This window comes from Olivibacter domesticus, assembly GCF_900109575.1.
GTDB lineage: Bacteria > Bacteroidota > Bacteroidia > Sphingobacteriales > Sphingobacteriaceae > Olivibacter > Olivibacter domesticus.
On sequence record NZ_FOAF01000001.1, the window covers coordinates 1,181,361 to 1,642,733 of the forward strand.

A 461,373-nucleotide genomic window follows, 5' to 3' on the forward strand; every position below is an offset into this window, starting at 1 on the left:
ATCATACGTGCCTACACTCGTAAATCGTAAAAAACTGCGGAAGGTATAAAAACTAACGCCCACCAAAAGTCTATTACGAAGTCCTCCTATCTTGAAGTCACCATTGAAATTCTGCTGACCGTTCAAGGAAGTAAAAATTCTAGGGCCATAGTTCGAAATAGTTCTGTTGAACTTGTTATCCTCCGTCCATTGCGGGTAGATCTGGTTACTATGGTCAATTTGATTTTCGCCGTAGGCGATGCTCGTTGTTGACGTCCATTTATCAGAGATCTCATACTTTGCTTCGCCATAAAAGTTATTAGCGGTAAGTTGTGCATCTATATCAGCACCCCCCAGAGAAATGTCAAAGCCAATGGGAATATCACGGAAATTCTTGTAGGAAGTGTTGTTCAAATTTTGGTAATAGGCCACCGTAGAACGGTTTGTTTTATTCAGTTCCGCCTCCAGCAAAAATGTTAGTCGATCGCTCACCTTATACGAAAAACTCGGGGCGAAGGTATACATCTTCTTATGCCCGAAATTCTGGAAAGAATTTTCCTTATGGGCGGCAGCATTGATACGCAGCAATGCCGTTTTATCCTCATTTAAAGGCGTATTAATATCCGCTGTTAGTCTGCTCAGCTCATAGCTACCCAAGGTAAAAGACACCTCACCCAAAAAAGTATCCATCGGCTTTTTCGTCACCTGGTTCATCAAGCCACCAAAGCTCACGATGCTCGATCCGAACAAGGTGCCCGAAGGGCCCTTGATCACTTCCACCCGTTCCAAATTGATGGGATCAGACTGATAAGATTGCACCGCTAGGCCATTCCGAACGGTGGTTGTCGCACCGAAGCCCCTGATATTAGCTCCCGTACCACCAGCAGGGTTATTATTGGGGGCCACGCCAGGCACATTACGTAAGATCTCCTTGAAGTCAACAATTTGCTGTTCAGCAATCAGCTCTTTACCAACAGCCGTGTACACCTGCGGATTTTCCAAGTTGTCTAAAGGCATCCGAGCGATGTAATCGCTTTTTTTAACGGCAAATTTGTTTGTTCCCAAGGAATTGATGTTCACCGCCTCCAGCTGTGCAGACGTTTCTGTAAGCACAAAATCCAACTTGGCGATGTCTTCTGTACCAAGTGTAACCTGTTTTTCCTGCGACTGCAGGCCGATAGACCGCGCAATGACGCTGTAGGTTCCAGCTGGTAATCGATTGATACGGTATTCGCCCACTTCATCCGTCAGGCCACTTCGCTGAATAGACGGTATAGAAATAGTGACAGATGGTACCGGTTTTCCGTCGGCAGTTTTTACCGATCCACGCAAACTAGTTTGCGCTTGCGCTGCTTGTGATAATAGCACTAATGCTATGAATAGACAGGCCATGAGTACATTAGGCACATGTCTGCGATTGCCCGATCGAGACCGCGTAAATATAGAGCACATATAAAGTTAGTTAAGAATGATTATAAATTGCGACGAAAATAGTGATTTATTTAGTTTAATTCTAAATAATATGATAATTATTTGTCGAAGTGACGATTAAGCAATACTCCTCCCCTTAGTCGCCGTACCTCATTGTCCTAAGGGATAGCACAAGCGGTCATATTACACCTTGAAAATTGGCGTCTAAAAACTTGTTAATCCAACAATTTTATATGACATTTATTTCCTGTTCCAGCAAAGCTTGATCGTAACAATAAACATAAAAAACCGTTTACCTAAAAGTACTCATGACAGTTTTCACTCTGTTCAATACCATTGTGTTAATGGGCTCCGTTCAGGGCTTTATTTTGTGCGGTTTGCTTCTTACATCAACCAAAAACAGGCGGTCAAATCGGTTCCTAGCGTTTATTATGCTTATTTTTGGTATGGCCTGTTTCAATTTACTGTTAGATGGTTTGCCTCTTCATGAATATTTCCCTTGGATAAATTTTCTACTCAATTTTATTCCCTTAATTGTGGTGATGCCGGTGGGGCCACTCGTATATTTCTACATCCAGTCCAGCTTAGACCCGACGTTTAGGTTAAAAAAGAAACATCGGTGGCATTTTGTTCCTGTCATCGTCGATTTCGGTGCTCCACTCATTGCTATCACTTTTGTGATCGGGCTAATCAGTGGGTTCGTCAAGAATGATCCTCAACCATGGGGTCTATTGATTGACAACTATAACGTCTATTCTGATATTCCACGCTGGTTTTCTGTTACACTTTATTTAGGCTTGTCTTACCGTTACTTAAACGCTCATACCATCCAGCATCAACAACGAAAATGGTTCCGTCAATTTATTCATATCTTTCTGGCCTTTCAGTTTATCTGGCTACTCTATTTAATTCCATATGTTATCCCTTCACTAACCGACCTCGTATTGAACACCGTAGATTGGTATCCGGTCTATATTCCATTAGTGGTGCTGATTTATTCATTAGGTATAAAAGGCTATCTGTTACCCGCACAGGAGTTGCCCACCTCCAAAAAAGTCGCTACGCCTCCGCCTCCTGATACCGTTAACGAAGTAATGCCCCTTCTTAAAAAGGCCATGGAGAAAGATGAGCTATACCTCAATCCCGAATTAAGCCTAACACTATTATCGCAACACACAGGTATTGCCAGTAAAACAATTTCATCTGTACTGAATCAATACCTACAAAAAAGCTTTAATGAATATGTAAATGGCTATCGTATTGAGGCCTTCAAACAAAAAGTTCTAAAACCAGATTTCGAGCACCTCACGATCATGGGCATTGCCTTCGAATCGGGCTTCAATTCACAAGCTACCTTCCAGCGGACATTCAAACAAACCATTGGCATGTCACCAAAAGAATACCTAACCGAATGCAAGAGAAAAAAAAGCGATCAATCGGCTTAAAATAGTATTCAAATCCGGATTTGAATAGTTTGGAATTGTAAAAAGGACTTCATTTGCTTCAAAAAAACCTTATGAAACTCCTTTTTACTTATTGCCTCATCACCTTGTTATTGTGCTGGAGTAACCCTATTATCAGTCAGGAGCAGGATGTTGCCTTCACTGGAAACATTCATGTTTCCGGTTCCGTCCAACCTATTGCTAACGCAAGCATCCAGTTAAAAAAAGGAAAGATCGGCACTTCATCCAATGCCGATGGTAGATTCATCCTTAACGTGCCAAGCCAATTCCTACCCGATTCATTAGTTGTTTCCTGTGTAGGCTTTGAAACTTTAGTAGTTCCGCTAACTGCCAGCAACAAAGAGCGCATGCAATTAACGTTACACCCTATCGTCGTTAAGCTCGGCGAAGTAATGGTTAATAAGCGAGATGGGCTCGCGATTATGAAAGAAGTCATTGCCCGTATACCTCAAAACTATGATACCACCAATATTCGCCTCACGGCTTCTTATCGTGAGTATATCCGCTTAAAGGACGATACCATTAACTATAATGAATCATTACTCGATATTTATAAAACATTCCACACCACAAAAACCAATCAAAACCAAATCAAGATTTTAAAAGGGCAGAAATTACCCTCGGACGACCACGGAGATCCCCGATTTTACAACTGGATCAAGAATATCACCAACACCGCCTATAGCTCGCTAAGCGAAGATGTTCAGCCATATACCGAGGCACCGCGTTCTTTTATGAATGCCAACAACTTCCGCTATTATAACTTCGACTACGTTGAAACGATCCAAAAAGACACAAGCAATCTAATGGTTATTTCGTTTTCACCTAAACGATCCAGCAAGCGGGCGCTTATCGAAGGAAAACTATATATTGAGGAAGCAACCCTGGCCATTGTTATGTGCGAATGGCGTTTAACACCCGCCGGTGTACGCTATATTAACCGACACGGTAAAGGAGGGATTGGCTATACTATTATGTCGGCGGTATTACGGGCATCGATGGATTTTAGGGGGATAAAAACGGTCATCAACTATAAAAAACACGGAGATAAATGGTATTTATCAGCTATCAACCGCTATTGGGACGTATTAATAGACAGTCGTAAGCGTAACATGAAAGCCATTCCCTGGAAGGGGCACTTCAGCATGTTAGTGACTGATATCAATACAAAAGACGTAAAACCTTTCACCAACGGTGTTATCAGTCCGGCGTCCTCACTTAATAATGAAATCCGCAGAACGGCCAATCGAGCTTCATGGGAAGATGCTACGATCCTATCACAGAAAGTATTCGACACGTTAAAAAATACCGAAACTAATTCTGCAAAGCATGATGACCATAAGCCCGACTCGGATATCATCCATATTTCAAACAGAGCCAATGGCTTTACCTATGCAGATACCCTACGTGGTATGCTCAGTGCCCCAAGAACCTGCTATGATGTAACTTTTTATCATCTTGATGTAGATGTCGACTTAGCATCACGTGCCATTAAGGGTAATAACAAAATAAAATTCAAGGTGGTGACCCCATTTAAACGTATGCAGGTAGATTTATACGCCAACATGCCTATTGATAAAATACTTTTTAAGGAGCAATCCCTGCCCTATGAGCGTGTCCATAATGCCGTCTTTATCGATTTCCCTGAAGTTCAACAAGAAGGCACCCTACAAGAACTCAGTATCTTTTACAAGGGCACGCCACAAGTACCAGATCTTAAGTTACCGATGTACGGCGGATTTTTGTGGGACAAGGATGCGTTAGGAAATCCGTGGGTACAAATGGTTTGTCAGGGATCAGGAGCGAGCCTTTTGTGGGACAAGGATGCGTTAGGAAATCCGTGGGTACAAATGGTTTGTCAGGGATCAGGAGCGAGCCTTTGGTGGCCTAATAAAGATCACCAGTCGGACGAGCCCGACAGCATGCGCATCTGGATTACCGTACCACAGGAATATACCGAAATATCAAACGGCGTACTGGCACACAAGACACCCCTTGCCAACCAGAAAATGCGCTTTGAATGGAAAATAACCTATCCCATCAATAACTACAATGTAAGTTTTTGTATCGGAAAATATGCTCATTTCGATGATCATTATATTGACAACAATAATGACACCTTAAAACTGAATTATTACGTAATGCCCTATCATCTCCAACTGGGAAAACAGTTATTTCAGCAAGTAAAACCAATGTTGAAGATTTATGAAAAATATTTCGGTAAATATCCCTTTCCTCGAGACGGTTTTACCCTATTGGAAAGTCCCTACCCGATGGAACATCAAAGCGGCGTTTGTATCGGAAAAGCGATAGTAGACAGCTCAAGCCTGATAATACCTCGGGTTATGTGGCATGAGGTAGCGCACGAGTGGTGGGGTAATGCCGTCACCAGCAAGGACATTGCAGATATGTGGATTCATGAGGCATTTGCTACCTATGCAGAATCGTTAATGGTGGAAGAAAGTTATGGCAAAGCTGCTGCCATTGAGTATATCAATAACCAGCGAAACGAGGTGCTGAACCATGAACCAGTCATCGGCGTATACGATGTAAACCATATCCACTACAATATTGAAGACATGTACACCAAAGGCAGTTTATTGCTACACACATTTCGCAGTGTATTGAATGATGACGAACGTTGGTTTAGTTTACTGAAAAACATCCAAGCGCACTTCCGTTACCAAACAATTACATCCGATGAGCTGATTGATTATATCTGTCGGCAAACCGGTCGAAATTACAGACCTATTTTCGACCAATACTTAAGATACACGGGAATTCCGACCTTACAATATAGCCTACTGGAAAATAACAATAATCTAACAGTCCGTTATCGCTGGCAAGCGGATCATCCCAACTTTGATATGCCGATAAAGATTAGTGTAGCTGAAAACCAATTTGATACCATCTATCCTAGTAGCGAATGGAAAACGGTAACCTTAAAGAATATGAACGAGGATAACTTTGAAGTAGATGAAGAGGGTTTCTACATTAAGTCAGCGCAAATTGAATAAACAACGAGTCTAATAATTTTATGATGGGATGATAACCGATATCTTTTCTAAAAACTTTTCAACAAAAAAAGTCTTCAACCGGGGAGATTGAAGACTTTTAACTAACCAATTATAAACCTAAATTATGATGATACAAAGATAGTGTACATATTACACTTTGACAAGTTTTCTTACATTTTTTTTTCTAGTGTGAGATAAGCATGACATTAGGTGAGTACTACAAGCCCATAATTCCGGAGTGGTTAAGGCCTGATGGCCTTATTTAGCAAAATACGTGGTTTTCGCACAAAGTCGTTAAAATTACCCGCAGCCTTATGGCCTTTGTGCGGGGTGTAGTAATGGTTTGGTTTATCAGCTTCCCAAGCATTTCGCCAAAATAATATCCAGGAAACATTGTAATCTTTTAAGAGCGGATAAACAATATCTGTAAAATAGGCTGTATCCTTAACGCTTTCCAAGCCCGTTTCACCAATAATTGGAATTTTATGATGAGCTTCTGCATAAGCCGTAATAATACGGAGATTTAATCGCATTTCTGCCCGATAACGGTTGATAGCGGTCGAATCAATTCCCGTTAAATAACAATCATAGCCAATTATATCCACATAATCATCACCCGGATAACGTTCAAAAAATTCTTCTTTTGACTTTACCGTTGCCGGAGAATAGGCATATAAGAGATTGTGTACATTCTTTTTATATCTAAGGTAGTCTACCGTCATTCTCCATAATTTCTTGTATTCTTCGAGAGTGCATTGCTTATTACCCCACCAAAACCAGCCGCCTGTATGCTCGTGATACATCCTAAACACGACCGGAATAAGCTCATTATTGCTGTCCTTTAAGCTTAAAAAGAAATCAGCAAGCCGGTCGAGCCATGCAAGATAACCTTGATGATGGCGCCCCCCTTCCAGCACATTCGCCACTACAGTATCCTGCTTACAATCCCAAGCAGAACCTCCCGTAGCGATGTTGTTGCCGTGCCAACTAAGCGTGGCGATTCCCCCTCTAGCAAATGTTTCTTTTATATATTGCCGCATATCAGAAAAATAGACCGAATCCAAATTACGCTCAGCACCCAGCTCTAGGTTGCCCAATTCCCAACCAATCACTGCCGGGTAATCGCCAGCCAAATCTTTAACGTCTGATCTGCCAGGCTCTTTATACCATGAATGGCCATATGCCAAATCATCCTGATGACCAAGCATAACGCCCTTTGCTTTCCATTGAAATAAATTATTGTACAACGATATCGTTGCTAGATTTGCCTGTTTATCTATCGGTTTATAAGTTATTTGACTGCCCTCTTGTAAACCAAAAAAGCAGGTAAAAAGCGTTAAAAAATATAAGTTTCCCATATTGTAAGAGCTGAAAAATTTATTCAAAAGAGAAGTGGCTGATCATCTCAAAGCACATGCGCCCATTGTGATAAGGACATTTCCAAAAGCCAGCTTTATCGTCGATCCTGTTGGGTCGCCCGTTGTCATCCACACTCCAAAACCACTCACCCGCCACATTATCGACTAAATAGCTTTGAATGTACGCCCACAGGTTGCTAGCAAGGTTAAGATACATCTTATCATCAGTAAGCTCATAGCTATACATAAAACCCACCACCGCTTCTGCTTGCACCCACCAATGCCTATCCATATCGATGCCATCCGGTTTTTTTTCGTAAATCATACTGCCATCCTGTTGAATACCATCTGTGGCCGCCCTGGCGATGTTAACCGCTAACATGTGAATCTGCCCTTTCAGGGCAGGCTCATTCAATTCCGCTGTCGCTTTAAGCAACAGCCAAGCACTTTCGATGTCGTGCCCATAAGAAATGTCTGTCGATTTCACCCCCCACGCCTCGTTAAAAAACAAGTTTAGGTGATAAGAAGCCGGATCAACAATCTTTTCTCGGAAAATAATAATCAGCTCGCGCAAAGCGCCTTTGAGCCGTTTATCTTTCCATACGCGGTAAAGATTAGTATAAGGTTCCAAAATATGCAAGTGCGTATTCATTGACTTTTTCTCGTTGGCATCTTTTGCGCTCAGCCGCATATCAGCCAAAGGCTTCCAATCTTGCGTAAAGGCTTCAAAATAACCGCCGTGATGCGTGTCTTTATGCTTTTCCAGTAAATGAAAAAGATTGATAGCCAATTCAAGGGCCTTTGCATTGGAAGTAGCGAGGTAAAATTCCGTAAGCCCATAGATGGCAAAACCTTGTGCATAAATCTGCTTTTTCGCGTTTATAACATCACCTTTCGAGTCCAACTCCCAATACAAACCACCATGGGTTTTATCAATAAAGTAATTCATTATATAATGAAAGGCCCGCTCTGCAACCTGTAAATAAGTCGGACTGCCAAATGTTCGATAGGCCGCTGAAAAGGTCCATAAAATCCGACAATTCAATACCGCTCCCTTATTGGCATCCGGATGCAATTGATTTCTCCCATCAATTTGACCATAAAAACCGCCATACTTATGGTCTACCATATGCTCGCTCCAAAAAGCGAGAATCCGTTTAGCTTCTTCTTTGAACCCTTCCATGCGTTTTATTGATTTCGTTTGACTTCTAATTCGGCCGTAATCTGCAGCAGTTTGTCTTTCGTGAGTGGATAGCGGTATACAAAAAAAATAGATAGAAAAGCCCCTGCAGCAGGTAGAAAGCTTAAAAACATTTTTATTCCATCGATGGTTTCTGCATTTTGTACCTTATTCGCTTGAAAGCCAAAATAAGTGAGCAGCCAGCCTGTTAAAGCACTCCCTATGGCCCAACCAATCTTCTGGCTCATCGAAGAAGAACTGAAAATCAATCCTGTTGCCCGGTGACCCGTTTTCCATTCAGAATAATCAGCGCAGTCGGCATACATCGACCACAACAAAGGGAATACACATCCGGCACAAATACTTATCATAATTTGTAAGAAAAAGATAAGGAATAAGTCGCCCCTATCTATCCAAAAAAACAAGATACTCAGCACGGTCGCTATAGCCATAACCAACATATAAGTGTTTTTTTTTCCTATTCGATTACTTAGCGGAGCCGCAAGTATCACTCCCACTATATTAGATAATTGCCCTAGAGCCAAATACAAGCCGCTTAGTATAAAAGGAATATTAAAAACATGAACCGCGCCAAGCTGCTCTTCATTCACGTAATATTTGAAATAATACACAGTGGCACCGTCTCGTATTGAATTAAAAATCAAGGCACAGATCCCCGCCCCCAACAAAATCCACCAAGGTCTATTTTTAATTAAATCGCTCAGGTCTTTTTTTAGCGATGATTGATGCTCCCCTACTGGTTTAACACGTTCTCTGGTCAGTTTAAAACATCCAAAAAAGAGTAGCGCGCTCAGTGAACCAATCACGGCAACGGTAGCCGTCCAAGCATACTGCTGATCAACAAGCAGTTTACTATTCTCACTAAAATAATTAACCAACGGAATAAAAAGTAGCAAGGCTAGAAAGCTACCCAAATAGGCGAAAGCCATGCGATAAGTAGATAAAATATTCCGATCAGCCGGATAAGGGCTCATTACGCCTAGGAGAGATGCATAAGGCACATTAATGGCCGAATATATCATCATCATCAAGGAGTAAGTAACATAAGCATAAATAAGTTTGCCCTGCAAGTCTAGCGGAGGTGTATAAAAAGTAAATACACCAATGATTGCGATAGGGATAGCTAAAAAAAGCAGATAAGGCCTAAACTTCCCCCATCGTGTCTGCGTTCTATCTGCCACGACGCCAACAATCGGATCAAAAAAGGAGTCCCATATGCGGGTAATCAGAAACATAGTGCCCACCGCTGCCGCCTCCAATCCAAAAACATCCGTATAAAAGATCAAGAGATAAGAGCCGAATAATTTCCAAAACATGGAAGATGCAGCATCTCCCAAGCCATAACCAATACACTCTTTTAGGTTTATAATTGATTTTCTGTTCATAATTTAGCCATCTTTCAACAGCGATTTATTTCTATCGATAATCGTGTTCAACGTTTCTACAGATGCTGCCGACCGGTATCCATCCGGTACCGTATTGATACAATAATCCAATAAGCGATCAATCGAACTGGTTGCCACATGCATGCGCGTGTCACTTGAGGCATAATAAATATACACGGTTCCATCTGGGTCGGCTATCCATCCATTGGCAAAAAGCACATTAGACACGTCACCAATCCGTTCCTCATCTTGGGGAGCCAATAAATATCCGGCAGGTTCTGCGGTTAATTTATAAGGTTCGTTTAAATCGGTTAAATATACATAAAGTACATAACGTAAACCAGCGGCACAGCTCCGAACACCGTGGGCAAGATGAAGCCATCCCTTATCCGTTTTGAGCGGATGTGGCCCTTCTCCATTCTTAAGCTCTTTAATGGTATGATACTGGCGAGCATTGATAATCATTTCATTCTTCGCCTCGGCCTGTATCATATCGGGCACTAAGGTCCAACCAATGCCGCCGCCATTACCTGCATCTATAAAGCTATCTTGCGGCCGCGTATATAAAGCATATTTTCCATCCACAAATTCGGGGTGCAACACCACATTACGTTGCTGACTTTCAGCCTTTAAATCGGGCAAACGCTCCCAGTTTTTAAAATCCTTTGTACGGGCAATCCCGGTAGATGCAATAGCCGATGAAAGATCGCCCGGCTTTGCTTCGGGATCCTTCCGTTCGGTGCAGAAGATGCCATACACCCAACCGTCTTCATGCGCTGTAAGTCGCATATCATATACATTTGTATCAGGTGTATCGGTTTCCGGCAAACGAATCGGATATTCCCAGAACCTGAAATTATCTACGCCATTCGGGCTTTCGGCAACCGCAAAAAAAGATTTGCGGTCGTTCCCCTCCACGCGTGCCACCAATAAGTATTTATCCTTCCATTTAATCGCTCCTGCATTGAAAATACCGTTAATACCAAACCTTTCCATAAAATATGGATTCGTTTCGGGCGACAAATCATATCGCCAGTATACCGGTGTATGGGCAGCCGTCAGAATAGGATATTTATAGCGCTCATAGATTCCATTACCGGGACAAATAAGTTCGTTTTTCCGTGTAATCAGCTTTTCATAGGCTTCCTCAATCTCTTTTATTCGATCGTCAAATCGCTGGTTCATCATAATGCTCTTTAGAAATGTTTTCTTGTTTTGGTTTATCGGTCACAATACTAGCTGATATCCCTAGCTTATTTCAATATTATTTTTGCAATTTATAATACAATTAAAACCATAGCAACCGAATAGTTGACATATCCATTTTTATGCGCTCACAAAATAAACAGCATTTGAACACACTTAAGACCCATTAATTCATAAAGTACGGATTGCCATTAATGAAAAAGGGAATGTTAAATAAGTGTCGGTTCTTGCTAACATTATACATGTAGCGGGGCAAGCAAAGCATTACATTTGCTATCAGAATTATAAGCAATTATCCTTTTATCCTAATCTTAAATCTAAATGAAATCCAAAATTTACAAAAAGAGGGGGCGAGCTTCGCTATGCTTTGCTTTAAAGTGGACGATGACGTCCCTAGCACTATTCGCAATTGCTCCCGATTCACACGCAGGCAAACGATTAATACTGCCTGGCGAATCCGCAATAAGCGTACAAAGAACAATTAACGGCAGAGTTACCAACGGCAAGAGTGAACCCCTGCCCGGCGTTAGCGTAAAAGAGTCAGGTTCTACCAGAGGAACCACCACCGACAGCAATGGTAGGTACAGCATGCAGGTGGGCGATGCCAATGCTACCTTAATCTTTTCTTATGTCGGCTACCTTAGCCAAAGTGTCAGCATTGGTAGTCAGGTTACCCTGGATGTCACCTTGGAAGACGCCGTTAACAGCTTGGATGAACTCGTTATCATCGGCTATGGTACCCAAAAGAAGAAGCTAACAACCGGTGCTTCTGTACAAGTAAAGGGCGAAGACATACAAAAACTGAGTACCACTAGTGTGATGGGTGCCCTGCAGAGCCAATCGCCCGGGGTTCAGATCACGCAGGGCTCCGGGATGCCGGGAGAAGGTTTCAAAGTAACCGTACGTGGTTTAGGAACCATCGGTGACTCCTCCCCACTTTACGTTATCGACGGTATTCCCGGAGGTGATATCAACACGCTCAATCCGTCGGATATCGAGTCGGTCGACATTCTAAAGGATGCCGCCTCCGCAGCAATTTATGGTTCACGAGCAGCCAACGGCGTTGTACTCGTTACCACCAAGCAGGGTAAAGCCGGAAAATTAGCCCTGAGCTACGACGCTTTTGCAGGCTGGCAGAATCCCTATAAAATACCCTCGCTGCTGAATGCGCAAGAATATATGACCATTCTGAATGAAATTCGTTTTAATGAAGGACAGGCTCCTTACGATTGGGCGAACCTCATACCTAAGCAATATGAGCAAATTACAAACGGTACCTGGAATGGCACTAACTGGCTGAAAGAAATTCGAAATGAGAATGCCTTAACCCAGAATCATGCCATTAACCTGAACGGAGGTAACGAGCAATCCCGGTTTACCCTGGGCTATTCATTCTCCAACCAAGACGGTATTTTCGGAAAACCAGTTCAGCCAAATTTCACGAGGCATAACTTCCGGATCAATTCTGAACATATCTTATTAAAGAACGATCGCTTTAATGTGATCACCTTGGGTGAAAACCTCACCTATTCCTACAATAAGAAAACCGGTATTGGTATCGGTAATATTTACTGGAATGATATTCACAACATGTTAATAGGAAATCCACTGATGCCAGTTTACAACGATGCAGGAGAATATTACGACCAAGCTAGTAAAACGGCTGATGGCTGGGTATTAGACGGCGCAACCGCCAACCCTATAGCCGATATGGTATACAGACGCGGCCAGAATATTAGCAATAACCATTCGCTCTTTGCCAATGCCTCATTGGAGATACAACCGATCGAAAACTTACGCTTTAAAAGTACCTTCGGTTACAAGATGACTGCTTCTTCTTACCGTCAATACACGCCAGTCTTTACCTTGTCTACAACCAATGCCAACCCACAAGATGATGTGCAACAAAGTCAGGGAAGCGGTAATAGCCTGACCTTCCAGAATACCCTTTCTTACTTATGGAAACTTGGCGACAAGCATAACTTCGATGCAGTTCTAGGGCAATCCATTGAAAAATGGGGCATGGGTTCAGATTTAAGCGCCACCAATTCAAACTCCATATTTCCGGGATCATGGAAAAATGCCTGGATTACCAACACCAAAGGCGTTGCAGAAGGTGTTACAATTTTATCCGGTTCACCTTGGCCTGAAGGTTCCCTGGCGTCCTTTTTCGGCCGCTTAAACTATAATTACAATGAAACCTATATGGCTACCCTCATTCTACGGGCGGATGGATCATCCAACTTTGCTCCGGGTAACCGTTGGGGATATTTCCCTTCGGTAGCAGCCGGTTGGGTGGTGAGCAACGAATCATTTATGCAGGGCAGCAAAGACTGGTTAGATTTTTTTAAACTAAGGGCCAGCTGGGGGCAAAATGGTAATCAAAATATTGCTGGCTGGCAATACCTGGCAACCGTTGCCTTTGACACCCAAAACGGTTATTATTTTGGCAACAATAAAGGGGCTTTGCAAACTGGTGGCTATCCAAACATCCTACCAAATCCAGACATTACTTGGGAAACGTCTGAACAACTCAATATAGGTTTCGACGCTCGGTTTGCCAATGGCCGCCTGGGTTGGACCTTCGATTGGTATAAAAAAACCACTAAAGACTGGTTGGTGGCAGCACCAACTTTAGCTATCTACGGCACGAATGCACCATTTATTAATGGTGGAGATGTGGAGAATCGCGGTGTTGAACTAGGCTTAACCTGGAACGAAACCATCAACGACTTTCGATATGGCATTAGCTTAAATGGCGCATACAATAAAAACAAAGTGTTGCGAATAGCCAATGCCGAAGGCATTATCCATGGAGCAGAAAATGTGCTTAGCCAGGGCACAACCGAGATGTATCGTGCTCAAGTAGACTACCCTATCGGTTACTTCTATGGTTATCAAACCGCCGGTATTTTTCAGAATATCCAGCAAATTGAAGACTACAGAAACCAAGGCTTAGGTGTGTTGTCAACCGCGCAGCCGGGTGATGTAATTTTCGTCGACAACAATCGCGACGGCGCAATTACAAATGCAGATAAAACCATGATCGGTAATCCGCACCCCGACTTCACGGGTGGCTTAAATCTTACCGTTGGCTATAAAGGTTTTGACCTTTCTATCACAGCTACTGGAGCCTTTGGCCATCAAATTGCCAAATCGTATCGTTCCTTTGCCGATAGCCCCTTGCAAAACTACACCACCGAAGTATTTGAGCGTTGGCATGGAGAAGGCACCTCTAACAGGTACCCCCGTTTAACCATGGGCAGTCACACCAATAGCCAGTACATTTCAGATATCTACATAGAAGATGGCGATTATGTAAAAATTCAAAACATCACTTTCGGTTACGACTTAAAGTCGTGGTTCCCGAAGATGCCTTTTGGCCAAGCCAGACTTTATTTTACAGCGCAAAACCTATACACCTTTACAGGATATTCGGGTATGGATCCAGAGATTGGTTACGGCTATGATCAGTCGTGGGTCTCCGGTATCGACCTCGGTTTTTACCCAAGCCCACGAACCTACCTGATTGGTTTAAACCTAAAATTCTAACAGAACGATCATGAAAAAACTATTATATACAGCAGCCGTAATGCTTTCACTAACAAGCTGCGAGAAATTTTTGGATTCAGAAGATTATACCAAGAAAAATACGGGCAACTTTCCGAAAACCGTAGCAGACGCAAATCAAATGATTACCGGCATTTACTCTACCTTAAGTCAGGCGATCTCCAACTCGCAAAACACGTCATTTTATATGGCAGAATTGGCTTCCGATGACCGCTTTGGCGGCGGTGGGGAGAACGATAAGGATATGCAGGGGTTGGATCATTTAATGAATACCAAACCCAGTCGCTTTGAAACTTATTGGACCGCCCGTTACCAGGGGATTTATAGAGCAAACACAGCACTTGCCAATTTTGACAATATCGAAGGGTGGGAAAGCGAAGCGCAGAAGAATCAACTAAAAGGAGAAGCCTATTTTCTACGGGCCCTATTCTATTTTGAATTATCACAGCTATTTGGTGAAGTTCCGCTCGTAATCAGCGTAGAAGCACAGAATCTGCCGAAAGCGCCAGCAGATGAAACGTATGCACAAATCGCATCCGATCTACAGGAGGCTATAAACCTGATGCCCGGTAGCGCTTACAGCAGTACCAGCGCTGGCCATGCCACCAAATGGGCGGCAGAAGCGTTAATGGCCCGTGTGTTCCTCTTCTATACCGGTTATTATCAAAAAACGTCATTGCCGGTGGCTGGTGGCGGTGCAATTGAAAAAAACCAAGTGATAAGCTGGTTGGAAGATTGTATCAGTAACAGTGGGCATGATCTGGTGAGCGACTTTCGCAATCTCTGGCCCTATACCAATGAATTCACCGCTGCCGATTATGACTATGTAAAAGACAACAACCTCAAATGGGAAGGCGACGGTAATAAGGAGACAGTCTTTGCCGTGAAGTTTGGTATTTCGGTAGATTGGGGCGACAATTATCAATTGGGCTACTCTAACCAATATGTATTGCATTTTGGCCTTCGTTCTAATAACGGCGGTGAAGCTACCTTTCCTTTCGGTCCCGGATGGGGTGCAGGCCCCGTAAACACAAGTTTATGGAATGAATGGCGACAAGCCGAACCCACTGATATCCGTCGCACCGGCTCCATCCTAAATGTAGAAACAGATGTAGAGAATTATATATACGGTGCCGATGCGCAAATGGAAGAAACCGGTTTCTGGCAGAAAAAATACATTCCTATACGCGCATACAAAGATGGCACCCTAATCAATTCGTATGCAGTATTAAAAGACAATGCCATTGATGATATGCAAAGAAGCCATATGCAAGACCTCATACTTATCCGTTTTGCCGATGTGCTATTAATGCATGCCGAGCTAAAAGAAGATGCCACGAATCTAAATCGCGTGCGTGCACGTGCTCAATTAGCGGCAGTTCCCTATTCATTAACCGCGTTAAAAAGAGAACGACGTTGGGAACTGGCTTTCGAGGGGATACGCTATTTCGATTTGATGCGCTGGGGAGATGCTGCCAATGCTTTAGCGGCGCAAGAAGGTGTTGATATCAAAAACAAAGGGATAGACACCAAAATGCGCGCCTTTGGCGGTGGCTATCGGGCAAGATATGAAGCAACAGGTGGGTTTTGGCCATTGCCCGAATCCCAAATACAATTGTCGGAAGGTGTAATGACCCAAAATAAAGGTTGGGGCACAGCCGAGGCCGAATTCCCAGGATGGTAATCAAAAATCTAATATTATGAATCGTTTTATTATATATATAATCGTATTAATCACGAACCTCGCATTTATCGGATGCGACCCGATGGAAGATCGGCTGGATATAGGAGGCGCAATTAACGCCGAACAGCTTGATATAACGGCAACACCTCTAGTCATTGATGGAAAAAACACCAACAAAGTGGTATTGGACAATAAAAGTCCGGTATTATCGTCTTGGGATTTCGGTGTTGGAACATCAGCAAAGAAAACAGACACTGTGTTGCTCGTAGTAACAGGGCAAAACGAAATTACATTCACCGGTAGAAACCCCGATGGCACGGAGATCTCGAAAACACTATCCGTAAATGTGGATGAACTATACTTTGAAGTACCTTTAGAATGGAGCTATCTAACAGGTGGCACTGAAAAAGAATGGACCTGGGATGATACACAGCCAGCCGTATGGGGTAATGGAGGTTACATGACCAATTCAGCGCCCGCATGGTGGACGCTTAAGATAGCCGACATTGACGATCAAGCGGCAAACGAAGGTGCTGGTGCGAAAATGACTTTTTCGCTTAAAGGCGCCAAGTTCACCAAAGAAAAATCGGACGGTTCTACCGAGACTGGAAAATTCACGTTTGATATGACGAAAAAGATAACCTTAGATGACGGCACGGTTTGGGCAAAAGGCAAACTAACACTCAGTGGCGCTACCGTTCTTTGCGGCAAATCGCCTAATGAGGATGGCGCTCCTGTTTATGTGTATGACATCTTGTTGCTAAACGATGGAAGCATGGTGCTCAGCTATCCGGAACCCGGAGCTGGCTCAGGCGGAACAGGTTGGTTCTGGATGTTTAAAGCAAGTAATTAAGGGCTAAGGACGTTATGAAATTTCAATAAATAGGAGGTGTAGTACCACCTCCTATTTATCAAACCAGCACCTTCTTTTTCAGATAGTTATCTCTAAATTCAGAAGGAGCATATTTTTTACTTTTCTTAAAAAGTCTGTTAAAGTTTGAAATATTATTAAAACCACAGTCATAGCAGATTTCAGCTACCGTCATTCGTGATTCAATCAATAAGCGGGTGGCATGGCCCAATCGAATGTCAATAATATAATCGGTAAGAGACCGGCCTGTTCGTAATTTAAAAAAACGACTAAAGGCAACGGGCGACATCCCTGTTAAATCTGCCATTTGGTTCAGACGAATATCCTTCTTATAGTTATCAAATATATACTGTTGAACCTTTTTTATCCTACGACTGTTGTTGTCAACCGTTACATGAGCAAATGAGGTGCTAGATAAACTTTTGGCTACATCCGTAAAACCCGATAACTCGTGTAATATCGTCAGAAATTTCATTACGGTATAAAAGCCTTGCTCGCCATGAGCAATCGTATCCAACAAATGATATACCTTCATAATAGCCTTCAAGGGATATGAAATGCCATTCTGAGCTTTTTCCAACATAGCTTTAATGCTATTAAATTGATTTTTATGAAGAAAGTTGTTGAAAAACAAATCAGGTGAAAACTGTACGGTAATCTCCCGTACATTTGTCAGCTTACAATTGTTCTGAAGCCAAGCATGTTCCAGATCTTTGCCCGTAATAAGCACCAGGTCGTAATCACCGATGGTTTCTATTGAATCGCCCACAATCCGTTTCACCCCTGCCGCACGTTCGATGAAATTTAATTCGTATTCCTCGTGGCTATGTATAGGGTAAGTGAACTCACTTTTCACACGATCGGCAATGTACAGGCAATCTTTAGGTGAAAGCGGTGTTATCTCGCGTAATATTGAAGACATAGATATAGGTTTCGAGCTAAATTAACTATAAAGTTCGAATACAGCAATACTAAACCATTGCTTTTCACAACAAAGAGAACCCCATGCCTAATTAACACCTGCCCAAGCCCTAAGTTCTTAAATTGTATGCATGAAGTATGATCTTGACAGTGCGTTCATTAAATTATTAGAAAGAGATGAAAATGCTGTAAATTTACTAAACAAAAAAAGTCTTCAACCGGGGAGATTGAAGACTTTTAACTAACCAATTATAAACCTAAATTATGATGACACAAAGATAGTGTACAAATTACACTTTGACAAGTTTTCTTACATTTTTTTTCTACTATGAGATAAGCATGACATTAGGTTGATACAAGTTTGAGTTGCGAGTTGTCAGTTGCGAGTTGTGAGTGACGGAAGCATTGCGCGATAAATGACACGCTTGTACGACCCATGGATCAAATAAATAATAGTCCGATAGGAAAGTCTGTTCATAACAAAAAAAATCGGCCTCAAAATGTTCGGGCAGTAAAGGCTAAGTAACTGTACAGCCGCTCGAAGAACATTTTAAGCCGAGAGCTTTCTTTGCTACTTTCTTTCGCGGAGAAAGAAAGTAGGTTAAAAAACCAATTCATACCTAACAGACCTGCCGGCACCAATTTGATTCAAGATCCCTATAGCGTGCAAGTGTTGTAAATCTCGGGTGGCAGTTGCTTTAGAAGTTTTAGCTATCGCCATGAACTTTTTAGCTGTCATCCCGCCTTCAAAGCCCTCCAATCCATTTTCGAGCATTCGTTTAATCACCTTTAATTCCCGCTCATTAAGGAGGGCAGTAAACCGATCAAAAAATTTGGCCTTTTTTACGGTGAACTCCACCAACTCTCTTGCATTTCGTTGTGCTTCTACTATAACCTCGGTAAAATAATGAATCCATGCTGTTAAATCTAAGCCCGACTGCGCCTGTTTTAGTGCCTCGTAATATTGCTTTTTGTCTTTTTCAATGGTTTTGGATATAGACAGCAAAACAGGGCTCTGAAGTGTATTGGAGAGTGTATATTCAGCCAAAGCTCTTCCAACACGTCCATTTCCGTCTTCAAAGGGATGGATAGACTCAAAATAAACATGGGCAACTGCGGCCTTTAATAAAGCCTGCATAATGTTGTCTTTTACGTCAAAACGATCGTGATGAAACCAGTCTATAAACTGCTCCATCTCTTTGGGCATTTGAGAAGATGGGGGTGCCTCGTAATGGATAATCTCTTTGCCATATGCGCCCGAGACAACCTGCATTGGCTCTTCACCCCTACGCCATTCACCTCCACTAATTTTTGGAAAACCCTCCACTAAAAGCCGATGCCAACGCTGTATCATATTGAGTGACAATTTGTCCGCAGCATCTGTTCTAACAGTGGTCATCAATTTAGCTATCCCAGTAACTCGCTTATCGCGAACAGGGGTGTCATCATCTAATCCTAAATTTCTCTTGATAGAAGACATGACATCTTCACGGCTCATATACTCCCCTTCAATTTCAGATGTTTTGATAGCTTCTGCTATAAGAACTTCTACCAGGGCCTCTTGCTTCAACTCATCATTCAAGCCCGTTATCAGGCCGCCTATCAATCCAAGCTCCCTTGCAAATACGATGCTAGTAGCGGATAGATCTGCTATCGAATAAGTGAAATTGGGCCAATCTTTATATTGCCAGTTGTACATAATGAGCCGATTAGTATAATTAATCGGCTCAAATATAACATTTTTTTGAGCCGATTAAAAGAAATAATCGGCTCATGTTCCCAATAAAGCGGCTTAAGTACACCAATCAAAAACAATCCTATTTTCTTCATATAATTTCTACTTTCAGCGATTCCGTCGGTTTTAAAACAAGAGTAGTTTTCAAGCGAATCAACATCTTATTGTTTAACTGCTCCGCCTTTAATGCGATTTTTTTACCGTTGTGGTGAACAATAACTTGCCTTTCCTCGCCAGCATTCAACAGTTCAAAGGATAAGGACGAAAGCGTTAATTCTCCATAAGCTAAGCTAATTGTATGACGTTGTTGCCCGTTGTTTTTTTGCTGTGAATAGGTGCCCCAACCCTCCGCAGCGGTAAAGGCAGCACGAAAATCCTCCGGTTTAACCTTAGGGGCAAAACCGATATGCCCTTTCGGGCCATGATATTCATAACCACATGCGCTGATAAAAGTACCGTAACTAGCCATCGCCCGCGCGTAGTGGTCACTGCATTCTATCTCATTAAACGGATTTCTTTTAGCGGCATGGTAACGATCATGTATTACCCGCGTCAGTATCAAACTTTCGTCTATCATCCCTTCAGCCATCATATGGGCCGCTACCTGATGTTCAAAACCGCTCATACATTCGTGGAAATAGCCCAATTGCCAAGTTACATTCTCTCCATAAGGTTTCGGTTCATTCTTCGGGTTCGTATTCATCACCATCCCACCCTCACCTGCAAGAGCATAAGGCCTTCCACCAACATGCGTTTTGATATAGGGGCCTACATCCATGGCAAAATTGTATTTCCACAACGCTTTTAAAGCCGAAAGCGTTTTATCCCGATCCAATACCCGTGGCAGTCCCACCTGAAAAGCCCAGCTTTGTCCATATACCTGATCAATGTGGCACGTATTATAAGAGCCTAGCTTCTTTCTACCCTGCACTGAATCTGGCCGATGAATAAAGTATTCCCCGTTATAAAGCTGCTCTTCCATGTTTTTACGACCTTTTGTCACATATTCCGAACAAACTTTAGCGAAAGCTTTATCTCCTACCTCATTCGCCATCTCCTCCGCTGCGCGGGCCGCAGCAACACAAAGCCCTACAATCCAAGCAATTTCACCCTCCCATACGGCATCCAAGGTATTTTCCATCGGTGTATCAATCATACCATCCCCATTTTTATCCTGTGCCAACATAAATTGCACGGCCTTTTTTATACCGAACCAATTGGTTTTTAAGAACTGGTCATCACTACTCATCTGATGTTCCCGGTAAAAACGCAAAATCGTACCGGCCTGCCCGTCGATCGCTGGATGGGTTTGATTTTCTCCACGAAAAAGGATCACACCGCTATCTTGCTTAAAGCCTACACCCAGATCCACCCGCTGCCGAAGATCACGTTCCAATTCCGGAAATATACGAGCAACTGCCTGCGCATACTGCCAAACATGGGTACAAGTGCCCGGGCAGGCTCCTACACCTTCCCACCCCCAAAAACGGCCACTTGCAAAACGATAGGTATTCGCCGTTGCCAAGGTACCGATATTCACAAAGGTACGGTCCAAAAACCAATGCGGTAAAGAACTGTCATTCCAGGTCTGCTGCCACAGTTCCGTATGGGTGGTTAGATAATCCCACTTCGATGCGATGTATTGGTTTACCTCCCATGCATCTTTAAATTTCGTTGCATACCAATAACCCGCCTGCGCATCCTTTACCAACTCCTTCAATTTCGGATGCAGATTATTAAAATGCCAGGAAATGGAATAATCCGCTTTAAAGCTCTTTCCAGCTTCAATAGCACTGCCCAATAAGATCGCTCCTACTAACTTCTCTCCTGCATCTTTTTCTATTTGTGCAGCGCCTTGTTCAAGCTTGTTAAAACTTTCACTGCTGACCGGCCACGGTGAAAAATCGGCAATACAATAGGCGTCCTGTGTATGGCAAGCTAAACACATCGTACCCGCATCCTGTGCAGAGGCAAGAGCCTTGTCCGTACTGCTAAAATCAAATAACAAAGCCTTTCCCCTCTCCAGATCATTCACCTTACTTCGCTTCTTTCCCTTGCCTTTTTCGGCAGTAAACCTATTCGCTCCGTTTTCCATCCATCCAACAATGGACATTTCCAGATCCTCATTCACTAGATTTTTGATTTCCAGACGCAGAATAGTGGCGGGTAAGGAAGAACTCTCAGTATCTAAAGGAATAAAAGGAGCATAAGCTGTGAATTGCACTTCCACAGGAAATTCCGACGTTTTATAGGTGATCAAGGATATTGGATAAGAAGGTTGAAAGATCACCTCCTCCCAATGATCGGCTTTCAATTCCTTTATAAAAGTTTCTCCCTTATAAATAACTTTAATAGCGAAACCCTGATCCAGCACTCTTTTATTCTCAGCAATAGCCGGTTCAACATAAGCAGATCCATCTCGCGATCGTATCTCACGCACCGAAGTGCCGTCATCCCAGCGCACCGTTTTCGGGTCAATCCCTTCATGACACGGCTCGATCGTTTGGTTATATATCTGCCAAAGCCATAAGCGCCCATCCCCACCGATATAGACGGTTCCGCTGTGCAGTCCGCCAACAGGCATACCGATATAATTCAGCTCGTTTCGACTTTTCAAATAGCTAATCGGCGTCCCTCGCACTCTTAGGCCCCGCAACCAGTTCGCATCGATATTTTTATCAACAGGGATGTTATGTTTCGGATAATCCTGGGCAAAAGTACTCGCTGCCCACGTGGGGAATCGAGTCGCTAGTAAACCGAATCCAATAAGTACTGATTGCTTTAAAAATCTTCGTCGCTGCATTTTATTATTCATCATAGTCCATCAACAATTAAATTTTGAAAATTCCTACCAGCCCGGATTCTGTATCACGTCTTGCAGACCTTCCTCATCCTGTATAAACTTTAAGCTATATCTGTACAAGGCGTCGAAACTATTATTATAAATTACCGTAAAGGCTGATTGGCTACCTCTGATGAAAGCGGGCCAGTGAGTGGCAATTAGATTATAAGTAGCTTGGTTCGTATTCATACAATGACATTATACCATCGCCCCTCATTACAAATTTCAGCAAAAAAAATTTCAATTATTAGGCAACTATTGGGTTACACATAGTTACTAAAGGGAATAAACATCTCATTCAACAATATTAGCATTGTTGGCAACTATATTCACTAATTTATGCAATCGATTGATCAGTGGAGGTTAAGATGTAGGCGGCACGCATGCATGACCGGCCTCATGGAATGAGCGTCAAAAGATTCAGAAAAGTGGAGGATAGAAAATCATGTGAAGAAGCGAAGCGTTGGCCATCGCGCTGAGCGGCTACACAGGATTGAGCGTTCAGACCTGAATCTTTAGCGAAAGCCATAAAGCCTTGATGTTTTGGTTCTTTCACATCCAAGGTAAAAGAACAACTAATTATCAAGAATAAAGAACAATTAACGCTAAGCATTCCTTCAGGTTTTGCAATGCCATTCTGTGCTCAAATAAAATCTATAGATTTTATAGATTAACAAAATATCCCTATATTTGGTCGGCGAATGGAATAAAGAAATAGGAAAAAACAATCTTCTTCTACTGATGATGATCGTACCTAGCCAGTGTAAAAGATTTCTTGCGTGACGTGGAAAATCTACTATATTTGTTTCTAAACCAAAATAAATCTCAATAATTTACATTTTATGCCTGAATATAGGTTGTACACCGACGAGCAGCTTTTTCATGAGGTTAGTGCAGGAGATCATCAGGCATATAAAGAATTATATGAACGGTATTGGGAGGTACTTTGGCTTTACGTTTCTGGAACCACCCATCCAGATGATGCGAAGGATATTATACAAGACGTTTTTATTTCTATCTGGCAAAAAAGAGAAAATTTACAGCTAAAACGCTCGTTCCGCGCCTACCTGTATAGAGCGACCCTGAATAAGATAATCGACCATTCATCTCGCGCAAAATATGCCCATCATTATATCGACACCCTTGCTAAAAACTATCAGGAAGGCCATAATACAATAGATGATCTCTTATTTGAAAAAGAGTTGATCCAACGCTTTGAAGCATGCCTTGAAAAAATGCCACCTAAAATGCGTACCATATTTCAGTTTAGCCGCGAGGACATGCTGAGCCACCAGGAAATTAGCGAACGCTTAGATATTTCACGTGATAATGTAAATAGACAGATCAAAAATGCGCTCATACGCTTAAAAAAATCCCTCTTATTACTTTTTTTATTTTTTTTCTTACCCTAAAGACTCATCCATCCGTCTTTGTAGAAAAGGGGAACCTAAACAATTATGCACCATGACGAAGGACGAACTAGCCGAGCTCCTCAAGCGCTATCAGCAGGGTATGTGTACAGCAGCAGAAAAGCGCTTGATAGAGCGTCTTCATCTATACAGCCATGATCCCAAAGCCGCACCAAGTGATGACCTTGTGAAAGACGAGATTTGGCAAAACATTGAAGCGCACACCACCGGGCAAAAAAGAAAAAACCATCGTCCTGTTTATAGTGCCGCTGCAGCCATCATGTTACTCATCGGCGTTTATTTCCTATATCATTACATGAGGCCTTCTCCCACCCCTTCTGCCAAGCAACATATGGTAGTAGACATACCTGCTGGCGGCAATAGAGCTACTTTGAAGCTAAGCAACGGAAAAAGAATAACATTAGACAGCCTAAATGCCGGCATCAAGATGCACGCCAGCGCAGTAAGTTACTTAAACGGAGTACCCGTTCCAGGTCAGCGTACAAACGATGATTTATCATTATCCACTTTTCATGAGCTCGAAACACCTAAAGGTGGTCAGTACCAGTTAATGCTAGCAGACGGCACCAAAGTATGGTTAAATGCGGCCTCATCCATTCGTTTTCCCAGTAGCTTTTCCAACGATCTAAGAGAAGTGACGATCAGCGGCGAAGTTTATTTTGAAATCGCCCAGGATAAAAACCGTCCATTCCGGGTTAAGACAAAAAATCAACACATACAAGTACTGGGCACAAGTTTCAATGTGCAAGCCTATCCGGATGAAGCCGTGGAGCATACCACCCTAGTTTCCGGAAAAATTAAAATAGAGCGAGAAGGGTTCTCAGAAATCATCTATCCCGGTCATCGCGCATCCATCGCCACTGAAGGTGTTACCATCAGCGAAGTAGACACAGACGAAACAACTGCTTGGAGATCAGGATTTATCTCTTTCAACGAACAAACTTTAGCAGACATTATGCAGCAAATCAGCCGTTGGTATAACGTTCGTATAAGCTATGAACAGGTCGATCCCTCCTTACGTTTCGGGGGCCGAGTATCTCGCTATGCTAACGTTTCTGAGGTTTTGCGGAGATTAGAATTAACGGAACAAGTTCGTTTTAAAATTGATGAAAGGAGGATTGTTGTGATGAAATACTAACCATAAAACCATTGGGAAATTAAAATCCGGAGGTTGAAGCCCTCCGGATATGTCCCGACTTTTACATTTAATTCATGTGGATCAACCTCCAGCGCTCAAACATGAAGGTTCTCCATCAGTCAAAACCTAGGCAAACTTAACGAACCTTGCCTGCTTATACAAATGTACACAAAGCAGGTAAGGTACGCGGTTATGCCGCAGAAATAATTATTGATGCTTATTCATTTAAAAAGCTATTACAATCATAGCATGAGGGCTTACCTCGTAAAAATATTGAAAATTATGAAATTAACGTGCCTGCTGTTGATGATTTTCATTTTCCAGTCGAACGCTGACACTTTGGCCCAGACCCTAACATTGAAAAAGGACAAAGCCACGCTAAGAGAAATTTTCAAAGATATTCAACACCAAACAGGTTACTCTGTTATTTACAATGTGCAATACATCAAAGATATACCACCTATTTCGGTTGCCTTTGATCAGGAGCCCCTGGCATCTGCTCTGCATAAAATACTGACAAACAGCGGTATTGGTTTTGTTATTGTCAATAAAGAAATTGTTATTAAAACCAAAAAACCTACGGCATCAGCAGTAAACAGTTTAGCGGTGCAGCCAAGCCTTAGTGGTGGCATCTACGACGGCGACGGGAAGCCCCTTGTAGGTGCCGCGGTTCAAGTTATCGGAACCCCGCAAGGCACCAGTACAGACCAGAACGGGCACTTCTTGCTCAAAAATGTTCCCAGTACAAGCACCTTGCGTATATCCCATATAGGGTATGAAAGCCTCGAAATAAAAGCCACGGCAGATTTAGGACATATCGTACTGAAGATGAGCGATGCCAAATTAGAAGAGGTAGTGGTAATCGGTTATGGCTCTCTGCGCAAAAGTGATGTTACCGGTTCCGTTGTCTCCCTCAGTCCGAAAGACCTGAACACCGTCAACAGCATTTCTGCAGATCAGCTATTGCAAGGACGCGCGCCCGGTGTCCAGATTACGCAAAGTAGCCATGCGCCCGGCGGCGGTAGTACCATCCGGATTCGAGGTATCGGCTCTATCAATGCCGGAAACGAACCCTTATATGTGATTGATGGTGTCCCGATAGACAACCGTGCAACGGCCAATAGTAAAGGGTCTAGCTCCTTTAGCGGTGATATGCCACCAGCCAATCCATTGAACATTGTCAATGCCGCCGATATTGCTTCGATCGAAATATTAAAAGATGCATCAGCAACAGCCATTTATGGCTCTAGAGGTGCTAATGGTGTTATTTTGATTACCACCAAAACAGGTGGCGGTGCTTTTATGGCCAATTTCAACAGCAACTATGGCCTCACCCAGATCGCCCGAAAAATGGATGTGCTTTCTACAAAAGATTATATTCAGGTAATGAATGACCTCGCCCGGGATCGTGGAGAAAAGCCAGTCTTTGATCAGGATTTTATAACATCGGTTGGCAAAGGAACAGATTGGCAAAAAGCCTTATTTAAAAATGGCCATAACGAAAACCATAATCTTTCCCTATCTGGCGGTGTAGGAAAATCAAACTATTATTCGTCATTAGGTTATACCAATCAGGTGGGGATCATCCCCAACACCAAATACCAGCGTTTACAGGGGCGTTTAAACTTTGAACATACCGTTAGCGATAAATTTAAATTCGGCTTTAACGTAAATACCTCCCAGGAAAACAACTATTCCGTTCCAGTCAACGGCTTTTCCATCAACCAGGATGCTGATGCTATTAATAGCGCACTCAATACACCGCCCATATTTCCCATTTATTATCCAGACGGCACTTTCTATCGGCCAGAGAGCGGCGAGCCCGTATCCGTTACCCTTGATAATCCGCTGGCTATTGTAGAAGGACAAAAGGCAACAGACCGTATTAATAGAACTTTAGCCAATTTTTTTGGCGAATACGAGCTCATTCCGGGTTTGAAAGCACGCTTAAATATTGGCTCTGATAGGTCGAACAAAAGGCGTGATTTATACCTCAGCCGCATCTCACAAGTTGGAAATGCCGTAGATGGGAGCGCATCCGTACAGTCAGGCGACCTGAACAATATCCTGGTAGAGGCATTATTAAAATATAACAGAACTATCCGCGAGAAGCATAGCCTAAACGTCCTTGCCGGCGCCACCGTACAACAATTTGATGAGCGCACCGTAGGGGTCGGTACGAAAGGTTTTGCTTCGGACGTCATTGGTAGCGACAACCTCGGTCTGGGCACTATTGAGTTCAATACCGCGGGCAGCTATTTTGGTCGCAGACGCCTGTTGTCGTACCTCGGCCGGGTAAATTATGGTTACCAAAACAAATACCTCTTCACCGGAACCATTCGTGCCGATGGATCATCCAATTTCGGCATCAACAACCGCTTTGGTATATTCCCTTCCTTCTCTGCTGCCTGGAACCTAAGCGAAGAAGATTTCTTAAAACAAGCACCTACCGTTTCCTCGCTAAAGCTGCGCGTGGGATGGGGCCAGATCGGGAATGACGATATCGGTATAGGCACCGGTTTAACAACCTACTCCGGCAGCGGCAATGTCGTGCTGGGGGGCGCCCTTCAAACCGCCATATCCCCCGCCCGCATCCCCAACCCCAATCTAAAATGGGAAACCAGTCAGCAAACCAACATAGGTTTAGACTTCGGCTTCTGGGGTAGCCGGCTTAGTGGAAGTATAGACTATTTTATAAAAACCAACAAAGACCTGTTGTTCAACCTCCCCATTCCGAGCTCATCAGGCTTTGCTGTTTACACCGAAAACATCGGAAAAATCAGTAATAAGGGTATCGAACTGTACCTCAGCTCAGAAAACCTGACCGGAAATTTCAACTGGCGCAGCACCTTCAATGTAACAAAAATCACCAATAAAGTAGATGACTTAGGTGGTATCAGCGAATATGTACCTTCAAATGAGCCCACCACCTTGGTTAGGCCCGGTGAAGCCCTCTTTTCCTATTTCGGCTACCGGTCTGTCGGCATCTTCCAAACAGCAGCAGAAGCAAGCGCTTCCGCCCAACCAAATGCTAAACCCGGCGATCCAAAATGGGACGACGTCAATGGCGATGGGGTAATCAATGAACGCGACCGCGTGGTGCTAGGCAACCCCTATCCCGATGTCACATTAGGCTTAAGCAATGATTTCAGTTATAAAAACTTTGCATTAACCATCTTTTTTGAAGGAGCCTTTGGTGCCGACCTTTTCCATTGGCAAACGGTAGATGCGCTCTATGCAAACGACCCCTATCGAAACCGCATGGCCACCCCACTATTAAACCGATGGACGCCAGAAAACCCTGGAAATACTTGGCCATCCGGCGTATCCATCGCACAGTTGCAATATTCCAAAACAAACAGCTACACCATTCTTGATGCTTCTTATATCCGCCTAAAGAACGTGCAGCTCTCTTACCAGATTCCTATAAAAAACACCAAAACAATAAAAGGCCTACGCGTTTCCTTATCCGGCCAGAACCTGGCACTAATTACCGACTATCCCGGTTTTGACCCCGATGTTAACGCCACCGGTACCGGAAACATTCGCTATGATCGGAATGCCTATCCAGCCTCCAGAACCTATATGCTGGGTTTAAACCTCAACTTTTAATTAAGATAAAAAGCTCCTCATGAATACATTATATAAAATATCCCTCGCTTTCCTGTTCAGCTGCCTACTTAGTAGCTGTGCCGAACAATTCCTGGATGTCGAGCCAGGCTCTCAATATTCATCCGAATTTCTGGAAACCAAAGAAGGGGTGGAAGCCATCACCAACTCTGCCTATCAAAATATCCTGTTAACAGGTGATGCCGGCGTAAACCGCATTTATGTAGAAGAATCCTGTACGGATGTATTGGTTAACTTCAGAGGATTATTAAACGGTAATCTTCAGCCTTTTATGGACTTCACTTGGTCTGCCTCGCAAATCTATTTACAAGATTTCTGGCGAAGCAATTACCGGGCTATCCGAGATGCCAATTTGCTACTGGAGGCGATTCCCAACCACCCACAATTGGATGAGGCAACAAAAACTCAGTTAAGCGGTGAGATGCACTTTATACGAGGTTTTGCCTATGCCTATTTATACGGATGGTTTGGTAGCGTACCGCTGGTGAACCAGCAGGACGATTTGTTTCTGCCGCGCGCCTCCGAGGCCGACATCCGCACACAGATTGAAAGTGATTTAACAACAGCAGCAGAAAACCTAGGTACAAGCGCTCCCCTATACGGACGGGCCACCAAAGGCGCCGCCTTAGGCCTGCTGGCGCAGTACTATTTACAAACCCGCCAGTGGGAAAAAGCCAGCGATGCCGCACAGCAGGTTATCGATCTTCAGCAATATGAGCTATGGCCCGACGTGCGCAGCCTCTTTGCATTGGCCAACGAAGGCAATAAAGAAATGATTTATGCGGCACCGGCTCTGGCCTTATCGGGTTATGGCAATGTCTGGATTGCCAATGCCTTACCTCCCGGGTACCCCACTGATGTAATGAATACCGCCACCCAGGTATGTTTACCCGTCGCCTTTTACAACTCTTTTGCCACCGATGATCAGCGCAAGGCACTGATACTTACCCAATACACCAATAATAAGGGTGCCGTGATTGATTTGACCACTGGCGTGGAATACCAGAACCCACGGAGCTTCAAATATCCTCTTGATCCAGCACAGATTGAACGGCACGGTGGCATGGATTTTCCTATTTTGCGCTATGCGGAGATTCTATTGATCAAAGCAGAAGCAGATGTGATGGCGGGCCGAAGCATCGCCGACGCCCTTCCCTATCTTAACCAAGTGCACACCCGGGCCGGTTTAGCACCCTATACCAGTTCAGCAGCTTCAGATCAGGCGCGCTTTATAGCCTTGGTATTAGACGAGCGCAAATGGGAGTTTTTCAGCGAAGGTAGAAGAAGACAGGACCTGTTGCGGCACGATCAATTTTTACAGAACGCAACCGATCGCGGCAAAAGCCCGCAAGCATTTAGACAATTGTTTCCCATCCCACAAAGCGAGATGGATGCCAACCCTCAACTGGTTCAAAATGAAGGTTATTAATTAGAGATCATTTTAATTTGACAGTAACATGAAATTATTTCAAAAAACACAACGGTTTTGTACGCTATCCCTAGCAGCACTCGTGCTGCTGGGTAACAGCAGTTTCACCTCGGGAAACCATCCGCAAAGGCCACAAAAATCAGAAAAGCCCAATATCATCCTGATCATGTCTGATGATATGGGCTATTCAGACATCGGCTGTTTCGGGGGTGAAATTGAGACACCCAATCTAGACAAGTTAGCGGCAGGCGGTGTTCGGTTTACGCAGTTTTATAACGGAGCACGCTGCTGCCCTTCACGTGTTTCGTTGATGACTGGCCTATATCCCCACCAGGCCGGTATCGGCCATATGACCAATCCAAACGAAAATTTTGAACAACACGATTATCATGTTCCCGGTTATCGCGGTGAAATGAGCCCTCAAACCCATACCCTGGCAGAAGTGCTCAAGACGGCGGGCTATACCACCCTCATGGCCGGTAAATGGCATCTCGGTATGGAGCAGAAAACGCAATGGCCATTACAAAGAGGCTTCGATCGCTTTTACGGTATTTTAGATGGTGCCAGCAATTATTTCCAACCTGCTCCGCCACGCGGCATCACCCTGAACAACGAAAACATTTCGACGCAAGATCCCCATTATTATACCACGGATGCCTTTACTGATCATGCTATTCAATTTATCGATGAAAACCACCAGCAAAAGAGCGGCCAGCCTTTCTTCCTTTATTTAGCATACAATGCTCCCCACTGGCCTTTACAGGCACCCAAGGAAGTCATTGATAAATACCGCAACCGTTATCGCGAAGGATGGACGAAACTGCGCGAAGAACGCTATCAACGCATGAAACAGATGGGCCTCGTGGATGCAAATTGGGCTTTAAGCAAGCAAGACATTTTCAACTGGGATACCTTGCCCCCCGAAAAGCAAGATGAAATGGCCTTGAGACGTGCCATATATGCTGCCCAAGTAGATCGTATGGATCAAAATATCGGTAAACTAGTAGCCTATTTAAAGAAAAATAAACTGTATGATAATACCCTTATTGTTTTTATTAATGATAATGGTGCCTGCGCCGAAGGAGGTGATCTGGGAGGCGGTAAAAAAGAAAATCTGGAAACCAAGGTAGGTTTCTTTTTAAGCTATGGTAAAGGTTGGGCAAATGCCTCCAATACACCGTATCGCGAATATAAGCATTGGGTACATGAAGGAGGGATCTCCTCACCTTTCATTGCCCATTGGCCAGCAAAAATTCCGCAGCAACTAAACGGCTCCCTTATACACCACTATAGCTTTTTGCCCGATATGATGGCTACCTTTGTGGATATCTCGGGTGCCCGCTATTCGAGCAATAAAAATGGAAAAGCCGTACCTTCCCCAGTGGGAAATAGTTTTGCTCCCTTGTTATCGGGCATCAACCAGCCCATACATAAGCAAGCTATTTTTTGGGAACACGAAGGTAATAAGGCCGTTCGCTTAGGCGATTACAAAGCGGTAATGACTTGGGAAGAAGGAAAAACGCATCAATGGGAGCTCTACAACATTCGGCAGGACCGAACCGAGCAGCATGATTTAGCCACAACAATGCCCCAAAAACTTAAAAGCATGGCAGCTGCCTGGCAGCAATGGGCCGATACGCATCAAGTACGCCCGTGGGAGCAAATGTTAGACAGTTTGCGAGCGAATGAACGGAGACAATAGAAATGGCAATAAAATTGACATCAATATGTCCAATCTAACCAAGTTGATTGCCATATTTGCAAACGCAAGAAAATGGAAAATTCAAACAACAACGACTTTATCATATGGTTTATCTGCCAACAAATTTCGATGTCTACATGTAGCGGCAACGCGCAACAGAAAAGGCCGTAAATAACATATAAATTTGTAGTATTACACGTAAGGGGGAAATTGACCGTTTCCCCCTTTACCGTTTCACTCCATTGTAGAGATCACTTGTCCTCTTTCGCAACGGTAGATATTGCCGATGCGACAATTCCTGCAGTAGCCAGGTAACCGGCTATGCTTATTACCGTTACCGGTAAGGTAATGGGAGCTGCCAGTAGCGCTCCCCCTATTGCTCCTAAAGTTAAACCTATTGTTCTTATTTTTTTGAAGAACTTTGGTGTGGGAGACTTTATTCTATCAGTTATTTCAGTTTTCATAATTTTTGATTTAAGTATCAAGACATAAGTATTAAGACATAAGGCTTCATATATCAGATATAAGCATCAATGTATCAATTGTAATAACTAATTTAACTAAACTAAATATTTACATTTTTCGCTCTAAAAATTCCATCCGCTGTCGTAGCAGATTGTAATTCGATTTCAACTCAGCTTTCATCAAGCGAATACTCGCTTTCATGAAGCTCATATCGTTCTCCATCTTCTTAAAGTTTCCATGTAACTGTTTTAGGAAATAAGCTATAATAGAGAGTAGTATACTGATTACTGTACCTAGTAATGTTATTAATTCTGGTGTTTTCATTGTTTTTTAATTAAAAATGTTTATTAACTTTTCGCTTGATCGAAAAGTTACAAAAGATCAAGGCTCCATGGACTTCGCTAAAGATTCAGGTCTTACCCACAATCCTGTGCAGCCGCGCCTACGCACATCCTCACCCTTCGCTTCCTCACATGATTTTTGGCCCATAGCTATCCTGAATCTTCTTTACGCTCATCCGCCAGTGGGCGGACAAGTTCCTTATGAGGCCGGTCGTACTAGCGTGCCGTAGCTGACTATTGCATTACCGTTAATATTTCCGTCACTGCGAGGCATCGGTATGTGTGAGCCGTGGCAGTCTCTCTCGCAACTCATAACGGGCAACTCACAAATATTAAATGAGGTCGTTCCTGCTAGTGTGCTGAAGCTTTAAATGAAATCGTCATGTCCGGAATGAAATGGAGTGGAGAGATCTCAAACAGACCCTTCGACTCCGCTCAGGGTGACGTTATTTAGCAATGCAACATGCTACTCAACTATTTTCCTACTTAACGATTCCACAACTCAACAATTTAACGTCTCAACCATTAACCTCCTCCCTTCTTCAGCGGCTTGTACTAGTAAAGGATAAACCCTTTTATAGGCATCAGCCGAATGGAGCACACGGTAATCTCCATTCACCAGTTGATAGTAACTCCCAGTGAGAAGACAACCTCTTGTATCCGTATGGTAATTACCGATATGAAAGAATACCAATGTAAATTCTGGTATTCCTTTTATCTCTACCATCCCTTTATGAATAGAAGCATATCTAACTGAATATTTGCTATTCATACCAGCTGTTTTATTTAAAACAAGAGGATAGTTGCCCGCTGGGATAGCGGTTTCTCCGGGAATTTTCTGTTCCCTTATTTTATCTTCCAAGATGTAACATTGAAAGAGGTCGTTAATATATAACTGACCGAGTGTAGTATGTGCGCCTTCGGCGATTCTTAATAGTTTTATCATTTTCTTATTTATTTTCTTAACTATTTTGTTCCACTTTTGGCTTGACCCAAAAGTTAGCAAAAGGTCAAGGCTACATGGTCTTCGCTAAAGATTCAGGTCTCACGCGCAATCATGTGGAGCCGCTCCTACGCACATCCTCACCCTTCGCTTCCTCACATGATTTTCAGGCCATAGTTATCCTGAATCTTTTTAACGCTCATCCGCCAGTGGGCGGACAAGTTCCTTATGAGGCCAGTCCTCCAAGCGTGCCGTAACTGACTATTGCATTACCGTTAATATTTCCGTCACTCGCAACTCATAACGGGCAACTCACAAATATTAAATGAGGCCAGTCCTGCAAGCGTGCCGTAGTCTTAGCTATCGTTTACTAGTTCACTGGCCTCTAATAACCAATAACTGACAACAAGTAACTAAAGGAACGTGCCGTAGTTTACATATCCGTTTTCGTTAAAAGTTTCCTGGGCACAAGGCCCAGAGAACTTTTGATTGTTACGGGTTGGTGTCTTCTCCATAACTTTTCACCTCGGAGTAGGTATTGCCGGGCGTGTCGGTCATGGTCACTTTGATGATACTATTCGTATAGTCGGTATTATCAACCGTAGCTGTGTAGTACCATTCGATGCCCTGGGTATCGACGTTCTCTGCATAGCCTGCCTCGATAATCGCTCCTTCTTCATCTTGAATCTCGACCATCACTTCTTTTACCATCAATACGTCTTTTATTAAAATGGATACTAGATCGCCTATCACTCCATTATAAGCCCTATCGTCTAAACGTCTAATGGTTGGTGCGGTGTAGAAATCTTTAAAGGCTACATTATAGGCTGTTTGATTGATGTTTGCCTTCGCTTGGTAAGCTGCCTTTAACTCCGGATTCTCAATGGCCTTACGTGCGTAAAGCGATGCATCTAAGAAACGGTTCTGCACTCTTAACTGGTCGGGTGAATAGATACGCTCGGCACCGTTTCTCGGTCTACGGGCGATGATTGTTTTGTCGCCACGCTGACGGAATACCAACATCTTTCCTACTGTTCCGCTTGCTCCCTGCATTACTACATTGTCTCTCGATTTTGCCATGATCTTAATAATTTTTAATTGTTAAAAAATCTGTTCATGTAAGCTTTTCCGGGTACCCATTCGTCTGACTTACAAGGGCAAAGGTTAATAAAATATTTTATAAATTATTGATTTTCAGCTTGTTGAAATGATTTTAGAAGATTTATGAAGGATTATGAAGAATATTGATTTTTTTATGTGCTTTTTCTTACAGATTTTTCTTGTCCTTTATGCTTGAAAATTTTCTCATCCTTTTTCTTGAAAAAAAGGATCAAACCGAGAAGCTCTGCTTCGAGCTCATGAACACCTTTGAAACAAACAAATGGTGAATAAATTCAAGACTTCATAATCTTCGCTAAAGATTTTTATTGTTCTTTATGCTTGAACATAAAGAACCAAACATTCAAGGCTTCATGGTCATCGCTAAAGATTCAGGTCTTACGCGCAATCCTGTGCAGCCGCTCCTACGCACATTCCTACCCTTCGCTTCCTCACAGGATTTTCAGGCCATAGCTATCCTGAATCTTCTTTACGCTCTTTCCATGAGGCCTGTCCCGCATTCGTGCCGTAGTTTTATTTGGCGGTTTACTAGTGCGCCCGCCTCTCACAACTGGCAATTCACAACCATTAAATGAAGCCGGTCCTGCATGCGTGCCGTTACTGACTATTGCATTGGCGTTAATATTGGTATCACGCACAACTCATAACTACAACTCATAACTTAATGTTGCCTTGTCTCCTAATAACCAATAACGGGTAACGAATAACTAATAACCAATAACGAATAACTATAATATAGACAGGGCTTAGGCAGTACTGAAGCAGGGTCCTTATAGGGTCAGTGCAGGAAGATTGTATAGTGGTTCTATAGTGAAGCTAGCAAGAAGCTATAGTCATCCTAGCAAGAAGCTATAGCGGGGCTAGGCTCATTATAGGCTGCAACGACCGTGTGCGTTGCAGCCTTTTTGTTAGCGATCGCGCAGTGTATTGCGGATGGCTTCTATTACTTCATTTTCGAGATATATGTCTTTGCCGTCGAGATCATATACTTTAAGTATCTTTTTCTTTTTGAGATGGTAAAGCTTGGTATCTCCTATTTTAAGCATGATTTTTATATCGGCATTATCCAGCACCTTTACGGAGGCCTGCGCGCATTGCGCGCAGCTATTTGGTGCATTATTCTGCACGAGGATTGCTTTTAACAAATCGTGAATGTTTATTAATGTTTTAAGAATAAGTTTGCCTATAAGGTTGAATTGCTTCATGTTCTGCGGTGTTTAAAACCATCTGCAGGTTAAGCCCGATAAACGACAATGAGGCAAACACCACCCAACAAATCTACATACCTCTAAAGCATATTATCCCGATGGAGATGGAAGGTTAATAATTTAGTTAAGCCCTAAAATACGTATTAAATGTGATTTGGACAGTAAATTTCAAACAAATTAGCCTGTATAATGCTTTATATTGTTGATTTTTACAATGGAAACAAAGGTATTACCCCGCAATTCGCTCGTAAGCCTACCATCTTCCCGATAATATTCATGCAGGCGTTCCTGCAGATTTTTCAATCCCTTTTTGGTACTATCATTTGCGGTGTTAGTGGCAATTTTGTTCGTTGTTTGAATCACTAAACAACCTTCATGATAATCGATCGTTAACAGTGCCGGCTGCTCTTCGTTACGGAAATCACCATATTTAAAGATATTTTCTACCAGTAAAAGAACAGCCATTGGCAGGATGCGCAGCGTGCCCAGATTGCTGGAAATTTTGACATTAAAAAAGCAAGCATCCCCGTAGCGGAATTTATTGATCGCTATTAAAAGCTCGCAGTTTTCTATCTCCTCAGACAGCGAGATCGTCTTACCCGCTGTATGCACATAGTAGCGCACCAACCTGATCGCCTGGCTCATGACCGTACGACTCCTCTTTTCATCTATTAACCCCCTGATAGAAGTTAACAGATTAAAAAGTAAATGCGGATTCAGTTCGGCCCGCCATAGCTCGCGTTTCAGTGTGCTCGTCATCTTGTGTTGCAATCTACCTTCTTTAAGACTTTTCAGTGCCAGGTTAAATAACCTAATCAGCACATAATACACGATGCTAAAAGGGATGTAATTCATAAAAGGAGCAAGCACCCCTTTTAGATTAACTATTTCCACCGATAACGATTCATTTGGCGTATATGAGAATTCCAGCGCATTTGAAGCCATACTTACCCATATTATAAGCCCACATACCACCAAAAATTCGAGCAGCAGTGCTAAAGGCATTTTCCAGATGACATGCCAGTTCCATCTCTTGGTTACTAAGGGGAGTACCAGGCAAACAGATGCATAAAACATCAATATGGTATAGCCATAATGAAACAGGATGCTCGATAAGACATCCATCTCCTCCACAATGAAGTAACTTGCAAGGCTGAGCTCCACAAAAATGCGGAGCTCCCATACGGCAACATGCGTCCAGCCATTTTTCATCATATGGATTACGAATGTTATCCAATAGATCAGCTGATTACGGTTTAAGGTTTTTATAGGTTGGTCAATTAATGGCATTTCAAAAAAATTAATGAATCATTCCTGAAGAAAATTAGCAGGCTAAGGCAGTAAAAGCTTGTTACGGAACACATTACTATACCTATAAGTCAAACTGGCTGTCTGGCCAGTTTTTAGGTATACGGTTTGATCATGAATTCTCTCCACATAGCTTTTTGCAACTAACTGAAAGCGGTTTACCTGCGCAAAAAGATCGGGATAGGTTCTAAGTATACTGGCCAGTGAGCTTTTTACCGTAAATATTTCATCCACATTATGCACTAAGGTAAACTGTACGTAATTTTCAATCACCGTTATCAGCGACACTTCCTCTAAAAGAATAGGCATCTTCGCGTGCTTTCCGTTGATGGGCTTCATGGTCTGCGCCCACATTTTTCGCGGTAAAATTTCTTCTCTTATAGGTGCGCTCGCACGGATTTCAATAAAACGATTGATGTGCTTCCTTATATCTTCTTCCATAGCAGGTTTATGCATGTAAGCATCACATAATTTCCCAAAAGCTTCCAATGTATGCTGTGGATGGGCTGTTAAAAAGATAAAATAATCACATAAGCTCCGGCAGAGTTCGAGCGTTTTCATTCCTGAGAGGTTTGGCATTTCAATATCACAGAATATCACTTCGATTTTACGGTAATCGACAAGAAAATCGATCGCCTCCTCAGCATCGGTAAAGGTTCTGATTACCTGAAAAGTTTTAATAGGTGCCACTTCTTTTAGAAAATCCTGAAGCGCTAATGGCTCATCATCAATAGCAATTGCTTCCAACATAGATTATACTGGTTTAGATTCAAAAAAATCCGATAAGCAATTTTAGCATTTAGGGGGTTCACGCAAACTTAACAAAAACAGGCCTTAAACCCAAATCTAAGGCCTGTTTTTATCAATGCTCAAGCTATTCAGCTTTTTAGTCACCCAAAACATAGCCTTCGTCACCCAAAAAAGCTGTTCATCACTTTTTGCTGGATTTCGGGCCTAAATAAGTACAAATTGGGGCTGTAAACCAATAAATTACATTATTATGCGAACATTATTTGCCACCGCCTTTTTTATAGCCCTGTTCTTTTTCGGTCTCTTCTTACCCTCTAGCGCTGTACTGCCCAGCCTCGTGGAAACTCAGATAACAGAAGCGGACTTCGAATTTGAATACGAATCTGCCCAAAGCGTCTTTAAACATTTTCTGTATATAAAAGATACGCCAAGCGAACCCCTTAATAAATCCATGTTTGATGCCGTGCTAGCCAACTACGATCAATAACCATCTGCGCCGGCCTGCACGCAGGCCGGCCAACACAGAACCTATTATGCCTAAACGTTTCTTCCTGGTAATTGCCATTAGCTTCCATTTGCTATGTATCATCCTTTTTAATGCCCTCAGCCTTCTTCAAAGCTTTGCACTGCTGCATCCCAAGCATGATTATAAGGCACTGCATTGGGTGCAGGAAAACATCCATGCTTTCGTAAACCTACCCACGATTAAACTATATAGTACCTATAGCGGCACGGAGACCCTCTTCGGTTTCTTTGCTCCCCGCGTGGGCAGCCAATACATCACCCAGTTTAAATTATACGATAAAACAGGAAAATTAATCAGTACCCAGAACGGGCCGACCCTTCGAAGCCAGCCCGGTGTACTGCGCTATGCGCGGTTATTGGACTCTTTTGAGCCATTGGTTGATCCATCGAACAGTAAAGACAGTACGCGTTATGATGTGCGCTATGCACGGGCTATCTTATACAACCTGAGCATGCACATCGGGCATAGCCAACCGCAGGCAACGAAAGTTGTCAGCCGTATATTTCTGCATCATTCAAGGCAGCCGCAACACCCGCGGGATACCACAGCAAGCAGCTATCGGTTGGTATACCAGCAGCAATACGCGCTATAATTTCTATTAATCATCATATTAACGACACCATGGACATACCAGTTTTGGGCTACTTCCGTGTTGGAACAGCCTGCCTGCTAATACTTCCTGTTCTCAGCCTGGAAACTGATTTTCTTTTACTCTACACACCGGACGGATTGGTGGACGCGCCTTTGCTCGCGCTGAAGCATGTCTCGCCAACGTTCACGCTGGCCCAATTAATCCAATGGGTTAGCCAACATGGTGACTTAAGCGAGGTCTGGGCTTTCAGGTTGCTATATATGCTTTATATAAATCTTTGTGTGCTGTTGGTACTCGGCATGCATACCAAGTTTGCCGCCCTACTTCTATTATTTCTTCACATCAGCATCTTTACAGCGCTGCCACAATACAGTTATGGCGCCGATTATTTTTGCAATATCCTGCTTTTTTATTGTTTGGTATTCCCAACACAGCGCAGTAGTAGCATAGACCAATGGATGCTTCGTTCACCGCGTGTTTCCAACCGTCAAACAAACACATGCCTGGGCATTTTAAGGCTCCACCTATGCCTTGTATATTTTTTCAGCGGACTGGATAAAGCGTTGGGGAATGACTGGTGGAACGGGCAAGCACTCTGGAAGGCCCTGCATCTTCCCTATTTCCATACCCAGCATTTGTTGCAGGCCCTTCTCCCCTATTTTCCGAACTGGCTTTTTACAGTTGGTGGGCTGGCAGTTGTATTGCTAGAGCTCAGCTACCCACTTGCCCTATTTATGCCAAGGGTACGGAATGCCATACTATACAGCATTATCGTGCTGCATCTTTTAATTGCCTTAACAATGGGGTTATACCTTTTCTCCCTTGTGATGATTTTTTTAAACATCATCAGCTGGCTGATCGGAGGCCCATCCCAAAAATATTCCACCTGTTTATTAACCCATTACCTAAAGCGGTTGGCACGGCCCAAGCCCCCGAAGCCAACGGACGGAAGTAAACCAAATAGAAAGGAGGAACAGTTATGAGCTATCTAACTGGATTCACATGAATCAAGAACCAACCAACTACCATCAAACAAACCGAACACATTATGGAATCACAGATACAACTTGAATTTCCGCAAGCGCTTGGCGATATAGCGCGAAGTCATACGTTACCGCAATCGGCTACCTACCGTTTAAACTATGCACATTGTAATTATTGGCAGCACAGCGCCTTCACAGTGGTAGAACAATATTACCAAACCAAGGATATTTTTCTATATCTCGGCGAAGTCAAAACCGATATTGACCTATCCATTACCCTACATTGCAACGCTTCCAATCTGTATTGGGTTTATCAATTGGAAGATGAATACCTCTTGGTAGTAAACCATGAAAAGAGAAAAGCACAGTTAAAAACAAAGGAAAAAAGTTATCGCGCGGTTTATGTACCCGTTGGCGATCATAACAGCTATTTTGAGAAAGATGGTCGTTATTTAGTATTTTACTTTGTGGTGGATAAAGACTTGCTATTACGTTTTCAGGATACATCCTTACGTTTTATCAAAGACCTACTGAATAGACTAAAGAAAGAACACCCAGAGTTTGCATTTAGCTTAAGGTTACCCATTGACGCACATACTATACGCCATTTAAACAAATTATTACATATCCAAAAACTAGATGCATTAGAACTGGAAGGAGAAATTCCGCAGGTCATTATCCGGCTCATTGTTATTGCCCGTACGGCTTTTTACCGGCGGCAGCAACATATCCGGCTGGCTGTTGAACGATTAGCAGAGATCAGACAATATATCAAAGACAGTATTGAGGTAGGTAATATCTACACTATTTCCTACATCGCCTATCAATTTGATATTAGTCCTTACCGACTCCGTTATTCACATAAACAGGCCTATGAACATAGCTTGCAAGCGTATATCACCGATTTAAGGCTAAAGGAAGTTCACCATCTAATCAAAGAAGAAGGGTTTAGACCTCTTCAAGCGGCTTATGCCATGGGTTATACGGAAATGAGAAGCTTCCGGAAACAGTTTATCAAACATTTCGGTATCACACCGAATGATCTTTTTAAAAGTTTATAAACAATTGTATCATTAAAATTATGAAAGAACCTAAATTTCTGCATAAGCATTTAAACGCCGCTATCCATTTTCAGGGACAGTTGCCTGGACAAATCCAGCGCTATTGGAAGGGGCAACAGCTGCCCTGGCAAAATGTTGTTCCTACAGTAAGCCACTATTACATCTATCTTAGAGATCATCTGAAAAACAGGTACCTAGCCGAAATAGTGTTGAATAACGACGGAACACCAATACCGAGCCATTGCCAACTCGCAAACTATCTTTTTGAGCATCTCCTCACAAAAGAACAAGTGCCTGAGACATTAACGACCGAAATACATCTTGCCAACCATCGTTTCGCGAACCAACTAGGGCTAGGGAATACACTTAACTGGAACACGATAGAAAATCTATTACTGTATTTACAATCCGAGTATCACGGCTCTACATCCTTGAAAAACATTGTATGCATTATTCCTTACAAATTAGCTCCTTTCAACACTTTACGTAACTACCTTAACTCCCCATTTTTCTTTGATATTGCCGGTATTATATCAAAAAAAATATTTAGCCAAGCGCTATTTCAATATGGGAGTAACAGTAAGCGCTACATTGAACACGTCTATCCTCTGCCTCCATATTGGCCTGGTTTAGGTGGCTATCATCTTCCTATGACTACTAATAGCGTCTGCCAAAGCATCAGTTTTCCGTGCCCAGAAAGCCGTCTGGAATATTTGATTGTAACCGATAAAGTTGAAAAAACAACTCAACTAAAACAAATCATTGCCAATCAATTCATTCAAGACAATCTTTCTTTCATCGCCCGATGTAAGAGCTACCTGCCTCCAAAAAAAACAATTATTCCATTTATTAGCAATGAACCTAGAGGGATCATTGTGGCCAGCAAACAAAAAGGACTGGCTCAGTTTTATTATAAAAATTTCTGTACATTGAATATTCAAGATGGCAATGGCTGTTTAACTGGTTACCTAAAAGATAGCGTTAATGGTTACCGATCATCATTACATTGGTCAAATATTGCTGCTCCCATGTTCAAAAACTTTCAACAATTCAAAAAAGATTGGTGGATCCATCCCTTATTAGACTGTGGCTTTTATCCCTTTTTGAATAAGCGTAAAACCAAGAATAAAAAAGCAAGAAAAAGCTTAACGGCACAGATCCAGCAATTATTAAATCAAAGATTAACCATTTCGAGCACTACCAAAGCTATTGCGCTATGCCTTAAGACCATCGTTAATATAGAAGCAGTTCTTACAGACCGAGGATTAATTGAACAAGAAGTTGACCACGTAAATCAAAGCCGCGCATATGTACGAGACCAAATTGTAAAAGAAAAGCTTACCATCCAAAAGGAAATCGACCAATTAGAACAGGAGCGCGATTTACTTGGATGCGCAGAACACTCATGGCTCCGTGACTTATTTCACAAGTTTAATAGCCGTTACGACCATCAACAAAAGCAGGCGATAGAAAAACAGATAGCAACTTTACGGCTTATTAAAGCATATATACCTAAAACACCCTATGTCAAACCAACCTATCTGACAAGCCCGCACTACTACAAAAATCACCATTTACGAAAAGATCTTATTATCTTAAAGATGCAATACAATGATAGCCGTGACAATTTAATTCGCGCTTATCAAAAGGATTATCCTGAGCTAAGCACACTACCCCAAACCCTTTTTGATAAAGACACCTTTACTCAAGCGAAATCCATTTGTACCGCCTTCCAACAAAAAATATCCAGTGAATACTTTGCCGCACACCTTCGCTTCAGAAACGATCTCATTTCCTATTACCGACGCGAGTTCCTACATCCCTTATCACATTTCATGTCTATGTTGAGCGGCAAAATCCTTGTAGACGAAGCTGAAGCCAGACGTTTATGGCATATCTTCTCCTTTTGCACCCCGGTTATCTGTATCCCCTTGGAAGCCATTCCGCAGTTTTTATTTCATGCGCCCGTTAAAACTTTTCGAACGGCTATCTTCGATCGAAAGGAGGACGTCATTCCTTATCAACTAGACAGTTTATTATTTAGCTGTGATAGCGCCATTTTAATTACATCCGAAAAATAACCAAAAAGCAACACTTATACCCCCTTTTTGTATTCATTTATACCCCCTTCAGACAAAAAAAGCTAACTAATTTTGCTTTCATAGAAGCCGTGATAGCGATAAAAGCGCTGTTTCGTTACTGCGCTTTTGCACACATGCATGAGCTAAGAGGGTGATAAAACAGGTAGCCCGCTTGTTAAAAAGGAAGGACAAAAATCCGATGATCAAAAAAACGTTTAAAAGCATTAAGGAACTAATAGCCAAGATCAATTGGAAGAGAATTGTATACTTTATAATCGCTACCAGTTTAGCCCTATTATGGACCTATGCTGTCATCAGTAAATGGGGCGATCATGAAGTTTTTGAAGCCCAGTTAGCCCGACAACCGATACCTTCAAACAGCATTGGTATCGTCTTCTGGCTTTTGCCGGGCGTGGAGCTAGTTTGCGCCTTTTTGATAGCAGGCAATAGTACCCGGCAAGTAGGGCTATATCTCTCTCTGGCTTTTTTAGTTTTTTTCACCGTCTATGTGGCCTTAGCGCTGAGTGGTATGATCTGGGAAAAACGTCCTTGTGCGTGCGGCGGATTATTTGCCAAAATGAGTTGGAAGAGTCATTTAATCTTTAATACCGCTTGTACGGTACTGAATTTCATTGCCATAAAACTCCACAGGAAATTAAAAACCACGCAAGGAAAGCGGGGAGAACTTTCCGAGCGGGCTGGCCGGCCAAAAGGCATCATAACAAATCAAATTTTAAACTAAAGTTTTTAGGGCTTTTTGATCTATAAAAACCCACAACAACATGTTTTTAAACTTTATAAAAAAACAGTTTATGTTAGTAGCTATGCTAGGCTTAGCTATTACTTTTTTTGCATTTAAAACAGAGAAAAAAAGGTTAGCAAATGATCACTGGTTTGAAGTGGTAAACAATCAAATCACCAGTACCTATCTACCGGATGGTCCGGGTGCACAATGTCAGGAAGACGATACTGATCTCGAAATGTGTGCCGCAAGACTTTTGGATAGTCAAGTAGATGATCCAAATGCTTCGATTCCAACTCCTACTATTACCAATCCCTCTTTAACGCCCGAACAAAAATATAGCGAACCCGAATAGTAGAACAGAATAACAGAAGAAGAGAGGGATATTTCCTCTCTTTTTCATCGCTCATTTTGCTCAATTCCATTAATTGCAATAATGTTGGGTGGTATGGGAAGCACGTAGCTATTTTCATTTGGTAATAGTTCATACTGCACACCATTCAATTCCCTTTTTAACGTAACTTTAAATGCAGTTTCTTTATTTAATCTTCTCAAATCTGTCCACCTCAATCCCCTAAACACCAATTCCTTTCTACGTTCAGCTATAATGTTATACAATAGCTGCTCTTGGTTAAGCGTGCCCAAAGACAAATCTGTTCCTTTTGCATATCTGTTTTCCAGGAGTGTTGTCATTAGCTCTATTGCATTCCCCGTCATTCCCAAGCGTGCGTAGCATTCCGCCAGTATCAAATAAACCTCGTCAGATGCAAGACCCGTAAAAAGCTCTCTTGTACCATCATAAGAACCTTTGTACCTGTTTTCCCCATCATAATAGAAGAAAATCTTTTTTCGTAGATCATCCGCTTGATAAGAATCAAAAAGTACTGAGTCCACAATCAGTCTATTCTCTCTTAAAATTAATGCACCAAGCATAGAACTATGAAAAATCACCTCATCATTAAATTGCGGTACAGGATAATTCGCTGTAGCGTCCAAATCATTAAAATTCATCAGCTTGTCTGCCAATGTGATGGATGCAGCAGCATGCTCGGCAGCGTTAGCATAATTGCCCATTAACAAGTGCAGGCGAGCCAAAAAAGCATGGGCCGCTGCTTTGGATGGGCGGGTTTTCGGATTACTAACTGTTGGCAAAAGATCAATCGCTTCACTTAAATCGTTTAACATTTGTTCATAAGTTTCCTTGACGGTTGCCCTAAAAACTTTTTCGTTAATATCACTTTCCCTCTTTAAAGGTATACCTAAATCAGTATTAGCTGTAGTAGAGTCGTATGGTTTACAAAATAGCTGTGACAGCTGGTAGAAGGCCCACGAACGATAAAATAAGGCACTTCCCTTGATATTGTTCCAGTCTTTTGCATTATTGCTGTTCCTTTCTATTTTATCCAGGCCTTCCAATGCCAGATTAGCTAGGAATACCTGCTCGTAGCGCCAGTCCCAATCACTGCTCGAATTATTTTGATAAACAAAATCTTTCGCCCAAACGTAGGCAGATTTCATTGTTAAGCTAGACAAACTTTGATACCGATCTGCCCTTACATAATAATCATCAGCGCTAATCTCTGTTAAATACGGCATGAGAATATTCATACGTTCTGTATTATCCAATAAAGACTGCAGGTCTTTCAGGTTGGTTGGTACTACCAGTTTCTTGTCAGATTTAATATCCAGAAAATCCTTTTGGCATCCGAATAAGATGGATATGGCCAATAGCATCGTTAATTTTATTATCTTCATTGTCTTTCAATTAAAGGGTAATATTTACGCCCAGCGAGAAGGTTTTAGTAAGCGGATAAGGTGCGGTTTGAAAATCCGGATCTAGACGGTTTTTGTTAGCTCGCCATAGAATACCAAGATTACGTGCATAGCAGTAAAATGAAAGGCCACTTATCGGAAGGCCCAATTTTTTCGGGTTGGCCAGCGTATAGCTAAGGTTCAGGTCTTGTAGACGAATATGATCACCCTTTTCTATCAATACTTCCGAACGGGTATAGACCAGATCTCTGTTTACATCAGCTGTTTCCGGTAAAGAAGGTACATCGGTAACCAGTTCATCACCGGGGCGCTGCCAGCGTCCATAGAAATCTAGGTGTCCAATTGATTGGTTGAACAATGCATCATAAGAAATAGAATTACGCCTAAAATAATAACCGGCCTTCCAGGTCAATGTTGCACTAAGAGAAAAACCTTTCCATCCAAAAGTATTTCTTAAGGAGCCAAATAGCGTAGGCATTGCCGGTCCGTGATAAACCAAATCATCCATGCCAACCTGTTGGATGTAGGCATTGTAATCTTTAGATATATTTCCGTTAAGCATCACCAAGGGATCTCCTGTTTCAGCGTCAAGACCTAACCAGGGGTAGCTATAAACTCTGTAAAGCGGCAATCCTTCCATTGGCCGCGGAATAGATGATGCAGTAAAGAGATCTACAGGTGTTATATCCTCCGCATTATAGTTAATCACTTTATCCTTTACCAATGAGAGCAGCAAAGTGCTTTGCCAGCTAAATGTACCCTGAATGTTGGAAGTATTTACCTCAAGGTCAAGACCTCTTGTCTGCATATCTGCATAATTTACGCGGTAGACTCCCGTAAAGCCAACCGTGGGGTCCAGCGGGATATCACCAAGTAAATCCGTAGCCCTTTTGTTATAAAATTCTACCGATCCCCGGACACGATTATTCCAAAGGGCATAATCAAGTCCGGCATTCCAAACACCAACCTTTTCCCACCTGAGTTGTAGATTTCCAGGGCTTTGTATCAATGCTCTTCTCAAGCCGGTAAGGTTATCGTTTAAATAAGCTGCTGTTACATACGCTGTTGAGGATTTATCAACATTACCGTTAAAACCGTACGTTAATCGTAGCTTCAACAGCGATATCCAATCAGCCTGAAAAAGAGGTTCTTGGTTCAGTGTCCAGCTACCACCTAGAGACCATAGCGGCACACCGCGCTGATTTACCTTCACGCCAAATAAATTAGAAGCATCCCATCTTACACTTCCTGTTAGCGCATAGGTAGATCGGTAACTATAAGACGCATTTGCATAGTAAGACACGTATCGATCTAGTAAATCCTGCAATGAAGAAGAAGGTGCCGGTAAGCGGCTCGTTCCATTTGGCCGTTGTGGGTAAAGCCGGGTATAGTCGAACATATTCTGGTAAGTCAGCACTTCCGGGTCATATCCCAGAAGCTGAAAGCTCTGCCCTGTTACATTAACCTGTCTCATTTCCATCCCTGCCAATGCCGTTAGCTCGTGCTGCAAACCCAACTGTTTATTGAAATTTAGCTGTGCTCTGCCCACATGCGCAATCTGTTTGCTGTAGGACTGATTTAGCACCGCCCCTTCGGGAAACACGCTTGTGCCATCAGCTTGTGTAAAGCGATTCACCAGATCGCGTACATAGTAGCTATCTGCGCTGCGCAGATTATATGCATCTCCGTTGATACGCTGATATTGGTATTTCAGATCCAGGTTTAGAAAAGGTTTAATATCATACCTAACCGCAGTATTAATAAGGATTTCATCAGAACCCCGCTTTTGGTTGTTTAAGGCCAATTCCTGTAATGGCCTATAATCCCAATTTAATAATCCTTCCTGTTCGGCATTTTCTACAAAGCCTAAGCGGTAACGATCAATAATCGCAAGGGGATTTCCCTGCGTATCCGCAAATTGTGCATAAGGGTATATATGCCTACCACCAGGGCGAATATCATTTAGGCGCATACCATTGGCGTTAGTGCTACTCTTTATAAAATATAGCCCTGTGGAAACTGTTAGGTTTGCTATGGGAGTGAAATTGTTCTGAGCATTCAGCGTAATGCGATCATTATCATTTCCCTTAATATCGGCAATATCCCTGTCGTAACCACCCGATAGATAATAGTCAAATTGTTTACCTCCCCCTTTTATATTAAGTGCATACTGCTGCATGAAGCCTTCCCTATAAAAGTGCTTTGTGGCGTCCTTCCTCACATCCAATAACCCCAATTGACTCAGGCTTTCTTTCAACAATTCATCAGAAAGCTCGCCATCTCTCGCCTTAATCATCAATTCAACTGCTGGTGTCAGCGGCATTTGTGCACTGCTATTTTCAGCTGCGTTAAAAAATCCCCTTTCAAAAAGCGCTTGCTCCATTTCTATAAACCCGCTTGAAGAAAGGAAGTTGGGATTATAAAAAAGGTTGGGTTTTTCTGAAAAGGAGACGTTGGTGTTCATGGATATAGAAGCAGGCCTATCTCTCGTTCCCTTTTTAGTGGTGATTACAATAACACCATTAGCCGCCCTCGCTCCCCAGATGGAGGCTGCCGCCGCATCCTTTAAGATGGATACACTGGCGATATCGTTCGGGTTTATACTATAGATGTCGCCATCATAAGGAAAGTTGTCCAAGACGATAAGCGGTTGCGTATTACCATTTATGGTACTTAGCCCTCTGATCTGAATGGATGGCTTATCATCTGCATAAAAACTCCCTCTCCTATCAAAATTTACCCCATTCGTAACGCCCTCCAGTCTACTGATTATATCACTGCTAACCGACCGGTTTAACAAAGCACTATCTATATAAGCAAAAGAGCCCGTACTCCTTTCCTTCGAGATCTGGTAGTAGCCAGTAGACACAGTTACCGCTTCTAGCTCCATCTGCAACTTCTCCAGCTTAAAAAGATTGCCTTCTATTTTCCTTACCGGTATGCGCAAACTTTTATAGCCAATAGAAGAGATCTGTAAGGTGTCTGTATCAGAAAGCTGGAGTGAAAAGCTGCCATCTGCGTTTGTTTTAATAAGTTTTTTCTCTTTTAAACTGTAGATGGTAACATCCGGTATTGGTTTGTTTTCCGTATCAGTTACAAGCCCTTTAATTGTTTGCTGCCCCCAAACAGCACATACCTGCAAAAGAAAAAACAGAAAGATATTGAATTTAACTTTCATGGTTGTTGGTTTAGATTGATTTTATGTTTTTAATTACGAGAACGGTCATGCTACGCATTTCTTCTTCCAGATAGAGCCCCAACGTTTGCAGTTCCATTTTTACAGCGGTTAGATCTTTAAGTCGTGATTTTAGTTTGATATCTATCGATACATCATCTGGAATACCACTAATGATAGGTAAGGGCTGTTGCCAATTTGCAGAATTGATGCTTTCTATCAATGTGCTAAGCGGCTTATTAACTAAATTATAATGGCCGTTATTATAAGTCAATGAAGGTTTACCACCTTTTGAAATCAAAGAGGAGATGTCTTTTTTTATCTTCAGTATGAAGCATTTTACCATCCGTTCCTCTACCCTAGCTTCTATTCCCATGAGTAGGCCAAGCATATTATTTAAGTCGCCACGCATTAAATACTGCATTTTACTTCGTTCCATGCCCTTTTCGAACTCCAACGTGTAGCAGTAGGTATTGCTCTTCAACGAAGCAAGCGCCAGGCTGTCTTCTGTATAGTTGCCTGTAAGCTCCATCTTGTATGGCTGAACTTTGGACTTAGTAAGTTCGTCGGTTTCAATGAACACCCTATTTTTCCTACCATAAAAAGGTATCTCTTCTGCATAAGCCTCGACAAACAAATAGGTGACCGGCACGTTGTATACGGCGAGTTTATTACTATCTACGAGCATACCACTCTTATGCAAAGACGAGCGATAGGTTAACTTCGATTGATAAATACCTTTGTCCTCTACCTTGTTCTCTGTAACCGCAATCCCATCTTTTTTTTGCAGCAGCCTCACTTCCCCTTCCGTCAAGATCGTATTGATATTTTCGGCTGTTGCGCTGCTGGCCCTAGTAATATTCATTACTCTGCCTTCTTTTATCCATATTTGGTGCGGAATAGTTCGATGTGGAAACCATTTATCTAGCACTGTACCTTTAATTATAGAAGGCAGTTGAATGGACTTCTGACTGAGAAAAGGCAGTACTTTACTTTCGTTTTCCAGGCTAGAGGGCAAGACCATCAGCTTGTTCGGAAACATATGCTGTAAGCTATCCAACTTCGGCATAGAGGCTACACAGGGCCCGCACCATGTAGCCCAAAAATCAAGGATAATGAGTTTGTTTCTATAATCATTGAGGCTTACGGTAGTGCTTCCCTCCTGCCCCGATTTTATCATTTGTAATGGTAGGTTCCATAACGCAGACGGAATGCTATCCCCTATTTGCAATGGTTTAATAGAATCTGTAGATAAAGCCACGCCTGCGGCAGCAGGGTTGCCTAGACCCCGCTGCCCGGCGTGAGCCAAACAAACACAGAACAAGATTTTTATAGTAGCAAGAGACAAGACATAAGACGCAAGACTTTTACCCCTCGTCATCTCGCCCTTGTGGAGAGATCTTTGAACGGGAACTATCGAACGCAAAGCCTCACTCCTGCTTAATTCTTCACTTTTACTATTCGATTCTAATTTTAAAAATTGGACAAAAAGCTCCCTGATGTAGCTTGTAAAAAGCTTCATTTCTGTAATGGTTTAGATTGTTCATGATTTTTGTTAAGTTGAAAAATCTTACAGACAGGGCGCCACTGCCGAAGAAAAAGAAGGCAATAACAACAACTTATTCCGGCGCGGAAATAAGGTTTTTTAGTTGGTTTTTCTTTGTAAAGTTTAGATTCATTTGCTCGTATGGTTAGTACGAGTCTCGCTGGCAAGGGACCTATTGATACATGTGGGCCTGCATGCCGTGGTTGCGAAAAAGTTCTGAAGCCTTACGTAACACGAACTAACAGCAGGCCCACATCTACCATATGCATACAAATATACACATATCAGTGAAGATGTGGGTGTTTTAACTGCTGCCTTGCGTTACGGCTTCAGAAATGCAACCGCAAGACTCTTAATTTAAACACCAAAGAAGATATATATTCTTCTATTAACAAGACAAATATAACCAACACAACATTATAATGCAAATAAAAAATAACATCTGATATGTTAAGTTTTTACGCATTTAGCTGTAATGAAACAAAAAGGAAAAATTACAGCTTTTGCACAGCACATTATTGACACGTTTAGAATTTTATATTACGAAGAAGGAATAACAGGTAGAGCCTTTTCAAATATTATTACTGATAAAGCAAATCCAACCAGAGTCGGCAATATAGAGAGCGAATACACTATTGATAAATATTCTCCTGAACTAATCATCAAAGGTTTAAATTACTTCGGGAAAACAATGCAAGACATATTACCAGATAATCTGTTAGATGATGACACCTTAATTGAAAAGACAAAAGTGCCCATCCTCAAAGGAATGAGTATCAAGGCAGCTTTAAATTCCCTTATTGAGGAAGGTTACTTTAATGAGCCAAAATTGCGATCGGAAATAACAGCTTGTTACAATTCTTTTCTACCCAAAGAGAACCACAAAAGAAACTCCGATATTTCTGCCTCATTGGAAGACCTATACAATGAAGGGAAATTACTTAAAATTCAGGGTGACAAAGGTCAGAATAAAGAAGATAAACTCATCCGTTTCGTCCGAAACACTGATTTTAAAGAAGGCTAAGTCATACAGATTTTATTTCCTAATTTTGGGTTTGCTTGGTTTATAGAATGAAAATACAGATACCCACCCTATCTTATGAACTGAATACCATGGCGCGCAAGCATCGTGATACCAAAGGTTATAGTCAAGAAGAATTTGCCTTTCTAATTGGTAGATCGTTGGAAGAAGTCCAAGCAAATGAAGATTTGACCAGCAATTCGTCTTACGACATCAATCATACTAATTTTTATGCTCGCGTTTTGGGTAAAAAGCCTAAGGATATGTTTTTCAGCAAAAGCTTTGATGAACCGATCATCAATATAACAGCTACGAAGTCTATCTCCAAGAAATCTGGCGTGAACTATAAGGGTACCGGTACATTTAATGGAAAACAGATAGATATCGAATCATATTCTATATTGATAGCCCCTTCTTATGATGTAACAGATGAGGAACAGGAAATGGTATCGTCATTGCTAGATAGCTGGTTGCGAAATGGCTATTTCGTAAACGGGGTAACTGGCTACGCATTATATCAAGACTTGCTAGCAAAGCGGGCCTCCGGGAAAATAGAATTACCAGATTCCTTTCGCCCTATTTTGGTCGCCAACGCGGTTATCACCATGTGCAGCCGCCGAAAGAAACCGAAACTAATTCCTCAGAGGGATCTTCCAAAAACACCGGAGAAGTGGTTGTTGTATAAGGAGGATTGGTAGCTTTCCATGGGAATAGAAGATTATGAAACTTTTGGCCTGTACCTTTTTACATGATGCTTAATCGCCGTTTCCGACTTGCACGAGCAATATATGAACAATTTTTGGAATCGTGAAATTTAGCTCCGTTGGGTTTTTATTACGTTTTTATCATATAAAAAATAGTTGCTTATCATGGATCTTGTTGCGAATGAACATTACTGCTTGTATTCTCCTGTTGAGAAGTCCACTTTCTAGAGAAGCCTAAATGCCCATTATGAGCAAGTTTCAAATCCTTAATCTCTTCTAAATTCATCATCTATGTTTATACTAGTGAAAACAGGTTTCATTGATTGAATGAAAATATTATATTTAACCAATTTTCGATTTCAAATTAGCCAAATGGAAATTGTTACTTCAATAACTAAACTGACTAAAATTTTCAAGGATAAGAGATGGTTCGACAAGGACTTTGAAGAGTTTGCCTTCAACAATTTCTGCGAGTTACTCCAAGTCCTGAGCCCGGAAGAAAGACTACTGGTTCTAGAACTTACGGAACGTTATCTTTGGATTCCGGCCGGAGAATATGTCGAAAACATAGCCAACGCTTTTAACCAGATGCCTCCAGAAGCACTAACAGGCATAAGCAAAATATACCTATTTCCGATATCCAAGCCATCAGATGCCGAAAAAATTAAAAGTGCTGTCAGTTTGCTTTACGACTTTAAGTCCATGAGTTTCAAACTTTCTCGTTACTTAGGAAAACAGTTCAAGGTAGTTAATAGCTTTGAGGAACTTCAGCCACCCTTTGAATTGAAGGAAAATGAATTGCTCTTTCTGGTAGATGATTATATTGGCGGCGGAAGAACAGTAAACGCCTGCATGGAAGAAATATTTAAGAATGAGAAAATCAGTGTTGCGCAGACAGCCATCGCTGCAATCGGATGTCAGCTGGAAACTTATCATAAGCTAATGGATGCCGGGAATAAAGTATATTGCGCGAATATCCTTCTAAAAGGAATAACTGGGTATGATCAACCTGACCTCGCAGCAAAAAAGATAGCGATAATGAAAGTAATAGAAGACTCAATTCCCGGCTCTAAGAAGTTTAGTTTAGGATGGGAGGAATCAGAGGGGATCATTACCCTAAAGCGCACGCCAAACAATACCTTTCCGGTATTCTGGAAAAATATTAAGCGCCATGGCAAGACTTTACGGGCACCATTTTTAAGAATAGAGAACTTCAGCTAATGACAACAAAAAATAAAGTGTTACTCCTGCGTATCATCCATGAGGGTGGAGACATCAAATTGCTTCGGCATCACAACATATCGTTCCGCGAAATCGGAGAGATGGTAGAAACTAGCATTGACGAAGGACTTTTGACGAATTCAGACGACATCATAACCCTCACCGACCAAGGTAAAGGATTCCTGGACAGCAATATAGGCATAATCAAGGAGCGGGATAAGTCCAAATGGATTGAGTTGGACATGAAAAATAAAATTAGGAAATTAGACAAGGATGAAGTATTTTTACCTGCACAGAATGCTTTGTCATTCTTAAAATAATTCCCCCGGTTTTCCGGGGCGGGTGGATGTTGTCATCCCCCTTGTAAGTGAACAGGCTTTCAAGCTTGTGGATTAAACATAAACCAAAAGTCTCCTCCCCAAAGGGGCCCCTCCGACATTTTGCTTCATGTTTAATCCATTGTTTAAAGGAGCCTAAAACAAGTTTTAGGCTCCATAAAAAAGATCAAATGAACTTCGCTCAATACGAAAAGAAATTCAGGTTAAAGGCGTTGAAATCAGGGTTTTCTGAAGACAATATTGTAGCCTGTCTAAACTATGCGAAACCAATTTTAGAAAAAGGTTTGCCGGTAATCTACAACACCGCAAATCTAGCTGCTCTGGTCGGATACAGGACGACTTATTTAAAGCGTGCAGCTAAATTCACCAAATTCTACTACCGCTCTTTTACAATTAAAAAAAGTAACGGAAAGCTCCGAACTCTGATGGAGCCGCTACCCAGCCTTAAAGAAATCCAAACCTGGATACTGGAGAACATGTTGTCAGAAATCCCTGTCAGCAAATTTGCAAAAGCTTATGTAAAACACCGGTCACTGAAAGAAAACGTAAAACACCACAACAACAAGGAGGGAGTACTGACTTGCGACATCGCCACATTTTATGATTCAGTGCGATTTAAGGATATTGAAAAAATTTTTAACGAATTGGGATATTCCGAAGTGATGTCCAACTTACTTGCCAAGTTGACTACCTTCAATGGATCCCTTCCCCAAGGCGCACCAACCAGTCCATACCTATCGAACCTAGTTTTGAGGGAATTTGACCAAAAGATATCTGACTACTGCATTAACAATAATATCCGATATACCCGCTATGCAGATGACCTTACATTTTCTGGCGAAGTCAAATCACTGAAACTAAAGAATCTAGTCGAAGCAGAATTGAATAAGCTTGGCCTTGAGCTAAACCCAGATAAGACCAAACTCAGAAAATTCAGTCAACGGCAAATGGTAACTGGCATCGTAGTTAACGAAAAGACACAAATCCCAAAATTTGAAAGGAATTTTATCAGAAACGAAGTACATTTTCTGACCAGATTCGGATTGAAAGACCACCTACGCAAAACAAAAAACAAACGTGAGAATTATCTTTTGCACTTGCTAGGCAAAATAAATTTTGCGCTGCACATCAATCCAGCGGATAAAAAAATGGAATCTTATAGATCACAGGTCCAGAAAATCATTCAAACGGATGCCGGCTAAAAACTCCTAACTGATATGCAATTTCAGATACAGATAAATTGGTGGGTGCCAAATATTCTTTTGCTTTTTCAATCAATTTACTATGAACGTATTGTTGGGCATTCTGACCTATAATGGAGCGTAATAAATCGCTTAAGTAATGTGCCGAAACATTCAACTGTCTCGCTATAAAATCAACAGTTGGAAGTCCATTTTGCAGAGGTTTCTCTAAGTCAAAATACTCGTTTAAAATGTGTTCAATTTGGGAAATTAAATTGTGGTGTACAGATTTTCCTGTAATGAATTGCCTTTCGTAAAAGCGATCACTGTAATTAAGCAAGGGATTTTTTAGTCATACAATTTGCACAAGATATTATATCACTATTGTTTTGTTTTTAATGGCTGTTTTTTTCTTTCATATTCTTTCGGTGTTGGCGTTGTACTAAAGGCTACCGGAATAGAAAATTTCAAGCGATTTTGATTTTTATTGAAATTCTCGTCTGACAGTCCACCACCAACACTTAGAAGTCCAGCAACCTTCAGCTCACCTTTTCCTCCACTTCCTTGTTTTTCCTCAACTCCAACAAGAATGTCAAAATTTAATTCTTGAACATATCTCCAACCGTCACTTCTCAGTAACCTTTCACCGGTCTTCCCGATTTCAGTTTTCTCAGGATTTACAATTACACCTTTGTCTTGAAGTTCTTGTTGGCTTTCAAGTATAGCTTCACTTATTGAGGAAATGGTATTTTTTATAAATTCTTTTAAGTCCATAAGATTTTGATTAATCTAGCTAAACGTTTTAACCCACCTCAATAATTGCACCACTCTCCTCGTAACATTAGGCGGACTGAGAAATTCGAGCTTCTTTTTATCACAACAAATTTAGCACAAAAAAAGAATAGATTTGTTGGGGAATTTCATCCCTTCTAAGAGATATTAGTCAATCTTATGCTTCCTCAGGGGCAATAAATATTTTTCGATATCTTGTATATCTTTTTGGACTTTCGAGAAACCAAAAGTTTTAATAGTTTCAATACTAGCTTTATGGCACTTTTTTAATTTCAAACCGCTTCCGCAAGGACACTTATCGTTTCGCCCGAGCCCTTTCTTACAAAGGATGTTTTTTAGGGCTTGCAATGTTGCCTCAGCAGAGGGCATATTTAATCTTTCAACATAATACTGGATCACTCCCGCCGTATGATGTGCATATTCAGCACCAGCATATTGTTTCCCTTGTAATTTGTATATTTGATTAGCAAAATAAGTATACACCTTATCAGTAATAAAATCATTTATGTTAATTCCCTTCTGTGACATAGCAATTAGCTCGTGATCTGCATCTAGACAACATATACCCTCAGGAGATATATGCCAGTCAATGTCCCGAGGGATAATCTGACTCTTTTCGATCACAATGGGCACGCAATAAGGATAACTACGGGGAACTAACATTATAATCTGAAATGTACCCCAATAAACACCAACAGTATCACAAATATCCAGTTCGCCCGAAATTACCCACATTTTGGATTTGGCATGCCAACTATATTTAAGCTTAGGAAAGCGTTCGTTGGCGATAATAAAATCGCGTTCAAACAATGTCTTATTTTTTCTCAAAACGATAATACGGTTTACTTGCAGATGCAATCGGAGCAAGGTTAGCCAAATTCCTGTTTGAAACAACAACAGCCTGTTGCTTCAATTGAAGGTTTCCTGCCAGATCAGTAGCAATAAAATCTTGCTTTTTTAAGAAAGAAAGCCAATTGAAGTCATATTGCGTGTAATTAAATCGCTCTTCAGGTATCTGGAAAATATACCTGTCATTCTCACTTTTAGTACGGTGACACACTGGTGTATAATACTCTGCAAAAGCAAGACTTTGATCTTTGATATGATCACCAACCACAACACCATTACTAACAGCATATGATTGCATTTTGCTGGCCAAGCTTGTATGTAAACTACAAGTTGTTACTTCACTTATTTCGCCAATTCCTGCCATGCCCCATATTACATCTTGGTCGTATCCGAGGTCTATACCGATTCTGGTGTAAATATTTTCTATACCTTGTTCGATAAAAATGTTCTTTAAGTCTTCTTTTACAAAATAGGTAAACACACTCGCAAACTGTAGTGAACGCTTTACAGACAATTCTGGTTTTATATCCTTTCCGCCGAAATAAACAAATAAACCATCTCCCTGCAAGCGATGAACATACCCACCAAAAATTAAACAAGTATGTATAGCCGCCCGCTGAATTGTATTAGTAATAATCCAGACGGTGCGTGGTGTGTACTTTTTAAATAAGAGAGTTGAACCTTTAATATCCACAAACATTGATACTATATAATGTTCTTCCAGACCTTCTGAATGTTTGAGATGAGAAAAATCAGGATGCAAACCTAGCCTCTGGTCGAAATTTGGCACCAAGCCTAATTCGCGCGCAAAATCTGCAAGACTTGGCAATAAACGTTTCTCGGGTACTTGTTGATTAAAAGCTTTAAAATCCATGCCCTTTTGCAGGTTTCTTTCAGCATAAGACAAGTTTTCATAAAGCTTGCCTGATTTCGGATCCGCAGCAATGGCAGCACGGATCGGTTTTAAATAGTCGTCAAAAATATGCATAGTATTATTTTAAATTACAAATGATAATAATGAATAGTGGAATAAATAAACAAAACTGTATGGTAAACATTATACCTGCAATTTTCAATTTCATGAACTTTCCTTTAAGCCCCGTAGCCAATTGATAAACTTGATTTCTTAAGTCTTTTAATTCGTCTTCGTCCGTACAAGGTTCAGCCGACTTTACACAAAAAAACGAACTATCCTTACAAGCTATCGCGCCGAAAAAGTGCAGAGATTCGACATCTTTACTTAGAAAAGGTGTGGCTGCTATGACTACCGTAATCATCGTAGCCACACCAAGTCCAATAAGCACAATTATTATCGCATTAGACCAAAATCCGCAATTGACAAATGAACCAATAGTAAAATATCCAGCCACTAGCCCCCCGACAATAAAAGTACTCAAACCCAAGAATACTGAACTTTTGTTATTGACACTATCATAATAATGGTCGAAGCGGTCTATACAGTATTTTAATCTCTCCTTCTCCATATCAGCCTTTTATATTTTTGGGGTCATTCCCATAAGAGTTTTTCTCGCGAAACTGTCCGTGCTTGTTTTGAATTGTCAATTCCGACTGATTTTTAATAGCTTGTTGGCGGCCTACTGCAATGGCCTCCTTTTGTGTGTCAAAAACCTTGCTTACACGGTTACTGCCTGATGTTTTGGTTGCCCAATCATCGCCGTGCTTTACGACGAATACATTTTTATTATTTTTCATATACTTATATATTATATTTGAGGATTAATGTTAATTTCACCATAGGACGCTATCCTACTAATGGTACTTAAAGCGTTACCAACGGTTTTAGGTATATTATTTGAATGCAGTTAAATGGCCTGGCAAAAGTTAGATTCCGAAACGACAGAAGATCTCGTCACCTATATCGGGTGGATTGGCGATCCCGGCATGCGCGAGCAAGGTCAAGATGCGTTTCAGGCTTTCTGTTTTCGTTTTCAGGCTGACATCGTCAAAAAATGTCGGATTATAAGCAGGAACAGGGGTTACGATAAGCATGTTGCTGATGATATTGCACAACGAACATTTGAACGTTTTTTTAAATACCCACGGTTTGATTTTAGTAAATCAAAAGCAAAAGATTACGATACCGGTATAAAGCTATACCTATATCGAATTGCAGAAAATTTATTCAATGATTTTTATAGTGAACAACATAATCCAAATTCTAATCCCTACGAAGGCGATGAAGATCTAGTTTATGAATTCCCCTCTATTGAAAATATGTCTGTTAAGCCCGAGCAATTGAGGGTAATCAAAGAAAAATATGAACTCGTTCAGAAAGCACTGGAAAGGCTATCACCAAAACATAAGATTATTTACTTAACCTATCAACAGCATGCACAACAAGGGTTCAAATTGCCCAGAAAACTGACGGAAAAACTTCGGACAGAACTCCAGTTGACACAGGCAACAATACAGTTTTATAAAAAAGAAGCGTTTGATAAGATAAAAGAGTATCTAGAAATTTATGGCTCAAAGTAAAGTAAATATCACCCCTGATAATATGGCCGAGTGGCTCGCATCAACAGGATTTCTATTTCCAAGGAATGAAATGGAAATGTCACGTTTTGATAAGCTCTACCCGGACGAGTCAGAGGATGTGTCAGATTTTCAGGTTGATTGTGCGGGCATATTCAGCAGAACATTAAAGACCAGTAGCACGATACCACTGAAAAAAGAAGCTGAAGAAAAGGATATTCTCCCATTAAAAATGGTCGCCAGAAAAGGATCTGATGTTCCGAAACACATCCTTGATAAAATGAAAAAGAACCAAGATGGAAGAGCAAAGAACGATACTGGAACAACGGAAAAAGGAATTGAGTAAAATTGCAGATTTTGTTTCTTCCCAGTTTTCAGCTAAGAATGTTACACTTCTTGAAGAAATTGTAGCCTTTGAAAATATAAATCTATATATAGATCATTACGAGAATTTTTTCGATGGAATGTTAGTTTTCGATGATGATGAATTTCATATACATTTGAATATCGATCGTAAGAATGATTTAACTACCACCAGAGGGCGATTCAGTCTGGGTCATGAATTAGCTCATTATTATATTAACGAACACCGGATAGGTTTACAAAGCGGACTTTTAGAACCACATGGCTCCCTTACTAATTTAAACAAACATGACCCAATCGAACTAGAAGCAGACTATTTTGCTGGATGTCTTTTAATGCCCTATGACAAAATTTATTACTTCAATCAAGTTAGAAAATTTTCGCTTGACAAATTAAAGGCATTAGCTGAGAGTTTCAAGGTAAGTCTAATGGCAGCCTCGATTCGCTATTGTCAAACCTGTGTTCATGAACTTATGATTGTAGTATCGGAAAATAATATTGTAAAATGGTATGATCGGAATGACCATTTTCCAAAATGGCCTTTTCGATTCAAAGTTCATGGTCAATTGCCACCTACTACGGTTGCTGGCGAATTTTTCACTAAACCAGATAGTAGATTTACCTCAATAGAAGAAGTTAATCCTGACGATTGGTTCTATCCATTTCCAAATGATTATAGGGTAGATAGAAAAATGAACGAGCAATGCTTTTATGCAGATAATTATGGATATGTTATTAGTTTGCTTTGGTTTAGATAACTAATAGACTCTCAAGCTAACTCCAGCTAGCTTTTGGCCCACTCTCATCTCCTAATACTATCACCCAAAGAATGTTTGTCAAATCTAATTGTCCTAGGTCTTCTAATAAAGGCCCTAATGAAGGAAGCGGATGTAGGATTGAGCCAACAGAAAGGATTAGCTCATGTTTATAGCGAAAAGAGAGTAGAACATGGTCGATTGCCGTGCCGCTTGATGGAAATAGTATGTAACTCCTTTCCTTTAAGTTTATGTAAAGTGCAATACATTTCCGTTTATTTAATCAAGAGACACAACACCATTTTGGAGTTCAAGCTCGTTTATGAGTTTATTGACTTTCATTGCATCAAAACTATACTTTAGATTACATCTATCAACAAAAGCAGTTATTAATTTCTCATTATTTCTATTTATGAATGACTCATCAAAATGAGGATACGAAAAATCAGAAGTTAGCAGGAACGAAGAAACTATATCGTCCCTACCATCTTTAATAACCGTTAAACTTAAATTCTGAAATATTTTAAATAGATTGGAATCACTCGTTAGAAAATAAGGATAAATATTCCTTTTTAATACCTGAAACAGACGGAAGCTATTTGCTGTAAATTTTGAATGAAACAAGTCCCATGTGGTTCCAATTAATTTCCGTTTCACCTCCGCTGGCTTACAATCAAGACCTATCATCTTCCTAAAAGCAGTGTTTCCACCAAAAACATGCATCGCTAATTTATATTCGGCTCCTCGGAAGATTTCTAGATCGTTGATCAACCAATCTATAAACTCATTTAAATTCTTTTCCGCTTTATCTTTAGTAAGCCCATTCAATGAAATACTCCTTATCTTTAATAGAGCGCAGTAATTATTCTTCAACACAGGATTAACAATGCTCAGTGGGTTTTTCTTCAAATCTGGTATGTTTCTAAATACAAAAACATCCCGACGAAAATCGTATTTAAAGCTTTTGAAAATTTTCAATGGTATCTGTTCAAAAAAATCTATTCTTAATTTAAAATCTTGCAGTTTTTCTTTATCAAATTCCCCTTTTTGACTACATAACTCTAATAAAGCAAAAAAAGGACTTATCTTAATATTCGGATGCCTTTCCAAATATTCCTTTAAAGCAATGATTCTTGCGAAATCAACGTTTTTTGCAAATTTCTCGAAATCGATAACCTTAACAATATGGAGGCATACACAGCTATCCAGAAATATAATAGGTTCTATGTCTTGTTGGTGGAATTTATTAATAAAAGCATCGCTAGGTAAAGCTTCCTCTCCCTTTTCTGAGAAACAACTATATGAAAGTATACCCTTCTTCATGGTTTAATAGAACTTATACTATATTAAAAAAATCTCCGGATACAATTTCCAAAGCAATTGGAACATAGTACGATCCTGTTCTGCATCTTCTAAGCCGAACTCTTTTATTTTCTTCATAAATGTTCCCTTTTTGTCTGACTCCAAAATCAACTCCCAGGTCCCAGTTTTTTTAAGCGCTTCTTTCGTATAAACCCAAAAACATTTGTAATTATGCAAAACACCCATCATGTACTGTACCCAATTCTTCAAGCGAGAGCCTATAATTTGTTTTTGAACTGCGGACTCAACAAATAACAAATATCGCTGATGCTTTTGAATCAACACAATTTCTTCTGTGCCCCTTACTGTGTCATAATGTTTTAACGTCACAAGTTCTGCTTCACGAAAAGTAACATCTATATCAGAACTATTCAAGATAAAATGACTGTCCACATCTGTTAGATGATAACCTCGCTTAAATAATCTTGGAATTAGTTTGTAATGAATATCTTGAAGGTGGCTATTTTTGTATAGTTCTTGAAGTGGCCCACCTCCTGATGAATCCTTGGCATTAACATCAATATCTATTAATTCTTCAGTTAATAAAAATTCAATAAAATTGGTCTTTGAATATCCATTCTTCGTTTGATAGTTTTGCAAGTAATGTACTAGGTAAGGTTTTTTCTTCACATATTTCCCCACAAAACTCGATTTCTGGCTAAATAACGTTTTTTCCTCTTCTGTCAAAAATCTTAATTCTTGCAACACATTATAAAAACCTTGGTCATTTTTTCCTCTGTCCCTGATATCCTTCAAAATTTTATCAACCCTTAGTTTGCACTTTTTAATCTGTTCTAACCGCTCATTCTCCATCTCTTTTTCCTTTAGATGGTTAAGGCGATTTTGGAGCTCTACTTCCAAAATTTTATGCTGTGCTTCAAAATCTAAATAGAAAGCTTGATAATCTTTCTCTCTAAAAGTTAAATCTGATAATGTTATTGAGGACATAGTCCACTTATCCCAGACTTCCTGTTTTTCTTCATTAATAAAAGGCAACTTATAATTACATATAAATCGTAAGGAATTGCTGCTTTCGTCTAACCGAAATAAATTTTGGCTAGACCATACCCACTTAATATCTCTTTGCAGATTACTCAGCAGCAAAGGATTATCTTTAAGATCTAACACCCAGATCAAGAAGATGCCATGATTCGCATAAAACTTGGCGCGTTCGTTAATATACTTGGGCGATAAAGACGACAATTGGATTTCAAAAACAAGCTCCATTCCTTTATATTGACAATAGACGTCTGGTTTTCTCCTATCCTTACCTTTTATAATGAAAGTTGTATCAATTTGTACAGAATTGACATCAATACCTTCGGTGGTTAGAAGTCCTTCACCAATTTTATTCTTTAAGTATTTGTGACGGGAGCTTTCTCGACCATACAACATACGGTAATGATCATTGGCCATCTCGTCATCCCAGTCATTTTCTTTGAGAATACAGAATTCCGATTTTGGAAAATGCTTGAAGTAGACATTATCTAACCGGCTTATAGAAGGAATCAGGTCTTGACCGCATTCACAACATTGAAAATTCCTAGTATTGGATGCATATTCGTTGCGAATAATAAATCCATCTTTTTGGCTCTTGATTAACTTATGGACATAATAGGTGTCACCAGTAATTTTATCACGTATAAGATTGATTTTTTTTTCGTCCATTAATTGATAGGCTAGGTTTATTATCTACAGCATTTCAATTCAATTTATATTACAGATGTGTGATATCTGTGTAGACAATAAAAAATTATAATTTCCTAAATTCGTTGATCTTCAATTAAAACTATCTTAGAAAAAAAGCACGAGACTATCGCAGTTTTTAATTCGTTCTCTCTAAAGTTACACCCTCATAAAAATAGTCCAAAATATACTTATCAAATGAATCTAAAAATGTATATTGTTTTATTTCTGCGATGTTAACTTTTTTAAATATTTCTAAGGCACCATGAATAGTTAACTGCTCATCAAAGAAATTGATAATCCCTGCATTTTGCAGCTTTTTAGAAATCATCCTGGGTAATCCATATTCTTCCAGTTGATAGACGACGGATGGAAGAAATGCATGTGATACTTTAGAAATAAAAGAAGAAATATCAACTCCATTGTTAATTATTTCTTTATATAAAACGTTTATGTCGCTAGCAAGTGCGGATAGATTGAAACTAGCAATTCGTTCTAGTTTAAAAAACTGATTGATATCGATGTCATATTTGTCTAACACATCTAACATTTCTGGAATAGTGTAAGTCCAATTATTTGGCAATATTTTTATGAAAGCGACGAACTTAGAGTGTTGCTCGCTGTAACGACCATCGCCCCATTCACCTGGTCTAAGATTAATTAGTTTATACAGCAATCTATCCCAATTATTTGAGTCGTCAGAGTTTAAGTACGAAAGTCCATTCCACTCTTCTGGCTGTTCTTTCATATCTCTTGCAATACTTTTTATAAACTCTGAATCATTAGATTGCAAAATATTTTCGCGAAGAAGTCGCTCGTAAGATTCCTGGCCTATAATATCATACATTTCCTTTTTAAAAACTGCTATCTTCGAAATTTGATCAGTTGTTAGGCTGTCTTTGTAGAGATTCTCATCTATATCCCCAAGTATAGAATCAGGAAATTCTATGTCCAATTGTGTATGATCATCAATAGGTGGCTTTTCCAGTAAAAATATTTTACCTATAAAATGTTTGAACATTCTACCTCCGCGGCCAATGATATTTTTGTATGTGAAGCTATCCAATATACTATTGCTACCGCTCTTACGGTTGCGCCAAATAATCACATTCTCTGCTGATGTATTCACGCCTTCTATTATAGAAGACGTGGATATTATTGTTTCAAGACCTCTTTCTTCCTCAAATAGTTTAACTTGTATTTGGCTAAGGGATCTATGCATCTGGCCGTTATGTATACCCACCCCCCTGCTAATAAGACTTGTTAACGTCCAATTTGACAGATAATTTTCAGATAACCAAGTAGCAAATTCTATCAATAATAAGTTTTCCGATAGAGGGATGTTCGCGATTAAAAGCCTCGAAACCATCTCGATTTGAGGGTAGGAAGCTGCATATATTAACGATTTAGCTTTGTTTTCAAATAGAATTTTTAGTAACGCATTTTCTTTCTTCACCAGATCTTTTCCTATTTCATTGTAAAGATCTTTACGTTCAAGGTAGACTGTGTTGAAGCCCAACTTATCTTCAAATATCATTCCTTCCGTAAATACATTACTTACTATCGAAGCTATGTTTGGGGCTAAAAAGTACTTTTGCTTGGCTTTGGCACTTAATTTAATGATAGCCTTAAGCAATGTTGGAGATCTTTCTTTATCATATTTAGAGCTAGCTTTGTAAAATTCATCTATTATAAGCATATCAATAGTGTCCAACTTATTAAAATAGTGCATCGCCCGTTCTTGTGGAAAGATGAAAATATTTTTTTCTGCAAGAGCGACCTCAGTTGTAGTAATAATCTTGTAGCTACCAGAAAACTTTTTACACAAGCGGCGTCTTGTTTCATCTGTAAGCGCTATGGTTGGCACTATGATCATCACATTTTGAGGCTTCTTTATAGAAATAAAAGCGTCAATAACAAAGCTTTTTCCGAAACTAGTTGGGGCGCTGACCGCAATATTTTGACCCTCAATTAGCTTTTTTAAAAGATGTGATTGTTCTCTATGCAATGTAGCTTCCCGCCCCCCTATATCTACTTTAAAGGCTTCAAGAATGAAACGCTCTTGCCAATTACTATTCTCCTCTTGAAGATAGGGGTATAAGCCTGTAACTCGAATTAAATGATTAACTATAGGCGAATACGAGAGATTATTTGACCGATGATAATCAAGTAATTTGATTAGTTCGTTTCTAGCCTTAAGATCTTCATTGGCTGAAATATAGTCATTTATTATATGACATGTTGCAAAAATATCCATAAATATCAGTCATTGTCTTTATGAAACTCTACCGTCGAAACAAACTTCTCAGTGATGTATGCTTTGGTCGGCACTGGAAATAAAATAATATGAAATGCTATCTGTTCATAAAGATGAACTTTAATTTTAAGCGTTTCAATTTGTTTTTTAAAATATGCCTCAGCCCTTGCGGCATGATAATTAATAAGATCTTGTTTGTAGGCATCATTCATTATAGATTGTTTACTTGTGAATTCACATTGATGAAGCAATAGTATTGGAATATGCAGGCGCGGTTTTAAGATATCAATTGAAGTATTTGGTGATAATATATTTTTTATCGAGTTTCTTAAATTTTCATCTGTAATTAATGTATTCAGGTCAGAAACACCCGTTATTATACCATTTTCTTTTTTAAGTTTTTCTTTAATTAACGAATTTCCTACCGATTGAACGATTTCAGATAATCGGGTATCCTCTATACTATTATAAAACTTGGCTTCACCAAACCAAATGGAAAATTCTCCAGCTTCGTCAACAACAATGTGTACACTGTCAGCACCTTTGGCATTGTCTTGCGTATTTTGCTTATAATAAATCTTCGGAACTACCGGTAATGCCTTGTAATGATTCTTCATTATACCATAGAGAATGATCTCTGCCATCTCACTACCTTGACTAATTTTATCTTTTTTATCCGTAAGGCGAAGGTTTTTAGCCGCTCTATTCAACACTGAGGAAGGGCTTCCAATCAAACTTTCCCTTTCCTTATGGGTTAATGCAGTCTCGGCTACGTTATCGAATATAAAGTTCATGAATTTAGAGTAACGCCATTTACCATCCTCAAAATCATTTATTATCGACAAAACTCTCTTTTTGTCAATTGGTTGAAGATTCGTATCCAAGTTGACTGCCGCGAACTGGTCATCTATTAGAATTTCAAAAACTAAATCTGTACTTAACATAAAAAAATTAACTATATAACTCCTCCATCACTTCAATCCTATTATCGATTACCCTAACAGCCTCCTGTGGACTGGTCTCATCCTCTTTGAAGCCATAGTGATCTTTTGTACACGAAGAACATCGGCCCTAGAAGCCTCGTTTAGATTGCTATATATGCACTTCCACACCTCATTTTCAGATGAAGAAAATATCTTCTTCTTGGTTGTGTATTCAATTACCGGTTTGAATCGTTCTGCTGCTGTTTGTTTAATTTCTGTTAATAGCGCTTTATCCTCCACCGTATAGTTCAACTTATTGGCTTTCACAAAATCAAGGGCAGTTTTTGCTATTTCATTATTTTCGTTCTTCAAGATTTTTAAGACCGATTCATAGTCGATCAAGTCATAGGCTATTATGATTTTCTTTAAAATAGTTCTATAGCCATTAGAAATTTCAGGTGATTGCAGCTCATCAAACAGCATGGCCGATGCTAAATTAGAATCGATCACTCCAAAATATTTATAAAGCCTTTTAAGACGCTCTTTCGTTTCAGCTTCCGCTGAATCGTAATTATGCTGAGTAATGGAAAGCACCAAGGGTGCAAATTCAGGAAATCGCTTCTCGAGAATAAAATTGATTTTTGCCTCCGATATGCTGGATAACTTCGGACTAGCCATATGGGTATCGATCATGATCTTCGCATCAATTTTATCTTTAACCAGGTTGCCATCAACGGATTTGCCCGTTTTTAAACTTTGCTTCTCCCCTTCTTTGAATGCTCTAACAGGCGTCCCCAATGCCGTGATCATAAACATCTGCGTTCCTTTACCGCTGATTTCATCAATATCTATCCGTAAGCCGACAATGCAGTTTGCTCCTAAGCGTTGCGCTCTATCGGATAATGTTTCAATGGCCTGTTTATAGATACTTTGTAATTTGCGTTCGTAGGTGCTTGATCTCCCACCGAAGAAGTCAGTCCAACCCGCGGCGAAATCACTAAACACATTCGACCCTACCACCACATTGGCAGTAATAGGTTCATGATATTCTTCGATCGTCCAACCCTCTAACGTATTAGTGGTGGTGGTAATGATTTTATTCATATAGGTATAGGTTATCCTAAAATGGATTAGACTGGTTTAGGGTCTGGTAATGATTTAATTGTTGATATTTTTTGTTTAGTTTAAATGTTTTAGTTTGACAGTACTAATGTAATAAAGTAATCAGTATTTCGCAAGTATAAGAGAAAATGTGAGAATAGTAATATGTTTTTATATTCTGCACCTGTGCAGGCATAATGAAATCGAAACGAATATAATCGGTTCTGTTTTTGGGTTTTTACAATTTCTGTAAAAATCTCATGGAATCACTAACTAAGAACTAACTAAGCTCTAACTAAGCTCGACTACTTTACTCTGTTTTATTAATGCTCTCTAACACCATTAAAAGAAACTTTTGATAACGAACACCAGCTTGGTTAATTCTCAGATAGAGACTTTTATAATTATCGATATCAGTTTCCCCGCATTACGGCTTTTGTTATATTTCTTCCCAGCCTTTTCAGCAGGCTTGCATCCTCTGTTATGATCTCAGCATCTCCCGTCATACCTATTTTAAGTTTGATTCCGGTATTTTCTTCCTTTAAGAAGAGCTGCACCCTCGATAGGTAGGTACTGTCGCGGTAAGGCACATCGGTTATCAGGAGAATCCTCCCTTCAATCTTGCCATACTCTTCATATGGATAACTGTTCATGCTTATCAATACCCGTTGTCCGCTCCTAACCTTACCCATATTGTTCTGTCGCACATGCATTTCCCCAAAATAGCTCGTGCTTTTCGGGTTAATATAAAAAATAGGTTGTCCGGCTTCTATGTACTGCTTCTCCTGTATAATACCGGAATAAGCTAGCTCCCCGTCCTGCTGGGCGATTAGCACATATTGCTGCTTCCATTTTTCCATCTCGCTTATAATGCTGTTCAGCGCCTGTACGAAGGAAGTCTGTTCTGTTCGTATTTTATTTTCTAGTTCAGCAAGCTCTTTACTGCGGGCCGTCAGATTGGCCTGACTTGCCAGTATATTGGAGCCGATCTGCTGAAGCGGCTGCTGTTTGGATAGCAGCGCAGATTCCTGCTTCTGCATTTCCATCGGTGAAATAACTTTTTTTTCTGCCAATATGCTATATGCCTGATGTTCTTTTTGGGCTAAACGGTAATCCTTTTCGTAGAGTTCCTCCTGCTCACGTAACCTCTTCTGCTGTTGTTTTTCGTAATCCATTTCCTTTATCAGATACCTTCTCTGTTGTAGATACAACCCCCCTTTAATTGCCGCTTGGTAATTTGTATATGCATTATAAAATGTTTGATAAGGCCCCTGAAGCTCTCCCAGATCCAGGTTATGGGGGGCGTCGGGCAAAAAGAAAGAGGAGTCCAGACCGTTCCTTAGCTGGACAAGTTTTGCCAGAAGATCTAGCACCTGGTCATGTTTACCCGAGCTTTCCATCCAGGCAAGCACTTGTCCCGACTGCACTTTCATCCTTTCTCTCACTAGAAGTTTGGACAAAGTACCCGACACTCTAGGCACAACTGCTTTTGGGGCGTTTATAGCATTCACTTTGATCCCGGCGCGGACAATATCGGGATATTGGATAAAAGCCGACATGGTGACGATTGCCAGCAAAATGGAGAGAACTAACGATATGCCCCATTTCAGCAGCCAGGAAGGGGGTTTGGATATGATGTCCTGTAAATCTTCGGCATGGATTTCTTCCGATCGTTTATTTCTTTTCATCTCAGTGTCTTTAATTGCCAAGTTCTAACTGGTTCTTCACTAAACGGTAGTATTCTCCCTTCTGCTTTACCAGATCCGCATGGGTACCCTGTTCTACTATGGCTCCTTTGTCAAGTACAACAATATTATCTGCATGGCTCACCGTACTTAATCGATGGGCCACAACAACAACTGTTCTGCCAATAAAAAACTCTTTCAGGTTATCGATGATAACCCGTTCATTCCTTGCATCCAGTGCATTGGTAGCTTCATCGAAAAGGATGAACTGTGGGTCTTTGTATACAGCACGGGCGATCAGCAAACGCTGTCGCTGTCCCTGGCTGATTCCCTTGCCCGCTGTCCCGATCCTGGTTTTCAATCCAAATGGCTGCTCCTCTATAAATCCCTCCAGATTGGCCATTCGGATGGCATAGCGGACGCGCTCTATATCAGGAAACTCTTCCCCAACTGCTATATTGTTCTCAATGGTATCTGCGAAAATAAAGCCATCCTGCATCACCATCCCGCAGCCGGCACGCCATACCCGATGCGAAACTTGGTCCAGTTTTGTAGAACCGAGAAATATCTCCCCCTTTTCGGCCTTATAAAAGCGCATGATAAGCTTTAATATGGTGGTTTTGCCGCTGCCGCTCATGCCTACCAAGGCTGTCGTTTTGCCTTCGGGGATATCCAAGTTTATATCGCGCAAGACCGGCTCGTTTCCCGCACCTAAATAACGGAACGTGATATTCCTGAGGTACAGCGAACGGTCCTTCGGTATTTCCTGTATCCAGTCCCGGTCGAGAGGTTCCTCGTCTTCCTGTGTAAAAATTTCGTTGATCCGTTCCAGGCTGATCTTGGCATCCTGGTATTGCTGGATAAATGTAAGCAACTGCTCTATCGGGCTATTGACCATACCGACCACGTACTGTACGGCCATCATCCCGCCCAACGTAAGATCGCCATCGATAACCGCCTTGGCGCTTATAAAAGTGATGAGAATATTCTTCAGCTGGTTTATGGCCATGGCACCGGCCTGTTGGTATTGTGACAACGCCAAACTCGCTACTTTAAATTTAAAGAGCCTTGCCTGGATGGTCTCCCAGATCCAGCGCTTCTGTTTTTCACTGTTGTTAAGCTTGATTTCCTGCATACTCTGGATCAGTTCCACCGTTACCGTTTGATTGTCTGAACTGATTCCGAAACGCTTCTGATCCAGCACCCGTCGTCGTTTCAGAAACAGTAGTATCCACCCCGTATAAAGAATGGTCGCACCGGCAAAGATCAAAAAGATCGTGCCGTTGTAATAAGCCAGCACAAAACCAAAAACAAACAGGTTGACAAAGGAAAACAGGGTATTCAACGAAGAGCCGGTGAGAAAGCTTTCAATCCGCTGTTGATCGGCCATTCGCTGCATAATATCTCCGTGGGTTTTCAGCTCGAAAAAACTCAGCGGCAGTTTCATGAGTTTGATCAGCATGTCGGTAAGAACGGCAATGTTAATTCTGACACTGATGTGCAGAAGAATCCATGAACGGATGAACGAAACACCTGTTTGCCCTACAAAAAGCATCAACTGAGCTATCAGTACGAGATAAACAAAATGGATGTCCTCAGTGTTAATGCCGATATCCACTACGGACTGTGTAAGAAAAGGAGTGATGAGCTGGAGAATGGTGCCCACCAACAGTCCGAAAAAGAGCTGAACGATCAGTTGTCTATAACGGTAAAAGTACTGTAGCATCGATGTCCACCGGAGACCTTCGACGGGAAGGTTCTCATCGGGATCATCTTCATAGAAAGAGGGTGTTGGTGCCAATAAAAGAGATATGCCGCTGTGGAGCTCTTTATGGGCATACCAGTCGTCCGTAAACTCTTTTGCCGTCAGTTCCCGGAGTCCCTGTGCCGGGTCGGCAATATAATAGTTTCCCTTTTTAACTCTGTATAGCACCACGAAATGGTTCTGCCTCCAGTGCAGGATACAGGGCAGGTCTATCTCCCGGAGCTGTTCCAGCGTCAGGCGCACCCCCTGCGTCCTGAACCCCAGTTTTTCCGCCGCCTCGCTGATACCCAACAGATTCACACCATGTTTATGGGTCTGTGTCAATTGTCGGATATAGTGAATGGAAATATTACGTTTATAGTATTTACATATCATCCGCAAACAGGTTGCACCGCAATCCATTACATCCTGTTGGCGAAAAAAGGGAAACTTGTTTAACATAAAGATGATTTCGAACTAGATTAGAAACATTAAATATAAAATCGATAATTTTATATCTCATAGATTACTTTGATACTTTCGATTTATATGACGCATTTTTTCCAACCGTTTTATACTTTGCTGCGACAATTCTGAAAGTCGGCTCTCCTTCTCAATATCCCGCTTATGTCCTTCGCTAAAATCTCGATAAGTTGAGATGAAGGGAAAAATTAACATCTTATTTCCAGTCAATAAACTTAGTTTCTGAAAAAATTCATCGCCATCTTCAAAAGGTTCGTCCAAAATCAGTTTGAATAAACTTCTGTATATTATAAAAAATTGGCTGTCCTGAAATGAATCGATCCAGCACCTTTCTTCATCGACAATTACTGCGTGCCCAAATTTACTAACTCCACCTAGAAGGAGTTTGGTACCTTGCGAGGCTGCTGCCACAATATTATTAAACAATTTATTTTTTGAATACGAATCTGTAAAACGATGATGTTCGCCACATATAGCAATAAAATCGTCATTTCTAGCTTCAGCCTTTTCTAAAATTCTCATAAAAGCACGCCAAGATTCTTTCTGAAAATCTAAGTCACCGTTATACTCATCATCAGCTTGTAGATCAAACTCGTTCCTATTTTCAAATTCTTGCCTTAATAAAAATATATGTTCAGGATTTCCTGATTTTTGCAATACGTATATGGGTATTGTGATTCCTGCATACAAATCTTCTTTCATTCTTACATGTTTTTGTAAAAGGAACTTACATCGCCAAGCTGCTTGATCTTTTTGTCGGATACATCAAACAACATATTTACCCAACCTTGTTCACCGTTCTTCCTTGTTATATCTGAATAACCAAACTCCTTTTGTACCGAAATAAACGGATGAATCACGAATGCTTGCTCTGTAAATAGAGAAAGTTTAATATCCGCGTTATCATAAATATCAAAATCAATATCAAGTATTTTCTCATAAAATTTTTTAAAAATCACTGTAAATTGCAAGCCATTAAACCTACTTATCCAAAAAATACCCTCATCGACCTGCACAATATCTTCAAACCAACTCACGCCGCCCAATAGTAAGTCCGCGTCGATATTTTTCGCCTTCTCAACAGCAGACAAAAAGCAAGCCTCATTGTACATGTCTGTGAACTTGTGATCGTCTTCGCAAATGATAATCATCTCCAGTTCTTGATTTAACGCTTGCAACACAATTCCTTTCACCGTGATCCATAGTCCCAGTGCGCCTATAGAATGTTTTACCGCCTCGATGACGGTAAGGTTAAAAATATTTTTATCTTGAAACTCTTTAAGTATATGATCTTTCCGATCATCACGACTTTTTAAATTAATAATAAATGTGTCGAACATATCATTACTTTCTATTAATCTTAACGTATGATTTTCTAATAGGCTCAAAGACCTTTTTCGCCAAGGCTATTCTTCGCATTGAAAAGTAATGAACCATCAGTTAGATTCTCAAGTGGATTCTTTTTATTCCACTGCCACATATTATTCCACAAATGAACTGAATACGTTTCAGGACCTATGTTAAAATCGTTTCTCGACGATACCTGATCAAAAGTATTCCAAGGATTAGGGCAAAATGTTTCAGGAGCTACTATAAACTCTTCTAAATAATTATCGACTATTTCTTCTTTTAAATAACCAGCACCTATTTCAGTCCACTTAATATCAGATATCGCCTGACTTTTCAATTTTTCGTCTATACGTGCCAAAATATTACCGCCAATCTTACTTTTTTTTGGCATTTTCATAACGGCATTACAAATTCTGATTTCAAGGCTTTCTTTCAAATAAAAGCTTTCTGTTGCAAAAACGTAACTATCCTCAGAATCGAATTTCTTTATTAATAAGACGTCAGAGTCGACCCACCACCCGCCTACATCATAAAGCAATTTGATCCTAAACCAGTCACTAAAAGTGGCATAAGAATTTGCGTTATCCTTGAAAACAAATGAATAATCTAGAATTTCGTTCGCGTCTTTCACAACCACATCCTCTGGCAAATTTTCTATGTTATTGTAGGTATACATTTGAAACTCTACACCAGCAGCGAGAAAGGACTTGATACAGAGCACCTGCATATCATCAATCACTGGGCTAATCCATAAACTCTTAACAATATTATTTTCGTTCATCATATAAAATTTGTTATTTATTTAAAATCATCGGTTGTTTCAGGAAACATGTCTCTTGTTGCCGATAAATACTAACTTCTAGAAAGAAATCTCATTATAACATGTATTTTACATCAGCAATTTGATATGGTTGCTCTAACTTGTAGCCGTTTATTAAAATTGTTGGAGTATATAGGACGTCCGCCGCCTTACACCAAGCTTTATGTAAATCCGACACTTTATCCAGGTTCGGTTCTAAAACCACGGGGTATTTCTCGCGTAGAGAACCATAGTCTTTGAGCTTATTGCTATACCAATCATTTAAGGCTTCTCTTAAAACATCTTTATTACTGAGCCTATTCAAAGCCAGAAAATGTTTCGCCACCTCTGTTCCAGTGTTATTTGCTTCTTCTTTAGTAGCGAATATCACCCTTAACTGAATATCATTTCTTTCGGAAATCCAATCTTCCAGTTGTCGATGAGCACTTGCACAAGGACCGCAAAATGGGTTGCTGACCATAGTTATAATGGTATCCGCCACTGGATTACCTAATGTAACTGCTTCTAGATCGTTAGTTACAAGCTTGTTTTGGCTTTTTAAAAATGCGTTAAAAATAGCATAATTGTTCTTAAAGAGTTTTAACTGCTTATCTAACACTGTCTTCTTAATTGAAGATTGAAAAAATGGCTTAAGGAAATACCAAAATGCCAGTGGAAATAAAAAACTCAACACTATTTTCAAGTATGTCAAAAAACCGAAATTGATTGTGATAGCTTGATAAGGAAAATTAAAAAACAGAAACTCCGACCACAAAATCACAAGAACCGAGCAACATAAAAAGCACCACTGCTTTAAATTGATCTGATATATTAGTGAGTAAAACGTAAATGGCAAACAGGCTATATTAAGCACTCTCAGAAAATTCAATGACTCTGGAGCAATCACCATGCAAAAAAAAGAGCCCGAAAAATAGAACCATCCAACTTCAGCCCAGCTTAACCAGCTGAAAACTTTTGACGAAGGAGAACTTAAAATACTATTGCAGCTGCTTTCCTTATTAATAGAGCATATTTGTCTAACTAATTTGTTATTCTTGTTGACGCTGTAAATCAGCAGTAATGAAGTTACGACAATCCCCAATGCTTTACTTATTAGAACACCGAGGAAAGATAAATGGAGAATATTTGGAATAATAGATATGCAAACCAGTAAAAACAAAACGCTTATCAACACTGGAAAACTTAATTTTTTTATCAAAGCTTCAATCGTCGAATTCAGATATTCTCGCTCTCCGCTTGTTTTATCTTTTTCCGCATAAACAATGACTCCAGACCACAAGTTTAAAAAATGATCCAACGGCATTGTACACTTTCTATTTTTCTCGTCATAATACGACAACTTATCATTCTCAACGCTTTGCACCAATATAATTCTAGCCTCATCTCCTTCTAAATGTGCCAAAAAAGGGTAATACAACTCTTCAAAATTGACATCAGTCTTTTGTAACTTATAGATCTCGTGAGGAATTTTCCATTTCGTTAAACAATCGCTGATAGTCAAAAGACTGGGATGCTTTGGATGATTAGTTAACTCTTTCTCAATTGTGGTGGTACTGACTGGTATCTTAAGCCGTTTAATAAGGCTAACCAGCACGCCAATTAAATTATCATCCGAAACATTAAAAGAAGTGTTCATAATCGACTATGAGATTTAAGTTATTATTTATTAGGCGCAATAGTTTGTTATCTCTATATTAATTTCGTCAAGATTTCAGGCAGCTAATGCATAACCTATAAACATAATAGCGTTTTCCGACAGCAAAAATGAATGGAATACTACCAAGAATGCAGGCATTGGTAGTTGTTCATTATATTTTCGAGAAGTCAAAACATAAAGCTATCGCTCAAAACAGGACAATAAACTAATCGGACTTAGACTTACGTCCAAAACAAATATTGTTATCTATGTATGTTATCAAAATTTGAAACGGCTGGATATTAAAAACTGCCTTGGCCGCAAATTAAAGTAGCTTTCGACTACCGCATAGTCAGCATTGAATCGCTGAATATATTCGTTATTGTTGAGTATATTTATTCCGCTGATTTCTATATCCATTTTCGCTTTCTCTAAAACCCATCTGTACATTAGGTCTATGAAAATCTGATTTTTCTGACCTGATGCATTGGTAATATAATAGGAGTTATTCCAGGTTATGCTATGATTTTTTACAGGATAAAGAGTAAAATTCATATCCTGCCTAATAGTTGTTACGCGATACCGACTACCATCGGCTAGTCTATTTGAAAAAGTACCCCAATTACCCTTATAGTGTAAAGACAAAAGCTCGTAGCTGTTATTGTTAAGATCTATGCCCAATCCATAATTCGCATTTTTCTGCTGACCAAACTGTTCATTCAACAGATAATCTGACTCACCAAAGGCCAAAGTTCCATTAATTTTCATTATCGTGTTTATATCTGAAAATAATTTGCTTGCATTTCCAGACAAACCGTGCGACCAATTTCGACTATTCCGATTTAGAAGGCTTAACGTCCTCAGTCCATTACTATCTATCGTGTTCTGAAAAATAAAGTTGTTCTTATTTTGATTATAATGATAGGTCAGATTCGCAAATATACCTTTCATTACATCAGCATATTTGTAGTATATAGAGTTATTCCAACTGTTCGTTCTGCGCAAATGAAAAAGATAACGCTGGATATCTCTATAAGTGGTGACTATATAGGCGTTGTAAAGCGAGGTCAGATCACCAAACTGAGTCTTATAAGAACTGCTGTACGTAAACTCAGTTTTCTCACCTACACTTAACCGCGCAGTCCCCCTTGGATTGAACGTACCACGAGTTTCACCGTCTAAGACAGCACTTTCTAGTTGTCGCCCGTTGAATATATGCAGCACATAAGGTGTTTGTAGTGTCAATTTCCAGCGTTTCCGCTCGAATTGCATAAAGGGGTCTAATGAAATTTGAAAATGATCAGTGCTTTGGTCGTTAACAAAGTCATCTCTGCGCTCACTTTGTTTCCCATCTAGCTGTATATGGCTTCCCAGGTGATCGCGCTGGTAATCAACGCCGATGCGCGGTGTGATTAAAAAGGCGCCTATTTTCCGCGAAAAACTAAGCGAATTTTCGGTATTAAATTGCTTAAGTGAAACATCCTGCCGTAAAGCATCGTAGGGTTCGTCATTGTTCAGGATATTAGCAAATTGTCCAGGCCGGACAATCAGCCGTTGCGGCGTTTCTCCATATGTTACTGAAGAGTTAAAGGAAACTAATTGCTTAGCAATGAATTTAGATATAGACAGCTTATTGGCAATTCCAAAATCCCGGAATACCTTATTCTGCTGTATTTGATCTGCGTCATTAAAAAGCAATCTACCATCATCATCCTCCCATCGTCGCTGAAACTGAAGATCATTTTTTAGAAAAATTGTTTTTTCATTCTTTTCCAACACCATCCCCAAACGTAGATTATTAATGTCGTATCGATTATTGATGCTCTCGGAAATTGATACTTCCTGACCAGGTGTAAAGATCTGCGTAAAAGTATATCCTTCCCTTTTTTGCATATCATCATAGTATGAAATATTCGCCTTAATCTGAAGATCATCTTTCAGTTTCACTAAAATATTAGAACTACCAAGGAAAATACGGTTGTCCATCCATTTTCTTTCTTCGAATTCTGGGACAGCAATATTCTGCAATTTCATAAAAGATTCTCCAGGAGTAATGACTGCTCCTAATGAGTTAATAACATTTCCTCCATCAAGGTAATAACTGTGCAACTGCTTTGACACATCGTTACCGGTATTATTAGATTGAACGGATTGAACACTTTGAAATGTTTTATTAAAAGTCATAGGTGTTAAATTAACATCCCACAACGCGGGTTTATATCCAATTCCAACTTTACCGCTTCCGGTAGTTGTAAACTTTTTTAGCTCTATATTTAAAGATGCACGATCGGAAAAAACCAGTGAGTCCAGAATCTTTATCGGTTGATCATTCTCAACAATTTGTATTTTTTTCACCGCATCCGCCGGAAGGCTATTGTTGATCATACCATACCGTCCTTCCATCAAATCAAGATTGTTGACCATATATTTTTGTATCGGCCTTCCTTGATACAAAATGCGATCTCCCTCCATCTCTATTCCCGGAAGCTTTTGGATGACGTCTGCAATAACTCTATCCTGCTTGGACACGAAGGATTCGATCTGAAAATTTAACGTATCCTGTTTTTTATAAATTGGCGGAGGTCCTATCTCTACCTCTTTTAACACCTGCGATTTCGACGACAAACGGAATTTGTATTCTGATGTTTTGTTGCTTAACATGGTATCTATTCTGCCGTAACCGAGGTGCGATAGTGTTAATAAAATGCTATCAGTTTTGGCCTGTATCTGCAGTCGAAAACGACCATCTGTTCCGCTTCTGACATATCCCATGATTGCTGCGGCGTTTTTCGCTTTATAAGTGATGCTCACATCTGGAATTTCATTACCCAAAGAATCGGTTATCTGGGCCGAAATGATAGTTTGAGCAAACAGTGGGGTAAACGGTAGAAAAACGCAAACGCAGAGAAGAAAAGAACAACGTGATACCCTGATCATTTGACGACCGCCTCATAAAGTTCAATCCAGTTGTTATCTTTATCTGCCCTTTCTTTATCTTTCTTATAAGAAAGACCTCTTGATCTCTCATCCTTAAACGAAATGAACCCCGACGCTTCCTCTATTTTCGTTCTGTTCAACACGTAATTTCTTTTTGATTTAAAACACTCCTTCTTACTGATAAATCTCGGTGGATCGACCTTGTTAAACGCTATAGAGACGGATCTTTTTATCTCTTTCAAAGCAGTTAACTCAAATATCCAGTGATTTCTTGAATCGGCTATTTTTACAATTAGTCCCGGAAGTCCGCAGAACTTATATGGTCCTTCATCGAGCGGAATATCCTGAGCAAACCACGCTATCCATTCCCTGCCTCCGTACACCATTTTAGCCTTTTGGCATAACAAACCAGCTATTGACGCAGTGTCATCGCTTATATGCCAATCAAATTTTCGCGGTTCACTGTAAAACGCTTTTTCTTTCGGATTAACTTTAAATTCATCCTGAGTAATAATCGTGTCACCTATTTTGTAAATGTAATAGCGGATTTGTGTAAGATTAGAGGCTAAAAGTCCTAGATTATTGTTTCCCTTACTACCTTCATTTATTATCGAATCTGTTAGCGCCTTTTTCTTAGCCCTAAAGACTGACTCGCCGGAATTAACTAAGAGTTCCATCTCCTCTTCTTTGATTTGATTGTTGGTGCTGTCCGGCAAATAAGACATATGATAATCCGCTTGGATGGAATAATTAACCGATCGACCAGCTTGATTTAAACGATCAACAAAAATGGTCAAAAAAGCACAAATGTATAGAATTTTAGGCATGCATAAAGTTTATAAGTTAGAGGCTGATGAATTACCAGCCTCAAATTAGTAATTCGAACTAAGAACACAAATTGAAACACGCTATACCGCACTGTTCTCCTGTTACTTCTGAACAGTCTAGCGTATACTCTCGTCCATCTTCACATTTACACGGAACGGCGCTGCCACTACCCGAACCACCTAAAACTTGTTTCAATTGTTCACGAGATAAAACTTCTCCCTTGTTTTGAAAATTAAAATTTAGCTTTCTCATATTGTTAGTTTAAAAATAAATAGATTAGTTTAAAAAATCATCGATGTTCTCTCGTCTCCCTGGGAAACAAACAGAACGGTTTTCAGTTGGTATTTCTAAGTATGTTCAGAAAAATTTAAATTATCAATCAGTTTATTTAATATTTATCAAAATAAGATGAATTTGTTACGAAATTTAGATTATTGTAAATCTTAGCATCGAGTTAATTTTCCAACAAGCCATAAAAGGCCAGCTTATTTACTGAAAAGGCTCTAAAGAGCAACCTACTTTCTTTTATACTTTTTCCCAACATCGAAATTTAAAAGTATAAATTTCTAATTTATCTTACCATTTCCTACTGTATTCAATAATTATATTTAAAGATAAACACTAACATTGAATTTTTCAAACCTAAACAATCTATTAACATTTCATTAACACCTCATCAAATCTATAATACAAACTTGTAATTCAGTAAACAGGTATCGCTGGCATTATAGGCGGCAATCGCTCGCTTTTTGTAGTACTCATCAAGTGAATCTACTTCTAACGTATCTAAGCCGTATTCATATAGAAGAAAACCCACGTCGTTCTTGGACCCATGTTTGCTATTAATCACTTGATTTGGATAGGATGATATTGTTTTGGGAAAATGGCTGGTCAACAACGTATCAAACTCATTTTTATAAGCTTGGTATTTTTCATTCATTTTGACATTACTCGAGTAGCTTTTACAGCCGTAACTAATAAGCCCGAGAAATATGTTCAATATAAAAAATGCAGCGAGTATTTTATTAATTAAATTGATTGATAACCATTTCTTTCTTGTCATCATTTGCTTTTCGTCGATAGATATTTCATTAACAAAGCAGTGAAAAACACCATTGCAGCCATTACTCCTATTATCAAGATATAAAGAATTATGCTTTCAAAAAAACATTTTCGCAACAAGGGCAGTTATCATCACAAACCAATGCATAATTAGAAATCTTATCCCAATACTCTTTCTTTTTCATATGCCGTCTTTCAAAAACTCCAAGGCAATTCTTATTCTATCTTCCATATTTTTTCCCATTTTTTTTATCAAGAGAACTTCTGAACATTAAACAGTATTCAGCGAATCTACTCTATCAAATGAACTGGACTTAACTTTATCCCCTTTTTTTCTTTCAGATAAACACGGTATCCTGAAAATCCACACATGACGATTCCTATGAAACAAATCATTATAGGAAGTAACCACTTGAATTTTTCTTTATAACTCCTCCGCTTAAATGGAATAAACGAAAATATCAACGTAAAAAATAACCCGAAGAGAAAAAATGTTAGTAGTGCAGCAAATATCATAGTCACATGGATAACTACCTGACCTACATCGTTAATATTGGAAATAGTAGTGAATTTAAGATCGATTATTTCATGAATGATACATATTAAAACGGCCAATATCCATAAGTGCCTCAATTTCATATTAGGTTGATTTTTCTGTAAAGGTAAATCGATTTATTGATATTACTTATCGATTTTTACGCTTAATCAATTTTGAAAATTTATTTTAATCGTCCGTTATTCTTTTAAATTTCAAAGTTTTTATTGCTTTTAGCAAAGCTTTTTCATTTTCTGGTTTTAGATTGTGCCCAGATAGTTGAAAACGGTCCACATCTGCTCCCTTCTTCCATAAGCTATCGAAATAAACTCCTGTTAAGCCATTGCCTGTTATTTTAGGCTGAACTATTTTCGCTTTTTTCTGATCTATCATCAGATAAGACTCTTTATTCTTTCTCAGCCGCTCAGGTATTTTTATGCTTCCATCTCGTTGAAGAATTTGACTTGCATGCTTCTCAAATATATCTCCATCTTCTTTTAATTCATTTGAATACCATCCTAAATCAAAAGAAAGAGTGTCTCCTTCGTCAATTGCTATTAAACCTACGTAAGAGTCTACCCCCTGCTGTTTTATCTGTTGCCAGCTTTTCGGAACCTGAATAGTGAATTCCCCAAAGTCCAATTGTTTACTTTCTGAACAACCAATAAGCAACATAAAAGAAACAGCCCAGAATGATAAGCTAATTAAGATCTTAATACTCGTCTGCATTTATATATTTTGTTATGTTTAACCAATAGTTTTATCGTACACTAGATTACGCTGCTTCTTTCAGGATTAAGATAGTTAAATTGTTTCTGTTCGAATTTATTTTCTAACGCTTCTATTCCGTGATCTTTTTTAAAGATAGCCTCTTTCTCTGTTACAGGGATCAGCCAGTAGAATCCTACAGATTTGCCTTCGCCCAGTTTAAGATTTTCTACGTTTGGCCCGTCTAAATAAGGCAATGATATCAATCCGTAGGTGCACTTAGAATCCTTTTTCCAGGATCTGCCAAAATTGGCTGTATGACCCAAATCCAGCTTTTGAGCAGTATTATGATAATGGGCAACGATTGTTAAAAGTTCCACTAAACCTTCATCTCGATCTTCGGAGAATAAGTGTAATTCAACTGGATGTAAATCGGACAAAGCTGACATGCCGCATGTTGCATATGTCCACATGTTACGGGTCTCGGTTAGTTCAAATTCCAGTATATGGAAATTTTTATCCAGATCGTGAACAGGGCCTTTGTTCCATCTGTTTTCTGAAAAAGGGTTACCCCAATTGGAAACGTAATGCGCTATTACCTTCTCATAATATTTATTTCTTTTCATCCTTCGTATTTGTTCCGGATCTCATCTTGTGATTACTATTGTTCGATCTTAAAGTTTCTTCAACGATCTGGAAGCTCATTTAATTCACTGAAATCAGCCTTCCATACATCAAGTTCAAACAACTGTCCTTCTTCATCAACGTTTAAGGACGCTATCACATCGACACCATCTTTATCTACAAATTGGTGCTCTGAAACTCGCGCGACGAACTTTCTATTTTCATTATTCTCTTCATCAACAAATAAATACAAGCTGCCCATGCCACCGTCATCCATTGGAGAAACTTTTAAACTTTGTTTCCATTTTTCAGGAAATGTCATTTTAGAGCCAACTATCAATAACTCTAACAACTTTAATTCCCGCTCTGTCGGTTTCCTTCTAATTGGCTCCATGTGCTTTCCTGTAAACGTAATAAATAGTTCGGAATGAAAGTACATTATCTACTCCCCCTTATTGCCAAGTTTGCGTTCAATGTCTTCCAATTTACCCGCAATATAACCCAGTAACCTGTTGGTTTCGACTTGATTCTTCAAAGCTGTATCAACCTTCCAGTACCATAACATAACTGATCGAAGAAGTAAAAGAAGTCCGATCGTGATAGCTAGTACGATCAATACACTTATAATCTCTCTACCACCACCACCTCCTCCCATTTGTGCAAAAGAAATAAATGGTGAAATAACACCAAGAAAAGTTAGTTTAGTTTTCATTTGTTTTAATTTAATGTATTGGTTATCCTAAAATGGATTAGACTGGTTTAGGCTCTGGTAATGATTTAACTGTTGATTTTGTTTTTTTTGACTGACCGCCACTCGAAATCGCCAGTTACCGAAAGGCTTCCCTCCGACCGTATTTTAATCAGTCTTTTATTTGATTCTTTTGGTTTAGTTTAAATGTTTTTTTTGACAGCACTAATGTAATTAAGAGTTTTATTATTTACAAGTAAATATGAGAAATTGTGGGAAGAGAAAAATATGTCGGGAGTCAAGATTTTGCATTATTACTAATAATTTTAGTAATTTAGCTGAAATAAAAATACATGGAAAAGCCATATAAAATCAGGAAAATGTCGTTCATCTGCAAGAATAGACACATAATAGAGCATAACGTACACATTACCAATGCATACCAATATAGAGATATTGCTGACACAGTGTGCAAAGAGAATCAATCTAGGGGCAATTATATATGGGAACAGGATAAACCGACTCCTAAATATACGGTTGAAGACTTTTATATGGTGCATGCAAGTCTATTCAATGAGATATTAGAACCCTTTTGCATGGAAGTGGAACCGCCAAAACGGTGAGTGTAATGGTGGCTGACACCTGGGCGTGATCTTTCATTGAGGCCTTACAGCACGATAGCAGACAAGATGAAAACAGAACTTTACTTTGCCTTATCAATCAATGCTCTTAAATGTCGCCAATACTGCTCATTCCAAAACCGCTTTTCACTTCCGGAAGGCACAGCCAATAGGAACACCTGGGAAACGCCAATGCGCCATTCCTGTAAACCATGTTTTAAGGTTGCGTTAACATCCAGATATTCCAAACAACAGGCGGCAGCTTTCTTACAAGTGAAGGCAACGAAGCGGGGTTTCCGATGAAGCATTTTTGTAACAAAATCTGCTGCGTCGTAATTTTTTGCGCTCATTTCAACGTCATCGGCATCTTCGACTTCTTTCAGTGCGGAAAGGCCGATTTGATATTCGTTAATTTCGCAAGATTGTTCGGGATGGAGTTTTATGGGTGTAAACCCTACTGTGTGCAGAATTCTATAGAAATTATTTCCTGGACCATCGTAAAAAGCGCTATTTGAAGAGGATTCTCTGTTAGCTATTCCACAAAATACTACCTCCAGCTTGTGGCTCAATATATCATCGGGCATTTTAAAGAGTTAATTTAAGTTCTTACCAAACTTAGATAAATTTCCTTTTTTTCACAAGTGTTTATTTTTGGTGTTCAAGCTTCCGCCATTTTATGGCGGAGGTATATGCAATATAATAGCGTTACATATAAAAGGAATTTTGTCGGTCTCTCCTCTGCCATTTGCCTTCGGACAAATCCAACAACTGGAACAGCTATCCAACAGAGCAGATCTTTTAAAGAAGGACGTTTTGATGGTAAACAGCAACGACAAGAAGTATGAGAAAAACGCCAAGCATGGCGGTGTCTAAAAAGCCCATTACCGTCATATCGAGTGTAGCGTAGCGAAATCGAGATATCTGTTAATGAATGAGTTGTAAATTAAAGATTTCTCCGCTCCATTTCATTACGGTCGAAATGACGACTTTTTAGACACCTTCATTGATCTAATGAGCGTGGCATCAATTGCCTGGGCCAACTTTTCATCAACCTTACAGGATTGTGCAAAAGTTATCCATTTTGACACTGTATCCAATACTTCATTAATGATCCCTTCGGGGTTTCGGATTGAATTCTGTTTTGCTATGGTCAGAAGATCTTCTTTTACAAAGTCTTTTCTTTTACCATTGATACTAAGGTTATGCTGACTTACCCATTCACTATCCGGCCGATAAGCATGGCATATATCATAGGCAGGGGACAACTTCCACTTACCATCCATATCCATAAGGAAAGCAAAGTTCTTGGTATGATCGTCACAATTACGGGCAAATACATTGAATACCATCCTGCGGTACAGCTGTTCAGCCTCGGCGTAACTCAGTTTCAGCTGGCGCATGGTTTGGAACAGTTGTTCATAGCTGTAACTGGCGATCTGGTTAAAGTCGTAATGTTGTATGGCACAGAAAGTCTGCATGTGTAGTTTTTCATTCCCATTCCGACGGTCGAAACGCTTGGTGATGAAATGTGCCCTTCCTTTTTCTTCAATCAGTCTGCTTTCGGTCATTTCGATCCCCGCCTCTGTGGCCATTTTATAGTAAGCCATTTCCACTCGCCCATAACCATAGGTGGCACCAAACTGCGTATCGTTTACACCGTCAAATTTTATAAGCCAGTGTTCATACCCTGGTTCCTGAAGTGTCTGCCCGGAGCGGATCATGCCTGTTGCCTCGTTATAGGCAATGATAGCTTTCGGTCTTGCTCCGCCTGCCGAAGTACCCATTTTCAGTACATCCAATAGTACATCTTGCATATCATGATCGGTATGCGTTTCAAACTGCTCGCGGTTCTCCAGTAATTTCATTGTAGTCTCTATCAGGCTCGAAAGCTCCAGTGACTTCGGAGCGCCTTTCGCTGTCAATGTGGAAGGTTCAAACTCCAGAGCACCCATTCCTCTATTACCAATAAAACATAACAGTTCCACAGGGTTAAGCGAATTCTCCGGACGTCCGTTACGGGCCAGCCATATATTGATCAGTTCGTTACCATACCTGTCCGGTAACGAATCGGCGAGCAGGCCAGGCATGCCTTTAAAGGTGCTGGTTCCCCTAAGTTCGGGAAATGAATATACACGATTGCCCAATGGCATCTTTATGGGGGCTACGTCAAGCTTACCGGAGGCAAACTTTTTATCGTATTCAAAAAAGCCGAGTTCCTGCCCTTCGTCCCAGGCAACGGCACCAATACGTTTGCCCCATAGTTTTACAAAAGCTGTTTTTACCATTCCTCGTTATCTTCTTCGTTGCGACTGTTATTGCGCGAAGCCCTTTTTCGCTTTCTTTCGTCTTCTTTTGCCAATTGTAGCGGGCTTATTGGCTCTGTCACCTTGAACTGGCTAAATACATAGAGTGCATCCAGTACCCTTAATACTTTCAGCAGATTGGCAAGAGCTGTATTTTCACCACGTTCCATGAGGCTTAGCGTAGAACGGCTTACCGCTGCCTGATCAGCAACTTCATCTTGGGTAAGATTTTTGTCTATTCGCTTAGCCTTTATAAACTCGCCAATCTCCCTAACGATAGCTGCATCACTCAAAGACGAAATGTATGATAAATCATTCATAATACTTTTATTTTAGCTTTAATGCGTAAAATATCATACAAATATACAAAAATAATTTTTCGCTATCAAAATTACGGATTTGAATGATAAATCATTCGCTAATAGCTATAATTCGCCATAATGCATTATTTTTCATTCACAATAGGTTCGATACCTGCCACGCCGACAAAAATCACTGATAATTACTTGCCGTTATAAAAACCTAAAAGATGCATTGCAAAGCACGGAGCAGACATGCCGGCAGCCGAGGAAAAAATGGTTGATGCAACAAAAGAAGTAGGAATTTAGAATATACGATGAAATGATTAAATTTGGAACAGGCATCATCAAACTAAAGGAAATAAGAAACGAGCAAGGGATGCTTTCCTATGTACACATTCTTGCGGATGACATCGAGGAATTGAAGAAAAAGCTTAAAACAGGCTCGATTTTTTTTGACAATTTCGATAGCTTGCAATCCAATGGCGATTCTGTCCGATCGATAGACCTAATTTATATTTTATGTACGATTCATCAATCAGATTTATTTTATTCACATCTTTTAGCCTCCTTTTGGGATTCAAACAGGAAAACAAGAACAGCCAACAACTTCCTAAAGAGGATACAACGGAACTTTTAAACAAAGAAATACTTAATTATTCGAAATCAGCGAGAAAGATTGATTCTTTATTAAATCAGAAATATAAACAGGGAGAATTGAATGGGAATGTTTTGGTTGTGCAAAATGGGGATGAGGTTTACCAAAAGTCATTTGGTTATACCGATGGTTCTAAAAACACAAAATTAAACGAGAACTATCGCTTCAATATTGGTTCAGTTTACAAAGAGTTTCCAGCTGTTTCTATAATGCAGTTAGAAGAGCAAGGAAAACTAAATCTTAAAGATAAATTAAGTAAATATATTAAGGACTTGCCGCCATGGGCAGATAGCATATCTATTAAAAGTTTGTTGCAATACTCAAGCGGATTACCCGAAATGAAATTTGACGAGCATTTTAGTAAGGGGATTACTGTGACAGAAAAAATCGTTATGAGTGATTTGAAAAATGTAAAAAGATTAGAATTTAAGCCAGAAACAGATTATCTCTATACGAATTACAGTCCTTTACTGCTATCGAAAATCGTAGAAAAAATAGCCAATCAGGATTTTCAGGATTATGCTCAAGAAAGCATTTTTAATCCTTATGGTTTAAGTCAAACAAAAATTAATAAACAATATCCCTATAAAGATAAAACTTTAATGGCTATTCCTTTCAACAATGATTTTGTAGAAGACGATTATAAAACAACTGTATCTTCAGTTTTGTACAGTTCTACAACTTTAGATATGTACAAATGGTTTAAAATTCTGGATTCATTCGAGATTTTGACTAAAAAATCAATTGAATTTTTATCGGAAGAAGCTAAAATAGGTAATAACATACAAGCGCCTCTTGGTCTTTGTGATTGGAAAAATGACAAAATTGTAGAACACTCCCATCACGGGTCAAGCGCAAGTTATGAATGCGTAGTGAGAAGATTTAAGCAAAAAGAACTTACGATTGTAATACTGACCAATCAAAAGCATAGAAATGTCTACAATATTTCCGACGAGATTATTGAAATTCTGAATCAGAACATGTAGAAAAGGCGTAGTGTAAATCAAACTGTGTCAAGGTATTATTCCTCGATTGAACTTTAGCAAATATTAACTTTTATAATTCGATTTCCGGTTTGAACGTTAATTTGTAGGCTTCCCTGGAAAAATGAAAACTTACCGCTTAATTTAGCTTAAATGCACAGAATTGATGTAATTATAATAAAATGACCGTAGAAGTTCCTATTTTTACTCTTAAACCATAAAATCTATTAAACAATGGGTATATTACCTTCTGATATCCACTTTAAAAGCAGCACCTGGCACACCACTTGTCTGCGTAACCACCATACCCGGTACCCGTCCTTCTAAGGCGGCTAGCGGATTGCTCACAGGTTGCTTACCGATGTCTTCTACCGATATTTTGGTGACCGAACCCGTGTTTAAACGCCGCGTCGTGGTACTCATTTCTTTATAATTATAAACTTCTGAATCTCTACAACTAAACACTACCCCTTATTTGCAAGGATTTAATAGAATCTGTGGATAATGCCATTGACGTGTACTAAACAAATACAGAACAAGATTTTTATTGTAGTAGGACCTAAAATAGCCAGCCACAATCTGAACAAAAAGTTTTGGAACTAGGAAAAACTGAGGTATTGAAGGAAATGGCGGTACACGATTTCATAAACCGTATAATAGCAAATCCAAATAATGTTAAAATATCGAAAGTTTTTGGATTGATGTCATCACCATTATCGCACAGTAGGTGTTCGATAATGAACAATTATAAAGAAAAAAATAACATAATTAACTGAAAATGTTTTTATTAAAAAAATGGCACAGCAATCGCGCATAATTTACATCCTTTCATAAAAATCAAAAGCGATGATTGCCAATTACGTTAAAATGCTATCCGTAACCTTTGGAAACACCGAATATACTCTTTAATCAGTATTCTAGGACTCGGTATCGGTATGGCTGCCTGTGTCCTCATTTATAAATATGTCAGCTTTGAGACAAGTTATGATAGTTTTCATCATAAGGGAAACCGAATTTATCGGCTGGTTACAGATATCAAAACCCCAACTGAAGATGTTCATTTTTTTAGTTCGGCTTTTCCCTACGCGCCGAATATGGTCAACGATTTACCCGAAGTTGCCTCAGCTGTCCGATTTTTTAAAGGAGATTATCCGGTGCGCAAAGGTTCTGTCAAGTTTATGGAATCGGTACTTTTTGCGGATTCCAGTCTGTTCGAGGTATTTGATTTCAGCATGATAGAGGGTAATGCGGCGACAGCCCTGGCGAATCCTTATAGTATTGTACTGACTCGATCTGGTGCAAAAAAGTATTTTGGTGAGGATAATCCCATCGGTAAAACAATCTTATTTGGAGGGGATGCATCGCCTTCAACCGTTACTGGTGTTATAGAAGATATCCCCGAAAATTCGCAATTACAAACAGACCTATTTGTTTCCATGACTACCTTTTTCAAATACAAGCCAATGGCTGAGCAAGCATGGGGAGACTTTCCTGCATCGACCTACCTCTTACTGAAGTCAGGTAGTTCAATAGATGCTCTTCAGGAAAAAATACCTGCCTTTTTAGAGAAGCACGCCGGGGAAGAGATGAAAAAATTACAACTGAAATGTAGCCTTGTACTGGAACCCTTGCAATCGGTTTACCTTCACTCAACCAGAGGGGGCTATATAGCGATGGGTGCCGGAGCTAATGTATACACATTTTCGCTCGTAGCCGCCTTTATACTTATTATTGCTTGTATTAACTTCATCAACATGGCTACCGCTCGGTCTGCTGAACGGGCAAAAGAAGTTGGTGTAAAAAAAGTGACCGGAGCACAACGAGGGCAGCTAGTCTGGCAGTTTATAACCGAATCACTATTTATGGCATTATTGGCCTTTGTTCTGAGCTTATGCCTCACATATTTGGCACTCCCCTATTTTAACCAACTAGCGGGTAAAACCATAAGTTTATCGCTCTTTGAAAACGTACAGCAAGTGTATTTATTAACAGGAGTTTCTATCCTGATAGGATTGCTCGCCGGTATCTATCCATCGCTTGTGCTTTCTTCATTCAAACCTGCTGAAGTACTAAAGGGCAATTTTTCAACTGGAAGCAAAGGGAACTCCCTTCGTAAAGCGCTGGTTGTCTTTCAATTTACCATCAGTATTTTTTTGATTGCTGCAACCATTGTTGTTTATAACCAGCTTAATTATATGCGATCTTATGATATAGGATTCAACAAAGATCAGACCATCGTGATCGATACGCATGGCGATCCCGCCAAAAAGGCTTACCGTCAATCATTATCAGTAATCCCCGGTATCGGATCAACTACGATGTCATCCGGAGTGCCCGGAGGAGGTGTAGGAAACGCCTATTCCGAAATTGAAAATAAGAACGGCGTTATGCAGATTACAGGGCTCGATATTTATGGGGTTGATTTTGATTTTATACCACAATATGGGTTAAAGATGATTGCGGGACGTCCATTTTCAAGCGACTATGGTTCTGATTCTACCCAAGCTATGGTTGTAAACGAAGCGGCTGTTAAGCTTTTAGGTTTCCAATCTCCGCAAGACGTCATTGGAAAACGTTTTGATCAATGGGGCAGGCAGGGAAAAATCATAGGTGTGGTTCAGGATTTCAACTACCAAACGCTAGAACAGAATATCAAGCCCTTAAGTTTCCGGCTGGATACAAGGGGTACCAACTTGATATCTGTCAAAACAACTGTCGGCGACATTCCACGAATTATTGAAAACATGAGAGAGAAATGGAATCAGCTCTTACCACAGATTCCGTTCAGTTATTATTTTCTGGACGAACAGTTCGATCAACAATACCGAGCATTTGAACAGTTTGGCCAATTGTTCGTTAGTTTTGCTGCGCTGGCCATTTTTATATCCTGTCTGGGTTTGCTCGGACTCATTTCCTATAGCACCCTGCAACGGACTAAAGAAATCGGTATCAGAAAAGTATTGGGAGCGTCCGTTAGTAACATTGTGAAACTCATATCCAGGGACTATCTCAAATTGGTAGTTCTCTCTTTTCTCATCGCAACACCTATTGCCTGGTTTGCGGCAGATCGGTGGCTTCAGAATTTTGCTTACAGGGGATCCATTAGCTGGTATGTCTTCTTCATCGCCGGGCTGTTGGCGCTGCTTATTGCTGCGTTTACCATTAGCTGGCAAACAATGAAAGCAGCATGGGCTAATCCTGTAAAAAGTTTACGGACGGATTAATAACGTATGGTGAGCCAGCAGATCTGCATTGCCGTGAACGGATATTTCAAAAGATAATATTATCGATTACCAGGGTATTTGATGAATGTATAAAGCCAATAGATAAATCGATTTTCATGATAAAAAGATATCTCAAGCCAACTTGGCGCTTCCTGATAAAAGACCGTGCTTTCTCACTGCTGAACATTGCGGGTCTGGCAATAGGCATTTGTGCCAGCCTTTTCATTCTGCTTTGGGTGCAGGACGAGCGGAGTGTCGATTCCTTTCACCAGCAAGGTGAACGCATTTTCCAAATATACAACCGCAATTTCTCCGGAGAGTCGACAGAAATAAGTTTTGCCACACAGGGCCTGTTGGCGGACGAGCTCAAAAACAAAGTGCCTGAAATAGCACTTGCCAGTGGTTTAGATTATATAGCGAGTAGTGGGAGTAATTTGGAGACCAATGACAAGAACGGCAAGATGGTCGGTGCTTTTGTCGGCAAGGATTTTCTTTCTATGTTTACTTACCCCTTGCTTTTAGGAGACAAAACCACAGCACTAACTGCGCCAGATGGAGTGGCTATATCTCACAAAATGGCTAACTTCTTTTTTGGAAACCAGGAGAAAGCAATCGGACAAACCATTAAGCTGGAATCGGCAGACGAATTACGGATCACTGCTATTTTTGAGGACTTACCGTCGAACTCATCCATACAATTCGATTTTCTATGTAGTTGGCAGTCGTTTATCGCTAAATACCCTTGGGCCTCTAGGTGGAGTAACGCTTCACCTTCGACGTTTATATTGCTTCATCCTGGGGCAGATCCAAAACAGGTAGAACAGAAAATCAAAGATTTTCTTTATCAGTTTGTTACCCGTCAAGATGGATTTAGACAGGAATTGGCTATGCAAGCCTATCCTAGCCGGTATCTGAACAGCACCTTTAAAGACGGATTTCCAGCTGGAGGACGCATAGAATATGTACGTTTGTTCACTATATTGGCTATTTTTATCTTGGTCATCGCCTGTATAAATTTTATGAACTTGGCAACAGCAGGTGCCACGAAACGCGCTAAGGAAGTAGGATTACTAAAAACCATTGGTGCCAGTCGTAGATCGCTCGCTTTACGATATTTGCTGGAAGCGCTGACACTAACAGCCGTCTCGATCGTATTTGCTATCGTGCTACTGTTCGCCTTTCTTCCGTTATTTCAAGAACTCACCAATAAGCCCCTTTCCATACCTTTTAATACCGCTGATTTCTGGATTAGCTTAGCTGTTGTGTGGATTGTTGTTGGATTGGTATCAGGCAGTTACCCTGCATTATATCTTTCTTCTTTCAATCCGCTGGGTGCGTTTAAGGAAAAAACCTCTAATGGCCGTGCATGGCTAAGGAGGAGTTTGGTGGTGTTCCAATTCAGTCTTTCTGTCTTGCTCATTGTGGGCATGTTAATATTTAAACTGCAGATAACTTTTATTCAGCAGGCCAATATTGGATATGATCGAGAGAATCTGCTATACATTCCGATTGAAGGCAATTTGGCAGAACAATACAATGTTTTCAAGACGCGCGCAGCCGCTTTATCCGGTGTGCAATCAATATCAAAAATGCGCAATACACCTACATATATCGAACACCATACGCGCGGTATCTCATGGCCGAACAAAACAGAGAACACAACCTTATCCGTTACTGATGAAGTGGTTGGGTATGATTTCGTAAAAACAATGCGTCTAAGCCTAAAAGAAGGACGGGATTTTTCTCCTACATTCGGAACAGACACGAGTGCTTTTCTTATCAATGAAACCGCTGCGAAGGCCATGGGCCTCCAGCACCCACTTGGACAGCAATTGAACTGGGATGGCAGGCACGGCTCCATCATCGGCGTAATAGAGGATTTCCACTTCAATTCAATGCACCACGCCATTGAACCATTGATTATACGGTTAGACGAAAGCTGGAGCTGGGGGACTATCCTTGTTCGCACGCGACCGGAACAGCTGGCTTCGACATTGGAAAACTTGAAGCAACTTTGTGAAACGATGAATCCAAACATCCCATTTATCTATCAATTTTCAGATCGAGAATTTTCAAAACTGTACCAAAGTGAACAAATGGTAAGTTCGCTCGCCACGTATTTTGCTTTGTTGGCCTTATTTATATCATGCTTGGGCTTATTTGGTCTTGCTGCATTTATGGCCGGCCAGCGGATAAAGGAAATAGGTGTACGTAAAGTATTAGGTGCGTCAGTAGGTAATGTAGTGTACTTGCTTTCGGCAGATTTTGTCAAACTGGTACTCATCGCGATTATCATTGCCAGCCCTATCGCTTGGTGGACTATGAATCAATGGCTGGAAGATTTTTCTTATCGTATTGACATCCAATGGTGGATATTTGCGGTGGCAGGATCGGTCGTCGTTATGATTGCGTTATTAACGGTTAGTTGGCAGGCAACTCGGGCTGCTCTTGCAAATCCGGTTGATAGCCTGCGAGATGAATAACTGGATAACTACCAACCAACATTACACTTATATAGCATTGGGTACCGTAATTATTTTCTTACTGTTATTATAATCTTATCATCTGTCATATTCGAAGATTTATCAATTGCCGTAAAAGTCAGTTCAAAATCTCCCTCCACAGGTGGCAACCCTGATAATTTCATTTGCTCACTATCAAAATTCAGCCAGTCAAATTGATTTTTGTTAACGCGGTAAGTCAGTTGTTTATCATCTATGTCTTTAAAATAATCTTTAGGAACGGCTATTTCAAATTTCTCTCCAACCTGAACTGTTGTGTTAGAAAGTGAATGATAAACAAATGGTTTAAACAGTTTTGAAGTATTAACCCAAAATATATCTGATTCGGTTAATCCTTGTTCTCCTATTTGTAGTCGGGTAAAAAATAAAAATTTATTATCAATACTTACAAATGGTCTTCTGTCCCAATCTTTTGAATTTATTGTTGAATCAATTATTTGAGGTACAATCCAGTTATTATTAATATCACGATAACTAATATATAAATCCGCGCATGTTTCGTCGTCTGTATATCTACAAAAAATGATGTATTCTTCCTTTGAGGAAATGAATACACTTTCCTCATCATTCAATGAAATAAATTCAGAAATAACATCTGCGCTTTGATGCGCATTATCCATTAGTTTTGAATAGAACAAATCAGCATTGTGGCAATTTTCTTTTCCGTCACAATTTCTATTAGAAGAAAAATAGATAGTACCATCATATGTCATACAAGCATTAGCTTCCCGGCTTGTCGAACTTAATGGCGCTTTTAGCATTTTTGGAGAAATCCAATCATCATTAATCTTTTCAATCATCCAAATATCGGTGTATACGTTGTATGTATCAGCTTTACTTTGGGTATAAAGTAAGGATTTACCATTAGGTGAAAAATAGGGCAAATATGCACATTCATTTTTTAACGATTCGAAAACTGCCGGTTCAGTCCATTGCTCATTAACCTTTCTAGAATAAAATATTTCTCCACTAAAGTCGTCCTTGTTCAGTATTCCAAATGCTACCTCCCGTGTGTCGGGTGTAAATGAAATACCATGCTCTAATCTGCCTTTCATCGAAACTATATTCGGTGCAAAAACCAGGGGAATAGAATCAGGATAAGGTTGCCCGAAATAATCAGTCGATTCGGTTGACGGTTTACAACTGATCAGTAAGAGAAGAAGAAGAATTGGTAGGATTACTTTAGTCATTATGTTTCAATCTTGCAGTAGATATCCAACGGATTAGTGAGCTTTCTTTTGACCTTGAGAAGAAAAAGTATAGGCTTACCAAATTTAGGACAGCGTAAAATTCAGAAAAAAATTATTAATTAACCCGATTCAGCGAAGAATTAAAATTCTTCGCTGAATCGGGGTTTACATTCCCTCGGTGATTTTGTCTATGCCCAGTTCCCGGGATATATCCCCGACACTGCAGCCTCCTTCGTTTTCCTTTAGTGCCTTGACGATCTGGCTCTCGCTGAATGTGTGTTTTTTCATGATAACAGTTAAATTCTAAAATAACATTTTTTGGATAAATAACTGTACTATTTCAGGGGAAGGTTACAAGCGATTCAACAATGGCTTCAGATCTTAACTCTTGTCCGTTTCGGTTGATATCAAATCTTTTACTCCCTTTTGAAAATAAAATAGCCATGCATTTAAAAACACATGGCTATTAATTCGTATGTCGATTAACTTTATAGTTTCTCTATCACTTCCAAGGGAAGATTTAAGCTTTCTGCTATTATTTGACTGGAAACACCAGCTTTTTTTAATGAATTTGCTGACTTAAGCTTCTCAGCTTCTGCCTTGGCATGTTCTTCTTCCTGTGCTTTTTTTATTGCATAATCAAAAGCATTCTGGGTATCCCATTTGGCTTTTAAACTTGATTCGTACGCCATACGTTCCTCCTTTTTTAATTTAGACACCTCTCCTATCTTAAAGATAAGCTTAAAAACTCGCTTATCCAAAAACTTCGGTATCTTGTCCATATTGCTCATGTGCTTGAGGAGGTAGAACTGTTCTGTTGGCCCATATTCCAGATCTTCAATGTATTTTTCGCCTTCAAACAGGTCATTTAGGAATCCAATCAGTATTTCCTTATTGGGTTCACTTCCGAAGTAATGACGGAAACCCCAGTCACTTAACGGGTCAATAAATTTTCCAGCCTGTGGGTAGGTTGTTTTGGTCATAAAAAAATAGATTTTGGTTATCAGTAAAGATAATAAAAAAACATTTATTGACTAATATTTTTAGCAAAAAAACATTATTTGATTGATATCAATTGTTCATATTTGTAAAAGGAATATGGAATAGTATTTTTGTGGTAAGATGAAGCTATACCTTGTTGTTCCGCTAAACTTAGCCAAGTTATACGTTGATATGGTGCTTATTCGAGCATTGTTATTACTATCAATCCTAAGTGTGGATATCAAAGGATACTGTCAAACCAATGATACTCTCATTAACGCAGGAAAATATAAGCTTCATTTTCATGTTATCAAGGGGGTTGGAACACCGATTATATTTGAGTCGGGTGCTGGAAATGACGGAACCATATGGAAAGATTTGCTACCACTCCTAAAAAAGCGAACTGAAGCTCCTTTGATAACTTATGACAGGGCTGGATTTGGTAAAAGTGAGATAGATTCAACCAATTTAAATATCACTTCAGAAGTAAGAACGTTAAACGAGGTTCTTAAAAAACTAGGCTATTCGGACTCCTATTTTTTGGTTGCGCATTCTTTAGGTGGAAACTATGCTATGAAATTCATTTCGGATAATAAAAAGAAGGTGTTGGGAGCCGTATTTATCGATATAGTTTCTCCTTATTTTATGACCAAAGAAAGGGCTAAATATACTAAAAACCTGTTCGCGGACAGCTTAGAAGCCATTAAAAAGGAAAGCATTGGATTCTATCACCTGGTTCTAAATTATGAAAACACGAGCGAAGTAATGAGACGGGTTTCGAAAAATATTAGCATCCCATTAACTATTATCGGATCTGACAGAACCCCTTTCGAGGGAACAGATCGGACAGATTTCAGACAATCCCTTAAAAAATTCGCTGAAGATAAAGGCAATAGAAAGTATGTATTTGCTAAAAACTCTGGGCATTACATTTTTTTGGACAGTCCGGATATTGTGATCAATGAAATTGTTAGTCAATATAAGGCTGTATTCAAAGAATAGATAGTTGCGAGATAACTAAATATAGTCTTAAGGGCCGTGCTATGGAGCCTGCAAAGGCAGCTAACGATGCCATGAGAGTAATATTAACCAAGTATAAATTTACTTCGATAAAAAGATTTATGCAGTGGATACGCTGCAAGCCGAACGGTAAGTACAAAGATTGCATTTCAGGAAAGGATTTCGTATCATTACTGCATATTAACCATAGAATTACCAAATCATGAACAAAGCAGATTTAATCGAAATCGTCGCTAAAGAGGCGGGCATTTCAAAAGCGGCAGCAGAAAAAGCAGTTAATGGTTTTACCGGTGCCGTGACCAGCTCATTGAAAAAGGGAGAGCCAGTAACTCTTATTGGTTTCGGCACATTCTCCGTAGCACAACGCGCGGCACGTAACGGCAGGAATCCGGCTACAGGCGCACCGCTGAAGATCAAGGCAAAGAAACTGGCCAAATTCAAAGCGGGAAAAACGCTGAGCGAAGTTGTTGCCAAAGCTAAAACAGCAAAATAAGTATAAGTCCGGAGTGGCCCGTCCATCTGCCATTTCGGCACCTATCATACCAGAGTTAGCCCAACCTGATTTTTTGACCTTTCAAATTTTCTGATCTCTCAGGTCTATCCTTTAAATTAGTGCGTTCAAGCCATCATAATTACCCCATAGCAGTATTCGAAAAGTATTATTTATTTTTGTTGATACCTTATTATTGTAAACATGGTAGGCCAGTACTATATATAAAATCATATAAACAATTACAAAAAACTACCCACAGACACTGCGATAAAAAATGAACAAAAAGACCAACAGGAGACAGAAAAGAGTTTTTTCATAAAAACAAGGTAAAACCGCATTTATTTAAGTAAAAAAACAGTTCTTACACCAGCTAAAAAAAAAAGTTACCATACGCTGACGCTGTAGGCTGGAAACCTTTAATTTATTAATTATATATATTTGTTACATGCTGGCCAGCATAGGCATACCCCGAAAAGCCATAAAAGAGTCGGGACACAGGCAAAAAACTCTTGTTATGAAAACATCAGGGTTTATTCAAACCACACAGGGGGACGAATAAACCGATCATGCGACCTCATTTATGCCAATGAGAGAATCACTCATACCACCGAAGGCAGCATGAATGCCTCTAAAAAATTGCCAATGATGAACAAATAATTATATACAGATGAAAAAATTAGATTTAAAAGACCTGGGTGTAGAAGAAATGAACAATGTCGAATTACGAACTATAGAAGGTGGCGGTCTTAGCGACGCTTCCGGTTTAATAGGTAGTATTGAAAGTATCCTAAACGACATTGTAGGTTTCGCTCAGAAAACATTACAGTCCGTTCTCGGCATAATTGGTGGATTATTATAATCATCTGTTAAAAGGTTTTGTAACAGTTATCCTTTATACGGATATATTTGGGGATGGTTAGATATGAGATGAATATTAATTCGACGGTTGAAAACATGAGACGGGGAGTAATACCGGATTATCTCATCAAGTTAAATGGTAGGGGTATCGTGGCCAATCGGGAGGCATCAATAAGGTCAATAGTCTACGTTCAGCGTCTTGCAAGGTAATTCTCAGTTTAAAACTGCTAAACTAAGAATTTTAATTATCTCCCCCCCAAATTTTCCGTATGATCCCGAAAACGTCCTTTCCATGTGTTAGATTAGTCATCTGGCAGGCATAATGAATATAATCCTTAAGTTGGGTATAGCACGAATTTTCCACGAAAAGAACGAAGGATTATCAGTAAGTATCTATACCCGAACTAATGATGGTGACCTATATGCCATTGATGAGAACCTAAAATCGAAAAGAAACGACAATTATCCCCCTTTTATAAGAAAGTATAGTTAACTCTTGATATTAGCTATAATTATGATCAGATACTCTAAACATTCAAAATATATCAAATTAATATTGTATTTCACTGAGCGGTTTTGCAGAAAACTTATTTGTATCAGTTGGTCTTAATGAAAGATCAAACCTTTTGCCAACAGTTTTAAACTTCAAACCAACCAGAATGCTGTCGCCTTCTATTTTGAACGCAACAACTTCCATAAACGGTTTTGGATTCTTCCAGTTGTTCAATATGGAATCTGTCAATGCCTCAGGATTTACAAAGCTAATCTCCTCCCCGTTTACAGTGAATGGCTTGTTGAGTTTAATTTTTTCTGATCGCATGACCATCATCGGGGTATCATTAAATTCTTTGGGGAATTTATTGTTGTCAAATAAATACTGGGTAGCATACGCAATAGTCTGACTAGTATCAATCGTGGTATTTAGTTCTGATTGCTTCGTATCCGTTGCACTATTATTGCAAGCTAAGCAACCTAAACCAAGGATTACAAAAAACAATCTGAATAATAATATAGGAACTAATTTCATTTGTTGCTAAGTTAAAATAATAATCATCTATTTTTGGTACATTCTATAGGAATATTGGCTCGCATTGTCTTTATTTATAATAATGCCAAAAGATGAATTTTCAAAGCCTAAACCATATTCGTAATTGCGATCAAGATTATTTGCAAACCGGGCCTGATGAACGAATTCGTGGAGTAGCGTAACACCCAGTAGAAAAGCTGTTGCTTGTTGTGTACTTGTAAGATTAGCTGCTTCAAGCCCCCTTACCCAACTTGCGTTAATGTTTACCACGTTTGGGTTTTCAGACCCTTTAAAATAACCATATTCAGAACTGCTGCCCAAATCTTTAATGACAATCTCAGGGCCTTTTCCGAACTCGATCTTGCTTAAGATTTCTGCTTCTGTGAATCCAGACCACTTAACAAGTGCCTCCATTACTTTTTTGTCATTTTGCACAAAAGATTTTAGTTCTTTTACCATAGTTGTAAATCTAGGATATTTTGATTGATCAATGTCCTTCATTACAAATCTGTTCGCTCCCAGTTCTGTCTTTGTCGGTGGAGCACTTCCACCTGGAGTACCGGGTTGAACCGGTATTGGCGTTCCTGGGTTCGTTACAGGGCTAGGAATTCCAGGTCCATGGGGATCAGGCCCTCCAGGAAAGGGATCTGTAATTGTAACCTCTTCCAACCACCCTCCTGGTTGAGGATCTGAACCATCATCGTTACAGGGACCTGGGTTACCGCCGCTACCGGGAGATCCTGTCGTGCCCTGATCAGGGTTGGTGCTACAGCTTGTATTGGCGCTCATTGTGGAAAGCTTTTGTAATTGGCTAACACTATTATTGTATTCTCCAGAGATGATGAAATCTCCATTGCCCGTGTAAAGATTCATTTTTGCGTCACTTTCATAAGGATTTGTCAAGAACTCCTTTATTAAGGCCTCGCGCTGACCTGATTGACCTACTGCTATACTTAGCTCCATAAAACGGGAATCAGCATAATACTCGTCCCGGTTTACTAGCTTCACGTTTACAATTGGAACACCTTTTGAGTTTTTACTGATTGCTGCTGTCTCCCAATCTGGTTGGTAATCACTTAAAGCAAAATCTTTAGCCTTTCCATCTTTTGCATTCTTACTGTGTTGGCTGTACCATTCGATGGCACTTTCAACCAAAGGATTTAAAGATGTTTCATCTGTGGCCTCTGGGCTAATGGTTTCTTCTTTTTGACAGGAAGTGATACTGAACGCGAGCAAGACAAATATGGTCAATAGTTGCCGTAATCTCAAAGTAATTTCGTTTTTCATAAAATTATAATCTGTACTCAATCTATTTTTAAGAACGGCGCTAAAATATAATTTAACCCCACTCAGAAAAATTAATTACACAGATACCCTTTTTCACTACACGAACTACAGTCTATCCTTGACGAAATATATTTAAAGTTTGCAATAATACGACAGGATGGCGGAATGGTAGACGCACGAGAAAGTGTAGATCCCATTAACGGCATCAATAATATGACCGTATCTAAAACATCTCCATGTCCTGATATCTTAAAAGCTGACATCGTTTGTTTTGATATTCTAATTTTTTTAGTATTTTTGATTTAACAAATCAATAACCATAAACTTAGCAGTGGCTGCTACTGCAGTTATAGTAACGACTAAACCGAAATAATGGCAAAATCCGAGACCGAAAATAACCCATCTATGATACCCGACGAGGTAGTTATCAGTAAAATATATCTCATTCGAGAACAGAAAGTAATGCTGGATAGCGATTTAGCAGAACTTTATGGGGTGGAAACGAGAAGGTTGAAGGAGCAGGTACGCAGAAACTTGGTTCGTTTTCCGCCTCATTTCATGTTTGAACTCTCCCGAGAAGAATATCAAGAAATTCTAAGATCGCAAAATGCGATCTTAGAACAAGGTGCTTATTCCAAATATTTACCTTTCGCTTTCACCGAACACGGCTTGCTGATGCTATCTAACGTTTTAAAAAGCGAAAGAGCAATCTCAATGAGCATTCGCATCATCGATGTTTTTATAAAGATGAGAGAAAAGCTTTCCAGTCACACTGAGCTTTATCTCGAAATAGAACATATTAAAAATGAGATAACAAAGCAAACAAAAAGGCAAGACAATCAGGATAAAAATATAGAGCTGGTATTTCAATATCTAGATGAATTGGCCGATAAAAAGAACACCATGGCAGCAACCCAATCAGAAAGAAAAAGGATTGGATATGTACTAGGAAAAGAAAATCAGAATTAAACACTTGAATGCCGTATAGGTTTTTTTGTACTTCTTCGGCATCGAAACATGATAGGGAGGGTTTCTACGAATACACGATATAGACAATAGAATGTATGTGTTTGCTAAAAATTCTGGGCATTACATTTTTTTGGACAGCCCGGATATTGTGATCAATGAAATTGTTAGTCAATATAAAGCATCATCCAAAGAATAACAGATCCACTTGAAAAACGAACTGCTAGTATGATCGCTTGAGATCATCAAGATACTCACTAGTTGGTGATGGCTTATGGAATTAACCTATCGATACAGATCTTCTCGCATAGATACCAAAAGCCTCTCTGCTTTTACAGCGTCGACATCTACTGGCAAAGAGCTGACTTTATATGCTTGTTCTATTTGATGTATTAAGTCGTCTGCTTTCTTCATCAACTCATCGTAATCGTAATAACCTGCTTTAATCTTTAATAATTCTTCACGGTTAGGTCTTTCTACGTTTAATCTTCCCAACGTTAGTATTTCTGCTGCTTGCTCTAAAAGACGGATAGTATGCATCATATTTTTCGCATCATATGGCTTTCCGTGTTCACGATTGCTTTGGTACCGTACTTCGTTTCTTTTATCAACCCAGTCCCAATATTCTTTATAGGACTTACAGTAGGAAGAATAGCTTTCTTTGTTAAGGAATAGATAGGTCACCGGGAGTTCGCCTTTGGGAATGGACGACAAGCTTACCTCGTTTGCATCGTCATATGAAACAATACCTTTGTACGCTAAGATACCTTCCTGGTCATAATAAAGTGCATAAAGGCCCTTGGCGTGTGCAATATTAACCAGACCACATCGATTCTGTATCAGTTTCTGCTCGATGAGCCATGTTGTTAACGGCTTACTTAGTGCCCCTTCTACAATGTAACAGAAGTCGATAACGCTCTTACGACCCCTCTCCATCGGGTTCATAATTTTTTTATTCAATCCGCTGGCTTTTTTAATTTGTGTTATGGCATAACCACCAAAGGTATCCTTACATTGTTTTGATAGGAATTGATCCAACCGCAGTCGTTCAATTATAGGGTGTTTATGTAAGATGCACGATGCTGGAGTAGCCAGCAATTCGAGGATATTTGGATTATTCTTAATAAGTAGGTCAACAAACCTGCCTAACTCATAATACACCTCATCGTTCGTTTCATTACTTACTTGAGGAATGTATTCTAAACCAAAAAACTGTTCCTTTGGAAGATAAAACACCCCTTTAATATCGGTATCTGATGCGGCCGTATCCAATCCATAAGCTTTGCTCCCACTTATGCATTCAAAAAGAATTAGATTTCTATTCTTAAGCTCTTTAATATTCATACTGATCCAATTGGTTGACAAAAAATTCGTCAAGCGGGCCATAATCAAACCTCTTTTTTTCAAATCCCTTGGAAGCGTCTTCACAATAGCGATAAGTATCTATTATATAGCTCTGTAACGATGTTGGAATTTCTATTACGTACGACTCCTCTTTGGTTAGCTTTAAAGCGATTAATTCCTCTGTAAGGTCTTTCAGTTCTGTAGGCATTAATGTTAAAAGCGGATTGATCATCATGGGCGGAACGCTGTTTTTTTCCACACACCACAGGGCAGCCAAAAGTGGTCTTAAAACATAAAAAAGCTTTTTAATACGGATCTCTCTTCCATTTACCGCAGTATCTAAAGCCCCTTTTGAAATGCCCAGATAGTGATGGGTTTGGGTACGCCGGGAAAAATAGCTAGTCCCAAGATTGACTAAACGCTGTGGGAAACGCTCTTCCTCCCTATATATTATTGGCGACTGAAGCCACTCAAACGGTGTGCTGTTAGACTTATATAAAAGTTGCAGAACCTTTCGCAGATCCCATCCGTTAATATCCAGTTCCTCGTTTATAGGAAAATCGAGTTGATCAGTCTGCTCGGCAATAGACAGGTAATATTTCATGGGTTTTAGATAAATAAAACGCACATCATAATCACTATCGGGTGATGGAAACTGCCAGCCACGACTCCCTGATTCACAGGCAAACAGGATCTTAATATTGTTATTTGCTTCTATCTCTTCAAGCTTTTCAAAAATATTTTGTCTTACAGTTTGATCTATTTCTATCATTACATGTTATCAGTGCCTGCAAGTTAAAAAATATAGATTAATTTATATTTAGTAAAAAGTTGGCGTGTTCGATTTTTCTGGATTTTTTCTGTTTTACGAATTTAATCCTCTGGTTTTTCCTTCGCATCGGCCATCCTGACTATCCTCGGCTCAAATTTCGCTAACACTTCAACAAGATCATTTTGCGCGGCCATCACCGTGTGGATATTTTTGTATGCCATTGGTGAATCGTCTATATCGCTCCCCATTAATGTAATACGTTTATCAATAAAACATTGACGGCAGCACAATTACCTTTCTAGCATTCCTTTCAGTATGCATTCCACATTCATTCTGTCAGACAAATCCCCATACCACCATTTTACCGGTATAATTGCTGTATCATGGGCCGAAATCAATTGTATCTGATGGGATATAACTTATCTTCAAAAACGATGAATGATGGTTTAGCCTTCTTAGGGTAGCTAAACAATAGCATGCGTTTGGCGATTTCATTTTCCGAAAGTTTTAATCTCGATTTTGCTGCAAAGACAACTTTACTAGTAAGATATGCTGATACTAGCGGATATTTTTCTTTCTTTACAGTATCTATAAGGTAAAAATCCTCCAAATTGATGATTTTCTCTGTCTGTCCTGAGTTGTTTGCACTAATATAGGTAGCAATAAACTTGTGCCCTCTTGCCGGAACTAAAGAACGTATCCATCCACTTTGTCCTCCCTGCTCGACCATTTTGTATATCCCAATAGTTACATCATCGTCATACTTAATGTCGTTTTTTCCTAATTTATATTTAACAGCACAAGAGGACACAAAAAATAAAAACACAAAAAGGATAAGTTTAGAAGTTAGTTTTGAGATTAACATAAGTTTTGAGGTTAAGGTTGTAGTGTACAAATATTTTATAGTTTAGCTTTTACGAAAAAAGAGGAAATGAACCAAACAAAAGCAAGCTGACATCAGCTAATTTGTCTGTGTTTTAACCCTGCCTCCGATAGTGATGGCGGTAATGATTCTATTCATACAGGTATCGATTATCCTAAAATGGATTAGACTGGTTTAGGGTCTGGTAATAATTTAACTGTTGATTTTTTTGTTAGTTTAAATGTTTTAGTTTGACAGTACTAATGTAATAAAGTAATCAGTATTTCGCAAGTATTTGAGAAAATATGAGAAACACCTTCACTTCCCTATCTTAATTTTCATCGTTTAATAGTTTCTTTACTAAAATAATCTACCTGAGGTAGTAGTGAGTAGTATGTTCAATTATTCTCATTCTTTCCCCTCAAAGCTCACTAGCTCTTTATTTACCTCATCCAATAACTGTTGTTCGGTTGGCAAATAAAGTTTGTATTGACTTGCAACAATTTGCTTTTGCCCTTCAGGCAATGTAAATTTCACAACAGCATCGTTCTTATTTGCACAAAGCAATACCCCAATCGTCGAATTTTCGTGCGGTAGTTTTTCAATACGATCATAATAATTGACATACATCTGCAACTGTCCTATATCTTGGTGTGTCAACTTAGTGGTTTTTATTTCTATGATGACAAAGCACTGTAGTAAGCGATTATAAAATATTAGATCAGCGAAAAATTCATCTCCCTCAATATGTATTCTCTTTTGCCTCGCCACAAATGAAAATCCATTACCCAGCTCAAGTAAAAACTCCTGAAGGTGCGTAATAATTGCACTTTCTAAGTCCTTTTCATAAAAAGAGATTTCCCTTTTCAAACCAAGAAACTCTAAAAACATAGGATCTTTAATAATTTCCTTCGAGTCGGAAGGTAGTTTTTCATTTTTGGCTACCGCTATAACGCTTTCCTTGTCATTACTCATCAAAAGACGTTCGTATAGGCTGCTGTAAATCTGTCTTTCCAGCTGGCGCACGGTCCAGTTATTTTTAATCCTCTCAGCAATATAGAATTGCCTTTGATCATCCGTGTCTAAGCGCAGCAACAATTTATACTGACTCCAACTCAATTGCGAATACAGTATGTTCGCAATTGGAAACGTACGAAAAAATTGTCTGAAGAGCTCTATCTGCCTTTTCGAAAAACCACTACCATATTCGGGCTCTAACTCTTTCGCAATATATTCAGTAAGATATTTACCATATTCCGCTCTCTCTTTTTCTAACTGCTCTTCTTGAAAAATACGTTTCCCGATATGCCAGTACATGAGTGTACGCTCGTGATCAACAGCACGAACAGCCTTCTCTTTTGATTGGGAGATTATAGCTTTTAGATCAGCTATAATGGATTGATTTACAAGCATATTTTTAGATCTAGGATGTCAATTTTGTTGAAACACTAGTTTTATAAGGTTTTGTTTAGATTGTTGACTAGTCTAAGACAGTAATTTTTGTGTAGTTTCTGATTATAAATGGGGAAATTTATATAATTAGGTAAAACGCTTTCTTCTATAAAGCTATTGGTAACAGTACATATACACTCTTTTAAAATTTTATGATAGGCTTTTTGTACCTCTTCGGTACCGAACACAATAAGGTTTCTAAGCATGCGCGATATAAAAATACGGGTGTTGCTTCTGGGATGAATCCGGCAAGCGTTTTAACCAACCTAAGATATTCTGGTTTACGCATTGATCCCATCATATATAAATATGAGCGTTAAGTGATCTCACTTATAAATTTGTTCGATATAATACTTGATAGCTATCGGGATGGCACCAATTAACTCAAGAATAAACCCCGATGGGATCAGTAGTAGATACGCCCATATTGGAAATTTGAATTTAGGTGTTCCCTTGGGAAGCACTTCCAAGGCAATTAGTACTTTATTTTTATAATGCCATATAATAAGTAACGTCAATAGCAAATAAAATGGGATTCTTATCGTAAACGAAGTATATAATCCCATGAAGGTCATGTCCCACATTAAGATGTTCAACCAGATAGGAATAGATACAAATGCGCCAATAATAGCCGTACGATTATAAATGAGTAACCCCGCAGTTAATATTTGAGAGACGCCAATAAATGATTTAAATGGTTCGTGGGCGGCCAAGTACCATGAAACTCTCATCAAATCAATTTCTTTCAATGGTTGATTCATAGTGGCTTCTGTTACTCCAAACTGGCCATTTGTTAGCTTAGACCAACCATATTTAAGCAAGTTAAATGCTAACCATACCCTGAAAACTAAGATTAGATAATCCCAAATTAGTGCTTTATCGATTTTGCCAGTCATTGTGATGGGGGTTATCTTAGTGTTTATAAAAGTAATGCCTGTTAAAACAAATGTAATACATTTTAAACAGAAATGGCATTCGTTCCATGTGTTGATTACATCAAGACAATGTGGCTTTTCAATCAGCTTCTTCTTTCAGCTATCAAACGGAATAAAAGCTAGGAATAGTGCAGGCAACTTAATAACTTGCCTTTACCTTTCATGAAAGCATAAAGCGTCAAATACTTGCAACTCTTAAAATATGTAAAGGACCATTATTTGGTGCTAATAATTTTATTCATATGTAGAGGTTTTCTGATTTGGTGTTGTTGATGTCTGGATTGACGTACTATCACGGTTATGAACGAAAACGGACGTTTAGTGTTCGGATTCGAACAGTTTTATTGGATCGATAGTTACCCTGTGATCCGGATACGCAACATATCGCTTATGGCAAGTTTTTTGACTTTCCTTTATCAATATCAACGCGCAAGATTATGATAAAGACACTTTTTAAAATTTCATGGAGAAATCTTTGGAAGAATAAATCCTTTACGCTGATTAATATAATAGGTTTGGCAATTGGTATGGCAGCATGCCTACTTATTTATACTTACATCAGGTTTGAATTGAGCTATGACAAATTCAATAGCAATGTTGATAGAATTTATCGTTTGTCGGCAGATATAAAACTTCCGAAAGAAACACTTCGGGAAAGCTATTCTGCTTCAGCAATGGCTTATCAGCTGGCTCAGGATATGCCTGAAATAGAAGATTTCATGCGTTTATCTCCAACCAGTCTGTTAGTACTCAAAGACAATAATAAATACCAGGAATCTCGAACATTCTATGCAGATTCTTCTCTTTTTTCTGTATTTGATCTGCCGTTGATAAAAGGGGATGCAAACACCGCCTTAAAAGATCCTTTCAGTGTTGTCTTATCAGCCTCTACAGCAAAGAAATACTTTGGAGAGGAAGATCCTATTGGAAAAACATTACATATTATGCAAGATGCCAAGCCTATAAAAGTAACGGGTGTTATGGCAGATATGCCACTTGCCTCCAGCTTTCAGGCAGACCTGTTCGTTTCTATAGGTACGTACGGTAAAATATTCAAGTTTCCGGTAAATGATATGTGGGCGAATTTCACGAACGTGTCGTTCCTTCTGCTAAAAAGAGGAACTGATGTCGATCAGCTTGCTAATAAACTACCTGGTTTCTTGAAACAAAGAGTTCCACAAGAACTTAAAGAAAGCAACATGTCCTTTACACTACATTTGGAACCCCTAAAAGATATCTATTTAAGGTCAGATCGGATAAGCCATGATAATTTTCAAACGGGAAACCAAAATAATGTTTATATATTCTCCATCATCGCATTTTTTATTTTACTGATAGCGGCCATTAACTTTATTAACCTCACTACGGCAAAGGCAGTTGAGCGATCAAAAGAAGTTGGTATCAGGAAAGTCGCCGGAGCGCATAGAGCACAATTGATCATGCAATTCCTCGCAGAGGGCCTGATTGTTAGCGTTTCTGCCTATCTTGTTAGCTTGCTCTTAGGACAGCTGTTTCTGCCGGCATTTAACGCACTAGCGGGAAAAGAAATCGCTCATACCGTTTTCGAACATTCTAACCACCTTGTGTTGCTATTAGCTGTTGCGTTTTCAGTTGGCTTACTGGCAGGTTTATATCCCGCTATTGTATTATCCAGTTTCAAGCCTGCCGGCGCGCTAAAAGGTCGGTATATATCATCCTCCAATGGAATTCGGCTTCGTAAAACGCTTGTTGTTGCTCAATTCACCATCTCCATTGCGCTCATCACAATTACGATGATTGTTTACAATCAGCTGCATTTTATGCGGAATAAATCGTTGGGTTTTGATAAGAAGCAAACGTTAGTTGTAGAAACGCGCTTTGATACACAACAGGAAGCGTTTAAAACAGCACTTTCAGATATTCCTGCGGTTAAAGGGGCATCACAGTCAAACAGCATACCTGGTGCTATTAGTAATATGTTCTATACAGAGTTGGAAAATAGTAATGGCGATATGCAGGCTGGCACCATTGATCAATATGTTATTGACTATGAATTCATCTCGCAATATGGAATGAGCATAATGGCCGGTAGGAATTTCTCGAAAGACTTCGGCGATGATACAACTACCCGGATCCTGATAAATGAAGCTGCTGTACATAATTTGGGATACACGAATAACGATGATGTTATCGGTAAAAAGTTTAAATTTAACACGAAAGGAAAAGTTGGTCAGATTATAGGAGTAGTGAAAAACTTTAATTTTCAGTCGCTGCGTCAAGATATCAAACCTTTGAGTATGGCGCTCGGAAAAGGAAATTTTTCCAATTACATTTCCATAAAGCTTCAAGGGAATGATTTATCGGCTACGATGAAAACAATTGAAGATAGATGGAAGCAAACCATTCCCAATCGACCTTTTAATTATTTCTTTGCGGATGAATATGTAGATCAACAATATAAGGCCGAGGTACAATTCGGTAAGTTGTTCCTGAGCTTTACCATGTTTGCCATTTTTATTTCCTGTTTAGGCTTACTTGCACTTACGGCATATAGTGCGCTTCAGCGGCAAAAGGAGATTGGTATCCGGAAAGTTTTAGGTGCAAGTATTACGACGATTGTAAAACTTTTATCTGCTGACTTTCTCAAACCGGTGTTTATTGCACTTTTTATATCCACACCGATCGTCTGGTTTGCGATGAATACCTGGCTGTCGAATTTTGCTTACCATATTGACGTTGAATGGTGGATATTTGCGTTGGGCGGAGCCTTAGCTATCGTTATCGCTTTTATAACCATATCTTTCCACTCAATAAGAGCTGCTATTATAAAACCTGTAACAAGTTTGAGGGATGAATGAGAGATGAGCCACCTGTATAAAAAATAAAAGCCATCTCTTTTGAAAGAGACGGCTTGTTTATCTATTATTGGATATCTTTTAATTCTTTTTCTTAGCCAAATCTGTACGGACTTTTTGAACGAAATCTATAGAAACGATAGCGAGCTGAGCGATCTTAGCATCGCTGAACTTTGTCTCCAAAATCAGATTACTAACAACTTCATAGCTTTTCTTTTCCGTTGCTTCCCTTCTTACCGAATCAAAGGCATTCTGGGTATCCCATTTGGCTTTTAAACTTGATTCGTACGCCATACGTTCCTCCTTTTATACTTTAAACGATTCTATTTCTTCTTTAGAAAAACCTGTGGCTTTGGAAATATCTTCAATAGAAACACCTAGCTTTTTAAGTTCTAAGGCAATTTTACGCTTCTCGGCTTCTGCTTTAGAGCGCTCCTCTTCTTGCGCTTTCTTTATTGCATAATCAAAAGCATTCTGGGTATCCCATTTGGCTTTTAAACTTGATTCGTACGCCATACGTTCCTCCTTTTTTAATTTAGATACCTCTCCTATCTTAAAGATAAGCTTAAAAACTCGCTTATCCAAAAACTTCGGTATCTTGTCCATATTGCTCATGTGCTTGAGGAGGTAGAACCATTTATCTCGCTCACTCTCCAGCTGAGTCCCATTTTTAGCAAAGTTAGGTAACTCCATGAATTTAAAACCCAATTTTTTGTAAAAAATTTCACCGGTAGATTTATCAGCTAATGCTATATCATGAAAATATTGTTCTTTTTCACGTTCATCCATCTGAAACTCCAGTACAGCAATGAGGTATACTTCCGGTAGTTGATAATTATTGAACACCTTTCCTTTTGGCAGCTGCCTTTGGATAAGACGTGATGTATAATATAATGCCCTGTCTTTAAAATATTCCTGCCTGATACGTTGCATCTCTATAATAAAGAATTCTCCGTTCTTTCCCTTACAGTGCAGATCAAATATTACACGCTTATCGTCTCCATCATCACCGTCATGTTCTGTTGGCCCATATTCCAGACCTTCAATGTATTTTTCACCCTCGAACAGGTCATTTAGGAATTCAATGAGAATTTCCTTATTGGGTTCACTTCCGAAGTAATGACGGAAACCCCAGTCACTTAACGGGTCAATAAATTTTCCAGCCTGTGGGTAGGTTGTGTTGGTCATAAAAAATAGATTTTGGTTTAAGTAAAGATAATAAAAAATTATTTATTGACTAATATTTTTAGCAAAAAACACTTTTTTTCTATGTATTGACCTGGATATTGGCTGCTTTGTACTTTGTTTGCATGTTTAGTACGGGATGGTATTTTGGCAAAAAAGCAAATCAATCATTACCGATTGCTTCCCTCACCTTCCGATTTCATCTCTATACATTCATCATTTTTAGTTTTATTTCACTTCTGTGGTTTAAATTGAATCTTGCCGGAGTCCATGAAAATTTTGAAAGCTTTAAAACTGGAACCTTTATCTGGTTAGTCATACTCTTGCTCCATTTTGGCATATATTTACTAAAAGGTAGAAATACGATAAAAGGGATAGCCAAAACAGATATGACAGGATAAAACGATATATCCCCTGATTTTATTATATTAGCGCTGACTGACAATGGCGATTGGATACAGATAGTGAAGTTGATCAATGATTATAAACCAATTATCGTGTTAATAATGAAATCTGACGCATAAGCGCCATCTTCCATGCCTTTGATAAAATGAGCCACCTGTATAAAAAATAAAAGCCATCTCTCCTATCGGAAAAACGGCTTTACTATATCTATTAATATATAATCGTTTATTTCTTCTTTTTAGCTAGATCGGCACGTACTTTTTGAACGAAGTCTTCAGAAACAATAGCGAGCTGAGCGATCTTAGCATCGCTGAACTTTGTCTCCAAAATCAGATTACTGACAAATTCATAGTTTTTCTTTGCCTCTCCTTCAGCTTTCCCTCTTGCTTCACCCTTAGCTTCACCTCTACGGAACAGTGGATCCCGTTCTTCTTTAAAAAATTTTGTTATCGTTTCCATAGCTATATCCAATTGATTCTCTAAATTACGCAATTGTACTAACACTCGCAACTGATTAAAATACTTTGCCGGTTTGAAGCATTTTTGTTGAAAATTCTCCTGCAATGATAGCCTTTTTTCCGTCAATAAAAATATTGTCAATGATGGCAGAAAGCGCTAGATCTGTGAATACTCCGCAGGCTGAAGAAATGTGGATGTTATCTTAGATACAAGCTTTGAGTCTGCATATTCCGGAATCGCACTGATTTTCTTCCATTCAGGATCAGCACTAAAAGATTTCCAGTGCTGGTGGTGCGCGGCCATATCATCGAAGGTGACCATATAAATAAGGTTCGGTCGGGCCTCTCCTATGATCGTTTCTCCAAAGAAAACCGGCTTAAAACCTAGCCGTTTGAAAATGTCAATCTCCCCTACGTCATTGAACATCTCACGTTTCTTTGTTCCTGCCGCCTCACTCGCATGCTCATATCTACGCAGTTCGAAAATACGTTTATCTTTCGGCGGGAGCTCTATGCCAGGCATATTTTTAAAGGCTTTAAGTAAGGAACTTTTTATACGCTCATATGCCGGTTTTGTTGCTGGAGCATTCAGATAGGCAGCACCTTCTGTAATATAAAGTTTATCTTGTTCAAGCCTATTATTTATCGTTTCAAACTCGTGTAGTGATTGATAAGGAATTAGCACAATCAATATTGATTGTCCCGAAGGCTTAAGTTCGGTAAATACACCGATGTTTGCAATGCCCTGTCTGTTCAATGCAGGAATTGCTGCTTTTTCAAGATAGCCTTCCACCAGGCGCTGCTGGTTAGCATCCTTTAATATATAGGTTCTAAGTTCATAATACATGTGTGTCTTATTGTTAGGTTTAAGTTGAGCAAATCCAATCTGCGGTAGTATTGCGGCAGCAGCACTGCTTATGATTGATGTCTTTACAAAAACACGTCTTTTCATGTTAGATGTCAGTTTAACAGAGATAATATTTTACAAGGATAACAATTGCATCTATTTGCAAGTTTCAATCCACCAAGTTATTAAAAATTGGGTGTTTCTTATTTAGTAACCAAATCTTGTCATAAGATACTGAAATTCCCGTCTTTATCTATTGTAGATGAATTCTTTTTCCAATATCCATCCACTTGATTTGTTCTAATGCTTCGGGGTGCTGTTCTCTTAGTATTTTTTCAGGATAGTAGATTGGTTCGTCGCTTAAATCAAATGTTCCATAGTGCATCGGCATCCAATGTTTTGCTTTTAGGTCTTGAAATGCTTTTAACGCATCTGATGGTCCGGTGTGTGCAGAACTCATAAACCACCGTGGTTCATAAGCACCGATACCTATCATAGCGATATCAATTGAATAGTCATTTCCGATGTCGCTAAAATGTTGTCCATAACCACTGTCGCCAGCAAAATAGATTGTCGTGTTGGTTAATTTGTCTTGTATCATAAATGAACCCCAAAGTTGTATATTTGTATCATTAAGCCATCGTCTTGACCAATGTTGGCTGGGCAAATAGTCAATCGCCAGATTATCTGCTGTCTTGAATTGTTGGTACCATCCTGCTTCTTGGATTTGGTTTTTTATACCCCAACCCTTTAAGATTCTACCAATTTCTAAACCGGTTAAAATGATGGCATTAGGATTATGTTTACATATTTGGATCACACTACTTTTATCGATATGGTCACGGTGATTATGAGATAATAGAAGGTAATCTACATTTGTCAATTCAGGAATGTGAAAAGGCACTTTTGTGTATCGTTTCATAAACCTGTTTGGCGCAACCACCGGATCAATCAATAACCTTAAGCTATTTGTATCGATAATAAAGGAAGCGTGACCGATAGGAATAATTGCATGTTGACTTTTATCATTGATTGCTTCGATAGTCTCCCAATGCAATGGAGATTGCTGATTTTTTTTCAGATTTGCAAGTGGCTTGGCTCCTCTCATCCATCGCCATACATCGCCAAAATTTTTTATATCATCGCCATATAAGTTTGTATATAACCCTTTACTGTTTAATTTGTTGCCTGTCCAATTGGATTTTACAAATTTCAGATCTTTATTAAATGTATTCAATCCCATGGGGCTAATTTAAAAAGTTATTCTAGTTATCAATTGAAAACCTCATTAGCGCTTAACTATTTTTTTGAAATTCTTCATTAGATTACAAATGGATGAAATAATTCTGCAGTTTATATAATGCATGACTACATGCTTTTGATTTACTAACAGCTTACATAACGAAAATTCCTGTTGTAAATGTCATTGGAAAAAGGCTTTATGAAGAAGGAATGTGGAGGGTAAACATTTATAGCTTGATTTTTATACCTCCGTTTATGACAAAACCGTCAACTGGGGCATAAATATCCCTGAATACAGGGTTGGTAATGCTTCCCGTATAAATGCTGTCAAATTTGGTCTGCCGGGTATCGCTGAAATTCTCAAAGTTTATGAAGATTGAAAAGTGCTCCCATAGCTTTTCTGCCATGAACCCGGTAGTCCAGTAACTTTTGCCCGTAGCGCCATCATTGAGCTTTTGTTTGCTGAAATAATAGGCTTCCAGGCCAATTTTCCACTCATCTTCTATTTCATACATCAGCACATTGTTCAAACGGTGCTTGGAAACAAGTGGATAAGGGATGCTGGTATTTCCTGTGTGCTGATTCACATCGGCCAGGGTATAGCCGATGAACAGCTTAAAGTCACCATAGGTGATCTTGGCGTTGGTCTCCATTCCCTTGGTATCCAGATTGCCGTCTGGTTGTAGATACGTGAGGTTACCTCCGGTTGCAGCGGCTAACAGGATTGGATGGTTGATACGGGTATAAAAAAACATATGGTTGATACTGAACCCTAGGTTACCCTCAAAAAGCGAAGTGCGGTAATTGACATCGTAATTAGCTCCGTAAGAACGCTCCGCTTTTGTATTAGCTACGTCAATGGGTAATACATTCCTGAACTGAATACGCTCTGCATCTTCTGTAAATACAGTAGGTGCCTTATAACCCAGTCCGCCACCTAAGCGGGTTGAAACATGTTCGTTGATCTTCCACAAACCAGAGATTTTCGGTAAAAAAAAGAACCCATACTCATTGTGATAATCTCCGCGTATGCCTGATTCAATACTAAATTTTTCAGATAAATTCCAGGTGTTCTGAACAAAGGCACCAATGGTATTGTAATGATAGTTTCTTAAGACGGTGGCGCTATTCTGGTCTTCCTTAAAATTGTCCGTCAGAAAATTGAGACCCAATACCCAGTCCGCTTTTTCCCCATTCCGCCTATAATTGGCTTCACTATAAGTAGACACCTGTACTCCGGAAAAAAGATAGTTTGGCAGACCGATACTGCGGTCGTAATAGCTTACGGAATTGCGCAGCGTCAGCGTCTGGTTTTCATCTATTTTATGATCCAGTTCGATCTGCGAGCTGTAGCGTCCGGTTTTGTTTTCTTCGAAATAAGTGTGACTTGCACTGCTATTTCCTTTAACGTATTCCAAGTCACCCCCGATCCGCTTTTCTGTGGTGGCATTGATTCCAGCAGACAAGGTGGTCGCCTCATTGAAATAAAAATATAACTTAGGGTTTAAGGTAAAGCGGTTAAACTTAGGTATAGCCGTTAAGCCAATATCAGAAGGATCATAAGCCGTTCCTTTGTTGTAGGCCCCATAAATCGTGATGCCTATTTTATCAAATTTTTGCGCATAAAAGCCGCTTGCATCTAACCCTAGTGCCGAGGTCCCGTTCAGCAGAAAATTGAGCTGACGTTCTTCTGTAGGTTTTTTGGAAACCAGGTTCACAAGTCCGGCAATGGCACCTCCACCATAAAGCGTTGATGACGATCCTTTGATCACTTCAACCTGTTGTAGATCCAGCGGAGCGATCTGCAATAAGCCCAAACCACCCGAGAAGCCGGAATACAACGGAAAACCATCACGGATAAGCTGCGTATATTTTCCATCCAGTCCTTGAATACGTATGGCGGAGTTACCACTGGTAGCGGAAGTTTGCTGCGTTTGTATACCGGTGCTTTCGGCCAGCAGCATTCGGATGTCGCCTGGCTTCATATTTCCTTTTTCATCCAGCTCCTCGCCAGAGATCACCTCCACACGGGTAGGGATATTGTCGATAGTACGGCTGCTCCGGGTAGCGGAAATTATTACTTCTTCCAGTTCTTCGTCCTCTTCGGCTGTTTGCAGTAAAACGGTAACCGGCTCGGTTTCGGCCATTGGAAAGGTTAAAGTGTCAGTTTTAGTTTGAAAGCCTATATAGCTGTATTGTATCATCTGCTGGCCTGAAGTTATTCCGGTAAGTGTTACCGAACCGGTATTGTCAGATATAGATCCGAGGGCCGTACCCAGGACTTTTACGGTCACTCCAGACAGGGCCTGATTTGTTTTTGCATCTTTGATGATCGATTTGTATATATGCTGGGCATAGGCAGCGGCCGTAAACAATAGCGTAGCCAAAAGCACAATTGGTCTTTTCATGATTTGATTTTGTAATACTGATTTCGATAAATAAGCCCATTGAGGACAGTGTGGAATGTGCGAACTTATCAAAACTTAGGCGGCTGCCAGATGGAAAGGGCTATAAGAGGTAGTTCGACTGGTATGTAGGCGGTATTATGCTTTACAGGTTTGATCGGCTTGGCAAAGGTAACTACCGACTGGGTGGTAAATGTGAATCCAATGCAAGTTCCGCATACGTAAAATGGAGAACAATCTCGGGAGCAATCATCCTGTTGCTCGTCGCATTCGTGTTTTTCCTTTTGGATTGTTTTCTCAAGAGCTGAATCAGAACCTTCCAACGCACAGCAAGGTGTGATGGAAAGAGCAACTACAATGAGGGCCAGGAATAATGCTACGAATTTCACCCTGTAAAAATAGGGATTCCAGGTTGAAGATCAAATCTTAAATGATTTTGATATGAATGTGGATTTATTTTATATATGTAGGCCAATCCAACTACCGCTCTGGTGCGAAGCGAAACAAAAATAGGCTTGGAATGTTTATAGAATCAAATATAGCAATAGAAAGATGGTAGCATTTATAATTGGCCTCGTTGTCACAATACTTAGCATTCTCCCACTCCCGAGATACATTATTAAATTTTTCAGTAAGAAAAGGTTTTCGAAACTGTAAAGTTAGCCCTGTATCTGAATAAGATTAAATGGAACCAACGCCATTAATGAAGAGAACCCTGATCGATTCGATGGATAGCCTAAAGAATTTGGATTTCAGGGTACATCTATATAAAAGAAAATAACAGCCAACATTTATGAAACTTATAAAAGGTGATATCACAAAGCTTGAAGTGGATGCTGTTGTAAATGCAGCCAATACTTCCCTACTTGGTGGTGGAGGCGTGGATGGAGCGATACATCGGGCAGGTGGCCCGGCAATACTCGAAGAATGTAAGCGCATACGTGCAAAACAAGGCGGTTGTAAGGTCGGTGATGCTGTCATCACTACAGCTGGTAATCTTCCGGCGAAATTCGTGATCCATACCGTAGGCCCTGTGTGGAACGGAGGCAAGAACAATGAAGAAACATTGCTTGCCTCTGCTTACCGTAGCAGCCTAGCATTGGCACTTGAGCATAAACTCTCATCCATCGCATTTCCTAACATCAGCACGGGTATCTACCGATTTCCCAAAGATCGAGCTGCCGAAATCGCCGTTAATACCGTCAAAGAATTTCTCAGCGCCAATAATGCCGAGATAGAAGTAACTTTTGTATGCTTTGATGATGAAAATTATAGGATTTATAAAGAGCTGATGTAGCTTTTAATGCGGGTTATGGTTATTTGGAAAAAACATTGATGAGGTGAGGCGGTAATTAAACGGAAAACAAGCAACTATTTGAAGAAATAAATGGAAGAGAGTTATGACATCAATTTTTTAAAAATTTCACACAAAGGCAGCTCATCTCACAAATCTGAAATATTGGGCAGCAAATTATGTGGATGCTTTTATTGTCAACAGAGGTATCTACCATCTGAGATTAATGAGTGGATTAATGACATTAACGGCGAAACAGCGATCTGTCCGAAATGTGGCATAGATGCTGTTTTGAGTTCTGAATATCCTATTGAAGATAATAAATTCTTAGACGAAATGAATAGGTATTGGTTTTAGTGGTACGCCTATTCAATAAGCTTAGCAGTCAAAGATACATTAATGGCTCTATACTAATTAATAAGACAAGTTGACAAAACCGAAAATAGTACATCTGTGATATCCGATGAAGTGGTCATCAGTAAAACATATCTCATTCGAGAACAGAATTAATGCTAGATAGCGATTTAACAGAACTTCATGGAGTAACAACAAAACGCTTAAACGAACAAGTCAAAGGCAATATAAACCGCTTTCCGGAAGATTTCATGTTTCAATTGAACGAAAGTGAATGGCAATGTTTGAGGTCGCAAATTGCGACCTCAAACATTGGGCGAGGTGGTAGAGCCTATCTACCCAATAATACGAGGTTATAGCTAAACGATCATTCCATGTGGATCGATTACGAATTTCTTTGCAGCACCTTTGTCGAAATCACTATATCCTCTCACCGAATCCTGTAAGGAAATCACTTCAACATTGACTGCTTGTGCAATCTTTATTTTATCGTAGAGGATAGCGTTCATCAGCTGTCGGTGGTATTTCATGACCGGGCATTGGCCGGTATGAATAGAATGCGACTTGGCCCAGCCCAATCCGATCCGGATACTGAGACTCCCTTTTTTAGCGGCCTCGTCAACAGCACCAGGATCACCGGTCACATACAGACCAGGAATACCCAGTTGTCCACCGGCACGGGTGACTTCCATGATGGAGTTGAGTACGGTAGCCGGTTGTTCGTGTCCACTATCATGGCCATGGCCTTTGGCCTCAAAGCCTACACAGTCAACGGCGCAATCTACTTCGGGCACGCCAACAATCGCTTCGATCTGCTCGGCCAGTGTTGCGTCTTTTTTCAGGTCTATCACCTCACAGCCAAAACTTTTAGCCTGCATGAGCCTTTCGTCGATCATATCCCCGACGATTACCAGAGCCGCTCCGAGCAAATGGCAGGAAGCGGCACAGGCAAGTCCCACCGGACCAGCACCAGCAATATAAACAATGCTTCCCGGTCCCACGCCGGCTGTTACCGCGCCATGGAAACCGGTAGGGAATATATCAGACAGCAAAGTCAGATCTTTGATTTTTGCCATAGCCTGGTCGCTGTCCGGAAATTTCAATAGGTTGAAATCTGCATATGGAACCATGACATACTCTGCCTGCCCGCCAACCCATCCGCCCATATCTACATAACCATAGGCTGCGCCGGGACGGGACGGATTCACATTCAGGCAAATGCCTGTCTGGCCTGCCTTACAATTGCGGCAACGGCCACATGCAATATTAAAAGGGACCGAAACCAGATCGCCGACCTTAATGAACTCGACATCCCGTCCGGCTTCGATTACAAGCCCGGTAATTTCATGGCCAAGTATAAGCCCTTCCGGGGCGGTTGTCCGTCCGCGGACCATATGCTGGTCGCTGCCGCATATATTGGTGGATACTATTTTCAGTATTACGCCGTGCTCACACTTACGGTTACCCAGTGCAAGTTTCGGATATTCTATTTCTCTTACTTCCACCACTCCCGGTTTAATGTAAGCTACCCCATGGTTCTGACACATAAAATTAGATTTTTATTTTTATTTAATTGCATCTGCGCCGGCCTGGGCAACGATATGGTCGTTTTCCACCGAATCGCCGGAAACACCGATAGCACCTAAGATAACACCATCCGAATTTTTGATAAGCACGCCACCGGGAAAAGAAATAAGCCCACCATTTGAATGTTCGATGTTGTAAAGCGGGCCGCCGGGCTGAGACAGTTTACCTATTTCACCGCTGTTCATATTGAAATACCTGGCCGTGCGGGCTTTTCTCTGGGATATGTCAATGGATCCGAGCCATGCATCGTCCATGTGTGCAAATGCGACCAGATTGGTACCGCTATCCACCACTGCAATGTTCATTAAAGTATTGATCTCGATTGCTTTGGCTTTTGCTGCTAAAATAGCAGCTTCTGCCTGTTTTAAGGTAATGTTCATAATTTAGATATTTTAGTATTGGGATATCCCAATACAATATTAGCGGTATGATTCCTGAAGATATGGAACGATCCTATTTTTTAATGGAACGATCCTCTTGAAAATATAGCGGGTTAGCCCACCTTATTATTATTTTTTCTTAATTTTAGAAATAGATATTGGCACGTGCTTAACAGATAAACAAGTTGATCGCCTAAGTTAAGATGAGTACCCTTAAATCAAAAATATGGACCATATTTGCAGACTTGCGCCTATAAACCTGAGTGACAGCACCGCACTGGATACCCTGGTGGAACATAGAAGGGTATTCAATCTGAAACATTGTGAGCTGAATATCTATGAAACTTACCACCAGTGTAGCGATGTAATATTGTCTTATGATGGATTGGTTATTTCCAGCATGATGCGTGGACGAAAAGTTATGTCGCTTGACGGCGATGATGGGTTTGTTTTCCTGCCGGGAGAAAGCGTTATTCTCCCTCAGGGCATTTCGATGAAGGTTGACTTCCCAGATGCGGACCTGAAACATCCGGTACAGTGTGCAACGCTTGCTCTTGATTGGGACATGGTTAACAAAAACCTGGCTTTCCTTAACGAGCATTATCCCAATACCGCCCCCCCTTTCGAATGGAAACTTAATTTCGCACGGTATCATTTTTTTAATAACCGGGAACTGGCAAGCAGTCTCAACAAGCTGATCAGCATTAGCATGGAAGAAAATACAGCCAAGGACGCGTTGGCAGATCTTTCCTTGAAGTTTTTATTACTCAGAATCATCCAGACCCAAAACATGGAAACCATCCATGAGGGACGGGCGAAACAAGATCATCGCTTTATGCCCGCTATACAATATATTCATGACCACCTCACAGAAAAGATTAGCGTGGATACACTTGCAAGGGAGGCATGTATGAGTAAGCCTTCCTTCTTTCAAGCCTTTAAGGAAACCTTTCTTATGTCGCCTTTAGACTACGTTATCCGGCAAAGGATTGAGCTGGCCAAAAAGATCATGGCAGATCCAACCATCACTACCACGGAAGCTTGCTATCAGTCCGGCTTCAATAATCCTAACTATTTTATAAAACTGTTCAAAAGGCTGGAAGGCATTACCCCAAAAATATACCGTGAAGCAAGGTTATAACTCGTGTGTAATTACACATAACCAAAATAAAAAATCATGGATACTAAATTTTTAATATTTCCGGCATTAGAGACCGAACGCTTAAGCCTAAGAAGATTGTCTCTTGCCAATGTCCAGGCACAAATTTAATCGGGTTTAGTCTCCATCTAAGAGGTTTTTTTAAAGTTATGGAAAATTATTTTTTAACGATATTATTCAATTCTGCGTCAAACAATCTCGCGAATTCTTCGGTTGATAAAATGTGATCCTGCTTATGGGAATTTTTGGCCAGACTATATCCCCATTCGGTAGCAGCCTTTCTTTGATGGGGTGTACCATGGTGCGAATCGACCGCAAAATCGCAATCACCTGTATTAAAAAAGACTTCAGCAACTTGTTGCACATCATTTGACTGCATAGCTGCTCCACTAGCGTGCGCCAAAAAGTATGCGGCATAGGCATCTGCCATTAATTCGATACGGCGGGAGGTTTTTGGGATTAGTTTCATACCCGTTTTTAAGATCCCCAAATCATATTGAATGTGGTGCCCGAACTCATGAGCCAGAATTGCTTGCGGAGCATTATCTCCATAACCAAGTGCAGCGAAACCCTGTAATAATCCGTCGCCAATAATAATTTTAGCCGGAATTTGACCAACATTAGCAATGGTTGTATCGGGTATAGCAAATTGATTAAAAGTAAAAGCGGGATGGTCTCCATTGAGGAACTGCGGATACTTTTTAAGTAAAGTGGCTATCGAGTCGGCGTAGTGGTTTGCTTTGTCATCACTATAGCCGTAAACGCTTTTGTACATTTCAAAAACTTTACTCCGATCTTGCAGCATAGAACCATGCGATGCAACCTTGATGACGTTAATGGACCCGATATTCCAAAAGCGTTTCAGATCTTTGAAGGTTTTATTAACCTGATCGGTATATTCACCATTAACTCCAAAATATTGGTTTTCAGCACTGTTTTCAAAATGCAATGCGTAAAAATTAGCCAGGTTTGACATTTGTAGCTCCTCACTGGCTGCAATGATAGTTGGCTCTTTACCCCAATTAACAAACTGTTGAAAAAGCCAGAGACGTAGAGGGGGCGTATCGCAGAGACTGGGCTCCTCTTCGGCTAAATCCGGGGCAGCGGGAAGATCATCTGTTTTTCTACAGCCGGAAAATAAAATAAAACAGGTTGCAATAGTTGTGGTGAGGATATTAATCTTTTTCATAGGATATTTGCCGTTCATAACGATTGTGAGAGTAAATAGAATGTATATAAAATCATGGGACTTTTAGTTATGGATATTTGGAGTAGTATTTCGTGTGTTGAATTCATGTTTAGACTACAAATGTAAACTACCACTGACATCTTACTGTCAGCAATCGGGCGAAGTGATCAAATTCAGATTTGAAGTGGCAAAACCATACCTTGAATAGCAAAGTGGTGGTCACGAAGGATAATATACCACCCGTCTCTAAACCGCCGAAATTGACGACAAATGCGAAGATTGAAGGTAACGACCTTCGTAATCCGGTTCAACAGAAAGGAATAGAAAATCCATTAGATCGTTCTTATAGCACAAATCTAGTGATCATGCCCAGGTTCCCAAATCAGACGAAGGAAACTGCTCAATTTTTCTCCTTCAGAAACGATTGGGATGCCGGTCACTATTCCTATCAGCATGTTATCTGCAATACTTACTCTTAATTGCGGGCGTGCGACCATGCTGAAATCTTTGGCGGCAAATTCTTTATTAACCTCTAATCCAACGAAGTTTCTTGTTTGGGGAACCATAAAATGGAAGCTGGTATTCACCTCGTAATTACTTTTCCATTCTTTCTCATTAAACATCTTTTCTACGCGGGGTCCTGTATAAACCAGGCTATGAAAGTTGCTTCCCAATCTCTTGGCGACAACTAAAAAGGGATTGAAAAGGTTTCCTCCGATAAAGGGTTCTTTACCGTAACTTTCAATATCCGCCAGTATAATTTCATTGATATACCCCAAAGCAAAACTAGACCTATACTTTTCGGAAACGAGAAATGTCCATTGGATTGCGCTTTTAACGCTCTCTATTCTGGACGATGGAGCGTCATTTGTTCCATTCTGACTGGCGTAATAAGTGAAAGGAACTTCAAATTCCACTCCTAATCTATTTGCGGGAGCAAATTCATATTCTACCAGTGCGTGATAACTATCATATTTCTTATTATCTGTTAGTCCAAAACCAAAGTTCCATTCTTTTTCGCCTTTTCTCGCGCCTAAATCCCGAATCAGATCAATGTATAAGGGCTCAGCATGTTCAATCTTCACGGGTTGACTACCCTCCTCTTGAGCAAAAGTATTTATGCAGGAAAAAAAAGCGGTAATATAAACAAAAAAGGAGTGGCGTGGCATAAACGTTATCTACAGGTCGTGATCAAATCTATATTCTGCTGCCAAATATAGAAATCTGAATCTAAACCATGCTTTTATAAGCCAAACATTAGAAAACTCTAATATATAAAGGTTTTTTCAATGAAATATTTGCAAAAAAATGGCCGTCGACCCCATGCTCAACAACCCCTGCATTTAAAGGCCAAGCATTTGTTAGACAACGGCCGTGTAATGGATGCCTGCAAAGTGCTGTTGATGTAGCTTTTACATCCTGTTACTTCCAGCGGGAGAGATCCCATAGCATATTTATCTGCGCCACATCTAAAATACAGGCAACGGTTATTTTTCTTCCAGATCAGCAATGATTATTTTTTTCATTTTCATCACTGCCTTAAAGGCATATTTCTGCTTTGCCTTGTCCTTATCTGACTCCAGTTCAAAATATCGCTCCGGTACTATTTGCCAGGAAAGTCCGTACTTGTCTTTCAGCCAGCCGCAGGGACCTTCGCTACCTCCATCGGCAGTGAGCGCTTCCCAGTAATAATCTACTTCAGCCTGGTCTTTACAGTGCACCACAAATGAAACCGCCTCCGTGAATTTGAACATTGGTCCGGCTGCTAATAGCTGGAAATCCATTCCCAGGATATGAATAGTAGCGGTATCAAAATCACCTCCAGCGTCGGGTTCGTTTTTAAAAGCTTTGTGTGATATCAGTCTGCCGTCTTTGAAAACGGACAAATAATATTCTGCCGCTTTTTTAGCATCATTTTCTAACCATAAACATGGAGTTATTGTTTGCTTTGCCATTTCTTTTTGATTTTAATTGTTTTTGTATAATTTATCGATTACTAATTGATTTCATTTCAATATTTCCATTTAGCATCATTTTCTTTCAAATCGTTTACCCGATACTCAGCTATTTTTTTAATGAGTTCGATTGGTAAGGGCTCATCATACTGGAATTGAATGCTGTCCTTATTAGTTGTATAGTTTGCCAACTCCTTCAGGAAAGGTTGCATTGCAGGTGCTGTAGGAAAAAAATTCAGATGATTTTTGAATGCTGCATACGAAAACAGAATTCGGTTTTCGACAAACGCGGGATATCCCCATTTCAATTCTTCTGAAGCATTTGGCGCTACTTCTTTTAATATGGTCCGAATTTCCTTCAACTTCTGCTGTGCGTTTTCGGACGCAGCGCTGATGTATTCGTCTATGTTGCTTGGCTTCGCATTCGGTTTCATAATGTTGTTTTTTAAACCATTAATCTCTATAACAAAGATGCAAAGACTATTTAGTAATTGTGATGTGCATTAATGACAACAAAGAGGGTGATTTACGACAAAATTTATTTTACGGTTGTATTTATTATGCCAATACATCAGTGGGTGCTTATGATCAACGGTGTGAATTGCCTTCTCTTTTGGTGGCTTATTCACTCCAAGGTGAGTGCAAGATGCAATCGCAGAAATTTTTTCTTTTGAAGTTGGGTATCATAAAGGCACAGACATCGGCTTTTATATTACCAAATGTTGTTTCGGTTTTATGCTCAAATCCACCAAAAAAAGTAGGAATGATTTTTTGTTTGAAATCATTTCTTGGAAAGGCTTTAACAATTTCTTCCCGATGTTCAGTGGTCAAATGTTCGTAACCTTCTCCCATAACGTCTAATCCTACTCCTGAATACATCAAGGCTACTTCATTTTCTTTATGCTCTGCAATGCCAATAGTGGTATGCAAAGCAATGGTATCCCAAACCAATTGGAGCTTTTCTTTTGCCACTCCATGGCTTCTCAAGAAATCCCTTGCGGCGTTGGCTCCGTCCACTTCAAAGCGGAAGTTTTCACTACTATAATGTGATACAAGACCCAAATCGTGAAACACAGAGGCCACATACAGCAATTCTGTATCATGAGCCAAATTATTACGTTGTGCGTTTAACGAAGAGAATAAGAAAACACGCAGGGAATGGTTGTAGATAAATTCTGTGCCATGTTCCAACAAAAGCTCTGTAGCTTGTGTAGCAATTTTGCTGTCCGGGATAATAATGCCGGCTACTTTTTTTAAACGATTTACTGCCATAATGAAAATATTTTTCTACAAAATTATTCTCATTATGGGTCTTCGAGAATATCAATAGATACGTTTAGGATGTCAAAATTTACATTACATTCCGATGCTGATAAATTGATCGCGGTAATCAGCCGGAGATATTTTTGTATTCTTCTTAAAGAAATGGCTGAACTGCTCTGGGGTATTAAAGTTAAGTTCGTAAGCTATTTCTTTCACGGGATTGGAACTGAACTGTAGACACCGCTTTGCTTCGGCTACGATCTGTCCGCTGATAACTTCTTTTGCAGTTATACCACAGCATCTTTTGCAAAGTTCACTAAGCCTACGAGCCGTGATGCTCAACATTTCGGCATAGTCATTTACTGAATGACAGATACGATACTGGGTACTAAGCAACTCCATAAATTTTCTGTATAGTATATAATCCTGACTATCGAAAGTGGCTTCTTCCGTAATTTTCACATTTGCCAGTTTAATCATTATGATTTTAAGATAGGCCGCCACTGCATCCATTTAATTAATGTACTGTGGTGATTTATATTCACGTAATAACGTGTTGAACAAAAAAGAAAATTCATTCATTTCCAGATCATTAAGCTGCAACTGTTGATTAGTTGTGGTATTATTAAATAATACTGCTTTACAATTGCTGGCACTCATAGGTGTTTTATCCCAAAAACAATCTCCGAAAGAAACGACATACCCGGTAATCATGGAGGAATTTTCAAACTTATAAATCTGCCCTTTGGACATTAAGAAAATTTTGTGGCTTCTTACATCAAATGAAGTATTATCGATATTTAACGTACCTACACCATTTTCCAGCAATATTATACGATGATAGCTAAGTCTGTTGGAAAACGTTGTGTCAACAACACATTTTTCGACCCGCTCAATTGAAAAAGAATTAGGGATAATCGGTTCTGTAAAAATCTCTCTCACTGATTTCATTGAATTGGACTTTTTGCAAAGATAAAAAACATAAGTTTTTATTTGCTAGATTGAAGGCCACAATTAACGTGTTTTGCAATTGCCCACTTGCTACCAATATCAAAACTTTTGTTGCCATATTGTAAATTATTGGATTGTATCAATGTTAGTAGGCTACCTGCAGGGGATCAATTTATCTAATGCTATTTTTACCGGTTCCGGTTTGTCATAAAGATCATAGTGAGCATACAATTTACAGTCTGTCGATTAATAGCAGAGTTATTTAGGGATTAGCATCCTCGATCTTGATTGTTGAACGTTGCCGTTTTCTCTTTAATTTCCTCTCCTGCTTTCTAGCCTTAGTAAAAACAGATCTGAGCCACCCAGCAATATATAATAGAGCTTTTCAGCAATAACGTTTATAACAATAGTGTCCATCTTTGTAAGATAAGTTAATCATTAAAAAAATTAAAATGAGCAAGACTATCTTAATTACAGGAGCAGCAAGCGGTTTCGGCAAAATCGTTGCATTGGAATTAGCTAAAAGAGGCCATAAAGTTATTGCCACCACGCAGGTGTACCCTCAAATGAGCGACCTGATCAGGGAAGCCAAGGAAAAAGGTGTTGAGCTTATTGTTGATAAACTGGATGTAACCAATGTCAGCGATATCGCCAATGCACACAGAAAATATGATATTGATATCCTGATCAGCAACGCAGGAATTATGGAAGGTGGCCCAATTGCCGAACAACCGGTAGATCTGATCCGCTCCATGTTTGAAGTCAATGTGTTCGGTGCTTTAGAGCTGGCTCAGGGCTTTATTAAAAAGTTTGTTGCAAAAAAGAAAGGTAAAATTGTCTTCACTTCCTCCATGGGCGGACTTTGGACCGTACCTTACGTTGCTGCCTACTGTGCTTCCAAGCATGCTCTTGAAGCGATTGCAGAAGGTTTAAAAACTGAACTGGCACCTTTCAATGTCAAGATCGCTACCTGCAATCCGGGCGTGTTCGGTACAGGTTTCAATGATCGCGGCGTTGATACCATATCGCGTTGGTACGATCCTACTGTCAACTTTACCCCTACTTCCGCTTTTGATGGCACTGCTGAGGCACTGGCCAACCAGTTAGACCCACAATCTATGGCGGATGTGATCTTAAATGTCTCCCTGGACGATAACAGCAACTTTAGGAACGTACATCCAAAAGACACAGAGGAGTTCATCAAGCAGCTGCAGGCTGATGCCTGGACCGCAAAAAGCTAAACGGATCAACTGGATGCATGAATGAAATTTGTGCACCCATATATTCTGCAATCAAATCACGACTGAACTTCCATGATCATTAAACAAATAATAAACGATATGAGCATCACCTATAACGAGGCAGCAAAGGTTTTAGACGCTGCAAAGGAAAAAGCCACTCAGTTAAATATTTCCGTAAGCATTGCAATAGTTGATACCGGAGGGCACTTAGTTTCCTTTGCAAGACTAGATAGCGTTTATGGCGTAATAGACTTTGCCATCAAAAAAGCCAGGACGGCAGTCATGTTCGGTATAGATAACGATGATATGGGTACTATCATTGCAGGTGCCAGCATGCACGGCTATGGAATGCTCAATTCCAACCAGGGACTGCTTACCATTGCCGGCGGAGTTGTTTTAAAAAATGAAGCAGGACGGGTGATTGGAGCCATCGCCTCCTCGGGCGGAACACCTCAGCAGGATAAAGAGATTGCTTCAGCAGGTGCCCAAGCTGTCCTATAAATTTTAGATATTTGTTATATGGAAGATATCATTGAGATATTATTTGACAAGTTGGTGTACTCCTGTTATTTCGAAAAGCAAAGGGTGCACGAACAATTTATAGGTGAGCACTTTTTGGGTTTCCAGATATCGGGAGAGACGCATGCCTTTTACGCCGAAGGCAGTGAGGAGATGATAGATAATACGGTAGTGCTGGCCAAGAGAAATCAATTGATCAGGACAACCAAATATCCTTCCAAGGAAGGTAAATATCAATTCGTCTCCATCATTCTTGACCAGGAAGTATTAAAGCAGTACGCCCTTGAAAACAAAATTGTTATTGATAAACGCTATTCGGGCAATAAAGTATTTTTCTTTGAGTCGGATGTGTTTTTCAGAAGCTATTTTCTTTCTCTGGTACCTTACATCAATAAAACAAAGAAAGCAACTCCCAAGCTAGCCGATCTCAAAATCCGGGAAGCCATTGAACTGTTATTGCAAAGCAACCCGGATTTTAAATATTTGCTATTTGATTTTACCGAGCCTTACAAGATAGACCTGGAAGAGTTTATGCAACAGAACTATATGTTCAATGTGCCTGTCGAATCCTTAGCAAAACTGACCGGTCGTAGCCTATCCTCCTTTAAGCGCGACTTTACTAAAACGTTCAAAACTTCACCGAAGCAGTGGTTGCGTGACAAACGCCTGGCTGAAGCTTACTATTTAATCAAACATAAAAAGAGAAAGCCTACTGACATTTATCTGGATTTAGGTTTCGAGAATCTGTCACATTTCTATTTTTCATTTAAACAAAAGTTCGGTGTGACCACTTCTGAAATTTAAACAGTAATTAAAAAAATAGCAGGCTTGTTTTGTTGCCTATGGCAAAAAATGACAGCGGTTTAGCCCCTCTATACAATGTATCGACAAAAGCACTAAATCTCACTTCAAACAGGAAAAAGAAAGTGAAACAAAAACCTACTGGTCTTAATCTAATGCCAATCATTGTATGTGGAATTAAAAAAGTTATTACCTGTTTAAAATCTAAAGAAACTCATAAGAAGTGTGTAAATGCGAAATTTGATTTAAAACAGCATCATGTAATCTTTTAATTTACCTTTCAGTATTTTCAAGGATTTGGTTATTCGATACTCCACCGTTTTAACCGACACTTCAAGTTTGGATGATATTTTTGCATTGGTTAGTCCTTCAAAACGACTCATCTCAAATGTTTTGCGATAACTTTCCGGGAGATCTCGAATGGCATCGTTTATCTTAACCGCTAATTCATCTACCATATAAAAGTCAGGATCATCTAGCTGCTCTTCCTCTAAACTGCTGTAAAGTTTAGCATGTATGCGCTCGCGATATTTTTGCTTGCGGATGGCGTTGAACGATCGATTCTTTACGGCAATAAAAAGATAGGATTTTAGGGAAGTGGAGATGATTAAATGGTCTCTTGCCTCCCAAATATACAGCATCAGATCCTGCACCAACTCCTCTGCATCTGTATCGGATAAAAACTGCGCAGCATAGGTACATAATGGCGCATAATATTTCAGAAACATCTCTTTATACGCAAATAAATTCCCTTCTCGTATGGCTTCGAAGAGATCTAGATCATTCATAATATCATCAGGTTGCGAGCAAAGATAGGGATTATCACTATAGCAACAAAAGCAATTATTTACCATAAAACACAAGAAAAAAATATTTTGGTTTAGGGTATGCGGGCAGTTATGTGTCGTCCCTGTATAAAACAGCATAAACTTGAGTAAAGACCAATATAACGAAATACCGGATGCGTCTACTTTGATGGGCTATCTCACCGGAACACTTACTGCTGAGGAAAACCAACTGGTAGAAAAGTGGGCTAATAGCTCGGTTATCAACCAAAAACTGTTGCAACGTATAGCTTTTATTTATGATGCTCGACAAGTACAACAGAAACTAAAACATACAGATTCACACACTGCATTCAACCATCTTGAACAGCGCATGCGGGGAAGAAGGCGGTTGCGAATTATCAAAAGAGTAAGCATCGCTGCGGCCATTCTTATCGGGTTATTCGGCTTGGGTACGCTATTTAGTACCACAAGTCCAAAAACAACTACCCCTACCCTCGTTACGGTTTCGGCTCAAAATCATGCACAAACCAAACTGAAACTGCCAGACGGATCTCAGGTTTTTCTAAGCGCAGGAAGCAGTATTAGTTACCCGGCTTTAATGGATCAAGAAAGGCAAGTTACCTTGCATGGTAAAGGGTACTTTTCTATCGTACCGAATGCAAAAGCACCGTTTCAGGTAAAGGTTGGTGATGGCGCTATGTATATCAATGTTTTGGGAACGGCTTTCAATGTAGAAGAAAATCAGGAAAACCATACTGTTCAAGCCACACTGATATCCGGAAGTATTGAGTTAGCTATTCCTGAAAAGAAAATAAAAAAACTTTTAAAACCGGCTGAAAAAGCAATTTACGCAACAAAAGACAACAGCCTATCCGTAACAACAGTTAACACCGATCGAGAGCTGGATTGGCTGCACAATCGCTTGGTATTCAGAAAAACACCAATGAAAGAGGTACTGAATAGCATCAGCGCATTTTACGATGTTGATATTGAAGTCGCTGATAAGTCTGTTGAACAAGGCACCTTTACGGGTACCTTTGAAAATAAACCTTTACAGCAAATACTAGATTATATTACGCTTGCATCGAAGATGACCTATTCATTTGAACATGCAACACCAAACACCAGAACAAAACCTTTAATAAAAATAACCAAACAACGCTAACAAAAAGATTGGGGACGATCTTGGTATAAACCTAATGTAATTGCCTATGATAGAATAAGAGCACTTAAAAACAAAAACACGGGAACATGTTACCAGCATGTTCCCGTGTAAAATAAATCAAAAAATAAATTTATTTTTTTTACTTAAATCATAACAAAAATATGAAAATTGTCTATCAACTCCAACGCGCTTGGAGCTGGCGTTATTGTTATTGCAAATTCTCAAATATATTACGTACCATGAAATTAATACTGGCATTTTTTTTCTTGTCAGTCAATGTTGTATTCGCAATAGATTCTTATGCGCAGCAAACTAAATTATCATTTGAGCTTAAAAACAAACGGATTATTGATGTATTGGATGCGATTGAAGAACAATCTGATTTTCGTTTCTTTTATGATGGAAACCTCGTTGACGTAGAACAGCCTGTATCTATAAAGGCCGATAAAAAGGCGGTTCTTGCAATTTTGGCAGATATTTTCCCCACAAGAGAAGTTGATTATAAGGTTATCGGCAAGGATGTGATTTTAACCGCCGTAAGCCCTAAAAGCGTCAAGCAAACGGCGACCGGTCAACAGCAAATGATTAGCGGACAAGTACTTGACGAAACGGGAGAACCCTTACCGGGTGTAAGCGTGCTATTAAAAAACACCAAAACCGGAGCTTTAACTGATGCAAATGGTAAATATACGCTCCGGCTAAGTGAAACAGACGGCGTGTTGGTTTTTTCCTATCTAGGTTATAATACGCTCGAGGAGGCCATTGGTGCCCGGACAACTATCAACGTCACACTGAGGGGAGAAATGCGACAAATGGATGAGGTAGTAGCGGTAGGTTATGGTAGCGTCAAAAGGGCGAACTTAGGAGGTGCTGTATCCACCGTAGACTCCCGTGCTTTCGAATCACGCCCGGTGCGGAATGCCGCCAATGCATTGCAAGGGCAGGTTCCCGGCCTTACCGTTGTTCGTAATGGCGGAGCACCTGGCAGCAGCCCTGCATTGCGTATACGCGATGTATCTTCTATAAACGGCGGTTCACCACTCGTACTCATTGATGGAGCAGAAGGTGATATAGGTTTGATCAATCCTGCCGACATCGAAAATATATCGGTTTTGAAAGACGGAACGGCTGCCATTTATGGGGCCAGAGCCGCAGATGGTGTGATTTTGGTGACCACCAAGAACGGCCGGAAAAACCAAGATCTTAGAATTTCTTTAGACAGCTATTATTCGCTCAAAACGCCCGCCTTGGTGAAGAAAGCGGCCAGCCTCTACGAACATGCCGCGATGGCGCTGGAAATCAGTGATGGTTCTTTTCCTATCGAATATACTCAAGAGGAGCTGCAGCTTATCCTGGAAGGTAGCGACCGCGTAGATCCTACCTCTAATTGGGGGCGATGGACAGGCTATCCCAAATTCTATAAAAACCAAGATTGGAACAAACTAATCATTGGTAATGGCAGTCTGCAGAACTACAACCTTGGTATTTCGGGTGGCGGTGATAAATATACCTACCTGGTATCTTTGGGGCATGCCCGCGAGGAAGGTCTGCCCAAATTTGGTATCGATAATGATAAACGCTATTACGCGCGGGCAAAATCAACCATTGACCTCACCAAAAACCTACAGTACGATTTTAATTTATCATATGAAGCCAATAACCGAAACTATTCTTCGGGCATCAGTGAGGGGCAGAACATCTGGGAACTCACGTATAAAACCCGTAGCTGGGCGCCACTTCGTAACCCGGCAGGTAGGTTTTACACTTTTGAAGGTTTTGACAATCCGGCACAGGTATTGGAAGAGGGTGGAGAATCTTCGCTTACTGGAGGAAATCTTACCTTTAATAACCAGTTGACGTATAAAGTAACTAAAGACCTGAACCTGGTGGGAAGGGCGGTAGTGCGAAAGAATGATGTTGATAGTTCCGTTGTGCAGAAAATGTTATATAGCTACAATTGGGATAATGTCAATCATCGTACGGCTAGGCTCCCTAATAGTGCCGAACGAAAATATGCTAAAACGCTTTATAAGAATTTCACCTTATATGGTGACTATAAAAAAACCATCGGGCAGCATGATATCGGTGTGATGGTTGGTGCGGCAAGTGAATCGGCCAATTATGATATGTTTCGCGCCAGAAGGATCAATTTCGATCAGCAGGAATCCATGCCCTTGAATTTAGGCAGTGCACAGGACCAACTAGCCTCGGGCCAAGGTAATGCCTGGACCATCAATTCTTTCTTCTCGCGGGTCAATTATGCATTCAACAATAAATACCTCCTCGAGGCAACCCTTAGGGCGGATGGCAGTTCGCGTTTTGACCCTAACTACCGTTGGGGCTATTTCCCTGGTGCCAATGCAACCTGGCGCGTGGCGGAAGAATCCTTTATAAAAAAACTTAACTTTTTTAATGACCTGAAGTTGCGCGCTTCTTACGGCGAAATGGGTAACCAGTCGGGCATTGGCCCTTACGACTATATTGAACTGATTAGCCTATATCCAGGCTATTATCCCTTCGGCAATGGGCAGCGCGGCCAACTGGCCACACAGTCCAACCTCGTGTCGAAATCGAGAACTTGGGAAACCATTATTTCCAAAAATATCGGAATGGATTTCAGTATGCTGCGCGATAGGTTGTATGGTTCGATAGACTATTTCTGGAAAAACAATAACAACATGCTAATCCCCATTGCCTATCCGTCGGCACTCGGTATTGAGGCACCTACCACCAATAGCGGTAAGCTGGCTATTCAGGGCTGGGAACTCAATATCGGCTGGCGCGACCAGGTAGGTGATTTCAGTTATTCCGTACGTGCCAACATCAGCGATGCAAAAAATAAAGTAACGCAACGGATCGGCAACAACCTGATCGCCCTTGGGAACAACGCAACGCCGGCAGGTTACCCCTTGAATTCTTACTTTGGCTATGTGTTTGACGGCATTATCCAGAATGAGCAGGAACTGGCCGACTATCGGGCGCGTTTCCCCAATGAAGGAATGATTCAAACCCAGGTAGGCGTTGGCGATGCAAAATATAAAGACTTGGATGGCGATGGCCGATTATCTGCACTGGGTAATGGTACAACCGGTTCGGGCGACATGATTTACTTGGGCGACACCAACCCACGCTATAATTTTGGTGTTAACCTCTTTGCTTCTTATAAAGGTTTTGATTTCACGGCCTTTATTCAAGGCATAGGCAGACGCACCATGATTTTAGAAGGCGAAGCCTCCAAACCTTTCCATTTCCCCTGGTTCCAGTCGGCCCAATATTGGTACGGCAAGACCTGGACACCGGAACGTACCGATGCTCAATATCCAGCCATTACATTGACGGATAAGCGCATTTATAACTATCAATATTCAACCAACACCACCCATCGGGTAGGCTACGCACGGCTCAAGAACCTCCAGATCGGTTATACTTTCCCTAAAAAATTGACCCAGCGGATCAAACTTGAAAAACTTCGGATCTACTTCAGTGGCGAGGACTTATTCGAGATTCACAATACACCGGGCGGCTGGGATCCGGAAGATAGAGGCAATATCGAAGGTGGGGGCAGCTATACGAGCTATCCTTTTGCACGTAATTATTCATTGGGCCTTAACCTTATTTTCTAAACGTAACATGTATACCATCATGAAAAAATATCCATCAAGAATCCTTACAGCCATCGCGATGCTCCTGCTTATGGTCAATTGTCAGAAGATCGACCTAAACCCCAAAGACGACCTCAGCGACAGCCAGTTTTGGAAAGGGCCAAGCGATTTTATGAAGGCGGTAAATCAATTATATGCCACTGCTGAATCATTTGACGTCAAAGATGTGGATAGCGATATCGGCTATAATCAAGCTCCTGACGTTTTCAGCAATGGTACCTGGAGTGCTCCTACTAGCGACACCTTATGGAGCAATCGCTTTCCAGACCTGCGCAATTGCAATAAAATCATTGAAAAAAGCGAAAGCTATACCGGTGATCCAACAGAAATAGAGCGCTATGTAGCGGAAGCACGTTTTTTCAGAGCCTATAACCATTGGCGCTTAATGAAACGCTTCAATGACATTCCGATTCTAACAAGTGTTTTAAGCACTGATTCTGAAGAGCTGTATGGCAAGCGCCAGCCACAGGCAGCGGTAGAGGACTTTATTTTGTCGGAGCTGGAAGAAGCGGCTTCTAAACTCCCTAAACAAAGTGAAATTCAATCGAGCGAGCTCGGTCGTGTTAGCCAAGGCGCGGCGCTAGCCTTAAAAGCACGTGTGGCCCTTTTTGCCGGAACATGGGCCAAATATCACCAGCACCGGGGCGACTATGGTCAATTGCTGGATCAGGCGATAGATGCTGCTAAACGAGTTATCGAAAGTAACGAATATCAGCTATTTGAGGGTGCAGGAGACGATAGCTACCGTCAACTGTTTATTGATCAAGGCGATGACTCGCACGAAGGGATCTTCGACAGTCGTTATGCGAAAGATATCCGCATGCATTCTGCCGCGCATTCCGTATACTGGGGATGGCGGGGCACCCCAACCAAAAAGTTGGCTGATATGTACCTCTGCAAAAGCACCGGCCTTCCCATCGAAAAAAGCAATTCGGGCTTTCAGGGCTATGAAAGAATCAGCGATGAATTCAATAACCGTGATCCTCGCATGTCGCAAACTTTTATCATGCCCGGTACCAATTACCGCAATGCGAATGGTCCCGACTCTTGTGTCGCGAAATTTACCGTCCGCCCGGAAACCCGCACTGGCTATAAGCTATGGAAGTTTATGGGCGAAACCGTTGCCGGTGTTAATGAAGCAATCTATGATTACCATATTATCCGTTATCCGGAAGTCTTACTTATCTTAGCTGAAGCCACTTTTGAGAAAGATGGTGTAATCAGTGATAATGTGCTGAATCAAACGATCAATGTGATCCGCTCGCGGAAAGGGGTAGAAATGCCGGCACTAAGTAATGCGTTTGTGAACAGCAACGCTTTGGATATGTTAACCGAAATCCGCCGCGAGCGTACCATCGAGTTAGCTTTTGAGGGTTTCCGACGAGATGATCTGCGCCGCTGGAAAACTGCCGAAACAGAGCTTGTTAAGCCCTTACTTGGCATTAAATATAAAGGAACGCAATATGAACAACTCAAGGTGTTGAACGATGGCAACCCGGGTAATGTAGATGCGAATGGCTTTCTGATTATTGACCCTTCAAATGCCCGTTTCTTCAGAACGCCTAGACATTATTATTATCCCGTTCCTTTGGATGAGTTAACGTTAAATCCTAATTTATTACCCAATAATCCGGGTTGGTAATTTACTGCCGGGGCCAATTAATCGACTCCGGCAATATTTGGTTTAATTTATATTTTTACCATTCCCTACTATGTATACTATGAAGCACCTTAAAGAACAAATGCATTACAAACACCACTTACACTTATTTTTTTATTTTCTTCTCTTAACGTTTTCTCATAACCTAAAGGCTCAACCAACAGGTATTAATCCGAGCACGGAGGCGCTCACTATTAATGGTAATCGCTTCGTAACGCTTTGCATTATGATCCGAACTACGCCCTGGGAGGTTTCGCGCGATGTGAAAATACATCCAAGAGACGAGTCGAGCTGGCATACCTTAGACGGTGTACGCGCCCTGCGCGAAGCCTTCGCCAAAGACAATCCCGGCGGACGGCTAACATGGGGTTTTACCTTAAACGCGCTGGAAGACCAACGGGAAAATTATCAGCAAATCCGCGATTATATTGTATCCTGCCAGCAAAAATACGGCGATGAAGTCTCCTATTTTCCCGGCTATTTCCCAGCAATGTATTTACCGCGCGAACGTATTAACCGCGAGCTATCTGAGGCTATCCAGCTCATTTCAAAAATGGTGGGTAATGGTTACAAACCTCAATGTATTATGGGTGGCTTTCTTTCTGCCGACAACTTAAAATACCTTGCTGAAAAAGAAGACATTCATGTTGCCCACGCGGTAATTTGGAGTCAGCATAATATTGATGGTGGCGGTGCGGATGGATCACCCTCCTATCCCTTTTACCCTTCAACCGAGCACTTCTGCAAACCCGCACAGGGAAAAGCCGATTTCATTGATTGTGTAAATTTAGACGGCTGGACAATGGATTTTATCTGTGCTCGACAAAGTGGTGCCATAGGCCACGGCATTGAAGGCTATAATAGTCGCCGGGGTGTTGGCCCTATAGAAACGTATAAAGGTTGGGGCATTGATTTAGGAAACCGGGAAGTGATGCACACTACAGCCATTCATTTCGACAAAGGTTTTGAACAGAACGGCTTCGGTTGGGTAACCAATATTTGGGAAGCGCAAATGGTTCATGAGTTTGGTCAGGAGTTTATCTGCGAAGCGATGGAAACCTGGGTAAGCAGCACAAAAAAACGTTGGCCAGATACTCATTTCGTTACCTTTGGTGAGTTTGGTACCCTTTGGCGCCAGCAACACCCCAACAATGACGATTGGAATTATCATTTTACCGAACGTGGATCGGGTTTGGGTGATTCGTACAATAACCTGGAAATTAAATGGTTTATGAATAAGGAATTCCGTTTAGGTTTATTACGCAATTGGCACGAAAAATCGTCGCCCACGTATGTCATTGATTTTACCCGTTATGACCTTCCAGCAAAGGAACCCGCAGACCCGTCGCCAGATAGGCCTGCAAAAGATTGGAGCCTGATCAATGTGATGAATCAAAAAGGTTTGCGCCCGCAGGATAAGCCCAAGCCGTTGAGCGCTTTAACCGCGCACGACCAGCAACTGATCAAGAAATACTACCCAGCACTTTTTACCAATTAGAAAAATTATTGAAGACATGAAGATTCGTATATTATTACACCTAATAGCTTGTATTCTTATTATAAACACGGGTTATGGCCAGCAAAATCACTCGGCAAACGCCTTAATGGGCCATCGGTTTCTGACCTTTAATACCATCATCCGCGTCAACCAAATTGAAGTAAGCCGCGACAAAAATGTTGGTGAAGACGAACGCGCACTCCATACCCCCGAAAAGGTACGCCAATTTAGGGAAGCCCTGGAAGCGGGAATTCCGGGCGCGAAAATGACCTGGGCGTTCAGCTGGTTAGCCCTCCATGATACTACTGCCAATTACCAGCAGATTAGAAAACTAGTGGTTGCCTATCATAAGCAATATGGCGATGAAATTACCTTTATTCCAGGAGCTTATTTTTCTAACGCCTATAACACTATCGAACAGGTGAATCAAGATTTACACGACGGCTTAGCACGGGTTACTGAAATGGTGGGTAACGGTTATCGGCCCTTAAGTATTGTTGCCGGCTTCCTTTCCTCCAAAAACCAGGAGTACCTGGCCAATAAGGAAGGAATACATGTTTGCCAGGGAAATATTTGGAGCCAATACGCCATTGATAACCAAGATGGCGACGGTGCGGTATCTTACCCATTTTATCCTTCCAAAGAGCATTTTTGTAAGCCTGCCCAAGGAAAAGCCGATTTCATCGATTGTGTTAATCTGGATGGTTGGACGGCTGACTTCCTCGCCGCCCGAAGAGAAGGACGTGCGGATGGATTCAATAGCCGGATGGGCGTAGGCCCGATAGAAACGCTTGGAAAATACGGTTTAGCGACGGGGTTGAAAGAAATGCTGCACACCACTGCTATCCACTTTGATAAAGGATTTGAGCTAAATGGTTTTGGTTGGGTAACCAATTGTTGGGAATTAAGCCTTCCCTATCCGGCTTCCGACTTAACGAAATGGTTACAAGCCGTAAAAACGCGCTGGCCGGATGTCAAGGTGATTACCCAGGGTGAGTTTGGCATGCGCTGGCGAAAACACTATGAAAATAACCGTTTCAATTACCGCTTTGAAGAAACGGGATCGGGTATTGGCGGTTCTGATGCCGACAAGAAAATCCGTTGGTTTATGAACGATAAGTTTAGACTGGCGCTGCTGAATGATGGTAATAAAGAAATGGTGATCGATTACACCTCTTACACGCAGGATGCGCAAGAGCCAGCGTCCGGATCCACCCGCAACTGGAGTCTGATGGGTGAAATCAATCAGAAGCAGACTAGGCCACAGGATAAACCCATTCCGCTGCATGATCTTTCGGACCAAGCAAAGAAAGAAATTCGGCAGTATTATCCTGAGCTTAATCTTTGATACCTCCGGCTGCCAATTGAAAAAAATTGTATAATCTTGTATGACTATGACGACTTACCAAAATTTCATTCTGTTTCTACTTTTCTTTGCCAATGCGTACCCTCTTGCTGCCCAGGTGGCTCAATTGCCTACACCATGGACGGAAGTGGCAAAACAGGCAGAAGTCCCTTTACCTGAATATCCTCGGCCGCAATTGCAAAGAGAAAACTGGATGTGCCTTAATGGCAAGTGGGATTATCTTGGGGGAAAGGATGCTCCCAATGCCCTGCAACCGCAAAAACCGGCGGTTTTTGATAAAGTAGCGGAAAAAATCCGCGTTCCTTATTGCCCTGAATCATATTTGTCGGGCATACAGCGGAAACAGGAAATAAACATGTGGTATAGAAAGATTTTTGAAATACCTGCTGCCTGGAAAAACAAACAGATTATTCTCCATTTCGGCGCTGTAGATCATGATGCGACTATTTTTGTGAATGGACAAAGAGCCGGTAGCCATGCCGGAGGTTATGATGCGTTCTCCCTAAACATCACTTCCTTTCTAAAAACCGGTAAGAACACGCTTGTAGTAGCGGCCAAAGATCTAAACGATGGTAAAACACCATCCGGAAAAAATGGTCCGCGGGGTGATTACACCTTCTCTTCCGGCATCTGGCAGACCGTATGGATTGAACCGGTAAATAAACACTTTATACAGCGTATCCGTTTACTTCCTGAGCTGGATAATGGACGCTTAAAAGTATTGGTAGAAAGTGATGGAGCCGAAAAGGTATCGGCTGCAGCTTATGATGGTAAGCAACTGATTGCCAAGACCGATGCAACTAGCGGTTCGTATTTTTATCTGCCCATAAAAAACCCGAAGCTTTGGTCGCCCGACAGCCCCTTTCTCTACGATTTAAAGTTGAGCCTCTATGATGCAACCGGAGGTATTTCCGACGAAGTGACGAGCTACTTTGGCATGCGGGATATTAAACTGGGTAAAATAAATGGTGTAGTAAGACCGCTGCTAAATGGAAAGTTTGTTATGCAATTGGGGCTTCTGGATCAGGGTTATTGGCCAGATGGGGTGTTGACGGCGCCGACTGAAGAGGCCTTAAAATCCGACATCGAGTACACAAAAAAGGCGGGATACAACCTGATTCGGAAACATATGAAAACGGAACCTCAGCGTTTTTATTATTGGGCGGATAAATTGGGATTGCTGGTTTGGCAGGATATGCCAGCTATTTGGTATCCTAATGAAGACACGACGGTATACCGGGAAATGTTTCGAAAGGAACTGAAATCGATCATGGATGATCATTATAATTCGCCATCTATCATCGCTTGGGTTCCTTTCAATGAAAATTGGGGAGCCTTTGATGTAAAAAACATTACAGATTGGGTAAAACAGTATGATCCTTCGCGATTGGTTAATGGTAACTCCGGTTTTAATAATAACCCCAGCTATCAGAAAGCATACGGGGATCCGGGTAATGGGGACTTTGTGGATACACACATTTATGTAGGGCCTTATGGGGCTTCGGTACCTGACAGTGCCCGGGCGGCATCGTTAGGAGAATTTGGGGGTGTAGGTTTATTTACCAGAGGCCATATGTGGCCCGTGGAAAATAACGCATATGCCTATGAGCCTACGCAGACAGCACTTACAGATCGCTATATTTTGCTCATGAATCAAGTAGACCAGCTCATGAAATATAAGGGACTCAGTGTGGCCATATATACGCAGACAACGGATGTTGAACATGAAGTGAACGGTGTTTTGACCTATGATAGACAAGTGGAAAAAATGCAGCTAGAACGTATCAAGGAAATCAACGAAGCAGTAATCAAAGATGGTTACGAATTGAATGAAAATGCTGGAACACGGGGTTTGTAAGGAAGTTAAATGGGCTTATCTTAAACGAAGACAAGCCCATTTAACTTCTGAAAAACTTGAATTTTAAAATAGCTCAAAAGTCCATTGGCCTTCTCTGACATTAAAATAGAAATAATTGCTATCTTCTTTTACAAAACTCAGCCCATTTTTGCCGGTCGTAAATTTTCCATTTTTGAACAAGTCCAGTCCGTTTATTGCTATATTCGAGAAATTTGGATCCACCCTTGGTATACCGACCAAAGCGTTCGTACCAACAGGAATGTTGACATCTAAATTTAGTTTTCGTTCTCCCCTCGTTAAATTCATGGTGATATTCCCCCATGCTGTGGGTGCAACACATCTGATATTTCTTAAGTTACCGAGCTGTGGAATAACACTAAAAACCCTATAACCTGGCTTTTGCGGTGCAATTCCAGCTATATATTGCGCCATCAATGTTAACGGCCCTCCGGACCATCCATGGTTATATGAGCCACCACCATAACCTTCTGCACCAATACCCCAACCCTCCCAAAGCGTAGTCAACGGGCTTTCAACCATTTTGGCATATCGCTTCTTCATCCGCTCTAATGCACCCGTTGCGTCCTGCATCATAAAGAGGGATTCCAGCACATATTTTTCCATATAAGGGCTTGCGTGGTATTCCGTTTGAAGTAGTCTTCTGATGGCTCCATGCTTCTCGCGATCGGCTATGCCTGCTACAACCGCTAAACCATTGCCCCGATCATCGGTGACCCCCTTATTCAACAAGCTTTTGTATGCTTTACCGTTCCAAAATTTTTTATTGTAATTCTCTTTTATGGAGGATAACCGCTTCTGATATTCTGGGATATCTAACTCATGCCCCGTTGCCCGAGCCATTTTAACAGCAGCATCGAGCGCCATATAGTACCAGGCATTTTCAATCAACGGTGTATCAATATCACTGCCCCAATCCATCCAATCCCAATCACCTGCACGATGAATTACCAAACCATCTCCGCCAAGTTGCCATAGTAATAAATATTTCCTGACAGCAGGATACACATAGTGGATGATGGCGCTGTCACCTGTATATTGATAATAATTCCAGAAACCGTATTTCCCCACAGCGGCAAGCATTTGAGCAGGCAATTCCCCCGTCCAACTTCCTGCCGGCACAGGAGAATATAACACGCCACTAGGCTTTTGCCAATCCACAAGATTATGGATAGCTTTTTGCATAATTTTCTCACTATTTCTATCACAAGCATATAGCATTTCGCCCATCAGTATAACCGCATCACCCCACCACTGAGCCCTTTCTCGATCTGGGTCTTGGATCGCATCCCGTAAATTGACATTGAGCGTGGTATAGGCTTTCTCCCAAAGCTTGTTATAAAATTCATCATCAGCTTTAAAAAAACCTACCTTTTCGGTATCATACCGCGTTTCCCGATATTTGAGGTCAATGATTTTTACCCCTTTGGGAATTAGGTAATGAACCTCATGCCCATTCATATATCCATAAGTTTCGAATTCCTGCACACCATCTTTGGTGATATATTCGGTACGTACGTTGTACTCGCTACCACCTTTATAGTTATCTGTTCTTATGTCAATTTTCTGCCCTGCAGAAGCTTCTATTTTCAGGTAGGGCGTAATGCTGATATTCTTAGGTAACTTGGCAATTATCAGCTCACCTGTACACTGCTTGGGTATATCTGCTGAATTAACATAATTGAGTAGGCCTTCATCTTTCCAAAATGGAATAGGTCTTTTCAGTAGATGGTGCCAGGGCCCTATCGGAGGCTTGCCATATGCAATAGCATCCGCCCAGGAACTATCATCAAAATCTGTTGATTGCCATTGGAAAACATCCTTCCTGGCATCAAAATAAATATTGAATTCAGGTAGACGATAGTTAGGGAAAGGCCTATTGGTATTGCCATAGGCAGGATGCCTGAGCACCTTCCATGTACTATCTGATAGGATACGCTCATTATCTGTAGTGACCTCGAATAGCAATGCCGATTTCCCGCTGCTTTTGTGGTCATAACCATCCCTGCCCCAATACCATGTTAAGATGGCGATTGTGTTTTTCCCTTCTGAAAGGTAGGGTGCTAAATCTAATTCGTCGTAATAAGTGTCTTGCGGATTAGGGCCTCTCTTGAGTTGTCCTTCAAACACGACCATTCTTCCATTTATCCAAAGCCAATATTTAGAATCTGTGGCAATTTTAGTACGGACTGTCTTTGATAAACTTGTAATATCAAATTCTTTTCGAAAGGCAGTCCATATATTGGTATCTTTTTGGGTATGCGGAATTCCTATCCATTTTGCATCCCATTGCTCCACCTGAGAAAAGCAGGTAGCGCTAACCAGAAATATGAGCAGAAAACAGAACAGCATTCTTAAACAATTCTTCATAACTCAATAGCCTGGATTTTGCACCAAATTACTATTTATAAGCACTTCACGTGAGGGAATGGCATAAATTAGCCTATTCTCTGACACATTAAATGAGCCCGGCAAAAGCCAGCCGTAAATGGCTTTTAATCTTTCCCCTTTTTGCATAAGTGTCTCTATCGCTTTGCCATTACGAATTAAATCGGTCCAGCGATGATTTTCAAAAGCAAGCTCATGGCGCATCTCGTTTGCCACGGTCGTTTCTGTTGCCTCCGACAATTCGGGTAACCCCGCCCTTCTGCGGACTTGGTTGAGGTAGGGCAAGGCTTCCATTGACTTATTCTGTTCAACTAAACACTCTGCCAATAACAATAATGCACCCGCATAGCGATAAACCGGCCAATTATCGCCTGTATTCCATTCTACTTGATAAGGGGGATGCAGGTATTTCCGCACAAAATAATGAAATGACTTACCTTGGGGTGGACTAAAATTCTCTGGACTTTCTACAGAACTGATGGCAATCGATTCTCCCGTTTGCGTACCTACGGCCACGCCTATGGATGCTGGTAGTCTTTTATCATTTGCCTCATAAGAATCGATCATCTCCTGTGTCGGTACATTCCATCCGCCACTGGAGAGTCCACCGCGGGCATTGGTGCCCCGTAAACCCAAAAGGGCTTCACTATTAGTCGTTTTGGGAATAAACCTCCAGATAAAATCGCTCTGTTGACCATCATTGCCTGCCTTGAACTGGACTTCGAAAATAGATTCTCTGTTATTTTTATTGTTGATATCAAAAACATCCACATAATTTGGCAAGAGTTCGTAGTTCATTTGTGTTATATCGAGCAATTCCGCTTCTGCTTTTGCATACTCTCTGCTCGGTTTAGTCATATAGGCATAAGCCAGTAACATTTTAGCCGCACCTCTGGTAGCTCTACCACTCTGCGGAAAGGTACTGACAACAGGCAGTTTAGGAATTGCATTATTCAAGTCATCAATAATTTGATTGTACACCTCTTCTAAGGTATTTCTCGGCAGAAAAGCATCCTCTTCTTTGGTGATTTCTGTCAAATGCAAGGGCACACCTCCATAATGCGTCACCAGATCAAAATAATAAAAAGCACGGAGAAACAATGCCTGGCCAGCTAAATCGTCTTTGGCTTCCGGTGACAGTTCTATCGTGGTGGTCTCTAAACGCGTAAGCACGGTATTTGCTTTGGCTATACCCGAATAATCATTGCCATATCTATTTCCCGGATTGTTTGGTTCAGCACTTGATAAACTGTTGTCAAGGAAAGTCGCCATAGCCTCCACACTTGTTTCCGTACCCCTATCAGACGAATAATAGGTGAAAAAGGTGTTATCGGAACGCATTTCGTCCATATATATCCCAGTGAAGGCTATTGTACGGAGATTGCTGTATGCCGATACAATCGCCTGTTGGAACTCTGCTTCATTTTTGAAAAATGTTGTTGAACTCACACTCGTTTGCGGTGTTAAATCCAACTCGCTTTCCTTACAGGAAATTATTATAAGGCAAGCAATCCAAGCATATATCAATTTAGTTTTCATCAATTTCATTCTTTTAAGTTAAAAACTTACGTTTAATCCAAATGTATAGGTCTTTGCTATGGGATAAGCAGTAAAATCGCGTCCTTGATTTAATCCATTCAAGCCAGAGATACCTGCCTCGGGGTTCATCCCCGGGTATTTGCTGAAAATAAACGGGTTTTGTGTACTGAAGTAAATACGAGCGCGCTTTATGCTACCTGTTGCTTTTAATGGTAATCTGTAACCCAACGTAATATTTTTGACGGCGAGATAGGTACCGCTGAAGACCTGCCGGGAGGTAAAATTCCGGAAGCTTGCGGTTGTACCAGTTCTCGTTCTTGGATAAACACCGTCCCCAGGATCTTCAGGAGACCGCCACCTGTTGACAACGCCTTGACGCACATTAAATACACCATCCAGGTTCTCGGTCGACTGAAACGAATCATCCGCAATATCATTCCCTACTGATCCTGCCATCACGATGCTTAGGTCAAAAGCACTATAACTGAGGGTGTTTGTCAGCCCATATGTAAAATCAGGATTCGGATTACCAATAAAAGTTCGGTCATCTTCATCTATGATACCGTCTGGTACCCCATTTGGACCGCTTATGTCTGCAAACCTAGCCGTACCCACCATGTCTGTTGCACCATGGGGCTGGCTGTCGAACTCTTCCTGTGTCATGTATACTCCTGTGTTTATATAGCCATAAAACAAACCGATGGGATTACCTACTGCCGTACGATTGTCATCCCAATACAAACTATAGCCCCCAATTGGTGCATCGTTCGTGCCCAATTTGACAACCTTATTCCGATCGAATGAAAGATTAAGATTGGTTGTCCATTTTAAAGCACCGTTGAGGTTGATGGACGCAATGGCTAACTCATGTCCCCAAAAATCGAAACGTCCAATATTGGAAGTAATGCTATTGAAACCGGATTGTACCGGTATGTCTATCGCATATAACAATCCATCGGTTTTCTTCCAGTAATAGTCGTACGTAAAGTTCAGCCTACCACTGAAAAGTCCTAGTTCCATACCCAGATCATAACTGGCAGTAGTTTCCCAGGTAAGGAAGGAGTTACCGATACCATTCAAAGTCTTCCCAGGTGTCACCTGATCGGCGAATACGTAATTATTCGAAATCACGGAGGCTAGATAGGTATAATCTCCAATGTTGTTATTGCCCACTTTACCATAGCTTGCCCTTAACTTGAGTAAGCTGATCTGGTCAATATTTTTCATAAACCCTTCTTCAGAAGCGAGCCAGCCAATGGATATAGAAGGAAAGTTTCCATATTTTTTATCTGAGCCAAAGCGTGAGGAGCCGTCTCTCCTAAAGGCGACCGACAATAAGTACTTATTATCGAAGTCATAATTCAACCTTCCGATATATGACAACAGGGATGATTCTGTATGCTCCACATTCCCGATCCTGGTTGTCGCAGCGTTGATCCATTGTACATTATCGTCAGGAAATTCTGTTGCTTGGATATTGCTGTTTTCCAATCCGAATTTTTGGAAGGTGTACCCTATAAAGGCATCAATGTTGTGCTTCTTCACAAAAGTCTTCCGATAGGTCAACGTGTGCTCTACCAGCCAAGTATAAAATTTAGTGGTATTGTAATTGCCAGACGGTGGTTGTGGGGGTGCTCCCCCTAGTCCGCCTTGCGCGGTAGAGGGCGTAAAAGACCTGTTAACGCCATTTTCGGTATTGCCATTTACACTAAGTTTATATTCTAAGGTTGGCAATATCTTATACGAGGCAAAAGCATTTGCCAATACAGCCGTTTGTTCGGTTGGATTTATCCTTTCTGTTAAAACCCGGTAAAAATTGGGGTTTGGGAACATGCCCGGCTGTGAGAAAGCGATAGGGTAAGTTCCGTCGGGATTTTTATATTCCAATGTTGGATCCATTAAGAACGCCTGCTGAATAATATTTCTACCGTTATCCAACCCTGGAGTCACCTGACTGCGACGAAAAGTACCAGCGAGGTTGAAGCCGATGGTTAGCTTGTCGGTTGCATTGTATATGTTGTTCGTGCGCGCATTGAGCCTATTGGCAAAAGTATTTAATACCACCCCTTCCTGCTTATTATAGCTTATGCTGGTTGATGATCTCAAATGTTCTCCTCCTGCAGATAACGACAAATTATAATCTTGTACATGCGCATTCCGGAGCAAAACGTCGTACCAATTGGTTCCCGCTTCAGTCCCGTATTGTTCTGGATGCTGGTAAACTTCGGGTACACCTCCGGTGTAACCTTCATAACGTGCTGCATCCTCATAATACTCTTTCTTAAATTGCGCAAACTCGCGTGCATTCATCAAATCCGGTCGGCCCTTCTCAGGTACCACCATCACACCGTTAAAGGCTGAAAAATCAATACTTTTGGCAAGCTTACCCTGTTTGGTTGTAACAAGGATTACTCCATTGGAAGCCCGGGACCCATAAAGCGAAGCAGCTGAGGCATCTTTTAATACGGAAATGGTTTCAATTTCATTCGGACTTATGGTCTCTAATCCACTCATCGAAGGGAAGCCATCTATCACTACCAAGGGGTTGTTCCCTGCGTTGATCGATGCTGCTCCACGGATACGGAAAGACATGTTCGCTCCGGGCGCCCCAGAGTTCTGGTTGATCTGAACACCGGTAAATTTCCCTTGCAACTTTTGTCCAATATTGGCTACCGGGATATCCTTCACTTCACTCACATTGAGTTGACTCACCGCTCCGGTAATTGCTTTTCTGTTTTGCGTACCATAACTTACTACTACAACCTCATTGAGGTTTTCACTTGTGGATATCATTTTTACGTTTAATAACGACCGACTATTGATGGGTATCTCGGTTGCTTTATATCCGATAGACGAAAATACCAGCACCGCATCGGGCCGGGCTGTTATAACGAAATGTCCGTTTGTATCGGTCGTAGTTCGCTGGGTACTCCCCTTCAAGGCGATGGTGACGCCAGCAATAGCCATCCCCGATACGCTATCGACGACATTACCGCTAACGTTATTTTGCCTAGATGCCCAGGTTGGCAAAATAACGGCTGTCAACACAACGAAGCACAAGACATAGTACCTCGCCATCAAAAGCAATTCACATCTTTTCATCATATTTAGTTTTTGGTTAGTTTACTTTTTTAACCCATATCACCACAGGATGGAGATATGTGCTAAATTCTTTTGCAGTTTTGGTATAGGTATTTTTAAAAATTTGCCTCCCTCAAGCCCTATGAACTTACTTGAAAAGCTTGCGACATCTCCAATTTGGCTATCGATCGTTGGTTGTAAATATGAGCGGATTCTGGTTTTCGTTATCTAACGGATCTCCAACCTTAAGTTGACTGAGGTACGCCTCTGGCAGAATATTCGGGATTCCATTGTAAACATTACCCCCGGGCATGTAAGCGCAAGTCATTGCCCCACGCCTTCCCGACGTCATATTCGCATGTGCACCATGGATGGTTAACCCATTGTGGAAGGAGCAACTGCCTGCTTTCATGGGTGCAGCCACCGACTTTGCACCGATAAAAGATGGGTAGAAGGAAAATATCGAATCCATATTTCTCCCGATTCCCGGATTTTCAAAGCCTGTTTCTTTATGTGAACCCGGAATAAAGAAAAGACAACCATTTTCTAAGGTAGCATCATCTAATGCCACCCAGATAGAAAGTGCCCTTCGATCTGAAAATGACCAAAAAGGGGTATCTAAGTGCCAGGAAGTAGCGTTCGCCCAAGGTTTCTTTATCAACGCCTGATCATGCCAAATCCGAATGCTATCTACTCCTGCCAAACGAGCTGCCATTTCGCCTATCTTTGGGTTACACATTAGCTCTTTTACTTTTCCATTAGTTTGCCAAAGGTTGATCATTTGATCGAATACTTTGCCAAAATATTCCGCATCTTCATTAATGCCGTCGTCTTCACCAACTCGCCCTTCTTTTCCCGGGATTTTCTGACCTTTCCGCTCTTTTATCGCTTCAGCAACCGCCATTCTCCATTTTTCCAGCTCCTCGTTATTGAGAAAATCTTCTATAATGACATATCCATTTTTCTGATAAAACTTAACTTGCGTTGGGGTGATTGTTGTATTCATATACTCCTTTATTTGATGGTAAATAATTGTTAACCGGTTAAACAAAAATAAATAAAGGTTTACCTTTTACGCTTTACCAAAAAACACTTTTATTTATACTTTCTGATATATATAAGAGTTAGAAATTCAAAAAGAAAAATTCAATTTGATTGGTTCATTCATCTAAATAAACAATTGCCTTTCTCCATACTTTTTGTGACAGCCACTAATAAAACGCAAATCAATACGTTACTCAAATCATTCAGCCCCTATTACAGTCTAATCTGACAAGGTAATTTCTTTTTCATTTCATCACTAATAACATCTTTTTATAATTTGCACTTTCTGAAACAATCTTTTATTTTTATGCTTAGAGAGAAACTGAATGGAGAATTACCGCAAATATCTTAGTATCAGCAGCTTCGAAAAAGACTGGGGTTTTCACGTAAACACGGTTGGTTCAGCCAAGGTTGGCCCTAATAAAAACTACCCTAATAATCGCGAGCACCCCATCGATCATTCGTTCACATGGGATAAAGGAAGAATTCTTGATGGCTACTATATTGTCTTTATCACCAAAGGTGAGGGCGTGCTGGAATCTGCTAGAACAAAAGCATCAAAAATCAAAGAGGGCACCTGTTTTTTTCTCTTTCCGGGGATCTGGCATCGCTACAAGCCCCATCCCCACTCTGGCTGGGAAGAGTACTGGGTAGGTTTCAAGGGCAGCTACCCTGATCAGTTGATGCAAAAAGGCATCTTCACACCGGAAAACCCTTTCATTGAAGTAGGTATGAATGAAGAACTTTTGTATCTATTTCATGATCTCATCAGAAGAGTGATTGCAGCCGAAGTAGGTTATAGACAAATTATCACGGGCATCACCCTACAGATATTAGGTTTGCTGAATGCCATATCTAAATATCGGATGCAAGATACTGACCATCAATCTAAGTTAATATCCAAAGCGAAATTTCTTTTACAGGAATCCATTGAAAACCCCATCAATTTAGAAGAGATGGTAAAGGAACTACCGATGGGCTATTCTAAGTTTAGGAAAAGTTTCAAAGAGATGACCGGAATATCTCCTAATCAATATCATCTTGATTTGCGTTTGGATAAAGCTAAAGAACTACTGGCGTCTACCAATTTAACCATCAATGAAATTGCCTATAAAACGGGCTTTGGTTCCATCTTTTACTTTTCGCGCTTATTTAAGAAAAAAAATGGTGTGTCTCCTAAGTGGTTCCGGATAAATGGTCTTTAATTTTTCCGATAATGATCATGCAACAAGTCTTTCATAAAACAGTTTATCTCAAACTGATCGGCCAATGGTTTACCGGTGAAGGGAGAAATGGGCATGTAAGGCGCCGGTCCAAATTCAGTGGTAAAGGTTAATAGTTTTGTGCCGATGTTGGTATTAACCGCTACTATCCGATCCCACCAGCTTAAAAAGCATTGTAATGTATCATGCCATTCCGGTGCCCGTGGATCGGGAACTTGAGGTCCCTGCGAGTACCCCACACGGGCATGAACATGCCGTGTACGCAAAATAGCTTCATTCAATATATCTTCAAAATTTTCTAACATGCTTTCCGTCACACAGGTCCAATGCGAGAAATCAGCTGTTATCTTAAGCCGGTTGCGTAAATTAAAGATGGTATTCATCATTTGAGGCGAATAACCAAGTCGTCCTCTATGCGTTTCATGGACAATGGCAATGCCTGTTTTCGTTGAAATTTCCTCTGCGATGTCTATTAGCGCAATATTTTGTTCCAATGAAAAGTAGTCTCTACCCGTATGAGAGTTGATCAGCAAAGGTTGTGGCTCAACACATTCCAATAACTTCTGGGCATAAGATGCTTTAAATTTATCGAAAGTGCTGCCATTTGCGGCATGCTGATGGGCAACCATACTCATTCCATGTTGCTGAAGAAAATCAAACAACAGATGCTTCTCCGCTTTACGCGCTGGTATCCACAAATCATACCCGTCATAACCTGCTTCCCTTACCTTTTCAAGAAACGTTCTGTATTCCAAATGTTCGTGCCCCCATAACGGACTGAAGATTTTTATATCCATTTTGAAAAATATTAGCATATGGAATGAAACCTATCTGTCGCTAAACTCCTTTCTTCAGGACTAAGCGTGTGGTTGATTTACAAATCCGATTAAGCGAAAGAAGACCCTCTTCGGATGATTGTACGTACTGAACTTGATCATCCATCCATAACTCGTACGCCGCTCCCCGCGGTAGTCCCTTAAGCGTTATTTTATATTCGCCTGGCGATGTTATACGCCAGGAAATTACGTCCTCTTTCCAGAGATCGACCACCAGATCAATGCGCTGCCCTGCCAACTCTTCTATATCCATCATTACCTCTTCCCTATTATGTGGATAAAAACGAAGGGTATTTTTGGTTTTCATCGCACCGAACGACTCATTTCCCCTGACAGAAAAGCCTTCGGATGAAAGCTGATAGTCGTCTACACGCAATTCAACCTGATAGGTCGTTCCACGAAGGATATAAGGAAATTTTGCACCATTTAATGAAGCAACCATATTCGGTTCCAAGCCCATCCTATTCCATTCGGGACGCAGGCCATAGATATCCCTATAAAGGGCGGTAATACTGGTACAGATACCGGCCAGAATATCATCACCCAAACCAAGTTGGGTAGCTCTGCTATACCGCTGTGATGAAAGCCCGTCCTTTTTGTATTGTTTAAGGATATTTCGTATATATTTTAAGGCGAGGTCCTTATCATATTTTGCATAAGCTCTCACCCCTAAGTATCCCCATGTTGGGAATATATCACCATTCTCATATTTGGGAAAAGGCCAGTTGCCATCACTTACTTCCTCCCTTTTAAACGAATCAAAACACAGGGGCCAGTGAAAAAGCTTTTCTGCTTCCGACCGTTCTTCGATCTGATCCAAGATGAAGGCTATCCGTTCCGGATCATCGCATATTCCAAACGCGATGGCCGCAAAATTTACCGGGGTCACTAGGTTGTCTCCATGCACGGAACCATCCCGATCCCTCCAATACACGTATTGTTTTTTAGCTGGCAGCCAGAACCCACCTTCTTCCACAGGTTTATTGAAGGCTTCCTTCAGCTTCTTCCCTACACCGGCATAATAATCTGCCTTTTGCGGGTTGCCCAGTGTGCGCTCGCATGCAGACCAACGTATCAGGGCTTCATATAGCTGTGCATTCACAAAGGCATTTTCAAAACTCGCCCACACGATATCCAACCAGTCGCTCGCTGTTTGCTCACCCAGCCCATTATTCATCATTTCAAAGATTCCGTTCTGATTGGAGTCGCGCTTAATCAACCAATCAAGTGCCTTTTCACAGCTGGTTTGATGGCCACGCAGCCAACCTATATCTCCATTCAATGCAAATTGTTCTCCCGTATTGATAACATAGCCTGTTTGTGAATCAACGGTGTACCCCCACTTGGCCTCGTAATAGCCCGTTTCAGTATTATAGGTGCCTGGTATTTCGTCACCGGAAACATTATGCCAGCGCGACAGCACACGTCCGTTTGGCAACATAGCTTGATCCCGCTCCTGATCTAAGGTTGCCGACATGTTTTTAACATAATTTGAATCGTTTAAGGCCATTCCGATCTGGGCAAAAAATGGTTCGTGCAGGCACTTCCAATTGGTGAGCCAGCCGTTTGCTCCAACAATGTTATTGTCGACTACACCATATCGACCTGTGGTATTCATCAGTTCGCGCACGGCCTCTGCATCAATACCCGGCAATTCACCCCTTGAATATTCTTTCAGATAATCCACATATTTTAGCGCAAGCGTTATACTGACCGTACCCTTTTTCACTTCTACCGGAGCAAAAACATCTGCTTTCTGCGCCACAAAACGACTCAAATGGTAGCGTTGTTGCAAAGGCTTTTCGCTGACTGATTGTGTGACTGCAAAAGTGCCGTTTTCACCGTGCGAATATTTCGCTGCTAGCTTTTGCCCTGCCACAACATTGCATCCTATACGCAGTGCGTCGGGCGAATGCTCATTCCAGAAGGTAACGCCACCGGTATGCACGCCATACGTGTCATTCTCTTGTTTCAGGTATTTACACCATACCATTCCTCCGTTATCAAAAATACCTCCTTTCCAGGTGGAAAGGTTCGAAAAGTTCCATTTTGGCAATGATAGTTCCTCTATTTGCGTATCCTGATCATAGGTTCTAGTAATTTCCCACACGATGCTATTGTCCTCCAATCTAAAATCCCATTTTTCATCTACACCTAAATCGGTATTGCCAAAGTGAATATTGCTTACAGTTATACCATCTGCATTTTCTGTAACACGGACTTTATGTTGTGGATTTGCTGAAGAAAAGGTCTCTTGTTGTGTACGAAATCCGGTATATGCTCCTGAATGAGCTAGCTTATTTTTACCATTTAAATCAAGCTTTTTTATGACACAGCCCCGTGCATAATCAATCATAATGGCAAGCTTGCTGTCCGGTGTGCTCAAGGTAATTGTTTTCATAGCTGGATTATGGTCAATTCCTTTAGGCTTAAAATCAATAGCATCACATACAAGCTGAAAATAAAATAAACAGGCAGAAAGGCATAAGCTGAATTTCATGAACATCAAGGTTTCTTTCGGTTATCATTAAATATAAAAGATTCTTCAAATCTATGATATATACGAAATAGATCATTTATCTGAAAAGTCTTTTTCTTTGTACTTTCTGATATTACCTTTCTGCACGCAATGCTTTATTTGTTTTCTGTGATGTTCATTTATTAGGTTAATTGATAAAGGTTACAAATGCTGAATTTATAGATCATTTTAACAAGACAAAGATATTTGTTTTGAAAAACACTAAAAATTTATTGTTTATCAATAATTATTTATTATATTTGCGACATAATTTCAGCGTAATTATGAAACGGATTTCAATAATTTTTCTTCAGGCTGTCATCGTGCTCATTGGCATGGTAGCACTTGCCATTTTGATTTGGTTTCCCCTGACTGAGGGAAGAGCCACAAACTTGGACTTGTTCAGCATTTACTTTGACTCGTTCATCTTATATGGCTTCGCAGCATCAATCGCTTTCTTTATTGCATTATACAAAGCGTTTAGATTACTTGGATACATTGGACAAAACAAAGTTTTCTCTTCAAACGCTGTAAAGACTTTAAAGAGTATAAAATATTGTGCAATTGTACTAAGTGTTTTAATTGTGTTAGGAGGGCTATACATCATGCTATTTCACAATAAAGAAGACGACCCTGCGGGTTTTCTTGCCATGTGTATCGTGACTACTTTTGTTTCTATCGTAGTTGCAACTGCTGCGGCAATATTTGAAAAACTCTTACAAAATGCGATAGATATGAAATCTGAAAATGACTTAACAATTTAAGCTATGCCAATTATTGTAAACTTAGACGTGATGATGGCAAAGCGAAAAATTTCATTGAATGAGCTTTCAGAAAGAGTTGATTTGACATTATCTAACCTTTCTATTTTAAAGACAGGGAAGGCAAAAGCAATACGCTTTAGCACCTTAGAGGCAATTTGTAAAGCATTGGACTGCCAACCTGGTGACATTTTGGAATATGTAAGTGATTAAAATACTACATTTGGTTTTAAGCATTTCAAAAGAAAGTTAGCGCTACCAAACTTGAAATAGTGGTTTAAAGAGACGGCTTGTTTATCGGAAAAACGATATGCGCATAACAATTTTACAATAAGCTCATTCAGTCCGCAATGATTTCACCGGGTTCATCAAGGCTGCTTTCAATGATCGATAGCCGACTGTCAGCGTTGCTACTACCGACGTGATCGCAACAGCCATTATGAAGATGCCAGCGCTAATATTGATCCGGTAAACAAAGTTTTCCAGCCAACTATTCATTATCCACCAAGCCACAGGTGCTGCAATCAGGAAGGCAATAAGTAACAGCCGGGCAAACTCTTTTCCGTACAACCATAGGATGTTTCTTATACTTGCTCCCAACACTTTACGTACACCAACTTCCTTGGTTTTCTGGGTGGTCATAAAAGAGACAAGACCGTACAAACCTAAGCAGCCGATTATAATCGCAATACCAGCGAAGGTCTGGATTAAAAGCAATATCCTGTAGTCCTGCTCGTAAAACCGGGCAATCTGTTCATCCAAGAAATCATATTCATAGACATGATCGGGAAAGGCCTCTTTCCAAACCGGGGCTAACGCTTCCAACGTATGTCGCAAATCGGAAGGGTTGATCTTTACAGCAATCCGATTGTACCAGTTACTTTGTGTTGTGATGCAAAGTGGATCAATACCTGTATGGAAAGATTGATTATGAAAATCCTTGACTACGCCAACGATTGTGCCTTTCGTATCATTAATTAGGGCATTCTTTCCGATCACTCCCTCGTTGGAGACTCCTAGTTTTTTTGCCAGGGTCTCGTTTATAAGATACTCACGGACAGTATCCGAAGGGTATAGGTTACGTCCCGTCAATAGTTCCAGTCCGAAAGTGGATAAATACTGCTCATCTCCCCCTCTGAAGACAACATCGTAGTTTTCCTTTTCAGTGCGGGTATCGTACACAATCTCAAAACTGCTGCTGCCCTCACTGGCCGGAGCTTGCGTGCAAAAACTCACCTTTTCTACTCCCGCTAGTCTGGAAAACTCAGAATGGAGCGTACTTAATGTCGATTTTTCATTGGTCGGTAGAGACAACGTTACGATGGCGTCTTTGGAAAACCCCATGTCTGTCTGCCGGGTAAACTGCATCTGGTACGCAACGACCAGGGTACCAATTATGAGGAGCTGGGAAATCGTAAATTGGGTTACTACCAGTCCCCTTCGCAGTGAAAATCCCCCTGCATGCCGTTGGGATATTTTTCCTTTAAGTGCAAGTACCGGCTGGAAGCCGGCTAGAATAAAACCGGGATATGCACCCGAAAGAAAAGTGATCAGAAGAAAAAATAACGGCAAAAAGAGGAGTAAATGATTATCTTGAAAAAAGTTGCTGGTGATAGGTACTTCAAACAATGATTTAACGAAAGGAAGAGTCCAATACAACAGGGTGAGAGCGAGGATCATGGCTATAAGAACAATAAGCGCGGTTTCGATTAAAAACTGCCAGAATAGCTGATTTCTGAAGCTACCCAACGTTTTCCTTATGCCGATTTCCTTGGCGCGGTTCAAGGCCTGTGCGGTAGCTAGGTTGACAAAATTTACGGATGCAGTTATTATGAGAAAAATCGCAATAAGCGACAATGCCCAAAGGTTTGTCTTGGATATCTTGCCATCGAAGTCTGGATTGAAATGGATATCCGAAAGAGGTTGGAGCCGGAACTGATATTCCTTTACATAATCACCCTCGTAATATTTATTCGAAAAAGTACGAAATGCCTCATTGACCTTGGCAGGCGAGATACCCGGCTTTAACAGAACGAAACTTTGCATTTCATCAGCATAGCTAAGCCAGTTGTCATCATTTCCGGCCCAGGGATTGTAATCTTTGAGACTGCTGAAGGATAGATAAATTTCCTGCCGTCGATCGGTATTCTCTGGGAGATCTTGCAGGATGCCGTCGATCCGGAAATCAAGCTTGTTATCAAGGCGAATGATTTTTCCGATGGGATCTGTTTCGCCGAAAAATCTTTTTGCTATCCTCTCGGTCACCAGAGCTGTTTTGGGCTCTGTTAAAACGGTGTTTTTGTTGCCTCGTGCCAAGGGGAAATCCAGGATATGAAAAAAATCTGGCTCAGCAAAAGCAATGCCTTCTTCCACCTGGAATTTCTGCTTATCTGGGGAGAGCGGAAGGGAGATCATTCGTTCCCTTCGTACAAATACCCGTGCTACTTTCTCTGCAAAAGTATAATCGTCCCTGAAGGCCTTTCCAACCGGTGGAGGACCGCCTGGGCTATACACGGTTTGCTCAAGGTGATCTTCCGTTACTATGCGGTATATCCTATCTTTTTTTGTGTGAAAGGTATCAACATTCAGGTGATGCTTTACCAAGGAAAAGATAAAGATCGTACAGGTGATCCCCAGCGTCAGGCCGAAGACATTGGTCAAGGTATAGACTTTGTTACGCTTTAGGCTTCTTATAGCGATCTTCCAGTAATTTCGTATCATTGCCGGTCAGTTTCAAACAAAGGTACAAGAACGTTGCCAGCGGTCAAAAATTGACTTCAAATGGTGTACGTGGTGATTCGTTGCTTCCGAACGTGTGCGGATTCGAACACTTTTGGCCTTAGTGTACGGATGCGGACACTCCGCTCTCAAAGAATCTTGATCAAGTATAATCAAACCAATGATAAGAAAGCTGTACTGTTAGAAACCTAATTTCTAAATTAATTTTATACTTTTAGCGGTATCAAATGTAAAACAAACAGCTATGGAGAGCGAAATTTTAAAGTTAGAAGCACAACTTATTGCAGCCATCTTAAACAGCGATTTAAAGGCACTGGATCAGTTGCTTCACGATGAGCTGATATTTGTTAATCATCTGGGAATGGTGCTTTCCAAAAAGGAGGATCTAGCCCCTCACATCAGCGGGGATTTAAAAATTACCGGGCTAGTTGCCTCAGACCAGCAGTCGCACCTATTCGGAGATACCTGCACGGTCGTGGTCACCAAAGAGATCAGTGGCATTTATCTGAACCAGGCATTTGAAAGCCGTGTCAAATTTACCAGAGTCTGGAAGTTATTTAACGGGGGCTGGAAAGTAATTACTGCAAGCAGCGTACCTTGCTGAGTGGAGTTTTCGATACCACTGATCACATTTAAAAAATCATTCCTTGATTTGCTTACAAGCTTCAGGGGTTTGCATACATGCGCGGGATTTGGTTTACCGACCTTTGAATCATGGAAATAAAACAAATTGCATTAGGTAGCCAGGGTTTGGTTGTACCGGTAATCGGCCTGGGCTGTATGGGCATGACGGGTTTTGAAGAAGCACATATGTACGGCCCTGCAGATGAGCAGGAAGCCATCGCGACGATTCACCATTCGCTTGAGTTGGGCGGTAATTTTTTGGATACTGCCGATCTGTACGGGCCGCTGAAAAACGAGCAGCTCATTGCGAAGGCAACAAGCGGTAAACGCGATCAGTATATCTTGGCCACTAAGTTCGGCTGGGAAATCGATGACAACAATAAAGTGACCTGGGCCATCAATGGTAAAAGGGACTATGTAAAGAAGTCTTTAGAGCGTTCGTTAAAGAATCTCAATGCCGATTACATCGATCTGTATTACCTACACCGCCTGGATAAAAATACGCCGATCGAGGAAACGGTTGAAGCCATGGCCGAGCTGGTTAAAGAAGGTAAAGTAGGTTATATCGGTCTGTCGGAAGTATCATCTGAAACGGTTAGGCGGGCGCATGCCGTGCACCCGATCACCGCTGTACAAAGCGAGTATTCTTTATTTGAACGAACGGTGGAAGAACGTGGGGTGTTAGCAACATTAAATGAACTGGGTATCGGGTTTGTAGCTTACTCACCGTTGGGCCGTGGGTTTTTATCGGGGCAGATCAAAAGCATTGATGACCTGCCGGAGAACGATTTCCGCAGAGCGATCCCGCGTTTCCAGGGTGAAATGTTTAATAAGAATATTGAATTGGTCAAGGCTGTTGAAGCCATGGCTGAAGCAAAGAACGTCACTTCTTCGCAGCTAGCTTTGGCCTGGATCATGAACAAGGGGATTTTACCGATTCCGGGAACGAAACGCAGAAAGTACCTGGAGCAAAACCTGGCGGCAACTACTATTGAGTTGACAGAGACGGATCTTTCACAACTGGAAAGTATCGTACCTTTGGGAACAGACACGGGCGCACCTTATGATGAGTTCAGTATGGGCTTAATTGATTAATTTTCATCCTATTATTTTCTTTTTAATGGCTGATGAGAGCTCGAGTAAATAATAATTGCCCTGTGTGTCAATTACTATTCACATCTCGGTTTCATCTATAAATTAAGTTCTCAATGGCAGATGAGAGATCGATAACCGTTTTTATATACTGTTTCAGTAAATTGTATATAAAAGGCAATTTATCTAAGTTTGTGTATGAATGCTATTAACTCCATATCAGAATTTCACCGACTGCTTTCATTGCCCGAACCTCGCCACCCGCTGGTGAGCGTGATCAATCTGGCGGAAAGTGTTTTTTTGGAAGACGATATCTGGAAAGGTTTCGTTAACCGCTTTTATTGCGTGGCGCTCAAACGCGAAGCCAAAGGCAAGATCAGGTACGGCCAGCAGCATTATGATTACGATAAAGGGGTATTGAGTTTTACCGCGCCTAACCAGGTGCAACAACTGGACCTGCAACATATGGAATGCGGGTCTGGTTATCTCCTGATCTTTCACCCAGACTTCCTGTTACAGCATACGCTGGCGAACAGCATTCATCACTACGGTTTTTTTGATTACGCGGTTAACGAAGCGCTGCACCTGTCGGCCGAGGAAGAAGATGACCTGATCATGATCCTCGATAAAATTGATAAAGAGTGCCAGCATATCGATAAGCATACCCAGGAGATCATTCTGACGCAGATAGAGAGTCTGCTAAAATACTCCAACCGTTTTTATGAGCGGCAGTTTTTGACCCGCAAGAATAATAATATAGCGCTGCTGGCCAGGTTCGAGCAGTTGATCGATAGCTACTACAACAGCGACGTCCAGGGTTTGCTCACGGTACAATATATTGCTGCGCAGATGAACCTGTCGCCGAACTACCTGAGTGACCTGCTTCGGGTTCATACCGGGCAAAACACACAGCAGCATATTCATGAGAAACTGATTGAGAAAGCTAAAGAAAAACTTTCCACGACCAGTCTTTCGGTCAGCCAGATTGCCTATGCATTGGGTTTTGAGCATGCGCAATCCTTTAGCACGCTTTTCAAAAAGAAGACGAATTTATCACCACAGGAATTTCGTCAGGCTTTTAACTGATTACTGGAGACAAACTCTGTCCGGCAGATATTCTTCGCAGCTCCCGACCCATCTATGTGCAAGTTTAACGTAAAGTTTGACATATAACAGCAAATGCTTATCTTTGTATTAACAGTACACGCCGCGCTATCCATCAGAACAGCGTCCCAGGGCGTGTCTTTTGCTTTATAGACCCCGATAACTAATGTATGATAAGAAAGCCTTTACCATTAAGCAACAAATAGAACAATTAATCGAACGAGGTTTAATCATCACCGAAACAGGCAATATCGCGCATTTTTTATCTCTTATCAGTTATTACAGATTGGCTGGTTATTGGCGGCCTATACTTTTCTTACCCCGAACGCACGTTAATAAAAATTTGAATGAGGTTAAAAACTTTTGATGCGTCATCATTAACACCGACGGAAATGCAAAGTTATTTGCACTATGCCATTGCACCCCGGCCAATATGTTTTGCATCCACTATTGATAAAAACGGCAAGGTTAATTTAAGTCCGTTTAGTTTTTTTAATGTGTTTAGCATCAATCCACCGATATGCGTTTTTTCGCCGACAAGCAGGGCGCGGGATAACACCACTAAGCATACACTTGAAAACGTTCTGGAAATACCTGAATGTGTGATTAATATTGTGAACTATGATATGGTTCAACAGACCTATTTAACTAGTATAGATTATCCAAGAGGAATAAATGAGTTTTCGAAAGCAGGGTTTACTGAATTGGCTTCGGAGACGGTAAAGCCACCCAGGGTAGCGGAATCGACCGTTCAATTGGAATGTGTAGTAAATGATGTGATATCGTTAGGGAAAAACGGAGGAGCGGGTAATTTGGTTATTGCCGAGGTGAAACGAATTCATATCAATGAAGAAATTTTGGATGCTAATGGCAAAATAGACGCTCATAAAATAGATCTGGTGGCTCGTTTAGGCGGTGATTGGTACTGTAGAATAACCGGCAATAATTTATTTAAAATTGCCAAACCAACAGATTATGCTGGAATAGGTATGGGCGTAGACGCTTTCCCGAAAGAGGTTAAAAACTCTACGGTATTAACTGGAAATAATTTGGGGCTATTGGGGCTTGTTAAAACGCTACCATCCGATGAGGAGGTTGAAGCCTTTAGCAAAACGGATGAAATGAAAGAACTGCTTGATGCTACCATCGACAGCCACAACCGCACCTTACGCCTACATTTAAAAGCCAAGCATTTGTTAGATAACGGCCGTGTAATGGATGCCTGGAAAGTGTTGTTGATGTAACAGATCATCCTACTGCAACTGCAGCTCAGCATCTACGATAATAAAAACTTTATCACCTACCAATTTTGCAGGAAACTTGCTACCTATTTCGAAATCAGAACGACTTATCATACCGGTAACCTGAAAACCCGCCGTTCTTTTTTTCGTCACTGAATTGGTTATTGTCCCATTGTGTACCATCTCCACCGTAACCTGTTTGGTTACATTGTGCATCGTTAACATTCCAGTAACGGAATATTTATTTTCATCGATTCTTGATATCGATTTACTTTTAAACTGAATAGTTGGATAGTTTTCAACATCAAAGAAGTCCTTATCTTTTAGATGCTTGTCACGTGCCTCTATCTCGGTATCAATTGAGCCAGTTTCAGCCCTTAATTCTATTACGGCATCACTAAAATCTGGCTTCGCTGTTTTAACGTCTATTTCAAAGTCTTTAAAGATACCGTTGACCTCTGAAATCTGCATATGCTCAACCCTAAAGCCCAATCTTGAATGCTCTGGGTCGCTTTTCCAATTTTGTGCCGTAGCGTACAGCGTTGTAATCGCAAGAAAAAAAGTTAATTTAAATGTTTTCATATATAGAATTTTGTTTTGTCAAACAGTGCCAATCAAAATTGGCACTGTTTGACAGAAAAGTTGGCAAAGAGGGTCTCTAAATCATAAACTTTAATCCTTGTTATTATAAAACCCGCCATAATATTTGAATGGCGACCATACGGGAAGTGTTTCAGGTAATTTCGGAGACAGGCTTTTATACTCGTCTGCGCCAAAAACCACCCTGCCGTCTACGACTGTCAATAAGGAGGAGATTGTTTTTATTTCATCATCCGGTATCGTAAAATAATCTTTATTAAGCAAGACGAAATCTGCGAAATGACCCGGAATGATTTTTCCCATTTCACGCTCTTGATCTTCAATCCAGGTTGGCGCGACTGTAAATAATTTTAATGCTTCTTCCCTTGTTAACCGATTATTTTTTGCCAGTACTTCAGTGCCCGACACGGATTTTCCTGTAATCATCCAACTTATGCCAATCCATGGATTAAAGGAAGCGACCCTAAATGCGTCCGTGGTTATCGTAAGCGGAACACCGCTGTCATACAACTCACGTAATCTCGGGGTTTGTGATGCTTTCTCCGCCCCATAGGTTTTTACAAAAGCTTCGCCGTGCATGGCCAGTTTTGTATCTAACGCGATACCACCGCCTAGTTTTTTTATTCTGGCAGCATTCTCCAGAGATATCGTTTCGGCATGTTCAATACTCCAGCGTAAACCGTCTAATGGTGTCTTTTTGTTTATAGCTTCGAGTTCGTCGAGAAAGGGAGTAATATTTTCATCGTAGCTAATGTGCATGCGAAAAGGAATTCCTTTCTCAACAAGCTTGGTAATATCCTCTTTAATGTAACGGCGCATTATTTCCTTATCGATAACTACTGCTGGCCTGTCGAAATTTTCATGGTCATGTAGTTCCATTCTAAGCAACTCGCCGGCACCTTCATATTCATGACCATGTGCCATAGTTGGGTGCAGATTCTCTCCCGGACTGATTGGGGATTTCTTGGTTACCGCGTTAATTTCTGCATCTACCAAACTGGCGCTGTTCGTATCGCCATATTGAAGGTCAATGAATGGCATCCTTATGTTTAGACGATTTTCCTTCGCCAGTTGTTGTATTTGAGTATGTCCGTGAGGATGGCCGATCAAAGAGGCCCCATCGACAGCTGAAGTGACTCCAAAACGGTTCAGACTATTTATCGTATTTGCAATTGAACTAAGCTGTTCGTCATTTGAAGGCTGTGGCACCATCGCTTCCAATGAGATAAACGTAAATGTATATCCATCTACGACCCCTGTATAATTTCCTTTCTCGTCCTTTTCGAATACCGTACCCGGCAATGCTGGAAAACGATCGGTACCTACTCCAAAAGCTTTCATAGCCATTTCATTTAAAAATGCTCGGTTATAAGCATACTGCACAATCGCGGGTCTGTTCGGAACTGCCTTCCGGATTTCTTCGATGGTGGGTAATCGTTGTTCTTTAAACTGGTACGGCGACCAACCACCGATCACTTTTACCCACTGGCCCTCAGGAGTTCGTTTTGCCTGCTCACTTAACATTTCCAATGCACGCTTCAGTGTCGGTACGCCCTCCCATCTGACATTGTAATTGTAACTCCTTTCATTCAGTATATGGATGTGGGCATCATTGATACCCGGTATCAAACGCTTACCTCCTGCATCAATGAGCTTGGTGCTGTTGTCTTTCAATTTTAATATCTCGACATCTGTGCCTACAGCATAAATTTTACTTCGTTTTATTGCAAGTGCAGAAGCTTCGGGCTTGGTTAGGCTTCCGGTAGTAATTTTTGCATTAAACACGATCATATCGGCACCGATCAATTGTTCAGTGGATTGTGCTCTACTATGTACAATACTGATTATAGCTATTGCTAGAACGATTAGTCTTCTCATATTTTACTATTAAAATTAATTTTTGTTGTCCTGTAATCCATTAAAAGGCACTCGGATATTTAATTCAAAGTTAATTTTCCTCAAAATGTTGGAAGATGACATTTGCCGGAAAATTCAATCGACAAATATCTACGTATCAGGAATGACAGCCGGTTTGGTAAGTTGATGTCGTTTGTTTTAATATGCTAATTTTTGAGTTTAATAAATCAATAACCATAAACTTAGCAGTGGCTGCTACTGCGATTGTAATAAGGACTAAACCGAAGTAATGGCAAAATCCTAGATCGAAAATAGTACATCTGTGATACCCGATGAAATGGTCGTCAGTAAAATATATCTCATTCGAGAACAGAATTAATGCTGTAGGGTGCGTAACAGACGATAAAAAGATTTTATTAACAATTGTTATCGTTTGGTGGCTAAGATCCTTCTCAATTTTACATTGTAACTGAACAGTAAAAATGAGAACAGTAATTGTATATAACCATCCTTATGAAGGAAGCTACTGCAACGCCATACTTGGTGTAGTAACCAATGGGCTTCGAAAAGCCAATCACGAAATTGACCTGATACACCTTGACCGGGATGAATTTAACCCAAGAATGTCTGCGGAAGATTTAAAAGCCTTTGTAGCACATCAACCCATAGACCCGCAAGTAATCGATTACTGCGAAAGATTAAAAAAGGCAGACCATCTGATTTTTATTTTTCCGATCTGGTGGGACATTATGCCGGCTACAACCAAAGGATTTATAGACAGGGTATTATCTCCAGGTGTTGTGTATGACCATCACCCAAGGGGTTTCGGACTCGTTCCGCTTTTAAAAAATCTAAAAAGTGTTACCCTCGTTACCACAATGAACAAACCAAAAATAATGTATTCGCTACTCATTGGAAATTTGATTCGGAAAGTGATGCTTAGAAGCGTTTTCAAAACGATGGGATATAAGAACCTAAATTGGATTAGTTATAATATGGTCAAATCAGTTACTCACGAAAAGAGAGTAAGATGGTTAAATGATTTAGAAGAAAGATTTACAGATTTTAAATAGACATTAATAACAAAAAATAATTTAAAAAACATGAAACTAGACCGAAAATATGTAACACCATTCATCTCTTTGCTATTTGTAGTCTTAGCTATTACAGGGATTTTTATGTTATTCCATCTATTTGATGGATATACTGAAGTTGCACATGAATTAATTGGAATTGGATTTGTACTTGCCGCAATTTTACACATTACACTAAATTGGAAAGGCTTAAAAGTACATTTTATGAAACAAGTATTTATGCCAGCAACCATTGCTGTAACAGCATTAACGTTAACTTTTGTTTATTTAGAACGAAAGCAACTCCCATTAGATATTGTTATTGTTGACAAAACATTTAAAGCGCCTTTAAAAGAATCATGCAAAATTCTGAACATAGACTATCTGATAGCAATCAAAAAGTTAGAAGAAAAGGGGTATAAAATAAGCGACATAAAAACGCTTGAGGATATTTGGAAAAAAAATGAAACAGATCCACAGGAAGTTATTGAATTACTAATGGATTAAACTTTTTGAAATCAACAATGGATAGAGACTGTTCATTCTGACTTAAAAAACAGTCGTTTTGGCTACATCTGTTTTTTGACAGCGTTGCACTTTTGTATCAACAAAAAAAGACAGCATATGAATATCGTTTTAACAGGCTCATTGGGCAACATCAGCAAACCACTTGCAATAGCATTGATTGCAAAAGGACATTTGGTAACGGTTATCAGCAGTAAAGCCGACAAACAAAAAGAAATTGAATCCATTGGTGCAAAAGCAGCAATCGGCTCATTAGAAGACATTAATTTTCTAACAACAGCTTTTGCACATGCGGACGCTGTGTATTGTATGATACCTTTCAACTTTATGGAAGAAAACCAAGCGGCTTATTTCAAAAAAATTGAAACTAATTATGTGCAAGCGGTCAAGCAAAACAAGATTGAAAAAGTTGTATTTCTAACCGGTTGGGCGGCTGATACTGGTGACTCTCTGTTGCTTAACCAGTTGTCAGACAGAACGGTCATCGAACTACGTCCCGGTTCTTTTTACACTAATTTTTACAATGATATTAAAACCATAAAAGAGCATGGTGCACTAATGGCCGGCTATGGTGGGAATGATAAAATCGCATTTGTTTCGCCAAATGATATTGCTGAGGTGGCTTTTGAAGAACTGAATACCCCGTTTCAAGGAAAAAAATCCCGCTATGTGGCAAGCGAAGAATTGACCTGTGATGAAGCAGCAAAAATTTTAGGCCAAGCCATTGGCAAGCCCGAGCTGAAATGGATAGCGCTACCTGAAGAGCAACTGTTAAACGGTTTAATTCAATCGGGCTTTCCACAGCAGCTTGCACATGATTTCGTGAAAATGCAGGCGGAGACACATAGCGGAAAAACATTTGAGAATTATATGAAACACCGACCTGAACTGGGAAAGACAAAATTGAAAGCGTTTGCAAAGGAATTTGCAAAAGTATACAATGAACAATAATTATCTTTGTATATGGCAAATACAAAACCAATCAGAATAAAATCAATTAGCGAGTTTCATCGATTACGGGGTTTGTCCAAGCCTGAACATCCGTTGATTAGCATAGTAACAAAGGACGATTTTATCGGATTGCCCAACCCAAGTGCCATGAATGCGGTGTTTGATTTTTATTTTATTGCGTTGAAACGCATGACAGGTGTAAAGTATAAATATGGACAACTACACTACGATTTTGAAGATGACGGTGTGCTGTTTTTTATGTCACCCAATCAGGTTCTCCATATGGAAATTAGTGAGGAAGAAAATTCCGGAGAATCCTCAGGATGGATGTTGCTCGTACACCCTGATTTTATTTGGAATACGCCACTTGCAAAGAGTATAAAACAGTATGATTTTTTTGATTACTCGGTAAATGAAGCGTTGCTGTTATCGGAGAAAGAAGAAGCAACGTTAAACGGAATTATAGAAAATATTAAGCAAGAGTATCGTTCCAATATTGACAAGTTTAGCCAACAAATCATCATTTCTCAGATTGAAACGTTGCTTAACTATTCCAAACGGTTTTATAACCGTCAGTTCATTACAAGAGAAAAAACCAATCATCAACTTTTAGCGCGCTTGGAAAAATTATTGATAGGCTACTTTAATAGCGAGGATCTGATTTCAAAAGGTTTGCCGACGGTTCAATACGTTGCAGATAAATTAAACGTTTCGCCAAGTTATTTAGGTAGCTTACTCAGAACGCTTACAGGACAAAACACGCAGCAACACATTCACGACAAGTTGATTGAGAGGGCTAAAGAAAGAATATCTACCACTGACCTCTCCATGAGCGAGATAGCTTACGAATTGGGTTTTGAACATTTACAATCATTCAGCAAATTTTTCAAGGCAAAAACAAGGGTTTCGCCTTTGAGGTTCAGGCAATCATTTAACTGATAATAAAAAGGACGACAAAGCTACTTGTTCATAACGTAGGTTCTGCGTAATGCAGATTAAGTGCTAATTTCAACTTCGGAGAGCTCTTTATGCCTTTCCGAGAGCGAAGGACTTAAATATTTGTTCGGTTCCAAAATCTCCTATTATAAAGTCATGCGGTCTTCCCTGAAAATATTCACGTAGCACTTCATGCGGGCCTTCTCGAAGCAAAAGAGTTTGCATTTCAATTTTCTGGTTGATTTTTATAATTTATTAATCATTTTAGGTTTCTTTACAATTGTTATCGTTTTGATTATCCGATTCACTGTAATTTTGTAAAAAAATAATATGGAAGATTTTATAAAAGGATTATTCAGAGATACCATTGAAAATAAGAATTACGATGAAAAGTTGATCGATAAATACTTCAGCGAAGATTATGTTCAGATGGTGGATGACCAAACGTTAGATTTTGACACCTTTAAAAAGCACATCCGAAAATTAAAAGACAAACTTCAACAGGTGGATGTACAATTTTCAAACATTGCTAGCAATGAAACTTCGGTTTTCACCAAACACTATGTAAATAGTATTCTCAAAAATGGAGAATCGGTAAAACATAAAGTTTTTGCAGAATTTCAGATAAAGAATGGTAAAGTTATCCAATGCGATGAATTGACATTGTTAATAGAAGGTGACAAAAGCGAAAGCAATTTAGGATCTACACTATAATATCAACAAATGATGAGAATTTTAAATAGTACAGAAAAAGACATAGGTGAAATATTTAGACTTTATAAATTAGCCACAGCGTTTCAGAAAGAGAAGTTTCCCGAAAACCAATGGCCAGAATTTGATAGAAGATTAATAGATGAAGAAGTTGCTGAAAATAGGCAATTCAAGTTAATTATTGATAACGAGATTGCCTGCATTTGGGCAATTTCATACAGCGACCCGGAAATTTGGGAGGATGACGATGGAACATCTTCTCTCTACATTCATAGAATAGCAACAAATCCGAACTTCAGAGGCCACAATTATGTAATGATGATTGTTGATTGGGCAAAAGCATTTGCAAAGGATAAAAAATATATTCGGATGGACACCTGTGGTGAAAACCAAAAACTGATTCAACATTATAAAAAATGTGGATTTAATTTTTTGGGTATAAAAAAATTGAAAAGTGCTTTGACCCTTCCCGCACATTACCAAAACGCGGATGTTTGTTACTTCGAAATAAAGTTAAACGAAGCGGGTGTTTAAAATTTGGACAAAAGAATTTTGACAGAAATGAATGAACAGGAACTAAACTTATTACATCAATACCTATTCAAGGCAGGTATAGAAAAAAAATATAAAAAAGGAACTAACATCATTCAAGAAGGTCATGTTTCCAATAGGTTCTATTTGTTAAAGAAGGGCTTAATCAGAGGATGGACTAGTAATAATGGAAAAGAAATTACATTCCAGTTTCTTTTCGAAAATCGTCTATTTTGTGCTACTGAAAGTTTTTTTTATAATACTCCTTGTTCTTACAGTATGGAGACTATTGAAAATTCAATCCTTTTGTCTATTGATTCAAAAGAAATGGATTTGTTGCAAAAGGATGAATTTTTTCTAAAATTGTTCAATAAGTATTTAATCAGTCGCCTTGCTTCATATCAGCATTTATTAATTTCACGGATCCAAGATAAACCCGAAATAAGGTATAAAAAATTGCTTGAAGAGAACCCTCAATTGCTACTACGCGTTCCTCAACATTATATCGCATCTTATTTGGGTATTACGGCTGTTTCTTTGAGCAGAATACGGAACAGAAGATAGGTTTATATATACACTATTTTCTAATTGCTTTTGTATATCTATGTCCTATATTTTGGTTGTTTTTACTGGTTGACTTAGTTCTCCATTGGAAATAACCTTTTGTTAAATGGCTTCCCTCCGACTCTACTTAGTTGGCCTTTTAGTTAATTTCTTCGGTTTAGTTTAAATGTTTGGTTTGACCGCACTAGTGTAATTAAGAGTTTTAGTTATTGCTAAAGAGTTGAATGCAAATTAGTATGGTTGATCTGATAGCTTATGGAATTTCATTAGAATCCGCATCTTTTATAAAAAATCATAATGAACCACTTACTAAACCGACACCAATGATTAAAAAAGGGCAACTCATAGACCTCACCATCTTGTCAATACGTTTTTTGTTGGCAATCATTTTTATTTCATACGGAACTGGAAAATTGTTTGGTGGACAGTTCGGAAACCTTACTGAAATGGAACTGGCCACGCCAATAAAAGATCTCAGCCTGTTTAAAGTTGCTTGGTACCTCTTTGATCATCAACCTTTCAAGATATTCATAGCTGTCTCTCAGATTGCAGCCGCCCTAATGTTACTTTACAATAGGACGATGGTTATAGGTGCTTTAATGCTTATACCCATCATCGCGAACATCTTGATTATCGATCTAACGATTATGCCTTATGGTTTTAAACTAGCTTTTGGCTTCAGATTAACCGCTTATTTATGCTACATTGGGCTTTTATTGCTTTACTACAAAAAAGACATTGTTCCGGCTTGGAGAACAATCTCAAGCATAAAGCCCTTACAGTATGCGAATCACGGAACAGTTACTTATCTTCTAGTCTTTGTACTTATCCCAATATTGGAATTAGCGCCAGCTGTCTTGAAAATGATGTATTTCGCCGCAACACACCCTCAATCTTTCTGGAATGCTATTAAATCGCTCTTTTGAAGTATATAGTTTAGAAAGTGTGAAGAAACTTTTACCTATTTCCAGTTTTTCAACGAATGGATTATACTTATGAATTATCAAAATATCTTTTCAGAATCGTTTGAAACTTTTAAAGTGTTTGAAAATCTGACGGTTGAAAGTTAACAAAATGATCAATGGAATGCCGCAAACGATCTGGCAAATCCTAAATCATTTAGCTATTTGGCAGGCGCATCAGATAACACTGCTGAAAGGAGATAAATCAGGTAACACAGGATTTAATGAAGTTATCAATATTTCACAAATATTAGAGAAAATATATATATCTAGAATCAAGGCCTGCATTTATTACTAATAATTTTAGTAATTTAGCCAAAATAAAAATACATGAAAAAGCCATATAAAATCAGGAAAATGTCGTTCATCTGCAAGAATGGCCGCATAATAGAGCATAACGTACACATGACCAATGCATACCAATATAGAGATATTGCCAACACGGTGTGCAAAGAGAACCAATCAAGAGGCAATTATATCTGGGAACAGGACAAACCAAGCCCTAAATATACGGTTGAAGACTTTTATCTGGTGCACGCAAGTCTATTCAATGAGATTTTAGCCCCCTTTTGCATGGAAGTGGAACCGCCAAAACGATGATTGATTTGGCGGCAGGCAACCAGCTGACGCTACATTTCCTCTATAAAATAAGCTCCAAATGGCAGAGGAGAGACCGAAAAATTCCTTTTATATGCAATGTTATTATATTGCATATAAAAGGAATTTTATCTAAGTTTGGTTCCTTCCATCTTTCTGAGCTATCAAGCAAAATCGAACACGTTTTTACAGTGCCAATACAATTTTACCAAGTAGAGGTCTCTCTCGTTTCGCATCCTCTATTCTTTGGTGAGCATTTTTTACTTCTTCAATTGGATAGACACTATCTATGACCGGCTTCACATGCCCGGTTTCAATCAATTTGGTAATATGATGGAGTTCATCTCTGCTTTGTCGCGTGAAAACGAAATGATAGGTAGCATTTTTTTCCCAGGCATGGATTAGGTTTTGGGGCTGAGCAATATCAACCAGTGTTACAACTCTACCGTAATTAGCCAGAGCAAGGGGGCTGTCTGAAAGTGTGCTACCCCCAACGGTATCAATAATAACATCCACACCTTTGCCCTTGGTATGAGCCTGTATCTCTTCAATGATGTTTTTTCTATGATGGTCAATAACTACATCGGCTCCAAGATGTTGCAGTTGCTCATGTAAAAGGCTTTGTCCTGTTGTGTACACAAAAGCTCCCAGTGATTTAGCAATCTGTATTGCCAATGTTCCAACACCACCCGCGCCTCCGAGGATGAGAATAGTATCTCCCTTTTTTAAATTAGCCCGCGCCACAAGCATTTCCCATACCGTTCCTCCAATAAGGGGGACAGCAGCAGCTTCCTCGAAGCTAAGATTAGAGGGCATCTTGGATAGTGAGGTTTCGTCTGTAAGGTGGTACTCAGCGTAACTACCCTGGCCGCCAAAGCGCGGAGAATAATAGACTTTATCACCTGGCCGCCATTTTTTCACTGTTTCACCCACGGCAATAACTTCGCCTGAAATGTCGTGCCCAGTTATAATTGGTAGATCAAACGTCGAGGCGTAATCTCCTCGTCTTACCTGGTAGTCGAGTGGATTCACTGAGGTAGCCCTTACCTTCACGAGCACCTGGGAGGGATCTGTTATGTAAGGAGTATTCACTTCCGTTAACTGGAGGACATCAGGCCCTCCGTAATTGTTGATTAAAATTGCTTTCATGATTAGATATTTCGCTTAATTCCGAAATTATAAATTAAAAAAATTAGAATGCTTTCTTGATTAATTTGTTTAGGGTCTCAATTGCCCCTTCATTACGTTTAAAGTATGTCCACTGGCCAACGCGGGTAGCTTCTAACAGTCCGCATTTTTGTAAAATGCTCAGGTAGTCTGATGTGGTAGATGCAGATAGACCGGCCTTTGTCTTAATGTCGCTTACACAAACACCAAGATTAGGATCATAGTCCTTCAATTCATCAGCTGGAAAGTGAAGGTGAGGCTGCTTGAGCCAAACAAGTATGTTTATTCTGGTCTGATTACTGAGTGCCTTGAAAACCATAATTAATTCCATGATGCAAATATATCGATATTTACCGAAATTACGAAATTAAATTATACTCATCGAATTTGGTACGGCTTTGTATTTCTTATAATGATTTGTTACACTTATGCTGCTGCGCTATGGCTATATAGAGAGAGCCGGAAAATCTAATCCCGGCTCTCTTTTCCTGGCAGTTATTGAAACCAGTATATCATTGTGATAATAGGTAAACTACCTTCTTTTATTTCTCTGTGCATCCTTTGCAATTCGCGAAAAAGACTTATCCCTTTTGCGCTTTTCATGTTCGGATTTTGAAAAATACCAGGCTTCCTTACGCAACTTAAGGTAACTACGATAGATGTGCTCTTCTAAAAGGCCATTGTTTACAGCTGCTACCACAGCACAACCAGGTTCATTAACATGACTGCAGTCACCATAACGACAGGACTTTGCAAAATCGGTAACATCGAACATATCTGCCAATGCTTCAGGATTGTCCGCAGCTAACCCAAATTCTCTAACCCCTGGAGTATCTATTAATACACCACTACCATCCATCAGCACCATTTCTCTTCGTGTTGATGTATGCCGACCTTTGCCCGAAGAGCTACTTATTTCTGATGTTAACAATATCTGGCGTTCGCACAGCGCATTGATTAAAGAGCTCTTTCCCACACCTGATGAGCCCACAAGAACTATTGACTCACCTACCTTAACAAATTTTCTGAGTGGGAGTATTGTCTCAGGAGACAAAATACTGGTATAAAAAATGGTTACCTGCCGGGTAAGATGTTTCAGCGCCTCTTCTACCTGATGGTTACTAAACTCAAGGTCGGCTTTAGTTAAAATTAGAACCGGCTCAATATCCTCTTCCAATGCCTGAACCATAAAACGTTCTGTTCGTTGTGCATTGAAATTGGCATCTAGGCTCTGTACAATAAATGCCTTCTCTATATGCGTGGCAATAGCCTGTTTTTCAGATACAGCACCGGCCTTTCTTCGATACAGTGTATGTTTGCGTGGCAAAATATCAACGATTAAACCTTTATTATCATCAAAAGGTTGATAAATGATCCAGTCTCCGGTGCAAGGCAGTTCAAATGATGGCCTTCCGTAAAGCAAATTGCCGCTCAGCTCGCATAACAACAAGCCGCATGCTGTTACGACTTCATAATTGGTTTTGTTTACCGTCGAAACACGACCATGAAAAAGATGTTTGTATGGTGAAGTTTGTTTAAGCTGGAACAGGCTTTCGTTCCAACCATATAATGTTAAGTTATTCACTATTTTTAAGTTAAAGTGGTGAAATAAAATTGCTTAATTCTCTTATCTGACTAGTTTGCTCACTACAAAACCCACAGATAGTACACTACTACCCGAAAGGAAACTATAGGAACAAAACACCCAGAATTAGGCAACAATTCCCGTAGCTAAACTATAATATGTGAATACTTGTTTTTGCATAAAGGCAAAAGTACTAAAAATAAAACGTACAGCAACCTGTATATTTCGGAAAAAGTAGTGCTCATAATTTCCTTCCCATGTCGCCTAAGAAGTCGCTACTAGCAAAGGCTTCTCTCCTATCTTATTTAGTTAATCTTTTATTTTGATTTCTTCGGTATAGCTGAACTGTTTGAATTTGACAGTATTAATGTAATTAAGCGTTTTATTATTTACAGGTAATTGTGGGAAGTTTACATTAAAAGCTGACATTGTTTGTTTTAATATTCTAATTCTTTTAGTATTTTTGATTTTCAACAAATCAATAGCCATAAATTAAACAGTGTACTGTAATTGTAATAACGACTAAACCCGAGATCAATGACAAAATCAGCATCTGTTAACAATGCATCCGTTATACCTAATGAAGTCTTCAGTAAAATATATCTCATTCGAGAACAGAAAATGATGCTGAATAGCGATTTGGCAGCGTTATACGGAGTACCAACATTTAGACTTAACGAACAAGTTAAGCGTAATAGGAATAGGTCTCCTGAAGACATTATGTTCCAATTAACAGATGAAGAATGGCAATCTTTGACATCGCAAATTGCGGTATCAAAAAAAGGTAGAGGAAGAACATGCAAAAATATCTATTAATTTTTTTTACGGTTCTCATTGCTGGAATTTTCTCATCTATTGTGCTTTTAAAAGGTACCTCAGCAAGTATAGCTTCTAAAAAACAGTACGTAGCACCCAATATTATCATCATACTTGCTGACGATCTCGGCTGGGGTGATGTAGGCTATCACGGTGGTTCGATCAAAACACCCCATATAGATCGTTTATCGCGAGAGGGAATTTTACTGAACAGGTTCTATACAGCAGCGATCTGCTCGCCTACTAGAGCAGGGCTATTGACAGGACGCTATCCCGATCGTTACGGCTTAAGAAGCACGGTTATTCCTCCTTGGTCACAATTTGGTGTCGATACCAGCGAAGTATTTTTACCGCAATTGCTTGCAAACGCAGGTTATAAGCACCGGGCTATTCTTGGTAAATGGCATCTTGGACACGCCTCTCGGCAATACCATCCCCTTAGCAGGGGATTTACCCATTTTTACGGTCACCTCAACGGCGCAATTGATTATTTCACGCACGAACGGGAAGGCGAGCTGGATTGGCATCATGACCTTGAGCCAAGTCATGATAAAGGATACGCAACAGACCTAATTGCTAAAGAAGCCATCAAGAACATTACCACATATAGCAGTGAATCACCCTTTTTCTTATATATCGCGTTTAATGCCCCTCATAGTCCTTTGCAAGCCAAAAAAGAAGATTTATTACGATATGGCTATGACAAAAATAAACCAGGATTTAAACAAGCTTCTGGAAACGGCAACCAAGGGAGGGGAAACACTAAAAGACAAACGTATGAAGCCATGGTTAGCAATCTGGACAACAATATTGGTCGTATTTTACAAACCCTTGAAGATTTAAAAATAGCGCATAATACGATTGTTTTATTTGCCAGTGATAATGGTGCTGCTCCTGGGGAGGGTGGTTCAAGTGGTGTATTAAGAGGCACAAAGTTCACCGAATGGGAAGGTGGTGTACGTGCTCCTGCTATCATCAAATGGCCAGATGGTTTCAAGGGTGGCTACGCTAGTAATCAGGTCATGGGATTTATTGATATCCTGCCAACAATGTTAGCGGCAGCAGGCGCCAACGTTACACATAAAAAACCTTTGGATGGTATAAACGTACTTCCCGTCTTAAAAGACAGTAACCAACAAATCGATCGGAACTTTTTTTTAGGCGCGGGCGCGATCGTCAACCGGGATTGGAAATTGGTTGAAGCATCTGATGAAAACCCGAGGATGAAATTGACGAAAGACCAGTTTTTCCATATCGAAAAAGATTCAATCGAAGCAAATGATGTGAGCACAGAGGCAGCGATGCAATACAACAAGCTCAAACACGCCCTTCGTCCATATAAAGCCATTAAGGCCGATAAAACGGTGCCTGCATATGAGCAGGGCAGAAAGGGTTTTATTGCACCAAGAAATTGGCAGTTAAAAGACTAAGTCAATCTTTTATAGCTTTTGCTTCTAAAATATACTCATTTATTAAAGCAACAACTGAAAATACCGTAAAAATTTGAACAAGGTTTCGATAGCCGTAGTTTTAGTGTAATCCCCATCATCGCGGACATCTTGATTGTCGGCTATGCTATTCAATTGTTAATAATAGATATCTATAGACGAAATAAATTGACAGATTTTATTGCTTGTTTATTTTGGTAAAACATTTTCTGTGTAAGGTGAAGGGCTGTTCGTGTAAAAGGTTTATACTTTGAGAATTCTTTTATTATTTTAGGTTGTCACGTCTAGGTTATATTCGCATTTGATTACCAAGTATTATATACATGTATTATTAATTATAAATTTACAACAATCCTTAAAACAATTATCATGAAGAATTTTTCTACCAAATTATTTGTAGCTATTTTATTTTTACTAGTCTGTTTTACGAGAAATAGCTTTGCCCAAGGTGGTGGCACTTTCTATCTAGGATATGGTGTTGCAACGGCTAATTCAATAGAGGACGTCATTACGGATATTGTCATAACAACTGCTACGGGAGGGGCATATAAGGTGGCCGATTCTAAATATTCAGGTGCAATTTTCGGAGGATATAGAGCATATATAACTAAAAAGCTGGAGTTTGGTGGAACGTTTGTTTATGAAAATTCCAGCAAAGATCTTTTAAGCGAATCCACTAAGGCAGGCAGTGTATCGACTAACACTTATGCGGTGTTAGCCGAACTCAAATATAATTACATTAATCATGAAAATTTTAGATTACATTCAGGCCTTGGTGCTGGCGTTGCGCACGCTCGGAGTTCTACTCAAGACGATGTAATCATAGAAAAGGATAAAACTACCGATTTTGCCTATCAGGTTGATGCTATTGGCATTAGCTATGGCCATCCATTTAGCATCTCTCTAAACCTTGGTTACGGCTATAAAGGCATTGCTAATCTCGTGTTGGCTTATAGGCTGGGCCGGCTCTAAATCTCAAAAGTTTGAAGATTACTGTTATGAAAACATACTACGCTTTAATTCACGAGGGTTATTTTAGACAAAGTCTTTCGATAAGTTCTGCCTGAGTGGGATATATCTCAAGTAGCTTTTCTTTTTCTCCAAGCTCGAACTCCGAGAATTCAAATCCAGGAGCAACCACGCAGCTTGAAAGAGAAAAACCAAGGCGGGATGGAATTTCTGCAGCAAACCACGTTCCGGCTTCTATGACTACAGATAGTGATCCGGTTTCATTAATGGAAAGTTCCTTCCATTCATATTGACCATCTGGCTTGAGTATATGTATATGAAGGGGGGAGCCTACATGAAAATACCATATTTCATCCGATTGAAGTTTATGAAAACTGGAAAAATCGGCATTTTGCAGCAGGTAGTGGATTGACGTACATGAATTTTTTAGTTGACTTTCTCCCTCTCGTGTTACCTGCTGCTCAGAGCGGAATACTTCATTGTAATACCCTCCTTCTGGATGCGGTTTTAATCTTAAATGCTTTATCCAGTAATCTGCTTGCGTTGAATTCATGCTCATTTTGTTTTTAGTAATATGCTGATGTAAAAATACTTTTTTCGACGGTTTTATTTAAGTCTAGCATAAAAAGCATTCGTTTTGATAGCGAGTTAACGGTCATACCTCTAGAAAATTCTCTTGATGATTTTCTAAACAGGCTTTTATTCTATGTGTATCGCCAACGAGCCATACAATATCATTAGCGAAGATGGTTTCTGATGAACCTGGGTTGAGCATGCGGTTTCCTGTTCTTTCAATACCCACTACATGGCTACGAAGGTCTTTCTGGATCCCGGAGGTTTTTATCGTTTTACCAGAATAGGGGCTGGCTTCCATAACCTGTACTTTAATAAGCTGGATATCATTGATGTCTATGTCTTCTTCATTGTCCGCTTGCCGGACTGTTTGGTCAAACACAACTTTTAATCGGGAAATCTGTTCGTCGGTCCCCAATATACCCACTTTGTCGGAAGGCAATATCCGCTGTTTTCCGTTTGGCAGATGAATGGTTCTGTCGTTTCTGCGTATATACACAATATGTATCCCGTACTGCTCTTTCCAGTTAAGTTCGTACAAAGTCATTCCTGCAAATAAAATGGTATCGACTGCTTCCAGTTCTGTTACGTAAGCATTCCATTCCTGGAAGTGCTTCTTTGCTTCCTCATTTTTGTGTTGTAGCTCTATACTTCCTTTATTTTGAATGTATGCAAGCCGTTCTCTTTCGTTCAGGTTCGATATGAACCGTTGCTCTATTCGCTGGTGAATCTGCTGAACCTTGTCTGAGAACAACCAAAGCAATGCTACAATTACCGGAACAGCAACCATCAGCGCATATTTGGTGGTAGTGATCTGATCGATAAAGAAACCTATAAGAAATATTCCCAGAAGATACCGGACAGCGTGAAGGGAGATACCCGTTACCGAATAATTCAGGTAATACGAATTGGCAGCGTCATTGCCTTCTTTTAATTTAACTTTTTTGATCAGGATGGCCCATAGGAAAGGGGATGCCAGCAAGGTCGCTGCGCTTATCAACACCACATTTCGCCAGAGTACGCTTTCTATTTGCGTATTCAAAAACGGAATGAATGTATATTTGAATAGCAGCGTAATGGCAACGAGTATAATGCTATTGGTGATCAGGATGCTATTATATTCCTGCAGCATTTTTTTCCAAAGCGAATTGTCTTTATTTTTCTGTGTTTCGGAAGTATAGACATCTAACCGGGCTACCCATTTTGCCGGAAGTACGTTTACAATCCTGCTGTATAAAGGTTCTGAAAATTTAATTAGATAGGGTGTGGTAAACGTCGTGATTGCTGATACTCCTACGGCAATAGGAAACAGAAATTCGGATATGACGCCTAAAGACAAGCCTAAAGCGGCAACGATAAAAGCAAACTCACCAATCTGGGCCATACTGGAACCTATCTGTACAGCTTGTTTTAAAGGTTGTCCGGAAATCAGGGCTCCTAGCCCACTGAAGAAAAATTTCCCTACGATGGTGAGTAAGGTAATGGCCAATATGGGACCTGCATACCTGTACATCGCCTGTGGATCGATCATCATACCCACGGATACAAAGAATATGGTGCCGAAAAATTGTTTGATCGGTTGTGTAAGGTGTTCGATCTTTTCTGCCAGTACAGTCTCTGCTATTAAAGAACCCATTACAAAAGCACCTAATTCGGCAGAAAACCCCACCTGCGTAGCCAACAGCACCATGCCGAAACAAAGTCCTATTGCAAGAATGAGCACCGTTTCTTCGTCCATCCATTTTTTGGTCTTTTTTATAAATACCGGGAGCAGATAGATGCCTACTAAAAACCATAACACCAGAAAGAAACCCAATTTAAGTACGGTGAAAAGGATTTCTGATCCGTGAAAGGTCTGTGTTACGGCAACGGTTGATAGCAATACCATCAGCAGGATGACAATAATATCTTCTACCACCAATACACCGAAAACTACCTTGGCAAACTGTTTGGGTTTTAAACCCAGTTCATCAAAAGCCCGCAGAATAATGGTGGTGGAAGAGCTTGCCAACATACCCGCAAGAAAGAGACTGTCCATCTGACTCCAACCCAGCAAATAGCCGGTAAGATAGCCGCCCAAACCTACAAATATAATTTCGGTAACTGCCGTAATGGATGCCGGGCCACCTACTTTCACCAATTTTTTAAAACTGAATTCTAAACCTAAACTGAACAGCAGCATGATAACACCGATCTCCGCAAAAGTCTCTACGTTTTCGTGATCAGCGATGGTGGGCAGGTAACTGAAATGCGGCCCCACCAGAAAGCCTGCAATGATATAACCCAGAACCAGGGGCTGCTTAATACGTTTAAAAAGAATGGTAACCAATGCGCCTACCAGGAGGATCAGCGCCATATCTTGTATCAGTTCGGGTAAATGAGCCATCTATATTTTTGTATTGTTTACTGTTGAGATGTTATTGAATTCGGTTGAGATATTGATATTTCCTTTTAGCATTTTTGAGATGGGACATTTTTCGGCCACCCTCAGTAGTCTTTGTTGTACTTCCGGATCCAGCTGTTCCCTAAATTCGATCTTTCGTTCGATGTGTGTTACTATTTCTTGGTTTTCTATCTTATGGAATAGATTGGCAGCAATCTCTATTTCTGAGATACCCAAACCTTTATGATCGATATACATCTTTAATGTCGCTAATGTACAGGCAACCAAAGATGATAATAAAAGTGTATAAGGATCGGGGCCTAAATCTTTTCCACCTAATTTTTCAGGTTCATCGGTGATCAATACGCCATTTCTCCAATGAATAGCTGTTTTGTATTTGTGGATACCTATCGTTCCTTTTATGGGGGTCTCTAGAATATAATTCATTCGAAAATTATTTGTTCTTTCAATGGCCTCATGGAACCTGCACTTTCATCGCCTTTTTTGCTTTCGGCGCTGACAGGGTAGGTTTCATCTATTATTTTTTGCTTTTATTGATGTTATGCTTGTTGTTTAAGGCATCAATGATCCGTCAATTGGTGGGTTAATCATATCGGGTTCATACATTTTTATTATGCCTCATTTTTTTTGTACCAGAGATCTGCATAATCTTCAGGATGCCGTTTGAATTGTGCCCGAACATAGGGGCAAAGCGGTATTGTCTTTAAAAACTACTTTTGTGTTTTCCATTATTCAACCACTTCTTTCACTGAAGCATCTTTCTTAATGCTTAATGCTCCTGATGGACATTTTGCAACTTGGTCAAGAAGTTCCAGTGTGGTGGCATTCTCAACTTTTATCCACGGACGTGCTTTGGGATTATATACTTTTGATAAAGTATGTACACAAACTGCCGCGTGAATGCATAATTTTGGTTTCCAAAGAATGGTAATTTCTCCGTTTGAATATTCGTGTGTTTCCATAATGATTCCTTTCTGAAATTGATTCCCCGTTTTTAATAATGTTAATGTAATGCCCCATCAAATCTTTAAATTATGGGACGTTGTAAAAAGGCCAATAATGCTGTGTTAAATTTTTCCAATTCTTCGATAAACAGGCCATGGCCACTGTTTTCAAATTTTACGATGTAGGAGTTTTTAATTCCCTGATGCATTTGTTCGGCGAGGGCAAATTCACAAATAAGGTCTTTGCTTCCGTGGAAAATGGCTGTTGGGATATTTATTTTTGAAAGCTCATCTCTTAAATCGGTATCTCTCAAGGCGATTAAACTTTGTGTAGTGGCATAAGGAGATGCCTCTATATTAATACCTCCTAACCAATTTGCAATACCTGCTGGCAAGGCCGTTTCACTTGCTCCGAATATTTTACCAAAATTTTCTAAAAGCTGTGGTCTGTTAACCTTGCTCAATGCGATCAGATCATCCACAGCTTCTTTGGTAAAGCCATAGTTATAATCGTTGCGTTTGGTCCAGATGGGTGCCGCTGCACCGAATAATACGAGTCTGCTTACCTTAGCGCTATTATATGTTGCTATATAATGTATGGCTATGGCGCCACCCATGGAGAAGCCACCCAATGTGGCATCTTTAAGATCCAATTTTTCCAACACAATCTTGATGTCATGGGCATACACATCGTAATTATAAGCGCCATAAGGCTTGTCGGACTTTCCAAAACCACGCAGCGTAATGCCTATTACCCTGTAACCTTTATCCACTAAAAATTGATACTGATATTCATACATCGCGTCGCTTAATGGCCAGCCGTGAATCAAAACCACAGGTTTTCCCTGGCCTAAATCCGTCACGTGTAACTTGACATTTTCGGCTACCGCAATGTATTCTTCTCTTCCGAATGAAGCTGCATGATCTGTATATGTGATTTCTTTATTATCCATTTCGTCTTTATTTTAAATTTATATTCTTCCTTTTTGATCATTGATTTTACCGTATTTCCCTGCATAAAAGTCGCGGTAAGCTTCCGCTATTTCGGATGAGTTATTCATCACAAAAGGTCCCTCAGCCACAATTGGCTCCGTATAAGACTCTCCACCAAATAGCATGATATCCGTAGCTTCCTGCAATTTATTTTCGATTACTATTTCACCAGCGCTTCTATCAAATTCTATAAAGTCTCCTGCTTGAAATTCGGCATCGTTAAGTATTGTGTTCTTAACGGGTAAAAAGGCTGCAACTTCAATTTTTTCGTCAATGGAAATAGTAACATTTTCACCTGCTTCAACATGGATATGATATAAAAACTGCTCCGAATAATTTGGTATTTTGGACGCTAGGTTTTCGTAATTACCAACGATTACTTTTATCCAGCCACCATCATTCGGCAATCTTTTTTGTGGGACTTCATCACCTTGAATCGCTAAATATGCTGGCTTTTCGGCTTTGATATTTGATGGCAGATTTATCCAGAATTGTAAAGCATGGACAAGCTTAGAATCCGTCTTGGAGTCATGGTTCAGTGTTTCATCATGGATGATCCCGTTGCCGGCATTCATCCATTGAACGCCACCGGAATGTACCCTAGCATAGTTCCCGGCACTGTCAAAGTGCTCGTCCTCGCCATGAAGAATATAGGTCAATGTGGCGATGCCACGGTGCGGATGCGCGCCGGTGCCTTCTTTATTGATCTTTGTTTGGATTCTTGGAACGATATGATCTAAGAATACGAACGGGCCGACCGCATCGGCATACCTGTTTGCCAGCATGCGATATATAACCAGGTCGCCGATATCTGCTCTTTGTCCCTGGGTGGAAAAACTGCTTTTCTTTTTCATCTGTATAAAACTTACTGTCTTGCGGTAAATAATATTTAGGGTGATCTTTATGGAAAATCTGTCGTTTCCTTTTGTCGATTGTTCTGTCTGATCTGTGGAATCACTTTGGTGCCTATTAGCTCAATAGTTCGCATTAACTGCTGATGAGTAAGGCCCGCCATGTCCATCTGAAACGCAAAACGGTCTACACCGCCCAGGGCTTCGCTATGGCACAATAGCTTTTCGGCTACTGTGTCTGGCCCGCCGACTACAAGGACACCCTTTGGGGAGATCATATCGTCGAACTGGCTTTTAGTAACAGGCGGCCAGCCGCGCTCACGCCCTATTTTGGTCCATGATTCTTTATATCCCGGATAATAGTCAGCAATCGCTGACTGGTCGGTTTCGCCGACGTAGCCCGGTGAGTGCAGTCCCACCTTCAGTTCCTCCGGCTTAAAGCCTGCCTCCTCCCCTGACTTTCTGTAAAGGTCTACCAGCGGCCGGAAGCGCTCGGTCTCGCCACCGATGATGGCTACCATTAAGGGAAGGCCCAGCATCCCTGCACGTACAAAGGATTGCGGCGTGCCGCCAGCGCCTACCCAAACAGGTAACTTTTCCTGAAGCGGGCGTGGATATACCGGCTGATTTTTCAATGCTGGTCTGAACTTACCCGACCAGGTGACAAATTCTTCGTCCCTAATCTGTATCAGCAACTTTAATTTCTCTTTGAACAGGGCGTCATAATCATTCAGGTTATACCCGAACAACGGAAATGCTTCTGTAGCAGAACCTCGTCCAGCTACCATCTCAGCGCGACCTTTCGAAATAATATCTAATGTTGCGAATTGTTGATATACGCTGACAGGGTCTGAAGTACTTAGTACGGTCACGGCGCTTGTCAACCGGATCTTTTTGGTACGGGCCGCCGCAGCTGCAAGTATCATCGCAGGAACAGAGTCCAGGAATTCTTTTTTATGATGTTCGCCGATACCGAAAAAATCATGACCGGCCTCATCTGCCGCAACTATTCTTTCCAGCAACTGTTCCATGGCATCTTCACTGCCCAGGTTATTGCTTCCATACATTGCCGAAGCAAAACTATCTATGCCTATTTCCATAATAAAAGCTCTATTTTTAATAATTTACCATATTCAGGTCCCTTAACGGTGTGTTAACAATATATTGGTTAAGGTTAGTGATTGTGGTGATGGATAAACAATAGCAACATCCTGAGATCACGCAGGATGTTGCTTTGTTGGTGACTTTGCTTATTGTGCCGGAACAGGTGTATTCAATAACTGTAGTTCCCAAGCTAAAGCAACACCACTTGCCCCACCGTGGTCAAACAAAACGTCAGACAACTGAGCAGCTGTTTCAGTACGTGCCCAGTCACGTTGCCATTCAGAAACTACGGCTATCCAATTGATCGGTACTATACCCGCCTGAACCATACGACGCACAGCCATATCATGCGCTTCTGATGAGGTGGAACCGCTAGCATCTGTAACAACAAATACATCATAGTCTTCACCTACTGCCTGGATCGCAGGCATGGCAACACAGATTTCTGTCCATAGCCCTGCTATGATCAATTGTTTACGACCGCTTTCTTTGACTATGTCAGTAACTTTGGGGTCCTCCCAGGTGTTAATAAATGTTCTGTTAATTGGTTTTTGATCAGGAAAGACATCCTGAAGACCTTTAATAATATAACCACCACGCTCTTCAATGACGGTGGTTAAGATAGTTGGTACATTGAAAACTTTTGCTGCTTTCGCAAGACCAACTACATTGTTGATAACCATGGTTGGTTCATGGCTATTCAAATTAGTGAACTGAAACGGCTGATGATCGATCAATACGACGATACTGTCTTCCGGACGCAGCAAAGCCTCAAGGCCTCTTTTAACATTTTTTGACATGATGTTGTTTTTTATGGTTAATTATTAAATAGAAAATTGCAATGTAGGTAAGAGACACTGTTGGCAAGATGAATGGCCAAAAGGATTTTTGCTAGGTCGATTATAGAAAGAAAAGCATAGTCCGGATCTCATAATATGTTGTGTTTGTTAATGAAACAAAGTTCGTGATCCGGAGAAATCTCAAAGATGATATTTGTCGAAAAAATTAGTAGATATTTGTCTATTAATTTCTTCCTCCATACGCGCGGAGATTAAAAACAATGAGGGCGCCGCTATTCATAAGCGTCAATTTATCAATCGCTTAGGCAGACTTATCTCCCGCTATGCTAGTAAGAGTCTGCATTTAATTTTATATTTGCCTAAACAATTCATAGTATTTAATATTTAAAGGATACGCGAGACTGATATGTACGACGCTTTTTTTGACTATCTGGGTAAATTCAGTTCTGAACCACTTTCAGAAGACGATAAGGCCTTGATTAGGCGAACATTTATTCCATCGAAATTAAGGAAAAGACAATTTATGCTGCAGGCCGGAGACCAGTGTAAGTATTTTGCATTTATCGTAAAAGGTGCAATGCGAATGTATTCAGTGGATGATAAAGGCATAGAACACATTGTACGGCTGGGTGTAGAAAACTGGTGGATGGGTGATATGGAAAGTTTTGTGATGTCCCTGCCAAGCCCGTACCATATTGAAGCCTGGGAGCACTGTGAACTGCTTTATATCACCAGAGAAGGTGCTATTGATCTGCAGAAGAAGGTTCCAGCGTTTTGTGAAATGAAACAGCAACTTGACGAGCGCAATCATATGGCCAACAACCGGCGCCTAGCCTCCGCCATAAGCGCTACCGCAAGTAAGCGTTATACTGATTTTATAGAATGCTATCCTGAACTTTACAAACGTTTTCCACAGCATATCCTCGCGTCCTATCTCGGTATTAATAAGGATACGCTAAGTCGCGTCAAACGCCAGCACTATCTAAAATAAAAAGGTATTTTAGTTTAGACAGATTAGAAAGTAGACTTTTATCTACTTTTTTTTCTGATAAATATCATCTTTCTCTTTTAGCCTGGTTACGGATATTTGCGTATCAACTTATATCAATTGAAAAGAACGATATGGAAACACTTGAATATCCGAACGGGGAAATAACAATTCTTTGGAAACCGAAAGTATGTAGCCATTCGGCGGTTTGCGTACGTACGCTGCCGAATGTTTATGACCCTAAAGCACGTCCCTGGATCCGGCCGGAGAATGCGACTACTCGGGAACTGATCGAACAGGTTGCCAAATGCCCGTCCGGAGCGTTAAGTATTCAAAATAATATTGCTACTAACAAAGTGAACGAATAATGGAAAGTACAGAAGTGATTTTTACGGGTCGTGCCTACGGTGAGATCCAGCTCTTTTCCGATGAGATCAAAGCCGGCAAAATGAACATCGCCGTCACTGACGGAAGGCTAACGGTCTTTCATACCGAGGTATCCCCTGCCTTCGAGGGCCGGGGTTTCGCAAAGCTACTGCTTGATCGGCTGGTAAGCCATGCAAAAGAAAAAGGTCTAAAAATCATACCGCTTTGTCCTTACGTGAGTGTACAGTTCAGGCGCCACCCCGCCGAATACGAGGATGTATGGCTCAAAGACTGGCATCCATGAAATACGTATTTGGAACCTAGGCATCGAAAAATTCAGAACCGCCATTCAATGGAAAAATGGTGTGCTGATTACCGATGAACCTAAAAAAACTCGGCAGTAAAGATCTCAGTGCAGATCCTTATATTCGCTTTTGCTCTATATTTTATAATCAGTTAAATTTTATTCTCCATCTGTTGTCCTTAACCGTATCTTTGCTCTGTATAAAGCTCATGGATGGGAAAGTGCGTTAACCGAAGCAGAGAACCTCAGGTTGGAAAACAATCATTTTTATTATCTCCTACTTGGAGAACTTTATAGAAATACGAATCTACTAAAGGCTCAGGCGAGTTTTCAGCGGGCGGTCGTACTGGCCAAAACCCAAACAGAAAAGAAATATATCCGTAAAAAAATCCAAAACTTGCTATAAATATATCTTCTAAATAGGGAAGACAGAAGGCTCCCCTATTTAGATGGCTCTAGCTACAAGCAACTTATATTATTTCACGATTATTATTTTTCTTTCAATGGTGTGTGCGCTAAAATATCCCAACGAGGTCGGTGTGATGTTCGTGGGCGGGTCTGCAGGAGTGACACTTCCTCCCGGGCCATCGCTTCCTTGCTGTGACGCTAGTGAATACCAGTATGTATAGACCTCCTTATCGATACATTGCATCTCTACTTCAACACGATCTCCTGGAAGTACTTCCAAATCATCATCATCATCACCTAGCGGTAGATCTAACTCAACCGAACGGCCATCACTGAATTGATCGTCATTAACAAAATCTCTCTTAATAAGCATTCCGTTGAGGTATAAGACGAAACGATACTGATTAGCAATTCCGGGAGGATCCTGATAGTGCACACTGATTATCCGCGCATCTTCGTTCTCTCCGAATTCGTCTTTTCGGGTGCTTACTGAATCCAATTTCACTGGCAACGGCATTTTCGAACTTGCTCGAAAAGTGCTATCTCCTGTTACAACGGTTAGTGAGTAGGTTTTTGCGTAAATACCAGATACAGAATCGTTTGTATATACTCCGACCGGCCCCTCCCTAAATATATAATTGTTGCCTGCATCGTCTTCGACACTCACTTGTGCTCCAGTAACGGGGGGATAGGTATTCTTGTCAGAGAAACGAACGTTGGTACTAAGCTGGATCGTTTGCACGCCACGTTGATCATGAATGTTGGCCTCTATGACCAAGCGCTCGGTATCATCTCTCAGCTCGAGCTCAATCACCCTTTCGCATGAAGTTAGAAAAGATAAGATAAAAAGATAAATAATATAGCTTATTGAATTTTTCATCAGCGTTTTATAAATGTTAAAATTTAAAGTTCCATGTTACAGAAGGGATCGGTATGGGAAATAGACTCGTCCGTACCGCTTCAGTAGTGTTTGGATCTGTTTGACTATCTCGAAAAGTAATTGCATAGGGATTGTGGTAACCATATACATTGTAAATACTAAATGTCCAGCTCGAGTGATATCGCTTATGCTCTTTTCCTTCCAAGGTGGCGCCTATATCTAACCGATGCGTAGCTGGCAAGCGATAACCGTTGCGTTCTGAATAGGAAAATCTAGTTCGACCACCAAGATTGTACTTACCGGTGGGATAAGTGACCGCATTGCCTGTTCCGTAAATAAAGGTACCCGAGAGGGTCCAGCGTTTATTTAATTTGTAGATCCCCACTACCGAAAGGTCATGCGTTCTATCCTGCCGCGCGGGGTAATAGCTTCCATTGTTGATTGCATCGAACTTTCTTTCTGTGCGTGATAAGGTATAGCCTACCCAACCATTGAGTCGGCCATGTCTCTTTTTCACAAACAACTCCATCCCAAAAGCTCTTCCCGTACCGTAGGTTAATTGCGATTCAACCTCTTGGTTAACCATCAGTTGCGCACCATCTTTATAGTCAATCTGGTTTTGCATCCACTTATAATAAATTTCGGCAGAGAATTCATAGTTATTATCATTGAAATTTTGGAAATATCCAGTTGATAACTGATCGGCAATTTCCGGTTTTATATTGTTACTGCTCATTACATATAAATCGGTAGGAGTACTACTGGTAGAATTGCTGAGCAAGTGTATGTTTTGCGTATTACGGTTGTAGGATAACTTTACGGAAGTTCGATCATTCAATAAATAACTGGCAGAAAACCGCGGTTCGAGATTTATGTAGGATTTTACAAGATCACTGGAACCAACTGCTGTAGATGTTAAGACCGTTCCGTCTGGGTTATATGTTTTAAAGTTACCGGGCCCCATCACAAACATACCGTTTAAACGTAGGCCATAAAGAAAGGTTAGCTTGTCACTGGCCCTCCACTCGTCACTGGCATAAATTGCAGCCTCATAGCCATATCGTTCTTCTACATGAAGGTCATTGAAACTGGAATTGGCGCTGGCGCGGATATCGCCCGGAGATATTTTATGATGCACGACATTTGCGCCAAATTTGAATGCGTGATTACTATTTAATGCGTACTGAAAATCCTGCTTTAGATTAAAATCCCGAATGCGCGACGTTATCTTAACATCCTCTTCATTTTGAAATTGTTGGACGGCATATCGATAATTGCTATAAATGAGGGAGGTATTAGAAAACAGTTTACTGCTGAACAAGTGATTAAACCGTATAGTAGCCGTGCTGTTACCCCAATCAGTTCCAAAGATATCCTGCACACCGAGAACGTCCTTACCGAAATATCCAGATAAATAGAGCGTGTTTTTTTCATCAAAATGATAATTGGCTTTTGCATTCAGATCGTAAAAATATAAGGTACTGCTATTGACAGTGGAATCTGAGGATGCCTTCAAAAACATATCGACATATGTTCGCCTACCACTTATCATAAAAGAGCCTTTATCTTTTACAATAGGCCCCTCTACTTTCAAACGAGACGCAATCAACCCTAAACCACCTTCTGCCGTAAACTTTTTATTGTTGCCGTCATTCATCTTTATATCGAGCACGGAGGATAAACGTCCACCGTATTCGGCAGGCATCCCGCCTTTATAAATGCTGACATCCTTGATGGCATCCGAATTAAAAGTGGAGAAGAAACCAAGTAAATGGGATGCGTTATACACGGGAGCTTCATCTAAAAGAATAAGATTCTGGTCGGCAGCTCCACCGCGAACATAGAATCCTGCATTCCCTTCTCCTCCCGATTTAATACCAGGCATGAGCGTGATTGTTTTTAAAATGTCCCGCTCTCCCATTACCACTGGTACCATATTGATCTGAGCCATATTGAGTTTCTCGACCCCCATCTGTGGCGATCGGATTTGATCGTGATTTGAACGATCTGCACGGATAACAACTTCTTCTAATGTACCCGTAGGAGCAAGCGATATATTCAAGGTTTGATTGTTCTCTAATGAAACTTTTTGAACGACTGTTTCATAACCTATGTAACTGAATGAGATCGTATATGCTCCTTCGGCCGCGCTGAGTGAATAAAAGCCATAGCTGTTGGTCGTAGTACCTAAGGTACTGAGGCCTTGCACCCTTATCGACGCCCCGATAAGGGTCTCTCCTGTGTTGGCATCCTTGATAGTTCCATTTATAGTAAATTTCTTCTGCGCATAACTACTTAAGCTTAAAAGTAGTAGGATAAATAAAAACAGCGGTCTGTTCATTAATATAATTTGATTTTCTGGTGAATATGATACTTGGATTTGTATTGATGTAAATTGATTACGATGTCTGGTAGACAGTTTTATACGCTATAATTCATACGCCATGTTTTCGCAGTAAATACCTTCTATTGTTAATAATTTCTCAATTAGTTTTGGATGCAAATCGGATGACACAATTCGTAAAATCCTATCGCAATCAGTGAGATCAAAACTCCATTGCTTGATCTTGGCCGCCGATTCAAAAAGGGCTGCTACCCGATTTGCATCGTCCATGCCATCCACATCTGTTTTAAAAATTAATACTTGGTCCATTATCTCTTTTTTTACAGTTAAAAATTTCGCCTCTTGCAGGGAATTAGTGTCGGACAAATGTATATTGAGGGATGAGGCTTAGATTTTTTTTTATACAAAGGGAGGTGGTTTTTTATACCAAATCTGAAGATCGGCCAACTTTATCTATAAACCGAAACTTCCGTGCGATACATCGCATATTTGCTACGAAAAAGGTAGTTTGGTATAAAAAAGAGGAAGGTTTGTATAAAAATCAATTCCCGAAAACAATCTTTTATCTTACTTTAGTGCACAGTAAATGAGTATGATTCGCTAGTATCGTAAAATGAAAGACACTTCTTCCCGGCAAAACTGGTTTGTAGATTTTCTTGTCGCAGACAAATACCGGTTTTATCGGCATTTACTTATCTGGATTTACATCATCTTAACTGAGATTCCGAATTTCAATGGAACAAAGACGTATGCAGGAAATTACGACATATATTATGGTGCTACTAAATTACTACTTTTTATACCGATGGTGTATGTGAACATGTACATTCTTGTTCCCAAACTACTATTTAAAGACCGTTATTTCGTGTACTTGTTTACGATACTGACGATGATCCTGATAATGATATCGATCACGCAAGTGCTATCAAATAGCATCTTTGACCACTTTTTCAGCACGTATAGATTGACAAGCGATCAGGAGAATTACGGTGCCCTTGCTACCATCATAGATAATTTGAATATATTGGGCATAGCCGTAATTGCCTCCACTTCAATCAAGCTTTTACAGCGCTGGAAAAAAGACTCCACCCGCATTAACGATCTAGAAAAAAACACCTTGCAGATTGAGCTTCGTGAACTGAAGAACCAGATTAATCCACATTTCTTGTTTAACATGCTCAACAATGTTAATGTACTGGTTTCAAAAGATCCAGCAAAAGCCTCCATGATTATCAAGAAATTGTCTCAGTTTTTACGCTATCAACTGTATGAAACCCGTGGTCAGGCCGTATCATTACACTCAGAAATGGCATTTTTACAGGATTTCTTGGAGCTAGAAAAAATTAGACGTGATGAATTTAGCTTTAAAATTGACAACGAACAACCTGCTGAGGTATTGAATGTTTTCTTGCCGCCAGGGCTTTTTCTTACTTTTGTAGAAAATGCCGTGAAACACAGTGCAGACGCCGAGGCACCTTCGAGCATTTCGTTAGGTTTTAAAAATGCTGAAAAAAGCTTGATCTTTACCTGCGTCAATACTAAACCGATAGAACCTTCTTTCGCACATGTAGGGGGATTAGGGCTCGCAAATATTATTCGTAGACTAGATTTATTATATGGTAAGAGCTATAAACTCGATGTTCAAAATGAAGAGGATTTATATAAAGTAAGTTTAAGTATACCAATATGAATTGTATTATCGTAGACGATGAACCATTGGCCAGAGAAGGAATACTATTGCTCCTGCAAGGAATTCCGGATGTTGTTGTATTGGGTAGTTTCAACAGTGCAAAAAAGGCCAAGGACTTTATTAACGATAATCCTGTTGATCTTATTTTTCTGGACGTAGAGATGCCCGGAATAAACGGTTTAACATTTGCCACATCTCTTCCCAAGGAAACATTGGTGATTTTCATTACTGCTTATTCCGAATATGCCTTAGAAAGTTATGAAGCGGATGCAATAGATTACCTTGTAAAACCAGTTGAAAGAGAAAGGTTGGAGCGGGCCATAGCAAAGGCCTTTTTTTATCATGGTCTTTTAGGTAAAAAAGGGATTACAGAAAGTATTGAAAGTGATTTTATGCTTATAAAAGCCGAACGTCGCTATCACAAAATTTTTTTTAATGATATTTTATATATCCAAGGGTTGAAGGATTATGTAGTGATTTTTACCGAGAGGAATAAAATCATCACGGCAATGAATTTGAAAACAGTTTCCAATCACCTAGAAACCAGACTCTTTGTCAGAGTGAGCAAGTCTTACTTGGTAAACATCAATCACATTGATTCTTTTGATATCCACACCATCTATATAAAAAGCGCGGAAATTCCGATTGGTGAAGTTTTCAAAAAGGCATTTCTTGAAATATATCTCGGTAAAAACCTCTCAGATAAAATCTGAGAGAGAATACTATCATTACTTTTCGGTTTGCGGTTTAGCTTTTTATCCAATCATGTGTATTCCACTCTATAGTATCTGAGGACTGGGATCGTAGGGTGATCAGCGATCCCAGTTATTAAAGGTTAAACCTTTTGTTATTTTATGTTGCCAATTTGGCCCACCAGCCTATGGTCACTCAAAATTTTCAGCAAATTCCTTTGCGAAATCCTCCAGCTTAATCTTGCCTTCTATCGCACTACCTCTATGTTGAAAATCGGCCGGAATGAGTCCTTTACGCATGCCTGCCCCCATTTCGGTATACAGCCCTGCAACCTCTTCTGGTATACCAGCATTTACCATTCCCTGTAAGGATTGCTCATCCGTAAATTCCACCCAGGGTAATTCGGGTTTACCAATAGCTTTTCCCAAAACCGAGCTGATTTCATTAGGTGTACGGATATCGCTCACAATATAACGTACCCGATCTCCTTCCGTCTCGCTTTGTAGCTGTTTGGCAGCAACGGCCGCGATATCATTTGGATGCGCTAAGGGTATGGCCAGTGTGCCCGGATAATTTGCACCTATGATACCCACCCCCTTTATCAAAGGAATATCATTGTAAAAGTTGGTGTAAAAAAATCCGGCACGCAGATAAGTAAAAGAAACATTCTTTATTTGATCATATATCTTTTCGATTTGATACATCCCCGCAATTGGCCCATTATTTTCGGGTAAATCTGCCCCTATACTACTTAACATCACCACACGCTTTACCCCTGCACCCTCTATAGCTTCCGCAATAGCCTTCCCTACCCTCGTTGTGTTAGCGACTACATTTTGCCCGCCTAGGTTTGGTGGTGTCATCGCAAATACCGCATCTGATCCAGCAAATGCCTCTTGGAGAAATTTTGCATCGTCAATCGAACCGATCGCCGCACTTGCTCCCAACCCTTCAATAGCTGATTTCCTCTCTTCAGCACTGCTTACTATTGTTAACTGATGTCCTGCTTTTATTAACGTTTTGCTTAAATGGCTTCCAACATTACCTAAGGAGCCTGTGATCGTTATTTTCATAGTTTCATTTTTAATATACAATAACAAAGGTATCTTTGCACTTACTTTTACACAAGTACTTACCCTAAAGTATGTATATATGACAGCGATCAAAGAAAGTTCGACCATACAGGAGAATAAACAATATGCCTCAGCTCAATGTCCTGTAACCTATGTTATGGAGAAAATAGGTGGCTATTGGAAACCTATTATCCTTTATCACCTATCTACTGGCGACAAACGATATAGTGAGCTCAAAAGGGCCATACCGGCCGTTACAGAAAAAATGCTGATTCAACACTTAAAGCAGTTGGAGGCTGACAAGCTGATTATCCGAGAAGCGAAGCCGGTGGTACCGCCATTTGTCACGTATAAGTTAAGCAGCTCGGGGAAAGGCCTTTTACCTGTTATCGATGCCATGGCTACCTGGGCCTTTGACAACAGGGAAGACAATTCTACGGTGTGACCAATCCTTTGCTTCGGATAATGAACTTAGATCTTCTAGATTGCCATAATGATCTTTCCGTGGTTTTGTAATAGCACTTTAGCCTTATTTAGAATATGTATACGACAACTCAACGAGAAATACTTGGAGTGGAGTCTGTTTAAAGCAGCTAAACAAAAAAGCAGATCCAGCATTGTAGCGTAATAATAATAGTTCATGTTCAATGAGCTAAATATTATAAAAAATAAAGATAAATTTGAATTTGTTGATATCAATAGATAGGAGAAAAGAATGAAGTCATTTTTACTAATTGGACAATCAAATATGGCAGGTCGTGGATTTACACATGAAGTGCCACCGATTTATAATGAAAGAATTAAGATGTTGCGAAATGGCAGATGGCAAATGATGACTGAACCCATTCATTTTGACAGACCAATTGCAGGCGTAGGGCTTGCTGCATCATTTGCAGAAACTTGGTGTAGGGACAATGAGGGAGAAAACATTGGTCTCATCCCGTGTGCAGAAGGAGGTAGCTCCATTGATGATTGGTCAACAGATGGAATATTATTTCGTCACGCAATAAATGAAGCTAAGTTTGCAATGGAAGATAGCGAATTGGCCGGAGTACTATGGCATCAGGGGGAAAGTGATAGCCAAGATGGAAAACACAAAGACTACTATGAAAAAATATCAAGAATCTTTAATGAAATAAGAAAAACATTATCCGCATCTAATATTCCATTTATTATAGGTGGTTTGGGCGATTATCTTGGTAAGGTGGCTTTTGGCGCAGGTTGTGTGGAATATCAACTCATTAACGAGGAACTTCAAAAATATGCACAGAATAATGAAAATCGTTATTATGTTACTGCTAAAGGACTTATACCTAATCCAGACGGTATCCATATCGACGCTATATCGCAGAGAATATTTGGCATAAGATACTATGAAGCGTATCTTAAAAAAGAACATATATATGAACCATTAGCAAATGAAAAAGAGCTAGTGGATAAATGTCATAATAGGGTAAATACTTCAGCAGAAAAAAAACATATAGCGCTGGAAAAATTCACCTTGGGAAAGATTTCTTTCGAAGAGTTGATGAAGACTTTTTCGTAAGAATTGTTAAGCAACTGGTCAATATTAAATCGATTTAATTTACCTATATTTAGGTGATAGCACCGTCATTTACTAACCTTAGATACATGATGCCACAGATTTCCGAACGCTTATCCCCTTCTGGCTAGTTTACTTTTTATACGGCTAAGATGAACTTTTGTTATTCCCAGATATGAAGCGATATAATGTTGGGGAACACGCTTTATAATGTCTGGACGTTGCTGCAATATCTGCTCATAACGTTTTTGAGGGCTATCTTTAATATGGGAAAGTAAGAGCTTTTGACAATAAACAAATCTGTTAAAGAGATGATGCTCCATCTCCATTTTTATGCTTGGGGAGTTATCCAGAACAAATTCAAAATCTTTTTTGGAAATGCACTGTATAATGCAGGGTTCTATACTTTCAATGCTATAGAAGCTTGGCTCATTCGTCCTAAAGCTTTCAATGGAAGAAACTCCCTCCCCTTCAAAGAAAAACTGGGTAGTTATGTCGTTTCCGTCATTATTAAACCACGTCCGTAAGCAGCCTTTTTCTACGAGATAGGCATTTTTTGAAATTTCCCCCTCACGCAAAAGTATTGTTTTAGCAGGTATTTTATGAGGTTTAAAGAGGTGATTGTATTTACTCCAATCACTGCCCGCAACTATTGTTCCTTTGTTCATTTAATTATACGTAAATGCATATCCCCAAACAAATATAATAAATAGAGCTGTTACTCTAATTGCATCTTAATTTTCTTTAGTTCTGGAACTTCAATTTGGTAACCGCTATATCCCTTTTAAGATAAATTAAAGAAGATATTCACCGATGAATGCCTGGAAGAATGGCTCAAAATGAGGCTGCCGAGTTTGAAGAAAATGGACTATATTAGCCGAGAACAAAGACAGTTTTTTCGAATTACTGACTGTCAGATCAAGTATTAGCTATCACACCTTCATGAAACATTATCTATCTGCTGTATTGGGCTTTACTATCTGGGGTACTTTTGCATTGGTATTAAAACCTTTAAATACCTATACAGCGCTGGATGTTCTTATTCATCGCGTAATCTTTGCATCGATCAGCATCGTTGTAGTCTGTTTTGTTTTCAGAAGAAAACAGACCTTTGTCAGTATCCACTATCTTAAAGCAACATCGCGGAAAGAAAGGGTGAAGTTGATGGTGAACATACTCTTTAGCGCCCTCATGCTTGGGTTGAATTGGTTCTCATTTATTTACGTGATGAACGCTGTTAGTGTTAACGCCACTTCTTTGGCCTACCTGATCTGCCCTATCCTAACAACGGCGCTGGCGAGCGTTTTCTTACACGAAAAATTGAATATAGGGCAATGGTTTGCGGTATTGTTAAGCCTGATCAGTTGCATCATCCTTGCATACGGCCATTTTATGGATCTGATTTACAGCATGGTGATCGCACTATCGTACGCAATTTACCTGGTACTTCAAAAGAATACGTTTCAGTTGGATAAATTTTTCACCTTGACCATTCACATCGTTGTGAGCACCATCTTCCTCCTCCCAACCTTAACGCTTATTGATACCACTGTTCCGAAAACAATGACGTTCTATAGCCTTGTTACGATCATTGCAGTAGGTTACACCATTATTCCACTGTTCCTCAATATTTTTGCCCTAAAAGGATTAGATTCTTCTATTGTTGGTACCTTACTGTATTTAAATCCCATTATTAGTTTCTTATTAGCAGTTTTCTATTATAAAGAGCCCATCAACACGGTACAGATCGCTGCCTTCGGAATGATTTTTATGGCTGTCGTGATTTTCAACATCGCCTATTTACATGGGAGGGAAAGGAATATCATATTAAAGCACGCTGATAATAAACTTTAATATCTTTTTTATCATTTGTTATCTTTCCAGACTTAACTATTCTTACCTTTAGTTCTTATTATTTATAAATTTTTTATGCTTGATATCGTTATAGAATCCAGACAGGCGGAAATCGCTCCAGGTTTTGCGGTTAAACGTATACTTCCCTATCAGCTTCGCAGAATGGTTGGCCCGTTTATTTTTATGGATCATGGTGGCCCGGTAAATATACCTACAGGAGCTGTAAATAACCTTGATGTGCTGCCCCATCCGCATATTGGTTTATCCACGGTCAGTTATTTATTCAGTGGTAATGTGACCCACAGGGACAGCCTTGGCATAGAGCAGGTGATAAAACCTGGTGAGGTAAACTGGATGACTGCCGGAAAAGGTATTGCTCATAGTGAACGTTTTGAAGATCCAGCGATGCTGAATGGAGGCGAACTAGAAATGATTCAGACATGGGTAGCACTGCCAGAAAAGGATGAAGAAAGCAACCCGTCTTTTGATAACTACAAGCCCGAACAATTACCTATTTTTACTGATAAGGGTGTTTGGATGCGCTTGATTGCAGGCAATGCATATGGATTAAAAAATAATGTCAGCACACATTCCCCGTTGTTTTATGTGCACGTCGTATTGGATCAGGGTGTTCGTTTTGGCTTGCCTATTGGGCATAGTGAAAGAGGCGCATACGTCGTTAGGGGCAGTGTCGAGGTAAACGGGATTACCTACACAGCAGGGAAACTGTTGGTATTTACCAAAGGGGTTGACCCATTGATTATTGCCAGAGAACAAAGCACATTGATGATGCTTGGAGGTGAGCACCTGGGAGACCGATATATCTGGTGGAATTTTGTTTCCAGTAGAAAGGAAAGGATTGAACAGGCCAAAGAAGACTGGAAACAAGGGCGTATTATTTTACCACCAATGGATAATGAAGAGTATGTACCCTTGCCTGAAAACAAAGGAAGGCCTGCAGGTGGCCCACCCCCCAATGCTCTTTCTTAACCGATCTGAAATATTTACCATACCAACGGACGTACATATCATTTGACCAAAGTTGTGGGAAGCTGGTTAAAATGTATATTAGTGAATAAAAGACTGGATTACTATCAAATAAATACAGTGAAGGCGATCTTCCATCGACAAATTCAGGCAAGAACAATATTAACATAAGAAGTAATGGAAATAGGAATTGATAGCTTCGCATCAGCCATGTACGGCAATAACACACTCAGTAATGTCGATGCAATGGAACAATTACTGGACCGGATTATTCAAGCCGATCAGGCAGGACTGGATATTTTTGGTATCGGCGAGCACCATAAGAAAGAATTTCTAGACTCTGCCCCGGCCGTAATCCTTGCTGCGGCAGCAGCAAGAACAAAAAATATTCGCTTGACCAGCGCCGTTACCGTACTGAGCACCTCCGATCCGGTACGGGTTTACCAGAGCTTCGCAACCTTGGACCTGATATCCAAAGGTCGGGCAGAGCTTGTTGTCGGACGAGGATCTGCCGTAGAAGCTTATCCCCTATTTGGATTTGACTTGAATGATTATGATGCACTGTTCAAAGAGAAATTGGAACTCTTGTTAAAAATCATTGAACATGAAGCCATTACCTGGTCTGGACAATTTAGGCCAGCATTGAAAGATCAACCTGTCTATCCCAGATCAATGCAGGAGAAACTGCCCGTTTGGCTTGGTGTTGGGGGTACTCCCGAATCATTTGTCAGGGCCGGAACCTTGGGGCTGCCACTAATGGTTGCAATTATTGGTGGAGAAACAGAACGTTTTCGTCCTTTGATTGATCTTTACCGGCAGGCAGGGCATCGGGCTGGTTTTACGCCAGAACAGTTAAAAGTTGGCTTGCATTCACCAGGCTATGTAGCAACAACCAATGAGGAATCTATCGCAGATTATTATCCTGGTTATGCTGAATTGTGGACTAAGGCGGGCCGAGAACGTGGATGGCCTCCAGTAACCAGAACTGGGTTCAATGCATTGGTAGCCCCTAAAGGTGTATTAGTGGTCGGTAGCCCCGAGCAGGTGGCAGAAAAGTTAGTAAGACACAGTGAGGCATTGGGTGGCGTTGATCGCTTTACCTTTCAGATGGATAATGCAGGGCTTAGCCATAAACAGCTGATGCGTTCCATAGAAATAATTGGTACGAAGGTTATTCCGCTGATCAAAAAAGAAAATAGCTAAGGGTTTATAGCGCGCTTCCCTTTACATATCGTCGCGTCATTTTGAGGCAACATAAGCCAATCTGCTATTTGTATATTTACTAAGTGGCAGGTTAAAGATGGTTAGGCTGTTTCGTTCTAAAGATGAAACAGCCTATTTTATATAGGTGGGAATAGTCAAAATTCCGTGCAATCCGTTTTCAGCAATTAAGGAATAATTCTTTTTTCTCTTAACTGCTCAAATAAATCGTAGAATGATTCTTTGGTACTTTGAAATTCCGTAAATCCTAATTTTCTGCTATTGGTCATGTCAGTCATCACTTCAATAGGTCTTCCAAGATCTAAATCCGTATGCCATGCCGATGCTAATTTAGATAGATTTGACTCGACTAAACGATATTCATTAGCAATTTTCGACCATATTTCCTGCTTATCGGCCATTTCATTCTCCAAAGGTTTTACCAATCCGGTATATCCTTCATATTCGATTTCAAACCAAGCGGCCAATTGCTTCCATAACCAGCTCCACCTGAACACGTCTCCATTTGCTGTATTAAATGCTTCATTGTGTGCCTCGGGTGTCTTTACAGCCCAAATAAGTTGCTTCGCTAAAAGTCGTGCATCAACTACATCAGATAACCCGTTCCATTGTGCTTCAGAGCCAGGCCATCTGAACGGGGTATTGGTGTATTTACAAATACTGGCATATACTGCTAAGGTGGTTCCCATATTCATCAAATTGCCGACGGTATGTCCTATAACGGTATGTGGCCTGTGAACATTCCAGTAAAACCCATCTCGCGCTGCCGCAGCAAAAACTTCATCTTCTTGTGCGTAATAGAAATTGGGTAGTGCCAGTCTTGGCCGTTCTTCCCGCAAGGGTGTCTCAAAAGCGGTACCGGGCTTTACAAATTCATCAAATGGCCCGAGATAATGCTTCAGTCCGGTAACCAGAGAGACATGCTGTACGGACTTTTTGGGAGACAAAATTTCTAGTAAATTTCGTACCATTGTACCATTGACCTTTATGTTGTCCTCTTCCGATTCCTTTTTCATCCAGGTGGTAATAAATACATGAGTCGGAGATGCCTCTTTTAATGCATGGCTCAATTGGTTTTTATCCAATAGATCAGCAGTCACGGGTATTAATGTATCCAATTCAATATTGGGATTTCTGGCCAGACCATAAGTAGTCCACTTTTCGGATATTAGTTCTTTTGCAAGATGGCTACCCGTTATGCCACTCACACCTACAACTAAGGCTACATTTACATTATGTTCCATATTCTTCTTGTTTTGGATTCAAAATTACCTTGCACAAATGGAGATAAAGTTGATCTGAAACAAGAAATGGAATTGATATAGATCAAGTCTATATTAGGAAATATTCTTTTTTATTCTGCTGAAAGTTTCAGGTTTCATTCCCAAATAAGAAGCAAGCAAATTTTGAGGAATCCGCTGCATCATTTGTGGACAATCACGCAAAAGATTGCGATATTTCTCCTCTGCACTGTACATGTTGTTCACCAATAACCTCCCCTCTTTCGTTACCAAACTATTTTGATATAAAAGCCTGAAATATCGTTCCATAACGGGGACTTTCAGTATCATTTCTTCATAGGGGGCTCTAGCAATTAGTAAAAGTTCGGAATCCTCGATCGCTTCGATATTCAAGACAGACGCCTCACCGCAAATGAAACTTCTGAAGTCTGAAATCCACCATCCCTCAAAGCCAAAAATATTGATATGCTCAACACCCTTATCGTCCAAACTATAAGATTTGAGTAGTCCTTTTGAAATAAATGTAAGCTTACGACATACCTCACCCTCTTGCAGGAGATACTGCCTTTTTCTTAGTTTCTTTGGTTTAAAATATGACTTAATCTTTTCCTTGTCGGAATCGGTCAATGCTACTTTTTCCTGAATATGGGTAAACAATACTTCAAACATCTGTATTTAAATTTTTAATATTTAAATATACAAACCTCGTATCAAAGAGTTGCACCAAATTGTTTTTTAAACGTAAAAGAGAAATGTGAGGAAGGCCGACAAAAAAGACTTCCATTAAATTCATCCACAAAAAAATGAAGTTCATCAGAAAAAACCGGAGATTTATAATAAGTCTCATACGGAAATTTTATTTTTGAAAGACGGTTCAAATAAACCTGCATAAATTGCCATTCACAAAACAACAGGAATAATTCATGCAAGCTTCGTTGCCATAAAAAAATTTATTCGAATGAAACCGTCATGATCTGCAAAAATCACAAAGCGGTATGATCAGATCATGACAGCTTCATCACCAAAGAAAAAAAATTAAATAGATGAAAAAAATAGATATAAAAAACCTGCTTATTTTTTTCTTCTCCTCACTGATCTATGCTTTGTGCCAAATGCTTTTTAGCATTATTCTAATGAAAGAAGATTTATGGAAGAATTTTCATATCCAGTTGTCTGCACATTATATCGTAATCTTTACCATGTGTATAGCTGATTATGGGTTATTAGTGTTTTTGAACAAGTATTTACCTTATTCAAAAAATATATTATTACGTATCGTAGCAGGCCTTACCGGATTAACCGTAATATGCTTGGTGTTGTTATGGCTATTCAATTACCTTATATATGATATATTTCTAGTTTCTAAAGAAGGGACACCTTCCTTCCTTATAAAGTTTGCTTTTGGAATGGCCGCAAATATTCCTATACTATTAGTATTCGAACTCATCTATTACTTCCAGTCTGAACAGAAAGCGATAGCTGATTCCGAAAAAGCGAAACGTAAGGTTCTGTTGTTCCAGCACGAAACCTTAAGGTCACAGATAAATCCACATTTCCTGTTTAATTCACTTAATGTGCTGTCCTCTTTGATATATATAAATCCGGACAACGCCAATAAGTTCACAAAAGCCCTCTCAAAGACCTATCGGTACGTGCTTTCCCTTACCCGACAACCGGTAGTTTCTGTTGCGGAAGAATTGGACGCATTGGATTCGTATATCTTCCTGATGAGGATGAGGTTTGAAAATTCTTTTACTTTTACAATAGACAAAATAGCTGATAACGAAAGAAACGAGATTATTCCCCTTACCCTGCAATTACTTATAGAAAATGCATTTAAGCATAATATGGCAACGGAAGAATCACTATTGAATATAAAAATCACCATCGATAGCGATTATATTACGGTTGAAAACAATGTCCAACCGTCGAACGATGCAGATAAGGGCGGAATCGGACTGAAATATATTACCAGGCAATATAAATTGTATGCTAAAGAAATCATTGTTGAGCACACCAGCGATATGTTTATTGTAAAGATCCCTTATATCCAGCCATGAAATATCCATGATTGCCAAAACACCATAAACAGCATCTGGATCCGCCAGCTGGTAGATGGCCTTTAAAGAACAAACTACTTGCATATGAAGTACCTTATAGTAGAAGACGAGCGATTTGCATACGAAGAACTAAAACGTATGATGACGAAATTGCGTCCCGGTTATCTGTTAGAGAAGCAAACGAAAACAGTTGTCGATACCATTGGGTTTCTGAAGACATCTGCTGTAGATTTAATTTTGATGGATATCCGTCTCGCCGATGGCAATTGCTTCGAAATATTCAATCATGTAGAGGTTACCACGCCTGTTATATTTACTACCGCTTACGACGAACATGCTATCAAAGCGTTTAAACTGAATAGCATCGATTACCTGTTAAAACCTTTTGATGAGAAAGAATTAGAGGCGGCCTTAGTTAAATTTGAAAATATCTTTCATAACCACACTTATATAACAGACCCCAAGCGTTTTGAGCAGATGCTGCCTGTTAAAACCAAAAACCGTTTCCTGATATCGAAAGGAGAAAACTATCATTACATAGAAACGACTGATATTGCGCACTTTTATAGTGAAGACGGGGTCGTTTTCCTGCATACCTTCCAAGATAAGCGATATATCATTAACTATACCTTAGACCAGTTGGAACAACAACTTGATAGCCGTTTGTTTTTCCGTGTATCACGCAATTGCCTGGGAAACGTAAAAGCGATCGAGAATGTTGCCAGATACTTCAACAGCCGGCTGAAACTCTCGTTTTTGCCCGCATGCCCACATGAGGTTCTGGTAAGCCGCGTACGGGTCCCTGACTTCCTGAAATGGATGGACGGGATTATGGAATAGCACTGAACACCAAAAACTTCATCCCCTCTATTCTATATTTCATTGGGCTAATTCTTAGGTCTATCGTTTGCACCTTTTAGTACTGGTCCATCCGTCGTTCTTTTGTTCAAAATTAAAAACAATATTAAATTTTAGAACAATGAAAAAGAACACATTAGCATTTCTTCTAGCAGTTGGCACATTATTTTTTTCCACTCAATTGTGGGCGCAAGACAGCCCTTTATCATTTGGCGTAAAAGCCGGAACTAACCTATCGAATTACCGTTTAGGTGGTGATATGAAAGGTTTCAAAAGTAAAAGGAAAATAGGCGGTTCATTTGGCGGTTTCGTCAAATATGATCTCAGCACAAATTTTGCCCTGCAATCTGGTATCGATGTATATTATGAGATCTCAAACCTGGAATCCAAGTTAGATAAATCATCTACCAAATTCAAATCCTTTGGCGTAGAAATCCCGCTTTACGGAATGGTTCAAGGAGAGCTAGGTAGTGGAAAAGCCTTTATAGGAGTAGGCCCTTATATCGGCTATGGCATCCTTGCCAAAGCTGGCGGTGTGAACCTGTTCAAAAAGAACAGTGAAATGGGAGCGCCTGCCCTGAACCGTTTCGATTACGGTGTAGGAGGTATTATTGGGTACCAGTTTGATAAAAACTGGCAAATAAATGCAAGTTATCAATATGGGCTTGCCGACCTGCATAAAGCCAAGGGAGGCTCCATGAAAAACCAAAATGCCGCCATCGGAATAGCCTATAAATTCTAAAAATCACGAAGCCATAAAAGCAGATTGCGTATAGAAGTTTATGCCGTGCAAATTTCATACACCTGGATTTCCGTACGCAATGGCTTTTTTGAATTCATTTCATCGGCTTCATGCTACATTTCATCCCGATGATACTGAAGTCTACCATCTATTGCTTTCTGCTTTGTTTCATTCACCCTTCTTTTGCTCCACATATATAAATAAGTGCAAATAAAAATTTAAAAAATCACATGAAGTTCATAACATTCAGCTTAACAACATTGGTTATGTTACTATATCTCGAAGGAAAAGCGCAGCAAATATCTTTCAGAACAGAGTACATTGGAAATTCCGGCTACTACTACCTGCCACCGGGAGAGAAACCAAGAGAAAAAATCGGTAATAGTAAAGGTTCCGCTATGATTTATCAGGGGGCTGTCAGCATCCCCTTATCCGTAAAAATGAATGAGAAAAATCGTCCGACCGCCTGGGGACTTGGTTTTGGTGGAGCATACGTTTCCTTGAAAAACCAAAACTTCTCCGAACAGATGGTTTCCGAAATCATGAATATACAGTTAGGTGTTTACCATCTACGTCCGTTAAATGATAGATGGTCGATGAGGGCAAGCCTTGGAGCGGGTATATTTGCTCCTACTACCAATTTCTCCAAACTTAGTTTTAAAAATGTGCTTGGAAGCGGGGGGCTTGTTTTTATCCGCCACCTGAAACCGAATCTGGATATCGGCGGTGGGGTATCTGTCAATAGCTCTTTAGGTTACCCTATGATATTTCCGGCTGTTTATGTTAAATGGAAGCTCCATGGGAAATTTGATGTCAATGTAGAAGTGATCGAAGGTTTGGAATTATCAGCCGGTTATGATTTCAACGAACGGTTCAAACTATCCTATGCCATTGAAATGAACGGGCAGGTCGCCTTGCTTAAAAAAGACGGTAAAGATGTAATATTTTCTCATCAGTATATCGTTACGGGTTTCCGTCCTGAACTCAAGCTCGGCAAAACAGGATTAACGATGACCGGTATGGTAGGGCTAAACCTATACCGCCCAGCTTCTTATAGTAACAGAACCTTAAAAGGAGTGTTTGCATCTGATAATGATTACTTTTTTTCTGTTTCTCCCTATGCATCTGTTGGCTTAAAGATGAAGCTTTAAATATGAACCTGAAACAGATACTACAGCATATTGCCTATAGAAGTGTTTATGCTATCCTGTATGCCGTAAGCCTATTACCGATGGCATTGCTATATGCGATGGGTTCTATTACTTATTTTCTTACGTATTACATCATCAGCTACAGAAAAGAAGTGGTCATTCAAAATATCACACGTTCCTTTCCAGATAAGCGATATGGGGAAATCCATGCTATAGTAAAAAAGTTCTACGCTTGCTTTATAGCCTACTTTGCCGAAATCATAAAAAGCACCTCGGTTTCGGCAGCAGTACTTGACAAGAAACTCGTATTTGAGAATCTGGATTTAATAGACCAATACATAAACTCCGGACGGAATGTCATTGCCTGCTTGGGGCATTGTGGCAATTGGGAGATGCTGAATTTTATGTCCTATAAAATGCGTCACGAAATATATGCCGTTTATAAACCTCTAAAGTCAGCAACGATGAACAAGCTGATGATTAGACTGCGGTCTCGTTTTGGTATGAAGTTAATTCCCGATAGAACAGTTATACGCCATGTGCTATCTAAAAATTCAGATCCTGCCGTCTATCTTTTTCTTGCTGACCAATGTCCGCAGATAAAGGAAGAAAAATACAAATTTACTTTATTAAATCAGGAAACATACTTTTTTTCAGGTATGGAAAAATTGGCTCGTACAGGTCGAACTGCAGTCATCTATCTGCATATCACACAGCTATCAAAAGGAAATTACAAAATAGCCTGCATACCTGTATCTTCTAAAGCAGAATCTACAAATGATGGCGAAATAACCCAAAAGTACGTTGATTTGTTAACGGAAAATATCAAGGAAGAGCCATACGGCTGGCTATGGACACATAAACGATGGAAAAGATAAAATGATAGTTTACGTGCTCTCAATCATATTAATAGTAATGGCATTCATATTTATTAGCTGTACAATTTTTCTGTGTGTTTTTCTAAAAGCCCTTCATGATGAATAATAGGCTAACATATAGCAATAAGGACAAGTAATGGGAATAAATCGTGAGAAGTATCTTCGGATAAAGAGCTCCACCTACTGCCTTACCTTTAATTTACAGATTTACAGATAGGTAAAATCTACATTTTATATGAAATATTTATTAGTTGAAAATAAACAACAAGAAGGACAGATGCTACTCGACAATATTGCAGAATTCTTATGGAACAATGGAAACGAGGTATATAGCCGTAATAGTTTTAATAATGAGTTTGATTATCAAAATATTGTAAAATGCTGTGACTGTATAGTTTTATTGATTCTTAGCGACTGTTCGGCAGCATCAATTTTCGAGATTGAACAAGAAGGGTTTCAAGAAGATTTTGACTTAGAGAAAAGTCTCAACAAAAAATTTATACTGGTTTTCTCAATAGATGGTGTCTATTCTAATGCTATTCCATTTCCTCATAAAATTTTTCATTTTGAGCGCTTGTGTCAAAATGAATTAACACGCTTCCTCCATTGGTGCAGGAAATTAAATCTGTTTACTAAACATCCATCGTACACGGCTCACCAAAGTTTTATATTCTTTTAAATACTAGTTTCAAAAAATTCATACAGTCACATATCACCTGCAATGATATGCCCTTATTTTAACATGGCCTAATGCCGCAAATCTACGCCATGAACCTGCGTACCTTACCCCTATTAATTTCAACAAATTACATAAACTTGTCGGCTTTGGCTCCATAAAGAAGATAAACGAGCAAAGGTTCTTAATCTGCTTTTAATAGCGATGTATATCTAAGTGCTGGATTTGAAGCTTATAGGTTTTAGGTAGGATGATATCTCCAAGAAAATGGAGCAGCGTTATTTTCTTAACAAGTTTCAAACACTAGGTTGATCAATAATCCAACCACATTTTAAATAATGGAGCTTTTATTCTACTCACTATAATATCTGTATCTGCAGTACTACTTTTTACTTTAAGCTTTAACTTACCATTGAAAAAATTATGTACTTTTTCAATGGAATTGATATGTACAATATACTGGCGATTTGCTCTAAAAAAATCTTTCGGGTCCAATTCTTGTTCTAGGGTTTCCAAAGTTTGCTGTACCACAACCCTTTCTCCATTAAATAGGATTGCGAAATTAACGTTCATATGGCTATAAAAAAAAGCAACATCGGCTACATTGATCTTTCTGTACCCGTCTCGATATGGCAGCAAGAAACGCTTCCGGTATTCTTTCGGTTGGAGATGGGCAAGCAATCCTTCTATTAATGCATGCTGCTGATATGGCTGCTGTACAGTATTTTCATATTTCATTATAGCAGCTTTTAACTCCTCCTCCTCTATTGGCTTAAGCAGATAGTCCACACTATTATACTTGAATGCCTTGACAGCGTATTCATCATAGGCTGTTGTAAATATTACCGGACATTTTACATCTGTCAGATTGAAGATTTCAAAACTCAAACCATCTGCTAATTGTATATCCATTATGATCAGATCGGGGCTTTCGTTTTCAGAAAGCCAATCCACCGCCTTTTTAACACTTGCCAAGATTCCAACAATCTCCAGATTGGGCCTTATTTTAAGCATTAAGCGCTGTATCCGTTCTGAATTGAGTTTTTCATCCTCGAGGATCAATATTTTTCTTATTACATTCATCTTTTGATAAGAGGTACTTTTACTACAAAAGTTTCATCATTCTCCTCTATGGAGGGCTTTCTATCGCATAATAAAGCATAGCGACTGATGATATTTTTCAAGCCGATACCTGTAGAATAGGGCTTTTTTATCAGGGGTAAACGTGTATTGGATACCACCAGCTCATCGTTTTCATTCGAATAGATACAGACAACGAGTGGGTTTTCCTCTTCTGTTCGGTTAAACTTCAGTGCATTTTCAATGAATAGTTGAAGCGTTACAGGAGGAATTAGCATATCAAGCTTTGATTCATCGATGTTGATCCGAAAAACGCTTCCCCCTCCCATACGATTCTTGATGAGAAAAAGATAAGCATCGAGAAATTTAAGTTCTTCAGACAGCGGGACCAATTTTTTTTTTGAGTTGATTAGCAGATATCGGTAGACTTTCGTAAAATTCTCCGTATACTCATACCCCAGCTGCTGATCCTTTAATATCAATTCCGAAAGCACACTTAGATTATTGAAAACAAAATGTGGATCAAGTTGTAATTTAAGAGCTTGTAACTCAATTTCGGCCACTAATTGCTTACTTTCTGCTGCTTTTACCTTATATTCAGCTGCTTTCAACGTGGCAGTTTTCCAATTCTTCAGTAAAAAATCGCCTGTATTTAGGGCGCTGATCATTAAGGCCCATAGTATGATTGAAATCACGGTGTATAACAATTCTCTTAAACCGATATGATAAGTTTGTGTATTTATAAGGTCTCCAAATTTATAATAAAGGTACGACAAACAAATAATAAGGAATAAAGCGCCTAGAATTTGGAAGATCGTTTGGATCAATAGTCGTTTTATGGGGTGCACCATCCATGATATCTTTTTGTTTAGGATCCGATCTATGAAGATACTTAACCTGAAGATGGCCACACAAAATAATAGATTGACCAAAACATCTATTATCAGCTTGGAAGTAGGCAGACTAAAATAATCTCTCCAAAATGAATAAGGATATACAATGACTAAAGTTGCATATGAACCTATGAAAGTAAATGCAATTAATAATACGCTTTTTGCTTTACTCTTATCCATTATATTAGCTATGTCCTCCTCTATATTCACAGTTCTTTTTTAAATTACCCTTAAAGTACGAATAATAATCCGCACTACTACATATGTATCTTTAACAGTATCATAAAAATGAATACTTAAGATTTGTTTCCCATTTATTGAGTTTGGTTCTTCAAAATAAAGGGGTTTTGGATAGTTTCTTAAATGAAATTAATTGAAGTGCACGAATGTTAGGTTGAAACGACTTTAGGCCACCTTGAAACGAATATTGCGTATACTGCTATTAATTAATCCCTGTGGTGCCAAAATGGGGTTATGCGAAATCTAAGGATTTCGTTAAATGAAACAAGTATCAATTCAATAGGTCCGATTGACTGTTCACTGGGTATTTTCACCATTTCGCTTAAGAAATCACACTAAGGAGCTGTAGCAAGCGATAATTTTGTTCCATCAAAATAACAACAAATAACATAACAACGATGAGAAAAACAAAAGCAATTAAATCGTCAGGCTTAGCCCTACAGACAATCAGGGCGACTAATAATGAGAAAGCGAAGTTTAAATTAGCTTTCAGTATGAAGATACTACTAGCTAGCTTTCTTCTGGCGATAGCTACGCTCACCGCTTCTGCCCAAAAATCAGTAGTATTAGATGCCCTCTCCAAACACGGTATTGATGCCGCCATCCTCAATGCTGACAATATTAAACGACCGGATGATTATGCTTTTGAACTTAAACGGACAACGATAGCTGCTGGCAAAGAAGGAGTCACAATAGCTAAATTCGATCCGTCTAATCCAGCAGAGGAACGCTGGACGGTAGTTTCGATAGATGGAAAGTCTCCTTCTCGGTCGGAGATTAATACCTTTCGAAAGAATCAGGACAAGGAGTCAACATCTACTCAACCAGACGAAACTAGTTATAAGATTGAGAAAGAAACACCGGAGCAGCTGATTATTAGTTATAAAATAGATCCTAGTTCCGTTTCGAAGGATAATGCATTTTTGAAAGATTGCAGAAATTATTTGACCATTAACCTTAAATCCAAAAAACTGGAACAGGCGCAATCCATTAATGAAAAGCCCGTAAAAATAAAGATTCTCAAAGCTGAAAAACTTAATCTCGTTATCAAATATAGTTGGAATGATCAGGCAAAACAATACTTTCCTGTAAACGAAAGCCTAAACATCGATGCCAAATTTCTAGGACAGGCGGCAAATGTGCAGACCATTTCGGAATACTCAAACTATGCCAAGAAATAAAAAAACGCTAAAAGAGTGTAGCAAACCCGCATTTATCATTAGCAGGAGCTTATCATAAATTGTGATAAGCTCTTGTTGTTTCTTCTTGATTACATCCCCTATTATACAGTTTCTTCGATCTTCGGTTTTATCACATAAGTCCTGCTTAATACTTTTTCAATTCTTTATCGCTTACCTCCTTGTGTTTATAGTGAGGGCCTAGCGAACGTTATCTTCGTTAAACTCGGGCATACGAAGCATGTTAGTCTACTTTCCACATGCAATAATACATCTGCACATTTATTATGCTGATATTTGTCGTTTTGGATATTCTTGATTAATTTGGACAGGCCATACTGTAAATCTTCAATTATATCGTTTATCATTTTTATGCTTGTTCTAGGTTTTGGCTATATATTTGAAAAACTCGGATGATGACAAATGTGGAAAAAAAGGTGAACCATGTGTCATTTAATAGCGATATCCGAGAGGAAAGCATTATGTCATTGAATTAAAGAAATAGCTAAATTGATGGACCACTCCATTTTGATTAATTATCTGCACGATGACAATGACGCAGGCCTAATTGGCATATATCGTCTTTATAACAAACCATTGCTTTACTTTGTGCAACGGTATCTTAAAAATTATCAATTGGCGGAAGAGGTGGGGCAAAAATGAGGAGATTTCATTTCTCTTTAATTCTCCATTTGAAGCGTTGTTTAATTAATGCAAATACTATTAAAACCTTACATATGTTCAGATGTGGAAGGGGAACTTTAGTTCATTAGTGAACATAGGGGGCGAAGTATGATGGCTTTTAATGGTAGTTAATATCATATGGCTTTCAGTTATGAAAAGAATGTCAAAAAAGAGTATTTTTTTTATAATTTTGGAGACTAATTTACAGGTGTTTATATATAGATTTTTTCTAGCACATAAAAACCAACAAGATGAACTAAAAAAACGGAATAAATGTGAAACTTTTTAGACTTTTAATTTTATACTTAATGCTTCTAATGTCCAATTCGACATCTAGGGTTTATGGGTTCAGGGCGCATTGTCTAAAATCGAACAATTATGTATTTTATCTTTTTTAAACAATAATCATGAGTTTCACTTATATTCATATACTCCGGTTTCAAACGTCCCATTGGGCACCACATTGTGTGACGCGAATGATATTATTCCAATGGAGAAGATATTTAAAGATAGTTATGGCACTTGGGCAGCGTTCTCTGATTGGTTTAGATACAAATTACTCTTTTTAAAAGGTGGCTGGTGGACTGATTTAGACGTAATATGTATAAAATATTTGGATTTTAAATCGGATTATTGTTTTGCTTCCGAAAAATATTTTGTTGATGAAAGAGCACAACTAATGACGACAAGTGCTCTAATTAAGTCGCCGTCAAATGCCGAATACCTCAAGGAAATATTAGAGTATATCGAATCTCTGGATCATTCTTCCATAGAATGGTCAGAGATTGGACCAAGGTTATTGCATAAGATGTTACAGAGATATGATAGCAGTGACTTTATATTCCCTCCGGAAACCTTTTGTCCAATTAATTGGCATGAGATAGATCGTTTTTTTTCTCCTAACCCTCCTCACATTTCAAAAAATACGTTTACAATACACCTTTGGAATGAAATGTGGAGGAGAAAAAAAATTGATAAAAATGAAACTTTTGATAGGCAATGTTTAGTCGAAACCTTCAAAAGGAAATATCAAATAGATAACTAAATTTCTTTGTAATGCGCGCAGATGGTTAATTGCTGAAGAAACGCTTGGTCGGAAAGTGACGATTGTGAAAATTGATGGAACGTTCAAGCCTGGAAAAACGTTGTCAGGCAATTACAAGTATGACGAATCTATTTACAACTATAGCTATACCCCTCAGGAATTTAATAGTAAAGAAAACCGTGTTTGGAAAAATCAGCTTTATTTTCTCCCTCTTTCGCGGGACGAAATAAGGAAAAATCCATTATTGGTTCAAAACCCAGGATACGTAGAATAAATTTATTAGGGCAACTTGCGGTCACAGATTGTGACCGCAAGTGTTTTACTTATTGCACTTGCAAATCAAGCAATTTTACCCACCCTTCTGTAGTCACTTCATCACTAACTGCAAGTTTAATCGCTGGCTTATTTTCCTTTGAAGTATCCACAATGGCTACCGCCCATGAATAAGTTCCGGCAGGCAAATCGACTGTCGTTTTGAAATCATAGGCTACGGGATTGTTCATCAGCCAAGTGGAAGGTTCACTATCCCTGTCAACTACTATTTTCTTCACCTTGTTTTCAACATCCAAAAGGGCAAAAGCTACTTTATACTTGTAATTCCATTGTGGAATGTTATTGGGGAAATACCCCCACCCCATATTTTTCCAGCTATGAGTGATGGTCACCTCAGCTCCACGGTTTACATGCTCAGGAAGATATACCTGATCAGGATATAATCGGTAACCACCTTCAGATACGAAACGTTGCACGAGAGCGAAAGATTTTTCGAACCAGGAGACGGTCTCTCCCCCTGCGCGGAAATCCATCATATTGACATGCGCTTCTGCAGATGCATCAAACTCGCCTTGCCGTACGTCTTCGGGGTGTCCCTCCCGGTATTTTCCACTCGGGTCGATCCAATAACGATGTGTGCCTGAGGTAATCCAACCGCCCTCCATAATGATTGGGCGTTTATAATTCCATGTTTTAGCAAATTGCTTTTCCCAGCTTTGATAATAATCGGTCATCCCGAAAGCATCTTGCCGAAGAATATAGCCTTTATTAATAGTACTCACCAATAGTTTATCACTATTCACGTTCGGCGCTCCCCAACTGGCAGGATGACCCACTAGGCGATGGTAGTTGATCACCAAAGGCACTTTGGTAAAGGTGCGGACATACAGATCGGTCACCCAGTTGAAAACCTCTTCTTTAAGTCTTTCTGTATTTTCACCGGTGGAAGTATTGGGATCCTCATAGATCACATTATGTGCTTCTCCCCATTTGCCCAAACCATAAGCATCGATAAAGGCGGTGCGATCGGGATCATTAAATTCGGCAGCTAATGCTTCAATAAATTTGGTGTAATATTCCTTAAAAACAGGGTCTTGAGGTATAGGGGTTTTTCGATCAGGAAAGTTTGTGTTTTCCAAATAATATTGGGCGCCGGCATCGAACACAAACTGCGGTGTATTCGCACCTTGATCGCGTCCATCCACTACGATGCGGAAGGCGATCGGCACTCCCCTTGTCTCTGCTCCTTTGATTAATTTAGCAATTTGGGAATTAGGATCATTCCAGGCATAAACGCCATCACTTGGATTCAGTGATGCCCAGCTTGTGCGAACATAACAGGCAGAAGCGTAATCTATAGCCTTTACATTTTTACCCAAACTTGAAACATAAAACTCTGTATCCCAGTAAGATTCGTTAGCCGTACGGGCTGCATACATTACCCAACCGTTTAGTGGATTGCGTAGCACTGAGCTGTCATTGTATTTAGGTTCTACAAGAGTATTGTTTCCATGATCAGTTGCCGAGTAATTAGCGACTTCCTTCGAACAAGCGAAGGATTGGAAACCAACGATCAGCATCAATGCACATTTGATTACTGTCTTACAAGTTAATTTTCTCATAATTTTCATTTAAAATTCATATGTAAATAATTTGTTCTTTAAAGGTCATATGGAGCAATGTACCTTCGCCATTGGAACCTATTTATCATATCCGGGATTCTGTGGAAAGTTAGCATCTCGGTTTGCATCGATGATCACTTGCGGTATTGGCCACAAGGCATGATAATCCTGTATTTTTCCCTTTATGGCATCGTTGTGCATACGTACCCGATCAACCAGCTTATGTGTACGCACTAAGGTAAATCGGCGGCTTTCCTCCCCTGCCAATTCTCGGATACGTTCATCCAGCAGAAAATCCATAGTCATAGCACCCGCGTCTATTAAAGAAGCTCCTGCCCGCTCCCTTACTATATTGACAGCCTCCGCTGCCTTTGCAGGATTATTCTGTCCTAGATAGGCCTCGGCAAGCAGCAAATAAGTTTCGGCCAAACGAAATTTCATTCGATCTTTATAACTGCCTGTCAAGCTTAAATTTTCGGCGCGTCCATAGAAAAATTTGGTCAGTGCCGGGAACAAAGACTTGGTAGTGAACCAGGTTTGTTCCGTTATATTCGCTTTCTTTCCATATAAGGATGTCTCATTTGGATTGTTATAATACCAATTGCGTTTGATATTGTAGTCCGAATTACGAATATCCGTTGCATCAAAAATACCCGCAACATTACCAGTGGCATTGGTACCTTGTGTTCCAACCCACCATTTCATCGGAACGATTTGCGCCAAGCCCCGTCCTCCCAATGTATCGGCCAGTACAAAACCCAAAATATCCTGATATTTAGGATTCCATGCCCTACGCGTCCAGTCATCAGAATTGGTTCCTCCACCCACCGTATTAAATTCAAATTGCAAGACCCAAATACTCTCTTGGTTACCGTTTGTAAGTCTGTTTTGATTGTTCTCAATAAACAAATCGCTGAACACGTCCCCCGCAGCATTTTCCTTGGCGCCAAAACGATTTTTCATCAACGCATAGTGTCCGCTGTTAATAACAGTCAAGGCCGCTTGTTCTGCCTGCTGGTATTCATCCTGCAGCAGATACATCTCACTCAATAAATGGTAGGCCGCCCATTTAGTCAGTTTACCATCTTTCACCTGATTAGGATTTTCAGGAAGATGTTCAGCTGCAAACTGCAAGTCGGCCACGATATGACCTATTACTTCGGCTTTTGGTGTTCGGGTGAAATTAAGTTGGAAATCATATAAAATGGTTTCTACATAAGGCACATCACCGTAAAGATAAACCAGCGTACGGTAAGCATAGGCACGAAAAAAGCGGGCCTCTGCCTGAAAACGCTCTTTATCCGTCGGTGCGTCCCAATTGGTGTTCTGATCAGCATATACCAGTATTTCATTCGCTGAAGAGATGAGGTGGTAAGCCCAATTCCAATACGTGGTTACAAACTGCTGAGAGGGTGTCAGTGTCAGGTTAGCAAAAGGCATCAGCGAAGCGTCGCTATTGATGACATCTACAATATCCGTTGCCGCTTGCAAGGCTTCATACGGGCAAGCACCATTATGGATATATGCTCCTCCCTCGCCATAGGTATTATACTCCGAGCGGGTAAGCGCATACAAACCGGCGCTGCCCACCTCAAAACCATAGGTACTGGTAAAGGTATTGGTAGGTGCCAGCTCTGTTTTCAAGTCTTCTTCAAGAAAATCTTTACACCCACTTAAGGAAATTAGCAACATAAGCGCTAAGCTTGTTTTTATGAAAGTCTTCATTTGTATATTTTTAATTTCAGTATCCCTATTGATTTAGAAAGTTAAATTCAGTCCCAACATATACGAGCGAGCCGTAGGAAAAGAAGCCATCCAACTGTTATCATAGTTGAGCACCTGTCTTATATTTGAAAATGTATGTAGATTATTGACACTTAAATTCATATCGATGGCATTTAAACCCACTTTACGAGCGGTTTTTTGACCAATTCGATAACCGATTGTGATGTTCTTAATCTCTACATAAGAGACCTTTTTGTAATAACCATGTCCGAAACTATTATTATAACCGGGCGACACGATGGCGCCATTTGGATTTTCAGGTGTCCAATAATTGGCCCCCTGTACATAATTTGTGATTCCAAAGGTCCATGAACCCATATTGGCTAGGTTATCGTCGCGCCAAACGCCAAATACCCCGTTTACCAAACATGAAAAGTAAAAGTTCTTATAATTTATCCGATTGCCTATAGATGCTGTAAAACTTGGCATTTTGGATCCGATAATTTTCCTATCGTTCGCATCGATGTATCCATTACCGTCTACATCTTCCAATTTTGCAGAACCAGGTTCCGCACCCGTTTGAACCTCCCGTTCATTTCCACCAGCGTCCGAGTAGGTATAGGCATCGCCTTCTTGCCAGAGTCCTACCATATTGTAATCATAAAAAACCCGCAATGGCTTATCTATAAACCAGTTATTAGCAATATCATCCAAATGATCACCACGCAGTTCAACAATTTTATCGCGGTTTAACGAAAAGTTGAGATTGGAGCTCCATTGAAAATCTTTCTTATCGATATTCACTGAGTTCAGCGCTACTTCAATCCCTTTATTACGGGTTTCACCAACATTATCCCAGATTCTGTTATAACCATTCATAATCGGCACCGTACGCATCATCAGCAAATCTTTAGTTTTGGATCGGTATAAGTTAATGGCCCCACCTAGACGATTATTAAATAGTTGAAAATCCAACCCGAGATTAGTCGTGTAGGTCGTTTCCCATTTCAGGTTTGGATTACCTACACCGTCACCAGCCAAGTACGCCGTATTGACAGCCGTACCGCCATCACCCCAAATGTACTTCACATTTGAATAGAGTCGATCCAATGTACGGTAAGCAGTGATCGCCTGATTCCCATTAGCTCCATAAGAAGCCCGAAGCTTCAACATACTTACCCAGTTGAAATTATCTTTGATAAAGTGCTCTTCCCCCACCTGCCAAGCGAGGGCCGCCGAAGGGAAAAAGGCATATTTATTATTCACACCAAAAACAGATGCACCGTCAGAGCGCCCTGTTAGGGTGGCCATATACTTGCCTTTGTAAGCATAATTCAACCGAAACATATACGACAGCATCGCGGTTTCAGACAACCCGGAAGACATGGTTATATTGCGCTCGGCGGTATTCATCATGTAATAGCTTGTATTATCGGTTACAAAACCATCCCCACTCTGTGCAGCGCTAACGCCCTTTGTCTCTTGTATACTGAACAGTGCAGTCGCATCAAAGCGATGCTCATCGATTTCCCGTTCATATTTGAGTATATTCTCCCAGGTATAATTGGTATTATGCCCGTTATTAATACTAGCGCTTCCTCCTACTTGTCCCGCTTGCTCCCGACCTATAAAAGTATTCCGTCCATAATAGGTGCCCGTAAAGTTACTTCGGTAATTATATCCATAATTGGTACGGAATGACAAACCTTCTATCGGTAGCAGAATATTCGCATAAGCACTAAGAAAAAAATTGCGATTGGTTCGGTCCTGATCGGCATTTACATTGAGCATCGGGTTCGTGATGAGCGAATATTCCATGGGCTCGTACACATAATTACCCATTTCATCTTGGTATTTTCCATAAGGACTTTGTTTAATGGCGTGTTCGATATTCGGTGTAACGCCACCATCCTCTCTTTGAACAAACTGCACGCCAATGCCTGTAGTTAGCCAGTCATTGAAAGTTTGGTCGATATTGGTAGAAAGATTATAACGTGTCAGCTTTGAATTATAAACCACACCCTCCTGGCTGAGATAAGCCGCTGCCGCCATGTACTTCGTTTTCTCCGTTCCACCTGATATACTGAGTTGATGATCCGTCGTGAGCGCCTTTCGGAAAATGTAATCTTGCCAGTCGTGGGTAATGCCCTTGATGTAATTCTCGCGTTCAGTAAGACTGATAATATTCCCCGCTACCGGGTCTAGCAGTTCTCCTGTATAACCTTCCTTTAAACGGCCGATATCTTGTTGCAGACGTATATATTCATCGGGGCCCATTACGTCAATCCGTTGCATAGGTTCAGCAACGCCAAGCTGTCCCCTATAAGCCACCTGAGGTTTGCCTTCCATTCCCCTTTTGGTTTGAACAAGTATGACCCCATTGGAGCCACGCGACCCGTAGATTGCGACCGCAGACGCATCTTTCAATACGGTAAGATTCTCTATATTATTGGGATCCAGATCTGTTAGAGATCCACTATAAGGAATACCATCTAAAACAATTAAAGGCGAATTACTCGCTGATAGGGAATTTTCTCCGCGGATGAGCAGCGTTTGGTCTTGCCCTGGAGCAGCATTTGTTGTAGTAATACTAAATCCGGCAACCTGCCCCACCAGTCGGTCCATTAAATTGTTGGTCGAAACCATCTCCAGCTGTTCTTTGCCAACCACCGATAAACCACCCGTCACATCCTTTTTCTTCATACTACCGTAGCCAACCACTACCACTTCGTTGAGCTGTTGCTCTCCTGCCATGCTAATATTCATCACGCCGGATGGATTTACTGCCAACTCCTGACTAATATAGCCTACATAAGAAAATACCAGAGAGGAAGATGGAGAAGCCTGCAACATATATTGTCCGTTCGCATCGGTTATCGTACCTGTACGCTGATCTTTTACACGAACGGAAACACCTATCAGTGCTTCTCCTTGCTCATCAATAACTTTTCCAGTAACTCTAATAAGCTGTTGCTGCGAATAAATGGGTGTGATAGATAGTAAGAGGAGGGCAAGCACCATCCAATAGCCCCTCAGCCTTATGTGATTTTTTTTTATCATATAAATTTAGATTTAGATAAGGTTAACGTTAAAAAAAATTTAATCCTACCATCCTATTGTAGTTAGGCTTGGAAGACAGTCCGTTTTAATTTGGATATCGTTTTTATTTTCTATAGGCAATTGTATTTAAAGGTTACTTTTCTTTTACTACCGATGCTTATTGTAGGTCCGAAGATTTTAATTGGTCTTGCTCTTGGTCTGCAAAACTAGGCGAACAATACGATGAGGACGGTATTGATTTGTACAGAAATGGTTCTATTTTGTACAGAGAGAGAATTTTCAGGGAGTATCCTGAGTTAAATGGTTGAGTGGAGAATTATTCATTCGTGTCCACTTAAAAGGTATTCCCCGAAAGAATCGGGACGGGCATGAGTTCGCTACGCTCCGTTACTCAATTAGCCAATTTGTTAATTGATCAAAGTGAACTTACAACTAGGAACACGCAACTCACAACTAATAACCAACAACGAGTAACTAGTAACTAACAACCAAACCTACTTTTTCCGAAATTCTGTAGGCGTTAGCTCAAATTGCTTTTTAAAGCAGATACTGAAATGCTTAGGATTACTAAATCCGATTAGGTAGGAAATTTCCGATATGGTCAGATCCGATTCTGCTAATAATTGCGCACCTCGTTTTAGCCGGATATCCATAATAAATTCTTTGATCGACATCCCGAGTATGTCGTTAATCTTTTGATATAAGAGCGTGCGCCCAATCCCCATATCAGACACAAAAGATTCCACGTTATAATCAATATTGTCCATATTTCTTTCGATGTGTTCCATTGCTCTTCTCAACAAATCCTCATCGGTAGAAGAAATCGTAATTTTAGCAGGTTCGGCAATGTATTTTTTACTGTACGATTTTTTCAGCTCATCTTGATTTTTTATTAGATTTTCTATTTGTTTGAGTAGAAAATCCATATCAAAGGGTTTATCGATAAACACATTCGCTCCACTTTCCAGTGCTTTGATCTTATTTTCCGTATACCTCCCCAATCCCGAAAGCACCAGGATTGGAATATGACTCGTCTTGATATTGGATCGTAGTTTTCGACAGACATCAAACCCATCGGCCTGGGGCATCATTAAATCAGTAATCACCATTTGTGGAAAGATCTTTTCTGCCTTCGCGATTCCCTCATTTCCATTGCAGGCCGCATATACGTTATAATACTCCGATAATCGTTGTTCTATATAAGACCTCAGGCTCGGATCATCTTCGATAAGAACAATGCTGGAAGCTTTACGTCTTTGCTTGTCGCCGAAATGCATTTCTTCCGATTCAGCCAACATATTGTCTATCTCCGCTATTGTATATTCGTAAGAGCTAACTGGTGTAACTGCTTTCACAACGGTTGAAACAAGAGGTAAAACTACCGTAAAAGTAACCTCCGAATTCCCTGAATATAAAGTAACTTTTCCTGCCAAATAACTAACCAATTCTTTAACAATGGCCAAGCCTAATCCCGTACTTTTTTCAAAAGCGAGCTTACCCGTGGTTAATCGGTTGAAAGATTCAAATATGACTTCTTTTTTATCATCCGGAATCGTTGTGCCTGTATTCGTGACCGCAATTGATATATAGTCGCTCCCCATATCGGTTGTTAACCCTAGCGTTGCCAGCTCCTCTTCCTTGGTTCTGCTAATTTTTACCCCTACAAATCCATTTTCAGTTGTGTATTTTATAGCATTAGAAAACAAATTCGTGCATATTTTTTCGATTACATCGTGATCGAATTTGGTATAAAAACTCTCCATTTCCGATTTGAAAGCTGTTTCGATTCCCTTCTTGTTGGCATAAAGTTCAAATAAAGAAAAAATATCCCTGATGTATTGAATCATATCGCCGAGCTGTTGAATAACCGTTATTTTTTGACTTTCTATTTCTCTGAAATGCAGTAATTGACTAATCATTCGTTGAATACGATTTACGTTCTTTTCGATAAGCTGTACATAGGCATTTACTGATCGATTTTCAGGCAAGGTTTCCTTAAGTTGTTTCAAGGGATCGACCACTAAGGTAAGTGGTGTTTTCAGATCATGTGAAATATTGGTAAAGAAGTTAATACGCGCTTGCGTCAGTTCTTTCATATTTTGTTCTTTTAATTGCTCCATCTCAAGCTGATGCTTAAATATCTTTTTATTGGTAAAATACCTCAAGATAAAATAGAGGATAAACAATAAGAGCGCACTATAGAACACATAAGCCCAAATAGACAAGAATGGAGAAGGTTTTATCTGGAAATACAAAGCAGCAATATCATTGCCCCACAAGCCATCGTTATTCGCTGCTTTTATTTGAAAAATGTAGGTTCCGGAAGGTAAATTAAAAAACTGTACCGATTTCTGCCCTTGCGGTAAAAGGTACCATTTATCCGAAAGGCCAAGCATTCTGTAAGCATAGTGGTTTTTTTCGGCTTGCAGATAACTGTTTGCCGAAACCCGTATTTCTATATTAGCCTGCTTATGAGAAAGTATGATTTTGTCATCCTTATTGCTCGAATAAGACAGAGTGGAGATGTCTCGTTTTAGTATGGCATTTTTATCTCCGGGGACTATTTTTTGATTATTGATGAGTAACTCCGCAAAAAAGACTTTCGGTTTTTGATTGTTTTTTTTGATCTTACTGGGTGTGAACATAATGAATCCATTGGTTCCACCAAACAGCATTTCGCCTTTTGAGGTTTTAAAACAGGATCGCGTATAAAACGTACCGCAAAGACTCGTAATGTCGAGCGGAAATTTGTTGATGCGTTGACTTTCCTGCTCGTAATAATATAAACCATCATTGGTACTGAACCAAACATTTTTTGTATAGGTATCTTCCAATATTCCGAAAACAGTTTTTCCCAATAAACCCTCTTTTTCGCCAAGATTAACATAGGCTCCATCTTTACTCAATCGGTTAACACCTCCGCCTCGTGTTCCCAACCAAATAGTTGAATCAGCTGCCATATAATAGGAACAAAGGTTATTCGCCGCATAAGGAACGTCTGCTATATAATCATGTTTTATGATGCGTCGAGTATGTACGTTCATCCTATACAATCCAGTGTGGGTTATTAGCCATAGATAGTCCCCCTTATCACGAAATAGCGTTTCAATCCGCATGCTAATAATCTTCCCCTTTGCATCAATCGGCGAAACTATTTCCGTTTTTCCACTCCTTATATTCTTATATAGCAATTTCGCATCAGGATCTGTCATCCAAATACCCGAGTCGCCTTCCATTTCGAAGTCGTAGACGTTAAGGGTATGTATACTTTTTGGATCATTAGCCGGCAATTCAACAAAACGTTGCTGTGTGTTGTCGAATCGCGCCACGCCTCCATTAAAGGCTGAGGTCTGCAAAACTTTATTACTTTTGGTATAGTGTAAACTTTTTATCATGTTGGACCGTATACCACTTTTATTTTCCTGCGTGTAATACGAAAAATGATCCGTCTTTCTGTTCCAATAATTTACCCCGCCCCCTTCAGTACCAATCCATAAATTCCCCTGATCATCTTCCTCAAAGCAACTAACGATCGGATGGTTTAAGCCCCCCGGGGTAGGTTTGAAATAGTTTACATCATTATCAAAAAAAGTCATATACGCCAGTTTCCCGCCATACATACCTATCCATACCCCGCCATCAGGGTCGGGATAAATCGACCATACAGAATTACTGGGCAGCGAATAAGGGTAATGAAGATTAGATCGAAGCAAACGCGTTTTGTTATCCAATGGATCCACAAGGAAGAGACCGGATTGCGTCGCTACCCATATCATGTTTTCAGCATCAACATAGAGACCTTTTGCCGTAGCAGACTTTCTGTCTCCGAAAGAAAGGGCATTGTGCATAACGATGTGCCCTTCCTGATCACATTCAAATAATCCGTTGCTTTGTGTGAGTATATACCTTGATTGCTGATGCTCGATCAAATCCTTTATTACATAATCCTCGTTTCCGAGATCAGTAAATAAATGGTATTGCTTGGTTTCTTTATTTACGCGATATACTTTTCCTTTTGAAGCAACATAGAGCTGCTTCTTAGTACTTATTAAGGCAGATATAGGGAGCTTTGATAAAAGCGGATAATCATTTACTACTGATAAATGATCGGGATCAAATGATTCGATTTTATTATTTCTGACCAACCAAATAGCCCCATCTTTATCTACCGTCATTGTACCGATATTTCCTTCCAAAATTCGTTCAAACTTTTGGGTTTGATAATCGAAACGCAGTAGTCCGTGATTCGTAGCAACATATAATCTTTTGGCCTTATCTGTAATCACTTGCCCGTAGGTCCAGTATGAGCTCGGTGAATAGCTTGTCACTAGGTCATTCATCTGTATAAATGAATTACCATTATAGACAAAAACGGCATCATATCCGCTAAACCATATTCTACCGATGCTGTCTTTTGTAATGCTATGTATACCGCCATAATAAGCGGTTTCCGGCATAGAATGAAATCGGTAATCCGAAATATTGATGGCAAAACTTAGCCACGGGAGTAAAATAAAGAGTAGAACTATAAATGGAGATTTCATTAATGAAAAAATTAGGTTTATTTTAGCGAATGCAGTGAATACGCAAAGCAAAGATATAAATATCGGTGTAAAACATTTAATCTCTTACAATGATGTATCCAGTTAGACTACTTTTATTCACATTCTATTTCTGTATCCCTCCGTACGCTTTTGGGCAGGTGAAACAGAATAAAAAGCCAAATATTTTGCTAATAATTGCGGACGATCTTTCCAAGACATTACCCCTTTATGGCGACAGCACCATTACCACGCCTGGTATGGATGGTGTAGCCAAAAACGGAGTAGTATTTGACCATGCGTACTGTTCGGCCGCATCATGTACTCCCTCAAGGGCAAGCATTTTAACCGGCAAGTACCCTCACCAACTGGCGGAAGGGGGTAACCTACATGGCACTTTACCTCTGGTATACGAAAATTACACCTATATTTTAGCTAAAAATGGGTATCGCGTGGGTTTGCAGGGAAAGGGATGGGGACCCGGGAATTTTACTGCAGGGGGCTATAAAAATAATCCTGCTGGACAATCCTATCCAAGTTTTGAAAATTTTCTGCAAAATCAGCCTGAAGATACTCCTTTCTGTTTCTGGATTGGCAGCAACGACCCACATAGGCCTTATAAGCCCTTGCTCAAAGATAGTCTAGGTATTGATTCGCTGAAAGTAAAGGTGCCTGTTTGGCTGCCGAATGATGCGCTAGTGCATCATGATCTGCTGGACTACTACGCTGAATCAAAGCGTTTTGACCAAACAGTTGAAAGGGCGATAGCGCTACTCAAGAAAAAAGGAATTTATGACCAAACACTGATTATCATCACCAGTGATCATGGGATGCCTTTTCCGCGCGTCAAAGCAAATGCCTACGATATGAGCACCAGTGTTCCGCTTATAATACGATGGGATGAACATTTCATGAAGGGAAAACGGATCAAAGAACTGGTCAGTCTAGTAGATCTGGCCCCAACGTTTCTCTCGGCAGCCGGTATAGATGTGCCCAAGTCAATGGTTGGAAAATCTTTATTGGGACTGCTTACATCTGGTAAAAGTAACCACGAGCGTACAGAAGTTTTTACCGAGCGGGAAAGGCACGCTTATGTTCGAGCGGGCAACCTGAGCTATCCGATGCGGGCAATCAGAACCAACCGTTTCTTGTACATCAATAACCTACGCCCCGAACGTTGGCCGGCAGGAGATCCAGAGAACCCCGAGACGAACAGGTTCTTTGGAGATATTGACAATGGACCAACGAAGCAACTTTTGCTGGAACATCAAAACGATCCAAATTATAGAAATTTCTGGTTGTGGAGTTTGGACAAACGGCCTGCCGAAGAACTATATGATCTGGAAACCGATCCGAACCAGTTGAAAAATCTGGCAAATGACCCCTCCTACAATAAGGTTCGGCGTGAATTGGCAACGCGTCTAATTAAATGGAGGAGCAGCACAAACGACCCTGTGACTGAAACCGCAGAACCTTTTGATAGCTATCCTTACTATGGAGGAAAAATTAAAGGTTTGAAATAAAAACGATTAAAATTTTACTATAATAAATAAGAAGGTGACATTAATATCAACTATATATGAACAGCTCGTCGAAATACCTAGTGGCTTAATTGATTTACGAGACGATAGAAAAGGTCACAAATGGCGTGTTGAGATTAAAGCTTTTCTACTAGGAAAATTTCAGGTTACTCAAAAGTTGTCTAACTAGGCTAGGCCCATCGCAGCAGCAGATTTAAATTTTCGGGAACAAAACAGGGTGTTGTCTGGTTATCAATTAAAGTGTTACGATTAGACGTAAACTCTTTTAAGTAATTCTTTAAAAATTTAAAACAATGACACAATTTAAAAATCCTCATACAAAATACCCTGTTCCCCCCTTTCCAAAACAAGAACAAAAAGTTCCAGGTACGGAGGTCGAAATGAAACCTAAAGCCGATCATGGCGAGGAAACTTATACCGGCACAGAAAAGTTAAAGGGTGCAAAAGCTATTATTACCGGTGCTGATTCTGGTATCGGACGTGCTATCGCAATTGCCTACGCCCGGGAAGGAGCCGATGTGGTCATCAATTACGGTTATGATATAGAAGATGAAGATGCTGAAGAAACCGTTCATTGGATTGAAAAGGAAGGCTGTAAAGCCATCCTTTCAAAAGGCGATCTGAGAAACGAAAATTATTGTAATGAGTTAATAGATATGGCGATCAAGGAATTCGGAACCATCGATATACTGGTCAATAATGCGGCATATCAGATGGCTCATAAGTCGCTCGAAGAGATTACCTCTAAAGAATGGGATCGTACTTTTGAGACCAATATCAGAAGCATGTTTTATTTGAGTAAAGCCGTGGTACCTTACATGAAACCGGGAAGCTCTATCATTAATACGGCTTCGGTTGTTTCCTACAACCCCAATGCGGTATTATTAGATTACGCAGCAACGAAAGGAGCGATCCAAAACTTTACAGCTAACCTAGCACAAGTATTGATGGATCAGGATAAGGGTATACGGGTCAATGCCGTTGCGCCCGGTCCGGTCTGGACGCCCTTAATTCCATCGACGATGCCCGAACCGGAAAACTTCGGAAAAGACAGCCCGATAAAACGTCCGGCACAGCCTGCTGAGATAGCACCCGCCTATGTCTTCCTAGCGTCGGAAGATAGCAGCTATATTGCGGGGGCAACGATTGCCATAACCGGCGGAAAAGTAGCTTTCTAAGCTTAGTGCTAAACATATTTCGCACACTACGTAAACACCTCATCCATAAGTTTTATGTTATTCAAAGGGATCGATTGGCATAGGAAGTCCTATGTAAGCATGCGTTATAAGGTTTCTCTTATTTCATTTTAATGAAAAACACTTATTGTTGTGAAGTTATTGACAAAATATAAAAACACAATATTAGAGAATGCTTACGAATACAAGGATACCGATTGGATATATTTTTAAAAAAATTCGCCTACAGATAGTGTACGTTATTATCATCGGGCTGATCGTGAAATCTATCACTATTTATTTTATAGATTTGATTCCCCAAATGCCTATAGCCATACCCGCTTTCATTGGAACAGCTATTTCGGTCTTACTATCTTTTAATTTGAATCAATCGTACGATCGCTGGTGGGAAGCTCGAAAAATATGGGGTGCTATCGTGAATGACAGCAGGAGCTTAGTTCTTCAATTACAATCTTTTGTAAGCAAAGAAAAACAAACCACCATTAGGCAGATAGCGCTTAGACATGTTGCCTGGTGTTACAGTTTGGGCCAAAATCTACGGGGATTAGATCCGAAAGAAAATATAGAAGACCTGATCAATACGGAAGATATGCTTGAAATGGACGCCCATAGCAACAAGCCTCTGGCGCTGTTGCAAATGAACGCATTGCAAATTGCAGATCTGAAGAAAGATGGACATTTAAGCGAATTTTACCACGTTCAGTTGAATACTACTTTGGTCAAGTTCTCGGATACTATGGGGATGGCCGAACGTATAAAGAATACGGTATTTCCAGTTACTTATCGGTTGTTTCTTCATTTCATGATTTACGTATTTGTCGTCACTTTATCCATCTCATTGGGAGAAATCGACAGTATATATGAAATTCCTTTACTAGTGGTTATTTCAGGATGTTTTTTATTGCTCGAAAGAACGGCCGCCCATCTGCAAGATCCTTTCGACAATCGTCCGACCGATACACCGGTTACCGCTATTGCGAGAACCATCCATATTAATACATGCAACCTTCTTAATGAAAGCAAGGTGCCTGCTCCTTTAGCTCCCAAATCGTTCTATGTGCTTTGATTGAATCCTTTGGTGGTAAAAGCAGTTTAATTTTCATCTGTTTATTTTTGTTTTTTTAATAGTCAGATGGAGCTTACCATGATTAAATAATCATTAAACACGCAGGGGAATGATTATTTAATCAGGACGGTTCATTAGTTGATTTTATACCTTCTTCTTCATAAGAAACAAAAGGATCAAATTGCCTGCTGCAATAAGCAACCCCTAAAGCGAAAATAATATGGGCTAATAATAGATGACCGGCAAAACGCATAAATGGAATGTGCGGAGGATTTGGATGAACACGAAAAAGGATTTTCCAAATCATAACGCCTGTGATGCCTCCAATAACTCCCGTGACCAAGCCTTGTTTAGTAGCAGGAATCGTGTTCGTTTTCTTCCAGCATTGCTGGAACACCATCGTCATGACCACACCCATGGCATAATGCATAGCCCAACCACTCATTCTAGGGAGCTTGTCTTTATGTGTATGAAACGCTCTTTTTACTATTTGAGCTAATACTTTGGGTTCTTTGAAGTTTTCACCTTTGGCATGCGAAACAACATAGCTAAAAATGGACATTAATGTTGTGCCGCTTATTGCTGGAATAATGACGGTCTTTGTAATCATACGTCGGATTTTTTATGGTTAATTGCTATTGCCCACGTTTATTTATCAAGCCATTTGCAATTCTCAAATGGTTTCTGATAATCGGAATATTTTTATTGGCGAAGGCTTGAAGCTGCACATCTTTACCATGTGCCCCTGTCTGGTCGAATAAAGCGAGCGCTGTATTATGGTCGTTTATCATCATCTGTAGAAATGTACGGTCGAAATCCGATGACGAAACAGCTTTCAAGCTGTCTATTTTTTGTTGATGGATATCGTCTAGTTTTTCTGGAAAATGAATATCACGCTGCGCGACAACATCTTTTAAATCTTTAGCTAATTGTTGGTGATGGGTTACCAGCAAGCTTCCGAAGTTTTGTATGGCTGTGTCCTTAGACATTTCTTTAGCCAACTTTCCAGTTGCTATTTCCACCATGCCTGACAAGGCAATAGCTTTTACAAAATTTTGATCTTCTATGGATAATTTCGCTGAATCAGCTTCCCTTTTCTGTTGGAGAGAGTCTTCACTACTTAAAGGCTCCCCACTATTTTCATTTCGTTGTTGTTGATTACAAGCGATCATTATAAGGAGGACGGCGGCGACGAGCAAATTTTTCATTTTCTTTCTATTTTATAGTTAACATTTATAGGAAGCGAGATGTTTTCATTTCTTTAAATGACTAACCGATATCATGCCTAAAGAATCATCGGCCGCACACAAAACAAAAATAAAGGAATTAACACTTTAGAAACACCTAATTAATCTAGCTCTATTAGCTTTGCAATGTTAATACGTCTTCTCACAATTAGGTTTATAATTAGTTAGCATGACGCTCCGTTACTCCCCGTTTCGGAGCGTTCTTATATAAGGACCAAAAACTTGTATACCATAACCGGCACAACATTGATCAATAGTTTTTAATACCGTTCCTATCACCATAATTTCTCCCTTTTTCACAGTTCTCAAATTTCTATTATACAATCAATTGAATGCAAAATCTGCAATTTAGGATCAACCGTATATACCATTAATGTTTGGACGTGATTTAGGCATAAAAAACAATTAAAACACAGTATTATGGAAAGAACAGCAATTAATGTAGGTTTAGTCGCCTTATTTTGTGCGATAACGACTTTCGCTTTCTCATTTGCGGATAGTAGGTCAACAAAAAATAAAGTGGTCCGACATCGTGTTGTTATAGCTCGAAAGACATTCAACAACATTGAATTCGGTTTTGATAAGACCGTGATCTCTAAAAACTTTGAATCGGAGCTAGAAGAATTGGTTGCCGCAGTAAAAGAAGACGATTATATCATTAAACTCAGCGGGCATGCAGATTCAATAGGAGAATATGTTTACAACTGGAAGTTATCCAAATCACGCGCAGACAAGGTTAAAGATTTTCTGGTTAACAATGGTATCAATGCTTCCAAAATAGCTGCTACAGAATTTGGAGATACCAAGCCAATTGCCACAAACGCTACCGTGGAAGGCAGACAAAAAAACCGTCGGGTAGAGATAGAGATTATTGATTAAAAATCGTATCTAATTGTTTATCTTCATGGTTCAAGGATAGGTTCTTTTTAATATATACGTATCTTTCGGCCATCAAGCAATGGTTTCGGGATGGTACAGAGATTCCTCTTTCCATCCCAATTACCAGAGCAGGTTATGAGGGTCAAACCTGTTATTTGCTACGTTCATCTGCTAAAACAGCGGCTAGCTCTTTCACAACTTCCGGATGTTTTGCAGCCACATTATTCTTTTCGCCTATGTCTTTCGACAGGTCATATAACTGCGGGTTCGGTGCGTTTCCCAGTTCGGTATCTGTTAACTTAGCGTAAGCCCGTCCATTGCTGGGCTCAATATACTTCCAGTTACCCTTAATAACTCCCAAGCTCCCAGCATGTTCAATTAAGTGACTTCTACCTTGTTTATCTTTTCCAAGAAAAGTGCCCCACAATGCTTGGCTATCAAAGGCTTCTCCTTTTGGTATCGGCTGTCCCAGCATATTTGAAATAGATGCAAGTAAATCGATTTGACAGATAAGCGCATCTGAAGTCGTACCCTTAGCAACGCCTGCCCCACTGACGATAAATGGCACACGAGTTCCCCCTTCGAAAATACTGTACTTCCCCCCTCTCAAAGATCCAGCTGGCATATGTCCGTTCCGTTGGGTAACGGCCCCATCTTGATAGCCATCATCCAATACCGGTCCATTGTCGCTGGAAAAAATAATAATAGTATTATCTGCTAAACCCAGTGCCTCCACTTGATCGATGATCTGCCCAACGGTCCAATCCAATTGCAAAATGGCATCCCCTCGATAACCTAAACCGCTTTTTCCTTTAAATATTGTAGCGGGCATGCGAGGAACATGCGGTTCCGTAAGTGCAAAATAAAGGAAGAAAGGATTTTCCTTGTTCTTTTTAATATAATCCTGGGCAACCGACAGAAATGTGGTGGAAACCTCTTCGTCTACCCATCTCGTACGATAGCCGCCACTCATATAACCGATACGGCCGATACCGTTTACGATGGTTTGGTTATGTCCGTGTTCGGGCGATGATTGCATCTTCAGTAATTCGGGGTGTTCTTTTCCTGTAGGATCATTGCCGACTATGTGCTGGTAATCTACTTCTATGGGGTCACCTTCTTCAAGCCCAAGCACTCGATGATTTTCCATAAATACCGTAGGTACACGATCGGCAGTAGCCGGAAATATAAACGAATAATCGAACCCGACCTCATTGGGCCCAGGCTTTACATCCTTATTCCAATCTTTTTTCACCTGCGTACCTAAGCCTAAATGCCATTTGCCTACAACCGCAGTATGGTAACCAGCCTGTTTAAAAACTTTGGGCAAGCTAATCCGATCGGTAGGGATAATGAGTTTAGCATCTCCGGGAAGCACTCCCGTACCTTGCTGCCGCCAGGGATATATACCAGTCATCAAACCATATCGCGACGGGGTACAGGTAGCAGAGGTGGTGTGCGCGTTAGTAAAACGTATGCCACTGGCAGCCAGTCGATCTAGATTAGGCGTCTGTAATTTGCCAGCGCCATAAGCACTAACGTCCCCATAACCCAAATCATCTGCATATATATAAATAATATTTGGTTTGGAAGTATTTTGCTGTGCATGTCCGGTTACCGGAGCTAGCAGCAAAAAGCTTATTGAAGCTATTTTCAACCATGGTTTTAATGTATCTGATGTGTTCATATAGTTTAAACTCTTTAGGTATATATAAACTGGCAGTCTAGACAGACCTTCAACAAAATTAAGTTACAAACCTAAGAAAATAGAATGAACTTAATAGTCAACGGCAAACGCAACCGATTGCTCAAAAAATAATCAACCATGGATAATACAGCATAACCCAGTTTTGAGTAGACTAACGACTTAATAAAAATTTTCTTTTTATATGACCACATCAAATATGATACAAAGCTATAAACCGTTTAGTATTTGTAAATTTTGTTGATTATATTTAATAAAAGCATAATATTAAAACCTTTTTGTTAGCATTAGCTTAACAATCATCGGTTTAATTAGACACTATTTCATCGTTGTATTCAACAAATACCGAACTCATCTATAAAGTCAGTACAGTCAGATCACCATTGTTTCGCCAAACGTACCAAGGATACAAAAATTTAACACCTTAATAGTTCATTTTATATAAACTTTGTTTATTTTTGTTGAACGAATTCATCGATACGGGTTATATGTCGTTCGTTTTGGATTCAGAAGTTTGTGATTTATTTCAATAATAGCATGTCTAACAGGATAAAAATGGTCGTTTTTGATATGGCCGGAACCACCGTAAACGAAGATAATATTGTTTATAAAACCGTACGTAGCGCAATTAACGAAGCTGGGTTTAATTTAAACTTGGAACAAGTATTGGCAGAAGGAGCTGGCAAAGAAAAGCGGCAAGCCATCCGATCCATTCTGGCTGTTTATGCCAATATATACGATGAAGAATTGATCAATTCCATTTTCGAAAATTTTAAGCAACAACTAAAGGTAGCTTATGATCGAGAAGAGCTCTTACCCCAAAACAATGCAGAGAACCTTTTCCAGGCCTTAAAAGACAAAAACGTATTTGTTGTTCTGAATACAGGTTATGATAGAGCCACGGCTGAGTCCATCATTCACAAGTTGGGTTGGAAAGAGGGGGTGCAAATTGACGCCTTGGTAACGGCCAGTGATGTTTCTAAAAATCGGCCTGATCCAGATATGATCCATTCTGCTATGAAACGTTTCCATATTTCGGATAGCCGTGAGGTAGCCAAGGTAGGTGATTCCACCATCGACATCGAAGAAGGTAAAAACGCAGGTTGTGGTTTGAGCATTGGTATTACGACAGGCGCACATACGGCGGATCAACTGCAATCGGCTCATCCGGATAAAATCATCCATGATTTAACAGAATTATTGCCCTTGTTAGACTAATATAATTTGTCTGTTTTTCTTATACTTTCAAAGAGGGCTAAAGTATGCACTCTTTATTTTTTTGCGCTTTAACACCTATTGTTCCACTTCAACTGAGCTTGCCTCCACAGGCTCTTTTGCCGATATATTCGCACCTGTTTCTTTCGTGGCCCAAGCGTACATCATGGTAATGGCCTTCGACAAGGTGCCTGCTGATCCCTTAAAACTTCCCGAACCACTCGGCACATTGCCCTGACCGTACCATTCGAAGAAACCTTTATTTTTAATCACACGATCGATCATTGGACGGATTTCGCTATAGGCTTCAGTCGTGAAGTTGTTTAACACAAGTTGTTGAATCATACGGCCACCAAACCAGGTCCAATCACCACCGTTTTGATACATATATGGATTTGACATATTACCATGAAAAAATCCCTTTGGGTAAGTCGGATATAATGTTAAACCAATGCTGGGCATACCCGATAGTTTTGCATTTTCGAGCATTTGTTTATTGACAATCGTTATCTCCTCATTCGACAAGAGCCCTGCCTCTATGGCTATTGCTGTTCCACCATGATAGTGAATTTTATTTTCATCAAAATCTTCAGGGATGGGGGATCCATTGGGATACACATGGGGTATAAATTTCTCATTTTTAGCATCCCACAGATGTTTTCTTACGTTCGCTTTTATCTCATCACGCAATACACACCATCTTCTGACATCTTCTTGGTTTTCAGTCATATCAATTAGATAATTTAAAGAAATGATCAACATGGCGTTGTCGTAAACATCAATGGCTTCGTGCGACAGCTCATTCCAATCACAACCAAAATCATCATAGGGCTGGACATCTCCCCAGTCGGCCGTCATAGCACCATAGAGCAACCCATATTTTTTATTGTAACGTTCCCGCAGCAGATACCTAATCATTTGTTCCATTCTGGCGAGCACCGTTACCCCAGCCACTTCTTCCTTTAACAAATCGCGATCGCTTGTCTTTTTTACATATTTACCAACCAACTGAATAAGCGACGTTTCTTGGTCGGTTTCTACTGTATTTTTAAACCCAACATGATTTGGAGCTGCATCCGAATAGTAAGGTGTGTCGTCATGCCAGGTAAAGTCCTTTTTCAATACATAGCCATCTACCATCTCATCGTTTTTCTGTTGTAACGCAAAAAACAACAGAATGGCGCCCCGCACTTCTTCTTTTGGCACTTCCTCTAAAGCAGTTTCAATAAAGGTATTCATATCACGTGCCCAAATTTGAGAATAACCACTCCCAGCGTTAAAACCTTCACGTATTAAGCTCCTAGCCATGCGATCTACTGTACGAAGGGAAGTATCGGCTAAAATAGTCTGCGCCAGCCCTTGCTTTTCCGGCTTCTTTTCTGACCCGCAGGAACACACCAATATGGTATTGAACATCAGGAGGTAAAATAGTTTTATTTTCATTTGTTTAATTTGGCTAAAAATAATCGGCTACCAAATGTACCAATAAATGTATATACATAGAAAGATAATATGAATTTTATAGGGCCTAAAAAAAGTAACAATTACATTAACACAAGTTAATTTATCATAATAAATTGATTTACAACATAATATCAATAAATTTATCACTCAATATGAATATCTATTCAACAAGACATGTATATACATAGAAAACATCACAGCAATAATATATTAGTATTTTTGGTTTAATTCCACAATGATGATAATTTGCATGCATTGCGAAAATGCCGTCCATTAGAAAGCCGATTACGATCGCATCTAAAAGTTCGGTTTGCAAAATTCACCCAACGTTCCTAATTTAGTTAACCTAAAATTCGCTATTTAAAACAACATGAATGAACAATATGGACAAACAGAAAAATTAGATTTTTTTAATTCATTAGATGCTTGTTGTCAACAGATAGCCTTGAAAGTTGGAAAAGAGGATATTTCAGTTTGGAAAAATAGCGATTACATCAAGTTGGGTGCTTTACTTTATCGCGAAACAAAAATAACAATTAGCGAAAATACATTGAAACGTATTTTTGGAAAACTAAAAACATCTACTCGTTATTATCCACAAAAAGCCACACGGGATGCCCTAGCTCAGTTCATTGGTCATCGGGACTGGTATGAGTTTGAATTGTTGCAAAACAGCCAACTTGCACCTCCAAACACAAATCAACACAAAAAAAAACAGCACCTTACTCAGCCAAACAGCAAGAAAAAAAACAGGCTGGCATTTTACATCATAACTGGTGTCGCTGTGGTTAGTGCTATCACCTTTTTCGTTTTTTTCAAGAACCAGAACGAACTTGTTGGTGTACAATTGCTCTGTTTAAATCCGGAAGGAAAAACCCCACACTCCGCTATTTTTAAGTTGCAATCAGAGGATATCCTTGAAGCTGATCACCCTAATTTCTCAATAAGTTTTGATGATGGACGCTCCAAACGGACCTCTTTTAAAGACAGTCTCCTGAATCATTATTATGATAATCCGGGCAGGTATTTTCCTGTATTATATCACCACGATAGACCTATCGATACCGCTATCGTTTATTTAAGAAGCAAAGGTTGGTCGGCTATTGCCTCCATGCAAGCTGATACGACAAGGGTATATCCAATTCTAAACAACAAGGTATTAGATCCTAATAGTCCAATGTTTTCCTTAATGGATGTTTACCGCGCCGGTGTTGACACGACAAAAACATTTTTTCTTGAATACGCCAATATCAAACCAAGCACCATCAAAGCCGACAATTTAGAATTCCATACCTATGTTGAAACCTCTGGTAATAGACCAGGTGTTCGCTGCTCTCAAGTGGACATTGTGATTTACGGCGAATATGGCTATCATTACTTCATAATTACTAAACCTGAATGTGTTGCTTGGTCGCGTTGCAAATTTTCCGATAATATTAGAGAAGGAGGTAAAGATGACTTACGGCAATTAGGACATGACCTCAGTAAAGGAGGATCCCTTAAATTACGAATATTAAATAAAAATGTTCAATTATTTGTCAATGATACGCTTTCCATGAAAACCAGTTACCGTAAACCCATTGGTAACCTAATGGGTATTAAGATTATTTTTGCTGGAGTGGGGCATTTTAGCGATCTCGATGTCATGGACTTGAAGACAAAGCAGCATTACTTAAGTGATAAAATAAACTTAATTTACAATTGATAAACAAATAAAAAAATAATCGTACAAAAACTGACAGTATTATATATTTGTAAACAAAATACATTAAATGTTTAGTATTACCTCACCAGTATACAATACCAGAAGTCATGATAAAAAAAGCGATTATTTACTTCGTACTAATATGTGCAACAACTATCAGTTATGGACAGCCAAAGACGCCCACACGCGTAATTTTAATAGGTCTGGATGGTTTTAGTGTTGCTGGATTTAAACAAGCAAAACACCCAAATCTCGATAAGCTTTTAAGAGAAGGTGTCGTATCCCTCAACACGCGGACGGTGATGCCGTCGGTAACGATGCCCAATTGGACCAGTCACCTAACTGGAAGTGGCCCTGAGCAACATGGTGTGAACAACAATGCATGGACACTTAGCAAACATGCCTTACCTCCTATTGCAACCGATCAGGACGGTTATTATCCTTCCATTTTCAAGGTGGTAAAAAAAGAGATACCTACCGTTAAAACGGCCTTCTTTTATAATTGGAAAGAACTCATCAACCCTTTTAACAAACGCTATTTGGATGAGGTGTATTTTGAAGAAAATGATGCCTACCAACAGAGCTACGCTAAAGCGATTGATTTTATCAAAAATAATCGTGACAAGCCAACTTTAACCTTTCTTTATTCGGTGCATATAGATCATGCAGGCCATAGTCATGGATGGTTGTCTACACCCTATCTCAATGCCATTGAAGAAGTAGATGTTGCCATAGGGCGTTTAATTGCGCAATTGAAAGAAGCGGACCTGTTTACCGGAACGCATTTTATTTTCTTTACAGATCATGGGGGTATCGGAACGGGGCATGGTGGTTTTACGCTTGATGAGATGGAAGTTCCATGGAGCGTTGTAGGGCCGGAGATTAAAAAGACGCCGTCGCTAAAAGCGCCAAACAACAATACCAATACAGCCCTTATTATCGCTCGTATCTTTGGTTGTAAGGATCTACCTGAAGCCTGGACCGGTAAAGTGCCGAGGGGGATATTCGCCCGCGACTAATGATAATGAACTAGATTATACGCTAATATTATAAACATTATTTTTACTTTTATAAAATAATGTCTTCTATGATCAAAGCATTGCTGGCAAGTATATTCTTGCTATCGGCCTATTTAGCCAACGCAACTACTCTAAAGCTACGAGCTGATTCGCTTCAGGATACAGTAAGGCATGATTTTGTTAGCAAAATGAAACGCTTTTCAGAGCAATCGGCTATCAAAAGTTCCCAGGAGCTAGCAGCAGATCGATTAGCCCTTCGGCAGAACGAAGTGATCGAAAGCGTAAAAAAGGCAACGCAAAAAGCGAAGAATTACCTAAAAAGAGGCATTGATACCCTAGCTATTCAGCAAGAGCTTCGCCAGTTAAGCACTTGGCATCAATTAGCGGGCGATGGTATCTTCACCAATCAAGGCAACACCCACACCAATCGGAATTTAACAACTTCATACAATATTTTGACGGTGTTAGCCAATTCCGTGGCCAGTAGGAAAAGTCACGTAGACCGCTATCAAACAGATTTAAGCAACTTCCGATTACAGATCGACTCGCTGTCCAATGATTCGGCTCTTTTTAAGTTTCCAAGTGATTCCGTAGAACTCACCAAATACCTACAGAAAATTGTTGTACTTGCCTATGAAGTAAGTCCGGTTGACAGTGCGCTTAAAGTTGCCATCAATAATGTACAAGTATTACAAAATCAAATTAATTTAGAGGCTTTTAAATTAGCGTCGAACCAGGAGGAAATCAACGTCTTTCAACAAGAAGTTTCCGACAAGCTGTTTCAGCGGGAGTTTGTTAATATTTGGGAACAAACTGACTTTTCTCGTCCTTTCCGTGAAATTCTTTCTTTTTCAGAAATAAAAAGTTGGCTCGTACTCCGCTTCTACGTACAGAGTCATCCCGGTAAAGTTTTTATATTCATTTCCATGGTCGGAATTTGTCTCTTTTATATCCGTTCACTCCGGAAGCTCTATCTAACAAATCAATCATTAGCTGGTAATACTAATAGCCAACTCATTCTACGCTATCCGCTGCTTTCTGCACTGATCATTATAAGTTGTGTTTTTCAATTTATCTTTCCTTCTCCACCCTTTATTTTTAGCGCCATTTTATGGATTTGTGCCGCCCTATCACTGTCTTTTATTTTTCAGACTTTTATTAGCACCTATTGGATGCGGGTTTGGCTATTTATACTCATTTTGTTCACCCTTGCTTGTTTAAATAACCTCATATTACAAGCTTCTAGGCCTGAACGATGGATCATGCTCTGTTTAGCGACCGTGGGCTTTGTTTTTGGTTCATTCATCATTTTAAAAGGGCGTCATCATGAGCTGCGTGAGCGATGGATCTTATATCCCATTGGTTTTATGGCACTGTTAGCGCTAGCTTCTGTTGCTGCAAACGTATTTGGCCGGTATAATCTTTCCAAAACACTACTCATGGCTGGCTATAGCAATGTCGTGATTGCCATTTTATTTCTATGGACCGTTCGCTTGGTAAACGAGGGATTGACCTTGGCAGCTAGCGTATATACACATCAGGAAAAAAAACTTTTTTTTCTCAATTACAATCGGATAGGTAAAAAAGCGCCTACCTTCTTTTATGCCTTCTTGATTATCGGTTGGTTTATTTTATTCGGAAAACATTTCTACGCGTTTCGTCAAATATCTGATCCTTTCAAGGACTTCTTAAGTGAAGACCGAAGCTTGGGCGACTATACTTTTACTATCAATAGTCTGCTGGTTTTTATAATAATCATGGTTCTTACCACCGTTGTATCCCGCATCGTATCTTTTTTTGCAGCCGATCAACAATGGAATGGCAGGCCGTCAGAACAGGAAAAGAAGCTAAAAATTGGCAGTTGGCTTTTGCTCATTCGGATTACTATCATCGTTTTGGGGCTGTTCCTGGCCTTCGCAGCAGTGGGCATTCCAATGGACAGGATTACGCTTATATTGGGCGCATTGGGTGTTGGTATTGGTTTTGGTTTACAAAGTCTGGTGAATAACCTGGTTAGCGGACTTGTTATTGCCTTTGAGAAGCCATTAAACGTTGGTGATTTAGTGGAAGTGGGTGGACAAGGGGGTACCGTTAAATCGATTGGTTTTCGTAGCAGCGTTATTTCAACTTCAGAAGGCGCGGATTTGGTTTTACCTAATGGCGACTTGCTGAATTCGCATGTTACAAATTGGACTTCAGGAGGTTTTAAGAAGCGGATGACCATTTCAGTGGGGATAGCCTACGGAACAGACCTCGAAAAAGTACGGAGTCTTTTGATTGATAAGTTTAGTGGAGACGACCGTATTCTTAAGTACCCCGCACCGCTTATCCATTTTCAACAGTTCAATAGCAGCTCCATCGATATCAATATCTTTTTCTGGGTAAAAAATATTAAGGAAGGATTAACCACAAAAAGTGATATGATAGTCGCTATCGATAAGCTTTTCAAAGCCAATGACATTGTCATCCCATTCCCACAACAAGACATTTACCTCCATCAAACGCAATCGGAAGAAAAAGAAAAGGGCGAAACACTTTAAGTCTCCCCTCTCGTGGCGTCCGTTTTACTTCTTCGCTTTACTGCCGAACGGCATCCGCTTTGCAATATATTTGATGGCCCCATTATAGGAATCTAAGCTACCGAGTAGCGGCCTTTTGGTTTCAGAAAATATATTTTCGCCAGACTCGTTGTATAAGATCAGCTCGACCTTGGTAGAATAAGTAGTAGTTGTATAGGAATTTTGACTGGAATATTCCGTTCCTTTTTCCTTATCATCTTTCTTCTGTCCTTTATAGGTACTAGAGCTGCTTCCTGAGGTCATCGTACCCTCATTTTTTATATCATAGGTTCCGAATACCACATATTCGACTCCTAATAACTTTGCTGCTTCCTCTGGGGACAGTGCGTCAACATCTTCCATTTTAATATTGTTTTTGGCAAGTATGGAATTTGTTGTACGTGGATCCTGCACTTGTACCGTCGCAGATTCTTTGCGAAGTGTAGACACACAGCTTGCTTGAATTTCATGTTGCATCGCTTCGGTGGTCAAAGATGCGTCATTGCTAACAATTTGAAAAGGTAATACCGCAATTTTGTTCTTTGTATCAGCATTCTCTGCAGCCGATCTCGGTGAGCTAACCGGAGCTGTTGTATTGCTATCATTAATAAGCTCTATACGGCCACTTGCAAATTCAATTTGATTAATGTCCGATTTCTTAAATTCGTATCCCAAGCTTTCTCCGCTATATTCGAATTTAATCGTACTATCATTGATAGCGACCACTTTGCCTTTCTTTTTATCACCGCTCAACATTACCACCACATCTTCCTTTTGCTGGGCTATTGAAACGAATGAGCTAGTCATGAAAAATAAGCTAAACAATAGCACGAATGGGCTAGTATAAATCGACTTCATAGTGTTTTATTAAGTGAAACGCTGATAGAATCTATTTTGTTTGTGATGATCCCAGATATTTAAAATCACGGTTTTCTTCTTCTCCCCACGCGAACATATGTTTCTTAGGCAGTCGCCAAAAAACTTGATCGCTTCAAACTATTCACAAATTTGCATAAGATAAGATGTTGTCCAACAAAAACTTATAAAACCATTAATTTACAAGTGGTTAGTCCCATATGGGCTGTTCTATTTTTGATAAATCCCGACAGATCTGTTTAGCGGGACAATGATGAGTTGTCCAAAGTTGCATAAAAAACCCTCTAATAATCTTTTTATCAGCCTGTTAAGCTGTCAATACAATTGGTCAGCCATTTGTACAAGCAACATCGCCTTCTTAACCGATTCACTCTAATATTTTTGCCTGCAACCAATTGCTTTCAGAACAGACCGTTCCGAAGTATAAACACAAATCGATAAGTCAGCAAAGGAGGATTATGAAAAAATAGTTTTTACACCCGCATCAGATACTATTGTATAATTAACTAATTATTTATAAACAACCTAAAAAATGTTAAAGAAAGAAAATGTATACAGGCACAGCTGGAAACGGCGTACACTGTTGAAATCCGTTTTAAAGCTTTTACTACTCGTCTTCATGATGCTGGATTTCGCAATTCAGCAAGTAGCTGGTCAGCAAAAAACGACCATTAGTGGCAAGATCACTAATGAGAAAAACGAATCACTTCCGGGTGTTTCCATTTCCGTAAAGCCAAGTTCCTCAACCGGTACGCAAACCGACAGTCTAGGTAGATTCTCCCTTCAAGTACCAGAAAATGCTACGCTAGTAGTAAGCTACGTTGGTTATAAAACACAGGAAATGCAGATTGGCAACCAAACCAGCCTTAATATTATGCTCACGCCGAACGATGCTGTTTTAGATGAAGTAGTGGTAGTTGGTTATGGTACGATCAACAAAAAAGATCTAACGGGTGCCGTTTCTGCTGTACAGGGTGACGATATTATCAGCCGGAAAACAACCCAAGTTTCGCAGGCCCTTCAGGGCGCTGTACCCGGCGTGATGGTTACAAGGAGTGGTAATACACCGGGATCCGGCGCTACGATCCGCGTGCGCGGTATCACTACCATTACGGAGGGCGGTATGAATCCCTTATATATTTTGGACGGCGTACCCATTGATGATATAAATGCCGTAAACCCAAATGATATTGAAAACATTTCTGTACTAAAAGATGCGGCTTCTGCATCCATTTATGGATCGAGGGCCGCATCAGGTGTTATCTTAATAACCACCAAAAGAGCAAAAGAAGGACAGGTTGGTTTGGATTACTCTTTTGAGTATGGGTTGGAACGCGCTACTAAGTATCCGGAATATGTAGGAGCCAGACGTTACATGGAAATGACCAATGAGCTGCGCTGGAATGATAACGGCAATAATAATGATCAATTTCCAACCTATGCGAAGGATGTAATTGACAATTACGATCAGTTACATGCGGAAAATCCAGATTTATACCCAAATACCGATTGGAGAGGCTTAGCACTTCGTGAATATGCGCCAAGACAAAGCCATATTCTATCGCTTTATGGTGCCAGCAAGTTTGTTCGGACCCGCGCATCGCTCGTGTATGACCATAACGAAGCTTTTTATGATAACCGCAATTACGATCGAGTTACCGCACGTATTAATAACGATTTTACTATTGGCAAGTATTTATCAGCAACAGTTGATTTAAACTATCGTAGAACAGCTGAAAAATATCCAATTTTCGATAGTAGAGATTTACGGGTCTCCGATCGAACAACACATCCTATGTATCGGATTGGTATAACACCTCCCGTCTACGCGGCTTTATGGTCAGATGGTCGTATCGCTGAAGGAAAAAGTGGAGCCAATATTTATGCATTATTGAGAGATGGAGGGTTTGAAAATCATTGGTACAATCAGGTTGGTGGTAAAATGAGTTTAGATTTTACACCCATTGAAGGCTTAAAAGTTTCGGGTATTTTCTCACCATTCTTTGACTTTGATAAATCTAAATTATTTAATCGAAAGATCCCCTATACAAGTGCAACAGACCCTAATACCATTGCGGGTTACGTAGACAATGCTAACCAGACAAAGTTACAAGAGGCACGCGACGACAGCTATCGCTATACCATTCAATTCCTGGCAAATTACAACAAGCAGTTAGGTGATCATAATTTAAGCCTCTTAGCGGGCTACGAATATTTCTACGCCTTTAATGAAACACTTGATGCTTCGAGGGGTCAATACACGGTAAGCGGCTATCCCTATCTGGATGTCGGCCCATTGGATTTACGCGATAACGGGGGCGGTGCCAATGAAAATGCCTATCGCTCCTGGTTTGGCCGTGTGAACTATAATTATAAAAACAGGTATTTATTGCAGGCCAATGTACGCTTCGACGCTTCTTCACGCTTTGCACCGAATTACCGCTGGGGGTCTTTCCCCTCTGTTTCCGCTGGTTGGGTATTGTCCGAAGAATCCTTTTTAAAAGATCAAATGGGGCCCCTGTCCTTCCTGAAATTACGCGCTTCATACGGAACGCTTGGGAACGAGCGGATTGGCAATTACCCCTACCAAAGCATTCTGACTTTCGAAAACGGATCACTTTTTTATCAGGGAAATGCGGCTATCGCGGCGCAATCAGCCGCACAATTTCAGTATGCCATTCGCGATATCAGCTGGGAAACAACGTCTTCAGTGGATGTGGGTCTTGATATAAATTTCTTTAACAACAAGCTGAGCTTTGTAGGAGACTACTATAAAAAAACCACCAAAGACATGTTACTCGAATTGGAAATACCTGACTATGTGGGTTTCGATAATCCTTACCAAAATACTGGCAAGATGTACACGGAGGGCTGGGAATTCCAAATCGGTTGGAACGATCAAATCGGCGACCTCCGATACCGGGCAAGCGTCAACTTATCCGACTTCAAGTCGAAAATGGGAGATCTAGGTGGTACTGAATTCATTGGCGACCAGATAAAAATTCAAGGCAGTCAATTTAACGAGTGGTATGGTTACCTCTCCGAAGGCCTTTATCAAACACAGGAGGAAGTAGATAATTCAGCTAAGCTGAATAACAATGTACGTCCCGGAGACGTGCGTTATCGTGATGTAAGTGGTCCGAATGGAGTACCTGATGGGATTATATCGCCCGATTATGACCGCGTATTACTTGGCGGGTCTTTACCAAGATTAATGTATGGTGGCAGTTTAAATTTCGGATACAAGAACTGGGATCTGGCATTGACTGTACAAGGAGTAGGTAAACAAAATTCGCAACTCGGCGCCCATATCGTACAACCCCTACTTGAAAACTGGGGAAATTTCCCTGTCATCTTAGATGGAAATAGCTGGAGTCAGTACAATACGCCCGAGCAGAATCTAACAGCTCAATATCCGCGTTATACCTTTACGAATAGATCAAACAATTATGCGTTATCGAATTATTGGTTAATCAATGGTGGCTATTTCCGATTGAAAAATATAACTATTGGTTACAATTTGCCAAATAGTATCCTCGAGAAAGTTCACATAAAGGCCTTACGTCTTTACACCACCATTAATGATCTCTGGAGTATACATAACTTTCCGAAAGGTTGGGACCCTGAAATGACCAGCTTAGGTTATCCAATTACAACTACCTTCTTATTTGGTGCATCTGTTAAATTTTAAAGCTCATGAAGAAATATCAAATATATGCGCTCATCGCAACAACATCATTCTTAGTATCCTGTAGTAAATTGGATCTCAATCCGCTATCACAAGGCTCGAATGAAACCTGGAATTCAACAGCCGAAGAAATCAATATTTCATTGAACGGCTTGTATAAACCTGTATTCTGGCCAGCCGACGAGCATTCATGGACGGATGACTTTACATATCGGGAAATGCTTAGTCCAGTTACAGGGGCCACCATCAACGGACAGGATTTATTTGTCAAAGAACGGTGGGTAAATGCCTATAAATGCATTGCTCGGGCCAATAACATCTTAACGAGTGTTGAACGAGCCTCAGGCCTACTAACAGCAGAACAAATTAATGCCTTCATTGCAGAGGCACGCTTTATCCGCGCCTGCCAATATGCCATGTTGCTCACTCATTATGGAAATATAATCTATACAGAAAAAGTATTGGAAATTGAAGAAGCGAAGGAGGTACAACAAGCCGATCCTGCTATGGTGCTACAAAAAATCTACGAAGACTTTGACTTTGCTGCCGCTAACTTAAAATCCAGCTATGGTGCCGGCGAACTCAAACGCGCCACGGCGGGTGCAGCCCTAGCCATGAAAGCTCGCACGGCTCTTTATATGGGCGACTGGCAAGTAGCGCGTGATGCGTCAAAAGCTTGTATCGAACTGGGAATTTACACCTTGCATCCAAACTATGAGGAACTCTTTTTATCGCGAACCAAAAACTCTCCAGAAACGATTTTCGGCTTTCCAAGATCAGTCGCCTTGCAGGTAACGCTAGGTGGGCTTCAAGATTACGTCCCACGGAATGCCGGTGGTTATGGTGCGATGGTTCCTACATGGGACCTATTATCTGCTTTCACTTGTATAGATGGTTTACCGATCGACCAATCATCATTGTACAATCCACGTGAACCCTTTGAAAATCGCGATCCCCGCTGTACCGCTACAATCGTAGAATTTAACACCCCTCATGTGGGATTTATCTATGAACCGCATCCTGACACCTTAAAAGTGAAGCGCGTTTCGGATAATCAATTGGTGGAGAACCGCGACAATCGCGCTGTTGCACAATTTGCTTCATATACAGGATTGCTTTGGAAGAAAGGTGTAGATGACGACTGGTTAAAAAATTCCTGGCAAGCGGAGCCCGATAAAATCATTATCCGCTATGCAGATGTATTACTCATGTATGCCGAGGCCAAAACGGAATTAGGAGAAATTGACCAAAGTGTAACGGATGCTATTAATCAGGTGAGAGCACGTGCCTATGCCCCAGTGAACGCCTATCCCGCTGTGACGGCAACTACACAAGGCGAACTCCGACAGATCATACGTAACGAAAGACGGATGGAATTTGCCTTTGAGGGTTTGCGCTACATGGATCTCATCCGCTGGCGCTTAGCCGAAAAGGTCCTTAACACCCCTATTTATGGCATGTTAGATCCGGCCATACTACGCGAAAAAGTGATTACACCAGGTTTGTGGTTCTTCCCACAAGTGGCGCCTATTGATGAAGACGGTATTGCGGATTTTTCAGCCATGGCCGCTGCCGGACTGATTAAGCAAATCGTCGTCCGTAAATTCGATGCAAGCAAGCAGTATCTCTGGCCAATCCCAACGAGCGAAGTATTGACAAGTGGCTTAAAGCAGAATCCTAATTATTAATTATATAGACACGAATTAGAACGAACACAGAACATGATTTACGCAAAATTAGCCACCCGAGCTTCACTGACAATGCTGATACCCCTGTTTGTAGCCTGCAAAACAGGTAAGCCGGCCATTGAAAAACCCCAGGCCTTTAGTGGTATTTATCCTCATCTAGCCATGTACAATAACGAAGGCGAATGTGGTACCGGTGCAGTTGTACCTTGGGGTGGCGATTTATGGGCCGTTACTTATGGTCCACACCTACCCTTTGGATCTTCCGACAAGTTATATCAAATAACACCCGATTTAAAGCGCACCGTCCGAACGGAAAGTATTGGCGGAACCCCTGCAAACCGAATGATCCATCCCGAGAGCCATCAACTGTTCATCGGTCCTTATGCCATCGACTCAGGCGGAAAAGTGCGGGTCATTCCTTACGACAAGATGCCCGGAAGGCATACAGGTAATGCTCGTCATTTGAGCGACCCCGCCGGAAAGATCTATTACGGCACCATGGAAGAAGGGTTTTATGAAGTAGATGTGAAGACATTAGCACCTACCTGCTTATATCCCGATGGAAATGTTAAAAAAGAAAAAAGTAAGGGTATTTCAGAAGCTAAGCTCATTGGCGCACATGGTAAAGGCCTCTATAGCGGACAAGGCGTATTGGTATACAGCAACAATGGTGAACTGAGTAAAGAGGCTATGGAACGATTTGACGCACCCTCCGGGGGCTTGCACGAATGGGATGGCAAGCAATGGAAGATGATCCGCCGAAACCAATTCGTGGAAATTACGGGGCCCGGGGGCATCACCGGCAACAAAAATCCGCAGACCGACCCGATATGGACTACCGGATGGGATCACAAATCTTTACTACTAGGTGTTCGCGGGAATAATACCTGGCGTTTTTTCCGCCTGCCAAAAGCCAGTCACAGCTACGACGGCGCGCATGGGTGGAATACAGAGTGGCCGAGAATTCGAGATATAGGCACCAAAGAGCAGCCAGATTACTTAATGACAATGCATGGCATGTTCTGGAAATTCCCTATGCAGTTCAATATCGGAAATACCGGTGGAATTCGCCCCCGTTCCACTTATTTAAAAGTGATTGGCGACTATACACGCTGGAATGATCAGTTGGTATTTGGTTGCGATGATTCGGCAGAAAAGGAATTTTTGAATAAACGGAAAGCCAAGGGAAACATTTTGGGCCCTGGGCAGTCAAATTCAAATTTGTGGTTCACTTCCATTAACCTGCCCGATTCCTTAGGGCCAAATACCGCAGATGGTGCCGTTTGGCAGCGGGAAGAGGTTAAGGCAAATACGCCTTCAGACCCCTTTCTATTCACCGGCTGGTCGAGCCGTAGTGCTTGGATCAAAAATGAATCCAAATCAGCTGTCACATTTAGGTTTGAACTTGATAAAGATGGCCATGATGCTTGGACAGCTTTCAAGATCATCACTGTAGCACCTGGAGCTTCCACTAATTACTCCTTCACTGGGCAGGAAGATGGCGAATGGGTTCGAGTCCAAACGGACAAACCCGCTAAGGTAAGTGTGCATTTTGTTTACGCAAACCCAGACATGCGCACATCTCCTGCACCCATATTTACTGGTTTAAGCAAACAAGCTACCAATGAAGGCGGCCTGCTTTATGCATTAGGCAACAACCAACGCACACTTGCTGTCCTTGCGCAGCATGTAGAAAACGGCATTGCCAAGAAAACTGGTTATTACGAGTTGAACGAAAAAATGGAGCTGCAAAAGAAAAGTAATGATTCCGTAGAGCAAAAAATCAATCAGCATATGGCAATATACAAAGACGCTGTAGCGATGGACAATGCTTCCGTTTTGGTTATTGATGACGCCGGACGTCGATGGCGCCTGCCCTTTGGAAATGAATCCTATACGGAGCTTACCAAAAAAGGTGCTTTAAGAGTTTGTAGGGAAGTAGCAACGGAACGTGACCTCTTCAATTGTCACGGTACATTTTATGAGTTACCTGCAGAAAATGCCGACGGCTATGCGAAGATCAGACCCGTTTCATCGCACAATCTTAAAATCAACGACTATGCCTCCTACCGAGGTTTATTGGTGATGTCTGGAATTGATATAAAAGCGAACGAAACGTTAAATAACCCGCACATCATTCTTTCACAAGATAAACAAGCGGCTGTTTGGGTGGGTGCCATTGACGATTTATGGAAACTGGGAAAACCGACTGGACATGGTGGACCTTGGGCGCAAACTGATGTAAAAGCAGGCAAAGCATCTGACCCTTATTTAATTGGGTTCTATGATAAAAAATCATTAAAATTATCGCATAAGGCTGCATCAGAAGTAAACTTCACGGTAGAAGTTGATCCCGGTGGCGAAGGCAACTGGATGACTTATCAAAAAATTACGGTGAAGCCTAATGAGACATTCAACTATCACTTTCCTGCCTCTTTCCAAGGAAGGTGGATACGTTTTCGAAGTAACCAAGATTGTATCGCAACGGCCTTTTTAACTTATGATTAAGAATTCAAAGATGCTTGGATAAAACAAGGGGTTCGTGTGAGCCCCTTGTTTCCAATATTTTGCTTAAACACGGCTCATCGCAAATCAATCTTTCGCCGGTCCGTACTTGATGAAGAACATAATAGTGGCCGACAGTAAACAAATCACCGCTATGACGAGGAATATATTCTGTGAATTACCTGTAATATCGATGGTATGCCCCAGAAGCGGTTCGCCTATGGCGGCAAAGAGATAGCCACACATATTCATAAAACCAATACCTGTTCCGGTATATTTACTCCCTAGCATATCTGGACTTAGTGGCCAAAAACAAGCTTGAGGCCCGTATACGAAAAATCCGGCCAGTAACATTAAGACACCCCCCATCAGCAGATTATGCCCCGGCAATACATACACCCCCAAAGAGATCAGCGCACTGGCCGACATCCCAACAAAAATAGCCTTCAACCGGTCGCGCTTAAAGAACGTATCTGATAGCAATCCAAAGGATAAAGCACCCACTGCCATACCAACTGGCAGCAAGAAAGTCACCCATATATGTTCCGGGCTATCCTTCCAATTTTTTCCCAAGTAATGAACGGGAACCCAAAAGATCAATCCATACCGCGCCATACTTTCAAAACCGAAAGCAAGCGAGGTGAGTAAAAATCGTTTATTCCCCAATACCATTCGATAACGTGTTAACCAGGTTTCGGCGGGTTGTTCGGACGCCATCGTTTCACCCTGATCAACGGTTTGCTCCGGTTTATCACGTGCAAGTATCAAAAAGATCGTGGCGGAGAGCAACAATAATAGCACGGGCAGACGAAAGAGCATCCGCCACTCGTACCCTTGTGCCAGCAGTAAAATCGAAAGAAAGTAAGTTACCACGGATGAAAGACCTGCAGCCATGGTATAAAAACCGAAGGCTTTCCCACGTTCCTCCTGCCCCCACCAATTATTGATCAACTTTCCTCCCGGTGCCCAGGCCATGGATTGAAAATAGCCATTCAATGCCCATAATACCATAATTGGGTATAAACTATTGGCAAAACTAATAGCGATATTGGTAAAAATAGATAAATAAGCACCCGTTGTCATCATTAGACGGTCACTAAAACGATCAGCTAAATTTCCGTTAATTAATTGACCAACAGAATAACCGATCAACATGCAAAAACTGACCCAACCGATTGTTGCATATGGAATACTTAAGGCTTGCGCCATTCCTGTTGCAGCCCAGCCAAAGTTATGTCGTCCGGTGTAAAAGAAAAGGTAACATAACATCGTTACCAGCAACATCTTCCATTGCTTCTTTCGAAAATCCTTTGTGTGTACCATGTATTTAGTCGCCAGCGTGAGGGTTGATAAGAATGCCAACACGTAGCGGCTTTTTCTTTAGTGCATAATCAAATGCAGCTTCTGCATCTTTCAAAGCAAACTCGCGGCCAACAATTGTTGAAAAGGGAAAGTTTTGATAATGCTCGCTAATAAAATCAACAGCACATACAAAATCCTCAAAATTATAATTGTGTAGCCCTTTTATCGTTAAAAGTCGGCGTATAACCTTTTCAGCATCTACTTGGATTTTTCGCGTATTCAAAACTGCACCTACCCATACCGCTAAACCACCTATAGCGAGCGACGCAAGTCCGAGCTCCATTGCCTCAGGAGAGCCGCTCATATCAAAGGCAACATCAATGTCTTTAAGATTTTCAGGTGTACCACTGCTCAGCATATGGATTTCGTCTGCGCCAAATTCTTTTGCTTGCAGTAAGCGCTGCTCATTGATATCTGCAACATGAATGGTGGCTGCGCCCGCTGCTTTGCTCATTGCTACACTAACAATACCTAAGAGACCTGCTCCTGTAATAAGCACCTTACTATTTTTAACAGTACCCGCTAGGCGAAAGGCACCGGCAACGGTTGCAACCGCGCAATTAATGGTAGCAGCAATTGGCAGCGGAATATCTGTAGCGATCTTAAGTACCGCAGTTCCCGCTTTCAAAATGCAGTGCGTTCCCAAACCTCCATGCAAGGTGTCCGTATTGGTAATTTGTGCATGGCCGTATTTAAAAAGTCCGCTTCCCTTTTGTGGCATCCCCTTTCGCGCCATTTCAGAGTTCACATCCGAAGAAAATATACTCCATGTAATCCTGTCCCCTACCTGCAATGTATTACCACAGTAATCCATCCCCGAATGCTGGGCAGATATGGCCAGAATCTCGCCCACTATCTCGTGGCCAAGCACTGTTGGCGTATTTTCCTTTCTTAATCCGCAATAAGTATGCAAGTCGCTGCCACAAATGGTGGTATATAAATTTTTGACTAAGATCTCTCCTGCCTCAATTGTTGGAATTGGTACTTCGAGTAATTGCATTGATTCATTATGTCCGTGAAAGGCTATTATTTTTGCATTCTTCATATATGCTTGGTTAATTTTGGTTCAAATATATGCCGTTAATGTTTAACTAATGTAAACAAAGTTTATAAAAATTATTAACTTATCCCGCAGAAACTCCAACCACATATCCAATTAGTATACAAAAAAGCGCCATCTCCTGACTTATCAGGGGTTTAAATATCCGTTGCATAAGCCCTCCTGTTGCTTTGTTTTGCCGAATGCTAAATATGCTACAATACAGTTAATATATGTAAATAAACTTTTAAGGTTCAAAACGGCTTTCGTTTACCTTCGTAACGTTATATAGCGATAAAGTTTTAATAGTTTTCAAAAGGAATCGCTTTGATAAATCACACATGATCTACAAATTTAACGTTCGAGACGTACGCTTTCCTCTTGCCGCCGGAGCAGGTAGCGATGCCGTCCATCAAAATCCTGTATATTCTTATGCCGTTGTTCAGTTAAGGGATGACAACGGTTTTACTGGTACAGGTTTAGCCTTCACCCTTGGCGAAGGAACAAACCTTGTATGTAAGGCAGCCGAGTTTTACGCCGAAAAATTACTAAAATGTGATATCGAGGAGTTAATGTCGCATTTCGGCGAAACCTTTAACCACCTCAGTAATGAACAGCAATTTCGATGGCTCGGGCCACATAAAGGAGTTGTTCACTTAGCGCTTGCAGCAGTAACCAATGCTTGTTATGACTTATGGGCAAGAAAAAGAGGTGTACCCTTATGGAAATTACTCATCGACCTTCCTCCAGAACAATTGGTCAACACGCTGGATCTATCCTATTTAGAAGATGAACTGACGCGGGAGCATGCTATCCAGCTGCTGAATGAAAACAAAACAAGTCAACACACGCGGATGAGCATTATTAAAGCGGGTTATCCGGGCTATGATACATCCGTGGGCTGGTTCAATTACAGCGACGACGACATAAAAGTAAATTGCCGTAAAGCCATCGACAACGGTTTTAGCGCATTGAAACTTAAAGTCGGCAGCCCGGAGCCCGAACGTGATATACGCCGCGCACACCTCGTTCGGGACATTGCCGGCAATGATGTAAAAGTAATGCTCGACGCCAACCAACAGTGGACATTGCCACAAGCACTTTTCATCGGAAAAAAACTACTTTCTATGAATCCCTATTGGATAGAAGAACCGACGCATCCTGATGATATTTTTGCACACCAGCTACTAGCTAAAAACCTGGCACCCTGCAAAATTGCTTTAGGAGAACACGTATCCAACCGCATTTTATTTAAAAATTACCTCCAATTGGAAACAGCAGGTTTTATTCAAGTAGATGCCTTACGCGTTGGGGGCGTAAGCGAATTTATCAGCATCAGTTTATTATGTCGTAAATATGGAATTCCTGTTGTACCACATGTAGGTGATATGGGCCAGCTACACCAACATCTGGTTCTTTTTAATCACATTAGCTTAAATCACGAGGCCCTATTTCTAGAACATATACCACATTTAAAAAGCCACTTCGAACAACCGGTAGTAGTACAGGATGGAGTATATAAGACCCCGATGGAAGCAGGCAGTAGTTGTAACTTCAAGGAAATGTTATGATGTTAAAACCCATCGATTTAACGATTGCTGTCCTGTATATCCTTTTCATATTCGTTATAGGACTTTGGACGGGCTGGCAACATAAAAGAAGTATAAAAGGCAAAAGCGGCCAGGCTTATTTCTTGGCCGGCAAAACCTTAGCCTGGCCTGCCATCGGTTTGGCATTGTTCGCCACCAATATATCTACCGTTCATTTAGTTAGTCTTGCCCAAAGTGGTTTCGACACGGGGCTGCTCAATGGAAACTTTGAATGGATGGCTGCGTTTACGCTTATTCTTCTAGCCTTGTTTTTCATCCCCTTTTACCTCAAATCGGGCGTATCAACGCTTCCAGATTTCCTGGAAAGAAGATACGACCGAGCGAGTAGAGACTGGCTAACGGTTATTTCTATTATATCTGCTATTGTCATACACATAGCCTTTTCTATGTTAGCTGGTGGTATTGTTCTCAAAACCCTCTTCGGGTTCAATATGTACCTAAGTATCTCCGCCATTTGCGTGGTAACCGGCATATATACCATTATCGGTGGATTGAAAGCAGTGGTAGTTACCGAATCCATTCAAACCATCGTGTTGCTTTTAGGCGCATTCATCATCAGTTTTGCTGCATTTCACCAAATGGGCGGATGGCAGCCAATGGTAACTGTTCTGAAAGAAAATGCGGAACTGGAAAAGCTATCCATGCTCCGATCCTCTTCAGACCCTAGTGGAATGCCCTGGTATGCGGTACTTTTCGGTTATCCTGTTTTGGGGATTTGGTACTGGTGTGCAGACCAAACGATCGTGCAACGTGTGCTCGGTGCGAAAGATGAGAACCATGGCCGTATAGGTGCACTATTTTGCGGATTTATAAAAATTTTGCCTGTATTTATCTTTATCCTACCGGGATTGTTCGCCTATACGTTGAGCCAAACAGGGCGGCTCGATCTGCAAAGCCTAGGTGTAAATGATCAGGGAGAAGTTAATTCTAAGGGCATTTATGCCCTAATGATTACACAGTTGCTTCCTTCCGGTTTGATAGGTATATTGGTTGCGGCCTTACTTTCGGGGCTGATGAGTCAAATATCCGGTGCGTTAAACTCCATCTCAACATTAGTCAGCTACGATATTTATAAGCGATTTCGGCCCCAAGCACATGACGAACAACTAATTAGGGCAGGAAAGGTAGCAGCAGTTATCGCCATGATCGTATCATTAGGCCTGCTACCTTTGCTAAACAAATATGAAAGTATATTTAACGGCATAAACGACGTTATCGCCCATATCGCACCACCTATTACCTGTGTGTTTCTGTTGGGTGTTTTTTGGAAGAAGGCATCACCTATGTCCGCTAAGCTAACACTCTGGATAGGGTCCGTTTTGGGAATTGTTGTCTTTACCATTAGTAAATATGATTTAGAAAGCTTTATCGGAAAAATTCCGTTCATGGTGATGGCCTTCTATCTATTTGTTGTCTGTTTGGTTTTACAAATAAGCTTGTCCTTTTTATTTCCAACAAAAACCAATATACAACGCCATGATTTATACTGGAAAAACCCTTTAGATGCCTTACGTGGCCCGGCTTGGAAAGGTGTAGGTAATTATAAATTTTTATCTATTTTATTATTCACGGTAATCTGTTTACTTTATGCCTTATTTCACTAAATAATTTGAAATTCTTACACATTCTTGTTCATTGAAATTTATACCTATGAAATCACTAGAGGGAAAAACAATCTTGTTAACAGGCGGAACGGACGGTATCGGTTTGGCTTGTGCGACAGCTTATGTTGAAGCCGGAGCCCAATTGGCCGTCATCGGCATCGATCAAGATTCGATTGACAGGACATTAAAACTAATTGGCGCAAGCAACCACCTCGGGCTTTTATGCGATGTAAGCATAGAAGCGTACGTTAAAACCGCTATCGCACGTACACTCGAACGCTTTCATAAAATAGACGTTATACATAATAATGCGGGAATTGCATCACCTTCAAAACCATTACACGAAACAAGTGATCACGAATGGCAATGCCTATTCGATGTCAACTTAAGAAGTATACTCTATACTACGAGATATGGTTATAAACACTTAAAAGAAACGCAAGGCTGTGTCATCAACACCAGTAGTTTGGTAGGTGATATCGGACAAGAAAATCACGCTGCATATGCAGCCACAAAGGGAGCGATGAATGCACTCACCAAATCCATGGCGCTGGATTACGCAAAAGACCATATCCGGGTTAATGCCGTTTTACCGGCAGCCGTGATGACGCCCATGCTGAAACAATGGATAAAAGAGCAGCCTCAGCCTGAAAAAATCGTGGATTTTTTAGAAGATATTCATCCTTTAGGTTACTGCCCAGAGGGTGATGTCATTGCGGATGCATGTGTATTTCTTGCATCAGAAAAAGCGCGCTTTATTACCGGTGTTACGTTGCCCGTTAGTGGCGGAGCCGAACTGGGTTATCGCAGAAATAGCTAATTTAATGAGGTATCAGCGTTTTTCTATAGTCGGATGGTGTCTGTCCTTTTACCTCTTTAAATAACTTATTAAAATTAGAAAGGCTGTTGAAACCGCATTCATAAGCTAGACAGGTTATTTGCTTTTCCCCTTCAGCAATCAACTTGCAGGCATGGCTGATGCGTACCTCCGTCACAAACTCCATAAAGGTGCGCTGTGTCCGGTTTTTAAAAAACCGGCAAAATGCATGCCTGCTCATATGTACGATATCAGCAACATCTTCCAGTTTAATCTGCTGTGAGAAATGATCAAATATGTATTTAAGAATTTTATCAATACGATCATTATCCTTAAGTTGGTACGTATTCGTGTAACCTGCTTTTGTAAGCAGATCAAATTCTTTCGTATGCGCCAAAATTTTAAGAATCTGCGCCAAAATTGTCAAACGTTCAAAAGTTTCTTCTTGCTCATTGATTTTGAATAATAAGTCTTTCAAGTGCTTCTTGGTATCTCCATAGAACTTTAATCCGGATTTACTAACTCCAAGAATATGCGAGAGCCTTTGCATATTCCCGAACGTCCCCAACAATTGTAGAAGTTTGCATGGATGTATAAAAAGAGAAACCGACTTCGCTCCTTCCGTGCCGTCTCTGAAGTATAATGGATTGTTGTGCCATACATGAGGTACATTAGATCCAACAAGTATCAGTTCATCCGGACCGAAATTTTCTACGCTGTCTCCGATCATGCGTTTGCCTTCACTTTCAACCACATAAATTAGCTGGCATTCTTCGTGGAAATGAAAGGTCGTCGAAAAATAAGGCAATTCCACAATTTTTGTTCCGAACACCTCATTTTCCTTTCCTTGTAAAATAGTAGCTTGTATAGGTTTCATTTATATTGATTTGGCAGAACTAAAATACGGTATATTAACATAAAATAATAAAAAATTAATAAAAATTGTTAAGATACATTCAACACTAGCTAATATAGATTTATTAAAGGAAATAATTTTTTTTAGTTATGGCGAAGGAGTCGGCAAAGCAATATACAGGTACGATCAGCAAATCAAAGGTGTACTATTCTCTTAGGTAAGATTAACAAACTAAAGCAAAAATAGCGGTAAAACATTAATATAAAATCAGTCTTTGCAAACATAGTATTTGTTTCTCAGCCTTTCATTTTAGACATTAGCATCCACTAAACAATATAAATATCAATTTATGCTAAACGGTAAAGTTGCTTTACTTACAGGTGGAAGCGAAGGCATTCTATTCAAAGCCAAATTCTTTATAGCTTTAATTTTTGTTGTAATATCCAGTATCCAATCTACATATGCGCAGCAGTACCAAAATAAGCTCTGGTATACAAGTCCAGCCGATGCCACCGCAAAAGATAACCCTGATGGTTGGGTAAGCGACCAAGAATGGCTAAAAGCTTTACCTATTGGTAATGGGCGCATGGGTGCTATGGTTTTTGGCGATGTAAATCAAGAACGGGTCCAACTGAACGAGCTCTCGCTTTGGAGTGGTAGTGTAGACGATAACGACAATCCTGAAGCAAGAAAATATCTTCCGCAAATAAGAAAGCTACTTTTTGAGGGTAAATACAAAGAAGCTTCTGAACTGACCAACAAAACCCAGGTCTGTAAAGGAAAGGGTTCTGGCCAAGGCAACGGAGCCAATGTACCTTTTGGCTGTTATCAAACTCTTGGCGATCTGTGGTTGGATTTTGGAACCAAAGGAAAAGCTTATACAGATTATAGTCGTGAGTTGGACTTGATCAATGGAATTGCTAAGAGTTCGTTTACTCAAAATGGCGTAACCTATATCCGCGAGGTTTTTTCCTCTTTTCCAGATCAAGCTATTGTCATCCGATTAACCGCAAATAAACCAAAATCAATCAGTTTTAGCATAGACATCAATAGACCCGAACGTTTCAAAACCATCTCTACTAATAAACAACTGGTAATGAGCGGCATCCTTGATAACGGTAAAGGTGGAGATGGTATGCATTACAAAACTTTTGTTACGCCCTTACTTACCGATGGAACGTTAAGTACCAAGAACAATCAATTGCAAGTAAGCCAAGCTACTGCAGTAACCATCTTGATTACCGCCAAAACCAATTACCGATTACACTATCCCGATTACATCAACAATAACTTTGAAAAAGAATTAGATGCGATTACGAAAAAGGCAGGTTCGAAAACTTATATCGCCCTAAAGCAGGCACATATGAAGGATTTTTCGGCCTACATGAACCGGGTAGACCTTAAGCTTGACAACGCAAACAACATTCTACCCACCAACGAGTTGATGGGCAAAAATTTTGAGTTAAAAAACGAAAATGCCTACTATCCATTGTATCTTCAGTTTGGCCGTTACCTATTGCTATCTTCATCGAGAGACGGCGGTTTGCCAGCCAATTTACAGGGCATTTGGGCCAATAAAATCCAAACACCCTGGAATGGCGACTACCATACCGACATTAACGTACAAATGAACTACTGGCCTGCCGAAACCACCAATTTGGCAGAGTGCCACAAGCCTTTGATGGATTTGATTTTTTCTATCCAGGAACCAGCAAAAAAAACGGCCAAAACACAATATGGCATGAAAGGCTGGGCCTTGCACCCCGTTACTAATGTTTGGGGGTATACGGCGCCCGGCGAACACCCCAGCTGGGGTATGCACGTTGGTGCTGGCGCCTGGATTGCACAACACCTTTGGGAACATTACGCTTTTAACAACGACAAAAGCTTTTTGACCAAAGCCTATCCTGCTCTTAAAGGAGCTTGTATGTTTTATCTCGATTGGCTGGTGAAAGATCCTAAAACCGGAAAATTAGTTTCAGGCCCATCGCCATCGCCAGAAAACACCTTTAAAGCTCCAGACGGCGCTACAGTGCAAATCAGCATGGGGCCAACGCACGATCAAGAAGTGATTTATGATTTATTTGAACACACGTTAGCAACAACAAAAATACTGGGTATCAGCGATGCCGCTTTTGTTAAAAACTTAACCGATGCCAAAAACAAGCTGGCCCGCCCGAAAATTGGAAGCGATGGAAGATTGATGGAATGGGCGAAAGAATTTGAAGAGGTAGAGCCTACACACAGGCATCTCTCGCATTTATTTGCCCTGTACCCGGGCAACGAGATTTCCCCAAATAAAACTCCCGAGCTGGCAGAGGCGGTAAAGAAATCTTTAGAAGCACGTGGCGACGGAGGTGTGGGCTGGACATTCGCCTGGAAAATTGCACTTTGGGCACGTCTACATGACGGTAATCGCGCTTTAAGCATCCTTAATAGCCAACTCCGGCCTACCACAGAAGTAAATACCCTTTACAACAAAGGCGGCGGCGCTTATTACAACTTGTTTAACGCCGGTCCCCCCTTCCAAATAGATGGTAATCTTGGCATAATTGCCGGCATGGCCGAAATGTTTGTGCAAAGTCATGAGGAATTTATTGAACTATTACCAGCCTTACCGAACAAATGGAAAGAAGGATCGATTAAAGGATTGGTTGCCCGTGGAGGTTTCGTAGTAAACATAGAATGGGAAAACGGTAAGCTGACCGCTGGAAGTATTACCAGTAAAAAAGGTGGCAAATGCAAAGTAAAATACGGCGATAAAATCATCAGTCTTAGCATATTGCCGGATCAAACGTTAACTATAACCGAAAAATTATAAGGTATGCTTAAATAATACATAAATCACATTCCATGACTAAGAAAATTATATTCCTATGTGTTTTTATCGTAGCCAATTTTAACGCGTATGCACAGGCTGATAAAGAAGCGCTCAAAAAATTCATGAACGATCGTTTCGGTATGTTTATCCACTGGGGACCCGTGAGCTTACGCGGAACGGAAATAGGTTGGAGCAGAGATAATCAGGTGGCGGTAAACGACTATGATAGTCTATACAAAGAATTCAATCCGGTGCTTTTCAATGCGGAAGATATTGTTAAGGTAGCTAAAGATGCTGGAATGAAATACCTCACCATCACGGCACGCCATCATGATGGATTTTGCCTTTGGCCTTCGGCCTTTACTGATTACGATATTACCAACACACCCTATAAAAAAGATATTGTTGCAGCTTTGAATGAAGCCTGCAAAAAGGCAGATATCAAATTCTGCATCTATTACTCCGTGCTAGATTGGTACCATCCAGATTATCCGAAACACAGCTCGAAAGAAATTCCTTTGGATCCTAAGTCGGACATGCCGAAATATATCGCCTATATGAAAAACCAATTAAAGGAATTGATCACTAACTATGATCCCTACATGCTCTGGTTCGACGGTCAATGGGAAAAACCATGGACGGATGAGATGGGTAAAGATATATATGATTATGTTAAAGAACTAAAGCCCAGCATTATCACCAATAACCGCTTAGGAAAAGAAATGGCCGGTGTGGACAACAAAACAACCGATCATACCAAGATTATCGGTGATTATGATACCCCCGAACAAGTGGTGGGCAAGATGAATATGGATTTCCCTTGGGAAAGTTGTTTCACCATCTGTCAACAATGGTCGTGGAAACCCAACGATAAAATGAAATCGCTGGATACCTGTATCAGTATACTGGCAAAGACGGCAGGAGGAAACGGCAATCTTTTATTAAATGTTGGCCCCATGCCTGATGGCAGGATCGAAGCGCGTCAAATAAAACGCTTGGAAGAGATTGGTGACTGGCTGAAAACAAACGGCCAAGCTATTTACGGTACCTTAGGTGGACCGTACGAACCCAAGTCCACTTATGCTACCACCAGAAAAGACAACAAAGTCTTTATCCATCTATTGGAAACCAGTGCTTCAACCATCGACCTTAAACAGCTACCAAACAGAAAAATAAATAAGGCCTACGTGCTGGGAGGCAGTCCGGTATCTATTACCCCACATCAAGAGAATTTTACGCTTTTCCTTCCAGCAAAGCAGCATGCCCGTACCCCCTATGTTGTCGTACTGGAGCTAAATGGGAGCAGTGAGAATCTACCCATCATTAAGTAGGCAGATTGATTACAGGAATTTTGTTCAGAGAAGAATCGCTATAAAATGAGGCTTTATATAACAGGTTTGATCACCCTATTCATACTTTGTATCTTTGGTTGTCAGCAAAATCAGAAAGCGAAAGAAATGAGAAATAATAATATACAACGCTATGGATCGGTAACAGGCGTCAAGCCTGAAAAGCTTTCGTATTATAAAGAACTGCATGCAGCCATTTGGCCGGATGTGGCAAAAAAAATTACGGAATGCAATATTCAGAACTACTCTATCTACCTAAAAGAGATAGACGGGCAATTTTACCTGTTTAGCTATTTTGAGTATGTAGGAAACAATTTCTCGACAGATATGCAGAAGATGGCTACCGATACGGCAACACAGCGCTGGTGGAAAGAAACAGACCCAACACAACTACCACTACCAGATGCGGCAGACAAAGGAGAAATTTGGAGCCCCATGGAAGAAGTATTTCATCAAGATTAATTAATCGACGCTCGTTCTTCAAACTGCTTATTTTTCCTAATCTCGATCTAAATTTGCCCCAACACCTTTACGCATCTTTGCCTAGGTATGGCTGAAAGGGATATTTCCACAACAAGACATTTACCTGCATAGAACAGATTTACAAGCAAAAGAACAAAATCGAGAAATATAAATTCGGCCATAACATCTTTTACTAAGCAATCAGCTCCATAACACACGCTAGCGAATAACGAACAACAAATAACTAAGCTAACAACCCTAGGTCTATACTTTCATAAATCATCAACAAAACAAAATGAACAGAATGAACTAATCTCTTTGATGAACAGGTGGTTATATTTATTTTCTAATATTTAATAAGCGTATGCACGAACTCTTACCGTAGGCTCTTCCAATTCATTTCCCTAGTGATTCCCCAGAAAAATACAGTAAAAAATTAAAAATAGTGAAACCGAAGTACTCAACTCAATTACATTTTCAAAGCCCAGTACCATGACAAACGAGCAAGAATTCTATTCATTATTTCAACACATGCCACGTCCAGAATATCCTTTCCCTAATCTGATCTCTCCGTTTGCGCAAGAGATGCGGGAAATATATTACAATTGGATTGATACAGACTACACCTTTCATTCTGAAAAAGCACGGGAAACGCATAAAAAGCACGTACTGACTGATATAGCGGCCCGCGGCCTGCCATTCCTGAAAACACTGGATGAATTATTTCCAGTTGCAAGTTTAGCGGCAAATGGTGCCATGATGGATGACTATTTTGACAATTGCACTTACGATGAGATGTATGCCATAAGAGAAAGAAGTATAGCACTACTCGATGGGCAGGATAAAGAAGAACCCACTGACAATGGTATATTTCGTCAGCTCTATTTACTAAGACAGCGTGCTATTAAATGCAGTATGCCACAACATCTGTATGATAAATTTATAGCTGCCATTCATAATATGCTATTAGGTTTTCAGGATGAAAAGCGGTATATGTCTGCCAATACCATACCGCCACTTTCGGTCTATTTAATACTTCGCGAAGATACCAGCGGTGGATTACCTTTTTGCAAATACGTAGCGATGCAAAAAGACTTTCGCCTATTGCCAGATGCTGTGTTAGAACATCCCCATATTTTGAGATTGCATACATTAGCAGCCCTCATGATCGGCGTGCATAACGATATTATTTCGCTACCAAAGGAGTTGAACAGGAAAGGTGACGTCATTAATATCGTAAAAGTAATGCACAACGAAAATAATGTATCATGGGAAGAAGCCTATATGATGGCGATGGATTTCCATGATAAACTCCTGAATGAGTTTAAACTGCTACACGAGCATCTTCCTAATTTGGGGAAATGGCAGGAACCGGCTTATGATTACGTACACAAGATAGGAATTATGATACAAGGCGTATACGCATGGCATACCAACGATAAATCCCGCTATGTTCCGGGTGGTTACGTAGAGCCCGAGTATCAAAGCGCTAAATAGGATCGTGCAGGAAGGTTGAATCACATTATGCTACCAGTGGCGATAGACCGAACTTTTATAGCCTTTAGTTGTTATAAGTGTTAAACTGGTGGGAATCCTTAAATTTACGCTAAAACGAACTATATGAAGCAACGTTACTTATCTATGTATTTTCTATTAGCTCTTTTCATTACCGCATGTAAAGACAATCAAAAAACAGAGCAGTTAGCGAAGCGTGAGCAAGCATTATTAGAACGTGAAAGGCAATTCGCATTCAAAGAAACAGATTATCGATCGTTATTGCACATGCGAGACAGTATCCTGGCAAAAAACGATACGATTATGCCCAGTAGTTGGCCAGAAGCAGTAGTAGGCACCTGGAGCAGTAAAGTTATTTGTAAAGAATCCAACTGCAATGATTATGCTGTGGGTGATCAGCGCACGGCAATTTGGGATTTTACAAGCGATTCTACCGGCATGTACACCAAAGTTATCAATAATAATAAGCTGAGCCGCATTTTTAGGGGGAGCTTTCAAAATGGCAACGTAGCACTACACTTCTCCACAGATACTAGTGCTCAAAAACAAGTAACCATGCAGGTTATGCTTAACCAAGCGGGCAATGACTTAATAAAAGGTACCCAAGTAATCCAGGTTGACAATCGTTGTACAGCCAAATTTTCTGTTGAATTAGTACGAGCCTCAAACCAATAAGCTATGCCATTATTAAGTATTCAGCACTTAAGCCTGCCCATCGAGGATCCATTATTGAAGTTTTTATTAGAGCTTATCATCATATTAAGTGCACCCCTTTTATTAAACAAAATAAAGGTACCTCACTTATTGGGTCTTATCATTGCCGGCGCAGTTATTGGCCCTAACGGATTCAATGTACTGGCCAGAGATAGCAGCGTGGTGGTTACCGGCACTACCGGTCTACTGTATATCATGTTCCTTGCTGGGTTGGAAATCGATATGGGCGACTTTAAAAAAAACAAGTGGAAAAGTATTACGTTCTCCATTTATACCTTCGCAGCCCCATTTGCATTAGGTTTTTTTGGCGGTTACTACCTCTTACATTTTAATTTGCTCACATCCATTCTCTTCGCGAGTCTTTTTTCTTCTCATACACTTATTGTATACCCGTTGATCAGCAAATTGGGCCTAGCAAAAAAACTATCTGTAAACATTACGGTAGGCGGAACAATGATTACCGACGTGCTCTCGCTCTTGGTATTAGCGGTGGTTGTTGGCATGACGCAGGGCGAAGTTGGTAGTAGTTTTTGGATTCGACTTTCGATATCGATGCTTCTTTTCGGTCTTATCGTGCTGTTGGTTTTTCCAATGATAGGACGATGGTTTTTTAAGCAAGTGGAGGATAAGATTTCGCAATACATTTTTGTTTTGGTAATGATTTATTTGGCAGCCCTATTAGCAGAAATTGCCGGTGTAGAAGCTATCATTGGCGCCTTTTTCGCTGGCTTAGCCCTTAACAGGCTTATTCCTCATGCCTCATCGCTCATGAATCGGGTAGAATTTGTGGGAAACGCTATCTTCATCCCCTTCTTTCTAATCAGTGTAGGCATGTTAATCGACTTTAAAGTATTTTTCAAAAGCTGGGAAACCCTTGGTGTCGCTACCGTCATGATGATAGCATCTATCGGTGGTAAGTATATCGCTGCTATTGCGACCCAAAAAACCTTCAAATTAACCAAAGATGAGGGTCGGCTGATCTTCGGAATGAGCGCAGCTTCTGCTGCAGCTACCCTCGCCTCCGTTATGGTGGGCTACAACATTATCATTTCAGAGACGGCCAGCGGTGAGCCCATTCGTTTACTGAATGAACACGTACTTAATGGAAGTATTCTGCTAATTTTAGTTTCCTGTACCATTTCTTCCTTCATTTCTATGGCCAGCGGGGAACGAATTGCGGAGGCCGATCAGGAAGATACAGCTTCCGGTAATAGTCGCGAGCGAGAATATATCCTATTGGCGATGAACCATGAGGAAACCGTAGAACGTATGGTAAATCTGGGGTTGCTGATGAAGTCCGAAACAAATACCGATCGCTTATTCGCACTCAATGTAATCAACGAAGACAAAAATGAGTCTTCCATAAAAAATGCCGAAAAGATACTACACAATGCGGTAGATACTGCTTCCGCTGCCGATGTGGCCATCCAGCCACTCACCAGATATGATAATGATGTCATTTCGGGTATCAATAACGTCATCAAAGAGAAAAAGGTTACCGATCTTGTTATCGGGCTCGAAGACGAAAAAGGTTTTTCGCCTTCGTTTGTTTACAATCTTTACAATGGTTATTTGCAAAACGAACACGTGAATGTATTGGTATACCATGCGGCGCAACCCATCGCTACGCTTAAACGCCATGTCGTTCTGATCCCGGAAAATGCGGAAAAAGAACCCGGCTTTTTCCATGCATTACTAAGAATATGGAATATTGCCAGAAGTTCGGGCGCTTTGATAAGTTTTTATGCAACAGCAAATACCATACATGTTTTAGAACGCATTTTAAAGAGAGCAAATATTGAAGCTGAACTGAAAGAAATACAGCATTGGAAAGTAGCAGAAAAGGCCGCTATGGAGCTTGGAGAAGACGAGGGACTTATTGTGCTAATGGCAAAACGAGGTATGGTGTCGTATTTTCCACAAATGCGCTTCATGCCCGAATTTCTAAATCAGCATTTACACGACAATAATTATCTATTGATTTATCCTTTTTCCCAAGAAGATGGAACAGCTATGGAAAAACGCGCTGTGGGTAACCATCGGGATTTCGGTGAGATTAGCAAGGTTATCGGGAAATTATTTAAGTAACGGCCAATTGCTGAACGACACGTATACTACCGCCTGTTTTAAAGGTTTTCACCCCGCTATATTTGATCGTGAAATCGACCTAAGCATCTTTTACGCCAATTATATAGGAGTTGAAAAAGTCGCAATCCGCCTCGTAGTTTGACGCTTATATGCTAACTTCTTCTCATATTATTCTATAGCTTTGTTTATCAGCGAAGGATCCGCTAAACTTAAAAATAAACTTATGAAAACATTACAGTTCACAAAAGAAATCAAAGCTCCAATCAAAAAAGTTTGGGATGTACTTTGGAACGAAAACACTTATTCAAAATGGACAAGTGCCTTTAATCCAGAAGGCGAATCTACTATGCAAAGCGATTGGCAGGTGGGTGGAAAAACACTTTTCGTAGATAACAAGGGCAATGGCATGGTAAGTACCATAAAAACTAAAAACGACCCTTATGAAATCGTCTTTGAGCATTTGGGAGAAATAATGGATGGTAAAGAAGATACTACCAGCGAAAAAGTAAAAGCCTGGGCAGGTTCATTAGAAGAATACCACCTTTCTGAAAACAATGGAATTACTACACTCAAGGCTTCCGTACAAATAGGAGAAGAATGGGGGGATATGATGACTAATGGGTTTACTGTAGGCCTGGAAACAGTCAGAAAACTCTCAGAACAATAAAATTAAATTTTATAGATCCCCGCGTATTTTATCGCGGGGCATCTTTTCTAAGGATACCCTTTTCAACGCTTTCGTTCAATACGTGTTCCGCATAGGCCCAAATGGAGGTCGAACCCTTTTTAATCGCTTTCTTTTTATCATAAACTTTCTGGTATTCCACCTTAAATTCGGCCCAGGTCCCACCACCATTAGAAGCATTTTGCAGCAAAGGCTCAAACCGATCCATCGTTCTGGCAAATTTTGCATCATCTGTAATCCCTGCTTCAAATTCTTCCCAAATCGCCATAAACTCTTGCGCCTGTTTTTCAGGCAATAATCCAAAAATCCGCTTTGCAGCCAATCGTTCCTCTTCCGTATTGCTATGGTTTTTCGATGTATCGTAAATAAACGTATCACCTGCATCAATTTCCACCAGATCATGAATCAACACCATCTTCAACACCCTAAGCACATCAATAGCTTTATCTGCATGTTCGGCCAACACCAATGTCATCATTGCCAAGTGCCAACTATGTTCCGCATCGTTTTCGTGCCGATCGCTGTGAAACAGTTTGGTTCTGCGTTGAATGTACTTTAATTTATCAATCTCTTTAATAAAAGCTACCTGCTTTAACAAATCGTTTGTACTCATCCCTTTATATATGCAGTAAATATAACCATTTAAGTTACGAAGCTTTGTACAAGCACGGTTATTTTGTTCCGCAAGCGATGCTGCAATTAACTTAAGTGAAAAATTAGCTCATATTATAGCAGATCTGGAATGTGCGATCAGTTATAGCCTGGGCTTTGTACAATCATCACATTTTACCTACCTTTTCAAGAAACAAACCAAGGTGAACCTACTTCCGTCCGACTTGTTTGAATTTCGATACTATCCGTTTGATTCAGGCAAAAGCTTTGCTGTTTGCCTGTTATATCTTTGCTATATGAACATAATGAATATGGAAAACAAGAAAGTATGGTTTATAACAGGTGCATCCAAAGGCCTGGGCTTAGCTTTAGTCAAACAATTATTACAGGCTGGCCACCAGGTGGCAGCGACCTCCCGCAATAGCATAAACCTGGTTGATGCCGTTAATTTTAACGGTGATACATTTCTACCCTTATCGGTAGCGCTGGGCAACGATGAAAATGTTGCCGCTGCCATCCAGCAGACCCATCAAACCTTTGGTCGGATAGATGTAGTTGTGAATAATGCCGGTTACGGCATCGGTGGCAGTATAGAGGAACTGACCGACGAAGAGACACGTGATAGTTTCGAAGTCAATGTATTTGGTACGATCAACGTCATCCGCCATGTGCTACCGATCTTACGCCAACAGGGGGCTGGTCATATCATTAATATCTCTTCCATTGCCGGTATCGCTCCCGCCACCGGCTGGTCTGTTTACGGAGCTACAAAACATGCCGTAATTGGTTTAAGCGAAGTACTGGCTGAGGACGTCAAATCACTGGGTATCAATGTAACCGTCATCGCACCCGGAGCCTTCCGTACAAATTTCCTGCAGGCAGACTCGCTGGTACTATCGGAAAAGAAAATCGATGCTTATGCAGACATCCGTGCCTCGCATGAGCGCTATTCCAACATGAATGGTCATCAAGCCGGCGACCCCGAAAAAGCAGCAAAGGTCATGATCGAGCTATCGGAGATGTCGGAACCACCTCTATACTTACTTTTGGGTAGTGATGCCTATTCGCGCGCGTTTAGCAAGCTGGAGCTGCTCGCTTCAAGCTACAAGCAATGGGAAGCCTTAACAAAATCGACGGATTATTGATCTCGAAGCCATACATATATCAAACAATAAGATCCAGATTGCATTTTAAAAAATTCTGCAATAAAAAAATCTTCAACCGGGGAGATTGAATACTTTTAACTAACCAATTATAAACCTAAATTATGATGACACAAAGATAGTGTACAAGATACAAGCTACGCCAACGATGGGACTGCCTATTTTCTGTGACAACTAGAAGAACGGTGTTAGCGACATAAATCTATAAGAACTTTTTTGTTGCTTTTACGGACGGCAATGTTATCAGCGATTTGACATTTCATGAAACTTCCATTAATTTATTTTTTTAATTTTGGATAACTTGTCGCATTATAAGAGCAAATGGATAAAGCTTATTGCTGAGGAGAATCCAAATGCAACAGCGCCATTACCTGCTATTCATATTGTAAAAAGTAACAAAAAGAGAATCAGATACAACCCTAAAAAAGAAATTATGCGCAAAATAATCACGATCACCAGTATATGTGTTATGGGTATTATGGCAGCAAGGGCCCAAGATCATGCAGTACTTGCTCAAGATACAATGACTGTCTATCGGAAAAAGATTGATAAATTAGACAAAGAGATTATCCACTTACTAGGTGATCGCATGCAAGCTGCCAGAACTATTGGAGCTTATAAAGTGAAACACAAGGTAGCCGTAGTACAGCCCGACCGCTTCAACAAGGTGCTGCAACAGGCTGTTATTGAAGGGGAAAAGGTCGGCTTATCGGCGGATTTTGTAAAGAAACTGTACGAAGATGTGCATACTGAAAGTGTACGTCAGGAAGAGGAGCTCAAACAAAAAGCTATCACACAAAGAAAGGATTAAGCTATTTTAAATTAAAAATGACGAATCTGGCTCGCAATTGCACGAATATGTTCTTCGTCAGTGCCGCAACAGCCACCAAACACCGTTAATTGGGAAAAAGTCTGTTTCAGCTTCTTATGTTCAACACTCCATTCCTGCGGGTTTCCTCTGTCTAACGCAGTCGTCTCATCTAATTCAACATGGCTCTTACAGGAAGCGTTTGCCCTTATCCCTTTTATTCGTTTTGTCCATTGCTCATTTCTTCCAGCTTCCAGTTCACTGTAAAAATGAGTTGGATGAGCGCAATTGATCATAAAATAAAGAGGAGGTTGTCCTACGCTTTTATCAACGTACTCAATAGCTTTCTTTAAGCTCATTCCAGTAGGGAGCCTACCATCTACTTCAACAGTAAAGGAAATCACTACCGGAAGCTTCGCTACACCCGCAGCTCTAGCAATACCAATGGCTTCTTCGGCATAATTCATCGTAATCGCCGAAACCATGTCAACAGGTGTTTGGCTGAATACTTCTATTTGTGCTGAATGATATTGCTGGGCGTCTTCCACAGACATTGTATTTTCCGGTTTGTAACCATCACCCCGAGGCCCAATACAACCGCTGATAACGATATTGGCTATATCATTCTCATATTCTTTTTGTAGGTTAACAAGTAGTTGAATGGCATTTCTATTAACCTCATATATCGCTGAATGCGGGTATCCTATTTTTTGAATCCAATCAGGATTGGCCCGCCAAGTAGGACTTTCTAAAATGAATCCCATTTTAAAATCTTTTGCGATTTTTAAATACTGTCGATAATAATCCTCAATTGTATTATACCCCTTCTTATCCTTTAATAAATCAAAGGCAGCAAAGTAGGGTAGTTCGTAACCCTGAAGAAAAATCAGCGTCGTTTCCAGACCGCCATCAGTTAAGAACAAACTATCAGATGCATTTGGAAAAGTTACTTTAGTATTAGCCATAAGTTATAGGTTTTAAACTGTGTATCACTCGCTTATATGCACTATAAAGCTACATAAAACGTCCAAATAAATACAAGCTAAATTAAGTCCCGTATTCGGCTATTATTGGTATATATTATCTATGCTTAAGCTTCTATAGGAAAACAAACCCGAAAAACTTCGGGTTTGTTTTATTTTAAAGATTAGATCGTATTTTCCCAAGCTTTCAATTGATGATCCTTTAACATATCTTCAATGGTTTTAGGAACTACATTTCTGAACTTTCCTTCATCAGACGGCACAATTTCGATCATGCGGTCTATCATTTCCTTTGAGTCCATCTTTCCTTCTGGAGTAGCGAAGAAATCATCAAAACCTTTACGGAGGTCAGCTCTTTTCGTGAAGTTCACCTCATCATCTAACCAGCGGAACGGGTTGTCCGCCATCGTTTCGTTGTATCCGGTATAATAAGCTCCCGGATTGATGGTCTGTACTTTTATTCCATAGGGCTCAAGCTCCTGCTGCATAGCTTCCGCTAAAGACTCCAACGCATGTTTAGAAGACACATAAGTTCCCCAGTTTGCGGGTGTGAACAAGCCGCCCATTGAAGAGGTGAACACAACTTTTCCTTTTTTACCTTCCCCTACCCATTTTTGAACGACACCTTGTGTCAGAACCAGTGGTAAGAAAACATTCACTTCAAAGTTTTTTCTGACAAGATCAACAGGGATTTCCCAAACAGGCCCGGCTTCGCCCATTCCAGCATTGTTCCAAAGAATATCAACGTTCCATTTCAACGCTTGTTTGATGTCGTATTGATCAGTAAGATCCAAGCGTTCTACTCTAATCTTGTCTGACAAACCCAAGGCGGCGACTTCTTCGCGAAGGGGCGTTACCTGAGAGGAGACGTGCACAGCCGCAATGATGTTGTGTCCGTTTTTAGCCATTCCAATGGCAGCTCCTTTTCCAAATCCTGAGCCTGCTCCTGTAATTAAAATTGTTTTAGTTTCCATTTTTTTAGTTTTTTAAAATTGGTAATGAAATGTTTATTTATCTTTTTATTGGTTTTGGTTGAAAATTTCTGCCCCTGCTATTGCAATCTGAAGGTCTTCCGAAACGGCTCCACCTGACACGCCTATATAGCCGATGATACCCTTGTTCTTTAGGATAGGGAGCCCGCCGGCAAATCCTACCAAACCATCATTAGTGGCCGTCATTCCGTAAGTACCAGCCTCCGGTTTTAGGTATTGTCCAACGTTTTCGCTACTCGTTCTGAAAAGACTTGCCGTTTTAGCCTTCTTTATGGCAATGTCCATTGATCCTAAAACGGCGTCATCCATTCTTTCAAAAATTTTAAGGTGTCCTGCCGTATCCAACACGGCAATATTTACATGCACATTCAGCTGTATAGCCTTTGCCCTCGCCTGCTGCACAACCTGTCTTGATTCATTGAGATTGATTTCCATCATATTGATTTTAAATTGTTGTTTCGTTTTGTTAAGACAAAGTTGCTGCAGATTTAGAAAGATTCTTATAGGAAAAAAGAGACAGATTTTATGAAAATCAAACCTTATAGAATTTTAAGATTTTTAATAACTTTATGAACCAAAAAACTAGCCACGTGTATGAAATCAACCATAGATCTCAAAGCGATAGATCAGCTCCGGAATTTTCCGGATCTTACACCTATATACAGAGAAGCCCACAACTCACCACCCATCAGAGTTTTCAATCGTGCGATTGAGGATTGCAGGAATTATCTATCCGCCAACAGAAGGGATTTCTATAAAATCCTGATGATCACGGGAGGGGAAGGTGTTTTCACTTTGGGCCTAAATAAATACCTAATAAACGCACCGACCATTTTTTTTATACATCCACATGACATTATCTCGTGGCAGAAAACTTCGGGAGAATCAGCCGGGTATTACCTGCTTTTTAAAAGAGATTTTATTAACCATCACCCTCTATTGAAGACAACATTGGAGCGACTGGGATTATTTAAAGACAAATCAAAATCTGTCATTTGGATTGAAGATAAAGACCTTCCTGGTTTTAACCGCCTTTGGGAAAGCATGTACAATGAGCAGGGTAATGAGTTGGGATATGACGCTATTCAAGCCTATATACAATTGCTAATGATTGAGAGTGCAAGAAAATCCAACTACCTCATTCCTGAACATACCGGTGAAGAGTATGACCATATCCATCGATTTTTTGGTTTACTGGAAGAAGAAGTATCCCAAATTAACTATGAAAATCCCATCCGGCTCAGAACCGCACAGGAATTCGCTATGTCTCTGAATCTTCACCCCAATTATTTGAACCGGATCCTCAAAAAGAGAACAGGTCAGAACGTGAGTACTCACATAAAAGGACGGCTTTTGGATGAATGCAAAGCACTTCTTTTACAGACAACGTGGACGCTGGAGCAGATAAGCTATGCGGTTGGGTTTTCCGACCAGCCGAATTTCAATTTTTTCTTTAAAAAAAATACAGGTTATACACCGAACGCTTTTAGAAAAGGAATTTTACAATAATATTTATTGCTCCAAAATACTTAAGACGCCATTATACCTCATTTGACACCCGTGCAAACTTGTTCCTATACTCAATTGGAGTAAGTCCTGTAATCTTTTTAAAGATATCTCTAAATGCTTTCGTATCTGTATAACCTACATCAAACATTGTTTCAGTTACATTCTTTCTGGATGCCTCAAAGAACTTTTTGGCGGCTTCTATTCTTACTCTTTGTATATACTCTATAGGTGTATTGTTGGTAGCCTCTTTAAATTTTCTTTCAAAAGTCCTACGGCCTGTATTAATCAACTTTGCTAGCGTTTCTATTGATATTTTATTACAATAGTGTTTTTCAATGTAATCTTGGACTTTTTGAATATCATCGTCACCATGATTCCTTTGGCCTTTGAATATAGCAAATTGAGATTGATTATCTCTTCCAATGTCTAATGCAAAATATTTTGAAATCATTATAGCTGTTTCCCTGTCAGCAAATTTTTCAACCAGGTATAATATTAAATTCCATAAACTGCTTGCCCCGCCGCTGCTATAAATATTGTCATGTTCTGTAATGATCGCTCCATCTTCTACTTCCACATCGGGGTATCGCTCTTTAAATTCGTTGATATAAGCCCAATGTGTAGAGCATTTTTTTCCATTGAGTAAGCCTGTTTCAGCCAAAAGAAAAGCACCGATACACAAACTGGCAAGACTAGCACCTTTCTCGTATAGCCTTTTAAAATAGGGTATCGCTTCTGCGTTGGCCTGAACTCCTTTATCGGTATCACCAAATGTAGGTGGTATAATAAGTAAGTCCGTTTCACGCACATCTTTGAGCAACCTATTGGTCTTTATAGTGTATTCGCCATTGTTGGCAGGCACGTATTCTTTTAAGCCCACATATTCAACCTTGAAAATAGGCTTTTTACCAAATGTTGTTAAAAACTCATTAGCGGTATGAAAGGTTCTGAATGGCGGGGTAATGGCTTCAATTACTCCATACTCAGGTACAAAGACAGAAATCTGCATATCAATGGTTAGTATTAGCTCGCAAGTTAAAAAATAGTTTTGTCATAATTCACCCTTAAAATTGTCATTTTTACAACAGCCGCAATATTGTACCTTCTTGTAATTTTGAATTATAAATATTCATAAACAAAAAAATAAAAGACAATGGCACAAGTAACAAGAATTACAGTAGAAACAGCAGCAAATGCACCCGTAGAAAAAGTTTGGAAGGCTTGGAATACTCCAAGCGACATTATGCAATGGAACACCCCTGACCCAAGCTGGCATTGCCCGAGTAGTGAAAACGACTTAAAGACAGGTGGTAAGTTCAAGAATAGAATGGAAGCTAAAGATGGTAGCTTCGGTTTTGACTTTGAAGGTATTTACGATAAGGTGGAATTGCATAAAGAAATCACTTACACAATGAGTGACGGAAGAAAGGCTACCACGCTGTTTACAGAGCAAAATGGTAAAACCAATATAGAAACCACATTTGATGCTGAAACAGAAAATGAGCCAGAATTTCAGAAACAAGGATGGCAGGCTATCTTGGACAACTTTGTGAAATATGTTGAATCAAAATGATTTATAAACTATTAACATTAATCAGGTGAAAAGGAATAAAATAATCTTTTGGGTGGCTACTACCATCATTATACTTTGGGAAGGCTTAATGCCGCTTAGTACCCTATTGTTTGCACCACAATATGTGAATGCAGGCACAAAACCCTTAGGCTATCCTGATTACTTTGCCTATACACTCATCATCTGCAAAGTACTCGGCGTATTAGCGATCTCTTATCCAAAGGCACCAGCTAAGCTAAAGGAATGGGCATATGCAGGGCTTGCATTTAATTTAATCTTTGCATTCATCAGTCACTCATATGTAGATAAGAACATCGGATTTATGCTGATGCCGATTGTGGTGCTGGGTATTCTTGCAGTTTCTTACATCTATAACAATAAAATTCGGTCTAAAAGCTTGTAGAACCTAAAATTCATGACGTCTAATTTAATCTACTATGATTGACCATACGAAAGGTAAATTAGTGAGTGCCGTTTTTATCACATTTTCTGGTAACTGCAGGAAGGCACTCACATTTTACCAAACCTACTTTGGTGGCACCTTGCAATTTGAAACTTTTGAAAAAGAATTACAAGGTTATACGGAAATGCCCGTTGTCAGTGGGTCGCTTATTTCCGACAACATCATTATTCACGGTTCAGACTTATTGCACAACGAAGGAAGAACGCTTGGAAATTATATGTCTATTTTTCTGCATTGTAAAAATATTTATGATAGAAAAGAGCTTATTGAAAAGCTGGCATCTAATACAAAAGATCGTTTTATCAAGCATGATGATGAGCAAAAATTAGTTGAAGTGACAGATGCTTTTGATGTGAGGTGGGTATTGGGTATTTAGGGTGAAATAATATCTTTGTAAAAACAGAACGTTATGTATCCAAAATGATAGGTATTGTTCAAGCCCTTTACCAAAAATTAAACTAATTATGTATAATTTTCTTTTCTTGTTCGTCTTTACTGTATTAGTGGTGCCTTTCATCCATGCGCAGGATAAGACATTACAGGTTATTATGATCGGCGCGCATCCCGACGATTGCGACATCAAGTGTGGTGGAATAGCCGCTTTGTATGCAGAAATGGGTCACCATGTAAAATTTATTGCTGTGACAAACGGTGATGCTGGCCATCAAAAACAAAAAGGAAATGTATTGGTAAAGCGCCGAGCTGCCGAGGCCCAGAAGGCCGCCAAGATACTCGGGATCACCTACGAAATATTGGATCATCATGATGGAGAATTAATGCCTACCCTGGATATACGCTTAGAGTTAATCCGGAAAATCAGGGAGTGGAATGCAGATATAGTTTTTACACATCGCCCCAATGATTATCATCCCGACCACCGTTATACAGGAATCTTGGTGCAGGACGCAGCTTTTCTGGTTGGCGTGCCTAGTATTGCCGCAGATACACCGCCCCTTAAGAAAAACCCTGTGTTTATGTATGCAGAGGACCGGTTTAAGAAACCCAATCCTTTCAGTGCTGATGTAAGCGTGGATATTACCAAGGTGATCGATAAAAAAATAAACGCGTTAAATGCGCATCAATCCCAGTTTTATGAATGGCTGCCCTGGATCAACGGTAACGAAGAAGAAGTCCCAGAAGGCGAACAGGAAAGAAAAAAGTGGATATTAAAAAGCAGATGGCCTTCTATACCCCAAGAGATAAGGGCTAATTTGGAAAAATGGTATGGAGAATCACGGGCAAAGGAGATTGAACAAGCAGAAGCTTTCGAAATTTGCGAATACGGGACTCAACCTACTGAAGAAGAAATCAGGCGACTTTTTCCTATGCTTGGTAAATAATAATAATAACAAAAGGTATCTATCCTACTCATCAAGGGTTTTCAACAATTCCCTAGCTGCCGCACCTCCAGCACGATTGGCACCAATAGTAGAAGCCGAAGGGCCGTAGCCTACCAAATGAATTCTCGGTTCTTTGGCAACCATTGTCGCTAACCTTCCAGTCATGCGGATTCCGCCATTTTCTTCCTTAGGCAATACCGGGTCCAAGTGTGCTAAGGCACTTCTGAAGCCTGTATTCCATAGAATAACATCCGCTCTTTCTGTTCGACCGTCTTCCCATTTTACACCATCTTTAGTGATCTCGCTAAACATAGGTAAACGTTTAAGCACACCGCGCCGATCCATTTCCTTGATTGCCGGCGTCACTGGCAGTCCGGTTACGGAAACGACCGACAAGGGCGGTAATCCCTGTCTCACCCGCGCCTCTACTAGGGCAACCGCATGATGCCCGGCCATATCATCAAAAGGCCCCACCTTGAAGTCAGGCGGACGACGGGTAACCCAGGTGGTGGTGGTTACCTTCGAAATCTGATCAAGCAATTGAATGGCTGAAATGCCTGCTCCCACAACGATGACATGTTTGCCTTGAAAATAATCAGCGGTTTTAAAATCTTTTGTGTGCAACTGTTCACCTTGAAAAAGCGCTGCACCTGGATATTCGGGGATGTACGGACTCTCCCACGTGCCGGTTGCATTGATGATACCCAAAGCAGAAAATAAGACTTCCTGTGTTGTGTCTATATAAAAACGGTTTTCACGCAGAAAGACTTTTTCAACTTTGAGAGGCCGGTATACCTGAAGGCTGAATTTCTTTTCGTATAGATCATAATAATGCGGAACGGAGACATTGGCACGCACGGCAGTTTCGTCGGTCACGAGCGTTTCTTCAAAGGACATCCCTGGCAAATCATGAATTTTGTTGACCGTACTCAGTGTTAGCGAAGGCCAGCGGAATTGCCACGCACCACCTGGAAGAGGTGCTTCGTCGAGGATAATAAAATCCCGACCGATTTCCATTCCTGCTTTTTTTAAATGGTAGGCAGCGGAAAGCCCTGCCTGCCCCGCGCCGATAACCGCTATCTTTGTTTTATACCGTAAGTTTTTTGCCATCGCAAACATGTGCCTAACGCCATCCTAATGCTGGTGCTACATGCTCCAATATCGAAGATAACAGATGTACATTGTAATCTACACCCAAGGTATTAGGTATCGTTAAAAGGAGCGTATCTGCTTCTTGGATGGCTTCATCCTGCCCCAATTCCTTGATGAGTTGATCTGGTTCGGCTGCATAACTCCGTCCGAAAATAGCGCGTTTGTCCTTTTCAATCATACCGATTTTATCGTCCCGATCGGCTTCCTGTCCAAAGTAGTACCGATCTTGATCGTTTACCAAGGCAAAAATTGATCGACTCACCGAAACCCTTGCCTCACGCTGGTGTCCCGCTTTTTCCCATGCTTCTTTGTACAACCTGATCTGCTCAGCTTGCTGGACATGAAAAGGCTTGCCGCTTTCGTCGTATTTCAAGGTAGAGCTCTGCAGGCACATCCCGTTCTCGGCAGCCCAGACGGCCGTAGCATTGGAGGCAGCCCCCCACCAGATGCGCTCTCGTAAACCTACTGCGTGCGGTTCCAGGCGTAACAGGCCAGGCGGATTTGGAAACATCGGGTATGGGTTAGGCTGAGCAAATCCGACACCTTTTAACTTGTCCAAAAATTCCAAAGCTTTACGACGTCCCATGTCTGCGTCAGTCTCCCCCTCCGCCAATTCATAACCAAAATAGCGCCAGCCATCGATCACTTGTTCCGGGGAACCTCTGCTGATCCCTAATTGCAATCGACCGCCTGAAATCAAGTCGGCAGCTCCTGCGTCTTCCACCATATACAGTGGATTTTCGTATCGCATATCAATCACACCGGTGCCGATTTCTATGTTGTTTGTCTTGGCACCAATGGCCGATAGCAACGGAAACGGCGATGCCAACTGAGCCGCAAAATGATGTACACGAAAATAGGCACCATCTAGACCGATTTCTTCGGCAGCAATAGCCAAATCAATGGACTGGAGCAAAGTGTCGCTTGCGGTGCGAGCGTTATAGGCTGGATGATTGGACCAATGTCCAAATGATAGAAATCCTATTTTTTTCATAAATCCGTTACGTGGTCACTGTAAAAAATTCTTCAATTATTATTTCACCAGAGGTAAAATAAGAAGATCGCCAAATATACTTAAATACCAAGAATGGATTGTAGAGCTTGAGTCGTAAACTACGTTTTTTTACCGTATTTTTATATCTGTATATCGTTTTTTAAGTTTAATTCCATTTGAATATTGCATCGCGTGTATGGTGTTAATTTATTTTCCAATAATTTGCTGTGCTCTGTCCTCTATTCAGCTAGTTTGCTTATTATAAGGTTACTAAACTAAATGTAGTTTTCTACTTCTTTGATTAAATTTAAGAGGATATCTTTCGTTGATTTTTCGCTGAAAGAATTAAGAGATTGCCCGGCCCATATACTTACAAACTCAGCATTCTTTTTCAATTTGGCGGCTTTTCGAAGTTCTGTTGTAAGCTTATTCTGATAAGGATATGGCAGTATATATTCCGTATTGTCAAGAGCCTTGGTAAAAACGTTCTGGATTCCTCTGGCATATTTTCCAGAAAAACTTTTAGTCAACGATATATCACTTTCTTTTGCGATTCTCAATCGCTCTTTTTCAAAGTCCATTAATGCACTTTCGGCTGATGCCACTAATAAGCTCCCTACTTGAAATCCCTGCGCTCCCAACATTCTAGCAGCCAGCAAAGTCTTGGCATCATAAATACCCCCTGCATAAATCAAGGGAGTTTTAACATTATCGTACACCTGAGAAAGTAATGAAAAACCACCAATCTTCGGCAGTTCTACATCCGTAAATGTACCTCGATGCCCTCCAGCTTCAATTCCCTGTACGCATATGATGTCGATACCGAGTTGTTCTAATATGCTTGCTTCTTCAACCGAAGTGGAAGTACCGATCAAAATTGTGCCGCTGTCTTTGAATCTCCTTATACTTTCTTCATCCGGGATCCCAAAAGTAAAGCTGACAATCCTGCATTTTTCAGCGATCAAGGCATCGACCTGCTCGTGGTAATCCGTAACTTTAATCTGATCGAAATCTGGAAGCACTACCTGAAGGCCATGCTGCTTCGCCAATTCTTCAATAAATTTTTTGGCATTGTTGAATTTGACCTTTAATCCATCTGATGGCTCAGGTAACTTATTGAGAAAGATGTTGGCTGCAAAAGTTTTTTTTACAATCTGCTTAGTGGCCCTTATAAGCTCGACACACTTGTCGGCAGGCAAATCGCCAAGCGGCAGAGATCCTAATGCATTAGCATCCGTTGCTGCGGCTACCATTTGAGGTGTTGACACGGCAAACATAGGTGCTTGAACGATAGGGTACCTAATATTTAATATGTGCGTGATGTCATTTTCCCATTCTATAGTTTCGATATTCATGGAGTTCTGCTTTGATTGTTTATCGTTCAAAATTATGACTAATTTTAAAGCAATGAAAGCAATAAATAATGGTAGATAGTTCTCATTATCTTTGATTAATAAAACATCTTAACGACGAGACATGTGTCTTAGTGAGCGGGTGCTAACGCTAATTGAATTTATTATCTGTGTACGATAGCGAACACCAGTGTTCGATTGTGAACAATGCATTCGAAGCGGCCTCGTTAGATTTACGGGGAAATATATTTATTCTTAACCTACTTTAGTTTTTGAAAAATTTCTAGCATTGTTTCATTGTCGAGGCTATTCATATCGACTAACTTCAGTGATTTTACCATTTTCAGTGTACTGGTTTTATAATGTTGAAAATGGGGTGTTCGTAAATGAGCCTGATACGCTTCTTTATTGGCATACATTTCTACAATCCTAATCTGTGTCGGGTTCTCCCGCTGATACATAGGGAATATAGCAATTACGCCCGGTTCAATTTTGACGGATGCAGCTGCCTCTTCCTTAAGAATATGATTGTATTCAGATAAACGTTCAGGCAGTATTTCAATTTCTGAAATGCGTATCATCATACCGGGTTCAATAATGGGCGAAAGTGGTTTTGCAATTAGCTTTCTTATTGAATTGGCTTGGGTTTTATTGATCTTTTTTTCTATGAGTTCTGCAAGCTGTTCCAATTGGTTTTCAGTGATGCCCGTGTTCTTTCCAATATTGATGTGGGATTGCAACTGCGATTCTAGTCCCGGTATTGCTGCCAACGCAGAAATAGTAACCAATTCTCTTTGCTGATAAGTCAGTACATCGCTATTGAAGATATCGGCAAACAAATGCTCTTTCAGAAAAGCATCCATTCGGGGAGCAAACTCACCAAAACCAGGAGCAGGTTTGGACTGCGGTGTTTTGGTGAGCGTTTCCAAAACTTTTCTACCTTGTTCATATTTGTCTGTCGAATTATTTTCTACGACAATCTCTTTTCCTTCCTTGTCTGAGATTCCGTTTGCTTTTCTTTCGTCTAAAACCGTTTTAAAAGTATTAATGGCATTGAGACTTCTCGGAAAACCACAATAAGCATAAAGCTGAACCAACACCTCCTTGATCTCATTAACTGTAATACCCGCATCTAAGCCACTGTTCAATTGCGCCTTTAATTGCTCCAGATTACCTGACGCTGTCAACGCTGATATACTCACAAGGTTTTTCTGTTGAGCTGTTAATATACTACTATCGGATTTACTTTGGGCGAACATTATACTGATATTTAGCATTGCGAGTAAAAGCCAACTCCATTTTAAGATCGATGATTTACCCATTTGCATTTTAGCTTTAAATCTCACGTTGTTATTTGTTTGCCTGCGAAAATTCTTGTTCAGTGACCGGATCAAGCCATGTTACATTTTCTTCTCCTTGATAATTGGTTATTGCGATATGTATCATTTTGCTTTGAGCAGTAGCGCCATGCCAGTGCTTCACCTTTTCAGGGATAGTGACTACATCCCCTTTTTTGATTTCTTGAGCAGCTTTACCCTTTTCCTGGTAAATACCCTCGCCCTCAGTTACAATTAAAACCTGACCTTTGGGATGTGTATGCCAGTTAGTTCTGGCCCCGGGTTCAAAGGTTACACTGCCCACCGCAAAATCATTGTTTTTATCCCTTGATACTAGTGGTTGTAAAAATGCATCACCAACGAACCACTTGTTAGACAACTTTTCCCCTTTAGGAAAAAGCAATGTGTTATCTAAAGCTACCATATCTTTATGCGTTTTATTTTTATTACATCCTATTGAGAAGAGTGCAATTCCTACCATTACTACAACAAATGATACCGCTTTCAAGTTTGTTTTCATTTTTCCCTTCTTGTGTATTTACTGATCTAATTCAAATGTTACGGTAATAATGCAAAGTTCGTCGATTCCAATTTCAACTACCTTATACAGAATACGGGATTTTTTACCACTTTTACTGGTGTTGGTTTACAAAACCCAGATGCACATATTAAAACACCAATAATCTATACCAACGAAACGCGCGGATTAATAAACACTTTAAAAGATCATAAATTGACTACCTGGTGATGTACAAGTAGATGCTTCTACATAGGATGGAAACCTATCAAAGGAGATCATTGCCGCAATAGTTTCAAAAAATCTGCATATACAAGTGGGTTTTTCTCATATTCGCCTGCTGTCGTTAAACCAAATGATTTTTGCAAAAACAAGGGATTTAAAAACCAGGAAGCCGATGTAGATTTCACCTCTTTCGTAAAACCTTGTTGAAGTAATGGATAAGTAGCCAGTACTACGCCATAATGCTTATAATATCGATGATAGGTTAATAGGTAATGTGCAGGATACCAGTCTTGCGACAAAAACAGCTCTTCCCATGCATCGATCGTAACCTTACCGCTGTGTACGAGGTTCAGCCATTGATATAGTTTTATATTAGCAGGTAAACGGTATTTCTGCACAAAATCCTTTCCCTTCGCACTGTTGGCAATACGGTCGCCGAAGTGTCTATTATATAGGCGGAATAAAGAAAACTCCGGTATAATGATAGGCTTCTTCGGCATCAAAGATCGAGCAAAATCCAATGCTTGTGGAATATGCAAGGTATCACCTATATGTAAATGCACCGCCAGTCCTTCAATTTCCGGATTGCGTTGCGTCAATTTGATCAGTTCCACCACACCGGGCAGTTGTTGCTGCTTTTTCTCGAAAAGAGCCGGTAAAGAACCTGTGTAAATCCGAGGTTTAGACCAATCGGGGTGTTGTTTATAAAAGTCAAGCACATGCATTAAAAGCCTTTCAGTAAACTGCACTAAAGGCACTTGCTGATTCCTGTCATACTGAAGATCAGCATTGATGGTTTCTAAATTGGGTTCATTCCCTAAGGTAAAGATTTGAATATAGGGGCCTACCCTTTCCAACAGCTGATCTACCGTCCGAAAGTAGTCAGCTTCACGAGGAGATCCGGATACAGGGATGGCTAATTTCCTATTTTTGAAATCCCACCTGAAACCAAAAACAACCTGATAGCCCATTTTGCTCGCATCAACAACCCTTTGGATAGCCGTATCGCTTACCGCATCTAGCTTTCCGTCTACATAATCTAAAATACGAGGAGTGGTTCTGACCCATTTAACCGGCAATTGCCGAATATAATTAAAATCCATATTCTCCGGATTATGGTTAAAATTAAGGCCCATCTCTTGCGCTCTTACACGAGTAATTAGCAGCGATCCTAATAAAAGAGCCAAATAACAATATTTACTGTACATGGTTACTTCGTATTAATAGTAGAATAAAAATCGGCTGCTGCTTTCCTATCCGGCTTTAAGCGATTACGTTCCCACTTCACAGGTACAACGGCAGGACGACAAGTTTGCACGAATTTTTTTCCCATAACACCTCGTGGATTAAAAAATACCGTTGACCACCAATCACCATCTTTATCTTGAAACAAATTGTTGTGGCCACCTTCCAGGATGGCAGGATAGCGCGGACCGTAGGGCCCATAAATATTAGCTGATTCCGCCACCACCACATCATAACTGTGCAACTGTTCGCCCGGCTTTTCCTTCCGTAAATAAGTATACTGACCATTAGAAGTGGGTACTGACCATACCGTTTGCAACAGTTGGTATTTACCATGATGCTTCGTTAGCCACACACCTTCAATATAAGGTTCTTTGGAATATGGTGTTTCTTTAAAGCGTTTAAAAGGTTCAGCAACGTCACTGAGGTCATCCTTCATTCGAGCAATATAATGATTATGTCCAATGAGATAGACCTGACCGTCGTCATCTTCAAAGGCCCCCAGATCGATATTATCAAAAATAGCGTGCTGTTCGTTTCCTTTAATATTACGATAAGGTCCCTCTGGCTTTCCCGAAGTACTTTCCAATACAAAAGAACCCTGATTGCCATTTAAGCAGGCGATGAGCAGCCATTTTTTCTTACTTTTTATATAATGCAATTCGGGTGCCCATACCGCACGATACATCGAATCGAGCGGATCACCATTTAAAGATGTCGTACCTTTTTTAATGAGTTTACCAGCCTTCTGCCAAGCGGCGGCATCTTCGTCAAACGACCAGATCCTACCCATTGATTCCCAATGTTTCAGGTCGGGCGAGCGCCATAAATAAAGACCATCATTATAGTCCCAACAATGCATTTGCCCATCGAATTTTCTTTCAGGGCTAGCCGTTGTTCCGGTTAAGTAGTAGCTTCCATCCGGCCCCAGCATCACATAAGTATCGCGCATCCATACATCTAATAGGGGTTTCACTGTTGAAGGAACGGTAAGTAATGAATCACCAATAGGTGCCCTAGGATCGCTAAAAGGCTGACCTTTGTCCTGCTGGTTTTGTGCACAACCTATGCAGTAGCTCAAACATAGTATAAGGAGTATGAATTTTATCCGTTTAGTTAACATATCTGTCATTGTGTATTAATAAAGCCTTTTTTAGCATCTGTCCGTAAATTCACTGGCTAGTAGACATGCTTGTCTAGCTACTAATTGTATCCGCTGTTCTGCACGCAAAGTTTATTGGCCTGAATTTCCGATTGTGGAATGGGAAATAGAAGTTTATCCTGTGTTGCCAAACCAGACGAAACACCTCTCGCAATTGCCGACGTAAGGAAAGTCCCCTGCCGAATTAAATCTTCCCGTCTTTTGCCTTCAGAAATAAATTCCCAACCTCTTTCATTAAATATAGCATCCCTGAAAAGTTCTTTGGTGCCCGCTTCGGCAAGTGTTAAATCAGGTAAACCAGCTCTTTTACGTACCTGGTTAATAAGCGAGAATGCTTCATCCGATGGTCCAGACAGCTCATTCAGTGCTTCTGCTCGCGACAATAAGATATCGGCATAACGCAATACCGGCACATCGTTTCCGCTGTTATTTCCGATGGTTGTATTATCCCAATACTTAAAGCTACGGGCGTTGTTGTCATTTAATATATTCACCGTTACATTATTATTATTCACATAACTGGTACAGATCAACGCGCGCCTTTGATCGTTTTCTGCCATGCTATTCACAAAGGCAGTCCGTAAACGATATTGGGTTGCAAAGTTCGACATAGATACCTGGTAAACAAATTCCGGGAGTTGCGGCGTATTCTTAAAATTCGGTGGCAAAGCACCAGCCATGAACCAATTGCCAAATTCAGCCTCATTCCGGCAGGGTAATACCAATAACATCTCCCGATTATTCATTCCTTCGTTTTCTACCCTGAACAGATCCTTAAATGCATATTGTGTGGTACTGTAATAATTAAAATCAATGATGGTCTTACAAGCATCGGCAGCTTTCTGCCATTGTTTGGTATTTAATAAAAACTTAGCTAAAATACCATTTGCATTTCCTTTGTTGAAACGACCGAATGCTTCCTCCTGTCCTGGATCCGGTAAATCAGGGATGGCAGCAACAAATTCCGATTCGATAAAATTTTTCATCTCTTCGTCTGTTGCCCTTGTTAAATCGCCCGTCTGCTCGGTAGAAAGACGAAGGGGTACCGGTCCGAAGAAATTGTATAAAATTGCATAGGCTTGTGCACGCAATGCCCGGGCTTCGGCTAAAATTAATCGCTTGCTTTCTTCCGACGCATTTACACCGTCAATATTTTCGATGACGCCATTAGCATCTCGGATACAACGGTAATTCGGCGCCCACATATCTCCTTCAAAAGTACCCAAGGTGGGTTCCCAGCTAAAATTAATCAGGTGCAAAAGCTGACCATTTTCTGCTCCTCCAGAATTGAAAGCCATATCAGTACAGATTTCCGAATCGTTTATAATAAAGCGTGAATTCTGCTGTGTTTGCTGTTGTGCATAAGCAGAAAATAAAAGTGACTTGATGCCGGCTTCCGTAGTGAGCACATTTCCAGGTGAAAATTCTGAATTGGGTGTTACATCAAGTACGTCACTGCAGGAAGAAAGGCTTCCCACAAGTAACAAAGTGATATATTGGGTTATCTTTTTCATTAGAATATTTTTTTAATAGCAGTGAAGCTATCATAATTTATTTTTCGTCAACTAAAACTGTACATTAACCCCTGCCATAAATGTTCGGGTAAGGGGATATGAATTATAATCCACCCGCAGAATGTCATCACCAATTGCATTTACCGCCGGATCTACTCCTGAGTAATTCGTAAACGTATGCAGGTTCTGTCCGTTAACAAATACGGTAGCACTGCGAATAAATAGCTTTTCCGGTAAAGGAATCTGATAGGACAAACGCACCGATTGTATCCGTAAATAAGAAGCGTCTTCCACTGTTTTGTTTGTCACCTGCCTAGCACCTTGTACATCGCCTGGAATGAACGAAGGATATTCGTTACTTGGGTTGGCTGCCGTCCATCGATTGAGGTATAAATCTGCCAGTTTATTCCGCCGGAAATCAACAGCATAGTAAGAATCCGTCAGACTACTATTAAGCATTTTAGCTCCCTTTGAACCTTCCAAGAAAATAGATAAAGCTAATTTTTTATAACGTAAGTTGGCATTAAAGCCGTAAAAAAAGTCGGGCAAGGATTTACCCAAGATCACTCGATCGTCGGCATTGATGATTTTATTATTATCCAGGTCGCGGTATTTCAGATCGCCGGGCCTAACTCCAGATTGGGCCAAGGAGAAGTCATCCCCTTCCTGCCAAACGCCGTCTACCAAGTAACCATAAAAAGAACCCATAGATTCTCCCGGTTTCAGTATGCTATACTGACCGATATTTCCCGGGCCCGAACCAATAAATTGCTCTACATTACCTAGACTTAACACCCGGTTTTTTAAGGTGGTAATATTGAAATTGGCGTCCAATTTAAAATCTTGGCTTTCAACAATGACGCCGTTTAGCGCCAACTCTATCCCCGTATTCCGCATACTGCCCACATTTTCTGTCCGACCGGCAAAACCCGAGCTCAAAGGTTGCGGAACATTATATAAAAGATTGGAAGTTTTCCGGTTATAATAGTCTATACTACCCGAAAGCTTGGAACCGAAAAAGGCGAAATCAAGTCCGACGTCAATCTGATGGGCAGATTCCCAGCGTAAATATGGATTCGAGCTTCTCGTGGGTGCAATACTGGTCACTTTCTCTCCATCAAAAACAGCCACCCTCCCAGCTGCATAGGTTGAATAATAGAGGTAATTCACATTGGGTTGATTTCCAGTAACGCCATAACTTGCTCTAAACTTCAAATCATCTATATTGCTGGTATTTTTTAAGAAATCTTCCTGTTTGATTTTCCAAGCAAAGGCCGCAGAAGGGAAATAGCCAAAGCGGTGTTCCGGGCCGAACCGGGCCGATCCGTCGGCTCTTATCGATCCGGTAAACAAATATTTACCGGCATAAGAATAATTTACCCGACCGAGGTATGATAATAAAATATTTTCCTGCGCGCCATTACCTACACCGTTCAGCATTGCATCACCTGATCCAATACCGAAGTAAGTCAGATCAGGTAAAGCAAAATCCCGTGAATTGGCAATTAGCGAGCTGGAGGTATAACGTTCATAGGTCGAACCAACTACTGCCGACAGATTATGCTCACCAAAAGTCTTATTGTAGTTCACGGTACCTTCTACTAAATAATAGCCTCGTTTTCCATCACGAGCATCCGCATAGCCATTATAAGAAGCACCGGTAAGCGTGGATGGATCGATCCAGAAATTTCGTTGCGAAATATTGATATCCGCCCCTATCCTTGCCTTTGCAGATAAAGAAGGAAGAATAAAATACTCTGCATAGAGGTTTCCGAAAGTCCGATAGGTATCGCCCACCGAGTATTGTCCGTTAATGACCGCTAAGGGATTATCCATCGGTGCCATTAAGGCCGATCGATAATACGAACCATCCGGATTATAAGGCGGAGCCGTTGGATCGTAATTCTGTGCCATATAAAGCGCACTAGCATTATCGTTTAATCCGGTTCCATTTGCATTGTAATGATCTTTTATATAAGCGGTAGACAAGTTGATCCCCACATTGTATTTAGAAGCCACACCTGTTTCGAGATTAACGCGTGCGTTATACCGCTTGGTCGACGAGTTCAACATCACCCCTTCCTGATCAAAATAACCTGCAGACACATGATACTTGGTGAGTGCATTTCCACCGCTGAAAGAAATATCATGACTTTGTATTGGCGCATCTTTTAGCAAGAGCCCCTGCCAATCGGTGTTGTAAGTACTTGCTTCCACCGGTTGATAGACACTGGGATTAAGCTGTCCCTCTTCAATGATGCCATTAATGGCCGATGTATACTCATCAGCCGTCATAAACCGCTGTGTTTTAGCCACCTGTTGTTGTCCATAGCTTGCATCATAGGTAACGGTAATTTTGCCGTCCTTTCCTTTTTTTGTGGTAATCAACACAACACCGTTCGCGCCACGCGAACCGTAAATGGCCGCTGCTGAAGCGTCTTTTAGAATTTCGATCGAGGCAATGTCTGCTGGGTTGAGCGCATTCAGTGGCGTGCGGTTATTTGGGTTATTCGTTGCCCCTCCCACTCCCGCAGCACCGATAGCAGCCGCATCATTAACAGGCATCCCATCGATCACATATAAGGGTGCATTATTTCCTGTGATGGAGGTAATGCCTCGAATTTGCACGCTCATAGCAGCACCCGGTTCACCACTTTTCTGATAGATCTGTACGCCCGGCGTTCTTCCCTGTAAAGCCTGTTGCATATTCACATTTGCACCTTTCGTCAAATCCTCTGCTTTTACGGAAGAAACAGCACCTGTCAGATCGCTTTTTGCTACAGCACCATAGCCGATCACCACGATCTCATTCAAGGTGGTACTTTCCGCAACCAAGACTACTGATAGGTTGTTTCTGCCATTTAAAAGTAAGTCCTGTGCCTTATAACCGACATAAGTAAACTTGAGCGTGGCATTGGTCTGTGCACCTTTTAATAAAAATTGCCCCTTTTCGTCTGTCATGGTTGCTATCGAGGTTCCTTGCACGGATACACTCACACCCGGGAGCGCCTGTCCCTCTTGGTCTGACACTTTTCCCTTAACGGATATTTGTTGTGCTGTAAGCTGATGCACCTGTGCTAGCATCAGTCCTACCCAAAGCAGGTATTTTAACCTGCTCATAGGCTTGCTTGTTTTTAATTGGTTCATACGGTTTTATTGGTTAGGTATTATTTACGAAAGTATATACGATACTCGATGACGGTAGCGAGCTTTTAGGCATCCTCATCGCTAATTAAGGTTTCGGAAAAACACCATATTGATTGGCCAGCTCTTTCCATTTCGTCTTCATGCTCTCCATTTTTTCAGGATAGGCGGTGGCGAGGTTTTGCATTTCTGAGCGGTCTTTTCCTAAATCATACAATTCCCACGGAGCATTCGCACCTACCCGAACAATTTTCCAACTGCCCTGTCGTAAGGCAGCTGCGCCGTTATGCTCCCAAAACAATTCGTCATGCAAAGGCTTCTTAAGCTTACCTGTCCACATAGGTAATAAGCTCTTTCCCGGTGTAGGCGTAATGTTATGTCCAGCAAAGGCGGTGGGATACGTTGCTCCGGCAATATCCGTACAGGTAGCCATTAGATCAATAATATGCGCAGGTTCGCTGCTGATTTTATTATGTTCCTTTATCTTGTTTGGCCAGTAAGCGATGAATGGCGTGGTTATTCCCCCTTCGTGTTCTTTAGACTTCCAGTATCGGAAGGGTGTACAGGATACATTTGCCCACTCCGGGCCGATACCAAAGTGCGTTGTTTGCGGGCCCGGCATTACATCTTTGTTAACAGAAAAACTGATCTTCCTACCATCTCGTGTCGTTCCGGAGCGATCGAAACCAGGTCCGAATTTCGAAGGTTGCTCCGGGCTGGCGCCATTATCCGAAAGGAAAACAATAAGTGTGTTCTCCAATTGACCGGATTTTCGAAGTGCGTCAATCATCTTCCCGATATTTTGATCCAAACGATCCACCATGGCCGCATGTACAGCCATGGCCCGTGCATCCCAAAGGCTGTCGGCATTATGCTCCCAAGATTTATCTGATGTCATAAACTCCGACAGTTTTACTTGTTCAGGTTTAATAAGCCCCAACTGCACCATCTTTTGGTAACGCTTTTCGCGAATAGCATTCCACCCCTTCTTATAGGTATTTTCATATTTACGGATATCAGGCTCCAGTGCTTGCAGTGGCCAATGTGGAGCCGTAAATGCGACATACATAAAAAACGGCTCATCCTTTTTTGAAAACTGCCTGATATAAGAAGCTGTACTATCGCCAATGGCGTTAGTGTAATAAAAATCTTTAGGAACTGAAGGAACCGGTTGCGTGCCATTCACCAACGAAAAGGGATCGAAATAATCCACCACACCCCAAATATTACCATAATATCGATCAAAGCCCTTATGTACCGGATACGATAAAGTATCGGAAAAATCGCGGTCGGTAATCTGATGATCAAGCCAAGCCAACTGCTCATCCTTTGTGGGAAGAGATGCTGTTTCAGACACATGCCATTTACCCACCATACCTGTTTGATAGCCAGCCGTTTTTAATACTTGCGCAATCGTGACCACATTGGGCTGTAAAAAACCCCTGTATCCTGGTTGGTGCTGATCAGTTGTCATATTCCCTATGCCAGCTGTATGCTGATATTGCCCCGTTAACAAAGAGGCACGTGTTGGGCAACATCTACTGGCATTATAAAAGCTGGTCATTCGCATCCCCCTTGAAGCCAGCCAGTCCAGATGAGGTGTTTCAATCTCCCCTCCATAACAACCTATATCCGAAAATCCGAGATCATCAGCTAGTACGACGATGATATTCGGTTTATTTTGCGCAACTGATAGGGTTGTATACAGCGACAATGCGGTAAATAAGCATAAGATTTTTGTGTGTCGAAAAAAAGTCATAAGATTATGATTGGTTTACAAGGGCAATGTTAGCCGAAAAAAAGAATCACTTGTAGCACATATGTTAAATTTTATAGGACATTCGTTCAGAAATCGTATCTTAAACGCTTTCAAAACGATTTTTAAGTTTTGAACAGCATTTTCATTAAGCCTAACTAAACTAATCAATGCTTAAAAAATTTAGCACTTGTATTTACGTTGTGTTGCTGTTGACGCAATGTGTTATGGGAAGCGATATACGCTTCCGTAAAATCACATCTACCCAAGGTTTGTCGCACAATACGGTATATGCTATTACACAAGATGAGCAGGGCTTTATGTGGTTTGGCACACGCGAAGGCCTAAATCGATTTGATTGTCGTCAAGTAAAAAGCTACTATATCGATGCCGCATCGCCAGGAACCTCTACCAACCAGATCAATGCTTTACTGAGCCATCAAAAAACAATCTATGTGGGCACCAATCACGGGCTTTACCGCTATGATTTACCCCAAGATCGACTGATAGCCCATCCGCTAGCTTCGGAAAGACCCGCAGTATCTTTTTTATCGGAAATGCAGGGCACACTTTATGTGGGCACCTCCAAAGGGTTATTTCAAATCAAAAATGGGAAAACAGTCTTAACGATCCAGGGATACGCTAGAGCCATGTGTCCTTTAACTGCAAATAGACTATTGCTCGCTATAGACCGGCGCATCCTCATAATAAATGAAACAGGCCATATCGAGCATACCTTTACCACGGCATCTTTTCCGCTCCTGGCAGCATCCAATTTCACCGTCTTTCAAATGCATCGTGACACAAAAGGTCGTATTTGGTTGGCTACCTCTCGTGGACTTTATCGTTATAACGATCAGATTCAACAATTTACATCAACCCCCTTTGCTATCAAAGAAAATACCGAGAACAATACCGTTCGATCAATCGTAGCAAGCAAGGATGATCTTTTATATATCGGCACCGAAAATGGTCTTTATATATATGATATTAAAACGGGGCAATCAACAAATTACACACAATCCTTTATCAATGAACCAAAAAAGCTGAATGATAAAGCCATCTATTCTACTTTTATTGGTAAAGAGGGCACGGTTTGGATAGGCACTTATTTTGGAGGCGTCAACTATATTCCTGTAGGAGATGAAGGTTTCCAAAACATACTACCAAGCGATCGAAATAATGGCCTGGGCGGGAAAGCTGTTAGCCAATTAATGGAAGATAGTTTACACCGGATATGGATAGCAACCGAAGATGGTGGCATCTCTATCTACGATCCATCTACTGCTTCTTTTAATCGGATAGACAAAAACTCTTTTCCCTTTTATCTCAATACGAACAATGTACATGCGCTCCATCATGATACTGACGGTAATATCTGGGTAGGAACCTTTTTTGGTGGTCTGCATCGTTTCAACCTAAGAAAACAGGCAACTACTATCTATACTAAGAATCCAGCTGATCATAATTCACTATCTAATAATCAAGTATATGCGGTTTATCAAGATAGCCGTGGAATACTCTGGATAGGCACACAACAGGGCTTGAACCAATTTGACTATAAAACTGAAAAATTCAACTTATTGGCTCCGGAAATTTTGGGTGATAAATTTATATACGACCTAACCGAGGATAAAAATGGCGAATTATGGATTTGCACCAGACAGGATGGTATTTATCGTTATAATCCGCTATCTAAAACTATAAAACATTATACAAATGAGGGTAAAGATGCGTCCTTATTAAGCAATCAGCTAATCAGTGTATTTAAAGACAGGCAGCAACGTTTATGGTTTGGCACTTTAGATGGCGGTGTATGTGTTTATCATGCCGCAACAGATTCATTTCAACATTATACTACAAGAGATGGCTTGGCCAACAATAATGTCTACGGGATACTTGAAGACGATGCCGGTTTTATTTGGCTCAGCACCAACTTAGGCATTTCGAAATGGAATCCACGTACCAAAAAATTCATCAATTACGATAACAGGTATGGACTAAGTACCAATCAATTCAATTTTAAGTCCTTTTTAAAGGGCAGTGATGGTATTTTTTATTTTGGCAGTATTAATGGCTTATGTTATTTCAACCCACTGAAGGTGCATATCGATAAGCAACCCTACCCCTTGGTTTTCACAAGCTTTCAATTATTCAATAAGGATGTGCACCCGGATTCCAACGCTACTATTTTAAAACAAAAACTAGGTTATGCCCGTCAAATCAATTTATCTTACGATCAGAATGTATTTACCATAAACTACATCGCCATCAATTATGTGAACCCGGGAAGTACTAATTATGCTTACCGTCTGGAAGGATTTGAAGAACAATGGAATTACGTTGGTAACAAAACGAGTGCTACCTATACCAACTTATCACCGGGCAGTTATATCCTACACGTAAAGAGCCTGGATGAGGCGGGCAACTTCATCGGCCAGCAACAAAGCGTTAGCATCCTCGTGACGCCGCCTTTTTACCGTAGCAATTTGGCTTATGTATTTTATGCACTCCTTTTAGGATTATGTATTTATCTGTACGCACGTTTTGTACGCTTTATCCATCAAAAACGTCTAGAAATTCAGTTGGCACATATGGAAAAAGATAAAACAAAAGCACTTACGCAATACCGAATTAACTTCTTTACCTTTATATCACATGAATTTAAAACACCACTAACACTCATACTCGCTTCCATCGATAAATTCATCAATGAGAAAAACATTGATCTTAAACAGCACACCGAGTTATCACATATAAAAAAGAATGCCTCAAAATTATTCAAACTCATTCATCAGTTAGCTGAATTCAGGAAAGTAGAAGGCGACAGCTTATCTGTCCATTTTAGTCGATCAGATATAGTTGCTTTTGTACAGCAGATAGTTGACTCCTTCGATCCATTAGCTGAGGAAAAAAGTATTAGAATTTCTTTTGAGGCTAAAATTGATAAAGCACAGTTTTTTTTTGATGGCGATAAATTAGAGAAAATACTGTCCAATATCTTATCCAATGCCGTGAAACACACCGAAGAAGGTGATATTTCAGTGGGAATGCAAACGATGTTCAATGAAGGGCAGAAAATGGTCAATGTAGTTATTCGTGACACTGGAGCAGGCATGCCTCCTACAGATTTAGAACACCTATTTGACCCATTCTATCGATCGCCAGCGCATAGCACCATCCCCGGCACCGGTATCGGCATGGCGCTGGTTCATCATTTAATTAAAAGTCTTCAAGGAACCATTGAAGCTTCCAGCACACTGGGAGAGGGTACTACGATTTCGTTTAGCATTCCTATATACGAACAACTAAGTTCCCAACAGCCGGAGCAAGAACATCAAAACCCGGCTAAAACTAACGTCGCTACCCTCGCTCAACCAGCTTTTAAAAGCGAGCGGTCACCTATTCCGCTATATACCTTGCTTCTTGTTGAAGACAATAAAGAATTATTGCATTTCCTAGCCCAACATTTTCAGGAGACTTATTCTGTAATAACAGCAACGAACGGTGCTTCAGCATGGAAGAAAATCAATAGAACGCCTCCTGATATTATTATCAGCGATGTAAAAATGCCCAAGATGGACGGACTGGAATTATGTCTGAAATTAAAACAACACCAGCAGTTCGATCATATCCCGCTTATCCTATTGTCAGATAGTCAGGATGAACAGCTTAAGGTGAACGGATTAGATATTGGTGCCGATGCTTATGTAGGAAAACCATTCAATTTGAAAGAATTAGAACTAGTTGTAACCAATATGGTTAAATCCAGGATTAAATTACGAGAACATGTGGTAGGTTTAGGTACTTTTGCAGATAATCACGTAGTTAATAATAACCGGGATCAGGATTTCCTCACCAAATTAAGTAGCGTTTTGGAAAAGCATTATACGAACCCCGAACTAACCATAGAATATCTTGCGAATGAATTACACACGAGCCGAACATCCCTACACCTCAACCTCAGGCGTATTCTGCAAAAAAGTGCTACAGAACTATTGAATGAATATCGCCTAAAAAAGGCATTGGTGATGCTAGAAAATAACGTCCCGATCAACGAAATTGCTTACCACTGCGGCTATCGTGAACCAAATTACTTTAGCAGGGTTTTTAAAAAGCATTATCAGCTTCCACCCCAAAAATATAAAGAGGTACATTTTAACATGTAAACAATCCCTACACCATGTATTTTTATCTTAACATGTTATTGATCATCATCCATCAGACTAACAAATACAGCATATCAATCTTCCGGTTTCTCCCTTGCATCAGCCATCCTAACTATCCTCGGCTCAAATTTCGCTAACACTTCAACAAGATCATTTTGCGCGGCCATTACCGTGTGGATATTTTTGTATGCCATTGGTGCTTCGTCTATATCGCTCCCCATTAAGGTAATACGTTTATCAATTAAGTTTGCGGCAATGGCTGCTTTATCCAACGTTTTAAAAGCAGCACTACGGCTCATCGCCCGTCCCGCCCCATGGCTAGCAGAGTTGATACTAGCGGAGTGGCCTTTACCACGCACCAGAAAGCCAGGTGTACTCATGCTGCCAGGAATAATTCCCAACACACCTTCGCCGGCCGGCGTGGCACCCTTACGGTGCACCATTACTTCAGTACCATCGGCCAGTTGCTCCTTCCATGCAAAGTTATGGTGGTTCTCTACCATAGCAATAGGCTTAACACCTAGCTCCCGGGCAATTTTGTTATGGATCTCGTGGTGGTTGGCACTAGCATATTCGCCGGCCAAGTTCATCGCTATCCAGTATTCCTGCCCTTCGTCTTTATCCAGATCAAGCCATGCCAAATGCTTCGCTTCAGCAGGGAGCTTAGTTTTGATCATCGCGATCTTACTATAATGGTTGGCTATCGTACCACCAAAACCACGCGAACCAGAGTGCGAAAGTAAAGCCAAATACTTACCTGCCGGTATTTCATTCAAAGCACCTTCGGTAAGGGTTAATTCCCCCCACTCTACAAAATGGTTACCGGTTCCGCTTGTTCCTAATTGTGCATAAGCCTTATCCTTTAAACTGCGGATCACTTTAGTTTCACTCCAAGTTTTACTATCGAATAAGGAGCTGTCAAAACGTGATTTGGTAGTACATCCCATACCGAAATAAGTATGATCAATTAACATATTTTTTAATTTATCTGTTTCAGTATCAATAGCCTCTGCGGGTAATTCGAATATACTTAAACACATACGACAGGCAATATCAACGCCAACAGCAAACGGAATAATAGTATTTGCCGTGGTGGCCAACACGCCACCAATAGGCAGTCCGTAACCTTGGTGTGCATCAGGCATCAGGGCACCAGCAACAGCAATGGGTAATTGTACGGCAGTCCGCATTTGTGCTAAGGCGCCTACCTCAATATGTTCCAAGCCCCACACCGGGAAATCAGCTACATCTTTTTTCAACTTAAAGTTGCTACGTTCTTGCTTTATAAACTTACCTTCTTTACGCATCGCGATGACATCCTCTGCCAGGTTTTTAAACTTGCCACCTTTCTTTAAAGCATAGGGCAATGGATCATCAATCAGGGCTTCTAAATTAGCCAGTATTTCGGGCTTAGCCATAACTTGGTGTTTTAACAAGCCATTAGCCACGCGGCTAAAATTCACTAAAACATCTACATCGTTAATACCTAATGCCTTTAATTCGTTGTTGCCTATTTTTTCCTTTTCCATCTCTATCGTGCTATTATTTAACAATTTAAAGTCTCCGGACCAAACCCCTCTCTCCGGATTGAGAGAGGGGGCGTTTGGAACGCGTTCAGCCTTTCGACAGTACAAAGAGAAACATCAAGTGCGCAATCTATTTGCGCAGTAAAAAAATAATTTATAAATTCATCAAAATATTTTCCATTCTATGCCTGTTAATCGCAACGCTCTTATCCGCTACCGCATCATCGATCAATGTCTGCAAAACCGTTTTAAAAAATGGACGCTGGACGACTTAATCGAAGCCTGCAGCGATGCCATTTATGAATACCAGGGCATAGATACAGGTGTAAGTCGTCGTACAGTGCAATCGGATATAGAAATGATGCGTAGCAACAAGCTAGGCTACGAAGCACCTATTGTGGTGGTTGATAAAAAGTATTATACCTATAGCGACAAGAACTACAGCATTACTAATATTCCGTTAAACCAGCAGGATATGCAGGTACTGAGCGAAGTATCGGGCTTATTGAAACAATTTAAAGGCTTTAATCACTTTACAGACCTGAACGAAATGGTAAGTAAACTAGAAGACAAGATTTATTCGCAAAACACGCAGAATACACCTGTAATTGATTTCGAGAAGAATGAGCATCTGAAAGGTTTAGAATGGATAGAGGTAATACGAAAAGCTATTGTAAGCAAGAAAACCGTCTGTATTACCTATCAATCGTTCAAAGCCAGAGAAGCCAGCACGTTTTGCTTTAGTGGGTACTTATTGAAGGAGTATCGCAACCGCTGGTTTGTTTTAGGGATGCAACACAGGCGGAACGGTCACGTGATGAATTTGGCTCTAGACAGGATACAAACCATAACAGAACATGAAGAACCCTATCGGGAGAACAGGACGCTCGATCTGGCAACTTATTATAACGATTGTATTGGGGTAACTAAAACACCCGGCCAACGAGATTGTGAAGTTGTTTTCTGGATAGATGCTGCTAATGCGCCTTATGTAATAACCAAACCGTTACATCCTACCCAAAAACTTTTAAGTAATGAGGCTGATGGCAAAATATTTAGTATTAAAGTGGTATTAAACTTTGAATTGGAGCGGGAATTATTAGGCTTCGGCGCTAAAATGAGGGTTTTAGGTCCGAGGATATTGGTGAAGCAGCTAAAAAAACAACTGGCTAAAACGCTGGAACTGTATGAGGTGAAGGAAAAAACCTCATTTTAGCCGTTCTAACTTACCTTTCCGCTTTACGATGTTCTTATAATCCCATTGGATGTCTCTTGATTTTGAAAGCCAGCGTTGCAGATCTTCTATATTAATTTCCTCAACCGAACGATAGAAGATAGCGGCATCTTTGAATTTCCGGCCCCGTTGATTCAGACCTTCCTCCCCGAAATCAGCTCCGCTCCAGAACATCAGTCGCACACCGCTTTTGAGTTTGTGGTAACCGGTGATAGGATTGCCATCCAAAAACCAAACCGGATGGCGGTGCCATATCTTATTTTCAGCTTCGGGCAAACATGCACTGATCTCTTTAGCAAGCAGTTCGCAGACGGCTTTATCTTCAAGTTCCCTGGAATTGTTGTATTCCAGGATTTCTTTTGCAATGGTGGTTTTCATCATTATAATTATTGATATATTGTTTATTTATAACGGCATCAATGAGATCGCTTCGCTAAGTTTGTTTATTCATATTGTGTTCACCTTTTATTGCATTATTCATAAGTATTTATTTTCAAAGGCATTCATGAGCTCGTTTCACTCGGTTCATGCTGCCTTCGGCAGTTTTAATGCAATAAAGCTGGCGTCTAATTTTGTGGCGGTAAGGCATCTGGAGCTGCGGGATGAGCCGGGTCATAAATGGCCACTCCTACTTTAGAATCTGCGCAACCGTAGTATAAAAACCATTTTTCATGAAAATACACTAATCCTTCAATAAATACGGTTCCATCTCGATACTGGCCACTCTTTTCAAACGGTTCCATCGGCCTTAAAAACGGAACATCTAATCGACCAATAACCTTCGTTGGGTCATGACGATCAAATAATACCTGGCCGGCACTGTAAGTCCCTTTATTGAAGCGACTATCACCATTTTTTGGATTGTTTTTACCGTTATATAGCAGCAAAATGCCATGCTCAGTCAAAACTGCAGGGGGGCCACACTCTGTTAGATCACTATCAAAATAACCTTTTCTCGGTGATATAAATGCTTTTAGTGTTCTGTTTTCGTCTACAATAGGTTCCCAATCTAGTAGGTTATCGGAGGTAGCACCGTATACACCACGTTCGCCCCAGTACATCCAATACTTACCATTAATTTTTGCTATCACTTGCTTGCCATCTTTCACCTGCGTAACAATAGAGGCAGATTTATGAAATTTGTCCAGTATTAAATCCGCATTTTCTGCTTTGGAAAAGATCTGCCCATGTTTCTCCCAATGAATTAAATCTTTCGAAGTTGCCACTCCCAGACGAGCTATTTTCCTATTCCATTGTGTATAGAATAACACATACAGACCATCCTCCGTCACTGCCACACGTGGATCTTCCGTTCCACCCGGCCATTCAAAGTGCTTTTGTTCATCATCCGCCGGATAAAAAACCGGTGTATCCTTACGCGTAAAAGATATGCCGTCTTTACTTGCAGCATATCCGATGCGTGAGGTGCGATGGCCAATCGCCACTCCCGACTTATCCTCAGATCTATACAAAACCACGATCTCATCATCTTTTACGGCAGCCGCTGGATTGAACGTATCATTAGACTCCCATGCCACTTTTTTTCCACTCATTGGGTCCAGAAACAAGGTATTTTCTCGCGGGGAAATTACTGGGTTCACACCCATTGGTCGAACGAAGCCACCGAAGGCCCAGTCGGGCAGTTTATTTACGTCTTCCTGTGCCTGAACCGTTCCAGTGACACATAGCCACATTAAAAACACCTTCAAAAATTGTATATTCATATACTAATATTTTAAATGGATGAAAAATTTCAGTTTACATATCTGTTGTTAGCAATTTGTTGATACGTGCTTAATTTTTGATATTACTCATATTTTTATTAGTACAGTACAATCGGTTGCTAATGTTTCAAATTTAAGTTAAGCGCTTCACTTTTGCATTAGATAGTTTCGGTTTTTTATACAATAAATTTTCAACAAAAACACATCAAAGAGTCAAAACACGTAGAACGGTTTTAAATGTACGAATTTGATAACGCCGCAGATAAGTATCCCTTCGTCATTTTGGCTACAACCAAACTCACTTTGGCAACACACAACTTTTGATTTCTGCAGACTTTTGTATTGTAAATATTAAACAACAGGATATGCAAAAGACAATCTTCATTACAGGTGCTTCGGCAGGTTTGGGAAGGGCCACCGTTAAACTGTTTCAATCAAAGGGCTGGAATGTAATCGCAACAATGCGAAACCCCGAATACGAAACAGAACTTACCCGCCTTGAAAACGTTATCATTCTGAAATTGGATGTAACCAATCTTGCACAAATTCAGAAAACCATAAACAAAGCGATTGAATTATATTCCATAGATGTAGTGTTGAACAATGCAGGTTATGGTTTAATCGGTGCGTTGGAGGCATTGACAGACGAACAAATCAGCCGACAACTCAATACGAATTTGTTAGGCGTTATAAGAGTAACAAAAGCATTTGCTCCTTATTTCCGGAAAAAGAAAAGCGGAATGTTTATCAACATTACTTCAATGTTTGGGTTGATTGGCTACCCAACTTGCTCGGTCTACTCGGCCACGAAATTTGCAATTGACGGCTTCTCCGAAAGTTTGGCTTACGACCTTGGGCATTTCGGAGTTAAAGTAAAAACAGTTGCGCCGGGCGGAATACAGACCGACTTTGCAGGGCGTTCAATGGACGGTGGCCAACATGAAGCATATAACAAATTGGTTGAAAAAGTAAGCGAAGGTTACAGCAAAGAAAGTGTAAGTAATTATTCAACGGCCGAAAGTATTGCAAATGTAATCTATGAAGCGGCAACAGATAACAAAGAGCAGTTGCGTTACATCGCAGGACAAGATGCTATTTCTCTTTACACAGAAAGAGAAAAAATTGGTGCAGAAGCACAATATCGAAAAATACAGGAAATGTTTACTTATTAAATAGTTCATAAATTTGTATCAATGAAAAATGCAAATAACACAACGCAAAAATTCAATTCCATTTCGGATTTGCACAAGGCTTTGGGCTTTCCAAAACCATTTCACCCATTAGTTAGTTTGGTAGACTATGCCGATATAAAAATGTCTGCGGACGAATTGCTAAAAGCATTGCTACTGAACTTCTACAAAATTTCGTACAAGAAAAGTTTCACAGGAAAAATAAAATACGGTCAAAACTTTTACGATTTTGACGAGGGCGGTTTGTCGTTTGTTTCTCCAAACCAAGTTATCCAACGTGCCGAAGACGAAAAAGATTATTCTGGTTACACACTGCTTTTTCACCCCGATTTTATTCGCAGTTATCCGCTTGACACCAAAATAAAAAACTTTGGTTTCTTTTTGTACTCGGCTAATGAAGCCTTGTTTTTATCCGATAAGGAAAAACAAATTATTTTTTCTGTTTTTGAAAACATAAGGGAAGAATTGAATAGCAATATTGATGATTTTAGTCAGGATGTAATGGTATCGCAGATTGAAACATTGCTTAACTACAGCAATCGTTTTTACAATCGGCAATTTATTACCCGTAAAGCAGTAAACAACGATTTGCTATCACGGATGGAACAACTGTTATTTGCCTATTTTGAAACGGAGGAAACGCTTAGTAAAGGGCTTCCGACCGTTGAACATGTTGCAGGACAGTTAAATGTTTCACCGCGCTATTTAAGCGATATGTTGCGTTCATTGACAGGACAAAATGCTCAGCAGCACATTCACGACAAGCTGATTGAAAAAGCAAAAGAATATCTAACAGTAACAAATTTATCAGTATCGGAAATAGCCTATCAGTTAGGTTTTGAACATTCGCAATCGTTCAACAAACTGTTCAAAAAAAAAACCAGCTTAACACCGATTCAATTTAAACAATCCCTCAATTAAATAATAAGTTATTGCAGTTATCTAGAAATGATGTCGGGCGACAAAAAAGAGTTGCACAAAAATTACCACGACAATCATTACGGTTTTCCCATTCACAATGACAATGAACTTTTTGGCAGGTCGATTTTAGAAATTAGTCAGGCAGGCTTGAGCTGGGAAACGATTTTGAAGAAAGAAACATCGTTCCAAAAAGCATATAGCAATTTCAACATCAAAAATGTAGCAAACTATATCGATGTCGACAGGGAAAGAAGCAAAAACCCATGTGGAGAAAAGTAAAATAAAATGGATATAAACTTATTTATACAGGAATTTATTACGATAAGCAACGCTTACGATACCAAAAACTATTTGGACAAATGGCATACCAACGCTGTTCTTGACGACCCATCCGTTGGACAGGTTTTCAAAGGACATGCGGGCATCGAAAAGTATTTTGAAAGTTATTTCATTGGTTACAAAACCCAGAGTCGGCTTATAAGGCTGGCCATTATCAGCGACAATGAGGCGCACATCGAAGTAGCATTTACAGGCGACTTTCCCGAAGGGAAAATAGACGGAGTATTTGATTTTATTTTCAGTGACGGAAAGATTGCAGCAGCAAAAGCAGATTTAATAAGATAATAAAATAAATTTTTAGGAGCAGTTGTTCCAAAATTAATTATATCTTTGCACCGAGTTATGGCAAGAAACGTAGAATTCGATGAACAGTTAGCGGTTTCAAAAGCGATGGATGTCTTTTGGAAAAAAGGCTATAATGGCGCATCAACTCGTGACCTTACCGAAGCAATGGGCATCAGCAACAGCAGCCTATATAATACCATTGGCGATAAGCACCAGCTTTTTATCAAGGCGATTAAGCTTTATACCGAATCCCGGATGAATAGCGCCACAAAATTGTTGCAGCCCATTAAATCACCGTTGAAAGCGATTGAGAAATTTGTTAATGCTTCCGTATATGCCATTACCAATGAGCCAAACAGTTGCCTGGCCATTAAAACAACTTTTGAAGTGGCTATAAGCGATGAAGCGGTGCAACGTATCATAAAAGCCGATAACGACTTTACTTATAACCTATTGATCAATTTGATCAGCAAGGCCATTGAGCTAAAGGAGATCAGGATAAGTAACGATGCAGAAATGCTGACCGACTATATTATTAACCAGTTTACCGGCTGGCATGAATCCTTTATCATCCACAAGGACAAATTGCGGATCAAGAAAATGGCCGAATTTTTAATCAGGCAAATCAGCCAATAAAATTTTTTATTAAAATCTGGATCAATCGTTCCTTAATTATAAATAAATGAATATGCAACAGCAATACAAAGATTATTACACCGCAAGTGACGAGCCGCAAATCGTAGAAATATCCAAGGCAAGCTATATTTCCATTTTAGGAAGTGGCAGTCCGGGTACCGATATTTTCTATGCAAAGAAAAAGGCGATTGCGTCATTTGCCGAAGCCCTGAAAAAAGATTTTGCAGATACGGATAACGCGTTTTCCGATAATATTATAGAAATATTTTATTGGTTTGATGAAAACAAAGTAGGTTACGTAGATATTGGAAACTTCTACACAACTGTGGATTTGGCTTTGCTCCAATACCGGATTGCCATACGTATTCGGGATTTTATTAGCGATGAACACATCAGGCAAGTTGCCGCGCGAAGACAGGGTATCCCGTTCGCCAATTCCTTTGAGCATTTCGAATATACGGAGGGAACATGCGTACAGCTTTTGCACAGCGGTCCTTTTGCGGGAGAATTGGAAACCCTTCCCATCTTACAACAATTTGCGACAGCAAACGGACTGAAAAAATCAGGTATGCATCATGAAATCCATCTAGTTAATTTTGAAAAAGGGCAAAGTCAGGCACATCTGCAAACCATCTTACGCGATGCTGTATCAAAGATATAATTTTTTTAACTAAATATGGAGCATTTGCTCCAATAAAAACACCCAAGAATGGAAAAAATAACAAAAGAACTAGCAGGTAAGATCGCACTCATTACAGGTGGAACCAAAGGAATAGGTAAAGCAATAGCTGACGAACTGGCTTCCTTGGGAGCAACTGTAATCGTATCGGCAAGACAAGAGCCTGCGGAAGAGTTACCATATCATTTTATTGCAGCAGATCTGACAAATAATGATAGTATTAGCGAACTTGCTGAACAGCTATTGAAGCAGTATGGAAGCCTTGACATCCTAATCAATAATGTAGGTGGCACATCCGCACCGACAGGTGGGTTTAGCGTATTGTCTGATGCCGACTGGGAAAATGATCTGGAGTTGAATTTATTAGCAGCCATAAAATTGGATAGGGCGATTATCCCTTCCATGATAGCGAAGAATTCAGGAGTCGTTATCCATATCTCTTCCCTTAACGGTAAGCTGCCATTATATGCTTCGAATTTGTCCTACGGCGTTGCCAAAGCTGCATTGAATAATTACAGCAAAGCATTAGCCAGTGAAGTGGCATCCCAAGGTGTTCGGGTAATTACAGTTTCCCCCGGTATGGTTAAAACCATGGCTATGGAAACTTTTCTCCATAATTATGCTTCTTCTATCGGGAAAAGTTTTGAGGAAACGGCACAATTGCTAATGGACAGCCTGGGTGGAGTTCCGATGAACAGGTTGGCACAACCGGCGGAAATTGCTCATTTGGTTGGTTTTCTAGCATCTCCCAAAGCCTCATACATTACTGGTGCAAATTATGTAATAGATGGAGGCACTATTCCCACTATTTTTTAAGCAAAAATTCTAGAACAATTATTACCCCTATCGGTTATCGCAGTAGCCAACCGTATTCTGCATAACGATTTTAAAATCGGTTACCAATCGCCTGCTTCGGCTTATGGGATATCGATTATCTATGATATTCCAGACACCCATTTAACGGACATTACTGAATAAAAACAAAACAATTTAATCATAAAAAAACAGCGTTATGAGCAATGAACAACAAGTTCTGAATTTGATTGGACAAGATATGCCGAACGTGACTTTCCGTTACAGCCTATTGCCGTCGGAGATAAATTTTTCGGTGCCAATGAGGCTTTACTTTGGTAGAAACATTATTATATTGGTAGAAACGTTATTATAAAAATAAAGAAAATGGACATTAAAGAAATCGTTGAACGTTCAAAAAATATAAGAGCAGCTTATCATCAATTAGAGAAGCAACAGCACAACAGTGGATGGACTGTTGAGGAAGATGCTTTGGCATTTTTGACAGATGCGGGCTTAGTTGGTCGCCACACAATGTCACAGCAAAAGCGTTGGCCGGCAAAGAACACAGATACTGAATTGGAACACAAATTGGGCGAATGTATTTGGTGGCTGGCTGTTTTGGCTAACCGAATGAATATAGACATTGAAGAAGCCATAGAAAAGTTTTTGTCAAAAACTGAAAACTTGTTGCTAAATAAATAATCGACCGAAATAGCAGAACTTTGATAGAAAGTTCTGCTTTCTGTTACTGGGAAATATAAGGGGCTCAGTGTTACCATATATACCAATCCACATAATCTCTAGCGACAATGTGGATGCCTCAATGAGTAAAAATAACCTTACCGCAAAGCCATATTACTCCATATTGGATAGATTATGTGGTGCTGCAGCTATGTTTTTTAGTCTATTTAAGTGTAGTTATGCTCTTTCAATCATGACATTCTGAACAAAATTATTTGACAGTCTGAACAAAACGGCCTTTTCCTGAACTACCTAAATTTGTTCTATATTATTTAATAAAAAACAAAAATGGAAAAGAACAATTATCAAGGGGCGTTACAACACCCGATTGGATCAGCATTTAACGCCAAATCAACAGCAGCTGAGGTTCTAAAAGGCATCGACCTAACAGGAAAAATCGCCATTGTAACAGGTGGCAACACAGGTATTGGTCTGGAGACTACAAGAGCACTCGCCGCTGTAGGAGCAACTGTAATTGTACCGGCGAGAGACATTGAAAAGGCAAAGAAAAATCTGAAGGGCATTCCACATGTAGAAATAGCGCCAATGGATTTGGCTCAGCCTGACACCATCGATACATTTACCGAAAAATTCCTTGCTTCAGACAGACCTCTTCATCTGCTTATTAATAATGCCGGTATCATGTGGGTACCCTTACAAAGGGACAGGCGTGGGATCGAATCTCAGCTAGCGACCAACTATCTGGGACAGTATCAGCTTGTTGCGCGATTATGGCCAGCGTTAAAAAAAGCGAATGGTGCAAGAGTCGTTAATGTGTCGTCAGCCGGTCACCACATGGCAGCCTTCAATTATGATGACCCTAATTTCGAGCGTACAGAGTACAAAACTCTTGTGGGCTATGGGCAATCAAAAACGGCCAGTAACCTATTTACTCTTGAGCTTGATAACCGCGCCAAAGGTTTCAATGTAAGAGCCTACTCATTGCATCCTGGCGAAATAGCCGGCACGGAGTTGGCGAGAGGAGCAGACATGGAATTATTCAAACAGTTAGGCTTTGTTGATGAGAGTGGAAAGATACGTCCCGAAATCCTTGCTACCTTGAAAACCATTGCCCAAGGTGCCGCTACTACAGTATGGTGTGCAACCAGCCCCCTACTTCATAATATCGGCGGTGTGTACTGTGAGGACGTAGAGATAGCAGAATTGGCGCTTGAAAATTTAGAACAAGGTAACGGCCTGGGAACACGAGGCGTACAGCTATATTCAGTGGATGAAAACAATGCTAAAAGACTTTGGGATCTCAGTGAAGAAATGACAGGTATTACCTTCGAGCTTATGTAATATCACTCATACTTTTCCCTGTCCATATTCGTTAATGTGATGCATTAAGATACACAATAGCTGGTTGATTTTACAAAAATCAACGCAAAATAAATAACTTTATAACATGGAACATATCTCCAGATACTTAACCAAAGAAATCAAGCTATCCTCTTATGAGGATAAGCTGTTCAAATCAGACTTAATGTTTAAGGACCATATATTGATCTGGTTCATTTCAGGTGAAACAAAGATCATCCAATGGAACAGGACCTTTAATTTTAAAACTGGAGATATTTTTCTTATTCCCAGAAACCAGTTGGCAACGATTATTAATTATCCAAAAGATGGACTGCCGCACAAATCGGTGGTTATGCATTTATCGGTCGAACGGCTAAGAAAATTCTATGAAAAGATCGATGTTAAGAAGAGGTCAGCACCGGAGCCAAAAATATACAGCTTCAGTAATCATCCATTGTTAGAAAGTTGCATGACTTCGCTGATACCATACTTCAATGTAATGGGTGAGTTTCCGGACGAACTAGCTTCGTTAAAAATAACGGAAGCTATCAATATCCTGCGGATGATCAATCCGGGGGTTGATAGTGTGTTGGCAAATTTCGATAAGCCGGGCAAAATTGACCTAGTCAATTTTATGGAGCGAAATTTTATGTTCAATATGTCATTGGAAAAATTAGGTTACTTAACAGGTCGTAGTTTATCTACGTTCAATAGAGACTTCAAAAAGCTTTTCGACACCACTCCTCAAAAGTGGTTAACAGACAAAAGACTAGGGCTTGCTTATTATCATTTAACTGAAAAAAAGAAAAAACCAACTGAGATTTACCTAGAAGTGGGATTTGAGGACCTCTCTCATTTCTCTTTTATTTTCAAAAAGAAATATGGGCTTTCACCCAATCAGTTACTTGTACGTTTAAGTTAACTGCCCAGCAGACACCTTTTGTTTCTGTATTTTTAGGAAAATCTTAATTAATACCTAACAACAAAAGGTATCTACCCCGCGAGCGCTCTCCTGCCTTATCATTATTCGTTAAGAGATGTTTGTATAACTTCCATAAATCAAAACCCTTTTTATGATATAAAATTCTTTTTAAAAATTCTAAAACAATTGTTTCAAATATTTTTATCTTTGCAACACAATGGCAAGATTAGTAGAATTTGATGAAGAACAGGCGATCCAGAAGGCAATGGAAGTTTTTTGGAAAAAAGGCTATGCAGCCACCTCTATGCGCGACTTAACCGATGCAATGCAAATCAATAGCAGCAGCCTTTATAATACGATTGGCGATAAACACCAGTTGTTTATAAGGTGTATCAAGCATTATACAAAAATGCGGATTCGAGCGGTTGAACAACGCTATACCAATTTTGCCTCCCCTATTCAAGCGCTTGAAAACTTTATCAAAGATGCTGCAGACATCATTACAACCGAGCCAAATAGCTGTATGTGTGTCAAAGCAACTTTTGAAATAGAAGGAGATGATCCGGAAATACAGGTTGTCGTAAACGCCTATGATGATTTCACGCATCAACTTTTGAAAGGCTTGATAGAAAATTCACAAAGCCAGGGCGAAATTGATAGCAGTGAAAATGCAGATACCATTGCCGATTATCTCACCAGTGTTTTTATAGGTTGGTACAATTCATTCGTTCTACATAAAGACCGCACTAAAATTACAAATATGGCAGCGTTTATGATTCGCCAATTAAGGCATTAAATTTTTTTGCCAAATTTTAAAACAAATGTTTCAAAATAAATATACAATTCAGATTTCAATTATTCATTATGAACAATTTCTTAAAAGGACAGATTGCCCTGGTAACAGGAGGAACAAAAGGTATCGGAAAAGCGATTGCCGATAAGTTAAATGACGCAGGTGCCCGTATTATTGTAACTGCCAGAACCGAACCAGAAGAAAACCCAAACGGATATTATTTCATTGCAGCCGACCTTTCTCAACCCGAAAGTGCGGAGACCATTGCCAAAGAAATTTTAGAGAAATTCGGAAGAATTGACATTGTTGTAAATAATGCGGGGGCAAATTTAAGCAAGGGCGGCAGTTTTAGCACGCTTACAGATGAGCACTGGAACAATGACTTACAACTGAATTTAATGTCGGCAGTTCGTGTTAACAAAGCATTATTGCCAACAATGATTGACCAACAAAGTGGCGTAATTGTTAATATTTCCACCTATGCTGCGCTGCAGCCGATTTGGGAGATGACGGTGACTTATTCTGCTGCCAAAGCGGCATTGAATGCTTACAGTAAAGCATTGGCAAACGAAGTCAGCTCAAAAGGAATCCGTGTAAACACAGTTTCACCTGGTGTCGTAAAAACACCGCTGATGGAGGAATTTATTGAAGGCATTGCAAAGTCATCAAATATTACCGTAGATGAAGCCTTCAAATCGATGCTGAATAAAGTGGGTGTACCACTGGGCAGAATGGCTGAACCGGAAGAAATTGCTAATTTGGTAAGGTTCCTCGCTTCGTCGGAAGCACAATACATTACAGGTTCCAATTACCTGATAGATGGTGGCGTGAGTCCGGTAGTATAATTTAAGTTAACCTTTTATTAGAGTTCTTTCCTAACGAAAGAACTCTAATTCTTTCTTATCTGCCGATGTGTTTCCGAGCAAGGAGCTAACGCTTATAAAAATGCAATCGCATGCCAATTACGGGCATCTTTTATAAACGGATGGGGCCATTTTTAGCTTCTTTTTAAATATCCTCGAAAAGTGATACTCCGAGGTAAAGCCTGTAGCAAAAGCGATTTCAGAAACAGTGAGGTCTGTCTCCTTTAACATCTTGCAGGTCTTTTCCAATTTTAAATTGAGTAAATATTGGCCTGGCGAGCTGCCTATTACCTCTTTAAACGCTTTCCTAAACCAGGTATAGCTCACGTTGTGCTGCGCAGCTAAATCATCCAGTGCAATATTTTTCTCCAAGTTATCGTGCATCTTAAAACGAATGTTATTAATGATATGCTCTTTTCTATTTTGTGGAGATTCTTTAAGCAACGCGGCAGCATAGGTTAATCCAAGTAGTTGAATGGTAAGACATGAGGCAATCTGACAATAAGCGATACCTTCCCCTTTTAGTGTTTCTAATAAACGCGTAAAGATGTCTAGAAACTCGAAATTAAAGCCCATATGAATCAAGGGAAAGTTAGGATTAAAACATTCCTGGTTCATTAAATATTCAGCATAAGGGCCATTAAACCCCACCCAATATTCTTCCCAACCATAATCTTTTAAGGGTTTAAAAGTATGCCAGGTATTGGGAAAAAGCAGAAAAACGGAACCTGGAGTAATAGGAACTTCTCCAAAATGCTCCGTTTGAAATGTACCGCGCCCCTCGGCAATAAATACTAATTGGTACTCTTTGAGTATCCTTCCCTTTTTCCAGTTAAAGAAATAGCTATTTGGATGGTTTTTATCGGGATAATTTGTATTAGCTGGATGAATGTTATGACCAACATTTAACACATTCACTCCCCAATTTGGTTGCATTTCAACCAGCTCTTGAAGTTGCTTAGCGCTAAAATATTTGCGATAGGGATCCATAATGTTTATCTAAATTCACTAGCGGCCGGGAAAACGCACCATTATCACAAAGTTAACAAATAACAACTGTTTCGATCCCTAGTAGATGACCGAGCTTTTCAATTTTAGAAGCAATATGTCCTACTGCAACTGCACAATGATGAGCGGGGCCATGTACATTCCAGTTTGTCATAAAGTTCCTGGCACCTATCGAAAAACGATAACGACTATTGGTATTACCAATCTCCAGAATAGGTCCCGGAACCGATTCCGCCTGTGCAACTAGGAAGCTTAATTCGCCTGATCGTCGTTGCACCACCGCCAATAGTGTTACCGGTCCATTCTTGACAGACATTTCCACCGATAACCCCTTACCTACCTTCCCATGGTATACATATAATGGACGCACTTTAGTCTTTCCCTGCGCAATGGAAATATGCCCCGGTCCATCATGTCCCATTAAAACGACATCATCGTCAAAATCCATCGCATAATATTCCGTAAACGATCCACCTGCTCCGAAACTGTCCAATATTTTCATGGCCTGTGCATTTTTTATTTCGTATTCACCAGCTACAGGTATACCCCTTGCAGTGAGTAAGGATGTACCTAAGATGATGGAACTCATGGTATCTGCATTATCGGTTCCCACACCTTTATAATAATACGCCATGGAACCCAGTCTATACTTATTCACTATTTTATCGAGCGCAACGGAAGTTCTTGCCGCCCTTTCCAATTCTTTTTGCGAGCAGTCGGCTTGTACATCAAAACAAGTATAAAAATCTGATACCCGTTCGGCAATCTCCGATATTTGCACCTCTTTACGTATGGCTGTGAGTTCATCCACTTCAATAATTTCGATATGTCCGCCGAAATAGGCATATTGTTGTGTCAAGTCTGAATAGATATCAAGCATTCCACTATAATAATGTCCCATGCAGCCTAGTCGGTTATGAAACATCATATGAGCCACCTTGGCCGCCTCTACCCATTCCCGTACTTCACTCCAACATTTTTCTTCATACAATATTCCGGTTATTTGATGAAATGCTATTCCAGTACGGTTAAACAAATTGGCGATTTCGGGAACAGGGCATGCAGAACAATAAGCCAGCCATTCGCCGGTCATTTGCGTTCGGTCGCCCATACGATTGAAAGCATCATAATCAATCTTGGACGCCGGAGCCAGATTCAGAATGATCACGGGAACCTTTGCTTGCCGTACCACTGGGAATACAGTAGATGACAAGGCATAGGTAGCTACATATAAAAAAATGATATCTACTTCCTGTTGCCTAAAGTGATGTCCGGCTTCAAAAGCTTTATCTGCCGTATCAATTAGACCAACATTGACAACCGCCGGATGAAACGTTGAGATTTTTTGCTCTATTTCTGAAAGGTAACCTTCAAGACGGCTTTTCAATGTCGGAAACTGTGGCCAATAGGTGTCAAGTCCTATTCCAAATAACCCGATTTTTGCTGTTTTACTGCTCATTCAAATATATTTAACTTTCTTACTTAAAATTACTTTTCGTCCGGTTCAAAGTTTATATCAGCCATGCTGCAATTTAGCTCGTTTAGGAAGGCACAACCATGCGTAAAATGGCAATTTATTTATCGTTTTTGATAAACGTGCGTGCACCATCTTTTCAAAGCTATGCCCATCTGTGTAAGTGCGTCAACATGTAAATCAATTGCTGAGAGATTTACTAGAATTGTTAAAATATGTTAAAGGCGTTTGAAAATATAATTTTGTTTTCTTGATTTGACTAACCATTTCACACACTTTATTGGTAACAATTATTTAATGAACATTTTTTGAAGCTATTATTTATCAGTTTTAGTTGCTAGATCATGTTAACAAAATTTTTATTTACCCATTTTCGCGTATCACGCCAATTTTTATTATTTTTCTTAACGCTTTTTGCATTCAGTCCGGTATTACGAGCACAACAGTCCGCCATCGGATCAAGCGGGAAGTCTAGTTTTACGGCAAAGCTCATAAACATTGAAGCTGCGGCCAATGAAATATTTCGCTACAACACCACGCTGTACAATGGTTCCAGTAAACCAGGCATTTACGAGATGAAGGCTGAGTTGCCTCCTGGTTGGCTGATTACGTATCGAGTTGCGGGCAGTCAGGTTACCTCACTTAGCATGGAGCCCGGTAAGACGCAGGATATTTCCATCGAAATTAAAGCTACGGCCCGTGCTAATCCCAACAAATACAAGATACCGATAAAGGCAGTATCTCCATCAGATACTTTATCACTGAATCTGGAAGCGGTAGTAAAAGGTTCTTACAGTCTCGAATTAACGACTCCCACAGGGCGATTAAGCGATGAAGTAACTTCTGGCAGTCAGCAGGAAATTCAATTAGTCGTAAAAAACGCTGGCTCTCTCCCGTTGAACGACGTAGAACTTTCAGCCCAGTTGCCTGTCAATTGGAAATCTACGTTTGAACCTTCAAAAATCAAGGAACTGGAGCCCGGAAAAAGTGTAGACATCACGGCCACCCTAAAAGTACCCGACAAAACAATTGCTGGCGATTATGCCGCTACTTTTAAGTCGACAAACGCAAATAGCAATGCACAGGCTGCATTTCGGATAGTAGTAAAAACATCATTACTTTCTGGTTGGATCGGCATTTTAGTCATATTAATGGCAATTGGCATGGTGTATTACCTCATTCGCAAATACGGCAGAAGATAAGTTAATCCAGTACAAATGAAGGATCCTATCATACAACTGAAGGGCTTGACCAAGTGTTATGGCTCCCTCAAGGCGGTCGATGATCTGAATCTTGACATTCATAAGGGAGAGATTTTCGGACTATTGGGACCTAACGGAGCTGGTAAAACGACAACCATCTTGATGATGCTCGGGCTCACAGACCCAACAAGCGGCACAGCTACCGTGTGTGGACACAACGCGACCAACAACCCTATAGCCGTGAAGAAGAAAGTGGGCTACATGCCAGACAGCTTAGGCTTTTATGATGGTATGACCGCCCTAGAAAACCTGATATACATCGGAAGACTGAATGGCCTACCTGAAAAGGAAATTAAAACATCTGCAACCGAGATGATGGAAGTAGTAGGACTTACGAACGATATGCATAAAAAGACGGCCACCTATTCGCGTGGCATGAAACAGCGTCTTGGCTTGGCCGATGTACTGATTAAGCGTCCCGATGTAATCGTTTTAGATGAGCCGACACTTGGTATTGACCCCAGTGGGATAAAAGATTTTTTGATATTAATAAAACGGTTAAGTAAACAACAAGGGCTGACGGTATTACTTTCCTCGCATCACTTGCATCATGTACAGCAAGTGTGTGACAGGGTAGGCATTTTCGTAAATGGCAAATTGTTGGCACAAGGAAATATAGACACATTATCAGGTAATCTATTTGGCAAAGACGGTTATGTAACATCCATTACGGTGCAACAAACGATCGAACAGCCCTGGCCCTTTGAAACAGAACTCAAGCTGAGGGAGGGCATGAATCAAATTACCTTACACGAGAATAGGATAGATTTTGCGTGTAGCCATGATATGACACCTGCAATAGTTCGTTTTTTTGTTGAAAAAGGATATGACATTTTGGAGGTACATAAAAAAGATTATGGTCTGGACGATATCTACGAAAAGTATTTTGAAAATAATTTAATGGAAAATACCCATGAAAAGTCAACCGATTTCTTTGAAAGATCTTTCTTTAAAACAGGCAAAAAGTAATCAATCACCGGAAAAAGCTGTCAGTGAAGGACCTTTTAACGTAATAGTGCGTAAAGAGATAGCGGATCATATACGTAGTTGGCGATTTATTGTACTAATTGGATTGATTGTACTGACCTTTATTGCTTCTATGTATGTAGCGCTAGGAAATATAAAATCATCTGTTGGCAATACAGATGATCCGGACCACGTTTTTTTATATCTCAAGCTACTAACCACTACCGATAATTCTATACCTCCATTTCATATATTTTTAAGTTTTTTGGCTCCTTTACTAGGCATTAGCCTGGGGTTTGATGCTATTAACTCAGAACAAAATAATGGCACTCTTATCAGATTAATGGCACAACCTGTTTATAGGGACAATTTATTGCTCGCCAAATTTGTAAGTGCACTGGTCATAGTAAGCACCTTATTTGCAGCGTTGGCATTATTGATGATTGGAGGAGGCATGCTATTGACAGGCGTACGAATGGAGCCACAAGAGCTGTTAAGGATACTGAGTTTCATTACAATGAGTATTACGTATGTAGCATTTTGGCTAAGCTTATCTATATTGATGTCTATTAAATTCAAACAAGCCGCCACCTCTGCCCTTACGGCAATTGGCATATGGTTATTTTTTACGGTATTCTACCAGATAATCGTCAATCTCGTAATAAGATCATTTTTGCCTAACCCTACTTTTCTTTCTCAGCATGAGATTATGGCTTATAATGAGCTTGTATTAAACATACTACGCATAGCTCCCAATCAGCTTTATACGGATGCCACTACTACCCTACTGATGCCATCCGTTCGCAGCCTTGGCCCAATAACCATGGAACAAATGGCTAGCGCTATTCCTTCGCCCCTACCTTTTAAAGAAAGTGTCATGATCGTATGGCCACAAGTAAGTGGTTTAATCGCCGCAACTGTAGTTTGTTTTGCACTTTCTTATTATCTTTTTATGCGCCGTGAAATAAGGAGTTAGAACAACCTCGCTTCTAAAATGACGCCTAAAGATACCATATATGCAGTTCACTTAATGCATGCGTATTACCTACAATGAGTAACACACCTCATGATTGTCGCCCGAAAATGAGTAACTTACGCGTCTTTCTACACCAAAAACGACATAATAGCCGCATGAAAAATTTCTCTAAACATAGCAAACCTAAAAGTGTTTTTGTTGCAAATCGCCTTCAAGAAGTATTACTTAGTGGACATTGGATTGCAAATACCAATTATAAAGAGCTGCTACTAGAAACAACATGGGAACAGGCCATCCATAAAATTGGTAGTTTAAATACTATTGCCGCGCTGACTTTCCATATTAACTATTATCTAGCCGGGCTTTTGAATGTATTTTATGGAGGAAAGCTTGAAATTAGCGATCAATATAGCTTTAATTTACCGCCAATACAATCAGAGAAGGACTGGAAAGAATTAGTAGATGACTTTTTGCGGAATGCAGAAAAATTTGTTATCCAAGTTGAACAAATGGCTGAATCGAAGTTAAAGGAACCTTTCGTTGAAGAGAAATATGGCAATTATTTACGGAACATTGAAGGCATTATTGAGCATAGTTATTATCATTTAGGGCAGATCGTGCTCATCAAAAAGTTGATTACAGAAAACTAATGGCCATTGTTTTAAAATGAGCAGTTATCCCCAGGCGTAACCATAATTAACATTTTGAATTTTAATTAAAACTAAAATCAATTATGTTTGTTCCGTCATAATCAATTAGGTCTTCAAAACCGACAACAAACAATTATGAATACCAAAATACACCCATAATTATGCAACCGTAAATGCCGTAATATGACCCTGCTTCAACAAAAAATCAAGACGCTTCTTCCCGCTTATTTCGCAATAGTCATGGCAACCGGCATTATCTCCATAGCTTCGTTGCTGGATGGATTTGTAACGATAGCCTATATTCTCTTTTTCGTCAATTTAGCTTTTCTTTCCGGCTTGCTCCTGCTATTTATTTATAGGATTATTTATTATTGGCGACAGGTATTGGAAGATTTCCGAAGTTACCAAAGGGGGCCAGGGTTCTTCACCTTCGTAGCTGCTTTATGCATAGTAGGAAATCAAGCTATATTATTTTATGATTCACTGGCGCTGGCGAAAATACTGCTATTGGTAGCTGGCATTGCATGGCTTATTATAGGTTATGGTTTCTTTTTCAATATTACGGTTACTGAAGATAAAAAACCTTTGAAAGACGGTATTAATGGCACTTGGCTAGTGATTATAGTGGCCATTCAGGCATTATCAACGCTGATCACATTTGTGGCAGAAGATTTTGGAAAAAATGCATACATCTATTTTTTTTTAGCATTATGTATGTTTTTATTGGGTTGCATTTTTTATCTCTATATCATGTCGCTCATCATCTATCGCATTTCCTTCTTTTCATTAAATGCAACTGAACTTGGGGCTCCCTATTGGATTAACATGGGTGCAACGGCCATTTCAACTTTAGCAGGTTCTATGCTAATATTAAATTGTAAAAAGTTCCCTTTTTTGGTAGAAATTCTTCCTTTTTTGAAAGGCTTTACGCTTTTCTTTTGGGCGGCTGGTACCTGGTGGATTCCATTGCTTATTATTTTAGGTATTTGGCGCCACGTAATTGAGAAGGTAGCAGTACCCACTTCAATTAAAGGCTATGACCCTACGTATTGGGCAATGGTTTTTCCTCTTGGAATGTATACAGTTTGTACGTTTAGGCTAAGCGACGCCATACAAATTCCATTCTTAAAAATAATTCCGGAGTATTTTATTTTCATCGCAATATTTGCTTGGTTAGCTGTAATGACAGGTTTTTTAAGGCAGGTGGTTTCTTATTTTAAGGCAGGAGGTAAAACCGTCGATTAACATTTAGTCTAATTTGGAATATTTTTAAATTACTGATAGCAGCAGTACAGTTAAATAATTACGGTTATAAATAGTTAAATTTAAAAGCCAATACGTAGATACCCGTTTTAAACTTGCATAAATTATGTATAGACTCTTTAAAACATTAAATAGGGTAGCTTTTATTAAAGCTACCATCATGACTATACTGGTTATTATATTCGTGTTGATCGGTTCCAGGAACTTACAAAATTTTGATCCCGCTTTAATTGCCTACTTAACGGGCACCGTGTTTGCCGTTTTTGGTACCAGTTATCGTTATTCGGTATGGATACAACGACCACCAACCCGCCTTTACCGACGCCGCAGCGTGCAGTTTCTCTTTAGTAAACATTTTTTTCCTTACTTCTTACGGTCTATTCGTCTTTTTATACGTAATATCTTATTTCAACGATTTATTGCCTATAGAAGCAGGACTCGTTGGATAGGACATTTTCTTTTGGCAAGCGGCTGCTTACTCGCTTTTGCAATCACCATACCGCTCACCTTTGGCTGGATTAATTTTATATTAAAACCAGGAGATGATACCACTTATTATGCCATGTTATTTGGGTTTGAAGCCGGTTCGTTTCGCTTAGGCTCTACATTAGCTTTTATTACTTTTCACGGCTTGGTATGGTGCTCTGTACTGGTAACTATTGGTGCGGTAATCATGATGAAAAGAAGATTTACCAATGGTGGGCTGATAGCAACGCAGACTTTTGAGGATGACTTATTACCGCTAATTTTACTAATTGCTATTTCAGTTACGGGGCTCGGTATTTCTTATGATTATACTTTTTTGGAAGGGAAGACTTATCAATTTATGGCCGTTACGCACGCCATAACTGTTATATTATTTCTGGTGTGGTTGCCCTTTGGAAAATTCTTCCATATCTATCAGCGATTCTCTCAACTCGGAGCTAACCTATATAAAATTGAAGGCAGTAGACGAGGAATGGCTGTATGCCCACACACAAAAAAAGAATTTGCTTCTCAAACACATATCAATGACCTTAAAAAGGTAACGAAGGAGCTTGGTTTCGATTTCAGCAAGGAAGATGGCTCCAATCATTTAGACCTCAGTCCTGAAGGAAAACGATCTGCTTTGGCAAAAGCCCATTTTGAGGCGAGACAAGAATCAGGGCATTTCTTTGGATAAAATATAAAAAAATGGCAAAACTTCCAGTATCTGTCGATCAAATTATAGAAAAATATGGCCCACATAAAGCTTATGCTCCAAAAGCAGGCTTTTACGGATCCCATGAACCCGATAAATTAGTAAAAACCCATTGCTGTTATTGTGGTATGCAATGTGGTATTCAGCTGAAAGTAAAAGACAATAAGATTGCTGGCTTTGAACCTTGGATGGAATTTCCGTTCAATGAAGGCAGATTGTGTCCAAAAGGAGTTGAGCGTTATTTACAGAACAACCACCCCGATAGACTTTTAGATCCAATAGCAAGAGTAGAGGGTAAAGGTTTTGAACCGGTTACATGGGATTATGCCATGAATAAGACCATCAGCGAGATAGAAAGAATTCAAGCGAAATATGGCAGGGATGCCTTTGCCATGCTCAGTGGCGTTTCCCTTACTAACGAGAAAAGCTACATGATAGGAAAATTTGCACGGGTAGCTTTGAAAACCGCAAATCTCGACTATAATGGACGCCTCTGTATGGTAAGTGCCGGCGGAGGTAACAAAAAAGCGTTTGGATTAGATAGGTCTTCAAACAGTTGGGCAGATCTGGCCCATGCTGAAGTTATCATTGTAGCCGGAGCCAACATAAGTGAAACATTCCCTACCCTTACACATTACATCTGGCAGGCAAGAGATAATGGGGCAAAACTAATTGTTGTAGATCCGCGCGTAATTCCATTAGCAAGAACCGCTGATCTACATTTGCCCATACGCCCTGGTGGCGATTCAGCATTATTTGCTGCAATGCTTAAAATCCTAGTAGACAATGATTGGCTTGATCATGACTTTATCGAGAGTTACACCTCCGGCTTTCAAGAAACGATAGATGCCGTAAAGGATTACGATTTAGACTGGGCCGAAGAACACACAGGGATACCAAAGCAGAAAATTTTAGAAGCTGCAACGCTTTGGGGAAAAGCAAAAACAAGCTTTCTTCTTCATGCCCGCGGTATAGAGCACCACACAAAAGGTGTAGAAAATGTGCTGAGTTGCATTAATTTGGTGCTTGCAACAGGACGTATAGGAAAGCCTTACTGTGGGTATGGTACCATAACGGGCCAAGGGAACGGTCAGGGCGGTAGAGAACACGGGCACAAATGTGATCAACTACCAGGAAATCGCGATATCACGAACCCCGAACATCGCCAATATATTGCCGAAGTTTGGGGAATTGACGAAAAAGATATGCCTGGAAAGGGCTTAACTGCTTATGAACAGATTGAAGCTATTCATAGAGGTGAGATAAAAGGATTAATTTCCATATGCTTTAATCCTTTAGTGTCTTTACCCAATAACAATTTCGTTCGCGAGGCCCTCGAAAAGCTCGAATTTTATATATGCATCGATAGCTTTCTTTCTGAAACAGCTCGTCATGCAGATATTGTGCTGGCGGGGTCATTACATGAGGAAGAAGAAGGCACGGTAACAACGGCTGAAGGAAGAGTGGTAAAAATAAATGAAGCTATTACGCCACCTGGAAATGCGAGACGAGATGGGCAAATTTTAATGGAACTTGCCAAGCGCCTTGGGGTGGAAAACAAATTTAATTACGCGACTAGTGAAGACATTTTTAACGAGCTAAGGGTTGCCTCTAAAGGGGGAACTGCTGACTATTTTGGTATCACATACCAAAAAGTAGTAGATAATATGGGTATTTTTTGGCCCTGTCCGTCTTTAGATCATCCAGGAACACCGCGCTTATGGGAGGATCGCAAATTTAAAACACCCGACGGAAAAGCACACTTCAATCCAGTTAGGTATCGACCTGCCTCTGAAGTTACCGATAAGGATTATCCCGTAGTTCTAACTACAGGCAGGGTAGTTTCTCAGTATCTAAGCGGAACTTCCACCCGCAGAATTGGTAAGTTGGTAGATCAATATCCTGAACCTTTACTGGAGATACACCCGAAGCTTGCTTTTCAATACGGTATAAAAGATCGGGATCTCATCACGGTAAAAACAAGACGCGGAGAAGCCGAGTTTCCTGCACAAGTAGTAGAAACTATTCGAGCCGATACTGTTTTTATCCCGTATCACTGGGGAGGGGTACATGCAGCTAATCAGTTGACTATTGGAAATCTGGACCCCATATCAAAAATTCCAGAATTTAAAGTATGCGCCTGTCAATTAATACCGACAGGTAAGGTCGCTTCAGCATTGACAACTAAAAATGCCTACCAGAGTGGGGTATAAAATAATTATTACAAGAAATTACTAGAGTAGAAATTGAAGTTTAATTTACAAAAAAACGATTATGCCGGAAACAAATTATGATCAGGAAATGGCCTTCTTTGTAGATATGCAACGCTGCATAGGATGCCACGCATGTGAAATGGCTTGCGCAGAATGCGAAACAAATGGGCAGGAAAGTATGATACATGTAAATTATGTTAACCGCGCGGTAAGCGTCCAAACTACGGTACAAGTATGCATGCACTGTGAAAATCCTGCCTGTGCTAATGTATGCCCCGCAGATGCTATTCATCAAGATGATTTTGGCGTGGTGCATTCCTCTAATACATCGAGGTGCATAGGTTGTTCGAATTGTGTGCTGGCATGTCCATTTGGCGTGCCAAAGAAAATGGAAGAAGCCGAATTGATGATGAAATGCAACATGTGTTACGATAGAACCAGTGCTGGAAAAAAACCGATGTGTGCTACCGTATGCCCCAGTCAGGCACTATATTATGGAACAAGAGAAGAAATCGAAAGAATGCGTCCTAACAGTGTCCCCGTTAACTCCTTTAAATTCGGAAATCAGGAAGTTAAAACGAAGGTAAGCATCATGATGCCTAAGGGAACGCATCAATTAGTGATAGCCTAATTTTATACATTATGGCCCATAAAGATCCTTATGATGGTGGGGAAAACACCCCTAGCTGGAAAAGCGACTTTCCATTTCAAGCTAAAAAGGCAACTCACGTAGGGCGTCGGGAGTTCGCCAAATTTTTAGCCTTGTTCTCCGGTGCACTTGCCCTTACAAATGGTGCAATTGTAATAAAATCACTCACTTTCCCCACAAAACCTTTGGAAGGTGAACATTTTATTTGCAATGAAAGTGATGTAGCTGTAGGAAGTATGCTTCAATTTGATATTCAAGGAAGTAAGGTCATCCCCTATATTCTTATTCACTTAAAAGCAAACGAGTGGAGGGCATTTGAACAGAAATGTACACATCTTACGTGTGCTGTGAGATTCCGGGAAGATCTTCAAAAAATAGAATGCCCCTGCCATCATGGTTTTTTTAGTCCGGATACAGGAGAGGTGCTACAAGGACCTCCACCTAGGCCACTCCCTCAATTGGAAGTTGTAATTAAGGACGGTAAAGTATTTGTTAAAGAAAACGAGCAAAAAAATAAGGTATAAAAATGAGTGATTTCAGAACATCTCAAAACGAAGCGCATCCGAACAAAACCAATTCATTAATGACCGGAATCATTGTATTGCTTATCTTGTTTGTTAGCATTCAGATCTGGTTTTTGTTTGGTGCCCTTAACAATGCATTGCAAGACAACCTCTATTTTGCATTAACTACTTTTATAGGTTCTCTCCTATTAGCTGCAGCATCTTTTTGGATTTTACGCTATTTACCTGATCCTTTAAAAAATAAAAAATAATATTTTAGTTCATCCAGAACGGAACCGCAAGAATGCATGCGGATATTGGGTTTATCGTCGATATTATTAATAAAGACGGCCTTGGTTTTAACCAGGGCCGCCAAGAAGCTTTCTATTCCTTCGCTGGCATTATCCAGAGCAGGTAATATGGGTTTGTTCTCAGATCTCATTAGAAACCACCCCATAAAAAACTTCTATATTGATAACACTAGTAATACGCGTTTGTTTTTAAAAAAATATTTTTTTTTATAACGTCCTAAAAAAGATATACGCTGTTCACTTTCTTGTGTGTTGAAAGCTCTTCCTTTACTTAGAATAACGCGTACTATATTAAGGTTTCAATACTACTTTTACGCAGTCGTCTTCCTTTTCATCAAAAAGTTTATAGCCTTGAGCAACCTCACTCAGGGGCAACGTATGTGTAATGATGTCGTCCAATATCACCTTTTCCTCTTTCACTAACTCAATAAGATGATCGATGTAATTTAATACCGGTGCTTGTCCCTGCCTGATAGTAAGCCCCTTGTCAAAAATGCGGTGCAAAGGAAAGTTATCATATGGACTACCGTACACGCCCACAATAGATACCGTTCCACTTCTTCGTACTGCCTGAAAACAAAGATCCAGCACTTTTATGCTTCCCTTTTCAAAATTGATCGTTGCCTTCACTTTATCCATGAGTGTACGCTCGGGCTCAAAACCTACAGCGTCTACACATACATCTGCCCCCCGTCCGTTCGTCATATCACGAATCGCTTCAATTACATCAACCTTGTGCGGATTCAATGTTTCTACCTTATTTACCATACGGGCTTTTTCGAGGCGGTAATCCAGCGGATCAATTGCTATTACTCTACTTGCTCCACGAATCCAAGCGGCTTTTTGGGCCATTAAACCCACCGGACCCGAACCAAAAACAGCAACCACTTCTCCCCCTTTGAGCTGTGCCCAATCAATGGCAGACCACCCCGTAGGAAAGATGTCGGTTAAGAATAGTGCCTGTTCATCGCTCAGATTATTTGGTACTATACGCGGACTGATATCTGCATATGGAACACGTACGTATTCTGCCTGGCCACCAGCATAACCACCGTATAAGTCCGTGTAGCCAAACAGCGCCGCCCCCTTTTGGTCCATTAAATCACCATTAGGCCCATAGTGTTTATAATTTGAATTTTCGCAACTAGGTGATGCGCCATGGTTACAAAAGAAACAATGCCCACAGGCAATTGGAAAAGGTACCACTACACGGTCTCCTCTTTTGAGATTTTTAACAGATGGGCCAATCTCTTCTACGACACCCATAAATTCATGCCCCATAACCATGTCCGTTTTTTGCGGCACAGCTCCGCTTAAAATATGCAGATCCGAACCACAAATAGCTGTAGATGTAATACGCAGGATAACATCCCCCGCTTTTTCAATACGTGGATCATCCACATTGTCATAACTGATGTCTCCCGGTTTGTGAAATACTGCTGCTTTCATAGTATATGTTTTTATTAGATTACATTATGTTTAGTCAAAGCTCACATTCCAATAACCCTACCGCCTTTAAAACGGCTATTGTATTTTACATTTTTTTTAGCTGTATACTTGCATGGTACATCACCGGTAAACTTATTGTTGATTATTTTCGCAAAAGAAGCGTAGTTTTTAACATTGGCAAGCTTTTTTCTATGTCCTGTTTTAACTATAGTATACTTTCTTAATAAGTTCAACATCATTTTCTTTATTAGGCACTTAGCAGCATTAAGCCTGTTCCTCTCTCGTGGCATGGTTTTTCGATTTTTTCTAAAACAATTTCGCTAATACTCATTTTACACCTATATGGCAACGACTCAAAGTTCAAGTTTTCATTTACGTGATGGCAATACACAAAGCCCATGGCAGATTAATCCTCTTAGTGAGGCGTTGGCTTCCAAAAATGACCCGCCAGATACCTCCCGTATCTACGACGCTATAATCATTGGAGCCGGGATAACAGGTATAACAACATCCTTATTGCTTCAAAAGACAGGTAAAAGGTGCCTACTAATTGATGGGCAACAGTTCGGTTTTGGTACAACCGGTGGTACCAGTGCACATTTGAATACGTTTTTTGACGCCACCTACCCAGAGATTGAACGTGATTTTGGCAAAGAGGCTGCAGCCCTCACTGCAAAGGCAGGCAAGGAAGTAATCGCTTTTATCGCAGCGCTTATAAAAGACTATCAGATAGATTGTGATTTTGATTATAAAGATGCCTATCTATTTTCCGAAACCGAAAAAGAAAGCAAACAATTAAGAGCAATTTTAGCGTGTTCGCAAAGAGCTGGGATCGCAGTGGAAGAAGCAAGCGAAAATGGGGTACCCATTCCGTACGATCAGGCCATTTTGTTTAAACAGCAAGGACAGTTTCATCCAATAAAATATACTAGTAAACTTTTGGAAGCATACTTGGAACTCGGCGGCGATTTAATGGAGAACACCTTTATCATTAAAAATAGTTTCGATGGCAAATGCCATATAGCCGAAAGCGCTACAGCTATCTTTAAAGGCCACGCTATTGTTTATGCTACGCACATTCCTCCCGGTATTAACCAGTTTAACTTCCGTTGCGCCGCATATCGGAGTTATGTATTGGGTGTCAGATTAAAAGATGATAATTATCCATCTGCATTAATCTATGATATGCAGGAGCCTTATCATTATTTTAGAACACATCATATTGACGGACAAGATTATCTTATTGTAGGAGGCGAAGACCATAAAACTGGCCATGGCGATCCTGAAGTAGCTTTTAAAAGATTAGAGGATTACGTACGGAGATATTATGCGATTGCTTCTGTAGATTACCGCTGGTCTGCTCAATATTATATACCTGTAGACGGACTACCCTATATTGGCCAGTTTCCTAACAATGCTCCCGGTGTTTACATCGCTACCGGGTTCAATGGCAACGGAATGATTTTCGGGACACTATCTGCAAAAATTATAAGTGATTTAATTTTAAAGCATGAAAATTCCTATGGTTCACTTTTTAATCCGTCACGAATGAAACCTATTGCAGGGTTTTCTGAGTTTCTTAAGGAGAACACAGATGCAGCCTATCACTTTATAGCAGATCGGTTTACTACAAAAGAAATAGAAACTGCCCACGCAATTGCATCGGGTGAAGGGATGGTTGTAGACTATCAAGGACAGAAACTGGCACTATATAAAGACGAAACCGGCCATATCACCGCATTGAATCCGACCTGTACGCATGCAGGTTGCATTGTAACTTATAATTCAGCAGAAAAGAGCTGGGATTGCCCATGCCATGGAGGGCGTTATGATTTGCAAGGCCATGTAATTACCGGACCACCGTTAAAAAATCTTGAAAAAATCAGCCTTGAGAACGACGACTGATAGTTATCCATTTACATTGAAATATATATTGGCTTACATGATTTTAAATCCAAATATGCTCATCGCTTATTTTTTCGATTTCCACCCGACCTTTCAATTTAGCGTCAACGGCATATAACACCTCTCCTTTCCACCTTTTGAAACGCATGATCTGTTTTCCCGTTTCTCCCTTAATCCCCTGAGCAAATCCTCGCAGGGAATGATCCACCCTTTCTCTCGTATCCTTTCCGCGTAGAGGCGTAAATAATACGGTAATAACCAGTCCAGTAATAAAGCCTCCAAAAAATGTAATTAGTTTGCTCGTATCGTTCATTGTTTAAATAAATAAGTATTATCCGTTTATAAAACAGCATTTGACGTATACTGTTTGCTTTTCTGGCTCAACTTGCTGTAACTGTCTGTTTTTCTTTTCATTCATATTGCTAGTAACAATCGATTCATCTTCCGCTAGAGCAGCAACGCTGTATTGCAAACCCAGCACGATCGAAGTGCTGGGCTTTTAGTGCCTCCATATTGAATTTAGTCATGGCCTTGGGTTTTTACGATCTTATTATAGATACCCAGTAAAAGAAATGGTGCTGCCCATTGTCCAACAAATAGCGCTGTATGTTTACTCCCTGCGCATTTTAGTGCAAGCGATATCCCCATGGACGCTACTGCAGCTCCTAAAAAAACTACCGATGGTACTTTACCTGTTACGTTTTCGATCATTTCAGTTTTGTGCCCTTCATTGGGCGATGTTAAATTGCTCATAATAAACTATTTTTATTTATAAATTAATTTATGGTGTTAACAGCGTTTCGTCGGTCCGTTTTATCATATTACTTATTTACCTTCAGAAATGCGGCCAACTTTAATAGGATAGGCCAAAATCCGCGCTGCATTTGTTTGTGATTTTTATTGTGCCTACAAATACCAAGTAAATGAGGGTCAAAAAGTGCCAATTCTAATAGGGCAATTAATATTCCATAAAGTATGGTCTGATTTTATGTGTGTGCTAAATTGTCTACTGCTTGTAGGATAAAGCGATGTTGATGTAAAGAAATGAAGACAGGCCCCAAGGAACACGCGTGTTAACCATAGTTTTAATCACACAATTTTTCGTTATAGCTGTTTTAAAATAATGAAACATAGAAATTTAAGCATGAAATTAGTTACAATATTTGCGGCCTTCGCGCTTGCAGGGTCACTCTACGGCTGTGGCTGTGATAGCCAGTCGCCAGACGATGTAGAAGAACAGTTTGACGCCGATACGATAGACGCGCCAAAAGAAGGTGACTCAACACTTAGTGAAAAGATGTACCCGATGCAGACCGATAGTTTGCAGGACAGCTTAAAATAATAATTTGTTAAAATATGGTAACCCCTTCCAAGTTATGGGTATTGGAAGTTGGCAATTTGCCGTCGGGTTACCAAGTTTTATGAAGTCGTTTCTTTAATTATTTTGATATTTTTGCGTCTTCGTTCATCGTTAAGTGATCTATAAATCCTTATTTACTATCTGTGCATACAAATTCCTTACCTAAGCATTTACATTCTAAAAACCGTAAACAAATTTACGTGGAAATGCATTATATATAAATTTTTCAACCATTCCAGCTTAAATTTTGCTTTCATGATTATTTGGCTCAATTTTAACTGTGTACTAAATTTTATGAGCGCTGTACCCCTTTTTATTCTTGGCGTGAAATGATCTTTTCTTTAAAATATTGAACTCCACTTTTTTGAAATATTATAGTGATATATCTTCTCGTTTTAAACCTTTCTTCCTGTCACCTGTTATTCAATAAAAGGGAATATGGATTACATCACAATAAAAGATAATCAAGATTTTTACGAAGTAGTGCTAAAAACCAGTAAAGGTGAATTAGTGAAATTATTGGTAAATAAAGAGGAGGATACTATACAAGTTGTTCGTGAGCACGACCAGTTGATGGAGGCATTACAGATCAATGAATCTTCACTGGAGATTATTATCAGATAGAAAAGGCTTCCGGCGCATTTGGATTATTCTCCGGAAGTTTTTTGTTACTATTAGCGAAGTTGATACGCTTTTCTACCTCTTCTTTTACATCACCTGCATCTTGCCATTTAGCAAGATCCGCATATAAAAAGTCCATACTGTAGTGTATGTCATCCCGCTCCCAGCGAAGGCGCAGGTATTCTTCACTTTCCGTAATCGAAATTGGTTGCTGATCGTCAAAACGATTTCGACATAGAGCACGAACCTCTTCCTTTGCTTGCTTTAAATTTGAATGTGTCATATGCGCTTCTCATAGGTATTTCCTTATAAAGACACAAGTATTAGTCCCATATTCAAGAAACAGAATAGGATGAGCCGAATATTACTTAGATAGCGTTATTTAAATAGATTATTCAGTAATATATTCTTGGCAACGTTTTATAGGTGTACTAAATAAAGCATAGTATTGTCTATATTTCTATAAGCAGATGTATCAATAACGTAGATATAACGCCATTCATTAGCGGTTATATTCTGCCTCCGAAACTTCAGTAGTAAAATACATCGTGGCATTGAATATGCCTTCAATTCATAAAGATTTTCCTTTAATAATTTAATACGCAATTTATGTACACATTAGGAATTAACGCTGTATTCATGATTCGGCAGCTTGTCTTATTAAAGACGGCAAATTATTAGCCGCTGCAGAAGACGAACGTTTAGCAAATTAAAAGAAAAGCAAACAGGCCTATAAAAGGGTTGTTAATAAGACACATCTATTATTGAAAATTATGTTGACGCAATTAACAAAATTACCAGCACACGTTTTTGCTGTAAAAGCAACCGATAAGGTTACAGGAGAAGAACTTAAAGATGTATTAATACCAGGTCTGCAACGTTTGGTAGATAAATATGGAGAGATTTACTATCTACTTGTATTAGACACAAAAGTGAAAAACTTCACAACAGGAGCCTGGCTTCAGGATTTGATAGCGGGGATAAAACATTTCAAAAAATGGACACGTATTGCAGTGGTTACAGATGAGGCGAATGTAGAAAAGTTTACGAATATGTTCAATTATCTGGCACCTGGTAATGCAAAAGGGTTTAAGCATGACCAATTAAAGCAGGCAATTAGCTGGGTAAGCCAAAGAACCAAAGCTGAAGGTAAAACTATTACCGGACTAGCGGCCGGCCTGGTCGGCGCTATTGCATTAAATGTGGTACATGAAACCCTAAAAAGAAGAATGGCTCATGCGCCAAGAATTGATCAGTTAGGTAAAGAAGCAATAGCTAAGTCTACAGATAAATTAGCCAACTACAAGCCCAGTGAAAAGAACTTGTATGCAGCAAGTCTCGCTTCGGATCTTGTGAGTAATTCGTTGTTTTATAGTTTGATCCCCTCTACCGATAAAAATGTACTTTGGGCAAAAAGTATTGTATATGGATTAGGTGCGGGCCTAGGAGCTGTTATTTTACCTGCTAAATTTGGGTTGAATGATCGGGGCGTAACTAAAACAACACAAACAAAAGGACTGACGATTGCTTACTATCTCTTTGGGGCGCTTGTGACGGCCGCTAGCTTTTCTATCCTGAAAAAATTGTCGAATAAAAGCTATTAATATCAGCTTGGTTACTTTTTACTTGCGTTAGTCATTTTTTTTATCTACGGGAGCCTGCGTCTCGCCCATCTTGTCGGTGATGGCACTGTCTGGTGTGATATTGCCCATCGCCACTTGCATTTTATTTTTAAAGCCTGATATGACCATATCTTTACCCGCCATCAGGGCATCATAACCATCCTTTGCCACTTCGGCAGGATCTGCCATTTCACCTTCCTGCACAATTTTGGAAGCCTGCATCTCCGCTTTGTTAAAGAAATCTGTATCTGTAGCCCCCGGTAAAAGCGAAGTAATCGTCACGCCGGAACCCTTTACTTCACTACGCACTGCTTCGCTAAAAAAGTGCACAAATGCTTTCGTTCCATGATAAACCGCTTGATAAGGACCTGGAATCTTTCCTGCGATAGAAGAAAGATTTAGAATCTTTCCTTCACCCTTCAACACCATATCTCTTAAGAACATCTTCGTTAATGCAATACATGCGGAAATATTCAATTGAACAATGTCAAGCTCCTTCTGTAAATCGGTTTCGATAAACTCGCCATATACCCCTTGCCCTGCATCATTCACTAAAATATTTACCGCAATATCCTGCAACCTGATTTCATCGTAAATTTCAAGAGGTGCCTGCCTGTCGAAAAGATCCTTCGAAATGGTAATAACGTCCACGCCATATCTGCTAAGCTCCGCTCCTACCTTTTCCAAATCATCCAGGCTTCTTGCTATCAATATTAAATTATGGCCATCTTCGGCAAATAGCTTCGCAAGTTCGTATCCAATACCACTTGTGGCGCCCGTTATCAAGGTATAATTTTTTGATGTTTCCATGGGTTCTATAATTTATTTGTTATTATCCTTTCAACTATCCTACCCAAATAGCCCATTAAAATAATTACAGAAAATTTTGGTGTGGAAGAGCATAAAACTGTGTTTTTTCTAAAAAAAGTACGTCATGCAACGGGATGGAAATTTTGGCCCAGTTTTAATGGTGTCCTAAATCCTATTTAGCTTTGTATAGGTGGTTACGATTCATTTGTTTCTACTAGGCGGAGTGACCGACGTAAAATAGTAGGGTTACGGCGGCTATTGGATGGAAGAAATAAAAGCTAGACCCTTATGCACTCAAATGAAATTCTATCTGCTTTAATAAATCCGTTAGATCAAATGGCTTATTTATAAAATGCTGTGCGTTCACTTCGTTCAGTGTTGCCCGTGAGTGGGATACAGCAGACATCAAGATCACGGGTATGTGACTATTAGAAGGGTTGGCTTTTATAGTCCGACAAACCTCCAGGCCGGTTCCGTCAGGTAACATAATATCAAGAAGAAATAAATCTGGCAGTTCGAACGGTAATGCGTCATTGAATTCAACGACCCTTGCATATGTTTTGACCTCATAGCCAGATTCTGAGAGAAAGTATGCAATTATTTCTCTGATGTCATCATCATCTTCTAGGATAAATATGCACTTCTTCATAACTATAAATTGTTTTATATCAAATTATCTTATAATCCAATATACGATAAATATACATAAGAGGTTTGCTTTCAACGTTGATACCGAGCCATAGCCTTCAATGAAAGACAAAATTCGCACCGGCGGCGTCTTAAATAAGTTGAAAGGAGGCTCTCAGTTTTATTTCCACAACGTCACATCTTTTTGGTTGCATCAATGCATAATAAATACTTGCTGCTATATCTTCTGCCTTTAATACCGCTATCTTTTCAACGTTTTCCATCTGCTCAATAATTGGTAACTCTTCGATATCACTTCCCACCGCATCGGACTCAATAAAGGTAACTTTTATCCCTTTCGTATTGATCTCCTTCCCTAGCGCCAAAGAAAATCCCTCAATGCCCGATTTAGTCGCTACAAGAACAGCGCTACTTCGTTCTTTTTCAGTCATAGCGCCAATATTGACGATATGGCCACTGCCTTTGGCAGCCATTCGTTTAACGGCCTCATGGGCATAGGCCATGTAGACAAATAAGTTGGTATTTAACAGGTATTGCCATTCGTCATAATCCTCTTCTATAATAGTGTTATAGGGTAAACCCGCATTATTCACTAAGATGTCAATAGGGCCTAAAATGCGGTCTACTTCTTCGAATACACTTTTAATATCAGCATCTTCGGCAGCATCGGCCAATATGCCGTATATCGTTCCATCAGGAAATTTCATGCTGATTTGATTTAACGCATCGTCGAGTTCAGGCAGCTGTCTACCAAAAATCATTACTGTTGCCTTATTCTCCACTAATAATGCTGCCGTTGCACGCCCAATTTCTGTGGTACCTTCCGTAACTAAAACAGCCTTGCCCGCGAGCGTTGTTAAATCTGAATACATCATACGTAAATTACTTAGCATTTTATTTCAGACCGAGCAATTTCCACGCCCCTTTCTAGTTACCTAATATTTTAATATTAGTTCAAAAAAAAGATGTATAAAAAATAATGTTGACAGCATTTCAACATTTCTCTAATTAGGGCAATCTGATAGCAGTCTGTATCTCAAAGCGAGACACAGCTTATAGCACTTTTGGGATGCTAAAATAAAACGAACATCCAATGTCGTCTTCACATGTTAACCACATGCGTCCTCCATGGCGTTTTATGATCTCACACGAAACGTATAGACCAACCCCCATTCCAGAAGTATGATTTTCATGTTCAGGAACCCGGAAGAACCGGGTAAATATTTTTTTATGGTATTTAACCGGAATGCCTTTCCCCCTGTCTTTCACCATCACAATAAAGGAAGAAGAATTTTCTTTTAAGACGACTGTAATCTTGCTTTTTTGAGGCGAATACTTGATGGAATTGGTTAATAGATTAATGATAACCTGCTCGATGCGAATTCTGTCGGCTGTTACCAAGGTTTCCGAACAGCAGTTTTCATAGATGATTTCATGTGAATTGAAAATCATGTAGATGTTATGAATACATTCGGATAAAAGTTTATCCAAGTTAAAGAATGTTGGTTTAATCAGTAATTTACCATTTTCCAGCTTAGATACGTCCAAAAGTTCCCCTACTAAATCATAGAGCTTGTCAATCTGCTGCATGGCTTTCTTTTTCATGTATTTACGATGCTCTTCATCCTTTTTTAAATCCATGCTCTGCATATACCATTTTAAAACGGTTAAAGGTGTTTTCAATTCATGACTGGCGGTTATCAAAAAGTCATCCTTGAATTTATTGAGTGCTTCCAAGCGGTTATTATAGATTTCTAACTGCTGATTTAACTGTACCTGTAGCGTAATATCACGTACTATTTTGGAAGCGCCAATGATTTCGCCCTGACTATTCTTTAGCGGAGATATGGTTAAAGAAACAGGAATTTCCGTACCATTTGCATGTACTCTAACTGTTTCGAAGTGATGAACATGTTCCCCCCTGCTAATTTTCTCGACCATACGAAGTTGTTCTTCTAATCGAGCGGGTGGAACAAGCACCTGAATAGGCCGTCCCAACATGTCCTGTTCTTTATAACCGAACATTTTTTCGGCTGCTTTATTCCAACTTAGCACACGGCCATCTAAAGTTTTACTGATAATAGCATCATCCGAGGAATCTACAATGGCTGATAAAGTAGCTCTTCTTATTTCTTCCTGCTCGTTGTCTTCCCTCATCCTAATATCGATGGTATCAGCAGGTTCATCCTGTCCATATTTTTCTAACCGTTTGGCATCTTTTTCCATGTTTTTTTCAGCGTTAAACTAAATTTTGCTTACTAATTTTCCAACATTTCGTGTTAAAAAATGTTTGTGTATGGATAAAATTGTGAATAAGTAAAAAAACCACTCAAGATACTCGTTTAAACAGCCTTAGGCTGGTATCTGGCCTACCTTAAAACTAATTTTTTTAAATAAACGAGCTAAATTGAGCATAATTTGAGAAAAAGAGAATAAATGAGAAATGTAATTACTCATTACTATCTTTAGATTCATTATCATTTTGCCAGTCTTCCGTATTCTTGGGCAGGTCGTTGAGTTGGTCTTGCTGAGAATCTATACCACCTTCATAGGAAAGATCGCGGTCTTTCCGTTCCCCCTTATCTTCAGTTTTTTGCGCCTCCTTTTTTTTAAATGGTTTATCTCGCAGCGGAGATAAGCGCCTTTCTTTGCGTATAGCCATGTCTTTATAAGTATTTCAAATTCGAAAAATAACTAAATTGTACGAACACAAATCGTTCCAATTCCTGCTATCGCATTGCTTCATAAACTCCTCTTGAAAGTGAACAATTACGCTTTATTGCTGTTAGCTTATGTAAAATAGCGATTTTATCATATGATCAATATTATTTTGGTTGATGACCATTATATTGTAAGACAGGGTGTACGAACACTTTTGGAAACAGAATCTGATTTAACCATAATCGGCGAAACAGATCAGCAAAGCGAGTTAATTCAACTACTTGAAAGTGATCAACCGATTGATGTGATTATGATGGATATCACAATGCCCGGAGTGGATGGAATTACCCTAACTACAGCGATCAAAAGTGCACGCCCCCAGCTGCATATCATTATATTATCGATGATGGATCATGTAAAGTACGTAACGCAGGCTTTCGAGGCAGGGGCAGATGCTTACCTCGTTAAAAACGTTAGTCGGGACGAGCTCTTATTTGCCATCAAACATGTAGCGGAGGGTAACCAATACATCTGTTCAGAAATCAGCATGAAGCTACTTTCGCAAGCTACTAACACTTATAAGCAACCACTTGCGGTGGAGGTCCTTGATCTGCATATCAATAACAGAGAAATGGAAGTGCTCGCCTTAACAGCCGATGGCTTCACCAATCAGGAAATTGCCGAACGACTATTTACCAGTAAACGTACAGTTGAAGGTTACCGACAGAGCCTCATTGAAAAAACGGGTGTACGTAATTCTGCAGCGCTGGTTAAATTCGCTTTCCAAAACGGTTTATTAACTTAATGTTTTCCGTAACAGCTAAGGATCTTACGTATTAAAATTGCGTATTTACCGAACCCTCAAAACAGTATATCTACTGCTTTCGTATTTTTCTCGATAACTACCTTTGTTATTGTCAGATCGTTACTACCGTAACAAGCAGGTAATTAATCCAATACATTATAACACATATAATATGAAAACCAAATTTGTAATTGCTGACAATAACCCCATCCGTCGAGATGGTATCCGTGCCATCTTAGAACAGGAAAATTTTGAGGTAACCTATACACAAAGCTGCCTGGAATCTTTGGAAGAACACTTAGGAGCAGCAGATATTGTTATTTGGGGTGCTGATGCGCAATCTCCCATCAACAGTAATGTGATACGAACACTTCGGGATATTGCGCCCGACATTAAAGTGATGGTATTAGATAGCGATAATGGCTTATCCCCCGCCATAAAAGCTATTGGTGCAGGGGCTAATGGCTATATCACCCAAGGTGCTCAACGAGAAGAATTTCTTTTCGGTATTAACTATGTGTTGAAGGGTAAGAACTACATTGATCCTACATTAACGATACGCCTCTTTAATAAGCTTACGGATTTTGAAGATCATCTCACAACACTCAATACAAATTTTGAACTATCTGACAGGGAGAACGAAATTCTGGATCTGATGGTTTGTGGATATGCCAATAAAGAAATTGCCTATAAGTTATTTACAACCAAGCGCAATATTGAGAACCTACGGCAAAACCTGATTGTTAAAACGGGGGCAAAAGATAATTTAAGCTTAATTCTTTATAGATTACATAAAGAGTTTATAAGGGATTAGCTAAAAATTTCCTGTAACATCTATCATCTATATATAATAAATTAAATTCTTATTTATGAAAAACCACCATGATCAAAGCATCGTTTTGAAAAAACTCTGCCTAACTGATGCGGAAGAATTCTTCCATTTGCACAGGCAGCCTGCCGTCTTTGGAACGTATATGCAGGAACTTAACATGAACGAAGAGGAAAAGCCTTTGGATTTCACGAAAAGACTTCTTTGGCTAAGCAAGGGAATTTACTCCATTCGATTAACAGACAAACCCGAATTAATCATCGGCTCCGCACTCATTTATAAAGGAGGGAGCGAAAAGAATGAATTTTATTTTGGAGGTACCTTGCTACCGAATTACCATGGCAAAGGTATTCTATTGAAAGCTTTTGACCAAATTATTGAGCTTGCTAAATACTGTTATGGCATACCAGAAGTAAAGGTATTTCTTAATGTTGTAAGCAAACAGGCAAATAGCACCATGGATAAATTAGGTTTCGTTAAGCTTTCCAAACAGAACGATCTCCTATATTATAAAAGCCTCTGGAAACACAGAATTGCATAGTTTAAACGAGCAAAGCTCTTAAGCCTGCGCGTATAACACGCTGACAGTTTAACTGTTTCTGCCATCTCCATCCACATATGTTAAAGAGAAACAGAAAAATAGCAGTATTTGCGGGCGTTCTTTTGTTTATAGGTTTCATGTATATCCGGCTGGCTTACATAACCATAAGCCAGGAGATCAGTGTTTATATGATTGGGATGGGTTTCCTCTTAATAGCTGTGGCAATAAGCCTTTTCATTCTTAAAATTTAAAAAGTCGCCATAAAAGTTTTTCAAACTTTTATGGCGACCAGCAGTTCTTAATAAAAAACCTATTATGACAAAAAATAAAAAGACCAGCTTTTTATATAGAAATAGTCTTTCTATTGTATTTTTAGTTTTCTTTTTCGGCGCCTTACTTGCCCAAGCTTATTTTGGATGGAAAGAGCATAACCAAGAAATAGCTGAGTTTGGTGCTCCGCCATTAGGCTTATATGCTTACCTCAAAAGCGGTCATTTTATTTCAGCAACTTTTGAAAATTTTCAGAGTGAGTTTTTACAAATGGCGATGTATGTGATATTAACCGTATTTTTAAGGCAAATAGGCTCAGCTGAATCAAAAGGTATTGATACGGAAGAGGACGTAGATAGAGAGCCGATGCCCGGGCCCCATGCTCCTGCACCAGTAAATAAAGGTGGATGGCGTTTAGCCCTCTATAAACACTCGTTATCAATCGCTTTTATTATACTTTTTATATTGAGCTGGCTAGGTCACTTGTACGGAAGCTTTAAAGACTATAACGTTGAACAACAGTTGAAACACGAACAAGTACTTGCGATAAGTGAATTTTTAAAAGAACCGATCTTTTGGTTTGAAACGTTTCAAAATTGGCAAAGCGAATTTTTATCGGTTGCTTCTATTGTGATTCTCACTATCTTTTTAAGGCAAAAAGGATCGCCCGAGTCGAAGCCGGTAGACACCCCACACCTGGAAAACGGATAGGTGATTGCGATCCCTTGGCAGGAAGACAATGGATCAATAAAATACTAATGATTAAAAATTTCAATCATGAAAAACGAACAAGAAATTCTGGAGGTAACAAACATCCAGTATTCGAAAAAAGAATTGGCCTACGGTGCGTTGGAGCTCAACATAAATGGCCATATTGACAATGAATATTATGAGACCACTATTGTTATTCAATGTCCATTAGATGAAAATTCAGAAAATTTCAACAACTTATTAAAGGATGCTTTGGTGAAAGCGCGTGCGCGAACATCGCGATTAAAAGAGGGGTCCTAAATAAACAAGGTGTCAAAACCTAAGCTATCCGGCAAAAAAAAGCCCTGATCTGCAAGGAGCAGACCAAGGCTACACAAACTAAATAAACAACTATTGCGCTACATTAGCTTCCGACATAGCAATCTCTGTAAGTTTTACATCCGTCTCTTTCTCTTCATTCAATGTCGTGGTTAATATCTCTTCGGCTTCCGCATGTTCCATTAACTTAGCGTAGGTTACTAAGCAGCCATAACTAGCAATTTCGTAATGTTCTACTTTTTGGGCAGCGGAAATAAGCGCTGCATCTAAAGCTTCACTACCGTCAAACTCTTCTATAATTTCTTCTGCTTCATTCAACAAGCCTTCCATTGCCTTGCATTTCTTACCCCTTGCTGTTAAGCCAATTGATTCAAAGACTTTCTTTAGACGTTCTGCGTGTTCTTCTGTTTGGGCAAGGTGTTCTTCGAAAGCTGTTTTTAACATCTCATTAGTAGCTTTCCCAGCCATTTTCTTCAATCCCTTTAGCAGCTGTTTTTCAGCTCCTAAAATATCTCTTAGCTCGTCTACAAATAATTCATGTAAATGCGCGTTCGGCATGTTGTCGTTGCTGTTTTTTTTTGTGTTTGCCATGATTTTTATTTTTAATTAGTGTTCAATAATTATTAGCTAGTCGATTGTTATGAAACCATCATAAGCAATCTGTATGACTGTTTGCAGTATCTGCTGCTTACGTTATTAATACATGTTCTGTGCCTGATTACTGATTATCAGCTACGGTATGGCAATTTGTACCCTAAATAAGATTAATAAGCGTCTATTTCCAGTTAAATAAATTTTTAAAGCAATATGGATGCTTTTGGCAAGATTTTTTCTATGTCCGTTTTTATATATAGCAGGTTAGTCTTTTAGGTGCACTATAGTTTTATGTCAAGAAAAAAAACGCGTTTCGCGCTGTATAAACGCTTGGCATGATATTGTGTCGATATAACCTAAACACGCTATTATGTTAGTTAAACTTCTTCCACGGACGCTCCATGCACTTCTAGATTACATGGCGGCTTTATTGCTATTAATTGCTCCATGGGTGTTTCATTTTAACCACGAACGCCCGGCTATTGCCTTGAGTATACTTTTTGGCGTTACGATCTTGGTGATGTCTCTTCTCACGAACTATGAAGGTGGAATACGAAAAACCATCCCTATGGATGTCCATTTGTATGCGGATGTATTTGGCGGTGCTTTCTTAGCACTTTCGCCATGGCTTCTATTTTTTTCTGAGACGACATACGTTTTTCACCTAAGTATGGGCTTGGGTTTAGTATTGTCGGGTTTACTCACCAAGCGAGAATCGCAACGAATCTATATGCCGAAACCTGGTGATCGACATATATATCACGGCTAAAACCAAAATAAAGTTGCCTGATGCCTAATTATTTGAAATATGCAGCGAGATTCTTGATCCATATCGTTGATGTTGATCAAAAATGTAATTACAACAAAGCAGATTTAATATTTGGAACAAAACAAAAAATTGTTTTTATCATAAAGCGTTACCAAAGCGGACGCGATTTTTCACTAAGTATTATTAACAAAAATTTAAAACAATGACACAATTTAAAAATCCTCATACCAAATACCCTGTTCCCCCCTTTCCAAAACAAGAACAAAAAGTTCCGGGTACAGAGGCCGAAATGAAACCTAAAGCCGATCATGGCGAGGAAACTTATACCGGCGCAGAAAAGTTAAAGGGTGCAAAAGCTATCATTACCGGAGCCGATTCCGGTATCGGACGTGCTATCGCGATTGCCTACGCCCGGGAAGGAGCTGATGTAATCATCAATTATGGTTATGATATAGAAGATAAAGATGCGGAAGAAACTGTTCGTTGGGTCGAAAAGGAAGGACGTAAAGCGATCCTCTCGAAAGGAGATCTGAGAGATGAAAATTATTGTAATGAATTAATAGATATCGCTATTCGGGAATTTGGCAAGATTGATATACTGGTCAATAATGCTGCCTATCAGATGGCTCATAAGTCGCTTGAAGAGATTACCTCTAAAGAATGGGACCGTACGTTCGAGACAAATATCAGAAGCATGTTTTATTTGAGTAAAGCCGTAGTACCTTACATGAAACCGGGAAGCTCTATCATCAATACGGCATCGGTAAATTCATATAACCCAAATGCAGTGTTGTTAGACTATGCAGCAACAAAAGGAGCCATCCAGAATTTTACGGCTAACCTTGCGCAGATGCTAATGGAGCAGGACAAGGGTATACGGGTCAATGCTGTTGCGCCCGGCCCGGTCTGGACACCTCTTATTCCATCAACAATGCCCGAACCGGAAAACTTCGGAAAAGACAGCCCTATAAAACGTCCGGCACAACCTGCAGAGCTCGCACCGGCCTATGTTTTCCTAGCTTCGGAGGATAGCAGCTATATTGCCGGAGCAACGATTGCCGTAACCGGTGGAAAGGTAGCTTTTTAACGGGGAGAAGATCAATGAATGAGCGTACTAATATTATCATATGATGTTAACTGTGCCAGGATAGCGAAATGATGTATTGCAACACTCGATATTTAGTTTACGAATACGACAAGCGATGTATAAGACACCGAGAATGACACAAAAACGGCCGCTCTTGCCAAGCAAGGAAATAATGCAGTTTCAACGAGCAGTTAAATTCATAAAAACGAGCCGAAGTTTAATGCTCATACTAGTTACTAGCTGTTTATTTGCGTGTAACTCCGCGCGCTACTTGCTGGAAGATAAGGAAAAAGCAACATTAGTGAAGACAAATGCTGGCAATAAACAGGTTAAAGAATTTGGAATACGGATATTAAACAACTAATCTAAAAGTTTTAGGGTTTTCGCTCTAAAAAATCCATTCTTTTTCGCAGCAAATTGTAATTCGCTTCTCAGCCATTTCTTTCCTGATTTGAATTTAAATCGCTTAGTCGATTATTATACAGTACCTCCTCTGGGAAAGGGTTAATTTTTAGTTTTGATACTTGAAAGACAACTAGCCTAAGCGCTTTTTTTAATCCAAATTGTTAAAAGCATCGTATATTCTAATAAGATAGAATAGCAAAGGTAAAATTGGAAGAATTTTTTCCAAGACATCACTGATACGAATTAGCATAAAAGATTATGGAAAAGCACTATGGAGAAATTATTGAAATGGTTGTAAGACGTAACGGTTACAGCATAAGCGAATTAGCACGGTCACTGCGTTTAAACAGAAGATCCATTTATAACTGGTTTAGTAGACCGAAGCTTAGGGTAGAGATTATTTTCAATTTGGGCTGTGCATTGAGATATGATTTTTCAAGAGAATTTCCGGAATTATTTTCATCAGAAGATTTTAGCAAGGTACTTTATAAAAATAAATTAAATAACATAACGTTTTTCACGGAAGAAGAGGAAAGGGCAAATTATTGGAGAAATAAATACGTTAACATGCTGGAGGAATATAATCAAATGTTGTCGACTGTAGAAACGGATTCAAATTTAAAATATTCATGAATCAATAGTCTATTTCAATCGTGGATGCAGTAAAGGAAACAATCTTCTCTATTGCGATAATGAACGATCGGTGAATACGTAGAAATTGGTCATCCGGTAGTTTTGTTTCTAAATATGTTATACGCTGATTGGTCAGGATTTCAACATTGGTCGTTATTAGCTTTACATAATCACTAAAAGGCGTTTGTCGTGCTCCACTGGGCTAGCACGCAAACTACAAAAAACCCTTCCTTTGTAACTTTTTAACAGTTTTTATTAAAAAAAAATAAAATTCGCCTTATTTTCACTCCCTAATTAAATATGCAAGGTTTAATCTATGGCGAAAAGAATACTCATCTTGGATGATGATGAAGATATTTTATATTTCTGTACCGAAATTTTTGAAGCATTGGATTTTGATGTCAAATCTGTTTCTCATACGGAAGATATTCTGAAAACGGTTGCAGACAGCCGTCCAGATATCATACTTATTGATAACTGGATGCCTGGGATACAGGGAAAAGATGCTACCAAAACATTGAAGTCAGCGGACCGCTTCAAAGAAATTCCTGTCGTGCTTTTCTCTGCGGGAAATAATTTGGAGCAAATTGCTAAGAGCGCAGGTGCAGACGCTTTCCTCGAGAAACCCTTCGATATCAGTACACTGGAAAATCTGATACTGGATTTGTTGAAACGCAAGCAATAGTCAAATTGCTGATATTGCCTCTTTTTTTCGTGTCTTTTCTACAAAAAAAATGTGCGTTCACAACATTTTTGAAATATAGCTGTTAATTTACAGAAAAAAAGGAGGCGGCTACGTAAATAGTTGCCATTTAAGTATAGATGATAGTTAAAAATTACGATGCAGAATTCTGCGGAAAAATTCCGATACACCACATAAATCTGATCCAACCACATGGCTATTTGCTCGTGTTAGACCGAAACGATCAGCGCATTGTACAGTTGAGTGAAAATATTCAGTCTTTATTTGGGAAAACGCCGGAGGAAATAATCGGTACTAACTTTAGCGAATGGATAGCAGAACCACTCGATTTAACAAAGCTCAGCACAAATGCCAATAGTCACCAGAAAACTCCCTATTACTTAACCATCTATGAACAGCGCTGTCTAGCCTTGGTTCAGGCCAAAGAAAAATATCTTATTGTTGAGCTTACCGCTGCTTCAGGAGATCGCAGAGATTTTTTGGAGATCTATCAAACCTTAACCTATTATTTTTCGGTTATTGAAGAGGCTAATGATCTGCCATCGCTCTTAAAGGCGACAGTCGAACAAATCAGGCTCGTCTCAGGCTTTGATCGGGTTATGATTTATCAATTCGACGAAAATTGGAACGGTAAAGTAATTGCCGAGGTTAATCACACGGGTAAAACAGACTATCTTGGACAACAGTTTCCCCCATCGGATATCCCTAAGACGGCACGGGATCTATATCAACGAAACCCCTATCGGTTAATTCCTACATCGCGTTATGAGCCCGTAAAGCTTTATCCTATCGTAAATCCAATCACGCTCTCCTTTATGGATTTATCAGATTGCCACTTGCGTAGCGTTCCAAAAGTACACTTAGAGTATTTACAGAATATGGGTGTAGACGCCAGCATGTCTGTACGTATTTTAATAGATAACCGTCTTTGGGGCTTGATCTCGTTTCACCACAACACACCGAAGTATCCTGATTTTGAACTTTGTTCTCAGCTACAGCTCTTAGCCGAGTTTTTCACGCGGCAACTTGCCAATCTGCTGAACAAGGAACATTTTGATTTGAGCCGCGAGATCTCGATGCATAAAAACGCCTTGCTGAATGATTTATATGAAAAAGAAAGTTTGGAGGAGGCGCTATTGAATCAACAAGAACATTTATTAAAACTTTTTGCTTGCGATGGTGCTGCGCTCATTTTTCAGAATAAACTGCACCTCCTGGGTAAAGTGCCAGACGACGAGCATATACAAAACTTTGTGTTTTGGCTGCAGGAAAAGAATGTTGACCGTGTTTTTGCTGTAAACAACCTAAGCGATCTGTTTGAAGAAGCAAAGGCATTCGCTTCGGTCGCCAGTGGCATGCTTGTCATTGAAATCGACAAGGATCACGGAAATTACCTTATCTGTTTCCGGCCAGAACATCCGTACACCATCAACTGGGGTGGTAACCCCAATGAAGCACTACAGTTTGAATCAGATAAAAAAAATTATCATCCGAGAAATTCTTTTGTCATTTGGCGACAGCAAATACAACATACCTCCCTCGCATGGAAAAATGAAGAACTGCTGGCCGCTTCTGATCTCCGCCACTACCTTTTTGAACATCTACGTCGGCATCCCTTGGATTAAATGAAAACAATGAGTAAAAAAACAGGTCTTCAAAAAGACGATCATTATATTATTGCCATTGGCGCATCTGCAGGAGGACTGGAGGCCATTAATCAGTTGTTTGACGCGGTGGATGATTTTAAGCAAATCTCTTTTATCATCATACAACATTTATCTCCTGATCATAAAAGCCTCTTGGTAGAACTGGTATCAAAACATACCGACATGCAGGTACTAGAAGCCCGGGATCAGCTATCGGTAGAAGTGGGCAAAACCTATGTGATTCCCAATAATATGACCATGACCATTGAGAATGGTATGCTGTGTCTGGCCGAAAAGAAAAGCAAGCAGATTCCAAACGATGCCATAGATGTCTTTTTAGCTTCCTTGGCAAATGATCAGGCCGAAAAAGCGATTGCTGTCATTCTATCCGGCACCGGAAGCGACGGGACAAAAGGCATTCAGCATATTAAAAATGAAAATGGTTATGTCATCGTACAAGAACCTGACACCGCCAAATTTGATGGTATGCCCAATATGGCCATTCTAAGTGGAAATGTCGATGTCATTTTATCTCCAGATAAAATCCCCAACCAAATAAAAGAATATATCCAGTTGGTAAAAGGAGAAGAATCTATACTCAACGATTCCCTTAGCGAACAAAAGGTTAATGACATCCTATCTATCGTCTTACAATACAGCGATCGGGATTTTCATTTATACAAAACCCCCACTATTTTACGCCGCATTGCACGGCGCATGGAAGCCAAGAAGCTGGCGCGGCCAGATAACTATATACAATACTTGAAAAAAAATCCAGAAGAAGCACAGATTTTAGCAGATGATCTGCTGGTCAATGTTACCTGCTTTTTTCGTGATCCGAATGTATTTGAACACCTATCCAAAGATATTCTGCCAAGCATTGTAAAAACCAAACAAGCTGGGGAGACACTAAAAGTATGGATTTGCGCCTGTAGTACCGGAGAAGAAGCCTATTCTATAGCCATCACTATTGACAAGTTTCTCCGCAAAAGTAACCAACACTTGCAGGTGAAAATCTTTGCAACTGATATCGACGAAAACAATATCCTTATTGCTAGCAAAAACAGGTATCCCCTATCCATCGAGAAAGATGTTGACCAGGATACGCTAAAAAGGTATTTTATTACAGAAGATAATCAATACGCCGTCATTCCGCGTATTAGAAAACAGATTGTATTTGCCAAACACAACGTAATCAAAGATCCAGCTTTTATTAAAAACGATCTGATTAGCTGCCGGAATATGCTGATCTACATGAATAAAATTTTGCAGGAGAAAGTGCTTTCCACCTTTCACTTCGCGTTAAACCCCAGCGGCATCCTGTTGCTTGGTACGAGCGAAACCATTAACGCCTTTGAAGAAGGTTTTGATGTAGTTTCAAGTAAATGGAAGGTTTTTAGACGATCTCAGCATGCTTTAAAACGCACTTTTCACGCCTATCAGCAGCCAGCCTTATCCCTAACTACGGATAGCAAATCGAGTAAACCTGCATCCAACAGTATGGAACAGCATCTTAAGAGTGATTTTGAAAAGCTTATTTTTCGTGATTTGGGTTATGCTGTTGTCTATGTAGATTCTTTTAATGAAGTAAAAGAAACCATAGGCAACTATCAGCACTTTTTAACGTTACCAAAGCGAAAGCTCAACCTAAATATCTTAAGCTTGGTACCCGAAACGCTTAAAATACCTTTAAATAGTGCAATTAAGAAAGTTAGGGACACCCAACAGCGCTTTAGCCTAAAAGACATTCCACTAGAGCAAAAAGACCGTACCCTGTTTATGTCTATCCATATTCAGGTCGGCTCCGCTCCTTATGAGAACTTTCTGATGCTGGCCTTTGTGGAGTCTGAACCGCCGGTAAACACAAAAAAATCAAAGGCGCAGAAAGTAAAGAAAACCGACAATGATAGCGAACGTTATGTACAGGAATTGGAAGACCAGTTAAGTGAAACACGCAGCAGTCTGCAAATGGCGGTTGAAAATTTAGAAACCACTAATGAAGAGCTCCAAAGTTCAAACGAGGAACTTTTATCCAGTAACGAAGAGCTGCAAAGTTCAAATGAGGAGCTGCAATCGCTCAATGAGGAGCTACATACACTGAATACAGAACACCAGCTTAAGATAAAAGAACTGATTGATCTGAACGATGATTTGGACAACTATTTCAGAAGCTCCGATATCGGCCAGATTTTCTTGGATGCGGACCTAAATATCAGGCGCTTCAACCCGCAGGCTATGCGGCTGATTAACTTAATAGAGACTGATATCGGTCGTCCTATCAGCCATATATCCAATAACCTATCCGATGACACCCTGTTGGAAAACATTATTGAAGTACAGGATAGCGAAAATGTATATGAAAAACAGATCCGGCTCAAAGATGGCCGCTTAAACCTCATGCGGATTTATCCCTATGTACGTCGCGACAAAGAAACCGATGGCGTGGTACTTACTTTTGTAGATATTTCAGCTTTAGAAAACCTAAACAGTATCATCAAAGGAGTTTTTGACGCCAGTTTGGATGCTATTTTAGTATTGTCCCATCAACAAGATGCCATTAGCACAGGCCAACAATTTGATTTGCTAACTCAAAACCAAGCAGCAGACGCCCTTCTGCAAGGGCTGGGTATCCTAGATAAGAAAACTAATTTCTTCGAGCAATTAAGTAAAAGCGTGGGGCAACGTGTAGAAAAAAGAATGCTCGAAACCTTTCAGACCGGACGTTCGGGTAAAATGGAAATCAGCCTTCGGGTGGCAAATACCGCCCAATGGTATGAATTCAGTATGGTAAAAATGAAAAATGGACTCGCACTATCCTTTCATAATATCACGCTGCAAAAAGACACGATGAATCGCTTGCGCAAAAATTATAATGAACTGGTTGTGGCCCGCGAACAATTAAAGACCTTAAACATCGGTTTAGAAGGAGAGGTCGCCAATAGAACAGCACAATTGGCTGCCAGCGAAGAGCGCTTTCGTTTTGTCGCACGGGCTACCAATGACTGTATACGAGATTGGGATCTTGTCAGTAATTCCGTTTGGCATAGCGAGAATTTCCATACCATTTTTAATTTTCCGGAAAGCCAGGCATTGGGTCAGATAGAAGATTGGTTTGAGCAGATCCATCCAGATGAACGTGATGACATTCGCAAGAAGCTTTTTCAAGCCATCAACGAAGGGAGCGAACAGTGGAACGGTGAGTATCGCTTCAAAAAAGGACACGATAAATATTGCTATGTATTTGATAGGAGCTTTATTCTCAAAAACGAATCAGACATTCCTTACCGCATCATCAGCTCCTTGATGGATGTAAGCCTTCTCAAAGAAGCAGAGCTGGCCACGCGCGAGCTCGCCAACAAAAAAGATGAGTTCATGAGTATTGCCAGCCATGAATTAAAAACACCTATTACCAGTATGAAGGCCAGTTTACAGCTTATTGATCGCTTCGCTGAAAAAGAAGATAGTAATGATAAGCTTAAGACCTTCATAACAAAGGCCAACCAGCAAGTAGACAAAATCACCTTTCTTATTGAAAATCTGCTCGATGTCACAAAAATCCAGGCCGGCAAAGTTATACTGCAAAAAAGTGCATTTTCACTAGATGAGCTCATACAAGATTGTCTTTACGAAGTGCGCAATATGAGTCAGCATAAAATTGTCGTATCTGGCGATGCCCAAATTATTTTACATGCTGACAAAAACCGTATTGAACAGGTATTGATAAACTTTCTAACCAATGCTATCAAATACTCACCAGCGGCAGAAAAGGTAGAATTAACTATTGAAAAAAAGCAAACAGAAGTTATGATTGCTATACGTGATTATGGCATTGGTATCAGCGAAGAAAAGTTGCAAAGTGTATTTGATCGGTTTTTCCGGGTCGAAGAATCCTCCTCACAGTTCTCAGGTCTAGGCTTGGGATTATTTATCTCCGCCGATATCATAAAACGCCATGGCGGAGACCTTGGTGCTAGCAGCGTACCGAACAAAGGGTCCACTTTCTGGTTTACGCTACCCATTCCGGAAGGATAAATTAAGCAATCATGCCTTAATGGTTCAGATAAGTAACCGACATTAGGGCAAGATCCCAAAAGAATAACAACCTTTTGGGATCCGGGAGACGACAATTTATCAGACGCCCCGCTTATGGGGGCCTACGCTTACAATTCAAGCTTATACTTATTATTTTTTTAATCTTGACTATATTATCTTTCCTAACATTATTTTCTGGCTCACATAAAACGGGCTATTTGCTATGGACATTTATGTTGCTTTACGTAGTATTCCTTACGTTTCGACATTTTACATGGGATATTTGTCACAAAAAATAAAGTAATTAGAAATTCAATAACGTAAATATTTGTTAACTTTCCTTTATGGATACTGTTGTTTTCACCAAAACGCAAGCACGTAAAATCATTCTCGATGCGGCCTGCCTAACCAGAAAAGCGCAGCTCGGAACGGGAATCGAAGCCGTATACCGGTTTATAGATCATTTGGGTTTTGTGCAGCTGGATACAAATTATGTTGTCGAGCGCGCCCACCATCATGTGATCGCTACAAGAGTTCCGGATTATAAAGTAGAATGGCTGAATGAACTTTGCGAGGAAGGCCGATTATTTGAGTACTTCACTTCAGATGCGGGCTATCTTCCCATGAGCGACTTTCGTTATTCATTACCCGTAAAAAATGCTTTTAAAACCCAAAATGAGCCTCACAGTCAAGCCGAGATTAATTTGATGAAGGAAATGATGGATTGCGTTGAACGGGACGGGCCTGTTAGGGTAACAGATTTTGAGAATGACCGAAGGGAAGCGAGCACCGGTTGGTGGGACTGGCGACCAGCCAAGGTTGCCTTGGAACGACTTTATCTTAACGGCGACCTGATGGTGAAGCGTACCCCAACCTTTCAAAAAATGTACGACCTACCACTAAACCTGGTACCTGATGAAATAAGCCTTACCATGCCCACAGATGAAGAATATGCACGCTATATTATCGAACGTACTTTAAGGGCGCTTGGTATCGCTTCTATCAGAGAAATGGCGTGGCGCAGCCGTCGGGTAAAAGGCAACCTGGTAAAAAAAACATTGGAAGCAATGGTCCTGACCGGCGAAGTAAAGAAAGTAACTGTTGAAGGAGTGAAAGGCCCACTCTACATGCTACGCGATCAGGATACCGATATCAAACTTGCGAACGAAGTTTTCATCCTATCGCCATTTGATATTCTCAATGTATTTCGCCACCGTTTAAAAGACTTTTTTGACTTCGAATACCAGATTGAATGCTTTGTACCCGCTCCAAAACGCCTTTACGGATATTTTTCATTACCGGTATTAGCAGGTGAAACGTTCATTGCAAGAATGGATGCGAAAGCTGACCGCAAACAAAAAGTGCTGATCGTTCATAATATCCATTTTGAGCCGGTCTCCTTAGCGCAGCATACGCTTGCAAAGTTTGTAGAAGCGCTCAAATCTTTCGTCCTTTTTAACCAGTGTCATGACATTACCTTTAGCAGAACAAACAACGAAACTTATTTGGAAGCGATCCGTAAAGAGTTTTCAGGATAGTACAATAAACACAAAAAGGGGGAAATTCACCGTTTCCCCCTTTATCGTTTCACTCAAGTGTAGTGATCACTTATCCTCTTTCGCAACGGTAGATATGGCCGATGCAACTATACCTGCTGTAGCCAGGTAACCGGCAATACTAATGACCGTTACCGGTAAGGTAATGGGAGCTGCTAGTAATGCTCCTCCTATCGCTCCTAAAGTTAAACCTATGGTTCTTATTTTTTTGAAGAACTTTGGTGTGGGAGACTTTATTCTATCGGTTATTTCTGTTTTCATAATTTTTGATTTAAGTATCAAGACATAAGTATCAAGACCTAAGGCTTCATATATAATATATAAACATCAATATATCAGTTATATTAACTAATTAAACTAATCTAAAAGTTTAATGTTTTCGTTCTAAAAAATCCATTCTTTGCCGCAGCAAATTGTAATTCGCTTTTAGTTCTGCCTTCATTAGCTGGATATTGGCTTTCACGACGGCCATATCGTTTTCCATCTTCCTAAAGTTTCCATGTAATTGTTTTAAGAAATAAGCTATAATAGAGAGTAGTATACTGATTACTATACCTAGTGATGTTATTAATTCTAGTGTTTTCATTGTTTTTTTAATTAAAAATGTTTATTAACTTTTCGCTTGATCGAAAAGTTACAAAAGATCAAGACTGCATAATCTTCGCTAAAAAGTTTTTCCTAAGCGATAATATGCAGCCGCTACGCTTCCTCATATTATCTTTACCCACTTCTCTCAAAACTTTTTTAACGCTCATCTTATGAGGTCGCTCCTCCAAGCGTGCCGTAGTCTACATAGTTTTCCTAGTGCGCCAGCCTCTAATAACCAATAACGAGCAACTAATAACTATTATTAAAAGAGGCCGGTCCTGCTAACGTGCCGTAGTCTACATAGTTTTCCTAGTGCGCCAGCCTCTAATAACCAATAACGAACAACTAATAACTATTATTAAAAGAGGTTGGTCCTGCTAGCGTGCCGTTTCGCTTAAATGTATAATCTCTCCATTATGCTGAAAAGATCTTTAGGATAGCCTGTTCATCTCCGAAAAATTCGGCCTTAAAGATTCCGGCCACCACAGGCTAAGTAATTGCACAGACGGTCGAAGGAATATTTACAGCCGCGGCTTTTTGCTACTTTTTCAGCTGTAGGAAAAAGTAGAAGAATTAAGTAATAAACAACAATTGCCCCGCAGCAGCGGCCTTAGCTAATAAAGGATACACCTTTTTATAAGCATCGGCGGAATGGAGCACCCGATAGTCGCCATCTATCAATTGGTAATAACTCCCTGTTAGCAGACACCCCCTTGTATCAGTATGATAGTTACCAATATGGAAAAATACCAATGTAAAATTGGGGATGCCTCTTACTTCTACCATTCCTTTATGTAACTTAGTATATCTACTTCTATACCTGCTGTTCATACTAGCTACCTTATTCAGAAAGAGTTGGTACTCTCCCGCCGGAATGGCGGTTTCTCCAGGAATTTTTGTATCCCTTATTTTATCTTCCAAGATGTAACACTGGAAGAGGTCGTTTATATATAACTGACCGAGTGTAGTATTTTCGCCTTCGGCGATTCTTAATAGTTTTATCATTTTCTTTCTATTTATCTTTTTATGTCCTTTTTCTTGGCTATTCTCCTCGACTTTTGGCTTGACCCAAAAGTTCGCAAAAACTCAAGGCTTAATGGCTTTCGCTAAAAACCAGCTTTCTTTTTGTTCTGTGGAGCCGTTTCGTTACACTTCACTTCCACATAGAACTCTCCTACCCGCTAAGCTGATTTTCTTAACGCTCATTCCATAAGGCCAGTCCTACAAGCGTGCCGTAGTCTACATAGTTTTCCTAGTGCGTCAACCTCTAATAACCAATAACGAACAACCAATAACTAAACTAAAATTCCCCTAAATACTGACTATTCGAAAACAGTTTGCTTTCGCGATTACTCACGCAGACGTAAAGGTGAACCGTGCTACCGGGAGGTTCTGCCTCCAAATCAATCGTTACGGATGCAGCTTCACGTACGGCCTCTCTAACGGCTACGGTTTTCGCTTTTACGTTGTAGCCCAAGACATACACACAATCATCGGCGAAGGAGCAGAAATTTGCCAGTGGCCGCCAGGTTACGTGTAGCTGCTTTCCCTGTAGTTGCACCTGCGGTTTCCAAAGCTTCGGTACCTTGCCCCGGCTGAGTACAATCTGTTCCGGCTTGATAGATAGATCCGGATAGGTTCCACCTATGGCGTTGTGCATGGCATGTGCCACGGCCATGTTCATGGCCGCCGTTTTCGATTTAACCTTATACGAAGCGGCGAAGCCAAGGTAGACCATTTCTTTCAGCGGCTTCAGGTAACCTCCCACCAGAGCCATCTTTGCCCTGGTTGCCAATTGCCCTGCTGTGGGCGGCTTAAGTGATTTTTTTGGTTTACTTCGGACATAGAAGCCGAAGGGCCCCATACAGCCCACAAATCCGCCCACTGATCCCGAAAAGCAGGTCATATTTATAAATTTTGCCATTCTTTCTTGTTTTAAGGGATTGCGCCTGTAATAGCGCAATCCCAGCATTCATCCTATTATGCTAGTGTATGCGATCCTGCATGCACGGTTTCTGAAATCAATTTCCCATCGCGACTGGTACTGAACAGCCAGACATCAGCCATATGGCCTGCCGTATCGGCATCCAGCGGAATCTCCGCCTCGCCGTCCGAGCGCAGTACAATATCGTCCGATGTATAAAAAAGATTCAATTCGTGATCATACAGCAAGGGGTACATCTCATCATCCGCATGCCCATTGTACTTGTTCGTTGCCGGGTTCCACGAAACCGTCGCCACACCCGGCGCGATACCAACGGTAACATTACGGGGCTGCAAGAGTGAGCCGTTGCTGAATGCTATTTTAGCATAGTCAATGCTAAAATCGGGGTACTCGCCGGTAACGGCTGGAAGGTTACGTGCCATCACCAAATTGAGCAGTGTGGCCCGCGAGGTATCCAGGTTTGCGAAGCCAATCTCCATCAACCCACGTAAAGGCAATAAAAAGCGTCCCATCATTCCAAAGCGCCGTTGCTGTGCCAGCTGGCCTTCGGTAAAAGGCTTCGTTCTTTTTTTGCTGAGCCCCCGCATATAGTGAATGCTGCGCCAGCTGCTGCCGATTACGCTTCCCACTTTTCCAGAAAAGGTGCCGATGGCACCGTTGACAAATTTTGCCATGTTGTGTTCTCCTTTTTTTAGTTAAAAAATAAACCACAGCGCCTTTGCAATACCGGTATTATTACGCTGACGGAGACAAACATAAGTAGCGCTATATCAGCATCCTATAGCTAGAAACAGCTTGTCCGGTGACTGACCGGCCAAACCTATTCTTTGGCCGTTAACTGTCCTTTAGCTGTCCTTTGCTTTTTTTGAAAGTCGTTGTTTAACCAAAAAATTTCGCTCGTTATTCAAATTTTTATTGATTTTTATAGCGTTTAGCTGTTCTATTTCTTATACAAAAGTTGCGCATTAATTGTGTAGCACATAATAGCATACCTTTATTAGATTTGTATTGTTAAAATGGTCGGATGGCCGATTGGTAGGCAGATCTCCGCAAGACATCATAAAGTGGTTCGAATCCACTTCCGACCTCCATTTATCTTAAGCCCTTTAAAATTTTGCAATTTATTCCTCTTGTAACCGTGTTCGTAGTTCGGTGCTATCTTGGAGGGGACACATTGGGGACTCGTTGGGGCGCCGCGCCCACGAGCGCCCAACGAGGTGGCAGCCTGTTGGCTGCGAGGTGGCAGTCATCTCCGAAGCCGGTAGGAAGCGAGCCTTAAGCGGGTTACTCCCCTCGGTAGTAACGACGGCAACGCTCTATGTCGCTTAAAAGAAAACGTCTTTCGCGGTTGCAATAGCTATGAACAGGTAGCATCCCACTTTTTGTTAGCCGGTACACCGTTTTGTCCGAAATGCCGATCCGCTCAGCTGCATATCTGGCACTATGCAACGTATCTTCTTCCGGAAACTGTACTGGGTGTTCACAGCTACAGGCACATGAGCACATATTCGTATGCTTGGCTTCCAGCGCTGCAATTAATTTTTCAAGCTGCTTTTGTTGAAATTCGATGTAAGTGTTTGTTAGGAAATTGTCTATATGCGTAAACTTTTCTTGAATAAGGTTAAGCTGTTCAATAAGCTTATCAAAATTGTTCATCTGTATGTTTATAACTGGTGTGAAGGGCCTAGCTGCCACCGCCAAGATGCGCATTCAGTCCAAAGGGCCACGCCCGCTAAATAGGTTTTTGAAGGTTCAATGAAAAGACAAGAATACTTAAAGGTAGGTTATTTATTCTATTATCGGCATTTTCAGCCGCGTGTAAAAGGTATTCTTATCAGACCAAGCTTTAAATTCGGCCTCGCCACGATAGTATTTTGCTAATTTCTCTTCGAGATTAGGCAGCCCGATTTGAAAATGCTCTGCTATTCTAGCTGCCTTTATTCTGTTTTCGGTAGACATCACTAACGCCTTTTTTGATCGCGTTATTCGTACGTAGGCTGGAAATCTTTTATCGCCAAGTTCTCCATGGCGTATCATGTTCTCGATGATGACAATTAAGCTTAAAGGCATACATGCTGCGTTTAACATCGATCTATCTATTTCGCAAATCACCTGTACATCTCCGCTTTTCAACCTGGCTATCAGAATAAGTAGGCGCATAAATAACCACTCCTCCCATATGGTAACCCAAGCCATTTTTTCCATTTGCAAACCATGATGCTTGAGCATATATTGGATAAGATTTATGATTTTCACCGCCGTTTGAGGATTTGTAAAAATTAACTCTTTCCCCATATCGAGTAGATGAAACCAAAGATGCTGATAAGAACGTGTATTATTTAACTGTATTTGCGATGTGTTCAGTTCGTAACGAAGATCTTCCGTTACACGTCTCGCCACCCAGAGGTTCGCTAATAATTGAAACGCCTGCCAGCAGAAATAATATCCCAAATTAAGTACCGTGTACAAAAACCAAGGCCCTAACACTGCTTTTTTATGATAAAGATTGGTAAGATCGAGTAGCGCAAACGCGAATCTTATTTCCATTTTACCGGCTCCCACGCTAATGGCCACCGCTAAGGCAAACAGTATTAAACTTTCCAGGATCACAAAAACCGGCACCTTCCACCACCAGCCCTTTAAGTTGGAAAAAATATATGGAAAGAAACGCCGCATATTTAAGTGAAAGGCCACATAAATCAAACCGTAATAAATGGCCTGATTTAATAAGATATTTGCGTCAGGTGCAAACAAATCCTCCCCCATCAACCATTGCTGGTAAGTTATCAAAGAAACCACCACCAAGAAACTGAACCAAATGGATTCGATAATTTTCTTTACTGCAGTAATAATTCTAAAAATATTCTGCTGTTCAACGTTTTGCTCCATTTTTCCGGCTCAGTTTAGTAAAGATGCGTTTTGATCGATAAAAATCAGACAGGGCCTCCAAATAGGTATCGCCAATCTTCAGTGGCACGTTAATTCCATGTACACGCACTTGCTTGGTTTCCAAATTGATGCTTCTAATATGATTTCTGTTTACTAAAGAGTTTTTGGCTGCTCGTATAAAAAGATTCATATGAGCAAGCTGCAACTCCATTGATTTCAGCGTAGTAGTCACCACCCACCTAGGTTTTTGCTTTTCAAGCGTATATACGTGGCAGTAGTTACCATCAGCTAGAATACAGGGCACTCCGGCCATATCTACCGCTCTATGCTCATTATTTTCAGCTTTAATGTAAACTACAAAGTCTTTATCGCCACCTAAGTGCTCCAGCGAGATTTTTTTTAACAAACGGAGCGTATGTTTTTCTTGTAAAGGTTTTAGCAGATAGTCATATACATTGTGTTGGTAGGCAGACAAGGCATATTTGTCATAGTGTGTAACCAATACGAAATATCGATAATAGCCCTCTAGCAATTTATACGCTGTCAGTCCATCGTAGCCGGGCATCTCCTGATCACAAAAGACAATATCGACTTTGAAGCTTTCTTGGCTCAGAAAATTCAATGCATCTTTTACGGTAGAAAAGGTATTTAAAAGTTCAAGCTGTCCAAAAGATTGGAAGTGCTGTGCAACTAGGTCTAAGTCTTTTTTATCATCATCAATAGCAATAGCGGAAAAAGGCATGGCAATAAGTTTGTGTTGTTCTTTAGGTTTTTAAATATAAGTAAAGCTTAGGAATAATAAGTAAAACACACTCATTTCTGAAAAAAAGTTAATAGCTCGTTGTTCTTTCACAACGACTGGCTCGCCAATTTCCCCTAGTGAACCAATTGTTAATCAAACTTTTCGTATTAATAAAACATTACAAAAAAAAATAAAAAATGAACAGACTGAATAGACTTAATGAAAGGCAGGTGGTAGCTCGAATAGATAAGAAAAGCAAAAACGTTTAAAAAGAAAAAACTACCTGTTTAGGAGAAAAAGCTACCTGTTCATCATTTTTTAGTAGACATTTCACTGTTCTAGCTTCATATTAGGCCAATTATTAATCAAATTAATTACTGTTATGATGCTTAAAAAAAGAAAATACTCGATTTTAATCTGCTTGCTCATCACCTATTTTGTAGTACAAGCAAAAGAAAAAAAGACATGCAATCCTGTTAGTGCTTTCCAAATATCCTCAATTGAACGAATCCAATTAATGGGCAACCAGGAATTACCCAAGGAGAAGGATGAAGACGATTGGTCTACTATCCGTTATCATTTTTTTGTGCGCGTTGTGCCTACACGCAGCTTACCCGCTCAGCAAGTAGCTGTCTTAGCAAAATATGGCGAGTAATTTATACACAATGCAGAAGCGTTACCTCTCTTTATTCTTTGCCACCAGTCACCTTGCCTTGATTTTGTTGTACAATGTGCATAGTATATTATCAGCCCATGGCTACCGATTACTGGAGCCTTGTTTTCGGGCTATCGAAAAGTTTCCGATCACCAGGCAGTACCTCATCTGGAGCGGTACAGAAACGGTCTATGGTTTCTTTGCGCCCACGGTGGGCAGTCAACAGGTGTTATTGTTTCATTCCAAAGAAGACGGATCAAATTCCAGCGAGTTCATTGACTATCCCCTGTTTAATACCAGCGAGGCTAAATTCCGTTATATAAGCTTTTTAGACCAACTAGAAGACAAACTCCGAAGTAAAGATCCACGCATTCAGGCTTATGGCAGAGCATTGCTCAAAGGACTTGTAAACCGGTACAGACGGAATCCAGGTGCCGTACCTATTGAAAGTCTTAGCATTTATGTTGTGATACAGCCGCGGCTAGCAGCACCTGCGACACAAAACATTTATAAGAAGATCTATCATTTATCCATGTAATAAGCGAAGGGATGATGAATAAACAGGCCATAGAACATGAACCAATACTGGCTCAGCGCATATTAGCACATGGCTTAGGGCTCTTGTTATTTATCTCCATGTTGATGCTTTGGGATGACTTGCCGCAATTATATGGCACCGATGCGCTTCTCCCGGACGATCTTCTTTATCTACGCCAAGATTTCATTATTGGCAAGCAGTTGCAGTTGCTAAGTGATGCCCTTGGTGGTGTAAAATCTTTAGGCTTTCTGTATTTGACACTATGTGTACTGCTTTGCTTTCGCGTTGGCGGGCGCTACCTGGCGGCGCTGCTACTGCTTTTGCATTTGAGCTTTTTCCGTAGTGTCATTTTTTTTACTTACGGTTTCGACCAGCTGGCCACCATCGCCTTATTTTATTGTATCATGCTGCCATCAACTGGCTTTATATACCTGCTCCGCGTCCATATATGTCTGATCTATTTTTTTGCCGGTTTAGATAAGCTATTAGGTGCCACCTGGTGGAACGGGGAAGCCTTATATAAAGCCCTTACCCTTCCGAACGGGCATCAAGACTTGTTGCCGCTATTACATTGGCTGGCGCAATGGTCTCTATTGTATAAAGTATCGGGTATAGCCGTTTGGCTATCAGAAATTACTTATCCCTTATTCTTTCTGCTTAAGGACTACCGCTATAGGCTGTGGTATGCCATCGTATTTCATCTTTCGATTGCCTACATCATGCAGCTCTATTTATTTTCGGGTGTAATGCTTCTGCTCAATTTTGCAGCCTCGCCACCCAGGAAACTTTAATCCATGTTTTATCCCGCTCGCTTTCCCTTTCGCAAGCCAATTTGCAAAAGTGAATAAAGCGGCAATAAAGAAAGGAGGTCTGCGAAAAAAGACATTATCTAAAGACAAGAATACCCTCCCTGTAAGATGCGCGAGCAGGGAGGATTATCCATTTTAAAATGAAGAAACCAGTAGAAATATATATTCCTGCTATATATAAGTTAGAAACAAGGCACTTAGCACAAACACCCTCCAAGCTAAGCTATCGACTTGGCCACGCCCAAGCGCACTATTGGCAGCATGCCGCATTTTGCGTTTCAGAACAGTATTATGATTATCCAGATGCTTTTCTTTGTGTGGCAGAGGTAAATACCCGTATTCCCCTACATCTTCACATCACCTGTATTTTACACGATCTTTATTGGCTATACCAATTGAAAGGGAACTATCACATTATAACAGCCCATGAGAAAGCAAATCAATTACTTCGCATCAGTGCAGATCAGCACTTGGTAATCTACATGCCACCTGACAAATACATCGCCCACTTTGACATAGGCACACATGTGCTCCTTTACTTTGTAATGAAACCAAGTTTTCTTTTTCGGGAACAAAGCGTTGAACTAAGCGCCATGGAAGAACTTTTAGCCTCACTAAAACGCCGTTCAAAACAGCCGATGGGGAGCCCCTTATTTACGATGCGCAATGAAATAAAACGTAATATATTTCATTATCTAAACGTTGCAAAGCTAGGTTACCTAGAACGCTACAAAGCAACGCAGAACTTACTCATCAACTTGATACTGGAAAGTAATGATCAATTAAGTCAAAAAACATCAATACCTCAAACTAACAAAGACCTATTAGTAAGCATTCGGCATTACATAGTAAGGGAAATTGAAGAAGGCAATATCATTAGTAATGATGCTATTGCAAAAAAAGCAGGTTTTTCTTATCCTCACCTGGAGGCTTTGTTTAAAGCCCGTTTTGGCAAAAGTATCTGGCAGTACGTAATCGCCGTCAAGTTAAAACAGGCAAGCATACTCTTAACAGAATATGGTTTGTCGGTAGCACAGACGGCTCATTTTCTCAATTTAACCCGGCATCATTTTGCAAGAATATTTAAACAACAGTATGGTGTAAGCCCATCATCATATATCAAGACACGCCGTCTTCCTAAGAAATAGCACCTTATCCATCCGCAGATACAGCACAATAGCCATAAAAGTCGGTCTACATTTGATTTATGGACGCACATATAATTCATAAACCAGCATGACAATGAAATCAAAATGGATCAATGGTATTCTTCTAACCGTAGAATATTTGATAAGGGCCATATTTATTTTTTTATACAGCTACACTGCTGTGATGAAAATTGCCGATTTCAAAGTGTATCGCATTAAGATGTACCGGCAGGTATTTCCTGATTGGTTGAGCGAAATTATGGTGTATGCCTTACCTGCAGCTGAGTTGGGGATGGTGGCTTGGTTGTTGGCCCCTTATTTCTCCGAACGCAAGCTATTCCGTATTGGACTTAAAGCTAATATAGTGCTCATGGCTAGTTTTACGGTATATGCATGGCTGGCCAAGGAAAAAGTATTTGGATACATCCCTTGTGCGTGTGGGGGCATTTTTGAAAAGATGGAATGGCCAGAACACTATGTAGTGAATCTGCGCCTAACGATACTTGCTGTAGTAGGAGCCTGCCTGCAGCATTGGCCAAAGATAAGGCTCATAACCAATGAGCTGTATAAACGCTGGTGTGGGCGCACCGCTCGTGCACAAGAGGTGCTGCGCAATTAGTATTATACATTCAATTGCTCCAGATTACCGTTAAGAACGGCATAAAGGCAAACAAAAGCTCTGTCAAAAAGAAAGAGAAACACAGAAACGTTATTTCAGCCTGCTATGCTTAGTGCAAACGATAAGAAGGAACAAAAGAAAAACAGCTTGTTTAAAACACAAAATTATGAACGTAAAAAAAATCACAGGAACTGTATTGGTAGCCGCAATGCTATCGGGCGGAGGTATTGCTTTAGCAAAAGCAAAAGCGACCAAAGCAGAAATGGCAGCAAGACAGGATCAAGAGTGGGCTTATACACCCGATCCTGAAGATGCCAATCCAGATCCAACACAGGCAAGCAATTATACGCAGGTTGGATCACTAAACTGTCCGGGTGGTGACGAACTCTGCGGCATTACCGCTCCCGCAGCAGGTAGTCAGCCGGATTTGGACAAAGACCCGAACTTTAGAACACGGATCCAAAGTCTAGATCAGACACAGGGAGATGTTCATTCCTTCAACTAGGGGCTCTAACTCTCATTAGAAAAAGCTGGATCAGGGATGATCCAGCTTTACCTTCCATTCTGTTCAATACCTCCCAGATTAATCACATCAAAAGGTATTAGAAATGCAAACGCTGCATCTGTTTCTGGCAATTGGTACTCTTTTCCATCTATCACACGATTCAATATCTTCACATGGGTAGTATCCTTACTAAATCTTTTTAAATCAGCCCATCTGATTCCTAAACGAAATGCAAGTTCCTTTTTCCTCTCAGAAAGCACGCTATTTAAAAGCTCATCATTGGGAATCCCGGTTGCGTTATAAGTTCCGGTACGATATCGGGTAAATAACAGCAAATCGAGGTCAGCTTGTGCCTCCATTATTCTGCCCAATCTCGCGTAGCATTCCGCCCGGGTCAGATAAAGTTCGTCAATGGCGATTCCAGCGAAGACAGGTCTTACCATATTGCCGGCATAATCGCCGTAAAAACCGGTAACGCCACGAGCATTAGTCTTAAAGAATATCTTTTTCCGCAGATCATTGTTATGATAACTTGCGTACAACACGGTATCAACCCGTGCAATAGCATTTCCCAAAGAGCTATTGGCTGCATCGGCAACAGCGTGATAGATAACTTCATCGTTAAGCGTCTTGAATTGCCCCGCCGCCACGGTATCGAGTGTATTATAATTGATAAGTACATCGTTTAAGGATAAAGCCATTTCTGCGTAAGTTAAGGCCTGGTCGTAATCTCCTGTCGTTAAAAACACTCTACTGAGTAAAGCCGCTGCGGCTGCTTTACCTGGCTTCGTTTTTACACTTGGACGATCCGGAAGTATTTCAAGAGCAAACTGTAAATCCTGAATCAACTGATCATAAGAACGTTGTAAACTTTCCCGCGTGCTCGGCGCGTTGATATCGGCCGTTACCCGTAAGGGTATACCTGGCGTAGATCCTGCCGATCCGGCATCATAGGGTTGCGTGTAATTTACCAGAAGGTTGTAAAAAGCAAACGCCCTCACAAACAAAGCTTCGCCCCTTATCCGCACGCGATCCAGTTCCGTCAAAGTACCTAAAGCCACCTGTCCAACCTCTTCCAGTACCACATTACAATCAAGCACCTTTACATAACTGGCATTCCAGTAACCTTCACGGACTGGCAATGTCTGGCCAAACAAATAGTTGTCCCGGGTCTGTTCGTTCAAAGAACGCCAGTCGTTGTCGGCTAGATAATAATAATCCGCCGCCATATCACCAGCCATCGGAAAGAGACTATTTATCCTCGTCTCATTACTCATAATGGCGTCCAGATCATTGAGCGTAGACGGGACCGCCAAGGACTGATCCGGCCGTATATCAAGATATTCCGAACAGCCTAAAACGCTTGTTGAAAATAAAAACAACGATATCGTATATGCTTTCATAAGTGTGTTTTATAAATTAATATTAATACCCAATGCATAACTCTTCGGGAGCGGCCCCTGCCTATAATCCGGATCAATCCCCTCCCTATTTGCCCGCCATAGTATGCCGAGATTCTGAACATAGGCTGTGATCGTTAATGATTTAAAAGGTGTACGACGTAGGGTCGCAGCCGGTAGTCGGTACGAAAAGTTGGCATCCTGAAAACGGATATGATCCCCTTTTTCAACCAGAACCTCCGAATTGATATAAAACCGATCGCGGTTGGCACTTGCCGGATAGGCCAGAGAAGGTACGCTGGTATGCACCTCGTCTCCCGCTTGCTGCCACCTTTTATAGTAATCTGCATGGGGCATGGAGGCGTTGGAACTCAGCAAACTGCTATAACTTATAGTAGGCCTCCTGAAATAATAATCAAAACGGTAAGTCACATTCACTGATAAGGAAAAGTTACCCCAGCGGACATTATTTCTGATAGCACCGAAAATACGCGGTAACTGTGTTCCATGAAACACCAGATTGTCAATATTGGGTGATTGAAGAATTGCTTGATAATCTTTACTTAGTTGCCCATCAAGATAGCCCTGAGGATCACCATTTGCAGCATCCAAACCAGCCCACGCATAACTGAATAAACTATTTAACGGATAACTATTACCGGGTGGAATGCGCGATCCGGTAACGTAATTGCTGGAACCGAGATTGCTTACATAGTTCTCCAACACCTTGTCTTTGTTTCTACTGAAGATCCAGTTCGTTGCCCATGAAAAAGATTTATTCGTCATGTTTAAGGTGTTGACCTGGACATCCAAGCCAGTCGTAAGCAGTGAGGCAGCGTTCATGGTCAGACTCGAGAAGCCGGTGGTGGGATCTGCTGCAACTCCGCTGATCAGGTCTGTTGCCTTTTTTCTATAGTACGCCACTGAGCCATCAATCCTATTATTTTTCAGGGCAAAATTGATTTCCGTATTCAACTGGCTGACGTTTTCCCATCTCAGCTCCTGGTTCGGTGCGCCCTGTACAAATGCAAAGGGAAGATTAGCTAAAGGACTCGGAGAACTCTGGTAACGGATAGTTGTCAAAGCGGTAATACCGTTGTTCACATTTCCGCTCTTACCATAGGTGATACTCAAGTCGAATTTTGGGACGAGCTGAGAGGGAAAAAAGGCTTCTTCCGCCAAGCGATATTTAAATCCCGCAGACCATAAAGGCTTCCACTTGTTATTTGTGGAAGTACCAAAGAGATTGGAAGCGTCCCTTCTTGCACTTCCAGAGAAAATATATTTGCTTTTGAAACTATAAGATGCATTGGCATACAATGAGAGAAAACGGTCCCTATACGCGCCGAACGATTGGAGGTTAGGTATTTGCTGATCCCACTCAAGGCCACCAAAAACCGGAAAACGCGTCAGGAGATCAACAACTCCTCCCGTCATCAACTGGTCGTTATAGCCATAAGTCCGTGATACCTCGCTATCACTCAACGCATCTCTTACTTCTGTACCTCCCAATGCTGTCAACTGATGCACATCTTTCCATGTCTTATTATAATCAAGCTGCAATCTCAGGGCATGCGAATACAACTGTTGCCTGTTCAGATCAAGTATACCTCCCAGCGGTACATTTCGTTTTATATTATTACCGTCAACAGTCGTAAACTTATTAATCAGGTTACGGGTAAAAAACATCTCTTCACTTTTAAAACCTCTATTAAGTACACCTTGGTTTTCGTACTGATACAGCGCCGCAACTTTCAGGTCATCATTGATCCGATAAGTGACGTTGGCGTTCAGCAAAAGGTCATTCGTACGGATGCGATTATCCGCCTCGTATATTTCATTGAGTGGAAAATATTGCCAATCTAACAGCTTTCCACTACCCGCCGTATCAAGATAACGTTTACGGTATTCCTGCTCGAGTGGTAAAGCCGTCCCGTTATCATCAGCTAACTTCGCATAGGGATATATGAGGTCCGTTAAGCCCATTCTTACACTGCCTGGGTTATTGTCCTGTTGTCTGGAAGCGGTATACACAAATCCCAATTCTATTTCCAGTTGCTTTAACGGCTTAAACTTATTCTGTGCGCGAATGGTAAGGCGGTCATTTTCATTTTCCTTCAATTCCGTTAGATTCTTATCATAGCCGAACGAAAGTCTATAGTTATGATGGTCATTACCGCCACTTAATTGAAGAGCATGCTGCTGTAAAAAAGCAGGTCTATATAGGTATCGTTCATAATCTTTTCGTATGTCTTTATCCCGGTAGCTATTAATCAGTATATCTGCCCGGCCTTCCTCCAGTCTGCCCGCACGCACATCATCCAATAACTCAACTACCGGCGTAATTACGGGCCTATCTGCAGTATTGGATAAGATTGCATCATAAGCACCTTGCTCAAACAAAAATCTCTCAATATCGATGTAATCGGACGAACTTACCAGAGGCATATAGAAGAGATCAGACTTATCCTGGATTGTCAAATTACTTGTGACATTCAGTTGCATTGGCGCATTGAATTTTGCCTTCTTCGTGGTAATTACCAGTACGCCGTTGCCTGCACGTGCGCCCCAGATAGAAGCCGCTGCGGCATCTTTCAGGAAGGTGACACTTTCTATATCATTTGGATTAATGTTGTTTATATCGCCCTCATAGGGGAAATTATCTAAAATAATCAGCGGCCTTGCGTTTGAATAGAGCGTGCTAATGCCACGGATTTGAAAGTTCTGCCGTTCTCCTCCCCTTTTATCGAAGAGAATTCCGGGCGCAAGCCCATCCAGCCGGGTGATCACGTCTGTTGAAATCTGCCTGTTGAAGAGCTCCTTGTCAATAACAGAAAAGGATCCGGTGGCCCGGTCCTTTGGCACACTTGTATAGCCTGTAGATACCACAACTTCTTCAAGCACTGTAAAATGATCTGTAAGTTTAATAGAAAGTGGGAAGACCGTATTGACCGTAATTAAAACTATCTCAGACTTATAACCCACTTTTGATACGACCAATTCAGCAGTATCTGATATGGGCAGTGACCAACTGAAATATCCATTGTTATCTGTTTGAGCTTGTTGCTTAAGTCCTTTGATGAGAACCGTCACCCCTGCAATTGGCTCGTTGCTCTGCCCTATTACAAAGCCTTTTAATGCTAACGTCTTCTGTGCGCTCGCAGTCAACACACAACAGAGATACATAAAAATTAGAATATACTTTAACATGTCTTTAGGTTGATTATTTTATGATCTGAGAGTTGAAATAGGGATGATTCGACGGCAGATAGCCGTAAGGGGAAAAACGCAATGTCTCGGGAGTTTTCTGTAAATAGTTCTGTTCAGAAACTACAATCACCTTCTTCCGCACGAAGCTTTTTTCTAAGTACAGCCCTTTTTCATTTAAACTTCTTTGCAACGAAGCACTATCTGGATATGTTTGATCAAACTCAAGGTCTAGCAAAAAATCTTTCGGTAAATCCGTGCTATCCACAATAGGCGGTAAGACAGGGAAAACTTTGTAAGGGTTCACCTTTGTCTGCGCAAGCAAGGTTTGAATTGGAAAATTCATCAAATAACTTTTTGCACCGCTGGAAGATCGTCCCACAAACCGCTGTTGTTCTACCATCCTTGCAGGCACGTGGCTATCTATCACCATTAAGGGAATTCCGCCTTTACTGCCCGTTACTTTTCTATCTTTGACGCGTTTTAGGAGCAAAATCTCTACCTGCCGCTCTTCTATCCGGCTTTTCAGATTAAAGAAAAAATCCAGATCAATTTTTAATCTGTCATTTATCTCTTCCTTGGCAATCTGTTCGGGGAAAATTGCTTCGTAATTATAAGCATGTCTATTACGCCAATTGAGCTCCTCCTTTTGCGTTGTATTTCTGTTTGCTATATACTTATAAGCTTCAGGATATGCTACTTCTAATACAACATCATGTGGATTTGTGGGAGAAAGCGTTCCAAAAGCCCTTGTAACAGCGTACAGACTCAAAATTGACTTTTCGACCTGATAGTAGCGATTCACCTTCTTTTTCCCTAAATTTATAAAAGCTGCGTTGCTTCTTATACTTGGAATAGCTGGTATAATGGTGGTATAATAGAAAGGCTTATGCTTGTTCATCTGTGAGTAAGCAGCAGTAAGAAAAAAAGCTTCAGCATCTATAGCTTCATTTTTGGCAATTAAACCAGTAGACTTCTTCTGCTCAATTATCTCCGTAATGATTTCTCTTGTTAAATACTCCGGGCTAGTAATTGCTAACAAGCTATTATCCCAAATTATAAGCGTATGCGGTACTACTTTATGAGGGAAGTAAGCAGATAAGTGCTTATCTTCCACTATTGATGAAAAATCGTTAGGAGGTATCAATTGTCGCTGGCTAGCCATTTTCATAAATTGCTCAATAGTTGTGCTCTTTTCATAAGTCACAGGTATCACCTTCATACTTTTATCAAAACTTTCTTCAAGCGCATGCAGATCGGGCATAGCCCGTATGCAGGGCTTACACCACGTAGCCCAAAAGTCCAGAACAATCAGTTTGCCTTTGTAACCATTGAGGGTTACAGTAGTGCTTCCCTCCTGCCCCTCTTTCACCATTTGCAATGGCAAGTTCCATAATGCATCAGGAATGCTATCCCCTATCCGCAGAGGCTTAATAGAATCTGTGGATAAAGCCACGCCTGCAGCAGCAGGGTTGCCTACACCCCGCTGCCCGGCGTGAGCCAAACAAACACAGAACAAGATTTTTATAGTAGCAAGAGATAAAACATAAGATCTAAGAGTTTTACTTGTTAATATTTTAGGTTTTCGTTTGGAGCATACCACTCTTATTAAGCGTAAAAGTTGCTTCATTTTGGTTGATTTTTATTGATTTAGGTTTCAAAAAATTTAAAAACCGACCACCATGCCTTATACAAGGCACAAATATTTGCAAGATTAAAAGAAAGGTACTACCTTTAGGCTGATTGCAACAACCGTAAAGATAAAGCCTATTCCAAATCGAAGCAAACAATAGTTTTCCTTATGGTATGGGGTCGGCAACAGACTCGGATTTGGCTTTTTAGAGCCTGCTTCGGGTGAGGGCTTTTTATAGGCTCCTCTCCTACGCTATCCACAGCCTGTTTATTTTTTTGGCTCGCTTTATTCGGGAGAGGCAATTATGTTCTTTAATATTGATTGAAGGGATTTGGGGTGTAACTTTCGCTGACTGTGTTGCCGAGCTATCTCTGCAAATATCTTGCGGGTTAAAGAGTTAATTGGTTTGGTTTTGATCGTTTTCATAATGTTTAGAGTTTATGTGAACGAGCATAAAATCAAAAGGCTGGAACCTGTGTCCTGCCATCATCCGGGAACTAGCAATCCCACAGCGCGGCATTCAACAAGCCCAGCCTAAAGATTGTGTAAAGGTACACAATATCTTTAGACGTGGGTTAAACTTGCTGCCTCACGCTGAATTTTCAATTGCTAGTTTCGGATTCAGAGGCTCATTCAACTCACAATCTATCTATCATATAGATGGTGTTGTCATATTTCAATTACCAATCCTTGATTGGAAATACAAATATACATAGCATCACTTATAAAAGCAAATATAATTGCGATTTACACATAAAAAACTCATTATAAAATATTTAAACAAATATGAAATTCAGCAAATTCCTAAAAGGAATTAATAAAGATTATGAAGAAATAGTTTCGAAAGAGCCCTCGTTATCGAGCATAAAGTTAGAGGTTGATTTATCTAACATACGGGGGAAAGATTTCTATAGAGTTCTAATTTTAGTCACGGAAGATTTTGACAAAGATTGTAAAACTGCGCTTTTCGAGATTGTTGACGGCGCTAAGAAGAAATATCAAAACAAGTATTCTAAAAAGGGGAAAGGGAATAAATCACTAAATAGTTATCAAGAGTTCATAAATCAGTTTATTGTATTACAATCAGATATTGCGGAGAACGCCAGTATTGAAAACACTAGGTTCACTAAGGTTTTAAATCTGCAAGCAAATGACTTCTACGCATATGAAGTCTATTCTATAGTAATTTCTCGAGGAATCACTGCTAAAAGTGCATTTGAACAATTGTATAAAAAATAGATTTGGTATCATTAGGCTGCCATTTTTACTATAGTATAATCATTGCCCACGAAAAGCAATATTTATCATTACTAATTAACTGATCGTTTTATGAAACATTCTCAATATAAAATTATTGACTTTAGTTGTCAGTTTTCAATTCATATAGCTTGCCTTCTACCCTCCGTAATATGAATATCTTATCAAATGCTGATTTGAATACTCTATCATTCGCATTGAAGTTATCGAAGTCAAAGTATGTTGCCATAGTGCTACTATCCTCGACTATCAATAGCCATAGTTGATCATAGCTTTCTTTGTAAGATTCACTGGTTTTATTCTTACTCTCAATAGAAGAAGTTAGCTCTTCACCTTTAAGAATATCTGGTACTACCACTCCTCCGCTAGTCATCCATGATGAAAGTAATTTGGCAGTTTTATGCACAGAGATTCTTAATATTTTCTCTGGGCAATAAAAAATGGAACGCAACATCTGACCTTGAACAGTTGGGACAGGACTTTGACTGATAATTGTTAAATGCTTTATAATGACAAAAACATCGGAAAGTTGGTAAAGCAAACTATAGGATAAATTTTTGTAATTTAGTCAAGCCACGAGAAATATCGGTAAATTATGATTCCGCAAAAAATACAAGCATTATTTGAGTTCATTGATTTTTTGGACGACAACAAAAGCGAATACATTGAAAAATATATTCCTCTTTGCGATGAACTGAATGAACTTGATAAGCGAAGAAACGAATTAGATCCAGATGGCAATTACAAAGACAGAAGGTCTTACGACAACATTCAAAAGCAAATAAAGGAAAAGTTTGCGCCTATTAAAGAAAATATTTACAAGCCGATTACAGGCAAAATGCGAGAATTAGGAATTTGGGCAGGCGATGACGTTTTTACAAGCATTTGGAACAATAATATATCTGAAATATCTTATTTTAAAAGAAATTTTTCAGAAGAGGATACGATACAAATTTTTCAATACAAACAAAAATATCTGGACTTTCGAGCAGAAACGAACAATGATTTTCATTGTCTCTCATTTGTTTTTCAATCATTAGACGAAATTTTGAAAGAACTTTTTAATTTTTTCAAAGACACTAGCAAAAATGAATTTGATAGTTTTGAAACTAAAATAGTAGAAGTCGAAGATTTTGATGAAATGGTAAAAAGAATAAAAGACAACAGGAGGAAAAATATAAAATATTCTATTCCTTCTGAGGCATTTTTTGGTACAAAACAAATAGTGACCTCAACAAAAACACCAGGTATAAAGAATGAAATTATTATGGGAGACAAAATAGAAGTAGGAAACATTTCAAATAACACTGGACAAATTTCTGTAGGAAAGGGGAACAAAACAAAGGTAAACGGCAATGATGAACTTGCTGCAAAATCTTTTCGTTGGCAAAAAAGGGATACAATTATCTCTATAGTTCTTGGCATTATTGGAATAATAATAGCTTATCTATCAATGGGAAAATGACAGTTGCAATAAATAAATAGACGATAAAATCTCAAACCTATTGCCATCTAATGTTTCGTAGCCGAAATTTTAAATCCATAATTTCTGACTTTATCTTGGAAAACATCTTTTTGCCTTTACAGATACGACACAAATCCTAATAGCGGAATGGAGTTTATTATAAATATTGATAATTACAAGCCGTTGGTTCAGAAAGACAATTGCTTCGTTGTTGATACTGAATTTATAAAAAAAAAATCTCTAGAAACCTGCCAGAAAATTATCATAAAAGACATCAAAGACAAGGACTTACTGCTATACATCCTAAAAGTTGACCTACCCAAAACAAGAATAGAAATCCGTGATTGTGTATTTAACACAATCTCTATAGAGAAATCCACAATTGATGAAGTTGTTCTTAATACGGTGGAAGTAAGTGAAAGTAAGGATGGAAAATTTGCGCCTTTTAAAACATTTATAGACTCTTCAAAATTTAAGTATCTGTGGTTTTATTATTGCAAGCTTCATAATGGCATGATCGTAAGGAAGGAGTCTGAAATAGAGTCATTATCAATAAATAATACAATCATTGACCGTAGCTTTACCTTTATTAATTCTAAATGCAAAACAATTATAGTCGAATCTTCAAATGTTTCCGAAGTTATCATTGAAAGAATTGACTATCCAAAAGAAAATGGAAGGACAGAAGTTGATACAATAAATATTTTTAGATCCGAAGGTTTGAAAAATATTAGAGTCTGGGAAGTAACATTTAAGAACCTTCATATTCATAAAGTAATCCTAAATAAAACCGAAAGACTAACTGATCACAATAATGAGATCTATATAAAGACACCTCACAAGTACAGAGATGTAGAGGAAATAGAAATTTCTGAATCGACAATTTCATCCAAAACAATTATCATTTTTGATGATACAAAACACCTTAAGTTTTTCGATTCCAGTTTGAGCGAATTAATTCTAAACTATTGGCACATTGATTCTCTGCTCTTTTCGAATTGCAGGTTTAGTGATTCAACATATTTTGGACGGTCCAACCAAATAAAAACAATAAACAAATCCCTCGTTGAAAACTGCACTTTTGACGACACATTCGATATGAGCAGTATTCGATTTAAAGAAGAAGCATTTTTTAGAGGTTTAGTTTTTAAAAAATATCCCTCATTTTTTTATCATAATACAATTGAAGAAAATTGTAAAACCGACTTTCAATATTCGAATCTTCAAAACCTTGTTTTTCAAAAAATTGACTTTAGATTCTTTTCTTTTAAAGAGTTTGATATTACAAATGTTGAATTTAGGGAATGTCGTTGGCTTTCAGAAAGAAAATGCTTTATTAGCAGGAATTTGATTTTCGATGACAATAATGACATCACTGAAATTGACGAACTCGTAAAAGTTAAGGACATTTATTCAAAGCTGAGAATGAATGCTGAGAAGAGTTCAGACTTCTTAAATCTCGGAAAATTCTATATTTCAGAGCAAGAGACTAAACGAAAAATCCATCGTGAAAAAAAAGATCGTATTGAATTTCTTCTAATGAGTTTCCACAAGGTAATTAGTAGTTATGGTGAAAACTTTAAAAAACCTCTCTTTCTTGCTCTTTGTTCTATAATTCTTTTTGCATTATTGTTCATATTTACTGGGTTCTATGTAGGCGATGAATTAGTAAAATATAGGTTGTTTTCATTTCAGTGTTCTAATATTTCAAGTACATTGCGGGATTTTGGATATTCACTAATATACAGTTTAAAGAACATTTTACCATTTCAAGTCAGTTTGAATTTTTATTTACACTCAGACAAATCATTACCATTATCACAGACACTTGAACTCATGCACAAAATAATAAATTTAATTTTAGCGACATGTTTTACCGCTGCCTTTATAAAATACTTACGGAAATAAGGTGTACGACAGGTAATAAAGGCAAAACAATTGTGTGAAAACATTTACATATGACATTATCTGTCAAATACAATATATCTATATTATTAGGATCATTAACAATCGGATCGTAGGGACTCACGTATTCAGAAATGCCTAAACTTCTGCTACATCCTTTCTCTTTCTCAAATATCACAGTACATTTGCCGCCGATGAAATATTTCTTAGCCAGCCATACTAGAAATGCCGTTATAAGAGCTATTAGGATACCTTTCAAAATCAGATCCAACATTACATTGACCTTATACCGTGTGTAATTAGCTCATTTAATCTATGACCAAGTAAATTTACACTTTTTTTTCCTAGGCCTTCATATTAAAGTGCAATCGTGCTTGGATCGTTTGTCTATGGTCAAGTACATATCTGCCATTGTTCCTTCACCTGTCGCATGTCGCACTTTACCAGTTCGGCTAGCTATTCGCTAGCCTTAATAATCGTTTTTTTAAAATGATACTTCTATCAGAATTTAATTTGAGATCTTCTTGTTATATGCATTAATAATAGCTTCAAGAAACATAGATGTTGTTCTCATGAACCTTTTCAAAAGTTTAGGATTTCTAATTCGTATCCGACCCGAACGTCCAGCGACTATGACGTCGTTGTCTTTCAAAAATTTGTAGAGTTTTTCTTTTTCAATGTCTTTCGTGCCCTCTTTATCAATCATCCCTCCATTATGAACTAAAAGATTACGTATTGATCTGAAATGTTTTATTTCTCCCCATTCCGCAACCCCTTCATTTGCTTGTTGTATTTCACCAATTTTTTCAATATACAACCTGTAATTCTCTATTCCGTTTCCATTTAAATCTTCAATTTTTAAATACTTTCCCTCACTTAAAACATAAGCAGTAAGCCACATTTTGTCTTCAAAATGCGAGTACATCGAAATAAAAATAGCATTTTGTAATATCCAATCTGCATGCATAAAATGAATACTATCCTCTGTGCTTTCTTCAAAGTTTCTTATTTCGTCAAGTATATCTCGGGTTAGTTGTTCATCTTGTTGCTTAATTGCTTTTATATTATCCTCTGCCAGCCTCACGAGAGAACGACATATTGATATGTAAGTTTTTACGGACATTGGCTTTATTTCCTTCTTATCCATATTTTTAATTTCTACGATCAATTAATCGTTTATTGGCATTATAATACCTTATTCAGATTGAGGGATGAGCGTTGCATGTTATTATCCGGTAAGCCCATAATTTCCATTAAACTTTCGGAATTGTGATGGTAAATGTTTTTTTCTATATTATGTTCTATAAAATCAATAGCCTTAAGCAAAGCCATTTTATCTACATTATGATTAATAAACCCCTCATTAGTATGAGCAACAGCTCTATTTGCGGCAACTAACACTTTAAATATCTCATGCTTGTCATTATGGTTTAATATATCTTCTTTATTTATTGCCATAATAATACCCATTTTTATCACATCACCTTCATGTTCTTTTAAATCGTTCAACTCCTTTGCGTTTCGGGGCAGTTTTATTCCCATTTCGTCTAACAAAAGCCTTACCATCATTATCGAGATATCCTTTGCACACCTATATAAATCTCTTATGTTTTCTATTTGACTGTCTGATAAATTACTAAATCGTTCACGATAAGTAATAAGTAGATTTAGACGATGTGGTATGTGTTTGTTCAGGTAATCGATCTTATCCATGTGTTTATAATTAGGGTTGACGTTATGGTATATTAAATCTGATAATATCTATCGTTTTTTCGAACCAATCGTTCGTTATAAATTAAATGTCAAAGACATCTTCGGATGACCATGGCCCATCATATTGAACATCCCTTATTCGAAAATGACTTGGCACATGGCTAATTTGCAGAGAAGCGGCGTGTATTCGCTTGTTTGGACAATTTTTCTTCCAAACATAATAATGATTTATCAACGAAAGGGCTGATAGAGAAAGTATTAAATTCTCGAGGTTCGCCAAGTGATAATTGAGAGACCGATCGTGCTTTAAGCTATTATATGCTTTCCACCAAATGGGGCAGCTTGCTCTTTGCCAGCCTTTTAGAGGCTCGAAATGTTTCTTAAAAAAAAGTACGTCTACTACGTGATCGGTAATAGTAGGATAACTCTCCAAGATTGTGTCTGCGATGTTGTCAATATTGGCTCTAGGATATTGCGCTTTAAATCCCGGATGTAAAATTTCACAAAGTTCTTTTGCTACTACCTCAAACTCCGAGCAAGTTGCAAAAAATGTGAGTGAAATTTCAGTTGAAAAAGTTTGGTAATTTCTTTCATCAACCTCGACAAACGAGGATATCTCTTTGAATTTGTCTTCTAGAGAGAAAAAGTAGTTGTAATAATTCATCGGTTTAATGCAGTTTCTATTTTATTCTTCTTTGATATCTCCAAAAATCGTATGAGGAAACGTAATCCCAGTACTGAAATATAATCCCAGTCTGCGCTTCCCCAGCCTGTTCCTCAATGAAAGTTAGCTGTATAAAATTCCCAGAACGTGCTGTGCTTCCTAAAGCAATTGACTTTATTTGCTTCGCTGGATCTTTTACTAAGAAAGTCATTTCCCCTTTTGCGGGATGATCAAAAAGAATCTTTTCCACTTCAAGATCGTAAGTGTCTCCAATATTTATGTATTGCCCTGTTATCACAACTTCAAAAGGGTCGCAGAGAGACTCAAGGGGAGTCTCAAACTCACCAAAAAATCTGCAAGCATTGACTTGAAAAGTTTTCTTCTGGATGTTCTGCGAATAGCTGGCCAACGAGGAAGTTGCCAACGTAATTAAAGTTGCAAAGATCACTTTCATAACGATTCACTTTTGCTAATGTAACATACTAAGGTTTAAATTTATGCATTTCTATCATCAGATTATTACGGGAAACCATAAATGGGATAATTTTACAAATCGTCTTTAGCCGCAACATCAACTAAGGATTGTTCTCATTAATCTCTTTTAAGTTTCGGAGAAACAGTCCATCCTTCAATGTGAACACCCTCATGTCTTAAATACCTATATAGCGTGGCTTTGCTTTTTATTCCCAATGAACTGCATATTTCACCGGTTGTCAATTGGTTTGTTTTATAAAGGGCTCCTGCCGTACTTGCCGTTTTCTTAGCTTTTTCACTTAAACCCTTCGGCCGACCTCCTATACGACCACGAGCTCTGGCGGATGCAAAACCGGCCTTGGTTCGCTCTTTAAGCACCTCCAATTCGTTTTCAGCAAATATTGATGAAAGCATAAACCAAACGCGCCCCATCTGGGTTCGTGTGTCAATCCCTTCTTTAATAGATACGAATTCGACTCCCTTTTCTCGAAGTTCAACCATCAACTTTATGAGCTGTAATGTCGTTCGCCCAAGTCTATCAATTCTCCAAACTGCGATTACATCTCCTTTACGGATTTGATCAATCATCTTTTCGAACTGCGGCCTGTTTTTCGTGGCACTCATTTTTTCTTCGAAAATATGATCGCAAATAGACTTTAATGTATCTTATTACAAATCCCGATTCTGCTCCATTTTCGAAACACGTATATATCCAGACACCATAGTACAATAAAATGTGTTTGTTGCAATTTACTGTAGCTTGTTTTTAAAAACAACAAAAATGAAATTTGACAATATTATTTAAGCAATTTCTAGGCAGGTTCAAATTTACTTTCAAAAAGAAAAGAAATAGTGCATTAAAACGGACTTTTTTTGGAATTGTATAGATCTTTAGTTTTAACGATATTTACGAAATTTTCCTAAACATTATGAACATAGCAATAATTGTCGGGGTAAGCGAATATTCTAAACCCGGAAACAACTTACCAGGCTGCAAAAAAGATGCAGAAATAATATTTAATATCTTATCAAAAACAGAAAAGTTCGAAGATATTCTATACGTTAACGAATATTCTCCCAGTGCAATTATAAAAGCTCAATTTACTGATTTTATAACAAAGCATAAGGAGGATTCAATTCAAGAGCTTTTTTTCTACTATACTGGGCATGGCGATTTCAAAAATGATGAATTCTATTATATCCTCTCTGATTATGAGGCAAGTAGACGAAATCAAACTACTTTACAAAATGGAGAAATTGATAGTCTGTTTAAGACGTTAAGTCCCGCGCTAGTTATTAAAGTAATCGATGCATGTAAATCAGGACAAGCGTATGTAAAAGATACGGAAGCTATATCTAAATATTTTTCAGAAACGCAAACTAGGTTCAATAATTGTTATTTTCTTAATTCATCATTAAGAAACCAATCTTCTTATCAATCGGCAGATATTAGCGACTTTACTCAAAGTTTTGTCGACTCAATCAAAGCTCGCGGAATCACTGAAATTAGATATAAGGATATAATAGATTATATTTCAGATGCATTTGAAGGCAACCCATATCAAACGCCATTTTTTGTTATCCAAGCAGAATATACGGAAAAATTTTGTTATATCAACGAAGCTTTAAATGGATACTTACAGAACCTTTCCATCCTTACGCCAGCAACAGCCCCCAAAAATAAAGAAGAAATAACTCTCCTAGAAAGAATCCAAGAAGACGCTGCTGAATATCTTACTAAAGATGAAACTATTAAATTGTTAGAGAAAATCAAAGACGACATAAAAAAGTTAGCGGTACCACGCAAACTTGATGAAATATTTACTTTAGAAGTTAAGTTCTTCGAGGATTATGATGTAGTTATCAATAAAGACACAATAGGCAAATGGCTTGATGATAACACGCACCAGTTCTTTGCGAGGTCAAAAACTAAACTACTCCCTAAAAATCAATTTGGGATCCGATCGGCACTTAGGTTTAATTTCACTAGTGATGTTCTATTGGATAGAAATGATTACGACGTAATCCGAGATGGCTTTGATTTAGAAGTAGAAGTGCCCTATAAGTCAATAGAAATCACATTAAACTCGAAGTATCCAAATGTAGATGGCTATACAGCAATTATTGTTTACCTTGTTTCCCAAAAAGCTATCCGATTTTTCTACTTCATCACAAATGTAGTATCAGTTAACTGGGATGTAAAAAAAATTAATCGTAATATAAATTGGATATCCTCTGAATATTCAATGAAAGATCAAACTAGTATAGAAAGCGAGATGAAAACAATTTTCCAATCACTTTTAGCACAAGTTGACGAAGACCTTAAGGAAAAATTTCCTGATTCCAAAACACCTAGTAGTTAAAATGCTATTACAATGACCTAACTATTTTTGATACTAGTAAGACGGAATAATAAATTCGTGAGACATCCAAACACCTATCAAGGTAGTTTTTTTAATCGACTGCCAATTTTCGTTTGCTCTTCTGCTTCAATGCTGCTAGATTAGTTAAGGTCAAATGACACTGAGACTGGGCATGCGGTGAAGGCGTCTAATTCCATAAGAGCGAAGATGTTTTCCGCTATGATTTTAAAGACCAATTAGTAGAATAGGTTGTGTAAAAGTACTTAGACTCAGTATACCTATACAGTCATCGTGGACATCGATGTAGTGCTCCTTGTAAAAAAAAGACCCGCAAAAAATTGCAGGCCTTTTAAATATCTAAGGAAGCAGCAAGATAATGCGGCTCTGCACCAGTCCAGTTACCCTCTGTCTTCCTTCTTTATCTTTGGATATTGAACAAATGTTCAATATCTTTACGTCTCAATCTGAATCTCCCAATAACAATGCAAAGTTATTGGTATACTAATTAATAAACAAAATTTATTTTAATTTTATTTATAGCAGTGCAAATCCTATACCACAAATCACCGGGGTTAACTATTATCCAAAAATTTTTTATCGAAAGAAGTATAGAACTTCTGTATCGAAGTACAATAGATTCTTATCGTGTAAGAGTAAAAAACCCAAAGACTATCTTAAACGAACTGCGTGAAACCATATTCGCTTATGAACGAGGACAGATAAAGCACTTTATTGCTATTGCTTCTACTGAAAGGGGTAAATATGCACTAAAAGACGAAGCGCTTGATCTGCTCGAATCTCAACCTAATTATCTTAGATATCAAACCTTCTCCAATGAATACTTCATATCCGTGCTAAAGACCTTGGACGAAAAAAATTATAAGCGGGTTCGGGATTGTTTGGGTGTATTACTGAAGGAAAATAAAGATTATCTTAGTTATGTGCTAACGGGTCTGATGCATTTGCTAAATGAAAGTCCAGAAACCGACCTACAGCTAACTGACTTATTGAAAAAAATTGACACTACTCTAAGTATTTTATACACAGAGCTATTGGAAATTGGCTTTTCCAAGGGTTTTCTATACCGCTTCATCTATGGCGTATTTGTAAACTCCTCAGATGATATTAACTTTGATGCTGCCTTTACAACCTTTACTGAAAGGCTTACACTTGATACCATATCCTATACTATTATCTTCAGAATTGATACAACTAACAAGATTAAAGAATCATTTCAAACCATAGATGATATATCCAACGTTTGTTCTGAATTAGAAGATCTAAATCACCTTGAAGGGAACAAGGAATTCGATAATTTTGTTGCTCCTAGACTCAACAGATGTTACGTCAAATGTCGCGTCTCTGCCACCGATTATCTCTCGGCATTAAAGAAAGCCAAAGCATCTCTTGCAGAGAATCTGGATGTACTTAACCTCGGTTTCGGTGATGAGCATTTACACATACATTCACGTGTATTGGTGGTAGACGAAAGTAATCCAACTGGAGCTCGCTTTCAGGAAAGTAAAAATTTCCTCGACGGGAAATATAGGGTGGCACAAGATCATTATCAGAACTTCATTGACAAGTTGCCAACGATCGTTACACAGGGAAATATCAATAGAGAAACTAAAGAAAAGATCAAATCGGCCATTCGTTATCTTCGCTTAGGTAATGAATCTACAGAAGTAGAGCATAAGTCTATAAATTATTGGATAGGCTTGGAGTATCTATTTTCAAACTACGAAAGCGTCAATACTATTAACAGAATAAAAGACTACTTTGTTGCTTGTCATTCCTTAAGCTATGTAAAACGAAATGCTTTTGATTTTCATAAAACGATTTCAAAACTGGAGCCGAGCGAGTTGGATTTGTTAAATCATTATAACAACAACCCGATAGTCTGCCTGCAAAACCCTGAATTCTATACAGAGGTAGCATCTGCCTTTTGCGAAACACATCCACTAATTAGTTTTCGCGCGCAGTTACTGAGAAGTACTTTATGTTCTTCATCTAACCAAAATGAAATCAAGAAATATGTTGAACGTCACCAGAAAAATCTGATTATTCATTTAACAAGGATATACCGCTTACGTAACGAGATCGTTCATGATGCTGCTACGAATACTAATAACGAAAGTATCGCCTCCAACCTGCGATATTACCTTACCTTTATTCTCAATGGAGTGATCCACTACTTGAGTCGGACTGATAATGAAAATGCAAGTATTGAAGATTACTTTACTATGAACGAGATTTATCTTGGAAATATCAGTTACGGCAAATGGAATTTAGAGAATTTGCTAAAGGTAGACACGCCTATTGATTTCATTCATTAGCAAAACCTGTATATGTTATTCAATAAATATATTGCTTGGCCCGGCTATGCCAACGATAAGGTTGCGCACTACGGTATTTAACAAACTTTTATGACATATTTAAGAAGGGGCGGTAGTCTAATATATATTATCCATTAGACCACTCTCTTAAATTCAGTATTCTTTAGTGTTGCAAATATAATATATATTTCTTTCGATGACTCTACTGTAGGGTCACCCCTTATTGAGCTGCTTTTGCATGTTGACAATAAGTTGTTTGATCTCTTGTAAATCGGTTTCTGGCGCAGGCAAACTATCTGTCTGGTGTTTAATATACTGCCAGATTTCAAGCACTTCATTCACCGGTACCGTGTAAGGCTGGTAATCCTTATTGAGAGAGCGGAGCAATAGCGTGCCATTCTTCTGCAGGCTCACCTGCTTGAACACAAAGTCCTGCTCGCCCTTTAAAATTACAATACAAGGTGTATTGGGCTTTAGCGTCTTCCAATCCTGCACATAACGGGCTACTACATCGCTTCCTTCAGGTATGGGCAGCATGGAATCACCCGTGGTGGGGAACATGCGGTAGGTGCCTCCCCGAGGTAAATTGGGCATTGAAAATTTTGGCAGCGTGGCCAGAAATTCCGGATCGGCATAACCGGCTGCATAACCCGCCTTAGCTTTAACCGGTACATACTCCATGTTCTCTTTATTATCTGGCGTAACAGTAATGGAAAGCACCCGGAGGTTTTTGCCATTGATATACTCTTTGGAACCAATTTCCATTTTGCGCAGCTCGTATTCGCTCCAACGGCCAAGGTCTTGCTTGAGCAGATGATCCAGCGGTATCTTAAAAAAATCGGAGATCTTGATAAGATCTACCAGGGGTGGATTTTCGGTTTGCCCGTTCTCCAATGCAGTATACTTGCTGCGTGTATAACCGAGCTGTTGCGCCAGGTGTTCCTGACTGAATTTTTTGCGGTTCCGCAGGAAACGGAGATTGCTATTAAAAAAAACTTTTGCGGCTTCCATTTTGTATTGTTATTATTGACAACATTCATATTGTCACCAATAATGACAAATGTAAAAATTAATTCGGGATATGGAGGCCATATTGGAAAAAAAGTTGAAAGTGGAGGAGCTGCGCAAAATGATTTTGGCAGCGGAGGGTTTTTCCATAGCGAGCGAAAGTGATAACCTGATCAAAAATATAGGCCCTATGGAGCAGGCTTTTCCTACGGGAACCTTCCCATTGGGCGCTATCCATGAATTTATCAGCAATGATGTAGAGCAGGCAGCTGCATCAACGGGTTTTATTTCCTGCCTCATCGCCCAATTGATGCAACAAAAAGGCCCCTGCCTCTGGGTGAGCATAGGCAACAGGCTCTTCCCGCCATCACTGGGGCGATTTGGGATTGCGCCCCACCGCATCATCTTTATCAATCTAAAACAGGAGAAAGATGCGCTGTGGGTAATTGAGGAGGCATTGAAATGCTCTTCATTGGCAGCCGTTGTGGGCGAGATTCGCGATTTGGACCTAACCGCCTCGCGCCGCTTGCAACTGGCCGTGGAGCAGAGCAGGGTAACGGGTTTTCTACATCGTTACCGACCCCGACGAGCGCAGAACCTGGCCTGCGTGTCACGCTGGCAGATACGCCCACTCAGCAGCCGCTTAGATGGCAAGCTGCCGGGCATTGGCCGCCCAACATGGCTGGTTGAACTGCAGAAAATACGCAATGGCAAGCCGGGTACCTGGCAGATAGAGTGGGTATCGGGCCGTTTCCATTATATGGACAAACCGGCACCGGCAAGAAAAGAAATATATACGAAAAAGGCGATGTGATGAAAAGATATGTTGCAATATGGTTCCGTCATTTGCTGACGGACCGACTGGCTAAACAGCAACCGGAATTAAAAGGGCTGCCCTTCGTACTGGCGGCACCGGAAAGGGGACGGATGATGATACAGGCCGTAAGCCCTGAAGCGGCCGTAGAAGGTATCAGGGTAAAAATGGTGCTGGCAGATGCTCGGGCGCTCTACCCCACCCTACAGGTATTTGATTTTGAACCCGAGGGAGCGGAAAAAATACTTCGCCGTCTGGCGGAATGGTGCCTGCGTTATGCACCGCTTGCCAGTGTTGATCTGCCGGATGGCCTACTGCTTGATGCCAGCGGTTGCGCGCACCTCTGGAAGGGTGAGAAGCCTTACTTGAGGGAGATCACGACAAAGTTAAGAAGCAGCGGTTATGACGTGAGGGTTGCCATGGCAGATACCGTGGGTGCTGCTTGGGCGATTGCCCGTTATGGAAAAGTAAGCCCTCTTGTTGCACCGGGCTGCCATGTGGAAGCGTTATTGCCCCTACCGCCTATCGCACTCCGCTTGGAAACAGCAATCGCGGAACGGATGCAAAAGTTGGGACTGGTACAGATTGGCGATTTTATACAAATGCCACGGGTAACATTACGCCGCCGCTTTGGCCAGCCGCTACTGGACCGTTTAGGGCAGGCAATGGGGACGATTTCGGAACGGCTGGAACCGATATGCCCGGTAGTGGTTTATCAGGAACGTCTGCCCTGCCTGGAACCTGTACGCACACGTAAGTCGATCGAGATTGCACTGGAAAGGTTATTGCAAACCTTAACGGACAAGCTTGCACAGGATAGCCAGGGCTTACGGAAAGCAGTGTTCAGGTCTTTTCGGCTGGACGGGAAAATCAAACAGGTTGAAATAGGCACCGGCCGTGCCTCACGCGATTGCCGCCACCTGTTCGGGCTGTTCAAAGAAAAGATCAGCACGATAGCGCCGGGGCTTGGCATTGAACTGTTCTTATTGGAAGCCCCGGTGGTGGAGCCGCTGGATGCCCAGCAGGAAAAACTATGGATTGATGGGGGTGCGTACCAGCAGGCAGCGGTTAGTAACCTGTTGGATCGAATAGCCGGTCGCGTAGGCTACGGATCCATCCGCCGCTATCTACCGGATGAACATCATTGGCCGGAACGTTCTATTAAATTGGCAACCTCCCTGGATGAGGAACCCGCGCGCAAGTGGCCAACTGGTGAACCAAGGCCAATTTATTTGTTGCCGAAACCGGAGCCTATCTTGGTGGCTGCGCCGATACCGGATTACCCGCCCATGTCTTTCACTTACAAGGGGAAAATCCATACTATCAGGAGAGCCGACGGACCGGAACGTATTGAACGGGAATGGTGGATTGAAATGGGACTGCAACGTGATTATTACCGCGTGGAAGATATGGAAGGGGCACGCTACTGGGTATTCCGCTCTGGGCATTACGATCAGGAGCAGGCACCGGAGTGGTTTATACATGGATTTTTTGCTTAAGGAAAGAGATATGGCTTATACGGAATTACAGGTAACCTCCAATTTTAGCTTCCTTCGTGGTGCTTCGCACCCCGAAGAACTGGTGGAACATGCGGCGCTATTGGGCTATAAGGCCTTGGCGATTACAGACCACAATACGCTGGCAGGTATTGTGCGTGCGCACAGTGCTGCTAAAAAACTGGGACTGCGTATCATCCCGGCCGCCAGACTGGACCTCCAGGATGGATCGCCGCTGCTTGCTTATCCAACTGATAAGGAGGCTTACGCCCGGCTATCCTCTTTACTTACTGAGGGAAACCGGCGTACTGAAAAAGGTAAATGTTTGTTGTACAAAGCGGATGTATTCCGTTATATGGAAGGGATTATTTTTATTGCCCTCCCTCCTCTCGAGCTGAATGAGTGCTTCGACTTTGAGGATGATTTTAAAAATGGACTGCAGGAATACCGGCAGCAGCTGGGCGGCCGGCTTTACCTCGCTGCCTCCTGGCTTTACCGGGGTAACGACGCCAAAAGGCTGTTTCGCCTGGCCGAGCTGGAAGAAAAACTGAACATACCACTGGTAGCTACCAATGATGTTCATTTTCATTGCCCGGAGAGAAGGCAATTACAGGATATTGTGACCTGCGTACGCGAGAAGAAAACCATCTATAATGCGGGATACCTGCTCTATCAGAATGCAGAACGTTATCTGAAACCGATGGAGGAAATGGATCGCCTTTTCAGGAAATATCCGCATGCTATTGAGAATACAGAAGTGATTGCAAATGCTTGCCAGTTCAGCTTAGATAGCCTAAAATATGTTTACCCGAAAGAAATTATGCCGGATGGGCGCACGCCGCTGGAGGAGCTGGAGCAGCTTGCCTGGAAGGGTGCACACGATTTTTTTGGTGAACAGCTGCCGGAGAAAATTTCAACGGCTATTGTACACGAGCTGAAGTTCATTAAGGAGATGGATTATGCGCCGTATTTTCTGACGGTTTATGATATTGTGCGTGAGGCACGATCGCGCGGTATCCTATGCCAGGGCCGTGGCTCGGCAGCTAATTCAACGATCTGTTTCTGTTTGGGCATCACCTCGGTGAATCCCACCAAGTTTGAACTGCTCTTTGAACGTTTCATTTCTTCTGCCCGTAATGAGCCGCCTGATATTGATGTTGATTTTGAACATGAACGGCGTGAAGAGATTATCCAGTATATTTATGAAAAGTATGGACGTGACCGTGCAGGTATCGTGGCCACAGTAACGCAGCTGCACCAGAAGGGTGCGGTGCGGGATGTGGCAAAGGCGATGGGCATGTCGGTAGATGCTATTAACCGGCTCTCGAGTTCTATATGGGAGTTTACGGATGAATGGTTTGATGGAAAAATCATCTCGGAACATGGTTTTAATGCAAAGGATCCACATCTCATAAAAGTGCTCGAGCTTACAAAGCAGTTTATGGGTTTCCCACGGCAGCTGGGCCAGCACACAGGTGGTTTTGTGATTACAGATGGTAAATTGAGTGACCTCTGCCCCATCATCAATGCCCGCATGGAAGACCGTACCAACATTGAATGGAACAAGGATGATATCGATGCACTGGGCTTTCTGAAGATTGATGTACTGGCCCTGGGTATGCTCACCTGTATCCGGAAGGCCTTTGATCTGGCCAAGCTACATCACGGGCTCGAGCTTACGTTGGCCAATGTTCCGCAGGATGACCCCGCAGTTTATGATATGATCAGCGCGGCGGATACCATCGGTGTGTTCCAGATTGAAAGCCGGGCGCAACAATCGATGTTGCCGCGTTTGCGGCCACGTAATTTCTACGACCTGGTGATTGAGGTGGCGATTGTGCGGCCAGGCCCTATCCAGGGAGACATGGTGCATCCCTATCTGCGTAGGCGCAACGGTGAGGAAGCGGTGGACTATCCTTCCCCAGAGCTGGAGAAGATATTGGGCAGAACACTGGGTGTACCGCTTTTTCAAGAGCAGGCCATGAAGATTGCAATCGTAGCCGCGGGCTTTACACCTGCCGAGGCAGATGAACTGCGCCGTAGCATGGCGACATTTAAGGCAAAGGGGCTTGTAAGTCGGTTTGAAAGGAAACTGATTGATGGGATGGTATCCAGGAATTATAAGCCCGAATTTGCCCAAAGGGTATTCCGACAGCTGGAAGGATTCGGCAGCTACGGTTTCCCGGAAAGCCATGCAGCAAGTTTCGCGCTTTTGGTGTATGTTTCTTGTTGGCTTAAACACCACCTGCCGGATGTTTTTGCAGCGGCACTGCTGAATAGCCAACCGATGGGCTTTTATGCACCGGCTCAGCTGGTGCGTGATGCACGTGAGCATGCCGTAGAGGTACGGCCTGTGGATGTAAACCTTTCGCAATGGGATAACACGCTGGAGGAAAAAACGGGCAAACATTGTGCAATGCGATTGGGCTTTCGGCAGGTCAAGGGCTTACGGCAGGAGGAAATGGAAGCACTTGTAGCGGGGCGCTGTAAGGCGTATACACATATTCATTTTCTGCTGGATGCGGGTGTTTCCATCGCATCATTGGAGCGCTTGGCCGATGCGGATGCTTTTCGCTCGATGGGTATGGACCGCAGGCAGGCACTGTGGGAAGTAACTGCGCTGAGCGACCGCCCTGTAGGCATCTTTGAGGGGCAGCCTACGGCCAGTGATATGGAAGAGAAAATACAACTGCCGAAGATGTCGCTATCTGAACATGTGGTGCAGGATTATGGTTCGCTGTCGCTTTCTCTGAAAGCGCATCCGGTAAGTTTTGTACGCAAGCAATTATACGATCGGGGCATTCTATCAACCAAAGAGCTGAATAGGTGGCCGGATGGCACTCCTGTAAGGGTAGCTGGATTGGTGCTGGTGCGGCAGCGGCCGGGGACGGCCGGCGGCGTGTGTTTTATTACGATCGAGGATGAAACAGGTGTGGCCAACCTGGTGGTTTTTGCCAGCTTATTTGAGCGTTACCGAAAGGAGATATTGTATTCGCAACTGCTGATGGTAGAAGGTAAGCTGCAACGCGAAGGACAGGTAACGCATGTGATTGCGAAAAAGCTTCACAACCTTTCGGGTTTGCTATCGTTACTGGGGCCGCAGGAACGAAAGCAGGCAGATTTACGCACGCTTGCCCCGGCAGATGAAAAAGGAGACGAAGTATACCCATCTAAAAACAAACGATCGCAGGTGCGGCATGATGGACAACTGGATCTCTTTGGCAAGGGACGTAATTTTAAGTAAAATAATAGAATATAGATGCAGCAGAAACTGTTTGACGATAGTGGGCAATTGGTGCTTCCAGAGGAACTGATGGATTATACACCTGATTTTTTAGAAAGGAAGGATGCCGATGAGCTGCTGAGGCTATTATTGAACAGGGTATCCTGGCAGCAAACGAAGGTAAAGATGTATGATAAGGAAGTGCTGACACCCAGGTTAACCGCATGGTACGGAGATCACCCGCTGCGGGCGGGAGACCAGCGCATACCTATCCCATGGATACCGGAATTAGAGGCGATTAAGCAACGGATTGAGGCATTTACTGGTATGGTATTCCAGGGTGTCTTGCTGAATCTTTACCGCGATGGTAATGATTCCGTGGCGTGGCATGCCGATAAGGATACCATACCGGGCCGCAAAACGGAAATAGCCTCCTTAAGCCTGGGAGCCGAGCGAAATTTTGATTTCCGAAAGAAGGATGAGCATATGAACCGCTATTCGATTAATCTGCAGCATGGTTCTTTACTGCTTATGAAAGGTGATCTGCAGCTTTACTGGGAACATAGGATAGCTAAATCGAACGCTATTACAAGTCCCAGGATAAATCTCACGTTTAGAAAGGTGATGTGAATATTCGAAAAAGCAGACGGATGGTTTGTCATAAGCGCAAAAAAAGTAGGCAATGTTTGAGAAAATACTGCCTACCTATTGTCAGCTTTAATTTAACTACAAGCCATTTAAGTAATTTACTTAAATAGCCGGATGGAGCTTGCTGTGTCAAAAATTTACATTTCGCTGTGTGGATAGAAGTGAAATTTTTGACATGGACGTTTCATCATACAGATCAAACTTAATATCTTTCCATTCTTCATCACTTTGTATTTGATGACCATAAGGGAAGTTAGCGATCAAGTTGCCAAACTATTAGAATATCATAGATCAGTCAGGCATATATGTAGCAAGATCGGATTATTGCAATTCTACCTCGTACCTGCTGGCCTGACGAATCCAGATTAAATGTCCATGAATCATCAGTTCGATGCTGGAAACATAGCGTTCAACATCTTCATTATGCTCATGAAAATCAGGCAACTTGGATCGCAGCCTTAGAAACTCCATCAAGTGATCGTCATGCAACTGTATTGCTGCTTTTAAAGCAGACTCCAAGGTACAATTTCGTGTATGCTGTATAACAAGTACCAAGTTTAACGTTTCGTTATCATTTTTCTCTTTTTCCATCGAGTAAATATCATTTGCCCAGCCCATAAGGTAACCTGAAAGCTTAATAATTCGCTGTATAGTAGGGTGCAAATAAATTTCATATGGCAAAATAGTGCATGATGCTACTTCTGTAAGATCACACAAGGCTTGTCCACCCATCGTTTTATCTCTTATATCGATATACTCTTCAACAGAAGGATAAATATTTTTGAAGTTGTAATAGGCCTCAGACATAATTCCTTCAAAAAACAGACGGTTATGCCATAGATAACGATCTACCCATTCAGGCGGTGCAAACCGCCGCAATTCATCTGTCGCAATACCAAATTGGCGTACAATTTCATTATCCTCAGGCGTGATGGCGGCCCCTTTCCAAACATCGTCAATACGCATCGTCACTCGCACAAGTTCTTTTAAGGGCAGTTTTGTATGATGGTCGTCGTGAAGAAAGCCTCCCAGGAACCATCTAGCCATAGGGATTAGCCGTTCATAGGGGGCATCCGGCCAATTGGATGCTACCCAATGGCCGACTCTTATTTTTTGCTCCTTTTGTCTGAAAGATTCCGGTAAAAAGTGACAATCGTCTAACCAAAGATTTACCTGGTTTTCCAATACTACTGCTTGGGGATGAACACGGCCTTCAAATGGATAAGTCAGCAACGATTTTAGATTTTTCATAGATATTTATATATAATGACTAGAATTAGAAACTAATTAGTGTAATACTTCTAATGTAATGCTATTTCCCATTATTTCTATTTAGGTACTTGGCACGATTCATTTCCGCTAAGCAAGCGCAGAATGTTTTTCACAATAGTTTTCCTTTTTTTTGCTCACAAGACCAATTTTTGATCGAAAAGTTCACTCTGAAACAAGATGATTTTAAAAAAAAATGAACAATTTGAACAGGTGCCCAGTTACCATTTCTTGTTCAGAGGAACTAGTAATCACCTCGATCAACGTTATGGTGCAACCAACTGCGTGTCGTACCCGATAGTCGTACCCTGGGACCAGTGTTGTCAACTTGCTCTGTCATGCCAGGTGCACCAATAGTGAATTTAATAAAGATAATCTGTAAGGAGGCACTCATAATAAGTGGCATAATCATTATACCGTAGATTGGCAAATACACCTGGAACTATTTTTTCAGGGAAATAAAATTGTGCCACATAGTTTATATCTATATTACGCACCAGGACATTGGCATTTCGTTCCGTTGCAATGTTTTCCTGCAAGCGATCAAAAGGCACCGTATTGTTTCGGTTTTCCTCTACCTTGCGGAAATAATTTTTAGATTCAGGACTCTCCTGATATTTCTCATCGCCGCGATTAATATCCTGTGCAAAGTATTTGTATATTGTTTCCAAGTATTTTTGATTATGCCTTAACATGTCATTCAATTTTTACTAATTACGGAGTTTCTTTTCATCTTGCATAATTTATAACAGCTATCAGCAACCTTTCCCGGACGTGGAATTGGTATACACTGCTGGTTTCGCTTTGGCAGGATTTGTACTGTTACTTACCGTTACACTCAAACTGGGGACAACGCCTTCATGGTTGTTTTCATAAACCCTGAACATACCCTCCAGCGCAATAAAATTGAAATAATACTTCATGTTCTGGACAAAAATTGCCTGATATTTCGATTGCGCAATGAGTGGATCAAAAAAATCCTGTCCATGCATAAGATTGGTTACCTGACTGGCATAATGATAAGATTCGGTTTTTTATTAAAATTAAGCATGAAATATGTATTGAATATTAATTAATTATAATATAATTAACTGTGGTTTTAAGCGCAGAATCTTGTGTACCGGAAGCTATGCTAAGTGCATTCAGCGGCTCGGCCTGCTATTAAAAAATTAAGCTATGAAAACAAAATCAATATTTAGTCTATTTGCGATGTTAACAATTATTTTTCCTGTAATGGGACAGATACAGGTGAACACAAATTCGAAAGTTGAAAAAGGTACACAAGAGAATTACTTATTAAAAAAAGAGGGTAAAAACGATAAAGGTGATGAACTTATTAGTGTAGGTAATGCGAAGAATAAATGGGAAAACGAACCTTTGGTAATACCGCAAGCACTTCGACATCCCGGCTATGATAATCCTTCGATATTTTATCGAGTAGATTTCAAGGCGATCCGAAGTTTGATCGCTCCAATCATATTGGCGAAAACAAAAAATGATGAAGAATTACTGATGATCGATTATTATTTTACTCCGGACGGGATACCTAAAGAAGTAGTCTTTGTTACCAACGAATCGACGGGCTTAAGTGTACGAGATTTTGAAAAAATGGAAAAAGCTATTCTAACAAATGTAAGGATATCCCCTAGACGCAGTGATTTCAATCCTTTTAAGGGCGTTCCTTTTGTTAAGATATCAGATATGTTCCGCGTCGTCCAATTGCGCGAACTATAGCAGAAGGCTTTTCCTCGTATATAATATGATTTTTTAGCCTTGCCTTTTATTATGGCAAGGTTTTTTATTTATCGCCAAAAAGTCTGGGAAGCCGCCCTTGTTTTGGAACAATAGCTGCTTTTGCATCTTGACAATAAGTTGTTTGATCTCTTGTAAATCAGTTTCTGGCGCAGGCAAACTATCTGTCTGGTGTTTAACATACTGCCAGATTTCAAGCGCTTCATTCACCGGTACCGTATAAAGTTGGTAATCCTTATTGAGAGAGCGGAGCAATACCGTGCCATTCTTCTGCAGGTTTACCTGCTTGAACACAAAGTCCTGCTCGCCCTTTAAAATCACAATACAAGGTGTATCGGGCTTTAGCGTCTTCCAATCCTGTATATAACGGGCTACTACATCGCTTCCTTCAGGTATGGGCAACATGGAATCACCTGTGGTAGGGAACATGCGGTAGGTGCCTCCACGAGACAAATTGGGCATTGAAAATTTGGGTAGAGTTTTAGGAAAAACCTGCTCTTAACGAAATTTGGATGCGTCGGTTCCCATAAGAACTATAGAAGTACCTTTAAAAAGAAAAGCTATCCCTCAAACCAAGGAATAGCTTTACTATATATTTATGTGAATCTTTTAATTTTTCTTCTTAGCCAAATCGGCACGGACTTTTTGGACGAAGTCAACTGTGACCTCAGCGGCCTTTGCCGCCTGCTCATCTGTAAAGCCAAAGTCCAAAATCAGATTGCTGACAACCTCATATTTAGTTTCCAACACCTTTTTACGTTCTTCTGCCAGCAGTTTCTCCGAATTTGCTCGTTCAGTTTTAACGCCCAGCATTACACCTTCATTTTTCGCTTTTTCCAATAAATATTCTCTGGTTCCCACAGTGATACTCCTTCCTAATTTGTTTTCTACTTCTTCTTCAAAGATACGCAACATTTGCGGATTTTCAAAGCTTACATAATAGGCAAGAAAATCGTATATGCCTTGTCGCACAGATTTTTCCATCTTCCGCTTCATCATTTCATCGTACAAATCAAGCTTGATGGTTTTCAATTCTTCGTCGGTTATATCCTTGTGCCTGATAGCCATTAAAGAGGTCAGTACAACCACGGCAAATGGATTCAGGTTGGTTCTTAAAAATGTTCATCCTGATTCAATATTTTATAACAATTGAATTCATATGTTAATCTTGTACCCATAAATTCCTGGGTGTAAACCGAGGGATAGTAATTTTTGCTCCCATCGGCCAATATCGCTACAGCCGTAATCGGCACCTTATATTTATCATATATTTTATAGAAATACTCAAACATTCTGGCAGCCAAATCTCCTTTACCTTTTCTTGATTGTACCTCAATGTGGCAAAGGATGAATTTTTCACCTCCCTCTTTCAGATGAACTTTTACCAGTTTGTCTACATATCTGAACCCTTTATTGTTAGGTTCAGGAGGAAAGAGCGTTTCAAATTCCTTGTCGAGATATTCAAATTCTTTATCCAGATCAAAGACTTCTTCGGCATTTGGAAAAAAGAATGTAAGAAAATGGGAGAAAGTCTGTTCCAAGATAGATTTCCAGATAGGATCATCAATGCTTTTGGCAATAGGTCTCTTTTTAGGCATTTTAAGGTTCCTTTTTGAAGGTTTTTCGGTTCCCCCAAAGATACAAAATTCTGCCAAAACCTCTAAATTTGGAACGAGTAAAAATCTGCGCCGACTGAAATCTGCTAACGAAGCACTTATCAGAAACACACTAGTTGTGCTTATCCGACCATGGCCGTGTAAAACGTCCGGAGCGCATAATCGTACGCTTCACTGGGTTAAGAGCTTGCTTAAAGAGATGATTCTGTTTCCCACTGTTGATAAATTTTAAGTAAAAATAATAGAATATAGATGCAGCAGAAACTGTTTGACGATAGTGGGCAATTGGTGCTTCCAGAGGAACTGATGGATTATACACCTGATTTTTTAGAAAGGAAGGATGCCGATGAGCTGCTGAGGCTTTTATTGAACAGGGTATCCTGGCAGCAAACGAAGGTAAAGATGTATGATAAGGAAGTGCTGACACCCAGGTTAACCGCATGGTACGGAGATCACCCGCTGCGGGCTGGAGACCAGCGCATACCTATCCCGTGGATACCCGAATTAGAGGCGATTAAGCAACGGATTGAGGCATTTACTGGTATGGTATTCCAGGGTGTCCTGCTGAATCTTTACCGCGATGGTAATGATTCCGTGGCGTGGCATGCCGATAAGGATACGATACCTGGCCGCAAAACGGAAATAGCCTCCTTAAGCCTGGGAGCCGAGCGAAATTTTGATTTCCGAAAGAAGGATGAGCATATGAACCGCTATTCGATTAATCTGCAGCATGGTTCTTTACTGCTTATGAAAGGCGATCTGCAGCTTTACTGGGAACATAGGATAGCGAAATCGAACGCTATTACAAGTCCCAGGATAAATCTCACGTTTAGAAAGGTGATGTGAATGTTTGAAAAAGCAGACGGATGGTTTGTCATAAGCGCAAAAAAAGTTCCGGGGAAGGCTACAATACAGTGAATTAGATGATTTATTATAAGAGAATTGCTTCTTAACTTCATAACAATGGATAATCCTATTTCAAAAACCATCTATTTAACCAAATGTATTTGAAACTGTCATTTTCCACCGACCTCTATCATTTACCAACTATATTTCTAATCTTGAATATAGGTAGGGTTTGGCTTTGAGAGGTAGAATTTGGCTCAAGGGAATTAATAATGAAGGATTTAATTTGTATTTTTGATACTTACAATACATTTACTAACATTTAATGTCTTTAATATTTCAGCAACATATAGAAAAGTTCGTTCAAATTTCCAGTGACGAATTTGAAGAAATCAAAAAATTCTTTGACACGAAAGAGGTGGCTAAAAAAGAAAATCTATTGGAGGAAGGGCAGATTTGCAGGTATCATTATTTTGTATTGACTGGCTTACTAAGAAAATTTTACATCAACGAGAAAGGAATAGAACAAACCACCGAATTTGCCATTGAAACTTGGTGGCTTACCGACAACTTCGCCTATGAACGCAATATCCCAACAGAATTCTATATTCAAGCAGTAGAAAAATCTCTAGTTCTTTATATCACTCAAGAGAAACAGGAAAAGCTACTTGAGAAATTTCCGGTAATGGAACGCTATTTCCGTTTTGTTTACCAGCGTGCCTTCGCAGCAGCTCAAAAACGCATTCAATTTCTTTTTTCATTTTCGAAAGAAGAATTTTATTTCCAGGCGGTCAAAAATCATCCCGATTTTGTACAACGTGTTCCTCAATATTTAATCGCTTCCTATCTGGGTTTTACTCCCGAATATTTAAGCGAAATACGCAAGAGGCTTCGTTCTTAAACCAGTTTAAGTTTTTTCATTTTGTTATTATCCAATTTTGCATTGAACAATTAAAAAAAATAATACAATGCAAAAACGATTTAACATTAAAGAAGTTGCACCAAATGCACTAAAAGCGATGGTTGGTTTAGAAACGTATCTTTCAAAGGCTTCCATATCTAAGACAACCAAAGAACTCATAAAAATACGTGCTTCACAAATTAACGGTTGTGCCTATTGTATTAACATTCATACTCAAGATGCCATTAAAAATGGCGAAACTAATCAGCGTATTTTTCTACTGAATGCATGGAGAGAAGCTGAGAGTATTTTTACAGAAGAAGAAAAAATAGTGTTGGCAATAACGGAAGAAATAACATTAATCCATCAAAATGGATTGTCAGATGAAACCTATTCCAATGCTTTGCAATTTTTTAGCGAAGCGCAAATTGCAGATATTATAACTGCCGTTATTACCATCAATCTTTGGAACAGGGTTGTATTAAGTACTCACCTGCTTATAGGACAAAGTCTTGCATAAGAGCCTTGTAAAAAACACAGGTCCTGAGCTCCTGTAATTTTTTCAGTGTAATTTTCCGATTTCGCCATTGTTACCATGATTTCCTATATCGGACTAAGTTGAAAGGTGCAAAGTCAGTAAACCGAAAATATTTGGGGATAAAAATTCGCTTCACAAGAAGATTATTGTCAACAAAACGAACGGATTGTTTGGGATTAGTGCAAAAATAGAATTAACAACATTAAATAATACAACTATGTGGACAAAAGAGAATATGCCAACCGCAGTTTAAGGGACTACCTTAAACAATACCTGAGAAACGGATGTTATGAACCAAATAACGTCAAGAGTATCTTACTATGCCGCCAAAAAAAAATAACCCAAAGAGAATTTGCGGTGTTGATAAAAATAGTATGAATAATAAAATTATATATAACACCAACGATTGTGCTAACGATCTTCTTAAGGAAATGCAGAAGCTATATGTAGATGCTATACAAAATGTTTGCTCAAACGAATATGATCAGGAGCAACGAAATGCTTGGGCAGCAAGCGTTGATAACATTGATAGGTGGCTGAAGATAATAAACGACCAATTGGTAGTAACTGCAAGGTGTGATCAGACGCTTGTTGGATTTGCAACCCTTGATGGCGATTATATAGATATGCTATTTGTTCATATGGACTACCAAAGAAGAGGCGTAGCCCAGGCATTGTACGGCATTTTAGAGAAGGTTGCACTAACGACAGGCGTGAGTAGCATTTATTCGCATGTGAGCAAAACAGCGCTCGGCTTTTTTCTAAAACAGAAGTTTAAAATAGAAATGGAACAGATAGTAGAAGTCAAGAACGTCGAGATGACTAATTTCATCATGCGTAAGTATTTCTAATAAGTTCGGCTATTATGAGTAGATGTAAATTAGCAAACAATCGTTTACTGGGAGATCAATTTAATTATAAAAAGTGAATAATGTTCTTTCAATAACTTTTTTAGCAGTTGCAAATGTCTTCGGATAGTTGCCTTCCCGTGTAAAAACTCCGTCATCGACAGTAAATAAAGAACTCTGGCTTTATATTGCCAATTAGACTCTAAAACACCTCCCTGCTCCAGGTATGCCGCTACTAAGTGCTTTTGATATGCTGGCATCTCATCCTCAAATCTAAAAAAATTACCAAAATCAACGAGGGGCGAACCGGAAAAGGCATATTCCCAATCGAGAATGCCACTCACTTGCCACTTCCATCCATATTTGTGTACTAAGATATTCTTTTGGTTAACGTCACTATGAACAAGTGAGGCCCCATTTTGAATGCCCTAAATGCTCTTTCGATTGTCTAGAATGAATTTTCTTAAGCTATCATATGTTGTATGGGGTAACCAGTTGGCCAAATTTTACTTTCAAGGAGTTTCAACATATAACCATAACTATTCTTATGATTAATGATATGTCCATGGATTTTCGGTATTGGAACATGTCTGTTCAGCCCATTTAATAAGGCTAGTTCTGTTTCGACACGGAACTTATCAGTCGAAATTCTCAGTACAAAAGACTTTTTCTGAATGGTGTCAACCTTAAGATTGACATTGCTAAAACCTCCATTAAGCACCTCAATAGTCTCAACGTCACTAATTGAGAAATCTGCTAAAATAGCCGTAATTTCAGTTCTATCAACATGCTCCGTTGAATTTTTTTTATCAAATTTCTCTGCATAACGGTCAACATCCTTCATTTGTATTTTCCTTTTATAGCTTATTTGTAAAACCGGAAAGTTTTCGTGTCTCTTTCGCACTCGGTAACCGAAGCGGATATATTAAACTAAAGCTGCCCTTTGCTGTTCGTGTCGTTACCATCGTTTTTTGGACAAGCACACTATTTATTCTGCCCTACAAACGGGCAGCTATTCGACAAGTTTCACAAAACCGGAGTCAGCGCGACCGAGACAGCATAACTGTCTTCCAACAACCTGTACTTTATAATTTCATCATTTTCAACTGTCAGTTGTATGAAGAATAAAGAGTTAACTACTTTGCAAGTTTTAAGCATTTTTGTCGAAAATTCCCCTGCTATAATGGCTTTTTTCCCGTCGATAAAGATATTGTCAATATTAGCAGAAAGCGGCTCCGTATTTTGCCATAGCAATTGATAAAATTCTAAGACTTCTTCCCTACTCCTTCTTTTGCCAAGCCACAACACATTGTTTTTATCACCGGGTATGTCCCAGTCAACATTGTTAGCAAAAAGGGCAGTCAAATTTTTCAAATCTCTCTCGGTAAGATATTGCAAAAACTTTTGAACTGTGTTTTGTGTATTGTTCATTGTTTGGTAGCTTTTTATAGTTTCTATCGTTTTGTGGAACGCTATTATCGTTCTATGCAAAAGGTATTCCCTCATAAGAAAATGTGCCGGAATTTTTAAGATTTGGCTGAATTTACTTATTTGGTTAATAAAAGCGTGACATATCTAATATAAACCAAAAGCCAATGAGTGCTACCATGCTCGCTGTTGATAAAAAATAATTTCCCATTTTACGCATACCTGTAGATCGTGTCATTTCCCTTTCTTTTGCGTATTTATAATAGTATGTGAGACCTATTGTATGGGTTACACCTGCAATGATAAGTAATACAAGCGGTATAAGGCGCCAATCGATTGTGAAAGTGTCAATTTTCACAATACACCATAAGGCCTGAATAGCCAGAATGGGGTAAAAGCTGAAAAGCTTGATTTTCTGGAATTTACTAAAAGGTAGGACTTCTTTCTTGTCGCTTGTTTCCATAATACTAAGGTATAAATTAAAAATCGAATAAGAAAACAAGCGCCAATATTCAAAACCAGGGAAAGGGAGAATCTTCGAAGGCGTATTCCAATTAGATTTAGGTTGATAGTTCCCAAAGATTTATTTAGGCAAAATCATGGACACAATATTTTAAAGCGACCAGAAGTTATACTTAATTAAAGGATTTCCTAAAATCTAAAGGAGATAAGTTTGTTTTTGCCTTGAATAGTTTGGTAAATGATGATGGATGCCCAAACCCCAATTCATATGCAACTTCGCTTACTGACAAATTTGTGGTTGATAGTTTTTCTTTCGCTACCTCAATGACTTTCTGATGGATAAGGCTTAACGCCTTTTGCCCTGTTAGGGATCGTACCATATCGCTTAAATAGCTTGGTGAAACGTTCATCTTTTCCGCAAGATACTGTACCGTTGGTGTTCCGGTATTCAGCGTCTTGTTGCTGAAATAATCGTCCAGAATATCCTCCAATGTTTGAACTAAATCACTGTTAATTGATTTTCTTGTAATAAATTGCCTTTTATAAAACCGGTTAGCATAAGTAAGAAGTAACTCAATTTGAGAAATGATTACATCCTGACTGAGGTCATCTATTCTATTGCTTAATTCTTCCTCTATCTCTTTTAAAATGGTTTCTATCGTGGTTTTTTCCTTTTCGGATAGATGGAGTGCTTCGTTGGTATTATATGAGAAAAAGCCATACTGCTTAATTTTTTTTGCCAATGGATAGCTCAATAAAAAGTCAGGATGCACAAGCAAGGTGTATAGAGACCATTCTTCTGCAAAGTCATAACTACATTTGCCAATAATTTGATTGGGTGCTATAAAGGTCATACCGCCTTCAGCGTAATCGTAATGACACTGTCCGTATTTGGATAAACCACTTAATCCTACGCCAAAAGAAATACGGTAAAAATTCGACAGAACGGAACCTGTAAATTTGTTTTCGGGAGTGCGGTTTTTTGGCCAATTAATAAGACTGATAAGTGGATGTTGGGGTGCAGGAAGATCGTGATCCCGATGTATATCGGATAACGATCTGATATTAATTGAATTTGACTTTTTCATCTGTATATAATTATTGATATATTGTTTATTTATAGCGGAATCAATGAGATCGCTTCGCTAAGTTTGTTTATTCATATTGTGTTCACCTTTTATTGCATTCATGCTGCCTTCGGCGGTTTTAAAGGTGATGAAGCTATCATGATTTATTTTTCACTTTTTGTATATTTTTCAACGACGTTCAAGAGAGCGCTACGCTTAGTTCATTCCACTATGTGATAGGCAAATCATGATGGTTTCATATTGAATAAATTTACAAATTAAACCGATAGCTACGCTACCGGTTCATTATGCTATTTGAAACCACTAGCAGCGCTAGTAACCCTTTATTTAATTATAGCCTGTACCCACCACTAGCTTCGACCACTTGGCCGGTTATCCAACCGCCTTGATCGGAAGCTAAAAAACCAACGACTGCGGCAATGTCTTCGGTTTCCCCAAAGCGCCCTAACGCTGTATCTGTTTCGATAGCCTTTACAATATCACTATTTTCGCGAACTGCTGCGTTCATATCTGTGCGTGTCCAGCCTGGCGCTACAGCATTTACCGTAATTTTTCTAACTCCAAATTCTATCGCGAGCGCATGAGTGAGTGTATTGACGGCTGCCTTTGCTGCCGAATAAATGGGAACGGACGGTTGCGGACGTGTGGCCAGACCGGAAGACGTATTAATGATACGCCCACCGTCGGAAAGTCTGCTTTGTGCCGACTGAATAACAAAAAACGGGGCCCTTGCATGAACTGCAAACATGGTATCCCAGCTTTCCGGCGTTGCGTCTGCAAGACTTCCCCAACCGGCATTACCGGCATTGTTTACCAGGATGTTCAAGGTATTACTACCTGTGCGTACAACAAACTCACTATCCAGTTTTTCAAAAAATGCAGGGATAGCATTTGCATCTACAAGATCTGCATGAAGCGCAAAAGCTTTGCCTCCGGCTTTTTCGATGCCTGTAATAACTTCCTCAGCCGCATTTTTACCTGAATTGTAAGTAATAGCTACTAAAGCTCCATCTTGTGCAAGTCGTTCCGCTATTGCACGCCCTATTCCACGTGATCCACCAGTAACTAATGCTGTTTTATTGGTTAAAGCCTTTTGTCCGATACCATTTTCTACTTTGTTTTCTTGTGACATATTATTTTAATTTTTTTGTTATGACAAATTTCGGGAGTCGCAGGTTCTTACATTTTGCCATTTTGAGGTATTACTTTGCCGAATTAATTTTCTGCAAGCGCCTACCGCCAAACTTATCAGACCACTCGTTCTCGATATATCGGACCGGGATTTGCCTCCACAATGGTAATAGCTAAACGGTTGAGGTAATCACCACCACCGTATTCAAGCGTAGCGACTTTGTGAATAAGTACGCCGGCCTGCTCTATCGTTCGGGCGGCTTTAAGTGCGCCAACATTCAAAGGTTTAAAGCCAGCATCAGCGATTAACGTCCGAGTAATCTCTCCTGCCGACTCATCGTCTGTTGCATAGAAAATACCCGGAGGTACCGATGTCTCAGACCAAGCTGCCACTTCAAGAAGCGGAGATGCAAGCAAGTTGAACGCCTTAACCACTCGTGTATTAGGTAGCAATGTTTGCAAAACCTCTGCTGTCGAATTATCACGCATAAATTCTAAGTCATGGTAGTGTTCAAACTTATCGGTAACGGCCAATGGATTCATCGTTTCTATAACAACTTTTCCTTCAAGTGCATTGCCTGCAAGATTTACTACTGCTTTGGCTCTTGGCCAATAAACAGAAAACAGGATCACGTCCCCGAACTCAGCTGCTTCTTGAATTGTTCCAAAGCGAGCCTTACCTCCTAATTCCTGAAGCAATGGTTCTAATTTTTTGGCTTCACCGTCTTTTGCAATCACCAGCTCATGTCCGGCCTTAACCCATGCTCTAGCGAGCCGAGAGCCTATATTACCAGTATTCAAAATTCCAATTTTCATTTTTATTTTTTGTTTAAGATTTCTAATCCTTTGGATATCGAACGGCAAAGTTCTGTGTTTAATTTTCCAGATATTTTGCCATATTGAGGAATTTCATTGCCGAATTAAAGATTCTGAAAGATTTTAAATACCAGACCTAGCGGATTCTTAAACTGAAAAAAAATAGGAATATATCAATACCTTATAAACAAATAACCGGAATACTATATATCTTCCGGTCATTGTAAAATTTTGCAGCTATTGTGGTATCAATTACTTAACAACATGGAGTTTATTTCAGATGATATTGGATAAATCCACCATCGACTGCAATGTCTGCTCCATTGATATATGCTGCTCCTTCTGAAGCTAAGAACAACACGGTACTAGCAATTTCATCAGCCTTACCAAGCCTTTGAAGAGCTGTTGATGATGCAAGATACGCTAAAGCTTCACCGGGGGCTACAGAATCTAGGCCGGGTGTTTGGATGGGACCTGGGCTTACGAGATTTACACGTATTTTTCTGTCAGCAAGCTCGTTTACCGCAACATGGGCAAGTTTATTCAATGCTGCCTTCGTAGCAGAATAAGCTGCTGTCGCAATGGCCGCGCCCGTGGCAACGCCAGAAGAAGTTAAAATAATTGAAGCGCCGTCAGCTAAGTGTGGAATCAGTTTTTGAAGTGTAAAGAATTGCCCTTTTACATTTGTGTTAAATTGGGCATCAAAGTCTGCCTCGGTAATTTGTGCAATTGGCGCAAATATGGCAATGCCGGCATTAAGGTAAAGTACGTCCAGTTTTACGCCACTTTCTGCAACAGCTTGTTCCAAAACAGCTATTCCCTGTAGGGTGGAAGTATCCGATACTACCGCTTTTAAATTTGAACTGTTGATTTCTTCGGCAGCTTTTTTCAGATTTTCTTCACTTCTGCCGGTGATCCATACATTTGCACCTTCTCTGATAAATGCTTTTGCAGTTGCCAATCCGATTCCCTGGCTTCCACCTGTTATTACTACGTTTTTGTTTGTAAAACTCATTTTTTAAAATTTTTAATTTATTTACTACACAAAAGTAGCATATGAAAATTTATTTTATTTACTTTGTTACCAAAAGTAACAGTAACTTTCGAGTAACTAAGTGAATTATGACAGAAGAACTTTGCCACAAAAGAGATATCATGGCAATACATGATGCGATGGATGTACTCAATGGAAAATGGAAAATCTCCATCATCTCATCGATGTGCTATTACAACGAGAGAAGATTTTCCGAAATACTGAATGACCTGAACGGCATTTCAAACAAACAGCTGAGTAAGGAATTAAAAGACCTGGAACAGAATAAACTCGTTAAACGAACGGTATTAGATACGCAACCAGTGACGGTACAATATAACCTTACAGAATATGGATGGTCTTTACAGAATCTCATTTATGGTCTTGCAGATTGGGGAAAAGAGCACCGAAAGGTAATTATTGAGGAAAGTAACAATGTTCCCGTAAGATGATTTTCAGGGGCTTTAAAACGAAGTATTCTATGAATTTTTAAGATCCATTGACTAATTTACGGTTTTAGAGCTATCACCAATGCTTAAGGAAGTATTGATGATGTTTCATTTTCTTGCAAATGGACGAGCGTTTTAGTGTCACTCCATAACTTTTTTGCCCGCTGCTCGTCATATGATAATTTAGAAGAACGTCGCTCAATTAAATTACCGTTATTAGATTGAAAATATTTACCTGAACCATGGGAATACATTGGGTCAGCGGCTATTTTCGCAAGAAACTGACCTGATAAAACAACGTCCCCAAGGGTTATTCCACTTCGTTTCATTACCCAACGCATAAAAGAAGTACTTGCAAGCCATTGTACAAGCTTAGGCATACTTCGTAAAAATCCGGTATCAAAAGTAGCTCCCGGATCAAACGCTATTGAAGAAACCATAACACCGGCTTTTTTCAATCTTCGGTTTAATTCATACGCATAAAGGATGATACACAATTTAGATGTAGAATATGCTTTTCCGTTTGGAATTGGCTTTTTGCCATTTTTACCGGTATGGGCGAGTTCGATTGCACTGTATTCTGCTGCAACTCGCATTGTTTTTCCATCAACAGTTTCGGGATCGTGTGTACCGCTTGAAGTAAAAACGATACGCCCTTTGCTCGCTACTCGGTCAATCAATAATTCCGTTAAAAGGACATGTCCTAAGTAATTTGTGGCAAACGTTGTTTCATAGCCGTCTTCGGAATATGTAGTAGCGCCATTTAGTCGAACACCTGCATTGCAAATGATTCCCTGTAAAGACTCAATTTCACCTCTATCGAGCATTGAAAGGCACTGAGTAACTCCAGATCGAACGGATGTCAGCGAGGAGGTGTCCATTTCAATAATATCCACTTTTACTTCATAGGAATTTCGCAGTTCTGCCGCAAAAGTTTCCATTTTGGCAGGACTTCTTCCTGCTAAAATGAGATTGTAATGATAGGTTGAGGCGAGAAGTTTTGAGCATTCTGATCCTAATCCACTGTGCCCTCCTGTTATAAGAATTGTTGGCATATTTTTTCTGTTTTAAAATTATCGTGTAAAGGTTACATGTTTAAAAGAGAAAATATTTGCCAATTGGCAAAAAGTGAATTAGCCGATACTTTTTCTAATTCGACTTAAGGACGATTGTGTAATTCCTAAGTAAGAGGCGATGTAAGAAAGAGGAATTCGATTAGCAATATTCGGGAAGTTCTTTAAAAATTCAAGATAGCGGGTTGTAGCATCTTGTGAAATCATAGAACTTATTTTTTCTATTTTCCGGATGTGTTGCTTGGTCATAATTTTATCAATCACTCTCTCCCAGTCTAAAATGGTTTCAGAGAGTTCCTTCCAATCTTTTTTGGTAAAAATGATGAATTTACAATCAGTGACTGTTTGTATATAAAAGGACGGCTCAAAATTTCCCCAATCTTTAATCAAATGGTTTTCATCAAAAAAATATTTGGTGATTTCTTCTCCTTTATTATCATAGAAAGAAACACGTACCACCCCTTCTACAAGAAAACCAATGTGTTTAGGGACTTTGGTAGCTTCCCAAAAGTAATGGTCCTTCGGAAATTCCATTTCTGCCGCCTTGCCCGTGATAAGGTCGATTTGCTGTGTGTTCAAATTCCCGAATTGTAAAATATATTTGATAAATTCATTCATTCGGTAAAGTTATCATACAGGATCAGACTGGAACTTGTCATTTGGTAAAAAAGGCTGCGTCTTGTGATGTGCCTTAGAGAAGCGATATTTATAATTAATTTATTTCATCTCTCAACAGGTAACTTTGTATTTTCTCCGTTTGTTCTGCAAGAGACAAGTTCATCGGCAAGCCAGTGATAAGTTTTAAAAAATTTTCACGACGTTCCGGTAATGATAATTTTATTGCCCGATTTACCCAATTTTTGATTTCTTCATACTTTAAGTTCGTCGCATAAATCGGAGCTCCTGGTTGTTGCTTCCAAGAATCAGCTAAAGTTCCCACATCGAAGAAGTCAAAACCTATATCGTCTAAAAGACCTTTTACAATTTCTTTGTCTTTTGCACTATCACCTGAAACAGGGAGAGCTATTCTCTTAGATTTCTCTTTATTAGCAAGCTCTTGAATTGAACGAGGAGAGATCGTATTAAAAACTTTCACTACAGGGCGGTTTATGATATTTGAGACCCAAGTACTTTCAACCATACCCTCATGAATTTCCTTAATGACACCATCTCTTATTGGATAGTAATTTCCTACATCGATAATGACAGCGGAATGAGGTGCTTTCTGAAAAAGATCCGTTGGAAGAAGAGGAACATTTTTTACGGGGATAGCAATGATAATTACGTCTGCATTTTCCGCAACGTTATTTACTGCCACAGGCTTAAATCCAATGGATTGCGCATCTTCTTTAATCGTCTCTGGTCCACGCGAATTGCTGACGCGGACTTGATGACCCGCTTCTAAAAACTTTTGGGCAAGAATTAGTCCCATATTACCAGCACCTATAATTGAAATTTTCATAAGCTCCTTACATTTATAACAAAGTTGAGAATATTCTGTGCTTAATATTTAGCCGTTTTGAGGTATTTCATTGCCATTTTGGTTAGTTTCTAAATTATTTGAAAAATAACTGACAACTATCACGGATTATCATCTTTTTACTGCATTACATCTTGATTCTATTCCTCTACCGTATCGACTTCTTTTCGAAGAAAAATGAAAACAAACAGTGCTGTAAGCACTGTGATACCGCATAACAAAAACATAAGCGTTGAAAATCCTTTACTATAAACCTGATGTAAGTCCGCTTTTTCTACGGATGGCACTAGTACCAATGCTTCTTTGATATCTCCGGTAACAAGTCGCTGAGCAACCAAACTCGCATTCTTTCCTGCAACTTTCTCAATGTTACCACTTGTCAAAGCAGAAAATATTGCTGTTACTACAGCTATTACGAGCCCTTCTCCGGCTACACGAGAGGTACTAAAAATACCAGTTGCCATACCGGCTCTTTCTTTCGGTACTACACTTACAGCTAGTCCGTCCATTAATCCCCATGGTAAACTGATTCCTACACCAATGGTTAGTAGCGATCCTATTAACGTATCAATTTCAGAACCATCAGTAAAGTGCCCCAACCAGTAGAGTCCTATTGCCGATATTGCAAAGCCGATACTACAAATTATTCCTGGGGTAAACCAACGAGTCATATACCCAGAAGCTATAGGTAAAATAAGGAAAGGAGCGGAAAGTGCCATCATAATCTTACCCACAGCTATCTCATCCATTTCTTCAATCCCGACGAAACGTATGGGAAGCAGTACAAGAAGTACTACAAATGCAAAAGACGGTGCTACCGCCAACAGCTGTGCACCTAAAAAACGGGGAAAGCGAAACAGACTCAGATCAAGCATGGGACGCTCACTTGAACGTTCGATCATCACAAATGCTACAAATAGGACTACAGCTGCAATCAATAGTGTTACCACAAATGGATGATTCCAGCCGCTTTCCGGGCCCTGAATTATCCCAAAAGTAAATAAAGAAAGTGCTAACGTAAAACTGATGGCACCCTTCCAGTCAAGCCCAGAGGCTTCAGGATCACGAGATTCTGTCATGAAGACCATGGCTAAAAAAAAGGCTATTACTGCCAAGGTTGCTGTAAGCACAAAGATTGCCTGCCAACCAAAGGTTGCAATAAGCCACCCCGCTACAATAGGCCCAAAGGCTAATCCAATGCCAAAACTAGTTCCGACGATACTGAATGCTCGTAGTCTTTGTTGTCCTTCAAATTCCTGAGATAGTGATGCAAAGCCACCGGCAAATGCCGCAGCTGCACCTATCCCTTGAAATGCTCTAAGTAAATCAAACCAAACCAAGTTAATAGTGAAAAAAGCCAAACAAACCGAAAACATCCCATAGATTATCGAGCCTATTAAAAGAACGCGTTTACGTCCGTAGTTATCGGCAAGTGTTCCGGCAGCCATCAAGGTGCTGCCAAAAGTTAATAAAAAGGAATTTATAGCCCAGTTTAGCTGGATGGGACTACCGCCGAGCGTATTGCTAATTGCGGGTAAACCAACTGCTATTCCTGTAAATGAAAATGGAGTAGCAACGGCGACACAGCATATAGCTAAAAGAATGAATATTTTACGAGATGTAGTTGACGATTGTTTTTTTTTTCCCAAAGACCTAATCATGATGCTTAATTATTTTATAAGCGCAAAGATCAATATAGCATCATCGCTTTATTTTGCCATTTTAGGGTATTTCTTTGCAATAACTATTCTTTTTACAGTCATTGCCTATAAGGTTAAAAGAGGACCTCATTATCGTCTTTGCTTGAGGGCTATCCGCTACAATCTTTTGTTCTATTGATTGTTGTACATTGTCAAAACGAAATGGAACATGACCCAACAATTACCTCTGACCAGAACTTGTATCTTATTTATGCAGATGGCCTACTAGGCGATGATCAGTAAGGGATCACAGACGGTGTTCATCCAAACGACCTTGGATTCGATGGGATGCTTCATAAGATCCGGCCAATGATTTTAGAAATTTTTCGGCGTTATGAAATCTAACACGACACATAATAATTCAACAAACTGAAAATGATTATACGTACCGCTTTCAAATACAGACACAAGTGGAGGGACGTTATGTTTCCTTTCAAGTGCAACGGATGGTTTACTATTGCTTTGTAGAAACTTATGACCTCTTCGACAAAAATAATGTGATCATTTCTATAAAAGACAATGGATTGGATATACGACCGAAATATCTGAAGAAGATTTAAAAAGAAAAGCTATCCCTCAAACCAAGGAATAGCTTTACTATATATTTATGTGAATCTTTTAATTCTTCTTCTTTTTAGCCAAATCGGCACGGACTTTTTGGACGAAGTCTATTGATACTTCAGCAATCTCCGCAGCTTGTTCATCGGATAACCTAAGCATTATAATAAGGTTCTCTACCACATCGTAGCTTTTCTTTTCCGTTGCTTCCCTTTTTACCGAATCAAAGGCATTCTGGGTATCCCATTTCGCTTTTAAACTAGCTTCGTACGCCATACGTTCCTCCTTTTTTAATTTAGACACTTCTCCTATCTTAAAGATAAGCTTAAAAACTCGTTTATCCAAAAATTTTGGGGTTTCATCCATACTGCTCATATGCTTGAGAAGATAGAACCATTTGTCCCGTTCACTCTCCAGCCGACCCTCATTTTTAACAAAGTTAGGTAATTGGAGGAATTTAAATCCCAGTTTCCTGTAAAAAATTTCACCCGTAGATTTGTCAGTCAATGCAATATCATGAAAATACTGTTCTCTTTTCTCTTCATTCATGCGAAACTCCAGTACAGCAATAAGGTATACTTCAGGTAACTGATAATTATTGAATGCCTTCCCTTTGGGTAGCTGCCTCTGGATAAGACGCGATGTATAATATAATGCTCTGTCTTTAAAATACTCCTGCCTGATGCGTTGCATCTCAACAATAAAGAATTCTCCGTTCTTTCCTTTACAGTGCAGGTCAAATATTACACGCTTATCCTCATCGTCATCTCCGTCATGTTCTGTAGGCCCGTATTCCAGATCTTCAATGTATTTTTCGCCCTCAAACAGGTCATTCAGGAATTCAATGAGAATTTCCTTGTTGGGTTCACTTCCGAAATAATGACGGAAACCCCAGTCGCTTAACGGATCAATAAATTTTCCAGCCTGTGGGTAGGTTGTGTTGGTCATAAGAAATAGATTTTGGTTTTTGTAAAGATAATAAAAACAACTTATTTGACTAATATTTTTAGCAAAAATATTACAAGAGTGCAACCCATGGAGAGTTCGGAATTTCTTAAGAAAAGTGAGCGTTGAGGTTTGATTTACATTTAGTCAAGTTCCGTCACTTACGATTTTTTCAGTAATAGTAGTGATTCCTGGTATTTCGGAAACGTAGGATACTCCAGACCCAAATAAAGCAGAGGTTATTATAATAATGGCTTTGTGGTACACATGAGCAACATATTATCAACGTTTAATATACCCGTTCAATGCTACCGCATACGTTCTCCGCTGTACGTCTTCTGGTTGCATACCTTTTCGGCAGGCAATGTTAGCTCTAAAATTGAATGCATGGGAGGGGCATAACACGTTTAAAGGAATGGTAGTTGGCCTAAAAAATATGTTGCTCTCGGAATAGACTGTATATACTGATCCTTTTTGTACGATTAATAAAATATCATGGGGTGATACTTCTGTGATTCTCCCAAGAAAAGAAACCATTACAAATGTGTTCGGTTTTTGTTGATCCGAACTCCAGTAATCTTGGTCTATCCATACATCGTTTTTCAGACTCTTCAGGCTATGTTGATTTGTGTTGACTGCATCATGAAAAATATTAACATCGGAAATAAAGGCTTGTCCATTTTTATCATACACCTGCAATAGATGTTTTTTATCCAAAACCGGCATTACGAAAAGTATGTCATTGATATGAACAGCTGTTGGCGCATCAAACATATCGCGCATAATAAGTGTGTGTGTAGCCATGAGCATGAGGTTTTGGTATGGATTAACTTGCTAAAGTTGCTCGTTTGATCCTAAAATTACAAAACATATAGAAATTTGCCAATTTTGTTGTAAAAAAATCAACTAGTGTATCATTAATTTAGCAAGTAGTGGTACCCGAATGCAGTTTTACCAAGGAAAGATTTTGGCTAAACCAACAACCGAATTCCTGTATGAAACTATGGTAGAAACTGTCGTTGGACCGAACCGGATAAAAGGCAAACTGCCCGAAAACCAAGAAGTTGCTCATAGACCAGGGAGTTCTTTTACCAATGATGAAGGATTAACTGCTGCGATCAATGATGTAGGAATTGTGCAATTACCCAACGGAAAACATTTTGCAATAGCAGTGTTTGTATTTAACACAACGGAAAAATATGAGGTTGGAGAGGACATGATTGCGAGTATAGCAAAAGCAACTTGGGATTATTATACTGCGAAATAATAGCAGTTGCTGATTTTGCCTTAATCAGTTTTCAAATACAGACACAAGTGGAGGGACGTTATATTTCCTTTAAAGTGCAACGGATGGTTTACTATTGTTTTGTAGAAGCTTATGACCTTACCGACAAAAATAATGTGGTCATTTCTATAAAAGACAATGGATTGGATATACGGCCGAAATATCTGAAGTACCTTAAAAAAGAAAAGCTATCCCTCAAACCAAGGAATAGCTTTACTATATATTTGTGTGAATTTTTTAATTCTTCTTCTTTTTAGCCAAATCGGCACGGACTTTTTGGACGAAGTCAACTGTGACCTCAGCAGCCTTTTCCGCCTGCTCATCTGTAAAGCCAAAGTCTATAATAAGGTTCTCTACCACATCATGACTTTTCTTTGCTTCGCCTTTGCGATAAAGAAAATCTTTTTCTTCCTTAAAAAATTTGCTTACTGCTTCCATAGCTTTTTTAAACCATTCATGCTCCAACTAAAACAGACAAAACATGAAAGCTCCATTTGGCCTTAAAAATAAAAAACTAATTACAAATGAATTGTGTTTCCAAATTGCTGCGCAATTGTACAAATCGTAATTGCTTGAAATATCGACTTTCAGAGAACCAGCGAAGCTAGCTTCTTCAATGTGTCAGGTCTTCGTTCTTTTGTATGCTGTATATCGTCTGGAAGCTCCTCGCTCCTAACAATATCCAATCCAAGTACCTCGCGGACAATGACCGGCAAGGTCAACTCCAGATTCTCCTTGATAATCTTATCATACTGATTCGCTTGTTGTTTACTTTGGCTCATTCAGATTTAGGTATGATGCAAAGATATAAAATCTAATATTTTTAGCAAAATAATATTGCATTTTTTCGCTTTGAAGAAGCTAAAAAGAGTTTGATCAGAAGATTGATTTAATTAAATTAATACAAAAAGAGCAAAAATATTTTCAAAAAAGAGAATACTATTTTTTGGGTAAACAAATTAATATGAAAGTGCTAGCGTCTCTCTTTAAATAAGCATAATTGTTCCGAAATTAACACCTCAACAGGAACACTATACTCATATTTGTGTACATGACTGCTTTTCAGTAAATTGCTTTTTTCGATCTACTGTTAAACCGCTTTTCTATGGCACAGCTAGACAAATTATATACCGACATATCAAAACCTTATCGCGACCAGAGCCTCACGGATAGACCTGGAGAAAAATGGAAACCGGTACCTGGTTTCGAACATTATTTTGCCGTTTCAAATTATGGAAGAGTTAAAAGACTCCGGCGTTATTCGTTCGATAGTATCGGAAGGAAATTCACTACTGCCGAAAAAATTATACTTCCTTCAATCAATTACTGCGAAAACAAGCTGAAAAATGATTTTACGTACCGTTTTCAAATACAGGCACAGGTGGAGGGACGTTATGTTTCCTTTCAAGTGCAACGGATGGTTTACTATTGTTTTGTAGAAGCTTATGACCTAACAGACAAAAATAATATAATCATTTCTATAAAAGATAACGGATTGGACATACGGCCGAAATATCTGAAGAAGATAACACTGAGCGAGAAATCTAAACGTACGTATGAAACGGGCAGGCAGCAGCCTACCTTTCTTTATGATCCCTCCTATAAAGAGCGTGCAGTGAATGCGTCTAATGCCATACAGGCCAAGATGGTTTCCTGCTACGATCTGAAAGGCCAACTGGTAGAGACTTTTACAAGCATTTTAAAGGCACGCAAGAAAACCGGAATCTGGTATGATAACATTCGGTATGCCCTGCGGCACCCCTATCACTTGATGGGCGGCTTTTATTGGAGGCCGGGTGATGACTTAGTAATTGACCTTGCAGAAAAACCAGGCAAGGATTATCGAGAGACCAGAGGGAGTAGGATAACTAAATTCGATCTTGAGGGGAATCCATTGGAAAGGTATTTAGCTATATCGGAGGCCGCAAAACTGAACAACATTAGTCACCGTAGCATTATGAAAAACGTGAACAACGAATCGGAGAATGCAGGTGGTTTTATTTGGCGACTGGGCCATCACTATAAAAAGCTTAAACTATAATCAATAATGTAAATTTATGAACAAGCAAAGAAAAGCGATTAACACAGCCACTCCAGCACATAGAGACAGGTCATTAAACGACAGACCCGGTGAGCAGTGGCTACCCATCCCCCACCTTGAAAAGTTCTTGCTTGTATCCAATCATGGCCGTGTAAAACGTCTCGAACGCTTATCTGTACGTTTCAATGGGGTTAAATGCGTGCTTAAAGAAATGATTATGCTTCCGGCTGTGAATAAAAGCTATAATAAATTCAGAGACGACTATATACATGCATTACAACTCGAAACGAAGATAGAGGGAAAATTCATTTCATTTCAGGTGCATCGCATGGTATACTACTGTTTCGTTGAACCCTTTGACCTAAACGATAAAGACATTGTCATCAAAATAGCTGATGGCGGACTAGATATTCGGCCGCAGATGCTTTTGCGATTAAATCAGAAGGGCAAAGCGCAGCGCATGTATGAAACAGGCAGGCAGAAAAGCCCTTTCAGCTTTGATGATTTTAAAAGTAAACTGGAAGAATCACCTAACGGAAACTTAGACCAGCCTGTATCACAATATGATCATAACGGCATATTACAACACACCTACAACAATATTACAGAAGCAACGGAGATCACTGGAATAAAAGTGAAGGAAATTCGCCATGCCGCTAAATGGCTGGTTTGTTTATCGAAAGGTTATTACTGGCGTTATGGGAAAGAACCCTCTGTTGACGTGGACCGGATAAGGCAGATTATGGCAATGGATGAGGTAAAAGTACTCGCAGACGCTTATAGACATTTTACGGGGGAAGATATGGTGTGAACCTAGCAGGATTTGAAAGGATTAGTGTTCCCCGTCGGCAAATACCATATTCACAACCCTGACAATACGAATTTTAGTTGCTGGTTGCGTAATTGAGCACTCTATAATATCTTATTTTTTTAACAAAATATTTCTGTTCCGAATACGTATCGGAAAAGTATGCAACTGCTAAACCACAGTATTCGACATTTGAACAACAGCTTGACGGCTGTTTATAGACACATTGAAAGTCGGTTACAGATTATCGATCTGATACTTAACGTTGGCATTTACAGGATAAATGCCCATCCATTCACCGGTTATTTTTACTTCTTTTCCCGACTCTTCACCGACCAGTAGAGCAGTATATGAAGACTTATATTTAATCATATTTACACTTAGATTTACATGTAATTTTTTGCTTGGTTCTACATAAATTGAATCGTTTAGATCCAAAGCCGTTGGCATCTCAGCTACGCTATCTTTAAATGGCCATTTGCTTTCTCCCAAAGAGATATTTCCACTTTCATCAATATTTAATGGCACGGCTATGCCTGTTGTATCTAATAGGTCGTACTTTTTAAACTCCTCGCTTTGAAAAATCGAAGTTTCGACCAAGTCTTTACTAGGAGTGATAACCACCAGTTGACGCACGGATGTTCCGTTGCTGAAATCAAGTGACTTACGTGGGACATTAAATGTTTCGATGCTCTCATCACTTGAAGGTACAAACTCAATATTTTTTAATTTAAAAAATTCGCCTTTTGGCGGTCCTTCCGGATCATCGGGAGTAACCTCATCGGTTTGTTTATCACACCCAAGTATAATGACTATGGAAAAAATCAATAAGAACAGTTTATTCATCGCGTTTTATAAAATTGGTGTCGTTCACTAACGGATTGTTGCAAATATAATATATCACAGCGAACTTTGAAGATTTAATCAGATTTGCTGCTTTTGCGCCTATTGTACATTGGCTCTTGTTTCCCTTGCTCTTGTGCAACTAGTTTTTTGTTTTCAAAACGGAAGATAGTATTCACTATATACCATTGGCCTGCATAAATCTGTTCATTATAATAAAGTGTTTCATGCAACACTTTATTTTCATCAGAAAAAAAATCTTCTTTATATGGTTTGCCGAATTTGGTAATAAACTCGTCTTTGTTCATCCCTAAAGTCGCTCTATTTGGTCCGACAAAAATACTTTCCCTCCTGTACTGGGTAGCACAACCCATGAGGTACAGGAGGATTAGTAGTGTAAAAGAATAATATCTAAACATATATAACCACTTAAATTCAAGTGTTAATTTGGTATGACTTTAATAGCTTTTTTTGTTTTAACTTCATTCGTCAACAAGTTCGTTTCCTGCGTGGTTATGTTTATATCCGTGCAATCTACGCCATTCCAAACCCCGGCTACCTTTATGATCTTGTTCGTGTTAAGCCCACGCAACGTCGCGATGTATTTTACATTCATATCATACCTAGTTACCGAAGCGGTTGCAACAACCCTGGTATTTGCTGGCACAAGGATAGGTATGTTATAATCTCTGGTGTCCTCTGTTGTTTCACTTGTACCGTAAGTATGCTGCGTAGAACCGCTAATTTCGGTCGAAATTTTGCCGTTGGCAAAAAATGGAACTCCTACTTTAATTTCTGTATTCACTTTGGTCGTAAATGTATTCTGGGTATTGAAATTAGAGGTCTTGGATGCTTTTTGACCGAAATTCGTCGTAATGCTCTGCTGTACGGATGTTCCATTAGTATACGTCCAATTAACTGTAAAATCGGGAACTTGGTTTAATGTAGCCGTAGCGTCATTGATATATTGGATCTCATCGATCACAAAATCGTCGATAAGCCTGACTTCAAATTCCTGCCGTGCCTGGTTTCGGTATTTATCGAAATAAATGTTGTTACCATCTGTGCCGATCACTTTATTGTACACATTAATGGGTGTCGGCTCAGGACCATCAAAACCCAATACGTCGGCATTTTGGAAAATATACGAACTCGGTGTTATCTGACCAGGCAAAAAGCTCCATGATGCACCCAACGTGCTGGTTTCATCCTTTACATATAACACGTGGTTGTCTGGCTGGCTGGCGTAGGTTCCAGCGGAAACAAGTTTGTTTTCAACATTTTTTATAAGGACATAACCTGTCAATGGCATGATTTGTAGTGAAAACCGTTGGTTTAGATCATTGGCGTTTTCACCCTGTAAAACGAGTACATTTCCAACACCCTGTGAAGTAAGGAAACGCTGGCCCGTACTGCTTTCTTTTGCGATGATATTAATCGGGAATCCAGCGATATCATATATAGTAGACGGGTTATCTGCCAATGGTACTATTGTTTTTGGCTTTTCAAGGAACTTTTTATAAGGTGATTCCTTAATCGGGATTATTGTATCTAAACTCAGGGAATCCAGTTTTAATGATTTTTCAGCACTCGCGATTGTTTGCTTAAAACTCTCATCCAAGGTTTCTTTACTACAGGACGTCAGAACGATCATCAGCAGGATAATCATTGGTTTAATTTTCATGTGTACGATATTTAAAGGTTTTGAGTTGAATTATTGTGATTCTGACAGATACTCATATCCAGCCGGAATGAAAGTCAATATCATAAAGATTGGTTCAACGTAATACTAGTGAATATAAATTTGTTGCATAATTAATAATTACAGTAAATATCGGTGATAGCGTCAACTATGTTCCGATCGATTATAACGAACAAGAAAAAGGTATGGAATTATGAAAACTATACGTTTTGGTCGTTTTTTTAGGCGAATGGTATTTAAATGGTGGATCCTTATTTATTGTCACTACATTAATAATATAAAATTTAACAATTTAGTGGTTTATTATTTTTTTTGAAAGGTATTAATTATAGATTATGTTATGAAAATAATTACACAAACACTATAATTCATTACACAGAAACATATACTCACGTGACGAATGGTATAGACACTTGTTAGATTTGAGAAAAATTCTTCAGGCTTTCTGTGCTTTTCTACTAATGTTGATCTAAGCAAGTCTTTAGCAAAAAAACTTCGCTTATACTGTAACTTATCGATAATACCGCTTTTTCTAAAGCATAAAAAAGTTAGACAATGTACTCACCTATTCTTTTAAAAAGAATATGCTCGGATGCAGAAAAAAGTATCTCACATTATATCATTATTTAGATTTAATCTGCTCCTCTAAGTAGGTTGCAATGGCCTGTAAAAGTCCGGGTTTTATTTCTGTCGATGATTCTGCTGTAGGGTCTAGCAATATCGCGCGGTAATTCCGTTCTTCATCGGGCTCAAAATGTACCAAGGTACCGAATACATCTACTTCGATTTTATGTGTATAACCCATCCAGCAAATGCGGGTTTGGAATGCATGTGCAACATTTTGATGCATGACGTTTAGCTACTGTATGGGTCACACCAGCAATGATAAATAATACAAGGGGCAAAAGGCGCCAATCGATTGTGAAAGTATCAATTTTCACAATGCACCATGCAAATGCAAGAGCCAGAATGGGATAAACGCTGAAAAGCCTTATTTTCTGGAATTTACTAAAAGGTAGAACTTTTTTCTTATCCCCTGTTTTCATGCCCCATATTTCCTTTTGCAAAGGGTCGTTGGAATCACCTGTTGCAATATCGACTTTTGGGCCGAATAGCTCTTTTTTCAAAGCGCTAAACTGCTCGGTAATCCATTGCTTATCCACCAAATTCTCTTCAACATCTCATAATTTATTTACAATTAATGAATTAGTAGGACGGGCTACCAGAAGACGACTTTTATGAAATATTTCAAACCAATATAGCTCTTTTTCTATGCTCGGGATAGTATCGGAAGTGACTGTTTTTTCAAAATTTTTGGTCCAGCTTGCTGAACAACAAGTGCTCTTGACTCGATTTATTTCACTTTGATCCGAAAAAACACAGCATATGCCAATATATATGAGTATATTAGAGACTTCGATGTTCCCTTGAACAATTATCTCGTTACCCGCATCGGTCAGAAGCAAGCAAATACAGATTCTCTTTCTTTATGTATTATAGGTAAGGGCACGCACACAGATTAACACAAATAAAAATGAAAATCGCATTTATAGGCACGTATGCACCTCGGCAGTGCGGCATTGGATCTTTCTCGCAAAACTTGTTTGAAAGCATCCGGGATTTAACACCTTCTCAAGCATCCGAAAACATAGTAATCGCCATTAATGATCCCGGTAACACCTATGCCTATCCTCCGGAGGTGAAATTCATTATTGAACAGGAGGATCATGACAGCTATCTCAAAGCTGCTGATTTTATAAACAATAACAGCATAGACGTTTGCATAGTACAACATGAATATGGCATTTTTGGTGGACAGAATGGTGTATTTATTCTCACCCTACTGCATCACGTGGCAATACCTGTAATAGTGACCTTTCATACTGTCCTGAAAAAGCCATCTTACAACGAGTCAATGATTTTGAAAGAAATAGTCAGGGCAGCAGAAAAAGTTGTTGTGATGACGAACAAAGCAGTAGAAATGCTCAGAGAACTATATGAAGTGCCGGCCGAAAAAATCGAAATGATACCTCATGGTGTACCAGACATCCGATACGACAGAACTATGGTACGACAGGAGTTGGGACTTACAGGAAAACACGTGCTGCTAACGTTCGGCTTCATTGGGCGCAACAAAGGTATTGAAACAGCTATCTCCGCATTGCCAAATGTGGTGGAAGAATATCCAGACACTATTTATATTATACTCGGTAAAACACACCCCAATGTTGTGAGACATGCGGGTGAAGAGTATCGTTTGTTTTTGCATAGGCTTGTTAAAAAGCTTAATCTTGAAGATCATGTTATATTCTTAAATCAATACGCCTCGCAGAATGACCTGTTTAAATATCTCAGCGCCTCGGATATTTATCTGACTCCCTATCTCCACGAAGCGCAGATTACAAGCGGCACCCTATCTTATGCAGTAGGGGTTGGGTCTGCTGTGGTATCCACACCTTACTGGCATGCTGTAGAACTTTTGGATGGTGGGCGGGGCAAATTGTTCAACTTCAACGGCGAACAGCAATTATCTGATATATTGATGGACCTACTTGCTCATCCCAAAAAGTTGGAGTCGATGCGGCACTGCGCAAGGGAATACGGAAAAACCATCACCTGGCCCAAAACCGGGGGTGGATATTATGCGCTTGCGAAGTATCTAGCTGAAAACACCCCGAAATTGGTTATCAAGAAAGATCCGGCATTAGATCTCAATGTATTGCCGCCACTGCGTCTCGATCATATTGAAAGGCTGACTGATAGCGCGGGAATATTTCAGCATGCTACCTATGGCATCCCAAATTATCATGAGGGATATTGCCTCGATGACAATGCACGGGCGCTGCTTATGATGTTGATGGCGTACAGACGGACAAAAAGCGAAAGAGCTATTAAATACATCGCTATTTACCTAGGTTATATTAATTATGCACAGAATGCGGATGGCACGTTCCGGAATTTTATGGGATTTAATCGCAACTTTCTGGATAAGGTAAGCTCAGAAGACGCTTTCGGGCGGGCCATTTGGGCGCTTGGATATGCAATGGCCCATTCGCCGATGGATGCCTATTACCAAATGGCCCGTCAACTTTTTTTCAAGGCGATGCCACAATTTGAAAAGCTTCAGTCGATACGGAGCATTGCCAATACCATTATAGGCCTTTACTATTATCTCCAAGATAATCCTTCTGACGAAGGTATGATCGAATTAACACGGAAGCTGGCAACTCGCCTTCATACTGAGTACCAAATCCATCGTAAAGACGGATGGCATTGGTACGAATCACTTTTGGCTTACGACAATGCATTGCTTCCTCTGGCTATGCTATATGCCGCCGAAATATCAACTAATAAAACCTTTGAAGAAACCGCTTTTGAAAGTATGGCATTTCTAGCGTCGCATACCTTACAGAAAGGCCATCTGAGCCTTATAGGTAATCAAAATTGGTATCGAAAAGCGGAGATACCGTCACCATTTGCGCAACAACCTATTGATGCAATGGCCATGGTACTATTATATCTTCAGGCCTATGTCTATAGCGGAGAACCCCGCTATCTCAGCTTACTCTACACCTCCTTTATGTGGTTTTTGGGTGAGAACGATCTCCGTATAAGCCTTTATGATTTCGAGACGCACGGGTGCTGTGATGGCCTGCAAGCAGATGGTGTAAACCGCAACCAGGGAGCGGAAAGTACGCTTGCTTATATCATTTCGTACCTTGCTGTCCAACATACATTTGAAAAGCCTTACTGCAAATTTATACAAGATGAAAGTCGCAATATTAGCACCGATAGCCTGGCGTACCCCTCCACGTAAATACGGTCCGTGGGAACAGGTAGCTTCCAATTTAACGGAGGGATTGCTTGGCCAAGGTATAGAAGTGACTTTATTTGCTACAGCAGATTCCTTAACGAAAGCGCAGCTTCACCATAGTAGCCCTGCCGGTTACGCAGAAAACTCTACATTAGACCCGAAGGTGGAAGAATGCTTACATATTAGCCAAGTCATGGAACTTGCAGCGGACTTCGATATCATCCATAATCATTTTGATTTTTTGCCGCTCACTTACGCTAAACTGATCAATACGCCCATGGTTACTACCATCCATGGGTTTTCATCTCCAAAGATTATTCCTGTTTACAAAAAATACAATAAACATTGTTTTTATGTGGCTATCAGCAACTCGGATCGGTGTTCTGAGTTAGATTATGTAGCAACTGTATATAATGGTATTGACACTTCCCATCTGCATTTTTCGGCAACTGGGAGAGACTATCTGCTTTATTTTGGTCGCATACATCCAGAAAAAGGAGCGCATTTAGCCATTAGGATAGCCAAACTCACCGGAAAACAGCTGATTTTGGCGGGGCTGATCCAAGATCAACATTACTTCACCGAACACGTTCTGCCCCACATTGACGAAGGCCAGATTCAATATTTAGGCAATGTTGGACCCGCCGAAAGAAACGATTTATTGGGTGGTGCATCGGCATTGCTTCACCTTATTGAATTTGATGAACCTTTCGGATTAAGTGTTGCCGAGGCTATGTTATGTGGCACACCGGTAATTGCCATGAACAGAGGCGCAATGCCCGAGCTAATCCGGCATGGTACAACGGGTTTTTTGGTAAACGATGTGTTAGAGGCCGTACAAGCTGTCGGTCATATCCATGATCTTGCCCGGGATGAATGCCATCAGTGGGCCAAAAGCAAGTTTACGAAAGAAAAAATGACGGAAGATTACATTACGGTATACCGCCATATTTTGGGCTGTTAATTGTTTTTCTCTTCTTCCCCAAGGATCTTCACCAGAAGTTCCCTCACATTGATTGTTGCATAGGTAGACGCGTAATCGGACATGGCGTAGGGAATGACAAGCTCGCCTTCGTGGATATAGGCACCGCAGGAATAAACTACATTTGGTACATAGCCCTCCCGCTCTTTGGCATTCGGAATAAGCAACGGCTCACTTAATCGCCCGATTTCCAGCTCGGGATTATCGATATCTAACAAAGACGCCCCTAGTACATACTCACGCATGGGGCCGACTCCGTGCGTAAGCATCAACCATCCGGCTTCGGTTTCCAAAGGTGAACCGCAATTACCCATTTGTACCAGCTCCCAAGGATATCTTGGTGTCTGTATCAATTTTGCTTCTCGCCAAACATTGATATTGTCTGAATAGGCGATATAGTTATTCACACCATCGATTCTGCAAAGCATAGCATAACGACTATTAATCTGTCGAGGAAATAATGCCATACCTTTGTTTTGTGCTATAGCCCCATGGATCGGTATCACGGTAAAATGTAAGAAATCATAGGTCATCAGTAATTTCGGTAATATAGCCGTTCCGTCATAAGCTGTGTAAGTAGCGTAATATGTTGCTACGCCGCTTTCCGCCACGAAACGCACGAAACGCGCATCTTCAATACCGTTTCTCTCTGTATCGGCAATTGGAAAGATGACTCTTTCGCTAAGGGAAGTGTCCGTTGAGAACGTCATTTCATAATTAGAAGAAGCAAGCCATTTCGCTTCTTGTAAAAACAGGGCATTTTCCTGTTTGACTTCCAATTCCGCCTGCGCGTTCTGCAACGAGATCTTCAATTCGTCGTAGGTAAATGCATCTTGAAGCTCTTTACTAATAGCTTGATAAGCGTTATCATTGTGTTGGCCACTCTCCTCGCACATCTCTCTTAATTTTCTCAAAAAGGACTTCTTATGATAAGTATGGTTCTTTATATGTTCGGGAGCTTCCAGCATCATACCCGGTTCGTAGATTTCAATATCTTGATTCGCATCCAGTATCCCCTCTCTGAAAACAATGGAAGAGATATGTCCCTCCCCTGTCGCGCGGAAGCTAATTATAATGCGTTTGTGTCCGGGATGAAGCTGCGTTTGGTCGGGATGTTCTATCATAGACGGATTAAAAAAAGCCGCAGCCTCAATGGAATACTCCATCGTAAAATATGAACCGAAGAGCAACTGTAGGTGTTCCGGTAAGTTTTTCGGATCAAGCCCCATTTGTTCCATCAGGGGTACAAGCCGCCGGAAATGGTTAGTGAGTCGTTTTCTAATGTCGCGATGCCTTCTGGAATAATTACGGATTACTTGATTGAATTGTTCTTCTTGCTGTTTATTACTAAGATTTAATATCGCGGTAATGAGACGTTTTGCTCGTTCGTCTCCGGCAAACAGAAACCTTGCGATAACCCGGTGGGAATCGGGCTGGAATATTTTTTCTTTTCTAATTATCTTTAATAGCATCTGTTTTATTTTACTATATTATTTGATTATTACATGAATTCCCTTCGAAAAATGGGTTCCTATAGATGAATGCTTACTTTTTCTAAAAAATTATTTTTTTAGTCGGTATTATTTCAAAAGTGATGGTTCGGCATTACTTGATTACCGGCACCTTTTCGTGACAAAAAACACTAGAGAGAAGTCAGAGAAAATGTGACGCGCGTAGAGCAAAGCGACTTATAATAATAACAAAGGTGGCCGTTTATAGGCCACCTTTGTTATGTCTGACTTATTATTTCCTGAATTTTCAGGTTAACTTCAATAGCTTTGTATTGGGATTTATATGACTTCGTTATTTCTATCGTCATGCTTATAAAAGCATCCAAGATCCGTTTGTCCGGTTTCGGAAATCCGATGTTTTCTTCCATTTTAGTAAATGTAAGCTATTTTAACGTCAATCACTAATTACCAAAGGTTAAACATTCAACATTTCGATAAATAGATTATTCAGTTGAATTACTCCTAGATAATTAATATTGATCTCGTTTTCTGCCGCTTCAAAATGTTTAGCGCTTGCTACACCTAAATTAAGCGGACCGCTCATCACACCGACATTATTATATAAAATATCAATTCTACCTAGATACTCTACTTTTTGAAACAACGCAATCGCGTCTTGCGGGTTTGCTGCATCCGATTGGATTATTGTTAATTCGGGATATGCTTTTTTTGCTTCCTCAAGCTTGAGTAAATTACGTCCGGTAATAATCACTTTATTTCCGAGAGTCAAAAACTGCTTTGCTGCTTCCAAACCGATTCCAGAAGCCCCTCCCGTAATCAATATGGTCTTGTTTTTTAAGTTCATCACTTAAAATTTATAAATGAAATTTATGCATGCGTTAATTTCGACATTGCCTCACCGATTGCGTTTGCATAGATCTTGGTATCTCCTACCGAAATGTCAAATAGGTTCGTTTCTAATCCAACCATTAGCTCATCTGCCACTTCACTAGGCTGAATTCCTGCTGCTCCACCTATTCCGGCAGAAATTGGAATTGAATTTGCCAGAACTATTCCTAAAAAAACTTTAGTGGTGTTTACTACCGCTTTTCATGAATTTGCTTCTGAGAGTTATGAAGTCGACGCTATTGACTATTTGATCAAACCTGTAAAATTAGAGCGCTTTCAAAAAGCGGTTGAAAAAGCGCAGACGTATTGTAAATCATTCCATACTGATTATTCAAACAGCAACATAGAAAATATAACCGATGATTATATTTTTGTAAGGGCAGACCGCAGAATGTTCAAAGTGCATTTTAGTGATATACTTTATATCGAAGGGTTAAAAGATTATGTTATTATTTACTTAGAAAATCAAAAAGTGGTTACCCTAATGAATATTAAAACCATCCATGATTTGCTTCCGAAAAGTTTCTTTGTAAGAGTCAGCAAATCATACATCATCAATGTAAATAAAATAGATTCTGTAGATAACAATACTGTATATATATAGGAAAAACTGAAATACCGATTGGCAATATCTACAGGGATTTCTTTTTTAATGAATTTGTAACCAAAAAGATTTTGAATAAGTAATAAAAAGGGTTCTTCCGCATCTGTCAGAATAAGATATAAGTATTTAAGTTATTTAAAGTCAACTGAAACGGCATGGGCTAACATTTTCTTGGTTTTGGTAGTGCGATAGCAACGACGTTGTGTCCCGCTTCCAACGCAGCCGTTACGAGATCGCTACCAATTTTGCACGATGGATTCGGCCCGTGTAAGGGACAATGTCGGAAATGCTAAAGTGGCCTCCTGGTTTCAATACGCGGTACGGACTTTTTGGACGAAGTCAACTGTGACCTCAGCGGCCTTTGCTGCCTGCTCATCTGTAAAGCCATAGTCCAAAATGTCTGATATATTTCCGGCGCGACCAGTTAAAACAATAAAGTAAGTTGTCAGAGCAGGTTTTCCTGCGACGCCTGATAGACGGTTCTCACCGATGCCTGAAAGCCTAGACTGCGGGCCAGCGATGCATCGGCATGAAGATACCAAGGGTTGACCAGCGGTGCTGCGGATAAAGTCATAGTTTCGCCAACAAGCTGCAATAGCTCGTATAATGTCGTTGGGGCCTCATCTGCTATATTGACCACTCGTCCATCCATGATTCCTTGCAAAGCCATCACGATAGCCGTATATATATCGCGATGGTGGATGGTGCTCATCCGCATAGCTGGATGAAATTTAGCAGCAACTACATGTTTAGGCAATTCTTCCAGGTGGCCATCGCCATCTCCATAAACAAATGGGAAGCGAAGAACTGACCAATTCAATCCGCTTTCACGCAACTCCTTTTCTGCAGCAACTTTACTGGCCGGATAGGCATGTTGTGGGTTAAGCGCATCATCCTCCCGGCCGGGATGCGGGTTGGCCACATCATAAACATGACTGGTGCTTGCGAAAATGAAGCGGGCATCAGAGGCATTGCTCTTTACGGCATCAATGAGGTTGCGTGTACCCTCCAGGTTACTTTTCCAGATCAGGTCCGTGTCAGGTGACCGGAACACGGCTGCCAGGTGAATGATGGCTATTGCATCTTTTACCGCTTCTTGCAGTGTTGCCAGATCAAACAAGTCTCCTTCTATAGCCGCTACTCCGGCCGCAACTTCTTTGCCACGTACCAGTGCAGAACAATCATACCCTGCTTCAACAAGGCGAGGCAAAAGCCTTGAACCTACTAAGCCGGTTGCACCGGTTATCAATATTTTACCAAATTGTCTGTCCATAATTAAATTATTTTAGACAAAGATGAGGTTAATGTAATAGTAAAGTTCGGACAAAAACCGCTTTTACAAGGACAAATTCTGATAAAAGTCGGCTATCGTTTTACCGGTTACTTTCTTAAACAAACGCGAAAAATAGCCGGGGTCATTAAAGCCGAGCTCAAATGCCAGTTCCTTTACAGATTTTTTTTGGTTATTATACATTCTACGCCTTGCCTCGATAATCAAACGGTCTGTGATGAATTCTTTCGGTGATACACCGGAATGCTGTTTTACGATCCTATACAAACAATCCGTGCTTAAGGCTAACTTTTCTGCGATCTCCGTTATGGCAGGCTGATCAGTAAGATTATCTTCTACAAATAGCTTGAACCCTAAAAACTTATCAAGCGCCCCTGCCGTGTGCTTTTTATGCAATACAAAATAAGCGGCATTTATTTCTGTAAGCAGGCTGTTCAGGTAAGCCAGGATCAGTTCCGGATCATTATCGGCAGCACGTAACAGATCATTTAAAATATTGAACGTATTCAAAAGCCTAAGTGCAGCATTCGGCGGGAAACTGATTTTTTGCTGGTTCAGGGGATTGAGCAAAAAGGGGAACTTTCTCGGCAATCGCGAAAGGCACTCATCGTCAAATCCCAATTTATAATAGTCTACGCTGTGGCCAGTTGTAGCTAGTTGCCTAAGCTGGTGTGGTAACGCAAAAAAAAGCTCATGTTTGGCAACTTCAATAGTTTCCCCATCGATAACTTCCTGACTGTTCCCGTGCAGCATGAAAAGAAAGAAATAATAAGACAGCCGTTGAGCAGGACCGTATTGAGCCGCCGACTCCGGCGATATATGGCCGAATTCCGGGGAAACGATACGTATAGAGAGCTCCTTGTTTTGACTCAGATTTTCAGGGAAAGTTTTTATGGGCATAACTTCTAACGATTATCATTAAGCAATATAACTATAAAAAGCTTCATTGCCATAATGATTGAGATTGTTCATGCAAATAATTTAGTTTGAAAAGCCGACTACTTTCATCCGAAATCCGATCGGCCAACCTTGTTGAAAAATAAACTTTTTATCAGGATAACTATTCTATTTTTTTAAATAATGGGCGGAGTGATCTTCGGTTATTGTTTTTACCTTTTTCGATTTGAGATACTGTATGTAATCCCAGTGATTCTGATGACGATTCTTTACTATGACGTTTCAAGCGTATACCTCAACAAATTAATAAGTACGCTTAAAAATAAGCGATGAATATTTCCTTGTAACTCGCCAAAATCGATAGCTCAAAGGGCGTTTATAAATGGAATGGATAAATGCGGCTGTAGTATCATGTATGAAGTCTACCTTGTGCCGTTACCCTCACCTTCATCGTTGTCCGAATGACTGAGTATTTAAAGCGGATAATTATTTTACTGCTATCAAATATTCGTTTTCCTTTAATGGACTCTATTCAATCCCAGTTAACCGCAACCCAGGATCAAATGATAATATATTTTCGTAACTTAACTCTTTAAACAAACGTAATTATATATGATTAATAAATTTTCCGATTTAAAACTTGATGCTGTAATCGACAGAAAAAATGCCAAGATATCTTTTCACCAGCTAGATTATTACACGCTCTTTCGCCTTTTCGAGACATTAAAAAAGGTTTTTGGCGAAGGTGAATTTTTATACGAACAGCTTCATAACACCGACCTTTCCTATTTTAAACATAGATTACGCAATAACCTGGTTGGTAAACTTAACAATAACGGTATTCATACCTTAGGCCAGTTGTTTGACCTTTCTGAAGAAGACCTAATGAATTGCAAGGGAATAGGTCAGAGAGGCGCGTTAGCGGTTTTCGCTCTTATCAAAGAAATTTTCTCTGATAAAGATAAACAGGTCAGAGAAATCACTTCACTTTGATACCATTTCACTCTCCCAAAACTGTAGGTGAAAAAAGCGGTAGGTATTCCCTGCATAAGAAAATCTGCTGGGATTTTTAACAGTTCAAACCACTTATTTGGTTAATAAAGGCGAAATATATCGAACATAAGATAAAAACCAATGAGTGCTACCGTACTCGCTGTTGATAAAAAATAATTTCCCGTTTTACGAATACCTGTGGATCGTGTAATTTCTCTTTCTTTTGCGTATTTATAATAGTATGCGATAGCTATTGTGTGGGTTACACCCGCAATGATAAATAATACAAGTGGTAAAAGGCGCCAATCGATTGTGAAAGTATCAATTTTCACAATGCACCATGCAAATGCAAGAGCCAGAATGGGATAAACGCTGAAAAGCCTTATTTTCTGGAATTTACTAAAAGGTAGAACTTTTTTCTTATCCCCTGTTTTCATAATACCAAGATAAATTAAAAACTAAATAATAAAACATAAGTCAATTTCCAATAGCAGTAAAGGTCACATTGTGACTGGGCCACATAGCTGCACTTGTACTTTTTTCATATAGCGCAGAAGAGAAGAGCATCTTGCTGAAATCATCCTCTTCATCGTCCAATATTTTCTTTGCAGCATGGTTCACAGAAGAAACAAGCAGGTCTGCAACCTGTATCTGGATATAATCTGCACTATTTACCGAAATAATCTCTCCAATTGACAATTTGAAATTGTATTTATTTCGGCCGAAACCTACAACAGCATCATCAGCAGCTTTGTGAAAATTCAATAATTCACCATGAAATGCTATAGGTTTGGAAACATCTAGATAAACCGGATCAACTAGATCATATTTTTTTGACTAAAAATTACAGGCCGATCTAAACATGGGCAGTGTAGGATCTAAAGTATATTTTTCGTGAAATCCATCATCTATGCTCTCGCTATATTGTCGTGTAATTAATCTACTTTTTCTACACCGTCAATGGGATAAAGCACTGCTTCAAGGCTTTTATATGCTGCCAAATGCTTGTCCTTAGTCATTTTCTCCAGATTTAAAAGACGCCATTTGACCGACGGAAGTTCTGATACTAAATTGGCGTCCAAGCCGGAAAGTGTCCAATCAGGTGTTTTGTTTTTTATAGAAAGCAAGAATTTACGCTCACTATCTGTCATCTCCTTGTTAATATCGCTAATCAGCCTTTCACGAACAGAAAGCAACTCTTCCAAAGTCACTTCGATTTCTGCCATCTGTAGGAATTCTGTTTCGTAGATTCCCGAAATATCCTTTCTGTTGGGGTTAAGCAATTCCGCCATTGGCCGGAAGTGGCTTATCAGGAAGACCAAAAACGTCTTGCGCAGTTCTTCTGTCAATCCTTCGTTTTCGTATAATTGTTTAACATCGAAAAGGTCGCGTGGATGTTGGCGGTCAAGTGCAGCGCAAAGTTTTCCGGCGTAAAGGTCGGGGTGTGATGCGACCAACATTTCGGCATATCCGAATTCTTTTTCCACTTCGGGCTTTACTTCCATCCTTACGGCAGGAAAAAGGCTCCCCCTAATCACTGGTGATAGTTCTATTTTAACCCTAACATCATCCAGTGAAATAATGAGCCGTAAAGAATTGTCCTGCTGAAGTGTAGTATTTTGTACCTGTGCACCGATGATCGTTTTCTTTACGGAATCAGTTATCCTCGCTAATGCAGCCCTAATATTTGCAAGGGAAGTCTCCCGGTCTCCCATTGGCAGGTACAGTAAATCAATGTCAACCGAAAGCCTAGGCATATTGCGATAAAATAGATTGATGGCTGTTCCTCCTTTAAGCGCAAAACAATCCTCTTTATCTATGATGGGCAGCAATCGGATAAGCAACCTTATTTGATCTGCGTATTCTTCATTCTTACTCATAAAAATCGGGAACAGTTATTTTATATTTTTTATTTAATTTTCCGCCCTTTACAATAACGCGGTTGCCAGACCCAAAGTTGATATTTTCAGTTTGAAGCTTTGTAAACCAACTATGATTCTGGCGTTCGGCCAGATAAAAAAACATCCTGCGTACCTTGACACTAGTACATAGTTCCAACAGCTTTTGGAGCGTTCGTGGAGAAAGTGTATTCAATCCCTGCATAAGTTCATCTGCGTGTTCAAATGATATGCTTCCCGGAACTTGGTTCATTACTTCTAAAATGGCTCTTTCGGGCGTGGCTATACGCAAACCTTCGTTCGTATTTTTCCAATTCAGAACCTTGGTAAACTCAATCAGTTCTGATGCCTTTTCGTCCTCAACACTATTACCGAACAAATCACGGGAGCTATGTTTCTGGAATTTGGTTCCCGTTGCCAAACCATTTACCCACACTGGAAGATTGTCCCTTCCGTATAAATGAACCAGACGCTGTTCTGATATGGGAAGATAATGGGCAAGTTTTTGAAGTTCTAAGGCTGATATGCCACCGATAGTCAGGTCTGTGGATAATTGTCTTTGTAGAAAATAAACAACATCTCCCCATTCTATTTTCGACCCTTCACGTTTATACACCCCGTTCTTCACGGTCTCCAACTGCTGGCTCTTCAATAGATTATCTATCGCGTGATTCGTGAGCTCATGGGCTTGTAGCCAAGACCTGGTAACTAATGATCCTTCTGGGACCAGTTTTGTTATCTGTTTTCTTCTTTGAGAATATGTGCTCATGTTTACTGAAATTGAATTTATCGGCGAAATTCGCCGATAAGTCAAATATACACAAACTATTTCGTTTACGAAAATCATATTTTTCGGCGGAAATCGCCGAAAATCGGCACTCATGTAAACTTAGGCGTAGAGTTTTTAAATAATTATCTGGAACGCGGATTTAGGGGCAAACCCTTCGTGGCATTTACCTCAGTTAGTGCGGAAGCATCGACCGACGGCTTGACATATTGATCTCCTTTTAAACCAGCCTTTACGATCTGGATAAAAATTCTTCAAGTTCCTCCAATGAATCAATCCTTTTGATAATTTTACCATTTTTATCCAAAAGTATATAACTGGGGTACTCTCTAATAGCGCTACGCTTAGCATTTTCTTCATTTTCATCAAGGTATTGCGGCCATGTCAATCCATGTTCGGCTATCCGCTCCTGCCAGAGAGGTATATATTTGGTGAGATCGACTGAAATACCGATAACCTCAAATCCTTTTTTATGATATTTCTTATATATAAAGTCAAATACCAGTTCACCTTCTATCCATGCTGCACCCACTTTATTGGGCTGCCCTTCCAGTCGATGATTAGTAGCAGGGTCAACTTTCGTTTCGATAGCGCTTATACCATTCAAGAAAGAAATACTACCCTTCGGAATAAAAGAAGCCGGTTATTTTAGCCCCGTCATATTAGGAGCCGTTCATAAAATGAACACTTCTTATATTTATGTTCATAATATAAATAAAAATGAACACATGAAAGACATATGTCCAGAATATTTTCTTATATTGCCCATATGTTCATTATTAGCTAATTTTTGAACACAACATGGTCTACGATAGAACGAAACCCCATCTAACCAATCAATTGATCACCGATATACTTAATCAAATGGACTCTACAATTGAATATGCAAAAACTAGAATCAAATGGTATACTAAAGAGGTGAATGAATTGTTATTCAGTCAGCCTTATATCAAGCCAAAGTTATTGGGAAAGACTTTGCAGGTCACGTTCCGAACCACCTTAACGAAATATTTTTCAGAACTGACTGACGCCGGCATACTTATTTCTGAAAAGGAGGGTAAGGAAGTCTTTTATATTAACGAAGACCTAATCCGCATTTTAGAAAGCTAAATAAAAAATCGAATAAGAAAACAAGCGACAATATCCAATACAGCGAAGGGTTAAATCTTTCACGGGAGGCGTATTCCCATTAGATTTAGGTTGATAGCTCCCAACCAAAGAGAAACTATAGGAGTACCTTAAAAAGGAAAAGCTATCCCTCAAACCAAGAAATAGCTTTACTATATATTTATGTGAATCTTTTTAATTCTTCTTCTTAGCCAAATCGGCACGGACTTTTTGGACGAAGTCTATAGAAACTTCGGCAATCTCCGCAGCTTGTTCATCGGATAACCGAAGCTTTATAATAAGGTTTTCTACCACGTCGTAGCTTTTCTTTTCCTCGCCTTCAACTTTACCCCTTGCTTCACCTCTACGGAACAGTGGATCTCGTTCTTCCTTAAAAAATTTTGTTATTGTTTCCATAGCTTCAATAAATTGATTCTCTAAATTACGCAATTGCACCAAAACCCGCAACGGATTAAAACTTTTACTTTCAGACAGATCTCCCTTTGAAACTGATTTTATTTCCTTTAGGATTGTTACAATAACCTCTAACGGACTATCATTTACAAAGTTAGCCAAACCGCAGCGAAGCAAGCTCATGAACACTTTTTAAAACAGACAAATGGTGAATAAATTGCCAGTATTTTTTCCTCAGGTTTATCAGACTTGAGAAATATTTTATAGTCTACCGAGGAAAGTGCCTATCAAATGTTGATGGAGGGGCGTCCCGAAGCAATGGTGTACGCTTCTTTGAGGACCTCGGCATAGGTAGGGTGCGCATAAGATATTCGGGAAATTTCGTTTGCCGTAACCTCATATTCTAACCCAACAACTGCCTGTGCGATCAAATCGGCCGCTCTTGCTCCGATGATATGTACACCCAACAGCTCGCCAAATCTTGGATCAGCAAGCACTTTTATAAATCCTTCTGTGTCCATTCCGGCTCTTGCTCTCGCATTAGCAGAAAAAGGGAATTTGCCCACCTGATAGGCTTGCCCCTGTTGTTTCAACTCCTCTTCTGTGAAACCCACGGAGGCTACTTCTGGCCATGTGTATACTACAGAAGGAATTCTTCTGTAGTTAATATGCGGCTTTTGTCCATCAATAATTTCAACGGCATAAACAGCTTCTTCCTCCGCTTTGTGGGCCAACATTGCTCCGCCGATCACATCCCCGATAGCGTAAATATTGGTGGCTGTAGTTTGCAATTTGTCATTGGTGCTAATGGTACCTTTAGAAGTAAGTTGAACATTTGTGTTTTCAAGACCGAGGCTTTCTGTGTATGGCTTTCTTCCTACGGCAACTAGCACGTAGTCGGCCTCCAGCTCCTGTTTATTTCCGTTTTTATCTCTGAACCATACTTTTGCTGTGCTGCCAAGATTTTCTGCCCGGTACACGGCTTGTTCTAAATGGATAGGAATACCTTCTTTTTTAAGTATCTTATGGAGAGCCGTTCCCAGCTCATTATCCATATTGGCGATCAGATGATCGGCATATTCGAGTATGGTAATTTCGGTGCCTATTCTGTTAAAAATAGAGGCCATTTCCAAGCCGATGACGCCACCACCGATGATGATCATGCTTTTCGGCTGTTCGGCGAGCGACAGGGCTTCGGTAGAGGTGATGATTCTTTTCTTGTCTAGTACAACTCCATGAATGGTAGCCGGTTTTGAACCGGTAGCTATAATGAATTTAGCTGCTTTTATGGTATTTGAAATACCATTCTCGTCCGTCACCTTTAGGGTTGAATTATCAGTAAAAGAGGCTATGCCCTGTTTACAGGTGATTTTATTCTTTTTCATCAGGTAGTCTAGTCCCTGCGTGTTTTTTAACACCACATCGCTCTTCCTTTTGTACAATTGTTCAAAATCCAATTGCACAGTTCCTGTTTCAATACCGTGCGTACTAAATTTGTGAATAGCATCGTGATAATGATGTGTGCTGTCTAAAAGAGCTTTGGCGGGAATGCACCCAACATTGGTGCAGGTTCCTCCAAGGGCAGCGTATTTTTCTATAAGGACTGTTTTATATCCCAATTGTGCACTGCGTATTGCGGCGACGTAGCCGCCAGGTCCAGAGCCGATCACGGCGATATCATACTGTTCCATTTTAATTTTCTTTAAATTTCTGCTTTTTTTCTTAATTACGAATTGCGTTAAACGAGTTTTCTCGAGCAGCGCTTAAACCTCATCATCCTCCAATTTTGGGGGAATCAATTTATACATTACCGGAGTTACAATTCTTGATAGAATTGTCGAACTTATAAGCCCTCCAATAAGTACTATCGCCAGAGGGGCAATAAGCGGATTGGGGTTTAATGCGATAGGTATCAATCCGCAGATAGCTGTGATAGATGTTAGCACAACAGGTAAAAAGCGTGTTTCGCCAGCTATGTTGATTGCGGAATCTAGGGAGTGCCCCCCACCCCTCAGCTGATTGGTAAAATCTACCAGAAGCAGCGAATTCTTCACCTGTATTCCCGATAATCCTATGAAACCGATAATAGAAACCAATGACATCGGATTTCCAGTCATGAGGAGAGCTATTACACCGCCCAGTATACCCAAAGGAATAATAGACAAGACAATAATTATCCCTTTGAAAGTCTTAAACTGTAAAAGGAGCACGCCTACAAAAAGGAAACCACTTAATAATATAACCGAAAGGAAGTTACCACCCAATGCATCACCTTCCGACTCGGCTTCGCCGGATAATTTATAAGAGTAGCCTGATGGAAGTTTTAACTTGTCAAGTTGCGGAACGATGTCCTTTAAAATATCATTGGCATATACGTTTTCCTTGGTCAACGACGTCACTTTGGCAAACCTTGATTTATTAAAATGGTTGATAGCCGTGGGTGATGTCTCGAAACCTATTGTTGCAATTTGATCAACCTGTATCGGTGTTCCTTGGGCATTGTTTACATAAAGCCCTTTTAGTACGTTGAGGTTTGAAAACTTCTCCCTTGGAAGGGTTATAATTACATTCCTGGAATCGCCTCTGTCATCGATATAGTCGCCAACGTTCAAACCAGCCACAGCCATGCGGATAACCTTATCCACATCACTTGTCATTACCCCTAGGGTACGGGCTTTTTCCTTGTCGATAGAAACCTTGACGTCCGACTTGTAAGAATTAAGTTCGTTGTTCACAAAGAAAGTGCCTGGGTGCTTTCTTAAAATTTCCTCGACTTTGAAAGATAGGGAACGCAACGTATCCTGATTTTCTCCAAAGAGCCTTACAACAATGTTCGCTTCTATTGGGGTTCCCTGTTCAAAATCCTTAACCTCAATTCTTGCATGGGGGAAATCGATGAATTTTTTTCTAAGGGTCTTTATCAGTGCCTGTTTGACCTTGGGGCTGGTTTCATCACCTAACTGTACAAAAATTTGACCGAAATCAGGTTTAATGTCCTGCTGGTGTACGTTGTAGTAAATCTGAGGATTACCCTTACCAACATTGGAGGTATAATATACTACTTCCTTATGATTTTTCAGTTCCTGCTCCACGAGTTTGGTGACGCGGTCAGTTTCGGGGATGTTTGCCTGCAAGGGTAGCTTTATATTGATAAGAAACATTGGCTTTTCGGAAGTTGGAAAAAGCTTGAACCCTGCCAACGGAAAAAGTGCGAATGCGAAAATACTCAGAGCGATCGAGATTGCTACAGTTACTTTTGGCCAATTCAGTGCTATCGGCATTATCCTGCGGTAAGAATAGCTCAAAAACTGCTGTAATTTCTTTAGGAAGTAATTACCGCCGGTATGTGCATGCGGTTTTAACAATCGACTTCCGAGAAACGGAACCAAAGTAAGTGCAACCAACATGGATGCCAGTACACTTGTCATTACAGCCACTGGCAGGCTTCGGAGAAATTCGCCTGCGGCGTCAGGTAAAAAAGCAAGTGGCAGGAACGCGATGACCAAGGTCGCGGTACATCCAACAACGGCAATACCTATCTGTTTGGTACCCTTTAGCACGGCATTCTTAATTGAATGCCCTTCGCGCAGCCATCTTTCTATATTTTCGACGACAACAATACTGTCGTCTACCAATAGTCCCAATGCCACCACCAGCCCAACAATACTTAATTGGTTGAGTGAATAGCCCAGCAAGTTCAAAGCTATCAGGCCCAGGGCAAGCGATAAAGGGATGGAGATCATGACGATCAATGACGCCCTGAATCCTAGTGGCAACAACGTGATAATTACCAGCACAATGGCAAGGGCAAAATCAAATCCCAGGTGCCCCAAACGTTGGGCTACCATGTCCGCCTGGTCAAAATTTTTGACCATTTTTATATTTTCCGGAAGCTCTTTTTGGAATGCTTCCAGCACCGGCATATACTCTTCCTTGACTTTGCTTATATTGACGTTGTCCTTCATGGCAGCTGTCACCAGTACACAACGGTGACCGTTAAGACGTGTGATATGGTTGATGGTACCATCCTTGTAGCTAACTTCAGCGACGTCCTTTAAATAAATAATCTTTCCGTTGGCGTTATATATAACCGTATTGGCAACGTCTTCCACGTTCTTGAACTTGCCGCTGGTTTTCACATTGAAGACCTTGGTGTCAAGGTTGATGCTTCCCCCTGGGATATCAGCAGCTTCACTTTGTAGGCTCCCCACTACAAGGTTAAGGGGTATCCTTAGCTGGGCTAGCTTATCCAATTGCATGTCTATGCGTATCTCCTGCTCGGGAACTCCGGTATATTTAACTTCTTTAAGATTGGTTATCTTTTCCAGTCCTGTTTTCAGCAGATCGGCCTTGTCCCTTAGTTCTTTAGCTGATGCAGTATTGGAAAGCAGAGCCACCTGGATGATTTTTACATCCGAGGATGCTACCTTTTCGGTTTTGATCAGGTAGATATCCTTTGGGAGCTCGCTGTTCTTCAGGGCATTTATTTCGGTAGAGATCTCCTGGTATTTATTGTCTACATCGACACCATATTTAAATTTTGGCTGGATTACGGCAACACCATCCTCAACCGTAGTAAGTATCTTTTCGATATTTTCAAGCCCATATATTTTATTCTCAATCGGCTTTACCACCTGTTCTTCCATGTCCTTCGGACTGGTTCCCGGATAGATGACCGTGATGATATATTGCGGTGGATGCGTTGTCGGGTCTTCCGATCTTGGCATAGTGAACAGCGTAAGCAGCCCCACTACGGCGAAAAGAACGAACATGATCAGGGTGAACTGATAGTTCTTAACGGCAAAATTTGTTATTTTCATTTTTATGCGGGTTTACTTTATAATTTTGACTACGGATTGTTCATTTAGGTAGGCACTGTTGGAAATGACAATCTGGTTTATCCCGTCCAGTTTATCACTTAAATACACTTTATCTGTTTCAAACTTTACGATGTTTACAGGAATCTTTTTTACCTTATCCGCGCCGACGGTAGTGAATACATAGCCTTTTTTGCCGTCTGCTTCCACCAATGCATTGTAAGGGATCACGATAGCATTTTCCGTCTGACCGATTTCAATTTCAGCTTTTCCAAACATGCCAACAGCAGGAACAACGCCGTGGAGTTTCAATTTGAGTTCTATCTGAAACGAACCTATTTCTCGGTCTGCCGATCGCAGTTTTCTGAATACGGCAGCCTCAAATAACTGATCGGGAAAACCATCCAATGTAACTTTGGCAAGCTGCCCAATTTTGATGCTTGACCATTCACGGTCTGTCACGCCAACTTTCAAAAGATAGCTGGCATTCTTCTGTATGGCATTTGTGAGCAGTACCGGCATACCACCGCCAATAACTTCTCCTTCATTTGCAATCTTCTTAGAAACAAAACCGTCCGATGCAGCATAGATTTTTGCGTATTGCTCATTGAACGCTACGGCTTCTTTTCCTTTTTTGGCAACGTCAAGTGCAGTTCTTGTATTTTGCAGCTGCTCCAATGTAAAAACACTGTCTTTATAAAGGTTCATTGCCCGGTCATAGTCACGTTGGGCCTTGTCCACACCTAAACTGGATTGGGAAAGTCCGGCAGAAATTTCGGTCGTATTCAATGTTGCCAATAATTGTCCTTTGCGGAAAAAGTCTCCTTCATTTACAAAAACGCGACTGATAACACCGCCTATTTTAAAAGAATAGTTCGCCTGGTCTTCCGTACTGACCAATCCCGTTACCTGTATTGAAGTAGGTACACTAAATGAGGAAACAGGCGATACTTTCACGGCAATGATGTCGGGCTGGCCAAGCGGGTTTGTATTTTTTGTGTTCTCACCACACGATGACAGTAAGAACGCTGCTGCAAGGATTGTAAATTGTATTTTTTTCATTTTTTAAATTATTGTATGTTAAAACTAGCGTTGGCACGTTCGATTGCAGTAAAAGCAATCCATGTATCGAACAGTGCTATGTTGGCCTGTAGCTGGGCATCTACCCATTGGTTCTGGGCATCTAACAGCTCAATGTAGATCGACATCCCTTCTCTGTACAGTTTTGATATATCAGTATAATAGGTTTGGCTTGTCTTTAACTGGCTCTGGGCTGCCTTGTATTCGGCAACAGCGCTTTCCATACTAGCCTGACGCACTTTCAGTTCTGTAAGAAGTTGTTGTTGCACATAATCGGTTTGGGATGAAATTGCCTGCTGTTCGGCAAGGGTCTGTTTAATTCGGCTGCTGTTTCTGCCAAATCCGAAAAGGTTCCACTCTAAAGAAACCCCGAAGAGGTAATAACGGCTCTGATTATTAAATTTCCAATCAAATGCCTGTGAACCCAAATCTAAACTGGCCCCTACCTTTGGAATAAGGTATGATTTTGCAAGTCCTGTAAGATCTTCATTAATACCCTTGGCTATTTTAAGTTTGGAAAGCTCCTCGCGGTTACCAATATTTTCATCCAGTAGGTTATTATCGTCCGGCAAGGCCGTAATATCATCTATTAAAATACTGTCTGTCTGTGGGCGGTTCAGCAGGAAATTAAAATAATACCTGGCAGACTCTTGCGCTTTAATGGCCGTCACGATCGAAGCCTCGATCTTGGAAACTTCATTTTGGCTTCGGACCAGGGCAGTCCGGTTAATCTTTCCATTATCCAATAATTTTTTATTCACTCTTTCCCCTTCGCGAACCAATGCCAGGTAAGACTCGTAGATCTTTACGGCGTTGCTTGCCTTCAGGTAATTGTAATAGGCTGTTTTAATCTCTTTTACCAACTCCCTTTTGTAAAGTAGCACTTCCGTTTTCTGGAGGTCAACCTGTTTTATCCTGATCTTTTTGTTATAATTGAGCTCCGCATTGAGAATTGGCTGGGTAATCCTGAATTTTGCATCATAGAAATTATCGGGATTGATCAATACCTGCTGGTTCTGCAACTGGGGAAACGAATTGCTACCCGTGAGCTGATTTAGCGTGCTATAAACACCGTTCATCATATCCCCGACGGGAATGTCGATAGTCCGCCCTCCATCCGCCTTGGTATAGGTTGTTGAAAAGGCAACATTTGGCAGAAACATACTTTTCGCCTCAGAGAGCGCATAAATATTTTTCTCCAGCATAAAATTTTGCTGTTTTATACTCTGGTTTGTTTCCAAACCTTCCTTTATGTAAAGGTCCAGTCTGTTTTGTGCACTGGCTGTATGCGCAGTGGCCAACGCTATGGTCAAGAATATTGACCATAACACGTTTGGTTTTTGATATGACTTAATCACTGTAATAAATTTAAACACTGTTCAATATTATAATAAAAAAAAGCCTAGCTCTTTTCGAGCAAAGCAACAAAACATTCGTAGCCGTTTTCCATCAGCTCTTCGTTTGTTTTGTTCATAAAACTGGTCGTACGGTCTTTGCAGAACAAGGCACAGATTCCATGCATTGCAGAAAGCACCATAAATGTAAAATACTCTGTATCCATCTCTTTGAACCTACCTTGTTTCTGACAATCGCCGATCATAGAACACATATGGTTTATGGCTTCCTGTGCTATTTTGAACCTGTTTTCGCTAGGCTCTTTTACGGTCTCCTCGACCATGAACATAAGGTTGTAGTAATCCTTATTTTCCTGCGCAAATTGAATGAACACACGTCCCGATGCCTTAAGTCGTTCAAATGGATCTGCTACGCTGTTCAGCACTTTGAGCTGGTTTAGAAGCAACGTGAATCCCTCTTTTTGAAGCTCTTGAAAAATTTCGGTTTTGTCCTTAAAGTGAAAATAGAGGCTGCCAGGACTGTAATTGATCTCAGCTGCAATATTTCGCATGCTGGTTTTTTCATATCCTTTTTCAAGAAATATTTTGCGTGCTGCATTTAAGATGCGTTGGTGCATTTCCTGTTTTTCTTCCTGTTTTCTTTCTGCTATACTCATTTTAATTTTTTATGTGGCTTTAAACTTTAAGCCTTAAGACCAGGACTAATTTTCCCCATGATATTAATGACTGATTTCCTGCTGAGAAACTTAAACCCGAATAGCATCAACCGGTTTTTAAATCCTTGTATCACTCGTGGTTTACTTCTCGCCGACAACGCTTTCATAAATCCGTCGGCAACTTCAGAAACACTCGACACGACAAAACTTGGAAATGCACTTGTATAACTGCCAGAGTTCGAGTGGAAGTCGGTATCGGCAGCGCCCGGGTTAAAGCCTGCAACAAATATACCTTTATTTTTAAACTCATACCAGAGCGATTCCGAAAAGTTGGCGACAAAGCTTTTTGTTCCTGCATACACAGCTGCACCCGGTAAAGATGAATGAGCCAGTAGCGAGCCAATATTGATCAGTGCATTTCCTGATACTGCTTTACTTAAAAATGCATAGGATAATGAAACTAGGGCCTCCATGTTCAATGCCATGGTATTCAATTGCTCTACAAGAGGTAAATCTATAAATCTTCCGTAAGAGCCTGTCCCTGCATTATTGACAAGAAGATCGTAACTGTTTTCATTGAGGTGCCGACTTACTCTTTCAATATCTTCCTTTTTGGTCAGGTCAGCTACCAAAATCTGATGATGATCCTTTCCAAGTTGCTCCTGAACTGATTTCAATTTCTGTTCGTTTCTTGCCACCAGGGTCAGCTCGTACTGCTGCCGGGAAAGACGTCTGGCAATTTCCAGGCCTATACCCCCGCTTGCTCCCGTTATTAGTGCTTTTTTCATTGCATAAATGTTGATGTTAATTTTACGATGCAAATTTATTAAACAGTGTTCAATTATCAAAATATTTTTGGACTTTTCTTTGATATTTGCTGCAGCATGACGTATATTATAGTAATTCAGTGATTTATTTTACTTAAAACTGATAATATCGGCCTTATTTATCTATAATTTTTGATTTCAAGTTTTGCAGATCCAGACAAATTTTTATTATATTTGAACAGTGTTTAACACAAATATGCATAAAGTGAATTGGTTTTTGGAGATTTAGCACCAATAAATATCACAGGTATAAAGACGAACAGATCAGAAAATAATAGGGAGATCACAAGTAATCTGTACGAAGGTCAGGTAAACGATCGGAACCCTGAATCAATTGACTTAAGCAGGCAGTTGGAAACAAAGGATAATCATAAAAAAATATCAAGACGTGAAGTAATCAAACAAGGCGGGCTTGCTTTATCCTTTTTTGCTCTGCCTTTTCCATTAACATCATTTTTAAATTTTAACGAAATGACAGATAACAAAAATTTTGACGTAATCATCATTGGCGGAAGCTACTCAGGACTTTCGGTAGCAATGACTCTGGGACGGGCATTAAGAAATGTTTTAATTATCGACAGCGGTTTGCCCTGCAACCGACAGACACCTCATTCGCATAACTTCCTTACGCAGGATGGAGAAAAACCAAGCGTTATCGGGGAAAAGGCAAAGGAACAGGTGTTGAAATATGACACTGTGAAATTCCTAACTGACCTTGCCGTAAATGCAAAGAAAAACGATAACGGCTTTGAGATTTCAACTCAGTCAGGAAAAACATTTTCAGTCGGAAAGCTTGTCTTTGCAACAGGATTAAAAGATAAAATGCTGAACATTAAGGGATTTTCTGAATGTTGGGGAATTACTGTACTCCATTGTCCCTATTGCCACGGATATGAGGTTAAGAATGAAAAAACAGGGATTTTGGCAAATGGATATGGTGCATTTCACCTGTCCCGGCTTATTAATAACTGGACAGAGGATTTAACGATATTCACTAATGGAAAATCGGAACTGACACAGGAGCAAACCGATGAAATCAAAAGACACAATATTTCAATAGTTGAGAAGGAGATTGCCTCATTGAAACATAAAGACGGAGTAGTTGAAGAAATAGTTTTTTCAGACAATTCTACTTTTCAGTTAGAAGCTATCTATTCAAGACCACCTTTTGAACAACATTGTAAAATTCCCGAATTATTGGGCTGTGAACTGACAGAACAGGGACTTATCAAAGTAGATGCATTTCAGAAAACAACAGTAGATAATATATTCGCTTGTGGGGACAATACGAATCCTCTACGTGCAGTATCATATGCCGTATCAACGGGCAATAACACAGGTGTATATTTAAATAATGTTCTGGTAGAAGAAGATTTTTTGAAATAACAATTGAAGCTGCATATAATATGCGGTTTGGCGTTATGGCTATATATGCTATAGAGGGAGCACCCAACAAGCCAATCTAAATTACTATGCAATTGTTAAAATATCGACTTTCAGCGAACCAGAGAAGCTAGCTTGAACGCCTTTAGAAACCAACTCTCTGTGAAAAATCTCCTTTGTCTGAAACTTTATATCCGCAATAATTTCTTTAACAACGGTATAACTATCTACCATATTAGTTTTCTTCTTTAGAACATTAGCGCTATTACAATTAAATAAGAACGCCACCTGAGGAACGACATGAATTTCGTGAAAAATTAATCAGAGATTATTAATTAATTTCAAGAGCTAATTGTTACGAACGTAACGATTGAGCCTATTGATAGTCAAACAGTGAATATAAAACAAAATGATGTGGAATTTGATTGACGCTACAAAAATAATAGCCAACAACGATTTAGAATTGTTTGTTAAGGAAATTTTTGTTCTGGAAGATGGGGATGACCCTAAAAGCTCCCAGCTTACTTTTTATGCGGACGGCTATCCGGGAATTGTATACCTACAATCGGAAAAAGGATTTTTACTTCCCAGAAAGAAAGAACTCACTGCTTTTTTTCTATATGGCCAGATGATAGCGCCCTATGAGCTTTCGATAAGGGTACCTTATCTGATGATTGTTTTTCAGTTGTACCCTTTTGCTGCTAAATTGTTATTTGATGTAGACACGCAAAAACTTAATGATGATTGTGCCGACCTTTCAAGTGTCAAAGGGATAGCTATTGAAAATCCTCTGGAGACATTAGCCACTCCTTTGTCAATAAGCCAGAAAACAGAGATCATCGCTAAATTCTTATCAGAACTTGCCCGGGAAAAAGGAATGCAGGAATATCGGAAAATACAAGGGGCCATTCAAATAATCGAGGATCATAAGGGTTTGATTGCCGTAAATGAACTGGCCAAACGTCTCAATACCACAGAAAGGACCTTACGGCGAAAGTTCAACCATTATGTCGGTATACCACCGAAAAAGTTCGCAAAAATAATACAATTTCAAACCTCACTGGACCAGATCTCAACAGGTGATTTCCTAAAATTGACCGATGTGGTCTATGAAAACGGGTATGCCGACCAATCGCATTTTATACGGAACATCAAGAAATTCACAGGGAAAAACCCGCTGCAATTAAAAAGATTGCAATAGCTTCTTTGTCCGATTTGTTCAATTTCTGATTTTAACTGCCCTATACTTTTGCTTATAATTTTAAATCAAAAATTATGGCAAACGAAACGTTAATATTGGGGGCCACAGGGAAAACCGGGAAACGGGTAGCCGAAAAACTCCACAAAATGAATATTCCTATCCGTTCTGGTTCCAGGAACGGAACCCCTCCTTTTGACTGGGACATACCCGATAATTGGAACGCGGTTTTAAACGGTATCAAAAAAGTTTACATCACCTATCAACCCGACTTTGTCGCTCCCGGAGCGCTGGAAAAAATCCAACGGTTTGTGGACGTAGCAAAACAATCCGGTGTTCAGCAACTGGTACTTCTTTCCGGAAGAGGAGAAAAGGAGGCTGAGGAAGGCGAAGCGATCATAATGACTTCGGGACTGCACTGGACCATTGTGAGAGCCAGTTGGTTCATGCAGAATTTTAGCGAATTCTTTTTTCTCGATAACATCCTGGGCGGGCAGATCATTGTTCCCAAACCAAAAGCTTTAGAGCCTTTCGTCGATCTTGACGATCTTGCAGACGTAGTGGTTGAGACATTGATGGATGATAGGCACAAGGGGAAGATCTATGAACTGACCGGGCCGGAATTGCTGTCTTTTAGAGATACGATCCGCATAATTTCTAATGTGATCAACCGGCCTATCGGTTACGAAGAAGTGGACATGGATAGTTACGTAAAGATGCTTCGCGATTACCAAATCCCCGAAGACATCATTTGGTTGATGCAATATTTATTCACCGAAGTATTGGATGGAAGGAATGAATCGATCAGGAATGATATTGAAGAAGTGTTAGGGCGGAAGCCAACTACATTTCACGAATATGCAATCAAGGCCAATCAAACCGGGGTTTGGAACATCAGCTAGTTCAGATCACAGTGATAGATTATATAACCATTAATAAACATCAAAACAACATAAAATGAAAGCAACAAAAATCACCGTGGAAACCACGGTAAAAGCACCGGTGGAAAAAGTATGGGAATATTATACGACCCCCGGCCACATCTTAAAATGGAACAGCGCCTCTGATGACTGGCATACCACAAAGGCGGAAAATGACTTGCGGGTTGGTGGAAAGTTCGTTTCCAGAATGGAGGCCAAGGATGGCAGTTTAGGGTTTGACTTTGAAGGGGTATACGATAACGTAAAGACAAACGAACGGATTGCCTACACCATGACCGATGGAAGAAAGGCGGAAATCACATTTATGGATCTACATGACGAAACCAAAATGACCGTAGTATTTGATGCGGAGGGCGAAAATCCTATTGAAATACAACGGGAAGGATGGCAGGCTATCCTGGACAGTTTCACGAAATATGTCGAAACCAATTGATAAGACAGCGAGCCATCCATGGCAATTGTCTTATCGAGATAAAGCTGAATACCTGCTTATTCCATATCTTCCTTTTGCTTTCACCGACCGGCTTGCTGATGCTCTCTAACGTTTTAAAAAGCGAAAGAGCAATCTCAATCAGATTCGCATCATCGATGTTTTTATAAAGATGAGAGAAAAGCTTGCGAGCCCTCAAATAAAGATGTCACCTTTCAGATACAGCACAGCTTTGCCTTCTAATTCTACTCTATCGTTCAGTAAACGGCAATAAATTTCACCACCCCGTTCTGAAAGTTGAAAAGCTCTTAATTCGTTCTTATTCAGCTTCTCTGCCCAATAAGGTGTAAGCGTGGTGTGTGCCGACCCAGTTACCGGGTCTTCATTTACACCAACTGCCGGGGCAAAGAAGCGGGATACAAAATCGTGGTTTTCGCCTTTTGCTGTTACGATAATTCCCCTTGCTTTTATGGCTGCTATTTGGGATAAATTTGGTATTACGGTCTCAATATCTTCCTGCTTTTCAAATACTAACATATAATCGGTTTTACCTTTGTAAGCGGCGATCGGCTTTTTGTCAGTTGCAGCTAAAAGTTCTTCGGTCAATGCTGTTTCAGCAAATTGGTCTGCCGGAAAATTGAGGGTATATTTCCAGTCCTGAAAAGATACGGGGAGATTACCGCTGCGGGAAGAATAGAATGGTATGGTATTTTCCCTGAAATTCTCCTGATTTTTCAATACAAATGCCGCAGCCAATGTAGCATGTCCGCAAAGGTCAACTTCTTCGCCCGGTGTGAACCAGCGGATTTCAATATTATCTTCCTTGACGATATAGAAAGCGGTTTCGGCAAGGTTATTTTCCTTTGCGATTTTTAATAGTATATCGTCCGACATCCATTCCGTTAATGGACAGACAGCGGCAGAGTTGCCTTTAAAAACTTTCTCTGCAAAAGCATCCACTTGATAGATTGTTAATTTCATAATCTTGTTTTTTGTTATAAATAATCCTGTCTTATCGGGCTGAATACGTCCACTACTTCGCCCGCAATGTGCCGTACCATAATACCCAATGCTGAATCCCTGATCTCTTTTGTATCTGAAAGGACTATTTTCATATTTAGCTTAGTTTCGTTAAATCAAGTTCCATTTGGATATTGGCACGTTTGTAAGGCGTTGGTCGTCCTGGTATTTTTTGAAATCCCAATTTATAATATAGGTTGATGGCGGGTTTCAAAATCGTATTGCTTTCCAGATAGATTTTTGAAGCGCCCATTTCCTTGGCCGCATTGATAATGGCTTGCCCCAATAACCGGCCGATACTTTTTCCCTGTGCTTTGGGTGATACTGCCATTTTAGCCATTTCAAAATCGTAGTCGGGATCGTCCATTTTAATTAAGGCACAAACGCCCAACGGTTCGCCGTTGTAGAGAGCCACCAATATTCTACCGCCTTTGCTCAGAATGTATTCTTCGGGATTATCCAGTGCTTTGCTGTCGGTTTCTTCTATTTCAAAATAGGTGGAAATCCATTCTTCATTCAGTGCTTTGAAAACAGATTGATATCGCGGCTCGTATGCTACAATCTGCACGTCTTTGCTTTCCCGAAGTTTCTTCACTTCCTGTACCCGTTTGTAGATTGTTTTTTGTTCCAATAAAAATTCCCATTCTGCAAGGGCTTCCCAAAGGTTGTGCGTGGCTTCGGCAATAATACCGTCAATGGCCACGTCAATATCGGCACATTGTACCTTTATCATTCTTTCTGCTACTGTTGCACCATTATCTGTTAGTGCAACAACATTTCTGCGTTTGTCCATTGATTTGAGATTGTCTTTTACCAATCCCGCTTTTGCCATTTCCTTGACGATTTTTGTAACGGAGGGTTGGGAATGCCCGATCTGTTCGGCTATTTCGGTTATGGTTTTTGCACCCTCATCATAAAGCACGAAGAACACGGGAAACCATTTTGGCGAAAAATCCACATCATAAAGCTCGTAAATTTTGGCTGCATCTTCGGTTACTTTTGCTGTAAGTAATCGTAATCTGCTACCTAGTGCCATTTTTCCTGTTTTATTGAAGATGTCCATTTCTTTATCTTTTTTATGTTTAAATATGCGCTTAATAGCTCTCGTTTTCGTTCGGGAAATTCCTTGCTTTTACATCAGCGATGTAATGTTGTGTTGCTTCCTTCATGATGGTGTGCAGGTCTGCATAACGTCTTAAAAATTTAGGCGAAAAACCGTTGTTCATTCCCATGACGTCCTGAATAACCAATACCTGTCCGTCTGTTCCCGAACCTGCACCGATACCGATTGTCGGGATTCTTATCTTTTCTGAAATTTCGGTGGCAAGTTTTGCAGGTATTTTTTCCAGCAATATTCCGAACGCCCCCAGCTCTTCCATTAAGAGGCAATCTTCAAAGAGTTTCTTTGCTTCGGCTTCTTCTTTTCCACGAATGGCATACGTTCCGTATTTGTTGATAGATTGTGGCATTAGTCCTAAATGTGCCATTACCGGAATACCTGCATCGATTATTTTTTTAACGTCCTCTTTTATTTCCGCTCCGCCTTCCACTTTGATTGCATCAACTCCCGTTTCCTGCACCATGCGGATGGCAGCTTCAAGTGATTTCAAAGGATTTCCAGACACAGTACCGAAAGGCATATCAACCACCACCAATGCTCTTTTCGTTCCGTTTACTACCGATTTGGCATAATAAATCATCTGATCAAGCGTAATGGACAAGGTTGTTGGATTGCCCACCATTGTGTTTGATGCACTGTCGCCCACAAGTACCATATCAATACCTGCTTCATCAATAATCCTTGCGGTTGTATAGTCATAAGCCGTCAATACGCTTATCTTTTCCCCTTTCTGCTTCATCTTTTTAAGTTGAAGCGTGGTAACCTTTTTTCTATCTTCTGTATGGATTGACATTGGCAATGATTTAAATGTATAATAAACTACATAACTGATTATGTAAATCTACGATGTAATTTTTTTAAAACCAAATAATATTGGCTGCTTCGCTTAAACGGAAAGAGGTAAATCCATTTAAAGGAGTCACTTTTGTGAAGCTTTATGATATCTAAAATCTGCTAATGCCCCAATATCTTAAAAGTTGACATCGTTCGTTTTAACATTCTAATTTTTTTAGTATTTTTGTTTACACTAAACCTTAAAATAACTGCATTTCTCGGACCTAACCAAAAGAATTAATATTGAAATAGATGAAACCTGCATGAATTGCCATTCAAAAGAGAGTACGAATAATTCATGCAAGCTTCATTGCCTTTTGACAGAACATCATCAAAGGCAAAGTCATAAGAGTTGCCGATGGAGATACGATCACCATAGACGAAGATAATACGCAAACAAGAAATACTAATACTTCCGGACCTCCCTGGCTGTACATTTTGATTACACCTGAGGTACTGTTCTCATTTATTTGTTTCATATTTTTCGTTTTATACAACCCCAATCTTGAATAATCGTTCAAGATTGGGGTAAAAAAAATTATTCCTTAATTACGGCATCAAGAATGATACTTTCTTTAATATTATAACCCCAACGGGCTTTATAAAGCTCATTCACTATCTTTATTTCAATTTGATAAGGTTATGAGTGATAAGGGCACCTCCGAATTCCTGCAATCTACCGCCTTCATCCAAACCTCCTAAATCTATCGGATAAAAGCCCAAATCTTTTGCAAAGGTTAGAACCTTTTTTTTCGACTCATCATCATCCCCTGAGACAAAGATGACACGTCTACCTTTATCCACATTAGGATCTGAAGCCAAAATTGCGGCCGGTAATGTATTAAATGCTTTCACAAGTGAAGCACCGGGAAATAAACTGGTATTAACCCTGCTAGATGTTTTTCCGCCAAAATCTTTAGGTTTAAAGTCTGGAAAAACAATGGCATTGCTCGTATCTATAACGGTACGTCCTTTCCAATCTATATCTTTTACAGCATCTGGTATCTGATCAAAATGAACGGCAATCAGTACAAGGTCTGCCTGAACTGCTTCAGTTGTGGTTCCTGCAGTTACTCCATCCCCTAAAGAGGAGGCCAAATCAGCCAATTCCACGGGTTTTTTCCTACTGCTGATCGTTACTTTATAACCTGCTTTTGCTGCATGTCTTGCAACAGCTTGCGCTATGTGTCCTGCCCCCACTATTCCAATGGCCTTAGTAGCTTCTTGAGGATTCACCTTGTTTGATATTCCATTCCATCTCTAAATTTTTTAGTTCTTAAAATATTGCTTGTCCAAAACCGGTATAATTTACCATGGAAACGATCCTTCCGGTGCAGAGAACAGTACTGAAGGGTCATTCTCTCCAAGAGCTGCACGTACAATATTGCGGGAAGCCTCTTCGACGGTTTCCGTTCCCTCAAAATTATTCATGGCAGTGGCAGCGAAACCGGGACTTGCGGCCTCTACACGGATGTTGGTAGATTCCAACTCAATGGATAAAGCTAACGTAATAGCGTTTACGGCTGTCTTGCCTGCACCGTAAACAACATTGAAGCCTCCACGGTACGGATATTCCGGGTCTGCATTAAGATTTAAAGATGCCATACCACTGGACAGATTAACGATGCGGGCAGAAGGAGCCTTGTGAAGCAATGGCAGGAAGGCCTGGGTAACAGCCAGTAGTCCGAAAACATTTGTTTCCCAAACGGCTCGCATCTCGTCAATATCTGCTACACTGGCTTTGCCAGACGCCAGTATTTCTTCCAATGACCTTTCTGATGAACCTGCATGCGAGATCCCGGCGTTATTGACCAATACGTCAAGTCTGCCAAATTCTGTATTTACCTGATTGGCTGCCTTCAAAATGGATTCCTTATTGGTTACATCAATGGCGATCGGATATGTATTTTCACCTATTTCCGATACAGCCTCTTTTGCATTTTCTAATTTGCGAGACCCGACCAGCACAATGAAACCATGGCCCGCCAGCTCTTTTGCTACCTGTTGGCCGAGACCTCGGTTAGCTCCTGTGATCAACGCTACTTTTTTTTCTGTTTTTTGCGCTGGAAATGCGCTTTCTAAATTTGACATTGTTCTAAAAATTTAAAATGTTACTATTATTTATATTTGAATGATTATTCAAGAATTGGGTAAAAAAAATCACTTTGTTATCATATCCAAAAAATTATCAATGATTTTAGCTATGCGGTTTTTATCCTTATAAAGTATAAAATTTTGTCCTAAGCCAGGCAAGGTGGCTACGATAAGTTGTGCCAATAAAAAACTGTCTTGCTTGTTAGCGACTACTCGCGCTTTTTGCGCGTTGATGACCATTTGTTCAAAAATATCGAACAATTTATCCATACTGTTCTTCAACACCTGATGCGTTTTATCATCTGTAGTCGCAAGTTCGAAGCAGCTTTTCACCGAAAGGCAGGAGTCTTGGTTTACTACAGAATTGGTAACGACCTCCATATAAAATTCACGAAGTAATTCCAAAGGATTTTTCTGCGCTTCTTTCTGTTTCAAATCATATGTATAAATTGGATTCAGATAATCCTTAAGGCAAGCCAAAAATAAATCATGTTTGTTTCCAAAAGTATTATAGATACTTCCGGGATTGAGTCCGGTTGCTTCTACCAAATCTTTCATCGAAGTTGCATGATATCCTTTCTTCCAGAACACCTGTAGCGCTTTGGAAATTATTTTTTGCTCGTTAAATTCTATCACTCTTGGCATAATGATACAAAGGTAGGAATTATTTTTGAATGAACGTTCAAAAATAAATTCTTTTTTGCGCCTTTTTTTTGTATCTATATATCTACTACAGGATATCGGATTTGAAAAAAGATGAGCCCATGAAACCGGAGTATATTTAACCTTATATAACCTATCGGGACTTATTCTGGCTAAAGCCCTTCAGTGAAAATTCAACAGCTCTATCTAATACCTCTGCCTTTTCATTTGCAGTAAGTGTTTTGCTATACATGCTGGCAATTGAAAGAATCACAAGTTGAGGATTATCCCGATAAATGTAATGTCCCGTTCCTGCAGCACGAATTCCTGTACGGTTGGGCGCCTCACTAACAAAGTCGGCGTGGCAGCGCTTCCAGTCTGCAACTTCTGTACTATCATCGGAAAGCTTGTCGCTTACCAGATCAATGATTGGAAAACTTGTAGGAAAAGCAATGCTCCTGATAGAACGCCCCCACCCCATCCAGTAATCTCATTTAATCCGGTAGTATTTGCCGTTTCCGGACGTCAGGCAGACTTACAGCTTAAAGTTTCAGCACCTGGTCCGGAAGGGCCTTTGTTCTGGCGATCGTGGGCAGAAGTATAATCTCCAGGATACTTCTTGATCAAATAGGATCCATAGCCTGAACAGGCCATGGATCTTGATATTACAATTATTGTTGATCTGTTTAATTAGAATGTTAGCTTGGTCAGCCAATCCGCGGTTTCGGGATCACGATGATCAAAGAAAACACTTTTACCGGTGTCCAGCCTTGCTATAGCATCGATGTCTTCCGAGGTCAGTTCAAAATCCCAGATATTGAGATTTTCGACCATTCTTTCTTCACGCACCGATTTCGGGATCACACCGATACCTTGCTGGACAAGCCAGCGCAGGGTAACCTGTGCGACAGATTTTCCATATTTACTGCCGATACCGGTAAGCACCTGATTACTGAAAATCTCATTTTTCCCTTCTGCGAATGATGCCCAGGATTGTGTGAAGATATTATGCTTCTTTAATAATTCGTGCTCGGCGGCTCTCTGGTAAAAAGGATTGATCTCTATCTGGTTTACCGCCGGAACAATCTCGTTGTGTGCGACCAGGTCGACTACCCTGTCCGGGAAAAAGTTACTTACGCCGATAGCGCGTATCTTGCCTTCTTTGTACAGTTCTTCCATGGCATGCCACGAACCGTAATAATCTCCCATAGCCTGATGTATGAGATATAGATCAAGATACTCCAGTCCTAATTCTTTCAGCGACTTTTCGAAAGCTATTTTCGTCTTTTCATAACCGGCATCCTGCACCCAAAGTTTCGTAGTGATGAATAGTTCTTCCCTGGCTACACCACTTTTTCTGATGCCGCTACCCACCGCGGATTCGTTAAGATATAGGGAAGCGGTGTCGATCAAACGGTAGCCTGATCTGATAGCTGTCAGCACGGTTTGTTCACATTCTTTCAGATCTGGTATCTGAAAGACGCCCAAGCCTAAGAGTGGCATTTCGATGCCATTGTTTAATTTGATTTTCTGCATGTTATTAATTATTATGAGTTTTTATTTTGGAGAAAATGGTCTAATAAGTTTTCCTATACAATCGCGCCACCATGTGTACCGAAGATTGATTTTTATCGCATATACACCTTTATATTAAACCTATCGTTCCACAATAAGATAAAAAAATTATTGGTTGATCGACCCGATCAAAATTTCTGTTGTTTGTTTAGTGAGTTCGGCATCCGCAAATAATATGTGCGTGTTATAGATCGATACAAGGCCCGATATTAAAAAGTGTGCCAATGCGCGCGGCTCTTTATCTGATAAAAGGGAGCCGTCTTCTTTTGCTTGCGTCAGCAATTTCTCGAAAAGGTCAACCGCTTTCAGGGTTTGCTTTTTCAACATTTCGCTCACCTCCTGATCCGTTGTTGCCAGCTCAAATACCGAGTTGGTGAACAGGCAGTTGGTGTCCCGCAAAGCAGATTCCATGACAGAATAAATAACGTTACGGATCGCCTCTAACGGCTTTTCACTTTTCTTCGCTGCCTGGCTGTATTGTTTATCCTTGTTTTGGATATAGTTCGTAAGGGATTTTAAAAACAGGTCGTGTTTGTTACCATAAGCCAAGTATAAACTACTCCGGTTGATTTGCATTGTATCCACCAGATCGTTCATAGTCGTTGCATTATAACCTTTCTTCCAGAAAAGGTCTCTAGCTGTTACCAGCTTTTCATCGTAATCGAATTCCTTGTTCCTTGGCATATGACAAAAGTATATATTAAACCGATCGTTTCAAAATAATTTCATAAAAAGATGTCTTGACCAAGATCATTTGCACCCCACAGACAATTGTGGTTGTTCCTATCTCGCTGTTTTTGATGTATTTGTTCGAAATTGCGAGGGTGTTAATCCGCTATGTTTTTTGAAAAATTTACTGAAAAAAAACTGGTTACTGAAGTTTAACTCGGTTGCCACGTTTCCAACGGTCAACGATGAAGTATCCAGCAATATTTTTGCCTCTGCGATAACCATCTCGTTTACCAGCTGACCAACCGACTTGCCAGTCTCTTCTTTAACAACTTTTGTTAAGTGCTTTGGGGTTATAAAGATTTTCTCTGCATAAAACTGTACACTTCTTTCTACCTTAAAATGTACTGCCAACAACTTCAAAAAGCTGTTTAGTAAATCCATTCTACGTGTTGACGTTGCACCGTTGTCCGGCCGATGGCGTTTAATGATGGCAGCCAGCTCTAACATAAAAAGATTGAAGCTATGGAACATAAGATCAAATTGGAAGGCATGTTCCTGATTGGCATGGTTAGTTTTAAGCATCAACATCAAGTCGTGTAAAACGCCAGCTTCTTTAGCGCTTAACTGAAAGTGCGGATTGGTATTGGAAGATAGATATTCAAATACATTGATATCCTTTTTATGGATCAAAGACTCTGCATAAAATGTTTTTGTAAATCCTGTACCAATTATGAGGCCGTCGATGCCGGTGTGATATTCGTGAATAATCCCAGGGGCAATGACGAACAGGTCATTCGGTTCAAGTTTGTAATCCAGTAAGTTGTATTTCAAACAAGTAGTGCCAGCCAGAACAAGCAAGAAAGTAAAGTGATCGCCCTTCACCGGCCTTTCATAGCTCGGCTGCCCGATAATCTCATTCGTACGCGTAACATGGAATTGATCTCCCAAAAATTCCTGTCCCGAAGCCGAATTGATTTCGCCGATCGAGACTATTCGCGTTGGGACATGGGTATCTTTCATTATGTAAAATTAAGACATTTTGTATATAAAACGCAAAAAGGATATATAAAAGCGCTGTTTGTACATGTCATCTATTTTGATAAATGTAAAGATTTGTAAAGTCAAAATTCTATTAGAAAAAATTAAACTAAATGACTAAGAGCAAATCATTTACATCGTCAAAAAAAAAGAATAGTCAGCAGATCTATAGCCATATTATTTTAGGTGCCGGATCGGCGGGCGCCGTCTTAGCTAACAGACTGAGCGAAGAAAGTTCATTTAACATTTTACTGTTAGAGGCAGGCTCCATCTATGACGAATTTTCTTATCCCGAATCGGTAGCCAATAGCCAGATACTCGGAGCTGGTGGTGATACCCGGTACGATTGGGCTTACACAGCCAATAGTCAGAAGGGCAGTGATAAAATTGGTGTACCGCGTGGTAAAATCCTGGGAGGCAGCTCCGCGGTAAACGGGGCCGTAGCGGTCAGGGGTATTCCCAACGATTTTAACCGCTGGGCAGATATGGGTATAGACCATTGGTCGTGGGAGGAGGTGCTACCCTATTTTAAGAAACTGGAAAAATCCAATCTTGAGGATAGCCAATGGCATGGGCATTCGGGTTACTTCCCAATCAATCAACTACACAAGTCCGATCTGTCTCCCATGCAGCAGGCCTTTATCGAGGCGGCCAAAGCGAACAACTATCCTGAAGTCGGCGATTTTAACGGCGAAAAACAATACGGCATAGGCCCCTACCCGGTAAATATTATCAATGGTATCCGGATGAACACAGGGATGACCTACCTGGATATTTCCGTGAGAGAACGGAGTAACCTAAGCATTGAAGGTGATGTGCTGGTGGACAGGGTATTGTTCGGAAATAACAAGGCTGTTGCTATACAACTTGCGGATGGACGCGTATTTCATGGCGGCGAGATCATCGTATCCGGTGGCACCTACGGCTCAGCAGGAATACTGATGCGTTCGGGCATTGGTCCCGCTTCCGTCCTGAAAGATTTAGACATATCCGTTGTCGCCGATCTCCCTGTGGGGAAGCAGATTCTAGATCACCCCTTTTACTTCAACACCTACGCAGCAGATCCGAAGACGATTGGCCGTCTCTCTCCGGTTACGGGTGTCAATCTATGGACGAGAAGCTCTTATGCATCAAAGGATGAGCTCGATATCCATATCACAGCAGGTCATTTATTTAATCCCGCTACGAGCCCCACGAAAGCAGGTTATGTCTTCGGCGTGGCCTTGACCAATCCCAAATCGAGGGGTACTATTAAGATAGCCAGCAACAACCCGGAAGATGCACCGATCATAGACCTGAATTTCCTAGCGGAAGAAGAAGACCGTAAAAGGCTCATTGAAGGAATCAGGCTTGCGCAAAAGATCGGTCAAACAGAACCACTGAAAAATCTTTCAGTCGGCGAACTGAATCCCGGCCCTGAAGCATATAATGATGACCTTATTTTGGCATCGATAAAAGCAACGCTCCAAACGTATAATCACCCCATGGGCTCGGCACCTATGGGGCCTTTAGGGAGTGCTAATGCTGTTGTGGATTTTTTCGGAAAAGTTCATGGTATCGAAGGCCTACGGGTGGTGGATGCCTCCATTTTACCAGATTTTATATCTACGGGCCCCAATGTAACGGTGATCATGATGGCTGAGAAAATTGCCGATGAGATGAAAGAAACAGGAGCGCATGCAAAGGCGGTGTCAAAAAACAAGTATTAACAGTGATGGAAAATTCAACAAAAGAAATGGTATCTACCAAAGAGAAACAGGTAAAACTGAACTGGATTAACGGAGAATGGCTGGATAGTAAAATTTATAGAAACAGCGTTAATCCGGCGACCGGAGAAATAATCGGTCGCTATGCCGATGCCAACCAATCGATTGCCGCGCAAGGTATCCGAGCCGCGAAATCTGCCTTCGAAAACAGCGAATGGAAAGAAAACCGCCATCTGCGATCCAGAGTTTTAAACGAGCTTGCCAATGCCTTTGAAACCCATGCCGGGCGTTTAATTGAGATGCTCTCCCTTGAAAATGGAAAAATAGCGAAGGAAGCTACCATGGAGATTTCGGGTGTTCCATCGAAATTACGGTACTATGCCGCATTGGTTCTAACCCATAGCGGACGGGCACTGGAGTCACGTCCGGGTGCCTTCAGTATGGTTCTGGAAGAACCGATGGGCGTGGCCGGAATCATAGCACCCTGGAATTCACCGGTGATTCTGATGATCCGGTCCTTGGCACCGGCATTGGCCGCGGGCTGCACAGCGATTATTAAGATGCCCGGGCAGACAGCCCAGATCAACGCGCTGATATGCGAAGTTTTCGCATCGGTAATGAGTTTACCCAAAGGAGTCATCAACCAGTTTACAGAGAGTGGACATGAAGGAGCAGCATTGATCATCAGTTCTCCGGATGTTCTTACCATTAGCTATACAGGCAGTACTGCAACCGCAAAGATTATGATGGCAAACGGTGCAGCGCACCTCAAACGTTTTGGTTTTGAACTGGGAGGCAAAACACCGATGATTGTTTTCGATGATGCCAATCTGGATAAGGCATTGCCCATCTTGGAAAAGGCCATTACCATTTTCGCAGGACAGTTCTGCATGACCGGTAGCAGAATTTTGGTTCAGAGAAATATTGCAGAACGATTTGTAGCAGATTTTACCGAAAGACTTCTGCGTGTTAAAGTAGGTTCGGCTGCTGATCCCGAAAGTGATATGGGACCATTGATTGATGAAGGCAACTTAATGCGTGTGGATCGTCTCGTGGAACAGGCGATTAATGACGGTGCCGAAGTGCTGCTTCGTGGCGGTAAAGTGTTAGACAGAGGCTTGGCAGCAGGCTCATTTTATCGTCCGGTTTTATTACGTGTAACCGACAATAAAATGGCTATTGTACAGGAAGAAACGTTCGGCCCGGTAGCCACTGTACAGATTTTTGATACGGCCGAAGAGGCAATTAAGTTAGCAAACGATAATCCATATGGTTTGGCGGCATCGGTCTGGAGCAGCCATGTGGATCTGCCTTTAAGGGTAAGCCGAAAACTGGATGCGGGCACGGTGTGGATAAACGATTGGGCAAAGATTAACGATGAGATAGAGGAAGGCGGCTTTAAAATGAGTGGTCTGGGACGTTTAAATGGCCTGGCGGCGATGCATGAATTTATTCAGTTCAAACACATCTATCATGATGCAGGCATCTGATTTACCGGTAATCACGATAATAGAGCTAACGCCCAAAGCTTCTTACAGAGAGGAATCACTTGAGGCCATTCAGACAATCAGCCTGGCCGCTTCAGATTTCCATGGGTATCAATCCGCGGACATTTTTGAAAAGGTGACGGCTGACGGGTCCATTGTATTTGCCATTATTCTACGATTTGACACCTACGCCAATCTGACCTTGTGGAATGACTCAGCGCAAAAAGCGCGGCAGATCGCTTTAAGTAAAAACTTATTCGAAGAGGTAACACCGGAGACTAAACTCACCGGTCTGGAATTCTGGTTTGAAAATAGACAACAAGAGGGAGTAGTGCAACCCCCTAAATGGAAAATGCTGATTATCACCGTCTGCATCATATTTACACTTTTACATACGTTTATGCCCTTTATTAGACAATTATTGAGGCCAATTGGAATGCCTCACATGATAAATACCTTGATAGGAATTATCATGATGGTTACGCTCATGACTCATTTAGTGATGCCTTTTATTACCAGGATCTTCAGTAAATGGTTATTCAAATCCAAAGGATAAACACGGCAATTTCTTAAACATTAATATTATACATTCAATTATTATGAAGCATTCACAAATCGAAGAAAAACAGGGGAAACAGGGAGATTTTTTTCACACGAAGCATGGTTTTGAAAAGGCAGATTGGCATCAGCATGCACCCTCACCTCAACAGTTCCAGCCAGCGTATCTGAGCAGTCCGGAATTTATCAAAAATGGCTATCACTGTGAAGAGCTAAGAGACGGCTTTTATTGGGTAACCAGTGGTGGTTATGACGCTGCTTTTCTGGTAACGGATAAAGGTGTCATTGCAATAGACGCACCTCCCATTCTTGGCGAAAATATGCTTGCCGCTATAGAAGCTGCTACGAACAAACCTATCGTAAAGGTGATTTACAGCCATTGGCACTCCGATCATATTGGCGCGGCAGCCATGTACGGCCCTAATGTTGAAATCATAGCCCATGAAATCACCAAAGAATTGCTTACGCGCTTTCCTGATCCCCTACGTCCTGTTCCAAACACAACATTTAGCGACAGCTACCTAGTTGAACTTGGCGGTGAAAAACTCGAGCTTAGCTATAAAGGTGCTAACCACTGCCCCGGTAACATCTTTATTTATGCACCGAAACAAAAGGCGCTTATCAAGATTGACATTGTAAGTCCGGGTTCTTGTACCTTTATGCATTGCGATGCCTCGGAAAACATCAGCGGATGGATTGATGCCCACAAGCAGATATTGGAATTTGATTTTGATTTTTTGGTGGGCGGACATATCACACGCTGGGGCACCCGTGAAGATGTGCAGACCTCGCTGGAATATTTCGAGGATATGCTCAGTTTTGCGCAGGAGGCGCTGAAGGAATTTTGTACCCCGGTCGGAGCAGCTGTTTTCTTTTCAACCGCTCCCGCAGATCAATATTCCGTGAGTACGGAAAACTGGATTAACTCCATGGTCAATTATGTTACAGACAAAGTGCTGTCAAAGATTACCTCGAATGGCCAAAAGTGGGAGGAGCGTCTTGCAGGTGTAACCACTAATACCAAATATCACGCATACACCATTGTAGAATCTACAAGAACGGAAAGAAGCCACTGGGGCTATCAGAAACGGGGTACAGGTGGGACTAACTATTTTGTTTAATTTCTCGCTAACTCATAGAAAACAAACAACGCCCACTATTCACAAGGCAGACACGTGTCCTGTCTTGTGATAATGGGAGAAACGCTGCTCCCAAATACTGAAGAGGAAAGACTATTAAATGGGGTTTTATTAAAACATAAACAGATCAAAAGATGAATCGCAAAATTGTAAGAATAGTACAGCCAAAAGCAAACCAAGGCTTTTTAGGCGAGGGCCATACGGCTATCCAAGTTGTCGAAGGTAATGACTTTCAGCAAACGGATCCCTTTATAGTAATGATGGATGATCAGCTCGATTTACCGGGACATGGTGTTGTTGGCGGACCACATCCTCACGCCGGATTTGAAATTGCCACACTCGTGCTGGAAGGAAGCCCCGAGAGTGATTTTCAAACAGGTAGCTTGGAATGGCTGACGACCGGAAGCGGCATCGTACATACAGAAGAAATTAAAACCAAAGTGAAATTAAGGATTTTACAATTGTGGCTGGTGCTGCCGAAAATAAAAAGGTGGACAGCCCCCAAATGGCAGAAACTTCCCTTCAAAAATGTGCCATCCAAAAAAATAGGTCGATCGGAAATCTACGTTTACAGTGGAAGCGCATTTGGTTTAACATCTCCCATTAGCTCCGAAACGCCTATTATGATTGTTCTTTTCAAATTATATAAAAATGACAAGGTTACGCAACAACTTCCAACAAACTTCAATGGTTTTATTTACATGCTTGAGGGAAGTATGGTAGCGGGTGGAGAAGCGACACCTATAGAGACGCAACAGGTTGCCTGGCTGGACAGATCTACAGAAGAAGGGGCTAGTAAGATTGATTTTATCGGTGGCGCCGAGGGTGGAAGCTTTGTGCTGTATGCCGGAGAACCACAAAGAGTACCCATTATCAGCTATGGGCCATTTGTCGTCGACAGGGAAGAAGAAATTAAGCCGCTCTTCCAGGATTTTAAAATGGGCAGAATACCCCATTTAAAAACCCTTCCAGAAAATCAGGTCGTTTACCATGGCTGAGCCAATACTTTACATAGCCAACGCCTTTGCGTCAAATCCATTTGTAAATGGTCGTCCGGTTGACCACCCTTTAAAGAGGATCATCCGGATATGCCATTTATTTACCGATCAAACCGATCGGTGTATCACCCCTTTCCATCAAGGATGAAGAATGATAGATCCGGTTGTTTTACCCTCTTCCAAATCTCGGTGCGCAACGGCAGCATCTTTCAGCGCATAAATAGTTGGCGCTATCGTACCTAATAATCCATCACGCCAGGCATCAAATAGTTCACGGGTAGCCAATTCCCTACTATGCATATCCGGCAGATACTGTTGCAGGGCAGGCCGCACCAGCCGAATTTGTCTTTTCGATAAATAGTTCATATCCAAATGCGGGTTACCTGAAGCCATACCAAAAAGAACCGCTGTTCCACCATTCTTTAACAGCCTGATGGATATGTTGAAAGTTGCTTTGCCAACACCATCAAATACCGCATCAATGCCTTGATTTCCAATCAGCTCCTTTATTTTAGCTTCCAAATCCTGTGTTTCCATCACAATCACATGATCGACCCCGTTATCGGACGCGATTGCTTTCTTTGCCTCCGTTCCTACCGTACCGATTACGGTGGCCCCAAGCGCTTTTGTCCATTTGCTCAACAATGAGCCAACACCTCCTGCGGCGGCATGCACGAGAATAATGTCTCCCGGTTTTACGGCATAGATTTGCCTGATCAGCATACGGGCAGTAAGTCCCTTGGCCAAGATCGATGCGGCTTGGTCATAGGAGATATCGTCGGGCAACTTGACCAGGTCTTCCGCCCTCACCAGCCTTTGTTCAGCATAAGAACCTAGTGCGTTATAATAAGCAACCCGATCGCCTTCCTTAAAAGCCGTAACCTCGCTACCAACATTTTCCACTATTCCTGCGGCTTCCCCGCCGATCGTCGCCGGAAAAGACATGATCGGAAAAGTCCCATTTCTGTACATCACATCCACAAAATTGATAGCAATTGCTTTCTGACTGACCAAGATCTCATGCGTTCCAGGTTCTTGTACCTCTTGGGTGGAATATTGTAAAACTGCGGGAGGGCCCTGTGATTCGATACGGACTACACCGCTTTTATATATTTTCTTCATATTTTAAGGCTGACTGCTCAGCGTTAGTTTATTCAAAGTTGAGACTTTATAAGTGGCATGAAAATGACATATGCAGTAAATTATCCTTGACATATGTCAAGAATATCTTGGTTCGCGATTAGCATCCCGCCTGTTAATTCCTTATTTTTGATTGCTCTTAAATAATCATCTGCATATATGAGTTTACACGAACCATCATTTGAAGTGCTTTTTTCGTATATTGAATCGAGATCGTCTCTATTACTCGATGATAATGATCGAGCGCTTATAAAACAGGCATTTAAACAAAAACACCTAAGAAAACGACAATATCTTTTACAGGAAGGTGATATTTGCAAGTACATGGCATTTGTAGTTAAAGGCGCAGGTAGGATGTATACAATTAATAAAAATGGGCAGGAGCATACTATTCGTTTTGCTATAGAATCCTGGTGGCTTGGAGATGAAGAGAGCTTTAGGCTGGGAACACCGTTAATCTATACTATTGAGATGACCGAAGACGCTGAAGTGCTGTTGATAACAAAAGACGATCTTGACCAACTCTACGATCAAGTTCTTGCTATTACACATATGACTCGCAAAATCGATCAAAAGCGTGCTATCGCCACACAAAAGCGTCTGCAGGACGCCATCAGCTTGGAAGCTGAACAGCGCTATCTACGTCTTGAAGAAACTTATCCCCAAATAGTACGTCGGTTCCCGCAGGCAATGGTTGCCTCTTATCTGGGGATATCAGCCGAAACACTTAGTCGGGTTAGAAAAAAGCTATTGCAGAAATAAGCTACGCTCGATCTTTTCTGGTAAGATGACTTTAAATGACCGATTAAGCAAATCCCTATTAGAACTGACTGCGGCCTGCACATATTTAAGGAACTTTTAAATGGAAAGTGGAAACTGATGCTTATCTATTATATTTCAGAGCAGATAAAAAGACCAGGAGCATTGCAGAAGAAAATAGCGGTGGACAGGCGAGTAATGAACAAGCAATTGGATGAATTGGTAAAACATGGATTTGTAGATAAATTTTCTTTCGACACTAAAATTCCTAAAGTTGAATATCAGCTAACACCTCTGGGGTTTAGTCTGTTGCCGATAATAAAAGATTTGGAGCAATGGGGCGAAAACAATAGAGCGGTTTTAGAGGCAGCGCTTAGTGAAAAACCATGATAAAATCATCAAAAGACGGCATAATTTAAGTACATCAGCGAGATATATTGACGATGAATTTTTGATAATTTGGATCAGCATTGCCGAAACGCTTCAGACGGAACCTCAATTGGTTGCGCTGGCTTGGCTAAAAACAAAAAACGTTATCCCGGTACTAGGCGTAAGAACATTTGGATAAAATAGAAAAACCACAAAATGTGGTGTTGTAATGTTCCTATTAATAAAAATGCCACGATGTAATACATCGCGGCATTTTTATTAAGGCTTTTCAGAAACCTTTTGTGACATATCATTCTTGATCTTTTCACGATGCTGTAAGCCCCAATTTGATAATGCGCCAACAACTTCCTCAAGAGTCTCACTATACGGGAGTAATTCATAGGTAATAGATACTGGGTAGCCAACGGAAACCTTTTTGATAATAAATCCGTTTAGTTCCAGTTCTTTCAGCTCACTCGAAAGAACTCTGGCCGAAATCCCCTTCACCATTCGCTGAAGCTCTGTAAAACGGTTATTGCCCCTTGCCATCGCAATGATTATCATGAGTTTCCATTTTCCTCCAATGGCATACATGGCATCACTTACAGAGGCCAACAATTTGTGACAATCATCAGAAAATTCTTTACTATCCTGAACAGGTTCCATCTTCTCTTTCATATGAACTACTATAAAATTACTTACTAACCTTTAGGTAACAACTAATAAATTATTAGCAAATATAGGCTAATTTTGTCAAACAAACAGGATTTAAATAATAAAATCAATTTGCGAAGAAATTGAGCCTGTGATATTTAAAAATAATTTTTAAACAATAAAACAAACAGATTTATGTCAGCAGAAAATTTGAAAACCAGACAAGAACTAAGAGATTTAATAGATGCTTATGCCTATTTGGGTGATGAAAAGAACATAGATGAGCAGATGAAACTATTTACTCCCGATGCCACCTATAAAGTCTTTATGAACGGAATCGAAGTGGCCAATACAACCGGAACAGAAACACTGAAAATGGAATTTAGCGTACATGCAGCGGAGGTTAAAACCTATTTCACTTTAAATGGACAGCATACGGTAAAAATAGATGGGAATGATGCCATAGGAATTTCTTTTTCACAGCTTAAAATGATCAGGGAAAAGGAAGGTAAAGATACTGTCACTGATTACAGCGTAAAGTATGAGGACATATATATCCACCAGAACGGAAAATGGTTAATCAAGGAACGTATAGGTCATTTTCTGATTATTGAAACAAGAACGCTGAACAACTGATATTTAAAATCAAGCTAAAATGAAAACAAATAAAACCATCACTACTTCGCTAACTGTACTCGTTGGAATAATGGTTATTGCAAGTGGGTTAATGAAGGCTATTCATTTACCGTGGTCTGTCGCTGGACTAGTTAAATTCAACCTTCCAAATTCTGCTACAGCACTTGGTTTAATGGAAATGTCATTTGCGATTCTTTTTCTAATTCCGAAAACGATGCGCCTAGGCTTTATCTTGCTCAGCTGTTACTTTACAGGTGCAATGGCAACAGAATTATCCCACGATGGTTCAATGCTTAATCCTGGAATTCCTTTGGCCTTGATTTGGGTTACAGCATTTTTAAAAGATCGATCCATATTTTTGGGAGCTTTTGGGCATTGAAAATGATTTCGAGCAGGTAGTTGCTTAAAAGATTGAATTTAAAATTGCTATCAGCTTTTGATTCGTTATCTATTTTAGTGTAGATAGTGATATTTTACGGCTATACTCAAAAGGAAACAAAATGGTATTTGTTGTACTAAGGTCAACTTACTATTTTATTTTTACCACAATCTTTCCTTTTGCTCTTCCACTTGCCACGTGATTTAGAGCCTCATTGGTCTGCGGAAATGGATAAACCTTATCTACAACGATTTTAATTGTTCCATCTTCAATGAGCTTGGTGATCTCTCCAAGCTGTTTTCCACTTGATTTCATGAACAAGAACTCATAATCGATACCTCGCCTTTTTGCTTTTTTCCTAACACCAAAACTAAGAAGTGATAATGCTGTCCGAATGAGCCATGAAGCGCCAATTTCCTGTGCAAATGCTGGTGTAGGTGGACCTGAAATAGAAATTACCTTACCTCCTGTTTTTACCACATTTAGGGATTTCTTCAAAGTTTTGGTATCCTGACTGTTTAATACCAAATCATAGTCCTTCAAAACTGTTTCAAAATCCTGCGTTTTATAATCAATTAAAACATCAGCACCTAATTCCTTAAGCATTGGAAAACTTGCTTTTCCTGCTGTAGTGGCAACGGTTGCACCTAAATATTTGGCTAACTGAATGGCAACGATACCAACTCCTCCGGAGCCAGCCTGTATAAAAACTTTTTGTCCTTTTTTTAATTTCCCTATTTCTACCAAAGCTTGCCAAGCGGTCAGAGCCACGAGGGGAACACCTGCTGCCTCGTCCATGGAAAGGTTTTTGGGTTTTAAGGCCAAATCATTTTCTTCAACTGCTAAGTATTCAGCGAAGGTACCGATATGAAGATCGGAAGGACGCGCATACACTTCATCTCCAATTTTAAACTTTGTAACCCCTGAACCTGTTTCAATAACAATACCGGCCAGATCATGCCCAAGAATAAATGGTGTTTTATACGGTAAAATCATTTTGAATTCACCGGACAGAATTTTAATATCCAGCTGATTGAGGCCCGCCGCATAGATTTCAACCATGACCTCATTTTCGCGGAGTATAGGTTTACTAATTTCACGCAATGTTAGCTCCTCTTTCTTACCATAGTTTTGAACTACAAATGCTTTCATAAATTTTATTTTATTGGATAGATTGATAATGCTCTTTCTTATTAACCAGTTGATAGGCTTTATCTGGTGCAATCCGGTTAAGGAAAAACAATGATTTTGAATCACCTACACGAATTGTCAATGTATCTTTTTCGAGTCCTTTAATAAGTTCCTTGACAAATAGGCTACTGGACATCTTTTTATCTTTTCTTTCTGCAACCATATCGGTATCGACCAATGGTGGAAGTAATTCGAAGACCTTCACAGGGCTATTTATAAATTCTAAATGTGATCTTAGAGACTTGGTGTAAAAAGATAATGCCGCTTTTGTGGCAGAGTAAGTAGCTTCCAAAACAGAAGGAACAATACTTAGGATAGAAGTTGTATTGATAATCGCAGCTTCATTTCGGGACTTAAGCATATCCATAAAAAGATTATTTAATCGTATGACTCCAAAATAATTAACTTCCATTTCATAAATAGCTCCCTGTAAATGTTTATCGCTCGAGATACCCAAATTCAACGGCGCTGCCCCTACACCCGCATTATTATACAAAATATCAATGCCACCTATATGTTCTACTTTTTCAAATAACGCAATCGCGTCTTGCGGGTTTGCTGCATCCGATTGGATGATTGTTAACTCGGGATATGCTTTTTTTACTTCCTCTAGCTTGAGTAAATTACGTCCGGTAATAATAACCTTATTTCCGAGAGCCAAAAACTGCTTTGCTGCTTCCAATCCTATTCCAGAAGTACCACCAGTAATCAGTATGGTCTTGTTTTTTAAATCCATCACTTTACAATTTAAAAATGAAATATACCGATCATCTCCATTTTAAAATTGAAAGTGATCGGTCATATTAATTCTTGTGCATGCGCTAATTTAGACATAGCTTCACCGATTGCGTTTGCATAGATCTTGGTATCTCCTACCGGAATGTCAAATAGGTTCGTTTCTAATCCAATCAATAGCTCATCTGCTACTTCACTTGGCTCAATTCCAGCTGCCCCACCAATTTCTGCAGAAAATTCTGTATTGACCAATGGAGGATAAACTTCATATATCTGGAGATTTTTCTGTTCTTCATAAGTTTGTCTTAAAGCCGTTGTATAGCTATGCAATGCTGCTTTAGTTGCTCCATAAGTTGGTAAGAATTTATGACTTCCATATACTGCTATGGAGGATACATTCACCACAGCAGATTCTTCTTTTTCCAATAAGTGTGGAATCATTAATTCTGTAAAATGGATAATTGCAAAATAATTGGTATTCATTTCGATCAATGCTTTTTCGTGTGCATTAGTTGTTTCACTCAGCAGATATCCAAAAGCTGCTCCGGCATTGTTGATAATAATATTAACATCCGCATGATTCGTTTTCAAGTCTTCTGCTATACGAATTCTATCTGCTTCAACAGATAAATCACCTTGAATTGCTACTGCATCTTTCAACTCCGTTAAAGCTTTTTGAAGGCGCTCCTCATTACGCCCGTTAATGATGATTTTGTTGCCTGCAGCATTTAATTTTTTAGCAATCGCTAAACCTATTCCGGCACTTCCGCCACTTATGAATACGGTATTTCCTGTTGTTTTCATTTGCTTGAATGATTTAATGATGTTTTATTTATGTAATAAGCTATTTGAATTGATTTTTAAAATTTTAAAAAATATACTTTTTAGTATATTTTAGGTTAAAAAAAATTACAGTGTATACTGCTCTAATTCTTTCTTAAGGTCTTTTATAAGTTCGATCATTAATTTTTTAGAATCAATTGTTCTGCTAATGACAATTCCTCCTTCCACTGCTGACAATATTTTAAAAGCAAAAACATCAGCATTGAGTTCTTTTGAAAACTCACCATTAGCAATACCATCCTTTAAAATAGTTGAAAGCCCCCGCAAGCCGGTTTCCAGAACTGTTGCAACTTTCTTTTTTATAGAAGGAAAATGATCATCTGCTTCAACAGCAGTATTAAAAATTGGGCAACCGCCGGAAATAAAGGTATCGATTGGGTTTTTGTGAAAATCAAGATACAAAAAGATCTTTTCTTTTGAGGTTTTACCCTGGGAAACAATAACAGCCAGCTTTTGTGACATTTTTTTTAATGAAAAGTCCACAACCTGTTCGGACAGATCTTCTTTTCCGTTAAAATGTCCGTAAATACAACCTTTTGTTAATTTGGTCGCTTCCAAAACCTCATCTATGCTTACGCCAGAAATTCCCTTCTCATTATAAAGCGGGCTTGCTGTTTCCAGGATAAATAACTTCGTTTTTTCTGCTTTTGTTAACATTGTCTTTTAATTTACTCTACAAATATACTAAAAAGTATATTTTAAAAACAAGAGAAATATACTTTTTAGTATATTTAAACTAAAAAATGATATACAGGTAACATACACCCTAACCTAGTATTATAGGTTCCAAGTATTCAAAAAATCAGGTTTACCACTACATACTTTCTAACGTAAAGTTCTGTGTATAGTCTTAACTGTTCATCCGTAGGTTCTCTTTTCAGAATGTCATTGAAAATCCCAATCCACATGCTCGTCCATTATAAAAAGGCATCACAATTCCATTTGTGTTATCTTTTTCTTTGAAAATTGCTTTCTTGATTAATGGATGAATCCAATAAGCAATCTTGGTACTTAAAATTCCAATTCCCGCACCTGTGACAACATCGGTAAGCCAATGCTTTTCGTTGTATATTCTAAAAAGACCGGTGCCAGCAGCGACCATATAACCGGTAATGCCATACCAAACAGATACATCTTTATATTCTTGATATAAAAATTCGGCACCCATAAAAGCCGTAGCTGTATGCCCCGAAGGAAACGAGGTTGAGGATGAGCCGTCTGGTCTGGTAACTTTTGTAGTCTTTTTTAGGATGCTTACAGAGCCACCCATAATGATATATGCCGTTCCCAAAACAATGGTTCTATCTTTAAAATTATTTTTTCCTTGTATGCCGACCGCATTTAAGGCATATACAGATAAAAACGGACTGTACTGAGAAAAATCGTCGATGTTTAATTTCTTATCATCATACCCTCTAAAATCATTTTTTGCACTGGTATTAATATCTTTTAAAGTAGGGCTTGTAAGACCAACAACTCCATATCCGATTAAAAGGGATGGAATTATGAGCGATTTGTATTTGAATTGAATATTTTCACTGTTTTTTGCTGAGTCAATTGAAGCGTTTTGTCCGTTAACCTCTAAAACGGATAAAAATAGAAAAAGCACAATTATTATTTTATTCATTTATTTATTCAATTACACACGAAAAATGTTGTTTCTATATACTTTATGGCATCACTTCAATTGCTCAAGAAAAATTGAGTAACCGGAATTTGATGAAGAGAATAAATCCGGTTTTTACCTCACGTAGAAAATTTTATTATTTAATCGTATAGCTTTTAGTTGCCACTTCTGCCAACCTGAAATATCCAAAGGCGTAATTGTTGTTATTGGTCTGATTGATAATATTACCGCGGACTGAACTTGGTATTGTAGGGAAAGGGTTGCCATCATTGCCAGTGGCCAATATTAATTTGAACATGTAATTGTAATAACTTTTCGAAATTCCGTACAGTTTAAAGTCTACCCGATCCCCAGCTTTTAACTTTTCATGCGAAAAGGATTCCTGGATTAAATTACCATTCGTGTGTTCATCGTCTTCAACTTCAAGCTCGGGGAACGGCGAGTGCGGCTGGGTAATACTGTTTAGATAAGAATTTGCCTGACTTGCATTATCCTTATAGTAAAATGTTACTTCAATTTCATCACCGACTTCACCTCCTTTGTCGTTCTGATCAATATTATCTTCAATTTTTGGAACAGGGGTAAATGTTTCTGTTGCAGTATAGATTTCGCCGTTTAATACAATTTTTAAGTTATAAGTCTGGCCGATAACAGGAAGGAAATTGTGACAAACATATTGCCCCGTTTCGGAAGTTTCAACAAAATTAAAGACGGTATTTGATGCATTTGTTACAGTAACTACTGCTCCCGAAACGCTCGGGAATTCGGGACTGTAATAACCTGTTGTTGTCGACAATACGATCTTTTGTTCATTGCCCGCTGTGTTTTTAACCCAATCTATAGACGCATCTATAACCAATCTTGGCGATGCCGTCTTAAGAGGCACATTAATAGCTTTCTCGCATCCTGTCACAAACAGTGTAACGGATAGAATTATAAATTTTTGTAGTAGTTTCATTTTTATCTTTTTATAAATAAGTGAGTTGCTTTTAAAATTTTACGTTGTAGGTTACACTAGGGATAATACCAAAAATGGATACTCTTCTCGTCTCACTTGTTCCTGTATCTTCATTCTGTCTGAAAGAGTACGATGCTGCATTGTTTCTGTTGTAAAGATTGTAGATACTGAAATTCCATTCACCCTGCCATCCTTTTTTCTTATCGGGTTTAGGCGTATAAGTTGCAGATACATCTATACGGTGGTACGCAGCTAAAGAATTCCCATTTCTTTCGCCGTAACTCGCAACGTTAACGCCCTGGTATTGGTATTTTCCATCAGGAAATGTTGCTGCTTTGCCGCTCTGGAAGGTTAAAATAGCCCCAAAAGACCATTTCGGACTTACAGCATAGGCGCCCGTGACAGATAAATTGTGTAATTTGTCATAATTTGCCCTGTACCATTCTCCGTTGTTTATACCCGGTTCATCTGCATTTCTGCCTGGTGTTCTTTGTTGTGCTTTAGAAAGCGTATATGATATCCAGCCAGTCAACTTTCCTGTATTTTTTTTCAACATCATTTCCAGACCATACGCTCTTCCTTCTCCGTTTAAAAGCACGCTTTCTACAGCATCGATTCCCAATAAATCTGCGCCGTCAATATAATCCGCCTTGTTTTTTACTTTTTTATAGAAAGTTTCAGTTTCCAAAGAATATTTACCGTCTTTAAAATTGTGAAAGTACCCCAGTGCTACCTGATCTAAAATTTCCGGTTTAAGGTATTGGTCAGAAGGCGCCCATATATCAAGCGGGCTTGCAGAAGCCGTGTTGGAAATTAGATGAACATATTGGCTCATTCTATTGTAGCTGGCCTTGATGGATTGGTCATTGTTAAGCGAATAAGCTATGGCAAGCCTTGGTTCCAGGTTGTCAAAACTGGCTATCTTTTTATTTTTCGAATAGTTTATTGTTCCTGTTGGGGTAGCCTCTTCATAAATATGAAGCTCCTTATTGTAAACAACCGGTTGATTATTAGCATAGGTGTATACTTCCTGCGCGCCTAATCTTTGAAAATTACTGTATCGAAGTCCATAATTGAGCGATAATTTGTCAGAAAGGTTTTGTTCAGCACTGATATAGGCGGCATTTTCAAAAGCATATTTTTTGGCCAACTGGTCTGGATTTACACCTGAACTTGCTCCAAACGCCCTGATTGTTCCGGGATTAAAGTTGTAGTAAATTGAATTTACGCCATAATTTAACGTCAGGTTATTTGAAACATAATGTTTAAAATCATATTTAAAATTGTAATTTTTAACCTCTGCTTTCCAGTCTAGACCAGCAGATTTTACTTTGATCTGGTAATCATAGTCACTATAAATGGCAGATGCATTAGAGAAGATCTTGTCTGAAAATATATGGTTCCATCTAAGGTTAAAAAGTTTGTTACCGTAGGTGTTTATAAAACTGTTATTAAAATTCAGGTTGTCATTACCAAAATATCCTGATAGAAAAACATTATTTTTCTCATTGAATTTGTAATTCAGCTTGGTGTTCAAATCGTAGAAATAGGCTGAATTTGGATCATTCGCCATTTTCAAAAAAAGATGTGCGTAAGAACCTCTTCCTGCAACCAAAAAAGAACTTTTATCTTTAACGATAGGACCTTCAACAAGCAATCGGCTTGAGACTAATCCGATACCCGCGTTAACATGATACTCCTTGTTGTTTCCTTCTTTTTGATAAATATCCAGTACTGATGATATACGTCCTCCGAAATTAGCTGGAATTCCTCCTTTGTAAAGTTTTAAATCTTTGATTACATCAGAATTAAAAACAGAAAAGAACCCGAATAAGTGCGAGGTATTATAAACAACGGCTTCATCAAGCAGTACTAGGTTTCCATCAACGGAACCTCCCCTAACATTAAATCCCGATGCACCTTCCTGAGCATTCGTAACCCCGGGGAGCTGTAAGATCGATTTTAACACATCTACTTCACCCAAAACGGCCGGCATCTTTTTTATCGTAGCAATAGACAGTCTATTGGTACTCATTTCAGGTTTTCGGATGTTGTCTCTTGTTGAATTGCTTTTAACTACAACTTCATCCAATCTTTTACTGTTTTCAGTCATCTCAAAGTTCCTTCTTGTGTTTTCGGTCAGCGTGATCGTTTCTTCTACATTGTCAAAACCTACGTGACTTATGATAATGGTGTAAGTCCCTTTTGGCACTGTGGTGGTATAAAATCCATAAGAATTGGTAGTAATGCCGACTTTCGCTTCTGGAATGTAAACAGTCACGCCAATCAATGTTTCGGTATTGGATTTATTAGATATTGTGCCGCTGAGGGTAACTTTTTCCTGCGAATATGCATGGCCTGCATAAGCAAAAAAGAGTACTAGCAAGAATAGGATTCTACTTTTCATTTATTAATATTTTGAGTTAAATGTTACAATTATTGGCTAAAGTATATTTTTGCTGAACCCGCATATTTTATATATACAAAATGCCTTACATAATATATTAAAGCAGCTTTTGCATATAGTAAAATAAAGTGCACACTAAGATTTCAGTGAAAGAAGCTGGGTTTTTAAAACAAAAAATTGCTAATTGAAATCACATCTGTTCAAAACGTTTTTCCTGACCAATGAAAAATGCTTTTTCGTGGATTTGAACCTAATTATTGATGCTCAATGAAAACAAGAGTACCCTTACACATCAAATATGTCAAGGTGGAGGTGTTCATCTGTAAATTTTGGGGAGTTAACAGGGTTTTCCAACCAATGTTGCCACTGCATTTGCATGTATCTTACTTCGTAACTAGAAAAGGAGTTCGAAAGCCGAACTCCTTTTCTAGTTACGAATCATAAGACAAGCATGACGCGATGAAAAATTAGTTATTGGATGCGGTGATGATATGATCAAAGATTATTTTAGTGCGTAATTAAGGTAACCGCCATCCGCAATGATCTCCGTTCCTGTAA

Annotated in this window: 425 protein-coding genes, 1 tRNA gene, 1 pseudogene and 1 riboswitch (2 of these 428 running past the window's edge); of the genes and pseudogenes, 196 read left to right on the forward strand and 231 right to left on the reverse strand. The window is 40.2% G+C overall.

Annotated features, from left to right (window positions below; genetic code table 11):
- Nucleotides 1–1,431: the 5' portion of a TonB-dependent receptor gene (locus BMY50_RS05020; RefSeq protein WP_093319443.1), read on the reverse strand. It extends 942 nt beyond the left edge of the window; only the first 1,431 of its 2,373 coding nucleotides appear in the window; its start codon is at nucleotides 1,429–1,431; its stop codon lies off the left edge, out of view.
- 287 nt (nucleotides 1,432–1,718) lie between these two features.
- Here BMY50_RS05020 and BMY50_RS05025 point away from each other — a divergent pair, with 287 nt between their 5' ends.
- Both BMY50_RS05025 and BMY50_RS05030 read left to right on the forward strand, forming a co-directional pair.
- Complete coding sequence (locus tag BMY50_RS05025; RefSeq protein WP_093319448.1) at nucleotides 1,719–2,855, forward strand: helix-turn-helix domain-containing protein; 1,137 nt, start codon at nucleotides 1,719–1,721, stop codon at nucleotides 2,853–2,855.
- Between the two features lie 71 nt (nucleotides 2,856–2,926).
- Nucleotides 2,927–5,890 carry a M1 family aminopeptidase gene (locus BMY50_RS05030; protein ID WP_093319453.1) on the forward strand — a complete coding sequence of 988 codons (2,964 nt, stop codon included), beginning with the start codon at nucleotides 2,927–2,929 and terminating at the stop codon, nucleotides 5,888–5,890.
- Between the two features lie 242 nt (nucleotides 5,891–6,132).
- On the opposite strand, the gene BMY50_RS05035 is transcribed toward BMY50_RS05030, so the two are convergent.
- From BMY50_RS05035 to BMY50_RS05050, 4 genes are read right to left on the reverse strand one after another with little or no spacing between them, the layout of a single operon-like run.
- Nucleotides 6,133–7,248 (reverse strand): glycoside hydrolase family 26 protein, encoded by a 1,116-nt coding sequence (locus tag BMY50_RS05035; RefSeq protein ID WP_093319458.1) that lies wholly within the window; start codon nucleotides 7,246–7,248, stop codon nucleotides 6,133–6,135.
- A 19-nt stretch (nucleotides 7,249–7,267) separates the two neighbouring features.
- The gene (locus BMY50_RS05040) at nucleotides 7,268–8,431 is read right to left on the reverse strand and encodes an AGE family epimerase/isomerase (RefSeq protein WP_093319463.1); all 1,164 of its coding nucleotides are present in this window, start codon (nucleotides 8,429–8,431) and stop codon (nucleotides 7,268–7,270) included.
- A 5-nt stretch (nucleotides 8,432–8,436) separates the two neighbouring features.
- Entirely contained in the window at nucleotides 8,437–9,834 is a 1,398-nt protein-coding gene (locus BMY50_RS05045) for an MFS transporter (protein WP_093319468.1), read from the reverse strand.
- A gap of 3 nt (nucleotides 9,835–9,837) precedes the next feature.
- Entirely contained in the window at nucleotides 9,838–11,019 is a 1,182-nt protein-coding gene (locus BMY50_RS05050) for a glycoside hydrolase family 130 protein (RefSeq protein WP_093323607.1), read from the reverse strand.
- Nucleotides 11,020–11,361: 342 nt separating this feature from the next.
- On the opposite strand from BMY50_RS05050, the gene BMY50_RS05055 reads away from it, so the two are divergent.
- Genes BMY50_RS05055 through BMY50_RS05065 form a run of 3 tightly spaced genes read left to right on the forward strand, consistent with a single transcriptional unit; the run spans nucleotide 11,362 to nucleotide 17,147 of the window.
- Nucleotides 11,362–14,592 carry a SusC/RagA family TonB-linked outer membrane protein gene (locus BMY50_RS05055; RefSeq protein WP_093319474.1) on the forward strand — a complete coding sequence of 1,077 codons (3,231 nt, stop codon included), beginning with the start codon at nucleotides 11,362–11,364 and terminating at the stop codon, nucleotides 14,590–14,592.
- Nucleotides 14,593–14,602: 10 nt separating this feature from the next.
- Entirely contained in the window at nucleotides 14,603–16,294 is a 1,692-nt protein-coding gene (locus tag BMY50_RS05060) for a RagB/SusD family nutrient uptake outer membrane protein (RefSeq protein WP_093319479.1), read from the forward strand.
- 16 nt (nucleotides 16,295–16,310) lie between these two features.
- A complete protein-coding gene (locus BMY50_RS05065; protein ID WP_093319482.1) occupies nucleotides 16,311–17,147 on the forward strand; it encodes a hypothetical protein in 837 nt (278 codons plus the stop codon).
- Nucleotides 17,148–17,205: 58 nt separating this feature from the next.
- Here BMY50_RS05065 and BMY50_RS05070 read toward each other — a convergent pair whose 3' ends face one another.
- The 5 genes from BMY50_RS05070 to BMY50_RS28565 all read right to left on the reverse strand — a co-directional run bounded on the left by BMY50_RS05070 (nucleotide 17,206) and on the right by BMY50_RS28565 (nucleotide 23,192).
- On the reverse strand, nucleotides 17,206–18,087 hold the full coding sequence (locus BMY50_RS05070; protein WP_093319484.1) for an AraC family transcriptional regulator: 882 nt from the start codon (nucleotides 18,085–18,087) through the stop codon (nucleotides 17,206–17,208).
- Nucleotides 18,088–18,687: 600 nt separating this feature from the next.
- The gene (locus tag BMY50_RS05075) at nucleotides 18,688–19,785 is read right to left on the reverse strand and encodes a Fic family protein (protein WP_093319488.1); all 1,098 of its coding nucleotides are present in this window, start codon (nucleotides 19,783–19,785) and stop codon (nucleotides 18,688–18,690) included.
- Nucleotides 19,786–19,912: 127 nt separating this feature from the next.
- On the reverse strand, nucleotides 19,913–22,639 hold the full coding sequence (locus tag BMY50_RS05080) for a GH116 family glycosyl hydrolase (protein WP_093319493.1): 2,727 nt from the start codon (nucleotides 22,637–22,639) through the stop codon (nucleotides 19,913–19,915).
- 30 nt (nucleotides 22,640–22,669) lie between these two features.
- Entirely contained in the window at nucleotides 22,670–22,852 is a 183-nt protein-coding gene (locus tag BMY50_RS05085) for an RNA polymerase sigma factor (RefSeq protein WP_093319497.1), read from the reverse strand.
- 208 nt (nucleotides 22,853–23,060) lie between these two features.
- Entirely contained in the window at nucleotides 23,061–23,192 is a 132-nt protein-coding gene (locus tag BMY50_RS28565) for a hypothetical protein (RefSeq protein WP_262496885.1), read from the reverse strand.
- Between the two features lie 313 nt (nucleotides 23,193–23,505).
- On the opposite strand from BMY50_RS28565, the gene BMY50_RS05095 reads away from it, so the two are divergent.
- From BMY50_RS05095 to BMY50_RS05115, 5 genes are all read left to right on the forward strand, one after another.
- Nucleotides 23,506–24,075, forward strand: coding sequence for an RNA polymerase sigma factor (locus BMY50_RS05095; protein ID WP_093319511.1), 570 nt, complete (start codon nucleotides 23,506–23,508; stop codon nucleotides 24,073–24,075).
- A 52-nt stretch (nucleotides 24,076–24,127) separates the two neighbouring features.
- Complete coding sequence (locus BMY50_RS05100; RefSeq protein WP_093319518.1) at nucleotides 24,128–25,231, forward strand: FecR family protein; 1,104 nt, start codon at nucleotides 24,128–24,130, stop codon at nucleotides 25,229–25,231.
- A 282-nt stretch (nucleotides 25,232–25,513) separates the two neighbouring features.
- Complete coding sequence (locus BMY50_RS05105) at nucleotides 25,514–28,843, forward strand: TonB-dependent receptor (protein ID WP_162276537.1); 3,330 nt, start codon at nucleotides 25,514–25,516, stop codon at nucleotides 28,841–28,843.
- Between the two features lie 19 nt (nucleotides 28,844–28,862).
- A complete protein-coding gene (locus BMY50_RS05110) occupies nucleotides 28,863–30,290 on the forward strand; it encodes a RagB/SusD family nutrient uptake outer membrane protein (RefSeq protein WP_093319532.1) in 1,428 nt (475 codons plus the stop codon).
- 28 nt (nucleotides 30,291–30,318) lie between these two features.
- Nucleotides 30,319–31,992 carry an arylsulfatase gene (locus BMY50_RS05115; RefSeq protein ID WP_093319536.1) on the forward strand — a complete coding sequence of 558 codons (1,674 nt, stop codon included), beginning with the start codon at nucleotides 30,319–30,321 and terminating at the stop codon, nucleotides 31,990–31,992.
- Between the two features lie 251 nt (nucleotides 31,993–32,243).
- Here the strand turns inward: BMY50_RS05115 and BMY50_RS05125 are convergent, their stop codons facing one another.
- The 7 genes from BMY50_RS05125 to BMY50_RS05165 all read right to left on the reverse strand — a co-directional run bounded on the left by BMY50_RS05125 (nucleotide 32,244) and on the right by BMY50_RS05165 (nucleotide 38,126).
- The gene (locus BMY50_RS05125) at nucleotides 32,244–32,456 is read right to left on the reverse strand and encodes a hypothetical protein (RefSeq protein ID WP_093319545.1); all 213 of its coding nucleotides are present in this window, start codon (nucleotides 32,454–32,456) and stop codon (nucleotides 32,244–32,246) included.
- Between the two features lie 109 nt (nucleotides 32,457–32,565).
- Nucleotides 32,566–32,781 carry a hypothetical protein gene (locus BMY50_RS05130; protein WP_093319550.1) on the reverse strand — a complete coding sequence of 72 codons (216 nt, stop codon included), beginning with the start codon at nucleotides 32,779–32,781 and terminating at the stop codon, nucleotides 32,566–32,568.
- A gap of 519 nt (nucleotides 32,782–33,300) precedes the next feature.
- Nucleotides 33,301–33,744 carry a DUF5675 family protein gene (locus tag BMY50_RS05140; protein ID WP_093323610.1) on the reverse strand — a complete coding sequence of 148 codons (444 nt, stop codon included), beginning with the start codon at nucleotides 33,742–33,744 and terminating at the stop codon, nucleotides 33,301–33,303.
- Between the two features lie 489 nt (nucleotides 33,745–34,233).
- Entirely contained in the window at nucleotides 34,234–34,821 is a 588-nt protein-coding gene (locus BMY50_RS05145) for a hypothetical protein (RefSeq protein ID WP_093319558.1), read from the reverse strand.
- A gap of 947 nt (nucleotides 34,822–35,768) precedes the next feature.
- Nucleotides 35,769–36,065 carry a hypothetical protein gene (locus tag BMY50_RS05155; protein ID WP_093319567.1) on the reverse strand — a complete coding sequence of 99 codons (297 nt, stop codon included), beginning with the start codon at nucleotides 36,063–36,065 and terminating at the stop codon, nucleotides 35,769–35,771.
- A 180-nt stretch (nucleotides 36,066–36,245) separates the two neighbouring features.
- The gene (locus BMY50_RS05160; protein ID WP_093319572.1) at nucleotides 36,246–37,358 is read right to left on the reverse strand and encodes a sensor histidine kinase; all 1,113 of its coding nucleotides are present in this window, start codon (nucleotides 37,356–37,358) and stop codon (nucleotides 36,246–36,248) included.
- A gap of 42 nt (nucleotides 37,359–37,400) precedes the next feature.
- Nucleotides 37,401–38,126 (reverse strand): LytR/AlgR family response regulator transcription factor, encoded by a 726-nt coding sequence (locus BMY50_RS05165; protein WP_093319577.1) that lies wholly within the window; start codon nucleotides 38,124–38,126, stop codon nucleotides 37,401–37,403.
- Between the two features lie 250 nt (nucleotides 38,127–38,376).
- Between BMY50_RS05165 and BMY50_RS05170 the strand changes: the two genes are divergently transcribed.
- The 7 genes from BMY50_RS05170 (at nucleotide 38,377) to BMY50_RS05200 (ending at nucleotide 44,466) form a co-directional block, all read left to right on the forward strand.
- Nucleotides 38,377–38,613: a hypothetical protein gene (locus BMY50_RS05170; protein ID WP_093319583.1), complete on the forward strand. Its 237-nt coding sequence runs from the start codon at nucleotides 38,377–38,379 to the stop codon at nucleotides 38,611–38,613.
- Between the two features lie 46 nt (nucleotides 38,614–38,659).
- Nucleotides 38,660–39,244 carry a hypothetical protein gene (locus tag BMY50_RS05175; protein WP_093319586.1) on the forward strand — a complete coding sequence of 195 codons (585 nt, stop codon included), beginning with the start codon at nucleotides 38,660–38,662 and terminating at the stop codon, nucleotides 39,242–39,244.
- 29 nt (nucleotides 39,245–39,273) lie between these two features.
- The gene (locus tag BMY50_RS05180; RefSeq protein ID WP_093319590.1) at nucleotides 39,274–40,227 is read left to right on the forward strand and encodes an HTTM domain-containing protein; all 954 of its coding nucleotides are present in this window, start codon (nucleotides 39,274–39,276) and stop codon (nucleotides 40,225–40,227) included.
- A gap of 65 nt (nucleotides 40,228–40,292) precedes the next feature.
- Complete coding sequence (locus tag BMY50_RS05185; protein ID WP_093319594.1) at nucleotides 40,293–41,288, forward strand: helix-turn-helix domain-containing protein; 996 nt, start codon at nucleotides 40,293–40,295, stop codon at nucleotides 41,286–41,288.
- 20 nt (nucleotides 41,289–41,308) lie between these two features.
- Nucleotides 41,309–43,369, forward strand: a complete 2,061-nt coding sequence (locus BMY50_RS05190) for a hypothetical protein (RefSeq protein WP_093319599.1) — start codon at nucleotides 41,309–41,311, stop codon at nucleotides 43,367–43,369.
- 199 nt (nucleotides 43,370–43,568) lie between these two features.
- Nucleotides 43,569–44,111, forward strand: a complete 543-nt coding sequence (locus BMY50_RS05195; RefSeq protein ID WP_139202203.1) for a MauE/DoxX family redox-associated membrane protein — start codon at nucleotides 43,569–43,571, stop codon at nucleotides 44,109–44,111.
- A 70-nt stretch (nucleotides 44,112–44,181) separates the two neighbouring features.
- Nucleotides 44,182–44,466, forward strand: coding sequence for a hypothetical protein (locus tag BMY50_RS05200; protein WP_139202204.1), 285 nt, complete (start codon nucleotides 44,182–44,184; stop codon nucleotides 44,464–44,466).
- A gap of 44 nt (nucleotides 44,467–44,510) precedes the next feature.
- On the opposite strand, the gene BMY50_RS05205 is transcribed toward BMY50_RS05200, so the two are convergent.
- The 3 genes from BMY50_RS05205 to BMY50_RS05215 are packed head-to-tail and all read right to left on the reverse strand — an operon-like array spanning nucleotide 44,511 to nucleotide 50,581.
- Nucleotides 44,511–45,866 carry a RagB/SusD family nutrient uptake outer membrane protein gene (locus BMY50_RS05205; protein ID WP_093319611.1) on the reverse strand — a complete coding sequence of 452 codons (1,356 nt, stop codon included), beginning with the start codon at nucleotides 45,864–45,866 and terminating at the stop codon, nucleotides 44,511–44,513.
- 10 nt (nucleotides 45,867–45,876) lie between these two features.
- The gene (locus BMY50_RS05210) at nucleotides 45,877–49,062 is read right to left on the reverse strand and encodes a SusC/RagA family TonB-linked outer membrane protein (RefSeq protein ID WP_093319616.1); all 3,186 of its coding nucleotides are present in this window, start codon (nucleotides 49,060–49,062) and stop codon (nucleotides 45,877–45,879) included.
- A gap of 10 nt (nucleotides 49,063–49,072) precedes the next feature.
- Nucleotides 49,073–50,581 (reverse strand): TlpA family protein disulfide reductase, encoded by a 1,509-nt coding sequence (locus tag BMY50_RS05215; protein ID WP_093319620.1) that lies wholly within the window; start codon nucleotides 50,579–50,581, stop codon nucleotides 49,073–49,075.
- A gap of 499 nt (nucleotides 50,582–51,080) precedes the next feature.
- On the opposite strand from BMY50_RS05215, the gene BMY50_RS05220 reads away from it, so the two are divergent.
- The 5 genes from BMY50_RS05220 to BMY50_RS05240 all read left to right on the forward strand — a co-directional run bounded on the left by BMY50_RS05220 (nucleotide 51,081) and on the right by BMY50_RS05240 (nucleotide 55,091).
- On the forward strand, nucleotides 51,081–51,629 hold the full coding sequence (locus BMY50_RS05220; RefSeq protein ID WP_093319624.1) for a hypothetical protein: 549 nt from the start codon (nucleotides 51,081–51,083) through the stop codon (nucleotides 51,627–51,629).
- Nucleotides 51,630–51,676: 47 nt separating this feature from the next.
- Nucleotides 51,677–52,324 (forward strand): hypothetical protein, encoded by a 648-nt coding sequence (locus BMY50_RS05225; protein WP_093319629.1) that lies wholly within the window; start codon nucleotides 51,677–51,679, stop codon nucleotides 52,322–52,324.
- A 378-nt stretch (nucleotides 52,325–52,702) separates the two neighbouring features.
- Entirely contained in the window at nucleotides 52,703–53,551 is an 849-nt protein-coding gene (locus BMY50_RS05230; protein WP_139202205.1) for a phosphoribosyltransferase-like protein, read from the forward strand.
- 17 nt (nucleotides 53,552–53,568) lie between these two features.
- On the forward strand, nucleotides 53,569–53,871 hold the full coding sequence (locus BMY50_RS05235; protein ID WP_139202206.1) for a hypothetical protein: 303 nt from the start codon (nucleotides 53,569–53,571) through the stop codon (nucleotides 53,869–53,871).
- A gap of 188 nt (nucleotides 53,872–54,059) precedes the next feature.
- On the forward strand, nucleotides 54,060–55,091 hold the full coding sequence (locus BMY50_RS05240) for a reverse transcriptase domain-containing protein (RefSeq protein ID WP_093319642.1): 1,032 nt from the start codon (nucleotides 54,060–54,062) through the stop codon (nucleotides 55,089–55,091).
- On the opposite strand, the gene BMY50_RS05245 is transcribed toward BMY50_RS05240, so the two are convergent.
- From BMY50_RS05245 to BMY50_RS05270, 6 genes are all read right to left on the reverse strand, one after another.
- On the reverse strand, nucleotides 55,069–55,410 hold the full coding sequence (locus BMY50_RS05245; protein ID WP_093319647.1) for a helix-turn-helix domain-containing protein: 342 nt from the start codon (nucleotides 55,408–55,410) through the stop codon (nucleotides 55,069–55,071). The two genes, BMY50_RS05240 and BMY50_RS05245, sit on opposite strands and share 23 nt — an antisense overlap.
- A 41-nt stretch (nucleotides 55,411–55,451) precedes the next feature.
- Nucleotides 55,452–55,844 carry a hypothetical protein gene (locus BMY50_RS05250; RefSeq protein WP_093319652.1) on the reverse strand — a complete coding sequence of 131 codons (393 nt, stop codon included), beginning with the start codon at nucleotides 55,842–55,844 and terminating at the stop codon, nucleotides 55,452–55,454.
- 165 nt (nucleotides 55,845–56,009) lie between these two features.
- Nucleotides 56,010–56,690 carry an SEC-C domain-containing protein gene (locus tag BMY50_RS05255; protein ID WP_093319657.1) on the reverse strand — a complete coding sequence of 227 codons (681 nt, stop codon included), beginning with the start codon at nucleotides 56,688–56,690 and terminating at the stop codon, nucleotides 56,010–56,012.
- Nucleotides 56,677–57,699, reverse strand: a complete 1,023-nt coding sequence (locus BMY50_RS05260; RefSeq protein WP_093319665.1) for an adenylate/guanylate cyclase domain-containing protein — start codon at nucleotides 57,697–57,699, stop codon at nucleotides 56,677–56,679. The genes BMY50_RS05255 and BMY50_RS05260 overlap by 14 nt, the downstream gene beginning before the upstream one ends.
- Before the next feature lie 4 nt (nucleotides 57,700–57,703).
- Nucleotides 57,704–58,195 (reverse strand): hypothetical protein, encoded by a 492-nt coding sequence (locus BMY50_RS05265; protein WP_093319670.1) that lies wholly within the window; start codon nucleotides 58,193–58,195, stop codon nucleotides 57,704–57,706.
- Between the two features lies 1 nt (nucleotide 58,196).
- Nucleotides 58,197–58,424 (reverse strand): DUF2188 domain-containing protein, encoded by a 228-nt coding sequence (locus tag BMY50_RS05270; RefSeq protein ID WP_093319675.1) that lies wholly within the window; start codon nucleotides 58,422–58,424, stop codon nucleotides 58,197–58,199.
- A 114-nt stretch (nucleotides 58,425–58,538) separates the two neighbouring features.
- Here BMY50_RS05270 and BMY50_RS05275 point away from each other — a divergent pair, with 114 nt between their 5' ends.
- From BMY50_RS05275 to BMY50_RS05285, 3 genes are read left to right on the forward strand one after another with little or no spacing between them, the layout of a single operon-like run.
- Nucleotides 58,539–59,207, forward strand: coding sequence for an RNA polymerase sigma factor (locus tag BMY50_RS05275; RefSeq protein WP_093319680.1), 669 nt, complete (start codon nucleotides 58,539–58,541; stop codon nucleotides 59,205–59,207).
- Nucleotides 59,194–59,550: a hypothetical protein gene (locus BMY50_RS05280; RefSeq protein ID WP_093319685.1), complete on the forward strand. Its 357-nt coding sequence runs from the start codon at nucleotides 59,194–59,196 to the stop codon at nucleotides 59,548–59,550. The genes BMY50_RS05275 and BMY50_RS05280 overlap by 14 nt, the downstream gene beginning before the upstream one ends.
- Nucleotides 59,501–60,325 carry an ImmA/IrrE family metallo-endopeptidase gene (locus BMY50_RS05285; RefSeq protein ID WP_093319690.1) on the forward strand — a complete coding sequence of 275 codons (825 nt, stop codon included), beginning with the start codon at nucleotides 59,501–59,503 and terminating at the stop codon, nucleotides 60,323–60,325. Before BMY50_RS05280 ends, BMY50_RS05285 begins: the two co-directional genes overlap by 50 nt.
- Nucleotides 60,326–60,601: 276 nt before the next feature.
- On the opposite strand, the gene BMY50_RS05290 is transcribed toward BMY50_RS05285, so the two are convergent.
- From BMY50_RS05290 to BMY50_RS05380, 18 genes are all read right to left on the reverse strand, one after another.
- Nucleotides 60,602–61,645 (reverse strand): hypothetical protein, encoded by a 1,044-nt coding sequence (locus tag BMY50_RS05290; RefSeq protein ID WP_093319694.1) that lies wholly within the window; start codon nucleotides 61,643–61,645, stop codon nucleotides 60,602–60,604.
- Between the two features lie 18 nt (nucleotides 61,646–61,663).
- Nucleotides 61,664–63,352 (reverse strand): DUF6035 family protein, encoded by a 1,689-nt coding sequence (locus BMY50_RS05295; RefSeq protein WP_093319698.1) that lies wholly within the window; start codon nucleotides 63,350–63,352, stop codon nucleotides 61,664–61,666.
- A gap of 157 nt (nucleotides 63,353–63,509) precedes the next feature.
- Entirely contained in the window at nucleotides 63,510–65,627 is a 2,118-nt protein-coding gene (locus BMY50_RS05300; protein ID WP_093319702.1) for a DEAD/DEAH box helicase, read from the reverse strand.
- Between the two features lie 5 nt (nucleotides 65,628–65,632).
- Entirely contained in the window at nucleotides 65,633–66,571 is a 939-nt protein-coding gene (locus tag BMY50_RS05305) for a HamA C-terminal domain-containing protein (protein WP_093319705.1), read from the reverse strand.
- Nucleotides 66,572–66,619: 48 nt separating this feature from the next.
- Nucleotides 66,620–67,654 (reverse strand): YbjQ family protein, encoded by a 1,035-nt coding sequence (locus tag BMY50_RS05310; protein ID WP_202907740.1) that lies wholly within the window; start codon nucleotides 67,652–67,654, stop codon nucleotides 66,620–66,622.
- Between the two features lie 410 nt (nucleotides 67,655–68,064).
- Entirely contained in the window at nucleotides 68,065–69,339 is a 1,275-nt protein-coding gene (locus tag BMY50_RS05315) for an HlyD family secretion protein (protein ID WP_093319709.1), read from the reverse strand.
- Nucleotides 69,340–69,349: 10 nt separating this feature from the next.
- Nucleotides 69,350–71,542: a peptidase domain-containing ABC transporter gene (locus tag BMY50_RS05320; RefSeq protein ID WP_093319715.1), complete on the reverse strand. Its 2,193-nt coding sequence runs from the start codon at nucleotides 71,540–71,542 to the stop codon at nucleotides 69,350–69,352.
- 57 nt (nucleotides 71,543–71,599) lie between these two features.
- Nucleotides 71,600–72,265, reverse strand: coding sequence for a hypothetical protein (locus BMY50_RS05325; RefSeq protein WP_093319721.1), 666 nt, complete (start codon nucleotides 72,263–72,265; stop codon nucleotides 71,600–71,602).
- Nucleotides 72,266–72,267: 2 nt separating this feature from the next.
- Nucleotides 72,268–72,903, reverse strand: a complete 636-nt coding sequence (locus tag BMY50_RS05330) for a glycosyltransferase family 25 protein (protein WP_139202207.1) — start codon at nucleotides 72,901–72,903, stop codon at nucleotides 72,268–72,270.
- 44 nt (nucleotides 72,904–72,947) lie between these two features.
- Nucleotides 72,948–73,697, reverse strand: a complete 750-nt coding sequence (locus tag BMY50_RS05335) for a capsular polysaccharide synthesis protein (protein WP_093319731.1) — start codon at nucleotides 73,695–73,697, stop codon at nucleotides 72,948–72,950.
- A gap of 91 nt (nucleotides 73,698–73,788) precedes the next feature.
- Entirely contained in the window at nucleotides 73,789–75,369 is a 1,581-nt protein-coding gene (locus BMY50_RS05340; RefSeq protein ID WP_093319736.1) for a vitamin K epoxide reductase family protein, read from the reverse strand.
- Between the two features lie 279 nt (nucleotides 75,370–75,648).
- Nucleotides 75,649–78,306, reverse strand: a complete 2,658-nt coding sequence (locus BMY50_RS05345) for a TonB-dependent receptor (protein ID WP_139202208.1) — start codon at nucleotides 78,304–78,306, stop codon at nucleotides 75,649–75,651.
- Entirely contained in the window at nucleotides 78,303–79,133 is an 831-nt protein-coding gene (locus tag BMY50_RS05350) for a GLPGLI family protein (protein WP_093319747.1), read from the reverse strand. The genes BMY50_RS05345 and BMY50_RS05350 overlap by 4 nt, the downstream gene beginning before the upstream one ends.
- Before the next feature lie 683 nt (nucleotides 79,134–79,816).
- Nucleotides 79,817–80,200 carry a hypothetical protein gene (locus tag BMY50_RS05355; protein ID WP_202907741.1) on the reverse strand — a complete coding sequence of 128 codons (384 nt, stop codon included), beginning with the start codon at nucleotides 80,198–80,200 and terminating at the stop codon, nucleotides 79,817–79,819.
- A gap of 720 nt (nucleotides 80,201–80,920) precedes the next feature.
- Nucleotides 80,921–81,460, reverse strand: coding sequence for a hypothetical protein (locus BMY50_RS05365; protein WP_139202210.1), 540 nt, complete (start codon nucleotides 81,458–81,460; stop codon nucleotides 80,921–80,923).
- Nucleotides 81,461–81,501: 41 nt separating this feature from the next.
- Nucleotides 81,502–82,065, reverse strand: coding sequence for a suppressor of fused domain protein (locus tag BMY50_RS05370; protein WP_093319764.1), 564 nt, complete (start codon nucleotides 82,063–82,065; stop codon nucleotides 81,502–81,504).
- A gap of 59 nt (nucleotides 82,066–82,124) precedes the next feature.
- Nucleotides 82,125–82,457, reverse strand: a complete 333-nt coding sequence (locus BMY50_RS05375; RefSeq protein ID WP_093319768.1) for a DUF6984 family protein — start codon at nucleotides 82,455–82,457, stop codon at nucleotides 82,125–82,127.
- A 48-nt stretch (nucleotides 82,458–82,505) separates the two neighbouring features.
- Complete coding sequence (locus BMY50_RS05380; RefSeq protein WP_093319771.1) at nucleotides 82,506–82,775, reverse strand: hypothetical protein; 270 nt, start codon at nucleotides 82,773–82,775, stop codon at nucleotides 82,506–82,508.
- 329 nt (nucleotides 82,776–83,104) lie between these two features.
- On the opposite strand from BMY50_RS05380, the gene BMY50_RS05385 reads away from it, so the two are divergent.
- Entirely contained in the window at nucleotides 83,105–83,374 is a 270-nt protein-coding gene (locus tag BMY50_RS05385; RefSeq protein ID WP_093319774.1) for a hypothetical protein, read from the forward strand.
- An 80-nt stretch (nucleotides 83,375–83,454) separates the two neighbouring features.
- Here the strand turns inward: BMY50_RS05385 and BMY50_RS05390 are convergent, their stop codons facing one another.
- The 3 genes from BMY50_RS05390 to BMY50_RS05405 form a co-directional block, all read right to left on the reverse strand.
- The gene (locus BMY50_RS05390) at nucleotides 83,455–83,955 is read right to left on the reverse strand and encodes a uracil-DNA glycosylase family protein (protein WP_093319777.1); all 501 of its coding nucleotides are present in this window, start codon (nucleotides 83,953–83,955) and stop codon (nucleotides 83,455–83,457) included.
- 384 nt (nucleotides 83,956–84,339) lie between these two features.
- A complete protein-coding gene (locus tag BMY50_RS05400) occupies nucleotides 84,340–85,656 on the reverse strand; it encodes a type II toxin-antitoxin system HipA family toxin (RefSeq protein WP_093319785.1) in 1,317 nt (438 codons plus the stop codon).
- Nucleotides 85,650–85,994, reverse strand: a complete 345-nt coding sequence (locus BMY50_RS05405) for a helix-turn-helix domain-containing protein (protein WP_093319789.1) — start codon at nucleotides 85,992–85,994, stop codon at nucleotides 85,650–85,652. The genes BMY50_RS05400 and BMY50_RS05405 overlap by 7 nt, the downstream gene beginning before the upstream one ends.
- A 501-nt stretch (nucleotides 85,995–86,495) precedes the next feature.
- Here BMY50_RS05405 and BMY50_RS05410 point away from each other — a divergent pair.
- Complete coding sequence (locus BMY50_RS05410; protein ID WP_093319794.1) at nucleotides 86,496–87,617, forward strand: serine hydrolase domain-containing protein; 1,122 nt, start codon at nucleotides 86,496–86,498, stop codon at nucleotides 87,615–87,617.
- Nucleotides 87,618–87,857: 240 nt separating this feature from the next.
- Here the strand turns inward: BMY50_RS05410 and BMY50_RS05415 are convergent, their stop codons facing one another.
- Nucleotides 87,858–88,037, reverse strand: a complete 180-nt coding sequence (locus tag BMY50_RS05415; protein ID WP_093319798.1) for a TonB-dependent receptor plug domain-containing protein — start codon at nucleotides 88,035–88,037, stop codon at nucleotides 87,858–87,860.
- A gap of 512 nt (nucleotides 88,038–88,549) precedes the next feature.
- Here BMY50_RS05415 and BMY50_RS05420 point away from each other — a divergent pair.
- A complete protein-coding gene (locus BMY50_RS05420; RefSeq protein WP_202907742.1) occupies nucleotides 88,550–90,838 on the forward strand; it encodes an ABC transporter permease in 2,289 nt (762 codons plus the stop codon).
- A gap of 116 nt (nucleotides 90,839–90,954) precedes the next feature.
- Nucleotides 90,955–93,321: an ABC transporter permease gene (locus tag BMY50_RS05425; protein WP_093319802.1), complete on the forward strand. Its 2,367-nt coding sequence runs from the start codon at nucleotides 90,955–90,957 to the stop codon at nucleotides 93,319–93,321.
- A 50-nt stretch (nucleotides 93,322–93,371) separates the two neighbouring features.
- On the opposite strand, the gene BMY50_RS05430 is transcribed toward BMY50_RS05425, so the two are convergent.
- The 3 genes from BMY50_RS05430 to BMY50_RS05435 form a co-directional block, all read right to left on the reverse strand.
- Complete coding sequence (locus BMY50_RS05430) at nucleotides 93,372–94,415, reverse strand: putative Ig domain-containing protein (protein WP_093319807.1); 1,044 nt, start codon at nucleotides 94,413–94,415, stop codon at nucleotides 93,372–93,374.
- 300 nt (nucleotides 94,416–94,715) lie between these two features.
- Nucleotides 94,716–94,838 (reverse strand): transposase, encoded by a 123-nt coding sequence (locus tag BMY50_RS28710; protein ID WP_377533739.1) that lies wholly within the window; start codon nucleotides 94,836–94,838, stop codon nucleotides 94,716–94,718.
- A gap of 200 nt (nucleotides 94,839–95,038) precedes the next feature.
- Nucleotides 95,039–95,533 carry a PD-(D/E)XK nuclease family transposase gene (locus tag BMY50_RS05435; RefSeq protein WP_093319810.1) on the reverse strand — a complete coding sequence of 165 codons (495 nt, stop codon included), beginning with the start codon at nucleotides 95,531–95,533 and terminating at the stop codon, nucleotides 95,039–95,041.
- Nucleotides 95,534–95,672: 139 nt separating this feature from the next.
- Between BMY50_RS05435 and BMY50_RS05440 the strand changes: the two genes are divergently transcribed.
- From BMY50_RS05440 to BMY50_RS05450, 3 genes are all read left to right on the forward strand, one after another.
- Complete coding sequence (locus BMY50_RS05440) at nucleotides 95,673–96,533, forward strand: alpha/beta fold hydrolase (protein ID WP_093319814.1); 861 nt, start codon at nucleotides 95,673–95,675, stop codon at nucleotides 96,531–96,533.
- A 220-nt stretch (nucleotides 96,534–96,753) separates the two neighbouring features.
- A complete protein-coding gene (locus BMY50_RS05445; RefSeq protein ID WP_093319818.1) occupies nucleotides 96,754–97,044 on the forward strand; it encodes an HU family DNA-binding protein in 291 nt (96 codons plus the stop codon).
- Between the two features lie 667 nt (nucleotides 97,045–97,711).
- On the forward strand, nucleotides 97,712–97,903 hold the full coding sequence (locus BMY50_RS05450) for a hypothetical protein (RefSeq protein WP_093319821.1): 192 nt from the start codon (nucleotides 97,712–97,714) through the stop codon (nucleotides 97,901–97,903).
- Between the two features lie 549 nt (nucleotides 97,904–98,452).
- On the opposite strand, the gene BMY50_RS05455 is transcribed toward BMY50_RS05450, so the two are convergent.
- Both BMY50_RS05455 and BMY50_RS05460 read right to left on the reverse strand, forming a co-directional pair.
- A complete protein-coding gene (locus BMY50_RS05455; RefSeq protein WP_093319825.1) occupies nucleotides 98,453–98,929 on the reverse strand; it encodes a hypothetical protein in 477 nt (158 codons plus the stop codon).
- 27 nt (nucleotides 98,930–98,956) lie between these two features.
- On the reverse strand, nucleotides 98,957–100,216 hold the full coding sequence (locus BMY50_RS05460) for a hypothetical protein (RefSeq protein WP_093319829.1): 1,260 nt from the start codon (nucleotides 100,214–100,216) through the stop codon (nucleotides 98,957–98,959).
- Between the two features lie 372 nt (nucleotides 100,217–100,588).
- On the opposite strand from BMY50_RS05460, the gene BMY50_RS05465 reads away from it, so the two are divergent.
- Nucleotides 100,589–101,185, forward strand: a complete 597-nt coding sequence (locus tag BMY50_RS05465) for an ORF6N domain-containing protein (RefSeq protein WP_093319834.1) — start codon at nucleotides 100,589–100,591, stop codon at nucleotides 101,183–101,185.
- A 282-nt stretch (nucleotides 101,186–101,467) separates the two neighbouring features.
- Here the strand turns inward: BMY50_RS05465 and BMY50_RS05470 are convergent, their stop codons facing one another.
- From BMY50_RS05470 to BMY50_RS05485, 5 genes are all read right to left on the reverse strand, one after another.
- A complete protein-coding gene (locus BMY50_RS05470; protein WP_093319838.1) occupies nucleotides 101,468–102,526 on the reverse strand; it encodes a nucleotidyltransferase domain-containing protein in 1,059 nt (352 codons plus the stop codon).
- Nucleotides 102,516–103,298: a nucleotidyltransferase domain-containing protein gene (locus BMY50_RS05475; protein ID WP_093319843.1), complete on the reverse strand. Its 783-nt coding sequence runs from the start codon at nucleotides 103,296–103,298 to the stop codon at nucleotides 102,516–102,518. The genes BMY50_RS05470 and BMY50_RS05475 overlap by 11 nt, the downstream gene beginning before the upstream one ends.
- A gap of 101 nt (nucleotides 103,299–103,399) precedes the next feature.
- Nucleotides 103,400–103,546 (reverse strand): RtcB family protein, encoded by a 147-nt coding sequence (locus tag BMY50_RS27910; protein WP_238383667.1) that lies wholly within the window; start codon nucleotides 103,544–103,546, stop codon nucleotides 103,400–103,402.
- A gap of 146 nt (nucleotides 103,547–103,692) precedes the next feature.
- Nucleotides 103,693–104,163, reverse strand: coding sequence for a hypothetical protein (locus tag BMY50_RS05480; RefSeq protein WP_093319848.1), 471 nt, complete (start codon nucleotides 104,161–104,163; stop codon nucleotides 103,693–103,695).
- Nucleotides 104,164–104,568: 405 nt separating this feature from the next.
- Nucleotides 104,569–105,573 (reverse strand): PDDEXK nuclease domain-containing protein, encoded by a 1,005-nt coding sequence (locus BMY50_RS05485; RefSeq protein WP_093319853.1) that lies wholly within the window; start codon nucleotides 105,571–105,573, stop codon nucleotides 104,569–104,571.
- 191 nt (nucleotides 105,574–105,764) lie between these two features.
- Here BMY50_RS05485 and BMY50_RS28100 point away from each other — a divergent pair, with 191 nt between their 5' ends.
- Nucleotides 105,765–105,932 carry a hypothetical protein gene (locus tag BMY50_RS28100; protein WP_162276539.1) on the forward strand — a complete coding sequence of 56 codons (168 nt, stop codon included), beginning with the start codon at nucleotides 105,765–105,767 and terminating at the stop codon, nucleotides 105,930–105,932.
- A gap of 6 nt (nucleotides 105,933–105,938) precedes the next feature.
- Here the strand turns inward: BMY50_RS28100 and BMY50_RS05490 are convergent, their stop codons facing one another.
- Nucleotides 105,939–106,508: a hypothetical protein gene (locus tag BMY50_RS05490; protein ID WP_093319857.1), complete on the reverse strand. Its 570-nt coding sequence runs from the start codon at nucleotides 106,506–106,508 to the stop codon at nucleotides 105,939–105,941.
- Between the two features lie 476 nt (nucleotides 106,509–106,984).
- Here BMY50_RS05490 and BMY50_RS05495 point away from each other — a divergent pair, with 476 nt between their 5' ends.
- Entirely contained in the window at nucleotides 106,985–109,384 is a 2,400-nt protein-coding gene (locus BMY50_RS05495) for an ABC transporter permease (RefSeq protein WP_093319862.1), read from the forward strand.
- A 78-nt stretch (nucleotides 109,385–109,462) separates the two neighbouring features.
- Here BMY50_RS05495 and BMY50_RS05500 read toward each other — a convergent pair whose 3' ends face one another.
- From BMY50_RS05500 to BMY50_RS05530, 6 genes are all read right to left on the reverse strand, one after another.
- Nucleotides 109,463–109,675: a hypothetical protein gene (locus BMY50_RS05500; RefSeq protein ID WP_093319870.1), complete on the reverse strand. Its 213-nt coding sequence runs from the start codon at nucleotides 109,673–109,675 to the stop codon at nucleotides 109,463–109,465.
- A gap of 12 nt (nucleotides 109,676–109,687) precedes the next feature.
- A complete protein-coding gene (locus BMY50_RS05505) occupies nucleotides 109,688–110,569 on the reverse strand; it encodes an Rpn family recombination-promoting nuclease/putative transposase (RefSeq protein WP_093319873.1) in 882 nt (293 codons plus the stop codon).
- A 627-nt stretch (nucleotides 110,570–111,196) separates the two neighbouring features.
- Nucleotides 111,197–111,430, reverse strand: coding sequence for a hypothetical protein (locus tag BMY50_RS05515; RefSeq protein WP_162276489.1), 234 nt, complete (start codon nucleotides 111,428–111,430; stop codon nucleotides 111,197–111,199).
- A 156-nt stretch (nucleotides 111,431–111,586) separates the two neighbouring features.
- Nucleotides 111,587–112,381 (reverse strand): NIPSNAP family protein, encoded by a 795-nt coding sequence (locus BMY50_RS05520; protein ID WP_093319882.1) that lies wholly within the window; start codon nucleotides 112,379–112,381, stop codon nucleotides 111,587–111,589.
- Between the two features lie 148 nt (nucleotides 112,382–112,529).
- Nucleotides 112,530–113,519: an MBL fold metallo-hydrolase gene (locus BMY50_RS05525; RefSeq protein ID WP_093319885.1), complete on the reverse strand. Its 990-nt coding sequence runs from the start codon at nucleotides 113,517–113,519 to the stop codon at nucleotides 112,530–112,532.
- 226 nt (nucleotides 113,520–113,745) lie between these two features.
- Nucleotides 113,746–115,926: a TonB-dependent receptor gene (locus BMY50_RS05530; RefSeq protein WP_093319888.1), complete on the reverse strand. Its 2,181-nt coding sequence runs from the start codon at nucleotides 115,924–115,926 to the stop codon at nucleotides 113,746–113,748.
- A gap of 790 nt (nucleotides 115,927–116,716) precedes the next feature.
- Here BMY50_RS05530 and BMY50_RS05540 point away from each other — a divergent pair.
- Nucleotides 116,717–117,220 (forward strand): O-acetyl-ADP-ribose deacetylase, encoded by a 504-nt coding sequence (locus BMY50_RS05540; RefSeq protein ID WP_093319894.1) that lies wholly within the window; start codon nucleotides 116,717–116,719, stop codon nucleotides 117,218–117,220.
- 506 nt (nucleotides 117,221–117,726) lie between these two features.
- Nucleotides 117,727–117,930, forward strand: a complete 204-nt coding sequence (locus BMY50_RS05550; protein WP_093319901.1) for an ORF6N domain-containing protein — start codon at nucleotides 117,727–117,729, stop codon at nucleotides 117,928–117,930.
- Here the strand turns inward: BMY50_RS05550 and fdhA are convergent, their stop codons facing one another.
- Both fdhA and BMY50_RS05560 read right to left on the reverse strand, forming a co-directional pair.
- A complete protein-coding gene (gene fdhA, locus BMY50_RS05555; protein ID WP_093319905.1) occupies nucleotides 117,931–119,118 on the reverse strand; it encodes a formaldehyde dehydrogenase, glutathione-independent in 1,188 nt (395 codons plus the stop codon). It lies immediately after the preceding gene.
- 18 nt (nucleotides 119,119–119,136) lie between these two features.
- Nucleotides 119,137–119,538, reverse strand: a complete 402-nt coding sequence (locus BMY50_RS05560) for a GlcG/HbpS family heme-binding protein (RefSeq protein ID WP_093319908.1) — start codon at nucleotides 119,536–119,538, stop codon at nucleotides 119,137–119,139.
- Nucleotides 119,539–119,764: 226 nt separating this feature from the next.
- Here BMY50_RS05560 and BMY50_RS05565 point away from each other — a divergent pair, with 226 nt between their 5' ends.
- Nucleotides 119,765–120,679, forward strand: coding sequence for a helix-turn-helix domain-containing protein (locus BMY50_RS05565; protein WP_093319911.1), 915 nt, complete (start codon nucleotides 119,765–119,767; stop codon nucleotides 120,677–120,679).
- Between the two features lie 175 nt (nucleotides 120,680–120,854).
- Here BMY50_RS05565 and BMY50_RS05570 read toward each other — a convergent pair whose 3' ends face one another.
- The 7 genes from BMY50_RS05570 to BMY50_RS05600 all read right to left on the reverse strand — a co-directional run bounded on the left by BMY50_RS05570 (nucleotide 120,855) and on the right by BMY50_RS05600 (nucleotide 126,055).
- Entirely contained in the window at nucleotides 120,855–121,886 is a 1,032-nt protein-coding gene (locus BMY50_RS05570) for a hypothetical protein (RefSeq protein WP_139202212.1), read from the reverse strand.
- 356 nt (nucleotides 121,887–122,242) lie between these two features.
- On the reverse strand, nucleotides 122,243–123,055 hold the full coding sequence (locus BMY50_RS05575) for an HAEPLYID family protein (protein ID WP_202907743.1): 813 nt from the start codon (nucleotides 123,053–123,055) through the stop codon (nucleotides 122,243–122,245).
- Between the two features lie 318 nt (nucleotides 123,056–123,373).
- Nucleotides 123,374–123,841: a VOC family protein gene (locus BMY50_RS05580; protein WP_093319919.1), complete on the reverse strand. Its 468-nt coding sequence runs from the start codon at nucleotides 123,839–123,841 to the stop codon at nucleotides 123,374–123,376.
- A 56-nt stretch (nucleotides 123,842–123,897) separates the two neighbouring features.
- A complete protein-coding gene (locus BMY50_RS05585; protein ID WP_093319924.1) occupies nucleotides 123,898–124,275 on the reverse strand; it encodes an iron chaperone in 378 nt (125 codons plus the stop codon).
- Between the two features lie 187 nt (nucleotides 124,276–124,462).
- The gene (locus BMY50_RS05590) at nucleotides 124,463–125,113 is read right to left on the reverse strand and encodes an HD domain-containing protein (RefSeq protein WP_093319929.1); all 651 of its coding nucleotides are present in this window, start codon (nucleotides 125,111–125,113) and stop codon (nucleotides 124,463–124,465) included.
- A gap of 84 nt (nucleotides 125,114–125,197) precedes the next feature.
- Nucleotides 125,198–125,584 carry a helix-turn-helix domain-containing protein gene (locus BMY50_RS05595; RefSeq protein ID WP_162276540.1) on the reverse strand — a complete coding sequence of 129 codons (387 nt, stop codon included), beginning with the start codon at nucleotides 125,582–125,584 and terminating at the stop codon, nucleotides 125,198–125,200.
- Nucleotides 125,585–125,617: 33 nt separating this feature from the next.
- A complete protein-coding gene (locus BMY50_RS05600; protein WP_093319936.1) occupies nucleotides 125,618–126,055 on the reverse strand; it encodes a hypothetical protein in 438 nt (145 codons plus the stop codon).
- Nucleotides 126,056–126,507: 452 nt separating this feature from the next.
- Here BMY50_RS05600 and BMY50_RS05605 point away from each other — a divergent pair, with 452 nt between their 5' ends.
- From BMY50_RS05605 to BMY50_RS05615, 3 genes are all read left to right on the forward strand, one after another.
- A complete protein-coding gene (locus tag BMY50_RS05605; RefSeq protein ID WP_093319940.1) occupies nucleotides 126,508–127,296 on the forward strand; it encodes an SDR family oxidoreductase in 789 nt (262 codons plus the stop codon).
- Nucleotides 127,297–127,395: 99 nt separating this feature from the next.
- On the forward strand, nucleotides 127,396–127,797 hold the full coding sequence (locus tag BMY50_RS05610; RefSeq protein WP_093319945.1) for a GlcG/HbpS family heme-binding protein: 402 nt from the start codon (nucleotides 127,396–127,398) through the stop codon (nucleotides 127,795–127,797).
- Nucleotides 127,798–127,815: 18 nt separating this feature from the next.
- Nucleotides 127,816–128,619 carry a helix-turn-helix domain-containing protein gene (locus BMY50_RS05615; RefSeq protein ID WP_093319949.1) on the forward strand — a complete coding sequence of 268 codons (804 nt, stop codon included), beginning with the start codon at nucleotides 127,816–127,818 and terminating at the stop codon, nucleotides 128,617–128,619.
- A gap of 242 nt (nucleotides 128,620–128,861) precedes the next feature.
- On the opposite strand, the gene BMY50_RS05625 is transcribed toward BMY50_RS05615, so the two are convergent.
- Nucleotides 128,862–129,404, reverse strand: coding sequence for an RNA polymerase sigma-70 factor (locus tag BMY50_RS05625; protein WP_093319955.1), 543 nt, complete (start codon nucleotides 129,402–129,404; stop codon nucleotides 128,862–128,864).
- A 142-nt stretch (nucleotides 129,405–129,546) separates the two neighbouring features.
- Between BMY50_RS05625 and BMY50_RS05630 the strand changes: the two genes are divergently transcribed.
- The 6 genes from BMY50_RS05630 to BMY50_RS05655 all read left to right on the forward strand — a co-directional run bounded on the left by BMY50_RS05630 (nucleotide 129,547) and on the right by BMY50_RS05655 (nucleotide 140,613).
- Nucleotides 129,547–130,569, forward strand: a complete 1,023-nt coding sequence (locus BMY50_RS05630) for a FecR family protein (protein WP_139202213.1) — start codon at nucleotides 129,547–129,549, stop codon at nucleotides 130,567–130,569.
- A 239-nt stretch (nucleotides 130,570–130,808) separates the two neighbouring features.
- Entirely contained in the window at nucleotides 130,809–134,192 is a 3,384-nt protein-coding gene (locus BMY50_RS05635; protein ID WP_093319964.1) for a SusC/RagA family TonB-linked outer membrane protein, read from the forward strand.
- Nucleotides 134,193–134,211: 19 nt separating this feature from the next.
- Nucleotides 134,212–135,873: a RagB/SusD family nutrient uptake outer membrane protein gene (locus BMY50_RS05640; protein WP_093323618.1), complete on the forward strand. Its 1,662-nt coding sequence runs from the start codon at nucleotides 134,212–134,214 to the stop codon at nucleotides 135,871–135,873.
- Nucleotides 135,874–135,952: 79 nt separating this feature from the next.
- Nucleotides 135,953–137,389, forward strand: coding sequence for a DUF3863 domain-containing protein (locus BMY50_RS05645; RefSeq protein ID WP_093319967.1), 1,437 nt, complete (start codon nucleotides 135,953–135,955; stop codon nucleotides 137,387–137,389).
- Between the two features lie 16 nt (nucleotides 137,390–137,405).
- Nucleotides 137,406–138,737 carry a DUF3863 domain-containing protein gene (locus tag BMY50_RS05650; RefSeq protein WP_093319971.1) on the forward strand — a complete coding sequence of 444 codons (1,332 nt, stop codon included), beginning with the start codon at nucleotides 137,406–137,408 and terminating at the stop codon, nucleotides 138,735–138,737.
- 46 nt (nucleotides 138,738–138,783) lie between these two features.
- Nucleotides 138,784–140,613: a glycoside hydrolase family 2 protein gene (locus BMY50_RS05655; RefSeq protein WP_093319976.1), complete on the forward strand. Its 1,830-nt coding sequence runs from the start codon at nucleotides 138,784–138,786 to the stop codon at nucleotides 140,611–140,613.
- A 63-nt stretch (nucleotides 140,614–140,676) separates the two neighbouring features.
- Here the strand turns inward: BMY50_RS05655 and BMY50_RS05660 are convergent, their stop codons facing one another.
- The 4 genes from BMY50_RS05660 to BMY50_RS05675 all read right to left on the reverse strand — a co-directional run bounded on the left by BMY50_RS05660 (nucleotide 140,677) and on the right by BMY50_RS05675 (nucleotide 148,645).
- Complete coding sequence (locus BMY50_RS05660; protein ID WP_202907746.1) at nucleotides 140,677–143,001, reverse strand: alpha-L-rhamnosidase-related protein; 2,325 nt, start codon at nucleotides 142,999–143,001, stop codon at nucleotides 140,677–140,679.
- Between the two features lie 3 nt (nucleotides 143,002–143,004).
- Nucleotides 143,005–144,558 (reverse strand): RagB/SusD family nutrient uptake outer membrane protein, encoded by a 1,554-nt coding sequence (locus BMY50_RS05665; protein ID WP_093323620.1) that lies wholly within the window; start codon nucleotides 144,556–144,558, stop codon nucleotides 143,005–143,007.
- A gap of 18 nt (nucleotides 144,559–144,576) precedes the next feature.
- Nucleotides 144,577–147,663: a SusC/RagA family TonB-linked outer membrane protein gene (locus BMY50_RS05670; protein WP_202907747.1), complete on the reverse strand. Its 3,087-nt coding sequence runs from the start codon at nucleotides 147,661–147,663 to the stop codon at nucleotides 144,577–144,579.
- A 157-nt stretch (nucleotides 147,664–147,820) separates the two neighbouring features.
- Nucleotides 147,821–148,645: a phytanoyl-CoA dioxygenase family protein gene (locus BMY50_RS05675; RefSeq protein ID WP_093319987.1), complete on the reverse strand. Its 825-nt coding sequence runs from the start codon at nucleotides 148,643–148,645 to the stop codon at nucleotides 147,821–147,823.
- Between the two features lie 364 nt (nucleotides 148,646–149,009).
- Here BMY50_RS05675 and BMY50_RS05680 point away from each other — a divergent pair, with 364 nt between their 5' ends.
- Nucleotides 149,010–149,888 carry an AraC family transcriptional regulator gene (locus BMY50_RS05680; protein ID WP_093319991.1) on the forward strand — a complete coding sequence of 293 codons (879 nt, stop codon included), beginning with the start codon at nucleotides 149,010–149,012 and terminating at the stop codon, nucleotides 149,886–149,888.
- On the opposite strand, the gene BMY50_RS05685 is transcribed toward BMY50_RS05680, so the two are convergent.
- Together BMY50_RS05685 and BMY50_RS05690 are read right to left on the reverse strand one after the other, a co-directional pair.
- On the reverse strand, nucleotides 149,885–150,703 hold the full coding sequence (locus BMY50_RS05685; protein WP_093319995.1) for an apurinic/apyrimidinic endonuclease family protein: 819 nt from the start codon (nucleotides 150,701–150,703) through the stop codon (nucleotides 149,885–149,887). The genes BMY50_RS05680 and BMY50_RS05685 overlap by 4 nt on opposite strands.
- A 40-nt stretch (nucleotides 150,704–150,743) precedes the next feature.
- Nucleotides 150,744–153,242: a glucosidase family protein gene (locus tag BMY50_RS05690; RefSeq protein ID WP_093319998.1), complete on the reverse strand. Its 2,499-nt coding sequence runs from the start codon at nucleotides 153,240–153,242 to the stop codon at nucleotides 150,744–150,746.
- 302 nt (nucleotides 153,243–153,544) lie between these two features.
- Here BMY50_RS05690 and BMY50_RS05695 point away from each other — a divergent pair, with 302 nt between their 5' ends.
- Together BMY50_RS05695 and BMY50_RS05700 are read left to right on the forward strand one after the other, a co-directional pair.
- Complete coding sequence (locus BMY50_RS05695; protein ID WP_093323622.1) at nucleotides 153,545–154,024, forward strand: DUF2975 domain-containing protein; 480 nt, start codon at nucleotides 153,545–153,547, stop codon at nucleotides 154,022–154,024.
- Nucleotides 154,025–154,027: 3 nt separating this feature from the next.
- The gene (locus BMY50_RS05700; RefSeq protein WP_093320002.1) at nucleotides 154,028–154,234 is read left to right on the forward strand and encodes a helix-turn-helix domain-containing protein; all 207 of its coding nucleotides are present in this window, start codon (nucleotides 154,028–154,030) and stop codon (nucleotides 154,232–154,234) included.
- Nucleotides 154,235–154,357: 123 nt separating this feature from the next.
- On the opposite strand, the gene BMY50_RS05705 is transcribed toward BMY50_RS05700, so the two are convergent.
- Entirely contained in the window at nucleotides 154,358–156,742 is a 2,385-nt protein-coding gene (locus BMY50_RS05705) for an ABC transporter permease (RefSeq protein WP_093320005.1), read from the reverse strand.
- A 262-nt stretch (nucleotides 156,743–157,004) separates the two neighbouring features.
- Here BMY50_RS05705 and BMY50_RS05710 point away from each other — a divergent pair, with 262 nt between their 5' ends.
- The 4 genes from BMY50_RS05710 to BMY50_RS05730 all read left to right on the forward strand — a co-directional run bounded on the left by BMY50_RS05710 (nucleotide 157,005) and on the right by BMY50_RS05730 (nucleotide 160,824).
- A complete protein-coding gene (locus BMY50_RS05710; protein ID WP_093320009.1) occupies nucleotides 157,005–157,364 on the forward strand; it encodes a nuclear transport factor 2 family protein in 360 nt (119 codons plus the stop codon).
- A gap of 110 nt (nucleotides 157,365–157,474) precedes the next feature.
- A complete protein-coding gene (locus tag BMY50_RS05715) occupies nucleotides 157,475–158,479 on the forward strand; it encodes an aldo/keto reductase (protein ID WP_093320013.1) in 1,005 nt (334 codons plus the stop codon).
- A gap of 195 nt (nucleotides 158,480–158,674) precedes the next feature.
- Complete coding sequence (locus BMY50_RS05720; RefSeq protein WP_093320017.1) at nucleotides 158,675–159,562, forward strand: helix-turn-helix domain-containing protein; 888 nt, start codon at nucleotides 158,675–158,677, stop codon at nucleotides 159,560–159,562.
- Nucleotides 159,563–159,927: 365 nt separating this feature from the next.
- Complete coding sequence (locus tag BMY50_RS05730; protein ID WP_093320026.1) at nucleotides 159,928–160,824, forward strand: flavin reductase family protein; 897 nt, start codon at nucleotides 159,928–159,930, stop codon at nucleotides 160,822–160,824.
- Nucleotides 160,825–160,833: 9 nt separating this feature from the next.
- Here BMY50_RS05730 and BMY50_RS05735 read toward each other — a convergent pair whose 3' ends face one another.
- Together BMY50_RS05735 and BMY50_RS05740 are read right to left on the reverse strand one after the other, a co-directional pair.
- Nucleotides 160,834–161,403: a YceI family protein gene (locus tag BMY50_RS05735; protein WP_093320030.1), complete on the reverse strand. Its 570-nt coding sequence runs from the start codon at nucleotides 161,401–161,403 to the stop codon at nucleotides 160,834–160,836.
- Between the two features lie 90 nt (nucleotides 161,404–161,493).
- Nucleotides 161,494–163,299 carry an amidohydrolase gene (locus BMY50_RS05740; RefSeq protein WP_093320033.1) on the reverse strand — a complete coding sequence of 602 codons (1,806 nt, stop codon included), beginning with the start codon at nucleotides 163,297–163,299 and terminating at the stop codon, nucleotides 161,494–161,496.
- A 461-nt stretch (nucleotides 163,300–163,760) separates the two neighbouring features.
- Here BMY50_RS05740 and BMY50_RS05745 point away from each other — a divergent pair, with 461 nt between their 5' ends.
- The 9 genes from BMY50_RS05745 to BMY50_RS05790 all read left to right on the forward strand — a co-directional run bounded on the left by BMY50_RS05745 (nucleotide 163,761) and on the right by BMY50_RS05790 (nucleotide 170,131).
- On the forward strand, nucleotides 163,761–164,351 hold the full coding sequence (locus BMY50_RS05745; RefSeq protein ID WP_093320036.1) for an NAD(P)H-dependent oxidoreductase: 591 nt from the start codon (nucleotides 163,761–163,763) through the stop codon (nucleotides 164,349–164,351).
- A gap of 30 nt (nucleotides 164,352–164,381) precedes the next feature.
- Nucleotides 164,382–164,858 (forward strand): DUF4405 domain-containing protein, encoded by a 477-nt coding sequence (locus tag BMY50_RS05750; protein WP_093320039.1) that lies wholly within the window; start codon nucleotides 164,382–164,384, stop codon nucleotides 164,856–164,858.
- Between the two features lie 117 nt (nucleotides 164,859–164,975).
- Nucleotides 164,976–165,827, forward strand: a complete 852-nt coding sequence (locus BMY50_RS05755) for an NAD(P)H-binding protein (protein ID WP_093320041.1) — start codon at nucleotides 164,976–164,978, stop codon at nucleotides 165,825–165,827.
- A 12-nt stretch (nucleotides 165,828–165,839) separates the two neighbouring features.
- Nucleotides 165,840–166,766, forward strand: a complete 927-nt coding sequence (locus BMY50_RS05760) for a helix-turn-helix domain-containing protein (RefSeq protein ID WP_093320045.1) — start codon at nucleotides 165,840–165,842, stop codon at nucleotides 166,764–166,766.
- Between the two features lie 327 nt (nucleotides 166,767–167,093).
- Nucleotides 167,094–167,477 (forward strand): hypothetical protein, encoded by a 384-nt coding sequence (locus tag BMY50_RS05765; RefSeq protein WP_093320050.1) that lies wholly within the window; start codon nucleotides 167,094–167,096, stop codon nucleotides 167,475–167,477.
- Nucleotides 167,478–167,486: 9 nt separating this feature from the next.
- Nucleotides 167,487–168,008 carry a GNAT family N-acetyltransferase gene (locus tag BMY50_RS05770; protein ID WP_202907748.1) on the forward strand — a complete coding sequence of 174 codons (522 nt, stop codon included), beginning with the start codon at nucleotides 167,487–167,489 and terminating at the stop codon, nucleotides 168,006–168,008.
- 3 nt (nucleotides 168,009–168,011) lie between these two features.
- On the forward strand, nucleotides 168,012–168,569 hold the full coding sequence (locus tag BMY50_RS05775; RefSeq protein ID WP_202907749.1) for a Crp/Fnr family transcriptional regulator: 558 nt from the start codon (nucleotides 168,012–168,014) through the stop codon (nucleotides 168,567–168,569).
- Between the two features lie 323 nt (nucleotides 168,570–168,892).
- Nucleotides 168,893–169,495, forward strand: a complete 603-nt coding sequence (locus tag BMY50_RS05780) for a DoxX family membrane protein (protein ID WP_093323624.1) — start codon at nucleotides 168,893–168,895, stop codon at nucleotides 169,493–169,495.
- Nucleotides 169,496–169,861: 366 nt separating this feature from the next.
- The gene (locus BMY50_RS05790; protein WP_093320067.1) at nucleotides 169,862–170,131 is read left to right on the forward strand and encodes a protein kinase family protein; all 270 of its coding nucleotides are present in this window, start codon (nucleotides 169,862–169,864) and stop codon (nucleotides 170,129–170,131) included.
- A gap of 183 nt (nucleotides 170,132–170,314) precedes the next feature.
- Here BMY50_RS05790 and BMY50_RS05795 read toward each other — a convergent pair whose 3' ends face one another.
- From BMY50_RS05795 to rsgA, 3 genes are all read right to left on the reverse strand, one after another.
- Nucleotides 170,315–171,277 carry a zinc-binding dehydrogenase gene (locus BMY50_RS05795; RefSeq protein WP_093320072.1) on the reverse strand — a complete coding sequence of 321 codons (963 nt, stop codon included), beginning with the start codon at nucleotides 171,275–171,277 and terminating at the stop codon, nucleotides 170,315–170,317.
- A 43-nt stretch (nucleotides 171,278–171,320) separates the two neighbouring features.
- On the reverse strand, nucleotides 171,321–171,626 hold the full coding sequence (locus BMY50_RS05800) for an ArsR/SmtB family transcription factor (protein WP_093320076.1): 306 nt from the start codon (nucleotides 171,624–171,626) through the stop codon (nucleotides 171,321–171,323).
- Nucleotides 171,627–171,827: 201 nt separating this feature from the next.
- The gene (gene rsgA, locus BMY50_RS05805; protein ID WP_093320081.1) at nucleotides 171,828–172,880 is read right to left on the reverse strand and encodes a ribosome small subunit-dependent GTPase A; all 1,053 of its coding nucleotides are present in this window, start codon (nucleotides 172,878–172,880) and stop codon (nucleotides 171,828–171,830) included.
- 537 nt (nucleotides 172,881–173,417) lie between these two features.
- On the opposite strand from rsgA, the gene BMY50_RS05815 reads away from it, so the two are divergent.
- The 3 genes from BMY50_RS05815 (at nucleotide 173,418) to BMY50_RS05825 (ending at nucleotide 176,116) form a co-directional block, all read left to right on the forward strand.
- Nucleotides 173,418–173,696, forward strand: a complete 279-nt coding sequence (locus BMY50_RS05815) for an ORF6N domain-containing protein (RefSeq protein WP_093320092.1) — start codon at nucleotides 173,418–173,420, stop codon at nucleotides 173,694–173,696.
- Complete coding sequence (locus BMY50_RS05820) at nucleotides 173,678–175,126, forward strand: arylsulfatase B (RefSeq protein ID WP_093320097.1); 1,449 nt, start codon at nucleotides 173,678–173,680, stop codon at nucleotides 175,124–175,126. The genes BMY50_RS05815 and BMY50_RS05820 overlap by 19 nt, the downstream gene beginning before the upstream one ends.
- A gap of 387 nt (nucleotides 175,127–175,513) precedes the next feature.
- Nucleotides 175,514–176,116 carry an outer membrane beta-barrel protein gene (locus BMY50_RS05825; RefSeq protein WP_093320100.1) on the forward strand — a complete coding sequence of 201 codons (603 nt, stop codon included), beginning with the start codon at nucleotides 175,514–175,516 and terminating at the stop codon, nucleotides 176,114–176,116.
- Between the two features lie 58 nt (nucleotides 176,117–176,174).
- Here BMY50_RS05825 and BMY50_RS05830 read toward each other — a convergent pair whose 3' ends face one another.
- The 8 genes from BMY50_RS05830 to BMY50_RS05870 all read right to left on the reverse strand — a co-directional run bounded on the left by BMY50_RS05830 (nucleotide 176,175) and on the right by BMY50_RS05870 (nucleotide 183,782).
- Nucleotides 176,175–176,672, reverse strand: a complete 498-nt coding sequence (locus BMY50_RS05830; RefSeq protein WP_093320103.1) for a cupin domain-containing protein — start codon at nucleotides 176,670–176,672, stop codon at nucleotides 176,175–176,177.
- A 96-nt stretch (nucleotides 176,673–176,768) separates the two neighbouring features.
- Nucleotides 176,769–179,072 carry a cation:proton antiporter domain-containing protein gene (locus tag BMY50_RS05835; protein WP_093320107.1) on the reverse strand — a complete coding sequence of 768 codons (2,304 nt, stop codon included), beginning with the start codon at nucleotides 179,070–179,072 and terminating at the stop codon, nucleotides 176,769–176,771.
- Nucleotides 179,073–179,516 carry an OsmC family protein gene (locus BMY50_RS05840; protein ID WP_093320111.1) on the reverse strand — a complete coding sequence of 148 codons (444 nt, stop codon included), beginning with the start codon at nucleotides 179,514–179,516 and terminating at the stop codon, nucleotides 179,073–179,075.
- Nucleotides 179,517–179,818: 302 nt separating this feature from the next.
- Entirely contained in the window at nucleotides 179,819–180,052 is a 234-nt protein-coding gene (locus BMY50_RS05850) for a (4Fe-4S)-binding protein (RefSeq protein WP_093320116.1), read from the reverse strand.
- A 65-nt stretch (nucleotides 180,053–180,117) separates the two neighbouring features.
- Nucleotides 180,118–180,987: an alpha/beta fold hydrolase gene (locus tag BMY50_RS05855; protein ID WP_093320119.1), complete on the reverse strand. Its 870-nt coding sequence runs from the start codon at nucleotides 180,985–180,987 to the stop codon at nucleotides 180,118–180,120.
- Nucleotides 180,988–181,005: 18 nt separating this feature from the next.
- Nucleotides 181,006–181,881 carry a pirin family protein gene (locus BMY50_RS05860; protein WP_093320123.1) on the reverse strand — a complete coding sequence of 292 codons (876 nt, stop codon included), beginning with the start codon at nucleotides 181,879–181,881 and terminating at the stop codon, nucleotides 181,006–181,008.
- A 47-nt stretch (nucleotides 181,882–181,928) separates the two neighbouring features.
- Nucleotides 181,929–182,978: an LLM class flavin-dependent oxidoreductase gene (locus BMY50_RS05865; RefSeq protein WP_093320126.1), complete on the reverse strand. Its 1,050-nt coding sequence runs from the start codon at nucleotides 182,976–182,978 to the stop codon at nucleotides 181,929–181,931.
- Nucleotides 182,979–183,128: 150 nt separating this feature from the next.
- Complete coding sequence (locus BMY50_RS05870) at nucleotides 183,129–183,782, reverse strand: hydrolase (RefSeq protein WP_093320129.1); 654 nt, start codon at nucleotides 183,780–183,782, stop codon at nucleotides 183,129–183,131.
- Nucleotides 183,783–184,188: 406 nt separating this feature from the next.
- On the opposite strand from BMY50_RS05870, the gene BMY50_RS05875 reads away from it, so the two are divergent.
- The 3 genes from BMY50_RS05875 to BMY50_RS05885 all read left to right on the forward strand — a co-directional run bounded on the left by BMY50_RS05875 (nucleotide 184,189) and on the right by BMY50_RS05885 (nucleotide 185,440).
- Nucleotides 184,189–184,773 carry a Crp/Fnr family transcriptional regulator gene (locus BMY50_RS05875; protein ID WP_093320134.1) on the forward strand — a complete coding sequence of 195 codons (585 nt, stop codon included), beginning with the start codon at nucleotides 184,189–184,191 and terminating at the stop codon, nucleotides 184,771–184,773.
- 131 nt (nucleotides 184,774–184,904) lie between these two features.
- Nucleotides 184,905–185,138 (forward strand): (4Fe-4S)-binding protein, encoded by a 234-nt coding sequence (locus BMY50_RS05880; protein WP_093320139.1) that lies wholly within the window; start codon nucleotides 184,905–184,907, stop codon nucleotides 185,136–185,138.
- Nucleotides 185,138–185,440: a GNAT family N-acetyltransferase gene (locus BMY50_RS05885; protein WP_093320143.1), complete on the forward strand. Its 303-nt coding sequence runs from the start codon at nucleotides 185,138–185,140 to the stop codon at nucleotides 185,438–185,440. The genes BMY50_RS05880 and BMY50_RS05885 overlap by 1 nt, the downstream gene beginning before the upstream one ends.
- Nucleotides 185,441–185,915: 475 nt before the next feature.
- Here BMY50_RS05885 and BMY50_RS05890 read toward each other — a convergent pair whose 3' ends face one another.
- The 3 genes from BMY50_RS05890 to BMY50_RS05900 all read right to left on the reverse strand — a co-directional run bounded on the left by BMY50_RS05890 (nucleotide 185,916) and on the right by BMY50_RS05900 (nucleotide 189,381).
- Nucleotides 185,916–186,728, reverse strand: a complete 813-nt coding sequence (locus BMY50_RS05890; RefSeq protein WP_093320146.1) for a DUF4249 domain-containing protein — start codon at nucleotides 186,726–186,728, stop codon at nucleotides 185,916–185,918.
- A 16-nt stretch (nucleotides 186,729–186,744) separates the two neighbouring features.
- Nucleotides 186,745–189,069 carry a TonB-dependent receptor gene (locus tag BMY50_RS05895; RefSeq protein WP_093320150.1) on the reverse strand — a complete coding sequence of 775 codons (2,325 nt, stop codon included), beginning with the start codon at nucleotides 189,067–189,069 and terminating at the stop codon, nucleotides 186,745–186,747.
- A gap of 87 nt (nucleotides 189,070–189,156) precedes the next feature.
- Nucleotides 189,157–189,381 carry a hypothetical protein gene (locus BMY50_RS05900; protein ID WP_093320152.1) on the reverse strand — a complete coding sequence of 75 codons (225 nt, stop codon included), beginning with the start codon at nucleotides 189,379–189,381 and terminating at the stop codon, nucleotides 189,157–189,159.
- A 304-nt stretch (nucleotides 189,382–189,685) separates the two neighbouring features.
- Here BMY50_RS05900 and BMY50_RS05910 point away from each other — a divergent pair, with 304 nt between their 5' ends.
- The gene (locus BMY50_RS05910) at nucleotides 189,686–190,762 is read left to right on the forward strand and encodes a sensor histidine kinase (RefSeq protein WP_093320159.1); all 1,077 of its coding nucleotides are present in this window, start codon (nucleotides 189,686–189,688) and stop codon (nucleotides 190,760–190,762) included.
- Nucleotides 190,759–191,475, forward strand: coding sequence for a LytR/AlgR family response regulator transcription factor (locus BMY50_RS05915; protein ID WP_093320165.1), 717 nt, complete (start codon nucleotides 190,759–190,761; stop codon nucleotides 191,473–191,475). The genes BMY50_RS05910 and BMY50_RS05915 overlap by 4 nt, the downstream gene beginning before the upstream one ends.
- Nucleotides 191,476–191,646: 171 nt before the next feature.
- Here BMY50_RS05915 and BMY50_RS05920 read toward each other — a convergent pair whose 3' ends face one another.
- The gene (locus BMY50_RS05920) at nucleotides 191,647–192,528 is read right to left on the reverse strand and encodes an NmrA family NAD(P)-binding protein (RefSeq protein ID WP_093320170.1); all 882 of its coding nucleotides are present in this window, start codon (nucleotides 192,526–192,528) and stop codon (nucleotides 191,647–191,649) included.
- Nucleotides 192,529–192,607: 79 nt separating this feature from the next.
- On the opposite strand from BMY50_RS05920, the gene BMY50_RS05925 reads away from it, so the two are divergent.
- Both BMY50_RS05925 and BMY50_RS05930 read left to right on the forward strand, forming a co-directional pair.
- On the forward strand, nucleotides 192,608–192,973 hold the full coding sequence (locus BMY50_RS05925; RefSeq protein WP_093323627.1) for a winged helix-turn-helix transcriptional regulator: 366 nt from the start codon (nucleotides 192,608–192,610) through the stop codon (nucleotides 192,971–192,973).
- A 270-nt stretch (nucleotides 192,974–193,243) separates the two neighbouring features.
- A complete protein-coding gene (locus BMY50_RS05930; RefSeq protein WP_093320173.1) occupies nucleotides 193,244–194,074 on the forward strand; it encodes a sialate O-acetylesterase in 831 nt (276 codons plus the stop codon).
- A 110-nt stretch (nucleotides 194,075–194,184) separates the two neighbouring features.
- Here BMY50_RS05930 and BMY50_RS05935 read toward each other — a convergent pair whose 3' ends face one another.
- Nucleotides 194,185–194,739 (reverse strand): Crp/Fnr family transcriptional regulator, encoded by a 555-nt coding sequence (locus BMY50_RS05935; protein ID WP_093320176.1) that lies wholly within the window; start codon nucleotides 194,737–194,739, stop codon nucleotides 194,185–194,187.
- A 274-nt stretch (nucleotides 194,740–195,013) separates the two neighbouring features.
- On the opposite strand from BMY50_RS05935, the gene BMY50_RS05940 reads away from it, so the two are divergent.
- The 3 genes from BMY50_RS05940 (at nucleotide 195,014) to BMY50_RS05950 (ending at nucleotide 198,115) form a co-directional block, all read left to right on the forward strand.
- On the forward strand, nucleotides 195,014–195,925 hold the full coding sequence (locus BMY50_RS05940) for an EamA family transporter (protein ID WP_093320179.1): 912 nt from the start codon (nucleotides 195,014–195,016) through the stop codon (nucleotides 195,923–195,925).
- A gap of 75 nt (nucleotides 195,926–196,000) precedes the next feature.
- On the forward strand, nucleotides 196,001–196,915 hold the full coding sequence (locus BMY50_RS05945) for a pirin family protein (protein WP_093320182.1): 915 nt from the start codon (nucleotides 196,001–196,003) through the stop codon (nucleotides 196,913–196,915).
- A 174-nt stretch (nucleotides 196,916–197,089) separates the two neighbouring features.
- Entirely contained in the window at nucleotides 197,090–198,115 is a 1,026-nt protein-coding gene (locus BMY50_RS05950) for an Atu2307/SP_0267 family LLM class monooxygenase (protein ID WP_093320185.1), read from the forward strand.
- 185 nt (nucleotides 198,116–198,300) lie between these two features.
- Here BMY50_RS05950 and BMY50_RS05955 read toward each other — a convergent pair whose 3' ends face one another.
- Together BMY50_RS05955 and BMY50_RS05960 are read right to left on the reverse strand one after the other, a co-directional pair.
- Complete coding sequence (locus BMY50_RS05955; protein WP_093320188.1) at nucleotides 198,301–199,377, reverse strand: SDR family oxidoreductase; 1,077 nt, start codon at nucleotides 199,375–199,377, stop codon at nucleotides 198,301–198,303.
- A gap of 93 nt (nucleotides 199,378–199,470) precedes the next feature.
- Nucleotides 199,471–200,043: a Crp/Fnr family transcriptional regulator gene (locus BMY50_RS05960; protein ID WP_093320192.1), complete on the reverse strand. Its 573-nt coding sequence runs from the start codon at nucleotides 200,041–200,043 to the stop codon at nucleotides 199,471–199,473.
- 374 nt (nucleotides 200,044–200,417) lie between these two features.
- Between BMY50_RS05960 and BMY50_RS05970 the strand changes: the two genes are divergently transcribed.
- From BMY50_RS05970 to BMY50_RS05995, 6 genes are all read left to right on the forward strand, one after another.
- Nucleotides 200,418–201,434: a sensor histidine kinase gene (locus BMY50_RS05970; protein WP_093320199.1), complete on the forward strand. Its 1,017-nt coding sequence runs from the start codon at nucleotides 200,418–200,420 to the stop codon at nucleotides 201,432–201,434.
- Nucleotides 201,435–201,518: 84 nt separating this feature from the next.
- Nucleotides 201,519–202,274 carry a LytR/AlgR family response regulator transcription factor gene (locus BMY50_RS05975; RefSeq protein WP_093320202.1) on the forward strand — a complete coding sequence of 252 codons (756 nt, stop codon included), beginning with the start codon at nucleotides 201,519–201,521 and terminating at the stop codon, nucleotides 202,272–202,274.
- Between the two features lie 139 nt (nucleotides 202,275–202,413).
- Nucleotides 202,414–203,034: a porin family protein gene (locus BMY50_RS05980; protein WP_093320206.1), complete on the forward strand. Its 621-nt coding sequence runs from the start codon at nucleotides 202,414–202,416 to the stop codon at nucleotides 203,032–203,034.
- Between the two features lie 266 nt (nucleotides 203,035–203,300).
- Nucleotides 203,301–204,185 (forward strand): DUF6268 family outer membrane beta-barrel protein, encoded by an 885-nt coding sequence (locus BMY50_RS05985; RefSeq protein WP_238383671.1) that lies wholly within the window; start codon nucleotides 203,301–203,303, stop codon nucleotides 204,183–204,185.
- A gap of 2 nt (nucleotides 204,186–204,187) precedes the next feature.
- The gene (locus BMY50_RS05990; RefSeq protein ID WP_093320212.1) at nucleotides 204,188–205,063 is read left to right on the forward strand and encodes a lysophospholipid acyltransferase family protein; all 876 of its coding nucleotides are present in this window, start codon (nucleotides 204,188–204,190) and stop codon (nucleotides 205,061–205,063) included.
- A 235-nt stretch (nucleotides 205,064–205,298) separates the two neighbouring features.
- Nucleotides 205,299–205,742 carry a hypothetical protein gene (locus BMY50_RS05995; RefSeq protein WP_093320216.1) on the forward strand — a complete coding sequence of 148 codons (444 nt, stop codon included), beginning with the start codon at nucleotides 205,299–205,301 and terminating at the stop codon, nucleotides 205,740–205,742.
- 309 nt (nucleotides 205,743–206,051) lie between these two features.
- On the opposite strand, the gene BMY50_RS06000 is transcribed toward BMY50_RS05995, so the two are convergent.
- Both BMY50_RS06000 and BMY50_RS06005 read right to left on the reverse strand, forming a co-directional pair.
- A complete protein-coding gene (locus tag BMY50_RS06000; protein ID WP_093320219.1) occupies nucleotides 206,052–206,822 on the reverse strand; it encodes a LytR/AlgR family response regulator transcription factor in 771 nt (256 codons plus the stop codon).
- On the reverse strand, nucleotides 206,819–207,892 hold the full coding sequence (locus BMY50_RS06005) for a sensor histidine kinase (protein WP_093320222.1): 1,074 nt from the start codon (nucleotides 207,890–207,892) through the stop codon (nucleotides 206,819–206,821). The genes BMY50_RS06000 and BMY50_RS06005 overlap by 4 nt, the downstream gene beginning before the upstream one ends.
- Nucleotides 207,893–208,350: 458 nt before the next feature.
- Between BMY50_RS06005 and BMY50_RS06010 the strand changes: the two genes are divergently transcribed.
- The 3 genes from BMY50_RS06010 (at nucleotide 208,351) to BMY50_RS06020 (ending at nucleotide 211,133) form a co-directional block, all read left to right on the forward strand.
- A complete protein-coding gene (locus BMY50_RS06010; RefSeq protein WP_093320225.1) occupies nucleotides 208,351–209,133 on the forward strand; it encodes a hypothetical protein in 783 nt (260 codons plus the stop codon).
- 1,171 nt (nucleotides 209,134–210,304) lie between these two features.
- Nucleotides 210,305–210,859, forward strand: coding sequence for a glycosyltransferase (locus tag BMY50_RS06015; protein ID WP_093320227.1), 555 nt, complete (start codon nucleotides 210,305–210,307; stop codon nucleotides 210,857–210,859).
- Nucleotides 210,860–210,887: 28 nt separating this feature from the next.
- Nucleotides 210,888–211,133 carry a RagB/SusD family nutrient uptake outer membrane protein gene (locus BMY50_RS06020; RefSeq protein WP_262496902.1) on the forward strand — a complete coding sequence of 82 codons (246 nt, stop codon included), beginning with the start codon at nucleotides 210,888–210,890 and terminating at the stop codon, nucleotides 211,131–211,133.
- A 49-nt stretch (nucleotides 211,134–211,182) separates the two neighbouring features.
- Here BMY50_RS06020 and BMY50_RS06025 read toward each other — a convergent pair whose 3' ends face one another.
- The 4 genes from BMY50_RS06025 to BMY50_RS06040 form a co-directional block, all read right to left on the reverse strand.
- Nucleotides 211,183–212,754, reverse strand: coding sequence for a DUF4832 domain-containing protein (locus BMY50_RS06025; protein WP_093323629.1), 1,572 nt, complete (start codon nucleotides 212,752–212,754; stop codon nucleotides 211,183–211,185).
- A gap of 78 nt (nucleotides 212,755–212,832) precedes the next feature.
- Entirely contained in the window at nucleotides 212,833–214,479 is a 1,647-nt protein-coding gene (locus BMY50_RS06030; protein WP_093320234.1) for a RagB/SusD family nutrient uptake outer membrane protein, read from the reverse strand.
- 33 nt (nucleotides 214,480–214,512) lie between these two features.
- Complete coding sequence (locus tag BMY50_RS06035; RefSeq protein WP_093320238.1) at nucleotides 214,513–217,539, reverse strand: SusC/RagA family TonB-linked outer membrane protein; 3,027 nt, start codon at nucleotides 217,537–217,539, stop codon at nucleotides 214,513–214,515.
- Between the two features lie 494 nt (nucleotides 217,540–218,033).
- A complete protein-coding gene (locus tag BMY50_RS06040) occupies nucleotides 218,034–222,083 on the reverse strand; it encodes a hybrid sensor histidine kinase/response regulator transcription factor (protein ID WP_202907750.1) in 4,050 nt (1,349 codons plus the stop codon).
- A gap of 89 nt (nucleotides 222,084–222,172) precedes the next feature.
- On the opposite strand from BMY50_RS06040, the gene BMY50_RS06045 reads away from it, so the two are divergent.
- The 3 genes from BMY50_RS06045 (at nucleotide 222,173) to BMY50_RS06055 (ending at nucleotide 225,883) form a co-directional block, all read left to right on the forward strand.
- A complete protein-coding gene (locus tag BMY50_RS06045; RefSeq protein ID WP_093320247.1) occupies nucleotides 222,173–223,603 on the forward strand; it encodes a sulfatase family protein in 1,431 nt (476 codons plus the stop codon).
- 311 nt (nucleotides 223,604–223,914) lie between these two features.
- On the forward strand, nucleotides 223,915–224,799 hold the full coding sequence (locus tag BMY50_RS06050) for an SDR family oxidoreductase (RefSeq protein ID WP_093320251.1): 885 nt from the start codon (nucleotides 223,915–223,917) through the stop codon (nucleotides 224,797–224,799).
- A 190-nt stretch (nucleotides 224,800–224,989) separates the two neighbouring features.
- Complete coding sequence (locus tag BMY50_RS06055; protein WP_093320255.1) at nucleotides 224,990–225,883, forward strand: bestrophin family protein; 894 nt, start codon at nucleotides 224,990–224,992, stop codon at nucleotides 225,881–225,883.
- 121 nt (nucleotides 225,884–226,004) lie between these two features.
- Here the strand turns inward: BMY50_RS06055 and BMY50_RS06060 are convergent, their stop codons facing one another.
- On the reverse strand, nucleotides 226,005–226,493 hold the full coding sequence (locus BMY50_RS06060; RefSeq protein ID WP_093320260.1) for a hypothetical protein: 489 nt from the start codon (nucleotides 226,491–226,493) through the stop codon (nucleotides 226,005–226,007).
- Between the two features lie 25 nt (nucleotides 226,494–226,518).
- Nucleotides 226,519–227,091 carry a DUF4142 domain-containing protein gene (locus BMY50_RS06065; protein WP_093320263.1) on the reverse strand — a complete coding sequence of 191 codons (573 nt, stop codon included), beginning with the start codon at nucleotides 227,089–227,091 and terminating at the stop codon, nucleotides 226,519–226,521.
- 459 nt (nucleotides 227,092–227,550) lie between these two features.
- Between BMY50_RS06065 and BMY50_RS06070 the strand changes: the two genes are divergently transcribed.
- A complete protein-coding gene (locus BMY50_RS06070; RefSeq protein WP_093320267.1) occupies nucleotides 227,551–228,009 on the forward strand; it encodes an OmpA family protein in 459 nt (152 codons plus the stop codon).
- A 151-nt stretch (nucleotides 228,010–228,160) separates the two neighbouring features.
- Here the strand turns inward: BMY50_RS06070 and BMY50_RS06075 are convergent, their stop codons facing one another.
- Nucleotides 228,161–229,696 (reverse strand): sulfatase family protein, encoded by a 1,536-nt coding sequence (locus BMY50_RS06075; RefSeq protein ID WP_093320271.1) that lies wholly within the window; start codon nucleotides 229,694–229,696, stop codon nucleotides 228,161–228,163.
- A 573-nt stretch (nucleotides 229,697–230,269) separates the two neighbouring features.
- Here BMY50_RS06075 and BMY50_RS06080 point away from each other — a divergent pair.
- Nucleotides 230,270–230,932 carry a phosphonatase-like hydrolase gene (locus BMY50_RS06080; protein ID WP_093320275.1) on the forward strand — a complete coding sequence of 221 codons (663 nt, stop codon included), beginning with the start codon at nucleotides 230,270–230,272 and terminating at the stop codon, nucleotides 230,930–230,932.
- 75 nt (nucleotides 230,933–231,007) lie between these two features.
- Here BMY50_RS06080 and BMY50_RS06085 read toward each other — a convergent pair whose 3' ends face one another.
- Nucleotides 231,008–232,372 carry a glucosidase family protein gene (locus BMY50_RS06085; RefSeq protein ID WP_238383672.1) on the reverse strand — a complete coding sequence of 455 codons (1,365 nt, stop codon included), beginning with the start codon at nucleotides 232,370–232,372 and terminating at the stop codon, nucleotides 231,008–231,010.
- A 391-nt stretch (nucleotides 232,373–232,763) separates the two neighbouring features.
- Here BMY50_RS06085 and BMY50_RS06090 point away from each other — a divergent pair, with 391 nt between their 5' ends.
- The 3 genes from BMY50_RS06090 (at nucleotide 232,764) to BMY50_RS06100 (ending at nucleotide 237,657) form a co-directional block, all read left to right on the forward strand.
- Nucleotides 232,764–234,098: a hypothetical protein gene (locus BMY50_RS06090; protein ID WP_093320279.1), complete on the forward strand. Its 1,335-nt coding sequence runs from the start codon at nucleotides 232,764–232,766 to the stop codon at nucleotides 234,096–234,098.
- Nucleotides 234,099–234,205: 107 nt separating this feature from the next.
- Complete coding sequence (locus BMY50_RS06095) at nucleotides 234,206–235,117, forward strand: alkaline phosphatase family protein (RefSeq protein ID WP_093320283.1); 912 nt, start codon at nucleotides 234,206–234,208, stop codon at nucleotides 235,115–235,117.
- A gap of 68 nt (nucleotides 235,118–235,185) precedes the next feature.
- A complete protein-coding gene (locus BMY50_RS06100; RefSeq protein ID WP_093320287.1) occupies nucleotides 235,186–237,657 on the forward strand; it encodes a mechanosensitive ion channel family protein in 2,472 nt (823 codons plus the stop codon).
- A gap of 24 nt (nucleotides 237,658–237,681) precedes the next feature.
- Here BMY50_RS06100 and BMY50_RS06105 read toward each other — a convergent pair whose 3' ends face one another.
- Nucleotides 237,682–238,482 (reverse strand): hypothetical protein, encoded by an 801-nt coding sequence (locus BMY50_RS06105; protein ID WP_093320293.1) that lies wholly within the window; start codon nucleotides 238,480–238,482, stop codon nucleotides 237,682–237,684.
- A 601-nt stretch (nucleotides 238,483–239,083) separates the two neighbouring features.
- Between BMY50_RS06105 and BMY50_RS06110 the strand changes: the two genes are divergently transcribed.
- Genes BMY50_RS06110 through BMY50_RS06120 form a run of 3 tightly spaced genes read left to right on the forward strand, consistent with a single transcriptional unit; the run spans nucleotide 239,084 to nucleotide 246,435 of the window.
- Nucleotides 239,084–242,242, forward strand: coding sequence for a SusC/RagA family TonB-linked outer membrane protein (locus BMY50_RS06110; RefSeq protein WP_093320296.1), 3,159 nt, complete (start codon nucleotides 239,084–239,086; stop codon nucleotides 242,240–242,242).
- A gap of 5 nt (nucleotides 242,243–242,247) precedes the next feature.
- Nucleotides 242,248–243,927: a RagB/SusD family nutrient uptake outer membrane protein gene (locus BMY50_RS06115; RefSeq protein ID WP_093320301.1), complete on the forward strand. Its 1,680-nt coding sequence runs from the start codon at nucleotides 242,248–242,250 to the stop codon at nucleotides 243,925–243,927.
- A gap of 33 nt (nucleotides 243,928–243,960) precedes the next feature.
- Nucleotides 243,961–246,435 (forward strand): hypothetical protein, encoded by a 2,475-nt coding sequence (locus BMY50_RS06120; RefSeq protein WP_093320306.1) that lies wholly within the window; start codon nucleotides 243,961–243,963, stop codon nucleotides 246,433–246,435.
- An 84-nt stretch (nucleotides 246,436–246,519) separates the two neighbouring features.
- On the opposite strand, the gene BMY50_RS06125 is transcribed toward BMY50_RS06120, so the two are convergent.
- The gene (locus BMY50_RS06125; protein WP_238383673.1) at nucleotides 246,520–247,755 is read right to left on the reverse strand and encodes an MFS transporter; all 1,236 of its coding nucleotides are present in this window, start codon (nucleotides 247,753–247,755) and stop codon (nucleotides 246,520–246,522) included.
- Between the two features lie 4 nt (nucleotides 247,756–247,759).
- Entirely contained in the window at nucleotides 247,760–248,839 is a 1,080-nt protein-coding gene (locus tag BMY50_RS06130) for a zinc-binding dehydrogenase (RefSeq protein ID WP_093320311.1), read from the reverse strand.
- A gap of 335 nt (nucleotides 248,840–249,174) precedes the next feature.
- On the opposite strand from BMY50_RS06130, the gene BMY50_RS06135 reads away from it, so the two are divergent.
- Genes BMY50_RS06135 through BMY50_RS06145 form a run of 3 tightly spaced genes read left to right on the forward strand, consistent with a single transcriptional unit; the run spans nucleotide 249,175 to nucleotide 252,867 of the window.
- Nucleotides 249,175–250,404, forward strand: a complete 1,230-nt coding sequence (locus BMY50_RS06135; protein ID WP_093320315.1) for an enolase C-terminal domain-like protein — start codon at nucleotides 249,175–249,177, stop codon at nucleotides 250,402–250,404.
- Complete coding sequence (locus BMY50_RS06140) at nucleotides 250,401–252,047, forward strand: sodium:solute symporter (protein ID WP_238383674.1); 1,647 nt, start codon at nucleotides 250,401–250,403, stop codon at nucleotides 252,045–252,047. The genes BMY50_RS06135 and BMY50_RS06140 overlap by 4 nt, the downstream gene beginning before the upstream one ends.
- Before the next feature lie 46 nt (nucleotides 252,048–252,093).
- On the forward strand, nucleotides 252,094–252,867 hold the full coding sequence (locus BMY50_RS06145; protein ID WP_093320322.1) for an SDR family NAD(P)-dependent oxidoreductase: 774 nt from the start codon (nucleotides 252,094–252,096) through the stop codon (nucleotides 252,865–252,867).
- Between the two features lies 1 nt (nucleotide 252,868).
- On the opposite strand, the gene BMY50_RS06150 is transcribed toward BMY50_RS06145, so the two are convergent.
- Nucleotides 252,869–253,741: an AraC family transcriptional regulator gene (locus BMY50_RS06150; RefSeq protein ID WP_093320325.1), complete on the reverse strand. Its 873-nt coding sequence runs from the start codon at nucleotides 253,739–253,741 to the stop codon at nucleotides 252,869–252,871.
- A 328-nt stretch (nucleotides 253,742–254,069) separates the two neighbouring features.
- Here BMY50_RS06150 and BMY50_RS06155 point away from each other — a divergent pair, with 328 nt between their 5' ends.
- The 7 genes from BMY50_RS06155 (at nucleotide 254,070) to BMY50_RS06190 (ending at nucleotide 263,336) form a co-directional block, all read left to right on the forward strand.
- Nucleotides 254,070–256,541: a glycoside hydrolase family 95 protein gene (locus BMY50_RS06155; RefSeq protein ID WP_093320330.1), complete on the forward strand. Its 2,472-nt coding sequence runs from the start codon at nucleotides 254,070–254,072 to the stop codon at nucleotides 256,539–256,541.
- Between the two features lie 32 nt (nucleotides 256,542–256,573).
- The gene (locus BMY50_RS06160; RefSeq protein WP_093320334.1) at nucleotides 256,574–257,872 is read left to right on the forward strand and encodes an alpha-L-fucosidase; all 1,299 of its coding nucleotides are present in this window, start codon (nucleotides 256,574–256,576) and stop codon (nucleotides 257,870–257,872) included.
- 126 nt (nucleotides 257,873–257,998) lie between these two features.
- Complete coding sequence (locus BMY50_RS06165) at nucleotides 257,999–258,352, forward strand: L-rhamnose mutarotase (RefSeq protein ID WP_202907752.1); 354 nt, start codon at nucleotides 257,999–258,001, stop codon at nucleotides 258,350–258,352.
- Between the two features lie 492 nt (nucleotides 258,353–258,844).
- A complete protein-coding gene (locus tag BMY50_RS06170) occupies nucleotides 258,845–259,849 on the forward strand; it encodes a terpene synthase family protein (protein ID WP_093320338.1) in 1,005 nt (334 codons plus the stop codon).
- Between the two features lie 123 nt (nucleotides 259,850–259,972).
- Nucleotides 259,973–260,542, forward strand: coding sequence for a hypothetical protein (locus BMY50_RS06175; RefSeq protein WP_093320343.1), 570 nt, complete (start codon nucleotides 259,973–259,975; stop codon nucleotides 260,540–260,542).
- Nucleotides 260,543–260,545: 3 nt separating this feature from the next.
- Nucleotides 260,546–262,669 carry a cation:proton antiporter gene (locus BMY50_RS06180; protein ID WP_093320347.1) on the forward strand — a complete coding sequence of 708 codons (2,124 nt, stop codon included), beginning with the start codon at nucleotides 260,546–260,548 and terminating at the stop codon, nucleotides 262,667–262,669.
- Between the two features lie 223 nt (nucleotides 262,670–262,892).
- Nucleotides 262,893–263,336: an SRPBCC family protein gene (locus tag BMY50_RS06190; protein WP_093320355.1), complete on the forward strand. Its 444-nt coding sequence runs from the start codon at nucleotides 262,893–262,895 to the stop codon at nucleotides 263,334–263,336.
- A gap of 28 nt (nucleotides 263,337–263,364) precedes the next feature.
- Here the strand turns inward: BMY50_RS06190 and BMY50_RS06195 are convergent, their stop codons facing one another.
- Nucleotides 263,365–263,967, reverse strand: a complete 603-nt coding sequence (locus BMY50_RS06195) for an HD domain-containing protein (protein WP_093320358.1) — start codon at nucleotides 263,965–263,967, stop codon at nucleotides 263,365–263,367.
- 310 nt (nucleotides 263,968–264,277) lie between these two features.
- Here BMY50_RS06195 and BMY50_RS06200 point away from each other — a divergent pair, with 310 nt between their 5' ends.
- Together BMY50_RS06200 and BMY50_RS06205 are read left to right on the forward strand one after the other, a co-directional pair.
- Nucleotides 264,278–265,111 carry an oxidoreductase gene (locus BMY50_RS06200; protein ID WP_202907753.1) on the forward strand — a complete coding sequence of 278 codons (834 nt, stop codon included), beginning with the start codon at nucleotides 264,278–264,280 and terminating at the stop codon, nucleotides 265,109–265,111.
- Between the two features lie 319 nt (nucleotides 265,112–265,430).
- The gene (locus tag BMY50_RS06205; protein WP_139202215.1) at nucleotides 265,431–265,940 is read left to right on the forward strand and encodes a chorismate mutase; all 510 of its coding nucleotides are present in this window, start codon (nucleotides 265,431–265,433) and stop codon (nucleotides 265,938–265,940) included.
- An 11-nt stretch (nucleotides 265,941–265,951) separates the two neighbouring features.
- Here BMY50_RS06205 and BMY50_RS06210 read toward each other — a convergent pair whose 3' ends face one another.
- The 3 genes from BMY50_RS06210 to BMY50_RS06220 form a co-directional block, all read right to left on the reverse strand.
- Nucleotides 265,952–266,902, reverse strand: coding sequence for a homocysteine S-methyltransferase family protein (locus BMY50_RS06210; RefSeq protein WP_093320370.1), 951 nt, complete (start codon nucleotides 266,900–266,902; stop codon nucleotides 265,952–265,954).
- Nucleotides 266,903–267,084: 182 nt separating this feature from the next.
- Nucleotides 267,085–267,894, reverse strand: coding sequence for an SDR family oxidoreductase (locus BMY50_RS06215; RefSeq protein ID WP_093320373.1), 810 nt, complete (start codon nucleotides 267,892–267,894; stop codon nucleotides 267,085–267,087).
- Between the two features lie 45 nt (nucleotides 267,895–267,939).
- Entirely contained in the window at nucleotides 267,940–268,350 is a 411-nt protein-coding gene (locus tag BMY50_RS06220) for a GlcG/HbpS family heme-binding protein (RefSeq protein ID WP_238383675.1), read from the reverse strand.
- 156 nt (nucleotides 268,351–268,506) lie between these two features.
- On the opposite strand from BMY50_RS06220, the gene BMY50_RS06225 reads away from it, so the two are divergent.
- A complete protein-coding gene (locus BMY50_RS06225; protein ID WP_093320378.1) occupies nucleotides 268,507–269,421 on the forward strand; it encodes a helix-turn-helix domain-containing protein in 915 nt (304 codons plus the stop codon).
- Between the two features lie 31 nt (nucleotides 269,422–269,452).
- Here the strand turns inward: BMY50_RS06225 and BMY50_RS06230 are convergent, their stop codons facing one another.
- Nucleotides 269,453–270,430: a GlxA family transcriptional regulator gene (locus BMY50_RS06230; protein ID WP_093320381.1), complete on the reverse strand. Its 978-nt coding sequence runs from the start codon at nucleotides 270,428–270,430 to the stop codon at nucleotides 269,453–269,455.
- Between the two features lie 144 nt (nucleotides 270,431–270,574).
- Between BMY50_RS06230 and BMY50_RS06235 the strand changes: the two genes are divergently transcribed.
- The 4 genes from BMY50_RS06235 (at nucleotide 270,575) to BMY50_RS06250 (ending at nucleotide 272,797) form a co-directional block, all read left to right on the forward strand.
- On the forward strand, nucleotides 270,575–270,994 hold the full coding sequence (locus BMY50_RS06235; RefSeq protein ID WP_093320384.1) for an SRPBCC family protein: 420 nt from the start codon (nucleotides 270,575–270,577) through the stop codon (nucleotides 270,992–270,994).
- A 25-nt stretch (nucleotides 270,995–271,019) separates the two neighbouring features.
- Nucleotides 271,020–271,397, forward strand: coding sequence for a DoxX family protein (locus BMY50_RS06240; protein ID WP_093320389.1), 378 nt, complete (start codon nucleotides 271,020–271,022; stop codon nucleotides 271,395–271,397).
- Between the two features lie 34 nt (nucleotides 271,398–271,431).
- A complete protein-coding gene (locus BMY50_RS06245; protein ID WP_093320394.1) occupies nucleotides 271,432–271,833 on the forward strand; it encodes a VOC family protein in 402 nt (133 codons plus the stop codon).
- An 88-nt stretch (nucleotides 271,834–271,921) separates the two neighbouring features.
- On the forward strand, nucleotides 271,922–272,797 hold the full coding sequence (locus BMY50_RS06250; protein WP_093320399.1) for a PIG-L deacetylase family protein: 876 nt from the start codon (nucleotides 271,922–271,924) through the stop codon (nucleotides 272,795–272,797).
- A 24-nt stretch (nucleotides 272,798–272,821) separates the two neighbouring features.
- Here the strand turns inward: BMY50_RS06250 and BMY50_RS06255 are convergent, their stop codons facing one another.
- The 10 genes from BMY50_RS06255 to BMY50_RS06300 form a co-directional block, all read right to left on the reverse strand.
- Nucleotides 272,822–273,916 carry an NAD(P)-binding domain-containing protein gene (locus BMY50_RS06255; protein WP_317040808.1) on the reverse strand — a complete coding sequence of 365 codons (1,095 nt, stop codon included), beginning with the start codon at nucleotides 273,914–273,916 and terminating at the stop codon, nucleotides 272,822–272,824.
- 4 nt (nucleotides 273,917–273,920) lie between these two features.
- The gene (locus BMY50_RS06260; RefSeq protein WP_093320406.1) at nucleotides 273,921–274,943 is read right to left on the reverse strand and encodes an LLM class flavin-dependent oxidoreductase; all 1,023 of its coding nucleotides are present in this window, start codon (nucleotides 274,941–274,943) and stop codon (nucleotides 273,921–273,923) included.
- 275 nt (nucleotides 274,944–275,218) lie between these two features.
- Entirely contained in the window at nucleotides 275,219–276,298 is a 1,080-nt protein-coding gene (locus BMY50_RS06265; RefSeq protein ID WP_093320410.1) for an NAD(P)H-dependent flavin oxidoreductase, read from the reverse strand.
- 257 nt (nucleotides 276,299–276,555) lie between these two features.
- The gene (locus tag BMY50_RS06270; RefSeq protein ID WP_139202216.1) at nucleotides 276,556–277,641 is read right to left on the reverse strand and encodes a carboxymuconolactone decarboxylase family protein; all 1,086 of its coding nucleotides are present in this window, start codon (nucleotides 277,639–277,641) and stop codon (nucleotides 276,556–276,558) included.
- A gap of 4 nt (nucleotides 277,642–277,645) precedes the next feature.
- Complete coding sequence (locus BMY50_RS06275) at nucleotides 277,646–278,152, reverse strand: (R)-mandelonitrile lyase (protein WP_238383676.1); 507 nt, start codon at nucleotides 278,150–278,152, stop codon at nucleotides 277,646–277,648.
- Between the two features lie 275 nt (nucleotides 278,153–278,427).
- Nucleotides 278,428–279,582 (reverse strand): hypothetical protein, encoded by a 1,155-nt coding sequence (locus BMY50_RS06280; RefSeq protein WP_093320419.1) that lies wholly within the window; start codon nucleotides 279,580–279,582, stop codon nucleotides 278,428–278,430.
- A gap of 2 nt (nucleotides 279,583–279,584) precedes the next feature.
- Nucleotides 279,585–280,751, reverse strand: coding sequence for a family 43 glycosylhydrolase (locus tag BMY50_RS06285; protein WP_238383677.1), 1,167 nt, complete (start codon nucleotides 280,749–280,751; stop codon nucleotides 279,585–279,587).
- A 71-nt stretch (nucleotides 280,752–280,822) separates the two neighbouring features.
- The gene (locus BMY50_RS06290) at nucleotides 280,823–282,295 is read right to left on the reverse strand and encodes a RagB/SusD family nutrient uptake outer membrane protein (RefSeq protein WP_238383678.1); all 1,473 of its coding nucleotides are present in this window, start codon (nucleotides 282,293–282,295) and stop codon (nucleotides 280,823–280,825) included.
- Nucleotides 282,296–282,346: 51 nt separating this feature from the next.
- Nucleotides 282,347–285,415: a SusC/RagA family TonB-linked outer membrane protein gene (locus BMY50_RS06295; protein WP_238383679.1), complete on the reverse strand. Its 3,069-nt coding sequence runs from the start codon at nucleotides 285,413–285,415 to the stop codon at nucleotides 282,347–282,349.
- 112 nt (nucleotides 285,416–285,527) lie between these two features.
- The gene (locus BMY50_RS06300; protein WP_093320433.1) at nucleotides 285,528–287,198 is read right to left on the reverse strand and encodes an arylsulfatase; all 1,671 of its coding nucleotides are present in this window, start codon (nucleotides 287,196–287,198) and stop codon (nucleotides 285,528–285,530) included.
- Between the two features lie 224 nt (nucleotides 287,199–287,422).
- On the opposite strand from BMY50_RS06300, the gene BMY50_RS06305 reads away from it, so the two are divergent.
- Complete coding sequence (locus tag BMY50_RS06305; protein ID WP_162276542.1) at nucleotides 287,423–291,364, forward strand: hybrid sensor histidine kinase/response regulator transcription factor; 3,942 nt, start codon at nucleotides 287,423–287,425, stop codon at nucleotides 291,362–291,364.
- A gap of 74 nt (nucleotides 291,365–291,438) precedes the next feature.
- On the opposite strand, the gene BMY50_RS06310 is transcribed toward BMY50_RS06305, so the two are convergent.
- Nucleotides 291,439–292,893: an RtcB family protein gene (locus BMY50_RS06310; protein WP_093320441.1), complete on the reverse strand. Its 1,455-nt coding sequence runs from the start codon at nucleotides 292,891–292,893 to the stop codon at nucleotides 291,439–291,441.
- 181 nt (nucleotides 292,894–293,074) lie between these two features.
- Here BMY50_RS06310 and BMY50_RS06315 point away from each other — a divergent pair, with 181 nt between their 5' ends.
- The gene (locus tag BMY50_RS06315; protein WP_093320444.1) at nucleotides 293,075–294,106 is read left to right on the forward strand and encodes a helix-turn-helix transcriptional regulator; all 1,032 of its coding nucleotides are present in this window, start codon (nucleotides 293,075–293,077) and stop codon (nucleotides 294,104–294,106) included.
- On the opposite strand, the gene BMY50_RS06320 is transcribed toward BMY50_RS06315, so the two are convergent.
- Both BMY50_RS06320 and BMY50_RS06325 read right to left on the reverse strand, forming a co-directional pair.
- Nucleotides 294,098–294,505, reverse strand: coding sequence for a DUF1801 domain-containing protein (locus tag BMY50_RS06320; protein ID WP_238383680.1), 408 nt, complete (start codon nucleotides 294,503–294,505; stop codon nucleotides 294,098–294,100). The genes BMY50_RS06315 and BMY50_RS06320 overlap by 9 nt on opposite strands.
- A gap of 185 nt (nucleotides 294,506–294,690) precedes the next feature.
- Nucleotides 294,691–295,848 carry a glycoside hydrolase family 130 protein gene (locus BMY50_RS06325; protein ID WP_093320447.1) on the reverse strand — a complete coding sequence of 386 codons (1,158 nt, stop codon included), beginning with the start codon at nucleotides 295,846–295,848 and terminating at the stop codon, nucleotides 294,691–294,693.
- Between the two features lie 365 nt (nucleotides 295,849–296,213).
- Between BMY50_RS06325 and BMY50_RS06330 the strand changes: the two genes are divergently transcribed.
- The 12 genes from BMY50_RS06330 (at nucleotide 296,214) to BMY50_RS06385 (ending at nucleotide 305,296) form a co-directional block, all read left to right on the forward strand.
- Nucleotides 296,214–297,020 (forward strand): SDR family oxidoreductase, encoded by an 807-nt coding sequence (locus BMY50_RS06330; protein ID WP_093320450.1) that lies wholly within the window; start codon nucleotides 296,214–296,216, stop codon nucleotides 297,018–297,020.
- A gap of 21 nt (nucleotides 297,021–297,041) precedes the next feature.
- Nucleotides 297,042–297,959: a helix-turn-helix domain-containing protein gene (locus BMY50_RS06335; RefSeq protein WP_093320453.1), complete on the forward strand. Its 918-nt coding sequence runs from the start codon at nucleotides 297,042–297,044 to the stop codon at nucleotides 297,957–297,959.
- A gap of 27 nt (nucleotides 297,960–297,986) precedes the next feature.
- Nucleotides 297,987–298,238, forward strand: a complete 252-nt coding sequence (locus BMY50_RS06340) for a DNA-3-methyladenine glycosylase I (protein ID WP_238383681.1) — start codon at nucleotides 297,987–297,989, stop codon at nucleotides 298,236–298,238.
- Nucleotides 298,239–298,244: 6 nt separating this feature from the next.
- A complete protein-coding gene (locus BMY50_RS06345; protein WP_093320458.1) occupies nucleotides 298,245–298,583 on the forward strand; it encodes a nuclear transport factor 2 family protein in 339 nt (112 codons plus the stop codon).
- 57 nt (nucleotides 298,584–298,640) lie between these two features.
- Nucleotides 298,641–299,219 (forward strand): TetR/AcrR family transcriptional regulator, encoded by a 579-nt coding sequence (locus tag BMY50_RS06350; protein WP_093320461.1) that lies wholly within the window; start codon nucleotides 298,641–298,643, stop codon nucleotides 299,217–299,219.
- A gap of 52 nt (nucleotides 299,220–299,271) precedes the next feature.
- Complete coding sequence (locus tag BMY50_RS06355; protein WP_162276543.1) at nucleotides 299,272–299,880, forward strand: GyrI-like domain-containing protein; 609 nt, start codon at nucleotides 299,272–299,274, stop codon at nucleotides 299,878–299,880.
- A gap of 48 nt (nucleotides 299,881–299,928) precedes the next feature.
- Nucleotides 299,929–300,714, forward strand: coding sequence for an SDR family oxidoreductase (locus tag BMY50_RS06360; RefSeq protein WP_093320469.1), 786 nt, complete (start codon nucleotides 299,929–299,931; stop codon nucleotides 300,712–300,714).
- A 363-nt stretch (nucleotides 300,715–301,077) separates the two neighbouring features.
- Nucleotides 301,078–301,395: a nucleoside triphosphate pyrophosphohydrolase family protein gene (locus tag BMY50_RS06365; RefSeq protein WP_202907754.1), complete on the forward strand. Its 318-nt coding sequence runs from the start codon at nucleotides 301,078–301,080 to the stop codon at nucleotides 301,393–301,395.
- 327 nt (nucleotides 301,396–301,722) lie between these two features.
- On the forward strand, nucleotides 301,723–302,736 hold the full coding sequence (locus BMY50_RS06370) for an SDR family NAD(P)-dependent oxidoreductase (RefSeq protein WP_093320475.1): 1,014 nt from the start codon (nucleotides 301,723–301,725) through the stop codon (nucleotides 302,734–302,736).
- 106 nt (nucleotides 302,737–302,842) lie between these two features.
- Nucleotides 302,843–303,658 carry a helix-turn-helix domain-containing protein gene (locus BMY50_RS06375; RefSeq protein ID WP_093320479.1) on the forward strand — a complete coding sequence of 272 codons (816 nt, stop codon included), beginning with the start codon at nucleotides 302,843–302,845 and terminating at the stop codon, nucleotides 303,656–303,658.
- 217 nt (nucleotides 303,659–303,875) lie between these two features.
- Nucleotides 303,876–304,454, forward strand: coding sequence for a TetR/AcrR family transcriptional regulator (locus BMY50_RS06380; RefSeq protein ID WP_093320482.1), 579 nt, complete (start codon nucleotides 303,876–303,878; stop codon nucleotides 304,452–304,454).
- 68 nt (nucleotides 304,455–304,522) lie between these two features.
- Entirely contained in the window at nucleotides 304,523–305,296 is a 774-nt protein-coding gene (locus tag BMY50_RS06385) for an SDR family oxidoreductase (RefSeq protein ID WP_093320485.1), read from the forward strand.
- Between the two features lie 117 nt (nucleotides 305,297–305,413).
- Here BMY50_RS06385 and BMY50_RS06390 read toward each other — a convergent pair whose 3' ends face one another.
- Both BMY50_RS06390 and BMY50_RS06395 read right to left on the reverse strand, forming a co-directional pair.
- The gene (locus tag BMY50_RS06390) at nucleotides 305,414–306,304 is read right to left on the reverse strand and encodes an AraC family transcriptional regulator (protein ID WP_093320489.1); all 891 of its coding nucleotides are present in this window, start codon (nucleotides 306,302–306,304) and stop codon (nucleotides 305,414–305,416) included.
- Between the two features lie 52 nt (nucleotides 306,305–306,356).
- Complete coding sequence (locus BMY50_RS06395) at nucleotides 306,357–307,781, reverse strand: arabinose isomerase (RefSeq protein WP_093320492.1); 1,425 nt, start codon at nucleotides 307,779–307,781, stop codon at nucleotides 306,357–306,359.
- A 359-nt stretch (nucleotides 307,782–308,140) separates the two neighbouring features.
- Between BMY50_RS06395 and BMY50_RS06400 the strand changes: the two genes are divergently transcribed.
- From BMY50_RS06400 to BMY50_RS06445, 10 genes are all read left to right on the forward strand, one after another.
- Nucleotides 308,141–308,998, forward strand: a complete 858-nt coding sequence (locus BMY50_RS06400; RefSeq protein ID WP_093320497.1) for a COG1470 family protein — start codon at nucleotides 308,141–308,143, stop codon at nucleotides 308,996–308,998.
- Nucleotides 308,999–309,013: 15 nt separating this feature from the next.
- Nucleotides 309,014–310,027 (forward strand): ABC transporter ATP-binding protein, encoded by a 1,014-nt coding sequence (locus BMY50_RS06405; protein ID WP_093320500.1) that lies wholly within the window; start codon nucleotides 309,014–309,016, stop codon nucleotides 310,025–310,027.
- Entirely contained in the window at nucleotides 309,972–311,000 is a 1,029-nt protein-coding gene (locus BMY50_RS06410; protein WP_093320505.1) for an ABC transporter permease, read from the forward strand. Before BMY50_RS06405 ends, BMY50_RS06410 begins: the two co-directional genes overlap by 56 nt.
- Before the next feature lie 155 nt (nucleotides 311,001–311,155).
- Nucleotides 311,156–311,650, forward strand: coding sequence for a DUF1572 domain-containing protein (locus BMY50_RS06415; protein WP_093320509.1), 495 nt, complete (start codon nucleotides 311,156–311,158; stop codon nucleotides 311,648–311,650).
- 183 nt (nucleotides 311,651–311,833) lie between these two features.
- Nucleotides 311,834–312,895 (forward strand): tellurite resistance/C4-dicarboxylate transporter family protein, encoded by a 1,062-nt coding sequence (locus BMY50_RS06420; RefSeq protein ID WP_093320516.1) that lies wholly within the window; start codon nucleotides 311,834–311,836, stop codon nucleotides 312,893–312,895.
- Nucleotides 312,896–313,019: 124 nt separating this feature from the next.
- On the forward strand, nucleotides 313,020–314,075 hold the full coding sequence (locus tag BMY50_RS06425; protein WP_093320519.1) for an MFS transporter: 1,056 nt from the start codon (nucleotides 313,020–313,022) through the stop codon (nucleotides 314,073–314,075).
- An 11-nt stretch (nucleotides 314,076–314,086) separates the two neighbouring features.
- Complete coding sequence (locus tag BMY50_RS06430) at nucleotides 314,087–316,306, forward strand: molybdopterin oxidoreductase family protein (protein WP_093320524.1); 2,220 nt, start codon at nucleotides 314,087–314,089, stop codon at nucleotides 316,304–316,306.
- A gap of 61 nt (nucleotides 316,307–316,367) precedes the next feature.
- Entirely contained in the window at nucleotides 316,368–316,937 is a 570-nt protein-coding gene (locus BMY50_RS06435; RefSeq protein WP_093320529.1) for a 4Fe-4S dicluster domain-containing protein, read from the forward strand.
- An 11-nt stretch (nucleotides 316,938–316,948) separates the two neighbouring features.
- Nucleotides 316,949–317,479 carry a QcrA and Rieske domain-containing protein gene (locus BMY50_RS06440; protein WP_093320533.1) on the forward strand — a complete coding sequence of 177 codons (531 nt, stop codon included), beginning with the start codon at nucleotides 316,949–316,951 and terminating at the stop codon, nucleotides 317,477–317,479.
- Nucleotides 317,480–317,481: 2 nt separating this feature from the next.
- Nucleotides 317,482–317,730 (forward strand): hypothetical protein, encoded by a 249-nt coding sequence (locus BMY50_RS06445; protein WP_093320536.1) that lies wholly within the window; start codon nucleotides 317,482–317,484, stop codon nucleotides 317,728–317,730.
- A gap of 98 nt (nucleotides 317,731–317,828) precedes the next feature.
- Nucleotides 317,829–317,924, reverse strand: a riboswitch (TPP riboswitch).
- Nucleotides 317,925–318,060: 136 nt separating this feature from the next.
- Here BMY50_RS06445 and BMY50_RS06450 read toward each other — a convergent pair.
- Nucleotides 318,061–319,218 (reverse strand): zinc-dependent alcohol dehydrogenase, encoded by a 1,158-nt coding sequence (locus BMY50_RS06450; RefSeq protein WP_093320540.1) that lies wholly within the window; start codon nucleotides 319,216–319,218, stop codon nucleotides 318,061–318,063.
- A gap of 41 nt (nucleotides 319,219–319,259) precedes the next feature.
- On the reverse strand, nucleotides 319,260–319,457 hold the full coding sequence (locus BMY50_RS28420) for a hypothetical protein (protein ID WP_238383682.1): 198 nt from the start codon (nucleotides 319,455–319,457) through the stop codon (nucleotides 319,260–319,262).
- 103 nt (nucleotides 319,458–319,560) lie between these two features.
- On the opposite strand from BMY50_RS28420, the gene BMY50_RS06460 reads away from it, so the two are divergent.
- Nucleotides 319,561–321,123: an FAD-dependent oxidoreductase gene (locus BMY50_RS06460; RefSeq protein WP_093320547.1), complete on the forward strand. Its 1,563-nt coding sequence runs from the start codon at nucleotides 319,561–319,563 to the stop codon at nucleotides 321,121–321,123.
- A gap of 43 nt (nucleotides 321,124–321,166) precedes the next feature.
- On the opposite strand, the gene BMY50_RS06465 is transcribed toward BMY50_RS06460, so the two are convergent.
- Together BMY50_RS06465 and BMY50_RS06470 are read right to left on the reverse strand one after the other, a co-directional pair.
- Nucleotides 321,167–321,436 (reverse strand): YtxH domain-containing protein, encoded by a 270-nt coding sequence (locus BMY50_RS06465; protein WP_093320551.1) that lies wholly within the window; start codon nucleotides 321,434–321,436, stop codon nucleotides 321,167–321,169.
- A gap of 206 nt (nucleotides 321,437–321,642) precedes the next feature.
- The gene (locus tag BMY50_RS06470; protein WP_093320555.1) at nucleotides 321,643–321,876 is read right to left on the reverse strand and encodes a hypothetical protein; all 234 of its coding nucleotides are present in this window, start codon (nucleotides 321,874–321,876) and stop codon (nucleotides 321,643–321,645) included.
- Nucleotides 321,877–322,246: 370 nt separating this feature from the next.
- Between BMY50_RS06470 and BMY50_RS06475 the strand changes: the two genes are divergently transcribed.
- Both BMY50_RS06475 and BMY50_RS06480 read left to right on the forward strand, forming a co-directional pair.
- Nucleotides 322,247–322,465, forward strand: coding sequence for a hypothetical protein (locus BMY50_RS06475; protein WP_093320560.1), 219 nt, complete (start codon nucleotides 322,247–322,249; stop codon nucleotides 322,463–322,465).
- A 456-nt stretch (nucleotides 322,466–322,921) separates the two neighbouring features.
- On the forward strand, nucleotides 322,922–323,107 hold the full coding sequence (locus tag BMY50_RS06480) for a hypothetical protein (RefSeq protein WP_093320564.1): 186 nt from the start codon (nucleotides 322,922–322,924) through the stop codon (nucleotides 323,105–323,107).
- Here BMY50_RS06480 and BMY50_RS06485 read toward each other — a convergent pair.
- Nucleotides 323,100–323,387, reverse strand: a complete 288-nt coding sequence (locus BMY50_RS06485; protein WP_093320568.1) for a hypothetical protein — start codon at nucleotides 323,385–323,387, stop codon at nucleotides 323,100–323,102. The genes BMY50_RS06480 and BMY50_RS06485 overlap by 8 nt on opposite strands.
- A gap of 490 nt (nucleotides 323,388–323,877) precedes the next feature.
- On the opposite strand from BMY50_RS06485, the gene BMY50_RS28425 reads away from it, so the two are divergent.
- Nucleotides 323,878–324,708, forward strand: a complete 831-nt coding sequence (locus BMY50_RS28425) for a SpoIIAA family protein (protein WP_238383683.1) — start codon at nucleotides 323,878–323,880, stop codon at nucleotides 324,706–324,708.
- Nucleotides 324,709–324,735: 27 nt separating this feature from the next.
- Here the strand turns inward: BMY50_RS28425 and BMY50_RS06500 are convergent, their stop codons facing one another.
- The 5 genes from BMY50_RS06500 to BMY50_RS06520 form a co-directional block, all read right to left on the reverse strand.
- Nucleotides 324,736–325,536 (reverse strand): SDR family NAD(P)-dependent oxidoreductase, encoded by an 801-nt coding sequence (locus BMY50_RS06500; protein ID WP_093320573.1) that lies wholly within the window; start codon nucleotides 325,534–325,536, stop codon nucleotides 324,736–324,738.
- Between the two features lie 286 nt (nucleotides 325,537–325,822).
- On the reverse strand, nucleotides 325,823–326,185 hold the full coding sequence (locus tag BMY50_RS06505; protein WP_093320576.1) for a response regulator transcription factor: 363 nt from the start codon (nucleotides 326,183–326,185) through the stop codon (nucleotides 325,823–325,825).
- A 130-nt stretch (nucleotides 326,186–326,315) separates the two neighbouring features.
- Nucleotides 326,316–327,059, reverse strand: coding sequence for an SDR family oxidoreductase (locus BMY50_RS06510; protein WP_202907755.1), 744 nt, complete (start codon nucleotides 327,057–327,059; stop codon nucleotides 326,316–326,318).
- A gap of 178 nt (nucleotides 327,060–327,237) precedes the next feature.
- A complete protein-coding gene (locus BMY50_RS06515; RefSeq protein ID WP_093320583.1) occupies nucleotides 327,238–328,410 on the reverse strand; it encodes a PAS domain-containing sensor histidine kinase in 1,173 nt (390 codons plus the stop codon).
- A gap of 223 nt (nucleotides 328,411–328,633) precedes the next feature.
- Nucleotides 328,634–328,846 (reverse strand): hypothetical protein, encoded by a 213-nt coding sequence (locus tag BMY50_RS06520; RefSeq protein ID WP_093320585.1) that lies wholly within the window; start codon nucleotides 328,844–328,846, stop codon nucleotides 328,634–328,636.
- A gap of 153 nt (nucleotides 328,847–328,999) precedes the next feature.
- Between BMY50_RS06520 and BMY50_RS06525 the strand changes: the two genes are divergently transcribed.
- The 5 genes from BMY50_RS06525 (at nucleotide 329,000) to BMY50_RS06545 (ending at nucleotide 332,301) form a co-directional block, all read left to right on the forward strand.
- On the forward strand, nucleotides 329,000–329,650 hold the full coding sequence (locus BMY50_RS06525) for a response regulator transcription factor (RefSeq protein ID WP_093320588.1): 651 nt from the start codon (nucleotides 329,000–329,002) through the stop codon (nucleotides 329,648–329,650).
- 172 nt (nucleotides 329,651–329,822) lie between these two features.
- Nucleotides 329,823–330,464, forward strand: coding sequence for a LuxR C-terminal-related transcriptional regulator (locus BMY50_RS06530; RefSeq protein WP_093320591.1), 642 nt, complete (start codon nucleotides 329,823–329,825; stop codon nucleotides 330,462–330,464).
- A 55-nt stretch (nucleotides 330,465–330,519) separates the two neighbouring features.
- Entirely contained in the window at nucleotides 330,520–331,020 is a 501-nt protein-coding gene (locus BMY50_RS06535; protein WP_093320594.1) for a GNAT family N-acetyltransferase, read from the forward strand.
- Between the two features lie 315 nt (nucleotides 331,021–331,335).
- Nucleotides 331,336–332,001 carry a DUF6766 family protein gene (locus BMY50_RS06540; protein ID WP_093320599.1) on the forward strand — a complete coding sequence of 222 codons (666 nt, stop codon included), beginning with the start codon at nucleotides 331,336–331,338 and terminating at the stop codon, nucleotides 331,999–332,001.
- Nucleotides 332,002–332,067: 66 nt separating this feature from the next.
- Entirely contained in the window at nucleotides 332,068–332,301 is a 234-nt protein-coding gene (locus tag BMY50_RS06545) for a hypothetical protein (RefSeq protein WP_093320604.1), read from the forward strand.
- A gap of 90 nt (nucleotides 332,302–332,391) precedes the next feature.
- Here the strand turns inward: BMY50_RS06545 and BMY50_RS06550 are convergent, their stop codons facing one another.
- A complete protein-coding gene (locus tag BMY50_RS06550) occupies nucleotides 332,392–332,910 on the reverse strand; it encodes a ferritin-like domain-containing protein (RefSeq protein WP_093320609.1) in 519 nt (172 codons plus the stop codon).
- 373 nt (nucleotides 332,911–333,283) lie between these two features.
- Here BMY50_RS06550 and BMY50_RS06555 point away from each other — a divergent pair, with 373 nt between their 5' ends.
- From BMY50_RS06555 to BMY50_RS06575, 3 genes are all read left to right on the forward strand, one after another.
- The gene (locus BMY50_RS06555) at nucleotides 333,284–333,682 is read left to right on the forward strand and encodes an SPW repeat domain-containing protein (RefSeq protein ID WP_093320613.1); all 399 of its coding nucleotides are present in this window, start codon (nucleotides 333,284–333,286) and stop codon (nucleotides 333,680–333,682) included.
- 202 nt (nucleotides 333,683–333,884) lie between these two features.
- On the forward strand, nucleotides 333,885–334,769 hold the full coding sequence (locus tag BMY50_RS06565) for an SDR family oxidoreductase (protein WP_093320625.1): 885 nt from the start codon (nucleotides 333,885–333,887) through the stop codon (nucleotides 334,767–334,769).
- A 663-nt stretch (nucleotides 334,770–335,432) separates the two neighbouring features.
- A complete protein-coding gene (locus tag BMY50_RS06575) occupies nucleotides 335,433–335,807 on the forward strand; it encodes a terminase gpP N-terminus-related DNA-binding protein (RefSeq protein WP_093320635.1) in 375 nt (124 codons plus the stop codon).
- Between the two features lies 1 nt (nucleotide 335,808).
- On the opposite strand, the pseudogene BMY50_RS28715 reads toward BMY50_RS06575, so the two are convergent.
- A pseudogene (locus BMY50_RS28715) lies at nucleotides 335,809–335,970 on the reverse strand (LytTR family transcriptional regulator DNA-binding domain-containing protein); the annotation flags it as partial.
- A gap of 153 nt (nucleotides 335,971–336,123) precedes the next feature.
- Here BMY50_RS28715 and BMY50_RS06585 point away from each other — a divergent pair.
- The 4 genes from BMY50_RS06585 to BMY50_RS06600 all read left to right on the forward strand — a co-directional run bounded on the left by BMY50_RS06585 (nucleotide 336,124) and on the right by BMY50_RS06600 (nucleotide 343,726).
- The gene (locus BMY50_RS06585; RefSeq protein WP_093320641.1) at nucleotides 336,124–336,492 is read left to right on the forward strand and encodes a response regulator; all 369 of its coding nucleotides are present in this window, start codon (nucleotides 336,124–336,126) and stop codon (nucleotides 336,490–336,492) included.
- 137 nt (nucleotides 336,493–336,629) lie between these two features.
- Nucleotides 336,630–338,135 carry a GAF domain-containing protein gene (locus BMY50_RS06590; RefSeq protein WP_093320646.1) on the forward strand — a complete coding sequence of 502 codons (1,506 nt, stop codon included), beginning with the start codon at nucleotides 336,630–336,632 and terminating at the stop codon, nucleotides 338,133–338,135.
- 9 nt (nucleotides 338,136–338,144) lie between these two features.
- The gene (locus BMY50_RS06595; protein ID WP_162276544.1) at nucleotides 338,145–342,188 is read left to right on the forward strand and encodes a chemotaxis protein CheB; all 4,044 of its coding nucleotides are present in this window, start codon (nucleotides 338,145–338,147) and stop codon (nucleotides 342,186–342,188) included.
- A gap of 344 nt (nucleotides 342,189–342,532) precedes the next feature.
- Nucleotides 342,533–343,726, forward strand: coding sequence for a winged helix-turn-helix domain-containing protein (locus tag BMY50_RS06600; protein WP_093320655.1), 1,194 nt, complete (start codon nucleotides 342,533–342,535; stop codon nucleotides 343,724–343,726).
- A 66-nt stretch (nucleotides 343,727–343,792) separates the two neighbouring features.
- Here the strand turns inward: BMY50_RS06600 and BMY50_RS06605 are convergent, their stop codons facing one another.
- The 5 genes from BMY50_RS06605 to BMY50_RS06625 form a co-directional block, all read right to left on the reverse strand.
- A complete protein-coding gene (locus tag BMY50_RS06605) occupies nucleotides 343,793–344,005 on the reverse strand; it encodes a hypothetical protein (RefSeq protein ID WP_093319545.1) in 213 nt (70 codons plus the stop codon).
- A 109-nt stretch (nucleotides 344,006–344,114) separates the two neighbouring features.
- The gene (locus tag BMY50_RS06610) at nucleotides 344,115–344,330 is read right to left on the reverse strand and encodes a hypothetical protein (RefSeq protein WP_093320661.1); all 216 of its coding nucleotides are present in this window, start codon (nucleotides 344,328–344,330) and stop codon (nucleotides 344,115–344,117) included.
- Between the two features lie 575 nt (nucleotides 344,331–344,905).
- A complete protein-coding gene (locus tag BMY50_RS06615; protein WP_093320667.1) occupies nucleotides 344,906–345,337 on the reverse strand; it encodes a DUF5675 family protein in 432 nt (143 codons plus the stop codon).
- A 295-nt stretch (nucleotides 345,338–345,632) separates the two neighbouring features.
- Complete coding sequence (locus BMY50_RS06620; protein ID WP_139202217.1) at nucleotides 345,633–346,256, reverse strand: DUF6266 family protein; 624 nt, start codon at nucleotides 346,254–346,256, stop codon at nucleotides 345,633–345,635.
- 56 nt (nucleotides 346,257–346,312) lie between these two features.
- Nucleotides 346,313–346,951 (reverse strand): DUF6266 family protein, encoded by a 639-nt coding sequence (locus BMY50_RS06625; RefSeq protein WP_093320676.1) that lies wholly within the window; start codon nucleotides 346,949–346,951, stop codon nucleotides 346,313–346,315.
- Nucleotides 346,952–347,295: 344 nt separating this feature from the next.
- Here BMY50_RS06625 and BMY50_RS28105 point away from each other — a divergent pair.
- Nucleotides 347,296–347,368: transfer RNA gene (locus BMY50_RS28105), tRNA-Ala, on the forward strand.
- A gap of 193 nt (nucleotides 347,369–347,561) precedes the next feature.
- Here the strand turns inward: BMY50_RS28105 and BMY50_RS06630 are convergent.
- The 3 genes from BMY50_RS06630 to BMY50_RS06640 form a co-directional block, all read right to left on the reverse strand.
- Entirely contained in the window at nucleotides 347,562–347,933 is a 372-nt protein-coding gene (locus tag BMY50_RS06630; RefSeq protein WP_162276545.1) for a helix-turn-helix transcriptional regulator, read from the reverse strand.
- A gap of 132 nt (nucleotides 347,934–348,065) precedes the next feature.
- Entirely contained in the window at nucleotides 348,066–349,166 is a 1,101-nt protein-coding gene (locus BMY50_RS06635) for a LytS family sensor histidine kinase (protein WP_093320684.1), read from the reverse strand.
- Complete coding sequence (locus BMY50_RS06640; RefSeq protein ID WP_093320688.1) at nucleotides 349,150–349,908, reverse strand: LytR/AlgR family response regulator transcription factor; 759 nt, start codon at nucleotides 349,906–349,908, stop codon at nucleotides 349,150–349,152. Before BMY50_RS06640 ends, BMY50_RS06635 begins: the two co-directional genes overlap by 17 nt.
- Nucleotides 349,909–350,290: 382 nt before the next feature.
- On the opposite strand from BMY50_RS06640, the gene BMY50_RS06645 reads away from it, so the two are divergent.
- From BMY50_RS06645 to BMY50_RS06670, 6 genes are all read left to right on the forward strand, one after another.
- Entirely contained in the window at nucleotides 350,291–350,563 is a 273-nt protein-coding gene (locus BMY50_RS06645; RefSeq protein WP_093320692.1) for a hypothetical protein, read from the forward strand.
- Nucleotides 350,553–351,101 carry a hypothetical protein gene (locus BMY50_RS06650; protein WP_162276546.1) on the forward strand — a complete coding sequence of 183 codons (549 nt, stop codon included), beginning with the start codon at nucleotides 350,553–350,555 and terminating at the stop codon, nucleotides 351,099–351,101. The genes BMY50_RS06645 and BMY50_RS06650 overlap by 11 nt, the downstream gene beginning before the upstream one ends.
- An 11-nt stretch (nucleotides 351,102–351,112) precedes the next feature.
- The gene (locus BMY50_RS06655) at nucleotides 351,113–351,892 is read left to right on the forward strand and encodes a hypothetical protein (protein ID WP_139202218.1); all 780 of its coding nucleotides are present in this window, start codon (nucleotides 351,113–351,115) and stop codon (nucleotides 351,890–351,892) included.
- A gap of 158 nt (nucleotides 351,893–352,050) precedes the next feature.
- On the forward strand, nucleotides 352,051–353,058 hold the full coding sequence (locus tag BMY50_RS06660) for a helix-turn-helix transcriptional regulator (RefSeq protein ID WP_093320707.1): 1,008 nt from the start codon (nucleotides 352,051–352,053) through the stop codon (nucleotides 353,056–353,058).
- A gap of 94 nt (nucleotides 353,059–353,152) precedes the next feature.
- Nucleotides 353,153–353,677 (forward strand): MauE/DoxX family redox-associated membrane protein, encoded by a 525-nt coding sequence (locus tag BMY50_RS06665; protein WP_139202219.1) that lies wholly within the window; start codon nucleotides 353,153–353,155, stop codon nucleotides 353,675–353,677.
- A gap of 166 nt (nucleotides 353,678–353,843) precedes the next feature.
- The gene (locus tag BMY50_RS06670) at nucleotides 353,844–354,182 is read left to right on the forward strand and encodes a hypothetical protein (RefSeq protein WP_093320716.1); all 339 of its coding nucleotides are present in this window, start codon (nucleotides 353,844–353,846) and stop codon (nucleotides 354,180–354,182) included.
- Nucleotides 354,183–354,229: 47 nt separating this feature from the next.
- On the opposite strand, the gene BMY50_RS06675 is transcribed toward BMY50_RS06670, so the two are convergent.
- The 3 genes from BMY50_RS06675 to BMY50_RS06685 are packed head-to-tail and all read right to left on the reverse strand — an operon-like array spanning nucleotide 354,230 to nucleotide 360,419.
- Nucleotides 354,230–355,585: a RagB/SusD family nutrient uptake outer membrane protein gene (locus BMY50_RS06675; RefSeq protein ID WP_093320720.1), complete on the reverse strand. Its 1,356-nt coding sequence runs from the start codon at nucleotides 355,583–355,585 to the stop codon at nucleotides 354,230–354,232.
- A gap of 9 nt (nucleotides 355,586–355,594) precedes the next feature.
- Entirely contained in the window at nucleotides 355,595–358,792 is a 3,198-nt protein-coding gene (locus BMY50_RS06680; protein ID WP_093320723.1) for a SusC/RagA family TonB-linked outer membrane protein, read from the reverse strand.
- A 13-nt stretch (nucleotides 358,793–358,805) separates the two neighbouring features.
- The gene (locus BMY50_RS06685; protein ID WP_093320730.1) at nucleotides 358,806–360,419 is read right to left on the reverse strand and encodes a TlpA family protein disulfide reductase; all 1,614 of its coding nucleotides are present in this window, start codon (nucleotides 360,417–360,419) and stop codon (nucleotides 358,806–358,808) included.
- Nucleotides 360,420–361,208: 789 nt separating this feature from the next.
- Here BMY50_RS06685 and BMY50_RS06690 point away from each other — a divergent pair.
- Nucleotides 361,209–361,661, forward strand: a complete 453-nt coding sequence (locus tag BMY50_RS06690; protein WP_093320734.1) for a hypothetical protein — start codon at nucleotides 361,209–361,211, stop codon at nucleotides 361,659–361,661.
- 121 nt (nucleotides 361,662–361,782) lie between these two features.
- Here the strand turns inward: BMY50_RS06690 and BMY50_RS06695 are convergent, their stop codons facing one another.
- A complete protein-coding gene (locus BMY50_RS06695) occupies nucleotides 361,783–362,085 on the reverse strand; it encodes a hypothetical protein (RefSeq protein WP_139202220.1) in 303 nt (100 codons plus the stop codon).
- A 189-nt stretch (nucleotides 362,086–362,274) separates the two neighbouring features.
- Here BMY50_RS06695 and BMY50_RS06700 point away from each other — a divergent pair, with 189 nt between their 5' ends.
- The gene (locus tag BMY50_RS06700) at nucleotides 362,275–363,144 is read left to right on the forward strand and encodes a hypothetical protein (RefSeq protein WP_093320744.1); all 870 of its coding nucleotides are present in this window, start codon (nucleotides 362,275–362,277) and stop codon (nucleotides 363,142–363,144) included.
- Between the two features lie 147 nt (nucleotides 363,145–363,291).
- Nucleotides 363,292–365,052 (forward strand): hypothetical protein, encoded by a 1,761-nt coding sequence (locus BMY50_RS06705; protein ID WP_093320749.1) that lies wholly within the window; start codon nucleotides 363,292–363,294, stop codon nucleotides 365,050–365,052.
- Between the two features lie 505 nt (nucleotides 365,053–365,557).
- Here BMY50_RS06705 and BMY50_RS06715 read toward each other — a convergent pair.
- The 5 genes from BMY50_RS06715 to BMY50_RS06735 all read right to left on the reverse strand — a co-directional run bounded on the left by BMY50_RS06715 (nucleotide 365,558) and on the right by BMY50_RS06735 (nucleotide 368,551).
- Nucleotides 365,558–366,196 (reverse strand): hypothetical protein, encoded by a 639-nt coding sequence (locus BMY50_RS06715; RefSeq protein ID WP_093320758.1) that lies wholly within the window; start codon nucleotides 366,194–366,196, stop codon nucleotides 365,558–365,560.
- Nucleotides 366,197–366,234: 38 nt separating this feature from the next.
- The gene (locus BMY50_RS06720) at nucleotides 366,235–366,762 is read right to left on the reverse strand and encodes a hypothetical protein (RefSeq protein ID WP_139202221.1); all 528 of its coding nucleotides are present in this window, start codon (nucleotides 366,760–366,762) and stop codon (nucleotides 366,235–366,237) included.
- Between the two features lie 82 nt (nucleotides 366,763–366,844).
- Nucleotides 366,845–367,426, reverse strand: coding sequence for a hypothetical protein (locus BMY50_RS06725; RefSeq protein ID WP_093320765.1), 582 nt, complete (start codon nucleotides 367,424–367,426; stop codon nucleotides 366,845–366,847).
- 16 nt (nucleotides 367,427–367,442) lie between these two features.
- A complete protein-coding gene (locus BMY50_RS06730) occupies nucleotides 367,443–367,880 on the reverse strand; it encodes a hypothetical protein (protein ID WP_093320769.1) in 438 nt (145 codons plus the stop codon).
- Nucleotides 367,881–368,017: 137 nt separating this feature from the next.
- Nucleotides 368,018–368,551, reverse strand: coding sequence for a recombinase family protein (locus tag BMY50_RS06735; protein ID WP_317040830.1), 534 nt, complete (start codon nucleotides 368,549–368,551; stop codon nucleotides 368,018–368,020).
- 278 nt (nucleotides 368,552–368,829) lie between these two features.
- Between BMY50_RS06735 and BMY50_RS06740 the strand changes: the two genes are divergently transcribed.
- The gene (locus tag BMY50_RS06740) at nucleotides 368,830–370,263 is read left to right on the forward strand and encodes a caspase family protein (protein ID WP_093320775.1); all 1,434 of its coding nucleotides are present in this window, start codon (nucleotides 368,830–368,832) and stop codon (nucleotides 370,261–370,263) included.
- A gap of 542 nt (nucleotides 370,264–370,805) precedes the next feature.
- Entirely contained in the window at nucleotides 370,806–372,599 is a 1,794-nt protein-coding gene (locus BMY50_RS06745) for a hypothetical protein (RefSeq protein ID WP_093320779.1), read from the forward strand.
- Between the two features lie 213 nt (nucleotides 372,600–372,812).
- Here BMY50_RS06745 and BMY50_RS06750 read toward each other — a convergent pair whose 3' ends face one another.
- A complete protein-coding gene (locus BMY50_RS06750; protein ID WP_093320783.1) occupies nucleotides 372,813–373,610 on the reverse strand; it encodes an XRE family transcriptional regulator in 798 nt (265 codons plus the stop codon).
- Nucleotides 373,611–373,680: 70 nt separating this feature from the next.
- On the opposite strand from BMY50_RS06750, the gene BMY50_RS06755 reads away from it, so the two are divergent.
- The 4 genes from BMY50_RS06755 to BMY50_RS06770 are packed head-to-tail and all read left to right on the forward strand — an operon-like array spanning nucleotide 373,681 to nucleotide 379,770.
- Nucleotides 373,681–374,421, forward strand: a complete 741-nt coding sequence (locus BMY50_RS06755) for an ImuA family protein (protein ID WP_238383684.1) — start codon at nucleotides 373,681–373,683, stop codon at nucleotides 374,419–374,421.
- Complete coding sequence (locus BMY50_RS06760; protein WP_093320788.1) at nucleotides 374,421–375,920, forward strand: Y-family DNA polymerase; 1,500 nt, start codon at nucleotides 374,421–374,423, stop codon at nucleotides 375,918–375,920. The genes BMY50_RS06755 and BMY50_RS06760 overlap by 1 nt, the downstream gene beginning before the upstream one ends.
- Entirely contained in the window at nucleotides 375,904–379,161 is a 3,258-nt protein-coding gene (locus BMY50_RS06765; protein WP_317040811.1) for an error-prone DNA polymerase, read from the forward strand. Before BMY50_RS06760 ends, BMY50_RS06765 begins: the two co-directional genes overlap by 17 nt.
- A 15-nt stretch (nucleotides 379,162–379,176) precedes the next feature.
- Nucleotides 379,177–379,770 (forward strand): alpha-ketoglutarate-dependent dioxygenase AlkB family protein, encoded by a 594-nt coding sequence (locus BMY50_RS06770; protein ID WP_093320793.1) that lies wholly within the window; start codon nucleotides 379,177–379,179, stop codon nucleotides 379,768–379,770.
- 339 nt (nucleotides 379,771–380,109) lie between these two features.
- Here BMY50_RS06770 and BMY50_RS06775 read toward each other — a convergent pair whose 3' ends face one another.
- From BMY50_RS06775 to BMY50_RS06785, 3 genes are all read right to left on the reverse strand, one after another.
- A complete protein-coding gene (locus tag BMY50_RS06775) occupies nucleotides 380,110–381,039 on the reverse strand; it encodes a terpene synthase family protein (protein WP_093320797.1) in 930 nt (309 codons plus the stop codon).
- Nucleotides 381,040–381,419: 380 nt separating this feature from the next.
- Nucleotides 381,420–381,752: a hypothetical protein gene (locus BMY50_RS06780; RefSeq protein ID WP_093320801.1), complete on the reverse strand. Its 333-nt coding sequence runs from the start codon at nucleotides 381,750–381,752 to the stop codon at nucleotides 381,420–381,422.
- Nucleotides 381,753–381,812: 60 nt separating this feature from the next.
- On the reverse strand, nucleotides 381,813–382,049 hold the full coding sequence (locus BMY50_RS06785; RefSeq protein WP_093320804.1) for a hypothetical protein: 237 nt from the start codon (nucleotides 382,047–382,049) through the stop codon (nucleotides 381,813–381,815).
- A gap of 184 nt (nucleotides 382,050–382,233) precedes the next feature.
- Between BMY50_RS06785 and BMY50_RS06790 the strand changes: the two genes are divergently transcribed.
- Entirely contained in the window at nucleotides 382,234–382,791 is a 558-nt protein-coding gene (locus BMY50_RS06790; RefSeq protein WP_139202222.1) for a hypothetical protein, read from the forward strand.
- Nucleotides 382,792–382,824: 33 nt separating this feature from the next.
- Here BMY50_RS06790 and BMY50_RS06795 read toward each other — a convergent pair whose 3' ends face one another.
- From BMY50_RS06795 to BMY50_RS06805, 3 genes are all read right to left on the reverse strand, one after another.
- Entirely contained in the window at nucleotides 382,825–383,271 is a 447-nt protein-coding gene (locus tag BMY50_RS06795) for a S24 family peptidase (protein ID WP_139202223.1), read from the reverse strand.
- Nucleotides 383,272–383,418: 147 nt separating this feature from the next.
- The gene (locus BMY50_RS06800) at nucleotides 383,419–383,877 is read right to left on the reverse strand and encodes a hypothetical protein (protein WP_093320815.1); all 459 of its coding nucleotides are present in this window, start codon (nucleotides 383,875–383,877) and stop codon (nucleotides 383,419–383,421) included.
- A gap of 44 nt (nucleotides 383,878–383,921) precedes the next feature.
- On the reverse strand, nucleotides 383,922–384,407 hold the full coding sequence (locus BMY50_RS06805; protein ID WP_139202224.1) for an RpnC/YadD family protein: 486 nt from the start codon (nucleotides 384,405–384,407) through the stop codon (nucleotides 383,922–383,924).
- Between the two features lie 270 nt (nucleotides 384,408–384,677).
- Here BMY50_RS06805 and BMY50_RS06810 point away from each other — a divergent pair, with 270 nt between their 5' ends.
- The 4 genes from BMY50_RS06810 (at nucleotide 384,678) to BMY50_RS06825 (ending at nucleotide 387,561) form a co-directional block, all read left to right on the forward strand.
- Nucleotides 384,678–385,271, forward strand: a complete 594-nt coding sequence (locus BMY50_RS06810; protein ID WP_093320793.1) for an alpha-ketoglutarate-dependent dioxygenase AlkB family protein — start codon at nucleotides 384,678–384,680, stop codon at nucleotides 385,269–385,271.
- 325 nt (nucleotides 385,272–385,596) lie between these two features.
- A complete protein-coding gene (locus tag BMY50_RS06815) occupies nucleotides 385,597–386,172 on the forward strand; it encodes a Crp/Fnr family transcriptional regulator (protein ID WP_093320824.1) in 576 nt (191 codons plus the stop codon).
- A gap of 67 nt (nucleotides 386,173–386,239) precedes the next feature.
- On the forward strand, nucleotides 386,240–386,692 hold the full coding sequence (locus BMY50_RS06820) for a carboxymuconolactone decarboxylase family protein (RefSeq protein ID WP_093320828.1): 453 nt from the start codon (nucleotides 386,240–386,242) through the stop codon (nucleotides 386,690–386,692).
- Between the two features lie 392 nt (nucleotides 386,693–387,084).
- Entirely contained in the window at nucleotides 387,085–387,561 is a 477-nt protein-coding gene (locus BMY50_RS06825; protein ID WP_162276547.1) for a GNAT family N-acetyltransferase, read from the forward strand.
- Nucleotides 387,562–387,605: 44 nt separating this feature from the next.
- Here the strand turns inward: BMY50_RS06825 and BMY50_RS06830 are convergent, their stop codons facing one another.
- The 8 genes from BMY50_RS06830 to BMY50_RS06865 all read right to left on the reverse strand — a co-directional run bounded on the left by BMY50_RS06830 (nucleotide 387,606) and on the right by BMY50_RS06865 (nucleotide 393,498).
- Entirely contained in the window at nucleotides 387,606–387,983 is a 378-nt protein-coding gene (locus BMY50_RS06830) for a phosphotransferase family protein (protein WP_093320838.1), read from the reverse strand.
- Nucleotides 387,984–388,021: 38 nt separating this feature from the next.
- Nucleotides 388,022–388,402 carry an aminoglycoside phosphotransferase/kinase family protein gene (locus tag BMY50_RS06835; protein ID WP_093320844.1) on the reverse strand — a complete coding sequence of 127 codons (381 nt, stop codon included), beginning with the start codon at nucleotides 388,400–388,402 and terminating at the stop codon, nucleotides 388,022–388,024.
- 182 nt (nucleotides 388,403–388,584) lie between these two features.
- On the reverse strand, nucleotides 388,585–388,989 hold the full coding sequence (locus BMY50_RS06840; RefSeq protein ID WP_162276548.1) for a nuclear transport factor 2 family protein: 405 nt from the start codon (nucleotides 388,987–388,989) through the stop codon (nucleotides 388,585–388,587).
- 124 nt (nucleotides 388,990–389,113) lie between these two features.
- On the reverse strand, nucleotides 389,114–389,449 hold the full coding sequence (locus tag BMY50_RS06845; RefSeq protein WP_093320860.1) for a hypothetical protein: 336 nt from the start codon (nucleotides 389,447–389,449) through the stop codon (nucleotides 389,114–389,116).
- Between the two features lie 172 nt (nucleotides 389,450–389,621).
- Nucleotides 389,622–390,536, reverse strand: a complete 915-nt coding sequence (locus BMY50_RS06850; RefSeq protein WP_093320866.1) for a helix-turn-helix domain-containing protein — start codon at nucleotides 390,534–390,536, stop codon at nucleotides 389,622–389,624.
- A 331-nt stretch (nucleotides 390,537–390,867) separates the two neighbouring features.
- Nucleotides 390,868–391,668: an SDR family NAD(P)-dependent oxidoreductase gene (locus BMY50_RS06855; protein WP_093320871.1), complete on the reverse strand. Its 801-nt coding sequence runs from the start codon at nucleotides 391,666–391,668 to the stop codon at nucleotides 390,868–390,870.
- A 116-nt stretch (nucleotides 391,669–391,784) separates the two neighbouring features.
- Nucleotides 391,785–392,468: an NADPH-dependent F420 reductase gene (locus BMY50_RS06860; RefSeq protein WP_202907756.1), complete on the reverse strand. Its 684-nt coding sequence runs from the start codon at nucleotides 392,466–392,468 to the stop codon at nucleotides 391,785–391,787.
- A gap of 286 nt (nucleotides 392,469–392,754) precedes the next feature.
- Nucleotides 392,755–393,498 (reverse strand): SDR family oxidoreductase, encoded by a 744-nt coding sequence (locus BMY50_RS06865; RefSeq protein WP_093320879.1) that lies wholly within the window; start codon nucleotides 393,496–393,498, stop codon nucleotides 392,755–392,757.
- A gap of 107 nt (nucleotides 393,499–393,605) precedes the next feature.
- Here BMY50_RS06865 and BMY50_RS06870 point away from each other — a divergent pair, with 107 nt between their 5' ends.
- Nucleotides 393,606–393,968 carry a winged helix-turn-helix transcriptional regulator gene (locus BMY50_RS06870; RefSeq protein WP_093320883.1) on the forward strand — a complete coding sequence of 121 codons (363 nt, stop codon included), beginning with the start codon at nucleotides 393,606–393,608 and terminating at the stop codon, nucleotides 393,966–393,968.
- An 83-nt stretch (nucleotides 393,969–394,051) separates the two neighbouring features.
- Here the strand turns inward: BMY50_RS06870 and BMY50_RS06875 are convergent, their stop codons facing one another.
- The 6 genes from BMY50_RS06875 to BMY50_RS06900 form a co-directional block, all read right to left on the reverse strand.
- Nucleotides 394,052–395,020 carry an SDR family NAD(P)-dependent oxidoreductase gene (locus BMY50_RS06875; protein ID WP_093320887.1) on the reverse strand — a complete coding sequence of 323 codons (969 nt, stop codon included), beginning with the start codon at nucleotides 395,018–395,020 and terminating at the stop codon, nucleotides 394,052–394,054.
- A gap of 78 nt (nucleotides 395,021–395,098) precedes the next feature.
- The gene (locus tag BMY50_RS06880; RefSeq protein ID WP_093320891.1) at nucleotides 395,099–395,656 is read right to left on the reverse strand and encodes a Crp/Fnr family transcriptional regulator; all 558 of its coding nucleotides are present in this window, start codon (nucleotides 395,654–395,656) and stop codon (nucleotides 395,099–395,101) included.
- Nucleotides 395,657–395,750: 94 nt separating this feature from the next.
- Nucleotides 395,751–396,500 carry an NADPH-dependent F420 reductase gene (locus BMY50_RS06885; RefSeq protein ID WP_093320894.1) on the reverse strand — a complete coding sequence of 250 codons (750 nt, stop codon included), beginning with the start codon at nucleotides 396,498–396,500 and terminating at the stop codon, nucleotides 395,751–395,753.
- 158 nt (nucleotides 396,501–396,658) lie between these two features.
- On the reverse strand, nucleotides 396,659–398,179 hold the full coding sequence (locus BMY50_RS06890) for an MFS transporter (protein WP_093320897.1): 1,521 nt from the start codon (nucleotides 398,177–398,179) through the stop codon (nucleotides 396,659–396,661).
- Between the two features lie 657 nt (nucleotides 398,180–398,836).
- Nucleotides 398,837–399,724: an Rpn family recombination-promoting nuclease/putative transposase gene (locus BMY50_RS06895; RefSeq protein ID WP_093320902.1), complete on the reverse strand. Its 888-nt coding sequence runs from the start codon at nucleotides 399,722–399,724 to the stop codon at nucleotides 398,837–398,839.
- Between the two features lie 279 nt (nucleotides 399,725–400,003).
- Complete coding sequence (locus tag BMY50_RS06900; protein ID WP_139202225.1) at nucleotides 400,004–400,525, reverse strand: hypothetical protein; 522 nt, start codon at nucleotides 400,523–400,525, stop codon at nucleotides 400,004–400,006.
- 139 nt (nucleotides 400,526–400,664) lie between these two features.
- On the opposite strand from BMY50_RS06900, the gene BMY50_RS06905 reads away from it, so the two are divergent.
- A complete protein-coding gene (locus BMY50_RS06905; RefSeq protein WP_093320911.1) occupies nucleotides 400,665–400,988 on the forward strand; it encodes a serine hydrolase in 324 nt (107 codons plus the stop codon).
- Nucleotides 400,989–401,243: 255 nt separating this feature from the next.
- Here the strand turns inward: BMY50_RS06905 and BMY50_RS28430 are convergent, their stop codons facing one another.
- Nucleotides 401,244–401,444 (reverse strand): hypothetical protein, encoded by a 201-nt coding sequence (locus BMY50_RS28430; protein ID WP_238383685.1) that lies wholly within the window; start codon nucleotides 401,442–401,444, stop codon nucleotides 401,244–401,246.
- 149 nt (nucleotides 401,445–401,593) lie between these two features.
- Entirely contained in the window at nucleotides 401,594–401,788 is a 195-nt protein-coding gene (locus BMY50_RS28435; RefSeq protein WP_238383686.1) for a hypothetical protein, read from the reverse strand.
- A gap of 323 nt (nucleotides 401,789–402,111) precedes the next feature.
- Here BMY50_RS28435 and BMY50_RS06920 point away from each other — a divergent pair, with 323 nt between their 5' ends.
- Nucleotides 402,112–403,047: an NUMOD4 domain-containing protein gene (locus BMY50_RS06920; protein ID WP_093320916.1), complete on the forward strand. Its 936-nt coding sequence runs from the start codon at nucleotides 402,112–402,114 to the stop codon at nucleotides 403,045–403,047.
- A gap of 16 nt (nucleotides 403,048–403,063) precedes the next feature.
- Entirely contained in the window at nucleotides 403,064–403,858 is a 795-nt protein-coding gene (locus BMY50_RS06925) for an NUMOD4 domain-containing protein (RefSeq protein WP_093320920.1), read from the forward strand.
- A 234-nt stretch (nucleotides 403,859–404,092) separates the two neighbouring features.
- Here BMY50_RS06925 and BMY50_RS06930 read toward each other — a convergent pair whose 3' ends face one another.
- The 5 genes from BMY50_RS06930 to BMY50_RS06950 form a co-directional block, all read right to left on the reverse strand.
- On the reverse strand, nucleotides 404,093–404,701 hold the full coding sequence (locus BMY50_RS06930; RefSeq protein WP_093320924.1) for a hypothetical protein: 609 nt from the start codon (nucleotides 404,699–404,701) through the stop codon (nucleotides 404,093–404,095).
- 74 nt (nucleotides 404,702–404,775) lie between these two features.
- Entirely contained in the window at nucleotides 404,776–405,117 is a 342-nt protein-coding gene (locus BMY50_RS06935) for a hypothetical protein (protein ID WP_139202226.1), read from the reverse strand.
- 23 nt (nucleotides 405,118–405,140) lie between these two features.
- Entirely contained in the window at nucleotides 405,141–406,382 is a 1,242-nt protein-coding gene (locus tag BMY50_RS06940; protein WP_093320930.1) for an ETX/MTX2 family pore-forming toxin, read from the reverse strand.
- Nucleotides 406,383–407,022: 640 nt separating this feature from the next.
- Complete coding sequence (locus tag BMY50_RS06945; RefSeq protein WP_093320933.1) at nucleotides 407,023–407,205, reverse strand: hypothetical protein; 183 nt, start codon at nucleotides 407,203–407,205, stop codon at nucleotides 407,023–407,025.
- Complete coding sequence (locus BMY50_RS06950; protein WP_093320937.1) at nucleotides 407,189–407,563, reverse strand: hypothetical protein; 375 nt, start codon at nucleotides 407,561–407,563, stop codon at nucleotides 407,189–407,191. The genes BMY50_RS06945 and BMY50_RS06950 overlap by 17 nt, the downstream gene beginning before the upstream one ends.
- A 371-nt stretch (nucleotides 407,564–407,934) precedes the next feature.
- On the opposite strand from BMY50_RS06950, the gene BMY50_RS06955 reads away from it, so the two are divergent.
- Together BMY50_RS06955 and BMY50_RS06960 are read left to right on the forward strand one after the other, a co-directional pair.
- Nucleotides 407,935–410,217: a glycosyltransferase family 4 protein gene (locus BMY50_RS06955; RefSeq protein WP_093320942.1), complete on the forward strand. Its 2,283-nt coding sequence runs from the start codon at nucleotides 407,935–407,937 to the stop codon at nucleotides 410,215–410,217.
- On the forward strand, nucleotides 410,168–411,178 hold the full coding sequence (locus tag BMY50_RS06960; protein WP_093320947.1) for a glycosyltransferase family 4 protein: 1,011 nt from the start codon (nucleotides 410,168–410,170) through the stop codon (nucleotides 411,176–411,178). The genes BMY50_RS06955 and BMY50_RS06960 overlap by 50 nt, the downstream gene beginning before the upstream one ends.
- On the opposite strand, the gene BMY50_RS06965 is transcribed toward BMY50_RS06960, so the two are convergent.
- From BMY50_RS06965 to BMY50_RS06970, 3 genes are all read right to left on the reverse strand, one after another.
- Nucleotides 411,175–412,668, reverse strand: coding sequence for a glycoside hydrolase family 130 protein (locus BMY50_RS06965; RefSeq protein WP_093320951.1), 1,494 nt, complete (start codon nucleotides 412,666–412,668; stop codon nucleotides 411,175–411,177). The two genes, BMY50_RS06960 and BMY50_RS06965, sit on opposite strands and share 4 nt — an antisense overlap.
- A 257-nt stretch (nucleotides 412,669–412,925) precedes the next feature.
- Nucleotides 412,926–413,075: a hypothetical protein gene (locus BMY50_RS28110; protein ID WP_162276549.1), complete on the reverse strand. Its 150-nt coding sequence runs from the start codon at nucleotides 413,073–413,075 to the stop codon at nucleotides 412,926–412,928.
- Between the two features lie 47 nt (nucleotides 413,076–413,122).
- Entirely contained in the window at nucleotides 413,123–413,512 is a 390-nt protein-coding gene (locus tag BMY50_RS06970; protein ID WP_093320956.1) for an SDR family NAD(P)-dependent oxidoreductase, read from the reverse strand.
- Nucleotides 413,513–413,740: 228 nt separating this feature from the next.
- Between BMY50_RS06970 and BMY50_RS06975 the strand changes: the two genes are divergently transcribed.
- On the forward strand, nucleotides 413,741–414,160 hold the full coding sequence (locus tag BMY50_RS06975; protein ID WP_202907757.1) for a LytR/AlgR family response regulator transcription factor: 420 nt from the start codon (nucleotides 413,741–413,743) through the stop codon (nucleotides 414,158–414,160).
- A 445-nt stretch (nucleotides 414,161–414,605) separates the two neighbouring features.
- Here BMY50_RS06975 and BMY50_RS06980 read toward each other — a convergent pair whose 3' ends face one another.
- The gene (locus BMY50_RS06980; protein ID WP_093320962.1) at nucleotides 414,606–415,433 is read right to left on the reverse strand and encodes an NAD-dependent epimerase/dehydratase family protein; all 828 of its coding nucleotides are present in this window, start codon (nucleotides 415,431–415,433) and stop codon (nucleotides 414,606–414,608) included.
- Nucleotides 415,434–415,496: 63 nt separating this feature from the next.
- Nucleotides 415,497–416,351 carry an AraC family transcriptional regulator gene (locus BMY50_RS06985; protein WP_093320965.1) on the reverse strand — a complete coding sequence of 285 codons (855 nt, stop codon included), beginning with the start codon at nucleotides 416,349–416,351 and terminating at the stop codon, nucleotides 415,497–415,499.
- A gap of 609 nt (nucleotides 416,352–416,960) precedes the next feature.
- Here BMY50_RS06985 and BMY50_RS06990 point away from each other — a divergent pair.
- A complete protein-coding gene (locus BMY50_RS06990; RefSeq protein ID WP_093320969.1) occupies nucleotides 416,961–417,341 on the forward strand; it encodes a DNA-directed RNA polymerase subunit alpha C-terminal domain-containing protein in 381 nt (126 codons plus the stop codon).
- A 101-nt stretch (nucleotides 417,342–417,442) separates the two neighbouring features.
- Here BMY50_RS06990 and BMY50_RS06995 read toward each other — a convergent pair whose 3' ends face one another.
- The 5 genes from BMY50_RS06995 to BMY50_RS07015 all read right to left on the reverse strand — a co-directional run bounded on the left by BMY50_RS06995 (nucleotide 417,443) and on the right by BMY50_RS07015 (nucleotide 420,633).
- The gene (locus tag BMY50_RS06995; protein WP_093320974.1) at nucleotides 417,443–417,778 is read right to left on the reverse strand and encodes a hypothetical protein; all 336 of its coding nucleotides are present in this window, start codon (nucleotides 417,776–417,778) and stop codon (nucleotides 417,443–417,445) included.
- Nucleotides 417,779–417,818: 40 nt separating this feature from the next.
- On the reverse strand, nucleotides 417,819–418,106 hold the full coding sequence (locus tag BMY50_RS07000) for a hypothetical protein (RefSeq protein WP_093320977.1): 288 nt from the start codon (nucleotides 418,104–418,106) through the stop codon (nucleotides 417,819–417,821).
- Nucleotides 418,107–418,276: 170 nt separating this feature from the next.
- Nucleotides 418,277–419,221, reverse strand: coding sequence for a nucleotidyl transferase AbiEii/AbiGii toxin family protein (locus tag BMY50_RS07005; RefSeq protein ID WP_093320981.1), 945 nt, complete (start codon nucleotides 419,219–419,221; stop codon nucleotides 418,277–418,279).
- Entirely contained in the window at nucleotides 419,214–420,008 is a 795-nt protein-coding gene (locus tag BMY50_RS07010; protein WP_162276550.1) for a type IV toxin-antitoxin system AbiEi family antitoxin, read from the reverse strand. Before BMY50_RS07010 ends, BMY50_RS07005 begins: the two co-directional genes overlap by 8 nt.
- Before the next feature lie 250 nt (nucleotides 420,009–420,258).
- Complete coding sequence (locus BMY50_RS07015; protein ID WP_162276551.1) at nucleotides 420,259–420,633, reverse strand: peroxiredoxin family protein; 375 nt, start codon at nucleotides 420,631–420,633, stop codon at nucleotides 420,259–420,261.
- Between the two features lie 194 nt (nucleotides 420,634–420,827).
- On the opposite strand from BMY50_RS07015, the gene BMY50_RS07020 reads away from it, so the two are divergent.
- On the forward strand, nucleotides 420,828–421,136 hold the full coding sequence (locus tag BMY50_RS07020) for a hypothetical protein (RefSeq protein WP_093320995.1): 309 nt from the start codon (nucleotides 420,828–420,830) through the stop codon (nucleotides 421,134–421,136).
- A 192-nt stretch (nucleotides 421,137–421,328) separates the two neighbouring features.
- On the opposite strand, the gene BMY50_RS07025 is transcribed toward BMY50_RS07020, so the two are convergent.
- The 7 genes from BMY50_RS07025 to BMY50_RS07055 all read right to left on the reverse strand — a co-directional run bounded on the left by BMY50_RS07025 (nucleotide 421,329) and on the right by BMY50_RS07055 (nucleotide 430,276).
- Nucleotides 421,329–421,730: a hypothetical protein gene (locus tag BMY50_RS07025; RefSeq protein ID WP_093320999.1), complete on the reverse strand. Its 402-nt coding sequence runs from the start codon at nucleotides 421,728–421,730 to the stop codon at nucleotides 421,329–421,331.
- A 104-nt stretch (nucleotides 421,731–421,834) separates the two neighbouring features.
- Nucleotides 421,835–423,238: a dihydrolipoyl dehydrogenase gene (lpdA, locus tag BMY50_RS07030; RefSeq protein WP_093321003.1), complete on the reverse strand. Its 1,404-nt coding sequence runs from the start codon at nucleotides 423,236–423,238 to the stop codon at nucleotides 421,835–421,837.
- Between the two features lie 72 nt (nucleotides 423,239–423,310).
- On the reverse strand, nucleotides 423,311–426,367 hold the full coding sequence (locus BMY50_RS07035; protein ID WP_093321007.1) for an efflux RND transporter permease subunit: 3,057 nt from the start codon (nucleotides 426,365–426,367) through the stop codon (nucleotides 423,311–423,313).
- A gap of 12 nt (nucleotides 426,368–426,379) precedes the next feature.
- A complete protein-coding gene (locus BMY50_RS07040; RefSeq protein ID WP_093321011.1) occupies nucleotides 426,380–427,426 on the reverse strand; it encodes an efflux RND transporter periplasmic adaptor subunit in 1,047 nt (348 codons plus the stop codon).
- 8 nt (nucleotides 427,427–427,434) lie between these two features.
- Nucleotides 427,435–428,802 carry a TolC family protein gene (locus BMY50_RS07045; RefSeq protein ID WP_202907758.1) on the reverse strand — a complete coding sequence of 456 codons (1,368 nt, stop codon included), beginning with the start codon at nucleotides 428,800–428,802 and terminating at the stop codon, nucleotides 427,435–427,437.
- A gap of 44 nt (nucleotides 428,803–428,846) precedes the next feature.
- The gene (locus BMY50_RS07050; RefSeq protein ID WP_093321015.1) at nucleotides 428,847–429,455 is read right to left on the reverse strand and encodes a TetR/AcrR family transcriptional regulator; all 609 of its coding nucleotides are present in this window, start codon (nucleotides 429,453–429,455) and stop codon (nucleotides 428,847–428,849) included.
- A 26-nt stretch (nucleotides 429,456–429,481) separates the two neighbouring features.
- Nucleotides 429,482–430,276 carry an SDR family NAD(P)-dependent oxidoreductase gene (locus tag BMY50_RS07055; RefSeq protein ID WP_139202227.1) on the reverse strand — a complete coding sequence of 265 codons (795 nt, stop codon included), beginning with the start codon at nucleotides 430,274–430,276 and terminating at the stop codon, nucleotides 429,482–429,484.
- Between the two features lie 216 nt (nucleotides 430,277–430,492).
- Between BMY50_RS07055 and BMY50_RS07060 the strand changes: the two genes are divergently transcribed.
- From BMY50_RS07060 to BMY50_RS07075, 4 genes are all read left to right on the forward strand, one after another.
- Nucleotides 430,493–431,668, forward strand: a complete 1,176-nt coding sequence (locus BMY50_RS07060) for an NAD(P)/FAD-dependent oxidoreductase (RefSeq protein ID WP_238383687.1) — start codon at nucleotides 430,493–430,495, stop codon at nucleotides 431,666–431,668.
- A 406-nt stretch (nucleotides 431,669–432,074) separates the two neighbouring features.
- On the forward strand, nucleotides 432,075–432,866 hold the full coding sequence (locus BMY50_RS07065; protein WP_093321024.1) for a helix-turn-helix domain-containing protein: 792 nt from the start codon (nucleotides 432,075–432,077) through the stop codon (nucleotides 432,864–432,866).
- A gap of 74 nt (nucleotides 432,867–432,940) precedes the next feature.
- Nucleotides 432,941–433,765, forward strand: a complete 825-nt coding sequence (locus BMY50_RS07070; protein ID WP_093321029.1) for an NmrA family NAD(P)-binding protein — start codon at nucleotides 432,941–432,943, stop codon at nucleotides 433,763–433,765.
- Nucleotides 433,766–433,820: 55 nt separating this feature from the next.
- Nucleotides 433,821–434,237, forward strand: coding sequence for an SRPBCC family protein (locus tag BMY50_RS07075; RefSeq protein WP_093321033.1), 417 nt, complete (start codon nucleotides 433,821–433,823; stop codon nucleotides 434,235–434,237).
- A 192-nt stretch (nucleotides 434,238–434,429) separates the two neighbouring features.
- On the opposite strand, the gene BMY50_RS07080 is transcribed toward BMY50_RS07075, so the two are convergent.
- The 11 genes from BMY50_RS07080 to BMY50_RS07125 all read right to left on the reverse strand — a co-directional run bounded on the left by BMY50_RS07080 (nucleotide 434,430) and on the right by BMY50_RS07125 (nucleotide 443,211).
- Nucleotides 434,430–435,215, reverse strand: coding sequence for a PhzF family phenazine biosynthesis protein (locus tag BMY50_RS07080; protein ID WP_093321037.1), 786 nt, complete (start codon nucleotides 435,213–435,215; stop codon nucleotides 434,430–434,432).
- 136 nt (nucleotides 435,216–435,351) lie between these two features.
- Nucleotides 435,352–436,317, reverse strand: coding sequence for a bifunctional helix-turn-helix transcriptional regulator/GNAT family N-acetyltransferase (locus BMY50_RS07085; RefSeq protein WP_093321041.1), 966 nt, complete (start codon nucleotides 436,315–436,317; stop codon nucleotides 435,352–435,354).
- Between the two features lie 31 nt (nucleotides 436,318–436,348).
- The gene (gene panB, locus BMY50_RS07090; RefSeq protein WP_093321045.1) at nucleotides 436,349–437,167 is read right to left on the reverse strand and encodes a 3-methyl-2-oxobutanoate hydroxymethyltransferase; all 819 of its coding nucleotides are present in this window, start codon (nucleotides 437,165–437,167) and stop codon (nucleotides 436,349–436,351) included.
- A gap of 662 nt (nucleotides 437,168–437,829) precedes the next feature.
- Nucleotides 437,830–438,444, reverse strand: a complete 615-nt coding sequence (locus BMY50_RS07095) for an NADPH-dependent F420 reductase (protein WP_093321050.1) — start codon at nucleotides 438,442–438,444, stop codon at nucleotides 437,830–437,832.
- Nucleotides 438,445–438,516: 72 nt separating this feature from the next.
- Nucleotides 438,517–439,299 (reverse strand): SDR family NAD(P)-dependent oxidoreductase, encoded by a 783-nt coding sequence (locus BMY50_RS07100; RefSeq protein ID WP_093321055.1) that lies wholly within the window; start codon nucleotides 439,297–439,299, stop codon nucleotides 438,517–438,519.
- A gap of 69 nt (nucleotides 439,300–439,368) precedes the next feature.
- Nucleotides 439,369–439,947, reverse strand: coding sequence for a TetR/AcrR family transcriptional regulator (locus BMY50_RS07105; RefSeq protein WP_093321059.1), 579 nt, complete (start codon nucleotides 439,945–439,947; stop codon nucleotides 439,369–439,371).
- A gap of 151 nt (nucleotides 439,948–440,098) precedes the next feature.
- Complete coding sequence (locus BMY50_RS07110; protein WP_093321063.1) at nucleotides 440,099–440,425, reverse strand: hypothetical protein; 327 nt, start codon at nucleotides 440,423–440,425, stop codon at nucleotides 440,099–440,101.
- A 44-nt stretch (nucleotides 440,426–440,469) separates the two neighbouring features.
- Nucleotides 440,470–440,598 (reverse strand): hypothetical protein, encoded by a 129-nt coding sequence (locus BMY50_RS28570; RefSeq protein WP_262496890.1) that lies wholly within the window; start codon nucleotides 440,596–440,598, stop codon nucleotides 440,470–440,472.
- A gap of 36 nt (nucleotides 440,599–440,634) precedes the next feature.
- Nucleotides 440,635–441,480, reverse strand: a complete 846-nt coding sequence (locus BMY50_RS07115; protein ID WP_093321067.1) for an aldo/keto reductase — start codon at nucleotides 441,478–441,480, stop codon at nucleotides 440,635–440,637.
- 147 nt (nucleotides 441,481–441,627) lie between these two features.
- Nucleotides 441,628–442,203, reverse strand: coding sequence for a TetR/AcrR family transcriptional regulator (locus BMY50_RS07120; RefSeq protein ID WP_093321071.1), 576 nt, complete (start codon nucleotides 442,201–442,203; stop codon nucleotides 441,628–441,630).
- Nucleotides 442,204–442,302: 99 nt separating this feature from the next.
- On the reverse strand, nucleotides 442,303–443,211 hold the full coding sequence (locus BMY50_RS07125; protein ID WP_093321075.1) for a helix-turn-helix domain-containing protein: 909 nt from the start codon (nucleotides 443,209–443,211) through the stop codon (nucleotides 442,303–442,305).
- Nucleotides 443,212–443,342: 131 nt separating this feature from the next.
- On the opposite strand from BMY50_RS07125, the gene BMY50_RS07130 reads away from it, so the two are divergent.
- The 5 genes from BMY50_RS07130 (at nucleotide 443,343) to BMY50_RS07150 (ending at nucleotide 449,117) form a co-directional block, all read left to right on the forward strand.
- Nucleotides 443,343–444,938 (forward strand): GMC family oxidoreductase, encoded by a 1,596-nt coding sequence (locus BMY50_RS07130; RefSeq protein ID WP_093321080.1) that lies wholly within the window; start codon nucleotides 443,343–443,345, stop codon nucleotides 444,936–444,938.
- Between the two features lie 5 nt (nucleotides 444,939–444,943).
- Nucleotides 444,944–446,425: an aldehyde dehydrogenase family protein gene (locus tag BMY50_RS07135; RefSeq protein ID WP_202907759.1), complete on the forward strand. Its 1,482-nt coding sequence runs from the start codon at nucleotides 444,944–444,946 to the stop codon at nucleotides 446,423–446,425.
- On the forward strand, nucleotides 446,409–446,978 hold the full coding sequence (locus BMY50_RS07140) for a hypothetical protein (protein WP_093321085.1): 570 nt from the start codon (nucleotides 446,409–446,411) through the stop codon (nucleotides 446,976–446,978). Before BMY50_RS07135 ends, BMY50_RS07140 begins: the two co-directional genes overlap by 17 nt.
- 43 nt (nucleotides 446,979–447,021) lie before the next feature.
- A complete protein-coding gene (locus BMY50_RS07145) occupies nucleotides 447,022–448,101 on the forward strand; it encodes an MBL fold metallo-hydrolase (protein ID WP_093321089.1) in 1,080 nt (359 codons plus the stop codon).
- A 152-nt stretch (nucleotides 448,102–448,253) separates the two neighbouring features.
- Entirely contained in the window at nucleotides 448,254–449,117 is an 864-nt protein-coding gene (locus BMY50_RS07150; protein ID WP_093321093.1) for a pirin family protein, read from the forward strand.
- Nucleotides 449,118–449,255: 138 nt separating this feature from the next.
- Here BMY50_RS07150 and BMY50_RS07155 read toward each other — a convergent pair whose 3' ends face one another.
- Nucleotides 449,256–450,239, reverse strand: a complete 984-nt coding sequence (locus tag BMY50_RS07155) for a quinone oxidoreductase family protein (RefSeq protein WP_093321098.1) — start codon at nucleotides 450,237–450,239, stop codon at nucleotides 449,256–449,258.
- A gap of 177 nt (nucleotides 450,240–450,416) precedes the next feature.
- Here BMY50_RS07155 and BMY50_RS07160 point away from each other — a divergent pair, with 177 nt between their 5' ends.
- Both BMY50_RS07160 and BMY50_RS07165 read left to right on the forward strand, forming a co-directional pair.
- On the forward strand, nucleotides 450,417–451,019 hold the full coding sequence (locus BMY50_RS07160) for a Crp/Fnr family transcriptional regulator (RefSeq protein WP_093321102.1): 603 nt from the start codon (nucleotides 450,417–450,419) through the stop codon (nucleotides 451,017–451,019).
- A gap of 81 nt (nucleotides 451,020–451,100) precedes the next feature.
- On the forward strand, nucleotides 451,101–451,406 hold the full coding sequence (locus tag BMY50_RS07165; protein WP_262496904.1) for a winged helix-turn-helix transcriptional regulator: 306 nt from the start codon (nucleotides 451,101–451,103) through the stop codon (nucleotides 451,404–451,406).
- Nucleotides 451,407–451,664: 258 nt separating this feature from the next.
- Here the strand turns inward: BMY50_RS07165 and BMY50_RS07175 are convergent, their stop codons facing one another.
- Nucleotides 451,665–452,051, reverse strand: a complete 387-nt coding sequence (locus BMY50_RS07175) for a winged helix-turn-helix transcriptional regulator (protein WP_202907760.1) — start codon at nucleotides 452,049–452,051, stop codon at nucleotides 451,665–451,667.
- Nucleotides 452,052–452,234: 183 nt separating this feature from the next.
- On the opposite strand from BMY50_RS07175, the gene BMY50_RS07180 reads away from it, so the two are divergent.
- Nucleotides 452,235–452,675, forward strand: a complete 441-nt coding sequence (locus tag BMY50_RS07180; RefSeq protein WP_093321117.1) for a nuclear transport factor 2 family protein — start codon at nucleotides 452,235–452,237, stop codon at nucleotides 452,673–452,675.
- Nucleotides 452,676–452,694: 19 nt separating this feature from the next.
- Nucleotides 452,695–453,054 carry a DoxX family protein gene (locus tag BMY50_RS07185; RefSeq protein WP_093321122.1) on the forward strand — a complete coding sequence of 120 codons (360 nt, stop codon included), beginning with the start codon at nucleotides 452,695–452,697 and terminating at the stop codon, nucleotides 453,052–453,054.
- Between the two features lie 150 nt (nucleotides 453,055–453,204).
- Here the strand turns inward: BMY50_RS07185 and BMY50_RS07190 are convergent, their stop codons facing one another.
- The 8 genes from BMY50_RS07190 to BMY50_RS07225 all read right to left on the reverse strand — a co-directional run.
- Nucleotides 453,205–454,206 (reverse strand): NADP-dependent oxidoreductase, encoded by a 1,002-nt coding sequence (locus tag BMY50_RS07190; protein WP_093321126.1) that lies wholly within the window; start codon nucleotides 454,204–454,206, stop codon nucleotides 453,205–453,207.
- A gap of 10 nt (nucleotides 454,207–454,216) precedes the next feature.
- Nucleotides 454,217–454,981 (reverse strand): SDR family oxidoreductase, encoded by a 765-nt coding sequence (locus tag BMY50_RS07195; protein WP_093321130.1) that lies wholly within the window; start codon nucleotides 454,979–454,981, stop codon nucleotides 454,217–454,219.
- 62 nt (nucleotides 454,982–455,043) lie between these two features.
- Nucleotides 455,044–455,784: an SDR family NAD(P)-dependent oxidoreductase gene (locus BMY50_RS07200; protein WP_093321133.1), complete on the reverse strand. Its 741-nt coding sequence runs from the start codon at nucleotides 455,782–455,784 to the stop codon at nucleotides 455,044–455,046.
- Between the two features lie 105 nt (nucleotides 455,785–455,889).
- Entirely contained in the window at nucleotides 455,890–456,480 is a 591-nt protein-coding gene (locus BMY50_RS07205; protein ID WP_093321138.1) for a TetR/AcrR family transcriptional regulator, read from the reverse strand.
- 220 nt (nucleotides 456,481–456,700) lie between these two features.
- Nucleotides 456,701–457,450 (reverse strand): phosphatase PAP2 family protein, encoded by a 750-nt coding sequence (locus tag BMY50_RS07210; RefSeq protein WP_093321143.1) that lies wholly within the window; start codon nucleotides 457,448–457,450, stop codon nucleotides 456,701–456,703.
- Nucleotides 457,451–457,586: 136 nt separating this feature from the next.
- Entirely contained in the window at nucleotides 457,587–458,408 is an 822-nt protein-coding gene (locus BMY50_RS07215) for a DUF4249 family protein (protein WP_093321147.1), read from the reverse strand.
- A gap of 31 nt (nucleotides 458,409–458,439) precedes the next feature.
- The gene (locus BMY50_RS07220) at nucleotides 458,440–460,815 is read right to left on the reverse strand and encodes a TonB-dependent receptor (protein ID WP_093321151.1); all 2,376 of its coding nucleotides are present in this window, start codon (nucleotides 460,813–460,815) and stop codon (nucleotides 458,440–458,442) included.
- A gap of 502 nt (nucleotides 460,816–461,317) precedes the next feature.
- Nucleotides 461,318–461,373, reverse strand: the 3' end of a protein-coding gene (locus tag BMY50_RS07225; protein WP_093321155.1) for an SDR family oxidoreductase. 688 nt of this gene lie beyond the right edge of the window; the window shows 56 of its 744 coding nt (coding positions 689–744); the start codon falls outside the window, past its right edge; it ends in the stop codon at nucleotides 461,318–461,320.

Excerpts from the sequence above, each read along its gene's own strand:
- BMY50_RS05025 (WP_093319448.1), top strand. The coding sequence starts at position 1,719 with ATGACAGTTTTCACTCTGTTCAATACCATTGTGTTAATGGGCTCCGTT.
- BMY50_RS05030 (WP_093319453.1), top strand. The coding sequence starts at position 2,927 with ATGAAACTCCTTTTTACTTATTGCCTCATCACCTTGTTATTGTGCTGG.
- BMY50_RS05035 (WP_093319458.1), bottom strand. The coding sequence starts at position 7,248 with ATGGGAAACTTATATTTTTTAACGCTTTTTACCTGCTTTTTTGGTTTA.
- BMY50_RS05040 (WP_093319463.1), bottom strand. The coding sequence starts at position 8,431 with ATGGAAGGGTTCAAAGAAGAAGCTAAACGGATTCTCGCTTTTTGGAGC.
- BMY50_RS05045 (WP_093319468.1), bottom strand. The coding sequence starts at position 9,834 with ATGAACAGAAAATCAATTATAAACCTAAAAGAGTGTATTGGTTATGGC.
- BMY50_RS05050 (WP_093323607.1), bottom strand. The coding sequence starts at position 11,019 with ATGAACCAGCGATTTGACGATCGAATAAAAGAGATTGAGGAAGCCTAT.
- BMY50_RS05055 (WP_093319474.1), top strand. The coding sequence starts at position 11,362 with ATGAAATCCAAAATTTACAAAAAGAGGGGGCGAGCTTCGCTATGCTTT.
- BMY50_RS05060 (WP_093319479.1), top strand. The coding sequence starts at position 14,603 with ATGAAAAAACTATTATATACAGCAGCCGTAATGCTTTCACTAACAAGC.
- BMY50_RS05065 (WP_093319482.1), top strand. The coding sequence starts at position 16,311 with ATGAATCGTTTTATTATATATATAATCGTATTAATCACGAACCTCGCA.
- BMY50_RS05070 (WP_093319484.1), bottom strand. The coding sequence starts at position 18,087 with ATGTCTTCAATATTACGCGAGATAACACCGCTTTCACCTAAAGATTGC.
- BMY50_RS05075 (WP_093319488.1), bottom strand. The coding sequence starts at position 19,785 with ATGTACAACTGGCAATATAAAGATTGGCCCAATTTCACTTATTCGATA.
- BMY50_RS05080 (WP_093319493.1), bottom strand. The coding sequence starts at position 22,639 with ATGATGAATAATAAAATGCAGCGACGAAGATTTTTAAAGCAATCAGTA.
- BMY50_RS05085 (WP_093319497.1), bottom strand. The coding sequence starts at position 22,852 with ATGAATACGAACCAAGCTACTTATAATCTAATTGCCACTCACTGGCCC.
- BMY50_RS28565 (WP_262496885.1), bottom strand. The coding sequence starts at position 23,192 with ATGGCTTTCGCTAAAGATTCAGGTCTGAACGCTCAATCCTGTGTAGCC.
- BMY50_RS05095 (WP_093319511.1), top strand. The coding sequence starts at position 23,506 with ATGCCTGAATATAGGTTGTACACCGACGAGCAGCTTTTTCATGAGGTT.
- BMY50_RS05100 (WP_093319518.1), top strand. The coding sequence starts at position 24,128 with ATGACGAAGGACGAACTAGCCGAGCTCCTCAAGCGCTATCAGCAGGGT.
- BMY50_RS05105 (WP_162276537.1), top strand. The coding sequence starts at position 25,514 with ATGAAATTAACGTGCCTGCTGTTGATGATTTTCATTTTCCAGTCGAAC.
- BMY50_RS05110 (WP_093319532.1), top strand. The coding sequence starts at position 28,863 with ATGAATACATTATATAAAATATCCCTCGCTTTCCTGTTCAGCTGCCTA.
- BMY50_RS05115 (WP_093319536.1), top strand. The coding sequence starts at position 30,319 with ATGAAATTATTTCAAAAAACACAACGGTTTTGTACGCTATCCCTAGCA.
- BMY50_RS05125 (WP_093319545.1), bottom strand. The coding sequence starts at position 32,456 with ATGAAAACTGAAATAACTGATAGAATAAAGTCTCCCACACCAAAGTTC.
- BMY50_RS05130 (WP_093319550.1), bottom strand. The coding sequence starts at position 32,781 with ATGAAAACACCAGAATTAATAACATTACTAGGTACAGTAATCAGTATA.
- BMY50_RS05140 (WP_093323610.1), bottom strand. The coding sequence starts at position 33,744 with ATGATAAAACTATTAAGAATCGCCGAAGGCGCACATACTACACTCGGT.
- BMY50_RS05145 (WP_093319558.1), bottom strand. The coding sequence starts at position 34,821 with ATGGCAAAATCGAGAGACAATGTAGTAATGCAGGGAGCAAGCGGAACA.
- BMY50_RS05155 (WP_093319567.1), bottom strand. The coding sequence starts at position 36,065 with ATGAAGCAATTCAACCTTATAGGCAAACTTATTCTTAAAACATTAATA.
- BMY50_RS05160 (WP_093319572.1), bottom strand. The coding sequence starts at position 37,358 with ATGCCATTAATTGACCAACCTATAAAAACCTTAAACCGTAATCAGCTG.
- BMY50_RS05165 (WP_093319577.1), bottom strand. The coding sequence starts at position 38,126 with ATGTTGGAAGCAATTGCTATTGATGATGAGCCATTAGCGCTTCAGGAT.
- BMY50_RS05170 (WP_093319583.1), top strand. The coding sequence starts at position 38,377 with ATGCGAACATTATTTGCCACCGCCTTTTTTATAGCCCTGTTCTTTTTC.
- BMY50_RS05175 (WP_093319586.1), top strand. The coding sequence starts at position 38,660 with ATGCCTAAACGTTTCTTCCTGGTAATTGCCATTAGCTTCCATTTGCTA.
- BMY50_RS05180 (WP_093319590.1), top strand. The coding sequence starts at position 39,274 with ATGGACATACCAGTTTTGGGCTACTTCCGTGTTGGAACAGCCTGCCTG.
- BMY50_RS05185 (WP_093319594.1), top strand. The coding sequence starts at position 40,293 with ATGGAATCACAGATACAACTTGAATTTCCGCAAGCGCTTGGCGATATA.
- BMY50_RS05190 (WP_093319599.1), top strand. The coding sequence starts at position 41,309 with ATGAAAGAACCTAAATTTCTGCATAAGCATTTAAACGCCGCTATCCAT.
- BMY50_RS05195 (WP_139202203.1), top strand. The coding sequence starts at position 43,569 with ATGATCAAAAAAACGTTTAAAAGCATTAAGGAACTAATAGCCAAGATC.
- BMY50_RS05200 (WP_139202204.1), top strand. The coding sequence starts at position 44,182 with ATGTTAGTAGCTATGCTAGGCTTAGCTATTACTTTTTTTGCATTTAAA.
- BMY50_RS05205 (WP_093319611.1), bottom strand. The coding sequence starts at position 45,866 with ATGAAGATAATAAAATTAACGATGCTATTGGCCATATCCATCTTATTC.
- BMY50_RS05210 (WP_093319616.1), bottom strand. The coding sequence starts at position 49,062 with ATGAAAGTTAAATTCAATATCTTTCTGTTTTTTCTTTTGCAGGTATGT.
- BMY50_RS05215 (WP_093319620.1), bottom strand. The coding sequence starts at position 50,581 with ATGAAGCTTTTTACAAGCTACATCAGGGAGCTTTTTGTCCAATTTTTA.
- BMY50_RS05220 (WP_093319624.1), top strand. The coding sequence starts at position 51,081 with ATGAAACAAAAAGGAAAAATTACAGCTTTTGCACAGCACATTATTGAC.
- BMY50_RS05225 (WP_093319629.1), top strand. The coding sequence starts at position 51,677 with ATGAAAATACAGATACCCACCCTATCTTATGAACTGAATACCATGGCG.
- BMY50_RS05230 (WP_139202205.1), top strand. The coding sequence starts at position 52,703 with ATGGAAATTGTTACTTCAATAACTAAACTGACTAAAATTTTCAAGGAT.
- BMY50_RS05240 (WP_093319642.1), top strand. The coding sequence starts at position 54,060 with ATGAACTTCGCTCAATACGAAAAGAAATTCAGGTTAAAGGCGTTGAAA.
- BMY50_RS05250 (WP_093319652.1), bottom strand. The coding sequence starts at position 55,844 with ATGGACTTAAAAGAATTTATAAAAAATACCATTTCCTCAATAAGTGAA.
- BMY50_RS05260 (WP_093319665.1), bottom strand. The coding sequence starts at position 57,699 with ATGCATATTTTTGACGACTATTTAAAACCGATCCGTGCTGCCATTGCT.
- BMY50_RS05265 (WP_093319670.1), bottom strand. The coding sequence starts at position 58,195 with ATGGAGAAGGAGAGATTAAAATACTGTATAGACCGCTTCGACCATTAT.
- BMY50_RS05270 (WP_093319675.1), bottom strand. The coding sequence starts at position 58,424 with ATGAAAAATAATAAAAATGTATTCGTCGTAAAGCACGGCGATGATTGG.
- BMY50_RS05275 (WP_093319680.1), top strand. The coding sequence starts at position 58,539 with ATGGCCTGGCAAAAGTTAGATTCCGAAACGACAGAAGATCTCGTCACC.
- BMY50_RS05280 (WP_093319685.1), top strand. The coding sequence starts at position 59,194 with ATGGCTCAAAGTAAAGTAAATATCACCCCTGATAATATGGCCGAGTGG.
- BMY50_RS05285 (WP_093319690.1), top strand. The coding sequence starts at position 59,501 with ATGGAAGAGCAAAGAACGATACTGGAACAACGGAAAAAGGAATTGAGT.
- BMY50_RS05290 (WP_093319694.1), bottom strand. The coding sequence starts at position 61,645 with ATGAAGAAGGGTATACTTTCATATAGTTGTTTCTCAGAAAAGGGAGAG.
- BMY50_RS05295 (WP_093319698.1), bottom strand. The coding sequence starts at position 63,352 with ATGGACGAAAAAAAAATCAATCTTATACGTGATAAAATTACTGGTGAC.
- BMY50_RS05300 (WP_093319702.1), bottom strand. The coding sequence starts at position 65,627 with ATGGATATTTTTGCAACATGTCATATAATAAATGACTATATTTCAGCC.
- BMY50_RS05305 (WP_093319705.1), bottom strand. The coding sequence starts at position 66,571 with ATGTTAAGTACAGATTTAGTTTTTGAAATTCTAATAGATGACCAGTTC.
- BMY50_RS05310 (WP_202907740.1), bottom strand. The coding sequence starts at position 67,654 with ATGAATAAAATCATTACCACCACCACTAATACGTTAGAGGGTTGGACG.
- BMY50_RS05315 (WP_093319709.1), bottom strand. The coding sequence starts at position 69,339 with ATGAAAAGAAATAAACGATCGGAAGAAATCCATGCCGAAGATTTACAG.
- BMY50_RS05320 (WP_093319715.1), bottom strand. The coding sequence starts at position 71,542 with ATGTTAAACAAGTTTCCCTTTTTTCGCCAACAGGATGTAATGGATTGC.
- BMY50_RS05325 (WP_093319721.1), bottom strand. The coding sequence starts at position 72,265 with ATGAAAGAAGATTTGTATGCAGGAATCACAATACCCATATACGTATTG.
- BMY50_RS05330 (WP_139202207.1), bottom strand. The coding sequence starts at position 72,903 with ATGTTCGACACATTTATTATTAATTTAAAAAGTCGTGATGATCGGAAA.
- BMY50_RS05335 (WP_093319731.1), bottom strand. The coding sequence starts at position 73,697 with ATGATGAACGAAAATAATATTGTTAAGAGTTTATGGATTAGCCCAGTG.
- BMY50_RS05340 (WP_093319736.1), bottom strand. The coding sequence starts at position 75,369 with ATGAACACTTCTTTTAATGTTTCGGATGATAATTTAATTGGCGTGCTG.
- BMY50_RS05345 (WP_139202208.1), bottom strand. The coding sequence starts at position 78,306 with ATGATCAGGGTATCACGTTGTTCTTTTCTTCTCTGCGTTTGCGTTTTT.
- BMY50_RS05350 (WP_093319747.1), bottom strand. The coding sequence starts at position 79,133 with ATGCCTAAAATTCTATACATTTGTGCTTTTTTGACCATTTTTGTTGAT.
- BMY50_RS05355 (WP_202907741.1), bottom strand. The coding sequence starts at position 80,200 with ATGATGACAAGAAAGAAATGGTTATCAATCAATTTAATTAATAAAATA.
- BMY50_RS05365 (WP_139202210.1), bottom strand. The coding sequence starts at position 81,460 with ATGCAGACGAGTATTAAGATCTTAATTAGCTTATCATTCTGGGCTGTT.
- BMY50_RS05370 (WP_093319764.1), bottom strand. The coding sequence starts at position 82,065 with ATGAAAAGAAATAAATATTATGAGAAGGTAATAGCGCATTACGTTTCC.
- BMY50_RS05375 (WP_093319768.1), bottom strand. The coding sequence starts at position 82,457 with ATGGAGCCAATTAGAAGGAAACCGACAGAGCGGGAATTAAAGTTGTTA.
- BMY50_RS05380 (WP_093319771.1), bottom strand. The coding sequence starts at position 82,775 with ATGAAAACTAAACTAACTTTTCTTGGTGTTATTTCACCATTTATTTCT.
- BMY50_RS05385 (WP_093319774.1), top strand. The coding sequence starts at position 83,105 with ATGGAAAAGCCATATAAAATCAGGAAAATGTCGTTCATCTGCAAGAAT.
- BMY50_RS05390 (WP_093319777.1), bottom strand. The coding sequence starts at position 83,955 with ATGCCCGATGATATATTGAGCCACAAGCTGGAGGTAGTATTTTGTGGA.
- BMY50_RS05400 (WP_093319785.1), bottom strand. The coding sequence starts at position 85,656 with ATGGTAAAAACAGCTTTTGTAAAACTATGGGGCAAACGTATTGGTGCC.
- BMY50_RS05405 (WP_093319789.1), bottom strand. The coding sequence starts at position 85,994 with ATGAATGATTTATCATACATTTCGTCTTTGAGTGATGCAGCTATCGTT.
- BMY50_RS05410 (WP_093319794.1), top strand. The coding sequence starts at position 86,496 with ATGTACGATTCATCAATCAGATTTATTTTATTCACATCTTTTAGCCTC.
- BMY50_RS05415 (WP_093319798.1), bottom strand. The coding sequence starts at position 88,037 with ATGAGTACCACGACGCGGCGTTTAAACACGGGTTCGGTCACCAAAATA.
- BMY50_RS05420 (WP_202907742.1), top strand. The coding sequence starts at position 88,550 with ATGGCTGCCTGTGTCCTCATTTATAAATATGTCAGCTTTGAGACAAGT.
- BMY50_RS05425 (WP_093319802.1), top strand. The coding sequence starts at position 90,955 with ATGATAAAAAGATATCTCAAGCCAACTTGGCGCTTCCTGATAAAAGAC.
- BMY50_RS05430 (WP_093319807.1), bottom strand. The coding sequence starts at position 94,415 with ATGAAAGGCAGATTAGAGCATGGTATTTCATTTACACCCGACACACGG.
- BMY50_RS28710 (WP_377533739.1), bottom strand. The coding sequence starts at position 94,838 with ATGAAAAAACACACATTCAGCGAGAGCCAGATCGTCAAGGCACTAAAG.
- BMY50_RS05435 (WP_093319810.1), bottom strand. The coding sequence starts at position 95,533 with ATGACCAAAACAACCTACCCACAGGCTGGAAAATTTATTGACCCGTTA.
- BMY50_RS05440 (WP_093319814.1), top strand. The coding sequence starts at position 95,673 with ATGAAGCTATACCTTGTTGTTCCGCTAAACTTAGCCAAGTTATACGTT.
- BMY50_RS05445 (WP_093319818.1), top strand. The coding sequence starts at position 96,754 with ATGAACAAAGCAGATTTAATCGAAATCGTCGCTAAAGAGGCGGGCATT.
- BMY50_RS05450 (WP_093319821.1), top strand. The coding sequence starts at position 97,712 with ATGAAAAAATTAGATTTAAAAGACCTGGGTGTAGAAGAAATGAACAAT.
- BMY50_RS05455 (WP_093319825.1), bottom strand. The coding sequence starts at position 98,929 with ATGAAATTAGTTCCTATATTATTATTCAGATTGTTTTTTGTAATCCTT.
- BMY50_RS05460 (WP_093319829.1), bottom strand. The coding sequence starts at position 100,216 with ATGAAAAACGAAATTACTTTGAGATTACGGCAACTATTGACCATATTT.
- BMY50_RS05465 (WP_093319834.1), top strand. The coding sequence starts at position 100,589 with ATGGCAAAATCCGAGACCGAAAATAACCCATCTATGATACCCGACGAG.
- BMY50_RS05470 (WP_093319838.1), bottom strand. The coding sequence starts at position 102,526 with ATGAATATTAAAGAGCTTAAGAATAGAAATCTAATTCTTTTTGAATGC.
- BMY50_RS05475 (WP_093319843.1), bottom strand. The coding sequence starts at position 103,298 with ATGATAGAAATAGATCAAACTGTAAGACAAAATATTTTTGAAAAGCTT.
- BMY50_RS27910 (WP_238383667.1), bottom strand. The coding sequence starts at position 103,546 with ATGGGGAGCGATATAGACGATTCACCAATGGCATACAAAAATATCCAC.
- BMY50_RS05480 (WP_093319848.1), bottom strand. The coding sequence starts at position 104,163 with ATGTTAATCTCAAAACTAACTTCTAAACTTATCCTTTTTGTGTTTTTA.
- BMY50_RS05485 (WP_093319853.1), bottom strand. The coding sequence starts at position 105,573 with ATGCTTGTAAATCAATCCATTATAGCTGATCTAAAAGCTATAATCTCC.
- BMY50_RS28100 (WP_162276539.1), top strand. The coding sequence starts at position 105,765 with ATGATAGGCTTTTTGTACCTCTTCGGTACCGAACACAATAAGGTTTCT.
- BMY50_RS05490 (WP_093319857.1), bottom strand. The coding sequence starts at position 106,508 with ATGACTGGCAAAATCGATAAAGCACTAATTTGGGATTATCTAATCTTA.
- BMY50_RS05495 (WP_093319862.1), top strand. The coding sequence starts at position 106,985 with ATGATAAAGACACTTTTTAAAATTTCATGGAGAAATCTTTGGAAGAAT.
- BMY50_RS05500 (WP_093319870.1), bottom strand. The coding sequence starts at position 109,675 with ATGGCGTACGAATCAAGTTTAAAAGCCAAATGGGATACCCAGAATGCC.
- BMY50_RS05505 (WP_093319873.1), bottom strand. The coding sequence starts at position 110,569 with ATGACCAACACAACCTACCCACAGGCTGGAAAATTTATTGACCCGTTA.
- BMY50_RS05515 (WP_162276489.1), bottom strand. The coding sequence starts at position 111,430 with ATGGAAACGATAACAAAATTTTTTAAAGAAGAACGGGATCCACTGTTC.
- BMY50_RS05520 (WP_093319882.1), bottom strand. The coding sequence starts at position 112,381 with ATGAAAAGACGTGTTTTTGTAAAGACATCAATCATAAGCAGTGCTGCT.
- BMY50_RS05525 (WP_093319885.1), bottom strand. The coding sequence starts at position 113,519 with ATGGGATTGAATACATTTAATAAAGATCTGAAATTTGTAAAATCCAAT.
- BMY50_RS05530 (WP_093319888.1), bottom strand. The coding sequence starts at position 115,926 with ATGAAAAGACCAATTGTGCTTTTGGCTACGCTATTGTTTACGGCCGCT.
- BMY50_RS05540 (WP_093319894.1), top strand. The coding sequence starts at position 116,717 with ATGAAACTTATAAAAGGTGATATCACAAAGCTTGAAGTGGATGCTGTT.
- BMY50_RS05550 (WP_093319901.1), top strand. The coding sequence starts at position 117,727 with ATGCTAGATAGCGATTTAACAGAACTTCATGGAGTAACAACAAAACGC.
- fdhA (WP_093319905.1), bottom strand. The coding sequence starts at position 119,118 with ATGTGTCAGAACCATGGGGTAGCTTACATTAAACCGGGAGTGGTGGAA.
- BMY50_RS05560 (WP_093319908.1), bottom strand. The coding sequence starts at position 119,538 with ATGAACATTACCTTAAAACAGGCAGAAGCTGCTATTTTAGCAGCAAAA.
- BMY50_RS05565 (WP_093319911.1), top strand. The coding sequence starts at position 119,765 with ATGGACCATATTTGCAGACTTGCGCCTATAAACCTGAGTGACAGCACC.
- BMY50_RS05570 (WP_139202212.1), bottom strand. The coding sequence starts at position 121,886 with ATGAAAAAGATTAATATCCTCACCACAACTATTGCAACCTGTTTTATT.
- BMY50_RS05575 (WP_202907743.1), bottom strand. The coding sequence starts at position 123,055 with ATGCCACGCCACTCCTTTTTTGTTTATATTACCGCTTTTTTTTCCTGC.
- BMY50_RS05580 (WP_093319919.1), bottom strand. The coding sequence starts at position 123,841 with ATGGCAAAGCAAACAATAACTCCATGTTTATGGTTAGAAAATGATGCT.
- BMY50_RS05585 (WP_093319924.1), bottom strand. The coding sequence starts at position 124,275 with ATGAAACCGAATGCGAAGCCAAGCAACATAGACGAATACATCAGCGCT.
- BMY50_RS05590 (WP_093319929.1), bottom strand. The coding sequence starts at position 125,113 with ATGGCAGTAAATCGTTTAAAAAAAGTAGCCGGCATTATTATCCCGGAC.
- BMY50_RS05595 (WP_162276540.1), bottom strand. The coding sequence starts at position 125,584 with ATGATTAAACTGGCAAATGTGAAAATTACGGAAGAAGCCACTTTCGAT.
- BMY50_RS05600 (WP_093319936.1), bottom strand. The coding sequence starts at position 126,055 with ATGAAATCAGTGAGAGAGATTTTTACAGAACCGATTATCCCTAATTCT.
- BMY50_RS05605 (WP_093319940.1), top strand. The coding sequence starts at position 126,508 with ATGAGCAAGACTATCTTAATTACAGGAGCAGCAAGCGGTTTCGGCAAA.
- BMY50_RS05610 (WP_093319945.1), top strand. The coding sequence starts at position 127,396 with ATGAGCATCACCTATAACGAGGCAGCAAAGGTTTTAGACGCTGCAAAG.
- BMY50_RS05615 (WP_093319949.1), top strand. The coding sequence starts at position 127,816 with ATGGAAGATATCATTGAGATATTATTTGACAAGTTGGTGTACTCCTGT.
- BMY50_RS05625 (WP_093319955.1), bottom strand. The coding sequence starts at position 129,404 with ATGAATGATCTAGATCTCTTCGAAGCCATACGAGAAGGGAATTTATTT.
- BMY50_RS05635 (WP_093319964.1), top strand. The coding sequence starts at position 130,809 with ATGAAATTAATACTGGCATTTTTTTTCTTGTCAGTCAATGTTGTATTC.
- BMY50_RS05640 (WP_093323618.1), top strand. The coding sequence starts at position 134,212 with ATGAAAAAATATCCATCAAGAATCCTTACAGCCATCGCGATGCTCCTG.
- BMY50_RS05645 (WP_093319967.1), top strand. The coding sequence starts at position 135,953 with ATGAAGCACCTTAAAGAACAAATGCATTACAAACACCACTTACACTTA.
- BMY50_RS05650 (WP_093319971.1), top strand. The coding sequence starts at position 137,406 with ATGAAGATTCGTATATTATTACACCTAATAGCTTGTATTCTTATTATA.
- BMY50_RS05655 (WP_093319976.1), top strand. The coding sequence starts at position 138,784 with ATGACGACTTACCAAAATTTCATTCTGTTTCTACTTTTCTTTGCCAAT.
- BMY50_RS05660 (WP_202907746.1), bottom strand. The coding sequence starts at position 143,001 with ATGAAGAATTGTTTAAGAATGCTGTTCTGTTTTCTGCTCATATTTCTG.
- BMY50_RS05665 (WP_093323620.1), bottom strand. The coding sequence starts at position 144,558 with ATGAAAACTAAATTGATATATGCTTGGATTGCTTGCCTTATAATAATT.
- BMY50_RS05670 (WP_202907747.1), bottom strand. The coding sequence starts at position 147,663 with ATGATGAAAAGATGTGAATTGCTTTTGATGGCGAGGTACTATGTCTTG.
- BMY50_RS05675 (WP_093319987.1), bottom strand. The coding sequence starts at position 148,645 with ATGAATACAACAATCACCCCAACGCAAGTTAAGTTTTATCAGAAAAAT.
- BMY50_RS05680 (WP_093319991.1), top strand. The coding sequence starts at position 149,010 with ATGGAGAATTACCGCAAATATCTTAGTATCAGCAGCTTCGAAAAAGAC.
- BMY50_RS05685 (WP_093319995.1), bottom strand. The coding sequence starts at position 150,703 with ATGGATATAAAAATCTTCAGTCCGTTATGGGGGCACGAACATTTGGAA.
- BMY50_RS05690 (WP_093319998.1), bottom strand. The coding sequence starts at position 153,242 with ATGAAATTCAGCTTATGCCTTTCTGCCTGTTTATTTTATTTTCAGCTT.
- BMY50_RS05695 (WP_093323622.1), top strand. The coding sequence starts at position 153,545 with ATGAAACGGATTTCAATAATTTTTCTTCAGGCTGTCATCGTGCTCATT.
- BMY50_RS05700 (WP_093320002.1), top strand. The coding sequence starts at position 154,028 with ATGCCAATTATTGTAAACTTAGACGTGATGATGGCAAAGCGAAAAATT.
- BMY50_RS05705 (WP_093320005.1), bottom strand. The coding sequence starts at position 156,742 with ATGATACGAAATTACTGGAAGATCGCTATAAGAAGCCTAAAGCGTAAC.
- BMY50_RS05710 (WP_093320009.1), top strand. The coding sequence starts at position 157,005 with ATGGAGAGCGAAATTTTAAAGTTAGAAGCACAACTTATTGCAGCCATC.
- BMY50_RS05715 (WP_093320013.1), top strand. The coding sequence starts at position 157,475 with ATGGAAATAAAACAAATTGCATTAGGTAGCCAGGGTTTGGTTGTACCG.
- BMY50_RS05720 (WP_093320017.1), top strand. The coding sequence starts at position 158,675 with ATGAATGCTATTAACTCCATATCAGAATTTCACCGACTGCTTTCATTG.
- BMY50_RS05730 (WP_093320026.1), top strand. The coding sequence starts at position 159,928 with ATGAGGTTAAAAACTTTTGATGCGTCATCATTAACACCGACGGAAATG.
- BMY50_RS05735 (WP_093320030.1), bottom strand. The coding sequence starts at position 161,403 with ATGAAAACATTTAAATTAACTTTTTTTCTTGCGATTACAACGCTGTAC.
- BMY50_RS05740 (WP_093320033.1), bottom strand. The coding sequence starts at position 163,299 with ATGAGAAGACTAATCGTTCTAGCAATAGCTATAATCAGTATTGTACAT.
- BMY50_RS05745 (WP_093320036.1), top strand. The coding sequence starts at position 163,761 with ATGAGAACAGTAATTGTATATAACCATCCTTATGAAGGAAGCTACTGC.
- BMY50_RS05750 (WP_093320039.1), top strand. The coding sequence starts at position 164,382 with ATGAAACTAGACCGAAAATATGTAACACCATTCATCTCTTTGCTATTT.
- BMY50_RS05755 (WP_093320041.1), top strand. The coding sequence starts at position 164,976 with ATGAATATCGTTTTAACAGGCTCATTGGGCAACATCAGCAAACCACTT.
- BMY50_RS05760 (WP_093320045.1), top strand. The coding sequence starts at position 165,840 with ATGGCAAATACAAAACCAATCAGAATAAAATCAATTAGCGAGTTTCAT.
- BMY50_RS05765 (WP_093320050.1), top strand. The coding sequence starts at position 167,094 with ATGGAAGATTTTATAAAAGGATTATTCAGAGATACCATTGAAAATAAG.
- BMY50_RS05770 (WP_202907748.1), top strand. The coding sequence starts at position 167,487 with ATGATGAGAATTTTAAATAGTACAGAAAAAGACATAGGTGAAATATTT.
- BMY50_RS05780 (WP_093323624.1), top strand. The coding sequence starts at position 168,893 with ATGATTAAAAAAGGGCAACTCATAGACCTCACCATCTTGTCAATACGT.
- BMY50_RS05790 (WP_093320067.1), top strand. The coding sequence starts at position 169,862 with ATGAAAAAGCCATATAAAATCAGGAAAATGTCGTTCATCTGCAAGAAT.
- BMY50_RS05795 (WP_093320072.1), bottom strand. The coding sequence starts at position 171,277 with ATGAAAGCAATTTTAATCAACAATTACGGAGGGCCTGATGTCCTCCAG.
- BMY50_RS05800 (WP_093320076.1), bottom strand. The coding sequence starts at position 171,626 with ATGGAATTAATTATGGTTTTCAAGGCACTCAGTAATCAGACCAGAATA.
- BMY50_RS05815 (WP_093320092.1), top strand. The coding sequence starts at position 173,418 with ATGACAAAATCAGCATCTGTTAACAATGCATCCGTTATACCTAATGAA.
- BMY50_RS05820 (WP_093320097.1), top strand. The coding sequence starts at position 173,678 with ATGCAAAAATATCTATTAATTTTTTTTACGGTTCTCATTGCTGGAATT.
- BMY50_RS05825 (WP_093320100.1), top strand. The coding sequence starts at position 175,514 with ATGAAGAATTTTTCTACCAAATTATTTGTAGCTATTTTATTTTTACTA.
- BMY50_RS05830 (WP_093320103.1), bottom strand. The coding sequence starts at position 176,672 with ATGAGCATGAATTCAACGCAAGCAGATTACTGGATAAAGCATTTAAGA.
- BMY50_RS05835 (WP_093320107.1), bottom strand. The coding sequence starts at position 179,072 with ATGGCTCATTTACCCGAACTGATACAAGATATGGCGCTGATCCTCCTG.
- BMY50_RS05840 (WP_093320111.1), bottom strand. The coding sequence starts at position 179,516 with ATGAATTATATTCTAGAGACCCCCATAAAAGGAACGATAGGTATCCAC.
- BMY50_RS05850 (WP_093320116.1), bottom strand. The coding sequence starts at position 180,052 with ATGGAAACACACGAATATTCAAACGGAGAAATTACCATTCTTTGGAAA.
- BMY50_RS05855 (WP_093320119.1), bottom strand. The coding sequence starts at position 180,987 with ATGGATAATAAAGAAATCACATATACAGATCATGCAGCTTCATTCGGA.
- BMY50_RS05860 (WP_093320123.1), bottom strand. The coding sequence starts at position 181,881 with ATGAAAAAGAAAAGCAGTTTTTCCACCCAGGGACAAAGAGCAGATATC.
- BMY50_RS05865 (WP_093320126.1), bottom strand. The coding sequence starts at position 182,978 with ATGGAAATAGGCATAGATAGTTTTGCTTCGGCAATGTATGGAAGCAAT.
- BMY50_RS05870 (WP_093320129.1), bottom strand. The coding sequence starts at position 183,782 with ATGTCAAAAAATGTTAAAAGAGGCCTTGAGGCTTTGCTGCGTCCGGAA.
- BMY50_RS05875 (WP_093320134.1), top strand. The coding sequence starts at position 184,189 with ATGTACGACGCTTTTTTTGACTATCTGGGTAAATTCAGTTCTGAACCA.
- BMY50_RS05880 (WP_093320139.1), top strand. The coding sequence starts at position 184,905 with ATGGAAACACTTGAATATCCGAACGGGGAAATAACAATTCTTTGGAAA.
- BMY50_RS05885 (WP_093320143.1), top strand. The coding sequence starts at position 185,138 with ATGGAAAGTACAGAAGTGATTTTTACGGGTCGTGCCTACGGTGAGATC.
- BMY50_RS05890 (WP_093320146.1), bottom strand. The coding sequence starts at position 186,728 with ATGAAAAATTCAATAAGCTATATTATTTATCTTTTTATCTTATCTTTT.
- BMY50_RS05895 (WP_093320150.1), bottom strand. The coding sequence starts at position 189,069 with ATGAACAGACCGCTGTTTTTATTTATCCTACTACTTTTAAGCTTAAGT.
- BMY50_RS05900 (WP_093320152.1), bottom strand. The coding sequence starts at position 189,381 with ATGGACCAAGTATTAATTTTTAAAACAGATGTGGATGGCATGGACGAT.
- BMY50_RS05910 (WP_093320159.1), top strand. The coding sequence starts at position 189,686 with ATGAAAGACACTTCTTCCCGGCAAAACTGGTTTGTAGATTTTCTTGTC.
- BMY50_RS05915 (WP_093320165.1), top strand. The coding sequence starts at position 190,759 with ATGAATTGTATTATCGTAGACGATGAACCATTGGCCAGAGAAGGAATA.
- BMY50_RS05920 (WP_093320170.1), bottom strand. The coding sequence starts at position 192,528 with ATGAAAATAACGATCACAGGCTCCTTAGGTAATGTTGGAAGCCATTTA.
- BMY50_RS05925 (WP_093323627.1), top strand. The coding sequence starts at position 192,608 with ATGACAGCGATCAAAGAAAGTTCGACCATACAGGAGAATAAACAATAT.
- BMY50_RS05930 (WP_093320173.1), top strand. The coding sequence starts at position 193,244 with ATGAAGTCATTTTTACTAATTGGACAATCAAATATGGCAGGTCGTGGA.
- BMY50_RS05935 (WP_093320176.1), bottom strand. The coding sequence starts at position 194,739 with ATGAACAAAGGAACAATAGTTGCGGGCAGTGATTGGAGTAAATACAAT.
- BMY50_RS05940 (WP_093320179.1), top strand. The coding sequence starts at position 195,014 with ATGAAACATTATCTATCTGCTGTATTGGGCTTTACTATCTGGGGTACT.
- BMY50_RS05945 (WP_093320182.1), top strand. The coding sequence starts at position 196,001 with ATGCTTGATATCGTTATAGAATCCAGACAGGCGGAAATCGCTCCAGGT.
- BMY50_RS05950 (WP_093320185.1), top strand. The coding sequence starts at position 197,090 with ATGGAAATAGGAATTGATAGCTTCGCATCAGCCATGTACGGCAATAAC.
- BMY50_RS05955 (WP_093320188.1), bottom strand. The coding sequence starts at position 199,377 with ATGGAACATAATGTAAATGTAGCCTTAGTTGTAGGTGTGAGTGGCATA.
- BMY50_RS05960 (WP_093320192.1), bottom strand. The coding sequence starts at position 200,043 with ATGTTTGAAGTATTGTTTACCCATATTCAGGAAAAAGTAGCATTGACC.
- BMY50_RS05970 (WP_093320199.1), top strand. The coding sequence starts at position 200,418 with ATGAAAAAAATAGATATAAAAAACCTGCTTATTTTTTTCTTCTCCTCA.
- BMY50_RS05975 (WP_093320202.1), top strand. The coding sequence starts at position 201,519 with ATGAAGTACCTTATAGTAGAAGACGAGCGATTTGCATACGAAGAACTA.
- BMY50_RS05980 (WP_093320206.1), top strand. The coding sequence starts at position 202,414 with ATGAAAAAGAACACATTAGCATTTCTTCTAGCAGTTGGCACATTATTT.
- BMY50_RS05985 (WP_238383671.1), top strand. The coding sequence starts at position 203,301 with ATGTTACTATATCTCGAAGGAAAAGCGCAGCAAATATCTTTCAGAACA.
- BMY50_RS05990 (WP_093320212.1), top strand. The coding sequence starts at position 204,188 with ATGAACCTGAAACAGATACTACAGCATATTGCCTATAGAAGTGTTTAT.
- BMY50_RS05995 (WP_093320216.1), top strand. The coding sequence starts at position 205,299 with ATGAAATATTTATTAGTTGAAAATAAACAACAAGAAGGACAGATGCTA.
- BMY50_RS06000 (WP_093320219.1), bottom strand. The coding sequence starts at position 206,822 with ATGAATGTAATAAGAAAAATATTGATCCTCGAGGATGAAAAACTCAAT.
- BMY50_RS06005 (WP_093320222.1), bottom strand. The coding sequence starts at position 207,892 with ATGGATAAGAGTAAAGCAAAAAGCGTATTATTAATTGCATTTACTTTC.
- BMY50_RS06010 (WP_093320225.1), top strand. The coding sequence starts at position 208,351 with ATGAGAAAAACAAAAGCAATTAAATCGTCAGGCTTAGCCCTACAGACA.
- BMY50_RS06015 (WP_093320227.1), top strand. The coding sequence starts at position 210,305 with ATGGAGAAGATATTTAAAGATAGTTATGGCACTTGGGCAGCGTTCTCT.
- BMY50_RS06025 (WP_093323629.1), bottom strand. The coding sequence starts at position 212,754 with ATGAGAAAATTAACTTGTAAGACAGTAATCAAATGTGCATTGATGCTG.
- BMY50_RS06030 (WP_093320234.1), bottom strand. The coding sequence starts at position 214,479 with ATGAAGACTTTCATAAAAACAAGCTTAGCGCTTATGTTGCTAATTTCC.
- BMY50_RS06035 (WP_093320238.1), bottom strand. The coding sequence starts at position 217,539 with ATGATAAAAAAAAATCACATAAGGCTGAGGGGCTATTGGATGGTGCTT.
- BMY50_RS06040 (WP_202907750.1), bottom strand. The coding sequence starts at position 222,083 with ATGAAATCTCCATTTATAGTTCTACTCTTTATTTTACTCCCGTGGCTA.
- BMY50_RS06045 (WP_093320247.1), top strand. The coding sequence starts at position 222,173 with ATGATGTATCCAGTTAGACTACTTTTATTCACATTCTATTTCTGTATC.
- BMY50_RS06050 (WP_093320251.1), top strand. The coding sequence starts at position 223,915 with ATGACACAATTTAAAAATCCTCATACAAAATACCCTGTTCCCCCCTTT.
- BMY50_RS06055 (WP_093320255.1), top strand. The coding sequence starts at position 224,990 with ATGCTTACGAATACAAGGATACCGATTGGATATATTTTTAAAAAAATT.
- BMY50_RS06060 (WP_093320260.1), bottom strand. The coding sequence starts at position 226,493 with ATGATTACAAAGACCGTCATTATTCCAGCAATAAGCGGCACAACATTA.
- BMY50_RS06065 (WP_093320263.1), bottom strand. The coding sequence starts at position 227,091 with ATGAAAAATTTGCTCGTCGCCGCCGTCCTCCTTATAATGATCGCTTGT.
- BMY50_RS06070 (WP_093320267.1), top strand. The coding sequence starts at position 227,551 with ATGGAAAGAACAGCAATTAATGTAGGTTTAGTCGCCTTATTTTGTGCG.
- BMY50_RS06075 (WP_093320271.1), bottom strand. The coding sequence starts at position 229,696 with ATGAACACATCAGATACATTAAAACCATGGTTGAAAATAGCTTCAATA.
- BMY50_RS06080 (WP_093320275.1), top strand. The coding sequence starts at position 230,270 with ATGGTCGTTTTTGATATGGCCGGAACCACCGTAAACGAAGATAATATT.
- BMY50_RS06085 (WP_238383672.1), bottom strand. The coding sequence starts at position 232,372 with ATGAAAATAAAACTATTTTACCTCCTGATGTTCAATACCATATTGGTG.
- BMY50_RS06090 (WP_093320279.1), top strand. The coding sequence starts at position 232,764 with ATGAATGAACAATATGGACAAACAGAAAAATTAGATTTTTTTAATTCA.
- BMY50_RS06095 (WP_093320283.1), top strand. The coding sequence starts at position 234,206 with ATGATAAAAAAAGCGATTATTTACTTCGTACTAATATGTGCAACAACT.
- BMY50_RS06100 (WP_093320287.1), top strand. The coding sequence starts at position 235,186 with ATGATCAAAGCATTGCTGGCAAGTATATTCTTGCTATCGGCCTATTTA.
- BMY50_RS06105 (WP_093320293.1), bottom strand. The coding sequence starts at position 238,482 with ATGACTAGCTCATTCGTTTCAATAGCCCAGCAAAAGGAAGATGTGGTG.
- BMY50_RS06110 (WP_093320296.1), top strand. The coding sequence starts at position 239,084 with ATGTTAAAGAAAGAAAATGTATACAGGCACAGCTGGAAACGGCGTACA.
- BMY50_RS06115 (WP_093320301.1), top strand. The coding sequence starts at position 242,248 with ATGAAGAAATATCAAATATATGCGCTCATCGCAACAACATCATTCTTA.
- BMY50_RS06120 (WP_093320306.1), top strand. The coding sequence starts at position 243,961 with ATGATTTACGCAAAATTAGCCACCCGAGCTTCACTGACAATGCTGATA.
- BMY50_RS06125 (WP_238383673.1), bottom strand. The coding sequence starts at position 247,755 with ATGGTACACACAAAGGATTTTCGAAAGAAGCAATGGAAGATGTTGCTG.
- BMY50_RS06130 (WP_093320311.1), bottom strand. The coding sequence starts at position 248,839 with ATGAAGAATGCAAAAATAATAGCCTTTCACGGACATAATGAATCAATG.
- BMY50_RS06135 (WP_093320315.1), top strand. The coding sequence starts at position 249,175 with ATGATCTACAAATTTAACGTTCGAGACGTACGCTTTCCTCTTGCCGCC.
- BMY50_RS06140 (WP_238383674.1), top strand. The coding sequence starts at position 250,401 with ATGATGTTAAAACCCATCGATTTAACGATTGCTGTCCTGTATATCCTT.
- BMY50_RS06145 (WP_093320322.1), top strand. The coding sequence starts at position 252,094 with ATGAAATCACTAGAGGGAAAAACAATCTTGTTAACAGGCGGAACGGAC.
- BMY50_RS06150 (WP_093320325.1), bottom strand. The coding sequence starts at position 253,741 with ATGAAACCTATACAAGCTACTATTTTACAAGGAAAGGAAAATGAGGTG.
- BMY50_RS06155 (WP_093320330.1), top strand. The coding sequence starts at position 254,070 with ATGCTAAACGGTAAAGTTGCTTTACTTACAGGTGGAAGCGAAGGCATT.
- BMY50_RS06160 (WP_093320334.1), top strand. The coding sequence starts at position 256,574 with ATGACTAAGAAAATTATATTCCTATGTGTTTTTATCGTAGCCAATTTT.
- BMY50_RS06165 (WP_202907752.1), top strand. The coding sequence starts at position 257,999 with ATGAGAAATAATAATATACAACGCTATGGATCGGTAACAGGCGTCAAG.
- BMY50_RS06170 (WP_093320338.1), top strand. The coding sequence starts at position 258,845 with ATGACAAACGAGCAAGAATTCTATTCATTATTTCAACACATGCCACGT.
- BMY50_RS06175 (WP_093320343.1), top strand. The coding sequence starts at position 259,973 with ATGAAGCAACGTTACTTATCTATGTATTTTCTATTAGCTCTTTTCATT.
- BMY50_RS06180 (WP_093320347.1), top strand. The coding sequence starts at position 260,546 with ATGCCATTATTAAGTATTCAGCACTTAAGCCTGCCCATCGAGGATCCA.
- BMY50_RS06190 (WP_093320355.1), top strand. The coding sequence starts at position 262,893 with ATGAAAACATTACAGTTCACAAAAGAAATCAAAGCTCCAATCAAAAAA.
- BMY50_RS06195 (WP_093320358.1), bottom strand. The coding sequence starts at position 263,967 with ATGAGTACAAACGATTTGTTAAAGCAGGTAGCTTTTATTAAAGAGATT.
- BMY50_RS06200 (WP_202907753.1), top strand. The coding sequence starts at position 264,278 with ATGGAAAACAAGAAAGTATGGTTTATAACAGGTGCATCCAAAGGCCTG.
- BMY50_RS06210 (WP_093320370.1), bottom strand. The coding sequence starts at position 266,902 with ATGGCTAATACTAAAGTAACTTTTCCAAATGCATCTGATAGTTTGTTC.
- BMY50_RS06215 (WP_093320373.1), bottom strand. The coding sequence starts at position 267,894 with ATGGAAACTAAAACAATTTTAATTACAGGAGCAGGCTCAGGATTTGGA.
- BMY50_RS06220 (WP_238383675.1), bottom strand. The coding sequence starts at position 268,350 with ATGATGGAAATCAATCTCAATGAATCAAGACAGGTTGTGCAGCAGGCG.
- BMY50_RS06225 (WP_093320378.1), top strand. The coding sequence starts at position 268,507 with ATGAAATCAACCATAGATCTCAAAGCGATAGATCAGCTCCGGAATTTT.
- BMY50_RS06230 (WP_093320381.1), bottom strand. The coding sequence starts at position 270,430 with ATGCAGATTTCTGTCTTTGTACCTGAGTATGGAGTAATTGAAGCCATT.
- BMY50_RS06235 (WP_093320384.1), top strand. The coding sequence starts at position 270,575 with ATGGCACAAGTAACAAGAATTACAGTAGAAACAGCAGCAAATGCACCC.
- BMY50_RS06245 (WP_093320394.1), top strand. The coding sequence starts at position 271,432 with ATGATTGACCATACGAAAGGTAAATTAGTGAGTGCCGTTTTTATCACA.
- BMY50_RS06250 (WP_093320399.1), top strand. The coding sequence starts at position 271,922 with ATGTATAATTTTCTTTTCTTGTTCGTCTTTACTGTATTAGTGGTGCCT.
- BMY50_RS06255 (WP_317040808.1), bottom strand. The coding sequence starts at position 273,916 with ATGTTTGCGATGGCAAAAAACTTACGGTATAAAACAAAGATAGCGGTT.
- BMY50_RS06260 (WP_093320406.1), bottom strand. The coding sequence starts at position 274,943 with ATGAAAAAAATAGGATTTCTATCATTTGGACATTGGTCCAATCATCCA.
- BMY50_RS06265 (WP_093320410.1), bottom strand. The coding sequence starts at position 276,298 with ATGAATATCGAAACTATAGAATGGGAAAATGACATCACGCACATATTA.
- BMY50_RS06275 (WP_238383676.1), bottom strand. The coding sequence starts at position 278,152 with ATGAAAACAAACTTGAAAGCGGTATCATTTGTTGTAGTAATGGTAGGA.
- BMY50_RS06280 (WP_093320419.1), bottom strand. The coding sequence starts at position 279,582 with ATGTACAGTAAATATTGTTATTTGGCTCTTTTATTAGGATCGCTGCTA.
- BMY50_RS06285 (WP_238383677.1), bottom strand. The coding sequence starts at position 280,751 with ATGACAGATATGTTAACTAAACGGATAAAATTCATACTCCTTATACTA.
- BMY50_RS06290 (WP_238383678.1), bottom strand. The coding sequence starts at position 282,295 with ATGAAAAAGATAACCCAATATATCACTTTGTTACTTGTGGGAAGCCTT.
- BMY50_RS06295 (WP_238383679.1), bottom strand. The coding sequence starts at position 285,415 with ATGAGCAGGTTAAAATACCTGCTTTGGGTAGGACTGATGCTAGCACAG.
- BMY50_RS06300 (WP_093320433.1), bottom strand. The coding sequence starts at position 287,198 with ATGACTTTTTTTCGACACACAAAAATCTTATGCTTATTTACCGCATTG.
- BMY50_RS06305 (WP_162276542.1), top strand. The coding sequence starts at position 287,423 with ATGGGAAGCGATATACGCTTCCGTAAAATCACATCTACCCAAGGTTTG.
- BMY50_RS06310 (WP_093320441.1), bottom strand. The coding sequence starts at position 292,893 with ATGGAAAAGGAAAAAATAGGCAACAACGAATTAAAGGCATTAGGTATT.
- BMY50_RS06315 (WP_093320444.1), top strand. The coding sequence starts at position 293,075 with ATGCCTGTTAATCGCAACGCTCTTATCCGCTACCGCATCATCGATCAA.
- BMY50_RS06320 (WP_238383680.1), bottom strand. The coding sequence starts at position 294,505 with ATGATGAAAACCACCATTGCAAAAGAAATCCTGGAATACAACAATTCC.
- BMY50_RS06325 (WP_093320447.1), bottom strand. The coding sequence starts at position 295,848 with ATGAATATACAATTTTTGAAGGTGTTTTTAATGTGGCTATGTGTCACT.
- BMY50_RS06330 (WP_093320450.1), top strand. The coding sequence starts at position 296,214 with ATGCAAAAGACAATCTTCATTACAGGTGCTTCGGCAGGTTTGGGAAGG.
- BMY50_RS06335 (WP_093320453.1), top strand. The coding sequence starts at position 297,042 with ATGAAAAATGCAAATAACACAACGCAAAAATTCAATTCCATTTCGGAT.
- BMY50_RS06340 (WP_238383681.1), top strand. The coding sequence starts at position 297,987 with ATGATGTCGGGCGACAAAAAAGAGTTGCACAAAAATTACCACGACAAT.
- BMY50_RS06345 (WP_093320458.1), top strand. The coding sequence starts at position 298,245 with ATGGATATAAACTTATTTATACAGGAATTTATTACGATAAGCAACGCT.
- BMY50_RS06350 (WP_093320461.1), top strand. The coding sequence starts at position 298,641 with ATGGCAAGAAACGTAGAATTCGATGAACAGTTAGCGGTTTCAAAAGCG.
- BMY50_RS06355 (WP_162276543.1), top strand. The coding sequence starts at position 299,272 with ATGCAACAGCAATACAAAGATTATTACACCGCAAGTGACGAGCCGCAA.
- BMY50_RS06360 (WP_093320469.1), top strand. The coding sequence starts at position 299,929 with ATGGAAAAAATAACAAAAGAACTAGCAGGTAAGATCGCACTCATTACA.
- BMY50_RS06365 (WP_202907754.1), top strand. The coding sequence starts at position 301,078 with ATGGACATTAAAGAAATCGTTGAACGTTCAAAAAATATAAGAGCAGCT.
- BMY50_RS06370 (WP_093320475.1), top strand. The coding sequence starts at position 301,723 with ATGGAAAAGAACAATTATCAAGGGGCGTTACAACACCCGATTGGATCA.
- BMY50_RS06375 (WP_093320479.1), top strand. The coding sequence starts at position 302,843 with ATGGAACATATCTCCAGATACTTAACCAAAGAAATCAAGCTATCCTCT.
- BMY50_RS06380 (WP_093320482.1), top strand. The coding sequence starts at position 303,876 with ATGGCAAGATTAGTAGAATTTGATGAAGAACAGGCGATCCAGAAGGCA.
- BMY50_RS06385 (WP_093320485.1), top strand. The coding sequence starts at position 304,523 with ATGAACAATTTCTTAAAAGGACAGATTGCCCTGGTAACAGGAGGAACA.
- BMY50_RS06390 (WP_093320489.1), bottom strand. The coding sequence starts at position 306,304 with ATGGATCCCTATCGCAAATATTTTAGCGCTAAGCAACTTCAAGAGCTG.
- BMY50_RS06395 (WP_093320492.1), bottom strand. The coding sequence starts at position 307,781 with ATGAGCAGTAAAACAGCAAAAATCGGGTTATTTGGAATAGGACTTGAC.
- BMY50_RS06400 (WP_093320497.1), top strand. The coding sequence starts at position 308,141 with ATGTTAACAAAATTTTTATTTACCCATTTTCGCGTATCACGCCAATTT.
- BMY50_RS06405 (WP_093320500.1), top strand. The coding sequence starts at position 309,014 with ATGAAGGATCCTATCATACAACTGAAGGGCTTGACCAAGTGTTATGGC.
- BMY50_RS06410 (WP_093320505.1), top strand. The coding sequence starts at position 309,972 with ATGAAAAGTCAACCGATTTCTTTGAAAGATCTTTCTTTAAAACAGGCA.
- BMY50_RS06415 (WP_093320509.1), top strand. The coding sequence starts at position 311,156 with ATGAAAAATTTCTCTAAACATAGCAAACCTAAAAGTGTTTTTGTTGCA.
- BMY50_RS06420 (WP_093320516.1), top strand. The coding sequence starts at position 311,834 with ATGACCCTGCTTCAACAAAAAATCAAGACGCTTCTTCCCGCTTATTTC.
- BMY50_RS06425 (WP_093320519.1), top strand. The coding sequence starts at position 313,020 with ATGTATAGACTCTTTAAAACATTAAATAGGGTAGCTTTTATTAAAGCT.
- BMY50_RS06430 (WP_093320524.1), top strand. The coding sequence starts at position 314,087 with ATGGCAAAACTTCCAGTATCTGTCGATCAAATTATAGAAAAATATGGC.
- BMY50_RS06435 (WP_093320529.1), top strand. The coding sequence starts at position 316,368 with ATGCCGGAAACAAATTATGATCAGGAAATGGCCTTCTTTGTAGATATG.
- BMY50_RS06440 (WP_093320533.1), top strand. The coding sequence starts at position 316,949 with ATGGCCCATAAAGATCCTTATGATGGTGGGGAAAACACCCCTAGCTGG.
- BMY50_RS06445 (WP_093320536.1), top strand. The coding sequence starts at position 317,482 with ATGAGTGATTTCAGAACATCTCAAAACGAAGCGCATCCGAACAAAACC.
- BMY50_RS06450 (WP_093320540.1), bottom strand. The coding sequence starts at position 319,218 with ATGAAAGCAGCAGTATTTCACAAACCGGGAGACATCAGTTATGACAAT.
- BMY50_RS28420 (WP_238383682.1), bottom strand. The coding sequence starts at position 319,457 with ATGATGTTGAACTTATTAAGAAAGTATACTATAGTTAAAACAGGACAT.
- BMY50_RS06460 (WP_093320547.1), top strand. The coding sequence starts at position 319,561 with ATGGCAACGACTCAAAGTTCAAGTTTTCATTTACGTGATGGCAATACA.
- BMY50_RS06465 (WP_093320551.1), bottom strand. The coding sequence starts at position 321,436 with ATGAACGATACGAGCAAACTAATTACATTTTTTGGAGGCTTTATTACT.
- BMY50_RS06470 (WP_093320555.1), bottom strand. The coding sequence starts at position 321,876 with ATGAGCAATTTAACATCGCCCAATGAAGGGCACAAAACTGAAATGATC.
- BMY50_RS06475 (WP_093320560.1), top strand. The coding sequence starts at position 322,247 with ATGAAACATAGAAATTTAAGCATGAAATTAGTTACAATATTTGCGGCC.
- BMY50_RS06480 (WP_093320564.1), top strand. The coding sequence starts at position 322,922 with ATGGATTACATCACAATAAAAGATAATCAAGATTTTTACGAAGTAGTG.
- BMY50_RS06485 (WP_093320568.1), bottom strand. The coding sequence starts at position 323,387 with ATGACACATTCAAATTTAAAGCAAGCAAAGGAAGAGGTTCGTGCTCTA.
- BMY50_RS28425 (WP_238383683.1), top strand. The coding sequence starts at position 323,878 with ATGTTGACGCAATTAACAAAATTACCAGCACACGTTTTTGCTGTAAAA.
- BMY50_RS06500 (WP_093320573.1), bottom strand. The coding sequence starts at position 325,536 with ATGGAAACATCAAAAAATTATACCTTGATAACGGGCGCCACAAGTGGT.
- BMY50_RS06505 (WP_093320576.1), bottom strand. The coding sequence starts at position 326,185 with ATGAAGAAGTGCATATTTATCCTAGAAGATGATGATGACATCAGAGAA.
- BMY50_RS06510 (WP_202907755.1), bottom strand. The coding sequence starts at position 327,059 with ATGATGTATTCAGATTTAACAACGCTCGCGGGCAAGGCTGTTTTAGTT.
- BMY50_RS06515 (WP_093320583.1), bottom strand. The coding sequence starts at position 328,410 with ATGGAAAAAGATGCCAAACGGTTAGAAAAATATGGACAGGATGAACCT.
- BMY50_RS06520 (WP_093320585.1), bottom strand. The coding sequence starts at position 328,846 with ATGGCTATACGCAAAGAAAGGCGCTTATCTCCGCTGCGAGATAAACCA.
- BMY50_RS06525 (WP_093320588.1), top strand. The coding sequence starts at position 329,000 with ATGATCAATATTATTTTGGTTGATGACCATTATATTGTAAGACAGGGT.
- BMY50_RS06530 (WP_093320591.1), top strand. The coding sequence starts at position 329,823 with ATGAAAACCAAATTTGTAATTGCTGACAATAACCCCATCCGTCGAGAT.
- BMY50_RS06535 (WP_093320594.1), top strand. The coding sequence starts at position 330,520 with ATGAAAAACCACCATGATCAAAGCATCGTTTTGAAAAAACTCTGCCTA.
- BMY50_RS06540 (WP_093320599.1), top strand. The coding sequence starts at position 331,336 with ATGACAAAAAATAAAAAGACCAGCTTTTTATATAGAAATAGTCTTTCT.
- BMY50_RS06545 (WP_093320604.1), top strand. The coding sequence starts at position 332,068 with ATGAAAAACGAACAAGAAATTCTGGAGGTAACAAACATCCAGTATTCG.
- BMY50_RS06550 (WP_093320609.1), bottom strand. The coding sequence starts at position 332,910 with ATGGCAAACACAAAAAAAAACAGCAACGACAACATGCCGAACGCGCAT.
- BMY50_RS06555 (WP_093320613.1), top strand. The coding sequence starts at position 333,284 with ATGTTAGTTAAACTTCTTCCACGGACGCTCCATGCACTTCTAGATTAC.
- BMY50_RS06565 (WP_093320625.1), top strand. The coding sequence starts at position 333,885 with ATGACACAATTTAAAAATCCTCATACCAAATACCCTGTTCCCCCCTTT.
- BMY50_RS06575 (WP_093320635.1), top strand. The coding sequence starts at position 335,433 with ATGGAAAAGCACTATGGAGAAATTATTGAAATGGTTGTAAGACGTAAC.
- BMY50_RS06585 (WP_093320641.1), top strand. The coding sequence starts at position 336,124 with ATGGCGAAAAGAATACTCATCTTGGATGATGATGAAGATATTTTATAT.
- BMY50_RS06590 (WP_093320646.1), top strand. The coding sequence starts at position 336,630 with ATGATAGTTAAAAATTACGATGCAGAATTCTGCGGAAAAATTCCGATA.
- BMY50_RS06595 (WP_162276544.1), top strand. The coding sequence starts at position 338,145 with ATGAGTAAAAAAACAGGTCTTCAAAAAGACGATCATTATATTATTGCC.
- BMY50_RS06600 (WP_093320655.1), top strand. The coding sequence starts at position 342,533 with ATGGATACTGTTGTTTTCACCAAAACGCAAGCACGTAAAATCATTCTC.
- BMY50_RS06605 (WP_093319545.1), bottom strand. The coding sequence starts at position 344,005 with ATGAAAACAGAAATAACCGATAGAATAAAGTCTCCCACACCAAAGTTC.
- BMY50_RS06610 (WP_093320661.1), bottom strand. The coding sequence starts at position 344,330 with ATGAAAACACTAGAATTAATAACATCACTAGGTATAGTAATCAGTATA.
- BMY50_RS06615 (WP_093320667.1), bottom strand. The coding sequence starts at position 345,337 with ATGATAAAACTATTAAGAATCGCCGAAGGCGAAAATACTACACTCGGT.
- BMY50_RS06620 (WP_139202217.1), bottom strand. The coding sequence starts at position 346,256 with ATGGCAAAATTTATAAATATGACCTGCTTTTCGGGATCAGTGGGCGGA.
- BMY50_RS06625 (WP_093320676.1), bottom strand. The coding sequence starts at position 346,951 with ATGGCAAAATTTGTCAACGGTGCCATCGGCACCTTTTCTGGAAAAGTG.
- BMY50_RS06630 (WP_162276545.1), bottom strand. The coding sequence starts at position 347,933 with ATGAACAATTTTGATAAGCTTATTGAACAGCTTAACCTTATTCAAGAA.
- BMY50_RS06635 (WP_093320684.1), bottom strand. The coding sequence starts at position 349,166 with ATGGAGCAAAACGTTGAACAGCAGAATATTTTTAGAATTATTACTGCA.
- BMY50_RS06640 (WP_093320688.1), bottom strand. The coding sequence starts at position 349,908 with ATGCCTTTTTCCGCTATTGCTATTGATGATGATAAAAAAGACTTAGAC.
- BMY50_RS06645 (WP_093320692.1), top strand. The coding sequence starts at position 350,291 with ATGATGCTTAAAAAAAGAAAATACTCGATTTTAATCTGCTTGCTCATC.
- BMY50_RS06650 (WP_162276546.1), top strand. The coding sequence starts at position 350,553 with ATGGCGAGTAATTTATACACAATGCAGAAGCGTTACCTCTCTTTATTC.
- BMY50_RS06655 (WP_139202218.1), top strand. The coding sequence starts at position 351,113 with ATGATGAATAAACAGGCCATAGAACATGAACCAATACTGGCTCAGCGC.
- BMY50_RS06660 (WP_093320707.1), top strand. The coding sequence starts at position 352,051 with ATGAAGAAACCAGTAGAAATATATATTCCTGCTATATATAAGTTAGAA.
- BMY50_RS06665 (WP_139202219.1), top strand. The coding sequence starts at position 353,153 with ATGAAATCAAAATGGATCAATGGTATTCTTCTAACCGTAGAATATTTG.
- BMY50_RS06670 (WP_093320716.1), top strand. The coding sequence starts at position 353,844 with ATGAACGTAAAAAAAATCACAGGAACTGTATTGGTAGCCGCAATGCTA.
- BMY50_RS06675 (WP_093320720.1), bottom strand. The coding sequence starts at position 355,585 with ATGAAAGCATATACGATATCGTTGTTTTTATTTTCAACAAGCGTTTTA.
- BMY50_RS06680 (WP_093320723.1), bottom strand. The coding sequence starts at position 358,792 with ATGTTAAAGTATATTCTAATTTTTATGTATCTCTGTTGTGTGTTGACT.
- BMY50_RS06685 (WP_093320730.1), bottom strand. The coding sequence starts at position 360,419 with ATGAAGCAACTTTTACGCTTAATAAGAGTGGTATGCTCCAAACGAAAA.
- BMY50_RS06690 (WP_093320734.1), top strand. The coding sequence starts at position 361,209 with ATGAAATTCAGCAAATTCCTAAAAGGAATTAATAAAGATTATGAAGAA.
- BMY50_RS06700 (WP_093320744.1), top strand. The coding sequence starts at position 362,275 with ATGATTCCGCAAAAAATACAAGCATTATTTGAGTTCATTGATTTTTTG.
- BMY50_RS06705 (WP_093320749.1), top strand. The coding sequence starts at position 363,292 with ATGGAGTTTATTATAAATATTGATAATTACAAGCCGTTGGTTCAGAAA.
- BMY50_RS06715 (WP_093320758.1), bottom strand. The coding sequence starts at position 366,196 with ATGGATAAGAAGGAAATAAAGCCAATGTCCGTAAAAACTTACATATCA.
- BMY50_RS06720 (WP_139202221.1), bottom strand. The coding sequence starts at position 366,762 with ATGGATAAGATCGATTACCTGAACAAACACATACCACATCGTCTAAAT.
- BMY50_RS06725 (WP_093320765.1), bottom strand. The coding sequence starts at position 367,426 with ATGAATTATTACAACTACTTTTTCTCTCTAGAAGACAAATTCAAAGAG.
- BMY50_RS06730 (WP_093320769.1), bottom strand. The coding sequence starts at position 367,880 with ATGAAAGTGATCTTTGCAACTTTAATTACGTTGGCAACTTCCTCGTTG.
- BMY50_RS06740 (WP_093320775.1), top strand. The coding sequence starts at position 368,830 with ATGAACATAGCAATAATTGTCGGGGTAAGCGAATATTCTAAACCCGGA.
- BMY50_RS06750 (WP_093320783.1), bottom strand. The coding sequence starts at position 373,610 with ATGGAAGCCGCAAAAGTTTTTTTTAATAGCAATCTCCGTTTCCTGCGG.
- BMY50_RS06755 (WP_238383684.1), top strand. The coding sequence starts at position 373,681 with ATGGAGGCCATATTGGAAAAAAAGTTGAAAGTGGAGGAGCTGCGCAAA.
- BMY50_RS06760 (WP_093320788.1), top strand. The coding sequence starts at position 374,421 with ATGAAAAGATATGTTGCAATATGGTTCCGTCATTTGCTGACGGACCGA.
- BMY50_RS06765 (WP_317040811.1), top strand. The coding sequence starts at position 375,904 with ATGGATTTTTTGCTTAAGGAAAGAGATATGGCTTATACGGAATTACAG.
- BMY50_RS06770 (WP_093320793.1), top strand. The coding sequence starts at position 379,177 with ATGCAGCAGAAACTGTTTGACGATAGTGGGCAATTGGTGCTTCCAGAG.
- BMY50_RS06775 (WP_093320797.1), bottom strand. The coding sequence starts at position 381,039 with ATGAAAAATCTAAAATCGTTGCTGACTTATCCATTTGAAGGCCGTGTT.
- BMY50_RS06780 (WP_093320801.1), bottom strand. The coding sequence starts at position 381,752 with ATGTTAAGGCATAATCAAAAATACTTGGAAACAATATACAAATACTTT.
- BMY50_RS06785 (WP_093320804.1), bottom strand. The coding sequence starts at position 382,049 with ATGCATGGACAGGATTTTTTTGATCCACTCATTGCGCAATCGAAATAT.
- BMY50_RS06790 (WP_139202222.1), top strand. The coding sequence starts at position 382,234 with ATGAAAACAAAATCAATATTTAGTCTATTTGCGATGTTAACAATTATT.
- BMY50_RS06795 (WP_139202223.1), bottom strand. The coding sequence starts at position 383,271 with ATGCCCAATTTGTCTCGTGGAGGCACCTACCGCATGTTCCCTACCACA.
- BMY50_RS06800 (WP_093320815.1), bottom strand. The coding sequence starts at position 383,877 with ATGGCTATCAGGCACAAGGATATAACCGACGAAGAATTGAAAACCATC.
- BMY50_RS06805 (WP_139202224.1), bottom strand. The coding sequence starts at position 384,407 with ATGCCTAAAAAGAGACCTATTGCCAAAAGCATTGATGATCCTATCTGG.
- BMY50_RS06810 (WP_093320793.1), top strand. The coding sequence starts at position 384,678 with ATGCAGCAGAAACTGTTTGACGATAGTGGGCAATTGGTGCTTCCAGAG.
- BMY50_RS06815 (WP_093320824.1), top strand. The coding sequence starts at position 385,597 with ATGTCTTTAATATTTCAGCAACATATAGAAAAGTTCGTTCAAATTTCC.
- BMY50_RS06820 (WP_093320828.1), top strand. The coding sequence starts at position 386,240 with ATGCAAAAACGATTTAACATTAAAGAAGTTGCACCAAATGCACTAAAA.
- BMY50_RS06825 (WP_162276547.1), top strand. The coding sequence starts at position 387,085 with ATGAATAATAAAATTATATATAACACCAACGATTGTGCTAACGATCTT.
- BMY50_RS06835 (WP_093320844.1), bottom strand. The coding sequence starts at position 388,402 with ATGAAGGATGTTGACCGTTATGCAGAGAAATTTGATAAAAAAAATTCA.
- BMY50_RS06840 (WP_162276548.1), bottom strand. The coding sequence starts at position 388,989 with ATGAACAATACACAAAACACAGTTCAAAAGTTTTTGCAATATCTTACC.
- BMY50_RS06845 (WP_093320860.1), bottom strand. The coding sequence starts at position 389,449 with ATGGAAACAAGCGACAAGAAAGAAGTCCTACCTTTTAGTAAATTCCAG.
- BMY50_RS06850 (WP_093320866.1), bottom strand. The coding sequence starts at position 390,536 with ATGAAAAAGTCAAATTCAATTAATATCAGATCGTTATCCGATATACAT.
- BMY50_RS06855 (WP_093320871.1), bottom strand. The coding sequence starts at position 391,668 with ATGTCACAAGAAAACAAAGTAGAAAATGGTATCGGACAAAAGGCTTTA.
- BMY50_RS06865 (WP_093320879.1), bottom strand. The coding sequence starts at position 393,498 with ATGAGTTTTACAAACAAAAACGTAGTAATAACAGGTGGAAGCCAGGGA.
- BMY50_RS06870 (WP_093320883.1), top strand. The coding sequence starts at position 393,606 with ATGACAGAAGAACTTTGCCACAAAAGAGATATCATGGCAATACATGAT.
- BMY50_RS06875 (WP_093320887.1), bottom strand. The coding sequence starts at position 395,020 with ATGCCAACAATTCTTATAACAGGAGGGCACAGTGGATTAGGATCAGAA.
- BMY50_RS06880 (WP_093320891.1), bottom strand. The coding sequence starts at position 395,656 with ATGAATGAATTTATCAAATATATTTTACAATTCGGGAATTTGAACACA.
- BMY50_RS06885 (WP_093320894.1), bottom strand. The coding sequence starts at position 396,500 with ATGAAAATTTCAATTATAGGTGCTGGTAATATGGGACTAATTCTTGCC.
- BMY50_RS06890 (WP_093320897.1), bottom strand. The coding sequence starts at position 398,179 with ATGATTAGGTCTTTGGGAAAAAAAAAACAATCGTCAACTACATCTCGT.
- BMY50_RS06895 (WP_093320902.1), bottom strand. The coding sequence starts at position 399,724 with ATGACCAACACAACCTACCCACAGGCTGGAAAATTTATTGATCCGTTA.
- BMY50_RS06900 (WP_139202225.1), bottom strand. The coding sequence starts at position 400,525 with ATGGCTACACACACACTTATTATGCGCGATATGTTTGATGCGCCAACA.
- BMY50_RS06905 (WP_093320911.1), top strand. The coding sequence starts at position 400,665 with ATGCAGTTTTACCAAGGAAAGATTTTGGCTAAACCAACAACCGAATTC.
- BMY50_RS28430 (WP_238383685.1), bottom strand. The coding sequence starts at position 401,444 with ATGGAAGCAGTAAGCAAATTTTTTAAGGAAGAAAAAGATTTTCTTTAT.
- BMY50_RS28435 (WP_238383686.1), bottom strand. The coding sequence starts at position 401,788 with ATGAGCCAAAGTAAACAACAAGCGAATCAGTATGATAAGATTATCAAG.
- BMY50_RS06920 (WP_093320916.1), top strand. The coding sequence starts at position 402,112 with ATGGCACAGCTAGACAAATTATATACCGACATATCAAAACCTTATCGC.
- BMY50_RS06925 (WP_093320920.1), top strand. The coding sequence starts at position 403,064 with ATGAACAAGCAAAGAAAAGCGATTAACACAGCCACTCCAGCACATAGA.
- BMY50_RS06930 (WP_093320924.1), bottom strand. The coding sequence starts at position 404,701 with ATGAATAAACTGTTCTTATTGATTTTTTCCATAGTCATTATACTTGGG.
- BMY50_RS06935 (WP_139202226.1), bottom strand. The coding sequence starts at position 405,117 with ATGTTTAGATATTATTCTTTTACACTACTAATCCTCCTGTACCTCATG.
- BMY50_RS06940 (WP_093320930.1), bottom strand. The coding sequence starts at position 406,382 with ATGAAAATTAAACCAATGATTATCCTGCTGATGATCGTTCTGACGTCC.
- BMY50_RS06945 (WP_093320933.1), bottom strand. The coding sequence starts at position 407,205 with ATGGGTTATACACATAAAATCGAAGTAGATGTATTCGGTACCTTGGTA.
- BMY50_RS06955 (WP_093320942.1), top strand. The coding sequence starts at position 407,935 with ATGAAAATCGCATTTATAGGCACGTATGCACCTCGGCAGTGCGGCATT.
- BMY50_RS06960 (WP_093320947.1), top strand. The coding sequence starts at position 410,168 with ATGAAAGTCGCAATATTAGCACCGATAGCCTGGCGTACCCCTCCACGT.
- BMY50_RS06965 (WP_093320951.1), bottom strand. The coding sequence starts at position 412,668 with ATGCTATTAAAGATAATTAGAAAAGAAAAAATATTCCAGCCCGATTCC.
- BMY50_RS28110 (WP_162276549.1), bottom strand. The coding sequence starts at position 413,075 with ATGGAAGAAAACATCGGATTTCCGAAACCGGACAAACGGATCTTGGAT.
- BMY50_RS06970 (WP_093320956.1), bottom strand. The coding sequence starts at position 413,512 with ATGAACTTAAAAAACAAGACCATATTGATTACGGGAGGGGCTTCTGGA.
- BMY50_RS06980 (WP_093320962.1), bottom strand. The coding sequence starts at position 415,433 with ATGGACAGACAATTTGGTAAAATATTGATAACCGGTGCAACCGGCTTA.
- BMY50_RS06985 (WP_093320965.1), bottom strand. The coding sequence starts at position 416,351 with ATGCCCATAAAAACTTTCCCTGAAAATCTGAGTCAAAACAAGGAGCTC.
- BMY50_RS06990 (WP_093320969.1), top strand. The coding sequence starts at position 416,961 with ATGATTAATAAATTTTCCGATTTAAAACTTGATGCTGTAATCGACAGA.
- BMY50_RS06995 (WP_093320974.1), bottom strand. The coding sequence starts at position 417,778 with ATGAAAACAGGGGATAAGAAAAAAGTTCTACCTTTTAGTAAATTCCAG.
- BMY50_RS07005 (WP_093320981.1), bottom strand. The coding sequence starts at position 419,221 with ATGAGTAAGAATGAAGAATACGCAGATCAAATAAGGTTGCTTATCCGA.
- BMY50_RS07010 (WP_162276550.1), bottom strand. The coding sequence starts at position 420,008 with ATGAGCACATATTCTCAAAGAAGAAAACAGATAACAAAACTGGTCCCA.
- BMY50_RS07020 (WP_093320995.1), top strand. The coding sequence starts at position 420,828 with ATGGTCTACGATAGAACGAAACCCCATCTAACCAATCAATTGATCACC.
- BMY50_RS07025 (WP_093320999.1), bottom strand. The coding sequence starts at position 421,730 with ATGAGCTTGCTTCGCTGCGGTTTGGCTAACTTTGTAAATGATAGTCCG.
- lpdA (WP_093321003.1), bottom strand. The coding sequence starts at position 423,238 with ATGGAACAGTATGATATCGCCGTGATCGGCTCTGGACCTGGCGGCTAC.
- BMY50_RS07035 (WP_093321007.1), bottom strand. The coding sequence starts at position 426,367 with ATGAAAATAACAAATTTTGCCGTTAAGAACTATCAGTTCACCCTGATC.
- BMY50_RS07040 (WP_093321011.1), bottom strand. The coding sequence starts at position 427,426 with ATGAAAAAAATACAATTTACAATCCTTGCAGCAGCGTTCTTACTGTCA.
- BMY50_RS07050 (WP_093321015.1), bottom strand. The coding sequence starts at position 429,455 with ATGAGTATAGCAGAAAGAAAACAGGAAGAAAAACAGGAAATGCACCAA.
- BMY50_RS07065 (WP_093321024.1), top strand. The coding sequence starts at position 432,075 with ATGATGTGGAATTTGATTGACGCTACAAAAATAATAGCCAACAACGAT.
- BMY50_RS07070 (WP_093321029.1), top strand. The coding sequence starts at position 432,941 with ATGGCAAACGAAACGTTAATATTGGGGGCCACAGGGAAAACCGGGAAA.
- BMY50_RS07075 (WP_093321033.1), top strand. The coding sequence starts at position 433,821 with ATGAAAGCAACAAAAATCACCGTGGAAACCACGGTAAAAGCACCGGTG.
- BMY50_RS07080 (WP_093321037.1), bottom strand. The coding sequence starts at position 435,215 with ATGAAATTAACAATCTATCAAGTGGATGCTTTTGCAGAGAAAGTTTTT.
- BMY50_RS07085 (WP_093321041.1), bottom strand. The coding sequence starts at position 436,317 with ATGGACATCTTCAATAAAACAGGAAAAATGGCACTAGGTAGCAGATTA.
- panB (WP_093321045.1), bottom strand. The coding sequence starts at position 437,167 with ATGTCAATCCATACAGAAGATAGAAAAAAGGTTACCACGCTTCAACTT.
- BMY50_RS07100 (WP_093321055.1), bottom strand. The coding sequence starts at position 439,299 with ATGTCAAATTTAGAAAGCGCATTTCCAGCGCAAAAAACAGAAAAAAAA.
- BMY50_RS07105 (WP_093321059.1), bottom strand. The coding sequence starts at position 439,947 with ATGCCAAGAGTGATAGAATTTAACGAGCAAAAAATAATTTCCAAAGCG.
- BMY50_RS07110 (WP_093321063.1), bottom strand. The coding sequence starts at position 440,425 with ATGGGGTGGGGGCGTTCTATCAGGAGCATTGCTTTTCCTACAAGTTTT.
- BMY50_RS28570 (WP_262496890.1), bottom strand. The coding sequence starts at position 440,598 with ATGGCCTGTTCAGGCTATGGATCCTATTTGATCAAGAAGTATCCTGGA.
- BMY50_RS07115 (WP_093321067.1), bottom strand. The coding sequence starts at position 441,480 with ATGCAGAAAATCAAATTAAACAATGGCATCGAAATGCCACTCTTAGGC.
- BMY50_RS07120 (WP_093321071.1), bottom strand. The coding sequence starts at position 442,203 with ATGCCAAGGAACAAGGAATTCGATTACGATGAAAAGCTGGTAACAGCT.
- BMY50_RS07125 (WP_093321075.1), bottom strand. The coding sequence starts at position 443,211 with ATGAAAGATACCCATGTCCCAACGCGAATAGTCTCGATCGGCGAAATC.
- BMY50_RS07130 (WP_093321080.1), top strand. The coding sequence starts at position 443,343 with ATGACTAAGAGCAAATCATTTACATCGTCAAAAAAAAAGAATAGTCAG.
- BMY50_RS07135 (WP_202907759.1), top strand. The coding sequence starts at position 444,944 with ATGGAAAATTCAACAAAAGAAATGGTATCTACCAAAGAGAAACAGGTA.
- BMY50_RS07140 (WP_093321085.1), top strand. The coding sequence starts at position 446,409 with ATGATGCAGGCATCTGATTTACCGGTAATCACGATAATAGAGCTAACG.
- BMY50_RS07145 (WP_093321089.1), top strand. The coding sequence starts at position 447,022 with ATGAAGCATTCACAAATCGAAGAAAAACAGGGGAAACAGGGAGATTTT.
- BMY50_RS07150 (WP_093321093.1), top strand. The coding sequence starts at position 448,254 with ATGAATCGCAAAATTGTAAGAATAGTACAGCCAAAAGCAAACCAAGGC.
- BMY50_RS07155 (WP_093321098.1), bottom strand. The coding sequence starts at position 450,239 with ATGAAGAAAATATATAAAAGCGGTGTAGTCCGTATCGAATCACAGGGC.
- BMY50_RS07160 (WP_093321102.1), top strand. The coding sequence starts at position 450,417 with ATGAGTTTACACGAACCATCATTTGAAGTGCTTTTTTCGTATATTGAA.
- BMY50_RS07175 (WP_202907760.1), bottom strand. The coding sequence starts at position 452,051 with ATGGAACCTGTTCAGGATAGTAAAGAATTTTCTGATGATTGTCACAAA.
- BMY50_RS07180 (WP_093321117.1), top strand. The coding sequence starts at position 452,235 with ATGTCAGCAGAAAATTTGAAAACCAGACAAGAACTAAGAGATTTAATA.
- BMY50_RS07185 (WP_093321122.1), top strand. The coding sequence starts at position 452,695 with ATGAAAACAAATAAAACCATCACTACTTCGCTAACTGTACTCGTTGGA.
- BMY50_RS07190 (WP_093321126.1), bottom strand. The coding sequence starts at position 454,206 with ATGAAAGCATTTGTAGTTCAAAACTATGGTAAGAAAGAGGAGCTAACA.
- BMY50_RS07195 (WP_093321130.1), bottom strand. The coding sequence starts at position 454,981 with ATGGATTTAAAAAACAAGACCATACTGATTACTGGTGGTACTTCTGGA.
- BMY50_RS07200 (WP_093321133.1), bottom strand. The coding sequence starts at position 455,784 with ATGAAAACAACAGGAAATACCGTATTCATAAGTGGCGGAAGTGCCGGA.
- BMY50_RS07205 (WP_093321138.1), bottom strand. The coding sequence starts at position 456,480 with ATGTTAACAAAAGCAGAAAAAACGAAGTTATTTATCCTGGAAACAGCA.
- BMY50_RS07210 (WP_093321143.1), bottom strand. The coding sequence starts at position 457,450 with ATGAATAAAATAATAATTGTGCTTTTTCTATTTTTATCCGTTTTAGAG.
- BMY50_RS07215 (WP_093321147.1), bottom strand. The coding sequence starts at position 458,408 with ATGAAACTACTACAAAAATTTATAATTCTATCCGTTACACTGTTTGTG.
- BMY50_RS07220 (WP_093321151.1), bottom strand. The coding sequence starts at position 460,815 with ATGAAAAGTAGAATCCTATTCTTGCTAGTACTCTTTTTTGCTTATGCA.